Source organism: Paenibacillus sp. BT-177 (assembly GCF_025846815.2).
Lineage (GTDB): Bacteria > Bacillota > Bacilli > Paenibacillales > Paenibacillaceae > Paenibacillus > Paenibacillus polymyxa_C.
In genome coordinates, this window is sequence record NZ_JAOYTP010000004.1 from 115343 (window position 1) to 569885 (window position 454543).

The 454543-nt window shown below is 45.2% G+C and carries 437 protein-coding genes, 4 tRNA genes, 1 other RNA gene, 6 pseudogenes and 2 other annotated features (1 of these 450 only partly in view); of the genes and pseudogenes, 90 read left to right on the plus strand and 358 right to left on the minus strand.

All coding sequences use genetic code 11. The features are described 5' to 3' along the window. Positions 1–828, plus strand: partial view of an acetolactate synthase AlsS gene (gene alsS / locus OIU26_RS14010; RefSeq protein WP_172800005.1) — the end only. 876 nt of this gene lie to the left of the window's left edge; only the last 828 of its 1704 coding nucleotides appear in the window; its start codon lies beyond the left edge, outside the window; it ends in the stop codon at positions 826–828. A 163-nt stretch (positions 829–991) separates the two neighbouring features. After that, positions 992–1738, plus strand: a complete 747-nt coding sequence (gene budA / locus OIU26_RS14015; RefSeq protein ID WP_013370859.1) for an acetolactate decarboxylase — start codon at positions 992–994, stop codon at positions 1736–1738. Positions 1739–1927: 189 nt separating this feature from the next. Here budA and OIU26_RS14020 read toward each other — a convergent pair whose 3' ends face one another. The 6 genes from OIU26_RS14020 to murI form a co-directional block, all read right to left on the minus strand. Next, complete coding sequence (locus OIU26_RS14020; RefSeq protein ID WP_264217186.1) at positions 1928–2275, minus strand: tetratricopeptide repeat protein; 348 nt, start codon at positions 2273–2275, stop codon at positions 1928–1930. 149 nt (positions 2276–2424) lie between these two features. After that, a complete protein-coding gene (locus OIU26_RS14025; RefSeq protein ID WP_264217187.1) occupies positions 2425–3405 on the minus strand; it encodes a S8 family peptidase in 981 nt (326 codons plus the stop codon). A gap of 194 nt (positions 3406–3599) precedes the next feature. Then, positions 3600–4994 carry an MATE family efflux transporter gene (locus OIU26_RS14030; RefSeq protein ID WP_264217188.1) on the minus strand — a complete coding sequence of 465 codons (1395 nt, stop codon included), beginning with the start codon at positions 4992–4994 and terminating at the stop codon, positions 3600–3602. A 67-nt stretch (positions 4995–5061) separates the two neighbouring features. Further along, positions 5062–5484 carry a metallothiol transferase FosB gene (gene fosB / locus OIU26_RS14035; protein WP_264217189.1) on the minus strand — a complete coding sequence of 141 codons (423 nt, stop codon included), beginning with the start codon at positions 5482–5484 and terminating at the stop codon, positions 5062–5064. Between the two features lie 14 nt (positions 5485–5498). After that, positions 5499–6350 (minus strand): aminoglycoside phosphotransferase family protein, encoded by an 852-nt coding sequence (locus tag OIU26_RS14040; RefSeq protein WP_264217190.1) that lies wholly within the window; start codon positions 6348–6350, stop codon positions 5499–5501. A 90-nt stretch (positions 6351–6440) separates the two neighbouring features. Further along, positions 6441–7295: a glutamate racemase gene (gene murI, locus OIU26_RS14045; protein ID WP_264217191.1), complete on the minus strand. Its 855-nt coding sequence runs from the start codon at positions 7293–7295 to the stop codon at positions 6441–6443. A 240-nt stretch (positions 7296–7535) separates the two neighbouring features. On the opposite strand from murI, the gene OIU26_RS14050 reads away from it, so the two are divergent. Continuing rightward, the gene (locus tag OIU26_RS14050; RefSeq protein ID WP_058710485.1) at positions 7536–8162 is read left to right on the plus strand and encodes an FMN-dependent NADH-azoreductase; all 627 of its coding nucleotides are present in this window, start codon (positions 7536–7538) and stop codon (positions 8160–8162) included. Between the two features lie 141 nt (positions 8163–8303). On the opposite strand, the gene OIU26_RS14055 is transcribed toward OIU26_RS14050, so the two are convergent. The 9 genes from OIU26_RS14055 to zwf form a co-directional block, all read right to left on the minus strand. Continuing rightward, the gene (locus OIU26_RS14055) at positions 8304–8813 is read right to left on the minus strand and encodes a hypothetical protein (protein ID WP_040101511.1); all 510 of its coding nucleotides are present in this window, start codon (positions 8811–8813) and stop codon (positions 8304–8306) included. 173 nt (positions 8814–8986) lie between these two features. Continuing rightward, the gene (locus OIU26_RS14060) at positions 8987–9142 is read right to left on the minus strand and encodes a hypothetical protein (protein WP_013370850.1); all 156 of its coding nucleotides are present in this window, start codon (positions 9140–9142) and stop codon (positions 8987–8989) included. Between the two features lie 446 nt (positions 9143–9588). Further along, positions 9589–9828, minus strand: coding sequence for a hypothetical protein (locus OIU26_RS14065; RefSeq protein WP_264217192.1), 240 nt, complete (start codon positions 9826–9828; stop codon positions 9589–9591). A gap of 21 nt (positions 9829–9849) precedes the next feature. Beyond that, positions 9850–10935 (minus strand): lactonase family protein, encoded by a 1086-nt coding sequence (locus tag OIU26_RS14070; RefSeq protein ID WP_264217193.1) that lies wholly within the window; start codon positions 10933–10935, stop codon positions 9850–9852. Positions 10936–11004: 69 nt separating this feature from the next. Next, positions 11005–11451, minus strand: coding sequence for an OsmC family protein (locus tag OIU26_RS14075; RefSeq protein ID WP_264217194.1), 447 nt, complete (start codon positions 11449–11451; stop codon positions 11005–11007). A 55-nt stretch (positions 11452–11506) separates the two neighbouring features. Further along, positions 11507–12715: an MFS transporter gene (locus OIU26_RS14080; RefSeq protein WP_264217195.1), complete on the minus strand. Its 1209-nt coding sequence runs from the start codon at positions 12713–12715 to the stop codon at positions 11507–11509. A gap of 379 nt (positions 12716–13094) precedes the next feature. Then, positions 13095–13769 (minus strand): SOS response-associated peptidase, encoded by a 675-nt coding sequence (locus OIU26_RS14085; protein ID WP_013370843.1) that lies wholly within the window; start codon positions 13767–13769, stop codon positions 13095–13097. A gap of 159 nt (positions 13770–13928) precedes the next feature. Continuing rightward, positions 13929–14822: a phosphogluconate dehydrogenase (NAD(+)-dependent, decarboxylating) gene (gene gnd, locus OIU26_RS14090; protein WP_013370842.1), complete on the minus strand. Its 894-nt coding sequence runs from the start codon at positions 14820–14822 to the stop codon at positions 13929–13931. Between the two features lie 57 nt (positions 14823–14879). Then, complete coding sequence (gene zwf / locus OIU26_RS14095) at positions 14880–16382, minus strand: glucose-6-phosphate dehydrogenase (RefSeq protein WP_264217196.1); 1503 nt, start codon at positions 16380–16382, stop codon at positions 14880–14882. A gap of 291 nt (positions 16383–16673) precedes the next feature. On the opposite strand from zwf, the gene OIU26_RS14100 reads away from it, so the two are divergent. Next, positions 16674–16994, plus strand: coding sequence for a winged helix-turn-helix transcriptional regulator (locus OIU26_RS14100; RefSeq protein WP_014599691.1), 321 nt, complete (start codon positions 16674–16676; stop codon positions 16992–16994). A gap of 144 nt (positions 16995–17138) precedes the next feature. Continuing rightward, complete coding sequence (locus OIU26_RS14105; RefSeq protein ID WP_264217197.1) at positions 17139–17468, plus strand: hypothetical protein; 330 nt, start codon at positions 17139–17141, stop codon at positions 17466–17468. Positions 17469–17478: 10 nt separating this feature from the next. Here OIU26_RS14105 and OIU26_RS14110 read toward each other — a convergent pair whose 3' ends face one another. The 7 genes from OIU26_RS14110 to OIU26_RS14140 form a co-directional block, all read right to left on the minus strand. Further along, on the minus strand, positions 17479–18402 hold the full coding sequence (locus OIU26_RS14110) for an NAD(P)/FAD-dependent oxidoreductase (RefSeq protein ID WP_264217198.1): 924 nt from the start codon (positions 18400–18402) through the stop codon (positions 17479–17481). Between the two features lie 239 nt (positions 18403–18641). Beyond that, positions 18642–19244: a nitroreductase family protein gene (locus OIU26_RS14115; RefSeq protein WP_040101518.1), complete on the minus strand. Its 603-nt coding sequence runs from the start codon at positions 19242–19244 to the stop codon at positions 18642–18644. Positions 19245–19350: 106 nt separating this feature from the next. Continuing rightward, the gene (locus tag OIU26_RS14120) at positions 19351–19629 is read right to left on the minus strand and encodes a hypothetical protein (protein WP_064963291.1); all 279 of its coding nucleotides are present in this window, start codon (positions 19627–19629) and stop codon (positions 19351–19353) included. Positions 19630–19757: 128 nt separating this feature from the next. Further along, a complete protein-coding gene (locus OIU26_RS14125) occupies positions 19758–20084 on the minus strand; it encodes a (2Fe-2S) ferredoxin domain-containing protein (RefSeq protein ID WP_040101520.1) in 327 nt (108 codons plus the stop codon). Positions 20085–20120: 36 nt separating this feature from the next. Then, positions 20121–20621 carry a metallophosphoesterase family protein gene (locus OIU26_RS14130; protein ID WP_013370833.1) on the minus strand — a complete coding sequence of 167 codons (501 nt, stop codon included), beginning with the start codon at positions 20619–20621 and terminating at the stop codon, positions 20121–20123. Positions 20622–20646: 25 nt separating this feature from the next. After that, positions 20647–21081 (minus strand): Rrf2 family transcriptional regulator, encoded by a 435-nt coding sequence (locus tag OIU26_RS14135; RefSeq protein ID WP_013370832.1) that lies wholly within the window; start codon positions 21079–21081, stop codon positions 20647–20649. Positions 21082–21178: 97 nt separating this feature from the next. Then, complete coding sequence (locus OIU26_RS14140; protein ID WP_264217199.1) at positions 21179–21556, minus strand: DivIVA domain-containing protein; 378 nt, start codon at positions 21554–21556, stop codon at positions 21179–21181. A gap of 143 nt (positions 21557–21699) precedes the next feature. Here OIU26_RS14140 and OIU26_RS14145 point away from each other — a divergent pair, with 143 nt between their 5' ends. Further along, on the plus strand, positions 21700–22269 hold the full coding sequence (locus OIU26_RS14145; protein ID WP_264217200.1) for a TraR/DksA C4-type zinc finger protein: 570 nt from the start codon (positions 21700–21702) through the stop codon (positions 22267–22269). 122 nt (positions 22270–22391) lie between these two features. On the opposite strand, the gene OIU26_RS14150 is transcribed toward OIU26_RS14145, so the two are convergent. The 5 genes from OIU26_RS14150 to hrpB form a co-directional block, all read right to left on the minus strand. Further along, positions 22392–23396, minus strand: coding sequence for a Gfo/Idh/MocA family protein (locus OIU26_RS14150; protein WP_264217396.1), 1005 nt, complete (start codon positions 23394–23396; stop codon positions 22392–22394). A gap of 19 nt (positions 23397–23415) precedes the next feature. Continuing rightward, entirely contained in the window at positions 23416–23778 is a 363-nt protein-coding gene (locus OIU26_RS14155) for a helix-turn-helix transcriptional regulator (protein WP_013370828.1), read from the minus strand. 318 nt (positions 23779–24096) lie between these two features. Beyond that, complete coding sequence (locus OIU26_RS14160; RefSeq protein WP_264217201.1) at positions 24097–25269, minus strand: acyltransferase family protein; 1173 nt, start codon at positions 25267–25269, stop codon at positions 24097–24099. A gap of 240 nt (positions 25270–25509) precedes the next feature. Further along, positions 25510–26094: a general stress protein gene (locus tag OIU26_RS14165; RefSeq protein WP_013370825.1), complete on the minus strand. Its 585-nt coding sequence runs from the start codon at positions 26092–26094 to the stop codon at positions 25510–25512. Positions 26095–26216: 122 nt separating this feature from the next. Continuing rightward, positions 26217–28745 (minus strand): ATP-dependent helicase HrpB, encoded by a 2529-nt coding sequence (gene hrpB, locus OIU26_RS14170; protein WP_264217202.1) that lies wholly within the window; start codon positions 28743–28745, stop codon positions 26217–26219. 343 nt (positions 28746–29088) lie between these two features. Between hrpB and gluQRS the strand changes: the two genes are divergently transcribed. After that, on the plus strand, positions 29089–30084 hold the full coding sequence (gene gluQRS, locus OIU26_RS14175) for a tRNA glutamyl-Q(34) synthetase GluQRS (protein ID WP_165079971.1): 996 nt from the start codon (positions 29089–29091) through the stop codon (positions 30082–30084). A 64-nt stretch (positions 30085–30148) separates the two neighbouring features. On the opposite strand, the gene OIU26_RS14180 is transcribed toward gluQRS, so the two are convergent. From OIU26_RS14180 to OIU26_RS14235, 12 genes are all read right to left on the minus strand, one after another. Continuing rightward, the gene (locus OIU26_RS14180) at positions 30149–30523 is read right to left on the minus strand and encodes a DnaJ family domain-containing protein (RefSeq protein ID WP_165079972.1); all 375 of its coding nucleotides are present in this window, start codon (positions 30521–30523) and stop codon (positions 30149–30151) included. 115 nt (positions 30524–30638) lie between these two features. Next, complete coding sequence (locus OIU26_RS14185; protein WP_264217203.1) at positions 30639–30833, minus strand: XRE family transcriptional regulator; 195 nt, start codon at positions 30831–30833, stop codon at positions 30639–30641. Positions 30834–31131: 298 nt separating this feature from the next. Beyond that, positions 31132–31302, minus strand: coding sequence for a GtrA family protein (locus OIU26_RS14190; protein WP_264217204.1), 171 nt, complete (start codon positions 31300–31302; stop codon positions 31132–31134). A 507-nt stretch (positions 31303–31809) separates the two neighbouring features. Continuing rightward, positions 31810–32619 carry an SDR family oxidoreductase gene (locus tag OIU26_RS14195; protein ID WP_013370790.1) on the minus strand — a complete coding sequence of 270 codons (810 nt, stop codon included), beginning with the start codon at positions 32617–32619 and terminating at the stop codon, positions 31810–31812. A gap of 267 nt (positions 32620–32886) precedes the next feature. Continuing rightward, a complete protein-coding gene (locus OIU26_RS14200; protein ID WP_264217205.1) occupies positions 32887–33723 on the minus strand; it encodes a hypothetical protein in 837 nt (278 codons plus the stop codon). A 12-nt stretch (positions 33724–33735) separates the two neighbouring features. Then, a complete protein-coding gene (locus tag OIU26_RS14205) occupies positions 33736–34488 on the minus strand; it encodes a vWA domain-containing protein (protein WP_013370788.1) in 753 nt (250 codons plus the stop codon). 84 nt (positions 34489–34572) lie between these two features. After that, on the minus strand, positions 34573–36615 hold the full coding sequence (locus OIU26_RS14210) for a hypothetical protein (protein WP_264217206.1): 2043 nt from the start codon (positions 36613–36615) through the stop codon (positions 34573–34575). A 202-nt stretch (positions 36616–36817) separates the two neighbouring features. Then, on the minus strand, positions 36818–37093 hold the full coding sequence (locus tag OIU26_RS14215) for a WXG100 family type VII secretion target (protein ID WP_007430133.1): 276 nt from the start codon (positions 37091–37093) through the stop codon (positions 36818–36820). A 258-nt stretch (positions 37094–37351) separates the two neighbouring features. Further along, positions 37352–37888: a WXG100 family type VII secretion target gene (locus OIU26_RS14220; RefSeq protein ID WP_264217207.1), complete on the minus strand. Its 537-nt coding sequence runs from the start codon at positions 37886–37888 to the stop codon at positions 37352–37354. A 5-nt stretch (positions 37889–37893) separates the two neighbouring features. After that, positions 37894–38736: a hypothetical protein gene (locus OIU26_RS14225; RefSeq protein WP_264217208.1), complete on the minus strand. Its 843-nt coding sequence runs from the start codon at positions 38734–38736 to the stop codon at positions 37894–37896. Positions 38737–38752: 16 nt separating this feature from the next. After that, on the minus strand, positions 38753–42748 hold the full coding sequence (gene essC / locus OIU26_RS14230) for a type VII secretion protein EssC (RefSeq protein ID WP_264217209.1): 3996 nt from the start codon (positions 42746–42748) through the stop codon (positions 38753–38755). 67 nt (positions 42749–42815) lie between these two features. Next, complete coding sequence (locus OIU26_RS14235) at positions 42816–43136, minus strand: hypothetical protein (protein ID WP_013370783.1); 321 nt, start codon at positions 43134–43136, stop codon at positions 42816–42818. A 390-nt stretch (positions 43137–43526) separates the two neighbouring features. Between OIU26_RS14235 and OIU26_RS14240 the strand changes: the two genes are divergently transcribed. Continuing rightward, the gene (locus tag OIU26_RS14240; RefSeq protein ID WP_013370782.1) at positions 43527–43766 is read left to right on the plus strand and encodes a hypothetical protein; all 240 of its coding nucleotides are present in this window, start codon (positions 43527–43529) and stop codon (positions 43764–43766) included. Positions 43767–43894: 128 nt separating this feature from the next. Here the strand turns inward: OIU26_RS14240 and OIU26_RS14245 are convergent, their stop codons facing one another. Beyond that, positions 43895–44044: a hypothetical protein gene (locus OIU26_RS14245; RefSeq protein ID WP_023988262.1), complete on the minus strand. Its 150-nt coding sequence runs from the start codon at positions 44042–44044 to the stop codon at positions 43895–43897. A gap of 215 nt (positions 44045–44259) precedes the next feature. Between OIU26_RS14245 and OIU26_RS14250 the strand changes: the two genes are divergently transcribed. Continuing rightward, positions 44260–45279 carry a flagellar motor protein MotB gene (locus OIU26_RS14250; RefSeq protein WP_264217210.1) on the plus strand — a complete coding sequence of 340 codons (1020 nt, stop codon included), beginning with the start codon at positions 44260–44262 and terminating at the stop codon, positions 45277–45279. A 35-nt stretch (positions 45280–45314) separates the two neighbouring features. On the opposite strand, the gene OIU26_RS14255 is transcribed toward OIU26_RS14250, so the two are convergent. From OIU26_RS14255 to OIU26_RS14265, 3 genes are all read right to left on the minus strand, one after another. Further along, positions 45315–45653, minus strand: coding sequence for a L,D-transpeptidase (locus tag OIU26_RS14255; RefSeq protein ID WP_013370779.1), 339 nt, complete (start codon positions 45651–45653; stop codon positions 45315–45317). An 82-nt stretch (positions 45654–45735) separates the two neighbouring features. Further along, positions 45736–46833 carry a ribosome small subunit-dependent GTPase A gene (gene rsgA / locus OIU26_RS14260; RefSeq protein ID WP_264217211.1) on the minus strand — a complete coding sequence of 366 codons (1098 nt, stop codon included), beginning with the start codon at positions 46831–46833 and terminating at the stop codon, positions 45736–45738. A gap of 477 nt (positions 46834–47310) precedes the next feature. Next, entirely contained in the window at positions 47311–47907 is a 597-nt protein-coding gene (locus tag OIU26_RS14265) for a metalloregulator ArsR/SmtB family transcription factor (protein ID WP_013370777.1), read from the minus strand. Positions 47908–48168: 261 nt separating this feature from the next. On the opposite strand from OIU26_RS14265, the gene OIU26_RS14270 reads away from it, so the two are divergent. From OIU26_RS14270 to OIU26_RS14280, 3 genes are all read left to right on the plus strand, one after another. Continuing rightward, positions 48169–49140: a YpdA family putative bacillithiol disulfide reductase gene (locus tag OIU26_RS14270; protein WP_264217212.1), complete on the plus strand. Its 972-nt coding sequence runs from the start codon at positions 48169–48171 to the stop codon at positions 49138–49140. A gap of 21 nt (positions 49141–49161) precedes the next feature. Beyond that, positions 49162–49605 (plus strand): DUF441 domain-containing protein, encoded by a 444-nt coding sequence (locus tag OIU26_RS14275; protein ID WP_013370775.1) that lies wholly within the window; start codon positions 49162–49164, stop codon positions 49603–49605. A gap of 139 nt (positions 49606–49744) precedes the next feature. Then, positions 49745–50257 (plus strand): hypothetical protein, encoded by a 513-nt coding sequence (locus tag OIU26_RS14280; protein WP_025679796.1) that lies wholly within the window; start codon positions 49745–49747, stop codon positions 50255–50257. A 132-nt stretch (positions 50258–50389) separates the two neighbouring features. Here the strand turns inward: OIU26_RS14280 and OIU26_RS14285 are convergent, their stop codons facing one another. Then, positions 50390–50692 carry a HesB/YadR/YfhF family protein gene (locus tag OIU26_RS14285; RefSeq protein WP_016821022.1) on the minus strand — a complete coding sequence of 101 codons (303 nt, stop codon included), beginning with the start codon at positions 50690–50692 and terminating at the stop codon, positions 50390–50392. A gap of 585 nt (positions 50693–51277) precedes the next feature. Between OIU26_RS14285 and OIU26_RS14290 the strand changes: the two genes are divergently transcribed. After that, positions 51278–53035 carry an ABC transporter ATP-binding protein gene (locus tag OIU26_RS14290; RefSeq protein WP_216975169.1) on the plus strand — a complete coding sequence of 586 codons (1758 nt, stop codon included), beginning with the start codon at positions 51278–51280 and terminating at the stop codon, positions 53033–53035. Beyond that, positions 53035–55125, plus strand: coding sequence for an ABC transporter ATP-binding protein (locus tag OIU26_RS14295; RefSeq protein WP_264217213.1), 2091 nt, complete (start codon positions 53035–53037; stop codon positions 55123–55125). The genes OIU26_RS14290 and OIU26_RS14295 overlap by 1 nt, the downstream gene beginning before the upstream one ends. Positions 55126–55241: 116 nt before the next feature. Here OIU26_RS14295 and OIU26_RS14300 read toward each other — a convergent pair whose 3' ends face one another. The 3 genes from OIU26_RS14300 to OIU26_RS14310 form a co-directional block, all read right to left on the minus strand. Beyond that, complete coding sequence (locus OIU26_RS14300) at positions 55242–56210, minus strand: S-layer homology domain-containing protein (protein ID WP_264217214.1); 969 nt, start codon at positions 56208–56210, stop codon at positions 55242–55244. A gap of 277 nt (positions 56211–56487) precedes the next feature. Next, positions 56488–58212, minus strand: a complete 1725-nt coding sequence (argS, locus tag OIU26_RS14305) for an arginine--tRNA ligase (protein WP_264217215.1) — start codon at positions 58210–58212, stop codon at positions 56488–56490. Positions 58213–58271: 59 nt separating this feature from the next. After that, positions 58272–58530: a binding site (T-box leader), on the minus strand. A gap of 77 nt (positions 58531–58607) precedes the next feature. Beyond that, positions 58608–58937, minus strand: a complete 330-nt coding sequence (locus tag OIU26_RS14310) for a four-helix bundle copper-binding protein (RefSeq protein ID WP_264217216.1) — start codon at positions 58935–58937, stop codon at positions 58608–58610. Positions 58938–59201: 264 nt separating this feature from the next. On the opposite strand from OIU26_RS14310, the gene OIU26_RS14315 reads away from it, so the two are divergent. Continuing rightward, positions 59202–59717, plus strand: coding sequence for a MogA/MoaB family molybdenum cofactor biosynthesis protein (locus OIU26_RS14315; RefSeq protein WP_264217217.1), 516 nt, complete (start codon positions 59202–59204; stop codon positions 59715–59717). A gap of 66 nt (positions 59718–59783) precedes the next feature. Here the strand turns inward: OIU26_RS14315 and OIU26_RS14320 are convergent, their stop codons facing one another. From OIU26_RS14320 to OIU26_RS14610, 59 genes are all read right to left on the minus strand, one after another. Then, positions 59784–61247: a nicotinate phosphoribosyltransferase gene (locus OIU26_RS14320; RefSeq protein ID WP_025679787.1), complete on the minus strand. Its 1464-nt coding sequence runs from the start codon at positions 61245–61247 to the stop codon at positions 59784–59786. Positions 61248–61365: 118 nt separating this feature from the next. Further along, the gene (locus tag OIU26_RS14325; RefSeq protein WP_264217218.1) at positions 61366–61932 is read right to left on the minus strand and encodes an isochorismatase family cysteine hydrolase; all 567 of its coding nucleotides are present in this window, start codon (positions 61930–61932) and stop codon (positions 61366–61368) included. Between the two features lie 67 nt (positions 61933–61999). Continuing rightward, the gene (locus OIU26_RS14330; protein ID WP_013370763.1) at positions 62000–62788 is read right to left on the minus strand and encodes an NUDIX domain-containing protein; all 789 of its coding nucleotides are present in this window, start codon (positions 62786–62788) and stop codon (positions 62000–62002) included. A gap of 65 nt (positions 62789–62853) precedes the next feature. Continuing rightward, positions 62854–63276, minus strand: coding sequence for a PaaI family thioesterase (locus tag OIU26_RS14335; RefSeq protein ID WP_264217219.1), 423 nt, complete (start codon positions 63274–63276; stop codon positions 62854–62856). Between the two features lie 122 nt (positions 63277–63398). Beyond that, positions 63399–63851, minus strand: a complete 453-nt coding sequence (locus OIU26_RS14340) for a RicAFT regulatory complex protein RicA family protein (RefSeq protein ID WP_058710509.1) — start codon at positions 63849–63851, stop codon at positions 63399–63401. An 83-nt stretch (positions 63852–63934) separates the two neighbouring features. Beyond that, a complete protein-coding gene (miaB, locus tag OIU26_RS14345; protein ID WP_025679783.1) occupies positions 63935–65488 on the minus strand; it encodes a tRNA (N6-isopentenyl adenosine(37)-C2)-methylthiotransferase MiaB in 1554 nt (517 codons plus the stop codon). A 295-nt stretch (positions 65489–65783) separates the two neighbouring features. Further along, positions 65784–66356 carry a phosphate propanoyltransferase gene (pduL, locus tag OIU26_RS14350; RefSeq protein ID WP_016821010.1) on the minus strand — a complete coding sequence of 191 codons (573 nt, stop codon included), beginning with the start codon at positions 66354–66356 and terminating at the stop codon, positions 65784–65786. Between the two features lie 144 nt (positions 66357–66500). Beyond that, the gene (locus tag OIU26_RS14355) at positions 66501–67586 is read right to left on the minus strand and encodes a low temperature requirement protein A (RefSeq protein ID WP_264217220.1); all 1086 of its coding nucleotides are present in this window, start codon (positions 67584–67586) and stop codon (positions 66501–66503) included. A 188-nt stretch (positions 67587–67774) separates the two neighbouring features. Further along, positions 67775–68842, minus strand: a complete 1068-nt coding sequence (locus OIU26_RS14360) for a dipeptidase (RefSeq protein ID WP_064963089.1) — start codon at positions 68840–68842, stop codon at positions 67775–67777. A gap of 117 nt (positions 68843–68959) precedes the next feature. Further along, positions 68960–69220 (minus strand): stage V sporulation protein S, encoded by a 261-nt coding sequence (locus OIU26_RS14365; protein ID WP_007430104.1) that lies wholly within the window; start codon positions 69218–69220, stop codon positions 68960–68962. A 129-nt stretch (positions 69221–69349) separates the two neighbouring features. Then, entirely contained in the window at positions 69350–70144 is a 795-nt protein-coding gene (locus tag OIU26_RS14370) for a TIGR00282 family metallophosphoesterase (protein WP_165080178.1), read from the minus strand. A gap of 76 nt (positions 70145–70220) precedes the next feature. Further along, positions 70221–71765 (minus strand): ribonuclease Y, encoded by a 1545-nt coding sequence (rny, locus tag OIU26_RS14375; protein ID WP_013309958.1) that lies wholly within the window; start codon positions 71763–71765, stop codon positions 70221–70223. Between the two features lie 361 nt (positions 71766–72126). Further along, positions 72127–72876: a RecX family transcriptional regulator gene (locus OIU26_RS14380; RefSeq protein WP_264217397.1), complete on the minus strand. Its 750-nt coding sequence runs from the start codon at positions 72874–72876 to the stop codon at positions 72127–72129. A 210-nt stretch (positions 72877–73086) separates the two neighbouring features. Beyond that, complete coding sequence (gene recA / locus OIU26_RS14385) at positions 73087–74148, minus strand: recombinase RecA (protein ID WP_025679773.1); 1062 nt, start codon at positions 74146–74148, stop codon at positions 73087–73089. Between the two features lie 227 nt (positions 74149–74375). Then, positions 74376–75644, minus strand: coding sequence for a competence/damage-inducible protein A (locus tag OIU26_RS14390; RefSeq protein ID WP_264217221.1), 1269 nt, complete (start codon positions 75642–75644; stop codon positions 74376–74378). A gap of 93 nt (positions 75645–75737) precedes the next feature. Then, complete coding sequence (pgsA, locus tag OIU26_RS14395; RefSeq protein ID WP_264217222.1) at positions 75738–76325, minus strand: CDP-diacylglycerol--glycerol-3-phosphate 3-phosphatidyltransferase; 588 nt, start codon at positions 76323–76325, stop codon at positions 75738–75740. A gap of 207 nt (positions 76326–76532) precedes the next feature. After that, a complete protein-coding gene (locus OIU26_RS14400; protein WP_013370750.1) occupies positions 76533–77024 on the minus strand; it encodes a YajQ family cyclic di-GMP-binding protein in 492 nt (163 codons plus the stop codon). Positions 77025–77169: 145 nt separating this feature from the next. Then, positions 77170–77334 carry a hypothetical protein gene (locus OIU26_RS14405; protein ID WP_013370749.1) on the minus strand — a complete coding sequence of 55 codons (165 nt, stop codon included), beginning with the start codon at positions 77332–77334 and terminating at the stop codon, positions 77170–77172. Positions 77335–77418: 84 nt separating this feature from the next. Next, positions 77419–78522: a RodZ domain-containing protein gene (locus tag OIU26_RS14410; RefSeq protein ID WP_264217223.1), complete on the minus strand. Its 1104-nt coding sequence runs from the start codon at positions 78520–78522 to the stop codon at positions 77419–77421. Positions 78523–78552: 30 nt separating this feature from the next. Beyond that, positions 78553–79326, minus strand: coding sequence for a DUF3388 domain-containing protein (locus OIU26_RS14415; protein ID WP_013370747.1), 774 nt, complete (start codon positions 79324–79326; stop codon positions 78553–78555). 228 nt (positions 79327–79554) lie between these two features. After that, the gene (locus OIU26_RS14420) at positions 79555–79809 is read right to left on the minus strand and encodes a DUF3243 domain-containing protein (protein WP_013370745.1); all 255 of its coding nucleotides are present in this window, start codon (positions 79807–79809) and stop codon (positions 79555–79557) included. A 102-nt stretch (positions 79810–79911) separates the two neighbouring features. Further along, positions 79912–80679, minus strand: a complete 768-nt coding sequence (ymfI, locus tag OIU26_RS14425) for an elongation factor P 5-aminopentanone reductase (RefSeq protein ID WP_013370744.1) — start codon at positions 80677–80679, stop codon at positions 79912–79914. Between the two features lie 20 nt (positions 80680–80699). Continuing rightward, positions 80700–81980: an EF-P 5-aminopentanol modification-associated protein YfmH gene (gene yfmH / locus OIU26_RS14430; RefSeq protein WP_264217224.1), complete on the minus strand. Its 1281-nt coding sequence runs from the start codon at positions 81978–81980 to the stop codon at positions 80700–80702. A gap of 2 nt (positions 81981–81982) precedes the next feature. After that, positions 81983–83263, minus strand: a complete 1281-nt coding sequence (gene yfmF / locus OIU26_RS14435) for an EF-P 5-aminopentanol modification-associated protein YfmF (protein WP_264217225.1) — start codon at positions 83261–83263, stop codon at positions 81983–81985. 160 nt (positions 83264–83423) lie between these two features. After that, positions 83424–84275 (minus strand): spore cortex-lytic enzyme, encoded by an 852-nt coding sequence (sleB, locus tag OIU26_RS14440; RefSeq protein ID WP_013370741.1) that lies wholly within the window; start codon positions 84273–84275, stop codon positions 83424–83426. A 225-nt stretch (positions 84276–84500) separates the two neighbouring features. Next, positions 84501–87176 (minus strand): FtsK/SpoIIIE family DNA translocase, encoded by a 2676-nt coding sequence (locus OIU26_RS14445; RefSeq protein WP_264217226.1) that lies wholly within the window; start codon positions 87174–87176, stop codon positions 84501–84503. Positions 87177–87279: 103 nt separating this feature from the next. Continuing rightward, entirely contained in the window at positions 87280–87492 is a 213-nt protein-coding gene (locus OIU26_RS14450) for a YlzJ-like family protein (RefSeq protein WP_013370739.1), read from the minus strand. Next, complete coding sequence (locus OIU26_RS14455; protein WP_025679758.1) at positions 87489–88337, minus strand: ClpP family protease; 849 nt, start codon at positions 88335–88337, stop codon at positions 87489–87491. The genes OIU26_RS14450 and OIU26_RS14455 overlap by 4 nt, the downstream gene beginning before the upstream one ends. Before the next feature lie 229 nt (positions 88338–88566). After that, entirely contained in the window at positions 88567–90246 is a 1680-nt protein-coding gene (locus tag OIU26_RS14460) for a ribonuclease J (protein WP_013370737.1), read from the minus strand. 346 nt (positions 90247–90592) lie between these two features. Continuing rightward, entirely contained in the window at positions 90593–91474 is an 882-nt protein-coding gene (gene dapA, locus OIU26_RS14465; RefSeq protein WP_013370736.1) for a 4-hydroxy-tetrahydrodipicolinate synthase, read from the minus strand. A gap of 41 nt (positions 91475–91515) precedes the next feature. Then, the gene (gene dapG, locus OIU26_RS14470; protein ID WP_013370735.1) at positions 91516–92733 is read right to left on the minus strand and encodes an aspartate kinase; all 1218 of its coding nucleotides are present in this window, start codon (positions 92731–92733) and stop codon (positions 91516–91518) included. A gap of 35 nt (positions 92734–92768) precedes the next feature. Then, on the minus strand, positions 92769–93806 hold the full coding sequence (locus OIU26_RS14475) for an aspartate-semialdehyde dehydrogenase (RefSeq protein WP_264217227.1): 1038 nt from the start codon (positions 93804–93806) through the stop codon (positions 92769–92771). A gap of 134 nt (positions 93807–93940) precedes the next feature. After that, a complete protein-coding gene (locus OIU26_RS14480; protein ID WP_013370733.1) occupies positions 93941–94534 on the minus strand; it encodes a dipicolinate synthase subunit B in 594 nt (197 codons plus the stop codon). Beyond that, the gene (gene dpsA / locus OIU26_RS14485) at positions 94531–95430 is read right to left on the minus strand and encodes a dipicolinate synthase subunit DpsA (RefSeq protein ID WP_025679748.1); all 900 of its coding nucleotides are present in this window, start codon (positions 95428–95430) and stop codon (positions 94531–94533) included. Before dpsA ends, OIU26_RS14480 begins: the two co-directional genes overlap by 4 nt. Positions 95431–95633: 203 nt before the next feature. Beyond that, positions 95634–96080 carry a dUTP diphosphatase gene (gene dut, locus OIU26_RS14490; RefSeq protein ID WP_013370731.1) on the minus strand — a complete coding sequence of 149 codons (447 nt, stop codon included), beginning with the start codon at positions 96078–96080 and terminating at the stop codon, positions 95634–95636. Next, on the minus strand, positions 96064–97323 hold the full coding sequence (locus tag OIU26_RS14495; protein WP_090735474.1) for a M16 family metallopeptidase: 1260 nt from the start codon (positions 97321–97323) through the stop codon (positions 96064–96066). Before OIU26_RS14495 ends, dut begins: the two co-directional genes overlap by 17 nt. A gap of 66 nt (positions 97324–97389) precedes the next feature. After that, positions 97390–98397: a polysaccharide deacetylase family protein gene (locus OIU26_RS14500; RefSeq protein WP_264217228.1), complete on the minus strand. Its 1008-nt coding sequence runs from the start codon at positions 98395–98397 to the stop codon at positions 97390–97392. A 217-nt stretch (positions 98398–98614) separates the two neighbouring features. Continuing rightward, a complete protein-coding gene (gene pnp / locus OIU26_RS14505; RefSeq protein ID WP_264217229.1) occupies positions 98615–100717 on the minus strand; it encodes a polyribonucleotide nucleotidyltransferase in 2103 nt (700 codons plus the stop codon). Between the two features lie 214 nt (positions 100718–100931). Continuing rightward, a complete protein-coding gene (rpsO, locus tag OIU26_RS14510; protein WP_007430074.1) occupies positions 100932–101201 on the minus strand; it encodes a 30S ribosomal protein S15 in 270 nt (89 codons plus the stop codon). A 132-nt stretch (positions 101202–101333) separates the two neighbouring features. Then, the gene (locus OIU26_RS14515; RefSeq protein ID WP_264217230.1) at positions 101334–102272 is read right to left on the minus strand and encodes a bifunctional riboflavin kinase/FAD synthetase; all 939 of its coding nucleotides are present in this window, start codon (positions 102270–102272) and stop codon (positions 101334–101336) included. Positions 102273–102440: 168 nt separating this feature from the next. Then, on the minus strand, positions 102441–103379 hold the full coding sequence (gene truB / locus OIU26_RS14520) for a tRNA pseudouridine(55) synthase TruB (RefSeq protein WP_264217231.1): 939 nt from the start codon (positions 103377–103379) through the stop codon (positions 102441–102443). Next, complete coding sequence (locus tag OIU26_RS14525) at positions 103376–104353, minus strand: DHH family phosphoesterase (RefSeq protein WP_264217232.1); 978 nt, start codon at positions 104351–104353, stop codon at positions 103376–103378. The genes truB and OIU26_RS14525 overlap by 4 nt, the downstream gene beginning before the upstream one ends. Positions 104354–104403: 50 nt before the next feature. Beyond that, positions 104404–104754: a 30S ribosome-binding factor RbfA gene (rbfA, locus tag OIU26_RS14530; protein ID WP_013370723.1), complete on the minus strand. Its 351-nt coding sequence runs from the start codon at positions 104752–104754 to the stop codon at positions 104404–104406. 20 nt (positions 104755–104774) lie between these two features. Then, a complete protein-coding gene (infB, locus tag OIU26_RS14535) occupies positions 104775–107303 on the minus strand; it encodes a translation initiation factor IF-2 (RefSeq protein ID WP_013370722.1) in 2529 nt (842 codons plus the stop codon). Next, positions 107296–107619, minus strand: coding sequence for a L7Ae/L30e/S12e/Gadd45 family ribosomal protein (locus OIU26_RS14540; RefSeq protein ID WP_007430068.1), 324 nt, complete (start codon positions 107617–107619; stop codon positions 107296–107298). Before OIU26_RS14540 ends, infB begins: the two co-directional genes overlap by 8 nt. Then, the gene (rnpM, locus tag OIU26_RS14545) at positions 107612–107920 is read right to left on the minus strand and encodes an RNase P modulator RnpM (RefSeq protein WP_007430067.1); all 309 of its coding nucleotides are present in this window, start codon (positions 107918–107920) and stop codon (positions 107612–107614) included. Before rnpM ends, OIU26_RS14540 begins: the two co-directional genes overlap by 8 nt. A gap of 23 nt (positions 107921–107943) precedes the next feature. Then, positions 107944–109041, minus strand: a complete 1098-nt coding sequence (gene nusA / locus OIU26_RS14550; RefSeq protein ID WP_013370720.1) for a transcription termination factor NusA — start codon at positions 109039–109041, stop codon at positions 107944–107946. Positions 109042–109142: 101 nt separating this feature from the next. After that, complete coding sequence (rimP, locus tag OIU26_RS14555) at positions 109143–109604, minus strand: ribosome maturation factor RimP (protein WP_264217233.1); 462 nt, start codon at positions 109602–109604, stop codon at positions 109143–109145. 315 nt (positions 109605–109919) lie between these two features. Beyond that, positions 109920–114236 carry a PolC-type DNA polymerase III gene (locus tag OIU26_RS14560; RefSeq protein ID WP_264217234.1) on the minus strand — a complete coding sequence of 1439 codons (4317 nt, stop codon included), beginning with the start codon at positions 114234–114236 and terminating at the stop codon, positions 109920–109922. 199 nt (positions 114237–114435) lie between these two features. Further along, the gene (gene proS, locus OIU26_RS14565; protein ID WP_013370716.1) at positions 114436–115884 is read right to left on the minus strand and encodes a proline--tRNA ligase; all 1449 of its coding nucleotides are present in this window, start codon (positions 115882–115884) and stop codon (positions 114436–114438) included. A 50-nt stretch (positions 115885–115934) separates the two neighbouring features. After that, a complete protein-coding gene (gene rseP / locus OIU26_RS14570; RefSeq protein WP_013370715.1) occupies positions 115935–117206 on the minus strand; it encodes an RIP metalloprotease RseP in 1272 nt (423 codons plus the stop codon). 107 nt (positions 117207–117313) lie between these two features. Then, the gene (locus OIU26_RS14575) at positions 117314–118453 is read right to left on the minus strand and encodes a 1-deoxy-D-xylulose-5-phosphate reductoisomerase (protein WP_264217235.1); all 1140 of its coding nucleotides are present in this window, start codon (positions 118451–118453) and stop codon (positions 117314–117316) included. A gap of 145 nt (positions 118454–118598) precedes the next feature. Continuing rightward, positions 118599–119390 (minus strand): phosphatidate cytidylyltransferase, encoded by a 792-nt coding sequence (locus OIU26_RS14580; protein WP_137078344.1) that lies wholly within the window; start codon positions 119388–119390, stop codon positions 118599–118601. Between the two features lie 17 nt (positions 119391–119407). Beyond that, positions 119408–120175 (minus strand): isoprenyl transferase, encoded by a 768-nt coding sequence (locus OIU26_RS14585; protein WP_013370712.1) that lies wholly within the window; start codon positions 120173–120175, stop codon positions 119408–119410. A gap of 85 nt (positions 120176–120260) precedes the next feature. Further along, positions 120261–120815 carry a ribosome recycling factor gene (frr, locus tag OIU26_RS14590; RefSeq protein ID WP_014599669.1) on the minus strand — a complete coding sequence of 185 codons (555 nt, stop codon included), beginning with the start codon at positions 120813–120815 and terminating at the stop codon, positions 120261–120263. After that, the gene (pyrH, locus tag OIU26_RS14595; RefSeq protein ID WP_013309918.1) at positions 120815–121543 is read right to left on the minus strand and encodes a UMP kinase; all 729 of its coding nucleotides are present in this window, start codon (positions 121541–121543) and stop codon (positions 120815–120817) included. Before pyrH ends, frr begins: the two co-directional genes overlap by 1 nt. Positions 121544–121663: 120 nt before the next feature. After that, positions 121664–122314 (minus strand): translation elongation factor Ts, encoded by a 651-nt coding sequence (gene tsf / locus OIU26_RS14600; protein WP_013370709.1) that lies wholly within the window; start codon positions 122312–122314, stop codon positions 121664–121666. Positions 122315–122446: 132 nt separating this feature from the next. After that, positions 122447–123145 carry a 30S ribosomal protein S2 gene (rpsB, locus tag OIU26_RS14605; protein ID WP_013309916.1) on the minus strand — a complete coding sequence of 233 codons (699 nt, stop codon included), beginning with the start codon at positions 123143–123145 and terminating at the stop codon, positions 122447–122449. Positions 123146–123568: 423 nt separating this feature from the next. Then, positions 123569–124084 (minus strand): MFS transporter, encoded by a 516-nt coding sequence (locus OIU26_RS14610; RefSeq protein WP_264217236.1) that lies wholly within the window; start codon positions 124082–124084, stop codon positions 123569–123571. Positions 124085–124128: 44 nt separating this feature from the next. Here OIU26_RS14610 and OIU26_RS14615 point away from each other — a divergent pair, with 44 nt between their 5' ends. Then, a complete protein-coding gene (locus OIU26_RS14615) occupies positions 124129–124476 on the plus strand; it encodes a hypothetical protein (RefSeq protein WP_264217237.1) in 348 nt (115 codons plus the stop codon). A gap of 255 nt (positions 124477–124731) precedes the next feature. Here the strand turns inward: OIU26_RS14615 and OIU26_RS14620 are convergent, their stop codons facing one another. The 45 genes from OIU26_RS14620 to OIU26_RS14840 form a co-directional block, all read right to left on the minus strand. Next, the gene (locus OIU26_RS14620) at positions 124732–125379 is read right to left on the minus strand and encodes an endolytic transglycosylase MltG (protein WP_040101557.1); all 648 of its coding nucleotides are present in this window, start codon (positions 125377–125379) and stop codon (positions 124732–124734) included. After that, positions 125376–125900, minus strand: coding sequence for a DUF6115 domain-containing protein (locus tag OIU26_RS14625; RefSeq protein ID WP_064963102.1), 525 nt, complete (start codon positions 125898–125900; stop codon positions 125376–125378). The genes OIU26_RS14620 and OIU26_RS14625 overlap by 4 nt, the downstream gene beginning before the upstream one ends. Positions 125901–125941: 41 nt before the next feature. Beyond that, entirely contained in the window at positions 125942–126262 is a 321-nt protein-coding gene (locus tag OIU26_RS14630) for a hypothetical protein (protein WP_264217238.1), read from the minus strand. Positions 126263–126343: 81 nt separating this feature from the next. Next, complete coding sequence (locus OIU26_RS14635; protein ID WP_264217239.1) at positions 126344–127753, minus strand: FapA family protein; 1410 nt, start codon at positions 127751–127753, stop codon at positions 126344–126346. Between the two features lie 44 nt (positions 127754–127797). Further along, positions 127798–128586 carry a FliA/WhiG family RNA polymerase sigma factor gene (locus tag OIU26_RS14640; RefSeq protein ID WP_025677638.1) on the minus strand — a complete coding sequence of 263 codons (789 nt, stop codon included), beginning with the start codon at positions 128584–128586 and terminating at the stop codon, positions 127798–127800. A gap of 14 nt (positions 128587–128600) precedes the next feature. Further along, on the minus strand, positions 128601–129014 hold the full coding sequence (locus tag OIU26_RS14645) for a hypothetical protein (RefSeq protein ID WP_013370699.1): 414 nt from the start codon (positions 129012–129014) through the stop codon (positions 128601–128603). A 2-nt stretch (positions 129015–129016) separates the two neighbouring features. Beyond that, on the minus strand, positions 129017–129514 hold the full coding sequence (locus OIU26_RS14650) for a chemotaxis protein CheD (RefSeq protein WP_013370698.1): 498 nt from the start codon (positions 129512–129514) through the stop codon (positions 129017–129019). Beyond that, a complete protein-coding gene (locus OIU26_RS14655) occupies positions 129507–130133 on the minus strand; it encodes a chemotaxis protein CheC (RefSeq protein WP_013309909.1) in 627 nt (208 codons plus the stop codon). The genes OIU26_RS14650 and OIU26_RS14655 overlap by 8 nt, the downstream gene beginning before the upstream one ends. A 3-nt stretch (positions 130134–130136) precedes the next feature. Next, positions 130137–130598, minus strand: a complete 462-nt coding sequence (locus OIU26_RS14660) for a chemotaxis protein CheW (RefSeq protein WP_013370696.1) — start codon at positions 130596–130598, stop codon at positions 130137–130139. A gap of 62 nt (positions 130599–130660) precedes the next feature. After that, complete coding sequence (locus OIU26_RS14665; protein ID WP_264217240.1) at positions 130661–132757, minus strand: chemotaxis protein CheA; 2097 nt, start codon at positions 132755–132757, stop codon at positions 130661–130663. Between the two features lie 33 nt (positions 132758–132790). Continuing rightward, the gene (locus tag OIU26_RS14670; protein WP_264217241.1) at positions 132791–134335 is read right to left on the minus strand and encodes a chemotaxis protein CheB; all 1545 of its coding nucleotides are present in this window, start codon (positions 134333–134335) and stop codon (positions 132791–132793) included. A 31-nt stretch (positions 134336–134366) separates the two neighbouring features. Then, entirely contained in the window at positions 134367–135254 is an 888-nt protein-coding gene (locus tag OIU26_RS14675) for a MinD/ParA family protein (RefSeq protein WP_264217242.1), read from the minus strand. Further along, on the minus strand, positions 135251–136696 hold the full coding sequence (gene flhF, locus OIU26_RS14680) for a flagellar biosynthesis protein FlhF (RefSeq protein WP_264217243.1): 1446 nt from the start codon (positions 136694–136696) through the stop codon (positions 135251–135253). The genes OIU26_RS14675 and flhF overlap by 4 nt, the downstream gene beginning before the upstream one ends. After that, positions 136693–138726 carry a flagellar biosynthesis protein FlhA gene (flhA, locus tag OIU26_RS14685; RefSeq protein ID WP_040101567.1) on the minus strand — a complete coding sequence of 678 codons (2034 nt, stop codon included), beginning with the start codon at positions 138724–138726 and terminating at the stop codon, positions 136693–136695. Before flhA ends, flhF begins: the two co-directional genes overlap by 4 nt. Before the next feature lie 23 nt (positions 138727–138749). Next, positions 138750–139862 carry a flagellar biosynthesis protein FlhB gene (gene flhB, locus OIU26_RS14690; RefSeq protein WP_264217244.1) on the minus strand — a complete coding sequence of 371 codons (1113 nt, stop codon included), beginning with the start codon at positions 139860–139862 and terminating at the stop codon, positions 138750–138752. After that, positions 139862–140647, minus strand: a complete 786-nt coding sequence (fliR, locus tag OIU26_RS14695) for a flagellar biosynthetic protein FliR (protein WP_025677630.1) — start codon at positions 140645–140647, stop codon at positions 139862–139864. Before fliR ends, flhB begins: the two co-directional genes overlap by 1 nt. A 10-nt stretch (positions 140648–140657) precedes the next feature. Then, entirely contained in the window at positions 140658–140927 is a 270-nt protein-coding gene (fliQ, locus tag OIU26_RS14700) for a flagellar biosynthesis protein FliQ (protein ID WP_016820960.1), read from the minus strand. A gap of 37 nt (positions 140928–140964) precedes the next feature. After that, positions 140965–141720 (minus strand): flagellar type III secretion system pore protein FliP, encoded by a 756-nt coding sequence (fliP, locus tag OIU26_RS14705; protein ID WP_016820959.1) that lies wholly within the window; start codon positions 141718–141720, stop codon positions 140965–140967. Next, positions 141717–142253 carry a flagellar biosynthetic protein FliO gene (locus tag OIU26_RS14710; protein WP_025677629.1) on the minus strand — a complete coding sequence of 179 codons (537 nt, stop codon included), beginning with the start codon at positions 142251–142253 and terminating at the stop codon, positions 141717–141719. Before OIU26_RS14710 ends, fliP begins: the two co-directional genes overlap by 4 nt. A 12-nt stretch (positions 142254–142265) precedes the next feature. Beyond that, positions 142266–142631 carry a response regulator gene (locus tag OIU26_RS14715; RefSeq protein ID WP_013370687.1) on the minus strand — a complete coding sequence of 122 codons (366 nt, stop codon included), beginning with the start codon at positions 142629–142631 and terminating at the stop codon, positions 142266–142268. 29 nt (positions 142632–142660) lie between these two features. Then, the gene (gene fliY / locus OIU26_RS14720; RefSeq protein WP_013370686.1) at positions 142661–143974 is read right to left on the minus strand and encodes a flagellar motor switch phosphatase FliY; all 1314 of its coding nucleotides are present in this window, start codon (positions 143972–143974) and stop codon (positions 142661–142663) included. Then, on the minus strand, positions 143964–144962 hold the full coding sequence (gene fliM, locus OIU26_RS14725) for a flagellar motor switch protein FliM (protein WP_013370685.1): 999 nt from the start codon (positions 144960–144962) through the stop codon (positions 143964–143966). The genes fliY and fliM overlap by 11 nt, the downstream gene beginning before the upstream one ends. Positions 144963–145005: 43 nt before the next feature. Further along, positions 145006–145479, minus strand: a complete 474-nt coding sequence (locus OIU26_RS14730) for a flagellar basal body-associated FliL family protein (RefSeq protein ID WP_013370684.1) — start codon at positions 145477–145479, stop codon at positions 145006–145008. After that, entirely contained in the window at positions 145476–145700 is a 225-nt protein-coding gene (locus OIU26_RS14735; protein ID WP_013309896.1) for a flagellar FlbD family protein, read from the minus strand. Before OIU26_RS14735 ends, OIU26_RS14730 begins: the two co-directional genes overlap by 4 nt. Positions 145701–145760: 60 nt before the next feature. Then, a complete protein-coding gene (gene flgG, locus OIU26_RS14740) occupies positions 145761–146570 on the minus strand; it encodes a flagellar basal body rod protein FlgG (protein WP_264217245.1) in 810 nt (269 codons plus the stop codon). Between the two features lie 103 nt (positions 146571–146673). Further along, positions 146674–147054, minus strand: coding sequence for a TIGR02530 family flagellar biosynthesis protein (locus tag OIU26_RS14745; RefSeq protein ID WP_264217246.1), 381 nt, complete (start codon positions 147052–147054; stop codon positions 146674–146676). Then, complete coding sequence (locus OIU26_RS14750) at positions 147051–147584, minus strand: flagellar hook capping FlgD N-terminal domain-containing protein (RefSeq protein ID WP_013370680.1); 534 nt, start codon at positions 147582–147584, stop codon at positions 147051–147053. Before OIU26_RS14750 ends, OIU26_RS14745 begins: the two co-directional genes overlap by 4 nt. A 19-nt stretch (positions 147585–147603) precedes the next feature. After that, complete coding sequence (locus tag OIU26_RS14755) at positions 147604–149058, minus strand: flagellar hook-length control protein FliK (RefSeq protein ID WP_264217247.1); 1455 nt, start codon at positions 149056–149058, stop codon at positions 147604–147606. A 27-nt stretch (positions 149059–149085) separates the two neighbouring features. Beyond that, positions 149086–150087, minus strand: coding sequence for a magnesium transporter MgtE N-terminal domain-containing protein (locus tag OIU26_RS14760; RefSeq protein ID WP_264217248.1), 1002 nt, complete (start codon positions 150085–150087; stop codon positions 149086–149088). A 47-nt stretch (positions 150088–150134) separates the two neighbouring features. Further along, positions 150135–150578 carry a flagellar export protein FliJ gene (gene fliJ / locus OIU26_RS14765; RefSeq protein WP_013370677.1) on the minus strand — a complete coding sequence of 148 codons (444 nt, stop codon included), beginning with the start codon at positions 150576–150578 and terminating at the stop codon, positions 150135–150137. A 10-nt stretch (positions 150579–150588) separates the two neighbouring features. After that, the gene (gene fliI, locus OIU26_RS14770) at positions 150589–151908 is read right to left on the minus strand and encodes a flagellar protein export ATPase FliI (RefSeq protein ID WP_016820950.1); all 1320 of its coding nucleotides are present in this window, start codon (positions 151906–151908) and stop codon (positions 150589–150591) included. After that, positions 151895–152731, minus strand: a complete 837-nt coding sequence (locus OIU26_RS14775) for a FliH/SctL family protein (protein WP_264217249.1) — start codon at positions 152729–152731, stop codon at positions 151895–151897. Before OIU26_RS14775 ends, fliI begins: the two co-directional genes overlap by 14 nt. Further along, entirely contained in the window at positions 152724–153740 is a 1017-nt protein-coding gene (fliG, locus tag OIU26_RS14780; RefSeq protein WP_013370674.1) for a flagellar motor switch protein FliG, read from the minus strand. The genes OIU26_RS14775 and fliG overlap by 8 nt, the downstream gene beginning before the upstream one ends. An 11-nt stretch (positions 153741–153751) precedes the next feature. Next, the gene (fliF, locus tag OIU26_RS14785; RefSeq protein WP_013370673.1) at positions 153752–155335 is read right to left on the minus strand and encodes a flagellar basal-body MS-ring/collar protein FliF; all 1584 of its coding nucleotides are present in this window, start codon (positions 155333–155335) and stop codon (positions 153752–153754) included. A gap of 37 nt (positions 155336–155372) precedes the next feature. Continuing rightward, entirely contained in the window at positions 155373–155687 is a 315-nt protein-coding gene (fliE, locus tag OIU26_RS14790; protein ID WP_007430020.1) for a flagellar hook-basal body complex protein FliE, read from the minus strand. 39 nt (positions 155688–155726) lie between these two features. Further along, complete coding sequence (gene flgC, locus OIU26_RS14795) at positions 155727–156179, minus strand: flagellar basal body rod protein FlgC (RefSeq protein WP_264217250.1); 453 nt, start codon at positions 156177–156179, stop codon at positions 155727–155729. A gap of 6 nt (positions 156180–156185) precedes the next feature. Beyond that, positions 156186–156593: a flagellar basal body rod protein FlgB gene (flgB, locus tag OIU26_RS14800; RefSeq protein ID WP_040101576.1), complete on the minus strand. Its 408-nt coding sequence runs from the start codon at positions 156591–156593 to the stop codon at positions 156186–156188. 407 nt (positions 156594–157000) lie between these two features. Next, on the minus strand, positions 157001–158401 hold the full coding sequence (gene hslU / locus OIU26_RS14805; protein WP_064963109.1) for an ATP-dependent protease ATPase subunit HslU: 1401 nt from the start codon (positions 158399–158401) through the stop codon (positions 157001–157003). Positions 158402–158437: 36 nt separating this feature from the next. After that, complete coding sequence (gene hslV, locus OIU26_RS14810; protein ID WP_013370669.1) at positions 158438–158980, minus strand: ATP-dependent protease subunit HslV; 543 nt, start codon at positions 158978–158980, stop codon at positions 158438–158440. A gap of 26 nt (positions 158981–159006) precedes the next feature. Continuing rightward, positions 159007–160347, minus strand: coding sequence for an FADH(2)-oxidizing methylenetetrahydrofolate--tRNA-(uracil(54)-C(5))-methyltransferase TrmFO (trmFO, locus tag OIU26_RS14815; protein ID WP_013370668.1), 1341 nt, complete (start codon positions 160345–160347; stop codon positions 159007–159009). Positions 160348–160374: 27 nt separating this feature from the next. Beyond that, complete coding sequence (gene topA / locus OIU26_RS14820) at positions 160375–162477, minus strand: type I DNA topoisomerase (protein WP_025677610.1); 2103 nt, start codon at positions 162475–162477, stop codon at positions 160375–160377. Between the two features lie 214 nt (positions 162478–162691). After that, entirely contained in the window at positions 162692–163810 is a 1119-nt protein-coding gene (gene dprA / locus OIU26_RS14825) for a DNA-processing protein DprA (RefSeq protein WP_137078335.1), read from the minus strand. A gap of 229 nt (positions 163811–164039) precedes the next feature. Further along, entirely contained in the window at positions 164040–164969 is a 930-nt protein-coding gene (gene sucD / locus OIU26_RS14830; protein ID WP_013370665.1) for a succinate--CoA ligase subunit alpha, read from the minus strand. 49 nt (positions 164970–165018) lie between these two features. After that, a complete protein-coding gene (sucC, locus tag OIU26_RS14835; RefSeq protein ID WP_264217251.1) occupies positions 165019–166179 on the minus strand; it encodes an ADP-forming succinate--CoA ligase subunit beta in 1161 nt (386 codons plus the stop codon). Between the two features lie 338 nt (positions 166180–166517). Beyond that, positions 166518–166988, minus strand: coding sequence for a MarR family winged helix-turn-helix transcriptional regulator (locus OIU26_RS14840; protein ID WP_013370663.1), 471 nt, complete (start codon positions 166986–166988; stop codon positions 166518–166520). A 147-nt stretch (positions 166989–167135) separates the two neighbouring features. Here OIU26_RS14840 and OIU26_RS14845 point away from each other — a divergent pair, with 147 nt between their 5' ends. Continuing rightward, positions 167136–167564: an organic hydroperoxide resistance protein gene (locus tag OIU26_RS14845; protein ID WP_013370662.1), complete on the plus strand. Its 429-nt coding sequence runs from the start codon at positions 167136–167138 to the stop codon at positions 167562–167564. Between the two features lie 279 nt (positions 167565–167843). Here OIU26_RS14845 and OIU26_RS14850 read toward each other — a convergent pair whose 3' ends face one another. The 31 genes and pseudogenes from OIU26_RS14850 to OIU26_RS15000 all read right to left on the minus strand — a co-directional run bounded on the left by OIU26_RS14850 (position 167844) and on the right by OIU26_RS15000 (position 195873). Further along, on the minus strand, positions 167844–169463 hold the full coding sequence (locus tag OIU26_RS14850) for a YifB family Mg chelatase-like AAA ATPase (RefSeq protein WP_436449149.1): 1620 nt from the start codon (positions 169461–169463) through the stop codon (positions 167844–167846). Positions 169464–169683: 220 nt separating this feature from the next. Continuing rightward, positions 169684–169859: pseudogene (locus OIU26_RS14855) on the minus strand (EscU/YscU/HrcU family type III secretion system export apparatus switch protein); the annotation flags it as partial. Next, positions 169837–169950, minus strand: a complete 114-nt coding sequence (locus tag OIU26_RS14860; protein ID WP_436449156.1) for an ATP-binding protein — start codon at positions 169948–169950, stop codon at positions 169837–169839. The pseudogene OIU26_RS14855 and the gene OIU26_RS14860, both read right to left, overlap by 23 nt. 1045 nt (positions 169951–170995) lie before the next feature. Then, a pseudogene (locus OIU26_RS14865) lies at positions 170996–171208 on the minus strand (ATP-binding protein); the annotation flags it as partial. 211 nt (positions 171209–171419) lie between these two features. Continuing rightward, the gene (locus OIU26_RS14870) at positions 171420–171971 is read right to left on the minus strand and encodes a nitroreductase family protein (RefSeq protein ID WP_264217253.1); all 552 of its coding nucleotides are present in this window, start codon (positions 171969–171971) and stop codon (positions 171420–171422) included. Between the two features lie 155 nt (positions 171972–172126). Then, the gene (locus OIU26_RS14875) at positions 172127–172510 is read right to left on the minus strand and encodes a YraN family protein (protein ID WP_264217398.1); all 384 of its coding nucleotides are present in this window, start codon (positions 172508–172510) and stop codon (positions 172127–172129) included. After that, positions 172510–172809 carry an EscU/YscU/HrcU family type III secretion system export apparatus switch protein gene (locus tag OIU26_RS14880; RefSeq protein WP_264217254.1) on the minus strand — a complete coding sequence of 100 codons (300 nt, stop codon included), beginning with the start codon at positions 172807–172809 and terminating at the stop codon, positions 172510–172512. The genes OIU26_RS14875 and OIU26_RS14880 overlap by 1 nt, the downstream gene beginning before the upstream one ends. Continuing rightward, the gene (locus tag OIU26_RS14885; RefSeq protein ID WP_264217255.1) at positions 172806–174932 is read right to left on the minus strand and encodes a DNA ligase; all 2127 of its coding nucleotides are present in this window, start codon (positions 174930–174932) and stop codon (positions 172806–172808) included. The genes OIU26_RS14880 and OIU26_RS14885 overlap by 4 nt, the downstream gene beginning before the upstream one ends. A gap of 91 nt (positions 174933–175023) precedes the next feature. Then, on the minus strand, positions 175024–175710 hold the full coding sequence (locus OIU26_RS14890) for a ribonuclease HII (protein ID WP_025676862.1): 687 nt from the start codon (positions 175708–175710) through the stop codon (positions 175024–175026). Positions 175711–175878: 168 nt separating this feature from the next. Continuing rightward, positions 175879–176739, minus strand: a complete 861-nt coding sequence (gene ylqF / locus OIU26_RS14895) for a ribosome biogenesis GTPase YlqF (RefSeq protein ID WP_025676861.1) — start codon at positions 176737–176739, stop codon at positions 175879–175881. Positions 176740–176826: 87 nt separating this feature from the next. After that, entirely contained in the window at positions 176827–177453 is a 627-nt protein-coding gene (gene lepB, locus OIU26_RS14900) for a signal peptidase I (RefSeq protein WP_264217256.1), read from the minus strand. Positions 177454–177554: 101 nt separating this feature from the next. Beyond that, positions 177555–177899 (minus strand): 50S ribosomal protein L19, encoded by a 345-nt coding sequence (gene rplS / locus OIU26_RS14905; protein WP_007429998.1) that lies wholly within the window; start codon positions 177897–177899, stop codon positions 177555–177557. A 227-nt stretch (positions 177900–178126) separates the two neighbouring features. Further along, positions 178127–178942 carry a tRNA (guanosine(37)-N1)-methyltransferase TrmD gene (gene trmD, locus OIU26_RS14910; RefSeq protein ID WP_264217257.1) on the minus strand — a complete coding sequence of 272 codons (816 nt, stop codon included), beginning with the start codon at positions 178940–178942 and terminating at the stop codon, positions 178127–178129. Beyond that, entirely contained in the window at positions 178942–179457 is a 516-nt protein-coding gene (rimM, locus tag OIU26_RS14915; RefSeq protein ID WP_013370649.1) for a ribosome maturation factor RimM, read from the minus strand. Before rimM ends, trmD begins: the two co-directional genes overlap by 1 nt. Before the next feature lie 97 nt (positions 179458–179554). Next, positions 179555–179785 carry a KH domain-containing protein gene (locus tag OIU26_RS14920; RefSeq protein WP_013370648.1) on the minus strand — a complete coding sequence of 77 codons (231 nt, stop codon included), beginning with the start codon at positions 179783–179785 and terminating at the stop codon, positions 179555–179557. A 23-nt stretch (positions 179786–179808) separates the two neighbouring features. Continuing rightward, on the minus strand, positions 179809–180081 hold the full coding sequence (rpsP, locus tag OIU26_RS14925; RefSeq protein ID WP_007429994.1) for a 30S ribosomal protein S16: 273 nt from the start codon (positions 180079–180081) through the stop codon (positions 179809–179811). Positions 180082–180150: 69 nt separating this feature from the next. After that, entirely contained in the window at positions 180151–181527 is a 1377-nt protein-coding gene (gene ffh, locus OIU26_RS14930; protein WP_025676852.1) for a signal recognition particle protein, read from the minus strand. A 51-nt stretch (positions 181528–181578) separates the two neighbouring features. Further along, the gene (gene ylxM, locus OIU26_RS14935) at positions 181579–181947 is read right to left on the minus strand and encodes a YlxM family DNA-binding protein (RefSeq protein WP_013370645.1); all 369 of its coding nucleotides are present in this window, start codon (positions 181945–181947) and stop codon (positions 181579–181581) included. A 166-nt stretch (positions 181948–182113) separates the two neighbouring features. Then, on the minus strand, positions 182114–182764 hold the full coding sequence (gene trhA / locus OIU26_RS14940) for a PAQR family membrane homeostasis protein TrhA (RefSeq protein WP_013370644.1): 651 nt from the start codon (positions 182762–182764) through the stop codon (positions 182114–182116). 153 nt (positions 182765–182917) lie between these two features. After that, complete coding sequence (gene ftsY / locus OIU26_RS14945) at positions 182918–183934, minus strand: signal recognition particle-docking protein FtsY (RefSeq protein ID WP_058829470.1); 1017 nt, start codon at positions 183932–183934, stop codon at positions 182918–182920. Positions 183935–183972: 38 nt separating this feature from the next. Next, on the minus strand, positions 183973–187542 hold the full coding sequence (smc, locus tag OIU26_RS14950) for a chromosome segregation protein SMC (RefSeq protein WP_264217258.1): 3570 nt from the start codon (positions 187540–187542) through the stop codon (positions 183973–183975). A gap of 255 nt (positions 187543–187797) precedes the next feature. Next, positions 187798–188496, minus strand: a complete 699-nt coding sequence (gene rnc, locus OIU26_RS14955) for a ribonuclease III (RefSeq protein ID WP_013309856.1) — start codon at positions 188494–188496, stop codon at positions 187798–187800. 12 nt (positions 188497–188508) lie between these two features. Beyond that, positions 188509–189747 carry a beta-ketoacyl-ACP synthase II gene (gene fabF, locus OIU26_RS14960; RefSeq protein WP_013370641.1) on the minus strand — a complete coding sequence of 413 codons (1239 nt, stop codon included), beginning with the start codon at positions 189745–189747 and terminating at the stop codon, positions 188509–188511. Between the two features lie 226 nt (positions 189748–189973). Continuing rightward, a complete protein-coding gene (locus OIU26_RS14965; RefSeq protein WP_007429985.1) occupies positions 189974–190207 on the minus strand; it encodes an acyl carrier protein in 234 nt (77 codons plus the stop codon). A 109-nt stretch (positions 190208–190316) separates the two neighbouring features. Continuing rightward, positions 190317–191066, minus strand: a complete 750-nt coding sequence (fabG, locus tag OIU26_RS14970; RefSeq protein ID WP_017427908.1) for a 3-oxoacyl-[acyl-carrier-protein] reductase — start codon at positions 191064–191066, stop codon at positions 190317–190319. A gap of 51 nt (positions 191067–191117) precedes the next feature. Next, positions 191118–192059 (minus strand): ACP S-malonyltransferase, encoded by a 942-nt coding sequence (gene fabD, locus OIU26_RS14975; protein ID WP_264217259.1) that lies wholly within the window; start codon positions 192057–192059, stop codon positions 191118–191120. An 81-nt stretch (positions 192060–192140) separates the two neighbouring features. Then, the gene (locus tag OIU26_RS14980; RefSeq protein ID WP_013370638.1) at positions 192141–193130 is read right to left on the minus strand and encodes a beta-ketoacyl-ACP synthase III; all 990 of its coding nucleotides are present in this window, start codon (positions 193128–193130) and stop codon (positions 192141–192143) included. A gap of 8 nt (positions 193131–193138) precedes the next feature. After that, on the minus strand, positions 193139–194131 hold the full coding sequence (gene plsX, locus OIU26_RS14985) for a phosphate acyltransferase PlsX (protein WP_264217260.1): 993 nt from the start codon (positions 194129–194131) through the stop codon (positions 193139–193141). Beyond that, on the minus strand, positions 194115–194711 hold the full coding sequence (fapR, locus tag OIU26_RS14990) for a transcription factor FapR (protein ID WP_014599659.1): 597 nt from the start codon (positions 194709–194711) through the stop codon (positions 194115–194117). Before fapR ends, plsX begins: the two co-directional genes overlap by 17 nt. A gap of 276 nt (positions 194712–194987) precedes the next feature. Continuing rightward, a complete protein-coding gene (gene rpmF, locus OIU26_RS14995; RefSeq protein ID WP_013370634.1) occupies positions 194988–195161 on the minus strand; it encodes a 50S ribosomal protein L32 in 174 nt (57 codons plus the stop codon). Between the two features lie 190 nt (positions 195162–195351). Further along, entirely contained in the window at positions 195352–195873 is a 522-nt protein-coding gene (locus tag OIU26_RS15000) for a DUF177 domain-containing protein (RefSeq protein WP_264217261.1), read from the minus strand. 349 nt (positions 195874–196222) lie between these two features. Between OIU26_RS15000 and OIU26_RS15005 the strand changes: the two genes are divergently transcribed. After that, entirely contained in the window at positions 196223–197458 is a 1236-nt protein-coding gene (locus OIU26_RS15005; protein WP_264217262.1) for a nucleotidyltransferase, read from the plus strand. Here the strand turns inward: OIU26_RS15005 and OIU26_RS15010 are convergent. Beyond that, on the minus strand, positions 197448–198479 hold the full coding sequence (locus OIU26_RS15010; protein WP_040101586.1) for a SepM family pheromone-processing serine protease: 1032 nt from the start codon (positions 198477–198479) through the stop codon (positions 197448–197450). The two genes, OIU26_RS15005 and OIU26_RS15010, sit on opposite strands and share 11 nt — an antisense overlap. 197 nt (positions 198480–198676) lie before the next feature. On the opposite strand from OIU26_RS15010, the gene OIU26_RS15015 reads away from it, so the two are divergent. Further along, on the plus strand, positions 198677–199960 hold the full coding sequence (locus tag OIU26_RS15015) for a nucleoside recognition protein (protein WP_264217263.1): 1284 nt from the start codon (positions 198677–198679) through the stop codon (positions 199958–199960). Here the strand turns inward: OIU26_RS15015 and coaD are convergent. From coaD to OIU26_RS15055, 8 genes are all read right to left on the minus strand, one after another. After that, complete coding sequence (coaD, locus tag OIU26_RS15020) at positions 199923–200444, minus strand: pantetheine-phosphate adenylyltransferase (protein WP_013370628.1); 522 nt, start codon at positions 200442–200444, stop codon at positions 199923–199925. The genes OIU26_RS15015 and coaD overlap by 38 nt on opposite strands. Beyond that, positions 200437–201078, minus strand: a complete 642-nt coding sequence (gene rsmD, locus OIU26_RS15025) for a 16S rRNA (guanine(966)-N(2))-methyltransferase RsmD (RefSeq protein ID WP_264217264.1) — start codon at positions 201076–201078, stop codon at positions 200437–200439. The genes coaD and rsmD overlap by 8 nt, the downstream gene beginning before the upstream one ends. Before the next feature lie 315 nt (positions 201079–201393). After that, positions 201394–201516 (minus strand): cyclic lactone autoinducer peptide, encoded by a 123-nt coding sequence (locus OIU26_RS15030; protein ID WP_013370626.1) that lies wholly within the window; start codon positions 201514–201516, stop codon positions 201394–201396. A 5-nt stretch (positions 201517–201521) separates the two neighbouring features. Beyond that, positions 201522–202037, minus strand: a complete 516-nt coding sequence (locus OIU26_RS15035) for an accessory gene regulator ArgB-like protein (protein ID WP_436449150.1) — start codon at positions 202035–202037, stop codon at positions 201522–201524. Next, positions 202030–202662 (minus strand): hypothetical protein, encoded by a 633-nt coding sequence (locus OIU26_RS15040; RefSeq protein ID WP_264217266.1) that lies wholly within the window; start codon positions 202660–202662, stop codon positions 202030–202032. The genes OIU26_RS15035 and OIU26_RS15040 overlap by 8 nt, the downstream gene beginning before the upstream one ends. Before the next feature lie 170 nt (positions 202663–202832). Continuing rightward, the gene (locus OIU26_RS15045) at positions 202833–203951 is read right to left on the minus strand and encodes an acyltransferase family protein (RefSeq protein ID WP_264217267.1); all 1119 of its coding nucleotides are present in this window, start codon (positions 203949–203951) and stop codon (positions 202833–202835) included. 160 nt (positions 203952–204111) lie between these two features. Then, complete coding sequence (locus OIU26_RS15050) at positions 204112–205929, minus strand: APC family permease (protein ID WP_013370622.1); 1818 nt, start codon at positions 205927–205929, stop codon at positions 204112–204114. 193 nt (positions 205930–206122) lie between these two features. Next, positions 206123–206959, minus strand: coding sequence for an AraC family transcriptional regulator (locus OIU26_RS15055; RefSeq protein ID WP_019686969.1), 837 nt, complete (start codon positions 206957–206959; stop codon positions 206123–206125). Positions 206960–207096: 137 nt separating this feature from the next. On the opposite strand from OIU26_RS15055, the gene OIU26_RS15060 reads away from it, so the two are divergent. The 3 genes from OIU26_RS15060 to OIU26_RS15070 all read left to right on the plus strand — a co-directional run bounded on the left by OIU26_RS15060 (position 207097) and on the right by OIU26_RS15070 (position 211256). Next, entirely contained in the window at positions 207097–209124 is a 2028-nt protein-coding gene (locus OIU26_RS15060) for a beta-galactosidase (RefSeq protein ID WP_264217268.1), read from the plus strand. Between the two features lie 68 nt (positions 209125–209192). Next, positions 209193–210419 (plus strand): MFS transporter, encoded by a 1227-nt coding sequence (locus OIU26_RS15065; RefSeq protein ID WP_264217269.1) that lies wholly within the window; start codon positions 209193–209195, stop codon positions 210417–210419. A 210-nt stretch (positions 210420–210629) separates the two neighbouring features. Then, positions 210630–211256 (plus strand): BclA C-terminal domain-containing protein, encoded by a 627-nt coding sequence (locus OIU26_RS15070; protein WP_264217399.1) that lies wholly within the window; start codon positions 210630–210632, stop codon positions 211254–211256. Positions 211257–211330: 74 nt separating this feature from the next. Here the strand turns inward: OIU26_RS15070 and OIU26_RS15075 are convergent, their stop codons facing one another. Further along, complete coding sequence (locus OIU26_RS15075) at positions 211331–212161, minus strand: DegV family protein (RefSeq protein WP_264217270.1); 831 nt, start codon at positions 212159–212161, stop codon at positions 211331–211333. Between the two features lie 431 nt (positions 212162–212592). On the opposite strand from OIU26_RS15075, the gene OIU26_RS15080 reads away from it, so the two are divergent. After that, positions 212593–213114, plus strand: coding sequence for a peptidase M56 (locus OIU26_RS15080; RefSeq protein WP_264217271.1), 522 nt, complete (start codon positions 212593–212595; stop codon positions 213112–213114). 88 nt (positions 213115–213202) lie between these two features. Here OIU26_RS15080 and OIU26_RS15085 read toward each other — a convergent pair whose 3' ends face one another. Further along, a complete protein-coding gene (locus OIU26_RS15085; RefSeq protein ID WP_264217272.1) occupies positions 213203–213784 on the minus strand; it encodes an NAD(P)H-dependent oxidoreductase in 582 nt (193 codons plus the stop codon). 72 nt (positions 213785–213856) lie between these two features. Continuing rightward, the gene (locus tag OIU26_RS15090) at positions 213857–214279 is read right to left on the minus strand and encodes a MarR family winged helix-turn-helix transcriptional regulator (protein ID WP_025679508.1); all 423 of its coding nucleotides are present in this window, start codon (positions 214277–214279) and stop codon (positions 213857–213859) included. A 135-nt stretch (positions 214280–214414) separates the two neighbouring features. Between OIU26_RS15090 and OIU26_RS15095 the strand changes: the two genes are divergently transcribed. Then, positions 214415–214708 (plus strand): MazG-like family protein, encoded by a 294-nt coding sequence (locus OIU26_RS15095; protein WP_264217273.1) that lies wholly within the window; start codon positions 214415–214417, stop codon positions 214706–214708. 129 nt (positions 214709–214837) lie between these two features. On the opposite strand, the gene OIU26_RS15100 is transcribed toward OIU26_RS15095, so the two are convergent. After that, positions 214838–215989 carry an iron-containing alcohol dehydrogenase gene (locus OIU26_RS15100; protein WP_264217274.1) on the minus strand — a complete coding sequence of 384 codons (1152 nt, stop codon included), beginning with the start codon at positions 215987–215989 and terminating at the stop codon, positions 214838–214840. Positions 215990–216236: 247 nt separating this feature from the next. Between OIU26_RS15100 and OIU26_RS15105 the strand changes: the two genes are divergently transcribed. The 4 genes from OIU26_RS15105 to OIU26_RS15120 all read left to right on the plus strand — a co-directional run bounded on the left by OIU26_RS15105 (position 216237) and on the right by OIU26_RS15120 (position 219319). Continuing rightward, the gene (locus tag OIU26_RS15105) at positions 216237–217271 is read left to right on the plus strand and encodes a stalk domain-containing protein (RefSeq protein ID WP_264217275.1); all 1035 of its coding nucleotides are present in this window, start codon (positions 216237–216239) and stop codon (positions 217269–217271) included. A 267-nt stretch (positions 217272–217538) separates the two neighbouring features. Then, on the plus strand, positions 217539–218069 hold the full coding sequence (locus tag OIU26_RS15110) for a GNAT family N-acetyltransferase (RefSeq protein WP_264217276.1): 531 nt from the start codon (positions 217539–217541) through the stop codon (positions 218067–218069). A gap of 23 nt (positions 218070–218092) precedes the next feature. After that, on the plus strand, positions 218093–218467 hold the full coding sequence (locus OIU26_RS15115) for an iron chaperone (RefSeq protein WP_264217277.1): 375 nt from the start codon (positions 218093–218095) through the stop codon (positions 218465–218467). 174 nt (positions 218468–218641) lie between these two features. Beyond that, positions 218642–219319: a tetratricopeptide repeat protein gene (locus tag OIU26_RS15120; protein WP_264217278.1), complete on the plus strand. Its 678-nt coding sequence runs from the start codon at positions 218642–218644 to the stop codon at positions 219317–219319. 107 nt (positions 219320–219426) lie between these two features. Here the strand turns inward: OIU26_RS15120 and OIU26_RS15125 are convergent, their stop codons facing one another. The 10 genes from OIU26_RS15125 to OIU26_RS15170 form a co-directional block, all read right to left on the minus strand. After that, positions 219427–220065 carry a GDSL-type esterase/lipase family protein gene (locus OIU26_RS15125; protein ID WP_040101598.1) on the minus strand — a complete coding sequence of 213 codons (639 nt, stop codon included), beginning with the start codon at positions 220063–220065 and terminating at the stop codon, positions 219427–219429. A gap of 68 nt (positions 220066–220133) precedes the next feature. After that, a complete protein-coding gene (locus tag OIU26_RS15130; RefSeq protein ID WP_264217279.1) occupies positions 220134–220556 on the minus strand; it encodes a GNAT family N-acetyltransferase in 423 nt (140 codons plus the stop codon). Between the two features lie 41 nt (positions 220557–220597). Continuing rightward, positions 220598–221152: a nucleotidyltransferase family protein gene (locus OIU26_RS15135; RefSeq protein ID WP_016819242.1), complete on the minus strand. Its 555-nt coding sequence runs from the start codon at positions 221150–221152 to the stop codon at positions 220598–220600. Positions 221153–221172: 20 nt separating this feature from the next. Next, entirely contained in the window at positions 221173–222426 is a 1254-nt protein-coding gene (locus tag OIU26_RS15140; RefSeq protein WP_264217280.1) for an MDR family MFS transporter, read from the minus strand. 34 nt (positions 222427–222460) lie between these two features. Further along, on the minus strand, positions 222461–224194 hold the full coding sequence (locus OIU26_RS15145) for an ATP-binding protein (RefSeq protein WP_264217281.1): 1734 nt from the start codon (positions 224192–224194) through the stop codon (positions 222461–222463). Between the two features lie 49 nt (positions 224195–224243). Then, entirely contained in the window at positions 224244–225308 is a 1065-nt protein-coding gene (locus OIU26_RS15150; protein ID WP_264217282.1) for a cobalamin-dependent protein, read from the minus strand. 183 nt (positions 225309–225491) lie between these two features. Beyond that, the gene (locus OIU26_RS15155; RefSeq protein WP_013309820.1) at positions 225492–225953 is read right to left on the minus strand and encodes a MarR family winged helix-turn-helix transcriptional regulator; all 462 of its coding nucleotides are present in this window, start codon (positions 225951–225953) and stop codon (positions 225492–225494) included. Positions 225954–226152: 199 nt separating this feature from the next. Continuing rightward, complete coding sequence (locus OIU26_RS15160) at positions 226153–226602, minus strand: VanZ family protein (RefSeq protein WP_264217283.1); 450 nt, start codon at positions 226600–226602, stop codon at positions 226153–226155. After that, the gene (gene rpiA, locus OIU26_RS15165) at positions 226602–227270 is read right to left on the minus strand and encodes a ribose-5-phosphate isomerase RpiA (RefSeq protein ID WP_264217284.1); all 669 of its coding nucleotides are present in this window, start codon (positions 227268–227270) and stop codon (positions 226602–226604) included. Before rpiA ends, OIU26_RS15160 begins: the two co-directional genes overlap by 1 nt. A gap of 60 nt (positions 227271–227330) precedes the next feature. Then, entirely contained in the window at positions 227331–227801 is a 471-nt protein-coding gene (locus OIU26_RS15170; protein ID WP_264217285.1) for a GNAT family N-acetyltransferase, read from the minus strand. Between the two features lie 467 nt (positions 227802–228268). Here OIU26_RS15170 and OIU26_RS15175 point away from each other — a divergent pair, with 467 nt between their 5' ends. The 3 genes from OIU26_RS15175 (at position 228269) to OIU26_RS15185 (ending at position 234995) form a co-directional block, all read left to right on the plus strand. Further along, positions 228269–230038 carry a methyl-accepting chemotaxis protein gene (locus OIU26_RS15175; protein WP_058829450.1) on the plus strand — a complete coding sequence of 590 codons (1770 nt, stop codon included), beginning with the start codon at positions 228269–228271 and terminating at the stop codon, positions 230036–230038. 144 nt (positions 230039–230182) lie between these two features. Next, positions 230183–233878: a non-ribosomal peptide synthetase gene (locus OIU26_RS15180; protein ID WP_264217286.1), complete on the plus strand. Its 3696-nt coding sequence runs from the start codon at positions 230183–230185 to the stop codon at positions 233876–233878. 118 nt (positions 233879–233996) lie between these two features. Continuing rightward, a complete protein-coding gene (locus tag OIU26_RS15185) occupies positions 233997–234995 on the plus strand; it encodes a polysaccharide deacetylase family protein (RefSeq protein WP_264217287.1) in 999 nt (332 codons plus the stop codon). A gap of 88 nt (positions 234996–235083) precedes the next feature. Here OIU26_RS15185 and OIU26_RS15190 read toward each other — a convergent pair whose 3' ends face one another. Together OIU26_RS15190 and OIU26_RS15195 are read right to left on the minus strand one after the other, a co-directional pair. Then, on the minus strand, positions 235084–235704 hold the full coding sequence (locus OIU26_RS15190; protein WP_264217288.1) for a conjugal transfer protein TraX: 621 nt from the start codon (positions 235702–235704) through the stop codon (positions 235084–235086). Between the two features lie 22 nt (positions 235705–235726). Next, positions 235727–236437: a CBS domain-containing protein gene (locus OIU26_RS15195; RefSeq protein WP_165080080.1), complete on the minus strand. Its 711-nt coding sequence runs from the start codon at positions 236435–236437 to the stop codon at positions 235727–235729. Between the two features lie 184 nt (positions 236438–236621). Between OIU26_RS15195 and fsa the strand changes: the two genes are divergently transcribed. The 3 genes from fsa (at position 236622) to OIU26_RS15210 (ending at position 239091) form a co-directional block, all read left to right on the plus strand. Continuing rightward, positions 236622–237269 (plus strand): fructose-6-phosphate aldolase, encoded by a 648-nt coding sequence (gene fsa, locus OIU26_RS15200; RefSeq protein WP_013370592.1) that lies wholly within the window; start codon positions 236622–236624, stop codon positions 237267–237269. Positions 237270–237434: 165 nt separating this feature from the next. Then, the gene (locus OIU26_RS15205; protein WP_013370591.1) at positions 237435–237890 is read left to right on the plus strand and encodes a MarR family winged helix-turn-helix transcriptional regulator; all 456 of its coding nucleotides are present in this window, start codon (positions 237435–237437) and stop codon (positions 237888–237890) included. Position 237891: 1 nt separating this feature from the next. Further along, on the plus strand, positions 237892–239091 hold the full coding sequence (locus OIU26_RS15210; protein WP_264217289.1) for an MFS transporter: 1200 nt from the start codon (positions 237892–237894) through the stop codon (positions 239089–239091). A 104-nt stretch (positions 239092–239195) separates the two neighbouring features. Here OIU26_RS15210 and OIU26_RS15215 read toward each other — a convergent pair whose 3' ends face one another. Together OIU26_RS15215 and OIU26_RS15220 are read right to left on the minus strand one after the other, a co-directional pair. Then, entirely contained in the window at positions 239196–240512 is a 1317-nt protein-coding gene (locus OIU26_RS15215) for an MFS transporter (RefSeq protein WP_264217290.1), read from the minus strand. 92 nt (positions 240513–240604) lie between these two features. Next, complete coding sequence (locus tag OIU26_RS15220) at positions 240605–242323, minus strand: methyl-accepting chemotaxis protein (protein ID WP_264217291.1); 1719 nt, start codon at positions 242321–242323, stop codon at positions 240605–240607. Positions 242324–242599: 276 nt separating this feature from the next. On the opposite strand from OIU26_RS15220, the gene OIU26_RS15225 reads away from it, so the two are divergent. Beyond that, complete coding sequence (locus tag OIU26_RS15225; RefSeq protein WP_264217292.1) at positions 242600–243553, plus strand: serine hydrolase domain-containing protein; 954 nt, start codon at positions 242600–242602, stop codon at positions 243551–243553. A 144-nt stretch (positions 243554–243697) separates the two neighbouring features. Here OIU26_RS15225 and yicI read toward each other — a convergent pair whose 3' ends face one another. Next, entirely contained in the window at positions 243698–246022 is a 2325-nt protein-coding gene (yicI, locus tag OIU26_RS15230; protein WP_264217293.1) for an alpha-xylosidase, read from the minus strand. Between the two features lie 181 nt (positions 246023–246203). Here yicI and OIU26_RS15235 point away from each other — a divergent pair, with 181 nt between their 5' ends. Further along, a complete protein-coding gene (locus OIU26_RS15235; protein ID WP_264217294.1) occupies positions 246204–247124 on the plus strand; it encodes an AraC family transcriptional regulator in 921 nt (306 codons plus the stop codon). 125 nt (positions 247125–247249) lie between these two features. On the opposite strand, the gene brnQ is transcribed toward OIU26_RS15235, so the two are convergent. Continuing rightward, positions 247250–248605, minus strand: a complete 1356-nt coding sequence (brnQ, locus tag OIU26_RS15240) for a branched-chain amino acid transport system II carrier protein (protein ID WP_264217295.1) — start codon at positions 248603–248605, stop codon at positions 247250–247252. A 557-nt stretch (positions 248606–249162) separates the two neighbouring features. Here brnQ and OIU26_RS15245 point away from each other — a divergent pair. Next, on the plus strand, positions 249163–250434 hold the full coding sequence (locus OIU26_RS15245; protein WP_264217296.1) for an oligosaccharide MFS transporter: 1272 nt from the start codon (positions 249163–249165) through the stop codon (positions 250432–250434). A gap of 91 nt (positions 250435–250525) precedes the next feature. On the opposite strand, the gene OIU26_RS15250 is transcribed toward OIU26_RS15245, so the two are convergent. After that, on the minus strand, positions 250526–252229 hold the full coding sequence (locus OIU26_RS15250; RefSeq protein WP_264217297.1) for a HAMP domain-containing methyl-accepting chemotaxis protein: 1704 nt from the start codon (positions 252227–252229) through the stop codon (positions 250526–250528). Positions 252230–252259: 30 nt separating this feature from the next. Further along, positions 252260–253537, minus strand: a complete 1278-nt coding sequence (locus OIU26_RS15255) for an ABC transporter substrate-binding protein (RefSeq protein ID WP_165080095.1) — start codon at positions 253535–253537, stop codon at positions 252260–252262. A 243-nt stretch (positions 253538–253780) separates the two neighbouring features. On the opposite strand from OIU26_RS15255, the gene OIU26_RS15260 reads away from it, so the two are divergent. Continuing rightward, entirely contained in the window at positions 253781–254629 is an 849-nt protein-coding gene (locus OIU26_RS15260; RefSeq protein WP_165080181.1) for a copper amine oxidase N-terminal domain-containing protein, read from the plus strand. Positions 254630–254763: 134 nt separating this feature from the next. Here the strand turns inward: OIU26_RS15260 and OIU26_RS15265 are convergent, their stop codons facing one another. The 5 genes from OIU26_RS15265 to OIU26_RS15285 form a co-directional block, all read right to left on the minus strand. Beyond that, on the minus strand, positions 254764–255105 hold the full coding sequence (locus OIU26_RS15265; protein ID WP_013370578.1) for a darcynin family protein: 342 nt from the start codon (positions 255103–255105) through the stop codon (positions 254764–254766). 82 nt (positions 255106–255187) lie between these two features. Further along, the gene (locus OIU26_RS15270) at positions 255188–255769 is read right to left on the minus strand and encodes a Crp/Fnr family transcriptional regulator (protein ID WP_264217298.1); all 582 of its coding nucleotides are present in this window, start codon (positions 255767–255769) and stop codon (positions 255188–255190) included. 123 nt (positions 255770–255892) lie between these two features. Then, on the minus strand, positions 255893–257734 hold the full coding sequence (locus tag OIU26_RS15275) for an adenine deaminase (protein ID WP_090735619.1): 1842 nt from the start codon (positions 257732–257734) through the stop codon (positions 255893–255895). Between the two features lie 104 nt (positions 257735–257838). Beyond that, positions 257839–260199: an RNA polymerase recycling motor HelD gene (helD, locus tag OIU26_RS15280; RefSeq protein WP_264217299.1), complete on the minus strand. Its 2361-nt coding sequence runs from the start codon at positions 260197–260199 to the stop codon at positions 257839–257841. Between the two features lie 361 nt (positions 260200–260560). Further along, entirely contained in the window at positions 260561–261592 is a 1032-nt protein-coding gene (locus OIU26_RS15285; RefSeq protein ID WP_014599646.1) for an FUSC family protein, read from the minus strand. A gap of 354 nt (positions 261593–261946) precedes the next feature. Here OIU26_RS15285 and OIU26_RS15290 point away from each other — a divergent pair, with 354 nt between their 5' ends. Further along, entirely contained in the window at positions 261947–263116 is a 1170-nt protein-coding gene (locus OIU26_RS15290; protein ID WP_264217300.1) for a glycosyltransferase family 4 protein, read from the plus strand. Positions 263117–263171: 55 nt separating this feature from the next. Here OIU26_RS15290 and OIU26_RS15295 read toward each other — a convergent pair whose 3' ends face one another. The 5 genes from OIU26_RS15295 to OIU26_RS15315 form a co-directional block, all read right to left on the minus strand. Continuing rightward, positions 263172–263804, minus strand: coding sequence for a DUF2238 domain-containing protein (locus OIU26_RS15295; RefSeq protein ID WP_264217301.1), 633 nt, complete (start codon positions 263802–263804; stop codon positions 263172–263174). A 26-nt stretch (positions 263805–263830) separates the two neighbouring features. Further along, complete coding sequence (locus OIU26_RS15300; protein WP_013370570.1) at positions 263831–264034, minus strand: YwbE family protein; 204 nt, start codon at positions 264032–264034, stop codon at positions 263831–263833. A 69-nt stretch (positions 264035–264103) separates the two neighbouring features. After that, a complete protein-coding gene (locus OIU26_RS15305; RefSeq protein WP_165080107.1) occupies positions 264104–264844 on the minus strand; it encodes a DUF1361 domain-containing protein in 741 nt (246 codons plus the stop codon). Positions 264845–265287: 443 nt separating this feature from the next. Next, the gene (locus OIU26_RS15310) at positions 265288–267840 is read right to left on the minus strand and encodes a glycosyl hydrolase 2 galactose-binding domain-containing protein (RefSeq protein ID WP_264217302.1); all 2553 of its coding nucleotides are present in this window, start codon (positions 267838–267840) and stop codon (positions 265288–265290) included. A 207-nt stretch (positions 267841–268047) separates the two neighbouring features. Beyond that, on the minus strand, positions 268048–269115 hold the full coding sequence (locus OIU26_RS15315) for a LacI family DNA-binding transcriptional regulator (protein ID WP_264217303.1): 1068 nt from the start codon (positions 269113–269115) through the stop codon (positions 268048–268050). Between the two features lie 279 nt (positions 269116–269394). Between OIU26_RS15315 and OIU26_RS15320 the strand changes: the two genes are divergently transcribed. Continuing rightward, on the plus strand, positions 269395–271086 hold the full coding sequence (locus OIU26_RS15320; RefSeq protein WP_264217304.1) for an ABC transporter substrate-binding protein: 1692 nt from the start codon (positions 269395–269397) through the stop codon (positions 271084–271086). 63 nt (positions 271087–271149) lie between these two features. Here the strand turns inward: OIU26_RS15320 and OIU26_RS15325 are convergent, their stop codons facing one another. The 3 genes from OIU26_RS15325 to OIU26_RS15335 are packed head-to-tail and all read right to left on the minus strand — an operon-like array spanning position 271150 to position 273358. Beyond that, positions 271150–272373, minus strand: coding sequence for an MFS transporter (locus OIU26_RS15325; RefSeq protein ID WP_264217305.1), 1224 nt, complete (start codon positions 272371–272373; stop codon positions 271150–271152). A 2-nt stretch (positions 272374–272375) separates the two neighbouring features. Next, complete coding sequence (locus tag OIU26_RS15330) at positions 272376–272936, minus strand: GNAT family N-acetyltransferase (RefSeq protein WP_264217306.1); 561 nt, start codon at positions 272934–272936, stop codon at positions 272376–272378. A 56-nt stretch (positions 272937–272992) separates the two neighbouring features. Continuing rightward, complete coding sequence (locus OIU26_RS15335) at positions 272993–273358, minus strand: DUF2500 domain-containing protein (protein ID WP_264217400.1); 366 nt, start codon at positions 273356–273358, stop codon at positions 272993–272995. Between the two features lie 408 nt (positions 273359–273766). Here OIU26_RS15335 and nrdI point away from each other — a divergent pair, with 408 nt between their 5' ends. From nrdI to nrdF, 3 genes are all read left to right on the plus strand, one after another. After that, positions 273767–274126 carry a class Ib ribonucleoside-diphosphate reductase assembly flavoprotein NrdI gene (gene nrdI / locus OIU26_RS15340; RefSeq protein WP_013370560.1) on the plus strand — a complete coding sequence of 120 codons (360 nt, stop codon included), beginning with the start codon at positions 273767–273769 and terminating at the stop codon, positions 274124–274126. After that, a complete protein-coding gene (gene nrdE, locus OIU26_RS15345; protein ID WP_013370559.1) occupies positions 274113–276197 on the plus strand; it encodes a class 1b ribonucleoside-diphosphate reductase subunit alpha in 2085 nt (694 codons plus the stop codon). The genes nrdI and nrdE overlap by 14 nt, the downstream gene beginning before the upstream one ends. A gap of 217 nt (positions 276198–276414) precedes the next feature. Further along, positions 276415–277380 (plus strand): class 1b ribonucleoside-diphosphate reductase subunit beta, encoded by a 966-nt coding sequence (gene nrdF / locus OIU26_RS15350; RefSeq protein ID WP_013370558.1) that lies wholly within the window; start codon positions 276415–276417, stop codon positions 277378–277380. Positions 277381–277554: 174 nt separating this feature from the next. Here the strand turns inward: nrdF and OIU26_RS15355 are convergent, their stop codons facing one another. The 12 genes from OIU26_RS15355 to OIU26_RS15410 form a co-directional block, all read right to left on the minus strand. Next, positions 277555–278790, minus strand: coding sequence for an MFS transporter (locus OIU26_RS15355; protein ID WP_264217307.1), 1236 nt, complete (start codon positions 278788–278790; stop codon positions 277555–277557). A gap of 143 nt (positions 278791–278933) precedes the next feature. Continuing rightward, on the minus strand, positions 278934–279407 hold the full coding sequence (locus OIU26_RS15360; RefSeq protein WP_013370556.1) for a MarR family transcriptional regulator: 474 nt from the start codon (positions 279405–279407) through the stop codon (positions 278934–278936). Positions 279408–279639: 232 nt separating this feature from the next. Continuing rightward, the gene (locus tag OIU26_RS15365; protein ID WP_264217308.1) at positions 279640–280065 is read right to left on the minus strand and encodes a VOC family protein; all 426 of its coding nucleotides are present in this window, start codon (positions 280063–280065) and stop codon (positions 279640–279642) included. A gap of 92 nt (positions 280066–280157) precedes the next feature. Next, positions 280158–280367: a hypothetical protein gene (locus OIU26_RS15370; protein WP_264217309.1), complete on the minus strand. Its 210-nt coding sequence runs from the start codon at positions 280365–280367 to the stop codon at positions 280158–280160. Next, entirely contained in the window at positions 280349–280798 is a 450-nt protein-coding gene (locus OIU26_RS15375; protein WP_264217310.1) for a hypothetical protein, read from the minus strand. The genes OIU26_RS15370 and OIU26_RS15375 overlap by 19 nt, the downstream gene beginning before the upstream one ends. 33 nt (positions 280799–280831) lie before the next feature. Then, positions 280832–281371 carry a GrpB family protein gene (locus OIU26_RS15380; protein ID WP_264217311.1) on the minus strand — a complete coding sequence of 180 codons (540 nt, stop codon included), beginning with the start codon at positions 281369–281371 and terminating at the stop codon, positions 280832–280834. 87 nt (positions 281372–281458) lie between these two features. Then, positions 281459–283567: a class I SAM-dependent methyltransferase gene (locus OIU26_RS15385; protein WP_264217312.1), complete on the minus strand. Its 2109-nt coding sequence runs from the start codon at positions 283565–283567 to the stop codon at positions 281459–281461. Positions 283568–283910: 343 nt separating this feature from the next. Next, on the minus strand, positions 283911–284882 hold the full coding sequence (locus tag OIU26_RS15390) for a glycoside hydrolase family 43 protein (protein ID WP_013370551.1): 972 nt from the start codon (positions 284880–284882) through the stop codon (positions 283911–283913). Between the two features lie 40 nt (positions 284883–284922). Further along, the gene (locus OIU26_RS15395; RefSeq protein ID WP_264217313.1) at positions 284923–286308 is read right to left on the minus strand and encodes an arabinan endo-1,5-alpha-L-arabinosidase; all 1386 of its coding nucleotides are present in this window, start codon (positions 286306–286308) and stop codon (positions 284923–284925) included. 86 nt (positions 286309–286394) lie between these two features. After that, a complete protein-coding gene (locus OIU26_RS15400; RefSeq protein ID WP_013370549.1) occupies positions 286395–287237 on the minus strand; it encodes a carbohydrate ABC transporter permease in 843 nt (280 codons plus the stop codon). 27 nt (positions 287238–287264) lie between these two features. Further along, entirely contained in the window at positions 287265–288155 is an 891-nt protein-coding gene (locus OIU26_RS15405; protein WP_013370548.1) for a carbohydrate ABC transporter permease, read from the minus strand. Positions 288156–288248: 93 nt separating this feature from the next. Next, entirely contained in the window at positions 288249–289592 is a 1344-nt protein-coding gene (locus OIU26_RS15410) for an ABC transporter substrate-binding protein (protein ID WP_013370547.1), read from the minus strand. A 511-nt stretch (positions 289593–290103) separates the two neighbouring features. On the opposite strand from OIU26_RS15410, the gene OIU26_RS15415 reads away from it, so the two are divergent. Then, positions 290104–291033 carry an ArsR family transcriptional regulator gene (locus OIU26_RS15415; protein ID WP_264217314.1) on the plus strand — a complete coding sequence of 310 codons (930 nt, stop codon included), beginning with the start codon at positions 290104–290106 and terminating at the stop codon, positions 291031–291033. Between the two features lie 61 nt (positions 291034–291094). Here the strand turns inward: OIU26_RS15415 and OIU26_RS15420 are convergent, their stop codons facing one another. Beyond that, positions 291095–291796, minus strand: coding sequence for a DUF1361 domain-containing protein (locus OIU26_RS15420; RefSeq protein ID WP_264217315.1), 702 nt, complete (start codon positions 291794–291796; stop codon positions 291095–291097). 88 nt (positions 291797–291884) lie between these two features. Beyond that, complete coding sequence (locus tag OIU26_RS15425) at positions 291885–292493, minus strand: DUF1349 domain-containing protein (RefSeq protein ID WP_058711290.1); 609 nt, start codon at positions 292491–292493, stop codon at positions 291885–291887. A gap of 189 nt (positions 292494–292682) precedes the next feature. After that, positions 292683–292921 (plus strand) — a binding site (T-box leader). Between the two features lie 42 nt (positions 292922–292963). Here OIU26_RS15425 and OIU26_RS15430 point away from each other — a divergent pair. Beyond that, positions 292964–294148 (plus strand): aminotransferase class I/II-fold pyridoxal phosphate-dependent enzyme, encoded by a 1185-nt coding sequence (locus tag OIU26_RS15430; protein ID WP_264217316.1) that lies wholly within the window; start codon positions 292964–292966, stop codon positions 294146–294148. Positions 294149–294199: 51 nt separating this feature from the next. Here OIU26_RS15430 and OIU26_RS15435 read toward each other — a convergent pair whose 3' ends face one another. The 4 genes from OIU26_RS15435 to OIU26_RS15450 all read right to left on the minus strand — a co-directional run bounded on the left by OIU26_RS15435 (position 294200) and on the right by OIU26_RS15450 (position 296338). Then, positions 294200–294667: an NUDIX hydrolase gene (locus tag OIU26_RS15435; protein WP_264217317.1), complete on the minus strand. Its 468-nt coding sequence runs from the start codon at positions 294665–294667 to the stop codon at positions 294200–294202. Positions 294668–294751: 84 nt separating this feature from the next. Next, positions 294752–295303, minus strand: coding sequence for an O-acetyl-ADP-ribose deacetylase (locus tag OIU26_RS15440; protein ID WP_264217318.1), 552 nt, complete (start codon positions 295301–295303; stop codon positions 294752–294754). A gap of 32 nt (positions 295304–295335) precedes the next feature. Next, a complete protein-coding gene (locus OIU26_RS15445) occupies positions 295336–295761 on the minus strand; it encodes a hypothetical protein (RefSeq protein ID WP_264217319.1) in 426 nt (141 codons plus the stop codon). Beyond that, a complete protein-coding gene (locus OIU26_RS15450) occupies positions 295751–296338 on the minus strand; it encodes a TetR/AcrR family transcriptional regulator (RefSeq protein WP_264217320.1) in 588 nt (195 codons plus the stop codon). Before OIU26_RS15450 ends, OIU26_RS15445 begins: the two co-directional genes overlap by 11 nt. A gap of 195 nt (positions 296339–296533) precedes the next feature. Between OIU26_RS15450 and OIU26_RS15455 the strand changes: the two genes are divergently transcribed. Continuing rightward, the gene (locus tag OIU26_RS15455) at positions 296534–297769 is read left to right on the plus strand and encodes an MFS transporter (RefSeq protein WP_264217321.1); all 1236 of its coding nucleotides are present in this window, start codon (positions 296534–296536) and stop codon (positions 297767–297769) included. A gap of 86 nt (positions 297770–297855) precedes the next feature. Here OIU26_RS15455 and OIU26_RS15460 read toward each other — a convergent pair whose 3' ends face one another. The 4 genes from OIU26_RS15460 to fabF (OIU26_RS15475) form a co-directional block, all read right to left on the minus strand. Beyond that, on the minus strand, positions 297856–298596 hold the full coding sequence (locus tag OIU26_RS15460; RefSeq protein ID WP_264217322.1) for a zinc ribbon domain-containing protein: 741 nt from the start codon (positions 298594–298596) through the stop codon (positions 297856–297858). Between the two features lie 116 nt (positions 298597–298712). Then, a complete protein-coding gene (locus tag OIU26_RS15465; protein WP_264217323.1) occupies positions 298713–299657 on the minus strand; it encodes a helix-turn-helix transcriptional regulator in 945 nt (314 codons plus the stop codon). A gap of 20 nt (positions 299658–299677) precedes the next feature. Then, positions 299678–300184 carry a GNAT family N-acetyltransferase gene (locus OIU26_RS15470; protein WP_264217324.1) on the minus strand — a complete coding sequence of 169 codons (507 nt, stop codon included), beginning with the start codon at positions 300182–300184 and terminating at the stop codon, positions 299678–299680. A 138-nt stretch (positions 300185–300322) separates the two neighbouring features. After that, positions 300323–301561 (minus strand): beta-ketoacyl-ACP synthase II, encoded by a 1239-nt coding sequence (fabF, locus tag OIU26_RS15475; RefSeq protein WP_040101640.1) that lies wholly within the window; start codon positions 301559–301561, stop codon positions 300323–300325. Positions 301562–301724: 163 nt separating this feature from the next. Here fabF (OIU26_RS15475) and OIU26_RS15480 point away from each other — a divergent pair, with 163 nt between their 5' ends. The 4 genes from OIU26_RS15480 (at position 301725) to OIU26_RS15495 (ending at position 306865) form a co-directional block, all read left to right on the plus strand. Continuing rightward, positions 301725–302564: a helix-turn-helix transcriptional regulator gene (locus OIU26_RS15480; RefSeq protein WP_264217325.1), complete on the plus strand. Its 840-nt coding sequence runs from the start codon at positions 301725–301727 to the stop codon at positions 302562–302564. Between the two features lie 135 nt (positions 302565–302699). Continuing rightward, a complete protein-coding gene (locus OIU26_RS15485; protein WP_264217326.1) occupies positions 302700–304592 on the plus strand; it encodes a DEAD/DEAH box helicase in 1893 nt (630 codons plus the stop codon). A 2-nt stretch (positions 304593–304594) separates the two neighbouring features. Then, positions 304595–305545 carry a YqhG family protein gene (locus OIU26_RS15490; protein WP_013370531.1) on the plus strand — a complete coding sequence of 317 codons (951 nt, stop codon included), beginning with the start codon at positions 304595–304597 and terminating at the stop codon, positions 305543–305545. A 258-nt stretch (positions 305546–305803) separates the two neighbouring features. Then, a complete protein-coding gene (locus OIU26_RS15495) occupies positions 305804–306865 on the plus strand; it encodes a hypothetical protein (RefSeq protein ID WP_264217327.1) in 1062 nt (353 codons plus the stop codon). A gap of 103 nt (positions 306866–306968) precedes the next feature. Here the strand turns inward: OIU26_RS15495 and OIU26_RS15500 are convergent, their stop codons facing one another. Then, a complete protein-coding gene (locus OIU26_RS15500; protein ID WP_040101644.1) occupies positions 306969–307160 on the minus strand; it encodes a YqzE family protein in 192 nt (63 codons plus the stop codon). Between the two features lie 287 nt (positions 307161–307447). Here OIU26_RS15500 and OIU26_RS15505 point away from each other — a divergent pair, with 287 nt between their 5' ends. Further along, complete coding sequence (locus OIU26_RS15505) at positions 307448–308203, plus strand: N-acetylmuramoyl-L-alanine amidase (RefSeq protein ID WP_264217328.1); 756 nt, start codon at positions 307448–307450, stop codon at positions 308201–308203. On the opposite strand, the gene OIU26_RS15510 is transcribed toward OIU26_RS15505, so the two are convergent. The 3 genes from OIU26_RS15510 to OIU26_RS15520 all read right to left on the minus strand — a co-directional run bounded on the left by OIU26_RS15510 (position 308178) and on the right by OIU26_RS15520 (position 310052). Beyond that, positions 308178–309113 carry a divergent polysaccharide deacetylase family protein gene (locus tag OIU26_RS15510; protein WP_264217329.1) on the minus strand — a complete coding sequence of 312 codons (936 nt, stop codon included), beginning with the start codon at positions 309111–309113 and terminating at the stop codon, positions 308178–308180. The genes OIU26_RS15505 and OIU26_RS15510 overlap by 26 nt on opposite strands. Positions 309114–309241: 128 nt before the next feature. Continuing rightward, positions 309242–309754, minus strand: coding sequence for a peptide-methionine (S)-S-oxide reductase MsrA (gene msrA / locus OIU26_RS15515; RefSeq protein WP_216975637.1), 513 nt, complete (start codon positions 309752–309754; stop codon positions 309242–309244). Between the two features lie 213 nt (positions 309755–309967). Further along, positions 309968–310052: transfer RNA gene (locus tag OIU26_RS15520), tRNA-Leu, on the minus strand. 223 nt (positions 310053–310275) lie between these two features. Here OIU26_RS15520 and OIU26_RS15525 point away from each other — a divergent pair. Then, positions 310276–310812: a hypothetical protein gene (locus OIU26_RS15525; protein ID WP_264217330.1), complete on the plus strand. Its 537-nt coding sequence runs from the start codon at positions 310276–310278 to the stop codon at positions 310810–310812. A gap of 141 nt (positions 310813–310953) precedes the next feature. Here OIU26_RS15525 and OIU26_RS15530 read toward each other — a convergent pair whose 3' ends face one another. The 5 genes from OIU26_RS15530 to OIU26_RS15550 form a co-directional block, all read right to left on the minus strand. Continuing rightward, the gene (locus tag OIU26_RS15530) at positions 310954–311283 is read right to left on the minus strand and encodes a carboxymuconolactone decarboxylase family protein (RefSeq protein ID WP_013370522.1); all 330 of its coding nucleotides are present in this window, start codon (positions 311281–311283) and stop codon (positions 310954–310956) included. Positions 311284–311399: 116 nt separating this feature from the next. Beyond that, positions 311400–311621, minus strand: a complete 222-nt coding sequence (locus OIU26_RS15535; protein WP_014599639.1) for a hypothetical protein — start codon at positions 311619–311621, stop codon at positions 311400–311402. Positions 311622–311761: 140 nt separating this feature from the next. After that, positions 311762–312106 (minus strand): hypothetical protein, encoded by a 345-nt coding sequence (locus OIU26_RS15540; RefSeq protein ID WP_013370520.1) that lies wholly within the window; start codon positions 312104–312106, stop codon positions 311762–311764. Between the two features lie 101 nt (positions 312107–312207). Further along, positions 312208–312780 carry a xanthine phosphoribosyltransferase gene (locus OIU26_RS15545; RefSeq protein ID WP_013370519.1) on the minus strand — a complete coding sequence of 191 codons (573 nt, stop codon included), beginning with the start codon at positions 312778–312780 and terminating at the stop codon, positions 312208–312210. An 85-nt stretch (positions 312781–312865) separates the two neighbouring features. Beyond that, the gene (locus tag OIU26_RS15550) at positions 312866–313471 is read right to left on the minus strand and encodes a DedA family protein (RefSeq protein ID WP_025676945.1); all 606 of its coding nucleotides are present in this window, start codon (positions 313469–313471) and stop codon (positions 312866–312868) included. 141 nt (positions 313472–313612) lie between these two features. Here OIU26_RS15550 and OIU26_RS15555 point away from each other — a divergent pair, with 141 nt between their 5' ends. Beyond that, positions 313613–314719 carry a YkvI family membrane protein gene (locus OIU26_RS15555; protein ID WP_013370517.1) on the plus strand — a complete coding sequence of 369 codons (1107 nt, stop codon included), beginning with the start codon at positions 313613–313615 and terminating at the stop codon, positions 314717–314719. On the opposite strand, the gene OIU26_RS15560 is transcribed toward OIU26_RS15555, so the two are convergent. Then, positions 314716–315840 (minus strand): glycosyltransferase family 4 protein, encoded by a 1125-nt coding sequence (locus OIU26_RS15560; protein WP_013370516.1) that lies wholly within the window; start codon positions 315838–315840, stop codon positions 314716–314718. The genes OIU26_RS15555 and OIU26_RS15560 overlap by 4 nt on opposite strands. 205 nt (positions 315841–316045) lie before the next feature. Here OIU26_RS15560 and OIU26_RS15565 point away from each other — a divergent pair, with 205 nt between their 5' ends. After that, positions 316046–317227 (plus strand): GGDEF domain-containing protein, encoded by a 1182-nt coding sequence (locus tag OIU26_RS15565; RefSeq protein ID WP_013370515.1) that lies wholly within the window; start codon positions 316046–316048, stop codon positions 317225–317227. Positions 317228–317351: 124 nt separating this feature from the next. Here OIU26_RS15565 and OIU26_RS15570 read toward each other — a convergent pair whose 3' ends face one another. After that, positions 317352–318134: a pseudouridine synthase gene (locus OIU26_RS15570; protein WP_126665738.1), complete on the minus strand. Its 783-nt coding sequence runs from the start codon at positions 318132–318134 to the stop codon at positions 317352–317354. Continuing rightward, positions 318131–319798: an RsmB/NOP family class I SAM-dependent RNA methyltransferase gene (locus OIU26_RS15575; protein ID WP_264217331.1), complete on the minus strand. Its 1668-nt coding sequence runs from the start codon at positions 319796–319798 to the stop codon at positions 318131–318133. Before OIU26_RS15575 ends, OIU26_RS15570 begins: the two co-directional genes overlap by 4 nt. 163 nt (positions 319799–319961) lie before the next feature. On the opposite strand from OIU26_RS15575, the gene OIU26_RS15580 reads away from it, so the two are divergent. Next, positions 319962–320489, plus strand: a complete 528-nt coding sequence (locus OIU26_RS15580; protein ID WP_013370512.1) for a thioredoxin family protein — start codon at positions 319962–319964, stop codon at positions 320487–320489. Positions 320490–320574: 85 nt separating this feature from the next. On the opposite strand, the gene OIU26_RS15585 is transcribed toward OIU26_RS15580, so the two are convergent. Genes OIU26_RS15585 through OIU26_RS15595 form a run of 3 tightly spaced genes read right to left on the minus strand, consistent with a single transcriptional unit; the run spans position 320575 to position 323086 of the window. After that, the gene (locus OIU26_RS15585) at positions 320575–321144 is read right to left on the minus strand and encodes a DUF309 domain-containing protein (RefSeq protein WP_264217332.1); all 570 of its coding nucleotides are present in this window, start codon (positions 321142–321144) and stop codon (positions 320575–320577) included. Beyond that, on the minus strand, positions 321145–321957 hold the full coding sequence (locus OIU26_RS15590; protein WP_264217333.1) for a GTP pyrophosphokinase: 813 nt from the start codon (positions 321955–321957) through the stop codon (positions 321145–321147). Between the two features lie 34 nt (positions 321958–321991). Beyond that, entirely contained in the window at positions 321992–323086 is a 1095-nt protein-coding gene (locus tag OIU26_RS15595) for a quinone-dependent dihydroorotate dehydrogenase (protein WP_013370509.1), read from the minus strand. A 218-nt stretch (positions 323087–323304) separates the two neighbouring features. Between OIU26_RS15595 and OIU26_RS15600 the strand changes: the two genes are divergently transcribed. Then, complete coding sequence (locus tag OIU26_RS15600) at positions 323305–323451, plus strand: hypothetical protein (protein WP_013370508.1); 147 nt, start codon at positions 323305–323307, stop codon at positions 323449–323451. 27 nt (positions 323452–323478) lie between these two features. Here the strand turns inward: OIU26_RS15600 and OIU26_RS15605 are convergent, their stop codons facing one another. From OIU26_RS15605 to OIU26_RS15615, 3 genes are all read right to left on the minus strand, one after another. After that, the gene (locus tag OIU26_RS15605) at positions 323479–324909 is read right to left on the minus strand and encodes a L,D-transpeptidase (protein WP_264217334.1); all 1431 of its coding nucleotides are present in this window, start codon (positions 324907–324909) and stop codon (positions 323479–323481) included. Between the two features lie 162 nt (positions 324910–325071). Next, complete coding sequence (locus OIU26_RS15610) at positions 325072–325314, minus strand: ferredoxin (protein ID WP_013309730.1); 243 nt, start codon at positions 325312–325314, stop codon at positions 325072–325074. Positions 325315–325475: 161 nt separating this feature from the next. Then, a complete protein-coding gene (locus OIU26_RS15615; protein WP_013370505.1) occupies positions 325476–326756 on the minus strand; it encodes a DNA polymerase IV in 1281 nt (426 codons plus the stop codon). A gap of 293 nt (positions 326757–327049) precedes the next feature. Here OIU26_RS15615 and cimA point away from each other — a divergent pair, with 293 nt between their 5' ends. Beyond that, positions 327050–328666, plus strand: coding sequence for a citramalate synthase (gene cimA, locus OIU26_RS15620; RefSeq protein ID WP_264217335.1), 1617 nt, complete (start codon positions 327050–327052; stop codon positions 328664–328666). 62 nt (positions 328667–328728) lie between these two features. Here cimA and OIU26_RS15625 read toward each other — a convergent pair whose 3' ends face one another. The 4 genes from OIU26_RS15625 to OIU26_RS15640 all read right to left on the minus strand — a co-directional run bounded on the left by OIU26_RS15625 (position 328729) and on the right by OIU26_RS15640 (position 332794). Beyond that, positions 328729–329352, minus strand: coding sequence for a TlpA disulfide reductase family protein (locus OIU26_RS15625; protein ID WP_264217336.1), 624 nt, complete (start codon positions 329350–329352; stop codon positions 328729–328731). A gap of 173 nt (positions 329353–329525) precedes the next feature. After that, the gene (locus OIU26_RS15630) at positions 329526–330263 is read right to left on the minus strand and encodes an exonuclease domain-containing protein (RefSeq protein WP_019686911.1); all 738 of its coding nucleotides are present in this window, start codon (positions 330261–330263) and stop codon (positions 329526–329528) included. Continuing rightward, complete coding sequence (locus tag OIU26_RS15635; protein WP_264217337.1) at positions 330260–331342, minus strand: DUF294 nucleotidyltransferase-like domain-containing protein; 1083 nt, start codon at positions 331340–331342, stop codon at positions 330260–330262. The genes OIU26_RS15630 and OIU26_RS15635 overlap by 4 nt, the downstream gene beginning before the upstream one ends. A 48-nt stretch (positions 331343–331390) precedes the next feature. After that, positions 331391–332794 (minus strand): ammonium transporter, encoded by a 1404-nt coding sequence (locus tag OIU26_RS15640; RefSeq protein WP_013370500.1) that lies wholly within the window; start codon positions 332792–332794, stop codon positions 331391–331393. 292 nt (positions 332795–333086) lie between these two features. Between OIU26_RS15640 and OIU26_RS15645 the strand changes: the two genes are divergently transcribed. Continuing rightward, positions 333087–333518, plus strand: coding sequence for a MerR family transcriptional regulator (locus OIU26_RS15645; protein WP_043886097.1), 432 nt, complete (start codon positions 333087–333089; stop codon positions 333516–333518). A gap of 42 nt (positions 333519–333560) precedes the next feature. After that, the gene (locus tag OIU26_RS15650) at positions 333561–334232 is read left to right on the plus strand and encodes a zinc metallopeptidase (protein ID WP_025676967.1); all 672 of its coding nucleotides are present in this window, start codon (positions 333561–333563) and stop codon (positions 334230–334232) included. Between the two features lie 99 nt (positions 334233–334331). Here the strand turns inward: OIU26_RS15650 and OIU26_RS15655 are convergent, their stop codons facing one another. Beyond that, positions 334332–335261, minus strand: a complete 930-nt coding sequence (locus OIU26_RS15655; RefSeq protein ID WP_058710359.1) for a LysR family transcriptional regulator — start codon at positions 335259–335261, stop codon at positions 334332–334334. A gap of 98 nt (positions 335262–335359) precedes the next feature. Continuing rightward, positions 335360–335983, minus strand: a complete 624-nt coding sequence (locus tag OIU26_RS15660) for a rhomboid family intramembrane serine protease (RefSeq protein WP_013370496.1) — start codon at positions 335981–335983, stop codon at positions 335360–335362. Between the two features lie 121 nt (positions 335984–336104). On the opposite strand from OIU26_RS15660, the gene tpx reads away from it, so the two are divergent. Next, complete coding sequence (gene tpx / locus OIU26_RS15665) at positions 336105–336623, plus strand: thiol peroxidase (RefSeq protein WP_013370495.1); 519 nt, start codon at positions 336105–336107, stop codon at positions 336621–336623. Positions 336624–336717: 94 nt separating this feature from the next. Here the strand turns inward: tpx and OIU26_RS15670 are convergent, their stop codons facing one another. The 4 genes from OIU26_RS15670 to OIU26_RS15685 all read right to left on the minus strand — a co-directional run bounded on the left by OIU26_RS15670 (position 336718) and on the right by OIU26_RS15685 (position 340135). After that, on the minus strand, positions 336718–337110 hold the full coding sequence (locus OIU26_RS15670) for a DUF1499 domain-containing protein (RefSeq protein WP_025676970.1): 393 nt from the start codon (positions 337108–337110) through the stop codon (positions 336718–336720). Between the two features lie 216 nt (positions 337111–337326). Next, positions 337327–337521, minus strand: a non-coding RNA gene (gene ssrS, locus OIU26_RS15675) — 6S RNA. 58 nt (positions 337522–337579) lie between these two features. After that, complete coding sequence (locus tag OIU26_RS15680) at positions 337580–338341, minus strand: DUF624 domain-containing protein (RefSeq protein ID WP_264217338.1); 762 nt, start codon at positions 338339–338341, stop codon at positions 337580–337582. 216 nt (positions 338342–338557) lie between these two features. Further along, entirely contained in the window at positions 338558–340135 is a 1578-nt protein-coding gene (locus OIU26_RS15685) for a DEAD/DEAH box helicase (RefSeq protein WP_013370492.1), read from the minus strand. A gap of 326 nt (positions 340136–340461) precedes the next feature. Between OIU26_RS15685 and OIU26_RS15690 the strand changes: the two genes are divergently transcribed. The 4 genes from OIU26_RS15690 (at position 340462) to OIU26_RS15705 (ending at position 344603) form a co-directional block, all read left to right on the plus strand. After that, positions 340462–341283 (plus strand): YitT family protein, encoded by an 822-nt coding sequence (locus OIU26_RS15690; RefSeq protein ID WP_264217339.1) that lies wholly within the window; start codon positions 340462–340464, stop codon positions 341281–341283. Between the two features lie 172 nt (positions 341284–341455). Continuing rightward, positions 341456–341644, plus strand: a complete 189-nt coding sequence (locus OIU26_RS15695) for a hypothetical protein (RefSeq protein ID WP_014599634.1) — start codon at positions 341456–341458, stop codon at positions 341642–341644. 218 nt (positions 341645–341862) lie between these two features. Then, positions 341863–343041 (plus strand): putative glycoside hydrolase, encoded by a 1179-nt coding sequence (locus OIU26_RS15700; protein WP_264217340.1) that lies wholly within the window; start codon positions 341863–341865, stop codon positions 343039–343041. A gap of 191 nt (positions 343042–343232) precedes the next feature. Beyond that, the gene (locus tag OIU26_RS15705; protein WP_264217341.1) at positions 343233–344603 is read left to right on the plus strand and encodes an MATE family efflux transporter; all 1371 of its coding nucleotides are present in this window, start codon (positions 343233–343235) and stop codon (positions 344601–344603) included. Here OIU26_RS15705 and OIU26_RS15710 read toward each other — a convergent pair. From OIU26_RS15710 to OIU26_RS15730, 5 genes are all read right to left on the minus strand, one after another. Then, positions 344600–344809: a DUF3906 family protein gene (locus OIU26_RS15710; protein WP_040101660.1), complete on the minus strand. Its 210-nt coding sequence runs from the start codon at positions 344807–344809 to the stop codon at positions 344600–344602. The genes OIU26_RS15705 and OIU26_RS15710 overlap by 4 nt on opposite strands. Positions 344810–344926: 117 nt before the next feature. Beyond that, positions 344927–345898 (minus strand): 6-phosphofructokinase, encoded by a 972-nt coding sequence (gene pfkA, locus OIU26_RS15715; RefSeq protein WP_264217342.1) that lies wholly within the window; start codon positions 345896–345898, stop codon positions 344927–344929. Positions 345899–345921: 23 nt separating this feature from the next. Then, entirely contained in the window at positions 345922–347001 is a 1080-nt protein-coding gene (locus OIU26_RS15720) for a tetraprenyl-beta-curcumene synthase family protein (protein ID WP_264217343.1), read from the minus strand. A 237-nt stretch (positions 347002–347238) separates the two neighbouring features. Beyond that, on the minus strand, positions 347239–348654 hold the full coding sequence (locus OIU26_RS15725; RefSeq protein ID WP_264217344.1) for an MATE family efflux transporter: 1416 nt from the start codon (positions 348652–348654) through the stop codon (positions 347239–347241). A 209-nt stretch (positions 348655–348863) separates the two neighbouring features. Beyond that, positions 348864–349061 carry a cold shock domain-containing protein gene (locus OIU26_RS15730; protein WP_013370483.1) on the minus strand — a complete coding sequence of 66 codons (198 nt, stop codon included), beginning with the start codon at positions 349059–349061 and terminating at the stop codon, positions 348864–348866. Positions 349062–349234: 173 nt separating this feature from the next. On the opposite strand from OIU26_RS15730, the gene OIU26_RS15735 reads away from it, so the two are divergent. From OIU26_RS15735 to OIU26_RS15755, 5 genes are all read left to right on the plus strand, one after another. Then, complete coding sequence (locus tag OIU26_RS15735) at positions 349235–349468, plus strand: hypothetical protein (protein ID WP_014599632.1); 234 nt, start codon at positions 349235–349237, stop codon at positions 349466–349468. Positions 349469–349475: 7 nt separating this feature from the next. Continuing rightward, the gene (locus tag OIU26_RS15740) at positions 349476–349664 is read left to right on the plus strand and encodes a hypothetical protein (RefSeq protein WP_013370481.1); all 189 of its coding nucleotides are present in this window, start codon (positions 349476–349478) and stop codon (positions 349662–349664) included. Between the two features lie 199 nt (positions 349665–349863). Then, the gene (pepF, locus tag OIU26_RS15745) at positions 349864–351660 is read left to right on the plus strand and encodes an oligoendopeptidase F (RefSeq protein WP_264217401.1); all 1797 of its coding nucleotides are present in this window, start codon (positions 349864–349866) and stop codon (positions 351658–351660) included. 56 nt (positions 351661–351716) lie between these two features. Further along, the gene (locus tag OIU26_RS15750) at positions 351717–352139 is read left to right on the plus strand and encodes a LapA family protein (RefSeq protein ID WP_013370479.1); all 423 of its coding nucleotides are present in this window, start codon (positions 351717–351719) and stop codon (positions 352137–352139) included. A gap of 13 nt (positions 352140–352152) precedes the next feature. Continuing rightward, a complete protein-coding gene (locus OIU26_RS15755; RefSeq protein ID WP_264217345.1) occupies positions 352153–353190 on the plus strand; it encodes a M42 family metallopeptidase in 1038 nt (345 codons plus the stop codon). An 89-nt stretch (positions 353191–353279) separates the two neighbouring features. On the opposite strand, the gene OIU26_RS15760 is transcribed toward OIU26_RS15755, so the two are convergent. From OIU26_RS15760 to hemE, 9 genes are all read right to left on the minus strand, one after another. Then, positions 353280–355229: an ABC-F family ATP-binding cassette domain-containing protein gene (locus tag OIU26_RS15760; RefSeq protein WP_216975617.1), complete on the minus strand. Its 1950-nt coding sequence runs from the start codon at positions 355227–355229 to the stop codon at positions 353280–353282. 122 nt (positions 355230–355351) lie between these two features. Further along, positions 355352–355930 (minus strand): TetR/AcrR family transcriptional regulator, encoded by a 579-nt coding sequence (locus OIU26_RS15765; protein WP_264217346.1) that lies wholly within the window; start codon positions 355928–355930, stop codon positions 355352–355354. Positions 355931–355997: 67 nt separating this feature from the next. After that, the gene (locus OIU26_RS15770; RefSeq protein WP_013370475.1) at positions 355998–356804 is read right to left on the minus strand and encodes a DUF92 domain-containing protein; all 807 of its coding nucleotides are present in this window, start codon (positions 356802–356804) and stop codon (positions 355998–356000) included. A gap of 162 nt (positions 356805–356966) precedes the next feature. Continuing rightward, positions 356967–357590, minus strand: a complete 624-nt coding sequence (locus OIU26_RS15775; RefSeq protein ID WP_025676985.1) for a fumarylacetoacetate hydrolase family protein — start codon at positions 357588–357590, stop codon at positions 356967–356969. A gap of 38 nt (positions 357591–357628) precedes the next feature. Further along, complete coding sequence (locus OIU26_RS15780; protein WP_264217347.1) at positions 357629–358399, minus strand: glycerophosphodiester phosphodiesterase family protein; 771 nt, start codon at positions 358397–358399, stop codon at positions 357629–357631. A gap of 81 nt (positions 358400–358480) precedes the next feature. After that, entirely contained in the window at positions 358481–359848 is a 1368-nt protein-coding gene (locus OIU26_RS15785) for a CapA family protein (protein WP_264217348.1), read from the minus strand. Positions 359849–359985: 137 nt separating this feature from the next. Further along, positions 359986–361431: a protoporphyrinogen oxidase gene (gene hemY, locus OIU26_RS15790; protein WP_264217349.1), complete on the minus strand. Its 1446-nt coding sequence runs from the start codon at positions 361429–361431 to the stop codon at positions 359986–359988. Between the two features lie 7 nt (positions 361432–361438). Then, positions 361439–362380, minus strand: coding sequence for a ferrochelatase (gene hemH / locus OIU26_RS15795; RefSeq protein WP_025676991.1), 942 nt, complete (start codon positions 362378–362380; stop codon positions 361439–361441). A gap of 22 nt (positions 362381–362402) precedes the next feature. After that, entirely contained in the window at positions 362403–363458 is a 1056-nt protein-coding gene (gene hemE / locus OIU26_RS15800) for a uroporphyrinogen decarboxylase (protein WP_264217350.1), read from the minus strand. 231 nt (positions 363459–363689) lie between these two features. On the opposite strand from hemE, the gene OIU26_RS15805 reads away from it, so the two are divergent. After that, the gene (locus OIU26_RS15805) at positions 363690–364910 is read left to right on the plus strand and encodes an MFS transporter (RefSeq protein WP_013370468.1); all 1221 of its coding nucleotides are present in this window, start codon (positions 363690–363692) and stop codon (positions 364908–364910) included. A 104-nt stretch (positions 364911–365014) separates the two neighbouring features. Here OIU26_RS15805 and OIU26_RS15810 read toward each other — a convergent pair whose 3' ends face one another. Continuing rightward, the gene (locus tag OIU26_RS15810; RefSeq protein WP_264217351.1) at positions 365015–365659 is read right to left on the minus strand and encodes an O-methyltransferase; all 645 of its coding nucleotides are present in this window, start codon (positions 365657–365659) and stop codon (positions 365015–365017) included. Between the two features lie 156 nt (positions 365660–365815). Here OIU26_RS15810 and OIU26_RS15815 point away from each other — a divergent pair, with 156 nt between their 5' ends. Continuing rightward, positions 365816–366976: a THUMP domain-containing class I SAM-dependent RNA methyltransferase gene (locus OIU26_RS15815; RefSeq protein WP_058829387.1), complete on the plus strand. Its 1161-nt coding sequence runs from the start codon at positions 365816–365818 to the stop codon at positions 366974–366976. A gap of 187 nt (positions 366977–367163) precedes the next feature. Beyond that, positions 367164–369146, plus strand: coding sequence for an LTA synthase family protein (locus tag OIU26_RS15820; protein WP_264217352.1), 1983 nt, complete (start codon positions 367164–367166; stop codon positions 369144–369146). A 126-nt stretch (positions 369147–369272) separates the two neighbouring features. Here OIU26_RS15820 and OIU26_RS15825 read toward each other — a convergent pair whose 3' ends face one another. From OIU26_RS15825 to OIU26_RS15910, 18 genes are all read right to left on the minus strand, one after another. Further along, positions 369273–369542, minus strand: coding sequence for a hypothetical protein (locus tag OIU26_RS15825; RefSeq protein WP_264217353.1), 270 nt, complete (start codon positions 369540–369542; stop codon positions 369273–369275). A gap of 93 nt (positions 369543–369635) precedes the next feature. Continuing rightward, the gene (locus OIU26_RS15830; RefSeq protein ID WP_013370463.1) at positions 369636–369857 is read right to left on the minus strand and encodes a DUF1450 domain-containing protein; all 222 of its coding nucleotides are present in this window, start codon (positions 369855–369857) and stop codon (positions 369636–369638) included. A 23-nt stretch (positions 369858–369880) separates the two neighbouring features. Beyond that, positions 369881–370183, minus strand: a complete 303-nt coding sequence (locus tag OIU26_RS15835; protein WP_013370462.1) for a heme biosynthesis protein HemY — start codon at positions 370181–370183, stop codon at positions 369881–369883. Between the two features lie 206 nt (positions 370184–370389). Beyond that, on the minus strand, positions 370390–370656 hold the full coding sequence (locus OIU26_RS15840) for a hypothetical protein (protein WP_058711182.1): 267 nt from the start codon (positions 370654–370656) through the stop codon (positions 370390–370392). A 136-nt stretch (positions 370657–370792) separates the two neighbouring features. Next, the gene (locus OIU26_RS15845) at positions 370793–372013 is read right to left on the minus strand and encodes a M14 family metallopeptidase (protein ID WP_264217354.1); all 1221 of its coding nucleotides are present in this window, start codon (positions 372011–372013) and stop codon (positions 370793–370795) included. Positions 372014–372132: 119 nt separating this feature from the next. Continuing rightward, positions 372133–372942, minus strand: coding sequence for a glutamate racemase (racE, locus tag OIU26_RS15850; protein WP_436449154.1), 810 nt, complete (start codon positions 372940–372942; stop codon positions 372133–372135). Between the two features lie 209 nt (positions 372943–373151). Further along, positions 373152–373475 carry a YtxH domain-containing protein gene (locus tag OIU26_RS15855; protein ID WP_058829383.1) on the minus strand — a complete coding sequence of 108 codons (324 nt, stop codon included), beginning with the start codon at positions 373473–373475 and terminating at the stop codon, positions 373152–373154. 96 nt (positions 373476–373571) lie between these two features. Beyond that, the gene (locus OIU26_RS15860) at positions 373572–374219 is read right to left on the minus strand and encodes a helix-turn-helix transcriptional regulator (protein WP_016819697.1); all 648 of its coding nucleotides are present in this window, start codon (positions 374217–374219) and stop codon (positions 373572–373574) included. An 8-nt stretch (positions 374220–374227) separates the two neighbouring features. Then, positions 374228–374668, minus strand: a complete 441-nt coding sequence (locus OIU26_RS15865) for a DUF86 domain-containing protein (protein WP_013370455.1) — start codon at positions 374666–374668, stop codon at positions 374228–374230. A gap of 24 nt (positions 374669–374692) precedes the next feature. Further along, on the minus strand, positions 374693–374980 hold the full coding sequence (locus tag OIU26_RS15870) for a Dabb family protein (RefSeq protein ID WP_013309679.1): 288 nt from the start codon (positions 374978–374980) through the stop codon (positions 374693–374695). Between the two features lie 81 nt (positions 374981–375061). Further along, positions 375062–375487 (minus strand): phage holin family protein, encoded by a 426-nt coding sequence (locus OIU26_RS15875; RefSeq protein WP_013370454.1) that lies wholly within the window; start codon positions 375485–375487, stop codon positions 375062–375064. Between the two features lie 332 nt (positions 375488–375819). Beyond that, positions 375820–376956 carry a polysaccharide deacetylase gene (locus OIU26_RS15880; protein WP_264217356.1) on the minus strand — a complete coding sequence of 379 codons (1137 nt, stop codon included), beginning with the start codon at positions 376954–376956 and terminating at the stop codon, positions 375820–375822. Between the two features lie 477 nt (positions 376957–377433). After that, the gene (locus OIU26_RS15885; RefSeq protein WP_264217402.1) at positions 377434–377943 is read right to left on the minus strand and encodes a hypothetical protein; all 510 of its coding nucleotides are present in this window, start codon (positions 377941–377943) and stop codon (positions 377434–377436) included. Positions 377944–378261: 318 nt separating this feature from the next. Then, the gene (locus OIU26_RS15890; protein ID WP_264217357.1) at positions 378262–378573 is read right to left on the minus strand and encodes a hypothetical protein; all 312 of its coding nucleotides are present in this window, start codon (positions 378571–378573) and stop codon (positions 378262–378264) included. A gap of 476 nt (positions 378574–379049) precedes the next feature. Next, positions 379050–379430, minus strand: coding sequence for an Imm8 family immunity protein (locus OIU26_RS15895; protein WP_040101677.1), 381 nt, complete (start codon positions 379428–379430; stop codon positions 379050–379052). A 19-nt stretch (positions 379431–379449) separates the two neighbouring features. Further along, positions 379450–383049 (minus strand): polymorphic toxin-type HINT domain-containing protein, encoded by a 3600-nt coding sequence (locus OIU26_RS15900; RefSeq protein WP_436449157.1) that lies wholly within the window; start codon positions 383047–383049, stop codon positions 379450–379452. Between the two features lie 20 nt (positions 383050–383069). Next, a complete protein-coding gene (locus OIU26_RS15905) occupies positions 383070–384839 on the minus strand; it encodes a DUF6531 domain-containing protein (RefSeq protein ID WP_264217358.1) in 1770 nt (589 codons plus the stop codon). 14 nt (positions 384840–384853) lie between these two features. Beyond that, positions 384854–388078: a hypothetical protein gene (locus OIU26_RS15910; RefSeq protein WP_264217359.1), complete on the minus strand. Its 3225-nt coding sequence runs from the start codon at positions 388076–388078 to the stop codon at positions 384854–384856. Between the two features lie 314 nt (positions 388079–388392). Here OIU26_RS15910 and OIU26_RS15915 point away from each other — a divergent pair, with 314 nt between their 5' ends. Beyond that, positions 388393–388977 (plus strand): helix-turn-helix domain-containing protein, encoded by a 585-nt coding sequence (locus tag OIU26_RS15915; RefSeq protein ID WP_013370447.1) that lies wholly within the window; start codon positions 388393–388395, stop codon positions 388975–388977. A 202-nt stretch (positions 388978–389179) separates the two neighbouring features. On the opposite strand, the pseudogene OIU26_RS15920 reads toward OIU26_RS15915, so the two are convergent. The 3 genes and pseudogenes from OIU26_RS15920 to OIU26_RS15930 all read right to left on the minus strand — a co-directional run. Beyond that, positions 389180–389428: pseudogene (locus OIU26_RS15920) on the minus strand (FGGY-family carbohydrate kinase); the annotation flags it as partial. Between the two features lie 275 nt (positions 389429–389703). After that, a complete protein-coding gene (locus OIU26_RS15925) occupies positions 389704–390810 on the minus strand; it encodes a GntR family transcriptional regulator (RefSeq protein ID WP_058829378.1) in 1107 nt (368 codons plus the stop codon). A 190-nt stretch (positions 390811–391000) separates the two neighbouring features. Beyond that, positions 391001–392152, minus strand: a complete 1152-nt coding sequence (locus OIU26_RS15930; protein ID WP_264217360.1) for a sn-glycerol-1-phosphate dehydrogenase — start codon at positions 392150–392152, stop codon at positions 391001–391003. 168 nt (positions 392153–392320) lie between these two features. On the opposite strand from OIU26_RS15930, the gene OIU26_RS15935 reads away from it, so the two are divergent. Further along, positions 392321–392524, plus strand: coding sequence for a hypothetical protein (locus OIU26_RS15935; protein WP_040101679.1), 204 nt, complete (start codon positions 392321–392323; stop codon positions 392522–392524). A 109-nt stretch (positions 392525–392633) separates the two neighbouring features. Here the strand turns inward: OIU26_RS15935 and fabV are convergent, their stop codons facing one another. Beyond that, complete coding sequence (fabV, locus tag OIU26_RS15940; protein WP_264217361.1) at positions 392634–393812, minus strand: enoyl-ACP reductase FabV; 1179 nt, start codon at positions 393810–393812, stop codon at positions 392634–392636. 216 nt (positions 393813–394028) lie between these two features. Beyond that, positions 394029–394385 carry a winged helix-turn-helix transcriptional regulator gene (locus tag OIU26_RS15945; RefSeq protein ID WP_064796177.1) on the minus strand — a complete coding sequence of 119 codons (357 nt, stop codon included), beginning with the start codon at positions 394383–394385 and terminating at the stop codon, positions 394029–394031. Between the two features lie 197 nt (positions 394386–394582). Between OIU26_RS15945 and OIU26_RS15950 the strand changes: the two genes are divergently transcribed. Then, positions 394583–395113, plus strand: a complete 531-nt coding sequence (locus tag OIU26_RS15950) for an NAD(P)H-dependent oxidoreductase (protein ID WP_264217404.1) — start codon at positions 394583–394585, stop codon at positions 395111–395113. A gap of 91 nt (positions 395114–395204) precedes the next feature. On the opposite strand, the gene OIU26_RS15955 is transcribed toward OIU26_RS15950, so the two are convergent. After that, positions 395205–395289 (minus strand) — tRNA-Leu (locus OIU26_RS15955). A 381-nt stretch (positions 395290–395670) separates the two neighbouring features. Between OIU26_RS15955 and OIU26_RS15960 the strand changes: the two genes are divergently transcribed. Next, on the plus strand, positions 395671–396105 hold the full coding sequence (locus OIU26_RS15960; RefSeq protein ID WP_264217362.1) for an N-acetyltransferase: 435 nt from the start codon (positions 395671–395673) through the stop codon (positions 396103–396105). Positions 396106–396208: 103 nt separating this feature from the next. On the opposite strand, the gene OIU26_RS15965 is transcribed toward OIU26_RS15960, so the two are convergent. After that, positions 396209–396718: a GNAT family N-acetyltransferase gene (locus OIU26_RS15965; protein ID WP_264217363.1), complete on the minus strand. Its 510-nt coding sequence runs from the start codon at positions 396716–396718 to the stop codon at positions 396209–396211. Positions 396719–396788: 70 nt separating this feature from the next. Next, positions 396789–397304 carry a hypothetical protein gene (locus OIU26_RS15970; protein ID WP_264217364.1) on the minus strand — a complete coding sequence of 172 codons (516 nt, stop codon included), beginning with the start codon at positions 397302–397304 and terminating at the stop codon, positions 396789–396791. 298 nt (positions 397305–397602) lie between these two features. Between OIU26_RS15970 and OIU26_RS15975 the strand changes: the two genes are divergently transcribed. Both OIU26_RS15975 and OIU26_RS15980 read left to right on the plus strand, forming a co-directional pair. Beyond that, on the plus strand, positions 397603–398097 hold the full coding sequence (locus OIU26_RS15975) for a hypothetical protein (RefSeq protein WP_264217365.1): 495 nt from the start codon (positions 397603–397605) through the stop codon (positions 398095–398097). A gap of 328 nt (positions 398098–398425) precedes the next feature. Beyond that, a complete protein-coding gene (locus OIU26_RS15980) occupies positions 398426–398926 on the plus strand; it encodes a hypothetical protein (RefSeq protein ID WP_264217366.1) in 501 nt (166 codons plus the stop codon). Positions 398927–399127: 201 nt separating this feature from the next. Here OIU26_RS15980 and nspC read toward each other — a convergent pair whose 3' ends face one another. From nspC to OIU26_RS16015, 7 genes and pseudogenes are all read right to left on the minus strand, one after another. Then, complete coding sequence (nspC, locus tag OIU26_RS15985; protein ID WP_013370431.1) at positions 399128–400267, minus strand: carboxynorspermidine decarboxylase; 1140 nt, start codon at positions 400265–400267, stop codon at positions 399128–399130. An 8-nt stretch (positions 400268–400275) separates the two neighbouring features. Beyond that, on the minus strand, positions 400276–401475 hold the full coding sequence (locus OIU26_RS15990) for a saccharopine dehydrogenase family protein (RefSeq protein ID WP_013370430.1): 1200 nt from the start codon (positions 401473–401475) through the stop codon (positions 400276–400278). Positions 401476–401789: 314 nt separating this feature from the next. After that, on the minus strand, positions 401790–402050 hold the full coding sequence (locus tag OIU26_RS15995) for a bacteriocin immunity protein (protein WP_013370429.1): 261 nt from the start codon (positions 402048–402050) through the stop codon (positions 401790–401792). A 158-nt stretch (positions 402051–402208) separates the two neighbouring features. Then, on the minus strand, positions 402209–404089 hold the full coding sequence (gene htpG, locus OIU26_RS16000; protein WP_040101687.1) for a molecular chaperone HtpG: 1881 nt from the start codon (positions 404087–404089) through the stop codon (positions 402209–402211). Between the two features lie 171 nt (positions 404090–404260). Beyond that, entirely contained in the window at positions 404261–404884 is a 624-nt protein-coding gene (locus OIU26_RS16005) for an SMI1/KNR4 family protein (RefSeq protein WP_058712333.1), read from the minus strand. A 156-nt stretch (positions 404885–405040) separates the two neighbouring features. After that, a pseudogene (locus OIU26_RS16010) lies at positions 405041–406353 on the minus strand (hypothetical protein). A 55-nt stretch (positions 406354–406408) separates the two neighbouring features. Further along, positions 406409–406882: a hypothetical protein gene (locus tag OIU26_RS16015; protein WP_264217367.1), complete on the minus strand. Its 474-nt coding sequence runs from the start codon at positions 406880–406882 to the stop codon at positions 406409–406411. 132 nt (positions 406883–407014) lie between these two features. Between OIU26_RS16015 and OIU26_RS16020 the strand changes: the two genes are divergently transcribed. After that, entirely contained in the window at positions 407015–408145 is a 1131-nt protein-coding gene (locus OIU26_RS16020; RefSeq protein WP_264217368.1) for a phosphodiester glycosidase family protein, read from the plus strand. A gap of 130 nt (positions 408146–408275) precedes the next feature. On the opposite strand, the gene OIU26_RS16025 is transcribed toward OIU26_RS16020, so the two are convergent. Beyond that, positions 408276–408728, minus strand: coding sequence for a DUF6386 family protein (locus OIU26_RS16025; RefSeq protein WP_165084211.1), 453 nt, complete (start codon positions 408726–408728; stop codon positions 408276–408278). A gap of 223 nt (positions 408729–408951) precedes the next feature. Then, positions 408952–409050, minus strand: a complete 99-nt coding sequence (locus tag OIU26_RS16030; RefSeq protein ID WP_014599622.1) for a hypothetical protein — start codon at positions 409048–409050, stop codon at positions 408952–408954. 485 nt (positions 409051–409535) lie between these two features. On the opposite strand from OIU26_RS16030, the gene OIU26_RS16035 reads away from it, so the two are divergent. Further along, positions 409536–409874 (plus strand): helix-turn-helix domain-containing protein, encoded by a 339-nt coding sequence (locus tag OIU26_RS16035; protein ID WP_058712638.1) that lies wholly within the window; start codon positions 409536–409538, stop codon positions 409872–409874. Positions 409875–410040: 166 nt separating this feature from the next. Here OIU26_RS16035 and OIU26_RS16040 read toward each other — a convergent pair whose 3' ends face one another. The 8 genes and pseudogenes from OIU26_RS16040 to OIU26_RS16075 form a co-directional block, all read right to left on the minus strand. Beyond that, positions 410041–410298, minus strand: a complete 258-nt coding sequence (locus OIU26_RS16040) for a YciI family protein (protein ID WP_264217405.1) — start codon at positions 410296–410298, stop codon at positions 410041–410043. A gap of 209 nt (positions 410299–410507) precedes the next feature. Further along, on the minus strand, positions 410508–411647 hold the full coding sequence (locus OIU26_RS16045; RefSeq protein ID WP_165084378.1) for a 5-methyltetrahydropteroyltriglutamate--homocysteine S-methyltransferase: 1140 nt from the start codon (positions 411645–411647) through the stop codon (positions 410508–410510). A 124-nt stretch (positions 411648–411771) separates the two neighbouring features. After that, positions 411772–412674, minus strand: a complete 903-nt coding sequence (locus tag OIU26_RS16050) for a LysR family transcriptional regulator (protein ID WP_013370387.1) — start codon at positions 412672–412674, stop codon at positions 411772–411774. A gap of 134 nt (positions 412675–412808) precedes the next feature. After that, positions 412809–414218, minus strand: coding sequence for a glycoside hydrolase family 1 protein (locus OIU26_RS16055; protein WP_264217369.1), 1410 nt, complete (start codon positions 414216–414218; stop codon positions 412809–412811). Between the two features lie 72 nt (positions 414219–414290). After that, the gene (locus OIU26_RS16060; protein ID WP_264217370.1) at positions 414291–416171 is read right to left on the minus strand and encodes a beta-glucoside-specific PTS transporter subunit IIABC; all 1881 of its coding nucleotides are present in this window, start codon (positions 416169–416171) and stop codon (positions 414291–414293) included. Between the two features lie 183 nt (positions 416172–416354). Next, a pseudogene (gene licT / locus OIU26_RS16065) lies at positions 416355–417213 on the minus strand (BglG family transcription antiterminator LicT). 245 nt (positions 417214–417458) lie between these two features. Then, positions 417459–417794, minus strand: a complete 336-nt coding sequence (locus OIU26_RS16070) for a carboxymuconolactone decarboxylase family protein (RefSeq protein WP_044785459.1) — start codon at positions 417792–417794, stop codon at positions 417459–417461. After that, positions 417791–418177: a tautomerase family protein gene (locus OIU26_RS16075; protein ID WP_264217371.1), complete on the minus strand. Its 387-nt coding sequence runs from the start codon at positions 418175–418177 to the stop codon at positions 417791–417793. The genes OIU26_RS16070 and OIU26_RS16075 overlap by 4 nt, the downstream gene beginning before the upstream one ends. Positions 418178–418289: 112 nt before the next feature. Here OIU26_RS16075 and OIU26_RS16080 point away from each other — a divergent pair, with 112 nt between their 5' ends. Continuing rightward, positions 418290–419183: a LysR family transcriptional regulator gene (locus tag OIU26_RS16080; RefSeq protein WP_264217372.1), complete on the plus strand. Its 894-nt coding sequence runs from the start codon at positions 418290–418292 to the stop codon at positions 419181–419183. Between the two features lie 124 nt (positions 419184–419307). Here OIU26_RS16080 and OIU26_RS16085 read toward each other — a convergent pair whose 3' ends face one another. Then, positions 419308–422316, minus strand: a complete 3009-nt coding sequence (locus tag OIU26_RS16085) for an S-layer homology domain-containing protein (RefSeq protein WP_264217406.1) — start codon at positions 422314–422316, stop codon at positions 419308–419310. Positions 422317–422519: 203 nt separating this feature from the next. Between OIU26_RS16085 and OIU26_RS16090 the strand changes: the two genes are divergently transcribed. Then, positions 422520–425093: a LuxR C-terminal-related transcriptional regulator gene (locus OIU26_RS16090; protein ID WP_264217373.1), complete on the plus strand. Its 2574-nt coding sequence runs from the start codon at positions 422520–422522 to the stop codon at positions 425091–425093. A 170-nt stretch (positions 425094–425263) separates the two neighbouring features. Here OIU26_RS16090 and OIU26_RS16095 read toward each other — a convergent pair whose 3' ends face one another. The 4 genes from OIU26_RS16095 to OIU26_RS16110 form a co-directional block, all read right to left on the minus strand. Further along, positions 425264–427192 carry a fructose-specific PTS transporter subunit EIIC gene (locus OIU26_RS16095; RefSeq protein ID WP_264217374.1) on the minus strand — a complete coding sequence of 643 codons (1929 nt, stop codon included), beginning with the start codon at positions 427190–427192 and terminating at the stop codon, positions 425264–425266. A gap of 67 nt (positions 427193–427259) precedes the next feature. Beyond that, on the minus strand, positions 427260–428171 hold the full coding sequence (gene pfkB / locus OIU26_RS16100; protein WP_264217375.1) for a 1-phosphofructokinase: 912 nt from the start codon (positions 428169–428171) through the stop codon (positions 427260–427262). A gap of 2 nt (positions 428172–428173) precedes the next feature. Next, the gene (locus OIU26_RS16105) at positions 428174–428920 is read right to left on the minus strand and encodes a DeoR/GlpR family DNA-binding transcription regulator (protein WP_013370378.1); all 747 of its coding nucleotides are present in this window, start codon (positions 428918–428920) and stop codon (positions 428174–428176) included. Positions 428921–429277: 357 nt separating this feature from the next. After that, positions 429278–429949 carry an O-methyltransferase gene (locus tag OIU26_RS16110; protein ID WP_264217376.1) on the minus strand — a complete coding sequence of 224 codons (672 nt, stop codon included), beginning with the start codon at positions 429947–429949 and terminating at the stop codon, positions 429278–429280. Positions 429950–430075: 126 nt separating this feature from the next. Here OIU26_RS16110 and OIU26_RS16115 point away from each other — a divergent pair. Continuing rightward, a pseudogene (locus OIU26_RS16115) lies at positions 430076–430964 on the plus strand (LysR family transcriptional regulator). A gap of 87 nt (positions 430965–431051) precedes the next feature. Here the strand turns inward: OIU26_RS16115 and OIU26_RS16120 are convergent. Beyond that, positions 431052–432134 (minus strand): ankyrin repeat domain-containing protein, encoded by a 1083-nt coding sequence (locus OIU26_RS16120; RefSeq protein ID WP_264217377.1) that lies wholly within the window; start codon positions 432132–432134, stop codon positions 431052–431054. 205 nt (positions 432135–432339) lie between these two features. Between OIU26_RS16120 and OIU26_RS16125 the strand changes: the two genes are divergently transcribed. From OIU26_RS16125 to OIU26_RS16135, 3 genes are all read left to right on the plus strand, one after another. Further along, entirely contained in the window at positions 432340–433014 is a 675-nt protein-coding gene (locus tag OIU26_RS16125) for a Crp/Fnr family transcriptional regulator (RefSeq protein ID WP_264217378.1), read from the plus strand. A 75-nt stretch (positions 433015–433089) separates the two neighbouring features. After that, complete coding sequence (locus OIU26_RS16130) at positions 433090–433902, plus strand: DNA alkylation repair protein (RefSeq protein WP_264217379.1); 813 nt, start codon at positions 433090–433092, stop codon at positions 433900–433902. A 393-nt stretch (positions 433903–434295) separates the two neighbouring features. Beyond that, the gene (locus tag OIU26_RS16135; protein ID WP_264217380.1) at positions 434296–435432 is read left to right on the plus strand and encodes a hypothetical protein; all 1137 of its coding nucleotides are present in this window, start codon (positions 434296–434298) and stop codon (positions 435430–435432) included. 124 nt (positions 435433–435556) lie between these two features. Here OIU26_RS16135 and OIU26_RS16140 read toward each other — a convergent pair whose 3' ends face one another. The 4 genes from OIU26_RS16140 to OIU26_RS16155 all read right to left on the minus strand — a co-directional run bounded on the left by OIU26_RS16140 (position 435557) and on the right by OIU26_RS16155 (position 438497). Further along, positions 435557–436291, minus strand: coding sequence for an ABC transporter substrate-binding protein (locus OIU26_RS16140; protein WP_255305257.1), 735 nt, complete (start codon positions 436289–436291; stop codon positions 435557–435559). 14 nt (positions 436292–436305) lie between these two features. Next, positions 436306–436818, minus strand: a complete 513-nt coding sequence (locus OIU26_RS16145; RefSeq protein WP_264217381.1) for a hypothetical protein — start codon at positions 436816–436818, stop codon at positions 436306–436308. Further along, positions 436770–437228 (minus strand): helix-turn-helix domain-containing protein, encoded by a 459-nt coding sequence (locus OIU26_RS16150; protein WP_264217382.1) that lies wholly within the window; start codon positions 437226–437228, stop codon positions 436770–436772. The genes OIU26_RS16145 and OIU26_RS16150 overlap by 49 nt, the downstream gene beginning before the upstream one ends. A 390-nt stretch (positions 437229–437618) precedes the next feature. Beyond that, on the minus strand, positions 437619–438497 hold the full coding sequence (locus OIU26_RS16155; protein ID WP_013370372.1) for a radical SAM/SPASM domain-containing protein: 879 nt from the start codon (positions 438495–438497) through the stop codon (positions 437619–437621). Between the two features lie 176 nt (positions 438498–438673). Between OIU26_RS16155 and OIU26_RS16160 the strand changes: the two genes are divergently transcribed. From OIU26_RS16160 to OIU26_RS16170, 3 genes are read left to right on the plus strand one after another with little or no spacing between them, the layout of a single operon-like run. Next, entirely contained in the window at positions 438674–439468 is a 795-nt protein-coding gene (locus OIU26_RS16160; RefSeq protein WP_264217383.1) for a MerR family transcriptional regulator, read from the plus strand. Further along, positions 439449–440114 carry a GNAT family N-acetyltransferase gene (locus tag OIU26_RS16165; protein WP_264217384.1) on the plus strand — a complete coding sequence of 222 codons (666 nt, stop codon included), beginning with the start codon at positions 439449–439451 and terminating at the stop codon, positions 440112–440114. Before OIU26_RS16160 ends, OIU26_RS16165 begins: the two co-directional genes overlap by 20 nt. After that, positions 440098–441102, plus strand: coding sequence for a serine aminopeptidase domain-containing protein (locus OIU26_RS16170; protein WP_264217385.1), 1005 nt, complete (start codon positions 440098–440100; stop codon positions 441100–441102). Before OIU26_RS16165 ends, OIU26_RS16170 begins: the two co-directional genes overlap by 17 nt. Here the strand turns inward: OIU26_RS16170 and OIU26_RS16175 are convergent. The 4 genes from OIU26_RS16175 to nrdR all read right to left on the minus strand — a co-directional run bounded on the left by OIU26_RS16175 (position 441089) and on the right by nrdR (position 442535). Beyond that, the gene (locus OIU26_RS16175) at positions 441089–441412 is read right to left on the minus strand and encodes a GNAT family N-acetyltransferase (protein ID WP_264217386.1); all 324 of its coding nucleotides are present in this window, start codon (positions 441410–441412) and stop codon (positions 441089–441091) included. The genes OIU26_RS16170 and OIU26_RS16175 overlap by 14 nt on opposite strands. A 365-nt stretch (positions 441413–441777) precedes the next feature. Then, positions 441778–441850, minus strand: a tRNA-Lys gene (locus tag OIU26_RS16180). Positions 441851–441861: 11 nt separating this feature from the next. Then, a tRNA-Ala gene (locus OIU26_RS16185) sits at positions 441862–441937 on the minus strand. Between the two features lie 130 nt (positions 441938–442067). After that, positions 442068–442535: a transcriptional regulator NrdR gene (gene nrdR, locus OIU26_RS16190; protein ID WP_013370366.1), complete on the minus strand. Its 468-nt coding sequence runs from the start codon at positions 442533–442535 to the stop codon at positions 442068–442070. 105 nt (positions 442536–442640) lie between these two features. Here nrdR and OIU26_RS16195 point away from each other — a divergent pair, with 105 nt between their 5' ends. Then, complete coding sequence (locus OIU26_RS16195; protein ID WP_013309613.1) at positions 442641–442865, plus strand: alpha/beta-type small acid-soluble spore protein; 225 nt, start codon at positions 442641–442643, stop codon at positions 442863–442865. Between the two features lie 118 nt (positions 442866–442983). Here the strand turns inward: OIU26_RS16195 and OIU26_RS16200 are convergent, their stop codons facing one another. From OIU26_RS16200 to pnpS, 10 genes are all read right to left on the minus strand, one after another. Continuing rightward, a complete protein-coding gene (locus OIU26_RS16200) occupies positions 442984–443547 on the minus strand; it encodes a lytic transglycosylase domain-containing protein (RefSeq protein WP_013370365.1) in 564 nt (187 codons plus the stop codon). After that, positions 443544–444140 carry a dephospho-CoA kinase gene (coaE, locus tag OIU26_RS16205; protein WP_264217387.1) on the minus strand — a complete coding sequence of 199 codons (597 nt, stop codon included), beginning with the start codon at positions 444138–444140 and terminating at the stop codon, positions 443544–443546. Before coaE ends, OIU26_RS16200 begins: the two co-directional genes overlap by 4 nt. Positions 444141–444150: 10 nt before the next feature. Then, positions 444151–444954, minus strand: coding sequence for an MntP/YtaF family protein (locus OIU26_RS16210; RefSeq protein ID WP_264217388.1), 804 nt, complete (start codon positions 444952–444954; stop codon positions 444151–444153). A gap of 111 nt (positions 444955–445065) precedes the next feature. Next, positions 445066–445896, minus strand: coding sequence for a DNA-formamidopyrimidine glycosylase (gene mutM / locus OIU26_RS16215; protein ID WP_040101712.1), 831 nt, complete (start codon positions 445894–445896; stop codon positions 445066–445068). A gap of 71 nt (positions 445897–445967) precedes the next feature. Then, positions 445968–448622 carry a DNA polymerase I gene (polA, locus tag OIU26_RS16220; protein ID WP_264217389.1) on the minus strand — a complete coding sequence of 885 codons (2655 nt, stop codon included), beginning with the start codon at positions 448620–448622 and terminating at the stop codon, positions 445968–445970. Positions 448623–448797: 175 nt separating this feature from the next. Further along, positions 448798–449457: a phosphate signaling complex protein PhoU gene (phoU, locus tag OIU26_RS16225; protein WP_016819636.1), complete on the minus strand. Its 660-nt coding sequence runs from the start codon at positions 449455–449457 to the stop codon at positions 448798–448800. A gap of 39 nt (positions 449458–449496) precedes the next feature. After that, entirely contained in the window at positions 449497–450255 is a 759-nt protein-coding gene (gene pstB, locus OIU26_RS16230; RefSeq protein ID WP_013370358.1) for a phosphate ABC transporter ATP-binding protein PstB, read from the minus strand. Positions 450256–450382: 127 nt separating this feature from the next. Next, a complete protein-coding gene (locus tag OIU26_RS16235; RefSeq protein ID WP_264217390.1) occupies positions 450383–451507 on the minus strand; it encodes a methyl-accepting chemotaxis protein in 1125 nt (374 codons plus the stop codon). Between the two features lie 157 nt (positions 451508–451664). Beyond that, positions 451665–452396, minus strand: a complete 732-nt coding sequence (locus OIU26_RS16240; protein ID WP_013370356.1) for a response regulator transcription factor — start codon at positions 452394–452396, stop codon at positions 451665–451667. 128 nt (positions 452397–452524) lie between these two features. Next, positions 452525–454327 (minus strand): two-component system histidine kinase PnpS, encoded by a 1803-nt coding sequence (gene pnpS / locus OIU26_RS16245; protein ID WP_264217391.1) that lies wholly within the window; start codon positions 454325–454327, stop codon positions 452525–452527. Between the last annotated feature and the right edge of the window lie 216 nt (positions 454328–454543).

Genomic DNA, 454543 nt, shown 5'->3' on the forward strand with positions numbered 1-454543 from the left:
CCTATCGAATACGACCCAAAAAACTGGAACATTCCGGCAAACCGAACACTCATTCATCTGGATGACCATCAAGCCGATATTGATCATGATTATCAACCAGACTACGAATTAATCGGGAACATAGGCCTGATTGTGAGTGGCCTCGCAGAAGAGTTACCTACCTTAAAGCTACCTAAATCCTCCTGCGACCAATTGAATCGTCTACGCCATGATCTGAACGAGCAAGCAGCTGTTCCAGCCCACAAGCATGATTTTCTGATTCATCCATTGCAATTTATTCGCACACTTCGCAGCCTGATTGATGATAACGTCACAGTCACCTGTGATGTCGGTTCACACTACATTTGGATGGCACGTTATTTCCGTTCGTATGAACCGCGGCGCCTGCTATTCAGCAACGGAATGCAGACATTGGGCGTAGCACTGCCTTGGGGGATTGCTGCTACACTCGTCAACCCTGGTCAAAAAGTCGTTTCTATTTCTGGAGACGGAGGTTTCCTTTTTTCATCCATGGAGCTGGAAACCGCTGTACGCCTTAACTCTCCGCTTGTGCATATCGTATGGAGAGATGGTACCTATGACATGGTTGCCTTTCAACAGCAGATTAAATACGGCAGAACGTCTGGCGTAAAATTTGGAGATGTCGATGTTGTCAAATATGCAGAAAGTTTTGGGGCTACCGGATTACGCGTGCACTCTCCTGAAGAACTGGAAAGCGTATTGCAGCAGGCACTTCTTACGGATGGTCCTGTGGTCGTTGATATCCCGATTGACTATCAGGATAATGTCCAATTGGGACGCAAGCTGCTGCCAAACCAATTAAACTAGTCTTGACTACGGATCACTCGTGGCGGCTTTGTGACAATTAGGAAGTTTGAGGTTTTTTTAATGATTTTTTTGAGTTATTTATGTTATTTACTGAAATTTTACGTTTATTATTGAAAAAGAACAAAAATAAATGCATACAATTATAATAAGGAAGTGTATTGCCATGACCGTTGCAGAACTGGAAACCAAGCAAGAAACTGATCATGATATTTACCAAACGTCCACCATGCTTGCTTTATTAGATGGTCTTTATGACGGAGTTGTTGCCTTTGAGGAGCTGCAAAAGCACGGGGATTTTGGACTTGGTACCTTTGATCAACTGAATGGCGAGATGATCGCGTTCGATGGTGAATTTTATCACTTGCTTCCAGACGGTACGGCCCATCGCGTAAAACCGGAAGAAACCACTCCGTTTTCCACCGTCACCTTTTTCCGCGAAGATTTCACATATACTGTTGATCATCCCATGCACCGTGAAGAGCTGGAAGCTCTGCTGCTAAAGCTGTTTCCAAGCCGTAATCTGTTCTATGCCTTCCGTATGGATGGCACTTTTCGTGAAGTAAAGACACGTACCGTGCCTCATCAAGTGAAGCCTTACAAACCTTTTATCGAAGCAACCAAGTCACAGCCTACCTTTACTTTTAATGACGCTTCCGGCGTGATCACAGGCTTTTGGACACCTGCTTATGCCCAAGGGATTGGAGTAGCCGGATTTCATCTTCATTTTATTAATGATGAACGCACTGGAGGCGGGCATGTTTTTGATTTTGTTGTCGACAAGTGCACAATTCGCATTTGCCAAAAATCCAATCTACATCTTGTGCTACCCGATACACCGGATTACTTGACCGCCAACCTGTCCAGAGAAAACCTGGAGAAAGAAATCGCTGTTACTGAGGGTGCGCAATAATCGCAGCATAGCTCATACAGATACGGTCCTATAGCTAGACAATAAATAGCAAACGATCACAGTCAGATAAAGAGGCTTCATGCTCTCTGACTGTGATCTTTTTATGTAGGAAACGCATATACACAATGCACTTATGCCCTCGCTCCGGCCTACTTATTCCTCGATCTGGTCCAACTTATCAGCATAATATTAAATTGCACGGGAGTACTCCTGTATGGATATGTCAGCAGTCGTTTCAGCTAACTCCATGAGCAGCTCCTCCATGGCCTTCCCGTATTCTCCCAGTACACGATATGTACTGCTTAATCCCAGGATGGCTCCTCTCCTGGATTCTGCGGATAGTGCCATACCTAGACTTTTTTCATAAAAGGGAACCGCCTCCCTCTCCAAGCCCAATGAGTCATGCGTCCAGGCTGTCTGATACCATAGCTCCGCATCTTTAGGCTCCTGCTCCAGCGCCTCTAATAGAAGCTTACGCGCTTCCTTGGCCTGTCCTGTATGTCTTAGCTGGCTGGCTTTTTCAATCATATGATCCATGCTAATTCCCCACTTTTTATTCTTTACTATTTCCTTAAAATACATGTTACCCGACATATGAATGCGATGTAAATGGAGGTGTGCCAAATATATGAAGCGCACAAAAAGACTCTCCGCTTAGGAGAGTCGCTATAATCCGTTGTTACGACTTATTTAACCTTCAACGATTCTGTACTCAATATTCCCGCTACGCGTTGCGTGTCGAAAATACGGGAAAGCTCCTCCACTGCTGTCAAGTACAGCAGTCCGTTGCCCTCCAGCTTAGGAGAATTGCCGAGTGGAATTGTGCGTTTGATGAGTTGGGCGTATAATTCCGGTTCGGTGAGTTCACGCTCAAAGCTTGCATTTGCCAGCTGCTTAATCAACGCCAATGCACCTGCTACGTGCGGAGTAGCCATCGAAGTTCCGCTAAAGGTCGCATATTTTCCGCCCGGAACGGTGGACAAAATATCTTCTCCTGGCGCAACCAAATCCACCTCATTATTAGAATTACTGAATTCTGAGGCATGTCTGTCAAAGTTGATAGCACCTACGCTGATTACTTCATTATAGCAGCCGGGGTAGCCGAGCTCGTCCGTTCTATCGTCACCGTCTCCTTCATTTCCAGCTGCACAGATGACCAGGATTTGGCTGGCTACAGCCTTTTTTACTGCTTCATGAAGCTCAGGCACATCCTCAGGGCCGCCAAGCGACATCGAGATGATGTCTGCCTTTTGCTCAATCGCATAATAGATACCTTGGATAATCCATTCATATTGACCGGAACCCTGCTTGTTTAGCACTTTGATGATGAGCAGATCCGCCTCCGGGGCGACACCTACGACACCATCCTCATTTTCCGCTGCCGCAATGGTTCCTGCCACATGTGTACCGTGACCGTTGTAATCCTTGAAAATTTCCGGATCACCTTCATCATCATCCGTGAAATTGCGGCCACCAATAATGCGTGCCTTCAGATCCGGATGGTCCGAATCACAGCCCGTGTCCAGCACCGCTACCTTTACTCCTCGGCCTCGAGTCTGGTTCCATACCGCAGGAGCCTGGATCAGCTCCACCCCTCGCGGTATTTCATTCACTTGTTGCTCCTGCTTGATCACTTGGTAAGGAATGATATGCACTTTACGTTCCATCTTATTCCCTCCTTCATGGATTCAATCGGAAACCATCCGTCTTTGAAACTTTGAAAACCTCTACTGTGTTCGAGGTTACTATATTCTAGCAATTTTCGAAAAGTTTGAACATCCCAATTTGCTTATTTTTGCAAAAAAATACAGACATCAACCAATTCAATTGGAAAATGTCTGCTCTAGTATCTCTATGAGCTTTATGCTGATTCCGCTTGTAACTCAGCCTTTGATAACAGCGATTTGTGTTGCCATTTCCGGCCTTTCCAGCGTAAATAGTGAAAAATACCTCGTACCCATTCATCGCATGCATGTGCAATCCACACACCCAGCACACCATATCCCATATGAATGCCTAGCACATATGCTAACGGGATTTTAATCCCCCACATTGAAATGATGGCCATCATTAACGGGAACTGAACATCTCCTGCTGCTCGCAAGGAGTTAATGACCACGTGGTTAAACACACGGCCCGGCTCTAGCAATATACAGAACAACAAAATCGCTGCCCCTAATTGAATGATCGCTGGCTCATCCGTAAAGATTGCCATCACTTCATATCGGAAAAAGGATACAGCCACGATCACAGCAATCGTAATCACTAGTGACCATTTCAGGCTACGTAAAAGTTGATGATATGCTTTTTCCTTGTCTCCAGCTCCAATCAGGCGAGCCACAATAATTTCGGTTCCCTCGCCGACGGCCATTCCAAATACCATAAAAAAATACACAATCGTATTCGTATAGAAATGAGTCGCAATCGCTGTTGTACCCATAAAGCTGACAAATCGGGTCACCATCATTTGACTAAGCTGATAAGAAAGCCATTCCAGCCCGGCAGGAATACCAATTTTGAGGATCGCCACCAGCTTGCTCCATTGAAGCTGTACATAATATTGGATACGAATCGGCGCACTTATACGTTTGTACAGCAGGATAAAAATCCACACACATGCTATGACGCGGCTAATAACCGTTGAAATCGCTGCTCCCGCCACTCCCATTTGTGGCAGACCAAACCAGCCGTATATGAGCAATGCATTCCCCACAACATGCAATATATTCATGCCGATGCCTACGATCATCGTATCTTTGGTAAAACCATGCGAGCGAATGACCGGCCCTGCGGTTAGCATAAGGGCTTCCAGAAACAGCGAACCCCCTGCCAGCATCATATAGATTTCTGCATTTTCCTTGATTGTCGGAGTAATATGGTAGAAGGATAATAAAAAATCCCGGCTTACGATAAACATCAAACTTAGCGCCAGGCCAAATACCAGATTAAAGGTTAGTGCCGATGCGGTAACACGGCTTGCGTCCACATGCTTTTGCGCACCCAATAACTGAGCAATGATCACACCTACTCCAAGACCAAGCAGATTGAAGAGTATAATCGTAAATTCAATCAACTGTCTGGATACACCGACAGCCGATACAACCTCATCTGAAACATGGCTCAGCATGAATGTATCCACGCTACCCATCAAAATATGAAACAGCATTTCTATGAAGATCGGCCAAGTAATTGCGAAAACCGTCATCGTTTTGACGGCCTGCGCTTGCTTGGAGCCACTTTCCTGCGACAATGACATACTTCTGTATTCCTCCGCTCCCGTATGTAAAATCAAAATTTGCTCATCATTTTTTGATAACGCTTACTCATTCATAAAAAGTCATATGTTTTTTAGCATTTTTATAATATTCCAAGCGATCCTGCAATTGTCCTGTGTGGAATTCGAACTTATGTCCATCTGGATCTGTAAAATAGACTGATCTTTTATCCTGTTCATTCCGCTCCCGTCCAGGCAATATGGTGACATTAAGTGTTCTCAGCTTGTTAAGCATACTTTCAAAATCCGCTTCCGCTACCGAAAATGCAATATACGTGTAGGAATGATGAATTTCATTTCTCGGAATATCCTCTTCCACATTGAGAGCCAACCACATTCCTAGACAATCCAGATAAGCCAGCTTACGTCCTTTAACGAGTAGTTTTCCATCTAGTACATTCTGATAGAATTGTATAGACTTCTCCAAATTAGACACTGAAAAGCAAATGTGATTCCATCCTTGTATATTCATGCTTTCTATTCCTTTCAGCGAACCCTGTTCAGCCAGTAGTTCCACGCTTCTGTATATTGGCCTAAATCTCCCGGATGATGGCGAATGCAGGTAGCTATACGAAAGTATAATCCCTGTAACACTTCCCTGTTCAGCTCATATTCCCCTGTCATCTCTGGCCTAAGCGTCTCTACCGCTGGCAAAATGGTATCGACGGTCAGCCTATCCGGTGAAGAACAAAAGGCGTATATCAAATCATACAGAGGCTCTCCCACTACTGGATCAGGATCAATAATACCTGTCAATGTACCATTTTCGGCAAACACAAAATTATGTACTCCGAAATCGCCATGAAGCAAATATTTAAGATTCCGTTGCGGCGATCCGGCCACAAGAGTATGGACGAACCGATGATTCTCTGGGGGTAAAACGTCTTGTATAATCTTTTCGGATTCTTTTGTTCTGTGAAGCAGAAAATCTCTCCAATCCACAAACGGATGATCCGAATAACCATACTCGCGTTCTTCTCCAAGGGATTTGTAGTGTGCAATGACTTCTGTCGCCAGACTGAGCAGCAAATCACCCTTATTTCCTTCACTATATTGCTTAGTGAACCCTGGCTTGAACGCATATACCAAATAACGATGCAGGGAATCTACATAAATCACTCGAGATAGCTTCTCAATCTGTGCATAGGTAAGTAAAAATTCTGCCTCTGCTTTTACAATCGCGGGATCATTTTGCTTAATTACATATCGTGGTCTGGTACCGTCCATAATAACAACCACTTCACTCGAAGTTCCACCAGTCAGCGGTTTGAGATTTTGCATATGGCTTTCAAGCACGCCTGCTTCATAAAGCTCATTCAGGATGAATTGAATGTCCATGTAAAACCTCCCTATGCATCTGATCCATAAATAATGCGGCTGGCGCTTCGGATTGCTGATCTAGCCCACCTGTTCGCCAGCCGTTCTGTCTTAAAAATAGATTTTTTCATGCTCCGCATAGATTTCAAGCGCCCGCTCCATCTTATGGACATAGGTCTCATCCTGACTGGTACATAGAAAAGTGACGTGTCCGTCCTGCGGTTGACCCACTTTTACCGGGGATGCCAGCAAATTACGCTCGGACAGCACCTGTTTCAAGCGTTTGACCGTTCCGTGGCTCCCATCAATGAGCTGAATATGAGAAGGCAGCAGTTCTCTCAAAATTTCCTTATAGAATGGATAATGTGTACATCCCAATACGACCGTACCATAAATATCTAGGTTAAACGAAGACAGCTTATGGTTAAAATAATTGAACAATTCTGCTTGGTCAAAATTCAACTGTTCGCAATATTGTACTAGCTCCGGCAAAGGCAGTGAGTCCACACTTCCATGATCGTCAACTCTGGATACCAGTGCTGCATAACCAGATTGTTTTAAAGTCAACGGTGTCGCCAGCACCAGAACTCTTTTACCATTGGCTCGGTTCATCTCGACCGCTGGCTTCACTGCTGGTTCCATTCCGATAATCGGAAATTTATATTCCTTCCTTAGCTCTGCCACCGCGATACTTGTAGCCGTATTGCAGGCAATCACCAATGCCTTAATATCCTCTTTTAGAATCGTTTGTACCGAAGCCTTGACATAACCAAGCACCTCTTGGGGTGTTTTCGTTCCGTAAGGAACATGAAGCGTATCCGCCATGTAAACAAAATTTTCGTTTGGCAAACGTCTTAGCGCCTCAGACAATACTGTAATTCCACCCAATCCCGAATCAAAAAAACCTATCTTCAAGCTACTCACCTTTTTTCGTTCAACTATGGTGTTATATCTTGCTGGCACCATGTTCATTTCCTTCTTCGCCTATCCAAGCATTCTCTTCATTAGACTTTACATTTAAATTTTACCGCAAAAATGATATTTTGCAAAAGAAACACGCAAATTTTACAGTGTAAAAAATAAAGTAGCTGTTCAAAGTAAATTTAATATAGAAGTGTTGACAGATATTATCTTTATATTGTAATATTACGTGGTAACTTACTAACTAAACTTACTTATTCAACTTACTAAGGGGGAAATAAAATCATGTCTAAAGTATTATTTGTCAAAGCTAATGATCGTACAGCTGAAGAATCCGCAACAGTTAAATTGTATAACGCATTCGTGGAAAGCTACAAGTCTTCTCACCCATCTGATGAAATCACTGAGCTGGACCTGTTCTCCGTCGAACTTCCTTATCTAAACGCTAACATGATCAACGGTACGTTCAAATCCGCAAGAGGCATGGAGCTGAGTGCAGAAGAAGCTCGCCTGGCAAACATCGCTAATGGTTACCTGGATCAATTCTTGGCAGCAGACAAAGTCGTATTTGCTTTCCCACTCTGGAATATGACTATTCCAGCTGTACTGCACACATACATTGACTACCTGAACCAAGCTGGTAAAACATTCAAATACACTGCTGAAGGTCCTGTAGGTCTTGTAACTGACACTAAAGTAGCCCTGTTGAATGCAAGAGGCGGCGTCTATTCCGAAGGGCCTGCTGCTGCTGCTGAAATGTCTTTGAACTTCATGAGTAACATCTTAACCTTCTTCGGCGTAAAAGACATCGTGAAGGTTGTACTGGAAGGACATAACCAAGCTCCTGACCAAGCACAAGAGATCGTTGCTTCTGCCGTACAACGTGCAGTAGACGCAGCAAAATCGTTCTAATTATATATATGAAGAGAAGAGGATGTCCGCACCCTTTATGGGATGGATATCCTCTTTTTTTTGTTACAAAATATAAAAAACACGTACTTCCCTGATCTGTAATCAAGTAAGAAGCACGTGTCTGTATGAGCTTACTTCTGTTTAAGGAATGAACTGCTGCACGATTTTTACAACTTTACCGTCACGAAGCGTAACATGGTATGGAAATTGGCTGAGGTCCAGAACATCCTTTTTGGCAAAATCCTTCTCAAATTGTGCCAAAGGAATGGATTCGTTCCATTGCACGTCTGTATCTTCTATATTCCCTGTGTGATCATAAATCTGCACCTCTACCGAAGCATCTGGTGCAACCTGATACACGTCATTTTGCACGGAATTGTTTACGATGTAGTAGCCATCCGGCGCTCCGTCCAATCCTGTATTTCCTTCATGCTCCACAAATGCTTTGTCTGCTGCTGCGCCTTCGTACCATTCAATCGGATCTGCTGACAAATAAATTTGTCCATCGCGAATGTCCATTTGGTTTATATATACGGTCTCCTGATTTTCAGCATCTGCAACAGGTGTGTAGCCTTGTGCTGTTGCCCCTGCTGTCGTAATCAGCATCATCATCAAAGTCAATACGGTCCATTTCGAAGCTAATTTCATCATGTCTGATCTCTCCTTGCCGTTTGGGTATGTACACGGTGTCTGTAAGCTTCATTACCCTTGTGTACCTATCATAAACTTTGAACGGTTAAAAAGTGTATCAGATACATAAAAAATAAGTTACGATTTTTTAAGACTTGGTCTTAAAACTTGATGACATGTCCTATTTACCTTTGTTATTTTAGTAATCCCACCTGACGTGCCTGTTCCTCGGTGAGAATAAACTCTTCATTTTGCCATACCTCGTCCTCTTTGGTTACAGCAAACATCCCCATAATCTCTGTCCAGATTCCTTTGTCGGCGGCTTCCTTTTGTGTAATGATTATTTTCATTTGAATCCCTCTCTCTTTTTAGAATACGTGCAATGTGTGTAACCCACTGCGCAAATAGATGGTTTCTCCGATCGCTGCTGCAAACCCATCTGTCCGCTTCGTACTCAGCTTATCCTTGTCATCCTCATTTTTCATAAGTTTGTCTCAAAACAACAACCATCTAGTAAACTAGTACCGATGCTCAGCTAAAATGTAAATTTTTATAAAAATACCCAACTTCTATATGGAGTCACAGTGCCTGTCCTAAATTTACAAATGGGATAACTGTTCTGCTTATAACATATGTACCCTTTTCTTACCGAAATTATTCGTATCTTATTTATGATCTTAAAACTTCAGAATAATTTTGTAAGCAATGACCTTTCTTAGAAGTGACTAAGCGCTAAAATAAAAACGGCTGCAGGTTATCCTACGAGCCGTTTCTACTAATAAATTTTTATGCCTAGTTAATTCACCGAAACCATCAACATATGCAAATTCATTTTTTCTGTATAAACAAGTGGTTGCCAAAAGAAATAAAGCAGCGGAGAGGACGGAATTGTCTGAAGAAGCGGAGCGTTCGCCTTTGCCCCCGGATTTCTATCCTTGAACATACAACCAAGAAATCCGGGGGCAACAGCGATCGGAAGAATAATCCGTTCTCGTAGTGAACACAAGCCGCATACCGTCACTTTAGCACTCCGCATGATATAGAAGTTGCCCTATTTTTACACGGAAAAGTAAAAAGGCTGCACGCATACTGGTTTGGACACAGTTACTTGTTGTCCGGTGTAGGTTAAGCGACCGCTTGCTTTGTCCACTTTGAAGGTAACAATATTGTTGGTGTCGCGGTTAGCCACGAGCATATAGTCACCATTAGGTGTCAAAGCAAAATGACGCGGATGCTCGCCTTCGGCAGATACATGCTCAACCAAGCTCAACTTGCCAGTGGCTCCATCTACAGCGTATACCACGATGCTATCATGTCCACGGTTGGAACCGTACAGATAAGCGCCATCCTGTGAAATCGCAATTTCTGCAGTTGTGTTTTCGCCAGTAAAGTCAGACGGCAATGTCGGTACGCTCTCAAGCTCAGTAAGCTTGCCAGCTTCTGCATCATATGCGAAAGAAGTAATGGAAGAATCCACTTCATTAATAACAAAAGCAAATTTACCGTTCGGGTGGAACGTCAAGTGACGTGGGCCTGCACCTGCATGGGTTTTCGTTTCACCGTGCAGCACCAGTTGCCCTTTGCTGTCATCAATGGTATAAATACGGATCAGATCCAGTCCAAGATCTTGTACGAACAGGAAGCGGCCGTCCGGGCTAAAGAAACTGGAATGTGGATGTGGACTATCCTGACGCTCAGGATGCGCTCCTTTGCCCTCGTGCTGTTTTACATCCAGCAATTCACCGATACGCCCGTCCTCAGTCAGAGATACCAGTCCTACCATACCTCCGTGGTAGCTGACTACAATCAGGTAACGATCGGATGGATCACGTTGAATGTGGCATGTTGTGGAGCCTACGTTTTCCGCGCGATTCAGCAAAGTAAATGTGCCTTTAACCGGGTCAATTTCAAAAGCAGAGGCTTCGCCTACCTTCGCTCCTGCAGCGGAAGTCGTCTCGCCAATGGAATACAGCTTCCGATTTTTAACGTCTACATTTAGAAATGTAGGATTTTTCAAACCGGAGAACTCACCCTGTAGTGTCAGGGCTCCTGTCTGTTCATTAAAAGTATACGAATAAACTCCGTTACCTTCCAATTCGGCGTAAGAGCCTGCGAATACGAGCAATTTTTGTTGTGCTGTCATGGTTGTGTCCTCCTTGGATTAAAAAAATGACGGGCAATTGGAATGATTGCTCCTGTTACAGATACTGCTTTAAGAGGCGCGCTTCACCACAGGTTCTGTAGACAATGCTACATTTCCTGCTACGGCACGCGAGATCATGCATGAGGTTTCAGCCTGCTCTGCAAGGCGCAATGCTTGTTCGATTTGCGATTCTGTTGCATCGACGGACAATAGAACTCGTGGACGATGCACGATTCGGCGATATGTAAAAATGTTGTTCGTTACATCGACAATCCCTTCGGATTCCAGTGCCAGTGATGCCACCGGGAGACTGGCACGCTCCATCATCGCCGCCAAAGTAATCAGATAGCAGGTAGCAGCTGCACCGAGCAGCATTTCATCCGGATTGGTGCCCACACCAGGGCCTCCCATCTCAGCCGGAATCGAAATCGCTGTCCGCAACTGTCCGGCCTCAATACGCCCATCGCTGTTGCGTCCCCCGTTCCAGTCTGCCTTGAGCAGAAAGGTATGCTCCATTTCAGGTCACTCCTCTCTCTTGTATTATGAATCTTTACACAGGTGAATGTAAAGGTTAGTCAATCTCCTGATTTTTAGTTTCGGTACCCAGCAACCATACAGCAGCTGCTCCGATCAGGATCGCTACGAAAAAAATCGCAAAGATAGATGGTAACGCTATGTCTTGTCCTACGAGTATACCTACCACAAAAGGTCCGATCACGCCGCCAATACGTCCAAATGCAGCTGCCATACCCACACCGGTAGAACGAGCAGACGTTGGGTACAGCTCCGGGGTATAAGCATACATGGCTCCCCATGCACCGAGATTAAAGAAGGATAAGCAGATACCAGCAGCCAACAACATCCCTGCCGTTTCCGATGTTCCAAACCAAATAGCGGACACTGCCGTGAGCAACAAGTAGATGATCAGTACAAATTTGCGACCCAGCTTTTCAATCAGATAGGCAGCGGTAAAATAACCTGGTAATTGTGCAAGTGTCATGATTAGGACATACTCAAAGCTTTTAACCAGCTCAAATCCCTTCATAAACATCATGCTTGGCAACCACAGGAACATGCCATAATATGAAAATACAACTGTAAACCATAAAATCCACAGCATTAGCGTAGACTTGCGATGGGGTCCCGACCAAATCGAAGCCAATCGTGCACGCAGCGGAAGTTTGACGCTTTGCTGCTTATAACGCGGTGAATCATCAATAGCTCTGCGCAGATAAAGAGCGTACAGCGCAGGTACTGCGCCGAGAATAAATGCCATTTGCCAACCGTATTTCGGAATAACAAAATAAGCAATAAGAGCCGAAAGAATCCAGCCTGCCGCCCAAAAGCTTTCCAGCAGCACTACTGCTCTTCCTCGTTCTTTTACAGGCACTGATTCTGACACCAGCGTCGAAGCAACAGGCAATTCCCCGCCCAAGCCTGCACCAGCAATAAAACGCAACACCAACAGCATTCCGAGACCTGTCGCAAAAGCGGATAAGCCACTGGCAATGGAAAAGATCAACAGTGTCCACACTAATATAGCGCGTCTACCGTAACGATCTGCCAAAATCCCCGCCAAGGCGGCTCCAAACACCATTCCTATTGAATTCATCGCAGTCAGCAGACCAATCTGCTCTGATCCCAGATGCCACTCCTTAGCCAAAGCTGCCACTATAAATGAAAGCAGTCCCACATCCATAGCATCAAACAGCCAGCTAAGGCCTGCGCTAAATAGCAATTTTCTTTTTTTAGCTGGGGGTAATGAAGTTAATTCACTCATGATTCGCTCTCCCTTAAAAATGCATCGTATGTAGACGTATATTCAGGTGTCTTGTCACCTGTAGCCCAGCATCTATTGTACCGCAAGCTTCCTGAATCTGCGAGCTTTTTAATGCAAAAAAAACGGAAGATTGCCTACGGCAATTCTCCCGCCTTCTGGAACCTGTCAGTTACCGGTTTTGGACCAGACCGATGATCGTCACCATGAGCACCAGCAGCTGGATGAGTGTATCGTTACTCATTCCAATCGCCTCCATCCCATATGAGATACTCCTTCGGCCGTTTCCCCTCTCCCCGGATTATGACGCTTGTTCCCCAATACATACCTATGCAGGTGGCGGGAATCTTATGATCAATAATGGATACAAATCTTCATACATTTAAGGTTTAATCCAGGACCACTGTAAATCCATTTCCTGAATGCATTCACGGCTATCATGTTCATCATTGGCCACCAGTGGGGTCACCGGATAGATGCTCATACCACCTTGCTCATACGTGCGCAATAAGGGCAGCAGCTCATCAATGTTCTGGATCGACGGATCTAGCCATGAATCTATTTGGTCTGCTTCCAAAATAGCGGGCATCCGGCTGTCAAATTCACGTATATCCGTATTGGCCTGAACCGTCATCATCGTACAGGTGCGTAACGGCTCTTTTCTGCTATCCTGCCATATTTCATAGAGCCCAGCGACCGCAAACATTTTCTGTTCCGGCAGTACCACTCGGACGGCACACATGCGTTTGCCCAATTTTCGCCAATAATAAAAACCATTACAAGGAATAATACAGCGGCGGGTTTCCGCCATCTTCCGATAACTAGGATTTACCCGAACAGTATTCAGGTCTGCATTAACACAATCCTTACCCCAATAAGGAATAAATCCCCAGCGAAATTCATCAAGCACCCGTTCTCCATCCTGATGCAGCACAATTGGAACATGCTGGGTGGGACTCATGTTATAACGTGTTTTATAATAATACATCACACGTTGTATACCAAAATGATCCCTTACCTCATCCAAATCAGCCGATAACGAAAATCTTTTGCACATATGCAATTCATCCTTCCGCCTTTTTTTACCTATTGTGCGGATATACAAGGAAAAATATGCATAAGCGAGGATTTTACAAAAACCTGATGAGCAAAAAAATATATAGCAATATCCCCGCAGTCATGAAGCTACGGGGATAGATACTAACTTATATCGTTATTACTTCTTCTCTACAGCGTGGCCGCCAAATTCATTACGCAGCGCAGCAACTACTTTGCCGTTGAATGTATCAGCATCCAGCGAACGGTAGCGCATCAGCAAGGACAAGGCAATAACCGGAGTTGCTGCCTGAAGATCCAACGCTTCCTCAACAGTCCATTTACCTTCACCGGAAGAGTGCATAACCCCACGGATTTCATCCAAGTTTGCATCTTTAGAAAATGCGCGTTCAGTCAAGCCCATCAGCCAAGAGCGGATAACGGAACCGTTGTTCCACACACGCGCTACTTGTTCATAATCAAAGTCAAAGTTGCTTTTCTCCAGCACTTCAAAACCTTCACCGATGGAAGCCATCATACCGTATTCCACACCGTTATGAACCATTTTCAGGAAATGTCCGCTACCGGATTTACCAGCATACAAATATCCATTTTCCACCGCTGTATCGCGGAAAATCGGCTCAACAACCGCCCAAGCTTCTGGATCGCCACCGATCATGTAACAAGCGCCATTGCGTGCACCTTCCATCCCGCCGGAAGTTCCTGCATCCATAAAGCTGATACCATATTCTTTCAGACGAGCATGGCGAGCAATGGACTCTTTGTAATGAGAATTACCGCCTTCAATAATGATGTCCCCTTTGGACAACATTGGTTGAAGCTGATCCAGCACAGAATCAACAATTTGGTGAGGAACCATAATCCACAGCACTCTAGGGGATTGAGTTGCTTGTACAAGCTCTTCCAAAGTAGAAGCACCTGCAGCTCCATACTCCTTCATTTCTTGAATTGCGGCTGCATTGACGTCGTAAGCCACAACTTCATGCTTATGATCGATCAAGTTTTTACCAAGATTCAAACCCATTTTTCCCAAACCAATTAATCCTACTTGCATTATAAAGGCCTCCTGCCGTAGCAAAAATATATTTCTGTACAAACTTTTTTTGTTGGACTAAGCACGAACGACTGCTTTTTTAGAGCTTTCGGACTTTTCGTCCAACCACCATGTAAAGCCTTGTTCTTCCAACAATTGATCTGAAGCTTCTGGACCGTAAGAGCCTGCCGCATATGTGTGAAGCGGGACTTCGCCACGGGCAAAGGCTTCGAGTACGGGTTGAACCCACACCCATGAAAGCTCCACTTCATTCCAATGAGCAAAAAAGGTCGAATCGCCGCGCAGCGCATCAAAGATGAGGCGTTCATAAGCTTCTGGGACATCCTTGGCCTCGGAATGATAATTCATCAGAACCGTCTCCAGCTGACCATTGTTCAGCGGATCTCTACTGTTCAGACGGAGCGTTACCTTTTCATCCGGGTTAACATGAATGATCAGCAAGTTCGGATCGGTCGGCTGCCCTTGAGCAGCATAAGGATCTGTATTGTCCTTTTTGAATTCCACAACGATGCGAGTGGATTTTTCTTTCATGCGTTTGCCGGTACGAATATAGAACGGCACACCCGACCATTGTTCATTGTCAATCCAAAGGCGAGCTGAAATGAACGTATCATTTTGCGAATCAGGTCCAATGTCCGGCTCCTCTTTATAGGAAGGAACTGCTTTTCCGTTGATCTCACCTGCGGTATATTGTCCTCTAACCACGTTGGAAGCAATATCAGAAGGATCAAGGGCACGAAGCGCGTCCATCACCTTACTTTTTTCATCCCGCACCTGGTCAGCCGTAATATGTTCCGGCTTGTTCATAGCCGTCATCATCAACACCTGCAGCATGTGATTTTGTACCATATCACGAATAGCACCGGAGTGATCGTAGTATCCTGCTCGCTCCTCTACGCCTACAGTCTCAGAAGCGGTAATTTGCACATTGGCAATGTACTGGTTGTTCCAAACCCCTTGAAGCAATGGATTAGCAAATTTTAAAGCTTCCAGGTTTTGAACCATGGGCTTACCTAAGTAATGGTCAATACGATAAATCTCATCCTCAGCAAAGGTTCTGCTCAGGCGATCATTCAGCTCGCGTGCCGATTCCAAATCATGCCCAAATGGTTTTTCAATAATGAGTCGTTTCCAACCCTTTGTTTCAGCCAAACCACTTTCCCGAATATTGTGGGCAATCACATCAAAAAATTCCGGTGCCACCGATAAGTAAAACATGCGGTTCCCCGGAATTCCCAAGTCATTTTCACGTTGCTCAGCAAGCTGTAGCAGCTTTTTATAATCTTCCGGGTGGTTAACGTTCAATGCACAATAACGGAAAGCACTTAAGAACTGATCCATCTGTGCACGGTCATCATTCACATGTCTGGAAAAATCCTTAATAGATTGCTCTACATTACTTTGAAATTGTTCGTCCGCCACTTCACGACGCCCCATCCCAATTACAGAAAAGGAAGCCGGAATTTTACCTTCTACAAACAAATTATACAAGGCCGGGTAAATTTTGCGTTTAGCCAAATCCCCTGTCGCTCCAAATAAGACAAATGTCATTGAATCCATGAAATATTCCTTCTTCCCATTATAAAAGATGAGGTTATTAAAAGTTACCTGAGGAATTAACGTAACCCATAATACACCCAAAATAAGGGGCAAGTCAATCAAATTTTAGCGAAATCGTGAACATTCGATATATCCTGTAATGATAACGTTTTCTGTGGTATGATTGACGATAGGAAAGAGAAAAAACTGTTAAAATTGTCACAGTTGATACAATGCATTATAGTTACTATTGGTATACAGAGTTACTTTTAGTATACTGTTTAAAACAACAATGAAATTGAGGGGATTCAGATGAGCGACGACAGGCAGCCTAAGCTTTTGTGCGGTAAGGTGGAACAGTCCTTTCAGATCATCAGCAAAAAATGGACCGCTCTCATCATTCATACTTTGATGGAACATCCCAAACGATTTAGTGAAATTCAAGTTTCCATACCTGATCTTAGCAAACGCATGCTGAACGAGCGCATCAAGGAACTAGAGCTTTCCGGCCTAATCCTTCGCAATGTCATCACAGAGCGGCCTGTGCGGACCGAATATTCGCTGACACGTAAGGGTAAAGAGCTAGGTGATGCATTGAATGGTGTGGAGAGCTGGGCCGAAAGATGGCTCTAAACCGCTAACAGGAGATCGCCAATTACGCTCTCCTGTTATTGTGTTACTCCATGTGGATCATAATACAAGCAATAGGACGAAAATAATGGGACAACCGCGCAATAGCTCATGTTTTCAGATATGAGCCAGGAAAGGATGAGACCGATGGCATTTGGCATTACCCGGCAGGAACTGATGAGCTGGAAAAGAGAGGTCAGTCGTGGCGAGATTGCTTTTCTAACGCATTACTGGCTGGATGACCGCTTTCCAGGCATTACAACTGTCACCAAGGTGGGGTGCTCTGACTTGGATAAGCTGCGCTTATGGTGCAAGCATAACGGATTGGACCCCCAATATATACATCAGCGTCAGCCCTATCCTCATTTTGATCTCATCGGTAACAAACAGACGGAAATTTTACGCAAGTATGGCATGAGCGATCAATTAAGACGCTTCGAGCCTCATCTTCAACCAAGTACACGCCCAACGTTCTAAACCGCAGCTCTCAGAGTTGCGGTACTTTTGTTTTCATACCAGATAATACCTTGTGTATCCAGATCGCTGACATAGCTCCTTCTCCCATCGCAACCGTCGCTTGCTCGGCATGAGCCCCTAAGTCCCCGGCCACCCATACATTTTCCACGTTTGTCATTTTGCTGCGGGGATGCGTCTCAATATGCTTGTTGTGCAGCAGATGTACACCCAGTTGTTCCGCCAGCTCTGAATGAACATGGTTGCTTCCAAAGGCTAAGAACCCCCGCTCTGCTCCAATCACTTGCCCGTCAGCCAGCCGTACTCCTTCAAAACAGCCCGGTTGTCCCGTGATAATCTCAGAAATGGCTGCTTCCTTATATTCAATCCCTTTTTCCCGCAGCTTCACGATCAGCTCGTTCGGTACTTCTGAACGCTCATGATTGACATAGACAAGGTGATCGGTACGTGCTGACAAAATCAAGGCCATGGAAGCTCCCGCTTTGCCCGCCCCCATGACGACTGTACTGCGATCCTGAACCTCATACCCGTCACAGTCGGGGCACACATATACACTGTTGCCCAGGCAGGCTTGTAGCCCTTCCAGCTTTGGAAAGCGATCCGTCAGCCCTGTGGCCAATAGCAGCGTTTTTGACGTATATACTGCCCCTGCCTCCACTTCAATGTCAAAAAGCTCATCTCTCTTGGTCGCTTTTACCGCCTTGCCATCAACAAATTCAGTGCCAAGCTTCATGGCTTCACTACGTCCAAGCCCTCGTAGCTCTTCACCAGAAATCCCGTCAGGAAAGCCCAAAATATTATGATACTGATGGCACAGCGTAGATCGACCATAGCCCGAATCTATCACCAGCACCCGATGACTGCTGTATCTGCCCAATTGAATTGCTGCTTGCAATCCGGCGATTCCCCCACCGACAATAATGCAATCGTATTTCATGTCCTAATTCCTCCTTCAAATACGCGCAAATGCTAAACATCTGCCAAAAAAGCAATCACACTTATGTAAACTTCTCATCCAATTTCAAACATAATATCACCTACATACGGATGAATTAACCTCTCTTCTTCATATATCCAAATGGTTACATAACCAAAAAATGAAACGACAAACAGCACTACGGATAATCCGTAGCGCTGTATTCAGGTTAAACCTGAAAAATCATACTATTATGATCATTATTTAAATGTTTTTACGCGTTCTTCAATAGGTTGGAATTCCTTGTCACCTGGTTGGAATGTCGGTTTACCAAATGGCATTTCAGCAATCAGTTTCCAATGCTCAGGAATGTTCCATTCGTTTTTCACTTTTTCGTCGATCAAAGGATTATAGTGCTGAAGGGATGCACCCAGTCCTTCTTGCTCCAGAGCCGTCCATACAACCAGTTGCAGCATGCCGTTAGATTGGTTGGCCCAGATTGGGAAATTGTCCGCATACGCTTCAAATTGTTGTTGCAGACCAGCTATCACGTTGTTGTCTTCAAAAAACAACACTGTTCCGTAACCGCTGCGGAAACCGTTCATTTTCTCAGCAGTAGATTTGAATTGTTCTTCATTGCCTACCACTTCCCGCAAAATATCTTCTGTAATATTCCACAGTTTGTCATGATGCTCTCCGAGCAACACTACAGCCCGTGAAGTTTGGGAGTTGAAAGAGGTAGGTGTATACTTCACAGCTTCCTCTACGATCTCTTGAATCCGTTGGTCAGAAATTACTTGTTCTTTGCTAATGCCATAATAGGAGCGTCTGTCTTTCAGCGCTGTGAAGAAGTCTTTAGTCATTTTGTTACCTCCTGAGAAAAATTAATTACTTTTCGTAACTTAATATACATCCTACATATCTTGAAGTCAAGAGATTTCTTTTTAAATATTACCAGTTGGTTAAAAATTATACGCCGTCCTTATATTTTTTCTCACTGGAAGAGGTGTGCTTGGTTGCATCCTTGTCTCTCTCCTCCTGTCTTTCCATCTTTAAATCCTCTACGGGAATGGCATCTACCGTCTGTTCAATTTCAAAACGGTCAAACAAGCTTTCCTGCTCTGTCGGATACTGCTCTGCATGATCACGATTAATCGGCTGTTCCTGATGTTTAGACTCTGTTGTTCCTTTCCCCGTCTGGTCTTTTTGCTCATTCTTACCATGCAGATTATCTTCAAATGGGGTCATCTTTCTTCCCTCCCTATCGGATTGTGTCCACAGTATACTTTTACCTTTCAGGTTGGGGATTAAACGCAAAAAAGAGAAAATCTCCGAAAGATTTTCTCTACTCATGTTCTTATTAATAGTTGACTGGATTATTGCGAGCTGGATTTACGTGTACATTCATGAAAAAGATGAGGCTCCAGCTTCTCTCCCGCTACGAGCTTCTGCACCAGCTCTGTACCTGAGGCCGGAGTCATTTGACCATACCAATCCCCTTGCGGGTATACGATTACAACCGCCGCATCATGACAGCGCCCATTACAACGAGTTCTGGTTGTGTGAATATATGCTTCTGCATGTTGTTTACGAATTTCATCCCGAATTGCTTGGGTAACTTCTTCACCCTCATGTCGCATACATGTGCCTCCATTACAAATCAACACATGATGCTTCATAGGTTCTAAATCAAAAATAGCCATAGCTTCCCCTTTAATCAACAGTTGTTGGTTTTTAAATCAATGTTTATCTGGATAAAGAACAAGCTGTGCTTCCATCTGCCCGTCTTCAATCGTCAGCACGATAAATGAATATTCGTCTTCACCGCGTTTGTCCGTCGGAGACCCCGGATTAAGGACAAGCAGATTATCTATCTTTTTGACCACAGGAATATGAGAATGTCCAAAAATCAGGCAATCCAGCGTTTCTCCCTTAAACGTATTCAGTGCTATATTTTCTGTCGAGCCGCGCCAGCCGTGACCATGAACCATACCAATCCGCTTGCCTTGGGCTTCAACAATACGTTGATAGCCTAGACGCTCCACGATGTCGGTTCCATCATTGTTTCCGGCAATGCCTTGTACAGGCGCAAATTCAGCTAGACGTTCATATACGAACCAATCCGTCCAGTCTCCAGCATGGAGAATGAGGTCACTGTCTTTTAGCTCCTGTACAAGCCGACTAGGCAGCGTTTTGCTTCTATGTGGCATATGGGTGTCTGAAAGTACGATGATTTTCATATCAATTTCTCCTTACTGGCGTCTTTTACACGGATGAACTTTGTTGTCCAACCCGCTGTTTGAGAGCCTGCTCCAGATCTCGCAACGTAACGGTCTCGAAAAACGCCTGGATTTTCTGCTCTGCCACCGTATATAAACCATCCAATAAAGCGTCTATGTTCCTGCCAACCTCGCAATTATGATTGCTGTCGGTATGGATGGCGAACAGCGGGCCTTCATCCTTGGTCGCTTCATAGATCATTTTCAGATTGATGTTTGAACTCGACATGCTTAGACGAAAGCCGCGCGCTCCCGGTGACGAATCCACCAGACCAGCTTGCTTGAGTCGGCTCATAATTCTTCTCACAACTACCGGGTTTGTATTAATGCTGGAAGCAATAAGTGACGAAGTCATTCGCTCAGGTGCCCCTTCAGCCAGAAGAAGCAGACAATGGATACTAACGGAAAAATGGGTACTCATGTTAACCACCTTTATATGTGTGCCTCATTAAATGTTTGATAAAATGCATGTTTCCATCATACCACATTAGAGGCAGCGACACAGTGCTTACTACTCCTTACTCTGGAAAATAGTCATTTTCCGGGCGTACTCGCACTTTTAATTGGCGCACACTATATTCCAACTGCTTAATGATATCCTCCAGTTGACGACGGTCAAGTGCACTAAAGTCGGCTGCAGGCTTGGGTGCATTTTTCAAATCACGTATGGTTGCCTGCTGCTCCTGCCACTTGTCCATCAGGTCGGCTATATTGGCATAAAAGCGTTCATAATCCTTGATCACTTCATCCAGAAAGGCATCCACCTCATCCGGATCATAGCCGCGCATTTTATTTTTAAACTGTTTCTCATGAATGGAGAGCGCGTCCAGCTGAATGCCCAGTTGTTTAAACAACTGCTTTTGCTTATCCAGACGACGCTTCATATGTTCATCCATCGGTTTTCCCTCCTTAACACACTATTCTTTTTATATCACATTCTAGGCTGGGAATAAAAGTCTCTGCTGATTGCTCAGGTCTATGAACGGGTATAAAAGAGCATACACACCACTCATACAGACCATGAAGGGGAGAGATGATCATGAACCATTTGAACGATTCACAGCTTGCAGAGCTGAAACATATGTTACTGGAGCAGAAAAATGATTTAGAAAAACATTTTAAACAAAACGGTCAGGAAAACACACAATTGGGAGAAACACTGACAGATTCCACAGGTGAGCTCTCGTCCTATGATAACCACCCCGCCGATATAGGGACGGAAACCTTTGAACGTTCCCGTGATCTGGCGATTAATGAGTCGCTGGAAAACGAGCTGGAGCAGGTTAATGCGGCCCTGCAACGGATGCAGGATGGGACGTATGGAATATGTGTGGAGAGCGGGGAAGAAATTCCTTTTGAACGGTTGCAAGCCATTCCATATACAGCCTATACAGTCGAGCACACTCCAACACGAGAATTATCGAATGACCGTCCAATCGAGGAACAGGTTATGACTCCGCCGCCCAAAGGTGCAGGTGAGGTTCGCCAACGGAATGCAGGACGATTTGATGATGCACGCGCATGGGACGCGGTGGAAAAATACGGCACATCGAACTCGCCTGCGACAGCCGCCAAGCGTGATGTCACAGATTATGATGAAAATATGTAATGCTCGAATATCCCAAGATTCATTTAAAATCCCTATGTATTTGTGTATTTGTTCATCTAAAAAAGCAGCTTGTCCTTGGACCGGCTGCTTTTTTTTGTCTTCTGAGATTACGGTAATCCTGCTTATCCAATCTCTATCCGTTTACGACTGCGAGCTGATTCAATACAGGCGTCGATCACTTTCATATTACTAACCGCATCTTCTGGCTCATATGGCAAAGGAATACCGTCAAGCACGGCTTCGGCAAAAGCATCAGCTTGCAGTTCAAAAGAATTAAAACCCTTTAGACGTTCCTCACGCGTAACCGAACCAACGTGAACGAAAATTTGCGGTACGACAGAGGTTCTTTCCCAACCAAACATTTTGGGCATCGCAATCGTACCCTTGCTTCCGAGAATTTCCATATTGGAACGATTGGCTGCCCACATACCACAATCGAAAGTAAGGTTGACTCCACCCGGAAATTCCAGCAGACCGGAGGCCATCATATCAACGTTGTCATGCTCCGGGGAAAATAAAGCATGTACCGTCACTGCCTCCGGCTCCCGATCCAAATACATACGAGCGGCTGATATCGGGTACACGCCCACATCATATAACGAGCCGCCGCCCATGCTTTTATTAAAGCGTACATTATCTGCCTGATCGGTATTGTTAAATGTAAATGTGCAATGAATACCGCGAATGTCACCAATTTCCCCACTATTGATGATTTCCTTAATTCTTCGATGTTTGGGATGATAGCGATACATAAAAGCTTCCGCAAATGTCACTCGGGCACGGCGACATGCTTCAATCATGCGGCTTGTCCCGGCCGAGCTAAGCGAAGATGGTTTTTCACACAAAACATGCTTCCCGGCCTCCGCTGCCTTAATGGTCCACTCTTCATGCAGATGGTTTGGCAATGGTATATACACCGCTCCGATTTCGGGATCAGCCAACAGCTCTTCATAGCTTCCATAACTTCTCGGAATATCGAACTCCCGGGCGGCCTCAGCGGCTTTATCCGCATTACGACTAGCAATTCCAAGTACTTCTCCGCGTTCGGATTGCTGAATCGCCGGAATTACAGCGATTTTGGCGATCTCCGCCGTGCCTAAAATTCCCCATTTCAGCTTTCTACCCATCATTCTCATCCTTTCGTAGTTAGGAATAGTTGTCTTGTTCCGCTTTATGCAGCATACCTAAGCAACGGTCCAGATCAGCTTTGACCTGCTTTTTGTACAGTCGGGCTTTCTCCTCCCCATCGTCTGTAAAATGATAAAGCACAATCTCCTGAAAATCTACACGCGGGTCTGTTCCTTTTAATCGTTTGGTACGATAAAAAACACCTTCCTGAACCAGTTCATGCAGTGCCCGGTACACCTCGCTTTGAGGCGGAACATATCCGAAACTACTAAACTCATCTTTCATCGATTCGAGCATCTGATATCCATATCCGCGATGCCTCTCTACCATTGTGATCAGATAAATTTTGATAAAAGCCCGCTGGGATATCATAAACGCCATTTCACAACCTCCTCTACATCTTATTCAAGTCTCTTATCTTCCATTATAAACCACTCTGCGTCCATAGACTATTTCCTTTCATAAATATGAGAGTTTACGAGAACTCTCCGTCCCTTGAGACCTGCTTGAAGGTGACGAGAGCTATGGAATGAAGCATTATAGAGTAGTGTGCATAGCGCTGAGGAGTGATTTTATGGTTTTCTATTGTGAATTTTTCATATGTTGAAACAACATAATAACACTTAAAAAAGTATCCCTCGGCCTTCTTCTGAAAGCTTCGGGATACTTTTTGTGAAATAATGTAACTTTATCGCTGAATCAAGCTTGCTTTTGGAAGGCTGGCGGACTTCCAGCCGGGCGGGGACGAATCCGAAGCCCCACGATCCATTTGCCCAAAGGCAAATGTGCCAGCAACCATGTTCCAACAAGAGAAAAGATTATACAGAGAACGAATGAAGCCAGTGTACGAAGAACGTGACTCCAATCTGTAAACAACGTTCCATCAAAATAGTAGGTTACGCGCAGCATAAAGGCGTGCATCAGATATGCTCCATAGGACAACGTTCCCATGACGGTCAGCATCCGCGCCGCACGTCCTCCCTTGTGAGCAATCCACGTTGCTACCCGATAAGCTACAAAAATAGACGTGATGCAATATACAGCCATAACCGGACGCAGCAGAGACAAATAGTTAAAAGAAAGGACCGTACCTCGCGGCGTCTGGAACTGACCGATCATCTCATACAGCAAGTATCCTGTAATCACGATAAAGAGCGGCCAGTATATCAACTGCGCCTTGATAACCCAAGCATTCCAACGCTTGACATTCATCCCAGCTGCCGCTCCTAATATAAAATAAAAGAAAAAATAGATCACATTCCGGTCAGCGTATATGGTAAACCAAGAAGAAATGACGGGAAGCTGGAGCTGATCCATCACTTGATATACGGGTCCCACCGCCAACATAAGCAAAATATAGAGGACGCCGAATCCAGCCAATGCAGCGGGTCGCCATGTTGACGGCAGTAGCGCAGACAAACGACGTACAGCATAACGAAACACGGGAAATAACACATAACATTGGATAATCATAATGATGTACCACAGATGATAGCTGCTTTTCCCGTTCAACAGCTTCTGGAAAAAATCTAACGGGTGAATAAATCCTCCACCTTGGGCAAGCTGATTCCCCAACTCGTATAAAAGAGACCATATGATATAAGGAACAATAATGTCCATGAATCGTTTACGTAAAAACGTTCCATACTTTAAGGCCCCATCATAATTGTAAAATAACACCATTCCAGTAATGAACACAAACACAGGTACTGCAAATTTGGAACACAGCAGTAATAGGGTCATTACAACTCCGTCTTGGATGCGCGCCCCCGGCGCAACCGCATAGTGTGCGACGGAATGCTGAAGAACAACGGCTGCAAAAGCCAACCCTCTCAGCAAAGCGACTTCGGAAATTCTCTCTTTTTGACTCATGTCACTCTCCTGTTACATCTAGCAATTTATAAATCTATTATAACGACAATCCTGTAAAAATATATAGAGGGATAATGGTGCCAATGCCAAGCAAAGCATCATCTATCTTAGGTATATTCAATCAGTAGCTAGCACATAAAAGCAGCAGTCTCCTCACGGGGAGACTGCTGCTTTAGAAAACCTATAAAAGAGGACGGAGCCAAATTATTGTAAATTACGTTTCCACCAGCCATGTGATGGTTACAGGTTCCTTCTAGTATCTGTGTACGCATCTGTCCGCGTATCCGCCACCGTATCATCATATGTTCTGTAACGATCCGCATTCAGAGAACGGTTGGTGCGGAAAATATCGTATACATCCCGGTGGTGATCAGCGGAATCTACCAGAACCAAAATCTTGCCCTGATCGACGTATGTCTCGTATTGACGAGCATCATCTTCTGGAATGCCCAGTCCAACCAGTCCACCGACCAAGCCACCTGCTCCCGCTCCGACAGCTGCTCCCGTAAGGGTAGCCGCGATAGGTCCAGCAGCAAGAATAGGTCCAATACCCGGAATCGCCAGAGCCCCGATGCCTGCCAGCAAGCCAGCGACGCCGCCTACAACACCGCCGGTAGCCGCTCCTGTAGCCACGCCCTCTGGTGCTTTGGTGCCTGTCTCCTCACTAATCGTCCTGAGGTCGTCACGGTCACGTGTAATCACAGAAATTTCACTGCTTGGGATTCCTTTGCTCTGCAATTGTCCAATCGCACGAGATGCTTCTTGCTCGGTATCAAAAACACCAACAATTTTCTTTTCATTATAATCGTTTAAGTTATTAGCCATGATAGTTACCTCCCAATATGTTGTTGTTGTTGAGTGGTTCGTTTTTTTATTACCCCACTATCCTGACGTTTAAACGATTTTACAAAATTCGCAATGATGTCTACTTCAAGTTCGGCTTCCGATCATCGCTTAGGTTTTGCTCTGTTAGTCGCCACAGCTTCTAGTGGATCATCCGGCCAATAATGCTTGGGATATCTGCCTTTTAGGTCCTTTTTAACTTCAAAATAAGTCTCGCTCCAGAAGCTGGACAGGTCAGATGTCACTTGCACAGGTCGCTGGGCAGGTGATAATAAATGCAGCACAATCGGCACACGTCCACGTCCAATACGGGGCGTATCCTTCATGCCGAACAGTTCTTGTAGTCTCACTGCCAGCGAAGGTGCCTCAGGTTGCGAATAATCGACAGGAATACGAGAACCACTAGGTACACGTATATGCGTCGGTGCTTCCTGTTCAAGCTGCTGCCGCTGTTCCCAATTCAACCTGCCAAGCAGCAATTCGCTACTGTCCAGTCGTTGCAAATCAGCTAAATTTTTTGCTCCAAGTGCAAAAGGCAACAGCCACGATTCCAGTGAATCCAGTAGCGCAGATTCTGAGCTGTCTGGCCATTCCTCGGGTGCTGAGAAATGCATAAAAATCAAACGTGCCTGCAACTGAAGAGTTTGCCGATTCCAGGACAGCAGTTTGAGACCACGTTCCCGGACACCCTGCATTAAGGCAGCCGCGATTTCCTCTGCCGGAGGTCGCTCGTAAGACGTCTCCTTTAAGATGAGCGAGCCCAGCCGAATTACCTTGCGGGCTCTCACGGCTGAAACGGAGCTATCCCAATATACATTGGCTTGTTCCAGCAGTAAATCGCTGCAATGCTGGATCAGCTCTTGCAGTTCAATCGGTGCCGCCAACTGAATGGCACCATCTGCTCCCTCGTCGTCTACTTCGGCGGCGACGAGATAGGGCGAACGCGACATCCACTCCACTTGTCGGAGTCGCGCCCCCCGGCCGCCGCTGAGTAGAAAGCGGCCATCCCCTCTGCCCTGCGCGATCCGATCCGGATACGCGAAGGCCAGCAGCAGCCCGCAGGCCGCGGAGCCGTCAGGCTCGTCCTGCGCTGCGGCTGCGTCCGGCAGCATGGCTAGCAGCTGCCGACTCTCCTGCACGATACGTCGAATCACCGTATCGTCTGCCGCCCCCAGCAAGCTATGCGTACTGCGGGCGTGAGCCGCCTCGCGCAGAGCATCCAGCCGCGGGCGCAAATCCGTTCCGCCATGAGCACGGAACGGGTCCCGCTCTTGCAGCAGCGCCGCCAGACGGCTGGCAGTCGGAGCCAAGCCAAGGGCTGCTGCGCGCAGCAGCATGTGCCCGAGGCGCGGGTGGGTGCCCAAGGCGGATACCTCGCGCCCATGCGCGGTAATGCCGCCTGCTGTACCATCGGCCGCGGCCTCTAGGCAGCCAAGCTGACGCAGCAGACCTGTGGCCTGACGGTATGCCGCCTCAGGCGGGGCATCCAGCCAGGCCAGTTCGGCGGGTTCGTGCACGCCCCAGGTCGCCAGCTCCAGTGCAAGTGAGGCCAGATCGGCCGCCGCGATTTCCGGGCGGCTGGCATCTGGGAGCGCGGCATGCTCCTGCGCGCTCCACAGCCGGTAGCACACGCCCGGCTGAAGACGGCCCGCCCGTCCGCGCCGCTGGTCGGCGGAGGCCTTGGACACCTTGACGGTGGTCAAACGGCTCATGCCAGTTCGCGCGGAAAATACCGATTCCCGTGACAGCCCGCTATCAATTACCACCGTGATCCCGGCGATGGTCAAGCTGGATTCGGCAATTGAGGTGGCCAATACCACCTTTCGGCTGCCCGGAACCGACGGGCGTAGTGCCTCGTCCTGCTGCTCCAGCTTCATGCTGCCATACAGTGGAATGATTTTGACGTAGGCCGGTAAATTTCTGGACGTCAGCTCTCGTTCCGTTCTATGAATTTCTCTAGCCCCTGGTAAAAACACCAACAGATCGCCTTCATGAGCATGAAGCGCCTTTTCTACGATCTCCGCTGCAAAGGATTCTAATGAGGTTGACGAAGGCTTGGGCATATACAAGGTTTCTACCGGAAACACGGTGCCTGGACATTCCAGTAAGGGTGCATCTCCTAACAATCTGCATACAGGCTCTGCCTCCAGGGTGGCAGACATGATTAATATTTTCAAATCCGGTCGCAGCAGCGCCTGGCTTTGCAGGGCAAGTGCCAAGCCCAAATCTGCATGCAGGCTGCGCTCGTGATACTCATCAAAAATAATCAGACCGACTCCCTCCAAAGCCTGATCATGTTGCAGCATCCGGGTCAGCACACCCTCCGTAACCACTTCAATCCGCGTGCTTGGCCCTATCTTGGTATCCATACGAACGCGGTAACCCACGGTCTTCCCGGTGGACTCACCCAGTGCTTTCGCCATTTGTGCTGCTGCCGCACGCGCTGCCAAACGTCGCGGCTCCAGCATAATTATCTTTTGCCCTGCCAGCCACGGCTCATGCAACAGTTCTAATGGTGTTACTGTTGTTTTCCCCGCTCCCGGCTGTGCAATCAGTACCGCCGCTGAATGGGATAGTAACGCATGTTTAAGCTCGGGGATGACTTGCATAATAGGCAACTGTTTATCTGTCAATGAAATCTCTCCAATGATACGCTTGTGGCGTAGAATCTAAGTTTGAATTTCTTTATTATTCTGAATTTTTCACTACCTGTAATTATTGAAAAACGAGTAAAAAATGTTAAGCTGGTCCCCAGTACAGGGATTTCACCTCGACCTGTTGTGCCTAAGTTTTCTAAATCTATTATACAGATATTTAAATTTCCGTCTGGTCATCGCAAGTATGCATACTTTCTGGTGCTAGCTCCTATACCTGTCGAGATGCACTCGCGCCAAGATCGTTTTATAATATGGTTAATAAGGATTGCTGAAGGACGGAATATAGAAACACGGGATACAGAATCGAGGTAACTTTCGTATGGAATTACAAACTCAACCCATTAGAGGACGTTTTGCCCCAACACCATCGGGATGGATACACTTAGGAAATGCTCGCACCGCCTTATTATCCTGGCTGCATGTTCGTTCCCTGGGCGGAACCTATATTTTACGTATGGAAGATATTGATATGACGCGAGCTCGCAGCACATTGGCGCAAGGAATTATGGAGGATTTGCGCTGGATCGGGCTGGATTGGGACGAAGGACCCGATATTGGCGGTCCCTACGGTCCTTACACTCAAAGCCAGCGGCTTGAAAGCTTCCAATCTGCATTGGAGAAACTTCAGGGGCAAGATTTACTGTATCCTTGTTTTTGCAGTCGGGCAGACATTATGGCTGCCGCCCATGCTCCGCACGGACTGTCTGGTGAAGGACCCGCATATTCAGGGGCATGTCGTAATCTTAGCTCTCATGAAGCCCTGGCTAAAGCACAGCATAAACTCCCTTCACTTCGTTTTAAAGTACCGCAACATCCAGATGCTATTATTTCTTTTCATGATCAGGTAGCTGGTCACGTATCCTTCGCTGCAGCGGAGGGGGGCGATTTTATCATCAAACGGGCAGACGGCATGTTTTCCTATCAGCTTGCCGTCGTCGTCGATGATGCGGATATGCATATGACCGATGTGCTGCGCGGCTATGATCTTCTTGATTCGACTCCCCGCCAGCTATTGTTATACCAAGCTCTCGGCTTGCAGCCGCCGCGTTTTGCACATGTTCCCCTTGTCCTGGGTCCGGATGGACGAAGACTGGCCAAGCGACATGGTGGCGTAGCACTCCGAGCCATGCGCCGGCAAGGAGTTACACCGGAAGCCGTCATTGGCTGGCTCGCCTACTTTTCCGGGCTGCTGGATACTCCCGAGCCTGTGAAGGCTGTGGATTTAATCGATGGCTTTCATTTGGACAAACTGCCCAAAGAACCCGTCATCCTAACGAAGCAATGCCTCATGAAATTATCTGCACTGCAACGGTAATGGGACAAAGCACGGAAAGCAAAATGTACGGGCAAGGGCATTCAGCCCTTGGCTCCTTTCGCTTCTATTCCTCCAGTCGCTGACGCACAGCAGACTCATATTCATAAAATACAGACGACGTATTCAGCCCTCTTTCCTCCAGCAGCATCCGAAGACGAAGCGATTTTTCAGTCAGCCTGCGACTGATCCGCTTTTGCTCTCCTGCCTCATGGCAAGCGTGAAGCAAGTCACGTAGCTGGACACATTCCTTTTGCAGCTGTAGCTCTTCTGGTAAAATGCCAGCATTTTTCAACAGCTTATATGACATCCGAAGCTCCTCTGGAACATGTGACAAATCCTCAATCACCAGTGGCTTGCCCGCTCCCGGCAAATGATCAAATTCACCTTTAGCCATCGCCTCGGCAATCTTCTGCTCTGCCATTCTAGAGAACATTTTCATCCACTCCTTGTATTAAGCATCCTATGTACAATCTATATTAAATAAACCTGGAGTCCTTTGCCACTGTAGCTTACATATTATGAGGTTGTCCTGTATTTCTGTAGGAGAGTGATGGTTATTCTTCGTTTCCAAGCAACTGACATACTTGTTTTCTATATTTTTTGGCCTTGCGTGTTCCATGAATGAGATTGGATAAGCGGCTAGCAGGAATATGATAGGTCTCACAAAAAGTTCTCTGATCCATTTGAATTTCAACTAGCTTTTGTTTGATTTTCCATCCGAAAGGGGTTACAGGATTTCGTTTGTTCAACAGCGTTACCACCTCTTCATAGTATAGAATTTAGGATCTTTATTGGAGTTTGGAGTTTGGAGTTTAGGGGTTAGTATTATGACTTCAGCAGCACGTCATGCACTCATTTGTTAGGATTTCATTTTGTATATTTGGCATTAAATAAATAAAATGTTTAACAATGTTGACATGACTAATTCATTTCCCCATGTGCATTCTCACTAGTAAATGATATAGAGGTCCCTTGCAAAAACTCTGTTTGATCTTTTAATAACATGAAAAATCCCCTGATGTTGATGCAATCAAGGGATACCTAGGTTCATTTTTCTCGTTTTGATAATGCGAAGTTGATTATTCCTCCAAACACAATTCCTATAAAAATTGCATAGATGCCCATAATGTTTATCTTATAACCCAAAGCGTAAAATAACCCTATACCTATTGCGTAGCTCAACAAAATCGTTGCAAAACGCTTTAGAAACTTACTCATGAAAATCCTCATAAGCAACTCCCCAGTTATTTTATACTTCAACCATAGTAATGTTAGTTAATTATTGCATAAAAGTAAGGGGGAATTTGTCGGATAAGGAATTCTTTAAAAAGAAATTTGCACTATTTACTGCTGGGCGGTTCACGAAACAAGACTTCTTTTTTCATATCTTCCAAGCACTTACAGGGAGTGCGACAATGACAGATAAACCACGTAACTGGCAAAAAGATATATTTCAATCCACGCACTCATATAGAGTGCGACAGCGAAAATGTAGGAATTAATACCCTAACGGTATCAATTCCATATATTTTCGAAAAAAACGATGCTTAAAAAGCTTGAATCGACTATTGACTTCTAACGATAAAATGAATATAAATCCATTTCGACAAATTTCGAGGTGCGAAGGATCTGGGGTTTTTATGTGAGCTTCACATTTGCACCGTAAGTAAGAATACACTTAAGATACCACAAAACATCTCTCTATCCCAGATATTGCTCCATTTTCTAAAACAATAACGACTCTGCCCCGTCAATCACAATTTGTGCGCCAGTGATGTGACGCGAATGATCAGATGCCAAGAATGTCACCAAATCAGCAACCTGCTCGGGTTGCCCCGGTCCATCTGCCAACGGCTGATCTCCTTCAGGAAATTGCACAGGGATGGTAATCTGCTTTAACCCTTCTGATTTCTCCGTGGTTTCATCAATATTCGTCGAAATAGCCCCTGGATAGATGACATTGACACGAATACGGAACTTGGCCAGCTCCAGGGCTGCCATTTTAGCAAAACCGGTTTGACCTGCCTTTGATGTGCTGTAGGCTGACATCCCAAAGCTGGTAAAACGCTGATTTCCATTAATCGAGCTTGTAATGATAATGCTGCCGCCACCGTTCTTTTTCAAATGTGGTATTGTGTACTTCACCGTCAGGAAGGTTCCATCCAGATTCGTTGACAATGTTTGCCGCCAATCCTCAATGCTCAGCTCCTCGATCGGTCCGACGACCCCGTTAATCCCCGCATTGGCAAAAATGATATGCAGTCCGCCAAACAATTCAACCGCTTCCAGAACTGCTTTTTCCACACGCACCGGATCGGCAATGTCCACGTCAAAAGCCCGGGCTGCCCCTTCACGTATGGCATTAATTTCTCTTTCCGTCTCCAAAATACGATCATTACTTACGTCAAAAAGAGCGACATTTGCTCCTTCTCTAGCCATTTGAATGGCCGTTGCCTTACCAATGCCAGAGCCAGCCCCCGTAATTAGAGCAGTTTTACCTTCAAACCGTGCGCCTCCTGCATATGTGTAGCTCATATGTATCGCTCCCTTTCAATAATCTGTATAATCACAAGATTACCCAAAAGGGTACACTTTATAATCACCATTTTTGCGCATTTTTTGCTGTTCCGTTGCGATATTCAGGAAAAGATCGAATATTTCGTGCATTAGTACTTCTTTTCTTCTTCTCTCTCGCTACATTCCGTAAATATCTTGCCTATTCGTAATTTTCTATAGATTGATCAAAAAAAGGACGTTCTACAACCATAAATAATGGATGCATACGTCCTTTGGCTTATTCATTTACCACTGCAGCTCAATAAATGCAGCATCATCATCAAGTCCCCCGGTATGAGACGCATCGAGCAATACCTGTATTTGCTCATCAGGGACAGGCTCGCGAATAGGATCTAAATCGGACAACCCGTCCGTATATACCTGTAATCTCATCGGCATATCAGCGGGAATGCTTCTTTCGTACCAATGCGGCTTCCCTCCAATCGGCCCACGATTTGTAGACCAACGCTCCGCAGTAGAGAAGGTATGATCAAACAGTTCGCTGATTTCTTCCGCACCGTTCCACAATCGCAAACGTGAATCTCCTTGCCAGGCAAGTCGGAGACGACCACGGGTACCTCGTTTCGGCAGTTCGATTTTACCGCAAATATACATGGACTGGCTTCCCTGACGACGTTTATCTTCCAGTACTGAACGCATTAAGCCTGATTCGTGATCCAGAGGCTGCCGATCCAGTTCCTCAGTAGCTGCACCTGCCAGACGCTCAAGATACTCCTTCAATTGATTAGCAGACAGATCCTGCCTCTGTTCCATCCAATCCAGTAAAGAAGACCCTAGATAGCGGGCTGCAAAATCTCCTCGGTAACTGAGCCCGACACCATCACACAAGACAAAACAACAGACAGATTTATGAATACGTACTGCGGCAAAATCCTGTCCGCTTTCCCCCATGCTGGCAGATTCAGCAGACCTTCCATAGCCATAACGACACATAAAGCGACTGTGATGAGATGATAAAGGCTGATCGCCTGTCTGAGAGCTTATGTAAGCAAATTGCTGAGTCAGCCTTGCATTCAATCCTTTTTTTTTGCTCGTGGGGAGCAGGGACAGCAGTGGATTCATGCTTTTACCTCCTTACCGTACAGGCGTTGCAGCTGACATTTGAAAACCAATGGACACCAGTTCCGCACAGGTTCCAGGTAGCATCATAATGGCTCCTTCACCTAACTGATAATCTGCCTCAAACAGCATTTCCCGATAACTTTCAGGAAGTACAGAAGACATATTACGTAATTTCACAGCATGTTCATCCTGCAACGGCGTATTATGCGTCAGCCCTTTCCAGCGACGTGGGTCCTGAATAGGCGTTTCCAGCAACCTGTCGGATAAAAATATATTTTCCACCAGTACATTGCCGTCTGGTACACTCATGTTCATAATGCGCTTCGCAATCGGTTCCGGATCATCGCCTGTGGAAACACCATCTGTCATATGGCAGACCAAAGGTGCAGGACAATCCTGCATCCCTGGTAATTCCGCCTGCAAAATACGTTCAGCTTGCAAGAAGGCTTTTGCTGAATCTGAGAATCGTTTGGGTGTCAAATCAGGCAACGAACCAATGGCCGCAATTTCATCAATTCCCTTGACACCATTCAGCAGGTCATACACGTCGTCACTATAAGCCAAAATTGCAATCCGATAGCGCGCAGTCAACCGATTTCCCTTGGTCGATCGGAAAACCATCTGTCGAATCGCTAGCGATATAGCTTCATATACAACGTCAATACGCCGTCGCCCTTCCATCAGCATGTTCATCGACGCGCTGATGTCAATCAGGTAAATGATCAGGGCGGGAGTACGTTGTGAAGCCTGTATTGTATAGTTCATGTTTTGTACATGCTCCCCTCAGTTACCTTCGATCTGTCTCTGTTTCCTAATCTATCATTCTTCCATATATAAACATATGAAACATCAAATTTTAGGCAGTCTAAAATTCGTATCTCCTAAAAAGTTATAAATAGAGGAAGCCCGATAGCCCACTTCACCTACTGAACGATAATAAGAAGGATTACTGTCATATAATGCTCTAAACCGTTTGGCAAAGCTCTTTGCCTTCGTCGTGCTTCCACCTTCCTGAGAAGCATACGCCTTGTTGTACAAGGAAATAAGCTGGAGAACATTCTCCTTGTTACGTGCCTGTATAGCGTCTTTTCGCTTTTTTTCCGCCTCAGCTGCTGCTTTACGAGCTGCTTCTTCCTTGGCGGCACGAGCTTCCTGCTCCTTTTTCAAGGCCAGGTATTTTTCATACTTTGCCTGTTGATCATATGCTTTTTGCTTCGCCAACTTGGCAGCAGCCTGCTTGTTTTGTTCCTTTTGGGCGAGATAAGCTTCATATTTAACCTGTTGAGCGATCAGAGCTTGTTGTTTCTTTTGCTCTTCCTGTTGCTTTTGAGCAGCAAGAGCCTGTTGTTTGGCCTGCTGTTCAGCTTCCTGCCGTTGTTTCTCCGTTAGCGATTTTTGAGCGGCCTCCTGCTCAGCTGCCAACTTTTCCTCGGCCGCTTTTGCAGCCTTCAATGCCTCTTCTTGCTTTGTAGCCTCGATTTGTCGCTGATTAGACTGATCTGCAAGAATACTCACAGTTGGGATTCCGGCTGCCAAAAGAACAACTGCGGCCGAAGCTGTAACGATAAACATTTTGGAGCGATACCAGGCTTTCGATTTTTCAGGTTGCTCTGGCATCTTGGGATTCAGCTGCTCCTCCAGTCCTGTAATCGCAGCCGACACCTCCACATGCAAAGGACTGCCGTCTTCTACAAAGTGATACAACGAACGATAGACTTCCAACGCTGCAGCAGGTTTGTTCTGCTGCTCCAGCTCACGCGCCTGTCGAAACAGCTTGTCCGTTACTCCACGCTCTCCCTGCTCTAGGACCTCCTGATTTAGCAATGCAGCCTGTTCAGCTTTGAGCGGTGCAGGGGTTGCCAAAGAGGATACCGTTTCACTTGAGGGCCCCGCCGCCGCCGATTCTATTGTTTCTGTCACAGCTGGCTCAGTTTCTATAGTCTCAACAGGAATTTCCTGCTCAGTAACCGCATTAAGTACAACCAACCATTCGCCAAAGGTAGGACAACTACTTAAATCCTGACTATCCCAGGCACGACTAAATAGTTCTACCACCTTGCTGCCCCAACGGGATTCAAGCGATTTCCGTAAAATAAAATAACGTTCGCAAGGCGTCTGCATTTCATGCTGATCAAAATAACTTTCGCCCCACGCTTTATCGACCACCACACGGTCAGACCAGCCTAGCATCTCCCCAATAATGATAGCCCCTGCAAAACGGTCTGCATATGCACTCCATAACCCGCTGTGAACGGTACGATGTGCAGCATACCCTGGCGATCCTGCCAATAGTGCATCTGGACGATCCATTTTGGTGCTATACATTTGCTCCACGTCTACCAATTCGACAGCTGACGTGCCTTCAGGCAGTTCCACTTCAGAAAAAAACGGAAGCATAACATTAGGCGCCGATAAATCACAGTGAGCCAATCCTTTTTGCTCCATCGCTGAACCGATCCCTGCCAGTGCTCTGGCTAAAGCCAGACTATCGGAAGCCTCAAGCTGACGCTGATCTGTGAGACAATCGAACCATGTCATACCATGAACCCATGGCATCAGCACCGCGTACAGCAAATCAGGCTGCTCAGCGATCAGACTTCCGTTTCTTTCTGGAGTGAGCACATCACGCTTGCATACCTGCAAACCGGGAATATCCCCGTATGTTTCCATATGCTCAGATTGATAAACCATAGCCGGGATGCGGAACTTCGGAAAAAACACTTTAAGGGCTTTCGCCTCATGCGGTGCTCCGTTTTTGGCAATCAGCTGGTATACAATTCCCTGCCTCCCTGCTTGTGCATAGGCTAAACCGGGTGCAGCGGGATGTCGTCCAACCACATAAGCTGTGCCGTTTATGATCAATTCGTCTCCCGGATTCGGTTGAAAAGACATGAAACATCCCTCTCCTTATATCGTTCAGTATGCTAGTTTTCCTCACCTTATTATATACGTCTATGGATGGCAAGAAAACCGGGTATCCGAAGATCGCCCGGTTTTTCCTGTACAATCTGTGCCAAACCGTGAGGAATGGGTTCACATATTGCTTCTTTATAGAGTGATATATGATAAGTTAATGCCGATCAGGCATGACAACTTATTTTGCTTGGTCAACCGTACGGAATTTGTTAGCGATAGCTGTCAATTCTTGGCTAATGCTATTCAAAGTCGTTACGAAAGCTTGCATTTGTTTGCTAGCTTCTTGGAACTCTTGGAAAAAGCGTTGTTTAGTCATACCTTCCCATTGACCTTCCATACCGGAGATGGATTGAGTCAAGCTAGAAACGATCTGCTGGCTTTGCTCACCACTTTGTTTAAATTGGTTAGCTACCTGATCAACCTGTTCTGGGGTAATTAAAATGCGTCCTGCCATTTTTTGCGTCCTCCTTGATGATAAAAAATGTTTTTGTTTAGCTGGTTCAAATTGTACTATGGCTATTTAATTCCCTACAAAAGGCAAAGGACCTAATTGCAATAATCCCACTTTTTAACTAGAAAACAGCATCTAACAGTACAATCTTAATAAAACAACCACCTAATAAGTCCCATATTAGTCCCATAAAACCGGGAATGATATAACAAATTCATATGGATTTACAAGTCGATCCAGATCATCTCGGAACGATCCGAACTAAGCGACAGGCTGATCTCTTGCTATAGACGGATCAGTAAAATACCAATCCTGCGGACTGCTAGAAGACGCCTGCTTCAGAATATCCTGATGCAGGGTGCCTACATCCGAAGGCTGTACACCTGCAATAGCATGTACGACAGACTGCGGGTTGGAAATTAGACCGCTTCCTTCCGAAGCTTGCCCAGGCAGAATAGACGGTGATTGTTGATTCGACCAATCGAGCATCGTGACGGGTCGTCCCAATGGTTGGCTGGCAAATGGCAGAATCGTTTGATAGTTGTGGTCAACAGACTGAAACTGCTCTGCCTTTCGGTTCAGTTGTGTACCTGATGTATGGAGATAAGCATGAATCTGTTCTGACATCCGCTTGGCTTGCATCCACTGATTCAAGATCGCCTCACGTGCAGATACATCCCAATCCAGCGATTGTAACGCCTGCTCCAAACCTGCTGTTAACTGTTGAATTTGCTCCGCCGCATGCTGTAGCTGCCCGCTAAGCCCCCGAAGCACATCCGGTTCAACTCGAATGCGCATATCCATCACCCTTCTTCTGTCACTTCTTCAGTCACTGCCGACTGTTTCAACCAATTCAATAATAAATCCACAAACTGATCTCTTGAAGCCATAGCTGCAATCAACCAGTCTCCGTTACCCGCAGAGCTCATCCGAAATATCCAGTTCATTGCAGGACACAGGACAAAAGCTGCCCGTTGTGACTCCCACTCTCTGCCGTTCCAGACCAGCAATTGCAATTCTCCCTCGGCTACACGGGAACTCAAAGACTGAGCCAGTCTCATCGCCCCCTCTTCATCTCCGCTAGCTTCGGTTAGCTTACTGCTGATTTGAGACAAACTTTCTCCAGCAGATTGCTCGTAAATTTTATTAAAAGCCTGCTTGGAAAACATAAGCGCGGGAGATTCAGGTACAAGCCGATCAACCCAGCCCATTTTATCAATCAATGTTTCGCAAGCCTTTTCCACATTACCCAGATCGTACAGACGATATTCATCGGGTTCGTCAACAGATTTCACAAGCTCCACCACACGCTCATTCGTGCAATGAAGATAGCCTTCAAACTGCTTACCTCCCTTTACATAGCGTATACGGCAAGCCCTGTTGGATAATCCCGCGATAGCAACTCTTGAAAAAACGGTAGGAGGCATAGCCAGCTCTTTGCCCTTATCGGCCTGCTTCAGATAACCCTTTTCCAGAAGAGCAGCTTTAACCTGCTCCCACTCTTCCGCCAACTCCTCTGCTAGATAGCCCTTAAACGGATCTTCCACCCCAAGCAGTCTGTCAGAACCCAATACGCCTGCCAGAAAAAACAGTTCCTTTGCCTTGAGGGTTATTAACTTCTGCTTGGAAGCTTGAAACGTTAACATTATGAGCCACCTCCCTTCAAACTACAACATGCCATCGGTCACGAATTTTCGTTATCCAATCCTCACAGCTCATTTGCTCTGAGAAGGGAATCGCCGCTTTTATCCTGGTAAATTTGCGTCGTACGTAGTATCCCTGCCCAGGAGGCAGGACTTTTAGGCCACCAGCAGCAGCATTTGCTTCCGAATAAGGGATACGAAAGAACGATAAATCATTCGAATCCAGTGTTCCAAAAAGCATACCGCTTTGGCTTGCCTTGACATCATTAAACCAGTCCACACCAAAGGTAGGGAAATCAGATGGCACACCCGATAGCACGACATGCACATTGCGATCACGTCCCAACCGTACAATGGCGGAAAGCTGATCCTTTATCATAAAATCGTTCAGTTGCTTGCTTAACATATCCGCATCATCAATGACCAGGAGCAGTTCGGGATCATTCCCATCCTTGCTCCGTTGTTGAACGATATCATGCACCTGTTGTACCAGAGGTCCCATTTCCTCCTCGCTTTCGGCAGCAGCCTTGACATGAGGAAGATGTCGTAATCGGGATAGTCCCCCGCCTCCATAGCGTGTATCGATCGTATAGACTTGCATTTGATCCGGTGACATGTAATAAGCGAGCGAAATAATCCAACTCATCAGGAAGGAGGTTTTTCCACCCTCCATTGGACTACCTACGATAAAATTAGGCCCTTCTTTCAAATTCAGGAGAAAAGGCTCAAGATCGTCACTCTGTAGGCCTACAGGTACTTCGTAAGGAAGCGCACCTGATGGTCCACTCGTCCGATCCCACTGCTGAAGTAATTCCAACAGTGGAACCCGCTCAGGCAATGGGAGAATGGCGGGTGCGTGCTTGCCCTTCCATCCCTGCACAATGCCAGCGATATTGCGACGCAGTTGTGCTGATCGTTCCGCCTCATCTTCTCCTGGTGAAGGCAGTGCCGTCTGGAACTCCAGCGGAGGAACATGCCCTTTAACCAGAGCCCGACCCGGAATTAACGGTCCTGGTGTTTTGGCTGGTCGTCCTACCGCATAATAGTAGTCACTAGGATCAGCCAATTCGAAAGAAACAGCATTAGGTATGTTACTGCGGAACTTCTCAAACACATCGGTAATCCGGTTCGCTGTAATGATAAACGTGATACCTAGACTGCCTCCTTCACGCAAAAGAGATTCCAGCAGTTCATTTTCATCCGGATAGGCATTTCGAAAATTAAGGTATCCATCAATAACTACGACAATTTGCGGAACATCCTCGACAGCAGAACGTCGAAAAGAACTTATTGTTTTGACGCCAGCCTCAGAAAGCATTTCCTTGCGTAGGGCCACCATCTTGAACAGATAGCGGAACAACCGTTTAATCCGGTCATCCTCCTCGGCCATCATAACAGCACCGATTTGTGGAAGCTCTCCAAAGTCGCGCATGGTTCGACCCATATCAATGATATAACCGTTCCAATGATTCGCAGCGTAACGCTGAGCCGCGGACATCAGCAACGTATGCAAAAAGGTCGTTTTCCCCATGCCCGGCATGCCATACACAGCCCAATGACCATGATCCAGCGACGCATACATCGGCTCCTGCCGTTGATTCGGCAAATCATCGACCAGCCCAATAAGAGACTTGAGCTCCAAGGATGATGATGTACTATCTATTTCGGTACATTGCGGTAGATTAGTTAAATCCAACATTTCTGGCAGCGGCGGAAGCCACGGTCCCTGAAGACGTTCGATTCCTGTCTTAGCTGCTTCTTTTGCAATATAATCAATAAATATTTGAAGCTGTTTAGGAGCTTCTTCTCCCTTTAAGCCTGAGCTTGCCCGTTCGCCACCCGTCAATAGCGCTTCACGTTTCCCATTCAGTCTTACTTCATGAACAGGTAAGGCAGAAGAAACGTCTCTGTTGCCTATATACGGCGCACCGCTCCAAGCAAATTGCATTTCTTCAAACACTTCGTCGCTACCCACTTGAAAATATCCTCGTCCCGGCTTCGTTATCCACGCGGCATTCGGTATTTTCAACATATCACGGCTATCACCTTCACTTTGCACCCGCAAGCAGATCCGGAACCTGGAGTTACTCCAAATCTTATCATCTACAACACCAGCAGGCTTTTGAGTCGCCAAAATCAAATGGACACCTAATGTCCGCCCAATTGCGGCAATACTGATTAGCTCGTCCATAAATTCTGGCTGATCCCGCTTTAACTGTGCAAATTCATCAATAATAATAACCAGATGAGGCAGCGGTTGTTCCTGCCGCTGCCGGAGTAGTCTGTAATATTCATCAATATGTTGTAAATTGCCCGCATCGTTCAATATCTTCTGTCGACGAACTAGTTCTGCTTTAAGAGATATTTTAGCACGCTCAATCAAATTATTGTCCAGATTCGTGATCGTGCCCACAACATGCGGCAAGTTAACGAACGTGTTGGACATGCCACCACCCTTGTAATCGATCAGCATAAAAGCAAGATCATGCGGGTGAAACTCAGCAGCGAGCGAAGCTACGATAGACTGAATAACCTCACTCTTCCCTGAACCTGTCGTACCGGCGATCAAGCCATGGGGACCATGACCTTGACGCTCTATTTTATCATGCAGGTTAATCATAATCTTTTTGCCGCCTGCCCGCACGCCCATCGGCACGGGTAATGTATCAGGATGGCGGTTACGTCGCCACCGGTCTGCCACATCCAGTTCTTCCACACTTGCTACACTCATCATATCAAAAAGAGGCAGAACAGCGGGAATATCAGAAGCCGAAGAACGCTTCAAACGAATAGGCGCCATGTACCGCGCCAATGCATCGGCTTCCTCTTTGGACAAACGATCCGGTTTAAAACTTTGCTGTTCAACCTCCGCTGATTCTGATTTAAGGGCATATACACCCTGTTCCTTAGAAGCCTCCACAATCAGCTGACACTGCATTGGCAAAGCTTCTTTACGAGAAGCCAGCACAATCGTACACGCATCTATGGCTCGGCCGTCCTCTAGCAACAACGGCAGCAAAGGTTCTTCCTCAATCAGTTGGGTATCAGATAAAACAATGACGTAACACGGGGCTTCCATCCCTTTGCCCTGACGTTCATTGCGATTATTTTTTCGGCGGTTCAATCTGGCAAACAGAAAGTCAGCTAATTGATGGGCGCTACTACTGCGGTCTGACATCATTCTCTGGATTCGGTCATCATCCCACACATGCGGGAGCCAGCGCATCCAAGTCCATTCACTTTCCTCTCGCTCATCATAGAAGGAGGCAATTTTCACTTCATCCGGCGAATGACGAACCGTCACTTGTGCCAAGATGACTCTTAACGCAGCCAGGGTATGCTCCCGCTCGCCGACCAATCCAACCACTTTGGATTGAAACAGCGGTAATGTGATGGAAGCAGCGTCCACCAAACGAAATTCTTCCTCCAGCTCATCTGCAGCCCCCAACAAGGGATCACGGTCATAACCGTCAGGTCGTGGAATTTGCAGTTTAATATGAAAGGGAACTTGTCCAGTCCCGATACGTACCTGCAAAAAATCTTCATCCTCTGGTGATCGTTCCCAAAGAGAACTGTTGCGGTTTTTTACGATTTGAGTGCATATTTGCGGATCACCGTGAATTTCATATAGTGTGCGAATTTGCTCTTCGCGTTTCATTTCGAGTTCTTCACGATGCTTTTGGAGCTGTTCCCGATACATTCGGTCCCGTTCCTCCAACTTGCGCTTATATTCCTTCTTATTATTTAAATAGACGAAAAAAGGAATCGTATAAGATGTAAGCATCATGACCACAGTGACCATTTGGAACATCAAATAGTTACTGTTGCCCATCTTGCCTGTTCTGCTCATATATACGTAAAAGCCTACAGTCACCAACGTCATCATTAACGGAATAAGTATAGATATAATAGAAAAAGACGGCTTGCTCGGCTCAGCCGGAGGCCGCAAAATCTCCAGCTTCTCCTCCCGGAGGGCCGGTCTTAATCTCGGGGATCGCTGGTATAATACATTCAAGACAAAAGTCCCCCTTTTCGCTTACTATTTCATTTTACCAAGGTTTCATATTATTTCATGTGTGTATTTACCCATTTTTTTCAGTTTGAAACAAAGAACGCCTTCCATATACAGGCGCCTCGTCCTGAGTTGTCGAAAAAGCTCGCTGAATGCGCACAGTACAGCCTTCCCGCAAACCTGCTCCTGTGAGTAGCTGGTTATCCTCCACTCTGAACCAAAGCCCTTCCGGGAATTTTGCTTCCATAATATATTGCATGCCTTCAGCCGGAGGCTCACCAAAAATACGCACACCCAGCATCAATTTTAAATGTTCCACCGAGTATTCATCAGCCACCTCAATATCAAACCACTCTGTTTCCTGTCGTCCTGAAAGCACGGTCAGGATCATCTGTCATCCCTCCCGATCCTTAATTTATACAGCAATACTCACGCAAAAAGCCTATTTCTACGGAAATATGGCTATCGTAACTGTAGCATCCGTCTATTATACTGTCAATTTGTTACAAAATACCCACACTCAAAATAAAACAATGACTTTAGGCATGCTTAAAATTAATAGTAGAGTCATATGAATCAAAAATAGATATTTACAAAATTTAATTTGCGTGCTTACGTCATTTTGTCGATTAGTTAGAACTAAATTTGATTGTTACCCAAATTGTTGTGAACACTTTGTAAATTTTTCAGACCTTTATGTTTTTATAAGGTGTTTTTAAGGTAATTTTAAGAAACGGGCACTACAATAAAGCCATGAAATAACTCAGGTGAGGTGATTTTTGTGAGAACATTAATTACATTTCAAAACAAACGTATTCCCGTATACTTCAATCAAGAAAATAAGCAACCGGTACAAAAAACCTTAAAACTTCTAAGTAATACTTTGGAGAACAAAATCTCCAGCGGCAAGCGTGCCCTTCAAAAATGTCTTAACTCTTTGATCAGTATAGAGATTGTCGGTTGTGAAGCCATCCTGCATAGCGTTAGTGAAAATGATTCATTGGCATTGTCCCTCTATTAAGAGGGACTTTTTTTGTTTGCATTAGACACAAAAAAGAGAGGGGCATTTCAGGCACCCTCTCCATATCAGCGGTTTTGAAACATGCTACATGTGACTTACCGCAGCCTATGCATTTGATCAGACTCTATTTATAGTATTCTGCGATAACCTTTTTTACCGCCTCGTTCCTTATTCTGCGCCTTCTCAATTCGTATTCTAAACAGTTCTAGTAAATTAGCGCGTGTATGCTCTTCCCGGCAGTTGTCCAGCTTTTTTAAGATAAAACGGTCAATGGACATATGACTCAGGCTCCTTTACAGCAAGCTGCCCCTGCTTTTCAAGGGGATGGTCAGGCTATCCATTTTTAACCATTCCGCCTGTTGTTCAAACACGCACGCTCTGACTAGGATAAAGCAGGCAGGATTACATACCCTTTAAATAGGGTAAATACATAAAGTTTCGAAAGTTTTATCAGTATAGCCTGGAAGCTACGGACAAGGAGCGAGTAAAAACCATGAATACGCACATGATGACCAAAATAAGCTGGAACCTTTTATGTATGTTCTTCATCCTAATTATGCTGGCTGCATGCAGCAGGGAGAAAGCCTCAACTCGAAGTATGGCCCAACACGAAGCTGAAGCACGTGCCTATACCGTGACAGGTAATCCGAACCAAGCTGCATCATCCCTTGATGAACGAGCCGCCAACGATGCACCTGTCCATCAGCAAGGCAGTAGCTATGTCGAAATATCAGGTGACATAAGTATTGATAAAAATACAGTGAAGGTTACAGGACATTCTAACCTGCCTTCTGGAGCACGGATCAAAGGGAATCTTGCAGTCAAAAACTCTCTGTTAACCGGATACACGGACGAGGCAACTATTCAAAAGGACGGAAGTTTTGTACTCCAAGTGCACCGACCTGGTATACAGGGTAGTATGGATCTGACTGTTCTATTTCGCCCGGATGACCAAGACAAAGAAATACGAAATTTGTATGGTAGTGGTGGCAACAAATTAGAAGGCCCTTATGTATATCAATACGAAGAAAACGAACAACTTTTGCAAGAAATTCGGATAGGTGCTGAGTTTGATCCTGAACAAGATCGACATGTCCCTCTAATCAAGCCTGTCTGGAACAAACCAAAGGACTACGGTAGCCCTCAAGTGTGGATTAAGCCTGATGTGAAGCAGAAAGGAAATTATTATCATGTATATGCACGCAGCAATTTGCTCGAGGGTTCGGACGTCAAGCTCACAATTGATTTTCCGGGACGATGGCAGTTTGGCTACGATGATCAAACCAAGGTCATGCCTGATGGCTCCTTCAGCATGAGGGTCAAAAAGCCGAGCCTTGCCAACCACTACACCCTGGTCATAAGTTTCGAACCGAACGAAGATATGTGGACCAACGCCAAACAGGCTTACGGTACAAATGGAGAACGTCTTGCGGGATCTTTAGTTAAATCCGCAGACGACAAAGAGGGCTCCAAACGGATTGAAGCCCGTGTCCAAATTCAACCCAAATCGTAACTAGGCAGCCAAAGGAATCCTATATCGTCTAGACGTTATGGCTGTATCGTGACCGGCGTTCCTATACTTACCTTCTCCTGAAGCTCCAGCACATCCTTATTCTGCATTCGAATACAGCCATGTGACACCATCTGGCCAATGGACGATGGCTCATTGGTGCCGTGAATGCCATAATGCGGCTTGGACAGCCCCATCCAGAACGCTCCGAAAGGACCGCCCGGATTGGGCTGTTTGTTAATAATCGTAAACTGCCCATGCGGTGTCTGTGTAGCCACCTTCCCAATACCGACTGGATAACTAAGAACGATCTGGCTTCCATCTTTTAAATATAGACGACGATCCGATAAATCCACCACAATGCTGTAGTTCGGCATATGTTCACCCCTTTACACCATATGCCGACTACCACATAGATTTTCTTATATTTCTACAAATGATGTTACAAAACAGCTCGGCTTACCACTCCACATCACGTCGCCAACCGCTTCGCTGATCCTTACGGCCCGGAGTTGTACTTGAACGGCTATCCTTTCTACGTCGGTCTGCTTCCTTGCGTGCCTGATACTCTAGTTCCCGCTGCATCTTGCGATAATTGTTCACTCTAGATTCTGATAATTCCCCTTTTTGGATAGCTTCCTCCACCGCACAGCCAGCTTCTCCCCTATGCTTACAATCGGCAAAACGACATTGCTGCGCTGTTTCCATAATATCGGCAAAGGTATGAGCTACACCCTTGGAATCATCCCACAGATTAAGCTCGCGCATCCCGGGTGTATCCAGCAAAACAGCTTGCTTTGCAATGGGAAAAAGCTGTCGGTGTGTGGTTGTATGCCTGCCTCGGCTGTCTTCCTCCCTCACATCCTGTGTCAGTTGAACTTCTGCTCCGGAAAGCCAGTTCACTATTGTGGATTTGCCACTACCAGAAGAGCCAGTCAAAGCAACCGTACAGCCAGGTTGAAGAAACGCTTCCAGCTGCTCTCTGCCTTCGTTCTGCAAAGCAGAAATAACGATAACAGGTACTCCAGGAGCAACTCCCTCCGTTTCAGCAACCCGCTGTTCGACATCGTCACAAAGGTCACTCTTACTCAACACGACAACCGGGTTTACGCCGCTATTCCAGGCCATTATTAAATACCGTTCTAATCTGCGCATATTAAAATCATGATTCAACGCATTAACAAGAAAAAGCGTATCTACATTGGTTGCGATGAGTTGCTCTTTCGTCTCAAAGCCCGCGGCCTGTCTAGATATTTGGCTTTTGCGTGGCAAGACAGCATGGATTACTGCATCCGATACTTCGTCCGACGTGGTGATGGCCACCCAATCCCCTACAGCTGGCATTTCCGCTGGATCAACTATAGCATGCCTTAGCTTACCTGAAGCAGCTCCCCAGCGTTCCCCATCCATCGTAATAAGCTTCACCTTTTGCCCATAATCGGCAATCAAGCGGGCAGGACGTATCTGCGTGTTTCCTGCTCGTTCCTCATAGCTTTGCTTCCATTGGTCCCAAAAACCGTTCCAGTAATCAGACCAACCGTATTCGTGTATACTCATTATTTTCCTCCTGAAATTATGTTTAATTTTTCTGGATGTAACGTTACTCGATAGGTGTACATTTTCTCTCCGCAAGCAAACAACGCAAAAAATCCGCAGGGAAACCCCTGCGGAGTGTATACAGTTCAGGCGATGTGATCCGTTCGTTCACATATGCAAGCAGTCTTACATAGACCACTCCCAAAACCAACAAACGGATAACAAAACACTTGACCATAAAAAAATCCGCAGGGAATCACTCCCTGCGGATTTCGTTGGTTCTACTGTCCAACCAACTGCTGAGCTAAGACTATAGATCTATACAGTCTTTAGCCGTGCATCGTCCGTGCGGGAGACAAGTCATTCTGCTGCTGAACCCATCCACTCATGTTCGTACGCATATAACATCGCCTCCTCCTAAAATTTCCTTTATCATACAAGTCCATCAATTGTCTGTCAAGGCTGATTTCAAACATTTTAAACTATTTCAAGTTTCGTTTAACGTACCTGATCCCATCGTGTCCACATTTCACGCGGGTTCAATTCGTACATTTCTCGCTCTCTGTACATAAACTGATGCATGATCAGCTCACGCCGAATCGTCGCAAAATCCTCATGGTATTGCTTGATCCATTCGTTTAGTTCACGTTCAGGATAGATGCGGCCTGGCTCCAGCTTTTCGGCGAGCATCTGAAGTACGATCAATTTTTTCTTATACTGAGCAGGAATTTGACGCAACTTGCCGTCCTTGGCAAAAAAATTGCGTAAAACCGTTGCTTCCAACGTTTCATTCAGTTCGGACATATCTTCCTCTTCCTCTCCTTTTTCAAAGATAAAACGCACAGTCGCCTCGGCATGCTGCCGAATCAGCTCTGGATTCAGTGTAAAATACACCGTGTTTTTATCACGTCGTTCCTTAATTAACCCAACCTCACGGAGTTTGGAAGCATGATGCGTAACCGTAGGCTGTGATAGATTCAGCTTTTTCGCCAAAGCTTGGCCATGCATCTCCCCACGGGATAAAAGGAGTAATATTCGCATACGTGTCGGGTCCGCAAGTGCTTTATGATAATTGACCATTTTATCTAGTTGCATTGTGACTGCACCTCTTTTCACTACTACAGGTTTGCTAAGCAAGCGAATTTGCTTAATCTAAATAGATGTTCATCTAATTATATGTATGTTAAAAGTGTCTGTCAATTCTTCCCTCACATTATCTCTTTCTGAAAACGGCTGGATATTATGCACACATTACGGTAGGATTATTATTTGAAAACTTCTCACATACTGAGCTATTTGTATCAATTCTGAGATCCGTTTGACGAAATAAACCAATATAACTGGAGGTTCATCCAAATGCACGACGTAATCATTATCGGTGGCGGACCTTGCGGACTATCCGCTGCAATCGAATGCAGCCGCAGAGGTTTGCGAACGATCATTATTGAAAAAAGCAACATCGTTCACTCCATTTTTCTGTATCCGACAAATATGCAGTTTTTTAGCACCGCCGAACTATTGGAAATCGGTGATGTTCCGTTCAGCACTCCCAATGACAAGCCTTTTCGTCATGAAGCACTAGCGTACTATCGCAAAGTAGCCTCACATTATAACCTGGACATTCAGCATTATGAGGAGGCTCAATCCATTCAGCGGCAGGAAGACGGTACATTTACCGTACATACCCTAAGCAAACGGGAAATAACCAAGAGCTATTCGACACGTTATGTCGTAGTGGCTACGGGATATTTTGATCATCCGAACTATCTGGGTATTCCTGGGGAACAATTGGATAAAGTCACTCACTATTTCAGCGAAGCCCATCCCTATACAGGAACCCGGGTCGCAGTCATCGGCGGCAGTAACTCTGCGGTAGATGCAGCAATGGAATTGGTGCGGGTCGGGGCTACGATTGATATGGTATATCGTCGTAATGAGTTGTCCCCATATATCAAACCGTGGGTTCGTCCATTGTTCGACAGTATGGTACAAAAAGGGAAGATCACGCTGCACTTAGGCTCACGCATTACCGAAATTCATCCAGACCATGTCATCGTCACTCCGATGAACGCAGAAGCGTTCCAGCTCGAAAACGATTTTGTACTGGCACTAACAGGATTTCACCCAGAACGAAAACTACTGGAGTCTGTCGGCGTCCACATGGCTGAGGACCTGGACAAACCTGAATTTAATCCAACCACGATGGAAACTAACATCCCAGGTATATATGTCGCCGGAGTTATCGCTTCAGGCAGCAATGCCAATGAAGTGTTTATTGAAACAGGTCGCTGGCACGGGCGTCAAATCGCCGAACATATCCAAAGTTAAACGATCGAAGGAGACAACTGAATGGATTACAGCTCACTTATCTTACTGGTACTAGCCGGCCTTGGAATTATCAGTGGCAACTCAACCGTGACGATTGCTATGGTTGTACTACTACTGCTGCGGGTAACCAGCTTTCATACTGCTTTCCCCTGGCTTGAAAAGTATGGCCTAACGATCGGAATAATTATTTTGACGATTGGGGTCATGACCCCGCTAGCCAGCGGTAAAATCAGCATCAATCAGGTGACAGAGTCCTTCCTGCACTGGAAGTCCCTGCTCGCGATTGGTATCGGAATTCTGGTAGCCTACCTTGGCGGCCGCGGAGTAACTCTGATGTCCGGACAGCCTATTATTGTGACAGGTCTACTGATTGGGACCGTCATTGGCGTTGCCTTCTTTAAAGGGGTTCCGGTTGGACCTCTGATTGCTGCCGGGCTGCTCTCCTTATTAATCGGTCGCTCCTAAATTTCTAGACACAGGATTGAAAAGAGCCGTTCAACAAATATACAAATGAATGATAGCAATCTGCATATCTGGCTGAATTCAGTCCCGCTTTGTGTTATACTCATATCGCATAATTTGGTAAATGCAGGAGGCTTGACTGATGTCTCGACAATTTGTAACGGAAGCTGTAATGGTGGCTATATACGGCCAGTTACTTACATCTCCCGCCCCTGTGGAATATATAGTGCCCTACACATCACTGCTAGAGCTGTACGAATTCCAGGACAGCACAGAGCCTCTCATGGATAACCCTATGGACGATCAACATGTGAAGCAAAAGGTAAGTGAACTGATCAGTTATTTTGAAGAACCGTTGAATCAGAAAAAAATTCGACGTGCCCTTCAGATGCCTTGGGCGAAAAGCTTGCCTATCCTATTCGATGCCAATACATCACTCATTGTCATTAATGCAGTTGATACGGCGCATTACGGAGAATATTTTGATCCGATTGAAACCGAACTGGTGTTGACAGCTCAGCGTGAAGCATTACCCATCCTGACTGATCAACTGGACTGGATCCACCGCATTATCGAAGCTTCCGTACCTGTACATGTGTACGATATTGATGATTTTGATTTTGCAGTCGATGGTCCGATGTTTAACAACCCTTAACATACAACATCCTGCCCTAACCACAATAAAGCGGCGGAGTATCATGTGCAGGTTCATCTCCTACCACACGATACTCCGCCGCTTTTCATGTCCATAAACCATTACTGGCACGCTATTTTTAACGTGGAGGCATTAAGCTTGTTCATCCTTTTCATAGGTGTAAATAATGTCGTCATGTTCCTCCAAATACTTTACTTCCAGATGATGGCCTTTCAGATACCAGTAATCCTGATCCTCCATATAAAACGTAATGCCAGCCGCTTCATGCTGTAATGCGGGGTGCTGCGGAGGCTCTACGGCAATTCCCAGAGAAAAGCCTGGATGCAACCCACCGCCGGAACTATAGCGAACAAAAAAACGGATGGAATCTCCACGATTCAAACCAAGCTCCTTAATGTACCACTGTGCCGCAGGTTCAGTTACCTGTATGCTCATGCGTTATGCTCATCTCCTTGTACAAATGACGTCTTGCCAACTATATCATAGCATCTTTTGGAATAACGACCAACCGTCTCTCCCCATGCGGCTTCCTGGGCAAGTCATATACATTTTTTTGAAAAAGGTTTGACAATTCGCAAAAGAGGGTGTTAAGATTCAACCATACGAGATCCATTTTGAAATTTATTACCAATTTGAACGATAACTCATGTAAGAATGAACCCATTTTGAGGAAGAAAGGAGTGTTTCCGGTGCTAAAATTTATGATTGTATTTCACCCACATCTACAAACACAACAACTTCATACCGGAGCATCTCCCCTGTCGCATCCTTCAGAATTGGGCCATTCCTGTTGTATGGTTTAATACGAGTGGCTGCCTGCGTTTAAGCAGTTTTTCAGTGGCGAGTATGCTGAGATACCTGCGCGCCATATGATATTGAGATTTAAGGCATATCGTCTGCGGACGGTATGCCTTTTTTGCGCCTGTTGCCGAATTATACTTATGGCAGCAAGCCGCTGTTGTTTCTTCAAAATGGTACACAACTCTCGAATGAACTTGACATGAAAGGATGGGATTCCTCTTGTTTTCAGTACTCAAAAATTTAGGCTGGTTTTTTAAAAGAGAACGAAGCCGATACTCCATTGGATTGTTTTTGCTGATTGCGGTTGGCGTTTTGGAGCTCGCTCCACCTCGGCTGCTAGGCAGCGCCATTGATGAGATTGTACGTGGTTCGATTTCCTGGTCCTCGCTTTGGCGTTATATTTTGTACATCATAGGGATTCTTGCCGTCATCTACTACATTACGTACATATGGATGCACAAACTGTTTGGTGGTGCTAATCTGGTGGAGCGCCTATTGCGTACACGTTTTATGAATCATTTGCTGCGGATGACCCCTCCATTTTTTGAACGCAATCGTACAGGTGATCTGATGGCTCGTGCCACGAACGATCTTCGCTCTGTAGCAAGTACAGCAGGCTTCGGTATGTTAACATTAACAGACTCCACTGTCTACCTTACCGTTGTATTGGTTGCGATGGGCACCCTGATTAGCTGGAAGCTAACACTGGCGGCCATTCTGCCCCTTCCTTTTATTGCGCTGGCCATGAGTATTTACGGTAAAGCCGTACATGAGCGTTACACACTGGCACAGGATGCATTTGGCGATATGAACGACCAGGTGCTGGAGTCGGTGGCAGGTATCCGTGTCATTCGAGCTTATGTGCAAGAACGAATGGACGAAAAACGTTTTGCCGATATTACTGAGGATGTGTTCCGTAAAAACTTGGCAGTTGCCCGGATGGATGCTCTCTTTGAACCAACAATCCGTTTATGTGTAGGACTTAGCTACGTTATCGGTCTCGGGTATGGTATTTATCTGGTATTTCATAACGATATCACGCTAGGCGAACTAGTATCTTTTAACATGTATCTAGGAATGATGATCTGGCCGATGTTTGCTATTGGCGAGCTGATTAACATTATGCAGCGCGGTAGCGCTTCTCTGGACCGGGTCAATGAAACTCTCGATGTCCAGCCAGACGTTCAGAATGTAGCTCAACCTGTTCCAGTGGATCGTCCCGAATCCATCACCATGAAAGACGTGACTTTCCGTTATCCTACCTCCACGGTTGACAATCTGTCACATGTGAACCTGGAGCTCAAACGCGGAGAAACACTAGGTGTCGTTGGTCGAACAGGCAGCGGGAAATCCACTTTGCTCAAACAGCTATTGCATGAATATCCGACTGGCAGTGGTGATATCTTAATCTCCGGCACCCGGCTGGAGGACATTGCAGTAGAACAATTACACAGCTGGATTGGCTACGTGCCGCAAGAACAAATCTTGTTCTCCAAATCGGTGCGCGAGAACATTCAGTTCGGGAAGCCCGGGGCAGATGATGGCGACATCATGGAAGCAATCCGTACGGCTGCCTTTGACCAAGATTTGGGTACCCTGTCCGATGGGCTGGATACACTGGTCGGAGAAAAAGGCATCGCCCTGTCCGGCGGTCAGAAGCAGCGTGTTTCGCTTGCGCGCGCCTTTATCGGTGATCCAGATATTCTAGTGCTCGACGATGCACTGTCAGCAGTAGATGCTCGCACGGAAGCACGTATTATTGACAATATCCGGCATAAGCGCTCAGGTAAAACAACCTTGATCTCCACTCACCGTCTATCGGCTGTAGAGCATGCAGACCGGATCGTCGTGCTGGAGCAAGGACGCATTATTGAGGAAGGAACCCACAACGAGCTGCTTCAGGCTGACGGATGGTACCGACAACAATATGAACGGCAACAAGTGGAATCTGATCTGACCTCAGGGGAGGTATCCTAATGAAACCCAATATCGGCAAAAGACTGTTCCAGTATGCACTGACGAGCAAAGCGGGTTTTATTGCCGCTCTCATCGCCTTGGCTATTGGAGTAGCCGCCGAGCTGGCCGGTCCCTTCATCGCCAAAACGATGATTGACGACCATATGCTCGCTATTGAAAAACCATTTTATGAGACGACTAGTGTGGACGGCGCTGTAAGTTATGCTGGAACCCATTTTAAACGTGAAGATCGCTTTGAAGCCGGGGAGGCCAAAGGGCGCGAAGCAAGGATTTTACAAGTCGGCAGATCTTTTGTATTTGTCGATGGTTCCGTCCAGGTAGCGGATGGTAACCGATCCTTTACGAACGGTACGCTGACCGTGACACGCGGCTCCGACACCTTTCATTATAAAGCTAAGGCTCTAACGGCTGATGAGCTGTATAGCTTTTATAAACCAGAAATGCCCGGCATCTTTCAGCTGATTGGGTGGTATTGCTTCTTTTTGGTCGTTTCGATTTTTGCCGAATTCGGTAAAACATACTGGCTGCAATCCTCGGCGAACAAGGTCATTCAGAAGCTTCGACTTGATCTCTACGCACACATTCAGCGCTTGCCAGTTTACTTTTTTGATAACTTACCCGCAGGCAAGGTCGTATCCCGTGTTACGAATGACACGGAGGCAGTCAAAGATTTGTTTGTGGCTGTACTCTCCAACTTCACTTCAGGGATTGTAACGATGACAGGGGTATATGTTGCACTCTTTTTACTGGACTTCAGACTGGGTCTGATCTCTCTATTTATTGTACCGTTACTGATCTTATGGATCATATTGTACCGCAAGGTTGCAACCCGCTATAACACGATCATTCGGTCCAGACTCAGTGAGATTAATGCGATTATCAATGAATCCATTCAGGGGATGTCCATTATTCGCGTATTCCGGCATCAGAAACAAACACAGCAAGAGTTTGAAGAGTTGAATGATGACTATATGAAGCATCAGAATAAAATGCTGAATTTGAACGCTTTTACTTCGCATAATTTGGTCAATGTATTGAGAAACCTCGCCTTCGCTGTCGTGTTGTGGTATTTTGGATCTGCGGCGCTTGGCACTACAGGTAGTGCGATATCATTAGGGGTATTGTATGCCTTCGTCGATGTGTTGGGTCGTTTGTTCCAACCTATTACGGGTATGGTCAACCAGCTTGCCGTACTGGATACTTCCATCGTATCCTCAGGACGTGTATTTGAATTGATGGACGAAACTGGAGAGCCGGTGACAGACGGTACTATGCCGCGTTACAAAGGCCAGGTAGAATTTAACGACGTTTCCTTTGCCTACAAAAAGGATGATGTGCTTAAGCATATTTCCTTTACAGCACAGCCTGGCCAAACGGTTGCCCTTGTCGGGCATACCGGATCAGGTAAGAGTTCGATTATCAACCTGCTATTCCGGTTCTATGATCCGCAAAAAGGGACGATCACCATTGACGGAACGCCTGTCAAAAATATTCCTAAGCAATGGCTTCGCCATCATATGGGTATTGTTCTTCAAGATCCATATTTGTTCACAGGCACGGTAGCCTCTAATGTCAGTCTCGGAGACAGCAGAATTACAAGAGAGCAGGTAAATAAAGCGCTGCATGACGTTGGAGCCGATAAACTGTTAGCCCATTTGCCCCAAGGATTTGATGAGCCTGTTATTGAAAAAGGCAGTACCTTATCCGCCGGGCAACGCCAGCTTATTTCGTTTGCTCGCGCGTTAGCCTTTGATCCTGCCATTTTAATTCTGGATGAAGCTACCGCCAACATTGATACCGAAACGGAAGCACTCATCCAATCTGCTCTTGAGGTGCTCAAAAAGGGACGTACGACCTTTATCATTGCCCACCGTTTGTCCACCATTCGTAGTGCAGACCAAATTTTGGTGCTGCATCGAGGTGAAATTGTTGAACGGGGTAGCCATGACGAGCTTATGGCCCAAGGCGGACGTTACTTCCAAATGTATCAACTCCAGTCAGGAACGGTTGCAGCAGAATCTGCGTCTTCCTCAGCTACACATCCTGTGCAAAATGACTTGCTTACAGGCAAAGTCGCATTTAAAGCTTAAATAATACTAGAGCTTGGGCTTACAATTAACATTTAGCAAGAAAAAGCCAGCGGTCTCCATTCTTATGGGGGGAACTCGCTGGCTTTATTTTATATATTGACATATGGCTTAAAGTTTTATTTAGCTACAGACGTGCCTGTTCCTGTGGGCGGAAGCACGGTTCCATCGACTGCTTTGAGCGTAACCTTATACTTACTGTCTACCAATGTACTGGTGTGGGTATCCGTAATGACTTGAATATTCATTTCCCCCGGTTTTGGACTAGTCAGCTTGTAGTAAATGACTGCATTCGTATCATCTACGTAGTCGATGTGATCCACTTCAATGCCGTAACCTGGATTAGGTGCCTGCAGACGGGTGATGGTCACTTTGTTCTGTTGGCCATTCGCCTTCTCTATGCTCATACTAATATTGGTTTGTTGAACCGGATCTACAGGCTCAGCTGGATTTTCCGGAGTGGCTTGCACCGGTTTATGACTTTGTACAAACTCGGATGCATGGTAGACCATTTCTGCTGCCTCCATCCGTGTTACTTTACGATCCGGGTTAAAGTTGCTTTCTTTGTCCAATTTTGCAATTTTGGTCAACAGGAGAAATTGCACTGCTTCGTTCGACTCTTGGTCTAATTTTTTGCCATCTGCTACATTAATGAACATACGGACCGTAGGATATTCACCTGTTGCACTCACGGCTTTGTAAAGAATATTCGCGAATTGTTCCCTTGTCATACGGGTGCTCGGATCAATATCCGGTGACAGAGGGATTTGGTGCTGGACTGCAATCCGATAGGAATCGGCATACCATGCGGAAGCCGGAATGTTTGCAAAGGAGCCCGTGGTGAAATCAGGCATAACCTGAAGATCCATCGCACGAACAACCAAGTGTACTCCTTGTGCATACGTGAGTGTTTGATCTGGTGCAAACTTATCCTTGGTTATCCCTTGAATAATTCCTTTGTTCTGAAGTGAACTTACGATCTTCTCCTGCTCAGCTCCCTTTATATCTCGAAAAGCAGAAGCCGACGTAGCCACAGCCAATGAACAGACGACAAGCAGCGCAGCTGCCACGCTTTTATGTTTAATCATGAGATACACCTCCATGTTTACTTTGCTTCTATACTTACGGACGCAATAAAACCATCAAATGTTTCAAATATGCACAAATTGGTTGCAAAACAATGGAATACCCTGCGAATAGTGTAACCCGTCTTGCTCTTTTCTGCTCACCATCTCCATGCAAATCCAAAAGTGTCTATGACAGTTTTCCTTTTGTAGCACCTTTTAGAGAAAAAGAGCTGACTCGCAGTAATTTAGCTAGCAAAATCAAGCAGTGTACCTAACAAAAATACTCACTTGTGGTAGTTTACATCCGGTTAGGGGCTTTCAGTCCAAGAAGTCGCAGTGTACTTGCCAGCATATCCGCAGTCTGTTCCGCCAACTGAATGCGCCACTGTCCACCATCGACAATCCTTTCCTTAGCATAAAAACGGTTGAACGCTTGTGCTGTATCTAATGCAAATCTCGCAATAACCGAAGGTTCCAGTTGCCTAGCAGCACGTATTAGCTGCCCGTGATAGCGATCCAACTGCTTAAGCAGCGCCCAGCCTGCGTCACCCAGCATTTCATCTGAAACGATATTCAAATCAGGAGAATGCCCGTCTTGGGCAAGGACGTTGTCACTGGAATTAGAATCAACATCAGAGCGGGCGTGAGCTTTCTCCAAAAGACTGCGTATGCGCGCATGAGTATACTGCACATAAGGGCCAGTCTCACCTTCAAAGGTCAGTGCCTCCTCTAACGAAAAATCCACTTCATTCAGACGGTTATTTTTTAAATCGCCAAAAATAATCGCTCCGATGCCAACGTCTTCAGCTATTGCCTGTTGCTCCAGCAAATTGGGATTTTTCTCCGTAATGATGGCTTGAGCACGCGCTACAGCTTCATCCAGCACTTCCTCCAGTTTCACCACCTTGCCGCGTCTTGTGGACATTTTTTTGCCTGCAAACCGCATTAAACCAAACGGTACATGCTCACATTGATCTGCCCATGTCTCCCCTGCATGCTTCAGCACCGCAAATACCTGTTGGAAATGTAACTTCTGTTCCCCGCCAACGACGTACAGCAGGCGATCAGCCTTCATCACTTCATGACGATAAATCGCTGTTGCCAGATCACGGGTGGGATAAATGGTAGTCCCATCTTTTTTCAAAATAAGACACGGCGGCAGTTGCTCGTCTTCCAGAGGAACCACAAGTGCTCCATCACTTTCTTCCAGCAGTCCTTTTGCTCTTAATTGGGCAACAACTGCCTGCATCTTATCATTGTAAAAACTTTCCCCCAACACATGGTCAAACGAAATGTTAAGACGTTGGTACATACGGTCAAATTCTCCCAGACTGACTTCAACAAAAAACTCCCACAGTTGTTGAGCTTCAGTATCCCCTTGCTCCAAACGTCGGAACCACTCGCGGCCTTCATCCTCCAAAGACGGATCATGCTCGGCCTCCTGATGAAAACGGACATATAGCTTCAACGATTCCCCGATCGGATCATGTTGTAGCTGCTCCTCATTGCCCCATCTTTTATAGGCCGCAATTTGCTTGCCAAATTGTGTCCCCCAATCCCCTAGATGATTCACACTAATCGGCACATATCCAGTTTCACCAAGTATGCGATACAAGGCGGCACCAATAACAGTAGAGCGAAGATGACCAATACCAAATGGTTTGGCAATATTAGGCGACGACATATCAATCACTACTCGCTGTCCATATCCGATATTGGGCTTGAGAAACTCAGCCTTGCTCAATTCAGCAAGCATCGATGGAATATGAACAGATCGATCCAATGTAATATTTACATAGGCACCCGATGCTGAAGCAGTTAGACCCGCTTCATGGCTTACTAGCTCTGCCAATTCCATTGCAATATGCTGTGGAGACTTTCGGAATTTTTTAGCCAGCACAAAACAGGGAAACGCCACATCTCCCCATTCAGGCTGCGGAGGCACCTCGAATAAAGATAAAACTTCTTTCTCCTCCAAGCCCGTATGAGCTACAATAGCTTGGGTAGCAATCATCAACAACATGTTCCTCTCTCCTTCTTTTTATAAGATCTAACAAAAAAAGCCCTCGCCTCTTGAAATAATCAAGAGACGAGAACTTCGATATCCCGCGGTACCACTCTTCGTAAATCGGTTGTATAGCTAAAGCTAGCTTACACAAAATCGCGATTTCACTCCATTGACAAATAACGGTGTCTGCCGGGCTGATCTACTAGAAGCTTTTATCGTTGGATCAACCGTCTCCCGGGTGCGCTTCACATCGGATTTCATACCGGCTTCCACCTCTTCCGGCTCGCTGTAATGATACGGTTCCGTTGCTACTCTCCCGTTCCTTGACGTTAATTCCCACCATTATACAAACCTATTTAGTAGAAAGCAACCTTTTATTCCCTCTTCAGAGACTAGTTCTGTATATGTAATTACACTGCCACCAATTCGCGACAGGCTTCAACACAATGACGGCAGGCTTCTGCACAATGTTTGCAATGATTATGGGAATGCTTGCTGCATTCAGCAGCACATACCTCACAGGCTTTGGCACATAGCTCACAGATTTCCTCGGCAAAATCCGTTCCGCGCTGCAACATTTGAGCAGCAAACCCACATATCTCTGCGCATTCCCTGCTCACTCGAATACATTCACGCAGCATAGCTAAATCATATTCCTTCAAACTTGCTACATAGCATACATTGCAAGCGTTCATACATTCCAGGCAAGCATCTACGCATTTTTGGTATGAATGATTCATAATACATTACCTCCTAGTTGTTGATCCTGCTGTACTATTACCCGCTGAACCTTGAAATTAATCATTTGATGTTCGCGCTTTCAACAAAATATACCCAGAAAATCCCGACTTATGTAAGGAAGTGTACTATATTCCAAGGTGCAAGCGCAAGGATATTAATCACATAACCTTTTTAGCCTTCGTTTCTGACTTGCATCCAGTCTGTCATTCCTCTATTGTAAAAAAAGAGTATGCTTAACCACTGATCAAGGAGTGAACATTGTAATGAATATAACATCTGTAGAGGAGCACCGACAGGAATCTCCGCAGCAGGTTAACTGCATGGTCGTAACCGTCTCGGATACACGTACCATGGAAACCGATACTGGGGGACGACTGCTCAAGGAACTACTAAAAACGAATGGGTACAAGGTTGTACGATATGTTATCGTCAAGGACGACTATGAAGGAATCCGGCAGTTGGTAGCCGAAGCTGCGGCACATGAGGACATCGAGGCTGTACTTTTAACAGGTGGTACTGGCATCTCTCCGCGTGATACTACATATGAAGCCGTCTCCTCTCTACTGGATAAGGAACTACCTGGGTTTGGAGAAATCTTCCGTTACTTAAGCTTTGCTGAGGACATTGGATCAGCAGCTATATTAAGTCGGGCTGTAGCGGGCACTGTGGGCCAGACAGCTGTGTTTTCTATGCCTGGCTCCCGCGGAGCCGTTCGTTTGGCAATGGAACGCATTATTGTCCCTGAGCTGCGTCATGTGATGAGAGAAATTTATAAATAAGCTCCTATTTACACATGTGCAGATACAAAAAAGGCACCCCATACATGGATGAGGTGCCTCTTCACATTATTCCTTTTCTTCAACTTCGGGCTGCATGTAGCTGTCAATCAGCTTTTGCTTCAGCTCCCATACCTTCTCACTAAGATTTACGCGATAAATTTCAGGGTTCAGCTTCCGCAAATATTCTGGCCAAAACAGTTTCAACTGTGATGCATGATAGGCACGAATTTCATCCAGTTCAGGAAGCTCGTATACCTTCTGCCCATTTACAAAAATAGGTTCAAGCATCGGTACAGCTTCGTAATTTTCTACATACTTCTTCATATATGGATGCAAAGGGTTAAACAGCTTCAGGCGCTTACCATTACGCGGACGTTCTTCATCCGGGAAAGAAATGTAATCAGCTACAGCTCTCCCTTTCTTCTTATCCACAATACGGTATACATCCTTTTTGCCTGGTGTAGATACTTTTTCCGGGTTACCCGAGATTTTAATCGTCGGCAGCATTTCACCGTCCACTTCCCGCTCAACCAGCTTGTACACTCCACCCAGTGAAGGTTGATCTGAAGCTGTAATCAGCTGTGTTCCTACACCCCACACATCAATACGTGCCCCTTGGGCTTTTAGATTGAAAATCGTATTCTCATCCAAATCGTTGGAAGCTACAATTTGTACGTAATCCAAACCTTCAGCATCCAGCATTTCCCGTGCCTGAATAGATAGATAAGCCAAATCACCGCTATCCAAACGGATGGCATTCATACGCTTTCCTTGACTCTCCAGCATCTTTGCTGTCCGAATCGCATGGGGAACACCGCTCTCCAGCGTGTCAAACGTATCTACCAGTAGCGTAACCTGATCTGGCAAAACCTTCGCATACACGTCGAACGCCTCTTGCTCCGTCATAAAGGTTTGTACCCATGAATGGGCATGTGTCCCTTTTGTCGGAATCCCAAAGTGTTCGCCTGCCAGCATATTAGAAGTCGCATCGAAACCTGCAACATAAGCAGCACGTGCTCCCCAAATAGCTGCATCTGCCTCCTGCGCACGTCGTGTGCCAAATTCGAGCAGTGTATCGTCACTTGCCACCTGTTTGATACGTGATGCTTTTGTCGCAATGAGTGTCTGGTAATTCATAAAATTCAACAATGCCGTCTCGACAAGCTGCGTTTCCATAATGGTTCCTTCAACGCGTACCAGAGGCTCATTCGGAAAAACAAGCGCTCCTTCCTTCATCGAGTGGACCGTTCCGCCAAACTTAAACTGGCGCAATGCCTCCATGAACATGGGATCGTACTTTTCCTCCTGCTCTGACAGATAGCGAATGTCCTCTTCTGTAAACCGCAAGTTTGAAATGTAATTCACAATGCGTTCCAGACCAGCAAACACGGCATATCCATTGCCAAAAGGAAGCTTACGAAAATACGCCTCGAACACAGCTTTACGTTGGTGACTTCCGTTCACCCAATGGGCGTACATCATATTTATCTGATATTTATCTGTATGTAATGCGAGGCTCGTTGACTTCATCGTATCATCCTCTCTGACTGTCCCTGGATTGGTGACGGCATACCGTCTTATCTGCCCAGATTCAGCAATATCCGGCTCTAATTGTTATCGGACATTGGTGCACAATCGTTCAGTTATTTTACATCTTCTGGAGCAAAAGCGTATCTTCAGCCGACCGCACCGTGGCTCCAAGACTTCCCTCAAAATGGCCCAAAGCCCAATCATGTCCCGCCTGATTAAAGCTCGCCACAGCGTCCTTGTATACGGTAATAGCAAAACCTTTGTTGTAAGCATCTACAGCTGTATGCAGCACACATATATCTGTACACACACCAATCAAATGAACTTCCAGAATCCCGCGTTCGCGCAACCTGAGTTCCAGATCCGTACCAGCAAAAGCACTGTACCGTGTTTTATCCAACCAATAGATACGATCACTTTGTTGCTTATAAAGGCTATGGAGTTTACCATACAATTGTCGTCCGTTGGTTCCACGTATATTATGTGGAGGAAACAGCTTACTCTCCGGGTGATAGAGGTCGTTCTCCTCATGTAAATCCACAGCCATGACAACAAAGTCCCCTTGATCCACGTAGGCCTGCGTAATAGCTGTGATCCGTTCATCTAGCTCAATTGCAGGTTGCCCCACAGGCAGACTACCGTCCACAAAATCTTTCGTGTAATCAATAACAATCAGTGCCTTCATCGTACAGTCAGCTCCTTATCATCAAAGTGAGGTTGTACGCTCTATGCGTGACCTATTCCAATAAAAGTTACGTATAGATAGATAAACGCGGTACTCTATCACTAAAGCGATACAACTGGGCCGGTCTTTGTGAATACTGATTGGAACTGAGCGGTTTGCCATTCTCATCCCGCACCTCTTCCAGTATTCCCTGTCTGCTACGAGTCGATGTTATTTTGCGAATAAAATTCGGCTCTTCGAAATCCGGTACGACGCTCTGAATCACCTGATACAATTCACCCAGTGTAAAATGTGGCGGTAAAAACTGCTTGGCTATCGTTGTCTGAAGCATCTGCAACTGAATTTTGCGATAAGCATCAACTATGATATCCCGGTGATCGAACGCCAGCTCCAATTCCTCCAACGCTTCTCGGATCGTAAATAACCCGACCTCAGAAGCATCATCAGCTGCCTGACGTTGCTCCAGCATCCATTCCTCTACCAGTGCAAAAAATGCATGCGATATGATCCACCCACGCGGATCACGGCCTGGCCCACTATATACGCCCAAATACTCCAGATGTCCGCCGTCTACACCGGTTTCCTCTAACAGTTCCCGCTTGGCCGCTCCATATATGGATTCATCTTCTTGACAAAATCCTCCAGGCAATGCCCAGCGTCCTGCAAACGGCCAACTACGGCGCTTGATGAGCATCACTTTTAGCTCACGAATCGGCAGTGTCTTTGTTACCGTCTTGCGCTCACGCTTCGTTAAAGTAAACATTACGATATCCGCCGGAGCACCATCCGGGGTACGGTATTTCTTAATGTTATAAGACGCCTTCTGCGCCTCTTCGTTTATACGATTGCTATCCATTGGCATCACCATATTATATCGTTTTGATAAATTCATTATGACATAATAAAAATTTTTGTCAAGCGTCAGGCCTTGCTTGAATCACTTGCTTGTTGACGCAATACTCGGAAGGTTGCTGTAGCTGTACAACCGAGTGTACCTTCACTATCCCTCACTTCTGCCTGAGTGGTTATGGTGCGGCCTCCCTGATGAAGAATCCGTGCCTTAACCTCCAGTCGTCCTTGTCTCATGGCTGACAAGAAATGAACATTCAGATTCGTTGTTACACATGAATCCATATTTCGTGAAGCCATACTGACCATCCCCATCGCCTGATCCATCAATGAAGTGAGCACACCTCCATGTACAATCCCCATCACATTGGTATGGTGTTGTTTGGCCTCCAAAGCGATATGTGCCTCGTTAGCATCAGCTGTAATCAGTTCACATCCTAAATACTCCCAAAAGGTATTATCTTCACCCTCTAGCATCTTACGCAACTTATCCATTCCCTCGCTTCCATCCCTTCTATGATGTCCCAATTCTTTTGGTGTCTCATGAACATATACGATGACTAATTGCTTCCGAAAAAAAGGCGTGGAAGCTAAGCCTCCACACCATAAATCTTATTCTAGTCACTGCAATTAGAGGAGGAAGTGATCTTTCCCTCTTCTACGTTCACCTTTTCAGCAACGGTATCACGGATGGCCGTGATCACCATTTGCAGCAGCTCATTAATTTCCACCTGGCTCTGCTGAAACTCCGTTACAATCGGAATACCGTCAAGCTCTTCCTGTAGCTCCTGAAGTTCAGCCTCTATTTTGGCAATCATTTTTTGATTCTTTAAAGATTCAAATGCTACGATTTCCTTTTGCTTCTTCTTCATCGTTGCAATCAGTTGCTGGATGCGCTCATGATCCTGAATCTTTTCTTCTGCTTTCCGAAACACCTGTACTTCCTCACTGCTGCCCAGAATACCCGCCAACTCTTTGGCCTTTGCCAATATCATATCGCGATTGACCAAATGATCATGCTGGCGCGCCGCCGATTGAAGTTCTGTTTGTTGCAACCGCTCCTCTGTCATTGTCCATCGCTCCTTTTCTCACTTAGATGGTCTTGCATGCAGCCCTTTAATCAGACCGCATGCAGGCCGCTAGACTATTCTTTTTATCCGTTAACCGCTACTGGCGTTTGAACCAAGTCACCTTTAATGTAGAAGGTCATAGGCTCTGTAATTTTTACTTGGACAAAGGAACCAATCAGGTCCTTAGAACCTTCAAAATGAACCAGCTTATTGGAACGAGTCCGACCAGCAAGCACTTTGCTGTCATTTTTACTCTCGCCTTCCACCAGCACTTCAACCACCTCGCCACGCAATCGACTATTAAAGCGAAGGCTGTTTTGATTCACAGCAATGTTCAGACGCCGGAGACGCTCTTTTTTGACCGACATAGGCACATTATCTTCCATCGAAGCCGCTGGCGTACCTTCACGTGGTGAATAAATAAATGTGTAGGCAAAGTCATAGCCCACTTCACGCACCAGAGATAGTGTATCTTCGAACTGTTCGTCTGTTTCACCCGGGAAACCTACGATAATATCTGTTGTCAGAGAAACATGCGGAACAGCCGCTTTTATCTTCGCTGCCAGCTCCAAAACACGCTCACGAGTATATTTTCGGTTCATTTTCTTCAATATATCCGTATTACCGGATTGTACAGGCAGATGAATATGCTCCACCAGATTGCCACCCTTACCAAGCACTTCAACCAAATGGTCGTCAAAATCACGCGGATGTGAGGTCGTAAAACGTACACGCGGAATATTGATTTTGCGCATATCATCCATCAGATCCCCAAATCTGTAATTCATATCTTTCAAATCCTTGCCATAGGCATTGACATTCTGACCCAGCAGGGTAATCTCTTTAAATCCTTGACGGGCCAAATCCCGTACCTCAGCAATAACATCCTCTGGCCGACGACTTCTTTCCTTACCACGTGTGAAAGGAACGATGCAATAAGTGCAAAACTTATCACAGCCATACATGATGTTTACCCAAGCCCGCATACCCTCACGCTTCTTCGGCAGGTTTTCGATAATGTCGCCCTCCTTGGACCACACTTCAACCACCATTTCTTTGCTAAAGAGGGCTTCCTTGACAAGCTGAGGCAAACGATGAATATTATGGGTACCAAAGATCATATCAACAAAACCGTGTTTTTGCATAATCCGGTTCACAACATTCTCTTCCTGCGACATGCAGCCACACACACCGAGCAGCAGTCCCGGCTTTTCTGTTTTGAGATGCTTGAGGTGACCCAGCTCACCAAACACTTTATCTTCTGCATTTTCACGGATAGCGCAAGTGTTCAGTAAAATGATATCTGCTTCCTTCCGATCCTCGGTTGCCTGGTAGCCCATTTGCTCCAGCAAGCCTTTGATTGTTTCAGAATCATGCTCATTCATCTGGCAACCGAATGTATATACGATATAATGCTTGCCCTCACCGATATGCTTTAGCTCGTCCGGGACTGCGTTATCATACAATACCTGTACGTCCTCTTTACCACGCTGCTTTTCTTTCCTATGGTTTGGCTCCGCCATAATGTTGATTTCACGTCCACGAATACGAATCTTTTTGCTATGCTCATCTTCAGAAATAATCTTCGCATCCGAGAAATCAAAATATTTGGAGTAATCTTTTGTTTCCTTAGCCATTCCCTGGTCACTCCTTACACCATCTATTTCACGAGCTCATTTGTGATTTTACTGTATCTTTAGACATTGGTTATTTTATTTTAGCTCCAAAAAAACCTTTGAAAAAGGCATTACACTAAATTATAGCATGATTTATAGACCATAGCCATAGATCATCCCCGGATACGATTCAGATGCAGTGTGATGCTAAAGTTTTTATGTTTATAGGTAAGGATTTGTGTATGTATAGCATATAAAAAAGCCCGACTCTTTTGCAAGAATCGGACTTTTACAACTTGTGTATCAAATACGTGTATTAGTCTACGATTTCAGCAGTGTCACCGTTTTTCACACCGGCTCCGTTCGCTTCATCCGTGTCAATATGCATATCCAAAGCAAAAGAATCGGACACACGTGCAAGAACATTTTCAAATACAAGGCCACGTTCGCCGCCTACACGTACTTTCAGCAACTGCTTGTCTTTAATGTCCCACTTAGCTGCATCAGATGTATGGAAATGAATATGACGGGCTGCTACAATAACGCCCTCTTGCAGTTCCACTTCACCAGCTGGTCCTTTTACTGTAATTCCTGGTGTACCATCAATGCTACCGGATTCGCGTACAGGTGCCTTTACACCAATAGCAAAAGAATCTGTGCGAGAGATTTCCAATTGAGAAGCGGGACGAGCAGGTCCCAAAATGCGAACCTTATCAAATTGGCCCTTAGGACCAATTACAGCTACCGTTTCATTTGCAGCAAATTGTCCTGGTTGGGACAAAGGTTTAAATTCAGTCAATTGATAGCCTGCTCCGAACAAGATTTCAATATGCTCTTGAGTCAGGTGAATATGACGGGCGGAAACGCCGACAGGTACGATTTTAGTCATCGTGTGGTCACTCCTTTTTCTCTATACAATACTTTACACATCTATGCTATTATACTCCTATTTCGACAAGAAAGAAAAGGATAGCACATAAAGTTCCCTTTTTCGCCCTAACCAGCCATACATATCGTCCCTATAAAACTTGGATCAAACCGTCATTTTAGCAAACAGAAGAAAGAAAAGCATGATCGCAGCTACGATGAGATGAGGAACTACAATAAATATATTCAGAATAAACAGGACACAGAGAATTCCAGTTAACAAAAGAATGACTCTGAGACGAGGTTTAAGGTGACTTAATCTGTACTGATGGAATACCAGCAAAACTGACAAAAAATAAATCAAAACAGAAGCAAAAGTAAAGCAAAGTACAAAAGTATAGGCTGCTTGCCCCAAAAATAAGAGCTGTATGGAAGCCGCAAGCATGCTAAGAGAAAGATAAATAAACAAATGACCATAAATAATAGTCTGTCCTGCTGTTTGTTTTGATTTGTCAACGCGCTTCTCTATGTTCTCAAAATATTGCCACCAGATTGCAATGACTAGCACAAATGTCAAAGCAGCAAATACAATGGAGGAGACTGTGAAATGATCGGATTGTAAAACAGAAAGTATACTTATCACTGATTCTCCAAGCAGGATTAAGGTAAACTGTGCAAATCTCTCCAAAAGATGCTCTGTATGGATAGGTGTGATCACCAGCTTTTTACGACCGATCAAAGGAACGAGGATATCCACCGCAATGCCAGTATATAAGATCAAATATCGAACCCACGAGTCGAAGAAAAGGGAGCAGCTAGAGATGACTATCCCAACCCAAAGATAGGTTCCAAAAAATCGAGCTGTTTCCTGTTTGTGAGCTGTTTCTTTGGGGGCCGTAAGTAGATATTGAACGACAGTCAAACCTCTTAAACCAATATAGCCAACAAAAAAAGATACATAATACGCATCAAAATCTACATTAAGGCTGGCAGTCATGATTAACACAAAAAATAATTGCAGGATCATAAACATTCGATGCGTTATACTGTCTTGACCAAAACGATTGTTATAGACAGTTTGCCCCACCCATGCCCACCAGATCGGAATAAAAATCAAAATAAACTTCTCTAAATTATGCCAACCAACACTGCCATGCTCAACATGTAGTAAAACATGAGTCGCCTTGGACACAGCTGCTACAAACAATAAATCATAAAAGAGTTCAAGCCAGGTAACCTTTTTTATCAACATGATGTAACGGAGCTCCCCTCTTGTATGGCGGTATAGCATGGTGCTGTCAGGCTCGCTCCTACGTATGTCCAATTTCGGAAAGCGTTATTTTAGCCCCATGCAATCCTCGGATGCTCCAATTATTTCGTAATCGTTCTCGCTTTGTCAAGAAAATGCTCAGCCGAAAACAACTGCTATATTAAGCTATTTTAAGAAGACATTTTAGATGGCAGATTCGTTCGCAAATAGTCCAGTGCATGTTCTCCCAGCCATCCCTTGACCAGCTCCTCAGAGTAATGCTTCAGCAGTAGTTCTGCAAAAGCCGGATATTTCCCCGCGTGCTCCAGTCCTCGCACATGGGCCTCGATACCATCAAAATCAGAGCCAAACATCAAATGTCTTTCGCCACCTAATGAACAAATGTGCTCAATGTGCGGTAGCAGGTCCTCAGCGTGCACTGTACCCTGCTCTTTCAGAAACATCGTGACAAAGGTCAATCCAATTCGTCCGTTACGGGCGATCAGTGCCCGAATCTGTTCATCTCGCAAGTTGCGGGGATGAGCACATTTCGCAAAGGCGTTCGAATGCGAGGCGATGGGCGGTAAGGCCGCCTCCTCCATCACTTCCCAAAAGCCTTGTACGGACAAGTGTGATACATCTAGCAGCAGTCCCATACTATTACAGCGATGAACCAAATCACGTCCCTTGCGGGTCAAGCCGCCTTCTCTAAGCTCCATAATACCGTCAGCAGCCCAATTTGCATAATTCCATGTCAGACCGATCAATCGTATTCCCATGGCATAGCATACATCCGCATAAAACGGATTTCCTTCCAGCGCATCTACCCCTTCGAGTGAGAGTAACGCCCAAGGTGGCTCTGTACGATTCGTCCCACTCTCATACCCATTCGTCATCTTCCCTGCTTGCTTCTCTACGCCTGTATGCTGTACTTGCTCCACTTGACGTATAGCGGACGTATTTTTGAGTGCTGCCAAGTCCTCTCTCCACAGTAGAGGTTTTAACCCGCCTGAGCTAGAGGTAACATGCTGCCTGAACAGTTCAATTTGACGAACCACATGCTCAAATCTTGGCGTGCCCAATACCTGTGATATATAAATAGCGAACGTTTGCAATCTTACGTTGCCTTCTAGCAAACGCTCTTTTGTGACATCAAGTGATGAATGACTGAAATCCACCTGCGAATCGAGCTGCATTTTACATAACACATCACAGTGCAGGTCAACAACTGGCCAATTCGCTTCAAACTTATCATTCATGCACCATACCTCCATTGGATTAAAGCCCACAAATTTATTTTGAAAACATAATGACTAAACCACAAAGCAAAAAAGCCCGTTTACAAAACGTAAACAGGCTCAGGCAACTTCCATTTATTATCTTGGTTCTACAATCAATTTGATTGCAGTCCGATCTTCTCCGTCAATAACAATGTCTGTAAAAGCAGGAATACAAATCAAATCCACTCCGCTTGGTGCGACAAATCCCCGGGCAATGGCTACCGCTTTAATGGCTTGGTTTAGTGCACCCGCTCCAATCGCCTGTAATTCTGCATTTCCGCGTTCACGCAGTACTCCTGCGAGTGCGCCTGCAACTGAATTGGGATTGGATTTTGCTGATACTTTTAATACATCCATAGTAAGTACCTCCCCTGGGAATGATGATGGTTTGATTCCACTATTAGATGTTATTCGAGGGTCAGCAAAAAATTCCTGCTTTTTGGTGACAGTTTTCCTTATTCTTTCCTTAAGTAGCTCACAACAAAGTTAATCCATCCGCCATTCGTCTTCTTTAAGTCTGATTTTCTCAATTTTGCGGGCTTTTCCATCGTGATCATTGAGCTCTACGCTGATGGCATGAAAGTGCCATTTGCCCATGTCCACTTGAAAGCGTACCGGAAGCTGGGTCTGAAATTTCTGTAATACAGCCTCTTTCTGCATACCAAGCACGCCCTCATAAGGACCTACCATTCCCGCATCTGTCTGATACGCAGTTCCTTGTGGCAAAATCGTATCGTCATTACTTTGTACGTGTGTATGTGTCCCTACCACAATTGAAGCACGTCCATCCAGATGCCAGCCCATAGCAATTTTTTCGGAGGTGGCTTCAGCGTGAAAATCTACTAGAATATGTTTATGTTTTTTGCGCAACTCGTCTACAATTTCATCTGCTGCACGAAATGGACAGTCAATAGCTGGTAAAAAGGTTCTACCTTGCAGGTTAACAATGGCTAGCTCCTTACCCCCACCTTTTACAACAGTATAACCCCGGCCTGGTGTACCTGGTGGAAAGTTAGCCGGACGGATGATCCGCGGCTCATCATCTATAAAATCAAATATTTCCTTATTGTCCCATGTATGATTCCCCATCGTAATTCCATGAACGCCCCAATCAAAAAACTCTCTGGCGATGGCTTGAGTAATTCCTCTTCCCGAAGCTGCATTTTCTCCGTTCACGATAATAACATGCGGGTTGTATTTTGATTTTAGCGAAGGGAGATTCTCCCTCAGTGCCTTTCTGCCTACACTGCCGACGATGTCTCCAATAAATAATACGTTGATAGAAAACCCTCCCTAGTCTGCCTTACATAATGAAAAGTGGCCCTACAAGCAGCGGCCACTTTTCATTGAAATGCTTTTATTTTGCGTATTCTACCGCACGGGTCTCGCGAATAACGGTAACCTTAATATGTCCTGGATAATCCAGTTCATTCTCAATCGTTTTCGTAATATCGCGAGCCAGTCGGAATGCTTCCGCATCATCAATTTTCTCTGGCTGTACCATGACACGAACTTCGCGTCCAGCTTGAATTGCGTATGATTTTTCAACGCCTTCAAAAGATTCGGAGATGCGTTCGAGCTTCTCAAGACGACGGATGTACGTCTCTAGCGTTTCACGCCGTGCTCCTGGTCTTGCTGCTGACAGGGCATCTGCCGCTCCAACCAGCATGGCGATCACTGAAGTCGCTTCGCAGTCGCCGTGATGTGAAGCAATGCTGTTGATAACGACCGGGTGTTCCTTGTACTTCTTCGCCAGCTCCACGCCAATTTCAACGTGTGATCCTTCCACTTCGTGATCCAGCGCCTTCCCGATGTCATGCAGCAAGCCTGCTCGTCTTGCCAGTACAACGTCCTCGCCCAGTTCCCCGGCCATCAGACCTGTCAAGTATGCAACTTCCATCGAGTGCTTCAATACGTTCTGTCCATAACTCGTACGGAACTTAAGACGTCCCAAGATCTTGATCAAATCCGGATGCAAGCTATGCACACCCACTTCAAAGGTGGCCTGTTCACCATACTCACGGATTCGTTCGTCCACCTCTTTACGGGATTTTTCCACCATCTCTTCAATACGAGCCGGATGTATCCGTCCGTCCGCTACCAGCTTCTCGAGTGCAGTACGCGCAATCTCTCTACGAATCGGATCAAATCCGGACAATATAACAGCTTCCGGCGTATCATCAATAATGAGGTCGATTCCTGTAAGGGTTTCAAGTGCACGGATGTTACGGCCTTCGCGTCCGATAATCCGGCCTTTCATTTCTTCATTCGGCAATGTCACAACAGAAACCGTCGTTTCTGCTACATGATCTGCCGCACAGCGTTGGATGGCCAGTGTGATGATTTCGCGAGACTTTTTATCCGCTTCTTCTTTGGCCTGCTGTTCAATTTCCTTAATCATCTGAGCTGTTTCATGACGAACTTCCTGCTCTACGTTGGTCAGAATAATACTTCTTGCATCCTCCATCGTAAGATTAGAAATACGCTCCAACTCAGTTACCTGGCTCTTGTAAATCAAATCAATTTGCTGCTGGGTTTCATCGATTCGTTTCTCTTTGTTGGCCACTTGTTCTTCTTTGCGTTCCAGCGATTCCAATTTTTTATCCAGCGATTCTTCTTTTTGCAGCAATCTTCGTTCCTGTCGTTGAATTTCATTGCGACGTTCACGAGTTTCTTTTTCAGCTTCGGCACGGATGCGATGAATTTCATCTTTCGCTTCCAATACCGTTTCCTTCTTCAGCGCTTCTGCCTCTTTTTTCGCGTTCTCCACGATTTGCGCGGCAGCTTCTTCCGCACTGGAGATCTTAGCTTCTGCAATAGATTTGCGAATAAAATAACCAATCCCGAACCCAAAGAATAACGCGGCTACAGCAACGAGAACGAACCAGATCGCAGTCATCATACTGTTCACCTCCCCGTTGGTTCCTCCAAGGCATTCCTTGGGACTTTTTGAAATTGTCACATTTACTTTGATCGTCAAACTAAGATAACGACTCAAGGTCGCTTCATTTCATATGCACATGCTTTCACACGTACAATTCCGCCTGGCATAGCGGCATCACTTGTTATTTGGCGATGAGAACTTTACCGTGGATTCCGCTTTTTTGGAAGGAAAAAGGGCACTCCACAAATATCGTTTCATATATATTTTATTATTTGACAAATGGCATTGTCAAGGGAATGCAAACATTAGTAGAAGACCGTGCAGCTGTCCATATCATAATCAGCTCATCTAGCCAGAGGTTCAGCTACCGTATTGCAACTTATTCCTCCCAATGCAGTAATTCCTCGTCATCGAAAGCTCCATCTTGCTCAGCCACACTGAGATGATTGACCACGCGGCGTGTCATATCCCCCGAATATCCGCGTCTCATAAGAAACGGGAATGTTTTCCTCTTTTTATCCATTATATCACCACGTACCTGATTCCATTTCTTACGTCCAATCGACAATGCGCTCTCCCACTCCTCGTTGTCGGTGATCTCACCTAATGCTTCCCCGATAGAGGCTTTAGAAATGCCCTTCTGACGAAGTTCTTGTCTAATCCACATCTTACCCTTACGTTGGCTTGTTATACGCTGTCTTGCCCACTGACGGGCGTATAAATCATCATCTACTAGCTTCTCCCGTTGCAATTGCACCAATATCTCATCAATAACAGTCTGATCCACTTCTTTTTGCGCTAAACGCTGAGCAATTTCCTGACGTGTACGAGGCTTTTGACCCAAATAGCGCAGCGCATGTACATAAGCCTGTTGTTTTTCATCTGCCAGAACGATATCTTCTAGTTCTTTTTTGACGAATGACGTTCCTTTGAACATGTTGTACTTGATCATTACATCTTCCAATACAGACAGTGAATATGGACCAAAATGAATGATGTATCTTCCACGGTTGCGTCTCTGTCCCTGCTCCACTCTAGTAATCATCAATTCCTCATGATCTGGAAAAAGAGAAATCCCTTGCTGTTTATTTTCTTCCGAAGTGTATTCATCTTTATCGTCCAACTGCAATATGTTTCCCTCGCTTTGAAATTCACGAAAGCAGCCTACGATCACCTGCTACGTAAAAGTTAGATTCTGCTGACAAAGCAGACTTTATTTGATGCAAAAATGCCCTGCACAACTGTGCAGGGCATCAGAATCATGCTATTTAAACGGACTGTACCATAATCCCTAGGCTACAGTTCACATGACAGATCAGAAGCGAAGTTTCAGGCAAGCTTATTCAAGCTCCAACAATTCCTGTTCTTCCTTGGCCTCCTGTGCCAACTCTTCTTCTGTCGGTGGAGCAATTGTTGTAATTAAATTACTGGCCACCCGGATTTTTTGCTCGATCGTGCTAGCAATGTTCGGATTTTCCTTCAAAAATTGCTTTGCATTCTCACGTCCCTGACCAAGGCGCTCGCCTTCGTAGGAATACCAAGCTCCGCTCTTGTCGACAATGTCGTGCTCCGTACCGATATCAATCAAGCTTCCTTCTTTGGAAATGCCCTCACCGTACATAATATCCACTTCAGCCTGACGGAAAGGAGGTGCGACTTTATTCTTCACGACTTTAATACGTGTACGGTTACCCACGATGTCGTTACCCATTTTCAAGCTTTCGATACGACGAACATCCAAACGTACCGTAGAGTAAAACTTCAAGGCACGTCCACCCGGTGTAGTTTCAGGGTTACCGAACATAACACCTACTTTTTCACGGAGTTGGTTGATAAAGATAGCAATGGTTTTCGATTTATTAATGGCTCCAGACAGCTTACGCAATGCCTGTGACATCAAGCGCGCTTGAAGACCGACATGGGAATCTCCCATTTCGCCTTCAATCTCTGCCTTCGGTACAAGTGCCGCTACAGAGTCAACGACGATAATGTCCACTGCCCCACTACGCACAAGAGCTTCGGCAATCTCCAATGCCTGCTCACCTGTATCTGGTTGCGATAGTAACAACTCATCAATATTGACACCCAGCTTGCTCGCATACGACGGATCAAGTGCATGCTCGGCATCGATAAAGGCGGCTTGTCCGCCTGTTTTTTGCACCTCTGCGATAGCATGAAGAGCTACTGTCGTTTTACCGGATGATTCCGGTCCATATACTTCAATAATCCGGCCTCTTGGAAAGCCGCCCGTTCCTAACGCAATATCCAAAGCAATCGAACCACTGGGGATTGTTTCCACTTGCATGTGGGTAGACTCACCCAACTTCATGATGGAACCTTTACCAAATTGCTTTTCTATTTGACGGAGCGCCATATCCAGCGCAGCACGACGATCTGACAATAAACTCACATCCTTCATTGTTTGTACTTTAATAATACCTTGTTTTGACACGCTTGCCAAGCATTTTTTCGAACATACATTCGTTTTTTTTATTTCCCGCAGCTCTCTTCTATAATTATGCCTTTCTCTTAAAACGAAAAAAGAACCGCTGGCAAAAAGCTTTGCAACGGTTCTTCCGAATAAGAATATTATATCATGAATATCTATCTAAAACAACTCATCGATAATTAAGAGAGTTTCTCGTTCTCTACCAATCGGCGCCACAATCTGTACAGGATAGCTTTGACGGATCGCAAACGGATGGTCTCACGGTTACCGCTTAAATTCAGCTCATATACTTCTGTTTCCTTGTCGCGCTCAGCAATACCAATATACACCAGGCCGACTGGCTTCCGCTCGGAATATCCGGGCCCAGCTACACCAGTAACAGAAAGTCCGAAATCGCTGTCCATAATCATCCTTGCCTGCTCTGCAAGCACAAGGGCTACTTCCTTACTCACTGCGCCTGGCGCATGATCCCCTTCCAAATAATCATAAGGCACATTGAGCAATTTCATCTTCATTTCATTGGAATAACACACGATGCCACCTTGAAACATAACAGCACTGCCAGGTATAGAAGTGATGTGTTCCATCAGCATACCGCCTGTACAGCTTTCCGCTGCGCTCACAGTGAGTCCGCGCTTGGCCATTAAATCTACAATCACCTTCTCCAGCGTAACATCCTCACTTGCATACATATATTCGGAAAGACGCTGCTGAATTTGTACTTCCGTAGCCGTCAGCTTAATTAAAGCTTCACTCTCACTGGCCGCCTTGGTGGATATACGGATCGTGACTTCCCCTTCCTTGGCATAAGGAGCAATCGTGGGGTCCGTCTGGGATTCGATCAGATCTAACAAGCGCGTTTCAAGAGCTGACTCACCGATCCCTGCGAATTTTAGCATTTTCGAATAAATCGGCATCTCCTCACCGCTTAATGCCTGCTGAAGCAACCATGGTTTAGCATGATTTGCAAACATAGGTTTAAGTTCCTTAGGCGGTCCGGGCAAAACCACATAAAATTTACCGTCCTGTGCAATGGCATCCCCTATAGCTAAACCCGTCTCATTTTCAAGCGGAGTGGCTCCTTCAATAGAAAGCGCCTGGCGGCGGTTATTCTCGGTCATTTCTACCCCGCGGTTACGGAAAAACTGATCCAGCTTGTCCATGGCAAGGCGATCTATCTGCAATTTTCGCCCCAGTACAGCCGCTATTGCATCTTTTGTCAAATCGTCCTGAGTTGGCCCCAGCCCACCAGAAAACAAAATAATATCCGCACGCTTCTGAGCAAGATGTACCGCTTCCTGAAGTCGATCCATGTTATCGCCAACTACAGTCTGAAAATATACATCAATTCCGATAGTAGCTAGCTCTTGTGACAAATATTGGGCATTTGTATTTACTATTTGTCCAAGTAATAACTCTGTTCCTACTGCAATGATTTCAGCTTTCATCAATTCGTCCTCCTATGATGCGTATAATGTGAATTATGTAAAGAAACAGCAATAAGTTAAGTCCCTATTGCTGTTTCCATAAGATTTATCCTGTTAAACTTTAGAGGAGCTCAGCAAATGGATATTCTTTACAAAGTAATCAATACCCGAATAAATGGTGATTAACACAGCTGCCCATATCGCTATTAAATCAAACGGAATACCCAGAAAAACAAACGGGAAATTATTAATGAGCAGTGCTACAATAGCAACGATCTGGATGATCGTCTTTAATTTCCCCCAATTGCTTGCAGCAACCACAGAGCCATCCAATAAGGCGATCTGTCTCAGACCCGTAACCGCAAACTCACGACTGACAATCACAACGACAACCCAAGAATCAATTTTTCCCATTTCCACCAAAGAAACCAAAATAGAAGTTACCAACAGCTTATCAGCAAGGGGGTCCAACAGCTTGCCCAAATTGGTGACCATATTATTTTTACGAGCCAAATATCCGTCAAGGCCATCTGTGCTGGCTGCTACAAGGAAAATGATAGCCGCAATCAGCTGATTATACGGCAGCGTGAATGCACCGATCTCAATCGGTGGCGGATAAAAATCAAAATCCACCAGCAAAGCCAGCATCATCACCGGGATAAGGCAAATCCGCGTTATTGTAATTCTGTTGGGTAAATTCACAACACACTCTCCCCTGATTATCGTACTTGATTACAAATGGCAGCTTTCGGATTGAATTCAATCCTATGTAAATCGCTTTCGACGAGCGTTATACACCTCAATGTCTGCATTTTCGTTACAAGTATAATATGGCGCAAAACGCATGTCAAAATAACCTGCTGCACATCAAGCAACGTTTAGTCCTACAAAATCTATGAGAGAAACGGCTTATTTCATGTTTGTAAATTGAAGCTCCAACGGTAGATCGGCTTTCCGCAGCAATTGAATAATGGCTTGTAAATCATCCCTATTTTTTCCAGTTACTCGAATTTGATCACCTTGAATCTGACTTTTCACTTTAAGCTTGGAATCCCGAATAAGGATATTAATTTTTTTGGCGTTATCCTGATCAATTCCCTGTTTAAGAGAAAGACGCTGACGCACTGAACCTAAAGAAGCTGGTTCCAATTTTCCAAATTCCACATTTTTAAGGGATAGACCTCGTTTGACCATTTTAGATTGCAAAATATCAATCACTGCATTCAGCTTGTATTCATCTTCCGATGCAATCGTAAGGGCATCTTTCTCAAGCTTGAGGCTACTTTTGCTCCCCTTGAAATCAAATCTCGTTTCAATTTCACGCTCCGTCTGATGAACCGCATTTGTTAACTCCTGCATATCCATTTTGGAGACGATATCAAATGAATTTTCTGAAGCCATCGTTTCACTTTCCTTTCCACAACAAAGTTCAATATCTAATTATAGGCTAGTCATTTACAAAAATCCAATAATCCGTTCACTAAAAAGGCGTTCTTGCCAGTTCCCCGACAAAAACGCCTTTATTTACAATTGCAGTTTAACATTTCTAATAGTGACTTCGTGTTGGATTTCTAAACATATCCAAAATTCCAAGCACAATGTGAGCAAGACCAAAGCCTAATATGCCATAGCCCCATGCATTCGGTGTTAGATAATAGCCCAGCAAACTGACAATAATCCCGAGCCCAGTCACAATCCAGCTGACGGTCATAACGTATACACCTCACTTTGCGGAAAATGAACTGACTGACTTTCCAAGAATTACAGTCATTAGTATTTCACCGCAACAAGGCGTTTATTCACCATCAGTAGTTGTACTAGAATCTGTCCCACTTTGTGTAGTATCCGTACTACCATTTGTCGTCGTATCCGTTGAACCCGTCACCCCAGTACTCGCTCCAGTGGAAGAAGCTTCCCCTTGCTGTATCAACACGCGAGTCGTCGATTTATTATCGGTTATCGGTTGACCGGCAACGGAGATATCCGTGGCAGAAGACCGCCCTGATTTAATATATAGACCTTCCGGACCAATATCGAAAGACATCGTGTCCCCACTTTTAGTCATACCGTAGCTCAGCTTTTCTCCACGGGAATTTTGTCCCTTATACACCTCAAGCCAGCTTTCGCCCGTTGCCTTAATATCAACCTTGACCGTGGCCCCCGTTGCACTGGAGACTTTGAAGATCGTCGTCTTGCCTTGCTTACCATCCTGAGCCACAGTTACTCCCTGCGCTGGCGTAGTCGTATCCGGCTGCTGACCAGTATTTGGAGTCGTCGCATCTGTAGTTCCCGTACCACCTGGCTGGGTTTCCCCGGTTTTCCCCGTATCAGGGGTCTGCCCGCCAGCACCATTTGGTGCCGTTGTCTGACCATTATTCGGTGTCGTAGTTGTATTTGGAGTAGACGTGTTTGGTGTCGTACTTGGCGTTGTGTTAGGTGTTGTACTTGGTGTACTTGGTGTACTTGGTGTTGTAATCGGCGTTGTGTTTTCTGCTGTTTTTGGAGTGGAATGGTTGTTACTCACCCAATAAGCATAAATAACCCCAACAATGAGAACTAGAAAAAGCCACATTAACGCTGTAGGCAACCATTTAAGATTGCCAATCGTCGCGGGACGGCTGGAGCGTTTCTGTGTAACAGGCTCCATGACTGCTTCCGGTTCAGGTTCAGGCACATTGCTTTGGTGCCCTTCCAGAAGCTCATCGGGATTCAACCCGACCGTTTCGGCGTATGTTTTAATAAAAGCTCTGACATAAAAGCTTCCCGGCAGCACTTTGTAATCGCCCGTCTCAATGGCTTCCAGATAACGTTTGCGTATCTTCGTCATTTCCTGAACATCGTCAAGGCTCAATCCTTTTTGCAGCCGGGCCTCCTTTAATTGCTGACCCAGTTCTGACATGTCATCATCTCCTTGTGTAATTACACTTATTTAAAGATCTTCTGTATAACTGGCTGTAAAGGTATCATAAATAATTTCCTCAGCCGGATTATTGCGAAGTTCAATAATGATATTGAAATCGTCAAAGCTGTATCCCGATTCACGCACAAATACATCAGGATGCTCAATCACTTTGGTACTTGGCATGCTCATAATTTCCTGAAGCAGGTGATAATGTCTTTCATTTGATCGAATTGTACTCACAATGCCATCAATAATAAACACATTGTTGGGATTCATTTCTTCCTCAGAAAGCTGACTGCGTACCGTCTGTCGTAATAACGTCGACGACACAAAAGTCCATCGCTTCATTGCACATACGCTACTGGCAATAATGGACTCCGTTTTACCCACACGCGGCATCCCGCGAAGACCAATTACCTGATTGCCATCCCTCTTTAATACTTCACCCAAAAAATCGACCAGCAACCCAAGCTCATCGCGTGTAAAGCGGAAAGTTTTACGATCATCTGAATCCCGATCAATGTAACGGCCATGTCTAACTGCCAATATATCGACCAGTCTCGGAGCACGTAAGGCCGTGACTGTAATGTTGCTGGCTTTTTTTAACGTATCTCCGAGAATGCGTATTTTCTCGTCATCGTCTGTTTCGAGAAGCATCCCCCGTCTTTCGCCTTCAACACCGTTAATCGTCAGTATATTAACCCCCAGAATACCAAGCATGGAAGCAATGTCCCCCAGCAGTCCGGGTCGATTTTTATGTATCTTGTATTCCATGTACCACTGTTTCGTCTCTTCCGTCACGTTAGCACCTCATTCACATTCAAACCGTCAACAATGCCAAATCAAAGCATAATTGTATCATAAGATAGCATCATTCGACAAAACCAATTATTGAAATTTAATAGGCTATATTGTGTTGTAAGCCTCAATCACGTTTATGATATATAAATTACAATGGAATTACAAGAACAGCTCTGTAACCATTACAGAAAAGCCCCCCAAAAGGGAGCTTTTCATGTTGGTTCCTGCTTATGCGTTGCTCTTGGCCAATTTAACCATTAGCCGGGCGATGGTGTGACGCTCGTTCTCATCGGCAACTCCCCACAGTTCTTTCAGTGCGCGGTTGGAGTGGTTGGCTGGATCGACCTTCTCATCCAGAAAATCACCGATTTCGTAAGCAAGCTCTGCAATGGTATCTTGACTGATTCCCAGCTTCTCCGCTTGCTCTACACGCTGACCAAGGAACTTTTTCCAAACATCAAAATTCTGAACAACTGTTGACATACTTAAATCCTCCTTAGATGATTCAGATTTAAAATCAACAGTTGTAATATGCTCTTCACAGACGCTTACTATACTGGTGAATTCCTCCATGCGCTGTATTCCTTAAGTCACCCATCCTCCGTTAGGACTTATGACCTGGCCATTAATATAACCTGACTCAGGAAGCGCAAGAAAATAAACCAGGGACGATATTTCATCAGGCCGCGCCAATCGTCCGGCAGGGATATCTTCCTCCAAACTGTTAATTTCGCCTGCATCCAAATGATCCAACATCGACGTGTCTACTGCCCCTGGAGCCACAGCATTCACTGTTACTCCAGAAGGCGCAACCTCTTGAGCCAGCGCTTTAGTGAAAGCGTTAATGCCTCCCTTGGTAGTGGAGTACAATACCTCGCACGAAGCTCCACATATGCCCCACACAGACGAAACATTCACAATACGGCCATAGCGTTGGGAAATCATATGCGGCATAAAAACCTGCGTACATAAAAAAGTTCCCTTAACATTCACGGCCATCACTTCGTCCCATTCCTCTTCTGAAACATCTGAAAGTAGCCCATAATGAGATATTCCAGCATTATTCACTAGAATATCTGGCTTCATTCCGTGATTATCCAGCTTTTCCCGCATGCGTTCAATCTGCTCCTTACTCCGCAGATCGGCTGACACAGTCATTACCTTGCCTGAATAAGTCATGCAACGACGGGCAACTTCATTTGCTTTTTCATGGGACTTCATGTAGTGAATGACCACATTCATCCCTACTGCTGCAAAACGCTCGGCAATAGCCGCACCAATTCCACCACTTGCTCCTGTAATCAGCACAGTCGTATCGCCAATAGCCTTTAATTCTCCGCCCTCGGTGGTCATCGTTTCCCTCTCCCTAGACATTACGGACTCACCACCAGCGATATTGCCATTTGATCCCACTGTATATGATCTTTCAGACGTCGGTTTACATCCTCAAGCGTGATACTTTCATAAACCGGAAGCAATTGAAAAAAATCACTGCCGCGGAAGCGATGTCTTGTAAACTCATGTGCAATATTTTCAGGAGAATTGAGTGTGCGTAGATAACCGCCGATCTTCTTTTTGCGCGCTCGTTCAAAATGTTCTGCTGCAAATCCCTGCTTCTGAATAGACTCTACCTCTTCTCGTATCCTAGCCAACAGGCGATCAGGGTCTTTGGTATCCCCACCGATCGCAGAAAATGCATACTGTTGCGTACTGTTGTACTCATGACCAAAACTGTCCGAAATTAGATCCTCATCGTAGAGCTTCTGATATAGCTGTGTACTGGAACCAAACAAGAGATCAAGCATCAGCTTGGTTTCGAGATCATGACGAAGCAATGCTTCCCCCGTTAGACCTACTTCGGTCTCCTTGAATCCCAAAAGCAGCTTTGGTAAAGAAACGGCCAGCTTTACTTCACGCCGTGGTTCTGCAACTGTAGTGGGTTCATCATCGAAAATCCGCTCGATCTCTCCCTGCGGCTTATAGTCCTTTTTCGCCTGATTATTACGTACCAATTCAATTACTTTGGCTGGGTCCACTCCACCTACTACAAAAAGAATCATATTACTTGGATGGTAAAAAGCTTCATAGCAACTGTACAATGTTTCCTTTGTAATCGTACTGATGGATTGAATAGTACCTGCTATATCAATATGCACCGGATGGACCTTGTACAATGCCTCAATCAAACCAAAGTAACTCCGCCAGTCGGGGTTATCTTCATACATATTGATTTCCTGACCGATAATGCCTTTTTCCTTCTCCACATTTTCATCTGTAAAGTAAGGATGCTGAACAAAATTGACTAGCGTGGTCAAATTTTCTTGAATGCGTTCAGTTGCCGAAAACAGATATACTGTTTGATCAAAGCTCGTAAATGCGTTCGCCGATGCTCCATTAGAGGAAAAGGTAGCAAAAATATCGCCTTCAGGCTCTTCAAACATTTTATGCTCCAAAAAATGGGCTATGCCATCTGGCACCTTGACAGGCTGTTGACCTTCTACTCGGAAATGATTATCAACTGAGCCGTATTTAGTCGCAAATGTGGCATACGTCTTCTGAAAGCCTGGTTTGGGCAACACATAAACGTGCAAGCCATTATCCATTACTTCATAGTACAGCGTTTCCTGCAAATGCTCATACGATATATGCTCCAACGCTATTCCCCCTTCTGGTCTCTCAAGAAATAAATAGTGTCCAGTCGGAACGTCCGGGCGGCATCCTGAACATCCTGCACCTTGACTGCCTCCACCTGGCTTAGCAGTTCCTCTACCGTCCGCTCTTTGCCGGAAAGCTGTCTGTTAAAATCATAGGCAATCATTTCAAAAGCGGAGTCCTGCATTTCCTTTAGCAAGTTGCGTATCATCGCCTGCGTCTGGGTCATTTCTAGCTCGGTAATCGCTCCATTTTGCGTATCTTCCAGTTGCTTGCGGATAATAGTAACCGCCTTTTCATAATTAGGAATTTCGATACCGGATTGTATTGTGCCAATGCCTTTATGCCCGTCATACCGTGACGAAGCGTAATACGCCAAACTCTCCTTCTCCCTCACATTGACAAACAGCTTTGAATGCGGATACCCGCCCAGAATGCCATTGTACATCAGAGCGGAAGCATAACGTTCATCGCCATACGTAATAGGGGTACGCAGTCCCATGTTGAGCTTGCCTTGGTTCACATCGAGACGCTCTACTATAGTTTGCACATCACGTTCTACCGATTTGGGCTGTTCGATTACATATTCCGTTTCCGTCGAGCGATTTAATTGAAAATAGCGATCAACAAACTTTTCAACTTCTTCCAGCGTGGTATCACCCACAACATATAAATCCATGCTGGCATTATTCAGCCATTCTCCATAAGCCTCGTATAAACTTTGTGCACTTATGCTGTCCAGATCAGATCGCTGACCAAGAGGATGCAGACGATAAGGCTCATCCTTGCACATCTCCTCCATACAGCGCTCCCCAGCATAACGTATTTTATCGTTAACTATAGATTCCAGCTTCTTACGAACATTTTCTCGTTCCTGCTGTACATATCCTGTTTGAAATGCACCGTTTTCCAATGCAGGCTTCGTCAAAACCTCTCCTAGGAAAGCAAACGAACGATCCAGTAAACTATCTGGACTGCTTACAAAGCTGTCATTAATCGTATCCATGCGAAATTGAACGATCTGATAATCTCCACGTTTGTATACATCGAATCCAAAACCCGCACCATACAATTGCTCTAACTGCTCTCTAAATTGTGTAGTCTGCGGATATGATTCTGTACCCCGTCTCAGAACGAAAGGTACCAGTCCCACACGAGTTACAGTTTCCTCACTTAGCGGAGTACCTACATACAGTGATATGGCAAACGTCTTAAAGCGCTTGGTCGGCAGTACATGAATTCTCAGTTGTCTGCGTGTACCACGCTCGAAACCTGTTTTGTTCAAGTCCAAAACTCCTTTGTGACGTCAATTTGCGTCTAGCCTTTGATTAGCATTAGCTGTTGTACATCTTTTTCCTGTAAAGAGGTAAAGTGTACCAATCTTTATTCTAACTATGCAAAAGCCAAGAAGCAACCGGAGACAAGCTTCCGGCTGCTTCGGCGTTTTACATGCAGAAAATATGTTCCCCGATAGTTTTCACCTGCGGACGGGACCAAATCCATTTGGAGGTGGCTGTTTTAGGGTTAAAATAATAGAGACATCCTCCGCTTGGGTCCCAGCCATTCAGGGCTTGACGTACCGCCTTTTGTGCAGTCTCATTCGGCGTGAGCCAGATTTGGCCGTCTGCTACAGCAGTGAAAGCCCCCGGCTGAAAGATTACCCCAGACGGTGTGTTTGGAAAACTGGGCGACTTGACCCTGTTCAAAATAACAGCCGCCACGGCAACTTGTCCTTCAAACGGCTCGCCGCGGGATTCACCGTAGACCGCATTGGCCATGATCTTAAGATCGTTTTCAGAAAGCCCCATGGTGTTGGCCGATCCCATCGTTTCTTCATTTTGATCTGATTTATTGTTATTGTTCGCTGCCTGTCCCTGATCGGATCCTTGATTGTTACGATGCATTGGCGTTTCCGTTGGCTTCCAGTGTGGAGTAGCATTCACCAGTTTTAATTTGGTTTTCGCACCAACCACTCCATCGGGTCTGATACCAAACTCCTTTTGAAAACCCTTGACAGCCTTTAGTGTACTACTGCCAAAATGGCTGTCCACTTTCCCACCAAAAAAACCCAGCAACTTCAATCGTGATTGCAGCTCATAAACATCCTGGCCATAAGAACCAAAATCAACCGCTTCTGAACTGAATGTCGGCTGAACAGGCTGCGCCGCTGTTACTTTCTGCTGCGTGCTCAGCGACTCTGCTCGCTCCTGTGCAGAGTCGTTTTTAAAAAGCCCTGTGTACGTAATAGCCGAGGCTGCGAGGATACCCGTGCAAATCCAGACCATTGTCTTTTTCATATGCTGCGCTCTACCTTTCTTTTGTGGGATTAACAGGATGGCTACGTTTATTATGACAAGCTCCGCTAGAAGCTATTCACCCTTTTAATCTTCTTTTAGCAGGCAGTTCCAAACCTCAAAAAAAACATCACAAAAAAACGCTATTTGCGTGCATGGAGTTGTCATACTTAACAACTCATCATGCGTACAAACAGCGTTTAAATGGAATCTGATAAAAGATAATGCTCAGGAGCTAACTTTATTCTGCTGGTATTGTTCCATTGAGATAAGTACCTCACGGGGCTTACTTCCCTCGTAAGGACCGATGACACCGCGAGCTTCCATGGAGTCAATCAGTCGGGCAGCACGTGTATAACCGATCCGCATACGGCGCTGAAGGAGCGAAACGGAAGCTTGTTTAGCCTCTAAAATGATGTTGACAGCTTGATCATACAGCTCATCCAGCATTTCATCCGCATCAGTGGATACCTCTTCCACCTCCGGCACAAGCGTTTCATCATACTGCGCTTCACCCTGTTCACGCACATAGTTAACAATATTCTCCACTTCCTGATCACTCATAAACGCTCCCTGAACGCGGACTGGTTTGGAAGCTCCCATCGGCATGAACAGCATGTCACCACGTCCGAGCAGTTTCTCAGCACCGCCCATATCCAGTATGGTGCGGGAATCCACCTGCGAAGAAACGCCGAAGGCAATACGTGAAGGAATATTGGCTTTAATAACCCCTGTAATTACATCAACCGAAGGTCTTTGTGTTGCAATAATCAGATGGATGCCTGCTGCACGCGCCATTTGGGCAAGTCGCGCAATCGCATCCTCCACATCTCCTGCAGCAACCATCATCAAATCTGCCAGCTCGTCCACAATAACGACAATGTAAGGCAGAAATGCATCCGGGTTATCCTTCATCAAATTGTTGTAGCCCTCAATATTACGGGTGCCTGATTTGGAAAACAGCTCATACCTTTTTTCCATTTCAACTACGATTTTCTTCAATGCCAGTGAGGCACGCTTGGGATCAGTCACGACCGGAGCCAATAAATGGGGGATTCCGTTGTACACGTTCAACTCCACCATCTTGGGATCAACCATCAGAAATTTCACCTCATCTGGCTTCGCTTTGTATAAAATACTCGTGATAATCCCATTGATACACACCGATTTACCCGAACCCGTAGCTCCAGCTACAAGCAGATGGGGCATCTTGGCTAAATTACCGACAATCGTTTGTCCTGCAATATCACGTCCAAATGCAATCGACAAATTGGAAACCGATTCCTGGAAAACTGTCGTTTCCATTACCTCACGCATGGTTACGATAGAAACTTCATTATTTGGAACTTCTATCCCTATGGCGGACTTGCCGGGAATAGGTGCCTCCATACGGATATCCTTTGCAGCAAGCGCAAGTGCAATGTCATCCGTCAGACTCACAATCCGGCTAACCTTCACGCCAATGTCCGGCTGGATTTCATAACGTGTGACGGCTGGACCACGTACAACCTCCAGCACTTTCGCCCGAACACCGAAGCTTTCAAGCGTGGCCTCCAGCTTGCGTGCTGTTTGCATGTAATCCTTTTGTCCCATGCCTTTGCCTGCATTTTGCGGTTTGGCAAGCAAACGGAACGATGGGAGCTTGTACGGCTTAGGCGGTGGTGGAGTTGGAATAGCTACATTATTCCCTTCAGCTTCTTCGCCTGTCAATCCATTAGCAATCGTCTGAGCCAGTTCCTGAGCTTCTTCTGATGTCTCATGGATCATTGCCGAATCATTTCTATTCATATCCGCATCGGCATCCATAAAATTACTATCCAGAGGTTCATCAATGGAATCGTTCCGCACTCCACCTGTCAGGGAGTCTTCAAGTTCAGCCTCTGATCTTTTTTCCTCATTTTTCACTTGTTCGAAGAAGTCCCTAATGATTGGCGATCTTTTTACCGAAATTGAGGCTTCCTGTTCAACGTGTTCGATCACGTCAGATAGCTCTTCTCCCTGATTGCCATCTCTCCACTGAGGCTGCACGTCACCAGCCTCATATAGAAGATCATGTTCATCTTCATCCGCATGGGCAGGTTGCTCTTCCTTGTCCGCCTTATCTGTATTTTTAAGGCCAAACAACTGAAAGAAAATGGGCTGCTTGCGTGCTGGAGGCTGCATTTCATCAAAGTCATCATCCATATCCTCCTCATAGGCAGGAATAGGCTCAGATTTGGGTTTTCTATTTCCGCTGCCCTTGCTTGATGCAGAAAGCGGAGTGGCTTTTCCAGTCCATTTTTTCCGCACGCTTCCCCCGGCTGTCAGCAGTTTGGTCTTTACAATCCGCACTAAATCCACATAAGACAGTTGAGTCATCAGCATAAAACAAATGACGAACATGACAATCATGATCAGCTTAGCTCCTGTGAGACCAAACAGCCACAACAGAACGGTAAGCTGTAATGCGCCAACGTAGCCCCCGCTAATATCCTTATTCAGCATGGAGGTATGGCCTTGCTGATCAGGCGACAGCAACTGCTCACGCATATCTATATGTATCTGGGTCATCACTCCGCCCGGCTGAAGCGCGTTGATCGGTCCCAAACGCTGCTCCATAGATGAAATAGAACTCATAAGTGTAAAGGCAAATACCAACAACAGCAAACCCGTCTTCCGTGAGTTCCACTGGTTCGGCCACTTGCGGTGAATCATCACCATCAGACCATAATAAATGCCAATCAGGGGGATCACAAAATAGAATTTCCCCAGTACAAGCCCAAACATCTTGGATAGCGACCGACCAACCGCCGCTTCACCCGACAACGCAATGACCGCCAATGTAATCAGCACAATGCCGTAAATTTCATATTTTAAAACTCCACCAAATATGGCTTTCTTTTTTCTTTTTCTTCTTCTGGACATACTAGGTCACCCCCCAGAAGAATATTATACCACGTCACTCGCTATCCGCACATATGTTCTTTTTCAGCAGCAAATGACCTATTTCTGTACTATTCGACAGCTTCTATGACCACTCGATGACCTGACCTGGTCCATAACGAGGATTGAGGTAGGCTTCCAACGGACAGTCCAACAGCCTTACTATGATCCCCCGACGACTTTCAAGCGGCTGTACCTGCATAAGCAGACCGTCTACCCGGACCTCTACAAGCTCCTCTCCTTCCTTCCACATCCCTTCCCACACCAATTCCATTGGCATTACAGTATATAATGTCATTGGGGTAGCTCCTTGCTGTGCTCACTTGAAGGGGTTCCTGTAGGGATGCCTGTAGCATTGGGTGAAAAAGGGGCATATGGAGTCTGCTGTGGAGTCCCTGTCATCCCGTTTTGCTGACGGCGCGCCTCAATGATGGTATTCAACTGTTTTAGCGCCTCTCCTATCCCACCAACCGCATCCATCAAACCGTATTTTACTGCATCGATTCCTCCAACCGCTGTACCAATGTCACGGTTTAATTCTCCAGTTTTGAACATCAGTTCCTTGAACCGCTCTTCTGTGATGCGGGAATGAGAAACGACGAAGCGGACGACACGCTCCTGCATTTTTTCCATATATTCAAAAGTCTGTGGGACTCCAATGACAAGGCCGCTCATACGAATAGGATGAATGGTCATCGTCGCACTCTCAGCAATGTAAGAATAAGTAGAAGATACGGCAATCGGCACACCGATACTATGCCCTCCACCTATGACTATGGTCACTGTTGGTTTACTCATGGAAGCGATCATCTCAGCAATAGCTAGACCTGCCTCTACATCACCGCCAACTGTATTTAGCAAAATCATTAATCCTTCGATACGTGGGTTTTGCTCTGCCGCTACCAACTGCGGAATAATGTGCTCATATTTTGTTGTTTTGTTTTGAGGCGGTAAGATGAGATGTCCTTCAATCTGACCGATAATCGTCATACAAAAAATATTGGACTCGCTTCCGGGCATGGAGGTTTGACCCAGCTGCTGTAAAGCCTCCATAGCAGGTAAAACGGGTCTTTGTCCAACTTCTGGTTGTTCTGGCGCTTCCGTTTCCTCGTTGCCAGAAGATAAATTGCTGTAATGTTCCATATGGGTGATCTTCCTTTCGCTTTACGCATCTATGTGCCCCGTATTCACCCTATAGTATAGGATAGAAATGGAATATTTTATACCCACCTCCATGCCTTTCCTCAACCCCAAAATCAAAAAAAGCCTCTCTTCCCGCGGAAACCGTCCAATATTTCCTGCGGGAAGAGAGGCGACTGTGTGCCTGTGACTTAAGTTTTTAATTCAAGTTTTTGAACATATTTCAATTGAATCACACTTCCATTATAATTGGCAGAATCATCGGTCTGCGACGAGTTTGCTCATACAAGAAGCGACCCAGTGCATCCTTGACATTTGTCTTGAGGGAAGCCCATTCATTTACATTTTCACTCATGAGCTTGTGCAGTGTACTTGAAACAATACGATTTGCTTCATCCAGCAAACCTTCTGATTCACGAACATACACGAAACCACGGGAAATGATATCCGGGCCCGACTTAATCGTGCCATCTTGCTTGCTCAGTGTGACAACCACTACCAAAATACCGTCCTGTGACAACAATTTGCGGTCGCGCAACACGATATTTCCTACATCTCCTACGCCTAGTCCATCAATCAGTACGTTACCTGCTGTAACTTTACCAGCTCTACGTGCTCCGCCATTCTGAATTTCAATGACTTCACCGATATCCGTGATAAAGATATTTTCAGGCTCGATACCTACTCCTTCAGCAAGCAGAGCGTGACGACGCTGCATTCTGAACTCACCGTGAATTGGCAAGAAGAATTTTGGTTTCATCAGATTTAGCATCAGCTTGAGTTCTTCTTGGCTGCCGTGTCCAGAAACGTGGATACCAGGATTAGCTGCACTGTAGTATACATTGGCACCCAGACGGAACAGCTCATCAATAGTGCGTCCAACATATTTTTCATTACCTGGTACCGGAGTAGCTGCGATGATCACTGAGTCCCCTGGAAGGATATCTACCTTACGATGCGTAGAACGAGCCATTCTTGTCAAAGCAGACATTGGTTCACCCTGACTACCTGTGCAGAGAATAACTACGCGATCCGCTGACATTTTGCCAACTTCTTCAGGCTCAATCAGCATTCCATCTGGGATTTCCAAGTAGCCCAAATCAGAAGCAATACCTACGACATTAACCATGCTGCGACCAATAACCGTTACTTTACGTCCGGTTGCCTCAGCAGCATTAATGACCTGCTGAATGCGATGTACGTTCGAAGCAAAAGTGGCTACGACCACACGCTGTCTCGACTTGCGGAAAATATCTTCCAGCACAATGCCAACGCTCTTTTCCGAAGGTGTAAAGCCCGGTTTTTCGGCATTAGTACTGTCTGACAATAGAGCCAGTACGCCACGTGTGCCAATCTCAGCCATACGCTGCAAATCTGCATATTGTCCGTTCACCGGAGTATGATCAAATTTGAAGTCTCCTGTATGAACAACAGCGCCTTCAGGAGTATCAATGCAAACACCTACAGAATCAGGAATACTATGGTTGGTTTTGAAGAATGTTACTTTCAATGTGGAGCCCAGCTTGATTTCGGAATCAGCATTGATCAAAATACGTTTGGTTTCACCAAGCAGATTCGCTTCCTTCAGCTTGTTTTCCACCAGTCCCAGCGTCAACTTGGTACCATATACAGGTACATTCAAATGTTTCAGCACGTAAGGCAAACCGCCGATATGGTCCTCGTGACCATGAGTCAACACAATGCCTCTTACTTTGTCGCGGTTCTCTGTAAGGTAGGAAATATCAGGAATAACGATATCGATGCCAAGCATGTCCTCTTCCGGAAATTTCAGACCGGAATCCACCACGACAATGTCGTTGCCGTATTGAACGACATACATATTTTTCCCGATTTCACCGACGCCGCCCAAAGCGAAAATCATCAATTTATCGTTGTTTGTTTTTTTAGACAAATGAATCTAAACCTCCTATGGTAGTTGGACGTCGTACCTTGATTTGTTATTTAATTTTCAAAAAAATACCGCACCCAGTCACTTGACCCCATTATACATGATTAAAATACGAAAAAACAAGTCATCCTGTTCGTTACGCTAGGTTTCCCATTGCCTTCTCAAACCATAAGTATGTGCCATTTTATCTACATGCCTGGTTAACAGCATAGCAAAAAGGACGTTCTATAAGAACGCCCTTCATACCGGAAGACCTTGTCAGGGCAATAACCCAGTCGATATTATACCTACCGACTGCCCTTAACAAGGATACTCCTTGTATTCATCAACATCTTTCGTCTATTTCTTTTTAGCGGGTAAATAAATTCTTAATAAACTCTGCTTCATCCTCGGTAGGCGGGATAAGTGGCAACCGAACTGAACCTACCTTAATCCCCCGTAACTCCAAAGCATACTTTACAGCTACCGGATTAGGCAAAGGATGAGGACAGCCGAACATGCCCTTAAAAATCGGGAACAACTGTTGATGCAGTTTTGCTGCCTCTTGAGCGTGTCCTCCTACAAAGGAATCCAGCATTCGCTTCATTTCTGCACCTACCACGTGACTTGCTACGCTGATAATGCCATAAGCACCTACAGCCATGGCAGGTAATCCAGATGCATCATCCCCGGAATAAACCAGAAAACCTTCTGGTGCTGCCGCTGCAATCTGTGTAACTTGTGCAAGTGATGCACATTCTTTGGTTCCTACAATGTTCGGAATTTGTGCAAGCCGCAGTGTCGTTTCAGCTGTCAGGCTGGCACCGGTACGGCTTGGAACATTATACAGTATCGCTGGAAGGGATGTGGAGTTTGCAATACTTTTGAAATGCTGATACATCCCTTCCTGATTCGGTTTATTATAATATGGCACTACCAGCAGCACACCGTCTGCTCCCGCCTGCTCCGCAGCACGGGTGAGGTGGATGGAATGACGTGTGTTATTGCTTCCTGTCCCTGCAATAATTTTACATCGCCCAGCTGCTTTTTCTACAACAAATGCAAACAACTTAATTTTTTCATCATCACTCAGGGTAGGAGACTCCCCTGTTGTTCCAGATACAACAAGTGACTCTGAATGCTGTTCTTCTATTAAATAATCAATCAACGAGGACAATGCAGTCCAGTCAATCTCTCCTTGCTGATCAAAAGGTGTCACCATTGCGGTAATCAATCTGCCGAAGTTCACCATGCTGCCTCCTTTTTTTGCAAGTCCGAGCACGGACAATGCGCCTATTGATGGAGTTCAAATTTATTATGCAATGCGCGTACAGCCTGCACCATATCTTCCTTTTTAACAAGTACCCAGATCGTGGTGTTGGAATCTGCCGATTGAAGGATCTGTACGTCTGATTCTGTCAATGCCTCCACAATTGTCGCCATAATACCTGGTACCCCGTTGATACCACCGCCTATGACCGAAACTTTAGCACACCCGGCCAGTATCTTAGGCTCTAGACCCAAACCGTTAAGTACTTCAACCGCTTTGCTTCCATCATTATCAAATACGGTATAAACCGCTCCTGATGGAGTTACATTAATGAAATCGACGCTGATTCCGTGTTCAGCCATAGATTTGAATACTTGTAATTGCAAGTGCTCCAAACCCGATTTTAATTCAACAGTAATTTGAGTAACATTGCCGACATACGCAATACCGGTCACGAAGCGGTCTACGATATCTGCCTGCACATCTTTAAAGCCTTCCGGATGGGTAACCAACGTCCCCTCTCCCTCGGAGAAGGTAGAGCGAACCCGTACCGGAATATTAGCCTGCATGGCTATTTCAACAGCACGAGGATGGATCACCTTTGCTCCCTGATGAGCCATATTACAAATTTCCGTATAGCTAACATGTGCAAGCGGCTTCGCATTTTCCACAATACGCGGATCAGCGGTCAATATACCATTCACATCTGTATAAATATCAACCATATCCGCATGTAGAGCAGCACCTAGTGCAGTAGCTGACGTATCACTGCCTCCCCGACCAAGGGTAGTCATATCACCATCAGCTGTTTGTCCCTGAAAACCAGTCACAATGACCACTCTGCCTTGGTTCAGTTCTTCCACAATACGGTCTGGCTTGATATCCAAAATCCGAGCATTGCCGTATTGATCATCCGTAATAAAGCCTGCCTGTGCTCCAGTCAGCACTGTAGCAGGGATACCTTCCTTCTCCATCAGGCTGCACAATGTAGCAGCAGAAATGATTTCACCACAGCACAGCAGTAAATCCCGTTCGCGCTTCGGAAGACTGTCGCCGTTAGATGCCGCCCAATCCAGCAACGTGTCCGTGGCATAAGGCTCTCCTTTCCTCCCCATGGCCGACACAACAACAACCAATTGAAAATTTTGCTTCAGCTCCCGCTTCACATGTGCCAGCACAAGTTGACGCGCTTCAGGTGTGGATAGCGAGGTTCCCCCAAATTTTTGCACCAAAATACCCATTATTCTTCCCCCATATACTCCCGGCTTTAGGAACGTTACTCCGCTTTTGCAGCAATAATTTCCGCGATTTGCACCGCGTTCCATGCCGCTCCCTTGAGCAGATTGTCGGATACGACCCACAAGTTCAAACCACGGCTATTGCCCAAATCACGACGTACACGCCCTACGAATACGTCAGGTTTTCCTGCCGCTTCGGATGCGAGCGGATAAAGCTGGGCAGTAGGATCGTCTACCAGCGTTACTCCAGGTGCGGAAGCCAACAGATTACGAACTTCTTCTAGATCATAATCTTTTTTAAGCTCTACATAGACGGATTCCGAGTGACCGTATACAACAGGAATACGCACACACGTTGCTGTTACGTCTACAGAATCGTCACCCAGTATTTTTTTCGTTTCGCGTACCATTTTCATTTCTTCCAGTGTATAGCCATTATCCTGAAACTTATCGATTTGCGGAATAGCATTGAAAGCAATCTGATGTTTTACTGGCAACGAACCTACCGGCAGCAGATCTGGCTGAACCTCATCACCGTTAAGAATGGCTGCGCTTTGACGATTCAATTCATCAATAGCACGGCTTCCAGCGCCCGATACGGCCTGGTATGTGGATACTATGATACGAGAAATGCCATATTGATCATATAATGGTTTCAAAGCAGCTACCATCTGGATGGTGGAGCAGTTCGGGTTGGCGATAATCCCCTGATGCTCGGCAATTTTATCGCTATTCACCTCAGGTACTACAAGAGGAGCTGTCGGTTCCATTCGGAATGCGTTGGTGTTGTCAATGCAAACTGCCCCATGACGAACAGCATGCGGCGCCAGTTCCTTACTCACGTCTCCGCCTGCACTAAACAAAGCAATGTCGATTCCTTCAAAGCTGTCGGGGGTAGCAATCTCTACTGGAATCTGCTGACCTTTAAAGCTAATTAACGTGCCGGCAGAACGAGGCGAAGAAAGAAATTTGATTTTTCCCACAGGAAAATCTCGTTTTTCCAGCAGATTTACGATCTGTTCGCCTACAGCGCCTGTCGCTCCAACGACAGCTACATTAAACTTTCTATTGCTCATCTGGTGTATCTCCCCTTCTCGACTAAAAAACCATTTTTTATTCTGAAAGCATCCACCGCCAACAAGAAATTAGACTCGATGCATTATCGAATCATCTTCTAGGCGAGGGATGCTCAGCAGTTAACTATAGTACTTCATGGGGTCTTGCGTTCCACAATCATCGGCTGAATCTGTTTACCCTGCAATGCTTCATAGGCAGCCTCTGGAATCAACTCCATATTGGCTACAAGCGAGTTCGGCTTTTTAACTGGATTATCCTGTCCGAACGGCACAAAAAAGATGTTTTTGGCTACTAGTAACTTGGCGATATTAGCAGCATTTAGACCAAGTCCATCATTAGTAGATATGGCTAAAAGAAGTGGACGACCATTGCGTAATTGCGCCTTGGCAGCCATTAAAACCGGACTGTCTGTCATCGCATTCGCTAACTTACTCATCGAATTCCCCGTCAACGGTGCAATCACCAGCACATCGAGCATTTGGGAGGGTCCCAGTGGCTCAGCCTCCACAATTGTAGAAATGATATCATTCCCTGTTATATCTTTCAACTGTTTTTGCCAACTTTGCGAAGTACCGAAACGAGTATCCGTTGTTAGTACGGTATTGGATATAATGGGAACGACCTTCGCACCCTCATCTACGAAGCGCTGTATAACAGGCATTACCTCTTCAAACGTGCAATGTGAGCCTGTAATGGCATAACCTACTGTTTTCCCTTGCCAACTCATTGCGCATCCCCCCGATCAGGATTATCTTCCATTAACAACTGCACCAGCGTATTCGCTATAATGGCACCTGCAGTTTTGGGAGCAACTATACCAGGAAGACCGGGGGCAAGCATAGCCGTAATTCCACGTTTTTCCGCATACCGGAAATCACAACCGCCCGGGGCAGAAGCAAGATCTATAATCACGGTACTCAGTGGCAATTTAGACAGGATTTGCGCTGTGATAATCATAGAGGGTATCGTATTAAAAATCAAGTCAACTCCCTTTGTCTCATTCGCTAAATCCCTCGTCATAAAAGGCTTCCAACCCATTTCTACAGCTCTCGCTGCATCCTCTGCCCGCCGTACTCCAACCTTCACTTTGGCGCCCAATCCCTGTAGTGCCCTTGCCATGGTAAATCCAGTCCGTCCCATGCCTAAAACCATACAATCTGCACCATGAATCGTAAAATCAGTATGCTGAATTGCCATCATCAGTGCGCCTTCAGCCGTAGGTATAGAATTGTATATGGCCACATCATCTCTTTCCAGCAGCTCAACCAGCTTCAATTCATGTCTGGTACATATTTCTTTTAAGTACGCTCGCGCCATCCCTGTATATACAACGCAATGCGGTGGAAGAGCAGCAGCATGCTCATTCAGAAACTGGAGCTTCTGTGCTCCGAAAAGTGCATTTACGTTGCCTTCCTCATCGCATCCCACCACCGGTAGAATCAGTGCGTCTGACGATTCCAGCAGCTTGACAGACATGGGTTCTAGTGTGACTCCTTTGAGTGGTACTTCAAGCATGTCAAAGCCGACCACGGTGACGGTAGCATCCATGTCCACACATTTGCGGATTACCTCAAGCTGCCTCGCATCTCCACCCAAAACAACGATGCGCATTCCTGTTAGCATCCGGATCACTCCTTTCCGAGACACGATATGCTTTTAGTCTATGCAGATGCCCGGAGAGGGGTGAAAAAACACAAAAAAAGCCGCCCCTCTACGGGACGACTTTATGTATATGCTTTACTCTTAAACGAGTAATATTGAAGTTTTTGCAAAATGACAATTGGATTACATTGTTGGATTACAGGTTTTGCAAGTAAATCGTAGACTCAGCGTCCTGTATGACCAAACCCACCAGCACCCCGCACTGTTTCAGACAAATGGTCTACTTGTTTCAGCTCGACCTCAGGCACAACCTGAAATACCATTTGTGCAATTCGCTCATTGCGCGTAATGGTGAACGGTTCCTCGCCTAAATTGATAAGGAGCACCTTAATCTCCCCACGATAATCTGCATCAATCGTCCCAGGTGTGTTAAGACAAGTAATACCATGCTTGAGAGCCAGTCCACTACGCGGACGGATTTGTGCCTCTAATCCTGCTGGCATAGCTATTGCAAATCCAGTTGGAACGAGGCATCGTTTGCCAGGTTCCAGAACCAAATCCTCCTGCACTGCTGCATACAAGTCAAACCCAGATGCAAGCTCTGACATTTTGCGGGGTAGCTCAATATCTTCATTGCCCCCGAGTCTGTTAATTTCAACGTAAGTTAACAAAATAGTCCCTCCTCATATCCTTAACCGCTGAATCACTCGCTCCGACCATTGACAGAGCAAACGGCTCCGAAAACATCCGATCCAGCACTTTGTTCACATCATCAGCCGTTACTTGCTCGATGTGTTCTATCATTTGATCCAGCGTATAATGCTGACCCAACATTAACTCATTCTTTCCAAGACGGTTCATCCGGCTACCAGTGCTCTCAAGGCTTAAAATCAGACTTCCTTTTAGCTGCTCCTTGCCTTTGCGAAGCTCATTAGCGTCCAAACCGTTGACAGCTACATCTCGCAACAACTCCAGTGTCAAATCGAGCACATCCTTTGTTTGCTTAGGAGCGGTGCCTGCGTAGATCGTGAACATTCCACTATCTGCATGGGAGCTATGATAGGAATAGACCGAATAAGCCAGTCCGCGTTTTTCACGAATTTCTTGAAATAAACGTGAGCTCATGCCCCCGCCGATCGCGTTATTCAGCAAAACCATAGCATACTGGAGATCGTCGCCTATTGCAAATCCAGGCAGGGATAGACAAATGTGATTCTGCTCCGTTGCTTTCTCATGGTACAACAGCTGACCGTTAAACGCAGGTACTGTCAGTGGCGAGACGGTTCCATGATTATCGAAATGCCCAAAATGTTGCTCCAGCAATTCTACAAGACGATCGTCAACATTACCAGCCACACTGATAACTGTATTATCAATTGTATAGTGCTCCTTCATATAATGGCTGAGATGTGAGCTATCCATAGCTAGCAGGTGATCTTCGGTTCCGAGAATCGGATAAGCCAGTGGGTGCTCACCATAGGCCGCGCGAGAAACAAGATCGTGCACCATATCATCAGGTGTGTCCTCGTACATGGAGATTTCCTCCAAAATCACATTTTTCTCTCTTGCTAGCTCTTCCTGATCCAATTTGGAATTAAAGAACATATCAGACAGTACATCGACTGCGATCGGTAGATGCTCATCTAGCACTTTTGCATAATAGCACGTATATTCCTTCGAAGTGAAAGCATTAACATTTCCTCCGATGGCGTCAAATTGCTCAGCGATTTCCTTAGCACTAAAACGCTCTGTTCCTTTGAAAAGCATGTGTTCAATAAAATGAGAAATACCGCTATTGTCCGATGTTTCGTTCCGAGAACCGGTTTTAACCCAGATGCCGAAAGAAACAGAACGCACGGTTGGAATTTTTTCGATGACCACTCTTAGGCCGTTTTTAAGTTGAATTCTTTCCACGCTTGGCCCTCCTAAACTGAATTGCATACTTAGCCATAATGTTCAATCCTAACAGAAAAAAGACATTCACTCAACCGGAGCTGGTAGCTGCCGATCAGGGGAAAGCGTCTGACTAACAGTTCCAAGTACAAGTCCTTTACTACGGATGGCATGAATCATGCCTTTGAGAGCAGCAGCAGACGAATCTGTTGGGTGCATCAATATCAGGGAGCCTGACTCAACATTGCTGTTAATTTTATGAACCACCGATTGCGGTGACGGATGTTTCCAATCTACGGTGTCCAATGTCCACAACACTGTTTTGAGCCCATGTTCTGCTGCTATATCCACTGTTTGTTGATTAAAGTCACCCGATGGAGGGGCAAACCAATTATTTTTGACACCTAAAGTTTGTTGAAGAAGCTCTTCCGTCTTTTCGATTTCTTGTACGGCTCTAGCTCGGCTCAAACGACTCATATTAGGATGAGAGTAAGCATGATTCGAAAGCTCATGCCCTCTTCTTTGAATTTCCTTGGCGAGTTCAGGATTTTTCTTCAGCCAACTTCCATCAAGAAAAAATGTAGCCTTAACCTTCTCCTGATCCAATGTATCCAATATAGGCACGATAAACTCATTCCCCCATGCTACGTTGATCATGAAGGAAACCATTGGTTTTTCAGGATTGCCCCTGTAAATTGGGACATTACCCAGTTGATTTAAATGTATTTTGGGTGCCAATTGGCGATATACATATTGAATAGGCCGATCTGGAGCTGCAATGGCTTTGCGATAGGTAGCATCCAGATCGACCTCCAGTCCGTTATAACCTGGAATAGCCTTCCACACCCTGTCTATCTTGGCATCAACTGGTTCTCTTCGCTGACGCGTTGCTTCTGTCTTTAGTCGCTGCATGAGCGCATTATCAGGCAAAGCTACTACCGCCATCGTGGGTGTAGCTTCAAGCTCTTCGGCTCCTGTAGCGTCTCCATTGCGTAATTGACTAGCGTAGTCACGAACCCCGCTAAACTGCCCAATTACCAGTGTGATGGCTAAAGTGGCTACCACCCACATTGCTCGTTTCACCCTACTCATCATTCCTTCATCCTCCCGCTCGTTTGTCCACATTGTATGCGAGAAGGACAAGATCTATGACGTAGTAAGCTATAGAAGCCCACTTGGGTGCAACTTGTGCATATGTATGAAAAAAGAGCCAGAAACGTAGCTCTGCCTCTTTCCAAAAACTTAATTAATGCTATTCAAACCCCTTATTTTGTACGAACGTATAGACTCCCTGTGGTATGCGAACCACAACCTAGGACTTAGCAGGAGCTTCAGCCGTCAGTACTGCCTTACGGGACAAATTGACACGACCTTGCTGATCGATTTCAGTTACTTTCACTGTAATCGTATCACCAATAGCAATGACATCTTCAACTTTGGCTACACGCTCAGTAGACAGTTGAGAAATATGAACCAGACCATCTTTACCCGGTAAAATTTCAACAAATGCGCCGAATTTTTCAATTCGTTTGACTGTACCGATGTAAATCTCGCCGACCACGACTTCTTTTACGATACCTTCAATAATGGAACGCGCCTTCTCATTCATCTCTTGATTTGTAGAAGCGATGAACACACGACCATCTTGTTCAATATCGATTTTCACGCCGGTTTCTTCGATGATCTTGTTGATGATTTTACCACCAGCTCCAATAACATCACGGATTTTATCCGGGTTAATGTGCATTGTCATAATTTTTGGAGCATACGGAGACAATTGCTCACGTGGTTTCTGGATCGCTTCCATCATTTTTCCAAGAATGAACAAACGTCCTTCTCTGGCTTGCTTGAGCGCATCCTGTAAAATATTGCGGTCAATACCGTCAATTTTAATATCCATTTGAATGGCAGTTACGCCTTCCGCAGTACCAGCAACTTTAAAGTCCATATCGCCCAGATGATCTTCCATACCCTGAATATCCGTCAGTACGGAAACATGATCTCCATCCTTGATCAATCCCATAGCTACGCCTGCAACTGGAGCTTTAATCGGTACACCTGCATCCATCATGGCCAGTGTGCTTGCACAAATACTAGCTTGTGAGGTCGATCCATTCGATTCCAGCACTTCGGAGACCAGACGGATCGTGTACGGAAATTCAGTTTCGGAAGGAATTACTTTGGAAAGCGCACGCTCACCAAGAGCACCATGTCCGATTTCACGACGACCCGGCGCGCGCAATGGACGAGCCTCACCTACGCTGAATGGAGGGAAATTGTAATGATGCATGAAGCGTTTGGTTTCTTCCAGATCAATACCGTCCAGAATTTGTACATCCCCTAGTGCACCAAGAGTACAAACGCTAAGCGCCTGCGTTTGTCCACGTGTAAACAAGCCTGAACCGTGCGTACGCGGCAAAATGCTAGTGTCGCTTTCAATTGGACGAATTTCGTCAAGCTTACGACCATCAGGGCGCACTTTATCATGCGTAATCAGACGACGAACTTCTTCCTTAACGATATCATAGAGAACTTCGCTCACATCACTCAAAAGCTCAGGTGTCTCTATGTATTGTGCTTCAAAATGGGCAACGGTCTCTTCATTAACTGCATCAATCGCCTCTTGGCGGGCATGTTTTTCTGCAATTTTAACAGCTTTCACCAAACGATCAGCTGCATAAGCACGTACTTCACGGTTCACTTTTTCATCAACAGCATGCAGCTTAACCTGCATTTTTTCTTTACCTGCTACTTGCACCAATTGTTCAATAACTGCCACAATGTTCTTAATCTCATCATGTCCGAACATAATAGCTTCGAGCATAACTTCCTCCGGAATCTCATCGCCTTCTGCTTCTACCATCATAATGGCATCTTTTGTTCCAGCTACAACGAGATACAGATCGCTTGCGTTTTGCTGTGCAATATCTGGATTAATCACAAATTGTCCGTTTACACGACCTACAGCAACTCCGCCAATTGGACCGTTAAAAGGAACATCCGAAATACTGAGTGCTGCTGAAGTTCCAATCATGGCTGCAATTTCTGGTTCGCAATCCTGATCAACACTCATGACTAGGTTTAACACCTGCACATCATTGCGGAAACCTTCAGGGAACAATGGTCGAATTGGACGGTCTGTCAAACGACTGGATAAGATTGCCTTTTGACTCGGGCGTCCTTCACGCTTAATAAATCCGCCAGGAATTTTCCCCACAGCATACAATCTTTCCTCATAGTTCACGGTCAGCGGAAAAAAGTCCAAATCTTTCGGTTCACGGGAAGCGGTCACAGTACACAGCACAACTGTTTCTCCGTAACTCACCTTAACTGCCGCATTGGCTTGTTTTGCAAGACGTCCTGTTTCAAGCACCAGCTTTCTTCCGCCGAGTTGCATTTCTACGCGTTGCTCCATGGTATCCCTCCATTTCATTTCATTGTAAAAGTTCTATACACATCCAGTATTTCCTGCGCAGGTCTTATTCATAAGAAATTCACAGACAAAATAGGATATGTAATTCAAAAAAAGATTCCTCATTTCAAAAAAGAACCCGGCTGCTGTCCGCCGTCGCCTTAGCAGGGACAAGCGGTGAACAACCAGGCTTCTTTTCTCATTACATGTCTGAAAATTAACGACGCAGTCCGAGACGCTCGATCAACGCACTGTAACGTTTAACATCAGTCTTCTTCAGGTAAGCCAAAAGTTTACGACGCTGACCGACCATTTTCAACAACCCGCGGCGGGAGTGATGGTCTTTCTTGTGCGAACGAAAGTGACTTTGCAAGTTGACGATGTTTTCAGTAAGGATAGCGATTTGTACCTCAGGTGATCCTGTATCGGATTCATGAGTTTTGTACTCCTCGATCAATTGCTGTTTACGCTCTTGAGTCAATGCCATCCTGTTCACCTCCTTCATTATAATCGCCATTAGCCTCGTAACCGCCGGTGAAAGCGGACAACCAAGCTAAGGTTCATCGTTGTTTACACAACATAAGTCAGTATAACACAGCGCCTGTCTTATGTAAATAAATTAGCTCAACAGCTTTTTAGCCGTTTGTGCGTCATTTCCAATTTGGCTGATCAGTTCATCCACCGAAGAGAATTTGCGTTCAGGGCGGATGTAATGGTGAAGCTCAACGAGCACAGACTCCCCATAAATTAGTTGATTAAAATCAAAAAGATGTACCTCAAACGACGGATTCAGCACACCTTCATGAAAAGTAGGCTTAACCCCTACATTCATTACACCATTTATCCAATGATCACCTATAAGCGCCCGTACAGCATATACACCCTTAACCGGAATGACATAAGAATCATCCAGCTTGAGATTAGCTGTCGGAAAACCGATTGTGCGTCCGCGCTTCTCACCATCCATCACAGTACCCTGGATACGATAAGGGCGTCCCAACCAGCGCGAGGCATGTGCTAAATCCCCCGTCTGTAAAGCACGGCGAATGCCTGAGCTGCTTACCTTATCCCCATCCAGTTCGAACGGTGGTACAGTGTAGACAGACATCAGCTCTCCTCCCAGCTTCCGAAGCGTATCCTCATGCCCGGCTCCCCGGTGGCCAAACCTAAAATCAAAACCAACTACCGCCGTTAGAATTTGTAATGGAAGTAGCACGTCTGTTATAAAAGCCTCCGGGCTAACCTTGGAAAATTCTTCGTTAAAACTTAAAATATAAAGTACATCCACACCCATATCGGACAGAATAGTCTGCTTATCCGCAAGCGGTGTTAAATAACCTTCATAATCGCCTTTTTTCATGACTTCCTTCGGATGAGGGTGAAATGTCATGACAGATACTGGCACTTTCTGTTCGCGAGCGAGCGCGACGGCCTTGCGTATCACGCTTGCATGTCCCAGATGAAGGCCGTCGAACTGGCCGATCGCCGTGACTTGTGGACGTCCCCATTGCTGCAATAGCTCATCACTCAAAGGATAAGATAACGATACGGTAATCATATTCATTCACCTGCATTTCACATCATTTGACTAACTTCGTCAAAAATTATAGCACAATTCAAGGTGAAAAACGTCTATCAGCATAATTTCACAGAAGCCAGGCCGCAGTCTAGGAGAAAATCTCTGACGATTATAGAATGATTCAGCTCCGCTGAAAATTTATAAATCCTACAAACTTAAAAAAACTTTAATTGGAGCGATCGCACCTGATTCATCCCGTCCATATATGCCTAAAAACGTTTTATCCTCTTTATATAATCGGAAAGGCTGGTTGTCTGTCACTGGTGGTGAAATTATACTCAGCGACAGGCGTTGGCCTTGCAGAGCCGCAGCTGCCTTGGATTCAGCCACTGTATGCTCAGGCATATAGTCAATTGCTTTATCGGTAGCGATAAGCCGCTCACCTAGGCTACCATCGGCTACATAGCGCTCAATTTCTTCAAATGTTAAACAATGTTCTGCAGAAATACCCGCAGACATGGTTCGCTCCAGCTTAACCATTGTTGAAGGATATCCCAATTCACGGCCAATATCAACACATAGTGTACGGATGTAAGTACCTTTGGAGCATAAAGCACGAAAAGAAATATCCACATGCGCCCCCATCTTCGCAAATCCCGTCATTTCCAGCTCGTAAATGCTCACTTCACGACTTTTACGCTCCACGGTTTTGCCCTCTCGAGCCAGCTCGTATAGACGTTTTCCATCTACTTTGAGGGCAGAGTACATAGGTGGGATTTGGGAGATCGTACCAACGAAACGCTCCAAAACCGCTTTGGCTTCCATTTCGGTCACCTCAACCGGACGTTCGCTCTCTTCTGTTATTGTCCCAGTCAGGTCTTCGGTATCAGTGGCAATGCCTAAGCGCAGTGTAGCCCGGTACTCCTTGGGTCGCTCTTGCATGTACTCCACCACTCGGGTGGCGCGTCCCAGACACAAGGGCAGAACACCGGTTACCTGCGGATCTAGTGTCCCAGTATGTCCAATTCGCTTCATCCCCAATAAACGGCGAGCCTTGGCCACCACATCATGAGAGGTAAATCCAGCAGGTTTATAAACAGGTAGAACACCTTCCCAAGTTGCCTGTTCCTTCTTTATTGGGTTCATAGCTCAGACTTCACCCGCCCTACAACTGTCTCAATGATATCTTCCAGCTTACCCTCTAGTCGACAGCCAGCCGCACGTACATGTCCACCGCCCCCAAATGATTGAGCCAGCGCAGCTACATCAACATTCCCTGCCGATCTCAAACTAGCCTTGGTCGCTTGATCATTAATAACTTTAAAGAAAATACCGACTTCAACCCCACGAATATTTCTTGGATAATTCACGATGCCTTCCAAGTCCTCATTTACAGCACCACATTCCATCATATCATCAGGTGTTACAACGACCCAAGCAACTTTACTGTCCTCCGACATCGTGAGCGTTTGCAATGCTTTGGTTAGTACTTTCATTTGGGGAAATGTCATTTCCTCGAGCAATTTCTCGGACAAAAATGGACCATCTACACCATAAGCAAGTAGCTGTGATACCGTAGACATCACTTTCGGTGAAGTATTGGAGTAGCGGAAGCCTCCCGTATCCGTTAACAACCCTGTATATACAGCTGTTGCTACTTCGACATCCCAAGTTACTGCAAACTCTTCCAATAAATCAAAAAGAATTTCCGCTGTTGCCGCAGCATCCGACTTAATCACATTAACCGTACCATAAGCATCGTTCGTTGGATGATGATCAATATTCAGAATAATGGCATCTTCCGTAAAAAACTGCTCTGTCAAACCAACACGACGGTAATCCGCACAATCTACACAAATGATCCGGTTGTATTTCCGTTCTGGCGGTTGTTGACTCATATCCATAATCTCATCGGCATGCCATAAAAAATCCATGCGTTTAGGAATAGGTCCCTCATTCAGCATGGTAAATTTCTTCCCCAGACATGAGAGAAGCCAGCCCACCGTTACGGTGGAGCTGACTGCGTCTCCGTCCGGCTGTACATGCGATACGATCAGGTAATCATCATGCTCCAGAATAAATTCCTTCGCTTGTTGAAGCGCCTGTTCATAGGTATGCATTGCCGTCTCCTTTACATTCAGTTCATGGTTCTTCAGACTAACAAAAATTCCTATTTCTCATCCTTGTCGATATCACTCAACAGCTTTTCAATTCGGCTGCCATAAGCAATAGATTCGTCAATTTTGAAAATCAGCTCAGGAATATGGCGAAGCCGTATCCGTTTGCCAAGTTCAGAACGGAGATAACCGTTCGCTTTGTCCAGCGCCTTCAGAGAAGAAGTTTTTTGTTCTTCATCTCCAAGTACGCTCAAGTATACTTTCGCTTGGGACAAATCGTTTGTGACATCGACACCAGTCACCGTAATAAAACCGATACGTGGGTCTTTTAATTCGGTCTGTATGAGTAGGCTTAGTTCCTTCTTAATCTGCTCGCCAACTCGACCTGTACGTATTTTAGCCATGGGTGCTCACCTCTCTGCCGTTAGCGCTCCACTGTTTCCATGACGAACGCTTCAATAATGTCGGATTCCTTAACATCATTATAACCATCAAGGGTGATACCACATTCGTAACCTTGGGCAACTTCTTTTGCGTCGTCCTTAAAGCGTTTCAGTGAGTCGATTTTACCTTCAAAAATAACGATACCATCACGAATCAGACGTGCTTCTGCTGAACGGGTAATTTTTCCAGACGTCACCATGCAACCAGCAATCGTACCGACTTTAGTAACTTTAAACACGTTACGAACTTCAGCGTGACCGATCACATTTTCTTTATATTCAGGGTCCAGCATGCCTTTCATAGCCTGCTCGATTTCTTCAATGACATTGTAAATAACGCGATGCAGACGAATGTCCACTTTTTCAGCTTCCGCTGTAGATTTCGCCTGATTATCAGGACGAACGTTAAAGCCAATAACAATGGCATTGGATGCCGCAGCCAAAATAATATCGGATTCGGTGATTGCACCTGCACCACTGTGAAGAATTTTGACGCGTACACCTTCAACTTCAATCTTGTTCAAGGAGCCTTTCAGCGCTTCGACAGAACCTTGTACGTCACCTTTAATAATGACGTTCAGATCCTTCATCTCGCCATCCTTGATGTGTTGGAACAGGTCATCCAGCGTTACGCGGGTATTACTGCCCAGATCAGATTGACGTTGCGTAATCGCACGTTTATCAGCGATAGCACGAGCTTTACGCTCATCCTCGAACACCATGAACGGATCGCCTGCAAGTGGAACTTCCGTTAGACCAGTAATTTCAACTGGAGTGGAAGGACCTGCTTCCTTAAGACGACGACCTTTATCGTTAACCATGGCACGTACACGTCCGAAGCAGTTACCTGCTACGAATGCATCGCCGACTTTCAGTGTCCCGTTTTGAACGAGAATACGGGCTACAGAACCACGACCTTTATCCAGCTCAGCCTCAATAATAGTACCACGCGCCCGTTTATCCGGGTTCGCTTTGTACTCATTCACTTCAGCTACAAGCAGAATCATTTCGAGCAAATCTTCCAGGCCCATTCTTTGTTTAGCGGAAACGTTGACGAAAATTGTATCGCCGCCCCACTCTTCGGGCACCAATTCATATTCTGTAAGTTCTTGCTTTACTTTGTCCGGGTTGGCATCCGGTTTGTCGATTTTGTTTACAGCTACGATTATTGGTAGACCTGCTGCTTTTGCATGGCTAATGGCTTCAACCGTTTGTGGCATAACACCGTCATCAGCTGCAACCACAATAATCGTCATATCTGTTACTTGAGCACCACGTGCACGCATAGCAGTAAAGGCTTCGTGACCTGGTGTATCCAAGAAAGTGATTTTTTTGCTGTTAATTTCAACTTGGTATGCACCAATGTGCTGTGTAATACCGCCAGCTTCGCCACCTGTTACATTCGTGGAGCGAATGGCATCCAGCAAAGTTGTTTTACCATGATCGACGTGACCCATAATTGTTACAACCGGTGGACGTGTTCTCAAATCCGCTGGATCATCATTTTCTTCCACAGTTTCAAAACGATCTTCTTCCACTGGGATTTTCACTTCTACCTCGACGCCAAAGTCACCAGCAAGCAAGAGAATGGTATCCATATCCAGTTCTTGGTTGATGGTCGCCATAGTTCCGAGCATAATCAATTTTTTGATGACTTCTGACGCATCCTTATGAAGAAGCTTGGCTGTTTCACCTACAGTCATCTCACCACGCACAATAATTTTCTTAGGCGTGTTGTCGATTTTCTCGCGACGCTCCTGTTGTTGACCTTTACCACGGTTGTTGAATTTACCACCACGATTGTTTCCACCACGGTTGTTGCCTCCACGACCACCGTTACCACCGCGTCCTCCGCCTTGACGGTTATCGTCAAAACGTCCTTGACCGGAACGGTTACCGCTGTTGTTGGAGTTGCCACCTGTACGGCTGCCACCACTGCGGTTGGAATTATTGCTTCCTGCCGAAGAAGAAGTTCTTACTGCCGCACCCCCCTGGCTGCTTCCCTGAGGACGTGAACCTGTGTTATTGCTACCGGTACGCTGTTGTCCTCCCTGCTGTTGACCATTACTACGGTTCTGAGTGCCTTGCTGGCCGCCTGGTCTACTAGAACCTTGTTGACTGCGGTTTTGACCGCCCTGCTGACTGCTTTGCGCTTTTGGAGCGCTGCTTCGGTTACTGTTTTGGTTGTTGTTTGTCCTATTCATACTTACCTGCTTTTCCTGTTGATTTTTGGTTTGCTCCGTTGAATGATTACTATTCTGGCTTGAACCGGTCTGATTCGAGCTTACTTGCGCCGTACCTGCTTCGCCTTGCTTGACCGCAGCATTGGATTTAATATTCTTAAAAAAATTTTCCACTTTACCTACGGCATCATGTTCCATGACGCTCATATGGTTGTTCACGGGAATATCCAGCCGTTTAAGAATGGTGATAATTTCTTTGCTGCTCATGTTCAACGATTTGGCGTATTCGTATACCCGCACTTTGTCTTTGCTTTCTTGTTTACTCAATATACTCCACCTCCGACATTATCCCCGCATGTTTCATGATCAATTTCGCGAATCCTTGATCCGTCACAGCCAGCACGACCCGTTCAGGTTTGCCGATGCTGCTTCCCAAGCTTTCCCGGTCAAATCCTATCAATAAGGGGATTTTGTACGTCCCGCATTTGTCGCGGAATTTCTTTTGAGTATTCATTGAAGCATCTTTCGCAAGAATGACCAGCTTGGCTTCTGAAGACCTGATCGCTTTATAAACGATCTCATCACCTGTTAGCAACTTGCCAGCTCTCATGGCAAGCCCCAATCCAGACAGCGCCTTATTCATCCTGCACGCTGCCTTGTGCCGCCAGGAATTCTTCCTCGACGGCAGCAAAATCACGACTTAGCTGCTCATAAATATCAGGATGGACCGAGTGCTTCAATGCTCGATCCAGTGCCTTGCTCTTTTGAGCCAACTTGAAGCAGGCGGCTTTGCCGCACAAGTAAGCGCCGCGTCCCGACTTTTTGCCAGTCAAGTCAATCAACACTTCGTCTTCAGGGGTTTTGACGACACGGATTAACTGCTTCTTTGGCATCATTTCATGACAGGCGACACATTTGCGCAAAGGTATCTTTCTCTGTTTCATGCATTAACCCCCCTACACTCCGCTTAATCTACAGAAACGGAATCCTGATGCATTTCATCGGTGGATGTTCTCGGTCTGCCGAGTTCTTCCTCCGCCTGTGTTTCACTCTTAATATCAATTTTCCAGCCAGTAAGCTTAGCAGCAAGGCGAGCATTTTGCCCTTTGATACCAATAGCTAGAGAAAGCTGATAATCAGGTACTATAACGCGAGCCATTTTCTCTTCTTCAAACACCTGTACTTCAAGCACCTTGGACGGACTCAAAGCATTAGCCACGTATTCATCAACATTATCAGAATAGCGTACAATGTCGATTTTTTCGCCACGCAGCTCGTTTACAATGGTCTGCACCCGCGTTCCTCTTGGTCCCACACAAGAACCTACCGGATCAACCTCGGCGTTACGAGAATGAACAGCGATTTTAGAACGGAAGCCTGCTTCACGCGCTACGGAACGAATCTCTACAACACCGTCAAAAATTTCAGGCACTTCGAGTTCGAACAAACGCTTAAGCAGACCCGGATGTGATCGGGACAGCATAATTTGCGGTCCTTTGGTTGTGTTCTCCACCTTGGTAATATAAGCCTTAATCCGATCCAAATGGTTGAATTTCTCATTAGGCATTAGCTCACTCAACGGAAGAACTGCTTCCACCTTGCCAAGATCAATATAAATATTGCGTGGATCTTGGCGCTGTACAGTTCCTGTTACAATATCCTCTTCCTTGTCCACAAACTTGTTGTAGATCAGTCCCCGTTCCGCTTCGCGAATGCGCTGGGTCACGACTTGCTTCGCTGTTTGTGCAGCAATCCGTCCAAAATCACGTGGTGTGACTTCAATTTCAGCAACATCCTCCAACTGAAAATGTGGGTTAATCTCACGGGCTGCCGGCAACGAAATCTCGGTGCGAGGATCCAATACCTCCTCAACAATCAGCTTACGGGCATATACCTTAATGACTCCCGAGTTGCGGTTCATATCAACACGCACGTTTTGTGCGGTATTGAAATTCCGTTTGTAGCTGGAGATCAGGGCTGCTTCAATGGCCTCAAACAGCACGTCCTTACTGATCCCCTTTTCTCTTTCCAACTCGTTCATTGCTTCAATAAAATCCATACTCATGGATTACTGCTCCCCCTTTCAAATGATGGCACCTGCGTACTGGTCGGCACACGAGGCAAAAAACATGTAGTACATGTCAAACAGCAACAATCAAATCTGAATTAAAATATGATCGCGAGCCTTGCACCAGCTACCTTGTCATAAGGTATGGTATGCTTCTTTTGTCCACTTTGGACGGTGAGTTCCCCATCTTCAAAAGAAAGCAAACGGCCTTCGAATTCCTTCAGACCGTTAATCGGCTCGTATGTAGTAACGAATACGTTTTTGCCTACCGCTTTAGTGACATCCTCCGCTTTTTTCAGCGGTCTCTCGGCGCCTGGTGAAGACACCTCCAGAAAATATGCTGTAGAAACAGGGTCATTTTCATCCAGCTTTTGACCCAAATATTCACTGATCATACTACAGTCGTCCAGATCAATTCCTCCGTCTTTATCTACAAAAACACGAAGAAACCAATTGCTACCCTCTTTGACATACTCGACTTCGACCAGTTCAAAACCATGCTCATCGAGGTAAGGTTGGGCCATTTCTTCTACTACTGATTTGATCTTTGGTGTGCTCAAAGATTATAACCTCCAAAAGTGAACTTTCCTGTGGTGAAAAAGAGATACCCTCTTGCCGTGGGCAATGCTTCTCCATCACCGGCATTTTCATTTTCATTTGATGTAATGTTCATTTTGGGCTCACTGCAAATAAACCGGCGTACCGGTTGCCTGCCCAAAAATAACCTTTTTTTCACGTTGTACCTGTATATCAAACAGTAAAGAGTGGGTTTCCCCACTCTTTTAGCAACGGTTTTATCTCCATGATTACCAAAAAAATTATAACATAACCGTAGTTATGTGACAAGTGCCAGAGCTTGACTACTATGGTTCAGATTAAAACAGAGACAACTGATTACTCTCTGGCAGACCTCGAAAGCATCCCATCTGGGACAGCATTTCGACAATCGTTTTACTAGCCTTCGATTTCTGTTGAAAATCCTCAACGGACAAAAATTCACCTTGTTCACGGGCAGCTGCGATGTTACGTGCTGCATTATCTCCAATACCCTGAAGAGCTCCGAACGGAGGAATGAGCGAGTCCCCGTCCACTTTGAAACGAGTAGCTTCGGAACGGTACAAATCAATGGATTTAAAGCTAAACCCGCGAGCCGTCATTTCCAAAGCCATCTCCAGGATTGGAAGCATCCCTTTTTCTTTAGGTGGCGCCTGAAAACCAAGCTGCTCAATTTCGACAATCTTCCGTGCGATCGCATCATACCCCTGACAGCACAGGTCAATATCAAAATCGGCTGCACGTACTGAGAAGTAAGTTGCATAATACTCGATCGGATGATACAGCTTGAAATATGCTGTACGCACGGCTGAAATAACATAGGCTGCAGCATGCGCCTTCGGGAACATGTACTGGATTTTTAGACAGGAATCAATGTACCACTGCGGCACCTTGCATTTTTTCATTTCTTCAATCCATTCGGCACTAAGTCCTTTACCTTTACGTACGCTCTCCGTAATTTTAAAGGCCAGACCTGCATCCATCCCCGCCTTGTAAATCAAAAACAGCATGATATCATCCCGACAACCAATTACGGTCTTGATGTTACACGTATTATTTTTAATCAACTCTTGTGCATTCCCTAGCCATACACCCGTCCCGTGAGACAAACCGGATATTTGCAGTAAATCGGCAAAAGAACTCGGCTGCGACTCTACCAGCATCTGGCGTACAAATTTTGTCCCCATCTCTGGTACACCATAGGTGGCGACAGGCGTGCGGATTTGCTGCGGTGTTACACCGAGTGCCTCCGTGGAGTTGAACATGCTCATCACCTTGGGATCATTCATTGGAATGGTCGTAGGGTCAACCCCGGTCAAATCCTGAAGCATTCTCATCATGGTCGGATCATCATGGCCCAGAATATCGAGCTTGAGTAAGTTCGCATCAAAAGCATGATAATCAAAATGCGTCGTTTTCCATTCCGAGCTCGTATCATCAGCCGGATACTGCACCGGTGTAATATCCTCGACCTCTATATAATCGGGAACAACAACGATCCCGCCCGGATGCTGTCCGGTACTACGTTTTACACCCGTACAACCAGAAGCCAGCCTGTTCAGCTCGGCTCCACGCCATTTTTTATGATGTGCCTCTTCATATTTTTTGGCAAAACCAAACGCCGTTTTCTCAGCTACTGTACCAATGGTCCCTGCACGGAAAACACTTTTTTCACCAAACAGTACTTTCGTATAGTTATGGGCAACAGGTTGATATTCACCAGAGAAGTTCAAGTCAATATCGGGAACTTTATCTCCTTTAAAACCGAGGAACGTTTCAAAAGGTATATCCTGTCCCTCACCCTTGAGCTTGCCACCGCAATTCGGACAGTTTTTATCTGGCAAGTCAAAACCGCTCGGCACACTTCCATCCAAAAACCATTCGCTGTGTCTGCATTCAGAATTACCGCAAATATAATGGGCGGGCAGTGGATTTACCTCAGAAATACCGAGAAAAGTAGCAACTACAGAAGAACCAACAGAACCCCGTGAACCTACCAAGTATCCATCCTGATTAGACTTTTTAACCAGACGTTCAGAAATGAGATAGTTAGCGGAGAAACCATATTTAATAATAGGTTCCAATTCTTTTTCAAGGCGAGCTACAACAACCTCAGGTAAGGGTTCACCATAAATGGATCGAGCCGTCTCATAGCATGTATTACGAATTTCCTCGTCTGCTCCGTCCAGCAATGGCGTAAAAAGCTTGTCGGGAAACAGTTCCAGTTCTTCAAAACGCTCTGCCAGCTCACTAGTGTTTGTCACAACGACTTCATACGCTTTTGCCTCACCCAAAAACTCGAACTCTGCCAACATTTCATCCGTTGTCCGCAAATGAGCATCTGGCTTTCGGATGTCCTTTAGCGGGCTAAAACCAGTAATGCCATGAATAGTAATATCACGGTACAGCTTATCGCGAGTTTCCAAATAGTGAACATTGCCTGTAGCAATTACGGGCTTATCAAGGCGTTTTCCTATGTCACATACTTTGCGAATGGCCGTTTTTAGTGCATCAGGCCCGCTTACAAGCTGCTTTTCCACCAGATGCATATACATCGTCAAAGGTTGAATCTCCAGCACATCATAAAACTGTGCAATCTCCTCGGCTTCTTCCTCGGACTTGTTCAACACAGCCTCGAAGAATTCTCCTTTTTCACAACCAGAAATAATAAGCAATCCGTCTCTCATCTCAGACAATTTCGATTTAGGAATACAAGGCACACGCTTGAAATATTCGGTATGAGACATGGAAACCAGCTTGTACAGATTTTTTTTACCAACCGGATTGAGAGCATAAATGCAGCAGTGGAAAGGACGAACAGTCGATAGATCCTTACCTACATAATCATTCAGACGATCGAGCATTTTTAATCCCTTAATTTGTTCCGCATCATTCAGCAAGCCATTTAGCACTTCAGTCAGTGCGACTGTATCGTCAATGGCTCGGTGATGACTTTCTAGTGCCACTTTATATTTACTCGTCAACGTATTCAAACGATGGTTTTTCATTGTTGGAAACAGTAAGCGAGCCAGCTCGAGCGTATCCAGTACCGGATTGGTCATTTCGGGCAAACCCATCTTTCGAAGGGTGGCCTGGATAAAGCCGATATCAAACCGCGCATTATGGGCAACCAATACAGCATCACCAGCAAAAGCTACGAACTCCTTCATAACAGGTTCCACATCCGGCGCATCCTTGACCATTTCATCGTTAATGTTGGTCAGTTGCTGAATGTTGTATGGTATACGTTCATGCGGATTGACAAAGGTTGCATAACGATCAATTTCCTTGCCCTCATGCATTTTAACAGCAGCAATCTCTATGATTTTATTTTGTGTAACTGATAGACCGGTGGTTTCAATATCAAAAACGACATAAGTCGCTGTTTTCAAATTTAATGGCTGTGCCTGCATTACAACCTCAACAGCATCATTAACCACATTGGCCTCAACACCGTAGATCATCTTAATGCCATTTTTCTTTGCAGCCTTAGCGGCATCAGGGTAGCATTGCACACCGCCATGATCGGTGACCGCAATCGCCTTGTGCCCCCATTTGGCGGCTGTTTTGACATATTGATCAATCGAGGCGACAGCATCCATTGCACTCATCTTTGTGTGCAGATGAAACTCAACCCGTTTTTCCGCTGCATTATCCTTACGTCCAGGTGGAGCCTGTACTTCAACTAGATCGGAAGGAATCATAACCAGCTCGGGAATTTGCATAAAACGGTCATATTCAACTCTTCCCCGCACTTTGACCCATTTACCGTTAGCCAACAGACTGAGAATTTTTAGATCTTCTTTAGTTTTAGCAAACATTTTCATTTGTAGGGAATCACTAAAGTCGGTCAAATAATACGTAAACAATGTACTGCCGTTGCGCAATTCTTTACTGTCCAAACCGAAGATTGTTCCTTGTAGGGTGACTTTCTTTTCTTCGTCCTGAATCTCTTGCATCGGAATAGCCGGTTCTTTGATGTCATAACCAAATTGAAGCCGTACGTCTCCTTCTTCTTCTTCCAAAGGCGGCATCTCGGATTCCATACTTTCCATCATCTGCTGAATAACTTCGCGTTCTTCTTGCATCTTCTTTTCCTGGAATTCCTGTAATGCCTCCTGATTACTTTCACCCACCTGGACTTTAATGCGCATAGAGATCCCAAAATATTTATCGTAAAACTTAATAATAGCTTGATCTATCTGCTTTTTGCGCGCCAGTTCCAATGACATACTATCGCTCATTGTTAGTAATAATAGACCGTCTTCCCACTCATGCACAGCCCGGTTCATCCAACCGTTAACAGATGGAATTTCACGGTGCACCCACTCTAAAAAAAGCTTCCAGTATTCACCGATAATATCACCAGGTTGAACCTGCTCACTGTACTGAAAGCGGAATGTGATTTTAGCGATATGGCTCATTTTTTCCTGTACTTGAATACAGAACGTACGATACACCTGAGCGGGGACCAGTGTCTCTTTGGCAATAGTGATATTCCAATCCTTGTTGGTACGGCTAATCTCAACCTGATCAATCCAACCGTCCAAAAAATAAGGATCAACCACTCCCGCCGGCATTACAACCTGCTTCATCAGCAGCTCCAGCCGCTTTCTCTTTTCTTCAGCTCCGCCCATGGCTCTCCCCCCAATTTCCAATCTACCATTCTGAAAACATGAAAAGCTTCTGCGTCTAAAACATCTCCGACCGCAAAAGCTTTTCGTAGCCTTCTTCAACCCTCATCACAACGATATAGATAGTCCGGAATATTATCCCGTAACAGCTATTCCTGTTGGCGAAGAGAATGAAGTAAGTATAGGGTATTGCTCTTCTTTATTAGTACGCCCGTGCGAACACTACTGTATGCTTGGCTGGTTTGCCACAGCACAAACATGTGGTCTTTTGCTCAGTTGTTTTAAACGGTATGTTACGGCTTGTAGCGCCTGTCACTTCTTTAACTTTGTCTTCACATTCTTCAGATCCGCACCAACCAGCCAAAGTAAAGCCACGTTTTTCTTCCATGAGAGTCTTCATTTCATCCAACGTATCGACGGAATAGAAGTTTTCTTCCATGAAGTTCTTCGCACGGTCAAACATCTCTTGTTGTACCTGTGCGAGCATCGCGTGTACTTCTTCAAGCAGATTGTCCTGTTGTACAATTTTTTTCTCACCGCTGATACGGGATACGAGAACACAGACACCGTTTTCCATATCACGAGGGCCGATCTCCAGACGAACCGGTACACCGCGCATTTCATATTCATTAAATTTCCAGCCTGGACTTACATCACTGCGGTCGTCCATTTTAACACGGACACCCGCTTGTTTCAACTCAGCAAACAATTCATCTGCACGAGCGATAACTGCATCACGTTTCTTAGGTGGTCCAATAGGAACCATAATAACCTGCGTAGGTGCCACTTTAGGAGGCAGTGCAAGACCACGGTCATCTCCATGGACCATAATCAAAGCACCGATCAAACGTGTACTTGTTCCCCAAGATGTCGTATGCGCGAATTCCAGGTTGTTTTCACGGCTCAAATATTTAATATCAAATGCTACGGCAAAGTTAGTTCCCATATAGTGGGATGTTCCAGCTTGTACCGCACGTCCATCTCTCATCATCGCTTCCAGTGAAAATGTATCCTTCGCACCTGCGAACTTTTCAGAAGGTGTTTTCTGTCCAGTTATAACCGGAATAGCTAGAACTTCCTCGATGACCTCACGATAAACTTCCAGCATTTTCATCGTTTCTTCACGTGCTTCTTCTTCTGTTTCATGAGCTGTGTGACCTTCTTGCCACAAAAATTCACTTGTTCGCAAGAAAGGCAGCGTACGTTTTTCCCAACGCACCACATTAGCCCATTGGTTAATGAGCACAGGCAGATCACGATAGGATTGAATCCATTTGGAGTACATATGACCGATCATGGTTTCCGAAGTTGGACGGATTGCGAGACGCTCTTCCAGCTTTTCCCCACCAGCCTCAGTCACCCATGGCAGTTCAGGATTAAATCCCTCCACATGCTCTTTTTCTTTTTGGAAAAAGCTTTCTGGGATAAACATTGGAAAATAAGCATTGCGATGTCCCGTTTCCCTGAAACGTACGTCCATAGCTTCCTTAATGTGCTCCCAAATCTCAAAACCATCGGGACGAAATACAATACACCCGCGAACCGGCGAGTAATCCATCAGTTCTGCTTTTTTAATAACATCAATATACCATCGGGAAAAATCTTCGCTCTGCGGCGTGATTTCCTCGACAAACTGTTTATCGTTCGACATAGAAATGCATGTCCTCCCATACAGACCATTTTTATAATGTCCGTCTCTAATTAACCATTAATTAAGCGTAAAATATCGTTATACGTGACCGCAATCATAAGTAGGAATAGCATAGCAAAACCAACGAAATGGACCATTCCTTCCCTGCTCGGATCAACAGGACGTCCTCTTACCGCCTCAACCCCAAGGAAAACAAGTCTACTTCCATCCAAAGCCGGAATAGGCAATAGATTGAATATCCCCAGATAAAGACTCATGATCGCAGTCCAATATGTCAACTGCTCAATGCCTTGCTTAGCAATTTGTCCCGTCACTTCAAAAGTACGTACGGGGCCTCCCAGGTCATTGATAGAAAAACGTTGGATAAGCTGGCTAAATCCTTGAAAAATAATATCTGTCGTTCTGACCATGGATTGTCCGGCAAATTTGAATGTTTCCCCAACACCTGCTTGGCGTTTTGGAAGTTCAGGCACAATGCCCACCTTGCCACCCTTTTGTCCTTCCATTGCACGAGGTGTAATAGTAAGATCAAAGGTTTTATCATCACGGCGAACTGTCCACTTCATCGGCTTGTCTTGAGAATCCGCAATCAGTTTGATCATGTTTTCAACATTCGCACCAATTGCAACTCCGTTCACCGATTCAATGATATCTCCCTTATGCAAATCAGCTTCAGCAGCAGGCATACCTGCTGTAATTTCACTAATTTGAACATAAGTTGGGTTGTCCACTTGTATGCCGACCATCTGGATATGCAGACCAAACAGAATAAAGGCAAGAATAAAATTCATCAGTGGTCCAGCAAATATAGCCATCGCACGCTGTCCTACTGTTTTACTCCCATACTGTCGATCCTTCGGTGCAATTTGAATGGATTGTCCTTTGGTTACCATCATCGCTTGTGGATGCACAGTATATTGCTGATCTTCGCCATCCACATCTAATTTTACAGTTAGCGCTTGTTCCAGATCAATATCCAACACTTCACCGCGCACAACATTCTTGCGGTTATCCAGTTGGTCCAAATAGATGGTCTTAACGACGCCATCTGTTACGCGTACAGCAATCGTTTGTCCGGTTTCAATTTCATTGACCTCCGGATCCTCTCCCGCCATGCGGGCAAAACCACCGAACGGCAGCAACCGTAGTGTAAATCGTGTCTCGTTTCTTTTATAAGAGAACAGTTTCGGACCGAAACCGATCGCAAACTCCCGTACCAGAATCCCGGCGCGTTTGGCAAAATAATAATGCCCCCATTCATGCACCGTCACTATGACGAAAAACATGAGCACCGTCATCAACACTATTTGAATCGTTTCCAATCGTTTCCGTTCCCCTTTCAATGAGATCAAGTTTGTCTTCCTAGATTATCATTATTCTCCGAACCCGCACAAGAGAATCACAATTCGTTCTTGACCCCAACATTAGCCTACAACTTCGCAGCTATACTACGAGTTTCGCGGTCACAGGTTTCAATCGCAGACAAATCAGGATCAGCCATATTGACATGCTGTTCGAGCACCTGTTCAATAATAGCTTCAATATGCAGAAAAGAAATTTCTCCACGCAAGAAACGGGCAACAGCAATCTCATTAGCAGCATTAAATGCGGTCGGTGCTGTACCACCCATTTTACCACATTCGAAGGCAAGCCTTAAACAAGGAAAACGATTAAAATCCATTTCCTTAAAGTGGAGTTTTCCCACTTCAGCCAGTGACAGAGGCTTTGCCGGAGACTTCATTCGCTTAGGGTAAGTCAATGCATATTGAATGGGTACTCTCATGTCCGGGTTCCCAAGTTGAGCAACAATGCTTGTATCCTGAAACTCGACGTAGGAGTGAATAATGCTTTCCGGATGAAGCAACACATGGATCTGCTCATAGCTAAGTCCGAACAGCCAATGTGCCTCAATGACTTCCAGCCCTTTGTTTACCATCGTTGCTGAATCAATTGTAATTTTGGCCCCCATTGACCAATTAGGATGCTTAAGTGCATCTTCCACAGTAACTTCACGCAGCTGTTCCCTTGTCAAATCTCGAAAAGAACCGCCTGATGCTGTGAGGGTAATATGTGCCACATCTTTCATACGCTCACCATTCAGACATTGGAAAATAGCTGAATGCTCACTGTCAATCGGCAGCAACGGCACTCCTTTCGCCCGAGCTCGCGCAGTGACCAGATGACCAGCAGTAACCAGTGTTTCCTTGTTAGCCAAACCGATCTGTTTTCCAGCCTCAATCGCGGCCAGCGTGGAGTGCAATCCGACACTGCCCATTACAGCCGTCACAACCATATCCGCCTCTGTATTCTCGGCCAGCTCAACAAGTCCTTCATTTCCCCAGTGTAGTTCGATTCCAGAAGGCAGTAAAGGACGAATTTCATCCGCTAACTGCTGAGTACCGACAGACACTTTTTTAGGATGATAGAGATGTGCCTGCTCAGCAAGTAACTTTACATTGGAGCCGCCTGCTAAAGCCTCAACAGTGAACTGATCTGGGTGCATGGACACCACATCCAGTGTTTGAGTTCCAATAGAGCCGGTTGAACCAAGTACCGTAATTCTTTTCATGATGCACCTTCCTATCCTGAAAATCACTTTAATCAGGAGCTCATTGTTTGTTACCCAGGCAACTATACAGCTGCTACCATCCTTCTAATAGCGCAGGAGGAACAACATAAAGGTTGATCCTGAGCATAAGTTGTAATTACCAGACTCATGGAAGCAGCATCAGCATATGTACAAATGGAAAAACGACAATCCAGCTGTCGCAGCGGTCTAGTATACCACCGTGTCCTGGCAGCAGATTACCAGAATCTTTAATGCCGTACACTCGTTTGTATGCAGATTGTACCAAATCGCCCAGTTGTCCCACAACAGCACATGACAAACCGATGCCAAAGGCTTTACCCCAGGGCAGCAGTCCACCTGATAATCCAGCGAATACCAGAGCTATAACCAAAGCTAAAACAACTCCGCCAATGGACCCTTCGACCGTTTTGTTTGGACTAATCGCAGGCCATAGCTTCGTCTTTCCTACCATTTTGCCTACAAAATATGCCCCTGCATCACTTGCCCAAATACAAGACAACAACAAAAAAGTCCATAACAGTCCATGTTCCATATGACGTGATTCTGCAATATACGAAAATCCAAATCCTATATATACAGTACCAAGAAATAGTATAGCTACCGTTTGAATTGGGATTTTATTTTTCGTTCCTACCGTGATCATCATAAACACTATCATTACCAACCAAAGCAAACTGGCAAAGGATAGCGGTGTGTGTAAACCCAGAGGTTGATATGGGAATACAAATGCTAATATGCTTACGTAGCCAAGCATTGCCGTACCTCCAAAAGGAGATACCTGCGTCATTCGTGCGAACTCATAAAATCCGATTAGGGCCATCACCAATATAAGCAAATGGTAGGCCAAGCCGCCCCACAGGACCATTGCCAAAAAGAATATGCCTGCCAGAATACCGGTAATTAATCTCTGTCTCAACGGCTTTCATCCTCCATTTACTTCAGTCCGCCATACCGTCGTGATCTTTTCTGATATTCGATCACTGCTTCGTATAAATGCTCTTTTTTAAACTCGGGCCAATAAATATCAGTAAACCACAACTCACTATATGCAAGCTGCCAAAGCATAAAATTACTGAGTCTAAGTTCCCCGCTTGTTCGAATCAATAAATCAGGATCTGGCATACCAGTAGAAAGCAATGTGTTGCCAATTAGCTCAGATGTTATATCTTCCGGCTTCAGCTTTCCATCCTCAATTTGTCGGCCCAATGCTTGCATGCACTCTGTGATTTCCAACCGACTGCCATAATTTAATGCAAAATTAAGTACAAGTCCGGTATTATTTTCAGTACGTCGAGTCGCTTCAGTCAGCGCTTCAACGGTATGGGAAGGTAAATGTTCCTTGTTCCCCATCATACGCACTTGCACATTTTTTTCAATCAGCTCATCCAGCTCAATTGCCAAAAATTCTTGAGGCAATTTCATTAGAAAATCAACTTCGTCCTTTGGACGCGTCCAATTCTCAGTTGAAAAAGCAAATAAAGTTAAATACTTAATACCCAGTTCATCCGCTGCAATTGCTGTGCGTTTCACTGCCTTCATTCCATTTTGATGCCCTACAATCCGCGGCATTCCAATCCGTTTGGCCCATCTGCCGTTCCCATCCATGATGACAGCAACATGCTGCGGAATATTGTCTTTTGAAATGGCCGGTGTTTGCTGTTTTTGTTCCCCGTTCCACCAAGACCGAACCCGTTTGATCATTCCAGTTCCTCCAGCATTCTCTGAAAATGTGCCTCAGGCTTGAAAAGAGACAAACCCCACCGTAAGGGAGGGGCTGCCAATCTTTTTAAACTTCCATAATTTCTTTTTCTTTTGCAGCTAAAACTTTATCCACTTCAGCGATAAACTTATCAGTCGTCTTCTGGATATCTTCCTGATGCTTACGAGATTCGTCCTCGGAAATATCACTTTTCTCCATTTTTTTAATATCATCGTTTGCATCACGACGAATGTTACGAATAGCGATTTTTGCTTCTTCACCGCTCTTTTTCGTTAGCTTCACCAAATCAGTTCTGCGTTCCTCCGTTAAAGCGGGAATACTCAGACGAATGGTGTTACCATCATTCGAAGGTGTCAAACCCAAATCGGATTTTTGGATAGCGCGTTCGATATCAGCCAAAGAAGATTTGTCCCAAGGCTGAATCATCAAGGTCCGACTGTCAGGTGTATTGATATTCGCCAGCTGATTGACTGGAGTCATTGCGCCGTAATATTCAACCTGCACACGGTCCAGTAATGCTGGTGTTGCCCGTCCTGCACGCAAAGAGGCAAGATCACGTTGCAATGCCTGGATTGCTTTTTGCATGCGCTCTTCAGCGCTCTTTTTCACAGATTGTGGCATTAATTTACACTCCCTTTGACGATCGTACCAATTTTTTCACCCAGTACGACACGTTTAATGTTACCTTGCTCTGTAATAGCAAAGACAATCAACGGAATATTGTTATCCATGCACAGCGAGGAAGCTGTAGAATCCATGACACCAAGATTTTTATTAAGCACATCCAAATACGTGAGCTGCTCATATTTTTCAGCTGTGCTATCTTTAAACGGATCGGCGGAGTACACACCATCTACTTTATTTTTAGCCATCAGAATCACTTCTGCTTCGATCTCTGCAGCACGCAAAGCAGCTGTAGTATCAGTCGAGAAGAACGGATTACCCGTACCTGCAGCAAAAATTACGACCCGACCTTTTTCCAGATGACGAATAGCTCTACGGCGAATGTAAGGTTCTGCAATCTGTTGCATCGCGATGGACGTTTGTACACGCGTAGGCACTTCAATCTGTTCCAAAGCATCCTGTAGAGCCAATGAGTTCATCACGGTTGCAAGCATACCCATGTAATCTGCCGTTGCCCGGTCAATCCCATTGGCACTTCCAGCAATACCACGCCAGATATTACCGCCTCCACACACAATAGCAACTTCTACTCCTAGTTCCACCACGTCCTTAACTTGTTCAGCAATCGACGCAATTGTATCCGCATCAATACCGTAACCGTTAGGACCTGACAGCGACTCCCCACTAACTTTCAGAACAACACGTTTAAATACAGGTTTTTCCAAATGATCACCCTCCAATTTCATATATTATTTATGTAACAGGATAGGTGTCCTGTTGCAAGAAATGGAACACTGATGTGTTCCATTTCTGTTTATTCATATGCATTTACCGATCGTTGGTAATTATTGTTTCACTTGAGACATAACTTCTTCGTAGAAGTTGTCTTCTTTTTTCTCCAGACCTTCACCCAGTTCGAAACGAACAAAGCGACGTACGGAGATGTTTTCACCAATCGTACTGATTTTCTCGTTGATCAGTGTTGAGATTGTTTTGTCTGGATCTTTAATGAAAGATTGCTCCAGCAAGCAGAATTCTTCGTAGAATTTACCGATACGGCCTTCAACCATTTTTTCAACGATTTTTTCTGGTTTACCTTCGTTCAAAGCTTGTGCTTTTAGGATTTCTTTTTCTTTTTCAATCTCTTCCTGTGGCACTTCTTCGCGACGAACATAACGAGGGTTCGATGCAGCGATATGCATTGCAATGTCACGAACAAAATCTTTGAACTGGTCAGTTTTCGCTACGAAGTCTGTTTCGCAGTTTACTTCTACCAGCACGCCGATACGGCCGCCAGCATGGATGTAGGATTCAACAACGCCTTCAGTAGCAATACGGCCCGCTTTGTTGGCTGCAGCTGCAAGTCCTTTTTCACGCAGAACTTCAACCGCTTTTGTCAAATCACCATTTGCTTCTTCAAGCGCTTTTTTGCAATCCAGCATTCCTGCGCCTGTTTTTTCACGAAGCTCTTTTACTGCGCTAGCATTAACTGCCATATTATTTCCCTCCAAATTTGATATTCAGTGATATATACGAGCTTTATTCCTTAAAAAAAGGGTAGTGAGAGGTTTTCCACCTACCAACCACCCTTTTCATTTAATTCGTATAGGTATTTCCGATCGGAAATATTATGCTGTAGTTTCTTCGCCTTGGTTAGCTTCCATAACTGCATCAGCCATTTTACCTGTCAGCAATTTAACAGCGCGGATCGCGTCGTCATTACCTGGGATAACATAGTCGATTTCGTCTGGATCGCAGTTTGTATCAACGATACCTACGATTGGGATACCCAATTTGCGAGCTTCAGCAACCGCGATACGTTCTTTGCGCGGATCAATGATGAACAGAGCACTTGGAAGGCCCTTCATGTTTTTGATACCACCCAAGAATTTTTCAAGACGATCTTTTTCTTTGCGAAGAATGATAACTTCTTTTTTAGGAAGAACAGCAAATGTACCATCTTCTTCCCAAGCTTCCAATTGTTTCAAACGATCAATACGCTTTTGAATGGTTTGGAAGTTAGTCAGTGTACCACCCAACCAGCGTTGGTTGATGTAGAATTGACCAGCGCGAGCTGCTTCTTCTTTAACGGAATCTTGTGCTTGTTTCTTCGTGCCTACGAACAGGATTGTACCATTCTCAGCTGCAATGCTTTTTACGAAGTTGTAAGCTTCCTCAACCTTTTTCACTGTCTTTTGCAAGTCAATGATGTAAATACCGTTTCTTTCAGTGAAGATATAACGATCCATTTTCGGGTTCCAGCGACGTGTTTGGTGACCAAAGTGAACCCCAGCTTCCAAAAGCTGTTTCATGGAGATTACTGCCATCTTCACGCACCTCCTAAGTTTGGTTTTTTTGTGTGTCCTCCGCCGACATCATTTTTTATAAAGACTTCCTACTTGGAAGCACCCTCTATAAAATTAACCGACGTGCGTTTTTAACACCGTCAATTAATATACCATAACACTTGCAGCGTTGCAACCAGCTTTTCGACAATAGTCGAAACCGTGTGAAAAACGTCCTGTACACTTCCATCTGCCTGGCTTCTTAGCAAAATGTTTGTGAAAATAAAGTGTTAGACTCTCGCACTGCATTGAACGGGCAGGATAGTTCCAATATGTGCCCTGTTAGCCGCATCTGTGCTAGTCTTTTATATATAGATGACACCATGCTGGGCGTACCAGCAAAAAGCCTTGACCGACTAATGGCCAAGGCTTTTTGCACACGAATGAAATCGTACCGATTCGCGATTAGTGACCCATCATCGCCAGGTCCGGGTTGTCCCCGTCGGCGGTACCTTCTTCCTGCTGTTGCGGTTTACGCAAAAGGAGCGACAGAGCTACACCCGCAGTCATAAGACACGCGGATAGGAAAAACGTATCGCCATAACCCGCAACGACAGCATTCAGCGGATTCGCGTCCGCTCCCGCATTTGCGGTGTGGGAAGTGATTTGCGACGTCAGATAACCTGTCAGACCCGCGACCGCGAACGAGAAAACAACTTGCTGAGCTGCTGTTGTCAATGGTGTGACTCGGCTCACCAGGCGGCGAGGTGCAGAGTTCAGAACATACGTGTTGAGCGGCATCATGGAGAAGCCCATTCCGAGAACCATGGTGCAGATGCATAAAATAATAACCCAGAGCGAAGGATCCACAGATATATTGGACAAGATGAATAGAGAAATGGATACGATGGCAAGACCGGCGAAGGCGAGCGGACGCGCACCGATCTTGTCGAACAGCCGGCCGCTGATCGGGTTGCGCATAACGCATAAGGCATCAGGATCCAGCCGGTTTCAAGGACGGTGTAGTGCATGACGCCTTGCAGGTACAGCGGTACGATCAGCATTGCGCCGAACAACGCGAGCTGTACGATCCACGTCAAAATGATGCTGCGTGTAAAATCAGACGATTTGAACGCTTTCAGCTCCAACAGCGGCTGCTTCTGTGCCAGTTCCACGAAAATGAAAAGGATGAGCGCAATGCCGCCGATGGTCAAGCCCGTGATCGTCGAAGCCTTGGACCAGCTGGTGCCGCCTTCGCTTACACCATACGCCAGCATGGAGAAGGCGATCGGCGCGAGGCACATGCCGATGACGTCCAGATTCGGCGCCTCATGACGGCCGGATTTCGGCAAATATTTATACCCGAGAATTAAGACGATAATGCCCCCTCCTCGCTAGAGCTACATTGATCCGGATTGAGGGCAGTTTTAACAATACATCTTGGTGTAAGCCGCAATGAGATGACCTTTGAATTCTTCAGGGGTCTTTTTTTATATCCACTAGCTCTGAATTGCAATAGACTATGTTGTAAGCCATTATGGGGGGTCATTCCCGCTTTTGAACTAAACACTAAGAAAATTCTTTATTCGCATCGAAAAAAATAAAAAGCCGTCCTCTTCCCGATTAGGTCAGTTGGACGGCTTCTTCGTTATTTTAGTAATAATAGAACTGAAATCCTCACCTTTAGCAAACTGATAGGTGCCTGTACGAATTTTGGTATTGATTTTTTTAGCCTTAGCGGCTGCCTCAAATGCACTAGCATCCGATACGACTCCAGCCCGTTCCAATCCAGATGCCACACTTCTTAAATTACTCCCCGATGCAATGCTATATTGCACTTGTGGGGTGGCAGGCTGCTTGGGAATATCGGGAGTGGTTGTAGTACCAGCTCTTTGAGTTTGTGGCTTGTTCGGACTTTGTGGTACCGACGTGCTAGTCGAAGGCTTAGAAGCAGCCGAGGATGTGCTGTTTGCAGGTACCTTTGGTGTTGAAGGCGTTTGAGCTGGTTTAGCCTTTTGAGGTGCAACGGGAGTCTTGTTGCCTTCCTTGATCAGCTTATTACGCCATTCCTCTTCTGTCATTTTCGGATCAGAACTGTCACTGATCTGAAGATTTAACTCGGCTGCTGCCTTCTCTAGTTGTTCTCGCGTCATGTTTTTCGGGTCTGTCGAAGATTGCTGCGACTGCCCCTGACCAATTATTGCCAGTTGCAACAACAATGCCCCCATTATAAGCCCCGTACCCATGCCTAACATAAATGAGCGGTTTTTGATCATGTCACATCCTCCCGTTCCGCGAGTTGTAATATGAGCTGTACTTCGCCCCGCTGGATGCCTGATTGCTTGGCTATATAATCCACCGACTTGCCTTGCTCATGCATCGCGAACAACTCTTGATAACGATCTCGGATGGACTCTTGTTCCTGCTCAGTTTGAGGCTCTTGCAAAGCCGTTTGCTCCTCCAAAGTTACAATAGAAGCTTCTGAATCTGAGTTTGGCATAGAGATGGTCGCAAGCATTGCCTGACGCTCAAGCTCCACAATACGATTCCGAAGCTCAGCTACTTGCTCCTGTAATGCTGCCTGCTTAACCGCGTGCTCCTGCTTCATACCAGATACGAGTTCAATCAACTCGTCATTGTCGTTTTCAATATCGGCCATATATTGCTCCAATGTAGCCTCAACCTTTTGAACGACGGCCTCTTCTGTTCCCCGGCTTGGCTGGCGCTTTGGCATAAGCCAGGCGTAGACAACAGCTGCGGCTCCCAGCAGAACAATATAAATCCATGGTTGATCCACTGCCCATCGTCTCCTTTTATAACGCTTCTCCACCCATCGGATCAGAGCGAAAAATCAATATGATGTCCCTTATACGGATGCTCTGCCGGATGCTCCTTAGGCAGCTCAGTCTCATCTGAGCGGGAGCGACTCTGCTGGGAAGAATCTCTGCTCTGCTCACCTGTTTGCCTCTCACCGACGAATGTTTCTGCAGACTGGTCTATGGCACCGCTTCGCTGACGCATGTTCTCCGTCTCCAGCGCAGCCTTTTGTCCAAGTAATGCCTGGTCATTCATCGGTCGCTGCTGAGACTCACTATGGTATTTCCCTGCTTCACTAGTGCGAGGTACAGCAATTTGCAATTCAACAGCCTTCAAGCTCATTGGACCACACCCTTTCCGATTGGGCATCCGTATCAGACTACCAAGAAATATAATAAATTGAATTATTATCAGTGTAATGAATTACATGTAGGAGGACATGCTGATATCTCCCTCATGGTAATAAAACGCCATTCTTTCCAAAGAATCTTTAATAAATTTTGTATATCTGCCGATAACTATCTTAGAGCCACCATAAATCACATTTTTCACTTCTACCCGGGCGCGGCTCGTATCTTCTAAAGTTCGTTCTATTTCAAGCATTCTGGACTTGGTTTCCAAAAGTTCCTGTTCATTGGATTTTTTAGTAGATGTCAGCTTGATTCGCATAGCCATTCTATCAGGTGCGAGCTGACCGGCAGCCGCTAGCTGATCCAATATTGTGAGAGCCTTGTTCGTTTTATCCTGGCTGTCTGTCTGCTGCTTCAATCGTGCGCGGAGTTCTGTCAGCTCATCACGCAGTTCGGGAAGCACACCCACTTCGATATTGGTAGCTGTGGACATCGTATTACCGACGGTACGAGCCACTACCTTTTTACCAGCTTGTACACTGCCACCTACGATAAGCCCTTTTGTCCCTTCGCAGATTACATTATTACTCGCTTTGATCTGGGAATGCATGATACTCTGGGATACAAGTACATCGGCTCCCGCGATCACGTTACCATCTTGTATAAACGAGCATTTCACATTTTGTGCAGCTTTCACGAATCCTTTATGGTATCCGATAATCCCCCCGCTGATTTCCACTGAGCCATCCGCCTCAATTTCAGCGCCTTCCACACCGCCAATGACACGAATGTCACCAGCCGCCCGAACGCGAAAACCTGTCAAGACATTCCCGCGAATGACGACGGTTCCAACAAAATCAATGTTACCGACGCTATAATCGACATCCCCGTTCACTTCATACACAGGGAACACATTAAGCTTGCCCTTTTCAGTTGTAGTCACTAAACCATCAATAGCCGCATACATCGCAACGCCTTCCGGATGGATCACTACATTTTTGCCAACTTTAAAACGTGCCTCTTTACCTGGAAGAAAAGGAATTTCCTCTCCGGTTACAGCAATTCCTGGTACACCTGGCAGAGGATCCACCCGTTCGGCAATCAGTTGTCCACGTTTTACATTTCTTAAACGAGTTAATTCTTTATAATCTACCCGTCCATCCACAGTTTCAAGTGGCTTATGTGCATCTTCACCGGTCACAATATCGGCCAGATTAATTTTTCCGTCTGTACCGTGGATCGGCTGCTTTCCCTGTGCAATCAGTAATTTCCCGAAGAAATGATCTTCCGGATTTGCCGCAAATGTGCAAATTGCATCGGTAATTACACCGTAGGATATTTTTTGGTTGCTTAGAAAACGTTCTAATTCTTCCACAGAACAGGCAAAGCCTTCTTCACGTTTGGCAAACTCCAAGTAGGCGGATTGTTTGTCAGGTGAGACAATCACTTTTAAAAACTGATCCAAAGCATACTGCTTCTCCACATGGGTGCTCCTTCCGTCTAACTGTTACTGTAACCTCCCGTACGTTAATCTTTACGCATTAGCAAATCCCGTTGTTTGTCCAGTGTCGCTCTCAGACGTAATATTGCTTTGGAATGCAACTGAGAAATTCGCGAAGGAGAAAGTGACATGACCTCAGCAATTTCGCTGAGTGACAGATCCTCGTAATACAATAAAGAAACAACGATACGCTCTTTTTCAGTTAATTTATCAATGCCTTGTGCCAAGGCATCACGAAGTGTGAATTCATTGACCTTATGGTCCGGATTTTTCGCCTTTTCGTCCACCAACAGGGAAAGCCGTGTTTCCGACTCTTCTTCGCGGATCGGGTCCTCCAATGAAACAATCGACATCACGGCGACCTCCTGGATCATACTTTGAAACTCTTTCTCGGAGACGTCCAAATAATGACTCATCTCTTCGTCGCTTACTGTGCGTAAATATCTTTGTTCTAGATGCTGGTAGGCGTCTTCGATTTTTTTCGCTTTTTCCCTAACTGAACGAGGAACCCAATCTCCTTGACGAAGGCCATCCAAAATTGCTCCACGAACACGCCAAGAAGCATAAGTCTCAAACTGCAAACCACGCTCATAATCAAATTTCTCTAAAGCATCAATCAAACCCATAACACCGTTGCTCGCCAGATCATCCTTGGATACATTTTTAGGTAAGCCTACTGCAAGACGACCCGACACATACTCCACAATATGAAGATACTTTTCAATTAACTGTTTCTTCGCTTCCTTGTCACCGTGTTCTTTCCATTGCTCCCACAGGTCGGAATGGTTCAAATGAGCGGCTTTTCGCTCGTTCATCGGCTTCACCCTCCTTATTTGTCTGTCAGGTGACGAACGGCCTTGGCCAATTCTTCAGGGTCCTTGTTGGAAACCAGCTTGGGTGGGTTTAAAGGTGCAAAACCATTATTCCCCTCGTCCGTCTGCTCTGGTTTCGGTTTCAGCAATTCATTCAGGTTTTCATTTTCGTCTGGTGTCGTCAAGTCCAGATTTCCCCCTACGCCATCTACCTGAGAGCTTGCCCGATCTTGGGCATTACCCAGATCTGGCCGCGCTACCACACCCAGTGTCCAGCGCAGCACAAATGCAAGTAGGAACCAAAAAACGAAGGCGATTAAGCCACGAATTAAGCTCGTGGTCAGCAGATTGCTGCCAACGGACAACACAAAAGTCAGAATAAATCCGACTACTCCAGACCAAAGATTAATGCGTAAGCTACCAAATAACATGTTTATAATTCCTTTACACCTTTTTGTACGCTTCGAATATTCAAAACGCCAGTTTCAGAGTTTAACTCAATCGTTCGTCCATAATTGCCACCCGTATCTTCCGCAATTAAAGGAATGCCCAGATCTACAAGCATTTCCTTGCACGATTCTACATTGCGCGGGCCAATCCGCATGGTGTCTCCGCTACCCGCAAAGGCAAACATTTGCGCTCCTCCTGCCATTTTGGCAATCAGTCTGCGCCGTTCAGCACCCAGTTTCAACATTCGCTCCAACAACTCTGGCAGTGCTGTATCTGCATATTTGGCAATATTCAACTGCCCTTCACGCGCAATATCCGAGGACGGTAACATCACATGTGCCATGCCTGCCAGTTTCAAATGAGGATCATAGAGGGTCAATCCGACGCAGGAGCCAAGTCCTGTCGTGCGAATCGAGTTCGGGTTGCTGGTAACATTTAAATCTGCCATGCCGACTTTAATGATGCTTTTATCCTCAATCATCGTTCATCGGGACTCCTAACGACCTAAAGATTTTCCCGAACGATTCTGGATCAGGAATCAGGAAAAATTGACCCTCAATCTGATTCTGCCCTTCCAGAAACGATGTGTCAATCAATAAAGCAGCATCCCCCATCTGCCCAAACTGCAGCAGTCCGTAGCTGAGAATGGCTCCTGCCATATCCAGTGCCAGCGCAGGGACTGTTGGATACATGGATAAACGTGTGAAATCCGCCAACGAAGAAAGGTAGGAGCCTGCTAAAATGTTACCGATCTCCGACAGAGCTGAATGCTCCATTTCGTTAAAGCTATCCTCGTCATCCGAAGGAATATTCGCCAAACGGGAAAGTAAGCTTTTCGCCGCCTGAGGTTGCAATATGAAGAATAGATTACCAGGGGCTTCCCCTTCGACTCTAAAAAATATTGCAACAACAAGTTGTTCATTTCCGCCGACTTTGTCCGCAATTTCCTCAAAGGGCAGCATTTGCACTTTGGGTACACCCATATCGACTGGTTTATTGAGAAGCCGGGAGAGCGCTGTAGCAGCGTTCCCCGAGCCAATGTTGCCGACTTCTTTCAAAACATCCAACTTGAAGTCTTCAAGATTTCCTAAATTTTCCATATATTAATCCTCTAAACCTTCCAGTTGGTTCATTTCGCTACGGTTCAAAACTTCGGACAAGTTCAGCATAATCAACAGGCGTTCTTCACCAATTTTAGCAACTCCGCGAAGGTATTTCGCCTTAACTCCGCCAACCACTTCCGGTGGTGTCTCAATGTTGTCAGTATTCAGGTCAATTACATCATTCGCTGAATCCACGATAAAGCCGACTTGCATTTCGCCCACAGCAACGATAATAATACGGGTTTGATCGGTATATTCAGCTTCAGGTAATCCAAAACGGCCACGAAGATCAATAACCGGAATAACCACGCCTCTCATGTTGAATACGCCTTTAACAAAATCGTAAGTTCTCGGAACTCGTGTAATCGGCACCATGCGTTCAATAGATTGGACTTTTTCTACTTCAACACCGTATTCTTCTTCACCAAGCTTAAATACGATAACTTTAATTTCTTCTCCCATGTCTAAAAACCCTCCTTATTGATGTCAGCAATCTCACATTTCTTTCATTTTTAATGAAGACATTATTTAATGAAAACATTCGGGTCAATGATCAAAGCAACCTGACCGTCACCCAGAATCGTAGCACCTGAAATTCCTTGGATGTTTGGAAGATACTTGCCCAGATTTTTAAGGACGATTTCACTTTGTCCCAAAAAGTCCTGTACGGAAAGAGCTGCCAGACGGTCTCCCTTACGGATGACCACGACCTCTGTCTCTTCTTCTTCATCTTCGTTGAAGTCCGGTACCTCAAAAAGCTGACTCAAGGAGATAAGCGGGATATGAGAATCGCGGAAAGCAATCATCTTATTGCCATGCACAGAACGGATTTGCTTACGTTTGACGATCGCAGTTTCCACAATGGAAGATAAAGGAATCGCATATTTTTCAGAACCGATCTGTATCATCATGGCTGCAATAATGGATAGAGTCAGCGGCAATTGTACAGAGAAATTAGTGCCCTGGCCCAATGTGGAGTGAACCGTAACATTACCACCCAAAGCAGTGATTTTGGATTTAACAACATCCAGACCGACACCGCGTCCTGATACGTCTGAAATGACTGCAGCTGTACTAAAGCCTGGAGCAAACAATACTTGATAAGCTTCCTCGTCGGTCATTGAAGCTGCTTGTTCTACTGTCAAAATCCCTTTGGAAATAGCACTGTTTAGTACCTTTTCACGGTTAATCCCGTTCCCATCATCCTCAATCTCGATAAATACGTTATTACCGCTATGAAAAGCACGCAGTTGAACCGTTCCAGTTTCTGGTTTGCCAGCTGCAATCCGGTCGGCCACTGACTCGATGCCATGATCCACGGAGTTACGAAGCAAATGCACCAGAGGATCGCCAATTTCGTCGATAACAGTCCGATCCATTTCAGTCTCTGCTCCAGTAATAACCAATTCCAGTTTTTTATCCAGCGACTTGGCCAGATCGCGAACCATACGCGGGAAACGGTTGAAAACAGTATCTACAGGTACCATCCGCAATTTAAGAACAACATTTTGCAAATCACTGCTCACACGACTCATATGCTCAACCGTTTCTGTCAGTGCTGGATTGGAAGCCTCACTGGCTAACTGTTCTAAACGCACACGGTCAATGAGCAACTCGCTGAATAAATTCATAAGTACATCCAGACGTTCAATATCTACGCGAATCGTACGGTTGTGCGTAGGAGCAGCCGCCTTGGCTGCTGGCGCTTTACCTGCAGCTGGCTTGGCGACAGAGGCCGCAGCTGAAGACTGCGGCTGGGATGGAGCGGTTGGCTGCATGGCAACTGGTGCTTCCTGTACCGCCGCTGTCTCAGCGAGTCCAGCAGTAACTTCGCTCATTTGTTTAAGGGATTCCTGATCCAGTTGTACCACTGAGACAGTGTCAATTTCAGAGATACCCGCGATTTCCTTTTCCAGCTCCCCAACTTCTTTCTGCGTTATGTAATATAACGAGAAGCTTTGTTCGAATTTTTCCTGCTCGATATCCTGTACGGATGGATAGGCCTTGACAATTTCACCAGAGTTTTCCAATGCGTTAAATACCATAAAGGCACGTGCTGCCTTCAGCTGGCTCTCTGAACTGATTGTTACCTGTATATAGTGAACACGATGCCCTTCTGAAATCGATTGCTCCAGTACAGAATACTGGAATTGGTCCAAAACCAATCCAGCACTATCGTTAGTGCCCGCTTTTGTAGAAGGAGACTCCTCAGTGGCGGCATTTGAGCCGGACTTAAGGAAATCCCCGCTCACGATGGATTGTAATGAAGATACAATAGAGGAGACATCCGCTTTTCCATCGCCCCCCTCTGTAATGTGCTGCACCATGGATTCCAGGGCATCCAAACCTTTAAATAAGGTATCGAATATAAATTCATGCATCGCCAGCTTGTTGTTACGTACCAGATCAAGAACGTTTTCCATTTGGTGAGTGAGCGATGCCAGGTCTTCAAACCCCATCGTAGCAGCCATTCCTTTGAGGGTATGGGCAGAACGGAAAATCACCTGAACGATGCCTAGATCGGTTGGGTTGCTTTCCAGTTGAAGCATATTTTCGTTAAGAGATTGCAGATGATCATTCGACTCATCAATAAACATGTTTAAATATTGGTTCATGTCCATTGTGAGACACCTCCTCCATGAGTTACACTCCGATTATTTCACAACTTGTACAAGCTTGGGGGCGATCTCCTGCATTGGCAGAAGGTGGCGCACACATTTTAATTCAACTGCTGAGCGGGGCATTCCGTACACTACACAAGTCTCCTCATTTTCAGCAAATGTGGATTGAACCCCAGCGTCATAAAGCTTTTTCATCATTTTAGCCCCGTCGCTCCCCATTCCAGTAAGCAATACTAGATGTCTTTCCAGTGAGGTTAACGAGAGCAGTGATTCGAACATCGTATCTACGGAAGGACGGTGACCATTGCGAGCCTCCTCCATCTTCAGTGACACAGTGTATTTACCACCGGCTCCAGGCACAATTCTTAGCTGATATCCCCCTGGAGCGATGTAGGCTGTTCCCGTCTCCAGCGTCATCCCCTGCTCAGCCTCCATCACTCGAAGTGGACTCAACGTATTCAACCGTTGGGCTAGCGAACGAGTGAAGTTTGGCGGCATATGCTGAACGATAACGATTGGAGCTGGAAAATCCCCAGGAATGCGCTCCAACAGCGTCTTCAGCGCCCGTGGTCCGCCCGTAGAACATCCGACCGCCACCAGTTTTCGAAAGCTGGACGTGTGCACACCTTTTTTAAGTGACAATCCCTTTGGTGCGGCTGGAGCTGTAGGTGCTGTTACCGGAGGCGTTGTAGCCGCAGGAGTGGAAGAAGCTGATGAAGTTACCGTCTTCCGTGATTCCGGCTTGACCAATCCTGCTTTATCCTTACCCTGCATCGATTTGCCAGCGGTCGGATCAGAGCTCTTCAGTTGTCCCGACGTTATTCCCGTACCCATGGACAAGTCTTCTTTCTTCTGCACATGAGGTGCTTGCACTGGTTTCCTTGGCTGAACAGCTGGCTTGTCTATGCGATCAGCTGTAGCAGCTGTTCCAGACAGCTGTTTTTTAGTTTCCTGCTTGGCAGCTGTTGGGACGGACTTCCCAGCATCTTTCTTTGGCCGAGCCGATGCAGCAGGTGGAGAAGCAAGCGGAACAACAGGAGGCTTGTCTGCAGAAGCTTGACTTCCAGCTCGTTTCTCAGTCACAGCCTGTCCAGGTGGCTTTTCCATTGGCGTTTTTTTCGCTTGTTCCAATGCAGCTTTGCGTTCATTAGCTTCCTTGCGCTCCAAGCGGCTGCGTACTGCTTGCATAGCAGTATGCATCTGTTCGAGCAATGCCTTGCTCACCTGCTCAATATCTTGCGCATGAGCAATGGAAGGCTTTCTTATAAAATCGAAAGCCCCTGCCTCCAAAGCCATGATGGTCTCCTTCATGCCTTGTTCATTGATGCCTGACAGCATAATGACAGGTAGCGGATGGGCTGCCATAATCAGTGGCAACGCTTCAAGACCATTCATTTCAGGCATTTCGACATCCATGGTGACCAAATCAGGCTGCAATTCTTTCACTTTCTCTACAGCCTCTCTGCCATTGGCGGCTGTACCTACGATGTTGAACGACTCATCCCTTACAATTAGATCTGTAATAATTTTGCGCATAAAGGCCGAATCATCTACAACCAGCACCCGGTAAGCACACATGTTAAACACCCCTGTTTCCTCTCATCAAAAATCAATGCATAGAACGCCGCAACCATTTTTGCATAAATCCTTTAATTCCACTCAATGCACCTGATTGTGGAACCTGTGGCATTGCTGCAAAACGGTGTGCCAGATTCAGTACATCTCTTGAAGCCGTACATCCCGGAAAAGCAACCATAAAAGGTACTTGTCTTTTGACTGCCTGCATGACATGAGTATCGTCACTGATATGTCCAAGCAGCGGGATTTCGATCTCCAAAAAGCGTTTCGCAACTAGTGCGATCTTATCAGCAACTTGACGGGCCTCATTATCGTTATCGGCACGATTGACTATAATTTTGAATACCGTATCTTTCTGCAACCCGTTTACGACTTTAATTAGTGCATACGCATCTGTTAAGGACGTCGGCTCTGGGGTGGTTACTACCATACATTCGTCAGCTGAAGTGATAAATTTAAGATTTTCCTTGGATAAACCTGCACCTGTATCAAAAAGGATATAATCCATGTCTGCTGCCATTTTTTCTACTTCTTCGGCAAAATAATTCAGATTCTCATCTGATAAGGCAAACAGTTCGCTTAAGCCTGAACCTCCGGCAATATAAGGCAAACCACCTATACCCGTTTGAATAATTTCATCAATGGATTTTTCACGTTTTAACAGATGAAGAAGATTGTATTGTGAGTGGGCCCCCATCAACACATCAATATTAGCCATACCGATGTCAGCATCAAACACAAGTACCTTTCGACCAAGAGATTGCAGGGCCAAAGCAAAGTTCAGCGTAAAATTGGATTTGCCCACCCCGCCTTTACCACTGGTAATCGTTATAATTTTTGCGTGACGATTACGCGGGGGTAATCGATATTTTTCTAAGGATGGAGCCATCTGTCTAAGTGATTGGGCTTGATCACTCATATGGAATCTCCGATAACTTCTGGTGATCCTTGGGCTCCAAGCAGCATATTTGTCACCATTTCTGCATCGGGATGGAGCAGGTCGTCAGGAACATTTTGTCCATTAGTAATATAGGCCAACTGCATCGGAAACTGGTGTAAAAGATTAAACATTCCGCCATAACTGCCTGTCTCATCCATCTTGGTAAATACAACCTTACCAAGACCAAACTTACTGAAATGGCCAGTTATATTGAGCATGTCCCTACTTTTGGATGTTAGGCTGAGTACCAGATACGTCTCACTTTCATTAATAGGTGAAAGCAGGCTTTGCAGTTCTGATACAAGCAGTTCATTACGATAATTTCGTCCCGCGGTATCCATGAGGATCAAGTCACAATGTTCCAGACGTTGAATAGCCCTTTGGACGTCACCGGGAGATTGCACAACTTCAAGCGGTACATTCAAAATCGTAGCATATGTACGCAGTTGCTCGACGGCTGAAATCCGGTACGTGTCAGAAGTAATAAATCCAACTTTGCGATGATGCTTGAACAACTGTTCCGCTGCCAACTTCGCAATGGTTGTCGTTTTTCCTACTCCGGTAGGGCCTGCAACATACACAATTTTGGTATCTTGGGAAATTCCTTTATCCAGTCTTGTCTGTATAAAACTGGTCACTTCCTCACGAAAGGCTTGTTCCCAATCAAAAGTTTCAGGTGCAAAAGGGTGCTCACTTCGACGGACATATACCTGTTCGATCCAATATTCCAGTAAATCACGTTCCACTTCCTGTTCCAACACATGCTCACAAATCTCTTGCAGCGCCTCCGGCCAAGTACTTTCCATCGAAGAGTTTCTGGAAAACCGAGTCATCATCGCTTTCATTTCCCGTAATTCATTAAGCAAAGCCTGATTTTCCTCAGCTCCACTCTTGTCTGGAACACTTGCTTCGATTGGCCGTTTATGCAGCTCACTGGATGATTTCAGGTTCGAAAGCAATACTTCTTGATCAAATGCCTGAGATATAGTCTCCAGGTTATTAGCAGACCTAGGCGACAAATGCTCAGTTGCTGATGCAGCTTGTTCTGTATTAACCGTTAATTCAGCTTGTCCTTCTTTGGAACTACCGGCTATCTGTTGTGTAACCCGTCGATAAGCTTCTGGAGCTGCTTGTCTGGGGACCACAGGGAGTAATGGTTTTTCCGGCTTCTCAGGGGTGTTCATTAGAGGCGAAGAAGCCTGGGCAAGCTGGTGTGACGAGCGTTCAGCCCGCCGAGGCTTTGGAGGTTGCTGCTCCTCAACTGCAGCAACCACTTCAATTTTCTTTTTACTGAACATCCCCATAAAACCGCCGACCTTCACTTCCTTTGTACTTAAAATGACGGCATCTGTTCCTAAGTCACCCCTGATTTGCAGCATGGCTTCTGGCATGGTATCCACTACATATCGTTTCACCCTCATAAGTTCACCACCCCGACACTTTGAATTTCAACGTTCGGCTCCAGCTCACTGTACGACAGCACCGGGACATCCTGCATCGTCCGCTCCATCACTTGCCGCAAATACATACGTATTGTCGGTGACGTTAACACAATAGGCTGCTGTCCAGATTGAATCAGACGGTTGATTTGCTCCATCATCCTTTGATACACCGTTTGCGTTGACACCGGATCAAGAGCCAAATAGCTACCTTGCTCCGACTGCTGCACGCTCTCAGCAATTTTCTTCTCCAATCCTGGTCCCACAGTAATAACGCGCAACGTTTCTCCCTGCTGTGCAAATTGCTGCGTAATCTGACGTGATAACGCTTGGCGAACATATTCAGTCAGCACGTCTGGATCTTTTGTATAAGTACCATAGTCAGCCAGTGTCTCGAATATAGTCACCATATCGCGTATAGAGATTTTTTCTTTCAACAGCTTGGCCAACACTTTTTGTACGTCCCCAATCGCAAGCACAGAAGGAATAAGGTCGTCCACCAGCACTGGGTAATTCTCCTTGAGATTGTCAACCAGCGAACGTGTTTCCTGTCTGCCAAGCAACTCATGGGCATGTTTCTTGATCGTCTCTGTTAGATGAGTAGCTACAACTGAAGGTGGATCAACTACCGTATAACCTGACAGCTCAGCAACATCCTTGGTGTTCTCGTCAATCCAGAGTGCAGGCAATCCGAAAGCCGGTTCTGTCGTTTCAATCCCTGTAATAGAGTCGTCGTCGTATCCCGGACTCATAGCCAGATAATGATTCAACAACAGTTCTCCGCCGCCTACCGTATTGCCTTTAATTTTAATTACATATTCGTTAGGCTTGAGTTGAATGTTGTCCCGAATACGAATGACCGGCACAACCAACCCCAGCTCCAAGGCGCATTGACGGCGAATCATAATAATCCGATCCAGTAAATCACCGCCTTGCTGTGTATCCGCCAACGGAATCAACCCGTACCCAAATTCAAATTCAATCGGATCTACTTGAAGCAAGTTAATGACACTTTCCGGACTACGCACCTCTTCGATTTGTTGCTCCTCCTCCAGCTGTTCATCAGCAATTTGCTTGCGTTCCATATTGCCCTGCATTCTTCGGGCTGCAAAAAACAATAGAATCGCAAGTGGAAGAGTCGTAATGATATGAATAGGCGTGAAAAGGCCCAATAATGCAATGGTGGCAGCCACTATGTAGATCAATTTTGGATATGAAAAGAGCTGTCCGGTTAAATCTTCTGCCAAGTTGCCATCCGACGTAGCCCGCGTAACAATCAAGCCTGATGCGGTGGATATGAGCAGCGCGGGAATCTGGCTGACCAATCCATCACCGATCGTGAGAACAGAATACGTTGACAGCGCTTCTTGAAATCCTTTTCCCTGAACGGCCATACCGATAATAAAGCCGCCCACCAGGTTAATGATCAAAATGATAATACTAGCGATCGCATCGCCTTTAACGAATTTACTCGCACCATCCATAGCTCCGTAAAAATCCGCTTCCCGTTCGATTTTACTACGTCGTTCACGGGCTTGTTGCTCATTAATCAGACCTGCATTCAAATCAGCATCAATACTCATTTGTTTACCTGGCATCGCATCCAATGTAAACCGGGCGCCCACTTCTGCTACCCTCTCCGATCCTTTGGTGATAACAATGAACTGTACGACCACAAGAATGAGAAAGACAACAAAGCCGACGGCAATTTGGCCGCCTGCAATCCAGCTACCGAACGTAGCAACTACTTCGCCGGCATGACCCTCACCTAAAATAAGTTTGGTCGTAGAAATGTTGAGTGCCAAACGAAACAACGTTGTAATGAGCAGCAATGAAGGAAAGATAGAAAATTGTAAAGCTTCCTTCGTGTTCATTGATACGAGCAAAATCATTAAAGCAATAGAAATATTAATGACGAGTAGGACATCCAGCAGCCATGAAGGGATCGGGAGAATCATCATAAGAACGATACCGATGACGCCTGCAAGGACGGTTATATCTTTTATTTTCACGGGTCTCTTGGCCTCCGATCCCTTTATTTCACTTTACCTTTTAATTTATATACATACGCCAGCACTTCGGCAACGGCCTGAAAAAGATCAGCTGGTATCGCATCCCCGATTTCGGCTCTTTGAAACAGCGCCCGCGCCAGCGGCTTGTTTTCCATCGTTATAACGCCGTTTTGCTTGGCAATTTCCTTAATTCGGAGCGCGACATAATCTTGTCCTTTCGCAATAATCTGCGGCGCTTCCATCTCCGAACCGTCATATTTCAAAGCCACAGCAAAGTGCGTAGGGTTGGTGATGATGACATCTGCATTAGGAACCTCCTGCATCATGCGCTGCATAGCCATACGGCGCTGTCGCTCGCGAATTTTCCCTTTGATCAGTGGGTCACCCTCCATTTTCTTGTACTCATCCTTGATGTCCTGTTTGGACATTTTCAGATTTTTCTCATGCTCATAACGTTGATACATATAATCCAATATCGCTAAAATGAACAGCACCACACCAATTTTGAGTCCTAGTTCCATTGTTAAGGAAGCTGTAAAACTCAACATCTGGTCGCCGGACATTTCAGCTAGTTTGGGTAGGTCAGCCTTTGTTTTCCAGAGTACGCTGTACACCAGATAACCAATTACAGTCATTTTTAAAACGGATTTCAGGAATTCAACCAATGACCTCATGGCAAAAATATTTTTGAAGCCTTTAATCGGGTCAATTTTGCCAAATTTGGGTGTAATACCCTCTCCAACCAATAAAAAACCGACCTGCATGTAATTTGCCACTACCCCGATAACAATGGCACCAATAAAAATAGGAGCCAGCATAATTAAGATTTGCACACCATACTCACCCATCATCAGCAGCGTTGTATTCGGTGTTACTTCCATAGACAGCCGATTCACAAAAATATCCCGAAACAAGCGGACCGCATGATCCTTAAAATACCCGCCGAAAATCATGAGGCAAAAAAACGTAACCAGCAGGACACCAGCAGCGGGCAACTCCATACTCTTGGCAACCTGCCCTTTTTGTCTTGCATCCTGTTTCTTCTTGGGTGTAGCTTTCTCCGTTTTTTCCCCTGAGAACAACTGCAGGTTCATAGCATATTTAAATGACAAACTACGTTCCTCCAGACCAGACATTAAGGACGATTACCCATAATATCCAACAAGTTGCGCATGGATTCGAACATCACAGAAAACAATCTTTCGAATATAAAAGCAAAACTTGGCATGAGAAGCAGTAACATGAACAATCCAACAAAAATTTTGAGCGGCACACCAATGACAAAAATGTTAAACTGCGGTGCTGTTTTAGCTAAAAAGCCAAGTCCCACATCCGTTAAAAAGGTAGCTACTACTATAGGAGCAGCAATTTGAAAGGCTAACATAAATGATTCCGCAAAAGAACGCACCAGAAATTCGGTTACACTGCCACCATACAGCTTTATAAAAAAATCATTGGTCAGCGGTACCCAATCATAACTGTATAAAATAGCATTTAGCAGATGATGGTGCCCGTTTATGCTCAAAAAAAACAATACAGCTATAGCAAACTTAAAATTTCCTGTCAAAGGCGATGAAGCTCCTGTCATAGGATCAAGTACATTGGCCATCCCGAAACCCACCTGAAGATCAATAAAAGAACCTGCAGTTTGGATCGCTGTCATAAAGAAATATGCAGTAAACCCCAGCAACAACCCAATCAGCACCTCACGCCCTACTAACAGCACATACGCTACATCGGTCGGCACCTGTTGATGTGTACCATAAGTAAGATACACGACCAAAGCTAGAAATCCTGAAATTCCCACCTTAAAGATATTAGGTACCCCTCGGGTTGAAAAAATGGGGGCTACTACAAAAAACGAGGTAATCCGACAAAAAATCAGCAAAAAAACAGGAAAACTCTGCAACAATATGTTCATAACTTTCAGCCTAACCTATATATTTGTACAAATTGTCCAGAATGTTATACGTAAAGTCCACTAATGAGGTCAATATCCAGGGTCCGAACAAAAGCAATGCCAGCAATACGGCGACAATCTTCGGAACAAAGGCCAGTGTCTGCTCCTGAATTTGGGTTGTTGCTTGGAAAATACTGATGATCAAACCCACGACTAGCCCCAAAATCAGCATCGGAGCACTCACCTTGAGTACAATGTACACCGCTTGCCCAGCCAGGGAAATAATAAACTCCGAAGTCATTGCCGTCCTCCTTGATTGCTGTCCTTGCAGAAAGTATTCATGTATTAAAACTCAGAAGTAATGATTTGACTACCAAATACCAACCATCTACAAGTACAAAGAGCAGTATTTTAAAAGGAAGCGAGATCATTACCGGTGGTAGCATCATCATCCCCATAGCCATGAGTGTACTCGCCACTACAATGTCTATAACTAAAAAGGGTATAAAAATCATAAAGCCCATCTGAAATGCTGTTTTCAACTCACTGATTGCATATGCCGGAACCATCACCGTTAGTGGAATATCTTGATAGTTTTTTGGTTTTTCCATCTTGGTGTATTTCATAAAGAGTAGTAGATCCTTCTCACGTGTATGAGAGAACATAAAAGTCTTAATCGGTACTGATGCCTTATCTAGTGCCTGAGACTGTGTTATATCCCCCTTGAGATACGGCTGAAGCGCAGTTTCGTTCATAGCTGAGAAGGTCGGCGCCATAATAAATAAGGTGAGAAATAAGGCCAGTCCAACAAGCACCTGATTGGGCGGCATCTGCTGAGTTCCCAGTGAAGTTCGCACAAAGCCAAGTACAATCACGATACGCGTAAAACTTGTCATAAGTACAAGCAACGCGGGCGCTACACTAATGACAGTAATAAGTAAAATAATAGACAGCGAGGTGGCACCGGGCTGTCCTTTGTCCGAATTGCCGACTTGAATATCAATGTTCGGAATCGGTTCCGCAGAGGCCGCCGTCACCGAAATGAAGCTGAACAAGACAAGCAGCAAACATGCTAGTATAATCTTTTTTCTCATGAATCTCCCGACCGATCTGTAGTATTCTCCTCATTGCGCAACTTTTCAAGTTTATCCTTGCGATTCGGCATCTGCCGAAGCTTGGATTCAAACATCTCATGAAAAGATGTTTCCTCTTCAGTTTGCTGCTGCTGTGCCGCGTTGTTCCGGCGAAGCTTATCCGCAATTTTAGCGAATAGCGGGGCAATTGGGCCGCGCTGCAGAGAAGCTTCCTGCTCCAGTGCGGCCAAAATTTGCTCCACTTCTTCAGGATCGGATACTTTGTCAACAAGCCGGATATCTTCTCCCACACCAATGAGGTACACACTGCTACCAACTTCAACAAGCTGAAGGGATTTATTGGGGCCAAGCCCCACGCCTCCCAGTATGCGAACGGAGCGGTTGCTAAACCAGCTCTGATTTCTTTTACTCAAAAACCGTATCAAGTACACGATCAGTACGATGATAAAGATTAGCACGAAAAGGACCCAAGCAATGTTTCCTATATTGCTGGATGTACTCAAAGCGTCAGAGGCACCCTGTTGTGTATCCATACTGGATGCGCCTTACACACCCAGTGTCTTGTTGATGGCTTCGATAACCCGATCCGATTGGAATGGCTTAACGATAAAATCTTTTGCGCCAGCTTGAATGGCATCAATTACCATAGCTTGCTGACCCATCGCGGAACACATGATAACCTTTGCGTTCGGGTCAATCTGTTTGATTTCCTTCAGAGCGGCAATGCCGTCCATCTCAGGCATCGTGATATCCATCGTAATCAGGTCAGGACGAAGCTCCTTGAATTTTTCAATGGCCTGTGATCCATCCTGGGCCTCTCCTACTACTTCAAATCCATTTTTGGACAGGATGTCCCGAATCATCATTCTCATAAATGCAGCATCGTCCACGATCAAAATACGGTTTGCCATCTGAAATAAATCCTCCCTAAATTATGCTTTTATTGTAATTTTTGAATTCGGTCCCATTGGCTTACAATATCCGTTACACGCACGCCAAAGTTCTCGTCGATTACGACAACCTCGCCCTTGGCAATCAGTTTGTTGTTAACCATAATGTCCACCGGCTCACCGGCAAGCTTGTCCAGTTCAATAATTGAACCTTGTGAGAGCTCTAGAATATCTTTAATTTGCTTTTGGGTCCTTCCTAATTCTACGGTGACTCTAAGGGGAATGTCCATCAATAAATTTAAATTATTTTCATCCACTTGCGGAAATCCACCGGACTGCAAGTTAGAAAATTGTACAGGTTGCACATTTACATTACGTCCCGGTGGTACAGCCCCGTAATGATGAGGTGTTCCATAAGGCACTTGCGGCGGCACACCTGCTGGCATTCCATACCCCGGCGTTCCATACCCTGGAGCGCCCTGCTGCCCATATCCCGGGTCTTGAGGATACATCGGCGGTTGTTGCCCATAGCCTGCATCTTGCGGTGCCTGCGCGGCTGCAGGCGGCTGTTGGTAGGCTGGTGCAGACGGTGGCTGCGGAGTACTAGCTTGTGTCGGCGCTTCAGGAGCAGCTGTTGCAGCTGCCTGCTGTGCGGACGCTTGCGGTTGCTCGTCATCCTCTCCGCCATTCATTAAGATGCTCACCATCTTTTTGGCGAAATTAACAGGTAACAGTTGCATCAGTGTAGAGTCAATCAGATCTCCAATCAATAACCGGAAGGATACTGTAATCAGCGTCTCTTCATCTGGCAGGCTGGATACTCCATCACCGTGCAGAGGATCCAAAATATCAATCCCTGGTGGAGAGATATTAACAAAACGATTAAACATGGTAGACATAGAGGTCGCAGACGATCCCATCATCTGGTTCATCGCTTCCTGCACGGCACTGATGTGAATTTCATTCAATTCTTCATCTGCCGGATTTCCTTCACCACCAAGCATTAAATCCGCTATAACCTGCGCATCACGCTTTTTAATTACAAGCGAGTTAATGCCTTCAAATCCATCGACATAATTTACATGTACGGCTACGTGCGGCTTTGGAAATGCAGTTTCAAATTCAGAACGTGTAATAATTGAAACTTTAGGTGTCGTAATATCCACCTTTTGACCGAGCAGTGTGGAAAGAGCCGTAGCTGCGCTGCCGAACGTTATATTACCGATTTCCCCGAGAGCATCCTGCTCCAGAGAAGTCAGAAAATCGTCAACGGTCTTGCCTGCGGGAGTAGAATCCGTCCCCGCTTCAGACTGTTTCAGCAAGGCATCAATTTCCTCCTGGGACAAATAGTCTTTACTCGTCAATTTCTTCAACTCCTTCGTTGACAATTTCATCAATTTGTACGGCAACACGATCTCTTACCATGCCGGGACTTCCCATAAACTTCAACTTCTCGCCTACCCGGATGGATAGTCCTTCTTTGACTGGCTTGTTCAATGAAATGACATCCCCTACCGAAAGGCCCAAAAACTCAGCTACATTTATCCGGGATTCACCCAACTCCGCAATAATAGGAAGCTCTGCTTTGGTGACCCGTAATCTCAAGGCGTCTATCTCTTCAGGCGCCCTTGATTTCTTTTCGGATGTAAACCACTGGTGCGTGGACAGTCTGGCCATAATAGGTTCCAATACCACGTGCGGGATACAGAGGTTAATCATCCCTGTGGTATCACCAATTTTGGTGCTAAGCGAAATCAGAGCAATCGTCTCATTGGGCGAAACAATCTGCATGAACTGCGGATTTGTTTCCATAGCCTCTAGACGTGGTTCAATGTCCAGTACCGTTTTCCAAGCCTCTTGCAGGCTATCAAAGGTACGGCTGAAAATTCGCTCCATGATCGTCGTCTCGATTTCGGTCAACGCGGTAACCTTGGTTGGTGCCGAACCTGTTCCTCCGAGAAGCCTGTCCAGCATGGCATAAGCTACGTTCGGGTGAACCTCAAGCACCATTCGGCCTTCCAGTGGTTCAGCTTCAAAAATATTTAGAATGGTCATTTTCGGAATGGAGCGAATGAATTCATCATATGGAAGCTGCTCCACCTGAACGACATTAATCTGGACAAAAGTACGAAGCTGTGCTGAAAAATAAGTGGTCAGATACCGTGCAAAGTTCTCGTGTATCCGCGTCAGACTTCGTATATGGTCCTTGGAAAACCTAAGCGCTCTCTTGAAATCATAAGCGCGAACTTTCTTTTGGGTTTCTTCCTTTTTGAGTTCTTCCGCATCCATTTCACCGGACGAGAGAGCTGCTAAAAGGGCATCAATTTCCCCTTGTGACAGTACATCCACCAATGTTATTCACCCCCTTACGTGTTCCTGACAAGATCACCTGGAATCAAATGGCTGCCAGCAAAAAGTCTGTAATTTTGGCGTTCCCCAGGTGACCTTCAGGGAGCGACTTATTGATGAGATCCGTCAGCTTGTCACTGAACTGATCCCGGCCTTTAGCCGTTCTGAGCTCATCAGGTTTGGTGTCTGCAAGTAATTGAATAACGATAGGCTTAATACTAATGTCCTTGATTTTTTCAAAAGCTTCTTTGGCTTTGGCATCGTTCAATTGAAAAGCAAGATTCATCTGCACAATGTAATCTGCGTCTGCCAAATTTGTTTTGATACCGGTAATTTCAGAGCTTACTTCCACCAATTCATCTGCTGACAATCTTGGAAGTTGTTCTGCTTGAGCGGCTTGCGCATTCGGTATGACTTCCGACTTCTTCCCGCTAAGCGCTGGTATAAGTACAAAGGCCGCGCCTGCAATCAAAGTAATCGCGAGTAAAATTGTAATGAGCCATGGCAGCATCTTCTTCATTCGTCTTCCTCCATTTGTTGCACTTTTATCGTGGCGGCATGCATGCCGATTTCACGGCTGTAACCCTTGATCAAGGAGACGACATCTGCCGCTTTTTCCAATACAATCAACCGTTTCCCCGTCACCAAAGTGACGTATGTATCCGGTGTTTCCTCCACAGTCTCAATGAGCAGCGCATTAAGCCACATAGGCGAGCCGTTCAGCCGCGTTAACGGGATCATCGTAACACCAACCTCCTGATAGGTGCGGAGGAGCCTCTACTCCTCCGCGTTTAAATGAGATTATCGTTTCAAGTTTACAACTTCCTGAAGCACTTCATCCGAAGTCGTAATGATACGCGAGTTCGCTTGGAATCCACGCTGAGCTACGATCATTTCGGTAAATTCGCCTGTCAAGTCAACGTTGGACATTTCCAGCTGACCCGCGATGATAGCTCCACGCCCCTCTGAGTTGGCTGCTCCAGGCTCAAGTTCATCAATGTTGGAGTTGACCGTTGTACGATACAGGCTGCCTCCAATTTTCTCCAAACCTTCCGGGTTAGTAACTCTGGCTATACCAATTTGCGTGCCATTATCTACTGTACCATCATCTAATTGCTGTACAATCGTGCCATCCTGCGAGATGGAGAACGATGTAACGTTGTCAGCAAGTGTGATTGGGTCGCCACCTGCATCCCCTACAAAAAATCCATCGGAAGTCACCAGATTTCGGTTTGCGTCTACGTGAAAATCACCCGCACGAGTCAGATAAGGGACTTCCTGTGCATCATTCATTTTGATCAGGAAAAAACCGTCACCGTTAATCCGCAAATCCGTTGGATTATTGGTAGTCATTGCACTACCTGGGAGATGCATCGTATCAATCGAGCTGACGGACACCCCTAGACCTATCTGCTTGGCATTTTGACCTGCAGTTGTCGTAGCATCAGGTGCACTTGCGCCCGAGCTGGTTTGGCTCAAAATATCCTTGAACATCACTCGGCTGGACTTGAAGCCTGTAGTATTTACGTTTGCAATGTTGTTACCGATAACGTCCAGCTTTGTTTGAAAGCCCTTCATGCCCGATACACCTGAATACATTGATCTCAACATTGAGTATAAATCCTCCTCTGATTGCTTGCTTAGTTGACCGCATCAGTCGATCCGCGGCTTTTTCATGGCTTTCCTATTCGGGCCAGCCACTTCGTATATTTTTTTATGAAATAATTACAGCACTATCTATCTGCGTAAATACGTTATCCTCCATGGACTGCTTGTCCATCGCAGTAACAACCGTTCGATTAGGCACACTAACAATCAAAGCCATATCCTGCATTAAAATCAAAGATTCTTTAGCGCCTTTGGCAGCAGCCTTATCCACAGCAGAGTTAATTTTCGCCATTTGGTCACTTCTCAACTCTATTCCTCGCTGCTCCAGTCTCTTGGCTGCATGGTTGCTGAGCTTGAGCACCTGTTCCTGCAACACCTGACCAAATGGTTTGGTGTCCTTTGTTATCGAATTTAATCGGTTTTGAGAAATCGCTGCCGGGGGAACGTTGGTAGGAAAAAGGCGTCCGACCGTTATCCTGTCATTCATGAGTTCTCACCGCTTCCAGTAGAGGAAGAAGATGAAGTATCTGACGTCTCTGTAACAGGAGCCGTTGTATTAGCCTGGCTTACTGATGTTACATCTTTTAATGCCACCTCAGCCGCTCCCATTTTGGCATACTGCACACCGTCGCGAATAACGATGGAATCTACGATTCCACTTTTCACCGTACCTGCGCCTGTCTCACCTGTAATGGAATCTTTTTTCCCCGGCTCAATCCAACTGACTTCTTTTCCTATCAAACCAGAAGCTGTACCCAAAGACTGTCCCAATGCATTCAACTGCGTAGAAATGTTCATCAGTTGTTCCACCGAGGAAAACTGTGCCATTTGGGCGATAAATTCTTTATCCTCCAAAGGCTGCATTGGATCCTGATTTTGTAGTTGAGTGATCAAGATTTTTAAAAATTGATCTTTACCCATCGTTTTAGTATCCTTGGCACTTGCTGTTTTGACATTATTCACATTGTAATTCGGCCAGACGTTACTGGTGGATACATTGTTGTCTGTAGTCGTCATTGTGTTCTCACCTCCATCATTACGCTTGTGCTGTAAAGGAGCCTGTCCGATTCATGTCATCTGCGCGTTGTTCTGCTGTCCAGTTACGAAGCTCTTCTGTCATTTCAGCTACCTTCACAGCATCCTCGCTCTCTTCTCTACCTCGAGCTTTAGAACGTTGGTTGGATTGCTGCTGCTGATTAGCTCCAGATCCGCGTCCATCCTGATACATATGGGAAGATAGCGACTCATTGTGCGTTACTTCTACTTTGTCCACTTGAATACCTTGGCTCTGAAGACTCGTACGTAACTGCGACATTTGCTGTTCCAGCAAATCCTTCGCTCCGCTATGCTCAGTCATGAACTGGGCAACCAGATGACCGTTTTGCATCGTTAGCTTAACCTCCAGCTGGCCCAGATGATCTGGACGAAGCATGATGGTCGCTTCTGTCAAACCAGTGTGCTTTACAATATCAAGTTTCTGCACTACAAACTCAGTCATCTCCTTGGCAAATTGCCGTACATGTACGACGGGTTGAGCCGGAGCCGAAGGTGTTGTTCCTTGCGTTTGTACCGAAAGCTGTCCCGCAGTCGTGATCACTGGAGTCTGATTGTCAGTTGCTGTCGAATCCGCTTGCTCAGTTGCATCTACGAATGCACTCGCTTCATCCGTTACAGTCGTCTTAACTGCAGACTGAACGAGAAGATTCGTTGATGAACGCTGTCCTTCTGAGCCTTGCTGGCTAGTTCCACCCTGACTTGCTTGCTGCTGAGGAGTAACCTGTTTGTTTGTAGATGCTGCAGTTAACGTCTGAGTACCATTTGCTCGTTGTGCAGAAGGCTGGGCCGCTTGTGAATCTCCACTATCAGCAAGTTCCACAGCTTTCAATACTCCATGCCATTGCTCATCGGAAATAGCTCCCGTCCCAGCCGTTGCGCTTTGCAGCGATTGTAATAACTGTGTCACCTTAGTCTTTTGGTCTCCCGAAGCCTGCTCTGCTACATTGGCAAGTTGTGACAAAGCGTCCTGCAATGCAAACCGAAGAGTTGCCGGATTAGCTGCCAAAGCTGTCAAGCCTGTAGCCTCTGCCGTTTCCCCACCATCTGCCTGTTGATTTGTTCCATTGCCTTGCAAAAACTGTTGTACTTGCTGAATCCACGATTGCAGAGTTGCAAGCAGCGCAGGATCGGCAACTACCTGATCATCCAATTTCTCGAGATTTTGCAGCAAAGGAGCTAATGTTTCAACCAGCGGCTCGGTTGGAGTTTCCGCAGATTCTCCGTTTGCAATAAGTGGTAGTACCATAACTAATGGAGAACCATTTGCATCTGTTCCTGCTGAGCCCGTTTGCCCGCCTGTCATCATTTGCGTCAGTGTTTGATTAAAGGCACCCGTGGTTGCTCCAGCAGCCGTGGCTGTACTTGTTGTTGATGCTGTCGTACTGTTAGCTGTTTGACTAGAGCTAAGAGATACACTTTGAGAAATAAGGGTCATATATTTTTCACCTCCCTTCAATTCAAATTACTTACTACCCATCAATTTATTCAAAATTTTCGCGGTCTGGCCTGCATCCTTGGCAGACATATTTTGCAGTAAAGAAGCACGTGTCGAATCATCTACTGTATTTAATATGTTTAATGCCTTATCCGGACTGATTTTGTAAGTTTGTAAAATAAGTTCGGCACCGCTTTTCTTGTCCATGGAAGCAAATGTGCTACTGATTTGAGTGCTTTGCAGACTTTTACTCGTCGTTCCGGCTGTAGCACCTTGATCCTTTTTCAGACGAGACTGCAACGCAGCTACCGATAAATCCGTAGATGGTGTTACGTTTTTCAGAGCCATCGTAATATCTGCTGCTTTTTTAGCGTCCATCTTTTGCAAAATCTTCGCACTGTTGGCAGGGTCCATATAGCTTAAGAGCTGTACGGTCTCTTCCGTGGTCAGATTCTCCATGATCGGTGCAGCTTTACTTGCCGTCATTCCTTCATACATGCTGGCAAGTTCTCTGGTCTGTTTTACATAAGGATCTTCATTTGTTGTTCCGTCTGTAGTTTGCGTACCAGCTTGTCCCTGCTGCCCGACCTGTCCCTGTTGACCCGTCTGCGACTGTTGTTCCTGTTGCGTTTGCAGTGTATTGACCTGATTCTGAAGTTCAGTAACCTTTTTATCTTGTGTCGTCTTAGCAGCGGTAGCCTTTTTGAGTTCTTCCGTCTGCTTAGCTAAATCCGCTTTTAACTGTTGAATGGTTGCTTCAGTACTTTCAGACTGTGCCTTCTGATCTGCCTCTTTTGTCTGGGTTGCCTTATCCTTCGGTTCAGGAATCCAATTTTTAACAATTGGTATTTTATTCCCTAATGAGATCATTTCGCTTCTGAAGTCCATATTGAATAGTGTAAGCAAGACCCCGACCAGAACGATTGTGAAAACAATCGGAATCAGGAAAAACATAAACCGTTCAAATCCCCCGCCTGATTCTTTTCCTAAATCCATATCCAGTTCATTTTCTGCTAACTTCTGTGCCATCGTCTTCCTCCTCAGGCAGCTGATATGCGTATCCTATGACGTTCCGCTTACCGGGCTTTCATGGCAAATCGCACGGAAGCCATTTCATCCAGCTCATTCTGCTCGCGCAGGAGCATTTCCTGTTGGAATTTCACGTTGGCCTTCTCTCTTGCTTTCAGCCAAACTTGTTCATCCAGCATTTTATCGGTCAAAACGGTTTGTTTGCTTTGCACATTTTGCTGCGCATATTGAACATCCCTATGCTTGCGTGTAATACATTGGTCCAGATGATTGACATAAGCTTGTAATTCCTGAATGCTAGAGAGTGGCGCGCAATCTTCGGCAGCCTTTTGAATGGCTGATATGACCCGATTCCTTTCGCCTATAAGCTGTGTTAATGTCTGCTCCTCAACCTGCAATTGTCCAACAGCACTGGAAAGCAGCCATTCGGCCTGTGACTTTTCGTTCGTTTTCAAGTCTACAACTTTTTGAAAGGAATACTGAAATCTCATCGTTCAACCTTCATCTCCTCGTAAATTCAGAAATCAAACGTTCTCGTACTTCGTCCAGCTCAGCCTTTTCATCGGTTCTTTGTCTTGTAAAATCCCATATATCCCGTATGCGCTCCATAGATTCGTCAATTTCTGCATTCGAACCCTGTTGATAAGCCCCAATGTTAATCAGGTCCTCTGAATCTTTGTAAATGGCCATCAAGCGCTTAATGTTTTCGGCAGCGTCTATCTGATCTCGTGGTGCAATGTCCTTCATGACCCGGCTAATACTTGCTAACACATCAATTGCGGGAAAATGTCCTTTGTTCGCAATCCCACGGTTCAAGACAATGTGTCCATCCAATATCCCGCGCACCGCATCCGCGATGGGTTCGTTCATGTCGTCACCATCAACCAGCACTGTATAAAAAGCGGTTATGGAGCCAGTAGGACCTGTCCCTGCGCGTTCCAGAAGCTTAGGCAGACTAGCAAACACAGATGGAGTGTATCCTCTCATTGCTGGTGGCTCACCCACCGCTAGACCGACTTCACGCTGGGCCATCGCATATCGGGTAACTGAATCCATCATTAACATGACATTCAACCCGCGATCCCGAAAATATTCCGCTATCGTCGTTGCAATAAGTGCACCCTTAATGCGGATCAACGCAGGTTGGTCGGAAGTGGCCACAATGACTACAGAGCGTTCTAGTCCCTCAGGACCCAAATCCCGTTCAATAAAGTCCAGCACCTCGCGTCCACGTTCTCCGATCAAGGCAATTACGTTCACATCTGCTTCCGTATTACGGGCAATCATACCCATCAAAGTACTCTTACCTACACCCGAACCCGCAAAAATACCAACCCGTTGTCCTTTGCCAATCGTAAGCAACCCGTCAATTGCACGTACTCCGATACTAATGGGTTCCTGCACACGCGGACGATTCAGCGGATTGGACGGTATATTGAAAGTTGAATATCTCGCCATTCGCGAGGGAATCAGTGATCCGTCCAAAGGCTGACCCAAACCATCCAGCACTTTGCCTAACAGTTCCGAACCAACCTGCACATTCAGCGGCTTCCCTGTTCCTACGACATCACAACCAGGACCAATGGATTGTAGTTCTCCAAGTGGCATCAGAAGCACTTTATTGTCTCTGAAGCCAACAACTTCTGCCTGCAATGGCTTTGCCGCTTTGCCCGGATAAATATAACAAACATCCCCGATACTCGCGTCCGGACCTTCCGATTCAACCATCAAGCCGATAACCTGTGTAACCTTGCCATTCACCCGAACTGGGTCCAGCTGTCGCAAATGATCCATGTAGCGCTGCGCATTAAGCCCCTTCATGTCTTCGCTCCTCATTTTCATGTGCCAGACGCAGTAGTTCCTTTTTAATCTCAGCTAATTGCGTATCGATCCGGGCGTCCACGCTTCCAAAGGAAGAACGGATGACGCAACCGCGATCCATTACGGTACCATCAGGAATAATTTGCAGTTCTGCCTGCGAATCGACAGTTAATGACAATTCTTCCCGCGCACCTTGCACAAATGCGAAATGCTGAGGCGACACACACAATGTAATGATTCCTTTTTCTCGCTTACGAGCCAAATTTTTGCGAATTAACTCAATTGTATATTCCGGTTCAAGACTAAGCTGTTTTTCAATGACCTTCTCGGCAATCGCACTACTCAGTTCAACCAGAAAAGGCTCTGCTTCCTGAATCAGTTGTTCCTTAATCTCATAGGCCTGACGCAGAATATCTTGTGCTTCTTCCATCATCTGCTCCGATTTCGTCTGAAGCTCAGCCTCAGCCAGCTTCTGGCCTTCTTCATATCCTTGTTGAAATCCATCTGCTTTTATCGACTGAATCAACTGATCGTCATGCTCGCGTCGTTCCTGCCACCAATCTTCAATCTGCTGCTGTGCTTCCTGAAGCATTCGTTCCGCTTCTTCAGCCGCCTCGCGTACCTGACGTTCGGCAAAGTCCTTAGCATCATTCAACATTTCATCTCGGAGCCGTTCTGCCTCATAATCTCGCTGAGGCTCTGGCTCCGTATATTCAGTTGTGATTTCTTCATCCGTCGTTTCTGGCACGTACGTATGTGCCACATCAATCGTTTTCAAAGCCTCTACAGGCACATATTGGAAAGATTTAATCAAGTTAGACAATGATGTCATCTCCTCCGCCGCGTGCGATTATAATCTCACCGGCCTCTTCCAATCTGCGGATCGTTGAAACGATACGTGTTTGTGCTTCTTCTACATCACGCAGCCGCACCGGTCCCATGTACTCCATTTCCTCTTTGAAGGTTTCTGCCATACGTTTCGACATATTTCGGAAAATCACATCGCGTACTTCTTCACTGGACACTTTAAGCGCCAATTGCAAGTCTGCATTGTCGATATCGCGGATAATGCGTTGAATGGACCGGTTGTCCACATTGACGATATCCTCGAATACGAACATTCTTTTCTTGATTTCCTCAGCCAGTTCAGGGTCTTGAATTTCAAGCGAGTCGAGAATTGTACGCTCGGTTCCGCGGTCTACGCCATTCAAAATCTGAACGATAGACTCGATACCACCTGCATTCGTGTAATCCTGCGTTGCAGTTGCCGAGAGCTTTTGCTCCAATACTCTCTCCACTTGAGAGATGACCTCCGGAGATGTACTGTCCATGACAGCAACACGCCGGGCCACATCTGCCTGCTTTTCCTGTGGTAAGGACGATAGAATTGCCGCCGCTTGCTCGAACTGCAAGTATGAAAGCACGAGAGCAATGGTTTGCGGATTCTCATTTTGTATAAAATTCAATATTTGGTTCGGATCAGCCTTACGAGCAAAATCGAAAGGTCTCACCTGTAATGTCGCTGTCAAACGGTTAATGACCTCAACTGCTTTTTGCGATCCAAGCGCTTTTTCCAATATTTCTTTGGCGTAATTAATACCGCCTTGGGAAATGTACTCCTGAGCCAGACAAATTTGATGAAACTCGGCCATAATGGAGTCTTTTTCAATGGCATCGACCTTCCGTACATTGGCAATTTCCAATGTAAGTTGCTCGATCTCTTCATCACGCAAATGCTTGAATATTTGAGCAGATACTTCTGGCCCCATTGTGATCAAAAGAATAGCTGCTTTCTGTCTTCCCGTTAAACCTTGACTGCTTGCCTTTGCCAATGAACTCACCTCTATTCGTCAGCCAGCCATGTACGAAGCAGATTGACGAATTCGTCGGGTTTCTTTTTCGCCAGACTTTCAAGCTGTTTACGCACTTGACTTTCATTTGTCACACTTTCCATGGTAATGGACGGGAATTCCGTCGGCGTTGGCATGAGTTGCAATTCTTCATCCAACTCTTCTTCCTGATTACGACGACTGCGTACGATGAAGAAGATTACACCCGCCAACAGTGCCAGAACTGCAGCTCCGATGCCCCACATCCACGGGTTGGAAGCTGAGAAGAATGTATTGGTACTCGTAGGCGCCGGAGCAGCTTGCGAGAACACTGAAACCTTTTTAGCCAAATCAGCGTCTGTAAAAGTAGTACCGGAATTCGCCAGTGATGCTCTTACAATATTAACCAAAATATTTTGAATTGCTGTCTGAGTTGCAGTATCCAACGTTTGCTGACCTGTTGGTGGTTCAACTGCTACATTAATGGTTAAATCTTTTACAGTGTACGGACTTTGGATAATATCCCTTGCAATTCGGTTAACTTCGTAGTTAATCGTACTTGAGCTCTTATCCGAGCTGGTATTACCGGAATTGGCTCCTCCAGGGTAACCCGGGACATCCTGCGTTCCTGTCCCTGCAACTCCTCCGGTTTGTCCACTACTGCCCGTATAACTTTCCTGAATTTGTTGGGCACTGATTTCAATACCCTTCATTTTCGTTTGGTCAACAGGTGTGACCATTTGTTCCTTTGATGTTACTTTGTCGAAATTTAGCTGGGACATAACCAGTACGTTTACCTTGTCGTCTCCAACAATTTTCGACAAAAATTGTTGAACATTATTCCTTACATCGCTCTCAAACTTCTTCTGTAGAGCCATGTTTTCCTGAACACCACTCGTGAGTCCACCTTGGCCGCCCTTGGCCGTTGGAATCAATTCATATTCCTTATTGGTGATCGTAATATTTTCTACTGGCAAATTCGGTACAGCCGTTTTTACCAGGTTAAAATATCCGTCGATCGCTTGTTGATTGGGAGTAAAGCCAGGTTCGAATTCCATCTGAACCGAAGCAGATGCTTTGTCCTTTTCTTCAAGTCCGGCAAAGATATTTTCCTTTGGCATATTAATGACGGCTTTGGAGCTTTGGACACCATCCATCCGTTCCAACAGTTGCTGTACTTCGCCGTTCAATGCGTTATTGTACTTCACATTGAACTCGTTCTCCGTCATACCTATGGCCGAGGAGGACTGGTCAAAGGCGCTCATGCCGATTGACCCTTTCTGTATCAGGCCTTGAGACCCAACATCTACCTTCGCCTTATCTGCATTTGCGGTTGGGACTGAAATTTGTGTCCCACCAGCATTAAGCTGATACGGTATACCCGCAGAATCGAGATATTTAATGACCCCAGCGGCATCATTTGCATTTAGATCCTGGAAGGCCACTTCATACTCAGTTTTGGTAAACTGCATCGTTAGCACTACAATGGCGATAATGATGAATGCTAATGTCGAAACAAGTAATATCTTCTGTTTTTTGCTGAAATTATTCCAATACCCGGAAATCTTATCCCGGTATTGGGCGATTCTCTCGTTCACTCCGTCACCCCATCCGAAACTTTGCTAAACCCTCACTTTACATCTGTGTACGCATGATCTCCTGATAGGCTTCGATCGCTTTGTTTCGGACCTGTGTAGTAAGCTGCAGGGAAAGCAGCGCTTGTTGTGAAGTGATCATGACCTGATCTACATCAACTTTGCCTGCCATGAATTGGTCGGACATCTGGTGTGTAGCGGCTTCCTGCTGCCCTACTTCATTAAGAGCATCCTTTAGGAAGGAGCCAAAATCCTTCAAGGATTCGGAAGGCGTCGCTTTCGTCAACTCATTGTTAGGCGATTGAATCTGCTGTATTACCGGTGTCTGTACGTTAAACATGGCGTTCTGAATCATGTTTTACTCTCCCTATTAAGTAGTTAGTAGTCCTGGAACTTAGCGACCGATTTCAAGCGCTTTGGAAACCATCGCCTTTGAAGCATTCAGAGCTGTTACATTGGCTTCGTATGAGCGTGTTGCGGAAATCATGTCGACCATTTCTTTCATTATGTCTACATTAGGCATATATACATAGCCATCTTTATCAGCGTCCGGATGACCCGGATTGTACACTGGTTTCAAAGGTGACTGATCTTCCTGAATTTGCGAAACTTTAACGCCAACGGCGCTTGTACTACTTCCTTCCATTTGAGCCTTCAAAACATCGGCAAAGCCAGATTGGTTCGGCTCCAAAACAACCGTTTTTCTTCGATATGGAATTGCTTGTCCATTCTCCACCTTCGCCCGAGTTGTCTCTGCGTTGGCAATGTTGCTCGATATAACGTCCATCCGCAACCGTTGGGCCGTAAGAGCAGATGCACTAATATCAAAGCCGTTGTTAATCTTCACCTCGTCCTATCTCCCTTCTACCGCTGTTCTCATCATTTTGATGCGCTCATTAATTTCTTGGATGTAGGTATTATATCTTAGTTGATTTTCAGCCATAAGACTCATTTCTCTGTCTATATCTACGTTGTTCATGTTGTTATTCATGACTGAGTACCCATCTTTGGTGACCGTGGCATCAGGAATGGAGTTCACAGGTCCTATTTGAAAATGTCTTGAATTGGTTACTTTTCCACGCAGTGGCGTGACATCACCGCCCATTTGCTGCTGAAGCAGTTCTTCAAATGAAACCTCCGAACGCTTAAAATACGGGGTATCCGCATTGGAAATATTATCGGCCATCACACGTTGTCTCGTATTGGCCGCCTGTACACCTGCCTGAAGCTTTTGAAAGCTTACATCACCCAGCAGATTCATTTAGCTCCTCCCTCCAGCGTCTACTCCAAAGTAAGATTCAATAAAACAAGATTTTTCACTTTTTTTCGACAATAAAATTTCATAATTATACATTTCTTTTAGGTCTTAAGTAGAAAATCTTAACTTTCTGTCATATATTCTAAGTTTCGTAGAGTTGGGACCTAATTACAATAAGAAAAAAGCCCTATCTTTTTTAAAAAAGAGGGCTTTAGATGCATAAAATGTTAAATTTTTCAGGTTTTTTTCAAGAAAATGAATGTTTTCTTAGCACTTTACACCTGCAAAAGATTATACGTCCTACTTTTGGAATAGACAGAAAAATCATCAACTTAACCTGTGTCTAGGACTAAACGACGGTGCAAGATAGTGTTATTCTGGACCACACACCCTATTTTTAGACACCCTGTTCATAAAATATACTGACTAAGGTCCCTGTTTTGGGCAATATCTCCCAGCTTCTCACGCACATATTCCGGGGTGATGATCATACGATCCAATGTAAGCTCCGGGGCTTCAAATGACAGATCCTCCAATAGCTTCTCTAAGATGGTATGCAAACGCCGTGCGCCGATATTTTCGGTGTTGCGATTAACGGACTCGGCAATACTAGCGATCTCACGGATCGCTTCCGCAGAAAATTCGACTTCTATTTCCTCGGTGCGGAGCAACTCGGTATATTGCTTGGTCAGCGCATTTTTAGGCTCCGTCAATATCGACACAAACTCATCCAAGGTCAAACTACTTAGCTCCACACGGATTGGAAAACGACCTTGAAGCTCTGGGATCAGGTCTGATGGTTTAGCCACATGAAAAGCCCCAGCAGCAATAAACAGAATGTAGTCTGTTCTTACCGGGCCGTATTTGGTCATAATGGTAGAGCCCTCGACAATAGGTAAAATATCGCGCTGGACTCCTTCTCTCGACACATCAGGGCCACTTCCCTTGCCTTGGCTGGCAATCTTATCTATTTCATCAATAAAAATAATACCGGATTGCTCAGCACGCTTCACAGACTCCTGAATCACATCATCCATATCGATCAACTTGGCTGCTTCATCTTGAATCAGTACCTTGCGGGCTTCCTTGACTGGTAGCTTGCGCTTCTTCGTCCGCTTAGGAAGGAAACTTCCGAACATCTCCTGCATATTCATACCCATTTGTTCATTCCCTTGGCCAGCAAACATATCGAGCATATTGGGTGCGGTATCCTCCACATCAATCTCTATGACATCATCCTCAAGCTTACCGGACAACAGATCAAATTTAACCTTGCGTCGCTTCTCTGCTAAGGTTCCGTCCTGTTGTGGTGGTTCTTCTTCTACCGAAGTCCCTGTGTTATTGCCAAAAAGCATTTCAAAAGGATTACGTTGCGATTTATTTGACTTTTCTGCAGGTACAAGGATATTGACAATACGTTCATTTGCCATGTCCTCCGCTTTGTCTTTCACATTCTCTGTTCGTTCCGACTTGACGATACGGATAGAGGTTTCCATTAGATCCCGCACCATGGATTCTACATCACGACCGACGTAACCCACTTCTGTAAATTTGGTGGCCTCTACCTTGACAAAAGGAGCTCCCACGAGCCGTGCAAGTCTACGTGCAATTTCAGTTTTACCCACACCTGTCGGTCCGATCATCAAAATATTTTTAGGCACAATTTCATCCCGAATATCATCCGGCAGTTTACTACGCCGATAACGGTTGCGCAAGGCAACAGCAACTGATTTTTTAGCTTCCTTTTGTCCGACAATATACTTATCCAGCTCGGATACCACTTGTCTGGGCGTCAACGATTGATTATTCATTTTGCACTCCTCCACCCTTGAATACTCAGAGCCGACTTACAATTCTTCCACGATAATCTGACTGTTCGTATACACACATATTTCCGAAGCAACCTCTAACGCTTCCCGTGCCATGTCCTTTGCTTCCATACCAGAGCCATGACGTTTGAAAGCACGGGCAGCTGCCAATGCAAAATTACCACCTGAGCCAATGGCCAACACATCATCGTCAGGTTCAATAATTTCTCCGCCTCCAGAAATGAGCAGCATCCCGGATGAGTCCATCACAATCATCAGCGCTTCCAGCTTGCGTAGTACACGATCCTGCCGCCAGTCTTTGGCCAGTTCTACAGCAGCCCTTTGAAGATTGCCGTGATGTTCCTCCAGCTTATTTTCAAACTTTTCAAACAATGTGATAGCATCGGCCACCGAACCCGCAAATCCCGCAACGACCTGCCCACGATACAATCTGCGCACTTTTTTAGCCGTTTGCTTCATCACAACACTGTTGCCGAACGTTACCTGCCCATCACCCGCAATAGCTCCTTTGCCATTATGGCGTACAGCACAGATGGTGGTAGCATGAAAGGACATATCCATAACGCGCTCCTCCTTTTCCTTCATCCTTATGCCTGTACTTCTGTTGACATAACTCCCGTTTGGTTGATATAACCGCGCAAACTTTCCAATGCGCGATTAGCGAGAGCTTCATTTTTTTCCTTTTTGTTACGAATGCGTGTCTCCAGCTTTGGAAGCAAACCAAAGTTTGCATTCATCGGTTGGAAATGTTTGAAATCAGCAGTTGTAATATATCGTGCCATGCTGCCTAGTGTCGTTTCCGCAGGAAATACGAACATTTCCTGCCCACGTGCTGCTCGTGCCGCATTTATACCAGCCAGCAGACCTGAGGCCGCCGACTCTACATAACCCTCTACACCAGTCATTTGTCCGGCAAAGAACAGATTACTTCTTCCCTTGAACTGATAAGTTGGGTGAAGCTGCTGTGGAGAATTAATGAAGGTATTGCGATGCATCACGCCATAACGTACAAACTCTGCCTCTTCAAGTCCCGGAATCATTGAAAACACACGCTTTTGCTCCCCCCATTTGAGGTGAGTCTGGAACCCAACCAGATTATATAGCGTACCTGCAGCGTTGTCTTGTCGAAGCTGAACAACTGCATAGGGTAGTTCTCCTGTATGTGGATTTACGAGGCCTACAGGTTTCATCGGTCCAAACAATGCCGTTTGTTTCCCACGTTGCATCATTACTTCGATAGGCATACATCCTTCGAAGTAGATTTCTTTTTCGAACTCCTTGACTTGTGCCACCTCAGCAGTAATCAAAGCCTCATAGAAAGCATCAAATTCCGCTTCGTTCATCGGACAATTTAAGTAAGCTGCTTCTCCTTTATCATAACGGGAAGCCAGATAGACCTTGCTCATATCGATGGAGTCCTTCTCTACAATCGGAGCTGCCGCATCGTAGAAATAAAAATACTCCTCTCCCATCAGTGTTTTGATCTGTTCTGACAAAGCTGGAGAAGTTAATGGTCCCGTTGCAACGACCACGATACCGTCCTGCGGGAGTTCCTGGAGTTCTTCATTAACGACCTCGATCAAAGGATGTTGATGAAGCGTATCTGTAATATGACCGGAAAATCCATCACGATCCACTGCCAATGCCCCACCAGCCGGAACAGCATGGCGATCTGCCGCACTCAGAACCAAAGAGTTTAGTATTCTCATCTCTTCCTTCAGTACGCCTACTGCATTCGTCAGACCGTTCGCGCGCAAGGAATTACTACATACTAATTCGGCAAATTTATCCGTATGATGCGCGGGTGTTTTTACAACCGGTCTCATTTCATATAACTTAACTGGCACTCCACGGCTTGCAATTTGCCAGGCAGCTTCGCTGCCCGCCAAACCTGCTCCGATGACCGTTACCTTTTGTAGTTCACTCACTTTTAAATCCCCCTGCTATCTTTGTTCTTAAGAAGTCTCTACACTCTCATCGCTCTCTTCCAGCATTTCGCTGTGATCGCAGACGGTACAGTTGAGCTTCGTTCCCTGTTTAGTACGTTTTTCGACCATTAGGCCACTGCAACTTGGACAAGGCTTAATGGACGGTTTATCCCAGGATACAAAATCACATTCTGGGTAACGGTCACATCCGTAAAAGACACGTCCTTTTTTACTTCGTCGTTCGACGACATGTCCCTCACCGCATGTAGGACAATTCATCCCGATATCCTTGACAATTGGCTTGGTGTTACGGCAATCCGGGAAAGCAGAGCAGGCCAGAAATTTACCAAAGCGGCCCAACTTATACACCATGGGGCTACCACACTTGTCACAGATGACGTCGGATACTTCATCCTTAATTTCAATTTCTTTCATTTCTTCTTCAGCCACTTCCAGACGCTTCTCGAATGACTCGTAAAAGTCACTCAATACCTTGACCCAATCACCTTCGCCTTCTTCGACGTGGTCAAGATCACCTTCCATATTGGCTGTAAATTCTACATTCAGAATCTCTGGAAAAAATTCTTCCATCTGCTCGATGACCAACTCTCCCAGCTCGGTAGGGAAGAATTTCTTCTCCTCAATAGCGACGTAACCGCGCTTCTGAATGGTTTCCAGCGTCGGTGCATACGTACTCGGGCGTCCTATACCCAATTCCTCCAGCGTCTTCACCAGTCGTGCTTCCGTATAGCGAGGAGGCGGTTGTGTAAAATGCTGCTTTGGTTCAACCGATTCCTTTTTCAGCTTATCGCCGGGTTGAAGTGGCGGCAACAGCTTATCTTCTTCGGTTTTGCCGTCGTCATTCCCCTCCACATACACTTTCATGAAGCCTGGAAAGCGAACCTTTGAACCGGCTGCCCGGAATATCGCCTCGCCTGCTTCAATATCAACGGACAAAGTATCCATAATAGCGGAAGCCATCTGACTCGCCATAAAACGTTCCCATATCAGTTTGTACAATCGGAACTGATCTCTACTCATAAAAGGCTTAACAGTTTCCGGATCACGCAAGGCGGAGGTTGGACGAATCGCTTCATGCGCATCCTGAGCATTAGCCGACTTTTTTGAATACTGACGAGGACTTTCAGGCACAAAATCTTCGCCATATTTTTGAATGATGACCTCTTTCGCTTCCTCTTGAGCCGAAGTGGCGATCCGTGTGGAATCCGTACGCATATACGTAATCAGACCCACAGTCCCTTCTTTTCCTAAATCCACACCCTCATACAGCTGCTGCGCTACAGACATCGTTTTAGATGCCCGGAAGTTGAGCTTTCGAGCCGCCTCTTGCTGCAAGGAACTTGTTGTGAATGGAGGAGACGGATTGCGTAAACGCTCCTTCTCTTTCACATCGCGCACCTTGTAAGACGATTTTCCGATAGCTTCTAACACTTCTTGTACATCCGCTTCGCTAGAGAGCTCTTTCTTTTCGCCGTGTAGCTTATGGAATTTCGCTTCAAAAGTGCTGTCTTTAATAGCTAGTTTAGCTGTGATCGTCCAGTATTCTTCCGGTACAAACTCATTAATCTCGTTTTCCCGGTCCAGAATAATTTTCACTGCAACCGACTGCACACGCCCAGCAGACAGACCCTTCTTTACCTTTTTCCAGAGCAATGGACTTATTTTATAGCCGACAAGCCGATCCAATATCCGTCGTGCCTGCTGCGCATTGACCAAATCCATGTTGATCTTGCGGGGGGTTTTAAAAGCATCTTTGACAGCCTGCTTCGTTATTTCATTAAACACCACACGACAATCCGCCGTATCGTCCAGTTCCAGCGCATGCGCCAGATGCCAAGCAATAGCCTCGCCTTCGCGATCCGGGTCAGCCGCCAGATATACTTTTTTTACTTTTTTTCGGGCATCCTTTAACTCTTTTAGTATTGAGCCTTTACCTCGAATGGTAATATATTTGGGATTAAAATCATTTTCAACCTCTACACCGATCTGGCTCTTAGGTAAATCCCTGATATGACCCATGGAAGCCTTGACGATATATTTGCTGCCTAAGTATTTGCCGATCGTCTTCGCCTTGGAAGGCGATTCCACGATGACGAGTGAATCCGCCATAGGCTCTTCCTCCTCTCAATTACACACATGAATATGATAGACTTCCTGAAATGTGGTGAGCTATAGTTCGTTAATACGAGCTATAAATTCAACACATTTCAGGAAGTGGGGAAGGAGTAGGAATCCGCGATGCGAATAACGCTAATTTCCCTCCACCTATGTTTAAAATTGAATTTTACGCATTTACTAACTAAGGATTTGACAAAAACAACGACTAAATAAGCTTGTATTTTGTGCCCGCTAGCTGAGCGATCCTTTTTTTTATGATTAACGATAACAGAACTGCGTGTAAAAGTCCAAAATCCCATGCCGTAGCATCAAGCAGTTCATCCAGTGTCATGGTTCCTTGTTCCAGCAGCAGCACTACGCGCTTTTCCTCAGAAGTCTCACTTTCTGATGCTTTGGAAACTTTCTTAAGATTAAGACTCTGTTCTCTATTGTATGAAGAAACCTGCCTTGTACGCAAATCTGCTTCATACTCCTCAATAATATCCGAAGCTTCAGTGACCGTTTTGGCTCCTTGCTTAATCAAGTTCAGCGTGCCTTTACTCTTCGGTGACGTAATGGGTCCAGGAACAGCAAACACATCTCGATTTGCCTCCAGCGCAGCATCCGCTGTAATCAAGGAACCGCTTCTAGCGTCTGCTTCTACAACGAGCGTCCCCTTCGTTAACCCGGCAATAATGCGATTACGTTGTGGAAACATCCCGGGATGAGACCTTGTACCTGGAGGATACTCCGATACGATTAGACCTTTACTAGCCATCTCTGCAAACAAAGAGGCATTTTGGGGAGGATAAATTTGGTCAATTGCTGTTCCAAGTACACCAATCGTGTTGCCTCCCTGGCGCAGGGCTGTTTCGTGACAAATACTGTCAATCCCTCTCGCCAATCCACTAACCACTGTAATCCCTGCATTACATAATTCCTCTGTTAGTATCTCCGCTGCTCTACGACCATACGCAGTAGGAACGCGAGTTCCTACCATGGCTACAGAACATGTGTGCAAAAGTGATTTATCCCCTTTTGTATACATCACCCAAGGAGGGTCAACTGTTTCCTTCATTAATAAGGGGTAATCTTCGTCCACATAAGTTACCGTACCAATATCACTGGATTGAATTCGCTGATATCGTTCATGCACCCATTCTTCATCGTAACACTGTGCCGCAATGCGTGCCTGTGTGGGACTTAAGCCTATCTCAATCCACTTTTGTTCGCTAAAATGCAGTAGCTCATGCAATCGATAATCACTCGACCAAATACGCTGAATAGTTCTTCTTCCGATTCCCTCTAACTCATGTAGACCTAATAAAAGCCATCTTTCTTCCAAACTGTGGTTCCCCCATTCATGGAAGAGTGAACCCTTCCTTATTTTGTGGCACAACGGATCATTTTGCAAGCGTTTCCCTGATAAGCCTGTATCAACGCAAAAAAAAAGCAACCTTTTCATCCCCTGTTTCAGAAGATAAAAAGGTTGCTTACCTTTCTTTCATTATACACTAGCCAGCAGCAAATTTCGATGTTGATTTACAGCCTGTATATTAATGAAGAAACACGATTTAATGTGTTGTACACAAGTTCAAAATACCACGTGCTTCCAACACACTTACCAGTGTCGAGCCCATTTCGGAAGGAGTCGGTGCCACCTTGATCCCGCAGGCTTCAAGCGTTGCAATCTTCTCTTTTGCCGTTCCTTTTCCGCCAGAAATAATGGCGCCTGCATGCCCCATCCGTTTGCCTGGAGGCGCAGTCACACCACCGATAAAACCAACGACTGGCTTCGTCATATTATCCCTGATCCACTCGGCAGCCTCTTCCTCAGCTGTACCACCGATTTCTCCGATCATAATGACAGCGTGAGTGTTGGGGTCCTCATTGAAGCGATGTAAAATATCGATGAATTCCGAACCTTTAACCGGGTCACCGCCAATACCAACCGCTGAAGATTGACCTATACCTCGAGTGGTTAACTGATGCACTGCCTCATAGGTCAAAGTACCACTACGTGACACAACGCCTACATGACCAGGCAGATGAATGTAACCTGGCATGATACCAATCTTACACTCTCCTGGCGTAATAACGCCCGGACAGTTAGGGCCAATCAGAACGGTTTTTTTACCTTCCATAAAACGTTTGACCTTGATCATATCAAGTACCGGAATCCCCTCTGTGATACAAATCACGAGGTCCAGTTCCGCATCCACAGCCTCCAAAATGGAATCCGCTGCGAAAGCCGGCGGCACGTAAATGACGCTAGCAGTTGCGCCCGTAGCTTCCTTGGCTTCGCTTACTGTGTTAAACACTGGCAGTTTGACCTGTTGTCCGTTTTCCAGTGTAATTTCTACCTCGGTGCCTCCCTTACCTGGAGAGGTGCCACCTACCATCTGTGTACCGTAATCAAGTGCACCTTTGGCATGGAACAACGCCGTTTTTCCCGTAATCCCCTGTGTAATCACCTTTGTATGCTTATCGACCAAAATACTCACGATCTTCACATCCCCTATCGTTTATTCGGCATATCGGAATGCAAACAGGCTATTGAACAAGTTCAACGATTTTTTGGGCACCATCGGCCATGGAATCGGCTGCCACAATATTCAAACCGGATTCCGCTAAAATCTGTTTGCCGAGCTCAACATTTGTCCCTTCAAGACGGACAACAAGCGGACGAGTCAGCCCCAACTGTCTGGCAGCCTCCACGACGCCGTTCGCAATGATGTCGCACTGCATAATCCCGCCGAAAATGTTGACGAAAATACCTTCTACCTTCGGATCGGACAAAATGATTTTGAACGCTTCGGTTACTTTTTCCGTCGTTGCACCGCCACCAACGTCTAGGAAATTGGCCGGATCACCACCGTAATATTTGATAATATCCATCGTGGCCATTGCCAACCCCGCACCATTGACCATACAGCCAATATTTCCGTCCAGAGCGATATAGCTTAGATCATATTTAGATGCCTCAATTTCCTTCTCATCTTCTTCATCCAAATCACGTAATTCCAAAATATCCTTGTGACGGAACAACGCATTAGAATCGAAATTCAATTTGGCATCCAGCGCCAGTACATTCCCATCACCCGTAACGACTAGGGGATTAATTTCTGCAATCGAACAGTCCTTGTCCACAAAAGCTTCGTAAAGCGCCAGCATAAACTTGACCGCTTTATTCACCAGTTCATTGGGAATATTAATCTCATACGCCAGCTTACGAGCTTGATGCACCTGAAGCCCAATTGCTGGATCAACAACTGCTTTAAAAATCTTCTCCGGAGTAGCCGCAGCCACCTCTTCGATTTCCGTACCGCCTTCTTCGGAGGCCATCAATACGATGCGTCCAGTCGCGCGATCCACGACAACGCCTACGTAATATTCTTTGCGAATATCACAGCCTTCCTCAATCAAAAGACGTTTGACCTCTTTACCTTCAAGTCCGGTCTGATGTGTCACTAGCACCTTACCCAAAATTTCAGAAGCAATAGTCCGCACCTCATCCAAGCCTTTGGCAACTTTTACGCCACCCGCTTTACCGCGTCCACCAGCATGAATTTGTGCTTTTACGACCGTAACAGCGCTTCCAAGCGATTCTGCCGCAGCAACGGCTTCTTCCACCGTGTAGGCAACCTTGCCGTTCGGTACAGCCACTCCGTACTGCTTTAATACTTCTTTACCCTGATATTCATGGATATTCATTCTGGAATCCTCCTATCAACATGACTGCAACAAGGGCGGTTCACAAGGAAATCTATACTAAACCTACATCATTGTAACATGTTTTTAAAACGCTTTCCTTATAATTCAACCTCATGAATTACAGTATTTTGATATCATTATCATTCCCAAAATCGAATGTTTGGATATTATTGGATTTTGCTTTTTAATACAAATTCACACAAAAAAGCACCTCCACAAAATGGGATTACCTAATCCGCATGAGAGGCACTTTATTTCATTAGACTTTAAATAGCATTTTTTCTTTCAGTTAAGAAAAACTCATGTCGTAAATTCACAAGAGCAACCGAAAGTACCTGTTATGATTTTTCAATCTGTACATTCGCTTGATGAACACGATCGAGCAGATCATTAAACTGAAGCAGAAGCGACCCAAATTGATCATGAGTCATACTTGTTTTTTCCTGTATGCATCCTGGTACAGACAGGGCTTTATCCCGCAACGCTCTACCCTCTGTCGTCAAAGAAATCAGCACCTTACGCTCATCTTGAGTGGAACGCTTTCGATCGATCAGCCCGGCATTCTGCAACCTCTTTAATAGTGGAGTTAGTGTGCCGGAATCCAAATATAACGCCTCACCCAATTCCTTCACTGTACACTCTTCACGCTCCCAGAGCACGATAAGTACCAAATATTGCGAGTACGTTACACCAAGCTTTTCTAGATAAGGCTGGTACAGCTTTGTAATCTCTCTGGAGCATGCATATATGGCAAAGCATAACTGATTATCAAGTTTCAACGCCGCGTGTTCATTAGAATTGTTTTCCATGCTGTCTAGTCACCTACTTTCGTCATTATTTTAGCATATTATATAGCAAAGTACATTCTAATTGCATAAAATACTTTACAAATAATAATTATTTTGATAAATTAAATTGTGTAAAATACAAATTTAGCGAGAGGCAGTGATTGGATTATGATGACCATTCAACAAAAAATGTATGAAACAACAGTAAAAGCAGTTGGTGGACGTAACGGTTATATCGAGTCTTCTTCCCCTGAACTTCGTTTAGATATTGATACTCCAAAAGAAATGGGTGGCGCCGGCGGTACAGGTACGAATCCAGAGCAGCTATTCGCAGCAGGCTATTCTGCTTGCTTTGACAGTGCTTTAAATATGGTCGCTCGCATGCAACGTGTTAAACATGAAGGTACCGAAGTCACAGCTACGGTCCATTTTGGCAAAGTCGAAGACGGCGGCTTCGGAATCGGAGTAAACCTCGACGTTCTGGTCAAAGGCGTTGATCATGAAACTGCGGTAAAACTGGTGGAAGGCGCACATGAACAATGTCCATACTCCCGCGCTACCCGCGGTAATATTGAAGTGAAGCTGAACGTTTTGTAACATAGAGTTAGAATGAATTTCACAACAAGCCCCTTAACCGTATTGGTCGAGGGGCTTGTTGTTTTTCCATCAAGTAACATGGGAGATGATGCATAATCGTATATACGAAATTGATATACTCATAGTATAATCACTATTGTCATAATCTTTTTTGCTTCTCCAGGTCTTTTTGCCTGGAGCTTTTTTTGTCCTTATTTCCGTTTTCTCTCGTATACATACCCTTTGGAAAAACTTTTTCATAAAAATGATCGTACTGTATCTGCTAATTTTATCGCCTTTTTATATTTCGGGAAAATTGGAATTTGCTCTATCCATCTGGCGGTATTGAATAGCTTCAGCCACATGTGAAGTCGTAATTTTCTCTGACTCCTGTAAGTCTGCAATGGTGCGGGACAGCTTGAGAATTCGATCATACGCACGCATGCTTAAACCAAGTGCATCCATCGTCTGGTCAAGCAACTCCGCTGCATTTTGTTCTAAAACCGCATATTTACGCAGCATCTGACCGGACAGCTCACTATTCCATGAAAAAGGAAGCTTGCTGTATCTGTGGATTTGTATTGCTCGAGCAGCCAACACCTGCTTTCTCATATCAGCAGACGACAGTGATTCTTTTTCCTCCCGCCAATCCTTCGGTTGTGATACCTCAAGCTGAAGATCAATTCGATCCAGCAATGGACCGGAAATACGTGAGCGGTATCGAGCTACTGCTGCAGGTGAACAGGTACAGCGCTGATGTTCCGTGTTATTGCCGAAAAAGCCACAGTGACACGGATTCAAAGAAGCTGCAAGTAAAAAATGCGCCGGATACTTAAACACTGCACGTGAACGACTGATTGTAACATGGTGGTCTTCCAGAGGCTGCCGCAGCACTTCTAGCACATGACGGCTAAACTCAGGCAGCTCATCGAGAAATAAAATCCCTCGGTGTGCAAGACTGATTTCTCCTGGTTTGGGTATGCCTCCTCCGCCCACCAATCCAGCAGCAGAGATCGTATGATGAGGCGCACGGAAGGGACGAACATGCATGAGATGGGTCGATGAGTCCTTCCATTTTCCTGCTGCGCTGTATACCTTGGTCACTTCTAGCGACTCCTTTTCAGTCAAAGGCGGCAGGATCGAGGGCAACCTGCGGATGAGCATCGTTTTTCCAGCACCCGGCGGTCCCATAAGAAGAATATTATGCATTCCTGCTGCAGCGATAACTAACGCACGTTTGGCGTGTAGCTGACCCAATACATCGCTGTAATCCTCCATATTACTGATTAGCGCTTCTTGCTCACACAACGGTATATGCTCTGCTCGGGGTAAATGGTCATAGGAATGGATTATGACTTGTTCACTGGCAGTACAATTTTGATTGGTCACTTGGCCGTCCGGGGTACCTTGTGCATGATCATTAACCGGGATAAGATCCACCAGATGGCGTATAGCGTAAATACGTATATCCGCAATTAGACGAGCCTCGCTTGCGTTTTCTTGAGGAAGCAGCACGGAATCGAATCCTTCTCGCTTGGCCAGATCAACCATAGACAACACCCCATTTACAGGACGAATGCTGCCATCCAGTGCCAACTCGCCAATAAACAGCGTTCGTTCCCCTACTGGTAAGACAACCTGTCCACTGGTTGTCAGCAAGCCTAAAGCGATAGCAAGATCGAAAGATGAGCCTTCCTTACGCAAATCTGCAGGAGCTAAGTTAATCGTGACACGCTGGGACGGATATTTGAAACCGCAGTTTTTGATTGCTGCTCTCACACGCTCTACTGCCTCTCGAATCGCTGAATCCGGCAATCCGATAATCGCGGTCTGAGGCAAGCCATTGGACAAATCAGTCTCAACTTCGATCAGAACGCCATCTATCCCATATAGACAAGCTCCATGTAATTTTCCATACATATCAAAAAAGCACCTCTCCTCATATTGAAATGTCCCTCATGGGAATCATTGCCTATATGAAAAAAGGTGCTTCCAAATTTTCATTTATTGCATATATAATATTCTAAATTTAGCTCTCAACCCTAATTTCAAATCCTCAACTAAGCTTATCTGACGACAGATTATTTGTCAATTAAGGTTAGCTTATCGACTGCTGGAGTACGTGGTCTTGATTCCGGGGCTCGCCCAAATCAAGTTTGGACAGCACTTCAACTAGCGCAGCATCCTCCTGAACAGGAACACCATGTTCTTTGGCTTTTTCTAAAATGCTATCCGCAATGGGCCGCTCCCCTCGGCAACGACGATCGGCGCTTCGCTCTCACCAGGCGTATATTTAAGGGTGACCGCCTTCTTCATGGAAGGAGAAGAAGGTTCCAAGGGCTCTCCTGCGGATGAGCATCGTTTTTCCAACACCCGGCGGTCCCATAAGAAGGATATTATGATACATTGTCACGCATTGAAAAACCAAGTAATATCAAGAATTTGGCGATACTAAACAGTTTTCCTTTCTGTGGGAGATCGCTTTTTTCTTTTAGGCTCTATTAAACACATTTGTGATTTTCTTATAATTTCATAAATACTATCAATTTAAAATTTATCAGGAACGATGTATTGTCGAGTTTACTTTCCACGATGATGTAACTCTAAAAAGAAGACAAGTAAGCTGTCTCCCTTTGGGTCGGCGCGAAGAGAAGAAACCGAAGGCTAGGTAAGTCTGATGAGAAATTGAAGGAACAAAAAAAATCCTGAGATGTCAGGACTTTTTTTGATCTGAGCGCTGCCCGAATTCGACATTTTATTTCCGCGTAGTGGCGGGAGTTTTCAGTTTTCACCCGTGAGAAGTGCGTTCAGCAGGTCTGAACGATTAGAAAACCACGACTGAAAGTCGTATATTGAGGGGACTACCCCAGCCAGTATTCCCACGTACAATTACTATACCGTCGTCATGCGGAACGACGTTATGGATCGTCATGGTAGCAGCTCCTTGAAACGGCTTAACTTGACCGCCAAAAATACCAATTTCCGTGATCGAGACAAGTACCCTACTTGAGGAATTAACAAACCCAGCCAGGTTCAAGCGACTTTGGAACAAATTCGGACCTACATTGTTGAGACTAAAAATGAATGCGGTACCTGCTTTAGTTCTTAGGCGACGCGTAGGTTTCAGAATTTTTCTAGAAGAATTTACTTTTCCCATTCGAATCAACTTCCCTTCTTTTTTGATAATATAGAATATGCTAGTTTTTATAGAATCGAAACAGACAAACGGATTGGAAAAAGTGACTATCTTTATCACTAGGCAATAAAAAAAGCCCCGCGATGTCAGGGCTATGGTCTAAAACTTGATTGAAGTGAGCGAACGAAAAACGACAGAGAGCTGCTCGGATTGCCACGCTACAAATGAAGATCAAGGAACTCCGTGAGAACGAATAGAATTACCGAGAGCTGCACGATTAGAGAAGATCCGCTGACCGTAATTTGACGCTTTTATGGATCAGCAGAATATTATGCATTCTTGCTGCAGCGATAACTAACGCACGTTTGGCGTGTAGCTGACCCAATACATCGCTGTAATACTCCATTATTACTGATCAGCGCTTCTTGCTCACGCAACGGTATATGCTCTGCTTGGGGTAATGGTCATAGGAATGGATTATGACTTGTTCATTGGCAGTACAATTTTGATTGGTCGCTTGGCCGTCCGGTCAGAACGCCATCTATCCATATAGACAAGCTCCATGTAATTTTCCATACATATCAAAAAAGCACCTCTCCTCATATTGAAATGTCCCTCTCGGGAATCATTGCCTATATGAAAAAAGGTGCTTCCAAATCTTCATTTATTGCAAATATAATGTTCTAAATTAGCTCTCAACCCTAATTTCAAATACTCAACTAAGCTTATCTGACGACAGATTATTTGTCAATTAAGGTTAGCTTATCGGCTACTGGAGTACGTGGTCTTGATTCCGGGATAACTTCAGGATAGCCTGCATATATCATTCCAATTACCTTCTCACCTGGTTGAATTCCCAAGCAATCACGGAATTTAGGCGAATACAGAAATGGTTTTGTCACCCAAAACGTTCCGATCCCTTTGCTCCATGCAGCAAGCATAAAGTTTTGAACAAGCGCACTGACTGCTGCAAAATCCTCATCCCAAACCGCTTGACGCGGATCTTCTTCCATCACCACTAAAAGCTGAATCGGGTTATGCAGAATTCCACTCTCAAACTTGTTGTCTTTACCAATATCGGCTGCAATGGCTTTTGCAAGATTTTTCCGTCCCTCACCAGCAAACAACAGAAAACGCCACGGCTCACGCATTTTATGATTAGGAGCCCATACAGCGACGTTCAGCAGTTCTTTAATCGTATCTACCGGGATAGAGTCAGGTTTAAATCGTTTAATCGTCCGGCGTTCCTGAATTACATCTATGACATGTTCACTAAAGGTATGCTTTGTCACGTAAATCCTCCTTCACAGGTACAACGACTAGATATTCATTGTAGAATGAAAATGATAACTATTCTCAATAAAATATACCTACAGCTTTCCTTTCTGTCAACCTGTACATATGAATTCAGCCCTGTGCTCCAACATCCAAAGAAGTTCTTACTTTTTTAAAAGGCATCTATAAAGTGGTCCGTAACAACAGCCGTTTCAGCAGATAATCGTACAGAAATCATATCAAAACGGATTGGAGATTCTCCCATTCCGTTCATATGCAAGTATACTGCGGCTGTTTGGCGAACCTGGGTTATTTTACGCGGAGTAACTGATTCAGCTGGTGTTCCATATTTGGAGCTACTTCGGCTACGTACTTCTATAAACACGAGTATGTGCTCCTGCTTGGCAATCAGATCTATTTCCCCGCTGCGGCATCGCCAATTGCGCTCTAGGATACGATAACCCATGTTTTCTAAAAACAAAGCTGCAGCCTCTTCGCCCATCGCTCCTTTGGCTTTCCGTTGATCCTTGCCTCTCGTCTTCATGTCATACCCCATCACCAGCCATCTCTTGGAGCAAGCCGATCCATTTGATATATATAGGTTAGCACCTCTGCTACCAACTGATAGAGTTCAGCAGGGATTTGCTCGTCCAAATCAAGTTTGGACAGCACTTCAACCAGCGCAGCATCCTCCTGAACAGGAACACCATGTTCTTTGGCTTTTTCCAAAATGCTATCCGCAATGCGGCCGCTCCCCTTGGCAACGACGATCGGCGCTTCGCTCTCACTAGGTGTATATTTAAGGGCGACCGCCTTCTTCATGGAAGGAGAAGGAGATTCCAAGGGCTCTTTCATATTTTAAGATCGACTCCTTTGTACGGCTGAGGCACATAGCTTTGTACCTCTGAAGAGGCGGGGCTGCTCTGTTCAGTCCTTGTAGGCATAGGCTCGGTACGCAGTGTTAGAAGTTGGTAGCCTAGCGACTCCAGCGCGGTACGAATGGACTCACGCCCACTCGTTAATAGCGAAGCCGCCCATTCCTGATCATTATGAAGCTTAAGACTTACAATCCGATCTACAACCTGCATATCCACCAGCGTCGGACCAAGCCCCTTCATGTCCAAATCAAACCAAAGTCGACAGTTGGAGGCATCCAGCTCTCCGCGTTTGCCACGGCGGGACTGAATCTGGATTGTAGCTGTTTCGCGACCGTCCGGTCCAATAAACGGTATAAACATGTGCACTTGTGCAAAAGGCGCCGTTCGGTCTGTATTTAGCAGCAGCTGCTGGCCTGTCAGGTGCTGTACAACCTGCTGAGCCGCCTCTTTCAAAGCGGGCGGCAGGTCGTCGCTGCTCATTAGCTGGAGTAGCGCCCCTTTAACGGTGTCTGTGGCCGCTGTCATGGAGTTGTCTGTCGTAGCCGCTAAACCCGGCAGCGTCTGCGACACTCCCCCGGGCGGCTCCGTACGTGCCGCCGCCTCTTGCGCGAGCTGCGCAGTCGAGCGGTGTACCTGCTGCTCGTGCTCTGCACCGAGCAGCTTCAGCACACGGCCTACCCACGGATCCTCCGTGGGGCTGAGCTGCATGCTGGGCGCCGCAGACTGTGAAGCAGCGGCATCCGCAGTCCGCGAAGCGCCAGCCGCTGGCTGCGCTACCTCTGCTGAGGACTGATCTGGTGCAACCGTGCTCAGTTCGGGTGGCACTGCTGCACGCAGCTCTTGCAGCAGGAGGCGCAGCCGCTGAAGCGGCGCCTCTGGTACAGCAGCGTTGCCCGCCGCGGAGGGCGGCGCAGAGCCAGCGGCTTGCTGTGCGGAAGGACGGTCTGCCATGACTGCGTTTAAGGCAGACTTCGTCCCCGTAGGCTCTGCCGTGGCCCGAGTTGGAGCACCATCGGCATCCTTAAGCTGCGTACCTGCCGTAGTAGCTTGCTGTTGTTGCTCCGCTTTGACGCGGGAGCCGTTTAATGCATCAGCAGCGCCCGATTCAGGCGCATTGGCACCAGCATCCAATACCACTGTCGCTCCTCGCCCGCTAACTGCTTGCGGTTTTTCTGAAGCAGTCCCGTTGGATGCAAATGCAGTAGATCCCGCCGAAGTATCCGAATCTGTAGCCAAAACACTCGCTTCGCTTACTGTAGCAGCGAGATTGGCTGCCTGAGTCCCTTTTAACAATTCCTTGCCGCCTGTGACTTGTTGTCCTGTTTCTGCCTGTTTTGTAGCAGCAGAGGCAGAAGCATCCTTGGACAATGTTAAAGCTTGGCCTTCCTGTCCATCTGCAATCACCACAGAAGAAGTGCCTGTTGGACTAACTGACGTTCGGTCAGTGCTTTTTATTGCGGTTGCTTCCCCTAATGACCGGTCAGTAGGCGTTCCCTGTCCTTGCTGCTTTAACACCGCTTCAAGTTCTTGCTCCAACGATGACAACAAATCATTTAAAGGAGGCCCAAACATCGTTTGACGCAATCCATTTATGCTTTCGGCCGTTAATGGAAGTCCCCGCTGAAAGGCAACTGCCGCTGCCTGCACAAACGTTCCCAATTGTACATTGCCGCTTTGCTTCGACAAGGCTTCTTGCAAAGAAGCCGCATTTTCCGATGTCAACGGCACACCATTCTTTTGCATTGCCTGTATAAGCTCCCTGTTTTGAGCTGTATCCGGCAGTCCCACCGATTTCAATACGTCTGTCAGCGCTACGGTTTGCTGTGGTATATTGGCAGCATCATTCAGAGGCTTAAGCACAGTCATTCCGCTGGAAGAAGCCGGTTGTACCTGAAACGTTGCAGTCTGTCCAGGTTGAAGAGGGGTCTCCAGCTTTGCCCTGACTTGAGAACCCTGTATTTGCAATACAGCCTCGTCACCGTCCTCAGACACCTTTAATACGACTCCTCTTACGATCTGGCCTGGCTGCATATCAAGTTTTTTTGCCTCTCCCGCCTTCACATCTCCAAGTAATCCCCGGAATACAGATCCGATGTTCATACCGCCCCTCCTCTCACTCTGCCCCTATTCAAAAGGGTCTGTAATATTAGATATACTTTATATCGGTATAGTCCTGATTCATAATAAGTATCTACAGATCAAACAACGTCGGTTGCTCGGTCAACAAATTGCCTAAAAAGCTGCGTCTATGCATTTCTGTAGGCCCTAGCGCCAAAATTTGTTCTCTATGCAACTTGGTAGCATAACCTTTATGTATACCAATCCCATATTCCGGATATTTCGCATCCCATTCACCTTTGCATAGCCGATCACGAGTCACCTTGGCGATGATAGAAGCTGCCGCAATAGACTGACTGTTCGCATCTCCCTTAATGATGGATAGCTGAGGAATAGGTACATCTACCTTTTCTGCATCCACAAGTAAATAATCAGGAGACACATGTAAAGCCTCTACAGCCTTTTTCATAGCTAAACGAGCCGCTTGTTTAATATTGATTTCATCAATCATCCGCGCGTCTACATGACCAACTCCTACAGCAATCGCCTTCTCCATAATCAGTTCGTAGTAGGCTTCTCTTTTCTTGTCAGTCAATTTTTTGGAATCGTCTACCCCCTCCAATAACTCACCAACTGGTAAAATGACTGCTGCCGCCACAACATCTCCAAACAGACATCCACGCCCTACCTCGTCAATACCTGCAATCCGCTCACAAGATTGTTCCCAGCATTTTTTTTCATAGTGCAGCATGTCCTTTACTGCGTTCTCTTTAGCTTCCATATTCAATACCTGCCCATCTTTACGTAGTTTAAGCTTCATCATGCCGTAGCTCTAACAATTGAATTCAGCTTACCACAGACCTCTACTGTTCAAAACCCTTTTCTATCTACCTTTACATACCAAAAAACCTTCCTCCTCTCCGGAGAGATGGGGAAGGTTCTTCCTTGCCACAAAATGCAATGTTCTGTATCAGATGTACCAGCTTTATCAATATGGTGCTTCTAAACTGAATCGTCCCAGCTTCCCTGCACGTAGCTCACGCAAAATAATTTTTGACGCCTTTTCGAGATCTACACGTCCACCACTAACAATACAGCCACGCTTACGTCCGATAGCCTCCATAACGCTCACAACATCATCTGGATTTTCTGTATCCTCAGGACGTTCGGTAAGCTCAAAACGTTCTGCCATGGCATCCCAATAATATTGGACAAGATATTTTGTCGCGAAAAAGGCAATGTCCTCTACATTTAGAATTTCTTCCTTGATCGCGCCTGTAACTGCTAGACGATAGCCGACGTTCTGATCCTCAAATTTAGGCCACAAAATACCTGGTGTATCCAGCAACTCAATTTCTCCGGTCTTGATCCACTGTTGTGCCTTCGTTACTCCGGGGCGATCACCCGTAGCTGCAATATTACGTCCTGCCATTCGGTTGATCAATGTCGATTTGCCGACATTCGGAATACCGACAATCAAAGCACGTATAGGACGCGGATTCATTCCCTTCGAAATCTGCCGGTCTATTTTTTCCTTAAGCAACAGCTTGGCCTGAACCGGAATTTCTTTGAGCCCCGTCCCTGTCGTGGCATCTACCGGAAAGGCTACATGCCCCTGTTCCTTAAAGTAGGCAATCCATTGCTGTGATACTACAGGGTCCGCCAAATCTGCCTTGTTCAAAATAATCATTCGCGGCTTGCCTTGCAAAATATCATCAATCATTGGATTTCGGCTGGAAAGCGGCAACCGAGCATCAATCAGCTCAATAACCAAATCAATCAGCTTTAATTTTGCTTCAATTTGGCGGCGCGCTCTGGTCATGTGACCAGGAAACCATTGAATCGTCACCGTCATCACCCCATTGAGCGTAACTCCTACTTTCACCCTTAGGGTCATAGTTAGGATTACGGCAGCTATGCTGCTTATTAGTTATTTCTAGTGGTTAATCCACTGCATATCCTTCACAGGCCAAAAAATGACATCAGCCCGGCCCACGACTTCCTTCAAATCAATATATCCAATCATCCGACTGTCTGTACTATTGGAACGGTTATCGCCCATAACAAAAATATGCCCTTCTGGCACTTTTCCATCCTTAAACTTTTCATTTGGAAAATTGGTAAACTTGTTGTAAAGTTCTCCATTTTGATGTGCTTCTTCCAAAGGAGCCCTGAGATAAGGTTCTTGAATCGGCTTACCATTTACTGTAATCGTGTCACCTTCTACCTTGACCGTATCACCCGCAACGGCAATGACGCGCTTGATGAAGTCTCTTTTTTCTTCCGGGACATGGAACACGATCACTTCACCCGGTTTAGGAGCACGAAAATCATACAAAATCTCATTTACAATGACGCGTTCTCCGGTATGAAAGTTAGGCTGCATTGACGGGCCATCCACAATAAAAGGCTTAAAGAGAAGCCAGCGGATTAAAAAGACAAGCACTAACGCAATAATGATGGCCTTGAGCCACTCAAAAATCTCATTTTTTGGTTTACGCTTGGGCGTACCATCCTGATCAGTTGGCTGCTGCACAGCTCCTTGTCCTACTTCTTGCTCCATAGCTCACTGTCCTCTCTTTACGGTCAATAATCCACAGTTCCCTATGTACGTAGAAAAAACGAAAGGAGCTTGTAACCAAGCCCCTTTCGTTATTCGTTGTATTAACGACGAATTTCTTTAATTCTCGCTGCTTTACCGCGCAGTTCACGAAGATAATAAAGCTTCGCACGACGCACTTTACCACGGCGAGCCACTTCGATTTTATCGATTTTTGGGGAATGAAGCGGGAAAGTTCTTTCCACACCTACACCGTAAGAAATTTTACGAACTGTAAAAGTCTCACTGATTCCACCACCACGGCGTTTAATTACTACACCTTCAAACAACTGGATACGCTCACGAGTTCCCTCGATAACTTTCACGTGCACTTTCAAAGTGTCACCAGGACGAAAGTTAGGCAGATCTTTACGCAGTTGTTCTTCAGTAATCGCTTGGACGATATTCATCTATGACTCCCTCCTTCCGTACAGGTGTTCATGTTTCTTCTGGAAACTCTTCCGTTTCCTTCATCATCCACAGAGGACCACCGTATTACACACAACAGATGTATTGTATCATGGAGGTTACCGCATTGCAACAACAAAAAGGGATTTGACCAAACATTATTTAATTGACTTCATTATAAAACAGGTCCCTGCCTGCTTTCAAATCCACTCATGTTAATAGTGCTTTATCACTTGTCCCCCGAACGGTCCAATTGGTACTGCTCCTCAATCCACGCGCGCTCCTTGCTTGTCAGTTCAGCCTGTTCCAGCAAGTCCGGTCGACGTTCCATCGTCCGACGTAACGCCTCTTGTCGTCTCCAAGAGTCAATATTGACATGATGCCCTGATAAGAGTACATCTGGCACTTTCCAGCCCCGAAACTCAGCAGGCCGAGTATAATGGGGGTATTCCAACAGCCCTGTACTAAACGAATCTGTTACCGCACTCGTTTCATTACCCAGCACTCCTGGTAACAACCGTGTCACACTATCGATGACGACCATGGCTGGCAGCTCGCCACCAGTCAATACATAATCTCCAATCGAAAGCTCATCCGTCACCAAATGCTCTCGAATACGCTCATCATAACCCTCATAATGTCCACATATAAAAATAAGATGGTCCTCTTTGGCCAGCTCTTCCGCTTTTTTTTGCGTAAAAGTCTCTCCTTGTGGACACATCAAAATAATACGCGGAGTTTTTATGTCTGCATTATGTTCGGCATCTTCATGTCGAATACCTTCAACGGCAGTTTCAAATGTGGGTTGCTCTGATTTATCCAACAGCTCTTCCACGGCAGCAAAAATAGGGTCAGGCTTCAAAACCATGCCGCCCCCACCACCATAAGGCGTATCATCCACTTGCCCATGCTTGTTGCCGGCATACTGGCGAAAATTAACCGCTTGCAATGATACAATCCCCTTATCCCTTGCTTTTCCCAGAATGCTTGCATTAAAAACGCCATCAAACATCTCTGGAAACAGGGTCAGTACATCCACCCGCATTACAGCAGACCTTCCATTAATCGTACTGTAACCCGTTTTTCGCGCACGTTTACATCCAAAATAACATCCTCTATATACGGCAATAGCAGTTCCTTACCTTTAGGCATTTGGACTACCCATACATCATTCGCTCCTGGTGTCAAAATTTCTTTTACCTCACCGAGCTTAGTTCCGTCTTCCGTTACTACTTCCATACCGACTACTTCATGAAAGTAAAACTCGTTTTCTTCCAATTCTCCTAGCCGCTCAGCAGAGACCTTTAACAAAGTACCTTTATATTTCTCAACATCATTGATGTTGTGATATTCCTTAAATTTTACGACAACCATATTTTTTTGAAAACGAGCTGTTTCTACAGTTACGGGAATCGGTGCTTTGCCATCTGCTGGAACAATCAATAGCTCGCTGCCTTTGGCAAAACGATCCTCAAGAAAATCAGTTGTCGTTAATATTTTTAGCTCACCGCGAATTCCATGTGTATTCACAATTTTCCCGACATTAAACATTTGCTGCATCGTGTTCCTCCTGCATATAATCGGCTCCGCTCCATATCATCTTCATCATGTACGAAAAAGGGTTAGGACATACATCCTAACCCACTTTCGTATATCTTTAAGATATGATGTCTACGGTAACCCGTTTATCCATCTTAACGGCTGCTGATGCAACCACAGTGCGAAGCGCCTTGGCGATACGTCCCTGCTTGCCAATGATCTTGCCCACATCCTCAGGATGTACACTAAGTTCATACACTACAAGTCGATCCTTCTCCAAGGTCTTCACGGTCACATCATCCGGATGATCGACTAAAGCCTTAGCAATGATTATCACTAATTCTTCCATGGTTGACCCTCCGTATCAGCACCTTATTTCTGTGTTTTAAGCTCATGAAACTTTTTCATCACGCCCGCTTTGCTAAGCAAGTTGCGAACAGTGTCGGATGCTTGTGCACCATCTTGCAACCATTTCAGCGCTTTATCTTCATCAATTTTTACAACCGCTGGTACTGTAATAGGGTTGTAGTAACCGATTTCTTCGATAAAACGACCGTCACGCGGGGAACGGGAATCAGATACCACGACGCGATAGAAAGGAGCCTTATGTGCACCCATACGTTTCAGACGAATACGAACTGCCACGAAAATTCACCTCCTTCAAAAAGTAGACTGTATATTGCTATCCTATAACTCCAAAGGTCTATCGACCTTTTAGCGGAAAGGAAACTTCATACCTTTGCCCATACTCTTCAGCTGTTTCAGAGCCTTGTTTTTGCCACCCTTAGGACCCATCATATCTGAGAACTGCTTCATCATACGGCGCATTTCATCAAATTGCTTAATGAGACGATTTACCTCAGCCAGCGATGTTCCACTGCCTACAGCAATCCGCTTGCGACGACTATGATTAATCATGTCCGGGTTTTGCTTTTCCTGTGTAGTCATCGAATGAACGATAGCCTCAATCCGGCCCATCTGTTTGTCATCCACTTTGATGTCTTTCATTTGCTTCATGTTGCCCATACCAGGAATCATATCGAGAATCTGGTCGATTGGGCCAAGCTTCTTAACCTGATCCATTTGCTCCAGAAAATCCTCGAAAGTAAACTCGGCATTGCGCATTTTCCGTTCCATTTCCTTCGCCTTATCGGCGTCAATATTGGACTGCGCTTTTTCAATCAGGGACAACATGTCACCCATGCCTAAAATCCGTGAAGCCATCCGCTCAGGGTGGAATGGCTCCATCGCATCCAGCTTCTCACCCAATGTAGCAAATTTGATCGGGCATCCTGTCACAGCTTTAACCGACAAGGCCGCGCCCCCACGAGTGTCGCCGTCCAGCTTTGTCAGTACAACTCCCGTTAACTCAAGGCTATTGTTAAAGTGCTCCGCAACATTAACTGCATCCTGTCCTGTCATGCTATCTACAACCAGCAGAACTTCATCCGGCTTGACATTAGTATGAATCTGGCGCAACTCTTCCATCAGTTCTTCATCAACATGAAGACGACCGGCAGTATCTATAATAACGTAGTCATTACCATTATCCTTAGCATGCTGCAAACCCTGTTTTGCGATTTCCACCGGGCTTGTCTGATCTCCCAATGTAAATACAGGTGCGTTAATCTGCTCACCGAGAATCTGAAGCTGCTTGATCGCGGCAGGTCTGTAAATATCACCAGCTACAAGCAATGGACGATGGTTTTGCTTTTGCAACAACTTCGCTAGTTTACCTGACGTAGTCGTCTTACCTGCGCCCTGGAGACCCACCATCATAATGACTGTAGGCGGTTTGTTTGCTTTGGCAAGCTTGGCCTGACTGCCACCCATCAACTCGGTCAATTCCTTGTTTACAATGTCGATGATGACCATGCCTGGCGTAAAGCTGTCCATCACTTCCTTACCAACGGATTTCTCCTTTACCTTGGCAATAAAGTCTTTTACAACCTTGAAGTTAACGTCCGCTTCAAGCAAAGCCAATCGCACTTCACGCATCGCCTGAGCTACATCATCCTCAGACACTTTTCCTTTGCCGCGCAATTTACTGAATACATTTTGCAAGCGAGTCGATAATCCTTCAAATGCCATACTTTCGCACCTCCTTGTCTACCAGGGTTGTTAGTTCTTCATTTATATATCCTACAATTCCTGCAGGCGATTTACAATTTGTTGGACATGTTGCAATGTATCCTTATCGGGCTTACCAACTTTACCGAATGCATCATATAATGTCGCATTCAGTTCCTCTAAATCTTGGATTCTACGTTCATGCTTACTTAGCAATCCAAGCTTTTCCTCATACATTTCTAATACCTGTTCAGCACGTTTAATATGTTCATAGACTGCCTGACGGCTAATTTGAAATTCCGATGCAATTTCCCCTAAAGAAAAATCATCATGGAAGTAATATTTTAAAAACATCTGTTGCTTCTCTGTAAGTAGAGGTTCATAGAAGTCAAACAGTCGGTTAATCCGGTTTGTCTTTTCCAGCCGATTCTCCTGACTCATCGTGTATACCTCCATCGTCAAGGAAAAACACTTTACAGTTCTTTTCAACGTTCCTTATCATACATAAAAGAAAAGAAGATGTCAAGCGTTATCCCTTGTCATACAAAAAAAAGCCGATCCACTGCCCTTAAACGGGAGAATAGATCGACTTTTTTGCCCCTCTCACTCAAACCCTTACTGGAGTAAGATACAGCAGAACAGCCAGAAAATGAAGTATGCTGCCTGCCAAAACAAACAGATGCCAGATCGCATGGTGATATGGAAATGCCCGCCACACATAAAAGATCGTGCCCAGCGTATACATAAGACCACCCACGAACAATAGCGTCATCCCTCCGGCGGGAACAATGGCCATCAGGGGATTCCAGGCAATTGTAATGAGCCAGCCCATTATAATGTAAAACACAGTAGACATAAACAGGAAGCGTTTGGTGAAGAACGCCTTGAACAGTACACCAAACAAAGCGATCCCCCAAATCACTCCAAATAGCGTCCATCCCAGAGTACCTCGCAAGGCAACGAGCATAAAAGGGGTGTAGCTACCTGCAATGAACAGGTAAATACAAGAATGATCGAATATTTCGAACAAATCCTTCAATTTTCCTTCACGCAGGCTATGAAGCAACGTGGAATTGGTATACAGCAACAGCATTGTAATCCCGTAAATTGTAAAGCTTACGACATGCCAAGCAGTTCCTTTCATGCTAGCAAAAACAATGAGTAGCACAAGCGCCGCTACACTTAAAACGGCTCCAATACCATGTGTAATCGCGTTAGCTACTTCTTCCCGGCGGGAATAAGTATAGGTGTTTGCCATCGTTTTTCACCCGGCTTCCTGAGTAATATTTTTATACAAGAAATTTATCCGGCATCGTCAAACCATTTGCTTTCATTATACAATTGGGCGGACTTACGCAGCAACAGGAGCACTGCTTAGTCCCAGACTTATAAGCAAGTCTAATCAAACGGATTAGCTCTGCTCTTCCTCGCCAGCAGCAGTTGCTTCGACAGCCTCTTCTTGGATCAAACCGGCGAACAATGCATGAACAAATTGTTCTGAATCAAACGGTTGAAGATCATTCACTTTTTCACCTAAGCCCACCAGCTTAACAGGCAAATTCAATTCCTGACGGATAGCAACGACAATCCCGCCCTTTGCTGTACCATCCAATTTTGTCAGTACCAGACCGGTTACGCCGCTCTTCTCACCAAACAGCTTGGCTTGGTTAAGTGCATTTTGTCCAGTCGTCGCATCAAGTACCAACAACACTTCATGAGGAGCGTCTGGAATTTCACGCTGGATAACGCGGAAAATCTTGTTCAATTCTTCCATTAGATTGCTTTTATTTTGAAGACGTCCTGCTGTATCGCATAACAAAACATCTACTTGACGCTGCTTGGCAGCCTGTACGGCGTCAAACATAACCGCAGCTGGATCTGAACCAGATTGCTGTTTAATGACCTCTACACCTGCCCGTTGGCCCCAAACCTCCAACTGTTCAATCGCGCCCGCCCGGAACGTATCTCCAGCAGCCAACAATACTTTTTTGCCCTCTTGTTTAAAACGGTGAGCCAACTTGCCAATGGTCGTTGTTTTTCCGACTCCATTGACGCCTACGAATAGAATAACCGTAATCCCGTCTGGATTCATTTTGAGCTGACTATTGTCATTCCCCCGCAGCAACTCAGACAGCTTTTCCGACAGTACAGGCTGTAACTCGGACGCATCCTCGATTTTGCGTTTTTTCACTTCTCCCCGCAAGTCTTCAATGAGGTTCATAACCGTATTGACGCCTACGTCCGCTCCGATCAGAATTTCTTCCAGTTCCTCGTAAAATTCCTCATCAATTTTTTTACGGCGAATCATCAGGTCCGTTACTTTTTCAACGAAACCTTTACGTGTTTTTTCTAAACCGTCTTTGAACTGCTTTGTGACCGATTCCGTTTTGCTTGCGATGCTTTCCTTCAATTTTCTAAAGAAACTCATGAATTCCCTCCGTTGATCTGAAAGTATGTTATTTGATGTCAGGCAATCTCAGCTTCATCGTTGTCCAACTTGACAGATACGAGTTTAGAAACCCCGCCTTCTTCCATCGTAACCCCGTACAGCACATCGGATTCTTCCATGGTGCCCTTACGGTGTGTAACTACGATAAACTGTGTCTGCTCTGAGAATTCCCGTAAATACTGAGCAAAACGCACCACATTTGCTTCGTCTAATGCTGCCTCTACTTCATCGAGTACACAGAATGGAACAGGTTTAACGTGTAAAATGGCAAATAATAAAGCCATTGCTGTTAGAGCCCGTTCACCGCCTGACAACAACTGTAAGTTTTGGAGTTTTTTGCCTGGAGGCTGAGCTACAATGTCAATGCCCGTCTCCAGCAATCGTTCTGGATCAAGCAACACAAGGTCTGCACGTCCGCCTCCGAACAGCTTGGAGAAAACCGTTCCAAATTCGCGACGAATCGCATCGAACGTGGTCTTGAAGCGCTTGGACATTTCATCATCCATTTCACGAATAACCTGATAGAGCGTTGTCTTGGCCTCTACCAAATCAGACTTTTGCTCATCAAGAAACGTATAGCGCTCATGTACACGCTGGTATTCCTCAATAGCACCCAGATTGACCTCACCCAGCGCAGATATCCCGCGTTTGAGCCTTTCCACCTCACTCTGCGTACCTTCAATATCTTCCGGTATAGGGTAACGTTGCTTGGCCAGCTCATAGCTGAGTTCATAATCATCACTTAATTTTTTCAAAACATTTTCCAGTTCCACATCAAGTCGGTTTACTCCAATTTCTGTTTGGCGAAGCAGTTCCTCCACCGACTTAAGCTGAATTCGCTGTTCTTTTGTGTCATTCTCAGCAACTTCCAGTTTTTTGGACAAGCTGCTGCGTGCAGCCCGTTTGAATTCCAATTGCTTTGCAGCTTCTTCCTTTTTCAAACGGTATTGATTGAGATTCTCAATTTGTTTCACGGTCTCCTGCTCATTGGTAAGCAAATCCGCTTCGATGGAAGCAAGCAAGGTCTTGTTTTGTCTTGAATCCTTACCAAGGGTATCATAATCCCCACGCAATCTGCGAATCTGCTCTTCCAATGAAAAACGCTCTTGGTCCAGCTTGCCTTCTCTTACCTTGAGATTCGTAAGCTCTCCCTGCAGCTGCTCTTTGGCTGATTCATTCGCTTTACGCGCAAATTCGGCAGCGTGAATGGCCTGATGCGTTTTCTTCTCTTCTTCCTCCAGCGCAGCCAACTTTACCAGTGCTTCTGCACGGGAAGCTTCCAGCTCCTTGATTTCCTGGTCAAAGCCTTTTTTCTCCTGGCCAGACGCAGCTACCTGCTCCAGAACATGACGAAGTTCATGCTCAAGTTGTTTGAGCTCCATTGCCATCTGCTGCTCTTCGGTCCGCTTCACATCGCCGCCCTGGCGCAATTCATCCAGACGGGTCTGTGTCTCCTCCAACTGTCGTTTGGTATCTATTGCACTCTGGCGCAACCTGGCAATTTGCTGTTCCGTATCTAGAATGTCTTGATCCAACTGATCCAGCTGACGTTTACGGCCCAGCAGATTAGCATTTTTCTTGAACTGGCTCCCCCCAGTCATGGAACCACCTGCATTGACAACATCGCCTTCAAGCGTGACAACACGATATCTATATTGACAACGGGCCGCAATACGATTGGCATCTTCCAGCGTACGGGCAATGACCACATTCCCCAAGAGACTGCCTACGATTCCGGCATATCGATCATCGTACTGAATAAGATCTGCACCGATCCCGACAAAGCCTTCTGCGCTTTCCACAATTTGACGTTCTCCAGCACCGATCTGACGCGGGCGGATAACGTCCATAGGCAAGAATGTCGCTCTGCCCAATTGACGTTGCTTTAGAAAACTGATCGCCTGTCTGGATACCGATTCATTTTCCATCACAATATGCTGAACTGAAGCGCCCAAAGCGGTTTCCATCGCCTGCTCTAAATGCTCAGGTACCCGAATCAGCTCCGCTACTGCTCCATGCACACCGTGCAAAGTCCCCTTGCGTGAAGCCTTTAACACCTCTTTAACTCCGAGCATGAAGCCGTCAAAGTCATCCTGCATTTCTTTCATCGTATCTCGCCGTGAAATTTGAGCCTCACGTTTTTGTTCCCATTTACGAACCGTGCCCTGGTTTTCTTCCAGTAGTTTTTGCAGGGCCTGGTACTGTTCACTTCCCTGAATATAGCCACTGCGCAAACTGCTAATTTCCTGTCCCAGCTTCTGAATCGTCGCTTCCAATCCTTTTTTGCGCTGTTCAAGTTCGGCTTTTTGGGCTTCCCATTTGCCGGATTCATCACTGACGCGATTCACTCGGCGTTCCAACGCTTCCTTCTGTTGGTCGGTATAACGAATTTCGTTACGCGCCTGCGCCATCTGATTCATCAGCTCCAGCAGACCTCCCTTTAGGCTTTCTTCCTGCTCCTGGCTGATTCCACCTGTGACGCCAATCAGTTTGGCCTCTTCATCAGACAGACGCGCACGCAACTCGTCCAGCTCTACATTCAGCGCTGACAGCTTTTCGTTCAGCTGATCCAGTTCGCTTTTGCGTTCGGAATGTCGTGATTCGCTTGTGCTGAGGGATAAGATCAATTGTTCCCGATTGGCCTCCAAATTGCGTGTGCGCTCTTTGAGCAATTCACCGTAGCCTTCACTTTTTTCCGTAGCTTCACTGTATTGCAGCAAATCCTTTTGTAGACGTTCTACTTGCTCTTCCAGCTGCCGTAATTCATTACGATCGTTTTCCAGCATTGCATCATGGCGGGACACCACTGTAGACAATTGAAGCTGCTCTTGCTGCAACAAAGCTAGTTTGGAAGTCGCATCGCTCCATGAAGTGTGAATTTGTTCAATTTGATGGACGTACATCGAAATTTCTTTTGATTTTAATTCACTGCGCAGCTCTTTAAAATGAATCGCCTTTTCAGACTGCTCCTTAAGAGGTCCAATCTGATCCTCTAGTTCACTGACCAAATCGTGAATGCGCAGCAAATTTTGCTCTGTTTCATCCAGCTTGCGAACTGCATCTTTTTTACGTGATTTATATTTTACGATACCCGAGGCTTCCTCAAAAATACCCCGTCGATCCTCAGATCGGGTACTCAAAATTTCTTCAATACGTCCTTGCCCAATAATCGAATAAGCTTCTTTACCAATCCCTGTATCCATAAACAGCTCTGTAATATCTCGAAGTCTGCATGATTGACGATTAATGAAATATTCACTATCCCCACTCCGATGCACACGTCGCGTTACCGTCACTTCACCAAAATCCAGAGGCAATGCCTGATCTTCATTATCTAGCGTAAGCGATACTTCACCGTAATTAACAGCCTTACGAGCATCACTACCTGCAAAAATAATGTCCTCCATCTTGCCGCCACGCAGTGATTTGGCACTCTGTTCGCCCAACACCCAACGAATTCCGTCGGAAATATTACTTTTCCCACTCCCATTGGGTCCGACGACTGCCGTAATGCCGCGGACAAATTCCATTTCCGTTTTATCTGCAAACGATTTGAAGCCCGCCAGCTCAATGCGCTTTAAAAACATGCTCAATCTCACCTCTAACATTTAAATATGCTTGTACAACTTCATTGACCTGATTGATTGAATTATTCCTATTGTAGCATAAGACTAATTTGGAAAAAGCACAGTATCGACGCTCACGTTACGGCAGTAAAGCCACGAAAAAAGAGCAAAACGCAGTCCATTCGCCATTACGGGCCGGGACTCCCCGCGGACTGCCCTTTGCTCTTACTTTGTGTCCTCTGCTTGCGTCGCCCGTTCGGGCCGCTCAGGTACCGACTACGATTCCGCCAGCTTCAAACGGTTTAAAGCAACTGCCGCCGCTTGCTGCTCAGCTTCTTTTTTGGAGCGTCCTGTACCTGCTCCCAACCGCTCGCTGTCCATATATACCTCGGCTACAAACTCGCGCTCATGGGCGGGCCCGCGTTCCTCGACAATTTTGTATTCAAGCATCCCCATGTTATGATGCTGCGTCAGTTCCTGAAGCTCTGTTTTGAAATCACTCATCTGAAGCTTACCGTTTAATACAATTTGAGGAAAAATATAACGTTCTAGAAACGACCGGACGGCTTCCAGACCCTGATCCAAATAAAGCGCGCCTACGAACGCCTCGAACACATCAGCCAACAGAGCAGGACGAGTACGTCCGCCTGTCAGCTCTTCACCTTTTCCAAGCAGTACATACTGCCCAAACTCAAGCCCGACAGCAAACTTCACCAAAGAAGGCTCACAGACAATAGCTGCACGCAACTTGGTTAGTTCGCCTTCGGGCCGGTTAGGGTACTGATTGTACAATTGCTCAGACACCGTCAGTTCCAGAACAGCGTCACCCAGAAATTCCAGACGCTCATTATCTGCATGCTGACTGAACCGATGTTCGTTTACGTAGGAAGCGTGCGTAAAGGCCTGCTTCAGAAGCTGCCGATTGTTGAATTGAATATGAAGTTTCTGCTGTAATTGCTTCAAGTCTCCACTCAACGAACTGACCCCTTACGCTTCATATTTTTTTAGAATAACCGTAGCATTGTGACCGCCAAAACCAAAGGAATTGGACATAACCACATTCAGTTCCGCTTTTCTCGGCTTATTAGGTACATAATCAAGATCACAAGCTGGGTCTTGATTGTCCAAATTAATTGTTGGCGGAATTGTCTGATGTTGGAGCGCAAGACCACAAATTACGGCTTCAACGCCTCCCGCTGCACCCAGAAGATGCCCTGTCATCGACTTGGTTGAACTGATCGCTACCTTATAGGCATGCTCTCCAAGCGTTTTCTTAACTGCTTCCGTCTCCGATTTGTCACCAACCGGCGTAGATGTACCATGTGCATTGATATAATCGATATCTTCAGGATTCAATCCAGCATCACGGATCGCCATTCTAATGCAGCGTGCTGCTCCCTCTGGATCAGGCTCCGTCATATGATGGGCATCGCCTGAAAGACCATAGCCAATCACTTCGCCGTAAATATGTGCACCACGCTTCAAAGCATGATCCAACGATTCCAGAATCAGTACACCAGAGCCTTCGCCCATAACAAATCCGTCCCGTTCGGTATCAAATGGACGACTTGCCTTTTCCGGCTCATCGTTACGTGTGGACATCGCTCGCATGGAGCAAAATCCAGCAATACCAATCGGACGAATCGTTGCTTCGGCACCGCCGCAAATCATAGCGTCAGCGTCACCGCGCTGAATCATGCGGAAGGAATCACCGATAGCATGACTGCCTGTGGCACAAGCCGTAACTGGCGATGTATTGGGACCCTTAGCACCGAGTGAGATCGAAACTTGACCGGAACCCATATTAGCAATCATCATCGGAATGAAGAAAGGGCTTACGCGTTTAGGTCCCTTTTCAATCAGTGCATTATGCTGATCTTCCCAAGTGCCCAATCCGCCAATACCAGAACCGACAGATACACCAACACGCTCAGCATCCACATTCTCTCCGATTACGAGTTTGCTGTCCTCAAGCGCCAATTTACTAGCAGCAACCGCGAACTGCACAAAGCGGTCCATTTTACGCGCATCCTTACGATCAATATAATCCTCTGGATTAAAATCTTTAATGGAAGCGGCTATTTTCGTAGTGTATTCACTTGTATCAAAAGCTTCGATTTTACTGATACCAGATTTTCCAGCCATCAGATTATCCCATAGTGTGTTCAAATCCTGTCCCAGCGAAGTGATTACACCCATTCCTGTTATGACAACACGTTGTTTCAAAGATAATCACCTCTATGTCTACTGCAAATTGTATTTTTAGATCGCACACGCTTGTGCAAAAATAATATAGAATCAACTAAAGTTAGTAATGCCGCATTATACTCAGCCCTTGACGAAGTGAAGCTGAGATGAAGTCAAAAACACGCGACAATTCCGTCTTTAGTTCAATCTGTATAATTAGGAGAAAGTCCCGCCTGTAACAGAACGGGACTTTTGATGACATGAATTAGGTATGAGATTGTATGTACTTTACAACTTCACCTACAGTTGTAATTTTCTCTGCATCTTCATCAGAGATTTCCATATCAAACTCATCTTCCAATTCCATAACCAATTCAACTACATCGAGAGAATCAGCGCCTAAATCATCTTTAAAAGATGCTTCAAGTGTAACTTCGGCTTCGTCGGCTCCCAAACGGTCAACGACAATGCGTTTTACGCGCTCCAATACATCGGACATCCGGCTCACCTCCTCCTTATGGTATTATACGAAAATTACAATTAAAATGCCATAGAAGAGAGTTTTCATTAACTACTCTCCATCGGGGCATGCGGATTGGCAACATGAACTACATATACATGCCGCCATCCACATGCAAAGTCTGGCCCGTCATATATGAGGAAGCATCCGAGGCCAAGAATAGCACCACATCTGCAATTTCCTCAGGCCGTCCAAGACGGGCCAGCGGAATACCGCTAAGCATATTGTCACGCAAATCATCAGCCAGCACCTGCGTCATTTCAGTATCAATGAATCCAGGAGCCACACAGTTCACTGTAATTCCTCTTGAAGCAAGCTCTCTAGCAGAGGATTTAGTAAGACCAATCACTCCCGCTTTAGCAGCGACATAGTTGGCTTGTCCTGCGTTACCAAGTACACCAACAACGGAAGAGATATTGATAATTCGGCCGGAACGCTGCTTCATCATTGGGCGTGTCGCCGCTTTGAGACAATTAAACACACCCTTGAGATTCGTTTCGATCACCTGATCGAATTCCTCTTCTTTCATCCGCATGATTAAATTATCTCTTGTTATGCCAGCATTATTCACCAGGATATCAATCTTGCCCCAAGCGCCGACCACATCCTTGATCAACTGATCAGCTTCTTCAGCACGTCCCACATTAGCCTGAACTGTAATAGCTTCCACACCTTTGGCACGAATCAGCTCTGCTACCTCAGTCGCAGCCGCTTCACTACCAGCATAATTTACTGCTACATTAGCACCTGCTTCAGCCAGCGCCAGTGCGATACTACGGCCAATTCCGCGCGACGCTCCCGTAACCAGCGCTGTTTTTCCACTCAATGGCTTAGACATCATAGTCCTCCCTTGCAAGTATTTAACCCGTAAAGGCAATCATTAATACTTTTAGCGGGCTTCCAGGGCTTCTGTTATAGAAGCAAACGACTCCAGGCTACTCATGTTATACAGCTTAACCGTTTTGTCAATCTTTTTAACCAGTCCGGTCAAAACACTTCCCGGTCCAAACTCAACAAAGGTGTCCACCCCTTGTTCCAGCAGCCATGCTACGCTGTCTTCCCATAGTACCGGGGAATAGACCTGTTCCACCAACAGTTGGCGAATTTCGCTTCCCTCACGTACAGGTTTTGCTGTCACATTGGTCACAACCGGAATCTGGGCTTCGGCAAATTTCACAGTCTCCAATTTATCGGAGAGCTTGTCTGCCGCTTCCTTCATCAATGACGAGTGAAAAGGTCCGCTGACCTCCAAAGTAATAGCACGCTTGCCGCCTGCTTCCTTCACACGTTCAGCGACGGCAGCTACACCCGCCTTTGTACCGGATACAACAATCTGTCCGGGACAGTTGATGTTGGCCAGTTCAACCAGTTGGCCAGATTCCGTAATATCACGGCACAATGCTGCCAATGCTTCACGATCAGCTCCCAGCACAGCAGCCATCCCGCCTTGTCCATCAGGAATGGCCTGCTCCATAAACTGACCACGTGCACGAACAGTCTCAACTGCTTCCTCAAATGTGAGAACACCGGAAGCCACTAGCGCACTGTATTCTCCTAGACTGTGCCCAGCCACATAATCAGGGCGGATGCCCTTTTCCTTGAACGCTTCATACAGCGCAATGCTCGCCGTTAACAGTGCAGGCTGCGTATTGGATGTTTGCTTCAAGGCTGTGTCAGGCCCTTCAAAGATCAGTGTGCTTAGTGCGAAACCCAAACGTTCGTCCGCTTTACGGAATACTTCTGTTGCAGCCGGAACTGCTTCATAAGCATCTTTAGCCATACCTACAGCTTGTGAACCCTGACCGGGAAATATAAATGCCGTTTTGCCCATCGTGCATGCACCTCTCTGTATCCAATGCTTCTTCTGTAAAACACCAGACAAATTCAATATTATATCAAAAATTCCACTTAATTACCAGATAAGAACCGACGCACCCCAGGTCAAACCGCCGCCAAAGCCCACCATTAGTATACGGTCGCCTTCCTTCATGCGGCCTTCCTCAGCTGCTTCCACAAGAGCGAGGGGAATTGATGCTGCGGATGTATTCGCATATTTATTAACATTAATAACTACCTTTTCCTCTGGCAAATCCAAACGTTGCATTGCGGATTGGATGATTCGGATATTGGCTTGATGCGGAACGAACAGATCAATGTCGTCTTTGGACATCCCAGCTTTTTCTAACACATCAACTGTTGCTGTTCCCATAACGCGAACCGCGAACTTGAACACTTCGCGTCCGTTCATGTAAATATAATGCTGTTTATTTTCCAGTGTATCCGCACTCGCAGGCAAACGTGAGCCTCCAGCTTCCAACTTGAGCAAGGTGCCTCCAGCGCCTTCAGCCCCCAGATCAAAGGATTGGAATCCTCTACCTTCAGGTACTTCACCAATCACTACAGCTCCTGCTCCATCTCCGAAAAGAACGCAGGTGTTGCGGTCAGTATAATCTGTAATCCGGGAAAGGCAGTCTGCACCAATGATTAACGCATTGTTATAAATACCTGTCTTAATGAAGCTCGTTGCCGTAGCCAGCCCGTACACAAAACCCGAGCATGCAGCAGACAAATCAAAAGCCGCTGCGCCTTTGGCCCCTAACTTGTCCTGAAGAATGCAAGCAGTTGACGGAAATGCCATATCTGGTGTAACCGTAGCTACTATAATCAGGTCCAGATCTTGTGCCGTCATACCCGCAGACTCCAACGCCTTAACTGCTGCTTCATAAGCCAAATCAGATGTAGCCTGCTCTGGAGCAGCAATATGGCGCTCCTGAATCCCTGTACGGCTAACAATCCACTCATCACTTGTTTCAACGATTTCTTCCAAATCTTTATTGGTCAGAATTTTCTCAGGTACGTATTTCCCTGTTCCGATAACGCCAACCGGCCGTAATTTATTCATATCGTCACTCACTTCCTGCTGATTTCCTTGGATATACTTTCCACCAACCGGTTTTGCAAGGCCGTACGAGCCTGCCTTACCGCATTTTTGACGGCAATGCCATCAGACGAACCGTGACTTTTTAAGACGAGTCCGCTCAACCCCAACAAAGGAGCCCCGCCGTGCTCTTTATAATCCAGTTTCCCCTTCAGCCCCCGAAGTTCAGGCATAATCAAGGCCGCTGCAAGCTTAGTCTTTAAAGATTTGGTGAACTGCTCTTTAAGGAGAGAAAATATCGCTCCGGCTGTTCCCTCTAGCGATTTTAGCATAATGTTTCCGGCGAATCCGTCACACACCAATACATCACAATTTCCGGTTAACACATCTCGGGATTCAACATTCCCCACAAAATTGACAGGTAACTGCTCGATAAGAGGATACGCCAACTTTGTTAGTTCATTGCCTTTTCCTGCTTCAGTCCCAACATTCAGCAGACCCACTCTTGGAGAAGCCAATCCGTGAACCTTCTGACGGTACAAGCTCCCCATCAGTGCATATTGGGCAAGATGTTCAGGCTTGGCATCCATATTGGCCCCCAAGTCCAGCGCCAGTATACCTTGATCATCAATCGTTGGTATCATCGGCGCGAGAGCCGGACGTTCAATGCCCTCCATTCTTCCAACCACTAACAATCCTGTAGTCATCAGAGCGCCTGTATTACCTGCGGATATCATGGCATCCGCTTCACCTTCTCTAACCATTCGACCCGCTACGACCATTGAGGCATCCTTTTTACGCCGCACTGCCTTTACAGGCTCGTCCTGCGCATCTATCGTTTCGGACGCATGGCGAATGGTGAGGTTCGTCGGCATCGCCCTGCCGTTCAAAACCGATTCAATCCGTTCCCGGTCACCAACCAGCGTAATGTCTGTATCCTTCCATTCCGCCGCCGCAGATAACGCGCCCTCTACTGTCGCCTCAGGAGCATTATCTCCCCCCATGGCATCAATGGCGATCCGCATGCTGACTTCCTCCTTCGCTATACTCTTCCTCCGTGGAGCGATAAATGACAAAGTTGCCTTGGAACACCATTTCTTCTCCTACGTAGGCAAACACTTCCACTTTGGCCTTTCCTTTTTGTTCTGGATTTGAGCGTACATATGCCTTGGCAATACATTTTTCACCCAAATGAACCGGACGAACAAAGCGAATATCCGCTGAAGCGGTCAATGCTATCTCATCGTTAATTACGGCAACGGCCAATGAATTGGCCTGCGCAAACACATAATGTCCTCGTGCAATGCCTGTGCGTGAAAAAGTATGTTCCTCTTTAATTTCAAAAATCGAAATACCACTTCGATCCAACTGGAGATCAACGATGTCCCCAATTACTTCATGTAAAGGCAAGGAACGAACCTGATCGTAGGAGCGCTCAGCCATCAGCTTTAGCCGCTCCCGCAATTCCGGGATCCCCAGTTCCATCCGGTCCAACCGAATGGTCTGAATGCTTACCTTCAGCTGTCTTGTCAATTCCTGATCCGTCACGAACGGATTATCATCAATTAATTGAGTCAGCCGTTGCTGTCTCTGTCTCTTCGGCAAACGTTCGATATCAGTGACGCCTCCTTTCCCTACAGTAAACTGCCGTTCAGCCGACAGTTCAGGTTACTTTACGTTCTAACGGCTAAACTTCAAGCCGGTTTGTCTTCTTGTATGTATAAAGGAACCTCTTAGGCCCTTCTTTCTTAGAACCTGGTACTAAAACAGTATATAGCATGCTGACGCAAAAAGAAAGCATGCTGATAAAAAAAGTAGCGCCTCACTGTAGTGAAGCGCTACTTTCTCTGCGAATATTCCAAAGAATCCGCTTATCGGACATTATTGAGAGATGATCTCTCTAGCTTTGTACGTTCCGCAAACTTTGCACACATGGTGAGCAAGTTTCAATTCGCCACATTCGGAGCATTTCACCATACCTGGTACTTCCAGTTTAAAGTGAGTACGACGTTTGTCGCGACGAGTTTTGGATGTTCTCCGTTGAGGTACTGCCATTATTCCCACCTCCTTAAACAGATCAACCCCGCATAACGGGTATGACTTCTTATCTCATTCAAGACCGAAAGAAAATGCCAGAAGACAATGATCTTACAGCCGGTGAATCAAGCATGCAACATCCACGTATCGGTTCAATAACTTCCCGGCACAAGCGGATGATGATTTTTTTCAGAATTGAACTCAATTCTCATTTAAAAAAATCCTTAAGCCCTGCCAGACGCGGATCAATCTTTTCCGTATCACCATCGTTACTGTCATCGGAGCCAAGGCTCCAGTCTTGTCCGGCCGCTGGCGCGATGCCCTGACAATCCTCACTGCATACAGGCGCAAACGGCACATGCAGTACAAACAGTTCTTCACAATACGGTGCAATGTCGAAGGAATCCTCCGTCACTGCGATAAAATCGCCATCTTCATCCTCATCTTCAACACTTGAAGATGAGGTTTGCTTAAACCGTTCACGGAATTCAATTTTCAAATCCTCGTGCATCGGGCTCAAACAGCGTGAGCAAAGCATGTCCAGACCTGCGGTCAACGTGCCTTCCACACTCATCGAGCCTTGGCCCAGACTAACGGCGACCAAGTCGGTCTCCAGCGGGGAAACGGCTGTAACATCAGCACGATCATCCACCAATTCACTCACATTAAGAGATTCACGGATAGGAAAGGGACCGTCACTTGTTGCTACTTTGCGAAAAAATAGTTGCATCACTATCACTCCAAACAAACAAAAATTATTATAACGACTGATCGAGTCGTTTGTCAACACCTTTCACTTTACACCACTTACAAATCCATCGGTTTTCCAATGGTTCGGTAAGATCTATGCGGATGAAAAAATGTGTTGTATTCATCATGTACCTGTGTGTATTCGTACCCCCGCCACTCTTCGTGTACAATAATGCGAGTATAAAGCTTTTTGCTCTAGGTCTCAATGGTCTTGTTGAAGTGCATGATGAAATACCAGATAGCTGCCCTGAAAACATGCATTCGCTGGTAGTAAACCACTCAAAATAGTTATCAAATAAGCTACTAAAGAAAGGAGCCGACATACAGTTTTGAAAACACTCGGTATCATTGTAGAGTATAATCCCCTGCATAACGGACATGTCCATCACTGGAAGGAGTCTCTTCGTATCACTGGTGCACAGCGCACGGTGGCTGTGATGAGTGGTCCCTTCCTTCAACGGGGCGAACCCGCGATTACAGACAAATGGTCGCGCACCGAAATGGCACTCGCCATGGGCGTAGACCTGGTTCTGGAGCTGCCTGTAGCCTATGCTGTCCAGCCCGCAGAATGGTTTGCCCGCGGCGCGGTGACCTTGCTGTGCGCGACAGGCATCGTCGATGCGCTCTGCTTCGGCAGCGAGAGCGGAGACATCGCCCCGCTGCACACGCTGGCTCGCGTGCTGGCGGCAGAGCCGGCCGAACTCAAGGCCGGCATCGCCCAGCGCCTGAGCAAGGGCGCGAGCTATCCCGCCGCCTACGCGGGAGCCGCAGCCGCGCTGGCGGCCGAAGGAGCGGACGGCGCTGCGCTCGCCGCTCTTATGCAACAGCCCAACAATACGCTGGGGCTGCATTACTTGATTGCGCTGGAACGACTGGGCAGCACGATCAAGCCCTTCACGGTAGCCCGCACGGGATCGGGCTATCACGAAGCCGTGGCTCCTGCGGACGGAGTCATCGCCAGCGCCACGGCCATCCGCCGTCTACTGCTGGACGGCGGGCCGGAGGCCGCATCGCCGTACGTACCTGCGGCGACCCTGGAGATTTTGCAGCGCGAGTGGCAAGAAGAACGCGCGCCGCTGCATTGGGAAGCGTTCTGCCAGCCACTGCTGAACGCCCTGATCACGCGCAGCCCGCAGCAGCTGGCGGAGCTGCACGAGGTCACCGAAGGACTGGAGCACCGTCTGCAGCAATCGCTGTACACGCTGCCCCAGCCCTCTGTGGAGGCTCTGTTTGCCGCTGTCAAGACAAAACGCTATACTCGTACGAAGCTTCAGCGAATGTGTACACATATTTTGCTGAATCATGCCAAAGCCGATATGACTCCCGCTGAGCTGGCGAAAGGTCCCGGCTATATCCGCGTGCTCGGCTTTAACAGGGCTGGACGCAAGCTGCTGGCGCAAATGAAAGACACAGCCGCCCTGCCAGTATGGGTCAAGCCGTCTGCCGGGTCACATGCCCATCTGGACTGGGATACTGCCGCCGTCGCCATACATGCAGCCGGGATGCCGCGTCCCGCCATCCGTCACATGTATGCTGATTACTTGCGGCCCCCCATTATGGTTTAATAGGCAGCTTTTCCATATAATTCAGCGCATCGCCAAGCTTGCGAACCGGGACAAGCTTCATCTGGGTTCCGATTTGCTCTGCTTTGGCTTTAGCCTCTTTATAATTATCCGCCGGGACGAAAAACAATTCCGCGCCCTGACGGTCAGCAGCGACAATTTTATACTTGGCACCACCAATCGCTCCAACCTGACCGTCCTTATCAATAGTACCCGTACCGGCTACACGATATCCCTTACTTAAGTCACCTGGTGTCAGCTGGTTATAGATTTCCATAGTAAACATCAAACCTGCTGAAGGACCACCGACATCCGTGGATGTAAAATGAATCGTTTTACGTCCATCCTTCGGCTCTACCTTCTGTACCGTGGCAATACTGACACCAAACCCGGAACGTTCTTTTCCCGTCTCACTGTCCGTGATGGTTGTTAATGGAGCTTGCACTGCCAGCAACTTTCCATCGCGCTTTAACTTCACTTTAGCCAGCGTTCCCGGTTTCTCATCCTCCAAGGCCTTCCGAATGGAATGATTATCAGTTACCCTCGTACCGTTCAACTCTAATATTTCATCTCCGGGCTCAAACACGCTGTTTGGTCCCGGAACCTTAAATACATACACATAATCCGGCACAATGCGATAGGGAACATGAGCACGGGTATAGGCAGCCTCCATCGCGGAAGATTGGGAATCCCCCATATACCATACCTGCTCTGCTGCATATTCATCTTCACTTCTGCCATGCAGACGATCCTCTTTGCGCTGAATCTCCGAGTTGCTGTCCAGCTTGGACATAGCTAGCATGATGACATTGGCATATCGCGCCGATACCGTCGTCATCATAAAACTCCCCCGTTCGCTGCTATCCCCTTCCTGTACTTTAACCATCGGTTTGATCTCGTTTGCCCCACCTGGTCCATAGATCAGATAAGGGGTTGGCATATAAACCAGCACATAGACCATTGCAGCCAGTATTAAGACATAACCGGTTGTAAAAAAGGCTCTTTTCCGGTTAATTTGCATCATTGCTTCTCCCCCTTGCAGCCTAACTTCTCCTATCTTACCCAAGTGCCTTTGCACCACCTGTTCTCAAGCCTTCCAAAAAAGCATACATTGTTTACGACAACGTGTACGAGCAACCTCTACCCAGACAATGAACGTGAATAAACGCTGGAGACAGCATCCGACTCTCCTTAGTATATTTATGAGAGGTGAACTCTTTGATGCAAAAGGAAGCCCGCCCTGCTCCTTATTGGACAACCTTGCTGCTTGGCCTCGGAGCCATTTTGCTTGTAGTGGCTATTGTCACCTCACCAGAAGAAGTATTTCAAGCCTCTACCCAGGGGCTTAAGTTATGGTGGAGCATTATTTTCCCGGCCATGCTGCCCTTTTTGATGCTATCTGAAATGCTCATCGCCTTTGGTCTGGTACATGGTCTAGGTGTTCTGCTGGAGCCGTTCATGCGATTTTGGTTTCGGCTGCCAGGACGAAGCGGCTGGGTGTTGGCACTCGGCCTAACTGCGGGATTCCCGGCTGCTGCGGAAGCGGTACGCCAATGGGCACAGCAGGAGGATATGACCCCGCTTCAGCTTCGACGTCTGACCGCTATCGCTCATTTCTGCAATCCGATTACGATCCTGCTCGTCATTGGCACAGGACTGCTGCACAATGCTGCTGTAGGCGGGCTGTTACTTGCCGTTCACTGGATTTCTGGGCTGCTGGCAGGCTGGATCACAGCCAGATTACCTGAATCGTCCAGAAAATCGAAAAAACGGGAAACGCCAGCTGCCATCCGGCGCGCTTCTGTTTCCCGCCCTACCACCTCCCTGATCCGATCCGCATGGGAAGCTACCCGCTCTGCCAAAGAACGGGACGGTCGCAGTTTTGGAAAACTGTTAGGCGAAACCGTATCCCATGCTGTACAGACGCTGATGGTGACAGGTGGATTCATTATTTTCTTTTCCGTACTGATTCGGCTGCTGACCCTATACTCAGGTCAAGGGACGCTTTCTATGGTGTGGCCTGCCTGGATGGAAATCCATCTGGGTTCCTATGAAATCAGCCGTCTGCCCAACGATCTCCGTACACAAGCAGCGCTGATCAGCGCTGTGTTGGGCTGGGGCGGCTTGTGCGGCTGGCTTCAAATTACCGCCGTCACCAGACCTTCCGACAAGGGCATCACCTTCACCTTATCACGAGTGCTCCATGGGATTATTGCTTTTGGACTGACCTTGGCGGCATGGACTCCGCTTAGCCACATTGTCAGTAATACAATTCCTGCTTACATCAGTCGCAGTTCTGTATCTTCTTTTTCGGAAAGTGTAAATGACTCTGGTGTACAATCTGTCATGGTCGGAGCCAGCAGTTTATTAACACAAATAGAAGGAACATCCATGTACCCCTGGCAACTGACCGTACTGTCCGTCGTACTTCTAAGTACGATTATACTTGCTCTGCTCGCCGTTTCCTTTATGACTTCATGGTGGAGCCACCGCGATTCGCGCTAACCTTGGCACGCAGTGCGTCTTCCACCTCTGGTGACACCAGATCTACGACCTTGCCATCAAAATGCGCAATTTCCTTCACCATACTGGAACTCAGATATGAATAAGCCGGATTGGTCATCATAAAGATCGTTTCCGCATCCGGGTTCAGCTTATGATTTGTAGAGGCCAATTGCAGCTCATATTCAAAATCGGTCACTGACCGGATTCCTCTGACAATAACCTGAGCCCCTTTTTGACGTACATAATTAGCTGTCAAATCACGAAAGCTGTCCACTTCAACGTTCGGAATATCGCGAGTTACCGTCCGCAGCAGCTCCATTCGCTCCTCAAGTGAAAACAGCGGATTTTTACTAATATTGTTAAGAACCGCGACAATCAGTAAATCAAACTGTCGGGCCGCTCTTTGAATAATATCCTGATGCCCCATCGTCACGGGATCAAAGGTTCCCGGATATACGGCAACACGTGGTTTGTGCTCAATCATGATGGTCCTCCCCGTCTGATTCGGTGATGCCGAATTTGCCCCCTTCGGCTTCTGTATGTTCTTCGGCGTCTGACAAAGCATCATCTGCAAAGTGATAAATGGATAACGCCGTTTCACCATAGACCGCTTTTCTAACCTGTTCAAACGGTCCGAAACTTATCGGATACTCATGTCCCGATTCATACTCCAGCACGATGATTGCACCTGAACGAAGCAAGTCCAACTCTGCCATGCGGCTCATCAATTCATCCCCGTGCTTGAGACGATAAGGCGGGTCCAGAAAAACAGCATCAAAAAGAGCTCCACGTTTTGCCAGCGCCTTGAGCGCTCGTCCGGCATCATTGCGGAACACTTCTGCCTTTCCTTCCAATCCAGTTTTTCGCAAATTTTCTTTAATGACATCAATGCTTTTGGATTCCATATCAATAAAAACTGCCTTGTCCATTCCCCGACTAAGCGCCTCTATCCCCAGGCCGCCACTGCCAGCAAACAAATCAAGCGCGACTCCTCCATCAAAATAAGGACCTATCATGCTAAATATCGCTTCCTTGACCTTATCCGTGGTCGGTCGCGTCCCGGTGCCGGGAACTGCCTTTAACGGCCTTCCTTTGGCACTACCCGATACCACTCTCACGCTGAAACTCACCTATTTTCTATATGTGTTCATAACCATATAAAGATTATGACGTTATCGTACCACATGCACCGCCGTTTGAAAAACTTAGTGATGAAGCAGGTATAAAAAACCATCTCCTGGGCATCCTTAGGATATCGGCATTCAACCAATGTCGTAGACAACCGCGGAGAAGACTTACGTTTCCCCATAAGCTCTTCGTCCGGTTTCTCCTCTCCCATTCGGGCGCTCTTTCGTAGAGCGCCTGTTTTTTTGCATAAAAAGAAGCTGCTTTAAAGCAGCTTTATGTATTATTTTTTCTAATCTGCATTTCGCTTATTTCAGCAGTTCTTCGGGTGTATCCCCTTGATAAACATACACATAACTTGCCACCGATACAGCAAATGTCGCAAACATAGACAACGATGTGGCTAACCCGTATACTACTTTTTTCATCATTCCACTCACCTCCTTCCCCGAATCAATGTTAGGCTTTGAAGCAAAAAAGCAACAGCCACTACAGAAGAACCAATAACAAAATTTGTACATACAAGCAAGGAGGATAACAATCGCAAGAGGGGATAAAACCGGACTGGAATGCGCGACTGCTTTTCAATTCTGGACGGGGCAAAGCATAAAACAAGAATGAGCGCGATTCCGTTAAACAGGTTTGTCAACCCAATATTTAAGGAAATGCAAGATATGTATGTAAAAGCTACAGAGGTCACCAACACACATGCCATACCCGTTTTCAAGTGAATACCACCAGATACTTGGCGCAGCAAAGCAAAAGCAACGAGAATCGTTGCAGCTTCTACCATCCGCCCCGTGAAGAATGAGGCGAATAGTGTCAACAAGATGATCATAGACGCATTCAGAATGAGAGCGAGTGCGTATTTAAGCACTGGGACGGAGGCCGGATGATCAGGCACAATACGTTTAATCTGGTTAGCAAGTTTGAAGGCCATCGTTTCAATCATCTCGGTATTCCTTTCCGACTGCATAGTAGATAAAAAATCCCGATACCAGTGCAAAAAATATCATACTCAACCATACCTCGCTATAGTAAAGCACAATAGAGGTTGAAATGAGAGACAGAATTATCAAGGTAATAACAATGCCATATTCCTCTTTGAACTTAAGCTTTTTGAAATTTGGGGAAAAGCCGATCTCTTTTCGATACAATATAAATGAAATAAATAGTCCTGTTGCTGCGCTAACCACTTGTAACAGATAACCCTTCAAGGACCCGTTCTGCAGCTCAGAAACCGGCAGGTTACCGAACATAGCCTTCAGGAGTACCGATTGAATAACGGCATATGCAAAATAACCGGTAACTGTCATAATACCTGACCAAACAATCGGGATCTTCACCACCGTAGCAAGTAAAAAAATAAAAAGCAGCATATTAATGACAGGTACCAAATATGAAAGTGAAAATTCCTCTCGGAGCAAATAACTTTGCAGGTTCATAATCAGGTTTACAAAAATAGCCTGCCATAGATAGGGAGTCATTCTAACTTTAAAGATACTTAAAATCAGGGCAAAAACAGCTACTCCTTCCAGTGTAGAGAAAAATAAAAAGCCGAGTGGCTCCAAAAGCATACGTGCATCTCCTTTACAATTCCAACAAACCTCATCGGTGTATTCAAAAACTTGGATGTACATCGAATATAAAGGGCTGGGAGCTACTTTTCAAGGGGTCTTTTCAATAATTTCGTAGATTTATTCAAGCACTTCAACCAAATGTTATCTGATGCTGCTTCAAGTTGCAACTAGGCAACACTTTCTTTGACCGAATCTTCCTGCTTGCGTACAGATTTTATACGTGATATAAGCTTTTTCCCCAATCGGATGCCGGGCTGTTCTATCCATATGTAGGTAAACCAGGAAAGTCCAGCGGTGATTAGCAACGTCATGATGAACATAAGTGTGAGGCTGACCAAAGGAGCAAACGGTAATTTAATCTGTATGATTAGCCCCAGGACCAGCATATGCGTCAAATACATGCTATAGCTGAGGCGGCCGATCCATGACCACACCTGATTAAGCAGCCACATCGGCTGCCAATGATACAAAGCATACGCTCCCAGCAGCAACCCGACACCTAAGAGATAATCCGCCATACCTCCAAAAAACGCAAACAGCACAGTACCAAGCAGCAAGCCACCACTGAGCGCGTCTACACTTTTCCAATGACGCTCGTCTTTCCAAATGAAAAACAACAATATACCCAGTCCAAAGACAGGCAACTGATTCGGAAACCATAAATACAAATAGTGCCCCCATAAAGAGTGATCACTAATTAGTGGATATTGAGCAAACACCGTATTTAGCCCAAAGCTTGTCACAAGCACCATCACGACAAACCAAGTCGCATGGCGAACCGATCGAATCAACTTAAATAAGAGGGGGATAAACAGATAAAACATGCATTCCACCGCAATGGACCATTCCACACCAATAATGCTGTTGATCCAATACGGATTGAGACCGTTCAAAAACAGAACATGGGCTGCAATATTAGTGGCAGTAACCCCCTCCTGATCCCCAAGCCAAAATCGTGGACCCGTCCCATTCACAGCTAAATAGATTCCTAGCATCACGTAATACAAGGGTGCAATCCGAAAAAAACGACGTAACAGGTAGGCCGCCATTCCTTCTCTCTTGTCACTCGAACGCCTGCTCAGGGATAAAAACAGCGTAAAAGCGCTGGCCATATAAAATAAAGCGACTCCTTTGGCTCCTATGCTCAAGCCTTTTTGCAACCAACCGTTTAATCCGTCCACATGCTGACTGACATGCACAAGTAACACTCCCATAATCGCCAGCGCCCTTAGCGTATCTACAAATTGCAACTTATCTTGTTCTATCTTCCCCTTGTCTTCGGGCATCGTATCCCTCCATAACAAATTCAAATGATACATTTTGTATCTATAATACACAAAATGTATCACCCAAGTAAATATCCCCATTATGTAAAAAAACACCCTCTGACCGCACCAAGATGCGGTCAAAAAGTGTTGATTTTATCATGCTATAATCAGCTGTTACCTATTTGTTTAAATGAAAAGGTACGGTCGTTACGATGACATCTTTGTAGTTAATCAAATAGGCTCTCATCAGCAAACTGGTCTGATTATGCAGTATATTTTCCCACCAGTGTTTAGTGATAAATTGTGGAATGAGAACTGTAATATGATCCTCGTCTGCTTTTTTCCACTCTACTGTATCAATGAACTTGCGGAGCGGATTAATGATACTGCGATAACGGGATCTCAGCACTACTAAACGTATACCTACATCCCACTCTTCCCACTTCTGTTCCATTTTTTGAATCGCTTCATCGTCCACACCTACATATACAGCAACCACATTGTCCGACAGGGTTTTGGCATAGCTGATGGTATTCATGACGACTCGTGTAATGCCTGCCACCGGAATAATAATCGTGTTGCCTTTGACCATAGGTTTGTCCTTTGTGATATCAATGCGCAGCTGTTCAGCCGTATTTTTGTAATGCTTATTAATCTTCATAAAGAAATATAATACCAAAGGCAGGAAGATAAAGACTACCCATACCTGGCTAAACTTAGTAAAGATAAAGATAAGCGTAATTGACAGCGTGGTTAGCATCCCGACCGTATTAATAGCCAATTTGACGACCCAGCCAGCTGGTTTGAGCCGAATCCACCGAATCATCATACCAAGCTGTGACAGGGTAAACGGAATAAATACCCCTACGGCATAAAGCGGAATGAGGTTTTCTGTGTTGCCACCAAAAACGATGACCAGCAATGCCGAGAAGATACTCAGAAACAGGATGCCGTTAGAATAGCCGAGTCGATCTCCACGAACCATGAACATATGCGGCATGTATTTGTCTTTCGCGAGCATAAAAGCCAGCAACGGAAAGGCCGAATAAGCTGTGTTGGCCGCCAAAAACAAGATAAGTGCTGTCACGCCTTGAATGATGTAATACATCACACCGCGCCCAAAAGTAGCATTCGCAATTTGCGAAATCACTGTTTCTTGCGGATTAGGACGAACACCGTACCAATAAGCCAGCAAACTAATTCCGATAAACATACAGCCGAGAATCAAGCCCATCATCATCAATGTAGTTGCCGCATTTTTGGCAGCAGGCTTGCGGAAGTTCGGAATGGCATTTGAGACAGCTTCTACACCGGTTAGCGCCGAACAGCCCGAGCTAAATGCTTTCAGTAAGAGAAACAGACTGACGTTGGATACCGTAGCTCCAAATTGCGGCGCCGCCGCATGGGCTCCTCCTGCCAGATAGTGAATGATACCACTAATAATCAGAACAAAAATGGCAACAACAAATAAGTAAATCGGTATAGCCAGCACCGAGGCAGATTCCGTCACCCCGCGCAAGTTCATTATAGTCAAAAAGATAATCATCACTAAAGCAATTGCGATTCGATGATCATGTAACGATGGGAACGCCGATGTAATGGCATCTGTACCTGCCGATGAGCTAACAGCTACCGTTAGAATATAATCGACCAGCAGAGAGCCGCCTGCAATCAGACTCGGACTCTTTCCTAAATTGTCCTGTGCAACAATGTAGGCTCCCCCACCACCAGGATAGGAAAAAATGGTCTGTCTATACGACAGGATCAGAATGATAAGCAAACCCAATACCGCAATGGATATAGGGATGGAATACCATAGGGCAGCAAAGCCCGCTGTAATTAAAACCAGCAGAATCTGCTCCGTTCCGTAAGCTACAGAGGACAATGCATCTGAGGACAGAATGGCCAGTGCCTTGAGCTTATTCAGTTTCTCATCTTCAAGGGCCGTCGATTTTCGCGGACGACCGATTAATAACCTTTTGACTTTACTTAGCATTTCGTTGACTCCTTCTTTGGATGAGGGTTTTGCAAAAGAACTATGAATCGTATATTTATTATGTCACCTGCACATCAGATTGATGAAACAAATGAACTATTATTTTATACTCCCTCATCCAGAAAAAAACAATAAGGAATGCTCCCTAAAAAGAGCATTCCCGAGTAAGAAAGAGTATTTCGATAAAATACCCTTATGTATACAGTATTTTGAACCTTTCCGGCGTAATTCCTTCCGCCCGGCGGAAAGTTGCCACAAAATGACTGACATCCCGGAAGCCTACGCGCTCCGAAATCTCCTTTACCGTTAATTGCGGATACTCTGTCATCATTTCCTTAGCCTTCCGCAACCGAATTACAATCAGATAAGCATACGAAGTCACACCGAACGCTTGCTTAAACAATGTATTTAAATGACGAGCGCTGACATTCATCATAACAGCCATATCCCTTAAACCCACATCTGGGCTGGCATAATTTTGCTCCATAAAGGTCAGTACAGGGGTTAAACGTTCCACATTATGAGATAAGGAAGGCATCGAGCTATGTTGTCCATGTTTACGCAGCAGAGTCAGAAAACGGTACATATTGGCCGAAGCATCTAATCCAGACAAATCACGTTCACTAACCATGGAGTGTAGCATGTTTTCCCCAAAGCTGTGCAGCTCGCTATCCGGGTCCCAATGGTATCCTCGCGTATGCTTCAATCCGAGTGCAGTCAATACAGCCGCGGCGATGGGTCCGTCAAATGTGATGTATAACGTTCGCCATACCTTGGTCGCCCGTCTGTATGCATGGGCTTCACCAGGCAGTAGCAGAACCCCGGACTGCTCACCCAAACGGAAGGTTCCCCCTTTATATGTAAACATCCCCTCACCTGACACCGTCTGAATCCAGTGAAAGCAAGGATAGCCCTCTGGACGGGAAACATCCTCCTGTCTGCTATTAAATCCGATACTTTCAATAAAAAGGGGTAACGAGTGCTCACGAGTAGTCAGGAAAAATCGCAAATGATGGGGAGTCAAAATCATAATAAGCACCTCCGGCGTATGCGGTATCTATTTCTCATGTAGATCCATATTGTTATATACATGTTCATTTTATTATATTTAAAAGCATTTATTTGTATTATAAGATAGGATTATTCTTATATACAGAGGTGATTGGCATGATAAGCAGCAAACTTCCTAAAGTATTTTACGGTGGGGATTACAATCCTGAGCAATGGGATGAGGCCACGCATCAGGAGGATTTACGGATGTTCAGACAGGCAGGAATTGATATCGCCACACTCAACGTTTTCTCATGGGCTAAAATTCAGCCTGACGAAATCACATATCATTTTGAGTGGCTGGATCAGTTGATTGATAATCTTTATGAAAGCGATATCTTCGTTTGTCTAGCTACTAGTACGGCAGCGCATCCTGCTTGGATGGCTACCCGTTATCCCGACATTCTTCGGGTCGATGCTGACGGGCGTAAGCGAAAATTCGGAGGACGACATAACTCTTGTCCGAACAGTCCAACCTATCGAAAATACGCAGAGCAGATGGCTGACCGACTTGCAGAGCGATACAAAGACCATCCCGCAATCCTCGTGTGGCACGTATCCAATGAGTATGGCGGGGATTGCTATTGTGACAATTGTGCCGCAGCGTTCCGGGTATGGCTCAAACAAAAATACGGATCACTAGAAGAGCTAAACCGGGTGTGGAATACTTCCTTCTGGGGTCACACCTTCTATGATTGGGATGAAATTGTACCTCCAAATAATCTGAGTGAGCATTGGGGAGAAAATCACTCCACATTTCAGGGCATATCCCTTGATTATGCGCGCTTCAATTCAGACAGTATGCTGGATTGCTACCTGCTGGAATATAACGCGATTAAAAAACATATTCCCGATGCCGTGGTAACAACCAATCTGATGGGCTTTTTTAAGCAGCTGGATTATTTTAAGTGGGCTAAGCACATGGATATAGTATCTTGGGACAGCTATCCCGGGGCTAATACCCCGATAAGCTATACGGCAATGGCGCACGACCTGATGCGCGGCTTGAAGGATGGGCAGCCCTTTATGCTGATGGAGCAAACACCGAGCCAACAGAATTGGCAGGCGTATAATTCACTTAAACGACCTGGCGTTATGCGTTTATGGAGTTATCAGGCTGTAGCACATGGCGCGGATACGGTCATGTTTTTCCAGCTTCGCCGCTCGATCGGTGCTTGCGAGAAATTCCACGGGGCCGTAATTGAGCATGCCGGGCATGAGAACACACGTGTATTTCGCGAGGTGGCACAGCTTGGCAATGAGCTCGGCGCTTTAGGCAACACGCTGCTTGACGCGACTGTTCATGCCAAAGTAGCTATTTTGTTTGATTGGGACAATTGGTGGGCTTTGGAAAAATCAAGTGGCCCTTCTGTCGCCTTGAAATACTTGGATCAGGTGCATAAGTATTATGCTACCCTCTTTCGGCGTAACGTACAGGTAGACCTGATTTCTGTGGATACAGATTTCCAAAAATATGATCTCATTATCGCGCCTGTACTCTACATGGTCAAGCCGGGTACTGCCGAGAAGCTGGAACAATTCACAGAGCGTGGCGGCACCTTCTTAACGACCTTTTTCAGTGGCATTGTAAATGAAAACGATCTGGTCACAACCGGAGGATATCCTGGTAAACTGCGTAATTTACTCGGGATCTGGGTGGAGGAAATTGATGCGCTTCTGCCTGAATCACACAACCGCATTATATTGAAAGAAAAAGTGGGCGTATTAGAAGGTGAATATAAGTGTGGGTTGCTCTGCGACTTGCTGCATAGCGAAGGAGCCGAGGCGCTGGCGGAATACGGCGATGATTTCTATCAGGGCATGCCAGTGCTGACACGCAATCGCTTTGGTCAAGGTGAAGCGTGGTATGTCGCTACTGATCCTGAGGAACCTTTCCTTGATGGTCTGCTGGGCTACATTTGTGAGCAAAAAGGGATTTCATCCCTGCTGCGTGCTCCTGCGGGCATAGAAGTCACTATGCGGTCCAAAGATGGAAAGTCTTATCTATTTGTTCTGAACCATAATGCCCAGACACAGCAATATCATCTGGATGACCAAAAAGGAAAAGAGCTGATCAGCGGAAAATTCCTGGAAGGAGATATTTCTATTGAAGGCTATGGCTTTCAAGTGCTGGAGCTATCATAATCAATTCAATCTGACTTATACCACTCACTTTACTGCATAAAGGTAATTTAGTACCAAAGGAGTTAATCATGAAACGACTGCTATGGATCGGCAGCTTGTCTTATTTTTTAATTGGTCTAGCACATGTGGTTGTAGGCTCCCTACTGCCCGTGTTGCTAGAGCATTACGGTAGAACCTATACGGATGGCGGAAGCCTGATTTTTGCTCAATTTTCCGGATTTCTGGCTGGAGTCCTACTGTCACCGTGGCTTGCCCGGACGTTCGGCAAACGCCGAAGTCTGGTATTTGCTCTACTCCTGCTGTGTGCGGCTGAAGTGCTGTATTCACTTCTGCCGCCCTGGGGCTGGCTATATGCCGTCGGGGCAGTAGCCGGATTTGGCTTTGGGATGGTAGAAGCACTCATTGGTACTATTGTTATTGGAGGTATTACTCAAGGAACGGGCGCGGCTATGAGCCGTCTGGAAGTCTTTTTCGGGATCGGCGCCTTGGCTATGCCCGCTATCGCTAGCCAATTCATTGCTCTAGGTTGGTGGCGACTGGCATTTCCCATCATCTCCTTGTTTGCAGCCGTAGCCACTATAGCTTGGCTGCGTGGGTCCTTCGGCACACTGGACGCTCTATTGGACGAACAGGAACACCGAGGTGACTACCATAAGCGTGCCACTAATTCACCGGAGTCACCTACCGTAAAGGCTTCTAAAAGCAGCCCTATAGGCAATTGGAAGCTCCTTGCATTATTTATCGTTTTTTTCTTTATCTACGTAGGAACAGAGATGAGTCTGGCCAATTTCCTGCCCTCCATGTTCATTGAGCGACTCGGTCTCACACAAGCCGAAGCAGCACTCAGCGTCACCTGCTTTTGGTTGGCAATGGCCTTTGGACGGTTGTTCACAGGCTACATTGCCGATCGATACGGCTACGGTGTCTTTGTCGCTCTGAGCTCACTGGCAGCGACTCTGCTGCTGTGTGTGTTCCCGTTGATCCAAGGCACTGCTGGTGCCTTTGTCCTTATCGTACTGCTGGGACTCGGCATGTCCGGCATCTTTTCCATCGCTCTTGTTTTTGCCAGCAAAATGATGCCAGGTACAGAAGAATCGACCACGAGCCTGCTTATCGGTGCAGGCGGAGTCGGAGGGGCCCTGCTGCCCTTATGGCTTGGAAACAGTATGGATCGTGGAGGGGCAGTTGCTTCAGCTTGGTTACTAGCGGGATTTGCTTGTATCCTGTGCCTGCTTGGCGGTATCCTATACGCCCTATATGTACGCAAAAAGCGGCTTCAAACCGCTTCATCATGATATTAGCCTACTACTGGCACCCCAAATGTATCCTTAGATGACAACCAAGGATACATTTGGAGGTGTTTTTTACATACTAGACGAATGTACCTTGTACAGAAGCCTGTTTTTAGTCAAAATAGATCGTTTCCTATGAAACACAGGACAGATATCCATGCCTCCTCTAGATGAATGGAGTACTATACAACAAACCATATGGAGGTGTTTGTATTGGGTCGTCCTGAATTGAACCGAAAAAAAGGCCGTAAAAAAGATGTTTTTGTCCGTGCCTGGTTTGATAAGCTAGAAAAAAAGTTTGAGGAAATGCCCCCCAAAAAAAGAGGCCGCTCGAAACGGAAATCGTTTGGTAAAGACATCATTGTCAAAAAGCAAGTTGTACGTGTGAATATTAATCAAGATGCTGAAGGGAATTCCAGAACCACAGGTGATATAGCGCAGTTCGGTTACATTTATAATGTGAGGCCCCAACTCGTTTCGATTGAAGGGGAGGTTATTTTCGATACGAACGGCATACTTACACCTGGGATTGCTCACCTTCCAGGGACTACACAAATTGCTGTAGCCGATGCAGGGAAGTATGAAGTCCACTTTTCGGTGTCGGGTATAGAACCTAACCAATTCGCCATCTTTATTAATGGCGTACTGGCTGAGGGAACCGTGTACGGCTCAGGAGCTGGGACACAGCAGAACACAGGGCAAGCCATTCTCGCCCTGGCATGCGGTGATGTCCTTACTCTGCGTAACCATAGTTCTACTGCTGCTGTTACCCTGCAAACACAGGCAGAAGGAACCCAAGCCAGCATAAATGCCTCTGTCCTCATTAGAAAATTGGGATAGGCTTAAGCTCCTACAAAGCCCCAGTATACTAAAAAAGGGTTTATCCATCACATGAGGATAAACCCTGAATACTTTTAAAAGGCGATAATGATTCCTTTGTCATTGGCATACATTGAACTAATTCCCCTGGTGGACACAATATGAATATCCTTAAATTGATAGCGGTTCTTTAAGGTATTCATTAACTTTTGCGCCAGTCCGAGATTATTACAATGAGTAATAACGATGCTTTCTCCTTCGGTACTCCGACCACTTTTTTCAATGGTATCTGCCAACTTTTCAATGATTTGATTCTGTCCACGGGCTTGAGTAAATAATGCGATGTTTCCGTCACCGTCTGAACCTAAAATAGGCCTGATATGCAAGAATGAGAGTATCTTTCCGGTGATTTTATTCATTCGTCCGTTCTTGACCAAATTATCCAGATTCTCTAACACAAAATAGGTTTTCATCTTGCTGATAAAGCTCTCCAAAGAAGAGATAATCTCGCTTTTATGATATCCTTCGTCAATCAGCTTGCGTAATTTTAGAGCTAACAAGAGTTGTCCAGCCGATGCGCTTTTCGAATCGAATACATGAACATCTGCCCCTTCTTCTTCCGCCATATCCTTTGCGACCAATGCACTGGAATACGAGCTGGACAGGTTGCTGGATAATGTAATGGCAAAAGAAGTATGCGCGCCTTGAAAGGCTTCCTTATATAGCATAGGTGACGGTGAAGCGGAACCAATCTTGGTTGTACAGGCCTTCATTTCTTCCATAAACTGAGGCAAGTCCAATGTATCATCATCTATGAAGCATTTTTCACCCAATGTCATGTTTAATGGAATCGTAGTTACTTGCATCTTTTCTTTAAGCTCTGTCGTTAAGTCGCAGCAACTATCTGCTATGATTTTATATCTCACCCAGTACACCCTCACATTATGTTATTTTTCACTAGAATCCGCATTCATCATATTCAAAGAAAGCTCAATTGACCACATCAGGCATTTCTATTTCTATTGCCACATCGCCTTTTTCCTTATTCCCGTAAGCGCTGCCGTAATTCATGTTCTGGATACATGCAGATGATCTCGGAGTAAGGGGAAATTAATTCCATTATCTCGACGTTAAACTAAATATGGATACTATGTACTATAAAGAATTGCCAACAATAATAACAATGAAATATTTGTGAATTATTATCCTTCCCCCTTCACCTATAGACATCTCTCAGGCCGAGAACAAAAAATTCTTTAATCTCATTCATTGACTCGTTACAATAAATAGTATATTCCAGTATTTGCGATAAAATAAACCATGCTAATCTCTGTGATAGTGAAGGAGTCTTCAAACTATGCTTAAGCTAATCCCCAAAAAAAGCTTCATTATATGTATTGTTATCCTGATCGCTTTAATGGCATATTTCACAAAAGATCTAAGGACGGAGATGTCGGTAAAATCAACGGATCTATCGGAATTGTCAATAAACAATATTCCACTAAGCAAGAATATTGCGGAGATTGATTTGACTGCTTATAAAAAGAACCCCGATTTTAACGATAAACACACAAAAGATGCCGATCACAGGTATTTTGAAAATTTCTTGATTGTCTATAGTTCTAGTGGAGAGATTATGAAACTGCAAACCTTGTCCGAGAGCGAATTTTCCAGCATCAGTGGCCACAAACTTCAGAAACTTGAGGATGTGAAAAATAAATTGGGCAACCATTTCGTGGATCAAAGCTACGACTCTGCCCAAAGCCTAAACGCCATAGTATATTATGACAAAATAAATCGTACGAAGGCTAGTTTTGTATATCCCCATAATAACAAGCAGGATCAGATCGTTGTCTGGACTATATTGGAAAAGTATTAGCATTTGTAAGAAAAGGCCAACCCGTAATTGCTGGTTGACCATATCGTTTAAAGAATGTCCTACGCTTCTGAACGAATATAAACTAACTTTACAGCACCGTTTTAACCGTGTCTTGTACTTGTTTCAACAATCCTTTGTAACCATCTTCATCGAGGTAGCCGATACTTCCAAGCAGCAAGTGACCGACTGATTCAATTCCAACAAAATCAAAAATACCCGTATCTGATGTGAGCTTCAATCCTGCGGTCATACCAATTTCATCGTAGATCGCGTTGGGCGTACCATGTGTATTCACGATAAACCCTTTTTTACCTGTAAGCAGCTTATTAATCCCTTCTGCACCAGCCGTATATGCAAAGCCATATGCAAATACACGATCAACGTAACCTTTCAGGATCGCAGGAAGACCTGTCCACCAAATGGGTGAAATAAACGTAATCGTATCAGACTGCGAGATATATTCCTGCTCTACTTTGATATCAGCCGGCGTTTGTCCAGCTCTCATCGCAGCCGTATCCTCAGGTTTTAATACCGGTTGAAAATCAAGAGCGTACAGATCGCGTACAACGACTTCGTCACCTTTTTCCTTCAAGGTAGTTACAACCGTTTCCAGTATCGCGTGGTTAAAGCTTTCAGCTTTAGAGTGAGCATAGATGATAAGATGTTTCATTTTTATGACCTCCAGATATTTTATTTATTTTGGCATTTGTATAGGTATCTATGCATTTATTCAAAAAAAAATTTAAAACCTGTTTTTTACATGCTCCAACAGATATTCCAGTTGTTTTTTTTCCTCGTCTTTGAGACCACCATAGATGGTTTCTTTTAATTTATTAGAGATCGCCTCAAATATAGGTTCCAGCTCTTTTCCCTTTTCTGTAAGATAGATCAGAGTAACTCGGCTATCCTCCCTTTCTTTTTTCCTTTCCACATACCCCAATTTTACTAGCTTGTCGATTAAAACAGTGACTGTGGGCTGCTGACGAGCAATTTTTTGCGTCAATTCCTTAATCGAAAGTCCATCCGTTTGATACAGGAACATCAGTATTCCACCATGGGTAGGTACGATTCCTTCAACTCCATAGGATTCGAGCTCAGATACAATTAATTTATTGATCGAGTCCCTAATAGTTCCTACAAGTGCAGCTGCATTATTTTTTAACATACAAGTATTATTACATAGACATCTATATATATCAAGTATTTAGTCAGTCTGATCTGATTTTAACGTATGAAATGCTTCAAAGAACTAGATTTTAGTCTGTTATAATAAAGTTAAAAATAGTTAGGAGCTTGTTAAATGGAACAAATATTGAAGAAAATCCAATACTTGAGTACCCAAGAAAAGAAGACATTAGAGCAGATGGTTCTTAAACTATCCGAAGAAGTAGGAGAAACCTCTCAAGCCATGCTGTCTTATATGAATGCAAACGGAAGCGAATATAAGCAATTGAATATTTCCGATGTCAAAGAGGAATGTGCAGACGTGATTCTGGTCGCCCTTTCTTTATTTTATAAGCTAAGCAACAACGAGGGGGAGCTTCAGGAGTTCTTAAGTAAAAAAGTGGACAAATGGGAATCTGTAATGACTTAGGCCAAAAGGAAGGCCACCATTAACCGCGCTACGTTCTATAGGGTTGTCTTTAGAAGGGCCGTTCCCGGTATTCTTGATCAGTTCCTGGGACAGCCCTTAAAGTATATAACAAAATAATAGCAGTATGATTTATAGAATTTTCTTAAACATTTCGATAACTTGTTCTTTGCTAGGTATGAACGGATTGCCCGGAGCGCAAGCATCCTTCATGGAGTTTTCGGCAAGCAAATCTAAATCCACCTCGTTTACACCTAGTTCAGAAAGTTTGGCAGGAATCCCTACTTCCTTCGACAGGTCTTTGATTCTTTGAATTACATAGTCTGCGCATTCTTTATCCGTTTTTCCCTTATCTTCAAAACCGATCACCTTAGCAATGGCACGAAACTTCTCTGGTACATGCTTGGCATTCTCCTCCTCCACAATCGGCAGCAGCATGGCATTGCAAACCCCATGAGGCAAATCGTATACGCCGCCTAGCTGATGGGCCATAGCATGGACGTAACCCAAGCCGGCATTATTAAATGCAAGTCCTCCCAAGAAAATAGCGAAAACCATTTGTTCACGTGCTTCTATATCATGACCGTCGCTCACCGTGCGGGCCAAATTGTTAAAAATAAGTTCTACTGCTGCCAACGCGGTCGCATTTGTAACAGGGTAGGAGCCTGGAGTAACCAAAGCTTCAATGGCATGGGTCAAAGCATCTAGTCCTGTAGCTGCCGTTAATGCGGCGGGTTTGTCTACCATCAGTTCAGGATCGTTGACTGAAATCGTAGCTACGCTATTCTTGTCAACCATAACCATTTTGACTTTGCGCTCTTCGTCCGTAATGACATAATTGATTGTAATTTCTGCGGATGTTCCTGCCGTTGTATTAATAGCGACAATCGGCAGCGATTTATGCTTGGATTGATGAACGCCCTCATACTCAGTTATATGTCCCCCGTTGGTAGCAATAATGCCGATTCCCTTGGCCGTATCCTGTGGGGATCCTCCGCCAATGGAAATTAAGAAGTCACAGCCGTTTTCTTGTAGAAATTGGACGCCATCATGTACATTTTTACAGGTCGGGTTGGGCTTGACCTCATCATATACCGCATAGTCCATGCCTATATCATCCAGCAAGGATGTGACCTTGCCGGCAATTCCACTCTTCATCAGAAACTTATCCGTCACGACCAGTGCTTTGTTTAAATGTAGTTCTTTTATATAGGGTTCAACTTCATGCAAACAGCCTTTTCCCATCAGATTGATAGATGGTACAAAAAATACATGTGCGCTCATAAAAATCTGCCTCCTAAGGATTCACTTTTGATCCCTCGCTAAATACAGAATTACTCTAAAGTGAAACATTTCACAATTGTAATTCTATCTTTATTTTATTTTGATGTCAATATAAAAACACAGATATTGCTTTGTTTTATTTTTGTTTGTTTTGTTTTTTTGAATCAGTCCAATAATTGGTACACAACTAATCGGAGACAGTATCGTACAACTTAGAGGAACACATTAACAACGAGGTGATGACAGCATGAGAATCAACAAGAAAGTATGGCTGGCTCTGCTGGCAGTACTACTGCTTCAAGCAACCCCATCTTATGCCAAGCCGGCACCGCTAACTCCAGTAACAACCGTTTATGTGGATGACCGCCCGCTTGAGCTTACTGCTCAACCGCTACTGCTAAACGGGACAACGCTCGTTCCCATGCGGCAGTTGTTTGAAGCGCAAGGAGCTGTGCTTTCCTGGAACGGATCCAGCAAAACCGTAACAGCAACCAAAAACGACACGACGCTGACCTATCGCATTGGAGAAGTCACTTCCACCCTCAACGGTAAAACGCTATCCCTGAACGTTCCCGGACAGATTGTTGAGGGCAACACAATGATTCCACTGCGTTTTGTGAGTGAAGCACTTGGGAGCACAGTGAAGTGGGACGACCTAACCCGTACGATTCGGATTGCCTCCGCTGATGATTTTTTCACAACGGTTCTTTCCGGAGTCAACCTGCGTAGCAAACCGGATTCATCAGAAACTTCCCCTTCCCTGCGGCTTATTCCAACCGGTGAAAAGGTTCATGTCATCCGCGAGGTCAATGCCCTCTGGCTGGAAGTACGCACTAAAAACAACCTGACCGGGTACATATCGGCAAAACCAAAATACAGTGACTATACCAGCACTTCCCTAGCAGAACGGCAGGGAGATGAACTGATCGCCTACGGGCAGAAATTCCTTGGTGCCCCTTATGAATTCGGCGCTGCAACCGGACAGACATCGACCTTTGATTGTTCCTCTTTTGTCGGGGAAGTGTTCCGGCATACGCTCTCTGTCGACCTCCCCCGTGTCTCTTACGATCAGGCCAAAGAAGGCCAAGAGATCGGGCTGAACGAGCTGCGCAAAGGTGACCTGCTGTTCTTCAGTGCGCGGGGGCTGGAGATCGGCCATGTGGCGATCTATGCAGGGAACAACAAATTGCTGCACACTTTCTCCAAAGAACGCGGCGTTCATTTTGACACGTTTGACGGTAAATGGAAGAAACGTTTCGTAACAGCTCGCAGGGTGTTTTAGGACAAGCAGATACCCCATAACCGTAGGCTGCTCCATTACCACATTCATTATCTTCTGATTGCCTTTTGCCGGACGCCTCCCTTGCGGTTTGCGTTCAGGCGGCAAAAGGATTCATTCGTTCCCATTGTTCAACACGTAATTCGATACTCTTCTTTAACGTTTTCTTTCAAAATCTTGAATCTTTCCCATCAGATCTGCTTAAATAGGTTTAATAGATTTTTCAGAAAACACGAATATGTACGCTAATTATAGACAGGAGGAATCATTATGCAATTTGAGACAGATCGGCTCATCATTCGTGATATTTGCAGATCCGATTGGGGAAGTATACATACCTACACGTCATTGCCTCAAGTTACTAGGCACACAGCATGGGGACCCAATACAGAAGAAGATACAAAGGAGTATATAGAACAAGTTTTAGTCTCACAGCTGGAAAAGCCACGACAAGACTACGAACTAGCCGTATGTCTGAAAGACACTGGAATTCTGATCGGCGGTGTTGGTATTCATGTCAAAGATACTAATGCAGAAATGGGTTATATTTTAAACCCAGATTATCAAGGTAAGGGTTATGCAACAGAAGCGGCACGAGCCCTGCTAGGATTTGGATTTAGCACACTTGATGTCCATCGTATTTATGCAACATGTCGTCCGGAAAATAAAGCTTCTGAGAAGGTTATGCAACAGATCGGAATGCAACGTGAAGGTATAATGCGAGAACATTGGTACTACAAAGGCGAGTTTCATGATTCATATTTGTACTCTATTCTTGCTGAGGAATATTACAGGACATAATTTTTATTTTAGGAGGGAACAACATGGAAGTTTTTGCAGAATATTTAGCGCATATTGATAACCCACAACATCGGGTCCGAACGGAAGAGGTTTTGGCTTGGGTAACCAAGAATTTCCCAAATTTATTGCCAAAAATTGCGTGGAATCAGCCTATGTTTACGGATCACGGCACATTTATTATTGGCTTTAGCGTAGCCAAACATCATTTAGCCGTTGCCCCTGAAAAGGCAGGGATTAATCATTTTTCTGAGTTAATTGTACAGGCTGGCTATAATCACACCAAGCAGTTGGTACGTATCCAGTGGGATAGTCCAGTTGATTTCTCATTACTTGAGAAAATAATCGAGTTTAATATTTTGGATAAGGCCGACTGTTCAACCTTTTGGCGGGAATGCTGAGACTTCTCATGCTCCTCTTTTTCCCCATCGATATATCAAAAGCATGTACAAGTTCCCCACCAATTCTGAAAGCTATCATCCTTCGAAATCTCATCATGCTAATGCCCCTTAAAGTAACCTATGCTATAATGTGGAAAGTATGGATAGTTACATATACAGGAGGATTGGAGCAGAATGATTGGGAAATTTTTAATTTTCTCTCTACTATGGAGTTTGCTCGGTAATCCATTTTTGGCATTGCTCGTACTCCTAATTGTGATCTATATATTGGATCGCAGCTTTGTCGGTGTATTGCCCAGCATCAGCAAACCGTGGAAAAGAAGACGCAATGCAGCACGATTGCGTCAGCAAATTGTGTTAAACACCAACGATGTGGCTGCCAAGTTTGATTTGGCACGGATTTGGATCGAAAGCAAGAAATACTCGCAGGCTTTGGAGCTACTATTGGAAATTCAATCCCGATATGAAGATTCAGCAGATTATTGGAACGCGCGGGGTACGGCTGAGGTACACATAACCCACCTGGAGGATGGAGAACAGCATTTACTCAAGGCACTGGACATTAACCCGCGGGTGCAATACGGTGAACCCTATTTACATTTAGCCGCAGCTTTCAAGGAAAGAGACGTAAATAAGTCACTACACTATCTACAGCATTTTCAGCAGATTCAGTCTTCTTCCAGCGAGGGCTATTATCTGACAGGCCTGATGTACCGTATGCTGGGACGCAAGGATGAAGCCATCACTGCATTTAACCAGTCTATTGCTGTCTATCGTTCTCTGCCCAAATACCGCAAACGAAGTGAGCGCAAGTGGGCTGCACGCAGTCTATTCCGTAAAATAATCAGCTAAATCACACGCTAAAACGCAAAAAAGAGGTTCAAGATGAACAGTTAATCTGCCATGATGAACCTCTTTCTTTATTATACTTTTTTCCGATCCAAAGCATCCTCTCACGGTCATCGTAACGGCGCATAACCAAGTCGATTCAGCTCTTCCGCAATCACGCGATAACCACGGCTGTTCGGATGTATCCGGTCCAGCGAAAGCAGTGCCCGTTCATTGCCTTCGAATATGGGATAAATGTTCGCTACCCGATAATTCGGTCCGCCCAATGTATAGAGAAACGAGTTGTATTGGCGCACATATACTCCCGCCTCCCTTACTCCTGGAAAAGGATTATATAACCCCACCATTCGGATGATAAATGGCTCACGCTGACCGGACTTTATTTGATACAGGGCATGTACAATTTGGCGTACATGTTCTTTGGTATGATTCAGCGCTTGCGGAATGGAAGAACCCGACGCGCCTGGGCTTCCAGCAAGTGTACTGATATATGGACGCAGATCATTCCCGCCGATCGTCACCGTTATGAGTTCAGCCCGGCTGATTGCCGACCGAAAAAGCGGATTGTTGCGGACCATGGACAGCAGCTCCTGCGATGTCAATCCGTTGATTCCCAGATTCTCGTAACTGACTGGCGTACGGAGATGTCTTTCCGCCATTCGCCGATAGACAGGTACAAAGCCGCCACTCAGCAACGTCCCTGCACCGGTCGTTAAAGAATCTCCAATCGCTGTGTAGTGATACGCCAATGAAACCCACCTCCCTCCGACATAACATATATTATGTAGAAAAAAGGAAGTGGGACACGGAGATTCGCTTATTCTTCGTCTATTTCATATATACAATGGAATTGCCCACCATCTGGCAAATCCTCCGATCCATATACGGCAAAACCCACGTTGCGGAAGAAATCTGCCCCCTCCGCATCTGTGTCCACCATAAGTCGCTTCGGGCTACGCTCCTTAATAAGCGTAAGCAACATCCCTCTGCCGTAGCCTCTATGACGATTTTCAGGTAATACAGCCAGATGATGGAGCACGATCGTTCCATCCTCCCGCTCCTCAAAACCGACAACACCTACAATAAGTCCTTCATCTTCCACACCGAACAACTTCCATTCATCCGAGGCTTGATAAGCACGCAAAGCCGCCTCTCCGCGTTCAGGATGATCAAGCACAGCGTAGGTAAGGAGCTCCATCACCTCCTCACGATCTGAATCTGGTTTTATATTTTTAAACATCGTTAGTCGTCTCTCCTTATAATCTGAAATGAGGTTATACTTTAGTTTTCCACAATAAGCAACGGCCAATTATCTAGCCACTGTTTTTCAAATACACGCTGACGAAAAGCCGTAGTGTGACGGAACAGGGGGCTTTGGCGTACCCGCATATCCAGCAGATCTTCCAACCCATGCGGACAAATAACCTCCATTTGATCCTTGGCATTCAATCGAATGGCTACAGCTGTTGCCGTCTCTGGCCAGCGGCTCATCGCATCCTCTATCGAGGAATACGGAGCCTCCCCATTGCGAATATGCATCCGAGCTTGATTTTTGACAGACCAGTTGCGTCCTGCCTGTTTACGATTCAAGGACTGCTCCAGAAACTCATCTCGTTCCTCTAGCGTATTTTTAGGGTCAAAATAAATAACATCGATATCGTTTAGAGGTGTAGCCGTTGTATAGCCATGAAGCTTGTCCCAAACCCGGTTTCGTACATAGCCCGCGGCTATACAGCCTTGCGGAAGCTTCAGCTCTCGCACATAGCGCAAGTCTTCCAAGACCTGTGGATCATTCATATATTGTATAATTCGTAGCACATCTTCTTCCGACTTCATCCTGTACTCAGCTCCCTTTTTTATGATGATAGTTGCTGCACAGACTCTCCACCTTGAGCCGCGAACCGGGCTGTACGCTGCGCCAAACGGCGGCGTGCGACCAGCAGGAACGGAATACCGATCACAACCGACAGTGCAACCGGAACAAACACGGCAAGCGGTGCTGTTTGACCATAGATATCCAGCAACCAGCCACCAAATAAAGGAGCCAGTACACTACCCAAATTATTAAAGCCGATCGTACCGAAGTAGGTCCCTTTATATTGAGCATCAGCAATTTGATCAATCAGTACGTCCAGCATCGTGAACAATAATACTTCGCCTACTGTAAACAACACCATATCCAGTATAAACATCCAGCCTGAGTTTAGCATACCGCACAGCAGCAAGCTGACTGCAATACATATATTCCCTGCTATTAAGGAATTCACTGGAGAAAAGCGGCTTGCCAGTCGTACCAGTGGATACTGAAAAGCCAATACGCAAACCGCGTTGACCGTTAGCATGTATGTAAACCACCGGGTACCTTCCTCGAAGGACAACGATAAAAATTGAGGCATTGTCGAATTGGAATGAGCATAGCCCATTACGCAGAATACGGTTCCCAACAAAATCGGCATAAATACGGGATCTCTGCTGGCTGTTCGGAACGCCTCGCCCATCCGCAGCGGAGCCTCTCCTGCGGTTGTGCCTACATGCAGATCCGCTGCATACCGAGTAAATTGGATCAACAGCAGCACCCCGTACAGAGCATACACACCAGCGGCTACCATAAACGGCGTACCTGTAGATGCCGATCCCAACATCAAACCAAGCAGCGGTCCTGCCACCACACCAACATTAATCGCCGCATATCTCATGTTATAGACGAGCAATCTTTTCTCCTTGGGGGTTACATCTGATAATAGCGCCCGCGAAGTTGGCTCGAACAAGGATCTGCATAGTCCGTTCAGAGCATTAATGACAAAAAAAGCCCAAGCCGCTTCTGCCAACGCAAAAGCGACGAATACAAGCGCCCAACTCGCGATGGATACCAGCATCACCTTACGCCGTCCGATCCGATCTGAAATATATCCACCGTAAAAGCTGGCAAAAATGCCGACCAGCGAGCTGACCGATACGATCACCCCCGTATGAAAGGGGGAGACCCCCAGACGGGTGGTCAGATAAATAGACAAAAATGGGATGCTCATCGAGGTCGCCATCCGACCAAAAATCGTACCCGCTATAATTGTCCAGGCCAGCGGGTGAATGGAACGCAGCTGTTCTTTCATATATATATCTTAGGTCCTCCTTCTAGGTACAAGTCTAACAAGGGGGAATCAGTCTAGACTGGTGAATATAACGTTCCAGCTCTAAGCACGTTGCCTGATAGACAGACTGGAGCGCAGACAACTTCACTTGCGTATTCTCAAGTCGGTTCTCCCGTGCAAGCTGTTCAATATCAGACAGCAACTTGGACAAACGCCCGACCCCTAGACTCACGCTGCCTGATTTCAACTCATGAGCAGCCTCTACTACTTTTGTGGCTTCGCCCGCAGCAACCAATTCTTTTAACTTGTTGATTTTGGCAGGTGTATCACTAGTATACATTTCAACCAATGACTCGAGTAATCCCGTGCTACCATCCTCATCCAGCAACATAATTTCCCGAATAACATCCTCATCCAAAATAGGCTCGGATTCCGGAACGGGTAGCCATTTGACGAGCTTTTCTGAGAGATTTTCAATCGTCACCGGTTTCGTCAAGTAATCGTTCACTCCAACCTCCCGCCCACGAGCCTGGTCTTCCTCGGACACATTTCCGGTCAAAGAAATGATCGTTACGGGCGGCTGTTGGTTTTCTACTTCCCACTGGCGGATCGCTTTCGTCGCATCGTGACCATTTAGCAGAGGCATATGGTGATCCATTAGAATGCAGGCGTAGGATCGTTCGGAGGCCGCTCTTACTGCGGCTTGCCCATCCTCGGCAAAGTCAATATGCTGGAATCCCAGGTGGTTAAGCTGTAATTGCACCACTTGACGATTCACCCGATTATCCTCAGCCACCAAAATAGCTTGAGAAAGACTATGCTCACGAAGCAATTCGCTACGTGCCGTCAATTTACCATTTTCATGTTTCTCTATTTTATCTGCCTGTCCTGATGCCTTCCTGAAGGGAATTTCAAACCAGAATGTGGAGCCTTGGCCTTCTTCGCTGACGACCCCAATCTCTCCTTGCATAAGTTTCACAAACGAGCTGCATATCCATAGTCCCAGTCCCGTTCCTCCATATTGAGAGGCGCCGCCCTCACCAGCTTGCACATAAGGCTGAAACAGCTTGTCCTGATCCTCCGGTGAAATCCCGATGCCCGAATCCTGTACTTCAAAACGAACACGTTGGGAATCTTTTGTTTCCTCAACCAATTTTGTCCGAACAACAAGGTTCCCTTCGCTTGTAAATTTATTCGCATTGTTCAACAGATTAAGCAAGATCTGCATGATCCTTGCCGAATCTCCTTCGAGATGCTCTGCCACGCCAGGATCAGTCTCTATACTCAACTGGTTGCCCATCTGATAAATTTGTGGCTCCAACAACTGGGCAACATGGCTCATAATCGCTTGGACTCTGACATTTCCGATCTCCAATTCCATCTGTCCTGCTTCTACTTTGGATATATCGAGCAGATTATTAATCATGTTTAGCAGCAGAGAGGCCGACTCACGTATCACACCGATGGCCTGCCGCTGATCTGGAGACAGTTTGGATGAAGCTAACAGTTCGATCATCCCCAGAATTCCGTTCATTGGCGTTCTAAATTCATGACTAACCACGGCGAGAAAAGTGCTCTTCAGGTCATTAGCCCGTATCGCTTCTTCCTTTGTCCGCTTTAATTCCGCATTGCTTTTGGCAAGCTGACGCTGCAGATTGACCAACTCGTTATTCATTGCTGAAAATTCATTCAGCAGCTTTTCTTCCTCAGCTTTGCTTTTCAGAACCTCATCCGTTAATTGTTCGACCGTTCTCCGCAGGACAGCCATTTCTGCTGTCGGTTCCTTCATATTAAAAGGCCCCCTTTACAAAATGACTTACGGGTTGCCAACACTAACATTATCTCTTGAGCGAAAGTATGTCCTCTGCTACCTCCAGCGCTTCCTCCGCACCTGGTGCATATCCATCCGCCCCAACTTCCTGCCATAAGTGTGAATCAAGATTAAAGGGCAAGCCACCGACCATAATTTTCACATGACTAGTAGTTGTATTTTGACGGATAACAGTAATCAACTTTTTCACCAGATGGACATGGTAAGCCATGGTAGCTGAGATAGCTACCACATCTGCGTTGTAACTTACAATGGCCTGAAGCAGGCTCCGATCAGGTACATTAGCACCTAAATAGTACGTATCCCAACCATCCATTTCGAATATATCAGCCAGCATACGCAGACCTATTTCATGCTGCTCGCTGCCTACGCATGCTCCTACAAGGCTGCGTCCCTTATTTCCAGTACCTATCCATCTGGGATACAGGCTGGAAATAATAAACTGAGTCGCAGCAGTACAAAAATGTTCTTGGCCAACCGTAATTTTGCCTTCATGCCACAGACGACCTATTTCATATTGCGAAATTTGAAAAATATATTTATAAGTATGTTGAATAGACGTACCTTCATCAAGCAAATGAACGATCCAATCCAAAGCCTGTCTGCGATTACCTAAAAGTAAATATTCCAAATATTGAGCCACATCTGCAGCATAGGGATTATCATCTGTAATAAAAGAGGCGTACTCCTCCTTCTTCCCAATTTGCTGTATCCCCAATTCCAGATGCATCAGCACCGTCGTTTTATCCGTGTGATGAAAGTGCTCTACCAACGTCTCCCGAATTAATTGAAAATTGATGATCAAATCTTCTTGGGTTATGCCGAAACCTTCTAGAAGTCTCTTTAACCAGGAAACATAATACGTAAATAAAATAGGACTGTTCACGATTACACTTTCTGCTAAATAGTTCAAACTATATATGGAGTCCTGTTTTGTCTTTATTTTACCGTTGTCCCCAAAGCGCTCCAAAAGATCCGGCTGTAATTCGTATTGTTTATGGGTAACTAGTTCAGCCAAGCCTCCTGCTTGCATTAATAGCGACTCACCTGCGGTATATTGCTGTATACTCATGTACAGCTCCTTCCCCGACAAGGTATTTGTATATGAAACAGGTTCTAGGGATGACCTCAGATCGAGACTATTAGACAATTATACCTGATTTGCGTACCTACTGCTCCAAAATTAGACAAAAAAATAAAATACCGAAAAGTCGGTATTTTATCTCAAAGCCGAATTAACCAGAATATGCAACACTTATGATCCGTTACTCTTCTGTCCCTCAGCTGTTAGTCCAAGCTTTTTTAGCAGATGAATAGCCTGCTCCTTCTCTTCGACGGATAAGCCATCCACAGTCTCCATAATAACACGATGATGCTGCGGAAATATTTGCTCAAAAAAATGACGTCCATCGTCAGTCAATTCTGCATAAATTACACGCCGATCATCTTGTGACGCACGGCGAGTAAGCAGGTTTTTTTTCTGGAGTTTATCCACCACATACGTAATATTTCCACTGGAGATCAGTACCTTTTCTCCAATTTTCTGCAAAGGCTGCGGTCCGCGATAATACAGCAGGTCGAGCACACCAAATTCAGTTGTATTTAATCCATGACTATGAATGTCCCGATTCGTGCGTGACGTGACCGAATTATAGGCACGTGCCAGAACAACGAACAAATTAAGCGCTAAGTCCTGATCATCTGGTTTTACAGACATATTAACAGCCTCCGTTACTCATATCTTTATTCCAAGATATCTTAATTGCGTACTTTTGTCAAGTTTAAGCGCTTCCCTTCCTGCTCTTACGCTCTGTTATTGTAGGAATTACCATCTATTATGCGAAAATTGCCGTTCATTATGTAGAAAAAGCCTGCCCTCGACCAGTCATTAAACACTGATATCGAGAGCAGGGCGATTATGATTCAATTCTTAATTTCTTACGTAAAAATACATAGGCAACACGTCCGTATAATACTCCAAGCACATTCAGTATGATGTCATCCACATCCATCGTACCTGCGCCCAGCAGCATTTGGTTTACTTCGAGAATGACCAATGCGGCCACCACCACTAACAGCAGCCTGCCTACCTTGCGCATAGACACCCAAATGATCGGCAAAAGAACACCAAAGGGAATGAACATACCAATATTCCCAAGCAAATTAACACCCCATACCCGAAAAGGGGACGAATGCATTGCCCGCCAGTATCGGCCAATCGTATCCAATGGAACCATATTATATGAATACGGAGGTCCTGGCCGTAATGTACGACCAAAACCGAGAAACATCCAATATAATAGAAGCCCTGTATATAATATCAATAACACGAATGCCACATTATAAAACAGACGGTTACCAGACATTATTTATTCCGTATGTCAATTTGTCCATTAGCTCGTGCGATAATGACTTGGTCCGCCATGTTAATGAACAGTCCATTATCGACTACACCCGGAATTTGATTTAAGCGAATTACCAGCTCCTGCGGGTTCTCGATCGTACCATAGCGACAATCGGCAATATAATTACCGTTATCCGTAAGGAAGCGCTCGTCGTCTTTCATACGCCATTCCGCTTTACAACCCGTCTGCCGCAGAGCCTCCAACGTCCATTCACTAGCAAAAGGCACCACCTCGACCGGCAAAGGGAATGCGCCCAGTACCTTCACATCCTTGGACTCATCCACAATAATGATTAATCGGTCGGTATTGCTTTCCACAATTTTCTCTCTCAGCAGAGCACCGCCTCCACCTTTCACCAATACCAGTTGCTCATTCACCTCATCTGCACCATCAATGGTAACGTCAAGCCTTCCAATTTGATCAAACGGAATGATGGGAATTCCCAGCTCCCTAGCCTGATCCTCCGAGGCTTGGGATGTAGCTACAGCCTGTATATGTAAACCTTGTGCCACACGCTCTCCGATTTTTTGAATAGCCCAATAGGCTGTCGAGCCTGTACCAAGTCCTACTTTCATGCCATCCTGAATCGCCTCAACTGCTTTTTCGGCCGCTTTTTGCTTCAAATTCATTATCATCTCTCCCGCTATATAGGCTAATGTTGATCAACATCTATTTTATATGAGAACGCTTTATAAAGACAGAGACAGCTTTTTACCATAACAAAGACTATTTTCATCGTGTTCATACTCCCCAAATCGTTCAATAGGTTCGTACCCTTGCTTGGTATAGAAGGCAATTGCCTCAGGTTGAGCCGCTCCGGTCTCTAGTTTAATCCTTACAACTCCCCGCTTTCTGGCTTCCTCTTCCAGAAAAGATAATAGGCTGACCGCAATTCCTTGTCTGCGATAAGAGGAATCGACATAAAATCTTTTAAGTTCCATCTCTTCCGCATCTATAGGCCTAAGCCCTCCGCAAGCAACCGGTTTTTCATCCACATACACAACAGCGAAAACCATACTTTTAACTTTTGGATTGGAAAAATCGACCAAGTAAATTTGATCAGCAGGATACCTTTCCAGCAAGTCTTCATCCAGCCTATGAATCAAATGATGCAGATCCGCGTGATTGCTCTCAACCTTTAAAATCGTAAGCTTGGACACTTTTCTCTTCCCTCTTCTCTATGCATAGATACATGGGCTCATTTCGCAAACAATTCCCGAAAACCGCGATAAATCAAGCATTTGCGGCTTCAAATATGAAAAATGTCCCAAATTGATAAGTGCATTTGACTCTATTATAAAGTATGATGGTTTCTGTTGAATAGTTGCTTATGGACTGAAATGAACTTGAATTTCAAGCGTGAGTATAAATTGGAAAATACTGAAATACACACAACGTTTACCTATTAAAAATTAATTTTTTATTGTGTTAGGTATTCATTTCAAGAGCTTTTCGTACGACATATATATAGGGATATCTTACTTGTCCTAAAAAGACTTAAGACCTATTATAAAAAAATCAAGGGTCAATTATCTCTATTTATTGTGTTTGTAAGGGGGACTTGATTATCTCATTCGATAAGCGGTTCAACACCATATACAAAAATACTACCAGGGAGTGGAACATTTTGAAAAAGTGGAGTAGCTTATCATTCTTCACCAAAAACTTATTATTATCCTTCTTCAATATCGTACTGATCGGGCTAGTCCTTATTGTATCTAGCTATTTGATCCAACGTACGATTTTGATTGACCAGTTGCATGGGCAAGTGGAAAAAATCACATTGAAGTGGGCACAAGGCATTAATTCCGATGAAGTATCCCAAGCAGTTCAAGAAAAAAATTATGATGGACCCATTCAAACCAAGCTCCGTACCTATCTTGATAACATCATGGCGACGAACCCGAATATCTCTCACGCCTATATTTTCGGAACAGAGCTGGAAAATGGTAATCAGACATCCATTATTGCCATGCCAAAAGATCTGAGAGAATCATTTGAAAAAGAAAAGATGGGTGTCGGCGCTATGTACGAGCAACCCAATGTTGTGGCTGTAGGGGTAACTAGCATGCTGGACTCCGGCAAACCTACATTCACCAGTTTCTACGATGACTCTTTTGGTACTTGGACGACTTTGATGACGCCGATTAAAGATCCTAGTGGCAAAATCTTTGCTTATTTTGCGGTCGATGCTGATGCTGGGGCTGTACCGGCTGGATTGACTAAGCTGCTCATTAGCGGCGCTACCATTTTGGTGATATTCCTACTGATCTGCCTGGCGCTTCAATATTGGGTAGTAAAACGCACACTGTCTCCGATTAAGCAACTGATGTACGGTATCAGTGAAGTAAGCAGAGGAAACCTGGATGTTCAAATTCATACTGGCCAGGATGATTTGGGACTCGTGAATCAGAACTTTAACGATATGGTAAGCCATATTAACAGCATAATGACCAAAGTGAAGCAGACTACTGATGAAGTCAATGAATCTGCGAAAGAATTACTCGCAATCTGCGAGCAAAACGGAATCAATTCCAACATCATCAACCAAAATATCAATGAAATTACGGATAATATCCGTTCACAGGAAAAAGCGACAGGCGATAGTGCACGAGCTATGGCTGAAATGGCATCAGTTATCCAAAATATTGCTACTAGTTCTTCCAATGTGGCCGAAGAAGCCAATTCGGTAGAGAAGCGTTCGAATGAAGGTAACGAGATTGTAGATAAGGTATCATCCCAAATGCATTTGATTACCGATTCAGTAACGAATACTTCCCGTATCATCAAGTTGCTGGACAGCCGTTCACAGGAAATTGGCAATATCATTAGCACCATTTCAGGTATTTCTAGCCAAACGAACCTGCTCGCCCTGAACGCTTCTATAGAAGCTGCGCGTGTCGGTGAAGAAGGTAAAGGCTTTGCCGTTGTGGCCAATGAAGTACGCAAGCTGGCAGAACAATCTGCGGAGGCAACTAAACAAATTACTTCTTTGATTGAAGAAATTCAAAGTGAAATCGGACAAGCTGTGAATTCGATGGAGCAAGGGAACGTTGAAGTTCAAAACGGTATTGTCGTTGCTGGACAAGCAGGCGAATTGTTCAATGATATTCTTCAAGCAACTAAAAATCTAGCATGGCAAATCCAAGAAGTATCCAGTGCTACGGAGCAAATATCTGCGGGGACACAGGAAATGACCGCGACAGCAGACGATCTTTCCTCCACCGTAACCAAAACAGCCAATAACAGTGTTCACATTATGCAAACGGTAGAGGAACAAAAAGCTTCTTTGGATTCTATCATCGAGTCATCCCATAAGCTGACTTCCATGTCTGAAGAGCTTCAAGAAATTACATCTTATTTCAAAATTGCAGACACAAACCGTACCAAATCATAATATCCATTTATCGATTTCAATGTATATTTCATAAGTAAGTCGTTCGGTAATGCCTCCCTCCTGTTCATCCATTTGAAGGGATCGGAGGCATTTACTAAATTTACAACTTATATTGAAACACCAAACATTCAGGAGGTTAGCGTAATGGCTTCATTACTACAAAACAGCACACAGACAGCTCCATCCCCATTCCTAGTTCCCTTGGATTTTGCACGTATACAGCGCAAGTATACATCCTCTACTTATCAAGTAGAGTTAGGAACATCCATCTCGGACCAACTGAATCAACAAAAAGTTGCGGAAGACAAACAGGCGGTGCTCTTATCAGCGTATACTGCATGGTTATATCGTCTATCCGCAGAGGAAGAAGTTTCTTTCTCTACTTTTATGCCTCAATCCGGTCTGCTTACAGCATCGTTGACAGTTGAAAAGGAAACGACTTTTCATGAACTGGCAAGCTTATTTCAGGAGATGCTCCGTGAGCCTCATGCATTCCTGGCAGAACCGCAAGCCGATACTTCATTTTCAACAACACTACCTACAGACAGCGGTGTAGAATCCCGTATTATGGACTGGGCTGTCAGTGAGAGCAATGGCACTTATCAAATACAGATTCGATATGATCAATCACTCTTGCTGGAAACAACGGTGGTCCGCTACGCTGAATACTTTGTAACCCTTCTGCGTGGTGCACTCAACAACAGCCATGCACTTGTGAATTCCATTGACATATTATCGGACGCAGATCGAGCTGCTCACGAAGCTTTAAATAATACAGTCGTAAAATATCCTGAGCATCAGACGATTCACGGAATGTTTGAAGAAGCGGCTTCCCAATACCCTAATCGTCCAGCTATTGCTTCCCATACTGGTGAGTATACGTACCGTGAATTGAACGAGCGTGCTAACCAAGTTGCACGTGTTTTGTTATCTAAAGGTCTCACCAAAGGTGAATTCGTGACCATCTTCATGGAACGAAGCTTGGAGACCGTTATTTCCCTGCTCGGCATACTGAAAGCCGGAGGGGTCTACGTTCCTGTTGATCCCGCTCACCCCGCTGAACGGAGTAGCTACATTGTCGAGGACACGCGTTCCCCATTTGTTTTAACAACTTCCGCACTCACCCAACAAGCGGCTGAACTATGCGGGTCAATTGAAACCGTAAAAGAAATATTAGCTATTGACGGACCACTGGCAGGTTATGCAGCAAGCAATCCAAACGTTGATGTAAGTCCAGATGATCTAGCTTATGTCATCTATACCTCCGGTTCTACAGGCAAACCAAAAGGTGCCCTGATCGCTCACCGCGGTGTCGTTAACCTAGGAGCTGTCGTACAACGCGATTGTGACATTACGCCTCAGGATGTATTGACCCAATTCGCCACCTATAGCTTCGATGCTTCTGTGTGGGATACGATTGGAGCCTTGTTTTACGGTGCAAAATTGTACTTGCTGTCTTCCGAAGAGCGCGTATCTGTTGAAGAATTCGCTGAAGCCATCGAACGTACGGGCACAACGATTATTACTATTTTGCCAACCGTATTCTTTAATCAGCTATCTACGTACCTGTCAGACGAAGGTTATCGTAAACTCGCAAAAGTTCGGATTGTTACTGTAGCAGGCGAAGCGCTGTATGGCTCACAAGTTCGGGCGTTCCAAAGCAAATTCGGTACAGATACCGACATCGTAAACGTATACGGACCTACCGAATGTACCGTAGCGACGACGACCCATCGAGTCCGTGGTGCCGTACCTGAGCATGTCGTTAATATCCCGATCGGTAAGCCGATTTACAATTACAAAGTGTACATCGTTAACGACGATAACAAGCTCTGCCCTGTCAATATTCCGGGCGAAGTATGCATTGCTACGCCTGCGTTGGCGCATGGCTATCTCCACCAGCCGGAGCGTACAGCCCAATCGTTCGTGGACAATCCATTTGTCCCGGGTGAGAAAATGTACCGTTCGGGGGATATCGCCAAGCTACTGCCAGACGGTACGATTGAATACGTAAGCCGGAAGGATTCGCAGCTCAAAATTCGGGGGAACCGGATTGAAATAGGAGAAATTGAAGACCATTTCTCCAAACATCCAGGTGTTCAGGACGTAGCTGTCGTTGCCGTCAAGGATCACACAGATCAGAATATGTTAGTTGGCTATTTCACCACTTCGGACGGACAGACCATTCCACAGGACGTTATTCAGTCTTATATTGGAGGCAAGCTGCCTTCCTATTTTGTACCGACCCATGTTGTTCATCTGGAAGCCATGCCTATTTCACCAACTGGCAAGATCGATCGTAAAAAGTTGGCCCTGCGGCCACTTCCTGAAGTGTCTGATGTTACGTCCAGCGGGGAACCTCTCCGCGAAGGAACTGAAACACTGATTGCCGAAGCTTGGACACAAGTGCTTGGTAAAAATAACATTGGCGCGACCGACGATTTCTTCCTGATCGGAGGCGATTCGCTTCGTGTCATTCATGTGCTGGCTATTCTGAAGCCGCGTTATGGCGCGCTGCGTATTGGAGACTTCTTCCGCTACAAAACTGTTCGTGAGCTTGCTGAATATGTAGAGCAATTAGGTACAGAACAAGCTCCTCAGCGCAAGTCACTCGCGATTTCTCAGGAAAAAACAGATTTGAATGAACATCCTATTGAGTTGCCTGGCACTTCAGATTTAGCTAAAATCCGCGACTTGCGCGTGATTTTGTTGACCGGAGCCACGGGATATCTGGGTTCACACATTCTGTATGACCTGCTCCACCGGACAGAAGCCAAAGTATACGCAATGGTACGCCCTTCTCAGGACGGTCCATCTGGCTTTGAGCGTATTCAATCCGTATTGACAGGATATTTTGGTCAAGATATCTCCAGCTTGATGGAAGGACGGGTGAAGGCTGTCTATGGGGATCTAGAGCAAGCTGATCTTGGTCTCTCTTCTGTCGACCGCCATATGCTAGAGCACCACATCGACGGTATCATTCACAGCGCCGCTGACGTTCGCCATTTTGGTGATTCGGCAACCTTCGATCGCACGAATGTGACCGGAACATTGGAACTGCTAAAAATCGCTCAAGCTAAACCAGGAGTCTCCTTCCATCACGTTTCCACTATGGGAATACCAGAGGATCTTGCAAACGAAGGAAAATGGGAATCGACATTAGAACTCTCTGCCTTCCCAGATGAACTGCACGTGGACAACCTGTACACGAACAGTAAACTTGCGGCAGAGAAGCTATTATTCCAAGCAGCTCAAGCAGGTACGCCTGTCTCGATCTACCGTGCCGGTAATTTGACCGCCCATTCGGCCAACGGACGCTTCCAGCGTAATATCGACAGCAATGCCTATTATCGTATGATGAAAGCGATGCTGCTGCTGGGCAAAGCTCCACAAGCCGATTGGCATACAGACTTTACACCGATTGATTACGCCAGCCGTGCTATTGTAGAACTGTCCGTCAAGCAAAAAAGTGCGAACCGCATTTTCCACATCTGTAATCCGAACCCACTGCCATATGATGAACTGATCGCTATGGTAAACCAGCTCGGTTACGCAGTAGAAACCCTGCCTTTTGACGATTACAGCGCTTGGCTGCTGAATCCGTCTTCTGGCATTCAGGAAGATGCACTTCACCTTGCTATGGGGCAACTCGAAGGTGATGGCGCCAAGGATTCGGCCTACCGTTACGGCTGCTCTGTAACCACAGCTCTGCTAGAACAAGCTGGCGTCCAGTGTCCGGTGACCGACCTGGAGTTTATTCGCAATATGATCGAGCATGCTGTCGAGATCGGTTACTTCCCGGCCTCATCTTCGGTATCTGCACAAGCAACACAGAGGTAACAAAGTTGTGATATTTCCCCCGCGTGTTTTCGGTATGATAGACTAGATTTTGCTAGTTTCATATTTAGTATAAACCTCTATACTTTCAGAATTTTTTGCATGCGGGGGATGTCATTCAATGAAACACACTTTTTTAAAAAGAACATTGCTAATCATAAGCTTGGTAGCTATTCTAGGGATTTTGGTGTATGAAGCACGTACTATTTATCACACACCTGTAGTCAAAGGAACTCATCGTACACGCACTGCTAATGCAGATCGACTGGTACGCCATTTATTTTCACTGACGCCTACACCAGATAGGGTATATTACCAAAACAAAGTCATTGTCCTGATGTATCATGAAGTGACCAAGACTCCACCTGATCCCGGTGCTCTCAAGCTTAGTAATTTAACGAAACAGTTGGACGAAATGAAAGCAAATGGCTTTCATTGGATCACCATGAAAGAGTATACAGATTTTATTTTACATAAAGGCAAAGTTCCCGATAATGCGGTCCTTATGACATTTGACGACGGATATGAATCCTTTTATACGGACACTTTTCCCGTATTGAAGAAATATCATGTTCCGGCCACCAATTTTCTCATTACATCCACAATCAGCAATCCTAAACATATCGGTATACCCAAGCTGACATGGGATCAAATTCATCAGATGCATGCAGAGGGCATTGATTTTTACAATCATACCAATGACCAGCATGCTTATGGATACTCCAACACAAAGCGCACCAAGCAAAAACCGCTTCTGATGGGTCCGGTGTATTCGAAAAAGCTGGGGCGAATGGAAACCGAGGAGGAGTTCAAACAGCGGGTCTATACCGATTTGGACATGGCTGATAAAAAGCTGTTCAAACATCTACACAATGATCAGAATGTACTGGCCTTCCCTTATGGTGGGTATACCAAGGAGACATTGGAAATTTGCCGCTCCTTAGGAATTGACGTTACGTTCACGGTGAAACGAGGAATTAACTCGCCAGGGCAAACGAACGGCTATCGCGTCAATGCAGGTGGAATACACAATATTCCCGAAGTATTGGTACAATATATGAAAGAAGGGGCTCCCCTTCGCCCACTTCCTTTTGCCCAAGGTCCGAATGAGGCATCTTGAACACCATAGTTTATTTAAGAATAAAAAGAACCTTTACAATCATTTTATGTCAGGATTGTAAAGGTTCTTTTGTTGTATGATTTCGAGTTTAGGGCCAGATGCGAATTAGCGCAATCACGGCTAGATGTGCCGGATAAAAGCTGCGCCACAACCAACGCGGTACCCGACGATAAAATCCGCTCTCCCCAGTGGCAAAACATACAATCAGAATGCTGGACAGCAGACTAAAGTGCTGAATATTCGCATGGTGTACCATATCATACACAACATTCAAAACAAAATGGGTAGCAATCATCATATATGAACGGGTGTATCGATAAATGAGAACAAGCAGCAGACCATAAGCTCCGTAATCCATCTGGCTGAGCTCCATAAATAGCGCTGTGAGGACGTACAGACCCGTTACAGCCACCCAATGCTTCATGCGAGATGCAGCAGCCAGCGCGAGCAACGACGTCAGTAGCGTCCAGATCACATTGGGTCTATGTACATCAAAGGCCAGCATATAGGGCACCTGGGAGATCAAGGCTAGTCCGAGCAGGCGAAGCATGTAGCTCCGCATATTTCGAGTACGGGTATAGCCCATATAGAGGGCGTACGCATAGATTGGAAAAGCAAGCCTGCCGGCAATTCTCCAAGCCGGATCTGTCGGAAAAAACACAAGTCCGACATGGTCAATCAGCATCGTCAGCATGGCCAACCAGTACATATAAGGCCCCCTTATTCATATTTTACGTCTTTTCTTCCGTCAAATTCAAAATGGCGTTCATAATATCCGTTTTCGTAACCCGCCCTACCAACCCCTGAATTGGAGCCGAGGAGGTACATGGCTCGTCCAAAACAGGAAGACAATTAATCTGATGCCGAATCAATCTCGATATTGCTTCCAGTAAAGAATCTCCTGGAGCAAGCGTCGTCATTTGGGCCCGGCGAGTCATAGCCATGGTCACCGGGACAGTGTGAAGATCAGTATGTCCCAGCATGACCTTCAGCAAATCCTTGCGGGTAACAATACCAATGAGCTCCTGCTCCTCCCCCGTGACCATCAGCGTGCCTGTATTTTGCTGAAATAGCATTAACACCGCATCATAGGCGGTAGCATCACCTGATATCAAAATCGGGTCACTCAGTATATCTGCCACAGTCAGCTTTTTGAGCATACTGCCGATATGGCTATCATAGTTTGGATAACGCCCTGGCAAGTAACCCACCTTTGGTTTGGCATCTACAAGCCCGAGCATAACGAGCAAAGCAAGGTCAGAACGCAAAGTCGGCCGCGATAGTCCCAGCTCTTCAGCAATTTTATCCCCTGTAACAGGCGCCAGACGCTGGACAATATCTACAATTTCCCGCTGTCTTTCTGACAGTTGAATAATGATTACCTCCTTATGGAATGGGGTAGTATACATTATAAATGAGCTTAGGTCGGTCAATTTCAGCATGTTTCGACAATTCATCAAATTTTAATCAAAGACCGCTTGTTTTCAAATTTAAAATGTGTCACAATTAAAAATGTAATACATACTAATTATAAGTTTAACGTGTGCAATATGCTACATTTTAATAAGCTAATGTACACCATAAGATATGTATTATGTACTATATAAACCTGAGGAGGATAATCAAATGAAATTTTTCTTGGATACTGGTAACATTGAAGAAATCAAACGTATCGAACGTTTGGGTCTGGTTGATGGTGTAACAACGAACCCTTCCCTGATCGCTAAGGAAGGTCGAGTGTTCAAGGAAGTCATTCAGGAGATTTGCAGTATCGTTGAAGGTCCCGTAAGTGCTGAGGTCATTGGCCTGAAGGCTGAAGATATGCTCGCAGAAGCTTATGACATCGCAAAGTGGGCACCTAACGTGGTGATCAAGCTTCCTATGACCGAAGACGGTTTGTACGCTTGTAACGAGCTGACCAAGAACGGAATCAAAACGAATGTAACATTGATTTTCTCCGCAGCTCAAGGTTTGATGGCAGCCAAAGCTGGTGCTACTTTTATCAGCCCGTTTGTGGGACGTCTGGATGATATCGCCGTTGACGGTATGAAGCTGATTCGTGATCTGAGACAAATTTTGGACATTCATGGTTTGAAATCCGAAATCATCGCGGCTTCCATCCGCAACATTAAGCATGTAGAAGATGCTGCTCTGTCTGGGGCACATATCGCCACCATTCCGGGTTCCCTGCTTCCTTCCCTGTGGAAACACCCACTGACAGACAGCGGTATCGAACGTTTCCTTAAGGATTGGGAAACCGTACCTAAAGCTTAATTCGCCAGTCATGGTAAACTATATTGTACTAATACCCCAACAGCCCGTTTTTACGGGCTGTTTTTTGCACTTCTTTTGACAAAACAACTTGTTGTCCATATAATTGTTATAACAACTAATTAATTTCAAAGTATCCCTGTACGGAAAAATAGAAAGGAGTGCCCTATGAACAATTTGCCTCCCGATTGTTCTATTGGGATGTTGCTTGGGATTACTCATCGCAAAATGAGTCAACAGCTCTTGCATCGTCTTAAACCTTATGATATCTCCCCAGAGCAATGGTCGGTTCTATACCAAATCTATCAGGCCGAGGGTTTAAATCAGAAAGAAATTGCAGCTAAGGCCGTAAAGGATCAGCCCACTACGACCCGTATTATTGATTTGTTGGACAAGAAGGGCTGGGTACGACGTGTGAATAGCCCGCAGGACCGCCGGGCCTATTTGCTTCATTTGACTGAAGCTGGTCGACAGCTTGTGGAGGAGACCCTCCCCGTCGAACGGGATGCCAACCACGATTTTGTAAAAGGAATTTCCTCTGCCGATCTAAAGCAATTCCGCCACATTCTTTTACAAATTCATACCAACATGACTGAATCAGAAAAACAAGGAGAGAACGATTAATATGCAACAAGGCAAGCAACCTCTTTGGACCAAGGAATTTATCGTTCTTACGGTTTCCAATTTATTTTTGTTTCTGGAACTACAGATGATTGTATCTTCCATTCCTTCCTATGTGAAAAATGCATTCCATGCTACCTCCGTGCAGGTCAGTCTTGTTACGACTTTGTTCGCATTAAGTGCAATTGTCGCAAGGCTTTTTTCTGCCCGTATGCTGGAAAAAGGACATCGCAGCGCCCTGATCTTCGTTGGACTGCTGTTTGCATTAGCAGGAACGCTGGGATACAGTGTTTCACCGACAATTGCGGTGCTCCTGCTCATGCGTATGCTGTTTGGGATTGGCTTTGGTATGAGCAGCACCGCCTTTCCAACAATGGTCACTGACGTCATCCCTCCCAAACGTCTCGGTGAAGGAATGGGATTTTTTAGTCTGTCCACTAGTTTAGCGATGTCTATTGGGCCAACTATCGGTATTTCGATGCTGCAATACGGTAGTTTTAACCTGCTTGCCTATTCGACATCCGCTGTCATTGTTGTCATTTTCCCTCTGGCTTACTGGCTCATTCGCACACTGCCTAAAGGACACATCGAACCACCTATGGTCCCTTTGGAAGAAGGGCGCAAACCAGCATTTAACCGTAAATTGTGGATCCCCGCCTTGTTGAACATGTTGATGTCTATCACATATGGCGGGTTGCTCGGTTTTATGGCGCTTTATGGAGATGAAGCTAATCTTGCGCACCCGGCTTACTTTTTCCTGTTTAATGCGGTATCTGTACTGATCGTGCGCCCCTTCTCGGGTCGTATATATGATAAAAAAGGGGCAAAGGCGCTGCTTATCCCTGGTTCCCTGTTTCTCATTGGCGGTCTGATCCTGCTTTCCTACGCACACAGTGACGCCTTTATGTATCTGTCTGCTCTTTGCTACGGTATCGGGTTTGGTGTTATGCAGCCAACGTTGCAAACCTGGATGATTCAGGTTGTGTCACCTAAACAGAGAGGCATGGCAAACGGTATGTTTCTCAATTCCCTCGATTTCGGGGTCGCAGCTGGAGCGCTTATACTTGGCGTTATCGCCAAAGCCAGTGATTATGCATGGATGTATCGTCTTTCGTCGCTGTTTGTTGTGTTGTTCTTGCTGATTTATGTCATTCAGATCATCGCAAGCCGCAAGCCTAAAAGAAATGTCCCTCTAGAGGGATAAGACTATTCTTTAAAATGAATATCCATCTATACTTGCTCAAGTAGAAAAAGCACCCGTTACCATGGCTTTATTTCATGGAATACGGGTGCTTTTTCATTTGCAATTTATTTATATTTCGCAGGGGTTTTGTGTTTAAGCTTAGAAGAAGGAGGCTTTTCTCGAGAAATGTATGTCATTCCCTCACTCTTATTGCTGCGATCACTGGATTTGTCCCCTGCTGGTTCATCCTGTTCTGGCTTGACCGCAAATAACATCAGCAGAGCCGCAATTCCCCCCACTGCGGCCATGACGCCAAAAAGCAGACCATGCCCACTGCTGCCTATCAGCAAAGATACAACCGGCGGACCTAAAGATACTCCGACAAAGCGCATGCTGCTATACAAGGAAGTGATGGTTCCGCGCTCCTCTTTTTCAATTCCCTTGGTAATCAGTGCATCCAAACAAGGGAGTGCGAGCCCAATACCGCCGCCCCCTAGCGTAAACAGGCCAATCACCGCATAAATATGTTGAAAAAATCCGAGAATGGCAAAGCTAATCGTCAATATGGCCAAACCTCCGAAACCGATCCATTTCATACGTTTTTTGTGCTTGCCAATAACCTTGCCACCTAAATAAGAGCACAGACAGAGGGAAATAAGCGGGATAGCCAGCACAAAGCCCTTCCAGACACCATGGAGGTTGTAGCGACTTTCCAGTATGTCGGATAAGTAGAACAAGACGCCAAAAATGACAAACATGCAAATACCGCCCATAGCAAAAATAGCGTAGAGCCAGCGTCCCTTTTCGGCAAGCACCTGCTTCACATTCCCCACAAATTCTCGAAACATAATCGGTTGATTTTTACGCTTGGGCACATGGATCAGCCAAATGACCAAAATAAGCGAAATCAGACAGAGGCCCGGAATCACTGCCAATGGCAAAAACCATAGCACAGCGCCCAACGCAGCACCGAGAATCGGGCTTAATACTTTACCGAATGTGTTGTAGGTCTCGACTACCCCCAGGTTCTTGCTGGCTTCATCCTCGTTCTCGTACAGATCACCCACAAGCGGAATAACTATAGGAAAAGCCCCTGCCGCTCCTGCGCCCTGAAGTAGTCGACCTGCAATAATGGTCCAGTATGCTGCCAGGTCATGAAGCAACCATGCTCCCACCGCAGAAATTCCCCCTCCAATCACAGTCAGAATCAGACAGGGAACAATCACTGCTTTACGGCCAAATCGGTCGGATAGATAGCCCGCAATCGGTATCAGTAAAATGGCCACCACCGCATACACTGTAATCAACATGCTAATCCGAAAGGAGCTTACATGTAGCTTACGTCCGATTTCCGGTAAAACCGGAATCAGCATGGAATTACCCAGCGTCATCATCAGCGGGATGGAACCTAATGCAACCAGATTCCCTTTATTTTGTTGCATCCCGTTACCACCTTTGCAAAAGTAATAACACACAGCTGTCCAGATTCGTTCAACAGATGTTATTGTGTTTACATTGGTGGGAATTTATACGGCTATACTTTAAAACCACCGACCCTTGCGTTTAGCAATTGCGACATATCCGCCACAGTATGAATGGACGATGCAATTTCCTCCATGGAAGCCAGTTGCTCTTCAGCCGCCGCACTGACGCTTTGGGTTCCTCCTGCCGTCTGCTCCGCTACTTCACGGATGCGTTCCGCGGCCTTCACCATTCGCTCAGATCCACCGGACATTTGTTCTACAGACCGGTTTACACTGTGAATCTGTTCGCTGACTTGTTGAATGGAACTTCCAATCTGACGAAATGCAGTTTCAGCGGATTGCATGACCTTTACGCCAGATTGCACTTCAACTGTTCCAGACTGCATGGTTGAAGCGACATGCCCAACATGCTCCTGAATATTTTGCACAAACTGTGTGATTTCTGCTGCTGAAACTGATACTTGCTCGGACAATCTTCTTACCTCAGAGGCCACAACAGCAAATCCTTTGCCCTGTTCTCCCGCTCTTGCCGCTTCAATGGACGCATTAAGCGCCAGCATTCCAGTCTGTTTGGCAAATCCGGTAATAACAGATCCGATCATGCCAATCTGCTCCGCCTGTTCACTAAGTGAACGTACAGCACGTGCAGAGCTGTCTACACTTTCGCTTACCTTCTCCATCTGACGCATAGCCTGACCAATTGATTGTTCCCCTGCTTCTGCATCTTTAGCAGCTGTATCAGACAATTCATATACCTGCTCGCTTGTGGCAGCAATCCGTTCCAGCTCGTTGGCAAGCTCTTTTATGGTATCTGTAGTTTGTGTAATATCATCGACCTGATGCTCCATACCAGTCGCAAGCTCTTCCATTACACCGGAGGTATGACGATTGGCCTGATTCATTTCCTCAGTACTGACGTTAACACGCTCTGCGGTTACGGTTAATGTACGAGCCGTATCCTGAGCATCCACAATGATATTGCGGAACCCTTCAATAAGCTTGTTGTAGGAGCTCGCAATCATACCGATTTCGTCTTTGGACGTAATATCCAGTCTACTTCGTAAATCTCCTCCACCTTGAGACATTTGCAACAACTGCTCATTCATATGGTGTAATGGACGAATAGAACGAATCAAAACGATAGATTGAGCAATACTGTAAATAATAACCAAAAGTCCTACAAAGCTCGTAATTAAGGTTGTGTTCGTCATCGTTTGGTGCGCCTGCTGTATTTTCACCGTTACCATATCTTCTTGCGCTTTGACAAATGCTACCACCTTGGTATCAAGTTGCTTGCGCAAAACCCGTTCGTTTTCAAAATCATCGAGCAATTCAGAAAATGGCGGGAAGGCATCATCTCTTGTACTCTTATACCCCGCTGTATTCAGTAGACTATGAACTTGATTCATATAGGTATTAATCCCTGTTTTGAGATCAGTCATCTTCTTCTTTGTATCCTCATTGCCTGTATTGAGCAGAGCTTCTGTCTCCTGTAACAACTTTGCAACTTCACTTTGCTTGTTTCCGATCTCGTTCCCATACTGTTCGTCACGAGTCAACAAATATGCCCGCTCATCATTGGATATCCCGTTTAACAAAAATTGCAGAGACTTGGAGTTATACGCAATCGCCTCTTCACGTTTCATAATATCTTTGTACTCATTCTCACTATGTACACTTAAAATGTAATTGGTCAGCAGCATGGCAGCAATCACACTTGGGATCAGTATCGCGCTGAGAATCATTTTGGTCTTAATTGTTAAGTTCATGAATTGGTCCCCCAGTTGTTTCAAAATAAAATGTTCAACTTACTATATATCGTTTTATTGATCTGTTTTTTTAAATGAAACCGAAAAAGTGTATAGATTTTCAAATATATTTGTGTCTTTTTAGTGAACATATATATATTTATTAATATCATAAAACAAAAAAATTCAAATTAGGGAAAAAGATAAGAACCATTATTCGTTTATACTTGTCGGATTCGGATGATTAAAAATGATATACTATGTAATGGTATGCTATAAGCCTCAAGGAGGATCTGCATGAAAAGTCTGGAGCTCAAACCACTTATTCACGTGCTTAACGAGTTGGAAACCCGTAGCTGTCTTATTGAGCAACAGGGACATACGATCATGGATTACTATCGTGAGCCTCAATTCGCCAACGAACTCTATAAAATAAATTCCTGTACCAAAAGTGTGATTTCCGCATTAGTTAGTATTGCTATGGATCAACGACTGGTACCCAAACCAGAGACACCGATCCTCGAATTTTTCCCCCAGTTAGCCAAAGACAGTGATCCTCGAAAGCGTGATATTACGATTGAACACCTGCTGACGATGTCTGCTGGCTTTAACTGGACTGAATTTGGGGGACAAAATTCTTTTCCTACCATGAGCAAAACGTCCGATTGGGTACAATTTGTGCTTTCACAGCCATTATCGGATATACCAGGTACGCGAATGGAGTACAGCTCTGGCTGTTCTCAACTTTTGGCCACCTTGCTGCGTTCTGCCTCTGGACAAGCCGTTGCTGAATTTGCCGAGGAGCAATTATTCCAGCCACTTGGTATCGATAACTATCAGTGGGAAACCGATCCGCAAGGCACTCACACCGGGGGCTTTGGGTTGCATCTCAGACCGCTGGACATGCTCAAATTCGGGCGACTTTATCTGAACGAAGGTAGCTGGGAAGGACGGCAGATCATCCAGACAGAGACCGTCCGATATTCGACCCGTCCATTTCTTCCAGCCTCCAAACCACAAAAAGCATATTACGGCTTTCACTGGTGGGCTTCTTCCTTTTCAGATGAGAGAGAGACAGGAATGGAAACAGACTATTTTTACGCACTCGGCTTTGGTGGGCAATATATTATCGTGGTCCCCTCTTATGACTTGGTAATTGTCCTCACAGCTGATAAATTTAAAAAGAAACGGACTCCTGTGGATATTTTCCGGCAGTACCTTGTACCACTACTACTTCAGCAAAATGCATAGGGTATGATATCAATGCTAAAGTTGAAGATATTCTTTATTGGAATCCCACATCAAAAAGGGCTTGCCTGTTTGTATCAGGCAAGCCCTTTTTTTGCAATATAATCGCTACATTATAATCTATCCATCCACGGATGAACTCCTAACCTAGGCCAAGTGAATAGTGAGCTCTTGCTGTCCGCTGGAGGCTGGTGTAATGATTAACCCCTGTTCTCCCGCCAGACTGCTGCCTTCCTTCACTTGAACAGCCTCATGGATACCGCGCAGTACTAACGACCACGGTTTAACGGCCCCTTCGGCCTTCACCGTAATGACAGAATCCTTGCGGCTGGCAGTAACCGTTAGCTCTTCTTCACCTGATGTATTCACGACGACCGTGCGGGCCTGTTGCCCTTCACCGAGCTCAAACAAATGAAGCGTCACTTGATCTGCATAATCATAATCCGGACGACGATCCTCATGACCGATGGCCAGCAATGTGTTTGGCTTCACGAGCACAGGCAAGGTTGTAAAATCATGATGCTCGTTGACCCAACGACCGCCAGATACGATTTCATTCGTTAGCAAATTCGTCCATTGACCCTCTGGTACATAATACTGTACATTGCCTTCTTTATTAAAGATCGGAGCTACCAAAATGGAATCCCCCAGCATGTATTGTAGATCCAGCGTGGCACAGGTAGGGTCCTGCGGGAATTCCAAAACCATAGCCCGCATCATCGGCAGTCCCTTCACCGAGGATTCCACAGCAGCTGCATACAGGTGTGGCATCAGCGAGCATTTGAGTTTGGTAAAGCTGCGCACTACGTCGACTGACTCTTCGTCAAACAGCCAAGGAACACGGTATGACACATTTCCGTGTAGACGGCTATGGGAGGACAACAGTCCAAACTGTACCCACCGTTTGTATAAGTCCGGCGCAGCCGTTAGTTCAAAGCCGCTAATATCATGGCTCCAAAAGCCAAAACCACTCAAGCCAAGCGATAATCCGCCCCGCAAGGATTCTGCCATCGACTCATACGTGGACGAGCAGTCTCCGCCCCAGTGAACTGGGAACTGTTGTCCCCCGGCTGTGGCAGAACGTGCAAATAATGCGGCTTCATTTTTGCCCAGCTTTTCCTCCAGCACATCAAACACAGCTTTGTTGTACAAATGCGTATAGTAATTATGCATTTTCATTGGATCAGAGCCATCATAATAAACTATATCTGTTGGAATACGCTCACCAAAGTCGGTTTTGAAGCAATCCACGCCTTGATCGATCAGCACCTTCAGCTTATCCTGATACCAGGCAACTGCAGCCGGATTCGTAAAGTCAACCAGCCCCATTCCCGCCTGCCACATGTCCCACTGCCACACACTGCCATCGGCTGTTTTAACCAAGTAGCCATTCTCCATGCCTTCATCAAACAAAATGGACTTTTCTGCAATATACGGATTGATCCATGCGCAAATTTTGAGACCTTTAGCTTTCAATCTCTGCAGCATGCCTTCCGGATCTGGAAACATATCTTGGTCCCACTGGAAATCGCACCATTGGTATTCCTTCATCCAGAAGCAGTCAAAGTGGAATACCGAGAGCGGCAGATCCCGTTCAGCCATCCCGTCCACAAAATGGTTTACTGTCGCTTCATCATAATCAGTCGTGAACGAAGTGGTCAGCCACAAACCAAAGGTCCAGGCCGGGGGCAATGCAGGCTTGCCTGTCAGCTTGGTATAATTGTCCAGTACCTCCTTAGGATTAGCTCCACCAATAATAAAATACTCTAACGATTCGCCAGAAACGCTAAACTGTACCTTCGAAACATTTTCCGACGCAATCTCATAGGATACCTTTTCCGGATGATTGACGAATACACCGTACCCTTTATTGGATAAATAAAATGGAATGTTTTTGTACGCCTGTTCACTGCTGGTCCCGCCATCTTCATTCCAAATATCAACGACCTGACCATTTTTCACAAACGGAGTGAAACGCTCTCCAAGACCGTATACGTACTCCCCCATGCCCAGCTCCAGCTGCTCTCGGAAAAAAGGCTGGTCTTGTGGGTCCGTAATATAGCCTGGTCCCCGATGCCCACTGCCTGTGACTTTACGATCCTTGACATAAAAGCCTACGTCCCAGCTCTTTCCACGACCGACTCGCACACTCAGATCACCGCTTTTCAGCACCGCTACGTCCTCACCCACCGTAATATCCACCTCTGTCGGCAAGGTGTGAATTTCAAAATCTGGTCCATGATGCACCCGTCCCTTATGGTGGTTCAGACGCACTCGAATAACATTCGGCATGGGAGAGCTGTAGGTCGCTTTCAGTAACGCTCCGTTCAGCGTATCCCCTTTGTGCTCGATCCGGTGGGTTGCTGCATATACCGTCATGGAAGCATCGTCCGTCACGATATCACGGATGTCAGCAGGATTTTGTATTTCATAGCCCTTACGAACCAACCAATAGCCATCAGTAAATTTCATCTGTCTCTTCCTCCGTCTCGACTTTTATATTCCTTGTTCCCAAATCGCTTATTGGATTTTTTCGAAATCCTTACTATAATAATATTGATTTATGTAAGGGTTTACTTCTTTTATTTTGACGTTTAGTATCAATATTTTGATTTTTTCTATATAAATCAGTTTGCCGAAAGGAATCATTGAAATGCAAAGGGAAATGTTACGAGAAAACCGCATTCACGGCAATCCCATGTATCCAGTCAGCGTATATCCGAGCGTAGAGCAATTGAACGGAAATCGTATATTGGAGTCCCATTGGCATGAGGAAATGGAGTTTATCGTAGTAGAACAGGGGAGCGCTGTATTTCAGACGGATATGGTCTATACGGAGGTTAGCGAAGGTGAAGCCCTTTTTGTAAACAGTGGCGAGCTTCACGCCGGTTATTTACAAAAAAGTCCTCGCTGTGTATTTTCTGCGGTGGTGTTTCACCCGGACATGCTGCACAGCCGCACGCAAGATACAGTTCAGACCCAGTTTATTGAACCGTTTATCCATAAAAAGCTCGTCCCTCCCCCTCACATTCGCGGTGTGCAGTCTTGGGAGCAGGAGCTATTGACCGCGTTGAAACGTATTATCACCAGCCATGAACAGAATGCGCCTGCCCGTGAGCTGACCACCAAAGCACAACTCTATAGCATAATCGCCTGCCTGTTCCCGCATATGACTCCGGCTAACGGAGAAGACGTGGTTATGGCGAGTCAACGCAACAAGGTCGAACGGATCAAAAAAGCGCTGGCGTACATCAACAGTCATGCGCATGAGCCCATTCGTTTGCGAGAGATCTCAGATGAGGTTGGGATGAGCGAGGGACATTTCTGTCGTTTCTTCAAGCAGATGGTGCAGAAAAGTCCGGTTGAATATATCAATTATCAGCGGATTCAGAAGGCTTGCAGGTTGCTAGAGCAAAGTGACCGCAAAGTAGTTGATATTGCGCTGGATGTGGGATTTGAAAATCTAAGCTATTTTATTGCAACCTTTAAAAAATGGAACGGTCTGACTCCTTCGCTATACCGCAAGCAGCACGAAGCAGATCAGGCGCCTGCTGTCCCTTCTATAACAGACTGAAAAGCATGACTTTGATTTGAATTGAAGCCAGTAAAGTTACAAAAAAGAAAGAACGAACGGAAGATCCAGTTCTCCGTTCGTTCTTTCTTTTTTGTTATACATGTCCAATTCACCGAATAAGCAAATCATTTATTTTTTGGCTTCATAAGTATAAGGACAATTTTTCTTCGTTTAATATAGTAGAATATATAACCTCCTACTCCTCCTAAAACAGAGGGAATTAACCAGCCTAATCCTACATCATATAACGGAAGAATTTGAGTGAAAAAATCATTAATTACTTTGATTTTTATTCCAGCAGCATTCAAGCCGTCAAATAGACTAACAATGAAGGTTAATATTAAACTGCCTTGATATACTTCTGATTTTCCTTTAAACACGGAATGTAAAAATGTTAAAAATATTAGAGAAATCGCAATAGGATATATTGCAATTAACACTGGCGTTGAAACCTTAATGAGCTGTGTTAAACCTATATTGGCTACAATGGTACTAAATATGGATAACATGAGAGCAATTCTTTTATAAGAAACTTTCGGAAACAATGTATGAAAAAAGGAAGAACAGGACGTAATAAGCCCTACGCTTGTCGTTAAACACGCTACTGTAATCATTAAGCCTAATAGAATTGAGCCGTAAGATCCAAAATAATAGGATGAAACCTTGGCTAACACCTCAGCACCATTTTCTAAAACACCCAGTTTTTCAACGCTAGAAGCTCCCATGTAGGCAAGAGACGTATAGATAAATGCTAAGAGGACAACCGCAATGGTTATCGATTTTGCACAAATAATCATCAGCTCTTTTTTGGCAGTAACTCCTCTTTCCTTAATTGCATTCACAATGATAATTCCAAAAATAAAGGCTACAAGAGCATCCAATGTTAAATAACCTTCTTGAAAACCTTTGAAAAAGACGTGCGAAGTATAACCTTCAGCAGGTGCTTGGAAGGCTCCTATGGGGTGAATAAGAGCTACAACCACCAGGATTCCAATGAATGTCAATTTAATGGGGGTTAAAAACTTTCCGATCACATCAATAATTTTTGTAGGGTTAAGTGATAACAAGCATGCAACTCCAAAAAAAAGAATTGTAAATACAAAAAGTGCGACAGGATGATCTGTATGGTTTGAAAAGAAAGGTTTTACTCCAATTTCAAACGACACACTACCGGTTCTTGGAATTGCATATAAAGGGCCAATGGCTAGATAAAGGATCATTGTAAAGACAATCCCGAATACAGGATGTACCCGACTCGCTAAAGTTTGTAAATTGCTTTTGCCTGAAAAAACAAAGGCAGTGATGGCTAGTAACGGTAAACCAACTCCGGTAACCAAGAAACCCGCATTGGCTATCCATACATTCTTTCCAGCCATTTGACCAAGCATAGGTGGGAAGATTAGATTCCCTGCACCAAAAAATAAGGCAAATAGCATCGATCCTATAATAATAATAAAGGACGAAGAAACACTTTTTGACATAATAAATCCTCCAACCATGAAATCACAACAATTTGTTATCATTCATTTTCTTTTTATTTTGTATAGGACATGTGAATAGGACATAGCAGCACCAAGTAGGGATAGCCCTCCGCTAACCCTTCCCGATCGGTGTAAGAACATTATTCAAGATGTGAGTTTCGATAACTCATCATTACACAATACTCTATATACGTTCACGGTTTCAAGTAACTTTGTACTTGCGAAAGAACCACTTCATCCCCTTGCTCTAGCAATTTATTGTGCTATCAGTATGACCATGTCAGCCAGACCTTAGAACAATTCTGCTTCGTGCCATGTTTCTCCTCCTACTAAATGAGCCTAATGAACTATGAACAATTTTACACGTAGGACTTAATTCTTACAAGATAATAAAAGCTCTGTATAACCCATCTAGCAATTGATTGCAATAAGCACAGGAAATCTTGGGAAAATGCCCTATGGATTCAATTGAATCATCCTTACAATTAATAGTACAGACAATGTTTAAAGACGTATGCAATACATTGAGCGGCTATAATTTGAAGGGGTGCTTAAACATGAATTTAGCAAAACGTAACTACTGGTCTTTGAGCGTTTTTAATTTCGCTTATCTGTTTACATGGTCTGCCGCCATGTCTTTTTTTGTCATTTGGCTGGGACAAAGCCTGGGGATTTCAGAAACCTACACAGGGTTTTTATACGCGGCGAACTCTATCGTCGCCTTGATCATGCAACCCCTGTTTGGGTACTTATCCGACAAGCTGGGCTTAAGAAAACATCTGCTGTACATACTCTTTACGATCCTTTTGCTCGTCGGACCCTTTTTTATCTATGTATACGGTCCATTGCTTCAAACGCAGTTCGTCATTGGTGCCATTGTCGGTGCACTATTTATCGGTCTGGTGTTTAATGCAGGTAACGGTGTCGTCGATTCCTATATGGACAAAGTGTCGCGCAAATACGGCTTTGAATACGGACGAGTTCGTATGTGGGGCTCCCTCGGGTGGGCGGCTGCTACTTTTGTTGCGGGGCGGGTCATCAACATCAATGTAAATCTGACCTTCTGGATTGCCTCCGTATCTGCCGTTGTTGCCATGATCTGCATCTTCCTGACCAAAGTCGAAATTTCTGGGCAGGAGCAGCAGAAAACTGAATCGTTGAAGCTCATTGACGTACTGCATCTCGTACGCACCACAAAGTTCTGGTTTCTCATGCTATTCATGGTTGGCGTGACCCAAATTTATGAGGTATATGACCAGCAATTTGCCACCTATTTCGTATCTCAGTTCAGTTCCAAAGCAGAAGGAAATCAATTCCTTGGCGATTTAAGTGCTGTACAGGTATTCCTGGAATTTGTGTTCCTGTTTGTTACCCCATGGTTTGTGAACAAAACGACTGCCAAATGGGCATTGATTATTGCCGGAACGATCATGTCGTTGCGTATTATCGGTTCTTCGCTGCCGTTCGGTTCCATATGGGTGGCTGCGATGAAGATGATTCACTCCCTGGAAAAACCGCTGATTCTGGTAGCCATCTTCAAGTACATTACCGTCAACTTTGACCAGCGCTTATCGTCCACCATGTACCTGCTGTATTTGTTTATGGGCTCCCTGGTAGTATCTGTTTTCTCACCTATTGTCGGACATATGTATGAAGTTCTGAATTTCCCAATCACTTATGTTATTTTGGGTTCCATTGCAGGTCTGTTCACCATCATTTCCAGTTTTACGCTGACAGCTGACAAGAAGAATGGAGAACGGTATCTAGAGGAACGCCGTAAACAGGATCTGAAAAAAGCTGCTAAACAAGCTGAAGCAGTTCATTCGTAATTATACGCAAATTAATTCAGACACAAGAGTTGAATACAACAGCGGTAGTCTAGGGCTTGTTTTTCTCGTCCAAGACTACCGCTAACTTATTTTAAATTTTGAATACAGACACCGTTTGATTCATCTCTTCCGCCCGCTTGGCAAGCATGTTAGCACCTGCGGACACTTCCTCCATGGAAGCAGTAGTTTCCTCGACTACGCTTGCGACTGTTTGAGTAGAGTCGGCTGCACGTTCGGAGATTTCGGCAATTTTCTTCATAGATTCCACCATAGAAATGGTTCCTTCATTTACGGATCTTGCTTCTACAGCCGCCGTGTCTACCTCACCGCTCACCTCTTCAACGGCACCGACAATTTCAGAAAAGACGTTACCGACACCTTCGACAAGCATCATACCTTCATTTAGAGATTGAACACCTTCATTCATCGAAATCACAACTTCGTCTGTTCTTAATGCGATTTCGTTGACCAGAGAGGAAATCTTGCCCGTTGCTTCACTTGCTTGTGCCGACAAATTACGTACTTCATAAGCGACAACCGCAAATCCTTTTCCCTGCTCTCCCGCTCGTGCAGCTTCTATACTCGCATTGAGTGAAAGCAAGTTGGTGCGGGCAGATATATCACTGATCATAGCTGTGATCTGTCTAATCTCCGCAGATTTTTCGCCTAGAATATTTACCACTTCAGCGGATTGAGTTACCTTGGTATGCACATCTCTTATTTGAGAGACAGTGGAAGACATTTGGGTTTTCCCGTTGTTTGCTTTTTCTTGTGCTTGGGTTGTGAGTTTCGCCACATTCACAAAGCGATTGGTTATGCTCTCTACACTTTTAGAAACGCCTACCGTGTAATTCAGCGTTTCAGCTATATCTGCAAGCTGTGTCTGAGAACCCTCCGCAACCTGAGTTGCACTTATAGCTATCTGCTCGGTAGCAATGCTTGTCTGTTCTGCACTGGCCGTTAACTGTTCAGCCGTAGAGGCAACCAGTAAGGAATTATCCACAACTTCCTTTAAAAGGTTACGTAGCGAATCGCACATTTCATTAAAATCGGATGCCAGCTCCCCGACCTCATCTTTGGATCGGACCCTAAGGGGTTCCACTTGCAGGTCCCCTCTCGTTACCAGCTTTATCTGTTCTGCTATTTTTAATATGGGCTTAGTGAAAGATTGAGCCAATAAAAAAGAACCGATAATTCCAAGGATCGTACATATGATAGTCAAAGAAATCATCAAAAGTCTACCTGAATGGTAAGATTGACTCGATTGATTAGCTGCCTCAGTGGCATACTGCTCATTAAGCAGCTTCAGTTTATTTACATCGTCTAATGCTGCCTTATAAATAGAAGAATTTCCGTGAATGATCATGTAGGCCATCACTTTGTCGTTTTCTTCCATGGCCGCAGAAACCACCTTTAGATGGCGAAGATACATTGCCCACTGACCATAAAAGTTGGTGAACAGTTCTTTTTCCTCTGCCGTAGAGGCTAAACTTTGATATTTATTTACACTCTTATCCATTGAAGCTGTAGCTTTGGCTAGTTCTTCTTGATAAGTGCTGCGAGCAGCTGCATCCTCTTCGAGTATCATTCGAACGGTGAGCCTATCGATTTCTGTAATCTGCTTATCCATACCTTGAAGAAGAATAACCGCAGGTAACGACCTGTTATTTACCTTATCAGAAGCCTCCCCCATTTCCGACATCTTAATGACGCCTATAACACTTGAAAGGGATAGTACGATTACCAGTATGAGCGCTGCACTAATTATTTTTTTCTTTAACGTTAATTTAAACACCCTTATCTTCCTCCCGTGACTGATCTCGCATCATCCCTGCTGAGCTTTCCAGTATATGCGTATTTGGCGTAACAGCTCAGCCTTATCTATCTTTCCACTGATATAGCTTTGGATAGATGCTCCTGTGATGGCCCCATGATCAGGTGGAAGTGTTGCCATAAACGGCAGCGTCTTTCCGCTCGACATATATGACTTGATCGATTTACTCAAGGGATCGGAAGGCACTAAGTCAATATTCTTAAAGGCTGGTATAACATTAGCCTTGTTAACCAAAAGTTCCTGTCCCGACTTTTCGTATACCAGCCAGTTTAAAAATTTCTTTGCTTCCTCTTGCTGCTGCGGCGTAGTAGCTGTGGAGTCGATGAATACATACTTTGTCACACCAACTGTGATCTTTGAATTGTTGGGATCATCTGTATTATCGTTTAGCGGAAGAGGCAAGAACCCGTATTCCTCATTTGCCGTATCATTGCTCTTTATTCCATTCCAAGCCCAGTTGCCCATAAACCAAAGCCCTACCTTGCCCTCTCCCAAAGCTTTGGATCCATCCTCATACGTACTGTCCAAAGGCGCGTGTTTATTGATGTTGTTATCCTTGAGCAGATCTAAAGTTTGTACCCATCCAGACATTACATTGTTTTGGGACATATCGATGGAGTTGTTCTGCATACCTTTAACAAACTCTGGAAAACCTCCAGGTTGAACAGAATAAGCCAGAGCCAGAAGATGAGAGCCAAGAGACCAGTCCATTGGTGAAAGCATGACTGGTGCTACTCCCGACTTCTGAATTTTAGCCATTAATGAATTCAGGCTGCTTCTACTGTTGACCGAAGAAGGATCAAAAGAACCCCCTGTTGCCTTGTCCAATACTTTCTTGTTATAGATTAATCCGTAGCCTTCCACTGCAAATGGGAATCCCAGCACAGCATCGTTTTTCTTAACTGCATCAAGTCCATTTTCTATCGTATCGGCTACCCACTTCTCTTTACTTAAGTCAACGGCTTTATCCAGGAATGTCTGCGTGTCACCCGGGTCAAGCATCGACATCGTTGCTGGGCTTCCCGAGCCGTACATCGACATCAGCTTTTGATATGCAGACGTTCCCTCTGGAGCGGTTATAATTTCTAAAGATACTTCAGGGTGTACTTGATTGTATTGCTTTGCGACTTCTTCTAATTGGGTTTTTATTTCAGATTTAGAATTCAAAAATGTAATCTTGGTCGTCTGCTGTGATACTGGTGATGCTGAACAACCTATAAACATCATTAAACATGCTAGAGAAATCGCAACTTTTAGCTGTTTTCTCATTAACTTTCCCCCTAAGGATTTACTTTGTAAATTTTATGAACAATATTCAATGTTATCGACATAATTCCCCAGGAAGATTAGAATTTTTTGGGTGGTAAATATCGGAATTCAGTTGAATAGTACAAACTGGTTGTTACGTCAAGTTGATGAACAGGAAAACGCAACAAATTTTTATCCAGTCGCGTCTTAATATGGGGGAAAGTTACTGTGCAACAAATTAATCAAAAAAAGGAGCAATCTTTTATGAACAAGGCATTCTTTGGCGCTTTTCTTGCTATCTTTTTATGTATTTCATCGTCCACTGCTTATGCAGCACAAAATCAAATCAAAATTGACGGTGTAGCTATTGCAACCGATGCAAAGCCACAAATGAAGAACAAACGTACAATGGTGCCTCTACGTGTCATTAGCGAAAGTTTGGGGGCTAGCGTCGAATGGTCCGATTCCGAGGTTATTCTCGCTAAAAGCGATATGAAAGTAAAATTAGCAGTAAACAGAAGCACAGCGGAGAAAAACGGTCAAAAGATACCGCTTGATGTAAAACCTTACTTGAAAAATAACAACATATATGTTCCACTTCGTTTTATTGCAGAGACATTTGGCTGTAATGTCAATTACAGCAACTTTGCAGTGACTATTAATACTGAACCATTGCTCATAGACGGTGTACAAGTAAAGGCACTTCAACAGGAATACCATATGATTATGGGCGGCGTAGTTCAGCAAATTCATGGCAATGCATATAATGAAACCATTTATAATATTTTTGCAAAAAACAAAGGTCAAAAGGTCGAAGCACCTGAAAACTATTCTTGGAGCTTCACTATTGACACACCTGGGTCTTATTATAAAAATGCACAATACGATTTTTTAGACCAAAAGGGGAAAAGCTTAGCTCGTTTTGATGTGTATTCTTTAATCCAGTCCTTTCCATCCGAAGTTTTAATCGGGTATCCCAAGTTTTTGATTCATGACGTATCCAAAGATGAGTGGTACTTGTTTAGCGATAGCGCAGCAAAATCTATTAATCAGTTAATTAATAATGCAACAAATAATGGATTTCTGAAGGTTATAAGTAATACAGTTGCATAAAGTGGTTTTTCTGATTATCATTTTCAAAAGATAAAAGGCGAATTCCCAGCTGAATAAAACAGCATGGGAACTCGCCTTGTTTAAAACTTGTACAAGCTCAACTCCTACTTTTACATAATAAGAGGTACGGGGAGTTATTTGTCCATCTGTAGCATTTCGGACTCATAGGACTGAAATGCATTTTCCATCCCCATTACTACATCTTTAATCTTCATATATCCTTTGGTATACGGCTCCGAATCACGAATTTCTTCCCACATATAGTGATATTGCTTCATATCCTCTGTTTCACATACGACGAAATCCGTATAGTCCTTTCCGGGCAGTGCTTCTGCATCGAAAAAACGAACCTGAACATGTTCGCTGTACTTCTGAATACGAGCCTGCAAGGCCCCTGCATGTTTACGGCGTTCTTCCCGAGGAAGAGCCAACCAGGAAGGGTAGAATTCCAATAATACAATCATCATATAACGCATATGCCTATCTCCTTTTTTGTGAAGCTTGAATGAATTTATCATTATTGTACGCTGCTTGTCTGCCAATTTGCATTAACATAGGTTAATGCGGATCGCTGCGCAGCAAACGACTAAGTGAGACGGGGGATACACCTATGTACGAAGCTATATGGTATTGTGCAACTCGTTTGTCTAACCTGGGATACTTGAGAAGAAATGCATCATAACGTTCCCTAGCAGAAAGATACAACAATTCGCGTTCCCGTTCCTCTTTGCGAATGTACAGTCTTTCTACGCTTTTACGCACGAATCTTTCCCACATATGGCTTGTATCCATAAGCTCCTTTAATACGTAATATGGAATTTCAATAACAACCGAATTTTCCATGGCCTCTATCGTAAAGGTGGATGGTTTACCTTGGACCAAAGCGCCATAAGAGGTTACATAATCATCTTCTGGCGAAAAACCAACATTATATTCTCTGCCATCTGCCAATGTATAGAACAAACGGAATAATCCCTCTGAACAAAAATAAGCATGTTTCACTAGCTCGCCGGTTTCAATGAGAACCGTTCCCTGCGGAACATGCCTCACACGGGTTTGCTCTACAAACCTGTTCCAATCCTGATCTATAATCGAGGCTTGATGAGCCATTTTTTCTAATGAACGATAATATAATTGCATCTCCTCACCACCCCACAAAACGTTGATTAAGGAATCAAAGATACCTTTAGGACTATATAAGAAAACAGGGGCTATCCCACAGGTCTGGGTAGACCTGCAGGACAACCCCAGTGATGTATTCTATCAGGCTTCCGTAGCATCCTCTTCCACGAAAAGAGACACCTTCCGTATACCGTCGGCTCCGATCACGACAAGTCCCTGATCCGACAGGCGGATTTCAGGGATTACGACCAGTGCGAGCAGCGACAGTGTCATTAGCGCGTTGTTCAACATGCAGCCGGATTGCTGAAGTGCCTGGCTGATGCTTTCGGACTGCGCAGCTACCTCAGCAAACGGAGCTGGGGACATCAGCCCGGCGATCGGAAGCGGGAAGCGCGTCTCACCCGAGGCGGATACGACCACCACGCCGCCACGCAGGGCAACGGCCTGCTTCGCCGCCTGGGTCATGAGCTCGTCATCATTGCCGATGACGAGCAGGTTGTGGCTATCATGGGCTACGGTCATGGCAATTGCGGCTGGCTCGGTGAAGCCGACGCCTGTCACAAGTGCTACCGCGTGGCTGCCACTGGCATGATGCCGCTCGAAAACGGCGATTTTGCACAAATCCTGTGCAGGATCTGATGCAACTTCACCATTACGCACCGGAACGGTCATCCGCACTTCCTTCGTATCCACGTGATTTTCCGTGACACGAATTACCCGTACAGGTACATTCCCTTCCTGCACTGGAGCCGCAATACGGAAATCTGCGGCACTCAGCTCTCGACCCAAATGGACCGTGTCCATTACTTCCGCAGGATAAACGAAGCCGTCCCAGTCGGCGACCATTTGACCGTATTCGGCCACCAGTTGACCCGCTGCAATGGTAGCCGTCACATTCACTTCGGCCAATCGGCCATCAAGCAAGATAATATCAGCTATCGCACCAGGAATGATCGAGCCGATGTCCCGTGCTACGCCGAAGCGCTCTGCCGTATTCAGCGTTGCCATTTGAAAGGCAGTCACTGGCTTAACGCCCTGCGCAATGGCATGACGGACAACGAAATCCATCTGTCCTTCATGGAGCAAGGATTCGGCGCTGCGATCATCCGTCACCAGCATCATGCGGCGCGTGTCGAGACCCATTTCCGTGCTGGCACGGATCGTCTCGGCCACATCATGCCATGCGGAGCCTTGCCGCATCTTGGCATACATGCCGAGCCGAATACGCTCGGCTACATCCTCGGGCGTGACACATTCGTGATCGCCCGTAATTCCTGCGGCTGCATAGACCGGCAGCCGCCAATCATCGGAGGCCCATGTAAAATGGCCATCTGCCACCTTGCCGGCGCGCAGCGTGGCCTGAATTTCCCCGATCATCACGTCGTCGCCATAGACGACGCCAGGGAAATTCATAACTTCGCCCAGCCCGATCATATCCGGGCCCCAGCTTAGAGCCTCTGCGACTTCCGCCGGACCGAAAGAGGCACCTGTCGTTTCCAGCTCTGGGCCTGTGGAAGGCACGCACGAAGCTACCTGCATGTAAGCAGCCAGCGGTGTCGTGCGTGCTTCGTCCAGCATCAGACGAAGCCCTTTTAGACCCAGCACATTGGAAATTTCATGTGGGTCAAAAAAACCGCCCGTCACGCCCAGCGGCAGTACAGCCTTCGCGAATTCAGTTACGGTGAGCTGTGTGCTTTCGATATGACAATGTCCGTCCAGCAAACCCGGTGCCATATAGCGGCCTTCCGCTTCAATGATTACGGTGTCTTCTCCAATCGTATGGCTAACGTCTCTACCGACATATGCGATACGAGAGCCTTGCACAGCAATAGACATGCCCGGTAACAATTCGCCCGATACCACATTGACCAGCGTTCCTCCGCGGATCACCAGCGATGCCTTGCGCTCCCCTCTAGCTGTAGCTATCAACTCGGGTACACAGTCCGCCAGCGGCGGGCGTTGAAATACTCTCTTCATGTCCATTACGTTTGTAACCTCCGTTTATGCTTCTTACCTGTTTGGCTTATTTGCTTATGTTACTGGAATACGCTCAACAATGCCAGCCGCCCCTAAAGAACATAGTCACTTTATTCCACTTTACGGATATACGTCTCCGATTCCTGCGAACTCACGAATGGCGTAATCTCCCCTATGCTATATATATGCAGCAAATGCATCGCTCGCGTACAGGCCGTGTAGAACAATTTACGCTCACTCTCACGCTGGTATTCTTGCACTGATCCGTCATAAATGAGGACCGCATCAAACTCCACGCCTTTCGCCAGGTAGGCCGGAATGATATGAATCCCCTTTTCAAAAGCAGGGGTTGTTTTCTTAATTAATTTTGGCTTTACTGGCAGTTGTCCTTCCAGTGCTTCGTAGGCTGCCGCGCTTTCATCAGCATTTTTACAGATCACCGCGATGGATTCATAACCCTCTGCCAGCAATTTTGTAACATTCCCAGCAATCAGTTGGTGAAGCTTTTCACGCGAGTTCACCTCGGTTACCAGAGGCTTCTCACCCTTACGGTTAAACGGAACAATATGTTCTCCCCCTGCTACCATCCCCCGGGTAAACTCTACAATCTCCTGTGTTGATCGATAGCTGCGTGTCAGGGAAATCATCTCGGTCTGGTCTGCTCCATACAGGTCATACAATGGTTCTGCATCCTGAAGCACCGAAGCATGGGCATAGATGGCCTGATTAAAATCGCCGAGTGCCGTCATTTTAGCCTGCGGAAATAATCGTTTAAAGAAAGCCAGCTGGAATGGTGAATAGTCCTGTGCCTCATCAATAAACACATGACGGATGTTACTATTGGAACGGAAGCCCAGCATCAGCTCACGCAAATATAAAAAGGGCGTCACATCCTCATACGCTAATTCTCCAGCCTGAATTCGTTTCAGAGTTTGCCGACTAATTTCACTCCAGTTGACGGGTAGCTCTGCATGATTCGACAGTTGGCTTAATAACGTCTCGTTCATAAACAACTCGCTGTATAGACGGGTTGTATCCACGAAGCGGAGTGCCTTAATCCACTTGCGCAAGGGCTTTAAGCGGTCACTGACCACCATACGTGCCAATATTTCTCTTTCACGTGTAAAGTCGTCGAAGGTATCGCCTTTATTCTTGGATTTACGGCGCATGCGGTTATATGCACGCTGATAATCCTCCGGCTCCATCAGATCCATCTGCTGGTCCACCCAAGGAGCGGAGCATTCTTCCTTACCAAAGCGGGCCAGCTCTTTGAGCATCCAATCGCGTAGCAGTTCCAATCGGTTCGCCAGCCGCACAGCCGAGTCGAATTCATAAAACTTGCTTGCCATTTGCTCTACTGAGATCACCTCACGTCCCTGAAAACGAACAGGTTTAAAACGCATTCCCTCCTGTTCCAGATGCGCCTTGTAGCCTGTAATCACATGTAAGAACGTCTTGGATGACTTAAAACGGATACCTTCCATCCTAGCTTCATACCCAGGCTGTGACGACGCTGATAGCACATATTCCAGCTGCTCAAAAGGATCTTCTAACTGAAACTCCCGGCCCAAACGCCGTTCCAAATATTCCTGAAACGTGGCCTGAAGCATATTTTCCTCACCCAATTCAGGCAATACCGTTGAAACATAACTGTTAAACATGGGGTTTGGCGAAAATAACACGACCTGATCCGCTCGCAAGCAATCCCGATATTTATACAGCAAATACGCTACTCTCTGAAGCGCTGCAGAGGTTTTGCCACTTCCTGCCGCTCCCTGAACAATAAGCATACGGCTTCGGTCATCACGGATGATGCGATTCTGCTCCTTTTGAATGGTAGCGACAATACTTTTCATTTGAGCATCCGAGCTCCGGCTTAATACGGCTTGAAGGAGTTCGTCTCCAATGGTAACCCCTGTATCGAACATAAAGCGAATCTGTCCGTCACGGATTGAGAATTGGCGTTTGAGCGTCAGTTCTCCTTCCATCTCTCCTGCTGGGGTCTTATAAGAAGCGGGACCTGGCATGTTATCATAATAAAGATTCGAAATAGGCGCACGCCAGTCGTAGATCAGAAATTCCTCATCCTGATTATCCAGCAGGGAGGCAATCCCCAGATAAATACGCTCCGCAGTCTGCCCTTCCTCAGCAAAATCAATGCGTGCAAAATAGGGTGAGTCCAGCAACTTTTTCAAACGACCTAGCGCCTCAGTGGAATGCTTGTGTCTTCGTTCCCGCTCAGACAAAATCTCAGACTGCTGACGCAAACTGGTGGAGGTCTCACCCACATCATCCGCCTCACTGAAATTGATCGTTACCTCATCCCAGAAGTCTTTACGCATATCGACGACATCGCCGCGCACAGAACCAACCTCTGTCTCCAGCTTCCGAATACGCCCGCTAATGACTGCGGTCACATCTTCTACTCTTCGTTGTTCCTCATTCCATTGCTGCTCAGTAGTCACTGACATCGCTCCTGTTCCGTTTCCTCCTGCTCCGCGCAGGGCTCCCTTGCGTACAAACTATGCTCTATTATGGACCCGGGCATACTCATCGCATCCCCCTGATCCGGGAAAATTGACTATTCCTTTGAAGCATGCTATAATGTAACAAGAAGTGTGTTAACAACTTATGCAATACGGTTTTACGATGTAAAACATAGCATCCTCTATTGTAGCAAGTTCAGTCCCTGTTCGCAACCAGTGGGCTTTTTTTGTATTTTCTGGCAATCTTCCATTAGCCTGTTCCTACATCCTTGAATTCATGACATAAAAAAGCGACCGTCCATCTGATTGATGAATACGGTCGCCATTTCTTTTTTTTCGAAATTGCCTATCGACTCTCTTCCACAGGATGAATATGATCGGCCAGTCTGCTTAATCGCTCCAGCTGATGACCATAGTCGTACATCGTCGCAGCTACGATGGAAAGCCGCAGCATTCCCTCCTCACAATGGTCAAAACGTGTAATGGCATGCTTCATAAAATCGCCGTTGGCCTGCTGAAACAATTCACTTTCATCCTCATTTGGTTTCAGTTTATTTTCGAATTTCAGCAGAGCGTGCTCGTGGAAACGAATCAGCCGCTCCAGATGATCGTCAAAAAACGCATCTGTTCCCTTTGGACGTAAAGACTGGAAGTAGTGCCTTTCCACCGCATCCAAGACCTCGTATCCTTTGTGCAAACTTTCGAGCATTTGTTTGTATACGACCATTTGTCTGGTCTGACTAAACTTGGTGCGCTTGAGCTTTTTCTGCTCCTCTTCGAACAAATGATATTTGTCCGAGAGTGATTTAATAGCTCCCTGCAAATTTCCCTTTTCCTCTCTAAAGACAGACTCCTTAATCTCATCGGAAATGGCGGTTCGCAGCAGCAAGGACATGCTATTAAATACATTTTGAATCTGATTGATAAACTGCCTTTTCGGTTTGGGAGGAAAAACAGTAATGTTGATGACAAAAGCAGACACAATCCCGATCAGAGTCAGCGCAAAGCGGGTTACTGCAAATTTCCAGTCCCCTGAAGCTTCCATGACAGAAACAACGGTCACGAGTGTCAATCCAACCGTATCAGCCATGTTTATTTTCAGACATATCATAAGTACCAATACACATACCAGTCCGACCGCAATCGGCTCATTCGAAAATACCATTCCGCCCAGCAACGCCATGACTGCACCTAATGTGCTTGTTTGGAGTTGATCCAGAAAATAACGCCACGACCTATATATCGACGGTTGCATGGCAAAAATAGCGGCTATCGCTGCCCCCACAGGCGAATGGGTGTTCAAAAGCGTGCTCAGAAAAAGGGCGAGCGTCACTGCGATTCCCGTTTTTAACACCCGTGCTCCAAAAGCCAAAGCCATCCCTCCTGCTTACCCTTTAAATTTATTCATACCGAATTACTATAATGAAATTTCAAGACAAAGTCCATGTTTTATTATTACCCAAAACCATCGGAGATCAGGAATATTTATGAAATGTACAGTTCCTGCTAGGATACATATCAACAGGATTCCCCTATATACATCAACATCGCAGAAGGATCTCATCGTGCCATGGATTAGTAAAATCTGAGAAGAGCGCCCGTCCGCAGGGCAACTTTTACAAAACCCGGCAAGCCCGTAAACAAAATCATGACACAATAAAAGCCGGAGCCTCCAAGCGGACTCCCCTGGAACGTCATAGGATAATGAGAATGGCGGAGGAGGAATGAAGGCATGCTTCGAGTCGCATTATTTACAGACACGTATACGCCTGATGTCAATGGCGCTGCTCTGACACTGGAACGATGGATTGGCTATTTGGAGACACACGGGGTATCTACGCTTGTCTTCGCACCGGAGGCAGACCATCATCTGTCCTCGGGGCCGGGCGTGGAGCGATTTCGAAGTATTCCCTTTTTATTGTACCGGGAATGTAGACTAGCGATCCCTAACGCCAAACAAATCAACGAGCGCCTGTCAGCCTTTTCCCCGCATCTAATTCATGTCGCTACTCCGTTTAACCTTGGCCTGTATGGAACAAGCTACGCTGCCAAACACCATATTCCACTTGTCGCCTCCTATCACACCCACTTTGATAAATACCTCGAATATTACAAGCTTCGCTGGCTTGAACCTGCGTTATGGAAATACATGCTCTGGTTTCACAGACATTGTGAAAGGGTATATGTCCCCTCTCGGTCAACCATGGAATTGTTACGCAATAAAGGAATGGGACAGCTCGAAATCTGGGGTAGAGGAATTGATACCGACCGCTTCCAGCCCACAGTGAATCGCGAAGCGATATGGGAAAAATGGGGCGTTCGTGCAGACGCATTTGTGATTTTGTATGTGGGCAGACTTGCACCGGAAAAGGGAATAGATACGTTACTGGATTCCTATCTCCAGTTACCCGGCGACGTCCGCGCAGCCTCAGTGCTGGTCATTGCAGGAGATGGCCCATTGTTTAAATTCAAAACTGCAGCAGATATCGGAGTGCCAGAGCACGCAGTTCACTGGCTTGGTTTTGTAAAAGGACCGGAATTAGCTGAACTGTACGCTGCAGCCGATGTATTCCTCTTTCCTTCCACTACGGAAACCTTCGGTAACGTCGTTTTGGAGGCAATGGCCAGCGGAACGCCCGTGATCGGCGCCAATGAAGGCGGGGTAAAAGATAATGTAATCCAGGGGAAAACGGGGTTACTGTGTCCAGCTGGAGATGCCGCTGCCTTTGCCAAAGCTGTACACCTGTTGTACGAGGATGTCCCACTTCGCGACTTTCTGTCCAGAACTGGTAGAGCATACAGTCTGGAGCAGACGTGGGACCGTATTTTTGAGCGGCTACTGGACAGCTACATGGATGCAGCGACCCTGCATCTCGACAGCCGCCCTGTGACGCGAATATAACCCTAAAAAAAATTCAAAACTACGGTAATAAAAAGCGGCTTAAAAAGAAACCCTGCTATACCTTTAGCTGTTTGAGCAGCTTGTTATGTACCCCGCTTAACAAAATCACCGCTGTCAGGGCACCGATGAACGCAAGGAGCATATCCCATTGAGTATCCCATACATCTCCCTGTGTCCCCAAAAAGGCTTCTGCCGCCGTACCGGTTGCCTTGGCTACAGCAAACTCAATCAGTTCGTACACAGCACTGATCGCAAGGCACACACTAACCGTTAGAAAAGTGAGCCAGCTCCCGCTTCCCAAAGCCGTCTTACGCAGCAGCACCTCCCTGACAATGAGTGCAGGCACAAAACCTTGCGCAAAATGCCCAAGTCGATCATAATAATTGCGCTCCAGCCCAAACGTATCCCGAATCCAGTTGAACAGCGGCATTTCGGCATAGGTATAGTGCCCGCCGACAATCAGGATGAGTGCGTGTAGCCAGATTAGGGTGTATACCAGATTGGTAAAACGAAATCGACGGTAAAGAGCCGCTAGCAGTACAGCTCCCAAAACGGCTGGGAGAACTTCCAGTACCCATGTAAAATAATCCGTCGGACGAACCAAGGACCAAATGAGAGCAAGCACCAGCAGTACAAGTAAAATAAGTGGATAACGATCATTTTTAGACCATGCCGTTACCTGATTCATACATTATTCCTCCTAAGCCCAAAGCTCTATCCTTCATTCATTACAATATGTTTGACACGTCCAACCTGTCCGTCTACCAAACGCACTTTGATTCCATGCGGATGACGTGGGGAATTGGTCAATATATCCTTCACCGTTCCTCGCGTCAGTTTACCCGTAGGCTGATCCTTTTTAAGCACAATATCCACCTGAAGACCAGCGCGGATATCAGATCGGTTCTGTCCATTCATTGTAGCTATTCCTCCTTTGCTTTTACATTTTATCTTATGATGATATTTAGCCACTCAGCCCCATCGTAATCACCAGCGATGCCATTCGTCCCGGCGGCTGTTCCCCATCCAGGCCACACACATCATGGATATATAGCTAACGAGCAAAATAACGAAGACCATCCCGCTAAACTCCACAAAATGAGTGCGTTGCAAGGAATCCGCCCATATGGAGGATACTTGTGTGTACAACTGGGACGGTGCAGACACAATATCCCATGTGTTTCCTCGAAAGAAACGGCCAATATAAATACCTAGGCTACTTAGCAGGAGTACCGCCAGCATAAACAACCAGCTGACAAGCCCGCCCCGTGCACGTTGCACCAACTGTCGTACAGATTCAAGCGATACAACTCCCATGGTGATACCAAGCACAGCTACCAGCAGCATCCCTAATGCATGATTCCAAAAGTACGGATTGCCCCAAAAGCGCTGCTCCCCGAGAAATGGATACCTGGCAAATACATGCAGCAAATCTGTGATCAAATAAGGCGTATTGGGATAAAAGAAAAGCCATCCAGCCCCTATGACCCAGAGCAAAAATGTCCTTGTTCCCCTTCTCCACGAGCAATGAATGACATCTAGCAAAAGCGTCAACAGCATAGGAATCCAGGCCAGCATCATATTCCACCAAATAAAAAGATAAGGGCGGCCCCCTGAGGGCAGTCGCACGTTAATGATCCACAATGTACTAATTACGGAGCATAGGGCCAGTGCAATAAAAATATAAAGTTTAACTGGATAATTTAACGATCTTAAACGGTCATACATATGTTTCTTTCCCTCCTTGTAACCGTCCATCCTTCTTGACGTTCCAATTTACACCTATTCTGGACAGTGTACACCACAATGGCTTCAAGCTCAATGGAAGCGCTCCACTCTGCATAAAATGAAGATAAAAAAGCATCTATTCTCCCGGGGTTGACCTTATGTCCCTGGGAGACAGATGCTTACTGTATTTCAGACTTCATTTCACAGGTAAAGCGATATACGAATGCGGATCTTCTGATCAAAAGGAGCCCTCCAATAGGCTCAATCTTAGGCAGCATTTCCCGGGTAATGCTGTAATTCAGCTCCCCCTGCTCAAACACTACTCACGGATTTCTCTACATGCTCTCAGCCGGCCGTATGTTTTTTAATACTCCAACCGGCCGGATGAAGAGGAACTTCATTGTCCATCATCTACTTCAAGGCGGATGAGCTTTAACTGTCCTCTAACCTTGTATCCAATTGACCAATGATTGCACCGTCAATGCACCTGGCGCTGCTACCTCAAATGCGGAGGCACCGTTACGCAAGGCCAGAAATTCCACGGTTTTAGGAACTCCGGGAGCCAGATCCAGATGGTTGTCACTGAAAATCCCCTCCTGCTCTGCGGTCAGCCACACATGTCTGGCAAGTACATCCGAGCAAAGCGTGAACCTACTGCCTCCACTTCCCGGTATCTCCGTCACTTCAATTTTCGCCTGCGGTAAATCCATCTCTTTCGTACCTGCAAAATAAATTTCGCTGGCGGCCACCTGTTCACCGTTTTGTATCAGACGTGCGACCAGCATATGCTCCGTACGATCCAGGCCATCCAGCCATTTGTCGGTAGGCAGTATATGTACGATCCCTGCGCCGCCTGCTTGCTGTTCTACCTTAATGTTCTCTTCACGAATAGCCTGACTGCCACGGATATGCAAAAGTGTCAGCTGCAGCGTACCCGCTATCAGTTCTAGCGTATCGTTAACCAGATGCAGCTCTTTACTCCCCTGTTCCGTATCTACTGCACTTAACAGCACATCGGCAAAGCTGCGTTTAGCCGTATATTGAAGCGCCTTCCAACGACCAAAATAGTCCATACTTGACCAGGAAGCAACGGGCCAGCAGTCATTCATCTGCCAGTATAATGTCCCCATACAATAGGGCTTGTGACGACGATGGGCCTCTATGGCCATTTTCATCGCCTCTGCCTGTAAAACCTGGCTCATGAGCAGAAAACATGGAAAATCCTTGGGTTGCCGCATGTACCGTCTCATGTATTCTTGAATTAGCCGATTGCCCGAGCCGTTCTTCTGATGTGCCAGCATCACCTCAGATTCCAGTTCCAAATCCTTCTCTTCCGCATAAGCGCGAACAGACTTGTATTCAGGAAAGGACTGAAAGCCATACTCACTCATAAAACGGCCCACATGTACGTGATAATTTTCAAACGGCTCAGACGCATGCCATACTCCCCAATAATGGATGTCTCCCGCTGTGGAGGACGGATGAGCATGCTGATTTCGATCTCCGGTCAGATCAATTAGCGGTGAGGAGGGCCAATATGCCGTCTGCGGAGTCCAGGCATTTACCACCTCCGGTAAAATCCGGTGGAAAAGCGTTTCATAATCTTCCCATAGGCGTTCTCGTTGCTCAGGCGTGTAGGCCTTTTTCCAGCCCCAGCCTGCATTTTCTTCATAATGCGCCCATGCGGAATCAATCTCATTATTGCCGCACCATAACGCAATGCAAGGATGATGGCGCAAACGCTTGATGTTATCTTCGGCTTCCTGCGCTACATTGTCCAAAAAAGCCTGATCCCCCGGATACATGCTGCATGCGAACATAAAATCTTGCCATACGAGCAAGCCGTATTCATCACAAAGGTCATAAAATACGTCTTCTTCATAAATACCGCCACCCCACACCCGTAACATATTCATATGTGAGGCGGCCGCACTGGCAATTTCATGCCGGTATCGTTCCAACGTAACTTCGGCAGCAAAGCTGTCATTCGGAATATGGTTCGCTCCCTTTACAAACACGGGGATTCCATTCAGCTCAAAATAGAAGCTCTCCCCTGCCGTATCCCGCTCACGTATTAGACGAATCGATCGTAGTCCCGTTTTCACTGATTTTTCCGCAATTACTGCTTCCTGTGCCTGCTCCTTCAATTCGGCTACAAACGTATACTGATGCGGCTCTCCCAGCCCACGACACCACCACAGCTTCGGATCCTTCATATCCAGCTCCAGCTCTACTGTTTGCTTTCCTTTCAGAAGACGAACCGGCTTGGACCACACCCTGCCATCAGCAGAAATACACAACTCGGCATCTCTAATCTCATCTGCACTTTCAATCTCTACCATTGCCGTGAGTTCAGCCCTCTCGGTACTCACTTTGTCCTGTCGAATAAACAAGTCTCTTACGTCCAAACCAGACCAAGCTTCAATTCGGACCTCTCTCCAGATCCCGCTCGTCACCAGCCTCGGTCCCCAATCCCAACCATAGTGATAGGGAGCCTTACGAGCGAAAACGCTTACTTTTTTATCGGACAAGCCACCTATCTCGGACTGATCATTCGGTGCGGGGAGTCCATAGCCCAACCTTTCCAGCTTAGGCACATCTTCCGCAATCGGAGAGCGAAAATGGATTTCAAGCCGATTTTTCCCTTGCTGAACAAATGCCTTCACATCCTGTCTCCATACCCGAAACATATTATCAGCCGATAAGACAGTTTGACCATTCACTCTTACATCTGCGTAGGTGTCCAGACCTTCCAGCACCAGCTCTACACATGGACATTGAAACTGATTTGCATCTATCTCAAAATAGGCTTCGTATATCCAATCCTGCTTGTCAATCCACTGTATCTCCATCTCGTTCATACCGATAAAAGGATCAGGAATTTTGCCATGTCGCAAAAGATCGGTATGCACACAGCCCGGTACTTTCGCACTGAGCCACTCATCACAATGTGCTTCCCTAAACCTCCAGCCATCCAACCCTATCACATTAATCATCGTCGCAAGCCTCCTATAAGGATGATTGGGAACATCTGGATCACTCATTAACATAACAAAAATAACATCAAGCTAACAAATCAGTCAATTGTTTTTTTGGAACAATCGGTAAAACACAAAATAAAAGTCGCCCTTTACCCCTAAACAGGCTAAAAGCGACTTCCCTCGTCTTCACTGTGGATCGAATTCATCCCACATATCCGGACATCAACTATATTTGATTGTGCTAAAGGGACGATCACGATCATCATTTTCCTGGCTGATCCGTGGCGCGTGAACTTCCCGTACGAGTAGATCAGCGTGTAGCAACTTTTTTTCCACAGGCGAGTTTGGGTTCATGATGCGCCATAATAATTGGTCTACCGCCCGCATCCCCAACAGTTCCTTATCCACTCTCACCGTGGCATAAATCGGCATTTGATCATTCGTATCGTCAAACCCAGTTACCCCGCATCGCCTCGGCACGTCAATCCCCTTTCCTTTCAGCACTTCCACGACTTGCGAAGCAGTCACATCATTAGCGCAAACAAAAACCTCTGGCAACTCATCCTCGGGCAACTTGTCCATTTCCTCAGCAAGCGCCTGCGCTCCCCCATAAATAAGGGCTTTGTTTTGCCGTAATTCTACTCCGCTCATTTCCAGTGTGGACCGAAAAGCTTCCCAACGTTCATAGAAACTGTGAGCATCGTCAATATGACCCACAAATTGAAAGTGATCATACCCCTTGCATAGCAAATCCTTCATTAATTCATTCATGCATGTGCGATTATCCGTAAACACCGCATCACTTAAAAATGCAGAATCCCAATGATCCACCATGACAACCGGAATACCCATTCGATAAATGTTCAGCAATAACGTAGTTGAAATCGTTCCTACAGTGATAATCCCTTTAATGGCCTCTGGGTTCAGTAAAGAAAACATATCGTCCGTTGAAGGCTCCGTTAGCGTGATCATATCCAATCCCCTGCGGTTCAGACGCTCGGAAATCCCTTCAAATATAGGTCCCCAGTACTTGGACTCCCGATTCTGGTGTCGAATATTCGGAAATAACACCAGCACCGTACCCGACCATTCTCTGGCATCTGTGTCCCGAGGCTCTACCCCAGTCATTTTGGGATGACTGCGAAAATAGCCCATCTGGGCAGCAAGCTTAACCAGCAGCGCCCTTGTCTCTTCACTTACACCGGGTTTGCCTGACAGTGCACGCGAAACAGCAAACTTTGAAACGCCCGCCGCATCCGCAATTTCCTGTAATGTTACTTTTCCACGCATCTCCTCACCCAACCCTATTCAAAATCTTTTTCTACCTTAGTCTTCTAAATATACAGGTATGCCTATAAACTGGTACCATCGTAGCATACTTTGTTTTAGATCATCAAACGATGGATTTGCACAAATCCACACCTTTCATTTAAATATGTTTGCTTAATAAAAAACAAAACACATAACAAATAAACATAAATAACTTGACGTAAGGTTCTTTATTTCCTACAATTTACTATTGAAAGCACTTACATTGTGTAAATCATACTTATTAAGGGGGATTTGCAGATGTTCACGAACAGGTCGGTACAACAATGCTCTATCCTGCTCCTGGCTTTGCTGCTGCTTGTTACAACGGGCTGCGCGAATGGCAAAGGCGGTACGGCAGAAAAGGAAGACCCCGATGACACCAGTCCCATTACATTTACGTTCTTTGGCGGTGACTCAAGCTCCAACTGGAACAACATGAAGGACGCTGTCGGGCAGGAAATAACCAAGAAAACGGGTGTTACACTCAATGCCGAACATGCTGTCAACGGTCGAGGCGAGGAAAAGTTTGCTTTAATGGCTGCTAGCGGAGAGTACCCTGATCTCGTGTACCCCAAAGGAGACATTGGAAAGCTGGTCGATGCCGGAGCACTCATTGACTTAACCGACCTGATTGATAAATACGGTCCTAACATTAAGAAAGTGTATGGAGATTATTTTAACCGTATTAAATATAGTAGTGAAGATCCCGCCATTTACACTATTCCGACCAATCTGGGCGTAGATCACATCGCGTTTGATGCACAAGCAGGCTTCGAAATCCAGCATCAGGCCCTTAAGAAGCTCGGATACCCCAAAATTCGCACCGTTCAAGATTTTGAAAAAGCACTTAAAGATTATGTCGCCAAATACCCTACTACTAATGGCCAGCCCACCATTCCCTTATCGCTCGATGCCGAGGACTGGAAAATGCAGATTACTGTGACAAACCCGGCAGTTACGGCTACAGGTGGACCAGACGATGGCGAATATTATATTGATCCTAAAACACACAAAGCCATTCTTCACTACAAACGCCCAGAAGAGCGAGAGTATTTCCGTTGGTTAAACCATATGTACAATGAAGGTCTGTTGGATAAGGATACTTTTGTACAAAAAAGTGATCAGTACAAATCCAAAATCGCTGCAGGTCGTGTCATTGGACTGATTGATCAGGAATGGAACTACCAGGATGCCGAAAATGCGCTCAAGGCAGCAGGTAAGGATGAATACACCTACTCCCACTTTCCAGTCACTTTAAATGAGCAATACGAGGATCATTCCCTCCAGCCCATTGGGTTCGATACTGCGTCCGGGATCGGCATCACAACTTCATGCAAAAACCCGGTGCGAGCGATCAAGTTTCTGGACTTCCTGGCCTCGGACGAAGGACAAATTTTACGTAATTGGGGAATTGAAGGCCAGCATTACAATGTAGAGAATGGCAAACGAGTCATTCCTGCGGCTGTGCAAGAACGCAAAAACAAAGATAATGCTTCTTTTAGCAGAGAATCAGGTATCGGTTTGTATTGGATATGGGGACCACATTACGGCGATAGCGTTAAGGACCCTACTGGCAACTATTACACAACCAATTATCCGGAGATGATTACCGAAAATTATAGTCAAGCGGAAAAAGAATCCCTTCAGGCATATAAAGCCCGGACATGGAAAGACCTGTTCCCGAACGAGAAGGATTTTCCGGTAAAAGAGTGGGGAGCCGCCTACAACATGCCTGTTCCGACCAATACAAATTACAATGTTATTTATCAAAAGTCGCAGGACATTGTACGCAAACGGATTCCTGAGGCCGTACTCGCCAAGCCAGATCAATTCGATGCCGTGTATGACCGCATGCTCCAAGAGCTGGATCAGGCGGGTGTACCAAAGGCTGAAGAAATCTTCACTGGCCTGATCCAAAATCGTCTGAAGTTATGGTACGGGGAGAAGTAAAGTCTGATTGCTAATGAAGGTGCATAGGGGCTGACAGCTAGAACCTGTTTAGCCCTTTTTGCACTAAACATTCTGCTTTGTTGCTTTTTCTTTCCAGGAACTATTTTTCCTTGACCCCCGATGGACATAAAGCAACAAAAAGATTGGGATCAATGCGATCCCGCCACACAGCACCCAAGATATCTGAATAGGTGTTTGATCTGAAGCAAGATTGGTAAAATTACGGCTTACGATGCCTGTCACGATTAAACCTATACACATGCCTAGTTGGGAAATGGCAGAATCCAGAGATAGCAGTGTTGAACGATACTCATTAGAGATCCTTTTGTTCAGAAAAATTTGTTTGGCAACCGGATACATCCCTCGCCCAATTTCATAGATTAAAAAGGTAAGCAGTACAGGATAAAACGTGTTGAAAGCACCCGCTAAAATGAGCCATATCCCAATCATCCCGCAAGCATACATGAGTATATGTACATCACTATAACGGGCGCCTAGCTTTCGAACCAGATAGCTTCCCAAAGTCATACATAGTGAATAACCTGCCTTGATCAATCCCATAATCCAAATCCCTTGTTCAGAAAGACCGACCAGACGTGGCTGTTGAAATGTATTCCCCGCCGGGTTTGAAAAGCTGATAAATAAACCAATGATAAACACAATCCAGATCGACTTATTTTCAAAACCGATACGGACACTTTCCCTGATAATCGTTTTAATGTGAGTAGTTGATGCTTTTCGATGGGGAATATTCTTCTCACCCATATAAAAGCAGCATAGAAATATACACAGGATAATTGATACAATGCTGGCTGCCCAGGGAAGTGAATAGTTAAAAGTTGCGAGGAAGGCCCCCAACAGACCGCAAATAAATCCCAAAATGTACTGTATACTGTTAGCGGTTGTAAAAAGAACTTCCATCGGCTTATCGCTGTTTTCCACAACCCAGGATTCCAACGAGCCTGATTGCAAACATATTGCCAGACCCCCAAAGACTTGTGCGAACACAAGCAGCCACATGAGATCTGCCCAAACGAACAACATACTGTAGACTAGAAAACAACAAAGCCCCATAACAATAGAAATCTTTCTTCCATATTTGTCTGCAATAGCTCCTGTTGGTATTTCAAACAGAAAAATACTTACAAAGAATACAACCAGCAAGAAATTTGCACTTTGCAGAGAAAGTCCTTTAGCTAATAGAAATAGGATGAGCGTAGTCCCCGTGACTTCACTCATAAAAAATTGCAGAAAGCTGACGGAGTAAAATAGCTTATGCGGCTGCACTTTCAGGATTCCTTCGCTTGCTCTACAGCCTCATATTCACTTCGCAACATTCCCATCTGAATAATGTCATAGTACTGTCCTTCCCTGAATAGCTTTTCCCGTAGCCGCCCTTCCTCCTTGAAGCCACATGCCAGATAGCAACGATATGCACGTTCATTGAACGCATACACCTCCAGTTCCAGCCGATGCAGGTTCAGCGAATGAAACGCAAATTTTTGTATCAGCCGGATTGCTTCCCACCCATAGCCCTTGCCCAGGTCACCGTCACGCCCGATTACAATCCCAAGGGTGGCATGCCGATTCACCCAGTTGATTTTGAATAAATCGAGTTGTCCAATATAGTCCAATGTGTCTTTATGAGCAATGATAAAGCCCTTGATCTCAGAGTTGCCGTCAATCATCATCTGTACAAACGATTCACTATTAGCCAGTGAATGCGGATAGATAAATACGTCGCTTAAACCATGTGTGATTTCCGGGTCATTGACCCATCTTCGGATATCAGGTATATCCTCCTGACGGTACTCTCTTAAAACAATTCGTGCTCCAATGATATGTGGCATCGTCATCTTCCTCCTAGTATGTATTTTCGGGTAGTACACTAGCTTTCCGGTTAATCTTACGCTTCCACTACTCTTACAAACTCCAAAAATCGTGTACCTTTATAATGAACCTTCCCGCGATCTCCGATCACAATCATTCCAAAATCCGAACCCTTTACCTTCAGCTCCTTACGTTCACCTCCTTCAAACTCAAAGGTGATATAGTAATCGGTCGAAGCTGAAAAATCGCCCGATCCCCCACGCACTCTCGTTCGCTTATCCACAACCTTGCATGAACGTTGAACCTGTTCGGCTGCTTGATTGGAAAGGCCCGCTCCGATTGTTTTCACAATCCCCGTAATAATTACAATAGCAATAAGTCCAAACACGATAAAAAAGATCATATTAAACGATTGAAATTCCATAAAAAAACCACTTTCCATCCACTTCATCCTTTCTACAGTAAAATGAAAATTTTCCAATCTATTTCCCATTGACAAATGGTACATCCTCAGCCTCAAAAACTCCAATACTTTTTTAACATACTTACGAAAAAAAAGTTCTTTCGCTCTTTTCCGCACCCTGCTTGGACTTACACCGGATCTAGGTCCTCTGAGCCTCTCTAGACCGATTGACAAAACTATATATAGATATAAAATAGAGAATGTACTCTAAATATAGTGTAAAAAACGTATTTATGCCCGATATCTTGAAGATAAAGGTATGAAAATACATGTAAATATAGAGTCAAAAATCTTAAATGGCGCAGCCAGCAAGGGATTACAGCTATGATGGGTCTCTTGGCAATGCCGTTTTCTTTTTTTCGTTAATTGTTAAGGAGGTTGCACACCATGCTGATTGCTTATGATTCCAAGACCGGCAATGTAAAAAGATTTATAAACAAGCTCAAGCTTCCGGCAGTTCAGATTGAGGAACAAATGACTATAGAAGAACCTTACGTACTCATTACATATACAACCGGGTTTGGACAGATACCTGAGAGGGTATCTTCATTTTTGAAAAAAAATGCACAAAACCTTGTTGGTGTAGCTGCAAGTGGCAACCGTAACTGGGGTGATAAATTTGCCAAAAGTGCGGATTTGATTGCCGACCATTATAATGTCCCCGTGATTAGCAAATTTGAATTATCTGGAACGTTCGGAGATGTAGAGCGTTTTAAACAGGAGGTGAGCCGAGTTGCGGCATATTGAATTGAACAACATGTTGATGAAACGCGATACAGACGGCTTTTTCCAATTGGAAAAGGACCAAGAGGCCGTAGCAGAATTTATGAAGGAAGTTCAAGAACGGAGTTTGAAGTTTGCTGACACAGCTGCTCAAGTGCTGTATATGATTGAGAATGATTATTACGAAAATTTCTATAACAGCTATACGGCTGATGAAATTAACGATATTTTCCATATCACTCATAGCTATAATTTTAAATTTCCTTCCTATATGGCAGCATCCAAGTTTTATACCGATTATGCAATGAAGAGTAATGACCGTAAAGTCTATCTGGAACACTACCCTGACCGGGTGGCTGCTGTGGCCCTGCATTTGGGACGCGGCAACGCCGATACGGCCCGCCTGTTGTCCCGCTCGATGATGGAGCAACGTCTTCAGCCAGCTACACCAACCTTCCTGAACGCTGGCAAAAGCCGCCGTGGGGAATTGGTGTCCTGCTTCTTGCTCGAAATGGACGACTCTTTGAACTCAATCAACTATGTATTGAACACTTGCATGCAATTGTCCAAAATTGGCGGCGGTGTCGCGGTTAACCTGTCGAAGCTGCGGTCACGCGGTGAGGCGATTAAAGGTGTAGAAGGCGCAGCAAAAGGCATTATGCCTGTGCTGAAGCTGATGGAAGATGGTTTCTCCTACGCGGATCAAATGGGTCAACGTAAAGGCTCTGGCGCTGCCTATTACAACATATTCGGATGGGACGTGCTGGAGTTCCTGGATAGTAAAAAAATTAATGCCGATGAAAGAGTACGCCTTAAGACACTTTCGATCGGATTGCTGGTGCCCAACCGCTTTTACAAGCTGGCTCAAGATAATGAACCGCTGCATGTGTTTGCACCTTATAGTGTGTTCAAGGCTTATGGAACGCATTTGGACGACATGGATCTGGATGAAATGTACGATACACTGCTCGCTGACGATCGAGTGAAGAAAAAAATAGCAATGAGCGCACGTGATATGCTGACGAAAATTGCCATGATTCAGTTGGAGTCTGGCTATCCATATATTATGAATAAGAGTAACGCAAATCAGGCGCATGCTCTTAAAAACGTGGGCCAAATCAAAATGTCAAACCTGTGCACGGAAATCTTCCAGCTACAGGAAACTTCTGAGATTGCCGATTATGGACAACAGGATATTATTCGCCGGGATGTAAGCTGTAACCTGGCTTCCCTGAACATTGTAAATGTGATGGAGCACGGCAAAATCCGCGAGTCCGTTCACGAGGGTATGATTGCTCTCACTTCGGTCAGCGATATGACCCAAGTAGCTAATGCACCAGGTGTTGCGAAAGCGAACCGTGAAATGCATTCCGTTGGTCTGGGTGTCATGAATCTGCACGGCTACCTTGCCAAGAACAAGATTGCATATGAAAGCAATGAAGCGAAGGATTTTGTCCGTACCTTCTTCATGACGATGAACTATCATTCCATCGAAAAGAGTATGGAAATCGCAAAAGCAGCCGGACAAAGCTTTTATGGATTTGAGGAATCGGATTATGCGACAGGTGTATATTTTGACCGATATCTGAACACAGATTATCGTCCGACAACGGCACGTGTGCAAGAACTGTTCAAGGATATTTATATTCCGACTCAAGCAGACTGGGACACACTTAAAGCAGACGTCATGAAGAACGGTCTGTATCACGCCTACCGTATGGCGATTGCTCCCACTGCCAGCATTTCGTATATTCAAAATGCAACGTCCAGCGTTATGCCGATTGTCGAACAGATTGAAACTCGTACCTATGCGAATTCGACAACTTACTATCCAATGCCGTATTTGCAAAAGGATAATGTATTCTTTTACAAATCCGCTTATCAAATGGATCAATTCAAAGTGCTTGATCTGATTGCTGAAATCCAGCCTCACGTGGACCAAGGAATTTCGACTGTGCTTCATGTGAACAGTGACGTGACTACGCGTCAGTTAGCACGTTGCTATCTGTACGCCGCACATAAAGGACTTAAATCGTTATACTACACACGTACCAAAAAACTGTCTGTGGAAGAGTGCCTCACTTGCTCCATCTAATGCATATATGGTAACAAGCTATAAAATAAAATTAGATTTTGAATAGATATGAATGCTTGGCATTAGAAGCTGTATCCAGCGCGTGGTTCAGACCTTTACAGGATTGGACAAAGCCCTCACGGATACAGCTTCCGTATGTCAAGCATACGATGACTCTCCGGTAACATCTCACGTGTGTTTCTAGGGAATCTCGCAAGCTGAAGGGAGAATGCTAACAATGACAGGTATACAAGCCGTAAACTGGAACCGCTCGGACGATGATTTCACACTGATGTTCTGGAATCAGAATATTATGCAATTTTGGACGGATGATGAAATTCCGCTGTCTGACGATAAAATGTCCTGGGTAACCCTCAGTGATATCGAAAAAGAAGCCTACATGAAGGTGCTGGGCGGCTTGACTCTGCTAGACACCATTCAAGGCGGTGTGGGCATGCCGCAAATTATGGAGCATGTAGACGGACTGCAACGCAAAGCGGTATTAAGCTTTATGGCGATGATGGAGCAAATTCATGCCAAATCGTACAGTAGCATCTTTACCACCCTGGCTTCCACGGAAGAAATTGACGGTGTATTCCGCTGGGTGGAAGAAAATCCCCATCTCCAAACCAAAGCAGAAACCATTCGTCAGTATTATATGAACATTCATACACCGAAAGACCTGTATCTCGCGATGGCTGCGTCGGTGCTATTAGAAAGCTATTTGTTTTATAGCGGCTTCTTCTACCCTCTCTATCTGGCGGGTCAGGGCAAGCTGACATGCAGCGGGGAAATTATCGATCTGATCCTGCGGGACGAAAGTATACACGGTGTCTACGTAGGTGTATTGGCACAGGAGATTTATGCAGAACTGGACGAGGAAGAACAACGCGATCTCTATCAGACGCTGGTAGGCTTGCTGCGCTACTTGCATAATAATGAAGAACAGTATACCGAGCAAATTTATGCCCCTATTGGACTTGTAGACGATGTTAAAGTCTTCTTGCGCTATAACGCCAACAAGGCCATGATGAACCTGGGCTTTGATCCACTTTTTGAAGAAGAAGAAGTCAATCCCATTGTATTCAACGGCATCAGTACCCACACCAAGCAGCACGATTTCTTTTCTAAAAAAGGAAACGGCTATGTTCGGGCGATGAATGTAGAACCGCTGACAGATGATGATTTTAACTTTGGCGTATAAGTACACATACGTAAAATGAATTTAGCAAGGCGATACTATAAAGAGCCATCCACATGCGGATGGCTCAGACTGTAAACAATAGGGTTTCAGAACTTATTCCTAAGTTCTGAAACCCTATTATTTTCTTAAAACTACCTGCTATGCAGGTGGTTCCGGAAAGCTTCGAGCGGTAGTTTACATATTCGCATGCGTTCTCTTATATAAAACTGGTATGGCCACCGCTATAAGAATCATACCCATAAAAGCGGGTGCGGCATGACCAAATGATACATAGATTTGACCTCCAATGATAGGTCCAATCATTCTTGCTAAAGCCTGAATAGATTGACTACCTCCTTGAATCCTTCCTTGTTCACTAGAATTGACAGACTTGGAGAGCATCCCATTAAATGAAGGTCCAAAGATCGAATCGCCAAAACCAAATATAAACATTCCAGCGATAATAAGTGGATAGAATGAGAACAAAGCAGATAGCGCAATGAGACCATAGCCTATAATCTCCGAGACCATTCCCAGAATTGCTATCTGTTTATCACTAAGTTTTATCAAGAGCTTTGGCATGATGAAACCTTGTGAAATGATATCTTGGAATCCCATAATCGAAAACATAAGTCCGATTAATGCAGGCTTCCAACCGAAGGTATCCATTGTAAATTGTGAAAAAACTGCCTGTAAAGATCCGTTGGGTATCCAGAGTAAGAACGCTGAGACAAGTAGCCTTTTCAAGTTTTTCATGGAAAGTACGTTTGCAAGCTGTGTATATGGATTCAGTTTTACAAAGGTGATCTCTTTCAGTCTATGTTTCTTGTCAAGGCTCTCCGGCATAAAAAAGAATCCATAAACAACATTCAATAAAGTGATTATTGCTCCAAAATACATGGGTACAGAATAACCAAACTTGGCAAGTAATCCTCCTAGGGTTGGGCCAATGACCGTGCCGACACCTACAACCGCACTCACCCATCCAAAGTATTTAGTTCTCTGTTCTGGAGGAATGATGTCTGCAAAATATGCGAAGATCGTGCTTATGCTCCCACCTGTTATACCTTCCATGATGCGTCCAGCAAATAGTACCCATACAGCTCCTCCTATACCAAAAACTAAGTACCCGATTACGGAACCCAAAAGGCATATTAAGAGCAATGGACGACGACCATATTTGTCGCTCAAAGCTCCAAGTACGGGAGCCGCAAAAAACACGCAAAATGCATAAACAGAGGTCAGTAGCGTAACAACTATGGCTTGTTCTTCCGGACTGCTTGTATAAGGCTGCACTAAGAATGGGACGACAGGTGTTATGATACTGAAGCCTATTCCGCAAAGAAACACAGAGATAAGGCCGAATATTAAAGCGTGTTTATCTACGGTTTGTTCTGTGGTCTGTTCATTATGTGATCTAAATTTGAACACTCCAATTCTCCCCTCAAAAGTCGCGATTTTTCTTCCCAGGAAACAAAATTATCGTATCATACTTTCCCTTCCCAGGAAACAAAAAAGCAGTCCGTTCTCAATAGAGCCCGGCTGCCTATGGTTTGATTTTCATTATTCAAATTTTATTTCGACTTAATATCGTTACCCTTTTTCTTTATTTCTGCATCCAAATGCCTGCTATACTTATCTATGAAGCTAAGCATACTGTCAAATTGCTCATCAGTTACCTGCTCAAATACGGCTTTATCCCGCTCTTGAAACTCTTTGTGCAGTTCCTCATGGATTTTATAGATTACTTTCCCTTGCTCAGTAAGCCTAAAATAGATTTCTTTTTTGTTATCCGGCTTCTGGTAGCTTTCGATAAGGCCTTTTTTTATGAGCTTTTTAGTTATTTTACTTATGGCACCGCTAGTCATATAAAGGGACTCCGCAAGTGTTGTCACGTTGGAATCTACATTTTTTTCAATATATTCCATGCAATGTACTTCAGAAGACTTATAACCCTTAAGACTGTCTTCCATCTTATCCTTATTGAGCCAAACCATCTTGTTATATAAGTCCCTGAAACCCATTATGACCTGTTCTTCTTTGTTCATGGACTGTCCTCCCACCCGTTGGTGCATTAACAACATAATATAATATATTTCTATTTCCATTTCAACAATAATAAAAATATTTATTATTTTAGGAATTGAGCTATACGTGAAAAAAGAGAGCCGAACACTCCCCATGCTTTATGTATGTATACGTATTTACCAAACGTGGGCATGCATGCAAAAAAAAACGGCCAGATCGCTAAAGTAGCAAAATCAGGCCGTTTTCTATTTACTACGATCGAGCTTCTGTGAACATTTGAAAGGTGACACCAAACTTGTCTGTTACATTCCCATAAGCTGGACTAAAATGGGTTTCCTGCAAAGGCATTCCCACCTGTCCTCCTTGCTGTAAAGCATCAAACATTTTTTTAGCTTGCTCCACACTATCGGTTGTAATACAGATACTCACTTGATTCCCGCTGCTAAACGGTGAGCCGGGAAAGGTATCAGAAAACATGAGCTCTGTCTCACCTACTTTAAGGGTAGCATGTCCCACACGTTCCTTGACCTCTGCGGGAATGGGAAGATCGGGGTTTTCCGGCATTTCCCCAAAGGTTTGAATAAAAAGCAGTTGGGCATCCAATACCTCTTCATAAAATTCGATTGCTTCTCGTGCATTTCCATCCAGCGTGATGTAAGGAATCAAACGTTTGGACATCTTCAACACAGCTCCTTTAATTCGAGGTGATTAACCCAGCCATTTCTCCTGTATTATATACAAAACTTGTCAAGAAAAACAAATCTGCATTCTTAGCTTTCATGCACCTGAATGCCAAGCTGTTTTAGCTCCTTTACCACTTCCGTAACGTTACGCTGTGGATGAAGCGCAGAGACCATCTGGGCAGTGATCGGAACGCCGTTGAAAATCTGGCTTACCACCCCTAGAGAAATCGGCAGCTCATAGTAACTTTCAGCCCAATCCTGATATTCCTCCGGTGTAACTATAATTTTCCCCAGCAAAAGGATGAGCCATCGTCATATCCCTCAGGAAAGTTCGCGTTGCCCATACGCCACTCCTTATCTCCCGCTTCCCTCCACATACAAAAGGTAACGTCCTCTTTCTCCAGCGCTTCATCTTCCAAAAGCTCCATCATATCATCAGGCACACCGTCGTACATGCCCGGCCAGACCTCATATTCGTCTCTTGCATGAGGACTTACAGGGGATTCGTGGTCAAAACCCTTCAACAACACACCTCCACGCGTCCATAGCATATGAATCGTATCTCCAGCGCCGTTGTTCACCTCACCCAGACACACATCACCAGACCATTCAGACTGCATACGATACGTGCGTAACCAATCTTCCGGAGACAATATAATATCCAGCGCTGACAGCAGCATCATTCTCTCTTTTAAACCATTCGGCGTTACCTGTGCATCAAGCATCATATCTTCATCATTCCTCCACCTTGTCCATGCGTACTAAAATTTCATTTGTCTCTGCTTTTGTCTTTCAAGCTTCGCTTGCTCAACGATCTGCCGAATGAAAGGTCCCTTGGCTTCGGTATACGCTGCGCGGTCATGTTTGAATTGATGCGCCAAATCTTTTTTTAAAGTCTCATACGCTCGCAGGCTCTCAGGATGCGCTTTCAAGTAATCTCTGAACAATAAATGGTTTTCCCAATGTTCTCCTTTATACTTGTAAATATGCAAATGATGGGTCCCAGCTCCCCATTCTCCACGGCGAAAGAAAGCTCGCTCTGGAAAATCCGACTTATGTACATATTCATATTCAATACCTAGTAAACGCTCTCGCTGTTCCGATTGAATAATCGCCAAATCTTCTACTCCAACCATAATGTCGATAATAGCCTTGGCTCCCAAACCAGGAACGGATGTACTGCCAATATGCTCTACGCCGACACATACGTCTCCGAGGGCCTCTATCATTTTTGCTCGTTCTCGTGTATACTCTGCTACCCACTGCGGATTATATTCGGATATCACTACCTGCTTGGACATGAACGCACCTCCATTCGTTTTTCAAAAAAATGCCTTCTCAGTGCGTTTGGCACACCTCAGAAGGCATTCTCTTGTTCAAATTAAAAATCATTCAGTTGCTTCATCCCTAGGATTTGGCTTCTCAATCACGATCAGACAGGTACTGTCTGGCAAAGGAACCGGCTGTCCCTGCTCATCCATGAACTCAACACGACTGGACAGCGCTTCGGCATAGCCCTCCTGCAAATAGTGGCGACTCACCCGGATAATCGCTTGTGAACCAAGTGTGTTACGAATACATTCTTCATACTGTGACGGAGTAAAATAACCAAACTGCTCCTGCACTTCATGCACATAGGCTTCCACTCCCCATGTATAGGTATATAGAAATTCCATTGCATCATTTACCGGCAAAACAGCCTCATGCTCACCTATACGCTCTATTTCAATGGGGCGACCTGCAAAATCCTGCGCATACCGCATCAGCCATTCCATTCCGTCCGACTCCAAAAATCGAATGCGTCTGCGCTGCTCTACTGGTTCGGTCATAATACCGTCACGAATGATAATGCGTCCGCCGGGTGCAAGTACACGATAGGCGCTTTGCAAAGCAGCCTCCACTGTTTGTGAATTGAACCTTTTTCCATCTCGTTCGATGTAGGAATACAGCTCGTGAAGAATCGAAGAGAAAATAACCGTGTCCATGCTCTCCGTTTCCACAAATTCTTCCAGTCGAAGCGCATCACCTTTGATGACATCCCAACGACGGTGCTCCAATTGCTTTTTACGTTTAAGAGCCTCAATCACATTCACAGAAATATCAAGACCCAACGGCTTGGAGTCTGGTCTTTCCTGCTCGATCAGGTCCAGCAGTACGCCCCCGCCAGGTCCGATATCCAGTATACGGGTTCCAGTCACGTAATCCAGAATGACCCTTTTGAAATCTGCGGTCTGGTTCATATCTGTAAGGTACGTCTCCTCATTGTGAAAGCGATCATAAGCATCGCGCCGTAATCCGAACAGATCAAACAGCAGCAGGACTGCTTTGTCATACAGAGGCGTCTTTTCTGCCTCAATACAAAAATCGATCAATTTTTCAGCAGCTGATGAAAATACAAAATTAAAAAACACGGTACTTGGCAGCTCCTCCTTATGCTCCACGATTACACTCAAATGAGGATTATGCTTCCGTTTTCCTTTTGTGATATCCTGCCAAGACAGTGCGCTTAAATATTTTTCTATCATTCGTTTTTTGTATACGTTAATTTTCTTAACACCACGATAGTCATAATACATCGTATTCATAAGTGATTCAAAACTGATATGCCGTACCGTTGCAGGCTGTTCCTGCCCTGTGCCATCCCTCAACGTGAGTAAAAATACCTTAACCAGTTCTTGAAGTGAAAAATCCTGCAAAGCTGATTCTACATACCAAAGTGTACGATTCTCCAGCGGAGCCAGCGCCTTCTCTACATTCAGCTCCCGCTCCAGCTCGGCGTAAGCCTGCTCAAACGGCTCACCTTCATGAATCGAAACCGACCGCAATCTCTCCAGTCGCTCCTTTACACTCCAGACTACAGGTGCGTTATCCCAGGCAATCCAGCCGATTAGCTGCTCCACTTCACCGCGTACTTGTTCCCATAATGCAGGATCTACACCGGCGATAATGCATTCGTTCAGTGCTCGTAACACAAGCTCCAATTCCTCCGAGCTCAGCCAGCCCTTACGAGTGATTTCGAGCAGCAGTCGATTTTCTGCAAAGGGTATTTCTCCCCGTATATACTGTCCGATCAATCCATGCGTCTCAATCAAAATTCGGGTCATGCTGTTGCGCGGGTAGGCAGGGGACTCTGCTTGAGCCTGTCTGACATACAGTTGGGAAGAGCCAATATTATGTACAAATAAATTAATGCCCTCATGCTGCCAGCGTAGCCGTTCGCGGACTGTGCCTCCTTTGGCTGTCTCAGACCATACCAATACATCCTCCAGTAGCTCTTTAACCCAGAATGACAATGGAAGTCCGTCCAAAATAAGCAACGTGCGCTCCACATAATCCAGTACAGGATTGGCATCCTTTAACTCACCTATGGATCGAATGCGCTCCAAATTTACAATACGCTCCTCAGCCGACACAAGCAGCTTTAGCCAAGTCGGTGTATCCCAGGCCAGATCACTTTCTTTCCTGTAATTAGCAATGGCTTTTAACGATTGTAACATTTTTCTCACCTCGTGTGATTCGGATTCGGTATGCACAGGAGACTTTGGAAAATATCTTGTATACCCTACACTTTACCATACATTTGTAGCTTCCATCTCGTGGAAAATATTAAACATTTGTATCAATTAATCGCTTGACATGTTCTAGGCTTCACATAACCTGATTTAAAGTTCCCATAGTTTCCGAGACGTTTCTCCCTCCCAAAAGCAAAAAGATACCTTCCAGCCTAAGGCCGAAGATATCTCATTTCCATTGTTAGACGCAGCAAAATCATTTTCCTGCGATGTTTATAAAGTTATAGCGTCGCTATGTGACACGTCAATCGTCTAGCATATATTCTGCTTAGTTATTAACGGAAACGCCATCTGGCACTGGAATACCAAAATTAGGTGTTCCATCCTCATTCCAGTTCAACGGCTGAACACGTGTATGACGATTCGGATCATACAGCGGGTCACCTGTAATTTCCTTGTAATTGCGGGCGTGATATACGATAACGTCACTACCATCCTCAGCAACAGTAAAACTGTTGTGACCAGGTCCGAATTGACCTGTCTCCTCATTCGTGCAGAATACCGGCGCAGGAGACTTTGCCCACGATTTCGGGTCAAGTAAGTTTGCATTCTCGTCTGCCGTTAGCAGGCCCATGCAATAATTGTGGTCCGTAGCACTAGCTGAATAGCTGATAAAAATTCGGCCGTTCCGTTTCAGAACCGCTGCACCTTCATTCACCTTAAAACCGATGACTTCCCAGTCATATTCTGGTGTAGAGATCATAACCTGCTCACCGCGCAGCGTCCAAGGATTGCTCATTTCTGAAATATACAGATTGGAGTTGCCTACGATGTCCGGGTCTTTCTGAGCCCATACATAATATAAAACGCCATTATGCTGGAAGGTTGTCGCATCGAGAGCAAACGTCTCCCAGCGAGTTTTGATCTGTCCCTTTTCCACCCATTCGCCTTCCAGCGGATTAGCTGAATCATTTTCCAGCACGAACATCCGATGGTCGAACAGACCTTCCTTCGTTTCTGTGGTACGAGCTGCTGCAAAATAAATGTACCATTTGTCGTTAATATAATGAATTTCCGGTGCCCAAATGTTCGCGCTTAACGGACCTGTTTCATATTTATGCCACACTGCCACTGGCTCTGCTGTATTCAAGCCTTGAATAGTACGTGCCCGCCGAACCTCAATGCGGTCATACTCTGGCACAGATCCGGTAAAATAATAGTACCCATCACTATGCTTGTAAATCCAAGGGTCTGCACGTTGCTCAATGACCGGATTATTAAAGGATACAGTTTGATTCATGGTTTTTCTCTCCTCTATGTGTAATATGTAGTTCATAGGATTAATCGCTGATACGTTTTCCCCAGATGGAAATTCCTTTTTCATTCATACCCGTGAAAATTAGAGTATGACGACCGAGCTCCCAGTCCCATGAAGGAAGCAATAGCAATTCCTCCTTTGACCCTTCGGACGCATTGCTCCAATTCATTGTTAGAGTACGTCTACCATCAAAACTCCAGTGACCTTCCAGAGAACCACTGGTTGCCCGCCCTCCATCTTCCAGACGAAGCGGTTCAGCTTCCACCTGACCGTCTACTTCTTGCCTGATCACGATGCGCTCCCAGTTGCCGGATAATAATCTTTTGGGTATATCCTGCTCCTTTTCGCCCGCATACCGCTCCGGCGATACGATAGGCCAGCCATCAGCCGTCCACAATATTTTGCGCACATGCAAGTAAGGCCAGCTCTTATCCGTTTCTCCCCGCGCATGATGAACAATATAGTAATCGTCTCCGTCCTTCAGTACGGAATTATGACCTGGCGCAACCCAGCCTTCTCCTTCACTGAAACGATAACCGCCCAGTACCTTGGTCCCAATCTCATATTGAGGCAAATAACTGGTATCTGCCATATCACGTCCATTCATATCTACGTACGGGCCTGTGATGGAATCCGAGCGGGCTACGCGAACATTGTAGTCCTCGAACAAAGAATCATACGAGACGAACAAGTAGTATTTGCGGAACACAGGATTGTACACAATGTACGGACCTTCCACAGCCCCGTCCTCGGTTGCCCGATCTCTGGCAGCGATATTTTTACCATAACCAGATTCTTTGAGCTTTCCAGTCTGCGGATCAAGCGGTGTGATATAAATACCGCCGAAAAAAGATCCGTACACCATCCATGGATTTCCATCAGCATCCAATACCGGATTAGCATCAATTGCATTCAGCTTGTCATGCTCATCCGTTTTAACAACCAGTCCCTCATCCTTCCAAGGACCTTCTGGGGAATGGGATGTCTGTAACCCAATGGCTGATCGTGTGCTGCCAAATGTAGAGGCAGAATAATACATTCGATAGGTATCGCCCATCTTTATGACGTCCGGGGCCCACAGATTCGTTGCTGATGACCATGCCCCCGCTTCCTTTGGAATGCCGGGTAAAGCATATTGAACCCAGTTCCAGTGAATCAGGTCGGTCGATTTGCGCACCATGACACCCGGCCTCAGTTCTCCACCTGTCTTTACATCCGTCGAATAGACATAATATCCCTGATCTGTTTTGATAATTGCTGGGTCATGAGCATTGTTAATAGTCCAGCGCTGTTCATCGTCTATCGTGCTTTGATCATACAAGTGATCAGGAGGCGGAGCCTGCGGATATACAGGGTCCGGAGTGTTATCCCCACAGCCGGATAGGCCCAGCATTAGCAGCATAACCATAACTGTTATTCTCCTCCTTCCTTTGCTCAATACATATGGTGACTGCGTTCCATCATTCATCCAAATCGTCCAAGTGCGAGTGTTAATTAACCCTTGACACCTGAAATGGCAACCGACTCAATAATTTGTTTCTGGAAGATTAGGAATATAATCAACACAGGTAACAAGGCTATAATGGAAGCTGCCATAATAAGCGGATAGTCTGTCTGAATGGCGTAAGTCGCATTAAAATTCGCGATAACCAGCTGCAATGTCTGCGTTTCTGGTGAGTTCAAGTAAATAATCGGTGCCAAGTAATCGTTCCAAATCCCCATAAACCATAAGATCAGCTGTGCAGCAACTGCCGGCTTAATGAGTGGGAACGTAATCGACGAATAAAGTCGGAAATAAGAGCTTCCGTCAATTTTAGCAGCTTCGATAATAGCATCTGGTACACTGAGCAAATACTGCCGCAGAAAAAAGATCATAACTACATTACCGAACAAGCCGGGAACGATCAGAGGCAACAGCGTATCTATCCAGCCAAGTTTGGAGAACATCATAAACTGTGGAATCATAACTGTTGGGTAAGGAATCATCATGGATGCGATGAGTGCCAAAAACAGTTTATTTTTATGAGGGAATCTCAGCTTTGCGAATGCAAAAGCGGCCACACTAGATGTGAAGGTACCCACAACCGTGACACTTACAGCCACAATCACGCTGTTCTTGATCCCACTTAACAGAGGACCTGCTTCCCAAATTTCCTTGTACTTACCGAACTGAAACACCTCTGGTATCCATACTGGTGGAAGTGCAAAGACATCCTGCTTTTCTTTTACCGAAGTGGACAACATCCAAAGCAACGGCGCGATCATCGCAATCGCTCCAATCGCCAGTACAATAAAGATAATGATATTGGTAACTTTCGTTTTTTGACTATGGGACATAATCAGCCTCACTCCTTTCCGCGAAAATCAATCCCCATCAAAGGATGATTTTTCATTCATTTTAAATTGAATCAAAGTTACGATAAAAATGAAGATGCCGAGAATCATAGCCATCGCGGAGGCATATCCCATTTGCAGGTTTTTAAATGCCTTATCCCAAATATAGAAGACAATTGAGGCGGATGAATATTCCGGACCCCCTGTAGGTGTCATAATGTTCATTTCAGTAAAGATTTGCGAACCACCAATAATGTTGGTAACGACCAGGAAGAAGGTTACTGGTTTCACCATTGGCCATGTAATATTGCGGAACATTTGGAATCCGCTAGCTCCGTCCAGCTCTGCTGCTTCATAATAAGAGCGAGATACACTTTGCAGTGCAGCCAGATACAGCAACATTGTATATCCGAGACCTTTCCATACAGTCATGAGAATCAAGGCCGGTTTGACTGTATCCTTATCCATCAGCCAGTTAGGTCCTTTAATACCGAACAGTTCAAGGAATTGGTTCACCAAACCATAATCTCCGTTGTAAGCCCAGTTCCACATAATAGAAACAGCAGCCAACGAAGAAATGACCGGAATATAATAAATCACACGAAATGTCGTCGTACCTGGAATCTTGCGATTCAACCCCAGTGCCAGCAGTAAAGCTAGTACAAGACCGATTGGAATACCCAACATTAAGAAAAGAGTATTGTACATCGATTTGTAAAAGAGTTCATCGCTAAATAAATCCTTAAAATTGTCGAACCCAATAAAGTTCATTTGTCCTAATCCGTCCCAGTCTGTAAAAGAGCCGTATAACGAATAGACAAACGGGAACAACGTAAAGATTAGCAGACCGAGAATAGGCGGAAGAATAAATAAGTATCCATATATCTTCTCTTTGCGGTAGAGATTAGATTTGGTTATCACAGGGCTCACCTCTGTTTCTGATTTGGAATGAAGATGATGTTAGCAGCATGATATTCAGCCACTAACATCATCCTTTTTTCCTCTATTTACGCATTATTTCTGTGATTTTTTCTCTTGCTCCACCGCTTTATCCAGCAGTTTCTGCATCTTCGGTTGTTCTTGTTTCACATAATCTGCTGCCGTAATTTTGCCATCCAGCACAGGTTGAATATCTGTGAAGAAAATATCGTACCATTCTGCGTTATACGTATAGTTACCTGGTAATGAGCGTCCATAGTCATTTACGATATCAATAAATTCCTGTTTGTTGTTAGGCTTTGTTTTTGTGTCTTTGGCCCATTCATCAGCCATATCCAGCAGGTTCGGAATTTGTACCTTGGCATCTACGAGCTGCTTCATGCCTTCTTTGGAAGTAGTCAGATAGTTAACCAGTTCTACAGCTTCATCCGGATATTTTGTTTTAGAGGAAACGCCGATACCCAGAGAACCAATCCATGTTGCCGGTTTGCCAGTCGATCCAGTTGGGAAAGGCAACAAATCATATTCGAATGGCAGTTTTTCAAATGTACTCATATCCCAAGGACCTACTGGGAAGAAGGCCATTTCGCCCTTCATCCAGCGTTGATATGTGTCCAATGTTTGTGATTGTTCAATACCAGGTGTAATTTTATATTTGTTTTGCATATCAGCAAAGAACTGAAGCGCTTCCGCAAATTTCGGATCATCAATTGTTACTTTGGTTTTGCTCTCATCCAGCCAATCAGCACCATTACTCCATACAAAGGCTTGCAATGCCCACTGAACGTTAAAGCCTGTTCCGTATTGATCTGGCTTGCCGTCACCGTTGGTATCTTTGGTCAGCTCTTGGTTAACCTTAATGAACTCATCCCATGTATATGGTTTGTCTTTGTCAGGCAATGGAACACCTGCTTTTTCAAACATGGTTTTGTTATAACCCAAAGCGAATGGACCCAAGTCCTTCGGCATACCGTAAATATTTCCCTGACCGGCCATTTTACCGTCATAGCGATACAAATCCACACCGTATTTCCAGATATTATCCAGATTTATATCCTTGCTCTTATCAATATAAGGTGTCAGATCCTTCAACACCCCACTGTTAACATAAGCTTTCAAATCCCCAGGGGCAAAATAAAAGATATCTGGAAGATTATTACCTGTAATTGCAGCTCTAAGCTTTGTAGCATATTGATCTGCTGCCGTCACAACCATTTTAACCTTCACACCAGGATGTTCTTCTTCAAATTTTTTGATAACATCCTTATAAGCCTTCTGCTCATCCGTTCCTCCACGGAACATGAAAGTCAATTCCTTGCTTCCATCGCTACTGGAACTTCCTCCACTACAGCCTGCCAGTGCAGCAACCATTAACAACAGAACAACCATTGTTAGCGCAAAACCTTTTTTCTTTGTCAACGCGACCCCTCCTAAAATTAAAATGAAACCGCATACATTAAGTGTTAAATTAACTTCATACCACTCGGCCTAATCTTTAACTGTGCGGTACACAACCCGTTGTTGATTGCCGCTGTGATTATCATCCCTCTCATGTACCGTATAATTAACATTTACCTTTATCAATAATGAATTCGTTTACAAATAAAATATAGCACGCCATTCTACGGTTCGTCAATGCATTTTTCAATCTTTTTAAATAATTATAAAACATAGATTAGAGTAACTTAAAAAGTGAAATTAAATCGTATTTAAGTATTTTTATTAATTAAATCTAATTAAAAAAAACTTAAATGCGATCTATTTTATAAAAAAGGCTTTATTTTAGAACGCGATTTCCTCTCTTCTTCTTTTAGTAAAAAAAATTTACATAAAAGCAGTTTACTTCTTTATGATTTTATTTTAACATAAATCAAAGTAAAAATATAAGCGCTTACATCACACTTTTTATAGATAAGGATGGGCTATAGCTATGATTTATATTAAGAACTTAATGTCAGGGTTAGATATTTTCAAAGCATTGGGCTCGGAAATCCGCATTCAAATTCTTGAATTACTTGCTGTTCAAGGACAAAGTATGAATGATATTGCGAGCAAGCTGAATTTAAGTAACGGCACCATTACGATGCATATTCGCAAACTGGAAGAATGCGGACTTGTGGAAATCAATACCGTAAGCGGTAAACACGGGACCCGAAAAATGTGCTATTTAAATAAGGAAAAGCTAATGGTAGATCTGCGCAGCAGAGAACAAAAAAATGTGTATGAGGTAGAAATTCGCATCGGTCATTATAGTAACTACCAGGCAGTTCCTACTTGTGGATTAGTGACCAAAGACAGCATTATCGGCGATTTTGATGACCCACGCTATTTTGCAGATCCCGCGCGACTGGACTCTGAAATGATCTGGATGGCAGAAGGCTTTCTGGAATACCGCATTCCTAACTACTTGAAAGCGAATCAATCCTTTACCGAAATTCAATTTTCCGCAGAGCTGGGGTCAGAAGCACCGTGTTATTGTGAGGACTATCCGTCTGATATTTGTTTTCATGTAAATGGTATTGCCATCGGTCACTGGACGAGCCCAGGCGATTTTGGAGCTGTTCCGGGGGTCCTCAATCCCGATTGGTGGCCTCCACACTTGAATCAGTACGGCATGCTGAAGTTAATTCGCATCAATCAACATGGAAGCTTCATTGACGGGTGTCGTATATCAGAAGTCACAATAGACGATATTGGACTTGATTACAAAAGCGATATTACACTGCGTTTATCCGTATCCGATCAATCGCAAAACAAAGGAGGGCTCACTATTTTTGGTAAAAGATTCGGAAATTTCAGCCAAGATTTGCTTGTGCGCGTGCTTTATGATGTACACGAAGAAGATAACTCCAACTCCTAACTCATCACAGATAAAAAGGCCGAAGTCTGTATTCATTGAATACAGGTCCTCGGCCTCAATCCTAATCCTCACGTAAAGAGATATAGATAAATAGATAAAAGATGAGCGCCATCCCAAACACCAGCCAGCTAAAAGACAGTAAATGAAGCTTCTCCCCTGCATTTACTGCCGAGCTCCAAAGATCCACAAAAAGCACCAGCGGTTGCAGCAACACATCCCAACTATTCCAGCGTGCAAATCTGCCTATATATACACCTATGCTGGCCAACCACAACATCACAAAGACTACAACCCATGCGAGCCACCCTGAACAAATCTTCCTCAACATACGGTGGATCATCAATACACAAAGAGATGTAAGAAAAAGACCAATTCCAGCGGCTGAAAAGGACGTAAATAAGATTAGCCAAAATTGAGTGTTCAACCAAAAACGCGTACCAGGGTTCACATCGTAAAAACGGAATGCATGTAGTAACTCGGTCACTAGATAAAGAGCATTCGGCAGAAAAAACAACCATACCCATGCGGCGAAAAATAAAAGAATATTTCTCACTTTTGCATATTGTAATTTGGATAAAGCCACCATTAACAATGAAATAAACACCGGAACCCAGGCCAGGAATATGTCCCAGTACAGAAATTGATATATCCTCGTCCCACTTGTGGACTGTAGATACATAATGAGTCCGAAACAGCCCAATGTAGCTACAAGCATCACCCCCAACAAACCGGGCAGCTTGTAACCCTTCCTTCTTAACAGCAAACTTCCATCTACCTCCTGTCTAAAAACACGTATTTACGTCTTTTTAACTTTCTTATATAGCGCTTTCATATATAGAGAGGGCTTTTATTTATTCCACGTTTCGTATATCCTCGAACACATGGTTTGTTATTGTCAAAGCGTCAAAGGTAACATTACACCCCTCCCCTACTGGAGATTGTGCGACAACCCCAACTTTTAGCTGGCTGGGAACATTCATCCCAAAATATCTGGCCAGTTTCCAATGGTGACCATCCGATGAATAATGAAAGGCAAAGCAATTTCCAGCTCGTGTTACTCGCAAATACGGATTAGAAGCATCCATCGCCCCCGATATACAATCATCGGATGTATCCCGTGTAACCACACTTAGGATCGAGGGGGTATTCTCAAAGTATTCAAAGCACACTTTAGCCCAATGAGTATCATCAGCCATCACCATCAAACATCCTGAGTCATAGGGCTGCTTCATATCGACACGAACCCTCGTCCATATTGTAAAATCTCCTTGAAGGGTGGTATGCAAAAAAGGAGCGGACGATTTGATAACGGCGCCGGACGGATCTCTAAAAAAATCTGCCTGTGAAGGTGCAGATACTTGTAAAGCCTTGAATTCATCGAAGCTCCATACAGTCGGTTCGTTGATCCAGCCCCATCCTTGAGGCAAAACCTTGTCGTTAAAGTCTTCAAATACGTTCATATGGATACCATCCCTCTCTAGCCAATATAGTCTTAACACAGTGAATTTTGGGGTACAATTCCCCTTGATACCACTATATACGTTATCTTCCAGTCGTCAATGATGATGCCCCTGTCTTTACAATTTATAAAAAAAGACTTGCCATTCTGAAATGTTGTGCTTATAATTACACCTAAATTGATACGGCAACAAATTTCAATGACGAGAACGAGTAAGCTATACAGCGGATTTGCAGAGAGTTGGGGCAGGTGAAAGCCAACATTCCGAGGGTAGCTGAACGCCATCTCTGAGAAGCGGGCTGAACCTGAAGTAAGCTCTGCCGCCTTTCCAGCGTTAACCGGAACACGTATTGATGGATACGTGAACAGAGTGTCATTTCCTATGGAATGAAACTAGGGTGGTAACACGGGTATAAACTCGTCCCTTTTACAGGGGCGGGTTTTTTTGTTTTTCAATAAGGAGGAATCAACATGACAAATGTATCGACAGCAGTATCTATAACTGATTTTTTGACTCCGGCTGTACGGGAAATGCCCCCTTCAGGTATCCGTCGGTTTTTTGAATATAGTGCAGGCAGAAAAGATATCGTATCGCTTGGTGTTGGTGAACCTGATTTTGTAACTCCTCAACATGTGAGAAAGGCCTGTATCACAGCACTGGAAAATGGTAAAACCTCATACACACCCAATGCAGGTCTCCCTGAGCTTCGTGAGGAAATTGCCAGATATCTGGAGAGCAGCTTCAGCACATCCTATAACCCGGCAGATGAAATCATGGTCACTGTTGGCAGTAGTGAAGCGTTGGATTTGGCGCTACGCGCCCTCATCACAACACACGATGAAATACTCATACCAGCTCCCTGTTATATTTCGTATTCGCCTATTACGTTTTTGAACGGAGGACATACCGTAACGGTTGAAACGTCTGCTGACCAGCAGTTTAAGCTGACAGCTGAGGCGCTCAAATCCAAGCTGACTCCACGATCCAAAGTGCTTATTCTCTGTTATCCGAACAACCCGACTGGCGGGGTGATGACCTATGAGGATTGGCTACCCATTGCCCGTCTGGTTGAGGAGCATAATCTGATCGTCATATCGGACGAAATTTATGCTGAATTGACCTATGGACAGCAGCATGTAAGTTTCGCTTCTCTGCCAGGAATGAAAGAACGCACCCTGCTCATCAGCGGCTTTTCCAAAGCATTTGCCATGACAGGCTGGAGGGTCGGCTATGTATGCGGTCCGAAAGAGTTGATTTCAGCCATGCTGAAAATCCATCAATATACAGCCATGTGCGCGCCTATTATCGGGCAAATTGCCGCTATTGAATCCCTGCGCAACGGGCTGGAGGAAAAAGATCGCATGATGGAGTCCTACAATCAACGTAGAAAATGGTTCGTTGCTGCCCTCTGTCAGACAGGACTTCCATGTCATGAACCAAATGGTGCCTTCTATGCTTTTCCCTCCATTATGCACACAGGGTTAAGCTCAGAACAGTTTGCCAAGCGACTGTTGGAAGAACAAGGAGTTATAACGGTCCCGGGTTCCGCATTCGGCCCAGGCGGCGAAGGTTTTATCCGCTGCTCGTATGCATCATCGCGTGAACAGCTGGAAACGGCTCTGGAACGCATCAGCGTATTCCTGAAACGCCTGTAAACCGATTTTCCATCGCATGAACTGAACATGAGCATGAGGTGAACATTTACTTCAGCAGCTTCTGAATAAGCTTTTTCTGGTGTGCTGGCAAGCATTCGGCCATTCCCCTACGCGGCAGTAACAAATGTCGGAGATTTCAGCGCTTGGTCGAAAGGTACCCGGGATAACCCGGCCTTTAAAAATAAGATCCACACGGTTCGGCAACTGGCCAAACTGGGCTTGCGCCAATGAGGTGATCTCTACCTCCAGCCCAGTTTCTTCCCGGACTTCGCGCCGTAAGGCGGTTTCCGGCTGCTCTAGCTCCATCCAGCCGCCGGGAATTCCCCACGGTTGCTTCCGGTATACGTGCTTTAATAGCAGCACTTCCCCGGCATCGTTCGTGAAAATGCCCAGCACAGCAACTAAAAATTTATGTTGTGCCCGGTACACCAATGCATTTTTCAATCGAATGAACGGCGTATGCTTATACATGAATACAAGCCAATCCCGCGGGATCTTATTTATCAGCTTAACCAGCATAACACACCTCCAGTTGAGCACTCTTACATCAATTCATTCGTTGGATTAAGTTAAATGATGAGCTTAAGTATGTATACTAAAAAATTAATCTTTAGGTGACTGTAGCTTACGGCTATATAACTGAGCATTTTCCGCATCAAAACAAACAAAAATAATCTCATTCAACCCAGCATGTTCCTGTACAAAACGTGTCACTTCCTGTATAGCAATCTCGGCCGCCTTTTCTTTCGGGAATCGGTAGATGCCTGTGCTGATATTGGGAAAAGCAATGCTGCGTGCATTCAATTCTAAAGCTAATTGCAGTGTATGACGGTAGCATGTCGCCAATAGCTCTTCTTCCTGATGGTCGCCACCATTCCACACAGGGCCGACAGTATGAACAACATATTGGGCTTCCAGCTTGCCAGCCGTCGTATAAACTGCGCCTCCTACCGGACATCCCCCTTGCTTGTTTCTGATTCGGACACAATCTTCCAATATAGCCGGACCGCCAGCTCTATGAATTGCACCATCTACACCACCGCCACCCAGCAAGCTTGTATTTGCAGCGTTGACAATAATATCTGCCTTACAACAGGTAATATCCCCTTGCACCACACGTATGATCACGTTAAATAGTTCAATTTGGGTATCCATTGGTCCTCCTTCTCTTCTAAAAACCAGCTTTGTTATATAGTCATCTTATAGTCTCTACAAGCGATTTCTAAAACATCGTCATAGGTTTTCAACAGAAAGTGTTTTAGATTCTTCCCCCGTGCACTAGCTATTGTAGCTAATAATGGCGTATCTGTAAGCTCATCAAAACTGCTACCTTGCGTATACTTCTGTTCAGGCATGTCTAAAGCCACATCCAGTTCAATCATATTAAAATAGTAGATTCCTGTAAATATAAGCTCATAGGGTACAAAATCGTCTACTGCTTCTGACGCCAACCCCCCATTAATCTCTCCCTTCAAAACCAGCTCTTTCTTCGCATAATTCATATGAACCTGATCCAAATAGACCGCATCCCGTCCATGCAATTCGCCAAGCGGCGTTTGAATGGCTTTTATGTGTGGCATCCAGGTGTTCTCCAGTCCTAAGTTATTTTCCATCCAGCAACATAAGTGCGGTCGCAACCGCATGATCCACAAAAGAACGCTCTGGGCGTGACTTCATCATCACGGTTATCCCGATTAACAAAGAGACCAACGTGTGTGCCAAAGCTCGTGCATCTATAGTCACCTCAAGCTCCTCAGATTGAATACCACGTTCGAGGGTCTCCTGAAAGACAGCAGAGAGATACATCTGATGTTCTCTGGTTAAAATTTCAAACCTCTCATCATGAGGGGCTAGTTCTACCATTGTATTGATGCAAAAGCATCCCTTATTGGACCCCTCCTCGTACTCTTCTGCCATCACTCCTCCAAAAAAATTGTAAAATGCTTCTTTTACAGCTGAACTATTTTGCAGTTTAGCCCTTACACAAGCTGCATGAGATTGCGTATATTTACGCAGCGCAGCTTCGAATAATTGCTTTTTATCCCCAAAGGCAGCATATATGCTGGGACGTTGTATTCCCATACGCGAGGTTAAATCGCTTAAAGATGTGGCCTCAAAACCCTTTTCCCAAAAAACTTGCATCGCTGCATCCAACGCTTGATCTTCATCAAATTCTCGTGGTCGAACCATACTTATCCCCTTCTTTTCGTATCGTTCAGTATATTAAGATTGTATGATCTCCAGAAGCGGCTGTCAAATATATGCGGGTTAAACTCTTGACAAATCTTATTGATGAGAGTTACATTGACCTAAAATCATTACATACCAATCGGTATATTATACTGATCAGTATGTAAATCACAGAAAGCGACGTGGTATGTGAAAATGAAGACGTCAGAAGAAAAAGCGATACTGCTCCCCCATCAAACGGTAGCCAGCACTGCCGAAATAGCTCCCATTCCGGTCCTATCCCGGTCTGTGGCGCTCTTGTTTGCCATAGCCTGCGGGCTGGCTGTCGCTAACATTTACTATGCACAGCCATTACTGGATGCGCTGGCGCACGAGTTTGGCATTACACACTCATCGGTCGGTATCGTTATTACCGTCACGCAAATTTGTTATGCGTTAGGACTGCTGCTACTCGTCCCGCTTGGCGATCTCTTGAACAGGCGGCGCTTGATTACAGGACAGATGCTGCTATCTGTGCTGGCATTAATCCTGGTTAGCTCTGCCCCTACCCGTACAATACTGCTTATGGGCATGGCAATGGTTGGGCTACTGGCTGTAGTGACTCAAACACTCGTGGCATTCGCCTCGACCTTGGCTCATCCGACTGAACGCGGGCAGGTCGTAGGACTGGTAACCAGCGGAGTCGTTATCGGCATTTTACTCGCACGAACCGTTGCTGGTGTATTAACTGATCTGGCAGGCTGGCGTTCAGTTTACCTTATTTCTGCTATACTTACGCTGTTTATGGCTGTGGCTCTATTGCGAGTACTCCCAAAGAACGAACCCACAAGCGCCACACTTTCCTATGGGCAGTTGCTTCGCTCGGTTATCGCACTGTTCGTCCAAGAACGAATTCTGCGTATTCGTGCTGTCCTTGCGCTGCTCATTTTCACAGCGTTTAGCATATTGTGGACTTCGCTTGTATTGCCTCTTAGTGCCCCTCCATTGTCTCTTTCACACACTGCCATTGGGGCCTTCGGCCTGGCTGGAGTCGCCGGAGCATTAGCAGCAGCCCAAGCAGGGCGGCTTGCTGATCAAGGCTTGGGACAACGAACAACAGGTATCGCACTAGTTGTATTGCTACTGTCCTGGCTACCTATACGCTACACCGAGCATTCTCTATTCGCTTTAACTCTTGGTGTCATTCTTTTGGATTTGGCCGTACAGGCTGTACATGTCACTAACCAGAGCTTGATTTTCAACGTTCGCCCTGAAGCACGGAGCCGACTTACCGCAGGCTACATGATCTTTTATTCCATCGGTAGCGCCACTGGAGCCATTACCTCCACTCACATGTATACCTATGCTGGGTGGAACGGAGTTTGCCTATTGGGGGCGGGTGTCAGTGCTCTGGCTCTCATTTTTTGGGCGATGACTCGACGTTCAACTTGATGGTACATCCATATGGATGGGATCAACGAAAAACCGCCTGGGCCTCAATAACAGCCTAGGCGGTTCTCTTCTATCACTGTAGATCATCACTTAATTGCAATATAAATCAAAACGGGTTCATCTGGATTGCCATACACTTCAAAATCACCTGTGTAGGTCCGCTCCCCTTGTCCCGTGGCAGCCCATGCCCAAATTGTCTGCCATACACGGAAGATAGAAGAAGGTTCATGGGTTGCCTGAAAAATAGCATAGCGTGCAGCCGGAATTACAAGTTCTTCAAGCTCGTCAGGAGTTTGGAAGTCCTCAGCCGCTTCCTTTCCAATAAAAAATGTATACTCGCCCAGAGCTCCATTTTCATAGTCAGTATAGCAACCATAGACGGAAGCAAGTCCTTCATGACCCCTGATCCGACCTGCCACATTCTCACCTACAAAACGTTCCCACATGCTTGGAATGATCCCGTGAGATGTCTGTTCCTTCTGATTGTTTGTGCGTGCTTTTAGACCAATTAAATGGATTTCACCTCGGTACTCCTCCCGAATGGGTCCATCAAATGGAAGCTCTGTATCCTCTGAAGACCGCCACCTCTTCAAATGCGGTAGGTAATTACGTAGCATCGAAGTCGCTTCTTCTGCCTGCATCCCCTCTTCTACCAGGATCGGCACACACTGCTGGATCATTCCCTCCATCGTCAAGTCAGGCTGTACAAGTGCACCTTCCTTGTAACAATACTTGCAATACTCATCTGTATTATTATGTTGTGCATCCGTTCCATATTGATCCTCATGCTCCAGCGGCATCCCGCAGCTTTGACAAGCTTTATCCATTCTCGTAAATCCCCTTTCGCTAACTCATATCTGGTATGCCACCAGTATAACGAAACAAACCTGACAACTATGGGTCAGGTTCGTTTTACTTTAATCTAAGATTTACTCTATAATTCCTAGCCTTCTTCATAATTAGACGCAATACGCAACGCCATCTTATAAATCTTATCTCGCAAATGGGCTGGTTCTTTGACAATCACATCCGGTCCGAGGCTTAAAATAAATCCGTACACCCACGCATCCTCAGGAAACGGGACTGAAACCGTGTAAATCCCTTCCTCCTGCTCGTTCAATGCTTCCACACCAAACCAATCCTCCGCCAGATGTCTTGAGGTGCGGTTAAATTGTAGCGTAAATGGTTGTACAGCGCTGGATGCCGTCATCCGCCCCTCATTCCACGGCAGCACTTCATTAGAAAGATCCCTGCGAGTGAAAGCCGTCTCTGTAACCACAGGCTCATTCATACGGGAAAGCTTGAACAACCGAAATTGCCCCCTGTCGGGACAATACGCATACACAAACCATTGTTGCCCTTTCAGCACAAGCGTATGCGGTTCCACATCCCGTTCTGTTCGGGCTCCTTCCGCATTTCGATAGGTAAAAGCAACCGTACGCGCTTGACTCATTGCCTCTTTTATCTTGATTAATTTAGCTTCCTGGACAGACTGATTTCCCCATCCCGAATGATCGACGATAAACTGTGTGGTACGGACACTAAATTGCTCTTTTTCAGACTCTGGTATAATGCTTTCAAATTTATGAAGTAACCGGGATACGTTGGGACCGCCCAACGACGAGGACAAACTCTGTAGGCCCATCACAATGTCCTTGATATCATGATCCGTCAGCATACTGCGATCCAGACGATATCCTTCCATCAGGCCAATCCCCCCACCTGCTCCCTGAAAAGTTACTACTGGGATACCAGCCAGACTAATCGCTTCAATATCTCTATAAATCGTCCGAATTGAAACCTCATACAAATCAGCGAGTTCCTTTGCTTGTATTCTATTTCTTTTCAGCAGCAAAATCACGATAGAAAGCAATCGATCGATTTTCATTTTTTCAAAACCTTTCACCCTTAATAAAAATAAGCCAGGAGTTCCTCATCATATCCCTGACCGTGATATTCCAAAGCGTTCTTTTCAATACCATAAGTTTTGAATCCCAATTTTCTATAAAACTCAACAGCTGCTTGATTGGCAGCCACCACACTCAAATTGATTTGTTTCAATCCTTCCACTTTTCTACCTCGACTGATAACTTCCAATAAAAGTTTCTTAGCGATCCCCTGGCCTCGGTAAATCGGTGGTACATACACTCCCCAAATCGTTCCTTTATGCCGTGTCTTAATTTTGTGTTCTCTTCTAAACCCGGTCATGCCAGCCAGCTGATGATCCTTTGTAAATGCACCAAGTATGTAATGATCTCTCTTATTTTGTATTTGCTTCACTATATCAAATAACGAAACTTGTACAGCTTCCTCATAGGAGGTTCCAAAAGCTTCGGGATTCATTTTTAGGGCTTCCAGTCTTAAATTCCAATACACTTCAGCGTCTGCTGGCTCTATGTTCCTGATGATAATCATGGCTTCATCCCTCCAAATGTTTTCCTCCATCTTACTCTATCTATTATTTAAATTAAATCTATGATGCCTAAATTAAAATAACCTCAGATGCTAGATCCAGCCGGATATAGCATCTGAGGCTTCAATACTCATTACATATTATGACTCATAGCGTTTCAGCACAATGACCGCATTATGACCACCGAAGCCGAAAGAATTAGATAACCCAATATTTAGCGAAGCCTTGCGCGCTTCGTGAGGCACATAATCCAGATCACAAACAGGGTCTGGATTGTCCAAATGCATCGTTGGCGGAATGATACCTTCTCGAAGGCTTTGAACAAGCGCAATCGCTTCGACACCGCCTGCGGCTCCTAGCATATGACCTAGCATGGACTTATTCGCGGTTACCGGAATCTGATAGGCATAGTCACCAAACAGCTTGTGAATCGCCAAGGTTTCAGCGATATCCCCTACAGCCGTACTCGTTGCGTGAGCACTGATCACGTCCACTTCTTCAGGAGAGATTCGAGCCGAATGAAGGGCCGCTTTCATTGCTAGATAAGCTCCGGTTCCTTCAGGATGCGGTGCAACCATATGATAGGCATCCGAACTCGCTCCATAACCGATGACCTCACCATAGATTTCTGCACCACGCCGGGTAGCGTGCTCCAGCGACTCCAGCACCAAGATGCCTGCTCCTTCGCTCATGACAAAACCGTCCCGATTCTTATCAAAAGGCCGACTTGCTGTGGAAGGCTCCTCGTTACGTGTCGACAAGGCGGTTGCATTAGCGAAACTTGCCAAAGCCAATCGAGACACCGCCGCTTCAGCTCCACCGGCAAAAATGACATCCGCATCTCCTGTACGAATGGTTCGAAATGCCTCTCCAATTGCAGTGTTCCCAATAGAACAAGCCGTTACAGGTGAAAGCGTAGGACCCATCGCTCCAAACGCGATACTAATTTGAGCAGCAGCCATATTCGAGATCATCATAGGTACCAGCGTCGGGCTAACTCTGCCTGGACCACGATGTAGCAGCACGTCCACATTGTCTACCAACGTATCCAAACCGCCGACTCCTGATCCCACATATACACCTACACGTTCCAGATCAGTGTGATCTAGTTCCAGGCCAGAATCCTTGAGCGCTTGCTCTGCCGCATATAATGCAAACTGAGTAAATCGATCCATTCGTCTGGCATCCTTACGCCCCCACTGTTTTTCTGCATCAAAATCCTGTACCAGCCCAGCAATTTGTGCTTTTAAATCGGACACATCAAATGAATTAATTTTACGTATACCTGAATGGCCTTCCAGCAAATTGTTCCATAGCGTGTCTACTTCATTACCCAATGGCGAAACGACACCCATACCTGTTATCACTACTCTTTGCATAAGCTATTCATTCCTCCTGCTCGATGGCTTACTTATAATCCTCATTTTACCCCCGTCTTATCCTATTACAAGTGTTTGTTTATCCTGGTATAATGAACACTACTATAGTAAGCGCCTGATTTAATTACTTCAGATACACTCATTGAATGGAGAGAAAATACCTATGAAAACGGAAGCACGTCTGGAAGCACTATCAGTTTTTCTGAAAACAAAAAGGGCCCGCCTACACCCGCATATGGTTGGTCTTCCCCCAGGGTCACGTCGGAGAACACCAGGTTTGCGCAGAGAAGAAGTCGCTCAACTAGCAGGTGTCAGTACAACCTGGTATACCTGGCTGGAGCAGGGTCGGGATATTAAAGTATCCTCCTCCGTGTTGGATGCTATTGCTGCTGCCTTGCAGTTGAACACGGATGAGCGTAAATATTTGTACGATTTAGCGCTGGAAGCCGGGTCTCATAACCTTCCTGCTCCTGCAGAGCAGGCGATCATATCTCCATCTCTGCAAAAGATCGTACAAGAGTTGCACTACTGTCCTGCTATTATTTCAGATCGGCGCTGCCATATTGTCGGCTGGAACGAAGCTGCTGCTCATGTTTTTATGGATTTTGCCGAGCTACCACATGAGCAACGCAATATGATCGAACTGCTATTTACAAAAAAGGAGTTTAAAAGTCTGGCCGTGAATTGGGAACACTTTGTAAAGGGGTTTCTTGCTATATTCCGCGCTTATTACGGGCAATACGTGACAGACCCCTGGTATGCTCAATTTATACAAAACATGAGTCAGGCCTACCCAGAGTTTAACGAGCTTTGGAATCAGAGTGAGGTAAGCTCCGCTCCCGAAGTGCTCATTGAATTTCGTCATGCCAAGGCTGGCAAAATGTTATTTGACCTGACTTCCCTTCAGGTACAAGGCAGTGTCGATCTCCGTTGCAGCATTTACACCCCCAATGCGCAAACTTCTACGGAAAGTAAACTCCAAAAGTTAATGGAAGGCAACTAAAGGATTTCATCCCTCCTGTTATGAAGATATCTTTTTCCGTCCATACTACATCTACGATCTGTGCAAAATAGATGCCATATATGTGACAGAGCCGATAGCTTCAACTGTGCTACTACCAGGAGGGAGGGAATCATCATGAAAGCCAAACCGACAAGTTCCCAGCACACACAAAACCAAGCACCATTGCCTGTTCCGGTACAATTTGACCGCAGCTGGCAGGACGAGCTGGACCAACGCCTGCACAAGGGAGGCCCCTGGGGAGATTGGGATCTGTATCAGCTGGCCATCGAGGCGGAAAAGGCCAAGCTGGTGCCGAGCTTTGATGAGCTTCAATGTCTTCAGCATTTGCAAGACCTCACTCCTCTGCCCCATCAACTCGATACCGCTCGGAAGGTACTGTTTGAGATGTCTGGACGTGCCATTCTTGCCGATGAAGTCGGCCTAGGCAAAACAATTGAAGCTGGAATGATCCTTAAGGAATATCTGGTTCGCGGGCTGGCTTCCAAAGTGCTTATTCTTGTACCCGCTTCTTTGGTCCTGCAATGGGTGCGTGAGCTGAATAGCAAATTCGGCATTCCCGCAGTCGCCCAGAAAAAAGCGTATTCTTGGTCTTCCGAGGTCGTCGTAGCCTCCATGGATACGGCCAAAAGAGAGCCACATAGTAACATCCTGCTAGATACCGATTATGACCTGCTCATTATTGACGAGGCTCATAAGCTGAAGAATAAAAAAACATCCAACTACCAGTTCATTATGAAGTTGCGTAAAAAATATTGTTTGCTCCTGACAGCTACACCTGTACAGAACGATCTATCTGAGCTGTTTAATCTGATCACGTTACTCAAGCCCGGTCAATTAGGAAGACAAGGCGATTTTTCAGCAAACTTTGTTGTAGATAAACGTCTGCCCAAAAATGAAGATCAGCTCAAGGATGAGCTGTCTAAAGTCATGATCCGCAATCGTCGTGGAGAAGGGCCAGTTCAATTCACTAAACGAAATGTTTCCAACATTCACTTGGAGCTCTCGCCAGAAGAGCAAGCGCTGTACGATGGGGTGACCTCTTTTGTCAAAGAGCAATATCAAGCGAATGGCGGAAATTTAAGCAGCATGCTGTCTCTCGTTACCCTTCAACGGGAAGTGTGCAGTAGCCGGGACGCTGTGTTCGTCACGCTGGTCAATTTGTCCAAAAAGATGGCTCCAGACTCTCCTCTACGTGATCGTGTCTGGGACTTGGTCGCACACATTAAAGCGATCAAGGCCAATTCCAAAGCTGAAAAAGCGCTTGAGCTTATCCGGAAGATGAACGAAAAAGTGATTATTTTTACAGAATATCGGGCCACACAGGAGTATTTGCTAAACTATTTCCGTGATCGCGGACTGTCTGCTGTTCCTTACAGAGGGGGTATGAACCGAGGCCGCAAGGATTGGATGATGGATCTGTTCCGTGGTCGCATTCAGGTTATGATTGCCACTGAAGCAGGTGGTGAAGGTATTAACCTGCAATTTTGTCACCACATGATTAACTTCGATTTACCGTGGAACCCCATGCGCGTGGAACAGCGGATTGGACGGGTGCATCGACTTGGACAGAAGCATGATGTGAATATCTTCAACCTGTCCACTACCGGAACGATTGAGGAGCATATCCTGCACCTGCTGCATGAAAAGATTAATATGTTTGAAATGGTCATCGGCGGATTGGATGTTATTCTGGAAAAGTTTGAGAAAAAAGAATCCATTGAAAAAAGTTTATATAAAATCATGCTTGAGTCCAGCAGTGATGAGGAAATTCGCAGAAAAATGCAAAAGTTAGGCCACTCGCTGGATTCCATCAAACAAGAAATAGAACAAATCCGCACAGACCCGTCAGTCACTCCAAATGTAGCAACCGATAAGTCAACTGGAACAAAGCAGCCTAAGGGACGGCTAACAGGAGTAAGCTCAAGTGTCACCGAGGATTTGTTAGGCTTAGCAGGTGATGCAGCTTCTCCAACCAAAGCTCGGCGCAGTGTGAAAGGAGGTCGCTAGCCTTGACTATGAATGCACAGCAAGTCCAGCGTTTTGTCCACACCTATCTGGAAGCTACCGGGTGCAGCATCATTGAGAGGTCTCCCCACCATGTAACTGTCAAGCTGTCTCCGGAGGCAGATAAAGCCTTGACAAATCGTCCCTACTATTGGGGATACGTAGAGCGTACTGGCGTTCCAGCGCAGACGATGTCCTTCACATTCATCTTTGATGGGGAAGCCTATCGGACAGAACAGGAACGTTTAGCGGATCAGACGCCACCAGCTCCTGTAGCTGGCAACGCAGCACAAGATCAGGTCATGGGGCGTTACTTCGGTCATGTACCGACGTTACCGCAATTAGGGCCTGGTCGCATTATGCAGGAGGAGCTTCGATACGGAAGCCGTCGGCTGCATCAAATTTTTGAAGCCGCTCGGGATGGAGGAAAATATGTTTATTTGTTCGAGCAGCCTGATGCCCGTCAATTGTCTGCCCGTTCTCCTGTAGTCTATGAAGCTTGGCTCAGCGTCTGCTACAAGATTGAGTTTGCCTGCGATCTGAAGCGTGAGGAACTTCAGTGGCTAGGGATTTCACTCAAAAGCGGCACTATTGTAACCAATTTTGGCGCTATGCTCGAAACTCGGCAGCTCAGCCCACTACTGGCAGGCAATATGCATGTACAGCCAGCACTGCTATCTGTCCCTGAGGCTTCCACCTCGCTTGAAAACTATCTCACCGAACAGCTCCGACAGCAAGATTATGGTTGGGCTGAGCAGGCGAAGGAACGATTACGCGAGGAACTAGAGGTTATTGACCACTATTACGATGATCTAATCAAGGAACAGAAAGAGGAAGAGGATAAAAAAGAATCCGTATTAGAGCAGCATCAAGCCCGCCGTAAAGAAATGGTATGGCAATATGAGCCAAAGGTACTCGTATCCGCCATTAACTGCGGCATATTTCATCTGCGGTAACTGATATCTCACGCTCCTTCGCAGGTTAGTTGCAGATATGTCGTCAAGTTGTAACATCTTGCTTCAGCCTACATCAGTTTCCGCTGCTGCAAACACAAGCGTAGTCTAGCCTGTCTCCTATGTATCGACAGCAAAAAGCGAACCTGGATACGACATTTGCGCCGACAGGGTGCAGCAGTCTTTTCATCGGACAGGCTGTATGCTAGTTAAAAAAGAATGCCTCCGTCGGCAAGTCATCCGACAGAAAGGTGGATTCCATTGAAGAAAAATCATTCGGGGCATTATAGCGTAGGTATGATCGCAGCTGTACTGATCAGCCTGTCCGCAGTCTGTCCGTTCGCTTCCATTCATGCGGCTCCCTCAGCCGTTCAAGAAAGCAATTTAAGCTCAGCACCCAACTACAACGAAAGCTCGTGGGTTCCTCCAATGGAATCCATGAGTCCTGCTACTCCTTCTGCCTCCCCGGGTGACGTTTCATCAAAGCTTCCTGCTCAGCAGCAAGGGGTGCCTGAGGACGTGAAACGGACAGCAGCCGACACCGTACAATCCCTATCGTCGCAGTCCCCTTTTGCTTCGTGGAAAGACGCCGAGCTCAGCTACCATCCGCTTGGACCTGGAACCCATAGCTGGCTTGTTCAAGTGAACCATGCAGGAGAATACATTGGCTACCTGATTATCGGATGTGACCCAAACGGCGCTTATCAACTCAATGAATACGGGAATGGCCCAGGCGGACCATATAGTATGGATATACTTCGCCAATCCCTCAAGTCGCTCACAGAAACCGAATTTTCTTCTATCGACAAGCTGCAAATTACACCTATGTATGAGGAACCACTTTTAGCCTATTGGCTGGTGCGTTCCTCTACGGGTAGCCAAATATGTATTGATGCTGTTACTGGCGATCCGCTACCTGTAGAAGTAGCAGATGGGAGTTGGAAACATAAGCTTCAGAACAACGCGATTTCTTCACCTACACCCTTTTTGAAAACGCAGGCACAGGCAGTTACTATCTCGTCCGATCCTTTCAATCCTTATGATGATCTGGGTTGGCTTCAAGCTAAGCAAAAACTTTCCATTCATGACACAGACCAATTTATGGACGCACTAAGTAATTCACCACGTATGATTTTTTCTGCCACAAGTATCAATTTTGCCTTTGGGGGACCCTTATCCATTAGCGGGTTTCAAACTTGGATATCTCCAGATCATCCATCCGAACCCATTTTATATGCATTAACCTATCGCGATGGACTTTCCCGATTTGTGCCACTAAAACAGCTGTTGCCTCATGGTCAATTTTACCGTTTGGAATCCTAGTAATTTCAGGAACAACAAAAATCATTCGAAATTATCCCCTATAACAACATAAAAAGAGACCTCAAATGGCATACCCCTGCCTCTTGTGGTCTCTTTGGCGTGTTTAACGTTGCTCTTTTCGCCCTCTGCGTGTGGATTTTATCCACATTTTCAGAGCGAGAGGCAACATGCCAAACCATTTGCTCACCCATGGCTCCTTGGCTTGTTTTTGGCTACGTCGAACCTCACGCGGCGTTTCCATATAACGTACAATCCGCTGTGTAATATACGTCACCAGTTCGTCACTCTTCGCCATCCTCCATGACCTCCTCCATCTGCACCTATCATTTCCAATCACCGTGCCTTGGAAATATCAAGTTACACGTTAGGTTCAGATACTACTAGCTTGCACAGTTTTCAGCAGCTCTAATCCCTGCGGAATAACTATGCATGGTTTCCCTTAAATGGTACATACTATCTTCAATATAACAGTACCTCCAAGGTTTATTGTTATATTTGAAGGCAGCTATGCTGCTTTAGGTTTGATGTCTGTTATGCATAGTTTTCAGTAAACAATCAATTCGTCCATTGGAGGAATAGAACGTGTTGAATAAAAAGTTAAACAAGATATGGCTGATCGGACTAGGGTTAAGTCTTTGCATCCTTTGTAGCGCTGTATTTGCCCCATTTGCTTATGCAACTACTCAGCCTGGCGAGAAAAGCACCGACACAAACAAGCATACAGAGACCCCGTTTAACCGCTCCTATCATGCTTTTGCCAAGCCCGTGGTCTTGATAGATGTAGGTCATGGCGGTGTGGATGGTGGAACAAGTCACAAAGGACTTCTGGAAAAAGATATCAATCTCGCCATTGCTCAAAAACTGTACTTGATCTTACGTTCCCAGAGTTACCCTGCTGTCTTGAATAGGGACAAGGACTACGCACTGAGTGATGATAACCGTTGGTTGCAGTCCAAATCCCGGCATCTTAAAGACCTCGCCCAGCGTAAAAGCTTGACAGAACAACTGCCCACTGCTGTGGTTGTAAGCCTGCATGTAAATTGGGCCAAACGTGCCGAAAAACGTGGACCCATTGTACTGTATCAAGATGAAGGCAGCAGCTATATGTTAGCTGAACAGATCCAGCATTCATTAAACCGCTTATTTTGCATGAATAGACAAACCATATACGGAAAACCCTTTTATCTTCTGAATAAAATTCAACATCCCGCTGTAATAGTCGAAACGGGGTTTATCAGCAACGAACAAGACAGAGCCCTACTTTCTGGGGATCGCGGCCAAAAAAGGATTGCTGAAGCTATTGCCGAAGGCATTATTGCCCATCTGACGGCGTGGTAGTATTCGTGGCTGGATCTCCTGTCCACCCCCATACATCATGCACCAGATCGCTAATGCCTACAAACTGAGCATGCTCCTTTAATTTAGGAACCGATGAATGAAGCCCTGAGGAGGTATACATGCCGGACACGCCAACATGTCCAATCGTTACACAGGTGTTGTGCTCTGCCAACCATTCAACCACTTTGCTAAGTTGCCGATTCACATGAGCGAGTGTATGAACATCATCCAAAAAAACATCATTTCGCACCGGTGGCATTCCCTTTTTAGCGGCAAGTTCAGGCACCACTGACCAATAATTAGTTCGGCTATCAACAAAAAATAGTCCATGTTCTTTACAAACATCAAGAACGATGGACATAATGCGCTTGTCTGAGGTGACCTTGGAGCCCATATGGTTGTTCATTCCTATGGCATAAGGAACATCCTTGATAGCTGCGGTCACCTTGGCGCGTACTTCTTCATCCGTCATATTAGCCTTGATTGCTCCAGGTCCAAGCCATTCAGGCTTGCCCTGCTTGGGCTCCATTGGAAGATGGACGATAACATCATGACCACGATTATGCGCTTCCATAGCGTCCTGTTTGGTTGTTGGCAGGAAGGGCATTACAGCAACGGTGATTTTGACAGGTAAATTTAAAATCTCCTTGGTACCTTTCATGTTGTTTCCTAGATCATCAATAATGACAGCAACCCTCTTTTGCTGCTGGTTCTGTTGGTCTATTGCTTCGGCAACAGCAGTTTTACAGACCATAAATAACATACAGACTGAAATACAAAGCACTACGATGATTTGCATTCTAGATCTTGCATGGTGTACAAGCGCATAAGACGAATTCTTCCGGTTGCGTGATGCCTTTAAAGCTTTTTTTATTATATTTCTCATGTGCAGCTTCCGTCGTGTACTCATTTGCGGGTCAGCCTCCTTCTCTGTCCCTTCATTGTGTGAGTAAAACCGTTTAAATATGTATAAGGCAGATCTGAGATATAATCTCTGATCTGCCTTGATGTGCGCGTAATAACGTATATTAAAGCTGCTTACCAGTTTTTATCGATAAATTCATCACGACCGGATTGGGCTCGATCTTCCTTATAATGCTTCACATTCTTCTTGTGATAATCCTGATGATAATCCTCTGCCGGATAAAAAATTGCAGCCGGAAGAATCTCCGTTACAATTGGCTTATCAAAGCGTCCGCTTTGTACCAACTGTTCCTTGGATTGTTGTGCAAGCTCTCGTTGCTGCTCCGTATGATAAAAAATTGCAGGCTTATATTGTGTGCCTCGGTCCTGAAATTGACCTTCTCCGTCGGTAGGATCTGTTTGCGGCCAATACAATTCAAGTAGCTTTTCATAAGGAAACAGCTCAGGATCAAACGTAATCTGCACCACCTCATAGTGCCCTGTTGTTCCTGTTTTAACCTGTTCGTAGGTCGGATCGGAAATCGTCCCTCCAGTATAGCCTGAGACAATACTATGAATGCCTGGCTGCTCCTCGAACGGAGTCACCATACACCAGAAGCATCCGCCTGCAAAAGTTGCTTTCTCCATCTTACATCCAACCTTTCAATAGCTTCATCATCAAATGCGTTATTTTCTATCATATCTTAAAAATTAAACTTATAAAAGAATTGCTTATGAACTTGAATAAAGTTCAAACCCTCGTATTGGAATCATTGCTGGAAGTCTGCAATAATTCCGAAACATAAGAAAAGGTTTATAAAATTGCTACAAGAGCAATTCTATAAACCTTTTCTAAATGGATGCGGTCGAGAGGACTCGAACCTCCACGGGGGGTTAGCCCACACGGACCTGAACCGTGCGCGTCTGCCAATTCCGCCACGACCGCATATAGATTTGATCGTCTATCTCGAAAGAATCAATCTTTCTTAGCGACAAGATAGATCATACCATGCTCATATAAAGTTGTCAAATCTTTTATTTTTCTTTATTTCTTCTTGATAAAAAAGGAATAATACGATAATATAAGAACATAAGTTCTTAGGAACAAAAGTTCCTTTACTTCCATGACTATGAATTATCATCACATTTCCTTAAGGCGGTGAATGGTAATGATCTCTTCAGATACTACTCAGCATTCATGCTCTCTTGTGAAGAGTTATCTGCTCCTTACCTTTATTCAAAAAGTATTTGAGCGTGACAGCCTAATTCTTGAAGAAAGCGGCGTGCTGAAAACCCCTGATCTTTATGTCGAAATGGTTAACGCAGGAATAGATCGTACCGGAATCCTACTATCTGAAATTAAACATGAATTTAAGAAGTATCACGTTCGTGTTCTAGACATACAACAAAACCACTCCGGCGTTCACGCCACCTATATATATAAAGGCGTCAAAGAGCAGTTCAGTATGCCTATGTCCGCATTCCGCAAAGAAATGTATGAACGAATGCGAGCTTATTTGGGGCTCCCTACCTCTATGCCTCATACGGCGTCTCTACCTTTGCCAGAGAAATATCGCCCCGAATTACCCAATAACTCAACCCCCAAACCCCTACGCGTTGTTGAGCGAAGTTGGATTGCATCCTCTTCTGCCTATAAGCATAAATCCCCTCGTCCTGCTGCTTTTGCTGCAAGCAAAAGAGCATAATCCCCGCACTACATGCAAAAAGAAGCTTCCGCAGGCACTAACTGTGCTCGGAAGCTTCTTTCCATAAACATCACTATCATTTGTTCAGATCAATCTATTTCCCCTATTTCGAGTATGAGTTATCTGTATGGATGATTCGTTTTAATGTAGCGCCTTCTGTACACGTGTAACCCCTTGACTTAGAGCATGTCCTCCACCAACTGCAGCAGCTACAGCAACGGCTTCCATAATCTCCTGATCACTGGCTCCTTTGGAACGCGCCTCATTCACATGATAAAACGTGCACACCTCATTGTTGGCAAATAATCCAATTCCTAGCGCAATCAGTTGCTTGGTTTTTTCATCTAAACTGCCGGCTTGAAAGCATTCTCCGGTAAAGCGATGATAGGCATGAACTACCTCGGGCAACTTATCTTCCAAATGGCTGATTTGATCCTTGTATGCATGTACTTTTTCATCCATAACCGTCATTAACACAGCACGCCCTCTCTGTTGAGTTTTGCTTCATTACTGTGTCCGGTTTAGAGTTTCTGTATGCCTAATGAAGCACCCAGTTTTTTTATCCAATACCCATTAGAACTCGTTTCTTAATCCAGTTCTATCGGATTGTGACGCGGCTCGCTGAACGGCTGGTATGTATAGCTGCGATCCAACTTGACCACACGTCGATTCTGGCGGCGAATAAGCACCTGTTCATCATCCCATGCCAGTACAATGCCAACCACATCGTTGGACTCCAATCCATCGCGTACGACGCGTACCTTTTCACCAGAAAGTCGATAAGCATCCAATTCTTCGTCCATTATCATCCATGTCCCCTCCTTGTCCATTTTTTTCAACACAACGGCCATAATTTTATATACATGAAAAAAGTTTAAAAAGAGACCTAAACGAATCATTTAGGTCTCTTCCGCTTACTACTTATATGGATTGCCAACAGAGCAACAAATTATCCCGACTGATTTACACTGTGATCATGTTCTTTTGTATCGTTCTTCTCGTACCAGAAGTCCAGCACTTGTGCAGACAACACTCGCTGTTCTACATACTCCACTTGGTGAGCAGTAAATTCTTCTTTCCAAGAGAAAGACAATTCTTCGCATAGGTTAACCAATGTCAACAACTCAGACCAGGCCACATAGCGTTTATACCAAAAAAACTGAGGATGTTCAATCATATAGGGATACAAATCGTCGAATTCCGTATGCTTACAATCCAAGGCGCGTTCAAAATGCACTTTAGCCGCTGCCAGTTTTTCCAGAAAAAACTGTTCGGTCAATTGTTCATTCCCCATGTTGCTGCCTCCTCTCCCAAACCTTATATATATTATAAGCGAAATTGATGCTCATGCAAAGGTTATTATTAGAAATAAGGATCCGGAGTTTTGAATTATTACTATTCAGCAAACTCTATCTTACCGTCAGCCAACGATGAAATTTTAACCAATGATTCTACACGGATGCCCTGCTCACGGATGGTTCTCGCTCCAGCTTGAAACATTTTTTCAACCGCAACTCCGAATCCAATCAACTCCGCTCCAGAGCGTTGAATAATTTTAACCATGCCTCGAGCCGCATCGCCATTAGCGATAATATCATCAATGAACAACACACGATCATGCTCATGAATAAATTGACGAGACAGCATAATATCTGTGACAATACCTTTTGTAAACGAAGGTACACGCTCACACAGCGCATCTGGATCAGCTAATAAAGTCTTTTTACGACGAGCAAATACTAACGGTACACCCAACTCCAACGCTGTCGCAAACCCGATGGCAATGCCTGAGGATTCCACGGTCACTACTCTGGTGATTTTCTCTTCCCGGAAACGGGCTGCGAACTCTCGTCCCATTTCCATTGTCAGCTCTGGATCAACCTGATGATTAAGCAATCCATCCAGCTTTAGCACCTGATCTGACGCAATCACGCCTTCATTTAAAATTCGTTTCTTTAATACTTCCATTCCATGACCTCCCACGGCATTCCTATGCGGTAAAAGTACCATACTTCACCCGCCGCTTTCAAGCTATAGCCTGCTTTCCATGCGTTCATGTGATATTTTTTTTACGTTTGTTCCAGAACCATGCGATGATTCCTCCCAAAACGATTAAAAGAATAACGATCAAACCTACCCGGTGCGTCACCTTCTCCATCAGCTTAGCCACCTGTTCCCAGTGCATGCCTACCGCATGTCCGATCCCCAAAAATGTACCGCACCACAGCAAAGCTCCTGCCGATGCATAGCCGATATAGCGAAAAACACCTAGACGGGTTGTGCCTGCCAGATAGGATGATACATGTCTCAATCCGGGGACAAAATACCCGAACAAAATTCCCCAGGTACCATAGCGCCCGAACCAATTTTCGGAAGAGGCAATCCTGGAGGGCGTAAGCCTCACCCATTTACCGTATCGGTGCAATAGTGGCTTGCCCAGCAGGCGACCCAATGTGTAGCTAAGCATCATGCCTGTCATACTACCGAAAAATGTGACTGCCAGCGCGGCAATAAAGTTATAGTGTCCTTGAGACACGAGCCCGCCAAAGGCGATCATTAGCACTTCGTCGGGTATCGGCATACCAGCTACTCCAAGGGCAAGCAAGCCGAACATCGCCAAATATCCATATTCCAGTATCCATGCAAGGATTTGACCCATAAATTACGCTCCCGTCAAGCTATTCATTAAATTCAGTATAATTATTTTCAGTCTCATCCAGTCATGTCCCATTTCAGTTGAACATAGTTTGTATTATATGCTCGCTGCAGCGTTATTCAAGCAAGCAAGGGGGGACTGGGAATGAAACGTAATATTCATGTTTTTCAGATTGCTTTTACATACATTGGTACAATCGTCGGTGCCGGGTTCGCTACCGGACAAGAAATATTGCAATTTTTTACGCAATATGGACGTTGGGCTACAATCACCATTATGCTGTCCACACTTGTATTTGTATGGTTGGGTACGAAAATGATGCTGATTGCTCATGATATTTCAGCCCGCTCCTACGAGGATCTGAACAAACACCTTTTTGGTGCCAATGCTGGAAAATGGATCAGCATATTCACGCTTATTGTGCTAATTGGCGTGAACAGTGTCATGCTGGCAGGAGCCGGCTCTGTTTTTGTGGAGCACCTTCACCTACACTACCAAACAGGACTGCTCATTACATTAATCGGAACTTACTTGCTGCTGAATAAAGGTATTAAAGCGATTTTGCATATGAACACCATTGTTGTCCCGCTGATGATCACCATATCTCTTTTGCTCGTTCACAGCACCCTTTCCATGCCCAATCCACAAAGCTTTATCACGAATACAACAGACCACAGTGCGCTACGAACATGGATCTCTCCACTCCTATATACGTCCTTCAATCTGGCTATGGCTCAGGCCGTGCTTGTCCCTCTAGGCAGTCAAACTTTCTCCCGCAAAACCATCCGCTGGGGCGGTGTATTGGGCGGAATTGGTGTTGGCTTTATGCTGATGGCTGCACATTTTGTCATGTCAGCGCAAATGCCAGGCATTCAGCAATTTGAAATCCCTATGGGAAGCATCGCTTACCGTCTAGGCGCCCTTGTTGAAATCATATACATTCTACTCATTTTCATGGAGATCTTCAGTACCTTTGTAGCCGACATTTATGGAGTCAGTCTACAAATTCGTCAGCATGTCCAAATTTCGCCCAAGCTCATTACATTATTCATTATGCTCACCTGTTTTTTAATCAGTCAGTTCGGCTTCAGCTCACTGTTATCTGTTCTTTATCCTATTTTCGGAATGCTCAGTCTAATGTGGGTTAGTAAACTGATCTTAGCAGGACGCGGAAGACCTTTCCGCTCCTCACGTCCTCGTTCCAGCTTTCGACATTCTGATTCCAAACCAGGTGATACCCGTCATGGTTAGTGTGGAAATTTCAAATACATTTTCTTCAGCTCGTTAACAGCACGACTTAAAGAATAGCTTGATTTAGCCTTGTCGCAGGCAGATCTAGCCAGTTCATAACGATAGGCAGGGTCAGCGATGACCTTTTCTAATGCGTCTGCCAGTGCCTTCGGATTATCGGGTGGCACGAGCAGACCATTTACCCCATCCTCAATCTGCTCCGGTATTCCCCCTACTTCTGTACCTACCAATGCCAGACAGCTCAACGCCGCTTCTGCAAATACGGAGCCAAAGGCCTCCGCCCGCGAAGGCAATACGAATACATCAAAGAAAGGCATAAACTCTTCAGGATGAAGAGTATATCCATAAAAAATCGTCTCATGGTATATATCCAGCTGTCGCGCCATCTCTTCCAGCTCAGGTCGAATCGGACCATCTCCAATGATATGGAGTACAAATTCCTGATTTCTTTTTTTCAGCTCAGCGCAAGCCTGTAATAGAATATCAAGCCCTTTGGCGGGAACAAGTCGGCAAACGGTTATGAGCTGTGTCACTTCATTTTCGTGAGGAATGGGCTTAAATCGTTTCTCATCATATCCATTTGGAATAACCACAACATCTTGCGGATGCTGTACATAAGGTGTTAAGTAATGCTGAAAAGATTGCGATACTGCTATCAGGCGATCCGCCTTATGCTCCATTTCTCGGTACAATGACACTAAGAATTGGTGTTCAGGCCCGTTCTCCTCTATTTTCCCGTTTAGAATTAACTCCTTCTCATAGGAAGAGTGAATCGTCTGTACGAGCGGGATATCTGGAAATACGTTTTTCATAGCGAGCCCGGCAATCGGATGATGAGCATGAATAAGGTCAAAGGGCTTCTGAATACGAAGCCGAGTCCACCACAAATAATCACGGTACGTCTGAATATATTTTTGAACAATTGGATATTGCTCATATCTCGTCCAGTCGAAGGTATCAAAGATTACTTCGTCCCTACCCTTGTTACGAATCCGTTTAGGGATTGAAAATAGCTCCATTTCCCAACGGGGGGACGTAAATCGCTCTTGCAAATATGGAATCATGGATGAAACGCCTCCCGGTTGCTCGGGTGGGAAAAAGAGAGCCTGTAGCAATTTCATGAGTGCTTCCCCTTTCAAGCATTAAACTGCCCGGAACACAGGATATATGTATAGGTTTCCGGATTTTCTGAAAGATGATATATTGAGAATAAATGTTAGGCACAAAAGAAAATTATAACATTTTAACTGCAATAAATCCTGTCTATTGTATCGGAACGATATCGTCTGTTCAATAGATAGATTAATTTTACAAATGGAGTCGGTGATGTTGACGTTGTTGTCCTTATTGGGAACCTTGGGCTCCCCATCTCTGGCCGGGGCTATAAGTGCAGCCTGCGGTTTGTATATTATACTCATGATGGCGCTAATGTGCGTGATCATATATAGCAGACAACGAAAAAAAGCCTATATCCTTTTTTCGGTTGCCGCTATTTTTATTATGACATATGAAGCGATGAATCTCTATTCGGCAGGCGGCGGCCAAATGCAACTGCAGGGAATCGTGTGGAAAAATGCGCTGGAGGCGTTTGCCTTCTTGCTCATCAATGCCGCTGTATTTCAGCTGTACCGAAAACTAAAGCGTGTGGAAAAATGGGCCTTGCTGTTGCTGGCTGCGTTATTAATACTGCCGGTAATGGCTTGGACTTTAGGTTTGTTGCCCACTTGGATCAGCTCAGTGAAATTGGTTGGATTCACTCTGTTTTATCGAGTGTTGGTGCTTATATTAAGCCTTCTGTTCATCACCCCACGGATCGGACAACCAAAAAAATTTATAGCAGGCTTATTCACTTATTCGCTCTGGCTTGGTTTTCTCTGGCTGCAAAATGACATCCCTGAAGAAGCAAACGGGTCAAGCACAGTCCTGTGGATGTCATTTTTACCATTGTTGTACTACACTACGTTATTCATCATTCTGTTTGAACGGATTGTGGAGCTACTCCAAAGGATTTATCGTTCTTCCATCACCGATGGCCTCACAGGGCTGTATAACCGTAAATATTTTTCGGGAAGATTACGGAGATATATGGACCAGGGAATCCGCGTGTCGGTCATTTTTTGCGATATTGACAATTTCAAAAAGCTGAATGATACGCAGGGCCATGCTCGTGCGGATGAGGTTCTCAAGCAGGTCGCACAAATTATGGAGGAGGAACTGGATGAAATCGGGCTGACCGGACGGTACGGTGGCGAGGAACTGGTCGCAATGGTTGTGGATCGGCGGGCCAAGGTGGCGCAGGTCGCAGAACGAATCCGCGAACGTGTCGCTGAGGAAAGCATCGTCACTATCAGTGTCGGACACAGTACAGCAAAGAAGGAAATAAACCCGGATGAACTCGTCAAACAGGCCGATCAAGCCATGTACATATCCAAAACGACAGGCAAAAACAAGGTTACAGCTTATAAGGCAGCGGAAGTGAAGCAAAGTCGGGCAGCACGCGCACAATAATTCGCAAATTCGATTCGTTATCAAAGACTGCCTATGAATACTGCTCTGTCTGGTTGTCTATATCATAAAATGACGCACAGGAATCTCATACGAGCCTGTGCGTCATTTGTATTTAATCTCTTCATTAAACTTCTGAAGTTGCGGATGCTATATCACGGCCGATCGAGGCCAGTTCTTCGCTAGTCAGCTCTCGATAGCTGCCCAGTGGAAGCTGATCATCCAGCTTCAATGGCCCCATGGCTGTTCTTTTCAAGTAGGTCACCTTTTTACCAACCGCCTCGAACATGCGCTTCACTTGGTGAAACTTACCCTCATGGATTACGAGCGAAATATAGGAAGTGACTTCTCCATCTGCCTGATGCGGCTGTTCATGCCGAAGAATCGTCAACTGCGCGGGTAGGGTGACATACCCATCGTCCAGTTCCACTCCTGCTGTAAATTGAAGAATATCCTCCTCCGTGACATGCCCCGACACCGTAGCTTCATACGTTTTGGGGACATGACGCCGTGGAGACAGTAGTTCGTGCGCCAGCTTGCCGTCGTTGGTCAACAGCAATAAGCCTTCTGTATCTTTATCTAGCCTCCCTACTGGAAAAGGCTCAAAATGTCGTTCCTCCGCACTCAGCAAATCCAGCACCGTCCGTTCCCTCGTATCTTCGGTTGCGGATATGACACCTGGAGGCTTGTGCAGCATGATGTAAATAAACTCCCGAAATACAACCAGTTCTCCGTTCACTTCAATTTGGTCTTGGTATGGATGAACCTGTAAGCCGCTATCTTTGATGGTCCGTCCGTTTACCGTGATCATACCTTGCTTTACCTGTTTCTTGATATCACTACGGGAACCATATCCCATATGGGTTAAAATTTTGTCCAAACGCTGAGTTTGTCTTCCTTTTCCACTCATACCGATGTCCACCTCCAGCCTGTAGGATATTCATTTTTAAGCATGCCGTCCTGCCATTTGCCCCACCCGGCCGAATAACCATCAATACACACGAGAGTAAAGCCTTTGGGTTGGACTTCATTTCGAAGCTCTATTCTCTCAACAGGGATGGACAAGGTTTCACCTTTTAAATACCGGATGGCTTCAGCATCCGAGCTAGAGAGGTTGATGCTCCTAACCGCCTCAGAAGGGCGCAAAGCCACCGCCAGCGGATGTGAAGGTACAAAACGACCATTCTTATCGGTTCCCATAAACCAGCCCGGACGTACCACCTTAAGGCCGTCCAAACGATGTGATGCCAGCGGCGACTGATAAATGCGATCTCCGTAGACCACCGTGTAGCCTGCAAATGAAACCTCCAGCTGCTCCTGAACAAATTGATGATAGGACTCCAGCACATCATGCGGGGAGCGTGCAGCAGATTTTACATTTTCTTTGCCCATACGTGACTTGCTGCCATCAAAGCCGCGCGTGTTCTTTCCTTTGGCTGACTTTCCGCCCATTCCTTTTCCGGTTCGTTTAGGCTCATCAGTCGCACGCCTTCCTTGGCCACTTGGGACTAGCACTTCCTTGACGGGCAAATATTGCTTCTTCTGCGGATACGCTGCTTCTATGTTTAATGTTCTGTCATTCTTGTTCGTAAATGGAGCCAGATCCCCTGATTCAGTAAGATCTGCTGTCGAACCGACACGAGCACCACCCTGATGCTGCAATACAGCGATAAAATGGCCCTCCCCCTCTACAAGATGCGGCCAGAGGCGTGCTGTACCCCGCAGTTCGGGATGTGCCGATGCAATCTCTTCGTTCATCCATTCCGGGTGGCCTGGTGCAAAGCCTGCTTCCGAAGGAACAGGGACTACGTTAAAATCGGAATGAGCCTCCAGAAATTCCGCAATCATTCCTTCATTCTCTTCCGGGGCAAAGGTGCAGGTCGAATAGACAATTCTCCCCCCATCGCTCAGCATTGAGGCCGCTACACGCAAAATGTCCCGTTGCATGACCACACATTTTTCCACCGAGTGTGTCTCCCATTGTTTGGCCATATCCTCATCCTTACGGAACATGCCTTCTCCCGAACAAGGTGCGTCAATTAAAATTTTGTTAAAAAAATGAGGAAAAGCATCTGCGATACGATCAGGGCTCTCATTCAATACCACGGCATTACGCACACCGTACAATTCCACATTTTTAGCCAACGCCTTGGTTCGATCGGCGCTAATATCATTGGTCACCAGTATGCCGCTTCCTTGCAGTTTGGCTGCGATTTGGGTGGATTTCCCTCCCGGTGCAGCGCACAAGTCCAAAACAGCTTCACCCTGAGCTACATTGAGCAGTTCAACTGGAGACATGGCACTCGGTTCCTGAACATAGTACAACCCAGCATGATAGTAGGGGTGAAGTCCAGGCTTAGTACCGTGCGGAATGTAAAAACCTGTGGCGCACCACGGAATCGGCCGCAGTTCGAACGGAGGACGTTCCTTAAAGTCCTCTACTGGAATTTTTAATGTATTGACACGAATCCCAGCATGGGGCGTGTGGTCATAGGCAGCCATAAAAGCCTCAAATTCATCGCCGAGCAGTTGCTCCATGCGCTTTACAAATGCTGTGGGGAGCTGTACACCCATAATCGTAATCATCCTGTCCTGTTAAAATAAATTTTATTGTACCATAATCAACCTGTTAGCCGGCAATATCTGTGTGATTTACAAACTTTCACTACAAGCTGTAATGTTGTATAATAATGAGGTTCATAGTTACATATTTTAGATTTTGATAGGAGAGATTCCATTGAACGCACAAAAATCCAACAAAAAAAAGCTTATACCTGTCATTGGCTTTTTTGTTGTGCTTATCATTTTGCTTGGAGTGCTGCTCGCTTTAAACTCAGGCACTAAAAACAAGCTGTACGGCGTTTCCACAGCCTCGTTAAGTCCTACTACCCAGGAACTGCTGAACGATCCAAACTATCAGCAAATTATTAAGCCAGAAGATCTACAAAGTAAAATTGACAAAAAGGAAAGTTTTTTCGTCTATCATTTCGCGTCTGACTGTGTTCACTGCCGTGCCACCACTCCCAAGCTCATGCCTTTGAGCAAGCAGGAGAACATCACGATGCACGAATTTAACCTGCGTGAGTATGAGGCTGGCTGGGACAAGTACAAGATTGAGTATACTCCTACGCTTGTTTATTACGAAAAAGGCGTGGAAAAGGAACGTATGGTAGGTGGATTGAAGGAAAGTCCTTCAGACAACGGATACACACTCGACGATTTCAAAGCCTTCTTTGAGAAATATAAAAAGAACGTAACCTCTTAGACAAATGTCCTCACACCTGACAATGATAAAGCAGCCCGATCCCTATAAAACGGATCGGGCTGCTCGTTTATTATGCGCTACAACATCAAGGCGCATCCTTCGTTTCCACTGTAGCTGAGCGTAAGCTCCCAGCGGCCTGTCTTCGCCTAATCGAAGCTTCCAGCGCCTGCTGACGCTGCTCATGCTTTTCCCCACGCCGAGGACCTCTCTGCTGAGGGATGTTGACTGGAACGGATGATAATGCCTTCTCCACGGCCTGACGCAGCCCGGGCTCGACAATTTCAATCGTCAAATCCCGATAAACCGGCGGTTGACGTTGAAGCTCTTCCGAACCTTCCATAACAGCTTCAGCAAGCTGCCGAGCGCAAGCGCGCGCCTCATCTACCAGCTTCGCCATATTAATGCCCAGCGCGTGCGAAGCAGCATGCTCCAGCCTATGTACCGCACTGTCCAGCATCATGTATCCACCACGATAGTTACCATTACGAAAATGATACAGTCCTACAGCAATTTGCAGCAAACCTTTATATACAGGGTCTCGGTCCAGCTTAAGCCACAGCTCTTCCAGTACCTCATGACATTCAAAGTAATCCCGATCCCGATTGAAGTATACCAAATAAGTTACGTACAACGGTTCATAGGAAGGGTTCACCATTTAAAACTCATCCCTGTCTTCTTCCTTAGTTGAAGCTTCCAGCATCTCCTTGACCTCATCATGCAGCTGCTTGATTCCTTCCATGTCGTGCCGCTCCCACAGTTCATTAAATCTGCGCTGCGCCTCAATCGTTTCACTAATTTTATGGTAGAAATAAAGACGGTGCATGCCTGTTAGGACTTTGGATACGATATTGGCTTCATCCTCGAACTTCTTCTGCGCTTCCAATATTTCAAGACGGATGGAAGACATTTCATTATCCAACACAAAGGCTGCCTCAGCCGCCTTTTTCAACCGGGTCCGCATATCATCCGGCAAGCTCTCACGATACTTATAGCTAAGAGAATGCTCTATGGTTGCCCAAAAATTCATAGCCAACGTACGGATTTGAATTTCGGCCAGCACAATTTTTAACCCCACTGCTGTCTGAACCGGGTACTCCACAATCATATGAAAGCTGCGATAGCCGCTATCTTTATAATTGGTGATATAGTCCTTTTCATACAATACCGTCAAATCCTTACGTCTTCGAATATATTCGGCTACCCGCCGAATATCCTCTACGAATTGACACATGATGCGAATGCCGGCAATATCCTCGATCCCCGTCTCCAGCTGATCAGGTGAAACCTGCAATCTCTTCGCCTTATCGAGGATGCTGGATATTTTTTTAACCCGTCCAGTTACGAATTCGATAGGAGCGTATTCCTCGCGCTTTTTCAGCTCCGCACGCATTGTTTTGAACTTGACCTTAAGTTCCTCCACCGCCTGATCGTATGGCAGCAAAAATGTTCCCCAGTCTCTTCCGTCCATCCCCGTACCTCCTGTCTCTTCCGACAACACTTTTTTATCTATGAGCTGCACCAACAGCCTCGGTAATGTGCCTAAAGCCGTCCTTTCGAAGCAGCTCACGCAGACCGGCATGTATAGCCCGGTTTACTTCCGGCCCTTCGTAAATCAATGCTGTATAAATTTCAATCAGGCTAGCGCCTGCTTTAATTTTGTCATAGGCATCACGACTGGTAAAAATACCGCCTGATCCAATAATAGGCAGCTTCCCTTCCGTCTGGCGGTATACCCGTCCAATGACCTCTGTGGAACGGTCACGTAGCGGCTTACCACTCAATCCTCCGGTTTCACTTGCATTTCGATGCGTCAGACCCGTCCTTGATATGGTCGTGTTCGTCGCAATAATGCCATCCACTCCGCTGGCTGCAATCGCATCCGTCATATATTCCAATTCCTCGTCCGATACATCCGGTGCAATTTTGACCAGTACAGACTTGGCTTTACCATACTTTGTCGCCTGAACTCCCATCTCTGCCCGAACCGCTTCCAGTAACGACTTCAGTTCACTGCCATGCTGGAGTTTTCGTAAATCCGGGGTATTGGGCGAACTAATATTTACTACAAAGAAGTCCGCATACGGATACAGTGCGGAAATACACTTCTCATAGTCCTTATGGGCATCCTCATTTGGCGTGACTTTATTTTTACCGATATTAACAGCAATCGGCACAGGTCGATGTTTAAGGGTAGCCAAACGCTGGGCCATGCTCTCAGCACCCAGATTGTTAAAGCCCATCCGATTGACTAATGCCTCATCGGGAGGCAGTCGAAACAACCGGGGCTGATCATTGCCGGGCTGTCCGACAGGTGTCACCGTGCCTACTTCCATAAAACCAAAACCGATGGAAGAAAAACCGACAACCGCTTCAGCATTTTTATCCAGTCCCGCAGCCAGTCCAATCGGGTTGGGAAAATGAATACCAAACAGATCAACGGCAAGATCTTCCGTTTCCTTGACTCCATACATCCCTCGCAACGTCGCTGCTCCACCGGGAAGTGAGCCCGCATGCTTTAAGCCGTCAATGACTACATGATGGGCCCTCTCTGGACTCATTTTGAAAAAAACAGGTTTTGCAATCCTTCGATACAACACGATTCATCCACTCCGTTCTATGCCCTTGCACAATCCTAAAAAAACATCTCTACAAAATAGTTTAGCTTTTTCCATACCAAAAAGAAAGTAATTTGCGAGGTCCAATATCAGAACAATTCAGTTGTCATGGAGATGTCATTGAAAATGTATAATCAAACCATTTACAATGGACATAGTAAGACAGGATCTTAGCCCGCAAGAAAAGAGGGATTGCTGATATGAAGACCAAGCGCAAACCGCCCAGTCTGCAAAAGAAAAAGGATGAGGTGAACAAGAAAGCGATTGTTTGGACCGCCGTCAGCTTTGTTCTACTCATCATTGTGATTGTTCTGGTCATTGTTTTAGCACAAGCAGGAACTCGTTAAACAACAAGTAGCAGTGGCATCAAAACGTTAATTTAGCCAGTGATAGGTTTTGTGGGGATTCGTCTGGTCGTGCTGCGGCTCACTCGTAAATCGGGGACCAGGTACAAGCACTTGATCAGGCAGTCCCCCGTTACCAATAACCACCTCCGTACCTGAAGGTACGAGTGCAAACAATTCCTCCACGTCTTCCTTCCCCATGCGGACACAACCCAGCGACTCATTTTTGCCGATACTATCTGGTTCGTTCGTACCATGGATAGCATAATTTGTTGCAGACAGTTGCATACCACGGCTGCCAAACTCACCGTTGGATTTGCCGTTCGGATTTACGACTTTATCGGTAATCACAAATTTCCCTTCCGGTGTTCTTTCTCCGCCCAAACCGATGGGATAATTGCGAATAAGTATATTGCCGCTCACCACTGCTAGCCTGTGTTTGGATTTGTCTACCACAATTCGTAGCGGTTGCCCCAGAAAAGGCCGTCCGTGCAATGACGATGCCAGCAGTAGACTGCTTTCAGCCGCTGAGCCAGCGTTCTGATCTCCTGCCTTCCCTGTTCCCTGTGCTGGAGAAGCAAGTAAATTGCGCATAGGTGTAAAAGCCTTCTTCATCCCGTCTGTCGTACCGTACATCGTGTTATTGGGAAAATCTCGGGTCAGTTCCTCAAGACTCTGGGGAAGACGTTGATGCTGCGAGCGATAAGCACGCATGGCGCTATTCAGCACAGCCAGCTCTTCCTGTCCGGCAGCCCATTTTAGACCTTTTATGCGGAGTTTCTCACTGTCCGACGGCTTGCAAGCACATGCAGCGGCGTCGTAAGACTGAATAGCTAATCCGCCGTTTCCCCTGTTCTGTACACTAAGTAACGGCTTCATGCCTTCTCTCCAGATCAGCCACGCCCCACTCTGCTCCATGCCCAGCACTGTGGTCTTGGACGGCATTTGACTCGTCTTTGCCAACATATCCGTAAGCGCTGTTCCAGCCCCACTTCCTTGCCTGGCTTGAGCTGTAAACACACCACCAGCATAAGGCTCACCATTTTGTGCCCTCTTCTTTGGATCTGCAGTAGCCACTTTCGCAACTTCGACATGATCAATCGCTGCATGCTCAGTTCCGGATGGAACGGATGCGTTCTCAAGTGGAGTGCTCGGTGAATTGGCTGAAGGGACCCAGATGAGCAGAAGTACCATTAAGGCAGTTAAAAGATGACGTGTTCGAGCGGTTCTCCGCTCCTTCTCCTTGGACATCTGAACCAGTTTATCCTGATATTCCATCCATACGTCTGCCGGAATCTGTTTATGCTCAAAGGCTTCGAACACTTCTCCTGCACGATTGAAGCAATAATTTGCTTTGCCTTCCTGACCGTTGCTTTCATACTCCTTACCGAGTAAATACCAGGCCATTTTATTATCAGGGTGCTTTTTGACATACGATTTAAGATGAGGCGAATGGTCCATCGGATCCTCCTGATCGTGTAATCTTGCATGCTTACTATTATGTATATCGGTCACAATGGGCCTGATGGACAGCACATAAAAAAAACAGCACCGTCAGCATGCTTTCACCGTTATACGGTGAAAGCATGCTGACGGTGCTATGCCTGTCCAAAAAACTTACACTTAACCTTCTTTATTGAACGGTTCGTCTGCAACTTTGATGGAATCTGTAGGGCAACCGTCACAAGCATCCTGCATATCATCAAACAGGTCTTCTGAGATCGCCTTGATGCCTTGGTTTGCATCCCCTTCAAAGATCACTTCAGCCAAACCTTCATCATCATAATCATAGATGTCTGGTGCTGTAGCGCCGCAGGCTCCGCAAGCAATGCATGTATCTTTTTCTACCCAAGTGTATTTAGCCATAACTTTTCTCTTCCTCCTATACAATCGAACAAACCAGCTTTTGCATTCTATTCACATATTAATACAAACCCAAAATTATTACAAATTATTTTCCTTTATCCTTCATGCAAAAAACGCTTATAACGTGTGTTACTGATACTGACCATCATTCTCCCCTATGTTCACTCTGGAGTAGGTAGATTGTCTTTTTGCAGCGAAGTTCCGCGCAGCTTTGAATTACGAAGAAGTACTGAAGGATCATCTCCCAGCATCCCCGCAGTCAAAATTGCATTTTCACCAAACTTATCGCGCAGCGCATCCATCGTTTTCAGTAAACTTTCTTTTTTAGGCTGGTCTTGGTATTCAAATAGATCTAATTGAACTGCCGCTTCCTCCTTTGGAATGAGCTGTTGCAGCGTAATCCCCAACAAACGCACTGGCTTATCCTCTCCCCAATGGCGACGATACAATGCACAAGCTTCCTTATATATGTCTTCTGCACTTTCCGTAGGCGTACTCCTGACTTGAGAACGCGTAAAGGTCTTCATATCCGGGGTCCGAATCGTCAGTTGGATACCTCCTGCCAGCATCCCTTGTCGTCGAAGCCGCCGAGCTACCTGATCACTAATGTTAAGCAGTACTCTTTGGGCTTCTTCCAACTTTACTACATCCATAGGCAGAGTGGTTGTGTGACCGATGGATTTGTTCGGCTCCCGTTCAGTGCTGACTTGAGAATGGTTAATTCCGTTTGCCGCCAATTTTAACCAAGAACCAGTTACCCCAAATATGCTAACCAGCATGTGTTCATCTGCCTTAGCCAGTTGACCAATGGTGCGAATGTTCATTTGTAGAAGCTTATCTGCTGTTTTGCGGCCCACACCAAACAATTGACCACATGGAAGGTTCCACAAAATGTTGGGTACATCACGCAAACGTAGAACAGATATCCCGCGTGGCTTTTTCAGATCAGAGGCCATTTTGGCTAGCAGTTTGTTGGGTGCTACCCCAATTGAGCAAGGCAAGCCTAGCTCTTCTTCTACTCTACGCTGAATCTCCTCGGCAATATCCAAAGGTGTTCCAAACTGCTTGGAACCGGAAATATCTAGATAACACTCATCAATTGAAGTTGCTTCCAGCATAGGCGTATACGAGTAAGCAATACTCATAAATGCTTTGGAATAACGACGGTATAAATGAAAATCAGGCTGTATTATGATGAGCTGCGGACAAATCCGACGAGCCTGCTGAACAACCATCCCTGTTGAAATGCCCAATCGTCGTGCTTCATAAGAGCAAGTTACAATTACACCTTTGCGCAGCTCACTGCTGCCTGCCACTGCGGTAGGCAATCCTTTATATTTTTCCGGCTCCTCCGCTGCATGAACGGAACAATAAAATGCGTTCATATCCACATGCAGAATAACTCGTCCACCAACCGGATAATAAGCACTGACATCTTTCATGCTCAACCCTTCTTTTTAACTATAAATTCATTCGTTAGATCAAGAATATGTCCTTTGATTTTATACTTAAATCACCCTTGCATACTATTTCTATTTTACATAAAAAATATAGGTTTTGCGCTCAAAAATGATAATTATATATTACATTTGAAGTCATTAGTTGTTATAATCGACTATCATACGAACACGACAAACTAACGCTTTCCTGTTTTTAAGCGTTAAACAACTAAATTAATGTGCTTAAAAAAGCAGAGCATTACCAATCTGAGCAATCCGCGAAGGAGGAGTCCCTCATGTCCACCGTTATTTCTATCTTTGACACAACGCTGCGAGATGGCACTCAAGGAGAAGGAATTAGCTTGTCTGCTGATGACAAATTGAAAATCGCCAAAAAACTCGATGATCTCGGTGTTCACTATATTGAAGGCGGGATTCCCGGGAGCAACAGCAAGGATATCGAATTTTTCAAACGGGTACAAGAACTAGGCCTTCAGGCAAAGATTGTCGCCTTCGGCAGTACGCGCCGCAAAGATAGCATCGCAGCGCAGGATGTCAATCTGCAACGGATTCTGGAATCCGGCGCTCAGGCCGCTACTCTGGTCGGTAAATCATGGGATTTTCATGTACACACTGCATTACAGACAACGCTGGAGGAAAATCTGTCTATGATTTACGACTCCATCGCCTTTTTAAAGCAAGGGGGCATGGAGGTTATTTTTGATGCCGAGCATTTTTTTGACGGATATAAAAACAACCCCGAGTATGCACTCGCCGTTATGAAAAAAGCTGAGGAAGCAGGCGCGGATTGGCTCGTGATGTGTGATACCAACGGCGGTACCCTTCCGCATGAAATACATGAAATTGTCACTACACTGCAAAGCCAGCTAACGAAGTCACAGTTGGGCATTCATACACACAATGATTGCGAATTAGCAGTAGCCAACTCACTCAGTGCAATTCAAGCAGGCGCAAGACAGGTCCAAGGTACCATCAACGGCTATGGTGAACGGTGCGGTAATGCCAACCTATGCTCCGTCATTCCGAACTTGCAGCTTAAGCTGGGCTACGACTGTCTAGATCCCGAGAAGCTAAAACAACTCCACAATACAGCTCGCTTTGTGAGTGAAGTCGCCAACGTCAATCTGCCTGTCAACCAGCCTTATGTTGGCAATGCTGCTTTTGCCCATAAGGGGGGCATTCACGTGTCAGCTATTCTGCGCGACTCACGAACTTATGAGCACATCGCTCCTGAACTTGTGGGGAACAAGCAGCGGGTCTTGGTCTCCGAACTGGCCGGACAAAGCAACGTTGTATCCAAGGCGCAAGAACTCGGCATCACCCTTGATCCGTCCAGTGATGAGGCACGTGGCGTCATTAGTCGTATCAAGGAACTTGAGCATCAGGGCTATCAGTTTGAAGGCGCGGATGCTTCGCTGGAATTGCTTATTCGTGAAGCCGGCGGTGAAGTGAAGGAAATGTTCTCATTTGAATCCTTTAAGGTGCTGGTGGAAAAAACAGCGGGGCGATCGGTCGTCTCCGAGGCATTCTTAAAGCTGAATGTTGCAGGGACAAGTGTCTATACCGCAGCTGAAGGAAATGGTCCTGTCAACGCACTTGATAATGCACTCCGCAAGGCTCTTTCTCAGTATTTCCCAGCCTTGCGAGACATGCATTTGGCTGACTACAAGGTGCGTGTACTCGACGAAAAAGACGCCACTGCCGCCAAGGTACGCGTACTCATTGAGTCCAAAAATTACGAGGACGTCTGGAGTAACGTAGGCGTATCCGAAAATGTTATTGAAGCTAGCTGGGAAGCTCTCTTGGACAGCTTCCGTTATGCATTGTTGGAAGCACCAACTCCAAAAAATGAACAAACAGAGCTTACTCATCACGGATTAGTTAACCACTAATCAACTACTACAATGAGACAATAAGGTGAAATTGGAGGTCTATATCAGCCCCCAAAGTCACCTTATTTTTTTGAAAGTGCTTCTATTTTACACTCCAACTCTCGTTCACTGAGCATGCCGATTATAATTTCTCGTACCCGTCCATGGTCATCAATCGTTACATGAGTCGGAAAAGCCACTCCTCCAAATTGTTCAAACAACGCTCCTTGTTCATCCAATAATATGGGAAATTTGAGGTTCAAAGAACGGGAAAACTTCTGCACATCCTCCAACCGGTCATAGCGAGTTACATTGATGCCATACACATCTACATCATGTTTGTATTTACTATACAATTCATTCAGCATGGGGGCTTCTAATCGGCACGGATCGCACCATGAAGCCCAAAAACTAATGATCATCGCTTTATTCCGCGGAGCCCCTACATCGTAGGACTTGCCGTTTAACCCCTTTAAAATCATAGAAGGAAGCTGTTGCCCAGGTTTGATTCTTTTTATTACCTCTGCTGCTGATTCAGTCCCTACATTCTTCTCAACATCAAGCTCTTTCTCACCTTTATATTTTTCTTCCAGTGGTGCATTTTCCACAGGCAGGCTTGCTGAATAGACTGTGTTTGCAATAATCCACCATGAAGACCCAACCATAACCAGCACAATTATCGCTCTGATGAAAAGAAATCTTTTCACAGTCTTATCACCTGTCTTTCATCTAAATGATCTTCATCCTTCCCATAGGATGCCCCTACGATTCCCACCTCTAACCTTCTAAATCTGAACAGGACACAAAAAAAACAGCAAACCCACGAAAATCGCGAACTTGCCGTTATGATGTGGTGTCAGATACTATACCTTGTACTGAATCAGGCATGACTCAAATGCGCGTAGACATCTGCCAAATTGGTCACATTACGCTTCAGCATTTCCTGAACATACGCCACCCAAAGCTTAGCCGTCATCTTCGCATCCTCTAACGCATGATGCCGCCCTTCAATCGGAATGGATTGATAGGCCAGCAATTCATCCAAACTATAGGTTTGGTGTTGCTGTGGCTCCAGCCATTTGGCGAGCATCATTGTGTCTAGTACACGGTGAGTTAACTGAACTTTAGATGTTTTCCATAACGCAGCATTTAAAAAGGCCTTATCATGAGCGCTAGCATGCGCTACAAGCACCCGCCCACCTACAAAGGACATAAAGTCATGCAGTCCATTCATAAGCGGCGGAGCTCCATCCGTCATTTCCCGGGTAATCCCAGTTAGCCGAGTAATCTGTTCAGGAATCTCGGTCCGCGGATTCACAAGCGTATAAAACTGCTCTTTTTCCATAATTACATCCCCGACTACCCGAATCGCTCCAAACGACAAAATCTCATCTCCATGCTGTGCCGAAAATCCCGTTGTCTCCAGATCAAAAACTACCGTCTCCAAACGCTCCAGTGGGGTACGCAATACTTCAGAACGCCGTTGTTCCCGCGTTAAGGACCGAATAAACGCCATTTGCTGAGCCGTAGGAGCCCCCATTACAGATGCGATTGCCGACGGCACTCCTCCTCTGCGGAGGGCACTCCAGAAGCCACCTCCCTGCGCTGGTTCTTTCATGACCTTCTCCCTTCCATAAATCGCAGCTGCCTTTGCAACGCACGATGCAGCCGTCGTACTGTTGAAAGAGCCTCGCGCAGCTCATGCCAGCCTTTACCTTGCTTCAACGGCTTGACAGCCAGATAGCCATTACTGATCAGCAACCCGTCCTTCTCCCTCGCCGGAGTAGCCATTCGAAGCTGAAGTGCGATCCGAAAGGCTCGCTCGCAAGCATCGAGTAAAGGCAACGGTGCCGCTTCAAGTGATGCGAGACGCCTGAGTCTTTTCAGGGTGGAAGTTTCCTCTACACCATGTTGCAATGCCAAAAAACGGACGGCGTTCACCAACGGAATGTATAACCCGTATTTCACATCAAAATCGCCTGCATGCTCACCGAACCGCTCGGTAACGATCTGACCTAAAATATTAAGTGTCGCTTTATGCCTTACCGTGTTCCTAAGTACCGCTGAAGGTAGGTCGGGATATTTACGGAACAACTTATAAAAGCTTTGCTTCCATTCCACAGACAATTGCTCGTCGCCTGCGATATGTCTCATGTCAGACGAGATAATGAGATATCGAATCGGCTCCCAGGAAAAATCTTCCGACCATTTTGATAGCTGTTCTTGCCATCCAGTCAATGTATGGCGCCACAATGGCTCCGAGCACATCACTTTCCCCTCGCATTTGGGATACCCCAAATGTTCTAGCATTGCAGAGACTCTGCGACCAAACTCGCTAAAATACAATTCTTTATCAGCAGACACAAGGTCACTGATAATCATACCGTTATCCTGGTCACTCCACAGCGTCGATTCCGAGCGTCCCATGCTACCGAAGGCTATAAATGCGTAAGGGACGGGAGGAGGGCCGAAGCCATCCTCAACCATCCCTTTTTCGCACATTTGTACCGCTCTGGCCGCGATGCGGTCATGCATTTCATTCGCCGTTCGTAACCAGTCTGATAACGGAGCGGAGGCTTGGGAAGCCAGCAGCCATTTCTGGGAATCAACCCTGGCCTGCCTTAACGACTCAGGTGTGTCTGCATGATCAATCGCTTCGGCGGAACTCATCCAAGGGGCCATATTTTGCAGTTCCATACTTCCATCTCCTCCGCTCATCCATACTGGCTCTTTATATTTTACATATTAGCTGACAATTCCAGAACGCTTTTCAGCTTCGGTAACTAACTTCATTTGCTCTGGATAGCCGTACGTACCATGTTCACTGATATCGAGTCCCATCGTTTCTTCCTCTTCCGTAACGCGAATACCCATAATTGCTTTCATCGCACCCAGAATAATGAAGGAAATGACGAATACGAATGCCAAAGTACCAATCAGTCCAAGCAGCTGTACTCCTAATTGTGTAAAACCACCACCATAGAACAGACCCGCTTGACCTACACCTGTTATTTTTGCAAGCTCAGGAGTAGCGAAAAACCCTGTGGATACCGCGCCCCACATCCCCGCAACACCATGTACGGAGAAAGCATATACCGGGTCATCTACTCTCGCACGCTCAAACCATTGCGCTGTGAAGAAAGTGACGATCCCTGCAACTGCGCCAATAACCAATGCCGCCCAAGGTGCTACAAAGGCACAAGAACCCGTAATGGCAACCAAGGCTGCCAGCACACCGTTTAGCATAGCAGGAATATCTGCTTTTCCGTATACCATCCAAGATACGAGCAAAGCGAAAACTCCGCCTGCCGCAGCAGCAATATTTGTAGTCAGGGCTACATATCCAAAGAATCCGTCATTCATAGCAGAAACAGCACTACCTGGGTTAAATCCAAACCAGCCAAACCAGAGAATAATAACACCCAGGATAGAGTACACCTGATTATGACCAGGGATAATGTTCGGCTTGCCATCTTTATTAAACTTGCCCAGACGCGGTTTGAGCAGCAACGTAGCGACGAGTGCCGCCGTAGCACCTGTCAGATGGACCACTGTTGAACCAGCGTAATCCTGCATTCCCAACTTGCCAAGCCAGCCACCGCCCCATACCCAGTGAGCTACAACTGGATAGATCACGATGGAGAACAAAATACCGAAAATAATGTATACACTTAATTTTGCACGCTCTGCCATCCCTCCGCATGCGATCGAAAGCGAAACCGCAGCAAAAGCAAAGTGAAACAAAAACATAATCGTAATCGGAACATCCAAACCTGAAAGAGTATCAAACGATGCAGCAGCATCTGTCCCACTCATGAAGAAACCCGTCAGTCCCATAAATCCGTTACCGCCGTCATTGCCAAAACCGAATCCAAATCCGAGGGCCCAGAAGGACAAAGCCGCAACACCCGTCGTGAGAATCGTTTTACCAGCGACATGACCCGCGTTCTTCATTCGTGTCGAGCCTGCCTCCAGCAATGCAAATCCCGCTTGCATGAAAAATACAAGTATAAATGCCAAGAACGTAAATGCCGTGTTTAGCCCAGCTTGAAGTTGAATATTTGTCGGCCCGTCAGCAGCGAACGCACCTACCGGAAAAGCTAGAACCGTCAGCATGGCCAATAATACAACTAACCACTTTTTTCTCATGAAGACCACTCCTCGAATGTTAAGTTTCTTTACATTTCGTGAAATTCTTATTGTCATTATAATCAGAATACATGAAAGTTGACAAGATTTTTTTTATTATGTTAAAAAAATGAGCTTGAAAAACTGACATGTCACATTTACTAACCATAAAGGTAGCTTGTTTGAGCCCGACAAAAGCATAACGTTTGACTGTATGGTTGAGAATCATGTAAAATATCCTTTATAAACACTCGGTTTAAAATGCTAATATTGAAGGTTGAACGAAGAGCGCGAGGTGAAGACAGATGGGGATATGAAGCTATATCGAATTGGCGAGCTAGCCAAAGCGGCTGGTGTGAGCGAACGAACGATTGATTATTACACTAAACTCGGTTTGATCACACCTGAAGAACGATCATTGAAAAATTATCGCCTTTATAATGGTGAAACGTTAAACAGGCTTGAACGTATTAACCAAATGAAACAAGAGAAGTATAGCCTTGAGGAAATCAGACAGACTCTGATTAAATGGAACTCGGTTGCAGGAGAAGAGCACGTCACTGACAAACTAACGAGTCTAGAAATGCATATGCAGCGTCTAGAGCGTGAAGTCAATGAACTACAGCCTCTTCTCGGACAGCTCAAGCCCGTCCAAGCTCGCAAGCTGCTTACTGGTCTGTTGCCACAAAGCGCTGCTTGTATTGAGGCTTTGAAGTATCTGTTGGAGCATAGTTCTATGATGTAGATACTCGGGCTAGTAGTATGAACAATATTGGAGGGTTGCTTTATGATGGGTATGTATATATTGATTATTCTTGCGTTCGGATTATCCTTATGGGCGCAATTTCGTGTAAAAGGCACGTTTAACAAATGGTCTGATGTCCCAAATGAAAATGGGCTGACTGGTTATGATGCAGCTCGGCACATGCTGGATCGTAATGGCTTGCATGATGTACCTATTGAGCCAGTACCCGGCGCGCTATCTGACCATTATGATCCGATACAACGAGTGGTGCGCTTGTCCGAGCCTGTTTATTATGAAAAATCCATTTCTGCGGTTGCTGTGGCTTGCCATGAAGTCGGTCATGCCATCCAACATAAAGAGCATTATCCTATGCTGGCACTTCGCCACCGGATCTTTCCAATCGTAAACTTTGCTTCCGGGATTGCACCGTTTCTGCTGATTGCTGGTTTCTTATTTAGCTTTACGAACCTGATCGGTTTGGGTATTATCTTCTTCTCAGCTACTGTTGCTTTTCAATTAATCACATTGCCAGTTGAGTTTAATGCTTCTAATCGCGCCCGGGAAATTATGGTTTCTGAAGGATTTATCCGTAATGATGAAGAACGTGGTGTAGCCAAAGTTTTGAATGCTGCTGCATTGACGTATGTGGCCGCAGCTCTCGTTTCCTTGCTGGAACTGATCCGCCTAATTGGCATCTTTAATAGCCGGGATTAATCACTTGTATTGCAAGAAAAAAGGTTGTTCCTCCACCAATTACGGTAGAGGAACAACCTTTTTTCTTGATCTTAAACCAATACACTATACTTAATTGTCTCAATCTGCTTTTGCCGTTTTGTTCGAAGTAGCAGCGTTACCATGAAGGCCAAAATATTGCAATAAAAAACTTCGGAACGATTTAGCAACCAATGGAAGTTTGTCATCTCTACGATGAATCAAGCCAATTGTTCGCGTCACCTCTGGATCAACAATCGATACCCTTGCGGGTTGAAGCGGGTTAGTCTGAAACAGTGCCATTTCAGGCAGAAGACTAACCCCCATACCAGCAGCTACTAAACCGCGAATCGTATCTGTCTCTTCGCCTTCAAAAGCAATATCCGGCGTAAATCCAGCCTCCAGGCAGGCCTGCCAGACAATCGGACGTAACGAATATCCATCCCTGAACAAGATGAATTTTTCACCTTTAAGCTGGCTCAATGTGATGTGTTCAGCTGAAGCCAAAGGGTGATTAGGTGGGAGAACCGCAAATAACTCCTCAGTTAACACCACATCCCCCTCGACATGGTCATGTCGATCTGGAAAAGGAGATACAAAGGCCAAATCCACCTCACCCGCTAACACATCACGAATTAAACTCGGGTACATTCCTTGTTTAAATCTAAATTTAACATTGGGATACCTCTTACGGAATTCAGCCACTACTGTAGGAATAAGATGAATCCCCAAACTGTGCGGAAAACCGATACGGATTTCGCCCCCCTCAGGGTCCAAAAACTCATGCACTTCCAAAACAGCCCGCTCCAGATCTTTTATGATCGTTTCCACCCGTTTGCAAAATAGCTGTCCCACTGGCGTAAGTTGCAGATTGCGACCCTTTTGCATAAAAAGATTAACTCCCAGCTCCTCTTCAAGCTGATGAATTTGCCGACTTACCGCAGATTGCGCCACATGCAACTCCTCAGCTGCCTGAGTGACATGTTCTTTTTGCGCTACTTTCATGAAGTATTGCAACTGTCGTAATTCCACTCCGATATTCGCTCCAATCTGTTTTTCAACATACGAAAGAAGATGTTCATCGAACATCATCCTCTTTCTTACCCAGATAACTTACGATAAAGCTGTCTTTAGTGACGTTTGCGTTGACCAGTCAATCTAATCAATAATCCATACATGAAGAACCCACTGAGCAAGCCCCCAAAGTGAGCGGTCCAGTTAATGTTCGCTACAGCAAAAGAAAACAGAATACCAAACCCAAGCAGCGTGTACAGCGTTTTGCGCGAAGCATCATCCATCAAGGAACGTTGGAACAAGGCAACGTACAGAAACGCCCCATAGATCCCATAAATCGCTCCTGAGGCTCCTACAGAGACTGTCGTTTCTGCCACCATGTTGTAATGCGCAATGGACAGTATGTTCCCTACAACACCCGTGACCAGATACAACAACACATATCTTAAGGACCCGAGCAAACGCTCCAGCGGAGGAGCGAATACAAGTATTGCAAAGGAATTAAACAAAAGATGATCAAACCCTGCATGTAAAAACATAGCTGACACATACCGCCACAGCTGGTCAGTGAATGGCGCCTCATTAATCAAAGCCCCATACCGGATCAGCGTCAAACTATTTTCTGATCCACCTTGCACGGTCAGTACAATAAACATCACAATATTGATAAGCAAAATCAGACAGGTTACCGGGTAAAACCGCAAATAACTTTTCCAGTTCTCATAACGTAAAAAAATCAAGGCAATCCTTCCTTCATGGGGTGTCTCCACCTTATTCAAATTGGACAATGTCTTTTATAAAAGATTATAATAGATTTCGGCAACGATAACCAATGCCAAAAACCAAAGGAGGCTATTACATATGGCACAAGAACGTACAGGAGTTGCTACTTTTAAAGGCAATCCTTTGACTCTCATAGGTCCTGAACTGAAAATTGGAGATCAGGCGCCTGATTTCAAATTACAGAAAGACTTATTGGAAGCAGCTACGCTTCAAGACTTTGCAGGTAAAGTCAAACTGATTAGCGTTGTCCCTTCTCTAGATACAGGCGTGTGTGACGCACAGACTCGACGTTTCAACCAGGAAGCAGATTCCTTGGGGGACCAAGTTGTGGTCCTGACGGTTAGCGTGGATCTGCCTTTCGCCCAAGCTCGTTGGTGCGGTGCGGCTGGTATCGATCGCGTATTGACACTGTCCGACTATAAGGATCATTCCTTTGGTGAAGCTTATGGTGTATTCATTAAGGAATTCCATTTGGATCATAGAGCTATTTTTGTCATTGATCAAAATGACAAAATCGCTTACGTAGAATACTTGAGCGAGATGGCCGAGCATCCTGACTATGACCAGGCGATCGCAGCCGTAAAAAAACTCGTCTAAATCAAGATCGAATATTAAAAAAGCGAGTGAAGGATGGCCTTCCTCGCTTTTTTGATGTTTGTCTACCACATCACTACTCCCATACAACCTGCTATTACTGTACGACCTTATAAGCGGACAGCTTCTTGTCGATCATAGCGAACAGTTGCAAAATAATGCGGTAATTCGCACCCAAGTCCCCTAACGATCCACGTGAAGCAGAATAAATATCCACCGCACTTCGAACTGGCGAGACAGATAAAATTGAAACGGTAATGTCGACGGTTCTGCCGAACGCCGTTCGCTTCTCCAACGTAATCTCACCTACGGATGCTACCTCATGGAGTACCTTGTAGCCAGGAATCTTTTTCATGATAGATGATACTTCTTCCCAAGCCTTGTCTCTCGATAAGTTATAATAGCGTGTCTTCATTTGGGGGTCCTTGACCCGGTCGCTTGTACCTTCTTGGCTGCGCACAATCCCTACCAGAGTCCTCTTCAACGACAAGACATTTCCTCCTTCACGATAATCGCTACCTAATCATACGACACATCGGCTTCCTCTGCTGCAAGCGCTTTATAAAATACGATAAACAACCGAAAATGAGTCCGATCATGTCTTTGGTATGCGACCTTAGTACCTCATGTCTTAGTTTAACATTGTTGCATACAAAAAACACCCTGTTTCTGCATAAGCAGTACCAGAGTGTGTTCATTACATTATGGAGTACCCGCCGATGCCGTCCGACCATAGCGTCTTCTGAACCTGCTTTAGCAGGTGGGTGACCGCAGAATAAACTTTTGAAGTCCCCTTGTCAGCAATTGACAGGGCTTTTCAGCTATTCATTCGTATAGATCTCCCTAGACATTGTCATTGGTTCAAAACAACAAATGACCGTAACGTGCATCGCAGGATGTGACCTTATTATAGCGCTTCTCACTCAGAAAGTAAATGCTAGGAAAAATATGTTTTATTTTTAGAGGTTATCACTTTTCTTGTCTTCCATGCTTGCCTTTTCCTCGTCTTTCTGTTTCATCTTCTCCATTTGATCCTGCATTTTGAGGAAGGTTCCGTAAAAATTAAAAAAAGCAAACCAGGCAACTACACTGCCGATGAAAAATAAGAAAAGCACGGGATATTTAACTCCAATGTATATAACAACGGCGCTGCCGAGCATGGTGGAAAATACACGGAATGGTCGAATCAGCGTCAATAAAACTGCATTCTTAATAATTTGTCCGGTAGACATATGATAGTGAACTACCATCGAAAAGAAGTTAAACATAGACACAAGCAAAATAATAATGAGGATCAGCATGATGATGCCCACGATTTGCAAGTTGCTGAGCTGTGTCATATATACAGTGTAATCCACATACATAACGACAAACAATAGCGTGTAAAAGATACCCCCAATCAGACTCTGCTTATAGTTCTCTTTATATCCTTTAAAGAAGGTACGAAACACGCCTGTATCGGTATCGCCCATCACCCATTTGCGAACCACTGCGAACAAAGCCGATGTTGCTGGAAATAAAGTAAGCGGTGCCAAAATCGCCATCGCCCAGTTCATTTGTAACGATTCATTCGCCAGATTCTGATTCATAACAAGTAACTTCAGTATGAGGCAGAATACAAAAGGCGATGAACATAACACCCACAATAAATTGCTAGCCGCCAGCCGGGTAATCCACTCAGTTAGGCGGTAAATCCCCCCCATAGCTCCTTTAAATTCCAATGTTAGTCTCTCCCTCCGCAAGCCTTGGCAGTTCCAAGACTTATGTTGCTATGCCTGTTAATTCCGGCTCTTGACTATATCATACCGTATTTCAGCCCTAAAGCGCCAGTGAAATCCATACGTGGCCCGTTAAAGCAGATCCCATAAATTTCATAACATACCGATAAAAAAAGTCGAAGCTGCATCAGCTTCGACTTTTTATTCATTTATTTCTTATTATTCAGAAGATGAATCTTCACGTCTTGCAGGACGGCGAGTTTCGCCATTGCTGCTCGGGCGTGGTTTGCGATCCCCACTATAGCGGCTTCCGGAATCACGGTTGTAGCCACCGCCTTCTTTGCCACGGTTGTAACCACCATATCCACCTTTACTGCCGCTACCGCCACGGTTGGAATTGTACCCACCGTTGCTGCGTCCACTATAGTTGGAAGGCTTGCGTCCGCCAGAACGCACGTCAGGTTTACGACGTTTTGCACGGATCGGATCTTCTGGAGTCAACTCAATAGATGCCTCTCTCTTCTCACCAGTCATCAGCTTCAGAGCTGCGGAGAGGAGTTGAACAGAGTCATATTGCTCCAGCATTTGAATAGCCAAACCTTTGTACTCGTTCAGCTCGCCTTTTTCTACAACTTCTAGAAGACGTTCTGCGATGATACGTTGTTTGCCTTCCAGAGCTTCTGCCAACGTTGGAAGAGGCTTACGTGGAATGCGGTGACGAGTTACACGTTCAATGAAGTGCAAATGGTCAATTTCACGAGGCGTTACGAATGACCAAGCTTCCCCTTCTTTACCTGCACGTCCAGTACGTCCGATACGGTGAACATAGCTCTCCGGATCTTGCGGAAGGTCAAAGTTTACAACGTGAGTTACGCCGGAAACGTCCAAACCACGGGCAGCAACGTCAGTCGCTACGAGCACGTCAATACTTCCGTCACGGAATTTACGCATAACAGCATCACGCTGGTTTTGAGACAAGTCACCATGCAAACCATCTGCGGAATAACCACGTTTTTGCAGAGCTTCAGCCAGCTCGTCTACCCGACGCTTAGTGCGACCGAATACGATAGCAAGTTCTGGAGATTCCATATCGATCAAACGGCTTAATGCTTCGAATTTTTGACGTTCAGGAACTTCAATATAGGCCTGATCAATCAGCGGAGCGCTAACTTGTTTAGGAATAACGGATACATGCTCAGGATCTTTAAGGAATTGCTCAGCCAATCTTTTAATGTTAGGAGGCATTGTAGCCGAGAACAGCATCGTTTGACGCTCGTCCGGAACCTGCTTCAGAATGGACTGAATATCTTCCATGAAGCCCATATCCAGCATTTCATCTGCTTCATCCAAAACAACGGTGTTTACGTCTTCTAGCTTAATGGTTTTACGATTAATGTGATCGAGCAAACGTCCTGGTGTACCAATAATAATTTGAGGTTTCTTTTTCAAAGCGCGAATCTGGCGTACGATATCTTGTCCACCATAAATCGGCAAAGTGCGAAGACCTTTAAAGCGGGAGAGTTTTTCGATTTCTTCAGCCACTTGAATAGCAAGCTCACGTGTTGGAGCCATAATCAGAGCTCTGATTTTTTCATCGTTTTTAGAAATTTTATTGATCATCGGAATACCAAACGCAGCAGTTTTACCAGTACCTGTTTGGGCTTGACCAATCATGTCTTTCCCTTGCAATGCAATCGGGATGGATTTGGATTGAATAGGTGTTGCTTCTTCGAACCCCAGCTCCGTAATCGCCTGAATTACCTTCGGTTCAAGATCAAATTCTGCAAATGTCGTCAAATTTATTCAAACTCCTTCATAATGGTGGATGTGGTGGACAATCCACAATGTTGTCTGTATTCTTAAGTAGCGATATTATTGTATAAGTTTTCCCCAATACAGTGACAGTTTATTTAACTCTATAACTGCATCTTTTTGTAATGAATTCGGGGAACCCTATCCGATACATCTTAAACGAATTTACCCTTTTTAAAACAGTTTAAATTTTAAGTGTTTCTCTGGACATAGGTCCCTACTCAAGAATATCCACATCGCATTATAGCACAGAACAATTCATGAATACCAGTAAGTTGCTTTCTGTATAATTAAAATGAGGTGAAAAAAAGTTGTTAAAAATAGTGTTAAACTGCTTAACTGTTATTCTTGGAGCCGCTGCCATAGCATGCGGTTTTAATCTGTTTCTCGTCCCACATCACTTGCTGAGCGGGGGAGTAGCCGGACTTTCCATGCTAATTGGCTATTTCACAAAATTCGATATCAGCACCATGTATTTTATCATTAATATCCCGATGCTGATTGCAGGCTGGTTTATTTTAGGCAAGCGTTTTATTAGTCTGAGCATTCTATCGGTTATCGTTACCACGTGGATTTTGGCCTGGGTACCCGTACATTCTGTTGTGTCTGATCCCCTGTTGGCCTCTGTCTTTGGAGGGGTCATGGTAGGCATTGGAGCGGGAATTTCCTTTCGGGTAGGAGGGTCTACAGGCGGTTTTGACATTATCGGTTCCATCGTTACCACTTATCGGGACTTCCCTGTCGGAACTGTACTTGTAGGCTTGAATGGAATGGTCATTCTCGCAGCAGGATATTTGAACGATGATTGGAATATTGCACTGGCTTCCATGTTATCCATTTTTGTGACTGGTAAAGTGTTGGATCAAATCTACGTGAGTCATACGAAGATCACCGTTTACATCATTACAGAGCACACTGACAAGCTACTTAGCCGGATGTTGACCACGCCACGAGGTGTCAGCAAAATAAAAATTGAAGGTGCATTTTCACATACTGAAAAGGACATGCTGATGACTGTTACGACACGCTACGAGCTTGTTGAATTAAAACGTATCATTAAGGAAGTAGACCCTTCTGCTTTTGTCAATATTGTGGAAACGGTTGGAGTAATGGGTTCATTTCGCCGAAGATAAGCACAAACCCAAGTGTCAAAATGAAGCTTTTGTGGTACACTATATGTGCGCTGTTCCCATAGTATATAAAGACCAGCTTTACCTGCTATTTCACAGGCACTTTGCTTTTCCGAATCGTATTGAATGATTCTTTTGGAATGATTCCGAGCAGGAAAGGGTGATTTTTGTGGAAATGGAAACGGTAAAACTGTCCGACATTGTCTTAAGATGGTACCCGGAAATGCTCCCTTCTCTCAAAAAGAATGAGCTAAACTCGATGATTGTGCTTCGAGACGGGTTGTCCATACTCAAGCCAACGGATGCGCTTGAAATTATTCAGTACAGTATTTGTGAGCACCAAGACAATAACTATCTTCAATAAATCTTTTTTGCCAAATGCCGCTTCTTCCGGTTGTATCCACAACCGTGAAGAGAGTGGCATTATTTATGCATATTTACGGATTCATCGAGCGATAGTTAGGTTAATCATGTAAGACTATGCCTGATGATGCCAGTATTGATTACAAGCGTGTTGTTTTTTCCATCCATAACTTTACGTATAATCAGGTAAGCGCCATACATAAGGGAGAGAGTTAGGAAATGAATATGATTTGGGCAATTATGCTATTCGCAATGGGAATAGGCGGAAATGGGGACTCGTCAGCCAACGCTCCAAATGTAAAAGATACGGTGGCAACGACAATCAGCAGCGCCATGATCCAGGCACAACACAGTAATTTAAAGGTAGATGCCTCCAATCCGCCGGTTAAAATTGACCCACAGCCGACCACGCCAGCGATTAAAGGCATCTATGTCACAGCCTATAGTGCAGGCGGTTCACGTATGACCCAGCTACTCGAATTGCTGGACAAGACAGAACTCAATTCCATGGTTATCGATATTAAGGACGATACAGGTTACATCACTTATCCAACGACCAACCCTGAGCTTCTGAAATTGGGCAAGCCACAAAAATTCATTAAGGATATTTCCGGCTTGATGGACCGTTTGAAAAAACATAATGTTTATCCGATTGCTCGTATTGTTGTATTTAAAGATACGGTACTGGCCAACAAAAATCCTGAGATGTCCTTCCGCAATGCTGACGGCTCTGTTTGGAAAAACGGCAAAGGAGATGGGTTCGTCAATCCCTATAATAAAGAAGTATGGGATTATAATATCGCCATTGCCAAGGAAGCAGCAAAACTCGGTTTTAAGGAAATCCAATTTGACTATGTACGTTTCCCTGAGGGCTTTGAAAAAAGAGCAGACAAACTGAAATATACCAAATCAGACCAATCCCGCTCGGATACGGTCGCTGAATTCGTACAATATGCCCGCAAAGAGCTTGCTCCACTAGGTGTGAGGGTATCGGTAGATATTTTCGGATATGCCGCATCCGTTCCTGCTGCCGAGGGAATCGGACAGGATTTCACTAAAATCTCTGAAAATGTGGATGTCATTTCACCGATGGTTTATCCAAGTCACTACACAACAGGCTGGTTCGGTGTAAAGAACCCCGATAAAAACCCCTACCAGACGATCAAAGGCTCCATGGCCGATACACACAAAAAACTCAATCCTACAGGCAAGCTAAAGCCAATTATTCGCCCTTGGATTCAGGATTTTACCGCAAGTTGGTTAGGAAGCGGACATTATGCCAAATATGGGAAAACACAAGTCGAGGACCAAATTCGCGCGCTTAAGGACATGAAGGTGGACGAATATTTACTCTGGAATGCCACTAACCGTTATACAAGCGGAGTAACTTATAAATAATTATTTCTCTGGACTTCTTTTTGTATAAGAATTTTAGAACTTATATCAAATATATCGAAGACTGCCCCGTTGTTTGACGAACGGATGCAGTCTTTTTTATTGCTGTTCAATTGTTGTAGTATCCCTTACAATAAAATTTACATGTTATGATATATACAAATAATAAACCCAAGTAAATGAGGAAAACAAAAATGCAATTGACTCTAACAATGGGTCAGAAATGGAAGCAGCTTTTTTACATTTTGCTTCCTATTCTGATTACCCAGCTTGCACTATCTGCCATGACTTTTTTTGATACGAATATGTCGGGGCACTTTTCCCCTGCTGATCTGGCTGGAGTAGCTATCGGAGTAAGCCTGTGGGTTCCTGTACAAACAGGCCTTAATGGGATACTTATGGCTATTACCCCTATTGTATCCCAATTGCTAGGAGCACAGCGTAAAGATAAGGTCTCCTACTATGTCATTCAGGCTCTTTGGCTATCTCTCGCCCTATCCATCGTCGTCTTGATAGCCGGGATCATTTTGGTAAAGCCTATATTAAACAGTATGAATCTGGAATTGAGAGTTCATAATGTGGCTCTGTACTACCTTTGTGCGATGGCCTTCGGTGTTGTTCCTCTATTTGCCTATACCGTGCTTCGCAGCTTTATGGATGCATTGGGACAAACCCGTTTTACGATGTTAATCACGCTCATGTCATTGCCCATCAATGTTTTATTGAACTATCTACTTATTTATGGTAACTGGGGTTTTCCGCGTTTTGGGGGTGTAGGCTCCGGGGTAGCAACAGCTACCACCTACTGGATTATTATGCTGGTCGCTGGTATTACTGCGCATCGGGGACAAATATTTGCCGAATACCGAATCTTTAGCAAAATATACGGGATTGCGGCCGGTGCTTTAAAAGAGCTTATCAAGATCGGGGTACCTATTGGATTTGCTATATTTTTTGAGACTGCCGTCTTTTCAGCTGTCACGCTCTTCATGAGCAGCTATAACACAGCTACCATTGCCGCTCATCAGGCAGCCATGAACTTTGCATCCACGCTGTATATGATTCCACTCAGTATTTGCATGGCACTTACGATTCTGGTCGGCTTTGAAACAGGAGCTTCCCGTCCACGAGATGCTAAAACTTATAGTGTAATGGGCATTAGCAGCGCAGTGGGCTTATCCATGATTACAGCTATTGTACTGCTCATCTGGGGTGAACAGGTCGCTCGGCTTTACTCTACCGACCTGCAGGTCATTCAATTAGCCCAGCATTTTTTAATCTATGCGATTTTCTTTCAGATCTCTGATGCTGTCGCTACACCAACGCAAGGTGCGCTACGTGGGTATAAAGATGTCAATCCGGCGTTTTTACTCACCTTCCTGTCCTATTGGGTTATTGGGCTTCCTGTAGGGTATATACTCGCACGCTGGACCACATGGGGGCCTTACGGCTATTGGATTGGCTTGATAACAGGCTTGGCCGTAGGTGCTATTTTACTTCTCTGGCGTTTGGTAAGAGTGCAGCATCGTTTTGCACAACAAAAACAACACGCAGAGACTAATTAGTCTTTGCGTGTCTCGATGACATATGCTGTACCAGCAGTTATTCGTTTTTTCTCTACGATAGCCACTTCCTTTAGCTCGGGGGGATATAAAAAGTGCCTCTCCACATGTTGATCCATTTCCTCAAATGCCTGTTCTTCATTCTCAGCAGCAAGAATGACGGTCAGAGCTCCTTCCGAGCTGTCCACTTCCATTTTGAATAAATACATGTATGATTACCTCCTGGCCCTATTCAATGCTAAAAAAATAGCGGATGACTCAGGTCATCCGCATAATTTTAATTTTTCCCCATGTCAGAACCGATCTACTAAAGGTAAAGGTTCTTATTATTGGGACAAACGCAGAGCCAAATCATAAAGCTCCATGTTGAAATCTTTTTTGGTATTTACAACCTTGTCAATATCTGTAGCTACCAGCTTACCATCGATCGTTCCGCAAGCTTTGTCAGATACACCCTCAATCAATTGACGAACAGCAAAGTCACCCAAACGGCTTGCGAGGTTACGGTCAAACGCAGTTGGTGTACCTCCACGTTGAATGTGTCCAAGCACTGTAACCCGAGGCTCATAATCCGGACAATTTTCTTGGATTACTTTTGCTACTGTTTCACCTTTGCCTACACCCTCAGCAACGATAATGATACTGTGGCGTTTACCATGTTTGAAGTTTTGTTTCATCCGATCGGATACTTCATTCAGATCAAATTCCACCTCAGGTACCAAGATCGTTTCTGCACCGGAAGCCAGACCTGCATGAAGAGCAATATCGCCACAATGACGTCCCATAACTTCCACGATGGAAGAACGTTCATGGGAAGACATCGTATCACGCAGCTTGTTGATTGCGTCCACTACAATACTAACCGCCGTATCAAAACCAATAGTGTAGTCCGTGAAGGAAATATCATTGTCAATCGTTCCTGGAAGACACATGGTTTTAATGCCTTGCTTGGTCAGCTTGTTAGCTCCTTGGTAAGAACCGTCGCCACCAATTACAACTACGCCGTCAATTCCACGATTACGCAAAATTTCAGCGCCACGTTTCTGGCCTTCTTCAGTCGTAAATTCCAGGCATCTTGCAGATTGAAGTACAGTACCCCCACGTTGGATAATATCTCCGACGCTTCTCAGGTCCATTGGAAAAATATCGTCGTTCAAAAGGCCTTGATATCCGCGTTGGATCCCGAATACTTCCAGTCCGAAATACAATCCGCTGCGCACAACGGCGCGAACTGCCGCGTTCATCCCTTGTGAATCTCCACCACTTGTTAATACTGCAATTTTCTTAACTGCTGTCATGATTTATGACCTCCTCAAAATAATCATATAAGCCTTCTTATCCATCGACTGTTTAATAAGAAAAACAAACGCATGAGCGGACTATTTTTCATTAAACGTCTCGAAACAGCGCGAACATCCTGCTGCTCACTAACTTTAGGGTCGGATAAATATAAAGCCAGCAATCCCTCGATAATCATCCGGTGAAAGGAGCTGGCAGGGACATCTGCAATATCAGCCCGCGCCCGATTCACAACGTAGGCGATCCGGTCCAGCATCATGTCGGCATCTTCATAATAATTGCAAAAGTTAAGATCTCCGCCCTTCCGGTCTTCGTCTTGATCGATTAGATAATCCAGCAAAATATGAAGACTGCACACATGTGGAAAATACGATGCATGTATTGAGGCAGCCCCCGCATCTGTGAGATGCCGGTCGCTGGCAGCAAGAAACAGCATAAAGACCCCCAGGGTTGAGCCAGTAGCCGCAGCAAACTCGTTCCAGCGCAGCTCGGGTGTACGGTCCTTATGAATCGACCACCAGTCCAAAAGCGCTTGTTCCCGCAGCTCGGGTTTAATATGCTTGTATACTTGCAAATCCGTGTATAATCGCGCCAAATCCTGAACGTAAGGCATTGCCGCCTCATAGCCCGGAAGCCTGCTTACACAAGACTGACAGGTTGTCACCAGCCCGGTCAAATAACCGCCATCCTCCTGCTCACGACGCAACTCATAATAATTCACTGGCCTAGCCGTCGGATTAACCGCATCCAGCATAGACTGATGCAGCAATCTAAAATCATCCGGGTCCATAGACGTGCTACGATCACACAGGTTGTCCAGATAATCGCTAATCGTCTGGTACGCCACAATCAACGGAATTAGCGTCTGCCGGTCAGACATATTGGCTGCAGCATATACCGCTCCCCCCACGCAGTGAAACGTCTTCTCTGCTATGCTCGCAAGCGCCTGGCTTCTCAGCTCAGGGTCCGGAATCTGTTCGGCCTTGCTCTTCCAGTTACTCAATTCTTGTTTCGTTTCAGGGAGAATGTGCTTGTACATTCGGCTCATTAGACCTATGGGGCCTCTCGGTACTTGATAACGTCCTTGCTCAACATAACTCAAATGACGGTGCCTCCACATTGTTGTCTACGTAATTATACCTATCCAAACCATATTCATTATAATATGATCGACCTTTTAGCACAAATGAACAACCTCACTTTTTTCTTTCATTTTCAAGAAAAATGAGTTCTTCTCACAAAAACGCTTTGTACCTGTGCTACTGAATCAATCAAAAATAGGAGTTTAACAAGATTCACCCTTATAAGACTTTAATCGCAAATAGTAGAAATGTCCTACCTAGCCCTTGTCCTCTGCCAACTTCATGCCTTGGTTGCCCTCTCCCATGCTAGCCTGCTTCCATTTCCCGAAAAGGTAGTAGAAAATAACTGCAACGGCGGAGATCGTAAAACCAACAGGAAAGCTCCACCATACAGCATCTAGACCATACTTATCGACAAATGCATAGGCCAAAGGTATACGAATGCCCCATAATGAAATAATGGTAATTAAAAGCGGTACCATTACAGAGCCTGTAGATCGAACAACGCCTGTAATGACATTGGTAATACCGAATATAACAAAAGACCACAACGTGATCAGATTAATCTGCATACCCAGTTCCAATGCCCCTCCCGTAGAAGGGAGAAACATCAGCAAGGCTTGACGGTTAAACACGTAAATGAGTACCACAGCCCCACCAGTCAATACAAAATTATATACAATCCCAATCCAGGTTGTCCTGCGTACTCGATCCCAGCGTCCGGCTCCGATATTTTGAGCGGCGAAGGAAGATACAGCTGCACCTAATGCCATGGCCGGCATCTGCACATAGCTGGACAAATTGTTAGCTGCTGTATAGGCTGCCGCTGCGACTGTCCCGTAACCGTTGATCAGATTCATTAAAGCAATCGCACTGGTAGAGACAGCAATCATTTGTAGTCCCATCGGAACTCCCTTACGAATAAGAGTCCAAATAATCTTCCAATCAAATCGAAGTAAGTGAAGCTCTGAAGATGTAATGCGCAGAAAATATTTTACACGATATAGGTAAATGAGAATCAACACAAAGCTGATCCCTTGAGCAATCAGGGTAGCTGCGGCTGAGCCTCCGATGCCCATAGCAGGAATCGGTCCCCATCCGAATATGAGTAGTGGGTTAAGTAATACATCCAGCACAACGGAAACGAGCAGAAAATAAAATGGTGTTTTGGAATCTCCAGCCCCTCTCATTACGGTCATGATGTAGTTATAGCCGTACAAAAAGGGCATACCCGCGAAAATAATGCGCGTATAGGTGATCGCCATATCGACTGATTCGACAGGCGTATTGAGCACATGAAGAATCCAAGGTGAGCCCAATAAACCAATAATACCTATAGCAAAAGCGAGCACCAGGAAAAAGACAGCGCTTGTACCTACTACACGCTTCGTTTCCGTTATGTCACCCGCTCCGATATTTTGTCCGATCAGAATAGTGGCCGCCATAGTGACCCCAAAAATCGAGCTGATCAGAAAGAACATGATAATATTTCCGTTCGAAGCGGCAGTCAACGCAGCTTCTCCCAGAAACTTCCCAACCCAGATTGAATTAATCGTTCCATTCAAGGATTGCAGAATATTTCCGAACAGCATCGGCAAAGAGAACATAAACAGTGTTTTGGCAATGGGGCCTTCAATCAGGGAAGGATTACGATTAGCCTCTGCTGCACTCATTTTCTCAACTCCTTTCAACTTACAATAACTCATATTTAGTTTTATTACGTATAATACCCTATTCGAGCTCAATCTTCTCATTTCACAAACATTTTTATGCAAAAAAGCGCAGCTCCTTAAATGTAAGGAACTGCGCTCTCAATTCATCGTTTAACCGTAATATATAAGACATCCGTAAAAACGGAACATTTCTTACAATTCAGTTACACTTACAGTTTGATTACGTTAGCTGCTTGTGGTCCACGGTTGCCTTCAGTAATTTCGAATTCAACCTCTTGACCTTCTTCCAAAGTTTTAAAACCGTCGCCTTGGATTGCGGAGAAGTGTACAAATACATCCTCGCCACCCTCAACTTGAATGAAGCCATAACCTTTTTCTGCGTTAAACCATTTAACTGTACCTTTCAAGTGAACAACCTCCTAAAAATACCGCCATCTATGGCGGATATCCATATTATACTTCATGCTTTTTCACATTGCAATTGGTGTTTTTCCGGGTTTTACGGTCTGGAATGATTTGCTTTTGCGGCGGAAACTGCGGTATCATGAACCAAAACATCTATAAAATCGGAGACATGCATATGATGAAAAAACACGAAATATACAAAAAAGACAAGTGGAATATGATGACTGTCGAGGTGCAGGGCCGTTACATCGTTCTGCGAGAAATATCTGATGATTGGGGCGAGGAAGCCCACACGTTTTTGAGCCGTCCTGCGCTTATGCATTGGGCTGAAAATCGTTTTCCCAAGCAATCCTTTCAAGATAATGAGGAAGAGTGGCAGCGGATCATGAACGCTTTCAAACAGGTGTAGCCTATTCATGGTGTCCAACAGCTATCTCATCTTCATTATTCTGGCCTTCACGCTGGGCGGAGTGCTGATCATGAAGCGTGAAACGATACCGGCTCCTCTCAAAAAGTGGATGGCCCTCACTGCCGTAATCATGATTTGCCTTGCCTTTTATCTTATTGTATACAGCTTATTAAATATAGGTTCCAACCCACAGTAAGGAAAATTATACTTTCAGGGGCAAAAGGTCATACTATGGCATAACAAGCCATGGTATAAGGAGGATATGCCGTTACATGCATCCTGTAAAACCTCTTGCCCTGCTGCTTACCGTAAGCGTGGCGGTTTCTTCGTTTTGGCATCCGTCCCTTACCGCCGCAGCCCTATCCCACATTACGTTCGATCAGAGGAGGCTCTCCATGAGTGAAATTGTAAAACGCGCTGATGCGCCAGTGGAAAATACATGGAAACTGGAAGACCTGTTCCCCAACCGCAAGGCATGGGATCAAGAATACGAAGAAGTCAAACAATTGGCCAAAAAGGCTGCTCAATTTCAAGGCAAGCTCAATTCAGCCGAAGCGATTGGCAACTGCTTCAAACTCGAAGATGAGCTGTCGCTCAAAACTGAGCGTGTATATGTGTATGCCCATCTTCATCATGATGAAGATACGGCTGAACCTACATATCAAGGTCTTTCGCAAAAAGCTAAAAAGCTAGGCGTTGAAGTCAGCGAGTCCCTATCATTCGTCACACCTGAAATTTTGGCGCTGCCAGATTCTCAGCTTGATGCCTTCATTGAAGATCCGAAGCTTTCGGATTATAAGTTCACACTTCAAGAAATGAAGCGGGAAAAAGCACATGTTTTGGGCAAAACAGAAGAAGCGCTGCTCGCTCAGGTTGGCAATCTGGCTCAAGCCCCGCAAACGATTTTTGGGATGCTTAATAACGCGGATCTGAAGTTTCCGAAAATCAAGGATGAGCATGGCAAAGAGGTCGAGCTGACTCATGGCAGCTACATTCAATTTCTCGAAAGTCCACACCGCGAAGTACGTGAACGCGCTTTTAAAGCGGTATATGACACATACGCCAAAAATAAAAATACGATTGCTTCTACATTGAGTGCCAATGTGAACAAAAATATTTTTTATTCTCGTGTTCGCAAATACCCTTCCGTACTGGAAATGTCACTATACGGCGACAATATTCCGAAGGAAGTGTATACGAATCTTATTGGTACGATTCATGAAAGCTTGCCCTTGCTTCACCGTTATATCAAGCTGCGTAAAAAGCTGCTAGGTGTGGATGAGCTACATATGTATGATTTATTTGCTCCGCTTGTGGACGAATATAAGATGGATATTACGTATGAGGACGCCAAAAAGCAAACCAAAGAAGGCCTTAAGCCTCTGGGCGAGGACTATCTGGCTTCATTGCAAAAAGGCTATGATGAGCGTTGGATTGATGTATATGAAAATGAAAATAAGCGTACAGGCGCCTATAGCTGGGGAGCTTATGGCACCCACCCTTATGTGCTTCTGAACCATAAAGATAACCTGAACAGCATGTTCACGCTTGCACATGAAATGGGTCATGCGCTGCATTCGTACTATTCAGACAACGCATTGAAGTACCGGGATGCACAGTATACTATTTTCCTGGCTGAAGTGGCTTCCACTACTAATGAAGCCTTGCTGATGGATTACTTGCTGAACAAATCTACCGATCCAAAAGAGAAAATGTACCTCCTCACCTATTATGCGGACCAATTCCGTACAACGGTATTCCGTCAAACGATGTTTGCGGAATTCGAGAAGATTGTACATGAGCGTGCTGAACAGGGAGAATCCCTTACACCGCAGCTTTTGTCGGAGATTTACTATGATCTGAATGTGAAATATCACGGACCTGGCATGAAGGTAGACAAAGACATAGAAATGGAATGGGCACGAATCCCTCATTTTTATAACAGCTTTTATGTCTACAAATATGCTACCGGCTTCTCGGCAGCAACCAGTTTTTCGAAACAGATTCTGGAAGAAGGCCAGCCAGCCGTTGACCGTTACTTAGGCTTCCTAAAGAGCGGTGGCAGTGATTATTCAATCAATATTTTGAAGAAAGCTGGCGTTGACATGTCCTCACCGCAGCCGATTCGCGAAGCAATGAGCGTATTTGAGGAAGTCATTACGGAAATGGAAAAACTAACTGAAGGAAAGTAAAACCGTGCACACTTAGAATCCCGCATTAAAAAGATGCACGGATAAATCCCTTGTCCATGGCGGACAAGGGATTTTATAATGTAACGGAAGGAGGTGGCATTTTGAAAACACAATGGTCTTTGATCGCAGCACTTGTTATAGCTTTGTTAACAGCTGTTTTTGCTGTTATTAATGTCAATTCGGTTCAAGTGAACCTTCTGTTTAGTAGGGTTAGCATCCCTTTGATTCTGCTTATTCTCGGTTGCACTCTTTTAGGTGGACTTATTGTCGGTTCTTTCGGTATCTTCCGCCAATATAGGCTTCAGAGAGAGATTAAACGTCTGACTAATCAGCTTCATACACTACAAGAAGAGCACACATCGGCAGTCGAAGCATATGCGAATGTGTCCAGTGACACGACTGGTTCTTCCAGCACGGTGTCTACATCCGACCCAGGTATAGAGCAATCGTCCTCTAACCCTGATCGGTTGTCCAAATGAGGAGGAGCAACAAATGACAATTCAATTAAATGAAAACTATATCATGAGCCTTTTAAATCAGCTTTTGAACACGCCTAGTCCAAGTGGATATACACATCATGTGATGGAGCTGATTCGTAAGGAAGCCGAAAAGCTAGGAGTACCCCTCGAATGGAATGCAAAAGGCGGTGCTATCCTGACTCTGGAAGGTCAAGCAACGGACCGTACAGTGGCGCTTAGCGCGCATGTGGATACATTGGGCGCAATGGTACGTTCGATTACAGCACAAGGTACCCTACGCCTGACATCTGTGGGCGGCTTCATGATGAACAGCATTGAGAACGAATACTGCCTTATTCATACCAGAAGCCGACAAACCTATACGGGCACTATTCTATCCAGCCACCCATCTGTGCACGTCTATGATGATGCACGAAGCTTTGAGCGTAAGGAGAGCCATATGGAGGTACGGATTGACGAGCTTGTCGAGTCGAAAGAAGACGTGCTTCAGCTCGGTATCTCGGTGGGCGATTTTATTTCGTTCGATGCGCGCCCAGTCGTAACTCCCAGTGGCTTTATCAAGTCGCGGCACTTGGATGATAAAGCCAGCGTAGCGGCACTGTTTGGTTTATTAGAATCATCTGTACATGGAGGCTGGAAGCCTCGACATACTGTTAAATTGCTCATTTCCAACTATGAAGAAGTGGGGCATGGAGCGGCTTACATACCCGAAGGTATTAGTGAGATGATTGCTGTCGACATGGGCTGCATAGGTGAAGATCTAAGCTGCAAGGAAACGGACGTTTCCATCTGTGCCAAAGACTCCTCAGGTCCTTATGACTACAACATGACAACCCGTCTGATTGAGCTGGCCAAGGAACTGAATATTCCGTATGCGGTAGATATTTATCCGCACTATGGCTCAGACGCTTCGGCTGCGCTTAAAGCAGGCAATAACATTCGTGCTGCACTGATCGGACCTGGCGTACACGCCTCTCACGCAATGGAACGCACGCATAAGCAGGCCGTAGTGAACACTGCCCGTCTGCTCACGGCTTATGTAACAGCTTAACCATTTTATGCTGCATGGAAAACAGGTGCACATACTTCTATTTCTACAAAAAAGCAAGCCTCCATCTAAATGGAGACTTGCTTTTATTTTTAAGATTTACTTTGTTCAATTTGCTCGGCTAGCTCATTCAAATAGGTCCAGCGTTCCATTTGGTACTCTAGATGCTGTTCGGCCTTCGCTTGCTCAGCCATGAGCTCCTGCAACCGTGCCGAATCGCTGAAAGATTCCTCCATCTGTCGCTGAATATCGGCCAATTTCTGTTCGGCTTGTTCAATCAGCTCATCAATCTGCTCATATTCCCGCTGTTCCTTAAAGGTAAATTTAAGCTTGGGTTTACTTGTCCCCTTGACTGAATCGGAAGAACCCGCAGACTTAGGCGTAGAAGAACGATTCGAGGAAGCTGTACCCGTCGAGTCAGACGTATTCGCAGAAGATTGAGCATTTTTACTGATCCATTCTGCATACTCGCTATAGTCGCCTACATGTACACGTACTTGCCCATTCCCTTCGAATGCCAGTATTTTGTCCACGGTCCGATCAAGGAAATAACGATCATGAGAAACGATAAAAACTACGCCCGGGAATTCATCCAGATAGTCTTCCAAAACGGAAAGAGTCTGAATATCAAGATCATTTGTCGGTTCATCCAACAATAGTACATTCGGTGCGGACATAAGGACACGTAGCAGATACAAACGACGTTTTTCGCCCCCAGATAAACGAGAAATAACCGTCCATTGCGCGCTTGGTGCAAACAGAAACCGTTCCAGCATCTGCGCAGCTGTAATCGTCGAACCGTCTGCCGTACGAATCACTTCGGCTTCTTCCTTAATATATTCAATGACACGCAAGGATTCGTCCATTTCCTGATGTTCTTGAGTAAAATAACCAAGCTTCACAGTCGGTCCCAGTACAACACTGCCGGAATCTGGTTCTACACGCTGGGCAATCATTTGGAGCAGAGTGGATTTTCCACTACCGTTAGGTCCCAGGATGCCCACACGATCACCAGGAACCGCAATGTAACTCAAATCCTGAATCAGCTTACGGGAATCTACCGATTTGGACAGCTCCTCGATCTCCAATATCTTTTTACCCAGACGTGTGGAGGCAACGGACATATCTACAGATCCAGAACGAGCTTCCGGTTGCTGATCCCTGAGCTGCTCATATCGGTCAATACGCGCTTTCTGCTTGGTCGAACGTGCCTTTGCTCCTCGGCGAATCCAGGCCAGCTCATTACGCAGCAGGTTCTTCCTTTTTTGTTCCGATGACGCTTCCCGCTCCTCGCGTTCTGCCTTCAGCTCCAGAAAACGGGTATAGTTAGCCTCATAACGGAAAAGGCGACCATGATCCAGCTCTAACATGACATTAGCAACTCTATCCAGAAAATAGCGATCATGCGTGATCATTAATAACGCACCGCGTCTTTTTTGCAAATATTGCTCCAACCATGCAACGGAATCATTATCAATATGGTTGGTAGGCTCGTCCAAAATGAGCAGCTCACAGGGTTGGATCAAAGCCGCAGCCAAAGCAACCCGTTTACGCTGACCACCGGAGAGAACGCCCATTCGAGACTCAAACTGGGTGATCCCCAGTCGGGTAAGTATATTTTTGGCCTCGCTCTCCAGCTGCCATGCTTGGAACGTATCCATTTGCTGGCTTGCTCGCAGCAGGCGGTTTTGGAGCTCCTCGCTACCCGGATTCAACTCCAGTAACTCCATGGTTTCCGTATATTCACGCACTGCTTTCATTTCAGGCTGATTACCATGAAAAATATGCTGGAGTACCTTCATTTCAGGATCAAACTCCGGATTTTGTGCCAGATACTGAATTCGCACATCGTTGTTCACTGCAATATTACCCTCATCTGGCGGCTCTAAGCCGGAAATCACACGTAAAAACGTCGATTTGCCAGTGCCATTTACACCAACAACCCCTATTTTGTCACGCTCATCCATACCGAAGGAAACATCTTCGAACAACATTTTCTCGCCGTAGCTTTTTGTTATATGTTCAACGGTCATAATATTCATTACAGATTCCCTACTCTTCCCCAATTTTGTGATGCATCTTGTCTATTTTAACACAGACACAGCCAATGATTAAAAAAAACCGTTAGCTGAACAATGCCAGTACGGTTTTCAAAGACAACATGTCAGGATTTTTGTACTCCGGCTTCACAGCCATGCATAAATAAATTAGCTGCCAATGCAGCCGTCTGATCCACGTCACATTCACGGAAATCTTGATTCAACAAAATATCCATTTTTAGGCGTTCCATCATACCAATGAATGCCTTCGCATGAAATTCGGGCTGCAATACACCCTCTGACGCCAGTTTATTTTTGACCAGATTGGTATAGTCCTGAATAAATCCCCGCATAAACTCTATGAGATCGGGATCACTATTCGGAGTCATAAAAAATAATTTAGTATGCTGCTTGCGTTTGTAATAATAGTGGAGATGCAAACTCGCCATTCGCAGCAATCCCTCTCCCAAAGTACGATTGACTAATGCGTCTTGCATTTCGGCTAGGTATTGTTCGCAATCTCTACGTGTGACTGCTATAAATAGCTGCTCTTTACTTTTAAAGTACAAGTATACCGTGCCTTTAGCAACACCTGCTTGTTCTGCAATTTCGGAAATTTTGCTTTCATAAAAGCCTTTGGTGCCGAAGACAGTGTAAGCAGCGTTCAAAATAGCTTCATATTTATCTCCGTGCATTTCACCCATCTTTGCACCTCCTAAAACCATGATTGAAGCACGCAGTTATTTCCTAGAGCGATCTCCAGCCCCGTGTTCAGAGTATAAAGAAAATGCCTGCAAGAGCGACCAATCCTCCGAAAATAGAGCTAATACTATTCACCCGATCATTGCTCATCCAATGCCAGCCTCGTATATAAACTGTCGTTTGTCCACAATGTGTGTCTACTTCTACTTCCCGCTTGCAAACTGGGCAGGAGCGCATCAATTGCACCGTAGCACCAAGATAAGAATCAGCAAAAGCTCCGGCACTGCCGGATATTCCCCCAATCAGTGCCCACAGCCATAACGGCAATTCCGGCATTCCTACGGCGTGTCCAAAGCCCCATGCGCCAATACCGATCAGTATGCCACCAGCCAAGGCCGCAGCCGTTCCTAATACAGATACTCCTCCTGAGGTTCCGGGTGCCAGCACCTTCCCGGTAAGCACTGAACGAGGCGGCTTACGACTCAAGCTTCCAAATTCCGTTGCCCACGTATCGGAGGTGACCGTAGCCATAACACCGACAAATGCCAGTTGCCAGGCAACATGAGGCCATATCGCATAACCTAGGCATAGCAGCATACCTAATCCCCCATTAGCCCATACTTGCCCTGCATCCCGATTGCCTGTTTTGGCATACGATTTTTCGAGCTCAGCCTTGCGTTCCTTTTTGAACCTCGATAATAGGGTGGAGGTGATAAAGAATAAGAGCAATGTGCCAAACCAAAACAGGTTGCCCGCCCCATAATACACAGTTCCCATCAGTACAGCCGCAGCAAAGCCGGATAAGGTTAAAGACTTTTTATAAAATGCAGCCCCCGCTACCACAGCAGCGGAAAGCAATCCGATGATCCAGTCCATGATATACCCCCGCATTTGAGATGAATCTCTGTTTTTCGCTTGTAGTTCTGTATATCATTGTACAATGCTGTACGCTTATATAAAAGCCGTGCTCCATGCTTTCGCACAGGACACGGCCTTCACAAGACTTTTTTAAGTATCTTTATTATTGCCACTGTAGATTTAGCCGATGGTGAAGCTTCCCTGACGCTCACTCCCCCAGTAAAGCTCAAAGTGGTCCCCGCTCGTTGTAGGCCCTACACCCGCCGGAGTGCCAGTAAAAATAATATCTCCCTTACCTAGTCCATATTGAGTCGCTATATATTCAACGATGTGCTGGATGGAAAAGATCATGTCCTTGACATGCCCACGCTGCACCTCTTGTCCATTTTTGAATAAGGAAAAATCCTGCTGCTCCAGCACGTCCAAGCTCTCCAAAGGCAAGAACGGTGTCACAGGTGCAGACGATTTAAAGCCTTTGGCAGCAGTCCACGGGTGGCCTTTTTTCTTGAGCGTACTTTGTACATCACGCAGGGTAAAATCAATGCCAAATGCAAAAGCGTTCAGACACGCATCTGCGGTCATGCCTGGTTCGTAGTTACGGCCTACAGCGACAACCAGTTCAGTCTCAAAATGAATATCTCCCTTACCTTGAGGAAGCTCCAGCGTAGCACCATCCAGCGGCACAACCGCATGAGACGGCTTCAAGAAAATCATCGGCTCTGTGGGAACCTCATTCCCCAGTTCCTCCGCATGCAACTTATAATTGCGTCCGACACAATAAACATTACGAATTTCTACGTTCATTACGATCCGTCACCCTTCCGCGTATGTAGTCCAATTGATTAACGAATAAGTTTACGTATATAGTGCCACATCCGGGACTTAGAAAGCAAAAAAACCTGCTCCCAGCGATCCGGCCAATTAGTGCAAATCATCAATTCAGGATGTAATGAGGACAATCTCCGCATGATACGCCGGTCATCCACCGTCCACGCCATGACCGTAATACCCCTTCCGATCAGATCTTTCAAGAGCTTTCGGTCTATCCGTGGATAGCCAATAGATAAAAAAGAACATTGCAGATTTTCTAATTGCTTTGCCAAATCGTCTGGACGGGCATCGATAATCAGTCCAGTACGGATTTCGGGTGCCAGTTCTTTTGCTCGGCGCAATGCCGCACGCTCAAAAGAGGTCAAGACCACCTCAGCCTCCATCCCCCTCATTATAATTTCACGTAGGACGGCTTTCTCTAGTCCGGGATACATATCACCAGCAGTTTTGAGCTCAATATTGAGCGATACACGCCCCTGGCACAAGTCAAGCACTTGGGCGAGGGAAGGAATAGGTTCCCTGTGATATTGTGCTTTTTTCCAGCTACCTGCATCGAGTCGTTGCAATTGTTTCCAGTCTGCATCCTTTACTCGTCCCATACCGTTTGTCGTCCGCTCCAGCGTAAAATCATGAAAGACCACAGGAACACCGTCCTTTGACAGCTGTACATCCAGTTCAATCCAGTGCACAAAAGGCTGTTCCAGCGCAAGCTTAAAAGCTGCCATCGTGTTCTCGGGAGCAATTCCCGAGAAACCGCGGTGAGCCACGCACAAATGATCCATCTCGTTATGACCTCCATTCACAAAGGAGTCGTTCATACAATCGTTCCGTCCATGTCTATATTGACAATTTCTTTCTTACTGCTACTGAGCGCTTACCGTACCATCTACACCTATCGAGACATTACTTGGTGACAGTGCCGCTACTTTCTGCAAAATTTTGCTGGCCTCCACATCTTTCAATGGGATCGGTTGACCCAGCTCCGCCCGGTAAGGGGTCAGCTTCATCTTACAGTCCCCGTTTCGGGTACAGGTGGCCTGAAATATCGCTGTATCCCAAGTGGCTGGCACCGTTGATTTAGAAAAAATAAAATTGCCTGTGCTGTATGCAATCCATTTGCCTTTATATTGCTCCATCCCTTGCAGCACATGAGGATGCCCGCCAATGACCAGATCGGCCCCAGCATCAATAAAAGCGTGAGATAACTCCGTTTGATGGGGTTCAAGTGCAGTTGCCCGCTCCTTCCCCCAATGGGCAACCACAATCACCAAATCAGCCTGATTTCGTGCCTCACGAATGGACTTTACGATAGCGGTCGAATCATAAGCCCCTGCTACACCGGGCTGTTTGGCACTCGCATTCCAGTTGGCTTCAGGCATGACACGTGTAGCCCCCAACAACGCAATTTTAATCCCGTTACGTTCAAAATAATGCGGTGCATACGCTTCTTTAGCATTGCGTCCAGCTCCAGCATGGGCTATACCCTTTTCATCCAAATATTTCAGGGTATCCAGTAATCCGCTTGTCCCCTGATCCAAAATATGATTGTTGGCCAAATTTACAGCATCGACCCCTGCCGCTGCCATTGCAGTTAGCGCCTTGGGCGAAGATTTATACACATACGTTTTATTTAACGCACCGACGCCATTAGTAGTCACCGGTGTTTCCAGATTGGCAATCGTCAGATCGTCTTTATGAAACAAACTTCCGAGATATTGGTATGGAAAATCAAATCCGTTCTGCTCCAACCGCTGCTCAACTTTACCAGAGAACTGCACATCCCCTATGAAGTGAAGTGTAACTGCTGGAGAATTGCCATCATCATTGTTTGTATCCTTCTTTGGCGAATTCTCCTGTGCTTGCCTGTCTTTCTCCGAAGATGATTTTGCTCCTGAAGAGCTGCCTTCGGAGGCATTGGTGCCGGGCGTTGTTACGGGACGACTGCTTGTGTCTGGAACAGTAGAGTCCTTCGTTTCATTAACATCTTCACTTCCTGAGGGAGTAGAATTCTCATCATTATCAGACCCCGTTTGGATGTTCCTTTCAGTTTGCGAATGCTTGGCGTTTTCCGCAAGAGAACCACTACTATCGTGTTCAAATATGTAATAATAACCGAAAAGTCCTACAATCATGAACAGCAAGACCAGATTCGTAATGATCCATGCCTTGCCTATTTTTGGTTTTCTTGCTCTCTTTCGACCTTCATTTCTCTGTGACCTGGGAGGGTACATTCTTCACTCCTTCTATGCTACTACATATGCATGAATTCCTTATTAGCTGGCGAATTTTACACCTTCTCCATTATATATCAACTTTCTATATAAATAGAACCCCTCGCCTGGATCGCGAAGGGTTCATTATCGAACATTTATACCTGGACCTTAATGGCTTCCTGTTGTGCTGTTTGGACAGCATTGAAGGCCCATTCCTTGGCCTGACGGATGCAGTCCGGCAAACCGATCGCATCATAGCCAGCGCCTAAAACGTACACCCCTGGCATCGCACTGCGTAGCTCTTCCCGCAGATTAGCTATAGCTTGTGGGTGCCCTACCGGATATTGCGGCATGGAATTACGAAGACGTGTAATTTCCGTGAACAGCGGAGTTGCTGTAACTCCCATCATCTCTTTCAAATCCTTACGTACCACCGCAATCAGCTCATTATCTGGTAAGTCTACTGTTTCTTCAGCTCCTGCTCGCCCTACATAACAACGCAACAGTACCTTATCGTCCGGGCTGGTATGTAGCCACTTGGCAGACGTCCATGTACAAGCTGTGACACTACGTCCTTCTTTGCGAGGAACCAGAAAACCAGAGCCGTCAAAGACGTTCTCAATATCTGTTTTATCAAAGGCCATGACCACGTTCGCTACGGAGACGTAATTAACAGCTTCCAGTGCAGACACATTTACATGATCTCGCAATAGCGGCGCAGCAGCAAAATTGGGAGTCGTTACAAAAATATCATCTGCCTCCAGTGTCTCTCCATTGTCCAACATAACGCGATAGGGACTTCCTTCAGTTTCCGTCGTCTTTGTGAATTCGGTAACAGCAATTCCGGTGCGTAAATCACAGTCGTACAAATCATTCAGCAACGCATGCACCAAACTTTGCAAGCCTTGACGGAAGGTCAAAAAGGCGCTTTTTTTCGTACCCGTATGTGTTTCAGCTGGTTTTCGACCTGTCCTCATCCCGTGAATAAGGCTTCCGTATTGCTGCTCCACCTCTGCAAACTGTGGAAAAGTTGCCTGCAAACTTAGCGTCTTCATGTTGGCAGCATAGATTCCCGCCAGCAGTGGCTCGGTTACATTCTCCAGCACTTCTTTGCCCAGTCGGCGTTCAATAAAATCACCCAGCGCCTCATCTTCCGGTTCACGTCGAGGCGGAATGACAAAATCCATCATAGCCCGCATTTTTCCACCTAAAGAGATCAAGCCACTGCGTAAAAATGGTTTTAGCTCTGTTGGAATGCCCAGCACCAGCCCAGGAGGCATCGGATGAAGCTGACCTTCATGCAAAATATATGTCTTTTTAGCTTCAGGGTTCGTGCTTACCAGCTCATGGTCCAACTCTAACTCTTTTGCCAGATCTATCATAGCCGTTTTACGGGCCAGAAAGGAATCTGGCCCCTTTTCTATGACAAAACCATCTTTATGCAATGTTTCAATTTTTCCGCCTAGCGCGGAAGCTTTCTCCACCAGCGTAATTCGAGGTGTGTAGCCAGCTTCTTTGTACATTTTTCGTGTATAAAAAGCAGTGCTGAGCCCGGTCAAGCCTCCACCTACAATTACAATATTACGTAACTTTTGCTCCATTATGTCCTCATCCCTTTTTCCATTGGTCTATGATGACATCACTAAGCGTCTCCATATACAGTGGGTCACTGTTGAGTGAATCAATACGCTGAAAACGCATATCCAATTCTTTCGCCAAAGCCTGTGCTTCAATATCCAGGTCGTATAACACCTCTAAGTGATCAGAAACAAAACCAACTGGCGCAGCCAGCACATACTCCACTTGCTCTTCCTTAAGACTATGCATGGTATCCAAAATATCTGGTCCCAGCCACGGTTCAGCTGTACGGCCGGCACTTTGCCACGTAAACTGCCAGTTGGTAATTCCCGCCTTATCCGCAACAGCCTGCGAAGTAGCCATTAACTGCTCCACATATGGATCACCCATAGCCAAAATCCGCTCAGGCAAGCTATGCGCACTGAACAGAACACGAACCTCGTCCCGCTTGGCTCCCGCTTCTTCAAAAAGCGCCAGTTTTGCGTTCACACGCTCAGTCAGCGTCTTGATCAGCTTGGGATGAAGATAATAGCTCTCCACAAACGATATGGCCAGATCCAGTTCCTGTGCCTTAGCCTGTGCACGCTTGATATAAGAGCCTACACTCATAACGGAATAATGCGGAGCCAGCACGACACCCACCGCTGTACGAATGCCATCTTGCACCATCGCTTCGATCCCGTCCTCAATAAACGGCTTGGCGTGTTTGAGCCCCTGATAACAGACAAATTCTATGTCCGGGTTGCGATTTTCCTGATTTAAGGTTTCCTGCAAGTTGTGGACCTGTCGATCTGTATTCTGACGCAACGGAAACACGCCACCCACAATGGCTTCGTAGCGATCTTTTAATTCTTTTAACTGCTCCGGCGAGGGAGCATGACCACGGCGAATATGTGTATAATACGCTTCAACCTGGTCCAGACTCTCCGGCGTCCCGTAGGACATGACCAGTACACCCACTTTGGTTTTCATTAGCAGATCCCTCTTATCTTTTCTAGTTGTGTTCATTTTTTGACAAAACAGAGCGAGAATACTCATGTACATAATCGGTAAGCTCTCTTAGCTTATCTAGCGAGGCTTCAGGAAATAAGCCGTGACCGAGATTGAAAATATAGCCCGGCTCCAGAACGCCTTCATCTACAATTTTTTTTGCATACTGCTTGATCACATTCATCGGCGCAGTAAGCACATAAGGATCCAAATTGCCCTGCACTCCAAAACTGTTACCCAAGCGACGACGGCCTTCAGGTATACTTACCCGCCAGTCCAGTCCAACCACATCGGCTTTTACCCCGCTCAAATGCGGAAGCAATTCACCAGAGCTTACGCCCGGAAAATAAATTTTAGGCACATTCAAATCAGATAACTCATGGAAAATACGTACAATGGTTGGCAACACAAAAGTTTGAAAATCATAAGGCGAGAGTGCACCTACCCAGCTATCAAACAATTGAAAAGCCTTGCCACCGTTAGCGATATGGGCCCGCACGTATGTAATAACCATATCCCCTAGCTTATCCATCAAACGATGCCATAGTTCAGGCTCTCCATACATCATCGCTTTGGTGCGAATATATCCCTTGGAGGGTCTTCCTTCTATTAAATAGCTGGCAATAGTAAAAGGCGCTCCAGCAAACGTGATCAATGGCACATTCAACTCACGGTCTAAAATACGGATAGTTTCCAAAATATGACCCAAATCGCGTTCTACATCAATCGGACGCAAGTTGTTTACGTCTGCAGCTGTACGGATCGGATTATCAATAACCGGGCCAATATTTTTGACAATATCAAAATCAACCCCTAGCGAGGCTACCGGATTCATAATATCAGAATATAAAATTGCAGCGTCCACCCCAAGCTTGCGCACGGGCATCAACGTTACTTCTGCGGCCAACTCGGGCTGGCGGCAAATTTCAAGCAGCGTGTATTTTTCCTTAATTTTGCGATACTCAGGGTCATACCTTCCGGCCTGCCGCATGTACCATACGGGAATATGATCCACAGCTTGCTTGCGGCAAGCGCGGATAAAAGTATCATTGTAGGTCATGACTTCAGCCTCCAGTTCGAATCATAAATACTATATTTTATTATGCCCTTTTTCAAGAGTCGTAACAACCGCCGCTCTCAAACAAACCATGACAAACCCATGACATTTGGATAAAGTTTCAATGAAGTGTGCTATACTAGAGAAATGGCTTTTTTAAAGCTCCGGGAAAGTTATACATGAATAAGTACCTTTACAACAGGATGAGAATGGCAGAAAGGAAGTGAAAGCACATTGAAAACGTGGGAGACGTGGAAAATCAATCTCATTGTGCTTTGGTTCGGCCAGTTTCTGGTCAATGCGGGAATTACAATGATTACTCCGTTCCTTGCCCTATATTTGGCTCAAGACCTCCATGTGAAGGGCGAGCACGATATAGGACTGTGGGCAGGAGTTATTTTTGCAGCTAACTTTTTGACCTCGTTTATATTTCAGCCATTATGGGGCAAGCTGGCCGACCGATATGGACGTAAAGTCATGCTGCTTCGCTCAGGCTTTGGCATGGCTCTGGTCATCGGATGTATGGGTTTGGTCACCCACCCATGGCAGCTGCTAGCGCTTCGCCTGCTAAACGGTACAATTTCGGGTTTCAACCCGGCTTCTATTTCCCTAGTGTCGGGTACCACTCCCAAAGAGCGAACCGGCTTTGCTATGGGAATTATGCAGTCCGGTCAAATGGCTGGCACAATTCTCGGCCCTTTGCTAGGCGGATTTTTGGCTGACTGGGTCGGATTCAGACCGATCTTTTACATTACAGGAGCTCTTATTTTCCTAGCCTCTCTAATGGCAATGTTTTTGGTTAAAGAAAATTTCAGCAAAGCGGAGGCCGCGCGAATTCCACAAATTTCGGTTCTTGCCGGATTAAAGGAACTAAGCCATACGCCCCAGCTTCCGGCTTTGTTCACCGTGACGTTCTTACTCCAGTTTGCCATGATCAGTACAGTTTCTCTGCTACCTTTGTATGTGCAAAAGCTATATGGCTCGGCAGAAGGAATTGCACTGGTTGCCGGGTTCGTTACCGCTATTACAGGCGTATCGAATATGGTAGCCGCACCGCTCCTTGGACGATTAAGTGACAAAATAGGAGCACACAAGATCTTGACCATTGCACTACTCGGAACGGCGATTATGCTCATTCCGCAAGCTTTTGTCAATGAAGTATGGCAGCTTGTCATTATCCGTTTTTTCATGGGTGTGTTTATGGGCGGTCTGCTACCAAGCGTAAATGCGCTGATTCGCACCTATACACCGGAAGGAATGGAAAGCCGCTCTTTCGGATTCAATACCAGTTCACTGGCGCTCGGGAATATGCTGGGTGCGGTCATTGGCGGAGTGCTTTCCGGATTTATCGGCATCGAAGGACTGTTCATCATGTCTGGTGTGCTGCTGATTGTCAATATAATCTGGGTACGTATGAAGCTTTTTGATCGTAAGGCTACGCCTCATTTCAGGTAAGACAACCTTCGGGTAGGACAGCCTGCCTTAACAGACAAGAACCTCCGCTCCACACTGTGGATAAGGAGGTTCTTTTTGGTATAGCTACATTCAAGGGACGCCCGTTACTTCACTCGTGCCAACGCCAATCCATCATAAGCCGGCAAAAGCGTACTGACTAGCCGTGGATCCGTTGCTATCGTTTCGTTAAAACGTCTCACGGCCTGTACAGCAGGTCCGTTCTTGTCTGTGTTCAGTGTCCGTCCACGAAGAAAACAGTTATCTCCGGCAATTATAGCGCCTGGATTGGCCAGTTCAATCGCATACTCCAAATACACTGGGTAATTTTCCTTATCCGCATCAATGAAAAAAAAGTCAAAAGTCTTTCCTTCTTCCTGAAGCTTCTTCAGGCTGTCCACTGCGGGTCCGATACGATATTCTACACGATCACCGTAGCCATTGTTTTTCATATGTTGATGAGCCAGCGCAGCGTACGCTTCTTTCAGCTCCAGGGACACGATGCGACCTTTCTCTCCCAGCCCACGGGCCAGGCATAATCCACTGTATCCTCCTAATGCCCCGATCTCCAGTACCTGCTGTGCACCAGAGACTTCAACGAGAAAGGTCAGCAGCTTTCCATAGGGATGAGCAACCGATACCTCCGGCATCCCTTCTTTAACAATAGCCTCCCTAATGCTGCGCAGCGCTTCATCCTCCTGTACCAGCTGGTCTACATATTGTTCAGGTGTCATATTGGGTGTGATTTCCACGTTTCATCTCTCCTTCTTGCTTTATCATAACGCAGGTTGGACGCGGTGTCCTTCGTAAATTATTTGCCTTAACGATTTGTCTCTTCGAGTACAATGACCTATACTATAGGGATTGAACCAAGCTTACATGATTATGAGACGGAGTGAATACGTTTAATGACTCAACTGCAACTAATTGCAACTGCGCCGATGGGACTGGAAGCCGTTGTGGCCCGAGAACTCAGAGAACTGGGGTACACGGATCTGACCGTCGAGAATGGCCGCGTCGTTTTTTCCGGAGATTATAAGGATATATGCCGATGCAACCTGTGGCTTCGCACATCTGACCGCGTTCTTATTAAAATGGGCGAATTTGCTGCAACTACCTTCGACGAGCTGTTTGAGGGTACCAAAGCATTGCCTTGGCAGGATTGGATTCCTGTAGATGGTGAATTTCCCGTAGAGGGACGTTCACACAAATCACAGCTTAGTAGCGTACCAGCCAGTCAAGGAATCGTCAAGAAGGCGATTGTAGAAAAGCTCAAGGAAACCTACCATACAGACTGGTTTTCTGAAGATGGTCCTCGTTACGTCATTGAGGTCATTCTATTGAATGACCGTGCGCTGATAACGCTGGACACAACTGGTCCAGGGCTGCACAAACGAGGCTACCGCAAGCTTGTTACAGAGGCGCCTCTCAAAGAAACAATGGCTTCCGCTCTTATTCAGCTTAGTCGCTGGAGCCCGGATCGACCATTCTATGACCCATGCTGCGGTTCCGGTACTTTATTGGTCGAAGCTGCTATGCAAGCCTGGAACATTGCTCCAGGTCTGAGACGTACCTTTAACTCGGAAGACTGGCCTGTCATTGGCAGAGAATTATGGAATCAGGCTCGCGACGAGGCGATGGATCTGACTCGTGATGACATTCCTTTTGAGATCGCAGGTAGCGATATCGACCCTAGTGCCATACAGGTTGCTGAAGCAGCTGTAAAGGCAGCAGGCTTTGCTAAAGACATCTCACTAAAGGTGCTGCCTGCCAGCAAGGTTAGACTTGAGGGCCAGTATGGTGTGATGATTACAAATCCACCTTACGGCGAAAGACTGAGCGAGCAAGCCGAGGTGGAAAAGCTGATCCGTACACTTGCACGCACGGCAGCCGAAATGAAGACTTGGTCCTTCTTTGCCATCAGCTCCACCAAGCAATTTGAGCATTATTGGGGCCGCAAAGCCGACAAACGCCGTAAGCTGTTTAACGGCCGAATTGAATGCCAATACTATCAGTATCTGGGTCCTCTGCCTCCGCGCCGCAAAGATACTTCACCGTTGCAGTCCTAAATGTTCGAGCTATAGGCCAGGAAACGAACCCTTTGTTCGTTGTCCTGGCCTCATTTGTGCTGTATTTTCTTTACTTAATCATTGAAATGCGCAGGATGAGCGCTATAATAATTAAAGGCATTTCGGTTTTAACATTACGTTAATGTGTAGTTTATACTAGCCGAACATTTCTGCCGGAGGGGGTAAAGTGTTGGTTATTCGCACGACCAGTGCAAGACGCACTGGTAACATGTTCAGCAGACTGCTGCTGTCTCAATATTTCGGTTTAGTTCTGTTTTTTGTACTTATGATTGGCAAGCTTGTACTGATTCACTATAACCTGCATGCCCAAAATATTGACATGAACCCGCTGGATTATGTCATTGCTATTGGTTCCCTGTTGCTTGTAAGCTTTTGGACCTTGTGGCTGCCACGTCGCGGACGTTTGATTGCTCTTGTGGTGCTCGATATATTGCTCACCGCGCTCATTTATTCCGACATGGTTTATTATCGGTATTTCCAGGATTTCATTACGATTCCCGTTTTGCTTCAAGCTGGACAAGTTGATTCTCTGGGTGGAAGTATCGCATCTCTTATGTACTGGTGGGATATTTTCTTTTTTGCAGACTGGATTTTATTCATTCCGTATGTCATATTCGTAGCTTCCTTACGGCGTCGGTTTACAACGAATGATCATTACTTAGAAGCATCACGAAGCTCTTTCACTAAAAGATTTCTGCTTCGCTTCTTCAAGGGGGCATTGGCTTTCCTGATTGGCTATGTTTTGACATTTGGACCGATCAAAATATATACCTCCACTTGGGCAACCGGCATATTTGTCGGCAACTGGTGGTCAATGGCCTTGTACAACGTAACCGGATTGATCGGATTTCATGGATATGATATCTACCGCTATGGTCAGGATCATCTTGGGCCCCAGCCTACATTGGCTCAGGTGGAATCCGATAAGGATAAGGAATGGTTCAATCAACACCAGAAGTTACTTCAGGTAAAAAATGACCTATACGGCAAGTATAAGGGCAAAAATGTGATGGTCATCCAAGCTGAAGCGTTCATGAACTTTTTTATCGGCAAACAGATCAACGGTCAAGCAATTACGCCTAACTTTGACAAACTGACGAAGGAAAGCATGTATTTTAATAATTATTTCCATCAAACTGCGCAGGGTCGTACTTCGGACGCGGACTTCTCTACCCACGCTTCGCTGCATCCGCTCCCTACGGGTTCTGTATTTATCCGTTATGCGGACCATAAATTCGATACGTTGCCTTCCATCTTGAAGGATACAGGTTATAGTCCTAATGCGTTTCACGTGTACGACAGCAGCTTCTGGAACCGTTACACGATGTATAAGGCGATGAACTACGACAAGTTCTACAGTAAAAAGGATTTTAAAATAGATGAGCCTCTGGGCTGGTCCCTGGGAGACAAATCCTTTTTTAGACAAGCGCTCAACGATCTCACAACCGAAGTTAAGCAACCGTTCTACGCCTATATGGTCGGTATTTCGAGCCATCATCCGTACAACCTGTCACCTGACGCTGTAGATTTGGATGTTGGCGAGTTTGAAGGTACGATGTTCGGAGACTACCTAAAATCCGTCCATTATGTGGATGAGGCTTTAGGTGAATTGGTAGATCAGATGAAGAAAGACGGATTGTGGGATAATACGATCCTGATGTTCTACGGGGATCACGACAACTCCATTAAAGACAAAGCACTGTATGAAAAGTTTTTAGGCAAGCCTCTTACAGATCTGGACATGCAGAAAATCATGAATCAGGTGCCATTACTTGTGCATCTTCCTGACGGAAGCCAGGCAGGCACGTATACAGAACCGGCAGGACAGCTGGATCTGACGCCTTCCGTAATGCATCTACTTGGGATTTCTACAAAACCATATCATTTTATGGGTAACGATCTGTTTAGTGGAAAACCTCGTATGGTTGTGCTGCGTACTGGCGCTTTCACGGATGGACGAGTGTACTACATTCCATCTGAGGACGGTACATTCTCCAAAGGAACCTGTTACAATCTGAGTACAGGTCAACCTACAGATGTGAATGCCTGCGGACCAGGCTATACTGAGGCTCTCAATCGATTAAAGATATCCGATCAGGTCATCACATACGATCTTATTCGCGAATGGGAGACTGAAGCAAAGAAGTAACAAGGGTATCGATTGCATAACTACCTAATATATAACAAAAATCCCGATCCATCGCTTGTTAGGGCTGTGGATCGGGATTTTTGTGTTGACAGTCATTTGACTGCGCTTGTTACCATTAACAAATACTCAGGAACGCAGCGTTTTTTTAGCCTGATCAAGACGTAGTACCTCTTCACCAAGCATTTCCTCAGCAACTTCTACTGCATCGTCACCAAGGCTATCCTTTGCCTGCTGTATAGCATGCTCCGCATGAGTGCGAGATTGCTCCGCTTGCTCAATCAGCTGTTCAGCCGGATGTGACAATGCCTGAGACACGGCATTGTGGAGCTTGTCCACCGAGTTTTGTGTTTGAGCTTCGACACTGTGATTGTCGAGATTGGAATCATATTGGGCCATGAGTCACTCCTCCTTCTGGGCATGGTCTACATTCATTAGCATGGATCAGAAGGAGGGGAACTATTCAAAAGGTGCCAACGATGCGCACTCGAACTATTTTATAAAGCGTGCAGCCTTCTCTAATACTTCATCCTCTGTGGCCGCACTCACATAACGTCCGTTCACATACACAAACGCCCGTTTTCCACAAGGACCGCAATACGATTTGCAACCGATTTTGATCTCCGCATCGGGTGCCATCTTTTTCAACTTAGGCAAGATCGTTTTTAAGCGGATATGATTGCACTCATCACATACGCGAATATCATTAGCCATCTGTCATCCCTCCGAGCTCCGGCTTAGTGGTCGCCGTGATTACCTTGGGAAGGGTTAGTAATAACAAATCCTTCTTCGGGGAAGTACAAGTAATCAATTTTTACACCATCCAGCAACGGCTGACCGCTTTCCAAAATTACATCGATGCCTTTATCTGTAGATACAACAGTATCTGTTTCCTTAGGCGTGTCCAAATCGAGCCCGTAATGAGCATGATCTCCATGAGCATGAGTAATAACAACACGCAGGCTCTTCCCTTGGTTCTCTTCCTTATCCAGTTCAAGCTTCAATACTTTAGCTGCATTACGAGTAATTTTGCAGTTCATTAAACTTCATCTCCTTCATATTCATTAAATGAAATGTGGTTCAATGGATACATATCCACACCACACAACCTAGCGGATAAAATCAACAATTCCAATAATTAGCCCTCTCCTTGATAAAAAGAAGTTGTGCAGCATAGCACAAGGCAATATTCCTATTGTAAAGAAAATCGTAAAAAATCGCAATCACGAAAATCATAAGCTTACATCTAACGGACACGTACGTGCTGTTTTTCAAGCATATCGGGATATTTTCGTTCAGCACGGGTGACGAACCAATTCATAAGCAATAACGTCACACCAATATCGTCGATGGGCATAAATGGCATGACATCAGGTAGTATCCAATAGAGCAATACAGGCACCGCAAAAAGTAATTTTTCACCCAATGGAATCCTCGAAGAGGTAATCAATCGGGGGATACGACGAAATACATGTGACCACTGACGGAGAGATAGTAGTCTTTTCCACTTCATAGGTTGTTCACTCCATTTCCAATGCTCCTAAGTATATATACCCTATTGAAGGGACATGTAAAGAGGAACACTTGTAAAAAACGTGCTCCTCCTAATACGCGCAAATGAATCAATACGTTTCAGCAGGTCCGATCTGTTACCATGACAGCACCGTCGCCATTAACATGCCTACTTCTGCTGCAATATCATCATAATCCCGCATAGGCAGCGGATTTACGCCTAGACCGACTTCAACGGTAAATCCCGGTTTACCAAACCGTTGTATAAACCAATCCTTATACCCGGCATCGCTTCCCCCCAGCTTTACCGCCCGATACCCTGTTGCAGCAGCCAGCTGTAATGCCCAATCTCGGCTCTCCTTAGGCTCCAGATCCCGGTAATTCCAATAGATTTCCTGTCCTTGGCTGTGTATGGATAATACCATGTCGAACTGTTCGCGCTCCGTTAGATCCGCAAGGGCCTTGGACTCTGGCTCAGACAAAGGTGCAGGCCCTGCGTAATCTCGTCGAGACGGACCTGTTTTACCGCGTCTGCGCACCTCTTCCTCCCAATACGCCGGAAACTGATCGTTGAGGTCGACACCGCGAATATTGGCCTTCCAGCCGCGGTAATCAGCACGTCCTTCATTCCACTTTCTGAGTTCATGATACAGCGGATGAGTTGGGAGTATACCCTGTTGCACCAGTTCTACTCCATCCGGATTGACCATCGGTACCACCCATAAGGATGTATGTTCCATTAATTTCATCGGAGAGCCCGCATACACCCATTGAGAATTCCCAGCAAGTTCTCCAGACCCATTAATCCCTTGTGCATATTGTTCTATAAAACGCATCAAACAAGGCGTCGTCAGCCATTCGTTAGCATGTACAGAAGCGTTGGCATGAATTTTCCTCGTTCCCTGCCCAATCCGTATATAAGGGATATCTTTCCCCATGACACTGGTGCCAATGCTGCCAACTTCAATAAACGGATATTTGTGGGCCAATGCCTCCAGGTCTTCCTTTAAATCTTCATAACTGTACTCTCCACGTAACCGTACAATCTGATCCTGATGGTCATCAGGAATGATAATTATCTTTCCTTCCACAAAATCATGCTCCGCAAGCCTCGAATTAGCAAGCCGCAGCTCATCAAGCTCTACACCGAACTGTTTGGCAATCTGCCTTGCATTCTCCCCAGGCGGAATAACGTATTTACGATCCGTAGACGGACGAATATATAGCAATTGACCACAAATCAGATAGGGTTGCGTGGCGGCCCACGGATTATCTGCGATCAAAGTATCCGCGGATAGTTTAAAAGCCGAGGCGACCCGGTGCAATGTATCTCCTTTTTGAACGATATATTCCCTCATCTTACTACGCCCCTTCCATCTGCCTTACTGCATGTTATGCAGACGCTGCGTGTCTTGATGTAGCGAAAAGCAAAACAACCAACTTCTTTTGTCCAATGACAAAAAAGTTGGTTATCTCGTTAATCCAGATGGGTGACTTGCCAGACAACAGGCGTTTGCCGAATCTGCTCCCCAAGCCACTGTGCGGCAATGCGCTGGAACAACACTGGATCGCCGGAACAAAAAAGCTGATGCACCGGCGTTTCGTCCCCGGCCTCTAACTTGCCCTTGTTATACAAAATGGTACTCGTCTCTCGTGCAGTTTCATCTGCCGAGCTAATAAGCTTCACCGCAGGACCCATGACTTCCTGAATCGTTTCCCTCAAAAAAGGATAATGCGTACACCCAAGAATCAGACAATCAATCGGATACGTTTGAATAGGTCTCAATGATTCCTCCACAACCTGCGATGTCGTCTTGGAGCGGAACAACCCTTGTTCCACCAAAGGCACAAGTGCAGGGCAAGCGTGGCTCACCACGTCTACATAGGGAGACAACTGCTTGAGCGCAGTTGTATATGCTCCGCTTCGAATCGTACCGACAGTTCCGATCACCCCGACATACCCGGTAGCGGTCGCACTGATCGCAGCACGAGCCCCAGGGTGGATAACTCCGATCACCGGAATGGATACCTTTTGGCTTATATACTCCAATGCCGCAGCCGTTGCTGTGTTACAAGCAATAATAATGACTTTCGGATTAAATTGAATCAGAAAATCAACCATCTGCTCTGTAAATTTTTTAACCTCTTCCGATGGTCGGGGACCATACGGGGTGCGCGCAGTGTCTCCAAAATAAATGATTTTTTCCCGCGGAAGCTGACGCATGACTTCTTTAACAACCGTCAAACCTCCTACACCGGAATCCAATATTGCAATCGCTTGCTGCACGTACACACCGCTTCCTTTTTTGTTTAAATATGAGTTGTTTCATCTCGGAAATCTTTCTGCTGCTACATAACTTATGTCGTATTAGCGTAAAAGGTACCCCAAAAGATTACCCTAAAACGAGGAAGCGATCAACAAAAAGGCTTCACCCCAACGGGAGAAGCCACAAACTCAAGCTATAGCCAGTTGTTTCACCTACGATATACAGACAGTTACAAAGCATCTTCTTCCGTATTCTCTTGAACAGGCACGGATGAAATGCCAACCTTTGAAGCAATATCACTCTTTTTACGCCATTGACCTAATTCATGAATGACGGCTGAAGCTGTCTCCTTAATTTTGTCAGTATACTCGATGGAAGTATCTGAAATTTTCCCCGCAAGCTCCTGTCCCTTATCACTCACGTGACGTGCCTGGTCTGTAATATCCTGACGCAGCTCGCGACCTGACTTAGGAGCAAATAACAACGCAGCAACCGAACCAGCAATGCTGCCTACCAACGCGCCACGGATAAAGCTTTTGCAGTTCTCTTTCATATTCATCTCTCCCTTATGCCCGGGCGAATGCCCATCTGTTAATGCATTATAAGCATGGAGAGCCTGTCATGATACAGAGAACAAGCCAGAAAATTTCTACTTATTTTTGGAGCGGATACGATACAAGCAGCAACGACCTCCATCCGCCAAACAATCCTCACGGACAACCTCGGCATCAAGCAGCTCCTCAAACATTTGCTGTTCGCATTCACAAGCCTTGCGGTAACGATTGGCGATCTGAGAGATCGGACAATTGTATTCCATAATAGAGTAACTGCCATCCTCTTCCTCACGCCACTCTGCCATATAGCCTGAAGCGTTCTGGATGCCCGAAAGCTTTTCCACACGTGAAGCTAGTGTAGACTCACTCTCTATGTGAGGGGCGTAGCGCTTCATCATTTTACGTTTTCTACCATCAAATAACGAGTGAACAGCTTCCATTCCCTGCTCTTCATCCAGCTCCTCTAACAGTTCCAGTAATAGGTGATCATAATTACGAGGAAATTGCTCGCTTCCCTGATCGCTCAGGCTGTACAAAAACGTTGGGCGTCCCATCGCCTGTCTCAGGATCGTAGCCACAATCAGGCCATCCTGCTCCATTAATTTGAGATGCCTGCGCACCCCCATTTCGGTAATGCCCAATTGAGCTGCCAAGCTTCCGACGCCCACAGGTCCCTGGGTTTTCAACAGTGTCAAGATCATGCGCCTAGTGGGCATTTCGGGTACGATATACTTATCCGTCACTTTTGCCTTTACACTCCCTCGGGCTGAGGACCCAATTCCTTATTTAAATAATCGTGCACGTTAGATACAAAAAGCTCCAGCAACCCAGGCAGCTTAGGTGTAAGTGGGTGAAGGCTTGTCCTGTCCCAATGGAAATACTCCTGTACTAAGGGTTTACGTAAGGCTACCAGCTCTAATAGTGAATGAAATACGGTATCATCCAATACACCTTCCTCATGAATGATACCGATAATGTCCTCATAGCTACTGGCGTCACGCATAATAAAACCGTCGATGATATAGCTTCCTACGTCCGTTACCGTCTCAATGGCCAGATGAAGGCAGCGCTCCTGCACTAGCCCCTGCAACAGATCGCCGTTCCAGGCGGCGGATGTCTGGCGAAGTCCGGCGACAATGTCGGGAACAGCCCCTAGTCGAAGCTCAATTTGTTCCCGGTTGACATAATACAAAGTTCTGCACCTCCAGTAACCGCTTTAGATTTCATAATCAACTGCGATAGATACATCCTTCACTTCATTCATGTGTACAATAATTTCCTGATGCACAGGGTGTACCTGATACGTTTGCAAGTCTTCCAATGTTTCAACCACAGCGGTAAGAGAAATATCATAAGAGCGTTCCGAACGAATCACATCCGTACCTACTTCGAGTGACAGCAGCTCTTTGATCTTGCCATTCATGCTGCGCAAAATAGATGCCGTATGTTCAATGCTTTCAGGGGAGCGATCTTTCAATTTGAACAAAACAATATGTTTAATCATGCGTATAGGCTCCTTATCTTAAAAATGTTCTCTTGAAAATTTTATCATAACGCCCCACATACGGAAAGAAACTTTGTGATCTTAGCGATCTTTTCCACCATTTTTACCATCAGACTCCTTGTCCTTTAATAGGGCAAAAAAATTCTTAAGCTTCGGTGGAAGCGGCAGACCCATTCGTGAACAGTTTTCCGTAATTGAGATCAATTCGTTGGATAAATAGAAATACGTTGCCGCCCCTTTCATGATTTCCGTACCCATCAGGAGATCCACATGATGCGCCAAAGAAATCACCATGAGCATTAAAGCCTTTCTCGCCAACCCCCAAAAGCCGGCTTTACTGCTTAACCCTTGCCCAGTCTTCACGGCGGCGGCGACTCCAGTTACATAATCAACAGCCATGGCAACCGTGAATAGCACCATAAGCTGATTCCAGCCGCCAAAGGCAAACGTAATAATGGCTCCTGCGGTGGCACAAATCATACTAAACATACTCGGATTAATATTCATACCTGCTCCTCCTCTCGGGGCGGTTATTGTAATATATGCAGCGACGTGGTCACCCGTAAAGTCATATGACCTAAACGTAGATATGAATTCATAGATTCATATAAAACGAGCTGTGAATTTCACCATTTTCGAGCAAATACAATAAAAGCACCCTCAAAGCCCCATAAAGGAGCGATAAAGATGCCTTACTTATTTTTAGGGCAATATAATAATTGTCTACCTATTTTATCCATGACATTTGGTTTTTGCTTATCGTTTATATAAAAAAACAGGCTACCCTCTATCAAAAAAATTGAAGTAGGGTAGCCTGCTTTTCTTTTAAGTTTATTCTATTAACGGTGATCATTCCAAAAATTAAGTGGAGTCAGGTTATCATTCAACGGCTCGAACGAATATCCTTCTTTCTGCAAGGCCGCCATGATTTGTGGAAGCACCTTGATCGTAGATGGCTTATCATGCATAAGAACGACTGGTGTTCTGCCTTGCTTTTTCAGTCTCTTAATATCACTGAGGACCGTCTGTACAAAATGCTGCGGATTTTTAGTATAACGCCAATCATTCGAATCTATGTTCCAGTCCCAAATATGATAGCCTGCACCCGTCAGTTGATCACGGTATGCTTTCTTCAAATATGGTTTGCTGCCATAAGGTGTACGAATCAAAGAAGTGCGTTTCCCTGTGGCCTTAAATAAAATCTCGTTATCCTGATTCATCTCTGCCAGCGCTGCTGCCGGGGATGCATAGATCTTCTTCACCTGATGTGTCATCCCATGTAGGCCCAAACCATGCCCTGCGTCTACCATTCTCTTCATCACTGCGCTATGTTGGCGAATTTCAGGTCCCAGCATGAAGAACGTAGCCTTGGCATTATATTTGTCCAGAATATCCAGCAGCTGCGACGTATGCGCTGTAGGACCATCATCAAAGCTCAAATAAATGGTGCGGCTGTTAGGCTTGGCATTTCCCGTGCTGCCTGTATTGCTAGTTTTGCCTGGCTTGACAGCTGCGTACTGTTTAATTTCTGCCGCGAATGTATTCAAGAACTGAGCATCAGACAAACTAGCATTTGTATTCTGAATTCGATACACATTACTCGTAGGAATCGTAATAGTGAAGCCGAACGCATCGGTCAAAGTGCGAATCGGCACCATCGTACGTCCTCCACGCTCAAACACATCACCTTTGTTCAAATCCAGCGTAAAGCTGCGATTATGTCCAGTCAGCACTAACGTGTTTCCATTGGCCGAAGTAGAAATGCCCATCTTTTGCCCCAATGTAACGATTGGAACATACAACTTATCATTTTCCATTACAGGTTTAATCGTATTCGAATCTAGCAATACATCATTGACCCCAAGCAAAGGAGCCTTCGCTTGTGCACTCGCTGTATTCGTATGTATACCCAGCAAACCCAAACAACAGATTGCCATCAAGCATACAGCTATCCATTTTACTTGTAAAAGCTTCATCCACTACACCATCCTGTGCTGTATTTTATAATGTGCGGGAGCTATCTCTAGCTTGTCTATGAAGTTATACAGACATGACGATATAGACATGGCAATATAGACATTCACTCAACATAAAGAACATAAACGCATACTCAACCGACTGAACCGGACGTCTTTTGGCCCCCTATACATATTAATAGATTACCAGACTATAGTAGGTAAATATAGTAAAACAATTTGAAAACAATCTCGCAATCCATCTTACCAAATAAGTTACAAAGTTGTGAATAAATCGACTGTGTTTAGAAGGATACAAGTGGGTAGTTAAATTCTTTTGATGGAGCCTAGAGCCTACTACAAGAAAATGAAGGTAAGGTGCTTGGAGACAGATACAGTGGTATCTGTATTTACTTGGTTTGGTATTAGGGGGTGATATAAAAGAAATAGCTTAATGGATTGCCGCTTCCCAAGGTCTTTCCATATTGCCTATTCTATTCATGATACTTCAAACCTCTTTTTAACTTCATCCAGATAATTAGCAAGAAACAAATCCTTATTTGTAAAACCTAAATAATATTCATAGTCTTCCTCATCAACGGAAGAATAATATTCCTGATGAAATAAAACATTGAAATATTGTTTAAAATCTGAATCTTTTTTAATCACAATACATCTAAATAAATGATCAATTTCAATTGCTTTAATAATATCTTCTTTTTGCATCACTGAAAACCACATTATTTTCGGCGGTGTCTGATTCAGTTCATTCCAATGAGGTATAGATTCCTTCCATGGCAACACCCACTCAGAATTCACAAAAACACATCTCTCTGAGATAAAATTCTGTGTATTCACATCAAATAAATTCATGTTCCTTTCGTAAAAGGAAAATAATACAATTGAATCCTTTTCAATGAATAACCTTATCAAGTCAGCAATATTCTCCGTTGATATATTATGCTTAATCACACCATAAGGCCGTTTAAGATTTATTTCCAAATTCATCATCCTATTCATTTGAATTAATAGTGATCCGGTGTAGTTTAACCTGTCATAGGATCAATATATTGAAATTATTGGAACATTTGGTCAGGATCATAGATTTATTATCAGTCAAGAAGTAATAATAAAAAAGATCATAACACGAAACTATCTGGTATAGTGTACAGGCGTATTAGAGAAAAATTAAACGGGAGTAAGGAGGAGTAATTTTGTTAGACTTAGCGCCCAATTCATTCGGCACTGGGCGGGGGTAAAAATAAAGACCTTGAGATGATGTACTCTCAAGGTCTTTCTCTTATCCAAACTTTTTGTTGAGTCCCATTACTTACCATTCATATTCATTAGCTTTCTCTTCTCATCTAACCATTCATCTTCTCTTCTCACCCATTCTTCAGGACTTAATTTTTCGTCCGTCCAAAACGTAGAAGAGTCCACAGCATTACCATCTTTATCGGTTGCAATAACCGATGTCCTACTTTTACCGAAAACCAAATTGGGACAAATTTGGTGACCATCTTGGTTGTAAGTTAAACAGTGAACACCTATATTTCCCTTACAGCATTTTGAACCATGATTCTCTTCATTGTCTTCATAGAAACAACTTGCCTCTAGAACAATATGTTTCCATCCCATAAGACTCCTCCTTACACTTAATAAACAATACAGATTTAAATTGCTTAAAATCCACATTCGCTTATCCTTGTATATTTTTAGAATGTTTATTGTACGATTTGTTAAATCTGTACGTATAGTCAGCGTTTTTCAAGTCGAACATTTTGCCACTTACTTTCGGAGATTCGATTACCATTTGGATAGTAGCCGTAGGTCTTATTTTTTCACATGCGACTTCCCTAGTAAAACACGTTGGTTTCTAATGATTTTGGTATTCTAACGGGATCAGAGGAATTTAGCGAAATATCATACAGGGTTGATGAGGATTAAGTTCTGTTAAACTTAGCCGCCCGATTCATTCAGTAATGGGTGAACTCAAAAAAAAGACCTTGAGAATTATGTCCCAAAGGTCTTTTAATATAACTTATTATATTGGCTACTATAAGCTGTCTAAGTATACCAACAATATAGCCTAAGAGATGCAGTTTTAATCCTTGTCATTCGTCTAGTTCCACCATTGTTTGTAACTCCTCACTCGACATATATTTAATGTTATCGTATTCCCATCTCAAATGTCGGTTAATTGCCTTCCCTACTTCATCCCAAGTAGGACGGATACAATCCTTTAAAATCTTATTTATCTCTAGCTCCAACAAAGCTAGATCAAATTTACTAACAATGAATGTTGCCCTTCCGTTAAAAACATTACTTTCATTTAAAAATTCCGCTAGATATTCAGTTGAAATCACTTGGAAATGAAAGCAGTCCGCACCCTTATCATTCTCTTCTGAAATATAAGCTGTTGCTCTTATATTAAAATTCATCTGCTCTTTCGGACTTCCAACAAAATCAATACCTTTAAGCACAGGTACTATCACATGAATTCCACCTTTCAAATCATTTAACTTTTATATGGAAATTTCCACCAATGCTGTTTTCTAAGTTTAATTCTAGTGATCCATCTTTCTTAAAGCCATATCTCGCAACAAGGTTTCCATCTTTGCTAATAAATGTTTTATACCCATTTTTGGCAACACCTGAAGAATAGCCACTACCCACAAATTCTTTAACAATTCCCATCACTTTATCTTTAGTAACATACTCATCCGCTAATCCGGCAATACCTTTACTCGTTTTCCCCATTGTAGCAAGTGTTTTAGCGCTCAAGCTACACTCGGCGTTATGCACCCATATCCCTATATCGCTTACATAGTAGGTATGGAAATCATCAACCGTTATATTGTAGACCATAGCATGCTTATGCAATTTTTCAATGCTGTGTATCTCTAAACTATTCCTGTCAGTTTGAACAAGTAAATCACCGATTTGAAGGTCCTTAACAAACGTCCATCCTTTTCCATCAACCCAAAACGGATGATTATAAGTAGCTTCAATGGTTTGGTCGCCTACATAGATTCTATATATCTCATTTGTCTCATGGTTAAATGTAGTCGTAACCTCTTTATAAGCTACCTTACCCGTTGCCTCATCTTTGGAAAGAACCCTATCTCCGACCTCAATGTCTTCGATATTCTTCTCCCTTTCGTCTGTTTGAACCTTCGTACCTGCTGTAAAGCAATTACATTTACTTATAACATCTTTTACCGTTTTGCCCGTACTTGCACTTTTACCTTTAGTTACTTTAGCTATTGCAGGTCCTTCTACAAGGGAACCACTTACAAAACTTGCACACTGTACATCATAGTAGCAACCCATTACTGCATCAGATATACCTGATTTATCCCATTTAATACGAGCCGCGCCTTTAGGATACCATGTACCTTGTTTCACTCCAGCTGCGTAAATAGACCGCCCAAAATTAATAGAAATGTAATCTGGAATATAGTCTGCATTTTTACCTGAACCGCTGCAATATCCAGGGTGAGAATAATATTTCCCCCTAACCGTTGCTGTGCACCAATTCCCGGTTGGATCACTGTTTGTCAATGGATTATTATGCACATACGTATATCCATTCAGACTCAACGGCTCGTTTATCTCCCCCTGATACGTATCCTCACCCATAAAACGGGCTGTACCCGGATCATACCAGCGAGCCCGTAGGTACTGTAACCCTGTCGTATCATCCCAATACTCGCCAGCATAACGCAGCACGTTCGGAACGGTCTCTTTGACCTTCTCTGGACCGCCCCAGATATCGTAGCTGTAGCTATTCAGTTCCTTGCCCGAACTATTACTTAGGCCTACCACATCACCGTGACCGTTGAGCTGATAATATTGCAACTGCCCGCTTGCCTTGTCCTGTCTGGCCCACAGTTGACCGGACAAGTCATACACGTAAGCGTAAGTGATCTTGGCTGTTTCACCTTGGACCTCGGCTTCTGCAATCAGCTTCGCTTCTTCGTCATAGTAATATCGAGTCGTTTTGCCGCCCTCTGTACGCTCGTACAGTAGACCGTCTCCGTTATAGCTGTACCCTACCTCTTTGCCTTCACCGGTCACCTTTGTCAGACGGCTGGCAGAATCATACGTATATTCAGCACTTTTCATGCCGAACACTTTGCCACTGCCTTCAGCACTTCGGTTTCCATTCGGATCGTAGACATAGGTCTTATTCTTTTCACCAGCGGCTTCGCTGGCAATACGGTTTGACGGGTCATATCCAAACTGGTCTGTTGTTCCGTTTTGTGTACGTCCGATGATGTTTTTATTCCCATCCCGCTCATAACCAAATTGGTGCAGCCCCGTACCGCCTTGTTCTACCGTAACCCCGGACAAATCCAGTCCGTTGTAGCTGAATCGCGTACTCAATCCTCTGCTTGAAGCCTGGCTTTTCAGTAAACCATTAGGGGCATAATCAAACGTCATACGATCCAATGATCCGCCCGCAGCAGCACTCGCTTCTCCCAAACTCTGTACATTTGCCGCACCGGCCTCAGCGCTAATGTCCATTTGGGTAACTCGGCCCACACTGTCCAGCTTGGATTGAACGTGCATAGACGTGCCAGCAGCATCTGTTAGCACATAGCCTGTACGAGACTGCTTGTTGTATTCATAGCTGATGTGCGTACCATCAGGGTACTTCAGCCCAGTCAAGGCTCCATCTGATGGATCATAGGCATAGGAGGTCGTTCCCTGACCATCAGTCATGCTTTTTCTTCGTCCTGCGCTGTCATAGGTGTAATTGGTTTTAAAATCGGGACCCGCCGCTTCGGTAACTAATCCGTCAGCGTTATATTGAAAGGTAATGGCCTCCGATTTTCCTGTCAACATACGGGTGATGTTTCCATCTGTATCGTAAATATTTAACGTAGTTCCTCCGCTTGATTTCTCAAGTAACGTACGTCTGCCCAGCTCATCGTATGAATACACATTCTTTTGCCCATCAGGAAACTGAACGGTCTTCAAATTTCCGGCTAGATCATACACATAGCTGACCTGCTGTCCGGATGGATCAGTGACCGAGGTCATTTGTCCCAAAGCATCGTAATCATAGAGCGTGCGTTGACCATTACCGTCTGTACGGCTAGTGACCATACCCGCATAATTATAAGCTAACGATTCCAGCGGCTGAAATGATCCATTTTTAGCTTCTTGTGTGGAAGTCACACGACCTAAAGCATCTGATACTTCACGCACACGATAACCGGACGCATCCGTCTGAGTAACAGTACGATCCACTGCGTTATAAGTCACGGTATCTGTGGTTCCATCCGCATAGGTCGTCTTCACAGGTCGTCCAAAGGCATCATAGGCATAGCGAGTGGTTGCTTGTTCAGCATCCGTGCTTTCTACCATATCTCCATGATCATCATAACCATATCCGTAAATCGCATCACCCACCTGCTGCTGGAGCATCTGTCCGAATGGATTATACATTCTTTCAGCACTTACTCCATCTGGTCCGGTGACGGTGACATTGTTCGTATCATCCTTATACACCACAACCGTCTGAGTTCCATCCGGATAAGTAACCTTCGTTACACGTCCCAAAGCGTCATATACGTAGGACTCTGTTTTGCGCTTGGCATCTGTTTGGGACTTGATTTCTCCAGTCGGATAGTAGTCATACGTATACTCAACACCTTTAGGCAAGAGCTGTCTTGTTGGGAGCTGAGAACCATAGGGAGATTTATAATCAATCGAAACATCCGTATAGTTTCTGTCATCAATAAGAACTTTCTGACCACTTACATTCCCTTTTGCATTGTAAAAAGTATAGGTATGTGATAAAAGCTTCCCTTGCTCTGTACCTTCATAGTTTTTCAGTTCATACAATGCGCCCTCTGCTTTATAAGTTCGAACTGTCGTTCCAGTTTTTCCTTCACTTATTTTAGTAACCGTCTGGGTAGGTTGAATCCAGAAAAAAGGCTCACTAGAGGTTTTATACGTATGAACAGTCTCCAATCCAGTACTTTGGGATACTTTTAGTGGAAGACCATATTCATTGTAGTCATAGGAGGTGGTAACAGGCTCTGACGAAGAACCTCCTTCCGTATAGGACTCTTCCATTTGCACAGGCAAATTCCAATCCATGGCATCATTATACGTGTAGTTTATATGATAGCCGGTAGAATCTCCCTCTTGATCATAGCGGTTAAGAACAAGCTTGTCTGGTGTGTTATCTCCTCTAAAAACTTTACCAAAATGGAAGGTTTCTGTGTACGCGTCCCTTTGGCAACCACCGTCCACTCAGCATTTTTGCCATAACTGGCTAGATCTTCTCCGGAATACACGAAATCAAATTTATTTAAAAAACGATCGCCGGCAGTAGTACTGTACATATCAGCGCGTGAAGCCACCTTGAACACGCCTTGTGTACCATACACGCCTATCTGCTTGTTATAGGCTTCATACCGAATGTCTGTAATCGATGAAGTAGGTCGTACAATTCGTGTAAGGAGCGCGGTTTCATTGGATTGTAGAGCTCCAGTCTTTCCTTCACCATTTACGACTACATTAAAAGGAGCATCCATAAATGTGTACGCATAGCTTGTGCTTCGGGAAAGAGAATCCAATACTTCTGACAGCACCTTGCTGCTTCCCTCGCCACTTTGGCGATAGGTGTACTGATGGTCCGTGCCCTGCTCTTTAACAACAATTTGCCCGGCATTGTAAGTGAAGTCAAGCTCTTTGCCATCACTGTTTCGAATCGAACGAATAAGCTTTGCTCCACCAGAACTTGTATAATCAAACTCCACCCGATTCTTATACGCATCCTGGATTAAAATCAAATAACCGTCCTGATCGATATAATAGTCATTTCCATTCAGCACTGCTATTTTGTATGCACTGCTTACTCCCTGCACACTTGCGCTTTGATCTGTACTGATCTTCAGATCTTTGTATGCATATCCTTCTAGCTGCAAATCATCTCTCAGTTCATAGGAGCCTGTTCCCGGAATATACAAATACCGTTTACCATCCTGTTTCTGCATATGAGGAAGATCCCATTTCCAGCCTCTCCCCAGACCAGAAGCTGCTTCTTCCTCGCGGATGGCACTTGTGTTTGTATACAACCCTTCATTTTGCTGCACACCAATCTGATTATTTGCCAATGAACTGTTATACACACGAGTCAATGCAAAGGGCAATGACCCCGGCAGTACCAAATCCGTATTTTGAACAACGAGCTGTCCTGAAGCGGTGGACACACTGTTGTCACCATAGTCCATTCCATAACGAGACGTATCATCACTCAACCTGCTTTGTGCAAGCGCCGCCTGATCAAAAGGAGCATACACATCTGTTGTAGCTGATACCTGCAACAAACTTTGTTTAAATAAATCCTGCCCGATCAGTCCGCTTTCTCCTGGAGTCGGAGCATATACGGAATCATTTACTCGGGGTATAGATGGGATAACCATCTCAGTCGTGTCTGGAGCCGGCTCTTTACCCTCTTCCTTATCAAGTGGATGTTGAGTTGCCTTTTCATCCTGGGTGGTCTGAGCGGGCTTTTCGCCCTCCTTCAGTGCAGCCGACTCATCGGATGGTTCCACCTTTGTATTTGTGCTCAATGTCAGTCCATTCTGCTGTACCCACAAGCTTGGACTTTGTTCTGGTAATGAATTTTCTCCACCATCTTTTTGCCATGCTTTATAAATATCATACAGAGTATAGCCTTTGGATAACTGTGCATTGACCCACGCCTGATCCTTACCTGTTTGCTGTGCAAGCCAAGCTCTGGTAATAATCTGCGGAGTTGAAGACGTAGAAGACTGAGAAGTTGCTGCCTCTCCACGACCTGCTTCTCCATATGCCCATGTGCTCCATGAACCCAGTAACATCAGCACACATAGTAGACTACAAATATAACGTTTAAACACTCGCTCACCCCTATTTAATTTGTAAAAGGAAATACCTTCTTCGTCCGTTTAATGACGTTTCCGTTTAAATCATAATCCAATTGTATTTGATCACCGGTGAATAAAATAACTTTATTCAGTTGGTTTCCTTTGCCATATTCATATGAAGTATCTTTGCCAAGCGCCATATGGGCTGCCTTAATTACGGTTTGTAATGCACCGCTATTAATTTCTGACAGCTTCACATAAACCGTTTGACCTGCCTTCATCTCATACTCTAAGACCGTGTAATCCCAACCATATATTTGTGCTTGCTCAGTTGAGGAGAGAAGCTGACTACTAAAATCAGGGTCCGTAAACAAGGCTAGAATTGGCTGCTGTGCAGCAAAGTTGGATTTCTCCTTCACCGCAAAACGGTAAATCCCGTCTTCTTTGGGTGTAAAACAATATTTCCCTTGCTGACCTGCCGTAAAGTCAGCTTCCTTTTCTATGAGTTCAATGAGCTCGTCCAGCTTGCTGTCATCGTTATTTTTTACAGCAAATACACGATAAGGTGCCCCAAAGCTAACAGCAGGAGTAGTTGCTGCTACGGCAAGATGAATATTTGCGTTAGCTGGCACTTGCTGTTGATTGTCTGTCGCCTCTTTATGTTCTCTAATCACTTTTCCAGCACGATCTGCAACAGTGAACTGATATGTTCCACCCGTTGCTTTCGCATTCGTCAAAACAGGTGCTTCCTGGCTCCCGCGATTGATCCATACTTCCTGTTTGCCGCCAGACAAAGACGTTTTTAATAATGCTGGTTCTGTGCTTGGATCTGCTTTAATGTCATTGTTGAAATGAATGGTTACAGCTTGCGGCGAAGTGACGGTTACAACAAGTGTACCTCCCGCTCCAAGTGAGATTTCAGGTAAAGAAACACTCATACCTGCTCTATCCACCTTGGAATTCACACCGCTACCTTCTCCATACACGGCATAGTCATAGAGACGGCTTGTGTCTGAAGCATCTGTGGTTAATGAGGAAGCCTGTGAGCCAATATTATGGAATACATAGCTTTCTCCCTGCTTGATGGTAACCTGATTGCCTGTCGGTATCTCGGCAGCCTCAATATCGAATATTCCCCATACAGCTCCAAAGGTCACAGGTATTTCCGATACCGTCGTAACAATGGCATAGCCGCCAGCCTGAACTAATGGCAACTGAGTCGTATCAGTCGCCTGACTGTATATCGTCCCATCTGCTAGATAGTTAGTGTAGCTCCATTTCATCCCAGTGGTAGAAAGTACGTCTAAAGCCTTAGCATTCGGGCTTCTGTTGATAAATTTCCGACTTTCTCCCTGCTTTAACGTTATCCGATAATATGCCATTTGTGCGCTTAGTAAAGGCTTTATCTTAGTGCTATGGCTAAAGGTGATAGGCCGATCCGAAACATTCGTTACAATACCTACACCGTTCTCTATAATTTCCGGGTCAGCCAAGGTATTAAAATGGTCAGCTGCGAGTAGCCTGAGTCCCTTGTAACTGGCAAAATCAAATCTAGAACTACCACTGCTTTTGTTACGACGCAGCGTTTGCGGTGTGTTATCATGATTCTCGAAAATATAGGAATCCCACGGTTGCAGAGTCGTTTCCTGAAGTGGATCTCCATCATCTCCGCTGGCCTTAAAGCTCCGATAGATACCACCAAACGTGATTGGCGTGTCACTGGTTACCGTCACACCGGCCTTTTTACCTGCTCCAACCAAAAAGGTTGATTTCCCAGTACTGCGCCTGGATTGCTCTGTACCATCTGCTTTATACAGGACCACATCAAATTTTCCTTTAACGGTACTGGCTGTGTCGTGCAGATTCCTCAAATGATCACTAATATTAGTGAAAGCATAACTTTCACCTTTGGACAGTGTTACGCGTAAAAAAGCAGGATCATTGCTGGTTTCCCAAGAAAAGTCATCTGTATAGTCAAAGATAATAGGACTCGGACCGATTACAGTTACAATGGCATATCCCGAAGGCGGGATCATGGGACCAGACTGGCTGTTAAAACCAGAGGAATTTACCGTTCCATCCGGCTTGTAAATCGCATAGTCAAACAAGCTTCCTACCTTTTTGGAGTTATTGTAGATCGGATTCATTAGCGTACCGTTATTATGGAAAATGTAGCTTTTTCCTACCTCAAGCTCCACACGGCTGATGGCATCACCCCCCACAGGGCGAGCAATGAAATTGCGATAAGGTGCACCGTATGTAACCGGATTTGCAGTGACCTGGGTAATTACCGCATATCTGTCCACAGCAATCTGCGGCTTCGCCGTAGTGCTACTGCCGCGTGAAGCCTCTGTTCCGTTCGCTAGATAAACAACATAGTCAAGTTTATCTTTAGATGTACCATCACTTTCCACCGTATCCAATCGTGTACCCACATTGATAAACTGGTAGCTTTCCCCTTGATTTAAAGTAACCCGCGCATAAGCTGGCTCGCCGGTGCTTTCTATACTGTATTTGCCGTATGGAAATCCGAAGGTCACCGCATTTGCAGTGGAGCCTGTAATAATCAGTTCCTCGCCATCTGCCAAAGTAGGGTGCGCAATACTGTTAAGGTCGGAAGTGGATAAGGTTCCATCTGCCTTGTATTTTGCGTAATCAAAACGGCGATTGTCTGTATTTGACCCATCATGCTGAATGGATCGGGCTGTCCATCCTTCATTCACAACCCGGTAGCTTTCATTCTTAGAGAGCGTAACTCGCTCTAATGCCGGGTCCTCCGATGTACTGTAGGTGAAGACGTCCGTTACTTTTACGGTTAATGCTGCTGTTCCCGTATTCGTAATAAACGCTGTGCCTCCCCCAGGAACACCAATTGGGCTAATGCCGTAGTCCATATGGACAGTGCTGATATCTCCGTCCTCTTTGTAGCTTACACTATCGTACAGAATGCCTTTAGATTGAGAAGCGTTGCTGTATATAGATTTGCTAACTGTATCTGTATTCTGAAATTCATAACTTTCTCCGGGATCAATTATGATCGACGTATACTCTACCGCTGCCAAGCTCATCATGAGTGCATTATAAACGCTGTTTGTTGCAGAAGTTGGCGGTTCAAAAGAAACTGTTTCATTCGTGAGCGCCTGTTCCTTCTGTTCCGAATCTGCTTGAACTTGCTGCACCCCATCACTTAAGTCTTGTTTTTCCGCTCCTGCTACACCAGGCAAGCATAGCAAAGCGTTTGTTGCCAAAAGTGCCGTCAGAAACCATACCATTACCTTTTTACAAATCATCTAGCTGTATAACCTCCCTTTTTCTCATCAAAAAAATTGCATGTTGGGCTGCAAAAACCCACTTTTCTCTCTGACATCCTCACAATCGTAAGAGAAGAACATATTACCTCCATTTCCATAAAAAATGTTACATTTTAATATATCAACACCTTAAACTTCCATTTTTATAGGTCAAATGGACCTTATTTTCCATAAACCGGTTAAGCCCATGGGATTAAAAGAAAATCAGGATAGGAGTCACTTGCAAAGCCCCCTTCGGGTATAGTAGTATGTGTTTAAAAAAAATCGGAGGGTATATGCCTAAACAACAAGACAAACATTCCATTCAGGCGTGGTCTCTGATCAATCGCAAATATTTGGGAAAAGGCGTGCGTGTCAAACGTTTTCGCAAACCAACACGCTGTCAAGTACGCAATCGCGTTCTGCTTGCCGTTTTGATGGCTAATGACATTAAACTGTCCCAACTTGCCGAGGAGCTTTCCATCTCCTCTCGCAGCGTCAGCGCGTGGGTATATGAAGGTCGTATTCCCGGCAACACTAATCTGGAAAAGACGTGTAACACACTTGGTTATCCGCACCATATTCTATTTAATGAAGAGGTTGTCCGGCGTTCACCGCTCATTTGTCAACCATCGCCGTCCCGTTTTATGAAACGGACTGTAACTCGTTCTCCAGTTAAAAACCGGATTTTGGCGGGTTTGTGCATGGTACATGATATTTCGGTGACTGATGTCAGTCATTGGATTGGCGTTCACCCCGGTACATTTCGGAAATGGTTGCATCAGGGTACCGTTCCTTCGCAAACTTTCCAGGATCAGGCGGAACAGTTTTTCCGTATTCCAAAATCCATTTTGTTTGCTGATGCCATGCTGAAAAAGTAAAAATGTCCTTTAAAACAAAACGATTGATTTTTTCATGAAAGTCTTTGAAAGGAACGCATTACCATCTTTCATGCATAAGGCTTTCACATCATGTAATTCACAGAATATAAAAGCAAAAAAGCACAGTCTGCCGATTCCTCGGTGTACTGTGCTTTTTAGATAGCAAAATTTAAATGCTTCTTGCTTATAATTTATATACTTCTTAGGAATGAGCGCTTGCCGCTTCAGCTGAACGTCCACCTTCTGCCTTGATAGCCTTCAGCTTTTTCATAACCGGGTTGCCCCCACATCCAAAGTAGTCGTGAAGACGGCTGTATTCCTCATAGAGCTTATTATAGACGGCAGCGTTCTCAGGAATCGGTCTGAAGCTCTCGTCCCGTACACGTGCCATATGGCGTGCTGCTTCGACGATATTGTCGTACTCTCCAGCTTCAGCTCCTGCAGCCACGGCTGCCAGTCTGTCCTCCCAAACGTCCTGATTTAATGTTCCTAATAAATTTAGGTCACTCTTCTTACTTTCATTTCTGGTACCACTCTCATCACACACTTGTACGTACAGCTCAACCAGCTTTTTTATGTATTTTTTGATAGTTTTATGTATACATTTTCTAAAATGTATAGAAAAAACAGCCCATTTTCTGCAATCCAGAAAACAGGCTGTTCGGTATGGCGAGTAGCATGCCATTCAAAATTCAGCGTTGAACCCAAACGATTGATAGCCCCATTTCAAAATCCTCCAGACATTGCCTGAGCTGGTCCCGTGGATTCGCGTACAATCAACTCTGGAGGTATAATCCACTGACGATCTTCTTCACGATACCCCTTCTCTTTAATCATCGATAGCATGGTATCGGCGGCACGTAATCCCAATTCTTCCTTGGGGTGCCGAATGGTTGTAAGTTTGATTTCCGTGGCTGTCGCCAAAAATGAATCATCAAACCCAACCAGCGATAGATCTTGGGGAATGCTCAGGTCCGCCGAACGTACAATATCCAGTAGCCGCACCGCCAGTTCATCATTATAGGTCACCCATCCGGTCGGACGTTCCCCTGCCTCCATCGCCAGCAGCTGCGATGCGCGTTGTAACGGAAGCTCATTTTTTTCTTCAGTCCGGTACGTCGTTACTGCGTTCGGATGTAAGGTCACTCCATATTTACGGTGAGCAGCTACAAATCCCTTCATCCGCAGAATTCCTTGCATATCATCGGTTTTGAAAAAACCAGCCAATCGCCGATGCCCCAGCTTGATCAAATGCTCTGCTGCCAAAAAACCACCCTTCTCATCATCCAAACGCAGACAAGGTGCGTCCATCTCCTCATAACGCGCATTGATCATTAAATAAGGGATTTGGCGATTTTCCACGGTTAAATAATAGTTCAAATTGGGATTACGTTCCCCGCTTTTGGTCGGCTCAATAATAATTCCACTCAGTGGTTGACTCAGCAGCATTTCCAAGCACTGACGTTCTTGTTCAGGGTCATTACCTGTGCTTGATAGCAGTAGCTTGTAGCCCTGCCGGCTTAGCTTGGATTCAATTCCCTGTACAATGGATGGAAAAATATAATCCGATATATAGGTTGTAACGACTCCAATTGTCCGTGGATCTTCGGGTTCCTTATGATCCCGTGTTGCGACAAAGGTTCCCTTGCCCTGTATGCGAAACAGCCAACCTTCCTGTACCAGCTCACCCAGGGCCTGACGCACCGTTTGCCGACTAACTGCAAATTGTTCAGACATTTCATGTTCAGAAGGAAGCTGGCTTTGCGGCTCCAGTTTGCATGAATGAATCCATGATAAAATTTCCTGTTTAACTTGTATATATTTGGGCGCCATAATTTCCTCCGTACTTGCCATATCATGTACCTATTCGTATTCCGATTATAGCATATCGTCCATTTGTACATACAAATGTTACAGGAGCAGGATATCGTTGTATAGCTGCCGGAGGCGTAAAGCCATTCACAAATCCCTTCCCGTGCTTAGACTGAGTATCTAAATGACTCTGGTGTAGGTGTAACACACATTACGAACGGAGCAACTGGTGTTCATTCATATACTTGAGTCCGGTATAGCGATCACGCAAAGTATGTGCCGTACGCAAAGCACGATCAAGCTGTTCCTGCGTAACCCCCAGATCGGCAATGGTAGACGGACCTCCAACCTGAGCTAGCCATGCACGCATCTGTTCCGATGTAGGCAAAGTCCGATATACTTTAAAAGCCTCCACATCCTGATTGGCAGCCAATTCCCTGTACATATCAGACAGTAAAGCAGAGGCAACGCCCACTTTGGCACCATGCAAAACTTGCTTGCGCCCCTCTGCAATAAAATCCATCTCAATTCGGTGAGAAATATGATGCTCTCCACCTGATGCAGGGCGGGAATGATCAATCATCAACATCGAAATACCGGATGCAATAAGCGCATTCATCAACACCTCGACACCTGTCTTGCTGCCTGCCGCAATCTCATCAACATGCTCTACACAGGCACGTAAAGCCTCCTCGGTAATTCGGTTAGCCACAGGTGAATACGGCTCGTTTCCCAAATCTCTGGACACATGCCAGTCTGCTAATGAGGTAAACTTACCGAGCATATCGCCAAAACCCGCAGCAGTCATCGTTTGAGGGGCACTCTCCAGTACGGACAAGTCAGCGAAGATCGCCTCTGGCGGGACGGCTTGGAACGTCTGCTTGCTTCCATCCACAATTAATGGGGCACCGGCGGAGGTAAAACCATCTACGGAGGCAGCCGTTGGGACTGACAAGAACGGACGATTCATTTTATAGCATACAAAGCGAACCAGATCGTGAATTGTACCGGACCCTACAGCAAGTACAGCCTGACTTTGATCCGCTACACCCAGCAGAACCTTCATAATGTAAGTTTCATCAGCAATAACATCCCCTACCGCATTCGGAGGCAGCCGGACTACATCAACTGTCAAACCTGCTTCACGGATGAATTCAGCTACTTTTTTCCCTGCTGCCGCTGAAGTATGCTCATCCTCTACCAGAGTGACATGCCGATAATTCTGTTGAATCAAATAAGGAGCAATGGATCCAAGCGCTCCATCCCGTACCTCAATAAACAATTCAACCTTTCGGTGAGGATGATCAGCGTTACTAGCCTGCGCCTCTTCGTTCCACAGCTTGATTTGCTCATTCATATTCATTTCATCAGCCTCCTGAAAAAGGAATAATTTGTACAAGAATGATCCATACTAATAAATAGATTCCGTTTGAAAACGATTACTATTTAATTGTACGCACAAGTGTAGGTACAAGTCCAGAAAAAACGTACAAGTTACTATTCAATTCAACCATTCGAAAGGAACATGATTATGAAATTTGGAACGGACATTGCCTGCGCACTCGGGTTACTGGCAGGTACAACGTTTGGCAGTGGGATTGCTTTTTTGTTCGGCTGGCAAGCTTATCGCGCACTGACTTCTGTCACGGTTTTTGGCATTGCAGGGATTATCATTACCATTGCCGTTTTTCGCTTGCTGCACCAAAAGTCGCTTTCCACGTCCAATTCTCGGTGAAATTTGTTGGTGAACGAGCCCATTTTTATTTGCCTGCATACCTAAAAAACGGGTCTCACAAGCCATCGCAGCTTGAGAGTACCCGTTTTTGACTTGGAACCTATTTTACTTAATTCGTGTGAACTTCTGGATCAACGTCCAATTCATAATCAATTTCATCAAAACCGAATCCAAACAATTGAAGGAAATCCAAACGGTATTGTTCAAGATCACCCAGTTCGGATACGTTTTCGGTAGTAATCTCAGACCAAGCCGCTTTAACAGCTTGCTGCACATCCTCTCTCATTTCCCAGTTGTCCAGGCGAATACGCCCTTCTTCGTCCGTTTCCACAATAGATCCACTGTATAACGTTTCGAACAGACGTTGTGCCTGCTCAATACATCCCTCGTGTAACCCCTTTTCTTTCATGACCTTAAACAGTAAGGAAATATACAGAGGCACAACAGGTATAGCGGAACTGGATTGTGTAACCAAAGCTTTATTCACTGAAACGTAGGCCTTCCCATGATAAGGCTCCAGTTGCTTTGTTAAAGTATGTGCGGTGGCTTCCAAATCATTTTTAGCTTGGCCAATGGTTCCTTTACGATAGATAGCCTCCGTAATCTCGGGACCAATATACGAGTAAGCCAGTGTGGTTACTCCTTCAGCCAGCAGGTCGGCTTCTTCTAACGCTTTTAACCATAAAGACCAATCTTCGCCACCCATGACCGTGATGGTATTATCAATCTCCTCCTGCGTAGCTGGTTCCAGCGTAATTTCCGATACGACACCCGTATTCGTATTCACCGTTTTATTCGTAAAAGGCTGTCCGATAGGCTTGAGAACGGAATTGAAGGTTTCACCCGTATCTGGATGGGTCCGCCGTGGTGAGGCGACACTATACACGATCAGGTCTACCTTGCCCAGTTTTTCCTTGACCAGCTTTAACGTCTCTTGCTTAATTTCATGGGAAAAAGCATCTCCATTAATGCTTTCCGCTATGTAGCCAGCCGCTCTGGCCGCTCTTTCAAAGGCCACTGTATTGTACCAGCCTGCCGATGCTGTGCGTCCCTCTGAAGCAGGACGTTCAAAGGATACTCCAATGGTGTCAGCTCCCATACCAAAGCTTGCAGCAATGCGTGAAGCCAGTCCATAGCCTGTGGATGCTCCGATCACGAGTACCTTTTTAGCTCCTTGTAATGCTGTGCTGTCTTTGATGTAGTTGATTTGACGATTAACATGGGCCGCACATCCTACAGGATGCGCAGTCGTACATATGAAACCACGAATTTTCGGTTTAATAATCATTGCAAGGGTCCCCCTACTTTGGCATTCATTTAATATTGATGGAATGGTTGTCCAGTCATAACTATATTACAAATCAGCTTGTGGCTCAACATATAACATAGTACTTGAAGGCAACCGATCATATACTCGACAACAGACATCCCCGAACCACCGACTCTATAAAAAAAGAAAATCGCCGTAAACATCATAGTCTCCAGCGCTCTTTCACTCTACTATTCATTTTGACTCACTTTCTAACAACCGCACATCTTCTCCTTGCTGTTGTCTTTTTTTGATATTCGATCTTCCCCAGGTACACATTAAATCAATTATTTCATTTGCTGTTATACCATATTCTGTTATATAATATTCCACTTTTGGAGGCATTTGATTATACACATGTCTGCCAACGATGCCATCCTTCTCAAGTTCACGGAGCTGCTGTATAAGGACTTTTTGAGAAACCCCTGGAATACTACGCTGTAATTCACTTGTCCTCTTTCTACCAGACATTAGTAAGCATATGATTAAAGATTTCCACTTACCTCCGATGATCTCAAGTGTTGCTTCTATGCCTAAATTATATTGTTTCATACGACCACCTCTTCAACGCTAAAATAACTAAGTTGATCTGATTAATATTATAATCCCATATCTTTACTCTAAGTACCATGCACACTTTCAAGTAACAATATTACTTTATTGTGCGTATTTACTTTTTTTATAGCGTACAGAATAATAAGACGTATCCACAAAAAGCAAAAGATGCTATGTAAGAAAGGTGATTTATGATGAAGACTCTCGTGATTTTAGCACATCCGAATATTGAAGATTCCAGAGTAAATCAAAGATGGAAACAAGAATTACTTCAATATACCAATGAAATTACAATTCATGAAATTTATAAAGAGTATCCAAACTGGAGCATTGATGTTTTGAAAGAACAAAAGTTACTTGAAGCACACAACAATATCATATTTCAATTCCCTTTATATTGGTATAGTTACCCTCCTTTATTAAAAAAGTGGTTTGATGATGTTTTTACCCATGGATGGGCTTATGGTTCAAAAGGTGATAAGTTAACAGGAAAGAAGCTAGGGATCGCTATGTCGATTGGTGATAAAAAAGAAAACTACTTATCTACTGGTTCCGTTACATTTACGGTAGATGAAGTCATAGCCCCTTTTAAAGCAAGCGCAGTACATGTTGGCGCCACGACATTACCCTATTTTGCTGTCTTTGGAGCCTCGTTTCAAGCAAGTGATGAAGACATTAATCATAGTGCGAAGGACTATATTAAGTATATATTCCAGTATAAATAAAATGGCTATTTACACGCAGCATTTTAAGCATATAAAAACAGGTTCTTGGTGGCATCCAGCCAATCCAAGAACCTGTAAATGTTAGGTATAATGCGGTCGAGAGGACTCGAACCTCCACGGGGGGTTAGCCCACACGGACCTGAACCGTGCGCGTCTGCCAATTCCGCCACGACCGCATACTATGTACTGACGGCAACATCTTTAATTACCGTAATTAAGATTATATCTTGCATAGAATTTAAAAGCAAGCCATTTTTATATTATATTTTCTATGAATAATACTAGCAAATATAATAAAATCACTGGATATCACCAACCAGATATGGTAAGATGAACGCATCAGGAAAGGAGGTGCGTCAACATCAATAATCACATGTTGAGCGTATCCCTTACCCGGTCCGTTATTCTCTAATTTACAGAGTTGACGGAGGCGCGGGATACGGATCAAGGTTTTAATTAAGCGCCACGGGTAGAAAGACCGTCCACGGACGGTCTTTTTTATTTCAGTATCATACTTAATATAGATAAGATTACATAATGTGAAAAGAGGCGTTACAATGTCGATTAGACCTGTGAAAGTAGAAGAGTTGAAAGAACTGGTAGCCATCTGGCTGGATGCTTCTGTAGAAGCCCATCATTTTATTGCTCCACAGTATTGGAATTCTCAAGCTGCCGAGATGGAGAACAAGTACCTTCCCCTCGCTCAAAACTACGTTATCATACAGGATGATCATACGATTGGCGGCTTCGTTTCCATGTTGGATGGATACTTGGCTGCTCTGTTTATACGTGTTGATTCTCAAAGAAAAGGCTATGGCAAGCTACTATTAGATTGGGTTAAGAAGCAGCATGACGAAATTCAATTAAAGGTGTATCAATCCAACACGAAAGCATTTAACTTTTATACTAAAAATGGATTTACCATTCAAGCGGAATCTGTGGATGCCGAAACTGAGGAGAAGGAATTTGTGATGATATGGACTAAACATTAATAATAATGAAGCACCCTTTAACTTTTTAGAGCAAAGGCTCCGCTCCCGTATCCATACGGCACAAGCAGAGCCTTTTAATTTTATCTACTAACTGTCTAGTCTCTTATTTAAGCCCATAAACCTCGGTATATAAAATCTCTTTAAACGGAGCAAACGCCGATTCAGCCAACGCATCTGAATAGCTCATAATCTGAAGCCGCAGATCTGCCTGTCCTTCTCTTAGAGGGGGCTGTACATATTCAAAATCGTTCAGATGAAACCCTAATCGTTCGTAAAAGCCGATTCTTCTCCGTGACCATTCATCCACTGGCGGCTCAACCTCCAGCACTACCGGTTGGTCAGACTGTGAGACAAATCTACTCATAAGCTTTTTGCCTAATCCGCCACCTCGTATACGGGAATCTACCGCAATATGCTCTACAAATCGAAAATGCGCGAATTCCCAACCTGCCAAGAAAGCCACTATGTTCCCCTGCTCATTCTTTTCAGTCATGATGCGATAGCTAGGATGTTTTAGCAAAGCCTTTTGAGCCTCAAACGTCCTGCATTCTGATGCTGGAAAAGAAGACTCCATAATCGCATATATTTCAGGAAAATCGTGTTCATTTATCATATATCTCCAGCTCCTTTACCTCTAAATTCCCCAAATGACAGGCTGTCTTTATTAAGAGGAAGAGGGATGTTTAGATCTTGTTTAATTCCGTAAGCGTCAGCAACATATGTTCCAACAACTCTGGAATATCCTCCATCTGATCTTCGTTAATTTGCCTGGAAAATCGGAGTTCAATCCTATTATGGTATGTAGATGTCTTCTCTCCGTAAATCTGACTTAGCGTCTGTACTGGTCGAAGTTCAGGCTTCCAAATTTCGGCCAGTATTTTTTCAATCCGGCTGCATTGTGCCTCAATATCTCGAATCTTCATATCAAAATACAGCAATAAGCTACATCCCGGAGTTTGATCTTCCATTTCCAAAATTTCTGCAGCCAGGTTGTTTAAATCCATTTTTAGTTGAAGTTCTGCCGTCACACCCAGCTGTTCTCTCAGACTGAACTGTACACCAAATTCACGCGACATTACCGACATTTCCAATCTATCGATTCGCTGTGTAATGTTAATACGTGAATCCAGATTATCCAGATCATAAACCGCATTTTCCATAGCCACTTTTAAATTATCAAAAACGGTCGGGTCGAACATTTTTCTCACCTCCAATTATGGAGTATAACATAGCTTGTGTTACTCCTAAAATAGGATGCCCCTTTTCACGAAAGCATACTAAGATGGAATTCTATAGTATACAGTAAGTTGGCTAACTCTTAATAGAAGTTTAATGAATAAATTTGTAAAAACTCATAATTGTGACAAAAAAATATATATTTTTGTTTATTGTTACATTTTTATTCCAATTTATTGGGATTCAATATATAATACTGGATGGGATTGGTTATACATATTCATTTAAATCCCAAAATATAAGAAGGGAAGAGATGATTAAATGAAAAAGGCAGTTTTCTCCACACTGGGTCTTGCACTTCTATTAAGCACGTCCACCGCTGTTGCATCTGCTCAAGAAGCTCAAGAAGCAGCACCCGCATTACAAAAGGAATCTATCCAGCTCTTTGGGAATGGGACTGACAGAGAGCCTAACAACTGGTTCGATGAAGCTAGTGAAATACTAGCAGGAGATGACATCTATGGGGAAATAGGCAAACACATTGATGGAGGTTATGACAATAGCGATTATTATAAGTTTAAAGCCTTTCAATCTGGTTGGTATCAATTTAATATTCAAGGGGACATATATCCTAATACATGGCTGAGACTTGGTTTGGCTGACAGTAACGGACACTTCATTAGATATGCAAATGATCGTGAATACTCTTTAGGTAAAAATCTTGAAGCTGGCAAATGGTACTACCTGGTCGTAGAAACACCCGGTGCTGAGTTAGGTCAATTATTCGACTATAAAGTTACTTCTACGATCAAGTAGATCAAAGGATAAATTGAAGTTAACAAAAAAACGCGATCCTTTTACAGGACTACATTTTTACACCTTTTAACAACTCTTTTCTTACCACAAACGCGCTATCCTCGTAGGAGAATTATGGATGAACGCTAACACCTTCTCCGTGCTTATGGTTGATATAAACTTCCCCATAATGTAAAAATAACCATATTATAATAATGATTCTATTATACTCACGTATTGTTATTTCTTTTGTGTATATGATTATTTAGTGAATGATATAGAATAACAACCTAAAATTAATAGGTATACTTAAATGAATATAAACCAAAAAAAGTGAGGGCTCTGATTCATGAAAAAAACATTATTAGCTTCATTAGGTCTTACACTTATGTTGAGTACTACTGCCAGTGTCGCTTTAGCTGCAGAAGCAGATTCTGTACCAGTTGCAAAGGAATCAACTATTGCCCCTTTACTTGAATATGATGAACAGGAGCCAAATGATACTTTTGAACAAGCTAACTATTATTTTATAGGTGATGGGGTCATTGGAACCCTCGGTGAAGAGAAGCATGGGATGTGGGAAAACTACGATGTATATAAAATAATGGCAGAAAATAACTCAAGAGAAGTTCACTTCACAATTGAGGGACACAGATATCCCGATTCTTGGTTGGAGCTAACCCTCTTCGATAGTAATGGTCAAAGCATCAAAAGTTCAAAAAATAGTCAATATTTTTTAAATGCAACTCTTGAACAAGGTAAAGATTACTACCTAACCGTCAATGCGTACGGACTTCAACCTGGAGGAAAAATGTTTGACTATAAAGTCTCTTCTGAAGTTGTAAGGTAGGCTAATTAAATTTATGTAACTTTTCAAGTTGTGTATCGTTCTTTAATGCCTGTTGTCGTATTGGATACATGCAACAGACACATATAAAGACTAAAAAATCCTAACTACACCAAAAAGCCTCACCCTTTTTTAAAGGGGCGAGGCTTTTGTAGTTCAGTCATTCTATTCGAGGCACTCAGTTCTGTTGCTCCTGTGTAGGTCTTACGACAAACGCGAGCTAAAGTCCTCGTAGGAGAACTGACGGATTACCTTGATGCCTTCTTCATCGTTGTAGCTGGCGATGGCTGGCAGGTTGACTCCGTTGAACATATGGTTTTTGACCATCGTGTAATGGGCCATGTCGCAGAATACAAGCTTGTCTCCCGGCTTCAATGGCTCTTTAAAGGAATAGTCACCAATCACATCTCCAGCCAAGCACGTAAGTCCTCCAAGTCTGTAAGTATGTGCATACTCACCAGGCTTGCCAGCACCAATGATATTCGGGCGGTAAGGCATAGCCAGCACATCAGGCATATGACATTCAGCCGAAGTATCCAGAATGGCAATGTCCATTCCGTTTTTCATCGTATCCAATACGGTTGCAACCAGATATCCGGTGTTCAGAGCGATAGCTTCGCCTGGCTCAAGATAAACTTGCACACCGTATTTATCCTGAAAATATTGGATACAGCGTACCAGTGTGTCCAGATCATAGTCTTCTCTGGTAATATGGTGACCGCCGCCAAAATTGAGCCATTTCATTTGCTTAATGTATGGCCCGAATTTCTCATCCACGACTTTAATAGTGCGCTCCAGCGTATCTGAATTCTGTTCACACATCGTATGAAAATGAATACCGTCCACGCCATCCAGATCCTCAGGTCTAAAGTTAGCCAGAGTCACACCCATTCTGGAGTTGTTGTAGCAAGGATCATACAGCGGTGTTTCAATTTCCGAATATTCCGGATTCACTCGAATGCCGATATCGATTTTTTTGGAAGTTACGCCTTGCACTCTGCTTTTGAAGCGGTTCAGTTGATCAAAGGAGTTGAAAACAATATGGTCAACATACTCCAATAGCTCATCAAATTCACTGTCAACATAAGCTGGTGCGTATACGTGAACCTCCTTGTCCATTTTTTCGCGACCGAGTCTTGCCTCGAACAACGAACTGGAGGTTACGCCTTTTAAGTATTTGCCAACCAGAGGAAAGGTCGAAAACATCGAAAATCCCTTAAGAGCAAGCAGAATACTGCAACCTGTCCGCTCTTGTACGGAATTCAAAACCTCAAGGTTTTTGACAAGAAGTCTTTCGTCAACAAGATAACAAGGTGATGGGAGTCCGGTAATATCAATATTCATCGCAGACCTCAATCAAGCAACGTTGGCGAAAAGTTCTCTTGCCATGGCAATCCGTGTTTATTTAGTGCTTCCATGAATGGATCTGGATCGAATTCCTCAACGTTGTAAACGCCTGGCTTTTTCCAGAGACCTTTGATGATAAGCATTGCACCGATCATGGCAGGAACACCTGTTGTATAAGAAATGGCTTGGGAGCCAACCTCTGCATAACATTCCTCATGATCACAAACGTTGTAAACATAATAGGTTTTTGGCTTTCCATCTTTCACGCCTTGGATGATGCAGCCAATGTTTGTTTTGCCTTTTGTTCTTGGTCCCAGAGAAGCCGGGTCCGGCAAAATAGCTTTCAGGAATTGCAGTGGAATGATTTGTTGTCCTTCATAATCAATAGGCTCGATCGAAGTCATGCCTACGTTTTGAAGTACGTTCAAATGATTCAGATAATTGTCCGAGAACGTCATCCAGAAGCGGATTTTTTTCACGCCTTTAATATTCACTGCAAGAGATTCCAGTTCCTCATGATACAAAAGATATATATTTTTCGGTCCAATTTCAGGCAGGTCGTATACTTTTTTCTCAGAAAGTGGCTCAGTTTCAATCCATTCTCCGTTTTCAAAGTAACGGCCTTTCGCTGTAATTTCACGAATATTGATTTCCGGATTAAAGTTAGTTGCAAAAGGATATCCGTGGTCCCCTGCATTTGCATCCACAATATCAATCGTATGAATTTCATCAAAATAGTGCTTTTGAGCATATGCCGTAAATACTCCAGTCACGCCTGGATCAAAACCGCTGCCCAACAGAGCTGTAATTCCTGCTTTTTCGAATCTTTCTTTGTAGGCCCATTGCCAGCTGTATTCAAACTTCGGCGTATCCGGCGGTTCATAGTTCGCCGTATCAACGTAATGAACACCTGTCTCAAGGCAAGCATCCATTATCGTCAAATCCTGATAAGGGAGAGCCACATTGATAACTACATCCGGTTGAAAGCTTCGAATCAAGTCAATGACCATGTCGGTGTTGTCAGCATCAAGCTGAGCCGTTTGGATCTTCGTACGACCTCCACCCAGCTTCTCTTTAAGCGCATCGCATTTCTCAACAGTTCTGCTTGCGATACAAATTTCTTCAAATACATCTGGGTTTTGGCAACATTTATGCACCACAACGCTGGCCACGCCACCGGCGCCAATAATCAATGCTTTTCCCAAAATAAATAACCTCCTTATTCCATACGCTAATCGCTATTCATTCTTGCAAACAAAATGATTATAAAGACATCCCACCAAATAATCAAGAAAAACGACAATTTGCTGTGTCGAAATTCACAGGAGCATGTCACAAAAACTTTACAAATCCCAAAATTATGCATAAATTCTTTGTGAAGCGAGCCAAAAGCAAACATTTCCCCATACATTACAAGGAATCCAACACACCTTTAATGGAAGTTTTCTTGAATATAATGCTCATGTCTTAAAGAAATCATATTATCTTATTTTTGAACAAAAGACCACCCCTCCGCGTCCTATGAAGAAGATTCATGGGGTGGTAAAATAATGGGCTGATAGGCTAATGCTTCATCTACAATCTCTGCCGCACTCAAATCACGGTCGTCCCAATAAATCAAATTACTAATCCCCGGATGAGGTGTATTTTGCATGACTTCAGTCAGCATGCTGTCAAGTTCCTCCTCCGTTCCCTCGCCTCTGATAATTTTGTCCACCAACTGTATAAGCTCACTTCGGTTTAACTTTTGGAGTTTCAATGGGTTTCGGTCCAGACTCATACAATCGCCCTCCTAGGTATGGATTATAGTCAACATAGTGTTGTAGCCTTACACTTCTAGTGTAAGCACTATACGACCTTTTATGGAGCTTTAAGAAGTGTCATAATAAATAAAGCCGCCCCCGGTACGGGAACGGCTCTATATCGTAATAAATCATATTAAACCATGATTTTGCAAATATCGTTCGTGAATTCAACCGGATCTTGCAGCGGCAAGCCCTCGATCAGCAAAGCTTGATTATACAGTAATGCCGTATAGAGGTTTACCTTCTCCTTATCCTCGGCAAAGGCTTCTTTCAAAGAGTTGAACACCGCATGGTTCACGTTGATTTCCAGCACTTTATTCGCTTTGACATCAGCGTTATTCGGCATGGCGTTCAAAATTTTCTCCATCTCAATAGTCACTTCGCCGTCTGCAGACAGACATACCGGATGTGTTTTCAAGCGCTTGGAGGCTTTTACACTGGATACTTTGCCTTCCAGCAAGCCCTTCATATACTCGAACAACTCCTTGTTGTCATTTTGTTCCGCTTCAGTTTCTTTCTCATTTTCGTCAGACTCAATGCCCAGATCGCCACTCGATACGGATTTGAATTCTTTCTCTTTATAGCTTAAGAGCATTTTAATAGCGAACTCATCAATATCATCAGTGAAGTACAAAATTTCATAGCCTTTATCGGCCACTAATTCGGTCTGCGGCAGCTTTTCAATACGCTCGTTGGACTCCCCGGAAGCATAATAAATATACTTTTGATCCTCTGGCATGCGAGATACATATTCGTCTAAAGTAACCTGTTTTTTCTCTGTAGAAGAGTAGAACATAAGCAGATCTTGAAGGGTTTCTTTATGTCTGCCGTAATCGTTGTAGACACCAAATTTCAATTGTCTGCCAAATGATTTGTAGAATTGATCATATTTCTCCCGATCATTTTTGAGTAGAGTCAACAGCTGGCCTTTAATTTTACTTTCGATATTTTTGGCAATCAGCTTCAACTGACGGTCGTGCTGCAGCATTTCTCTCGAAATGTTGAGTGACAGGCTTTCGGAGTCAACCATACCTTTCACAAAGCTAAAATAATCCGGCAGCAGATCAGGAGATTTTTCCATGATCAGTACACCGTTGGCATACAACTCCAGCCCTTTTTCATATTCCTTGGAGTAAAAATCAAACGGTATGTTCTCAGGAATAAACAGAATAGCTTGGTACACTACCGCGCCGTCCGCGCTGACATGGATATGCTGGAGCGGCTTGTCGTAGCCATAGCGTTTTTCCGCGTAGAAATTTTGATAATCCTCGTCGGTTAGCTCGCTTTTATTTTTTCTCCAGATGGGCACCATGCTGTTAATACGCTGTTCTTCTTTGTAATCCTCAAATTCGTTGTCGCTTCCTTCTTTCAGACGCTTGCCTGTAACATCCATTTTAATCGGGTAGCGGATAAAGTCGGAGTATTTTTTAATAAGCGCTTTTAAACGGTACTCGTCCAAATATTCGTCGTAGGACTCATCCTCGGTGTTTTCCTTGATTTTCAGTACAATCTCGGTTCCGACCTCGTCCTTCTCAGCCGCCTCAATGGTATAACCGTCAGCACCTGTTGATTCCCATTTATAAGCCGTATCGCTTCCCAAAGCCTTGGTAGTTACTGTAACTACATCTGCTACCATGAAAGCTGAATAGAAGCCGACGCCGAATTGACCGATGATGTCATGACCATCCTTGGACTCATTTTCATTTTTGAATGCCAATGAACCACTTTTAGCAATGACGCCCAGATTATTTTCCAGTTCTTCCTTGGTCATCCCAATCCCGGTATCACGCAGAGTTAGCGTTCTATTATCCTTATCAGCAATTACTTTAATATAATAATTTTCTTTGTCAAAGACCAATTGATCGTCTGTCAGTGCTTTGTAATAAATTTTATCAATCGCATCACTTGCGTTGGAGATCAGCTCTCTTAGGAAAATTTCCTTTTGAGTGTAAATCGAGTTAATCATCATTTCGAGCAGACGCTTGGACTCAGCCTGAAACTGTTTTTTCTCCATTCGGATATCTCCTTTCAAATATAAACCTATGTAAGGCCAGCGGATAAGAGCTATGCAAACGATTCAACTTTGTTAGCACTCCCACCATTCGAGTGCTAGCCTACCTTTTTTATAACATTCCTCATTTTTTATGTCAATATCTGTACAGTAAAATTACATTTCAGGAAATCGCTAGTGTCTGATCTGCTTAAACATAACGTTAAACAGTTCGACAGAGGATGGAAACAGCCCCTGCACATGAGGAAGCAGATTACTCCTGATCCGTAGCTCATCCTCATCCAAATGCCTTAGATCCTCATGAAAGAACCAGACAATAGGATAATCTCCGTCCTTATGTCTGCTGCCTGCATTTAAACACACAGGACCCTGATCGTCTTCTGCAATTGCAAATGGAATATAGCCTGCAGACAGCAAAGGTGACCATTGATCGATCAAATCATAAAATGCCTTTAAGCCATGACCTATCGGCAGACGTGGAAACTCTACAAACGTACAATCGCTCCAGTATACTCCCGGAATAGATTCATTATCGAATTGTAAAGATACATAATGGTAGGACATGATAAAATTCCTCAGCAGAGGCGGCAGTTCAAAATGGTATTTTTCTTCCATATCCCGAACTTCCTGTTCTGTAATCTGTGAAGGAATAGGTTTCCACTTGATCCATCCCTCCTCATCGACGTTCCCATCACGCATTTCGAACGGTACATTTTCTTCCACATCCATAAAAAAGGCTTCATTCATCTGTGCAAATAACTCCTTCATGGATGTGCGAATATCCGCTTTCTTGTCCATGTTCTCACACCTCTTTCCTTTTTATTCGCATTTTGCACCATAGGCGTATGCCTCACACGTCTCTATATGAAAATAGCATTGCAATCATATACCACTACTCTTTTTATGTTCAGCTTATCAGAACTTGCTTTTTTCACCATTTGCGGAATATTAGTATTACCAGCGCAATGGCTCATAACTACGCCAGAGCAACCAACGCTCTGTCTCGTGAATTGGAGCAGTGCCAATGCTATATTCATCCTTTGAGCCACTCTGCAAATCAATCAAATGAAGCATACCACCATACGTCCCAACCGCCAGCATGCCTTCATCAGGTGTAACTGCCAGCCCGGATATCGTACTGCCGACAAAATAGCGCCAAAGTTCACGCCCCTCTCTATCAATAAGACGGAGATAGCCGTAGGCATCACCTAGAATAGATCCTTGTGTCAGCGCTACTGCAGCGTATACTCGCATTTCTTCATTTATTATCGGCCATTCTTCCTTATTCTGAGCAATTCCCTGCTCCACTTCGGCAATTGGCACCTGAATGGTGGCACCGTTGTAGAAATGACAGGCATTGTACCAGACATCCATATCATCTTTGGAAAATAGGGCATAATGCGGATAGCTGGAGCTCGGCTCCCATGTATGCACCGTCTTATCGGTTAGGTCCATAAGCAAATGCTCACTCATCTGGCTGCCATAAGCGATCCAGCGTCCATCCTTCGACACAGCTCCATGTGCCATATCTACAATCGTGTCTTCCAGCCCCAATTCTCTTCGTTCAGAAGCCTTAGGATGGATCAAATCCGCCTGATCACCAGCCAGCAAATAAACGCCGTAACCGCAAACCAGCAGAAGGCGCTGCCCATCGCCAAACGGAATCACTTCATCTAATATATCCTCAGGATGCTCCTCATCCGCCAAGCATTCCAAGTCAGGAATAGCTGCCTTTAAGCGGGCCTGTATATCCGTCCATTGAAAATGCGCTGTCTCTTCACCTTGTAAATTTCGATCCGGTTGTCGAACAATCCGAATCCCATTCCCATCCACCAACGCAAAATAACTTCCGTCCGGCGAACAACCTACGCGATGCAGTCCGGGAATTTGCCTAATTCCATCTTTTCCCGTCACATAGATCTTGCCGCGTTCCCGAGGATTGCCTGCATGTAGAATAACCTCATTGCTTCCATTCATAAATGCCATCGGTCTAACGGCTTGCAAAGCCTCCTCAAACGCTGGTGTAAGCGGCCAGGATGCAGCCGGAATTTCCCGACGTAACCGCTCTGTTTCCCCTGTCTGATTCGCTTCCTGAATCATACGAAAAATATCTTTGGCCAGCTTAGAGCGTTCGTCCTGCTTTGGCTCTGGCTGCTCCTGCTGCCACTGGCTTTCCATACGATTCTGACAAATTCGTTTACATCTGCGGCATACCTTTTCCCTTCCTGTCGCCACTGTGCTGCCAATTCATGATTCAACCAGCTCATTCTGCTCCCCCATTCCAGTCGTCTATGTATGCCCGGTTTGTTCTACAGGCTTTATTCATTCTGTTAGGTGGTTTCTCACCTTCGTCAACACAGACCACAGGTCTGTCACTGCTTTTACCTCCTCATAGTCCAGGTAGGCATCGTGCTGTTCGTAATATTTGACCGCCACAATCACCATCTGAATCGTCACTGGCTGTCTAGCAGCCTTAAGAACTTCTACAATACTTTCAAAGGTGGCCAGCTCAAACCAAGTTTGAACCTGACGATCTGATATCCATAGGGGAATATACTCGTCCTGTTCGTTGGTTGCGGCTGTACCGTCCTCTGCACTTTCCTCCAGCCAATGCTCATCCAAATAATAAATCGGTGTTTGAACAGGGTCCTGATCCCATTGATCCACATTCACATATAACCAGTTATTATGCAGTTGCCCCACGCTGCACACCAATTCCTGCAATCCTTCAAATACACGATAAGAAGGGCGCTCCCTGCGACGGTAATCCTCAAGTCTTGTCTCATACCTGCTCATCTCCAGCCACCCCGTTTCCGTATCATCCAAACACTCAAAATTCGCGTAACATACACTTATAACTCATAAAACCCGATATAAGTACAAGCACCTCGTCAATAGTTAAGACTACATAAGGAGATTGATCTATTCATGAAAAGAATCACCGCACTTATTATTCTGTCTATGCTCTTACTTGTAACCCCGATCTACGCTGCTGCACCAGCACCTATGCTGGTTTATGTGGATCAGAGTAACCACTCCTTCATCCCGCTTCGCCTCCTGAACAGCTATGAAGGGATCACACTCAACCTGAACCCAGCAGACAAGAAAATAGAAATTGCGCAAGGCAATACCCGGCTTACATTATTTACAGGACAATCTACTGCTAAAGTGAATGATCAAACGATTCGTTTGCAAAATGCACCTTTTACCGATAACGGCGCTACCTATGTACCCTTGCAGTTCATCAGCCAATATCTAAATTTGCAAGTCTTATGGCAAAAAGAAACCTCAGCTGTGCGTATTACGCAAGGTACAACGTCTGTTACGCTTCCGGTACTTACCGGCAAGCTACCCGGAAATACTACCCCGATCACGACAGCTCATAAGAGCTTCAAGGTTGGATCTCGTACCTTTTCCGCTAAGGTGGTCACCATCTCCATGCTCCATCCCAAGGTAAGTTTGGACGTGGCACTGGCAAGCGATACCCTTGGTAAAGTGGAGGACTTAAGCACTCTTGCCAAACGCAATCAAGCGGTTGTAGCCATTAATGGTACATTCTTTGACGCCTATACCAAAAGCTCCTACAAGACGCCTTACGGCTATCTGGTCAGCCATGGCAAGCTGTTGAAAAAAAGCTCCGGTGACCAACGTACCGTCTTTACCTACGATGCTAACCATTTAGCCAAGCTTGTGTCAGGTTCTGTCTTTGAACAACAGTTAAGTCAAGGCAGCGTCGAAGGTGCTCTTCAAGCTGGACCTCGTCTGGTTACGAACGGTCAGGTTTCCCTAAATGTCAAAGCCGAAGGTTTCAAAGACCCTAAAATATTAACAGGCGGCGGCGCCCGCAGCGCACTTGGAATTACTAGGGATCATAAGCTGATCCTCCTGACTACAAGCGGAGCGACCATTCCGCAGCTCGCCCAAATGATGAAGCAGGCTGGCGCTTATCAGGCCATGAATCTGGATGGCGGTGCTTCCAGCGGACTGTACTACAACGGCTCTTACCTCACCACACCCGGCCGCCAGATCAGCAACGCTATTATTGTAAAGTATCAATAGACGAATAAAGGGCTGTCTTCACGGATATGCAAGCCGTGGGGATAGCTTTTTCCTTTTTCTCAGTCACGGTTATTATGGCTCCCCTGTGTTCGAGCGGTTTGTCTGATCCATTACGGGTTGATCCTGCAACCTACAATCGAACCAGACTGGTAAAACTGTTGCTGCCTTCGCTTCCTTTTTTTAAAGAAAGATAAATACGGTTGTTTTCTCCTCTGCTTGCCAAGCATTCATAAAGTCCGGGTTGCACAGACAGGAATAACCCTCCCCATACACAATCAGGTTCTAACTCACCACCTGTGGCTTCCTCTCCTGCACCAATAAATATGTTCCCTGAAGGAACCTTCAAAAACAGCCGCACCGTCGGCTGCTCGATATGATCTGTTATCACAACCTCATACGTCCCATCCGCTCCCAGGTTCAAGAAAGCAGCGTTTCCCGCATTTAACTCCCCCAGCTCGTCTGCTTCGATAGACCACCAATCCGGCTCATCGTTCAAGCGATGCTTCAGAGCTTGCGTATCAAATAGGCAAAGAGTCGCCGTGTCTGTCGTAAATTGAAATGGACTGATTGCCATGTTCATCATACAATCCTCCTGATAATAGTCAGCGAATTTCCGTTTTCCCACGTCTTCCGCTATCCGTATTGCTATAGATTTGAGGGAAATTATCCCTGTATGTAAAGTATAACAATGCTTGTAGAACCAGACAACATACTAGAGCCACCATCCATTCTGCATTAAAAAAGCCCTCCCTCACGATGTCGTGAAAGAGGGTCGCTTTGTAAGTTTGAGCGATGCTAACCTAACGTTAAATCAGAAAAGATTTGGTGATAATCACCAACAAAATGAACAATACCAAAATCGCGCCTGTGGATGTCCATGCTCCACCGTAACCTACTTCACCCATGTCTAAATCCCTCCTTGCGTTAAAGCTTACTCTTATCGTATGTAGAAAAGCGGATAACGACCGGGCGAATCGGCAAATTTATTTGCCATGGACAAGAGTTTCGGAGGGAAAATGCTATTAGTTTCTTTCATATATAGAGCTTTTAACATGGAGGTTAGCGCCCAGTCACAGAGGATAATACAGCATTGGAGTTGGTTATGCTTGTACAGTATTTGAGCTAGTTTCATATGGTATTGGGCTAAGGTGTGGAAATCGGTTATTGAATGATCTAGGTGTTGCACGGGTCTGGATGGTTGAGTGGGACTTGGAATATAGGTAGAAGGAGCTTCTTTCATATCTATTCCTCCAGAGAATTTCAAGAATAGTCTTATTATAACTCAAAATAATACTTATAGATATAGTTAATAACGAATATACGATTCTTAATCTCATGTTTACCAAAGAAAATCTTGTCTACACTTTTTAGTATGAAGGGGTGTAGATGTATGCTGGACAAAGAAGTGTTAAAGCTAGTTGGGGCTAGAATAAGAGTTTTACGCAAAGAAAAAGGCCTCTCGCAAGAAGCACTTGGGGAAAAAGGCGGATTTCATTTTACATACATTGGGCAGATCGAACGTGGAGAAAAGAATGTTTCCTTGATAAATGTAGCTAAAATCGCAAAAGCACTAGACGTAAACTTAGTTCAGTTGTTTTCATATGTAAGCGAGGACCCCAAAATTGTGGAGTCTGATGAAGATATTATAGAAATTATTACAATGCTCAAAAAATCGAGTCCAGAAAAGGTACGTTTGGCGAGAAATGTGATACGGGAGATTATCAACTAAGAAGATTCTCAAAAATTGTGAGAGCAATCTCTTGGGAAATAAAAAAAGGACCATACTTTTCATTTTCAGAAAATCATAGTCCTCATTTTTTATTCAATACCAAAAAGGCACATTAGTTATTTGTCATGACCTTCTTAGATGGATTATCACTCTTTGCAGATGAAATTTAACGCAACAGCCATTCCTTTATTGTCAATGCAGAAGAACCATTTTGAATGAGCGGATCTAAATTCCCAATCTTTGTCGCCTCCTCAAGTGACGCTGCTTTTATTAAATAGGCTCCTCCCGTTCCATCGCTAAATGGACCATACTTTTCAAGAGCTCCCTCTTTCTTTAACTTTTCCAGATGGTCATAGTGCCCTTTGATATCATCAGTATTGAACTTGTTTGTTCGTGTAGTAATTAATAAAAAGTATTCATTGATTTCCCCTCCATATTTCCCTTGTAATAAAAAATATCTGGCGTTCCTTTAAGAAGATATTACAGCGTTAGCTATTGTAATAAAAGTCCTTAAAGATGAAATGCAACTATAAGGGGATTTGGTCAATTTTAGCGGATTCTCAAACTAAAACACGCCCTCAAGTGGCGTGTTTTAGTAATCACAAATCTCTCCAATTCAATTCCCCTAAACTCTTACTTCCAGATCTCGTCCGCAATCTCTTTAATGAAAGCTAGCTTTTTCCATTGCTGCTCTTCTGTCAGAATATTGCCTTCTTCTGTGGAGGCAAAGCCGCATTGTGGGCTGAGGCAGATGTGGTTGATGTCTACGAATTGAGTTGCTTCCTTAATACGGTTGATGACCGTCTGCTTGTCTTCCAGTTCACCCGTTTTGGAGGAAACGAGGCCCAGCACGACTTGTTTTTCATCTTTCAGATGCTTAAGCGGTGTAAAATCACCCGCACGGTCGGTATCGAATTCGAGGTAGTAGCCGTCGATGTTATCGATGCCGAACAGGGTTTCGGCTACAGGTTCATAGCCGCCAGAAGATGCCCAGGTGGAATGGTAGTTACCACGGCATACGTGGGTTGTAACGACCAAATCGGCTGGAAGATTCTTCACGGTTTCCTGATTCACGCGAGCGAACAGCTTTTTGGTATCCTCCACATTTTCACCCGCATGCTGTCTAGCTTCCCAATAGTTTTTATCACAAAGCATGCCCCATGTGCAATCATCCAGTTGCAGGCTGCGGCAGCCTTCATTATACAGCGCTTGGATCACGGATTCGTAAGCTTTGGCGATATCCGACACCAGTTCATCCAGATTGCTGTAATACGTATCGGTTGATTCTTTATTTTCTCCACGCAACAGCTCAGCCAGGAACTGCGCAGGTGCCGGAATCGTTTGGCGAGCGATAGCATCCTCTCCTGCGACTTGTTTCAGGAATTTAAAATCTTCAATGAAAGGATGACGGGAATGTCCAATTTTACCGGACAAACGTGCGGTTTCCGCTCTTGTTTCCACACCTTGGAATTGGTAGCCGTTTGCAAGCTGTACCTTTTCCACGCCGTCCAGTCCCCACATAAAATCAAGATGCCACCAGGAACGTCTGAATTCCCCATCCGTCACGGCTTGAAGGCCTACGGATTTTTGCTTTTCCACCAGTTTGGTAATTTCTTCATCTTCAATCTTTCTCAGCTCGTCCGCAGAGATTTCATTATTTTGAAATTGAATTCGGGCGTCTTTAATCGCTTGCGGGCGCAAAAAGCTGCCAACCATATCATGTCTAAAAGGGGTCACTTTACGTTGGGATGCATTGTCAAGGATGCTGCTCATTAGGGTTATCTCCTTTTTCGCTTCAGTAGTGAAGTTGTTGTAAGAAAGATAACATACATTTTCAGCTATAAGGTAACTCCAATAAACTATAGCTAGTTATAGCCTAAGGCTATATCAAACTTTTTTATTCCCCTATTGCCTCATGCAACGCTTCTACATAGACTGTGGCCAGCTTGGAGAGCGCGACGTTTTTATGGCAAATCCATCCCACATTAATAGACTCATCACACTCCAGGGGGACGGAAATAATTTCGTTACCGTTCAGATCCGCACTAATCACTCCGGTAGAAATGGTATAGCCGTTCAAGCCAATGAGCAGATTAAAAAGGGTGGCCCGGTCATTGACGCGAATGCTTTTGGGGTGCGACAATGTACTCAGAATCTCCTCGGAAAAGTGAAAGGAATTGTACTCCCCTTGTTCAAAGGACAGATATGGGTAAGGATGAAGTTGGTCAATGGTCACGATAGACTGCCGGGATAGCGGGTTATTGGCACTGATAAATATATGCGGCTTAGCCGTAAACAGGCTGTTGAATTGCAGATTTGCATCTTTTAGCAGCTTGTTGATGACTTTGGCGTTAAATTCGTTCAGATACAGGATTCCGATCTCACTGCGTAGGCTTTTGACATCCTGTATGATTTCATGGGTTTTGGTCTCCCGCAAAGCCAGCTCATATTCATCCTGTCCATATTGATTCACCAGATTTACAAATGCATTCACTGCAAAAGCATAATGCTGCGTGGACACAGCAAAATGCTGTGGTGAAGGCTTGGCATCCAAATAGCGACTTTCCAGCAGCTCCGCCTGCTCAACGACCTGACGCGCATAACCTAGAAATTCCACGCCTTCCTTGGATAAAGAAATGCCTTTATTAGTACGCTCAAAAATGGTGATATGAATTTCTTCCTCCAGATCGCGAATCGCGTTAGACAGACTGGGCTGGGAAATGAACAACCGCTTCGCCGCCTCATTCATGGAGCCACGATTGGCAACCTCGATGACATATTTTAATTGTTGTAAGGTCAATGCATGATGTCCTTTCCGTTTGTGTTTCTTCTATTATATAATACATGATCACCCTCCTGGAAAAGGGAATAGAAACACCCCCTTAAAATGGTAACATCCATTTCAAGAAGGTGCTTTTTTCACTGCTGTATTAATTAACGAATTTCACCGTTTGTAGCGATCAGCTTTTGATACCAATAGAAGCTTTGTTTACGAATGCGGCGCAAATCTTTGAGATCAAATTCCTCACGATCCACATAGATGAATCCGTAACGCTTACTGGAGCCCTGATGGGTACTAACCAGATCAATCGCAGACCACGGACAGAAACCGAACACTTCTACGCCGTCTGTAATAGCCAATTGAATCTGCTCGATATGCTTCTTGAAGAAGTCAATACGATAAGGATCGTTCACTACATCCCCTTCTTCCAGCTTGTCAAAAGCGCCCAGGCCGTTCTCTGTCACGATTAAAGGCAGGCGGTAGCGAGAATATATCTGGCGTAATGTGGTTCTAAAACCAACCGGATCAATCTCCCAACCAAACTCCGTCGTTTGCAGGTTGGGATTCACAGAACCTCGGTATGCTCCGGGTTCACCCACAATTTCATGCTGATCTCCTGTATGTGAAAAATCATTTCCATCATCCAGACTTTCCCCTACGGTTTGAGAGGTATAATAATTAAATGCGATAAAGTCCGGCTTCCCTTTCGCTAATATATCCATATCCCCTTCTTCAATGACAGGCTCATAGCCCTTCTCCACCAAATAGCTCCAGGCAATATGATTGTAGCGGCCGAATACAGCCATATCTAGGTAGAGCCAGTTGCGAATGGCTGCATAGTTATCAGCCGCCAGCGTATCTTCCGGTTTGGAACTGGCTGGATAAATGACCCCAATATTCGGTGCTGGTCCAATTTTCGCATTAGGCAGCATGTCATGGCACAATACCATCGCCTTCGCCTGCGCGACTAACATATGATGATTTTGCTGATACAGTACCTTTTGCGGATTTTCCAGGCTAGTATCCAATGTACCAATAGAACCGGGATGGAGAATCAGCATGTTCTGCTCATTAATGGTGAGCCAATATTTGACCCTGTCCCCAAAGTTCTCAAACAACGTTTTGGCATATTGTTCGAAGGCATCAATCGTCTCTCTCTTGGACCATCCGCCTTGTTGTTCAAGCGCATAGGGCAGATCAAAATGATACATGGTAACAATCGGTTCAATACCATATTTAATTAATTCGTTAATCAATGAGTTGTAAAATGCAATTCCCTTCGGATTGACTTCGCCGGTGCCTTGTGGATAGATGCGTGTCCAAGCGATCGAGAAGCGGTACGCCTTAAAGCCCATTTCAGCCATCAGGGCTACGTCCTCTTTGAACATATGGTAGTGATCACTGGTTACCTTAAAATCAGTAACTCCTTCGACGTGGTTAGCCATGTCAATGACAGAGGGTCCTTTTCCATCTTCGTCCCATGCACCCTCTACTTGATAAGCGGAAGTTGAACCTCCCCAGAAAAAGTTTTCAGGAAATGCCTTCAATTGATTATGTTTCATGCTAAAGTCCCTCCAGTTATCGTTATATCCTTCTAATTTCGCTTCATGTACGTGATGATGAGCTTTCCTGTATTACACCACCAAAGTTAGCAATACTTCATTTTTCTGAACCTGCTCCTGATTGGTCTCAAATACGTCCACATTATGTTTCGTCAGGGTGACGATGACAGGGGTTACGATTTCGTACCCTGCTTCTATAATCTGCTCTCTGTCAAATTGGATTAACAAGTCCCCTTGTTTTACGATATCTCCCTCTTGAACGACCGGATTAAAATGCTTTCCTTTCAACGCGACGGTGTTAATTCCAATATGAATTAATATCTCCGTACCCGCCTTGGAAGTCAAGCCGATGGCATGTCCTGTAGGGAACAGCGACGTTACAACTCCATCTATGGGCGCTACGACCTCACCGACAGACGGTTCAATGGCTAAGCCTTTCCCCATTGCCCCTGTAGAAAATGCCGAATCATTCACTTGGCTCAGTGGTGTCGTCTTGCCTGTGATCGGGCTGTATATCGTTTCTTTCTTGATGTCAACAGCCTTAGTTGCTGTAACAGTTGGTAGAGGTTCTTCCGTCTTAACGGCCTCAACAGTTGCCGCGGTCTCCCCCTTCACCTTGCTTTCATAGCCAAAAATAAGAGTCAGCACCGTGGCTACCGCGAACGAGCATGCAATGGCAATCACGTAAACCAAGGTAGGCGTATATACCGGAATCGCAAAAATGTTGTGAAACACATAAGCCGTCATTTTCACTCCAAAGTGTCCATTGATGGCCCCACCTATCGCCCCTGCGATAATGACAATCGGAATGACTCGTTTAAAGCGAAGCACCAGACCATACACAATCGGCTCTGTCACACCCGCCAGCAAGCCTGTAATACTCGTGGAACCTGCAAGGGTTCTAAGTGTTTTATCTTTTTTGGCCTTCAGGAAGATACCGAATGCGACACCAATTTGAGCAAATACAGCCGCAGCCGCCATAGCCTCAATCGGATCACCGCCAACACCGATATTTTGAATCGTGATCGGGGTAAAGCCCCAGTGAAGTCCGAAGACGACCATAAAGGTCATAAAGCCGCCAAGCACAATCCCTGACAAAATGCCACTTACACCGATTAACCATGTCACACCCGAAGAAATCCAATCTCCTACCGTTGTGCCGAACGGTCCAAATGCGATAGCAGATAGCGGAACCATTATCATTAAAGCCAGCATCGGAACTAAAAACAGCTGCAAATCCTTAAGAATGATCTTCTTCAAAAACTTGTCGACCAACGCATAGATGCTGATAGATATGAAAATCGGGAAAACACTCGCTGAGTAGTTCATCATGACCACCGGTATTCCTAAAAACGATACATCAGAGCCTTTGTCCATCAACCCCGTAAAGTTGGGTTCCAGAAGAGCCGCACCGATCACACCAGCTACATAAGGATTCGCTTTCAGCTTTATACCGAGCGTAATCCCCAGTAAAATCGGCAAGAAGTAAAAGACAGCATTCCCGGCAGCAGACAGGATCAGATAGGTATCACTTGTTTCAGACATCCAGCCCAGCAAGGTCAAAACTGTCAAGAGGGCTTTCAGCATCCCCGAGCCTGCCATCGCCGGAATCAATGGGGAGAAACTGCCGGAAATGACTTCGAAGATTGTGGATATGACCGATGTCTTCTTTCCGCTGGATTCTTTGGCCATAGAGGTGTCTGACCCAAAATCCCTGTTTTTCATAATTTCTGTGTATACATAGGCAACATGGCTGCCAATCACGACTTGAAATTGTCCACCGCTTTCAACAACAGTAATGACTCCCTCGTGCTTCTCAAGCGCTTCTCTTTCGGCTTTTCGTGAATCCTTCAGGTCAAATCGGAGTCGTGTAGCACAATGGACAAGCCCATTGATATTTTCTTCTCCTCCAACGAGACGTACGATATCCTCGCCCATTTTCTTATGGTCCATGTTCATTCTCCTCTGGGGCAGATTGCCTGAAAACAAAAAAATACCTAAACGAAAGGCCTGTATGATCAAAGAAAATGATCACTGCCATTCATTTAGGTATCGCCTGCTTATCAGTAACAATCCTTAAATTTAAGTTGTGAGCCTACTATAAAACACTCCGAAATCGTTTGCAAGCATTTTTTTCTAAGCATCAGCCAAATCATTTCTGGAGGTTACACGCTGTATATGAATCGTCAAATACACTTTTTCGTCCAATCGACATCGCACTTTCATGCTTTAATTCCAAGTATTGATTAATTAATTGGGTGCACTGAAAAGCCCTCTCGTATTTTTCTTTGACTTGGTCATACAAGAAGTTATCCCCTGATGCTAATTGCTCTTGTTCATTGCTAAGCAAGCGTTGGGCAAAGTACTGCAAATGTGTAATAAATCGCGAATAATTAAATGAGGTTTCATCCAGGGTAATTTGATAGTAATCGGTTACAATATTGAAAATGTCATCAATGACCTCTGTAATCTCAACTGTTTGTTTCATTCCCTGTCCGTCTTGTCTTGCATTAACAAAATGCATGGCAATAAAGCTTGCTTCATGCTCATCCATTTGAATGCCAAATTGAGCATGAATGATGTCCAATGCATTCATACCTATCATAAATTCTTTTTTGTAAAATTTTTTAATTTGCCATAACAGTGAATTTTTAAGTCCCACGGATTTTCTATATCGAGAGATGGCAAATTGGATATGGTCAATCAACGAAATATAGATATTATCACTAAAAATATCTCCCATTTCTTTTTTGGCGCTGCCTACAATTTCATCCGCCACCTTTAAATACTCTACAGAGGTTTCCCCAATGAGATCAATTAATTTTTGCGGAATTTTATCGGACTTTAATACAAAGGTTTTTTCTATCTTTTCTTCATCGACCCTTTGACCATTTTTCTTTTTAAAACCCAGGCCGTTCCCTATGACAACAAACTCATGACCTACCTGATTTTCGGCCCGAATGACATTGTTGTTAAATATTTGCCGGATGATCATCTAGCTGCTCACCTCATTGATGTAATGACAAAGTTTGTAATAACAAAAAAAACCAAATAACGACTAAGTCCATTAGTCATTATTTGGGTATCGCCTGCTTACCAGTAACAATCCCGAAGGGCACAATGCCCCTCATTCAATTACTCTTACTATACCGCTTTCAAAGCAGAATAACAATACAAACATGCCAAAAAAACCGCCAAACACTTAAAATCCTTGTGCTTAGCGGTAATTTAAGTTCATGCTTAACGTTCTTTTTCTTTGCAAAATACATCTTTGGCTACCTGAACAGCTGAGGCTGCTCGCGGCCATCCTACGTAAAAGGCTAGTTGTGTAATAACCTCAATCAATTCTTCCTCCGAAATCCCGTTCTCTTTGGCTAGGTTCAGATGATAAGGAAGTTGATTCACATGCTCACCCGCTACCAAAGCAGCAACTGTAATGAGACTCCGTTCCCTAAGAGATAGCTCACTTCTTCTCCATACATCTCCAAAAAGAACTTCCTCCGTATAGCTTACAAAAGCGGGTGCCAAATCACCAATCGTTTCCCGAACACTCGATCTGATTAATTTATGCTTCATAAAATCATCTGGGCATGTCCGTTGCCAAAGGACCAATCCTCTAATTCGGTCTCCACCAGTGTCACAAATACATCCTCCGGTCTAATCTTGCATTCAATAGATATGAGTGCGGCTAACCTTTGGTAAAAACTCTTTTTTTGTTCCGTAGTTCTACCCGATCCCATCGTAATTTGGATGTACAACAGCTTGTCTGTTCTGGGTACATTCAAATAATCGGGACTATAATAAAATTCGCTCTGCTTATGAGCATGAAAAACCTGAAAATAATCCTTGGGCGGGACCTGAAAATGTTCAATCAAAGCATTCATGATGCAGCGGCTAATGCCAGGCAGGTCCTGCTCTGTGTATTGTTGCTCCATATAGCCTACTCGTACAAAGGGCATATGCATTCTCTCCTATTTGTTGGGATAAGATGATTGTACTCTCCTTATCTTCATCTGTATAATTGAAAATAATCATAAATATATTTAATTTCACCGATGGAGATGAGTTTGCATGGATCTGAAAGAGTTAACTACGTTTCGCACTATTATTGAAGAAGGAACCTTCTCGAAAGCTGCCGCCAAATTAAAATACGCACAATCTACAGTCACGAACCAAATCCAAAGGCTAGAAAAAGAGCTGGGATTTCAGCTTTTTAAAAGAGGCTGGGATGCGGAATTAACCGCCTCAGGAAAAATGTATGCCGAAGAGGTTGACGGGCTTATTCGGCATTGGAATTTTGTAATGGACCAGGCGAAATCGCTGAAAAAAGAAGAGATTGGCACGCTCCATATCGGTGTGATTGAAACGGTAGCTACTACCGCACTGCCTTTGATTCTACGACATTTTCGCGAGCATAAACCGAATATTACGTGCCACTTTACAGTGGGAAACACGGATGCACTCTCCAAAGCTGTGATGGACGGTACGCTGGATTTTGCAATCTCCGGAGAACCTCACTCGATTCCTTCCCTACATTTCGAACCTTTGTATCACGAACAAATTGCTTTTATCGTGTCCCGTAGTCACCCCTTCGCGGCAAGAAGTGAGCTTCAGCTCGAAGATCTGTATGAGTATCCGCTTATTGTTGGAGGTAAGAACTGCTTGTACCATATACGACTGGAGAAAGAGCTTTCCCGATTCCCTTCGATGCCGTTTTTTTATACTGTCAGTCAAATTTCGTCTATACCTTCATTCGTAAATACGTTTCCTTCGGTTGGAGTGGTTCTGTCGTCAATGCCTCTGCAGAAGGACCTAGTCGCCATCCCTCTCCAGTTAACAGACCCGAATATTCCCATCGGACTATTACAAAACAATCAGCACCCTCAATACCTGACTTCAGCCCGAAGGCTGTTTATGCAGTTGGTAAAAAAACAGTGGGGAATGAATGACTCCCATTGGAGCTGAAAATATTGAAGCTCATAAAAAAAGCGACCGAAAATCCCGGTCGCTTTTTGATTATAACTATGGGTTACTCTAATTCCCTATGGTGCAAAATCTTTGTAGGAAGTACCTGTTACGCTTCGTTATTTTAATTTATCAACTTGGCATTTTTAAGCATGCGCTGCACCAATATTGCGGTTTCTGCACGGGTAAGCCTTTGATGAGGCAGTAAGTTTGTTCCGTCTCCTTGCAATGCCCCCGTATGAATCACCCACGAAAGCGGTTCGCGTGCCCATTCAGCCACTTGCTCTTGATCCTCGAATGTAGATAAATTCTCAGTAATATCAGACTCATTACGAGAAGATTCCTCTATGATGATCCGCATAGCCCTAACCAAAGCTACAATCGCTTCTTGTCTGGTAATCGCATGATCCGGCTGAAATGTCCCATCTTTATAACCAGTTAAGATACCATATTGCTGTGCGGTTATGACCGTTCTATAAAACCAATCAGACTTCTGAATATCTCTAAACTTGATGTTCGTTTTGCTTGGTTTCTCCTGCAGACCAAGCGCTCTAACCAGAATCGTAGCCAATTCAGCGCGAGTCACCCACGCCTCAGGCTGAAAATGAGATTCATCGACTCCTTTTAAGATCATTCTGGAGGCCATGTCTTCAATAGCAGACTGAGCCCAAGGTCTGTTCTTTAAGTCAACAAAATTGCTCTTTTGAGATGCAAGCGCATAAGCTCCATTCGTAAAGCCGGGAATAGCGGCTGCCTTCACTCCGTTTTGTTCACTAAATAAGGTAAGAACCGGGCGCGTCCCCTGCTTATTTGATACAACAGCTGTAGTTGGCAAATTCGAGGCTCCCTCCGGCAGAAAAATTAAACGTTCCGCCTTCACGCCAGCCGCTTCGATCTGCTTGATTTCGCCCCCATCCAGCAAAAATACTGAGAAACTCATAGGCTCGCTCACCAACTGATACCCATCCTGCACAGCCGCTTGTTTGATACTTGTCGTGACTTCCTCTGGACTGTACCCCATAACCAAATGCGCCTCTGTGCTGCTTGTTGAGTATGGCAATGACCTCATTGGCACACTATATTGTCCTTGCATCGTCTGTAAGCTGATCGTCGCTTCGTTGTTCCTTAGAACTTCTAAGGCTTCCCTAGGAACAATAAGTGTCGTTTGATGCACTTTATTGTCCAGCGATATCCTAATCTGTGCCGGGATCTGCAGCTGGCTCAAAGGCTGACTAAATGCATGTTGATCCAAATAAACCGTTGCTTTGGTTATTCCTTTTGCCGTTTCCAGATTCAGAGTAGCCATCTCGTTAAACCATTGTCCATTGATGGATACAGGGATCTTCGGTGCCGGCGTTGTAACAACGTTCGCTATAGCCGCACTGGCACCCGAGCTAGTAACTTCGTCTGATTTCTTGTCTTTATGCTTATCGTTGTCTTCGTCCTTCTGCTTATCTGCCCGCCAAATATCTACGACAATGGTCTGATGAGTCTTCCCATCCTGTGCCTCAACGAAAATCGTAAACGTATTCTTCCCGACTGCCAACGCATATTCAGTCCCTGATTCCTCATCGGAAACCCGGCTTCCGTTTACGTGTATAACAGCGCCGTGGTCCTCTGCGGCAACTCTCAGTTGTATAGCATAAACGTCATGGCTTACTGTCACAGCATATTGGGTTTCAAGCGGTGAATAGGCAAACGGTACCTGTCCTCCCATTCCTGAAATCTGCAGCTCAGCTAAATCAGCATTATCACTTACAGACAAAATATTGCTGATGTTGATGTATGCGACATTTTCATTCCCTGACTGATCCTGAACATATACCGAATACCAGCCGTTCGAGCTTACTGTGAATCGTCTATCCACGACCTCTATTCCTTGGGTTTGAAAATCAACCACTTCTCGGATTCCATCTGCCCATTTTATCGAATTTACAGTGTTGTAATCTCCATATACTGCTGCATTCACTGTAATATCCACATTGCCGTATGTCGGTTGCAAAGGATCAGCTTCCAAAGTGATCGCCGGAACTTGGTCATACGTAAACGTCACTAAAGCCTTTTGGTTCAACGATGTATGGCTTTCTGCTTCAATAGCGGTATACTCCACCGTCTCAGCCGCGACGTTACTTACTACAAATTGAGCCTGACCCGCAGCATTCGTCGTACCATAGACTGCTTCGATCACGGATTGCCCTTTATCAGCGATCAGTTGAACCTGCTTACCTGCAATCGAATTACGATGGTCATCTTTCAACACTACTGTAATCAATGCTTGTTTGTTGCCGTCGGCACGCACGCTTGCTGGAGTTGCTGAGATAGTGCTCTCTGTAACTGAAAATGGACCCGGTTGTAATGAAATGTCCAGGCTCTTCAGCAGAGTACCATTAAAGTATGCTTGAACGTTGGCCAAACCAGTTGACGTGCCGGAAGTAAATTGGGCTCTGAAATGGCCATTTCCCAAATTCTGAACAAGATCTAAAGTGCCCAGCGTTGTAGTCAGCGTAATATCTCCGCCAGCCGTGTAGTCGTTGTTGTTGACATCCTTTAGCTGAACATCTATGAAGGCCGTACTAGTCCCGTTGGCAATCATACTTAGGGCTGTAGATTGAATCATACTATTAGATGGTGATAAGCTCTGATCTGGCAACATATAGGTTTTAAACTGATAATCTAAACTCCAAATATCATGCCCGCTGCCACCAGCATAAGGATTATTGTTGGCGGTGTACCAACCAAAACCGCTGCTTCCAACGTTCACAGTGCTTAATTCCAAGCGATAGATCACATTTCGTACTAACATTGGTGGGGTAGTAAAGGATACTGATAACCAGCCTGCCTCATCCCTGGCTGCAATCATCTGAGTTGCGAGTAATTTCGTGCCATCTGCAGTGTATATTTTGGCAATAATTCCACCTGTATTCCCGTAGCTTTTTGTCTTATAAATTTCAACTCCCGACAAATAGCCTGTGTAACCTGAAGTGAACGTTTGCCATCGTTTGTTGACTGAATCCACCCATATACTACCATTCCCTTGCGTTTGCTGCTGGTCCAGTACTGGTGAATCCGCATAAACGGAGGAATCCACCGCCGAAAAGATCATTCCCTGCAATAAAATACAAACCAGCAACACTCTCAAGAAGCGCCTTAAGCCCTCCATGTAAAATAAACTCCCCTTTCATCCATTACCGTTCAAATACCGGATACCATAATTTTAACTTTAGCATAAGAAATTCCCGGACGATATTATCTTTGGTTAACAACGACATATATTCTCGTACGCTCAAAACCGTGTATACTTAAAATTATGTATATTGTAAAAGGTACGGAGGTTTTATGAACCCTTTAACATCTTCACTGTTACTTTCCACCAAAATATCGGTCCCTCTCAAAGGGATTCAATCCCTGACAAGGCAAGGCCTTTTGTATACATTGGATCATGAGCCTTGGCGTGTCGCCAGCATCAGTGCGCCTGCTGGATCAGGTAAGACAACGCTGGTCAGTCAGTGGCTGCAGCATACGAAGCTAAAGGCAGGCTGGATATCGCTGGATGAATGGGATAACGATCTGGCCCGTTTCTGGCTCTATATCGCTTATACTCTGGACCAAAGCTGTTCTCCAGGGTTGTTAGAACGACTTGATCCGCTTTTTCAAAATGTTTCTCAAATTTCAAAAACCAACTTGGTAGAGGCTGTCATCCATGAGCTCCAGTCTTTATCTACCACTAGCGTTCTGATTTTAGATGATTATCATGTCATCACGGAACCCATTGTACATGAAAGCCTGGCATATTTAGTTCAGTATTTGCCCGACTCTGTTCGCCTTGTGATTGTTAGCCGCGAAGAGCCGCCCCTACCAACCGCCAAGTGGCAGTTAAACGGACAATGTATCATGATTGGTTACAATGACCTTCAGTTCAGTGCAGAAGAAATCGTAAGCTTTTATACAGATATAGCTAAAATTCCTGTATCCCAAACCCACACGACTCGACTGGCTTCCATCACGGAAGGGTGGGCCGCAGGTCTCAGACTGTCATCGCTTTCCTTGACCGCCCATCACAATATTGAAAGCTTTATTGGTGACTTTTCTGGTAAGCATAAAAAAGTTTCAGATTACTTATTTAGTGAGGTATTTGAAGGGTTAGAGCCGAATCTCAAGCGTTTTTTGCTGTATACTTCCATGCTCGGCCGTATGAACGCGGAAATTTGTCATGCAATAACCGGGCAAGCTGAAGCGGCTAATCTGCTCGAAAATTTAAAAAAACGACATTTGTTCCTCATCCCGCTGGATGATCAAAATGTATGGTTTCGCTATCATCATTTGTTCTCTGACTTTTTGCAAGCTGAATTGGACCGCACAGAACCTGGGCAAATGGCAAGACAGCATTTTGATGCAAGCGAAGCTTTCGCCCAAGCAAACCTGCTGGATGAGGCTATCGAACATGCTATTTTAGCTAAAGAGAATATGTGGGCAGTCTCTTTGCTAGAGCGACAAATTTTCAGTGTGTTACAGAGAGGGGAATTTACTACCCTTCTCCGATGGTTTAATGATTTGCAAGAAAGCGGAGCAGCACTTCCACTGCGTCTGTCCCTGATTTATGCTTTTGTACTGATTGTGCCAGGTCATTTTGATTTGGCTCAGCAGCAACTCTCCATCATTCAGAACGCCATGCTTGGCATGCAGCAGACCGATGTTCACGAAGAGTTATTAACCGGTATCTTTTTCGTTAGAGCCAATTTGGCATTCTCTACCGGGGATTATGAGAACTGGTTCTCCTATGCAGAACAGATTACAGGAAATATTCCGAAAGACCCAATATTTTATCACTTTAACTACAATATGAATGAACCGTTTATCCGCAAAACCCGGTTTGGGCTGAAAGGTGTGCTTACCCTTGAAACCGAGCGGATTGCTGAACGAATCATGGGAATTCTTCGAGCACATGGTTGGCAGGATTCCCCGTTTCATCATTATATTGTACAGTCTCTGGCTGAAGGATATTATGAGTGGAATCGGCTAGATGAGGCTGAGCAGCTTCTGCTGCAAACAGAACGAGTGGCACGGACCGGACAAATTCCCGGTTTGTTCGTCCCTAATCGGCTCACTTATGCCAAATTGCTGCTTGCCCAAGGCAAGACACTTGCAGCGGAAGAGATCATTGAGGAAGCGATTCGGTTTCTGGAGTATACACAAAACGTTCAGTGGATTAGTCCACTGAAAGCATGTCATGCCTGCTTGGACCTCCAAAATGGACAGCTGCGGCAGGCAAAAGATGTTCTGATCCGTCTGGGAATCAATGAAAGTAAACGGCCAACGATTCATAAACAATTGGAATACATGGTACTGGTTCGCTTCAATGTGGCGCAGGGGAAATACGAGCAAGCACTTCATATCCTGGAGAGACTAAAGCCACAAGGTGTAAGAGAATCCTGCCTGGTTAGTATAACTGAGATTTCCATTATGCAGGCACTCATTGAACATCAGCTTGAACATCATTTTGCTGCCTATGCATATCTAGAGGAAGCTTTAGTAAACGGCATGAATAACAACTATGTACGTAGCTTTGTAGACGAAGGAATTCCAATGCAAAAATTACTAAAATGCTACATGAGTACGCAGATTTCCAAAGAAAAATTTACTCCTTATGTGACCCTACTGCTTGAGCAGTTCCCTTCTAGTTTACAGGTACATGGAAATCCAACTGCTTCATCGCTATATGACCCGCTCACCCCCAAAGAACTGGAGGTTCTCCGTCATGTGGCGACAGGCGCTTCCAATCTAGAAATTGCCCAGGCATTAAGCTTGAAGGTAGGTAGTGTAAAGGTCTATCTAAATCGGATTTACGGAAAGCTGCAAGTTAGCTCCCGAACCCAAGCACTGCTTAAAGCTCAGGAACTGAATCTGATTTAGTCAGGGTATAAACCTGCTAAATTGTTATAATGCGATTCATGTGAATATTTTCAGCCCCTCCATAAAAAAAACCGCTAAACACCTCGATATACGAGTGTTTAGCGGTTTTTTTATGATAAGACCAAGAGGAGTTCGGCTCCTCTTTTAATTTGTTACTCTTGTGATACTCGTTATTTCGTTTCAACTGTTTTTTTCCACAGTCCCAGAATGAGCGCGGAAATCACGGAACCAATCGCCACTGCAAGCAAGAACAGCAAAGCATGGTTGGCAAGAGCTGCTACAAAAATCCCGCCATGTGGAGCTGGAAGATTGATTTGCCAGAATTGCGTCAGACCACCAGCAATCGCTGAACCTACAATACAAGAGGTCAGGACACGCAGGGGATCAGCAGCTGCGAATGGAATGGCTCCTTCCGTAATGAAGGACAATCCAAGTACATAGTTCGTCAAGCCAGATTTGCGCTCTTGCTCGGTAAACTTATTTTTGAAGAACGTCGAAGCTAGTGCAATCGCCAGTGGAGGTACCATACCGCCTGCCATAACAGCTGCCATCATAGCCCCGTTTGTGTTACCGCTGGAAGTGAAGACACCGATCGAAAATGCGTAAGCTGCTTTGTTGAAAGGTCCACCCATGTCGATCGACATCATTCCGCCCAGAATCAGACCCAAAATAACCGCATTACCTGTTCCCAAATTGTTCAGAACATTGACAAGCCACGTATTAATACCACCGAAAATCGGATCGAACAGGTAGAACATAATCGCGCCTGAAATTAGGAGTCCAAATACAGGGTATAACAAGATTGGTTTTAAACCATCCAGAGCTTTTGGCAGACCTGCAAAAGCTTTACGCAGGAAGATAACTACATAACCGGCCATGAAACCAGCTGCCAGACCGCCAAGGAACCCTGCATTGGAGTTTACAGCCATCAGACCACCGACCATACCTGGCATCAGTGCCGGGCGGTCTCCAATGCTCATTGCGATAAATCCGGCCAGTATCGGAATCAGGAAGTGGAACGCACCTGTTCCCCCGCCAATCGTTTGCAGCAGTTGGAAAAGTACATTATCTTCTCCGGCCACTTGTTCGATCAAGAAGGAAATCGCTAACAAGATCCCCCCGCCGACAACGAATGGCAACATATGAGAAATCCCGTTCATTAAATCCTTGTAAATTTTACTGCCCACGCTGGTCTTCTCGGCTTTTGACTCTTCAACGCTGCCTTTACCTTCACTACGGTAAATTGGCGCATCGCCGTTTAGCGCTTTGCGAATCAATTCTTCGGATTTACGGATACCGTCACTTACCGGTCTTTGCAATACAGGCTTACCGTCAAATCTGGCCATTTCGACCTTCTTGTCAGCCGCAACAATGACACCTTTGGCACGACGAATTTCATCCGCTGTCAGTACGTTTTGTGCGCCTTCCGAGCCGTTCGTTTCTACCCGGATATTTACACCCATCTCTTTCGCTTTCTTAATGAGAGCGTCTTCAGCCATAAACGTGTGCGCAATGCCTGTAGGACAAGCGGTCACCGCAACTACAAACTCGTCAGAATCCGGGTTGCCAACGATAACGTCAGGCGTTTGCTGTGCTTTGGCTGCCTCTTTCTTGGCCTCTTTTGCTTTTTTGGCAGCTTCTTCTTCCGCCTGCTTGGTATCAAACAACTCTGTTACTTCATCCGGTGTTTGTGTATTCATCAGCTTGTCGATGAAATCAGTATCAATGAGCAGCCGAGAGAGGGCAGCCAATGTGCGAAGATGTGTATTTGCTGCTCCCTCCGGAGCTGCAATCATAAAGAATACCTTCGCTGGCTCACCGTCCAGCGATTCGAATTCTACGCCTTTACTGCTTTTGGCAAAAACAACGGTCGCTTCATTCACAGCTTTGGTCTTGGCATGCGGCATCGCAATACCGCCACCGATTCCAGTGCTGGATTCGGCTTCGCGTTTGTAAATCATTTCTTTAAACAAGGCACGGTCATTAATACGTCCACTTGCTTCGAGACTGGCGATGAGTTCCTCAATCGCCCCGTCCTTTGTCGTCGCCTGCAGGTCCATGATCATCGTTTCTTTAATCATCAGGTCTGTTATTCTCATTGTTCACACTCTCCTAAGTTCGATCAGCGTGTAGACACACGCATAATAAGCTCATGATGCAGCCGGATTACCGTTTTGAAATCGTGACTTGCGGCCGTAATTGTTCAATTTTCTCTCTCGTAGCCAGATCATCAGAGAACGCAGTTGCGCTTCCGGATGCCACTCCTGCACGGAATGCTTCGATCGGATCGCCATGTAGAGCCAGCGTACCCACGAATCCAGCAATCATAGAATCACCTGCGCCTACAGAATTTTTCACCGTTCCTGCTGGTACATTTGCGTGATACACTTCATCTGCCGTAATGAACAAAGCCCCTTCTCCTGCCATGGAAATGAGTACATTTTTCGCACCTGCTTCAAGCAGTTTACGACCGTAAGTGACGATCTCCTCCTCAGAATGAATAGTTACGCCAAACAACTCAGCCAGCTCATGGTGATTCGGCTTGATGAGCAGCGGTTTATGAACCAAGGCCTTCATCAGCGCCTCACCTGTGGTGTCGATAACGAATTCAGCCCCGGTTTGCTGACATACGCGAATCAGTCGCTCGTAGAAGTCCCCTCCAAGTGATGGCGGGATGCTTCCCGACAAGACGACAATGTCATTTTTCTGGAGACCCGCCAGCTTTTGTACCAATGCATCGGCCTCTTGCTCACGAATCGCAGGTCCCAAACCGTTAATTTCTGTTTCATCACCATGCTTGAGCTTAATATTGATCCGTGTATCATCTTCGATCATTACAAAATCAGTTTTAATGGATTCTTCCCGCAATGTATCGTCGATAAACCTGCCTGTAAACCCTCCGAGAAAACCAATCGCCGTGCTGTCTGCTCCCAGCTGGTTCAAAATACGTGATACATTAATTCCCTTGCCCCCTGGCAGTTTTAGATCACGTTTCATCCGGTTCAAATCACCGAGCTTCAAATCGTCAACTTCCACGATGTAATCAATGGAAGGGTTTAGTGTTACTGTATATATCATTGTTATCCCTCGATTATCTTAGTTTTCTGAGCGATGGATCGGCGTGAACGTTCTGGCACCGATTCAGTAATAAGGATAGCTTCCTTGAGATCGAACAATTTGGCGAACGTTACTTCTCCAATTTTGCTGGAATCGGCCAACACATATGTTTTGCCGGACAGCTGATGGGCGCGCCGCTTGATCAGCGCCTCTTCAGGATCAGGAGTCGTATACCCCATCTCCACATCTACCCCGTTCGTTCCCAGAAAGCACTTGTCGAATCGAAAATTGTCCAGATTCTGTAGGGCAATACTCCCGATTACGGCTTTGGTATGAATTTTCATCATCCCTCCCAGTAGATAGCTTCTAATTCGTTTGCTTACCAGTGCTTCTACGTGGGAGAGACCGTTTGTCACGACCGTCACGTCTTTAGCTTCAATGTAAGGAATCATCGCCATCGTTGTTGTTCCCGCATCCAGATAGATACATTCACCATCCAAAATTTCTTTGGCTGCCATACGAGCGACTGCGTTTTTTTGTTGAACGTTTTTGAACGTTTTTTCTTCCATGCCGGGTTCCTGACTTTTCTGATTCAGCAAGGTTGCCCCTCCATGAATCCGCTTTAACAACTGACGGCCTTCAAGATCTATCAAATCACGCCGAATCGTTGACTCAGAGGCTCCCAAGAGATCAGCCAATTCCTGCAACTTTACAACACCACGCTCTTGTAAGCGCTGTATTATTAACTTGTATCTTTCTTCCGTCAGCATCTTCATTCCCCCAACTGTTCTTATCGTACCACAAACCTAGCAAAAAACAATCATTTTTCTTCAAAAAGATTCAAAAAAATTCATTCCGACTTCATTTTTTTACAAAATGGTGAATTCCTACTCTAATCAGCATGATTGCGTTTACATTTTAAAGAAATTTCATCTGCTTTTATGTAAATTCATTCTTCTTACATGGAAATTCAGCAGTAAACGTTCAAAAACGTTCTGACACTTCAATTAGTACTATTTTACCATTCTACGTACCATTCGTCCCAACCTTATTTAGTCAGAAAAGGGCTAATCACTGGAACTTCGTCCTCAGTGTTTAGCTCCTTGTGACGCTTCTCCCCCTAACGCTCAATTCTTAACGATTCCAATAACAAAACCATCATATCCCTTGCTCCCCAAGGTCTGAATGGCTGTAGCTGTAATTCTCGATTCCTCAGCCAGCAAATCATAAAACTTTCTTACGCCCTGCACACGAGGGTCTGTGCTGTAAGCTTGAATGATCTCCCCTTCACGGACAACATTGTCCCCGATAATAACGGTGCCAGAACGTGAAAAACGAAGTGCCCACTCCAGATATAATGGATTATTGGGTTTATCCGCATCAATAAAAATGAGATCAAAAGGTGCAACGCCCTCATCCTTCATTTGTGTCAACTGCTCCAATGCGTCTCCCTCTCGAAGTTCCACCATTCCATCCAACTGAGCCAACGATATATTCGACCGAGCGATTTTAACATGAACCGGATGGGCTTCCAGCGTAACTATTTTTCCATCTGTCGGCAAGGCCCTACCCAGCCAGATTGTACTGTAGCCTCCCAAGGTACCAATCTCCAACACACGTCGTGCGCCTTGCATTTGAGCTAAGATATTTAATAGCTTTCCCTGATTAGGCGACACATCATGCGGAGGTAATCCTGCCTGTTGGTTAGTAGCCAATACCTTTTCCAAGACAGCATCATGCGGAATAAGACGCTCCGAGATATAATGATCTACTTGTTCCCACGTATTCGTTGAATGCATTTGCTCCACTCTCCTTTGGCTTTAACTTACAATTTGATTGTAAATGAATTACTATTATAAAAATAATGTATGTTTTTACTCTATTCATAATTTATATGTATGAGTTAATCAGAAAGGAGTCCGGTCTTGAACCTGCATGCATTACGCTTATTTCACGTGGTCGCCTCTACAAGGAGTGTGACACGTGCCTCTGAGCTATTAAATATTAGCCAACCTGCGATAACAGCCCAGATTAAAAAATTCGAAAAGGAAATATCCCTCACACTGCTCGTGCCCATGGGAAGAGGGATTTACCTTAACCGATGCTGGTGAAAAGCTTGCTGTTCTCGCCAAACGGCTTTTTGCTGTCGAACAGCAAATCGAACAATTTTCACAGGATTATCGTGACGGAGCCCATGGTCATATTCGGCTGGCTGCTACTTATTTACCGGCTCATTTCCTCATTCCGGCCTGGATCGCAAAATTCAAACAGCAATATGAACAAGTTGAAATGACGATTCATACCACGAACTCCAATGATGCCTTGCAGCAGCTATTGAATATCGAAGTAGATTTGGCGATCTATGGAGGACTGCCTGAGCAGTACTCCGATACGATTCAGACCGAAGAATTATTTCGTGATGAGCTATGGTTTGTAGTAGCGCCGGATCATCGGTATGCGAATCAGCAGGTTTCATTATTGCAAATGATGCAGGAGCCCTTTGTTATGCGTGAGAAGGGAAGCTCGACACGAGAGAGATTGTTTTCCTTATGTCGAACCTACAATGCCCCTGCTCCCAAAGTCACACTTAACTTCACAGGGCTGCATGAGGCGATTACCGCAGTGATTGCCGGTTATGGTGCAAACTTTGTGTCCTCACTAGTCGTGCGTGAATATGTAGAACGCGGTGAGCTATGCCGGGTATATGTGGAGGGTGTCCAGCTTCTCAATTCAATCACTATTTGTACTCGCAAAAATGAGCCACTATCAGCGGCTACCCAGAATTTCATCCAGCTTATTCGCAATCATTCTTGATAAGCATGGGATACCTGTGTACACTTGCGCCTTCTTTAAATAACAAGAGCCATGACTGCGTGCATACCGCATTCATGGCTCACCTTGTTATGATAAATATTCACCCTCAATCATCTTCTCCAGGTAATCTCCCGGCTGCGCAAGAAACTCAGCAAAGCTGCATACATCCGCATATTCCTGATGTTCTTCATCGTAATAGCCCAGACACTTGTGCTTGGGATTCCACACCAAAAGGATATCCGAATAGTTATCTACTTCTAGAGACAAACGCAACAGCTTTTGTCGACCTACTTTCATCTCAACCGTATCTATGAAAGAGAAGAACTCAACAAATTGGATACCCAAATCATTTTCTGGCAGGTCTACACGGCGCTGGTCTCCCATTAGAAAGGCTGTAAGATCCTTAGGAAACTTGTAGCTTTTTAAAGCGTATTGTTTATTCTCCAGATTATGAAACGCTGGCGGTTCCACAGACTTTAGATATTCGGCCATTTCCACGTTCTTATTGCTAACAGCAATCGTATATGCCCGATCTCCACCTTTTTCTGCCAGTGTCACGTCAGCCCCATGCTCTACCAGGTACTTAACCATCGCAAAATCATTATTTCGTGCTGCTACAGTTAAAGGAGTCGCTTTATAGGGATACACCATATCAGAGGCATTGTAATTAATATCTGCACCATGCTCCAACAGTATTGCTACAGTGTTCAGGTCATGGTTACTAACTGCGTTGCGCATCGTCGCTCCCCCATGCTGCTTTATATCGAGGCCAAGTTCGTGAATCAGCGGCATATTCTTTTTATTGCCATAATAGGCTTGCTCATAGGCACCAGATTTGACTTGATTTTTTCCGTCCAGCTTGGCACCATGGGCCACCACATAGCGGACAATCTCTTCTGAGCAGTAGCGAACAGCTGTTAAAAATGCAGGGCGATCTTTTGCATTGAGTTGAACTCCCTGCTCCACCAACAGCTTTAACACGGCCATTCGCTGAGAAATAAGCGCAAGGTCTAATGGACTTAACGTCGTATGTTTGCTGAGTTTAATTTCTTGTTCTATATCCCAGCCTTCGGTCAGCGCTTGGCGTAATGCCGATATATTGCCTTCTACAATATGCATTGCGATTTCGGGAAGAACGTCAAATTTGCCAATATCTTTTAATTGGATCATTGTATACCCTCACTCTTTATGTATCTATTATCATGTAAATCTATTTTATACCAATCTCCCCTTTACATAAATCCGCCTGACTTCCCAGTTTATTTGCTCACTTTTAATGCAAACAAGTGAGTAGTATAGGTGAAAGTACCTTAGAGAAGCTATAATTGTATAGTATTATGATTCTGTATACTTGATGCAACGAAAAGGAGAACTTATGAATAGCATTCAATACTTATCCCAATTCAATTTGCTACATAGTCTCTCACGAGAAGATTTGATTGAAATGGATCAAATGACCTTTATTACGACTATGCAAAAAAACACATTTATTCAAACCCCGGATACCTTCTCCAAGGGGCTTTATTTTGTGAAAAGGGGAAAGGTACGTCTCTACAAGCTGAATGCCGATGGGAAGCAGTTCACTTTGGATATTCTCAGTGAGGGAAATGTATTCGGTGAAATGGACATGATTTCGCTGGGGACACGGGACATGTACATAGAAACGATAGAAGAATGCGATATCTGCTTGATGGACACAGACCGATTTGAACATTTTTTAATCCATCATCCCCGGTTTATGATGAACATGATTCAGGTACTAAGTGACCGGATCTCAGGAATGAGCAGTTTAGCCCAGCATCTGGCTTTGGGGAATTTACAAGATAAAATTATGTATGTTCTTTTAAAATTATGTGATCAATTTGCCCTTCAAAGTCATGATGAGTATTACAAAATTGATTTTCCGCTTTCTCACCAGGAAATAGCGAATTTGGTTGGGGCCACCCGTGAAGCTGTAACAACCGCTCTACAGAAGCTTGTCAAAGAAAAGGCCATTAAAACCGGTTTTAAGACAATTTACATCCATCGCCAAAAGCTAGTCAAGTTGTAAGCTACATTACATCTTTCCTCCTGACAAAAGAATTATCGTATACCTACCAGCAAATATACGATATGGAGTGATGAAATGTTACACCGCAAAGGAGCTCGCAAAGGAACAGATATCCCTACTGATGTACTTCAACTGCTACAGCAGGGACAGCTTGAGACCGTGAATCTTACCGAATGGCTGGCTGTGGATCATGTTGTTCTTCTGCGGAACGCTCTGGATGAGTTTGGATTGCAGCGATCATTCAATGTCTTCTTGACTGAATTGGATCATCTGAAGGAAAAAAAGATCATGAAAATGATACCCGCAATAGCACAGGCGTGGCTTCATGTGTTTGAGCAACAAGCGCTAGAAGAACGTACTCGACTCTTTGACGCGATGGCCTCCCATCTTTCAGACAGCATTCGCTGCTGGGCTGCCTACATCATCGGGATTGATTCCCGTTTAAGTCTAGAAGAGAAATTAGCTGGCATTCGACCATTTGCAGCGGATTCCCATTTCGGAGTACGTGAAATAGCCTGGATGGCAATGAGAGAACCTATATTCTTGCAACTGGATGAGGGGCTTGCGCTGTTAAACAGCTGGGTGCGAAATGAGGATGCTAACATACGTCGTTTTGCTATTGAATTAACCCGGCCACAAGGCGTTTGGGCCAAGCACATCCCTGAACTAAAAGAACATCCCGAGCTGGCCCTTCCACTTTTGGAAGCGGTTCAATCCGACCCAGTCAAATATGTTCAAGACTCGGTGGGCAATTGGCTGAATGATGCCAGCAAAACTAACCCGGAATGGGTAACTCAGGTTTGTAATACATGGCTGATGACTTCTGATACAAAGGAAACGAAGCGAATAGTAACTCGGGCCCAAAGAAGCTTGAACAAAATGAAATAATTCGAAGACTCCTCCCCATCCAATCCATATCTAAAATATCACATAAACTATGAGGTACATCTGGAATATTAGGAGTGGAGGAATTTCTATATCTATTGTCCGAATCTATTTGGAAGCAGACAGTATTGTATCTGGGAACGTTGCAGCGATACGGGTTAACGACACTTTCTGCTACTAATCTAATCATAAATACTGGCTTATTAGTTGGCGCTACCGTAGTTGTTGAGGTGATCAATTTCAACACCAGCGCTTCCTCAACTTCTGTCAACAACGTCACAGTGACGACCACAATAAACGACTGAGCTACGTAAAACAGGACAAACGCCTCTTTTTTATGATTTTATAAAAGGGTAAAATTCCCTTTATAAATATGAAACAGAGGGAGTTATTTCCATGAAATTCAGTTTTGCCTATTTTCGATTTTATTTTGTTGCACTTATAGCACTATTCATTCTTACCAGTTGCAATTCCAAAAATGCTGTAACTACAGTCCACACGAATTCTAATGTAGACAATATGACTCATAATACAGCCGTTGTGGACAAAGAAAGTCAGCCTGTCCCACACGTCACAGAGTCGTCGGCTCATACCGTTACCTCGGATAAGGATCTTGTGGCTCTCACCATTCCCGCTGGCTGGCGTAAATTTAAACAAGGACAACTGGATTCGGTGCTTAGTGTTTGTGACAAAGAAAAAAAGAACGTAGGGCTGGTTTTCCGTGTCCCCAAGTCAGCTTTTGCAAATAATATGACGCTCGACGAATTCGTACAGCAACGTGAAGAAATCTCCGCACTGGGCCTAGAAAACTTTAAGGCTGTGGATACTACCCCAATCCAGATTGATTCCACAACCGCCAGAACAGCCGATTATAGTGGGAATTTCAAGGGCCAACAGGTCTATTACTTCAGTGCCATGTTTGAGAGCAAACAGCATTATCTTCAAGTATTGATCTATTCAAGGGGAGGCTCAGCTATAGAAAAACATCACGAATTTGCGACAATAGCCAGCTCCTTGAAAATATTAAGCGACTCACAAGTTGAGCCTGATCTTCGTTCAACAACTATTTTAAAAACTTTTAAAAGCGAAGATGCTCAGCAACAAATCCGTCTCCCTTATGTATGGAAGTCTGGTTTAATTCTTAATCCAGATGCATTAATTCAAGCCTGGTATGAAAAAAACGATGCGTACATGGCGGTCATCAAGGATTGGAAATCTGAACTACCTTATGAGAAATCCTCAATGATCACATTAAAAGAATACGCTGAGTTTTCAGCTCAATTAGTACTTAAAAGGTCTGGAAAAGGGATAATATTGACGGGACCAATAAAGGTCAATATTAACGGGAATCAAGGCTTGCAATACGAAGTATGGACAGAGAGCGATAAAGTGAAAGTTGTATATTTAATCACTTATTTGGAGCATACCGATTCGTTCTCTCAAATTATTTTCTGGACAAGAGCAGATTATTACAATGATCAAAAATCTGAATTTCAAAGATATACCAAGACATATAGAGAAGTAGAAATATAGACATAACAAAATCCGCCAAACACTTAGGAATCTTGTGTGAAGCGGATTTTTCTATATGACTTTCGCAGATTGAAGTCTTAAAGCTTCTCCCAATTAGTATGCAAAGATGTTACTTGTATTTCCTTTATTTTTTGTGGGCTAATAAGAGATTAACTATGGTATCCAGTTGAAGCTCCAGCGAATAGGGGTCTTCCATCACAAACTCATCCCCTTTATTGCTGAATGAACCGTACATGTACACCTGTCCTTTTTTTACAGCCGGAAGACCTTTCCATAGCTCACTATGCAGGATCTGATTGGCCCCCTCATCTTTTGAGCCATATACAAAAATATGATCTCCCATATACTCGGGTAAAACCTCAAGTGAAATATTTTCAAATCCCTCTTTCATATTCAATGCTTTCTTTGTGGGTGGCAGCTTTAGCATTTGATATATGGTTGGACTTCCGTAGTTGCCGCCTTTCGCCGCCAAAACATATATGGATTTATTGGCGACTTGTACGATCGAAACCGTCTCTCCATCTTTAATGATACCGTCAATTTTGGTTCTGGCCTCTGCAACTTTCTTCTCATATTCAGCGATCCACTGCTCGGCTTCTTTCTGTTTGCCAAAAATTTCACTGATTCTGCGGAATTTATCCAGTGGTCCCGCTGTAGATTCACCCTCCCAATACGGCAGGAACACAGTCGTTCCTATCTTTTGGTAGCTGTCGATGTTCTTTTCAATTGAGCCGATAATTAAATCAGGTTGCAGAACGGTCAGTTCCTCCAAATCCATAGGAAAATCTCCGAGATCTTTGATTCCGGCTAACTTCTCCTTGGGATATCCCGATGGATCAATCCAAGCCTCATTCAGCATATAGCTTCTGACCCCTACCGGAATAATCCCCAGTTTAAAAGATGACCCATATACTGATCCGATGCCACTCGTTTCGGGTTTGCAGGTACTTCCACATCGCCTTTTAGTGTCTTAACCGTTCTTGTCTGCGTTTGTACTGCCGCTTGTCCATCGCTGTTAGATGTTTCCACTGTATGATTAGCCTTCGTCTGCGAGCTTCCATGTGTATTCGTCGGAGCTGAGTAGGCCCCCAGCATCAATGATAAGCACAACATGATCATCATAGCCGTCATTTTGCCTCTACCGTGCATGAAAAAATCCCCTTCCGCATGATACCGATATTGATAATCAATATCAGTATAACGTGTGAAGGCTGTCTGCTGAAGGGCATATTTAAGCTTCGTTTGGGGCATATCCTGATCTTGTCCCTGGATATGCTGCTGCCGTTCTTTTTTGAATCGTATAGGAGATAGTCCCTTATATTTCTTGAAGCTGCGACTTAATGAATGCGCATCTGGATATCCCACACGCTCTGCGATCTCCTGCAAAGTGCATCCGTCTGCATTAGTAGCTCTGCCGCCCGATTCGCCCGTATCTGACCCAAGTAATGAATTGGACTGGTATGCATTTTACTTTTGAACAGCCTTGATAAATGTCCGGTACTGCACTCTAGGTCCTCCGCAATAGATTCTAGTGTTATAGGCCGACTAAAATGCTCACGAATATAGGTTACAGCTTGCGCTACCAAGTTAGGCTTAAGGGGCTGAATACCTTGTCGATCCAGTTGGTGTAACAACTCGAATACAAAATAATGAAACTCCTTACGACTGGGCAGGGCCAAAGTTGCCTTGTACAGAATGATATAATATTCAAGCACATCCTCTGTCAGGACGCTCAAGCACATTCCTTTTCCCCCATGCAGGACATGGAAACGGATCACACCTATGAACACTGTCATCCAGCCATACTCGTGCACTTCCGCGCACCGTATATAAAAACGCACTGACCGGAAGTCTATAGCTCCTCAATTCTTCCCCTTTATCCATTTTCTTATGGCGAACATCCATCACCTGTATAAACACATGATTCCACAATACAATGTGATCGTTCAACTTCATTACTACCGCTCAGCCCCTATTCAAACCGATGTGTTGCTTATCCCGCCCAATTTATTAGAATAGATTCATTATAATTGATAATCATTCTCACAAGCAATCATTACGTCTAACTTCCTCTAGATCGTCAAAGCCGCTGATTATCCCCCTATGCAAATATAAGAAAAAGCCCTGTAAAAGGGCTCTCTTTCTTGTGATGCATTCTATTGTCGCTTAAAGTTCCACCTATGTGATTAGGTTCCAAATCGTTTACGATACCCGCACTTTCGGCACAACTCTTCTACTGCCTCTCTTCTGGAGAATCCAAAGTACAGACGGTTTGCACGCTCACCTTCCACGATCTCGGAAAAAGTTTGCTCATGCACATTTCCTAAGTTAATGACACCTTCTCCATCAAGACAGCAAGGGACCACTGTTCCATCCACCAAAACCGCCGCCTGACTGCGAAGCGCATGACAAAAGCCTTTTCCGTCATCTTCCGGAGCACTCAGGCTAGGCCATTCAAATTCGTAGTCCTGATTCAAATATACATTAGGAGCGATTTTGACCCCACTGCCCGGTATTACTTTTTCCTCAATCCGATAATCCAGTCCAAACTCTTGCTCCAATTGCTCCAGTGTCTCCCGGTTGCGCTGACGCTGCACATTAGTCAAATTATCTTGAGTCAGATTCCAGAGACGGAAGGAAATAATGATATTGTGCTTCACAGCTTCTCTGACAAACGTGAAAATATGACCTAAATAACCTTCTCGATCCACAGAACCTTCATGCCCGTCAAAACTATGAAGAGAAAAATTCATCTGCCGTAAGGCTGGCTGACCAAGCAGCTTATGTCCAGTCTTCGGCAGCAAGGTACCATTGGTGGTAATATTGACCTTTAAGCCTTTTTCATGCGCACTCTCCAGCAAAAGATCAATTTTGGGATGGAGCAAAGGCTCTCCTTTTACATGCAGATAAATGTAATCCGTATGCGGCTTGACCTGATCAAGCACATTCCGAAAGACTTCCGGATCAATAAATTTTTTGACACGTTGTGTCTGAGGGCAAAAACTGCATGCAAGATTGCAAATGCTTGTTATCTCAATGTATACCTTCTTAAAAGTCTTCAACATGATTTCCCCATTCTAACCTTCATCCTGAACATTTGGTTTATGCTCACTAATCTTATGATTATAACGGGTTATGAACGAGAGGTAAACTCTGCGGATATTTTCTATTGACCTTAGGTCTGACCTAAGGTTTATAGTGAAGTTATTCAATTATCAATTATGAGTAAGGAGACCTATCATTGAAAAAACACATAACGATCAGCCAGCTTGCTCAGCTCATGAATGTATCTGTACATCAGCTGCGGTATTTTGAGGAAAAGGGGATCCTTTATCCGTTATACACAGATGAAAATCAATATCGAATGTACGGACTTCATGAAATTTATCAACTTTCCCATATTTTAATGCTCCGTAAACTAAACATCCCTGTCGGTCAAATTGAAGAATGTATGACTTCCTACACTGCCGATGATTACAACCAGCTTTTAGAACATTCGTTACAGAAGGTACAGGATGAAATCGCTAATTTAAAGTTGCTCGAACAGTTTATTCACAAAGTGCTAAAAGAACATCATACCCTTACACAGCAGAACAATGAGTATCGACTCAAGCTGCAGAGCACTCGACATTTAAAGCTGTGGTTTGCATTGGAGAGTGATCAAGAACTCACGGCCAGGAATCTATTTGAGCAGCGGCCTGCCCCACCACAATTATTTGAAAATGATCTACATTATCTATCTGACTCTGGACAGGTGAAGCTATACTATGAAACGACATCAGGAACAGCTGACTACATTCTGGAAGAAGGTACCTATCTCTACAAGCATTTCTCCGCCACTGAAGACGCTGAGATAGAACACCAAGTCCAACAACTGGAGCATTATGCGACCCAGTACCAATATGAATGCTTGAGCAAGATCATTGTGGTGGAAAAATCCTATCTATCCATATTTGACAGCAACGAGCTGCAATATGAGATTCAAGTACAAATTTCTGATAGCAGGAGGACGTTACATGAGTCCACAATCCTATGACATTGTTGCTTATCAAGAGCAAGACCATGAAGCCGTATGTAAGCTCTTAGTGGAATCGTTTAAAGCAAAATTTCAAGCTCTTGTTGCACTGGAGGATCAAGATATACAGCGTTTATTAATGCAGGTTTGGGTTCAAAATGCTAATTGTATATCTATGAAACAATTTGTGGCCAAAGAGAACGAAGATGTTGTTGGTGTCCTTTCGCTCAAATGGAAGGCTCCCTCCTCTTCACTTCCTATAGCCAATCTCATTTCTTTGGCTCCGCTTATAAAACAGTTTGGCTGCTTCAATGTATTTAAATTTTTGACAGGCATGCATGCGCTGGAATATAAGCCTGCCATAGATGAGTGTTACATTGATCATTTGGCGATTCGATCAAGTCATCGCAATCAGGGGATCGGGCGACGTTTTCTAGCTTTCGCACAGCAGTTTACGCTTGAATCCGGTTTCCATGCGCTGACACTTCATGTAGCACATAAGAACCAGCAGGCTATTCGTTTGTACCACAATCTAGCGTTTGAAATAGAGCAGTCCCAATATAATTATTGGCGGCATTTTTGGTTCAAGGAGCCTGTATGGCATCTAATGAGCTGGAAAGAACGAAACTGCAATCGAGGAGAGAACAGCATTGAAAAAAACATATAGGCTTACCCTTGGTATTGTGGCAGGTCTGGTTGTTGCCTTGATATTGATTGTTTTATATCAAAATTCCTACAAGATGACGGAAGAAAAAATACAAATTGCGACTCCCAAAGGAGTATTAACAGGTACATTGGCTTTGCCTAAGAACTACTCGGGAAAGATTGGACTGGTTGTTTTTGTCCATGGAGATGGTCCAATCAATGACACCTATGATGATGGATACAAACCACTGTGGGAAAGGTTCGCTTCTAAGGGCTATGCTTCCTTATCCCTGAATAAGCCCGGTATTAACGGCGCTCCAGGCAATTGGCTGGAGCAGAGCATGGAGGACCGGGCACAGGAGATTCGATATGCAGTTGACTGGGCCAAAACCTTACCGATGATTGATAAGCACAAAATCGGCCTATGGGGGGCCAGTCAAGCAGGCTGGGTCATTCCGAAAATCGTTAAAGAGGAGCATGATATTGCATTCAGCATCCTTGTATCGCCGGCCGTGAATTGGATTACACAAGGGCAATTTAACACCAGGAAAGAGTTGGAACAAGAAGGAACTAGCCCGCAGCAAATTAAAAAGAGACTGGACTACGACCAAAAGATTCTACAACTACTGAAAAAACATGCTTCCTATGAAGAGTACCTAAGCATGGCCGATCCTGAGAATATAATTCCCAAAGAAAGATGGAGCTTTATAGGCAAAAATTTTCGTTCTGATTCTACGGAAGAATTAAGCTACTTAAAATCTCCTGTACTCTTGGTGCTGGCTGGAAAAGATATGAACGTAGATGTAAAAGACACCGAGCGAGTATATCGCCAAAAGATATCTCCAGAGCTGCTGTCTGTCATTCATTTACCTGAAGTTGACCATTCCATGATGAATGAACAAATTGCGCATTCCAAGTCCCTAACCTTCTTAACGGCCGTATTTGCCCCTAGACAATTGGTAAATAGTGAGTACCTGAAGATTCTTGCCGATTATGTCAGTCAGCATTAAACAATGATATTCTTTTTTTCCATATTTCTTTGGAATAGGCTAATGAAAACCCCATCGAAAAATAAAAGGACTGATCAGAACCCACAAAGATTCTTTCTACAACTTTGTCCTTGACTCTTTTTATGGCTTCATAAATAATGCCTTTTCCAAGCCCCATTTTTCTATACTTCGGTATCGTACCTACAGGCTCCAGTATTCCTATTTTATTTAGCTCGTCGTACCAGACAGTAGTGAAAGAAGCAACTTCATTCGCATCCGAAATTCTAAACCCGTTTGGTAATTCCAGCTTTACATCATGCGGTACATTCATATAGGACGTCGTTTCTTTCCCATCCTGCAAGATGTACCCTCTTTTTTCAAAAGCTCCTTCAGTTGCTCTCCATCCTCGTTTACGATTATATCTAAAGTAGCTACATTCTCACCATGTAAAGTTAATTTCAATTCAATTCAGCATAATCTATTAATTCATTTAGAAATTCATTTGAAGGAACTCAACTCATTTGTAAAATACGAACTGCGTTGAAACAACGATCAAAGTACACTCACAAACAATGGGTTGCTATTTATAATCAAACTCGATAAGCGCTCATTCAACCCTTACCTGTCCTTGGTTAGGCTGGGAACAGATCTATGAATAACAAAAAAAACGGCATTTCTGCCGTTTTTTCTAAAGAATGGACTCTCAGGGACTCGAACCCTGGACCAATTGATTAAGAGTCAACTGCTCTACCAACTGAGCTAAGAGTCCATATAAAATTATGGTGGAGCCTAGGGGGATCGAACCCCTGACCTCATCGCTGCCAGCGATGCGCTCTCCCAGCTGAGCTAAGGCCCCGTCACATGTAAATGAATTAACGTTTCAAGCGACTTCTATATCATATAAAATATTCGACCCTGTGTCAATACTTTTATAAAAAAAATATAATCCTCTTCCCACCACGGCCCTAAAAAGATACAGTCAGCGATCAGTCGCTGTCTGTATCTTTGGATAACAGTGTTTTCAGTTCCTTCATAAACATATTGATGTCTTTGAACTGCCGATAGACGGACGCAAAGCGTACGTAGGCGACTTCATCCACCGGATAGAGCTGTTCCATGACTAGCTCACCAATCTGCTGGCTATCCACCTCTGTGGCTGCTGTGTTGCGAATAGCGTTCTCCACCTGAGATACGATCAGATCGAGCTGCTCGACTGATACTGGACGCTTCTCACAGGCTCGAATGAGACCGCGCAGCATTTTATCACGGCTAAACTCTTCACGGCTGCCATCTTTTTTGATGACCATCAGTGGGGTCTCTTCTACCATTTCAAAGGTGGTAAAACGCCTGGCACATTGTTCGCATTCGCGACGGCGGCGGATGGACTTATTATCATTCGCTGGTCGCGAATCCAACACTTTCGTGCCATTGTAGGCACAATACGGGCACTTCATAATCTCATCACTTCCTTTTTCCAATAAATTCCCGAAGCTTTTTAGTAATAATTTTGTCGAAACGGATCATAATATGTTTACCACGTCGCGAGGAGGTGAACAACAATGGCACAAGGAAACAATGGCAACTCCAACAACCTGGTAGTCAGCAGATCCTCCGGTGCTCTGGAGCAAATGAAATATGAAATCGCTCAAGAGCTGGGTATCAGCATTCCTCAAGATGGATACCAAGGTAACATGACTTCCTATGAGAACGGTTCGATCGGGGGCTACATCACAAAACGCCTCGTAACGATCGCCGAACAACAATTGGCAGGTCAATACCAATAATCTCGGTAATAATCAAGAAGTAATACAAAAAAGTGTAGGGATAGGCTGCTAAAAACAGCCTGTCCTGCGCTTTTTTCATTTTAAAGCGAAAAGGCTCATATTGTCATTAACCTGTCCCTTAAAACTCATTATAAATTTTTGTATATTGCCTGTAATAGTAGATGACTCGCTGTACATAATGCCGTGTCTCACCAAAAGGGATTTGCTTAATGGACTCTTCTTTGCCATCCCACACCCCTTGATCCAGCCACTCCTTAACTTTACCTGGACCAGCATTGTATGCCGCTACGATGACCACAGGATTATCCTGAAACTTCATAGACAGGTTATGCAGATACCACGTTCCCAGCTCAATATTGGTGCCAGGCTCGTGCTTTACACTGTCCAGCGGGACCTTCTGAATCTGGGCACTGTCCATAATCCAATTGGCGGTATTCGGCATAATCTGCATAAGCCCCAGTGCACCCTTGTGTGACTGCTTGCTGGTTTTAAAGTTTGTTTCCACACGGATAATAGACGCCACCAAAAATGGGTCCACTTCATACGTCTGTGAATATTGCCGAATTTCATCCTTATATTGAATCGGGTAAAACCAGGACATCCAATTTGAGTTGAGGAACAGAATCAGGACAAATCCGACAAACAAAATGAGCAGGACTCTTTTCTTACGTAAAATGTTCATGCAAGTCCCTTTCGCTGCCAAAACTGATCAATTTGCCGCTTCGTCTCAGTCTGTGTTCCGCTATTATCAATAACAATATCAGCCAAACTTTTTTTCTGCTCGATATCCATTTGTGCGGACAGGCGAAGCTCGGCTTGCTCTTCTGTCAGACCGTCTCTAAGTATCAGACGTCGGAGCTGAATATCACGTGGTACATATACAACCATAATTTCCTCGTACAGGCTCTCCAGCCCAGACTCATACATTAACGGGATATCTGCCAAAACAAGCTTGTCCGGCTGCTTCCGTTCATAAGCTTCCATGCGCAGACGCATTTCCTCACGAATAGCAGGATGCGTAATATCGTTAAGTGCCTGTCGCTGAACAGGGTCTCCGAATACAATCTCTCCCAGTCTTTTGCGGTGCAGGGTACCGTCACTGTTCAATATAGCTTGTCCAAAATGCTGTATGACCGCCGCCAGCACCGGATGCCCCGGAAGCATGACTTCCCGGGCAATGGCATCTGCGTCGATCAGCAGCGCACCCTTGGCGACCAAAAGAGCCGATACGGTGCTTTTTCCGGTAGCGATCCCTCCGGTTAATCCGATATTCATGCTCTTCACCTCATAACAGCTTCAATATGCCCATCATAATAAGTAATAATGCCGGCAATACACCGAGCGCCTTCATAAATCGAAATGCTGACAGGAAGAATCCTGCCTTCATACCAGCAATCAAAAATACACCACTGAATAACGTAATAGCCAGCGCAGTAGACAGGGGCTGAAAACCAAGCATGGCTGCACCTAAGCCCGCTCCGAACGCATCGACCGATAATGCAATACCTAACCAAACCGCTTCGGTAGCAGATATACTGCCGGAACGGTCCATATCCGCAGCAGACGGGCTTCGAAGAATCCGAATAACAAGCCCCCATTTGCGGAACTCCAGCGAAAATAACGTTTGCTCCTCCTGCTGTAGCTCCAAAGAATTCTCTGTCGATAGACCTCTTCCTGAGCTGGTTAGAGACTCTGTATTGGCATTCTCAGCACTTTTTTTCTCCGCAAGAGCTGATATATGCCCTGAATCTGAATCAACCTGTTCCGCAAGGTGCAGATCCCGAGGGACTTCCGCTGTTTCTTCCGTCAAATCTTCCTTGCGGTGCAGAGCCTGAATCAAAGAGTAACAGCCGATACAGATCAGAATGACAGCACCGAAAACCGTCGTATATACAGGAGACAGGACACGGGATAGTAATGCGCCGAGCTGCATGGATATGCCGATCACCAAACCTGAACATACGGAGATAATAGCAATCGACAACAATGGAATTTTCATTTTGCGCAGGCCATATGTAACACCGACTCCGAAACTGTCCAAACTTAGCGCAAATGCCAGTAACAGCAGGGCTCCCCAATGATTAGCCACTCCAATTCCCTCCCATTGCGAAGGCTGGGCCTTACAGCAACCGACTCCCTTCGCAGTATTGGTACTTGGAACAATATATGAGAGGGATGGGCTTGGGGTGACTGTGCCTGTTTAGCGCAAAGGCTGGCAGACCGGGCAATGATGTGTGCCACGTCCGGCTACGACGGATTTTTCGATCAATGTACCACAGTTCATGCAAGGCTTCGCGTTACGTCCATAAATTTGCAACTGATGCTGGAAATCGCCCGTTTTGCCCTGTCCGTTGACGAATGATTTGATGGACGAGCCACCAACCTGAATCGACGCGCCCAGCGTGGAGACAATAGCTTCATGCAGTATGCGAAATTGACTATCCGTTAAGCTTTTGGCTGGCTGTGCCGGATGAATCCCTGCCTTAAATAACGATTCATCTACATAAATATTCCCGATGCCTACTACATATGACTGGTTTAACAGCGCTGCCTTGATCGAAGTCGAACGAGTTCCAACAGCGGCACGCAGCATTTCAGGTGTAAAAGCCTCGTCCATCGGTTCCAAACCGAGTTTGTTTAGCGGCTTTTCCAGCAAATCCTGTCCTGCCGGAAATAAGTGCATCGTGCCGAACTGGCGCACATCCTGATAACGCAGCTCCGTACCATCTTTAAAATGAAAGATGACATGGGTATGCTTTTCCACAGGATCATCTTGTGAATACAATCCATAGCGTCCTTCCATTCGAAGATGGGAGACAAGCACCAGCCCGTCCAGCAAAATCCGAAGAAACTTACCGCGTCTCTCCACTCCTGTAATCCGGTGGCCGGCCAATTCCATCGCAAATGCGTGGATATCATCGGGACGTTGGATAATACGCGGCAAATTTACGGTTACATGATCTATATGTTTATCAACGATAAGCTCGTTTAGTGTTCGTTTAATGGTTTCTACTTCCGGTAATTCCGGCATGATGTCTTCACCTCACCCTATATTATAACGGAAGCAACGTCAAATTGGGACTATCTGCTCATTGAAATATCTTACTTGGCCTCATACCAATTGCTGCCATAGCTGACTTCCGCTTTAAGCGGTACAGCCAATTTTAATGCAGCTTCCATGGTAGCCGGGACAAGCTCTTTCATCGTCTCCATTTCCTCAGGCGGAACCTCGAATACAAGCTCATCATGTACTTGTAGTAGCATGCGGCTGCGAAGATTGCGTTCACGAAGCGCTGCGTCCATCTGCACCATCGCCAGCTTGATAATATCGGCTGCGGTACCTTGAATCGGCGTATTCATCGCTGTACGCTCAGCGAACGAACGCTGGTTGAAATTGCTGGCGTTAATCTCAGGCAAATATCGTCTGCGTTCCAGCAGCGTTTTTACGTATCCATCCCTCTTCGCATCCTTCACAATATCATCCATGTAACGGCGAACACCTTGGAACACGTCAAAATACTGGTCGATAAAGCGAGCCGCTTCCTTCCGGGTAATATTCAAATTTTGCGACAGACCATAGTCGCTAATCCCGTAAACGATCCCAAAGTTGACCGCCTTTGCGGAACGGCGCATATCGGAATCTACAGCTTCTGCTGGTACACCGAACACATCGGATGCGGTCTTGGTATGGATGTCCATATCGTGGACAAAAGCCTCTTTCAAACGCTCATCATCCGAAATATCAGCCAGCACCCGCAGCTCGATTTGTGAATAGTCTGCCGCCAAAATCGACCAGCCCGGCTCCGATGGAACAAATACTTTGCGGATTTTGCGTCCTTCTTCGAGACGGATCGGAATGTTTTGCAAATTCGGAAATTGACTGCTCAAGCGTCCAGTTGCTGCAACCGTCTGCCGGAAATACGTATGCACTTTACCTGTCTTCTCCGAAATTTCTTTAAGCAATCCTTCGACATACGTCGATTGAAGTTTGGCAATGGTGCGATATTGCAAAATGTTTTGCACAATATCATGATATGGCGCAAGCTTTTCAAGCACCTCTGCATCAGTCGAGTACCCTGTTTTTGTCTTTTTAATAACAGGCAGACCCAGTTTATCAAACAAAATCTCACCCAACTGCTTGGGCGAATTCAGATTGAACTCTACCCCTGCAATGCTGTAGATCTCACCTACCAACGTTGCAATCTGGGCTTCAAATTCTTTACCCAAAGCGCGCAGTTCCTCTACATTCACCAAAATCCCCTGCTTCTCCATATCCGCTAGAATGCGGGATAACGGCATCTCAAGCTCATGGAACAGCTTGTGCATTTCCGTTTTTTCCAGTTCCGCCTGCTGAACGGGCACCAATGCTTCGATCACCGCTGCCTTCCGCGCCACATGATCGGATAGTACATCCACGTCAGGAACTTTATATTTAGCTCCTTTACCAAACACTTCGTCGTCTGGACGAATCGATGACAAGCCATACTTAGCTGCCAGTCCACTCAATGTCTGATTCGCGTCTGTCGGATCTAGCAAGTATCCGGCCAGCTGCACATCAAACTCAGCTCCAGCAAACTCAATTCCATGCCAGTGTAAAGCCAAGTCCGTACGATGCAGATCATGACCGCGTTTTTTGCGTTCAGGGTCGGCAAGCCATTCGCGAATAGGGGTAGCTGCATCACTTTGTAGAACTTCCAGTGTCATAAAAAACTGCCGCCCCGTTGCGGCAAATATTAAGCCTACAATTTCAGCATGATGCGGATTATCACCATGCGTCTCCACATGCAGCACATCTATATTATTCAGCACTTCTACCAATTCGCTGATACGCTCTTCATTCAGTACAGTCACGTCTGCCGCGGCTTCCTCTACGCCAACTCCAGCACTGCCAACCTCGCCCGATAAGGATAAACGCTCCAGCAAGGACTTGAACTCCAGCTTCGCCAGAGCTGGTCCAGCCGTCTCAGCCTGCAGCCCGCTGAAAACTACATCTTCCAGCTGTTTGTCCAACGTTACATCCCGATAAATAGTCGCCAATTCCTTGCTCATTCGTGCATCGTCAGCATGTGTCTCCACGCGTTCTTTCATTTTGCCCTTCAGCTCATCCGTGTGCGCCAGCACCTCTTCGACTGAACCATATTGATGCAGCAGCTTGAGCGCTGTTTTCTCACCCACGCCCGGAATGCCAGGAATATTATCCGACGTATCGCCCATCAGACCCTTAAGGTCTATGATTTGAAGCGGCTTCAAGCCGTAACGTTCCTGAATCTGCTCAGGTCCGTACGTTTCCACCTCGGTAACCCCTTTGCGGGTTAAGCCGACCGTGACATGGTCTGAAGCCAATTGAAGCATGTCCTTGTCGCCAGTCACAACCAGCACATTGAAACCCGCTTCGTCCGCTGTTCTGGACAGGGTGCCTATAATATCGTCTGCCTCATAGCCATCCAGTTCAAATTGGGCAATGCCAAAGGCGGTCAATAGCTCTTTCAGCAGCGGAAATTGCTGGGACAGCTCCGGCGGCGTTTTCTCCCGTCCACCTTTGTAATCCTCGTACCCTTTATGGCGAAACGTAATTTTACCAGCATCAAAGGCAACCAAGATATGTGTTGGTTTGTGCTCCTCCAAAAGCCGCAATAACATTGTCGTAAATCCATACACCGCGTTCGTCTGCTGTCCGCTTGAATTCGTCAACGGCGGCATAGCAAAAAACGCCCGGTATATGATACTGTTACCATCTATAAGCATGAGTTTATCCATTTCGCACCTCACAAGTTCATCAATGCATTCGTAACGTTCTTACGTTTTACGCATTCCTCTTCCTATCTTAACATAGAAGACTCTTTTTCAGAAAAAAACGGCTGTTTCCTAGCCAAATTTGCCTTTTGCTCAAAGACAAGTCTGGGTTGGAAACAACCGCTATATACCAATCGCTCTACTGGTTCAAATCTGGTCTCTCCCCTGTCACGAGATATACAGTGCTTTCACCGATATTCGTGGCATGGTCACCAATACGTTCAATGTACCGTCCTACAAGCAATTGCAACATGGCTTGTGAAGCCTCTGCCGGCTTTTCTACCATAAAAGCGTATAGATCGCTGATCATGTGGCTGTACAAGGAATCTACCCGATCATCCTCTTTAGCCATTTTGTAGGCCAGATCTGTATTTTCATCCAAATAGGATTTGATCGCATTGTCGATCATTTCTTTAACAATGGAAGCCATGTGTGGGATATCTACCAACGGCTTCATCGCCTGTTGCCCTTCCAAGCGAAGTGTGACCTTAGCAATATCAAGTGCCAAATCGCCCATACGTTCCAAATCACTGGAAATTTTAAATGCAACAATGATCCGGCGTAAATCCTTCGCTACCGGCTGCTGGGTAATTATGAGCTTGGAGCCCATATCCAGAATATTTTCTTCCATTGTATTGAGGGATGCATCATTTTTGACTACCTGCTGGGCCATTTCTGTATTTTTGGTCTGCAAACATTCAATAGCCTGATCGAGCGCCTTCGAAACGTGTGCACCCATTTCGCGCAGTACGGCTCTCAGTTCTTCTAATCCTTCATCAAAACCTTTTCTACGTATCATTTCGAAGTCACCCCTTCTCGCATAATCATCAATTTGGCTTTAGCCAAAACGCCCGGAAATATAATCTTCCGTACGTGAATCCTGTGGCGTGGAAAACATCGTCTCAGTATCCGCTGCCTCCACTACAACCCCATTCAAAAAGAACGCAGTTCGACCAGACACACGCGCTGCCTGATGCATGTTATGCGTCACCATGACGATAGTATACGTGTCTCTTAATTCTTGAACCAGTTCTTCAATTTTCATCGTCGAGATCGGGTCCAGCGCAGATGTAGCCTCGTCCATGAGTAAAATATCTGGCTGTACAGCAAGCGCCCGGGCAATGCATAGCCGTTGTTGTTGTCCACCGGACAAGCTCAGAGCAGAACGCTTCAGAAAATTTTTAACCTCTTCCCAAAGTGCTGCCTGCCGCAGACTTTGCTCCACCAGTTCATCTAACTTGTCCTTTTGCCGAATTCCATGCAAACGCGGGCCGTAGGCCACGTTATCATAAATGGACTTGGGAAACGGGTTAGGCTGTTGAAAAACCATTCCCACCTGTTTGCGCAGCATTTCTACTTCCATGGTATCGCCGTATATATCCTGACCTGCGATGCTCACGGTGCCCTCAATACGCGTTCCCGGTATCATGTCATTCATCCGGTTCAAAGTACGCAGCAATGTTGATTTGCCGCAGCCGGATGGGCCGATGAAGGCTGTTACCGTTTTTTCAGGAATATCCAGGTTTATATGTTTCAGCGCGTGGAATTTTTCATAATACAGGTTCAGCTTATCAATCCGGATTACGGAATCATTCATGGATTTATGATCTCCTTCGTGTTGCAGTTATGGTCCTCAAGCATTGCACCTGATTTGCACAATATGAAGATTATATAAGCTGTGTGTAAATTCAGTGTGGTGGATTTGTTAACGATATGTAAAATGATCAAGAACTCAGCATGAGCTCAAGCTCCTGTGCTATTCCAGCTGCATTCAAGGCCGCTTCTTCTGCGGAACGGGACATTTCGCTGTTTTTAGCCTCTATTTCATCGACTGCCTGCAATAATTTGGCAAACGTTTGGGTTCCGGCAGATATAAATTTAGAGCCTGTATGAATCTGCTGCATACTCGTATCCGTCAGTTCAGCGGTATCACGCAGCATTTGCTCGATATGAGTAAGTAAGCCGGTAATCTGTACAGAAAAAGCTTTGGTCTGGAGTGACATATTTCGAACCTCTTGAGACACAATCTGAAAACCACGCCCGTGTTGACCAGCATGAGCCGCTTCAATGGACGCATTGATCGCCAGCAATCCGCTGTGATCTGCCAGTGCACGAATGGATGAAGCCATGCCCGCAATATCATTGAGCGATTGGGTTAACGCCGTCATCTGCTCATGCTGGCGCTTCATTTGCTCCGTCACTGCATGATAAGAAAGCAGAACATCCTCCAGTTCCACTTTGCCACGGCGGGATAATTCACTCATTGAGCGGGTTAGCTGCACACTGTCATCGGCCTCTTTCGCTGCATCCAGAACAGTTATCCGAATACGCTGGACTCCGTCATAGCTATGTCGAATCACATCGCCCCGATCTTCGTCTGCTTCTCTTTGCATTCGCTGAACGACAGACAGGATATCACGAATTGTGAGTACACCGAGTAATCTTGTCCCTTCCTTTATCAGTAAACAATCGTAAAAACGCTGATCTTCACGCATCATCGCCTGTTCTACAATTTCCGCTGCTGGACTTTTCAGATCCACAATTAATGTATTGGGATCGGCAAATATAGAAGCCGGTTTGTCATAGAACAATGCCGCAGCAAACCTGCCCGTAAAATGACGATTGTACGCATCTCTCATGATGATGCCCAAAGGAAGATCATTTTTATCCACGACGATGACACAGGGAATATCTCCCTGTGTTTTCATGAGTGCTAACAGCTCTTTGCAAGACATATCCGTGCCAATGATCGGAACCTCCCGGCATGGCACATAGGTAGTAATCGGCTTGAACGTTTCACGTTCAATCACGGCAGTGGAACTCGTCTGGGTCTTTGGTTCCGTTATCATCGTTCTGAAGTCCCCTTTTTTTAACTACTTGAAGTGACGGGAACATCATATCGATCATTTGTTGATTTTAACGGCTAGTTTTGTTAACGAAATGTAAAATCACAAAATGGACATAAAATTCGCTGCTACTGCCTGGAAAGAGAAAAACGCTCCTCATTTATAACAAATGAGAAGCGCTTCTTTTTTTATTTACAACCAGCTTGTACCCCACTCCACGGATTGAATCAATATGAACCGAGTCGGGATCAAGCTCCAGCTTTTTACGTAAGGAACTGACGTGTACATCCACTGTCCGTTGACCGCCGATGTAGTCAAAGCCCCACACGGCATTCATTAGATCATCCCGAGTCAGGACCACACCCGGCTTGCGGGACAAATAGAGGAGCACCTCAAATTCCTTCGGTCTTAAGCTGATGGACTGACCTCCAAGAATGACTTCATATTTCTCAGGGTAGATCTCCAGCTCGCCCAGTTGAATTTTGGAGCCATCCTTCTGTTCAGACAACACTCCTTCATCCCCTCCGGATGTTCTTCGCAGTACAGCCGTTACGCGGGCCAGTAGCTCAGAAACGCCAAAAGGCTTTGTGATGTAGTCATCAGCACCCGACTTCAGTCCTTGGACCACCTCAGCCTCCCCGTTTTTAGCGGTTAGAATAATGATAGGTGTTGTCAGCCCCTGATGGCGAAGTCTGCTGAGAATATCCAGTCCATTCATCCCCGGCAGCATCAAATCCAGCAGGATCAAATCGTAGGATTCTCTGGAGGCTCTTTCAAACCCAGCACTGCCATGATCCTCCGTGTCCACTTCGAAACCTTCTTGTATCAAATTGTAGGATAGCAATCTGGCAAGCGTTGGTTCATCCTCAATAACCAGCAAACGTTGTCCCATTAATAACTTCATCTCCTGTTTACCTGTTAAAGGCGCATTGGTCAAAATCCTGAAATCTTTTCCATACTCATGCGACACCCGTTTATTTTATCACGGCATTGTTAACACAATGTAAAAAATGTTATAGTTCATTCTTCCTGTTGCAATAACGGTAATTCAACGGTAAACGTGGTACCCAAACCAAGCTCGCTTTCCACTGAGAGTGTACCATGATGTAGATCGACCAAGTGCTTGACGATGGACAATCCCAGTCCCGTTCCGCCCGAGTTGCGCGAGCGTCCTTTGTCCACCCGGTAAAAGCGCTCAAAGATACGTGGCAGGTCCTTCTTCGGTATCCCAATACCCGTATCACTGACTGTAAATACGACCTTTTCCGTGTCATTGTCCCGTTGTAACGTTATAACCTTGATCTTTACCTTGCCGCCATCAAGGGTATAGTTAATGCCATTAGACAAAAGGTTCAGGAAAATCTGCTGAAGCTTATCTTCATCTGCCTCCATAAACAGTTCATCCGGGATATCCATGTGCAGCGTAATTCTTTTTTTGGCAGCTACATTATTCAGTTTCTCCAGCAATGATTCTATAAAAGACGAGATATGAATTGGAGAGCAATCCAGGGGGGACCGCTTGGACTCGATTTTGGAAAGCTCCAGAATATCACCGATCAGTCGATTCAGTCGTTCGCTTTCGTCATATATAATTTGCAAAAAGGAACGGGCCGTTTCCTCATCCTTAACCCCGCCACCAAGCAATGTCTCGGCAAAACCCTTGACTGCGGCAATCGGTGTTTTTAGCTCATGGGATACGTTTGCCACAAATTCGCTTCGCATATTTTCCAACCGTCGAATAGCTGTAATATCCTGCAACAAGAACAGCATCCCCCGGTATCCCCCTTCATCCTCATACATAGGGACACCATCCAGCAAAACGAGTCGTTCCTCAGGATTGTACAAATGCACCTCACCATGCAGCCTTTCTCGGCTTTGTATACTACCTTCAATAAGCTTTGTGAGCTCATAGTGCTTCTTCAGCTCATGATACGGCTTGTCTGTCACCCGCTTACCCACGACACCGAGCATTCGCTCAGACTCACGGTTGACAAGCGCTATACATTCACGAGCATCAATCATCAGAATCCCGCCTGTCATATTACTCATGACACTCTGGAGGAGATCCTCATTGTCACGTATCGTTTTCATTTGGTTTTGGAGACTGTCGGCCATACGATTAATGGCTTCACCCAGTTGTCCTACCTCATCCCGGCGCTGTACACCGACCCTAGCGTCATAATCTAGTCCTGAAATGCGGTTGGCTACCCCTGTAATATGTTCAATGGGCGAGGTGAGGCTGCGAGCAATACGATAGCTCATCAGTCCAGCAGCAATAAACAGCAACACAAGACCAATCCCGATGGCCGTCCAGCCGCGCTGCACTCCCTCCTCCACCGCTTTCAGACTCATGGACAAACGGATATATCCGTCAAAGCCCTTGTCCGATACAACAGGCTCAGCGACGTATAGCATGTTTCGTTGCAAAGTTTCACTGTAGCGTATTGTCCGACCGATTCCCTCCGACGTAGCTTGCCGTATTTCTTCACGCGATGCATGGTTTTCCATCTTGCGTGGATCGCTTAACGAATCACCCACCACCGTTCCATCCTTACGAATGAAGGTCACTCGCGAATCGGTCAGATGGGCAATTTCCTTCGCCTTCTGAGAATAATAGGAGACGTAATCTGTGCTGGATAGGGCATCAGCATTAACAAATGGGAAAGTAGCGCGAAGCAGGTCGATCTCGCGACCCATGTTCTCCTCTAGCACCTTCATATTTGAATTTTTGAAAATTTGCCCCATAGTGATCCCAGCAGCAAGGACAGATACGCCAATCAAAATCAGCATGATCAGGGTAAGCCTGAAACGAAACGATTTCATAGAAATTTGCCCATCCTTTTATGTAAGTTAATCTCATTCTACAGGCTACCTGCATTATGTTCCACTGTGAAAAGAAAAAAAGGCCGGAGCATAAGACGGGACTGACCCCTTAACGTGAGACAAATCAAAACACCTTCAAGAGAATGCAACCATGTCGTAAGATATGGAGACAACCTTGGAGGTGTTTTTTCGTTGGCAACAAGAGTCAGTTATCCA

Coding starts and splice junctions, on each gene's coding strand:
- budA (WP_013370859.1), top strand. CDS start 992: ATGACCGTTGCAGAACTGGAAACCAAGCAAGAAACTGATCATGATATT.
- OIU26_RS14020 (WP_264217186.1), bottom strand. CDS start 2,275: ATGGATCATATGATTGAAAAAGCCAGCCAGCTAAGACATACAGGACAG.
- OIU26_RS14025 (WP_264217187.1), bottom strand. CDS start 3,405: ATGGAACGTAAAGTGCATATCATTCCTTACCAAGTGATCAAGCAGGAG.
- OIU26_RS14030 (WP_264217188.1), bottom strand. CDS start 4,994: ATGTCATTGTCGCAGGAAAGTGGCTCCAAGCAAGCGCAGGCCGTCAAA.
- fosB (WP_264217189.1), bottom strand. CDS start 5,484: ATGAATATACAAGGATGGAATCACATTTGCTTTTCAGTGTCTAATTTG.
- OIU26_RS14040 (WP_264217190.1), bottom strand. CDS start 6,350: ATGGACATTCAATTCATCCTGAATGAGCTTTATGAAGCAGGCGTGCTT.
- murI (WP_264217191.1), bottom strand. CDS start 7,295: ATGGTGCCAGCAAGATATAACACCATAGTTGAACGAAAAAAGGTGAGT.
- OIU26_RS14050 (WP_058710485.1), top strand. CDS start 7,536: ATGTCTAAAGTATTATTTGTCAAAGCTAATGATCGTACAGCTGAAGAA.
- OIU26_RS14055 (WP_040101511.1), bottom strand. CDS start 8,813: ATGATGAAATTAGCTTCGAAATGGACCGTATTGACTTTGATGATGATG.
- OIU26_RS14060 (WP_013370850.1), bottom strand. CDS start 9,142: ATGAAAATAATCATTACACAAAAGGAAGCCGCCGACAAAGGAATCTGG.
- OIU26_RS14065 (WP_264217192.1), bottom strand. CDS start 9,828: ATGCGGAGTGCTAAAGTGACGGTATGCGGCTTGTGTTCACTACGAGAA.
- OIU26_RS14070 (WP_264217193.1), bottom strand. CDS start 10,935: ATGACAGCACAACAAAAATTGCTCGTATTCGCAGGCTCTTACGCCGAA.
- OIU26_RS14075 (WP_264217194.1), bottom strand. CDS start 11,451: ATGGAGCATACCTTTCTGCTCAAGGCAGACTGGAACGGGGGACGCAAC.
- OIU26_RS14080 (WP_264217195.1), bottom strand. CDS start 12,715: ATGAGTGAATTAACTTCATTACCCCCAGCTAAAAAAAGAAAATTGCTA.
- OIU26_RS14085 (WP_013370843.1), bottom strand. CDS start 13,769: ATGTGCAAAAGATTTTCGTTATCGGCTGATTTGGATGAGGTAAGGGAT.
- gnd (WP_013370842.1), bottom strand. CDS start 14,822: ATGCAAGTAGGATTAATTGGTTTGGGAAAAATGGGTTTGAATCTTGGT.
- zwf (WP_264217196.1), bottom strand. CDS start 16,382: ATGGATTCAATGACATTTGTCTTATTTGGAGCGACAGGGGATTTGGCT.
- OIU26_RS14100 (WP_014599691.1), top strand. CDS start 16,674: ATGAGCGACGACAGGCAGCCTAAGCTTTTGTGCGGTAAGGTGGAACAG.
- OIU26_RS14105 (WP_264217197.1), top strand. CDS start 17,139: ATGGCATTTGGCATTACCCGGCAGGAACTGATGAGCTGGAAAAGAGAG.
- OIU26_RS14110 (WP_264217198.1), bottom strand. CDS start 18,402: ATGAAATACGATTGCATTATTGTCGGTGGGGGAATCGCCGGATTGCAA.
- OIU26_RS14115 (WP_040101518.1), bottom strand. CDS start 19,244: ATGACTAAAGACTTCTTCACAGCGCTGAAAGACAGACGCTCCTATTAT.
- OIU26_RS14120 (WP_064963291.1), bottom strand. CDS start 19,629: ATGACCCCATTTGAAGATAATCTGCATGGTAAGAATGAGCAAAAAGAC.
- OIU26_RS14125 (WP_040101520.1), bottom strand. CDS start 20,084: ATGGCTATTTTTGATTTAGAACCTATGAAGCATCATGTGTTGATTTGT.
- OIU26_RS14130 (WP_013370833.1), bottom strand. CDS start 20,621: ATGAAAATCATCGTACTTTCAGACACCCATATGCCACATAGAAGCAAA.
- OIU26_RS14135 (WP_013370832.1), bottom strand. CDS start 21,081: ATGAGTACCCATTTTTCCGTTAGTATCCATTGTCTGCTTCTTCTGGCT.
- OIU26_RS14140 (WP_264217199.1), bottom strand. CDS start 21,556: ATGGATGAACATATGAAGCGTCGTCTGGATAAGCAAAAGCAGTTGTTT.
- OIU26_RS14145 (WP_264217200.1), top strand. CDS start 21,700: ATGAACCATTTGAACGATTCACAGCTTGCAGAGCTGAAACATATGTTA.
- OIU26_RS14150 (WP_264217396.1), bottom strand. CDS start 23,396: ATGGGTAGAAAGCTGAAATGGGGAATTTTAGGCACGGCGGAGATCGCC.
- OIU26_RS14155 (WP_013370828.1), bottom strand. CDS start 23,778: ATGGCGTTTATGATATCCCAGCGGGCTTTTATCAAAATTTATCTGATC.
- OIU26_RS14160 (WP_264217201.1), bottom strand. CDS start 25,269: ATGAGTCAAAAAGAGAGAATTTCCGAAGTCGCTTTGCTGAGAGGGTTG.
- OIU26_RS14165 (WP_013370825.1), bottom strand. CDS start 26,094: ATGGCTAATAACTTAAACGATTATAATGAAAAGAAAATTGTTGGTGTT.
- gluQRS (WP_165079971.1), top strand. CDS start 29,089: ATGGAATTACAAACTCAACCCATTAGAGGACGTTTTGCCCCAACACCA.
- OIU26_RS14180 (WP_165079972.1), bottom strand. CDS start 30,523: ATGAAAATGTTCTCTAGAATGGCAGAGCAGAAGATTGCCGAGGCGATG.
- OIU26_RS14190 (WP_264217204.1), bottom strand. CDS start 31,302: ATGAGTAAGTTTCTAAAGCGTTTTGCAACGATTTTGTTGAGCTACGCA.
- OIU26_RS14195 (WP_013370790.1), bottom strand. CDS start 32,619: ATGAGCTACACATATGCAGGAGGCGCACGGTTTGAAGGTAAAACTGCT.
- OIU26_RS14200 (WP_264217205.1), bottom strand. CDS start 33,723: ATGAATCCACTGCTGTCCCTGCTCCCCACGAGCAAAAAAAAAGGATTG.
- OIU26_RS14205 (WP_013370788.1), bottom strand. CDS start 34,488: ATGAACTATACAATACAGGCTTCACAACGTACTCCCGCCCTGATCATT.
- OIU26_RS14210 (WP_264217206.1), bottom strand. CDS start 36,615: ATGTCTTTTCAACCGAATCCGGGAGACGAATTGATCATAAACGGCACA.
- OIU26_RS14215 (WP_007430133.1), bottom strand. CDS start 37,093: ATGGCAGGACGCATTTTAATTACCCCAGAACAGGTTGATCAGGTAGCT.
- OIU26_RS14220 (WP_264217207.1), bottom strand. CDS start 37,888: ATGCGCATTCGAGTTGAACCGGATGTGCTTCGGGGGCTTAGCGGGCAG.
- OIU26_RS14225 (WP_264217208.1), bottom strand. CDS start 38,736: ATGTTAACGTTTCAAGCTTCCAAGCAGAAGTTAATAACCCTCAAGGCA.
- OIU26_RS14235 (WP_013370783.1), bottom strand. CDS start 43,136: ATGATCCTGACCGTGCTTTCAGGACGACAGGAAACAGAGTGGTTTGAT.
- OIU26_RS14245 (WP_023988262.1), bottom strand. CDS start 44,044: ATGTCCATTGACCGTTTTATCTTAAAAAAGCTGGACAACTGCCGGGAA.
- OIU26_RS14250 (WP_264217210.1), top strand. CDS start 44,260: ATGAATACGCACATGATGACCAAAATAAGCTGGAACCTTTTATGTATG.
- OIU26_RS14255 (WP_013370779.1), bottom strand. CDS start 45,653: ATGCCGAACTACAGCATTGTGGTGGATTTATCGGATCGTCGTCTATAT.
- rsgA (WP_264217211.1), bottom strand. CDS start 46,833: ATGAGTATACACGAATACGGTTGGTCTGATTACTGGAACGGTTTTTGG.
- OIU26_RS14265 (WP_013370777.1), bottom strand. CDS start 47,907: ATGCAACTAGATAAAATGGTCAATTATCATAAAGCACTTGCGGACCCG.
- OIU26_RS14270 (WP_264217212.1), top strand. CDS start 48,169: ATGCACGACGTAATCATTATCGGTGGCGGACCTTGCGGACTATCCGCT.
- OIU26_RS14275 (WP_013370775.1), top strand. CDS start 49,162: ATGGATTACAGCTCACTTATCTTACTGGTACTAGCCGGCCTTGGAATT.
- OIU26_RS14280 (WP_025679796.1), top strand. CDS start 49,745: ATGTCTCGACAATTTGTAACGGAAGCTGTAATGGTGGCTATATACGGC.
- OIU26_RS14285 (WP_016821022.1), bottom strand. CDS start 50,692: ATGAGCATACAGGTAACTGAACCTGCGGCACAGTGGTACATTAAGGAG.
- OIU26_RS14295 (WP_264217213.1), top strand. CDS start 53,035: ATGAAACCCAATATCGGCAAAAGACTGTTCCAGTATGCACTGACGAGC.
- OIU26_RS14300 (WP_264217214.1), bottom strand. CDS start 56,210: ATGATTAAACATAAAAGCGTGGCAGCTGCGCTGCTTGTCGTCTGTTCA.
- argS (WP_264217215.1), bottom strand. CDS start 58,212: ATGTTGTTGATGATTGCTACCCAAGCTATTGTAGCTCATACGGGCTTG.
- OIU26_RS14310 (WP_264217216.1), bottom strand. CDS start 58,937: ATGAATCATTCATACCAAAAATGCGTAGATGCTTGCCTGGAATGTATG.
- OIU26_RS14315 (WP_264217217.1), top strand. CDS start 59,202: ATGAATATAACATCTGTAGAGGAGCACCGACAGGAATCTCCGCAGCAG.
- OIU26_RS14320 (WP_025679787.1), bottom strand. CDS start 61,247: ATGAAGTCAACGAGCCTCGCATTACATACAGATAAATATCAGATAAAT.
- OIU26_RS14325 (WP_264217218.1), bottom strand. CDS start 61,932: ATGAAGGCACTGATTGTTATTGATTACACGAAAGATTTTGTGGACGGT.
- OIU26_RS14330 (WP_013370763.1), bottom strand. CDS start 62,788: ATGGATAGCAATCGTATAAACGAAGAGGCGCAGAAGGCGTCTTATAAC.
- OIU26_RS14335 (WP_264217219.1), bottom strand. CDS start 63,276: ATGGATAAGTTGCGTAAGATGCTAGAGGGTGAAGATAATACCTTTTGG.
- OIU26_RS14340 (WP_058710509.1), bottom strand. CDS start 63,851: ATGACAGAGGAGCGGTTGCAACAAACAGAACTTCAATCGGCGGCGCGC.
- miaB (WP_025679783.1), bottom strand. CDS start 65,488: ATGGCTAAGGAAACAAAAGATTACTCCAAATATTTTGATTTCTCGGAT.
- pduL (WP_016821010.1), bottom strand. CDS start 66,356: ATGACTAAAATCGTACCTGTCGGCGTTTCCGCCCGTCATATTCACCTG.
- OIU26_RS14355 (WP_264217220.1), bottom strand. CDS start 67,586: ATGTTGATAAAAAAGGTTACCTGGCTTGAACTCTTTTATGATTTATTG.
- OIU26_RS14360 (WP_064963089.1), bottom strand. CDS start 68,842: ATGAATGATAAGTTTGAAGCGAATTGGCCAGTTGTTGACCTGCACTGT.
- OIU26_RS14365 (WP_007430104.1), bottom strand. CDS start 69,220: ATGGATGTATTAAAAGTATCAGCAAAATCCAATCCCAATTCAGTTGCA.
- rny (WP_013309958.1), bottom strand. CDS start 71,765: ATGATGACTGCGATCTGGTTCGTTCTCGTTGCTGTAGCCGCGTTATTC.
- OIU26_RS14390 (WP_264217221.1), bottom strand. CDS start 75,644: ATGAAAGCTGAAATCATTGCAGTAGGAACAGAGTTATTACTTGGACAA.
- OIU26_RS14400 (WP_013370750.1), bottom strand. CDS start 77,024: ATGGCTTCAGAAAATTCATTTGATATCGTCTCCAAAATGGATATGCAG.
- OIU26_RS14405 (WP_013370749.1), bottom strand. CDS start 77,334: ATGACCGTCAGCTGGATTGTGACTGGGCTCGGGATTATTGTCAGTTTG.
- OIU26_RS14410 (WP_264217223.1), bottom strand. CDS start 78,522: ATGTCAGAACTGGGTCAGCAATTAAAGGAGGCCCGGCTGCAAAAAGGA.
- OIU26_RS14420 (WP_013370745.1), bottom strand. CDS start 79,809: ATGTCAACAGTTGTTCAGAATTTTGATGTTTGGAAAAAGTTCCTTGGT.
- ymfI (WP_013370744.1), bottom strand. CDS start 80,679: ATGACCACCGAGGGCGGAGAATTAAAGGCTATTGGCGATACGACTGTG.
- sleB (WP_013370741.1), bottom strand. CDS start 84,275: ATGAAAAAGACAATGGTCTGGATTTGCACGGGTATCCTCGCAGCCTCG.
- OIU26_RS14445 (WP_264217226.1), bottom strand. CDS start 87,176: ATGTCCAGAAGAAGAAAAAGAAAAAAGAAAGCCATATTTGGTGGAGTT.
- OIU26_RS14450 (WP_013370739.1), bottom strand. CDS start 87,492: ATGACATTATATACTGTAATGCCAATGGAATTGGTGTGGGAAGGGATG.
- OIU26_RS14455 (WP_025679758.1), bottom strand. CDS start 88,337: ATGGAACATTACAGCAATTTATCTTCTGGCAACGAGGAAACGGAAGCG.
- dapA (WP_013370736.1), bottom strand. CDS start 91,474: ATGGTGAACTTCGGCAGATTGATTACCGCAATGGTGACACCTTTTGAT.
- dapG (WP_013370735.1), bottom strand. CDS start 92,733: ATGGGTATTTTGGTGCAAAAATTTGGGGGAACCTCGCTATCCACACCT.
- OIU26_RS14475 (WP_264217227.1), bottom strand. CDS start 93,806: ATGAGCAATAGAAAGTTTAATGTAGCTGTCGTTGGAGCGACAGGCGCT.
- OIU26_RS14480 (WP_013370733.1), bottom strand. CDS start 94,534: ATGAGTTGGCAAGGGAAAACAGTAGGTTATGCCATTACAGGCTCACAT.
- dpsA (WP_025679748.1), bottom strand. CDS start 95,430: ATGCTAACAGGAATGCGCATCGTTGTTTTGGGTGGAGATGCGAGGCAG.
- OIU26_RS14500 (WP_264217228.1), bottom strand. CDS start 98,397: ATGATGAGTAGGGTGAAACGAGCAATGTGGGTGGTAGCCACTTTAGCC.
- pnp (WP_264217229.1), bottom strand. CDS start 100,717: ATGGAGCAACGCGTAGAAATGCAACTCGGCGGAAGAAAGCTGGTGCTT.
- rpsO (WP_007430074.1), bottom strand. CDS start 101,201: ATGGCATTGACTCAAGAGCGTAAACAGCAATTGATCGAGGAGTACAAA.
- OIU26_RS14515 (WP_264217230.1), bottom strand. CDS start 102,272: ATGATTACCGTATCGTTATCTTATCCTTTGAGTGATGAGCTATTGCAG.
- truB (WP_264217231.1), bottom strand. CDS start 103,379: ATGAACCCAATAAAGAAGGAACAGGCAACTTGGGAAGGTGTTCTACCT.
- OIU26_RS14525 (WP_264217232.1), bottom strand. CDS start 104,353: ATGCATACCTATGAACAGGCGCTTCAACAAGCGAAGGAATTTATTCTG.
- rbfA (WP_013370723.1), bottom strand. CDS start 104,754: ATGGCTAAAATACGTACAGGTCGAGTTGGCGAGCAGATTAAGAAGGAA.
- OIU26_RS14540 (WP_007430068.1), bottom strand. CDS start 107,619: ATGAATAAGGCGCTGTCTGGATTGGGGCTTGCCATGAGAGCTGGCAAG.
- rnpM (WP_007430067.1), bottom strand. CDS start 107,920: ATGAAACAGAGAAAGATACCTTTGCGCAAATGTGTCGCCTGTCATGAA.
- nusA (WP_013370720.1), bottom strand. CDS start 109,041: ATGAGTATGGATTTTATTGAAGCAATGAACGAGTTGGAAAGAGAAAAG.
- OIU26_RS14560 (WP_264217234.1), bottom strand. CDS start 114,236: ATGGGCGGAGCTGAAGAAAAGAGAAAGCGGCTGGAGCTGCTGATGAAG.
- proS (WP_013370716.1), bottom strand. CDS start 115,884: ATGTCGAACGATAAACAGTTTGTCGAGGAAATCACGCCGCAGAGCGAA.
- OIU26_RS14575 (WP_264217235.1), bottom strand. CDS start 118,453: ATGAAAAGAATTACGGTACTTGGTTCAACCGGCTCTATTGGAACTCAA.
- OIU26_RS14585 (WP_013370712.1), bottom strand. CDS start 120,175: ATGATCAAACGGGTTCGGTCTTGGTGGAACGGGGAACAAAAACAGCAA.
- frr (WP_014599669.1), bottom strand. CDS start 120,815: ATGCCACAATCTGTGAAAAAGAGCGCTGAAGAGCGCATGCAAAAAGCA.
- tsf (WP_013370709.1), bottom strand. CDS start 122,314: ATGGCAGTTAATGCTAGCGCAGTAAAAGAGCTTCGTGAAAAAACAGGC.
- rpsB (WP_013309916.1), bottom strand. CDS start 123,145: ATGGCAGTAATCTCCATGAAACAGCTTTTGGAAGCTGGGGTTCACTTT.
- OIU26_RS14610 (WP_264217236.1), bottom strand. CDS start 124,084: ATGCGCAACCCGATCAGCGGCCGGCTGTTCGACAAGATCGGTGCGCGT.
- OIU26_RS14620 (WP_040101557.1), bottom strand. CDS start 125,379: ATGATCAAAAACCGCTCATTTATGTTAGGCATGGGTACGGGGCTTATA.
- OIU26_RS14630 (WP_264217238.1), bottom strand. CDS start 126,262: ATGAGCTTGAAGGCTGTTGAATTGCAAATTGCTGTACCTCGCACTAGT.
- OIU26_RS14640 (WP_025677638.1), bottom strand. CDS start 128,586: ATGAACGAGCGAAAAGCCGCTCATTTGAACCATTCCGACCTGTGGGAG.
- OIU26_RS14645 (WP_013370699.1), bottom strand. CDS start 129,014: ATGTTATTTGGTAGCTTACGCATTAATCTTTGGTCTGGAGTAGTCGGA.
- OIU26_RS14650 (WP_013370698.1), bottom strand. CDS start 129,514: ATGATTGAGGATAAAAGCATCATTAAAGTCGGCATGGCAGATTTAAAT.
- OIU26_RS14655 (WP_013309909.1), bottom strand. CDS start 130,133: ATGGAAAATTTAGGAAATCTTGAAGACTTCAAGTTGGATGTTTTGAAA.
- OIU26_RS14660 (WP_013370696.1), bottom strand. CDS start 130,598: ATGGGAGAAGAAATTAAAGTTATCGTATTTAAGCTTGGTGAAGAAGAA.
- OIU26_RS14665 (WP_264217240.1), bottom strand. CDS start 132,757: ATGGACATGAACCAATATTTAAACATGTTTATTGATGAGTCGAATGAT.
- OIU26_RS14670 (WP_264217241.1), bottom strand. CDS start 134,335: ATGTGTGCTTACCGGGTGCTGGTTGTAGATGATTCGGCCTTTATGCGC.
- OIU26_RS14675 (WP_264217242.1), bottom strand. CDS start 135,254: ATGAGTGATCAAGCCCAATCACTTAGACAGATGGCTCCATCCTTAGAA.
- flhF (WP_264217243.1), bottom strand. CDS start 136,696: ATGAGGGTGAAACGATATGTAGTGGATACCATGCCAGAAGCCATGCTG.
- flhB (WP_264217244.1), bottom strand. CDS start 139,862: ATGTCTGGTCTGGAGGAACGTAGTTTGTCATTTAAATATGCTATGAAC.
- fliR (WP_025677630.1), bottom strand. CDS start 140,647: ATGAACATATTGTTGCAGAGTTTTCCTGTTTTTTTGCTGATTTTTTGT.
- fliQ (WP_016820960.1), bottom strand. CDS start 140,927: ATGACTTCGGAGTTTATTATTTCCCTGGCTGGGCAAGCGGTGTACATT.
- fliP (WP_016820959.1), bottom strand. CDS start 141,720: ATGAGAAAAAAGATTATACTAGCATGTTTGCTGCTTGTCTTGTTCAGC.
- OIU26_RS14710 (WP_025677629.1), bottom strand. CDS start 142,253: ATGGATACACAACAGGGTGCCTCTGACGCTTTGAGTACATCCAGCAAT.
- OIU26_RS14715 (WP_013370687.1), bottom strand. CDS start 142,631: ATGGCAAACCGTATTTTGATCGTGGACGATGCTGCATTTATGAGAATG.
- OIU26_RS14730 (WP_013370684.1), bottom strand. CDS start 145,479: ATGAAGAAGATGCTGCCATGGCTCATTACAATTTTACTCGCGATTACT.
- OIU26_RS14735 (WP_013309896.1), bottom strand. CDS start 145,700: ATGATCCCGTTAACGCGGCTGAACGGCTCGCCTATGTGGCTTAATGCG.
- flgG (WP_264217245.1), bottom strand. CDS start 146,570: ATGTTGAGATCAATGTATTCAGGTGTATCGGGCATGAAGGGCTTTCAA.
- OIU26_RS14745 (WP_264217246.1), bottom strand. CDS start 147,054: ATGAATGACAGGATAACGGTCGGACGCCTTTTTCCTACCAACGTTCCC.
- OIU26_RS14750 (WP_013370680.1), bottom strand. CDS start 147,584: ATGACGACTACAGACAACAATGTATCCACCAGTAACGTCTGGCCGAAT.
- OIU26_RS14755 (WP_264217247.1), bottom strand. CDS start 149,058: ATGACCCTTATTTCTCAAAGTGTATCTCTTAGCTCTAGTCAAACAGCT.
- OIU26_RS14760 (WP_264217248.1), bottom strand. CDS start 150,087: ATGGCACAGAAGTTAGCAGAAAATGAACTGGATATGGATTTAGGAAAA.
- fliJ (WP_013370677.1), bottom strand. CDS start 150,578: ATGAGATTTCAGTATTCCTTTCAAAAAGTTGTAGACTTGAAAACGAAC.
- fliI (WP_016820950.1), bottom strand. CDS start 151,908: ATGAAGGGGCTTAATGCGCAGCGCTACATGGATCATTTGCGACAGCTG.
- fliE (WP_007430020.1), bottom strand. CDS start 155,687: ATGATTCAGAACGCCATGTTTAACGTACAGACACCGGTAATACAGCAG.
- flgB (WP_040101576.1), bottom strand. CDS start 156,593: ATGAATCTGCTGGGTGATGTAAGCTTTCAAAAGCTTCAGGCAGGTGTA.
- hslU (WP_064963109.1), bottom strand. CDS start 158,401: ATGAATAATCAATCGTTGACGCCCAGACAAGTGGTATCCGAGCTGGAT.
- hslV (WP_013370669.1), bottom strand. CDS start 158,980: ATGGATATGTCCTTTCATGCTACCACCATCTGTGCTGTACGCCATAAT.
- topA (WP_025677610.1), bottom strand. CDS start 162,477: ATGGCGGATTCACTCGTCATCGTGGAATCGCCTTCCAAGGCGAAGACG.
- sucC (WP_264217251.1), bottom strand. CDS start 166,179: ATGAATATCCATGAATATCAGGGTAAAGAAGTATTAAAGCAGTACGGA.
- OIU26_RS14840 (WP_013370663.1), bottom strand. CDS start 166,988: ATGGAAAACAATTCTAATGAACACGCGGCGTTGAAACTTGATAATCAG.
- OIU26_RS14845 (WP_013370662.1), top strand. CDS start 167,136: ATGATGACCATTCAACAAAAAATGTATGAAACAACAGTAAAAGCAGTT.
- OIU26_RS14850 (WP_436449149.1), bottom strand. CDS start 169,463: ATGTATGGAAAATTACATGGAGCTTGTCTATATGGGATAGATGGCGTT.
- OIU26_RS14860 (WP_436449156.1), bottom strand. CDS start 169,950: ATGTATCATAATATCCTTCTTATGGGACCGCCGGGTGTTGGAAAAACG.
- OIU26_RS14875 (WP_264217398.1), bottom strand. CDS start 172,510: ATGGGGTATGACATGAAGACGAGAGGCAAGGATCAACGGAAAGCCAAA.
- OIU26_RS14880 (WP_264217254.1), bottom strand. CDS start 172,809: ATGAAAGAGCCCTTGGAATCTCCTTCTCCTTCCATGAAGAAGGCGGTC.
- OIU26_RS14885 (WP_264217255.1), bottom strand. CDS start 174,932: ATGAACATCGGATCTGTATTCCGGGGATTACTTGGAGATGTGAAGGCG.
- OIU26_RS14890 (WP_025676862.1), bottom strand. CDS start 175,710: ATGAAGCTTAAACTACGTAAAGATGGGCAGGTATTGAATATGGAAGCT.
- lepB (WP_264217256.1), bottom strand. CDS start 177,453: ATGGAGCAAGAAGTAGGACAAGGAGCTGTGCAGCAGCCAACTGATCAG.
- rplS (WP_007429998.1), bottom strand. CDS start 177,899: ATGAATATCGTCCAAGCGATTACTGAAGAACAACTGCGTAAAGATCTG.
- trmD (WP_264217257.1), bottom strand. CDS start 178,942: ATGCGGGTGGATGTACTGACCCTGTTTCCAGAGATGTTTGATGGCGTT.
- rimM (WP_013370649.1), bottom strand. CDS start 179,457: ATGCAGCAAATGTTTAATGTCGGGAAAATTGTGAATACACATGGAATT.
- OIU26_RS14920 (WP_013370648.1), bottom strand. CDS start 179,785: ATGGAAGAATTAGTGATAATCATTGCTAAGGCTTTAGTCGATCATCCG.
- ffh (WP_025676852.1), bottom strand. CDS start 181,527: ATGGCATTTGAAGGATTATCGACTCGCTTGCAAAATGTATTCAGTAAA.
- ylxM (WP_013370645.1), bottom strand. CDS start 181,947: ATGAGTCAGGAGAATCGGCTGGAAAAGACAAACCGGATTAACCGACTG.
- trhA (WP_013370644.1), bottom strand. CDS start 182,764: ATGGCAAACACCTATACTTATTCCCGCCGGGAAGAAGTAGCTAACGCG.
- ftsY (WP_058829470.1), bottom strand. CDS start 183,934: ATGAGTTTCTTTAGAAAATTGAAGGAAAGCATCGCAAGCAAAACGGAA.
- smc (WP_264217258.1), bottom strand. CDS start 187,542: ATGTTTTTAAAGCGCATTGAGCTGGCGGGCTTCAAATCGTTTGCAGAT.
- OIU26_RS14965 (WP_007429985.1), bottom strand. CDS start 190,207: ATGTCCGATGTATTGGAGCGCGTAAAACGCATTGTCGTTGACCGTTTG.
- fabG (WP_017427908.1), bottom strand. CDS start 191,066: ATGTCTAAGCCATTGAGTGGAAAAACAGCGCTGGTTACGGGAGCGTCG.
- fabD (WP_264217259.1), bottom strand. CDS start 192,059: ATGGGCAAAACGGCATTTATATTTCCCGGTCAGGGTTCACAAGCTGTA.
- OIU26_RS14980 (WP_013370638.1), bottom strand. CDS start 193,130: ATGAATAAATTACGGCCGGTTGGCGTTATCGGAACAGGGAAATACGTA.
- plsX (WP_264217260.1), bottom strand. CDS start 194,131: ATGCGGATCGCCATTGATGCCATGGGGGGAGATAATGCTCCTGAGGCG.
- rpmF (WP_013370634.1), bottom strand. CDS start 195,161: ATGGCAGTACCTCAACGGAGAACATCCAAAACTCGTCGCGACAAACGT.
- OIU26_RS15000 (WP_264217261.1), bottom strand. CDS start 195,873: ATGCAACTATTTTTTCGCAAAGTAGCAACAAGTGACGGTCCCTTTCCT.
- OIU26_RS15010 (WP_040101586.1), bottom strand. CDS start 198,479: ATGATGCAAATTAACCGGAAAAGAGCCTTTTTTACAACCGGTTATGTC.
- OIU26_RS15015 (WP_264217263.1), top strand. CDS start 198,677: ATGCAAAAGGAAGCCCGCCCTGCTCCTTATTGGACAACCTTGCTGCTT.
- coaD (WP_013370628.1), bottom strand. CDS start 200,444: ATGATTGAGCACAAACCACGTGTTGCCGTATATCCGGGAACCTTTGAT.
- OIU26_RS15030 (WP_013370626.1), bottom strand. CDS start 201,516: ATGATGAAAAAAGTAGTATACGGGTTAGCCACATCGTTGTCTATGTTT.
- OIU26_RS15035 (WP_436449150.1), bottom strand. CDS start 202,037: ATGATTGAAACGATGGCCTTCAAACTTGCTAACCAGATTAAACGTATT.
- OIU26_RS15040 (WP_264217266.1), bottom strand. CDS start 202,662: ATGCTTTTGGAGCCACTCGGCTTTTTATTTTTCTCTACACTGGAAGGA.
- OIU26_RS15045 (WP_264217267.1), bottom strand. CDS start 203,951: ATGCCCGAAGACAAGGGGAAGATAGAACAAGATAAGTTGCAATTTGTA.
- OIU26_RS15050 (WP_013370622.1), bottom strand. CDS start 205,929: ATGCTAAGTAAAGTCAAAAGGTTATTAATCGGTCGTCCGCGAAAATCG.
- OIU26_RS15055 (WP_019686969.1), bottom strand. CDS start 206,959: ATGATTTTGACTCCCCATCATTTGCGATTTTTCCTGACTACTCGTGAG.
- OIU26_RS15060 (WP_264217268.1), top strand. CDS start 207,097: ATGATAAGCAGCAAACTTCCTAAAGTATTTTACGGTGGGGATTACAAT.
- OIU26_RS15065 (WP_264217269.1), top strand. CDS start 209,193: ATGAAACGACTGCTATGGATCGGCAGCTTGTCTTATTTTTTAATTGGT.
- OIU26_RS15080 (WP_264217271.1), top strand. CDS start 212,593: ATGCTTAAGCTAATCCCCAAAAAAAGCTTCATTATATGTATTGTTATC.
- OIU26_RS15085 (WP_264217272.1), bottom strand. CDS start 213,784: ATGAAACATCTTATCATCTATGCTCACTCTAAAGCTGAAAGCTTTAAC.
- OIU26_RS15090 (WP_025679508.1), bottom strand. CDS start 214,279: ATGTTAAAAAATAATGCAGCTGCACTTGTAGGAACTATTAGGGACTCG.
- OIU26_RS15095 (WP_264217273.1), top strand. CDS start 214,415: ATGGAACAAATATTGAAGAAAATCCAATACTTGAGTACCCAAGAAAAG.
- OIU26_RS15100 (WP_264217274.1), bottom strand. CDS start 215,989: ATGAGCGCACATGTATTTTTTGTACCATCTATCAATCTGATGGGAAAA.
- OIU26_RS15105 (WP_264217275.1), top strand. CDS start 216,237: ATGAGAATCAACAAGAAAGTATGGCTGGCTCTGCTGGCAGTACTACTG.
- OIU26_RS15110 (WP_264217276.1), top strand. CDS start 217,539: ATGCAATTTGAGACAGATCGGCTCATCATTCGTGATATTTGCAGATCC.
- OIU26_RS15115 (WP_264217277.1), top strand. CDS start 218,093: ATGGAAGTTTTTGCAGAATATTTAGCGCATATTGATAACCCACAACAT.
- OIU26_RS15120 (WP_264217278.1), top strand. CDS start 218,642: ATGATTGGGAAATTTTTAATTTTCTCTCTACTATGGAGTTTGCTCGGT.
- OIU26_RS15130 (WP_264217279.1), bottom strand. CDS start 220,556: ATGTTTAAAAATATAAAACCAGATTCAGATCGTGAGGAGGTGATGGAG.
- OIU26_RS15135 (WP_016819242.1), bottom strand. CDS start 221,152: ATGAAGTCGGAAGAAGATGTGCTACGAATTATACAATATATGAATGAT.
- OIU26_RS15140 (WP_264217280.1), bottom strand. CDS start 222,426: ATGAAAGAACAGCTGCGTTCCATTCACCCGCTGGCCTGGACAATTATA.
- OIU26_RS15145 (WP_264217281.1), bottom strand. CDS start 224,194: ATGAAGGAACCGACAGCAGAAATGGCTGTCCTGCGGAGAACGGTCGAA.
- OIU26_RS15150 (WP_264217282.1), bottom strand. CDS start 225,308: ATGAGTATACAGCAATATACCGCAGGTGAGTCGCTATTAATGCAAGCA.
- OIU26_RS15155 (WP_013309820.1), bottom strand. CDS start 225,953: ATGTCTGTAAAACCAGATGATCAGGACTTAGCGCTTAATTTGTTCGTT.
- OIU26_RS15160 (WP_264217283.1), bottom strand. CDS start 226,602: ATGTCTGGTAACCGTCTGTTTTATAATGTGGCATTCGTGTTATTGATA.
- rpiA (WP_264217284.1), bottom strand. CDS start 227,270: ATGAATTTGAAGCAAAAAGCGGCCGAAAAAGCAGTTGAGGCGATTCAG.
- OIU26_RS15180 (WP_264217286.1), top strand. CDS start 230,183: ATGGCTTCATTACTACAAAACAGCACACAGACAGCTCCATCCCCATTC.
- OIU26_RS15185 (WP_264217287.1), top strand. CDS start 233,997: ATGAAACACACTTTTTTAAAAAGAACATTGCTAATCATAAGCTTGGTA.
- OIU26_RS15190 (WP_264217288.1), bottom strand. CDS start 235,704: ATGTACTGGTTGGCCATGCTGACGATGCTGATTGACCATGTCGGACTT.
- OIU26_RS15195 (WP_165080080.1), bottom strand. CDS start 236,437: ATGCTGAAATTGACCGACCTAAGCTCATTTATAATGTATACTACCCCA.
- fsa (WP_013370592.1), top strand. CDS start 236,622: ATGAAATTTTTCTTGGATACTGGTAACATTGAAGAAATCAAACGTATC.
- OIU26_RS15205 (WP_013370591.1), top strand. CDS start 237,435: ATGAACAATTTGCCTCCCGATTGTTCTATTGGGATGTTGCTTGGGATT.
- OIU26_RS15210 (WP_264217289.1), top strand. CDS start 237,892: ATGCAACAAGGCAAGCAACCTCTTTGGACCAAGGAATTTATCGTTCTT.
- OIU26_RS15215 (WP_264217290.1), bottom strand. CDS start 240,512: ATGCAACAAAATAAAGGGAATCTGGTTGCATTAGGTTCCATCCCGCTG.
- OIU26_RS15220 (WP_264217291.1), bottom strand. CDS start 242,323: ATGAACTTAACAATTAAGACCAAAATGATTCTCAGCGCGATACTGATC.
- OIU26_RS15225 (WP_264217292.1), top strand. CDS start 242,600: ATGAAAAGTCTGGAGCTCAAACCACTTATTCACGTGCTTAACGAGTTG.
- yicI (WP_264217293.1), bottom strand. CDS start 246,022: ATGAAATTTACTGATGGCTATTGGTTGGTTCGTAAGGGCTATGAAATA.
- OIU26_RS15235 (WP_264217294.1), top strand. CDS start 246,204: ATGCAAAGGGAAATGTTACGAGAAAACCGCATTCACGGCAATCCCATG.
- brnQ (WP_264217295.1), bottom strand. CDS start 248,605: ATGTCAAAAAGTGTTTCTTCGTCCTTTATTATTATTATAGGATCGATG.
- OIU26_RS15245 (WP_264217296.1), top strand. CDS start 249,163: ATGAATTTAGCAAAACGTAACTACTGGTCTTTGAGCGTTTTTAATTTC.
- OIU26_RS15255 (WP_165080095.1), bottom strand. CDS start 253,537: ATGAGAAAACAGCTAAAAGTTGCGATTTCTCTAGCATGTTTAATGATG.
- OIU26_RS15260 (WP_165080181.1), top strand. CDS start 253,781: ATGAACAAGGCATTCTTTGGCGCTTTTCTTGCTATCTTTTTATGTATT.
- OIU26_RS15265 (WP_013370578.1), bottom strand. CDS start 255,105: ATGCGTTATATGATGATTGTATTATTGGAATTCTACCCTTCCTGGTTG.
- OIU26_RS15270 (WP_264217298.1), bottom strand. CDS start 255,769: ATGCAATTATATTATCGTTCATTAGAAAAAATGGCTCATCAAGCCTCG.
- OIU26_RS15275 (WP_090735619.1), bottom strand. CDS start 257,734: ATGGACATGAAGAGAGTATTTCAACGCCCGCCGCTGGCGGACTGTGTA.
- helD (WP_264217299.1), bottom strand. CDS start 260,199: ATGTCAGTGACTACTGAGCAGCAATGGAATGAGGAACAACGAAGAGTA.
- OIU26_RS15285 (WP_014599646.1), bottom strand. CDS start 261,592: ATGGCTTTGGCTTTTGGAGCACGGGTGTTAAAAACGGGAATCGCAGTG.
- OIU26_RS15290 (WP_264217300.1), top strand. CDS start 261,947: ATGCTTCGAGTCGCATTATTTACAGACACGTATACGCCTGATGTCAAT.
- OIU26_RS15295 (WP_264217301.1), bottom strand. CDS start 263,804: ATGAATCAGGTAACGGCATGGTCTAAAAATGATCGTTATCCACTTATT.
- OIU26_RS15300 (WP_013370570.1), bottom strand. CDS start 264,034: ATGAATGGACAGAACCGATCTGATATCCGCGCTGGTCTTCAGGTGGAT.
- OIU26_RS15305 (WP_165080107.1), bottom strand. CDS start 264,844: ATGTATGACCGTTTAAGATCGTTAAATTATCCAGTTAAACTTTATATT.
- OIU26_RS15310 (WP_264217302.1), bottom strand. CDS start 267,840: ATGATTAATGTGATAGGGTTGGATGGCTGGAGGTTTAGGGAAGCACAT.
- OIU26_RS15315 (WP_264217303.1), bottom strand. CDS start 269,115: ATGCGTGGAAAAGTAACATTACAGGAAATTGCGGATGCGGCGGGCGTT.
- OIU26_RS15320 (WP_264217304.1), top strand. CDS start 269,395: ATGTTCACGAACAGGTCGGTACAACAATGCTCTATCCTGCTCCTGGCT.
- OIU26_RS15330 (WP_264217306.1), bottom strand. CDS start 272,936: ATGCCACATATCATTGGAGCACGAATTGTTTTAAGAGAGTACCGTCAG.
- OIU26_RS15335 (WP_264217400.1), bottom strand. CDS start 273,358: ATGGAAAGTGGTTTTTTTATGGAATTTCAATCGTTTAATATGATCTTT.
- nrdI (WP_013370560.1), top strand. CDS start 273,767: ATGCTGATTGCTTATGATTCCAAGACCGGCAATGTAAAAAGATTTATA.
- nrdF (WP_013370558.1), top strand. CDS start 276,415: ATGACAGGTATACAAGCCGTAAACTGGAACCGCTCGGACGATGATTTC.
- OIU26_RS15360 (WP_013370556.1), bottom strand. CDS start 279,407: ATGAACAAAGAAGAACAGGTCATAATGGGTTTCAGGGACTTATATAAC.
- OIU26_RS15365 (WP_264217308.1), bottom strand. CDS start 280,065: ATGTCCAAACGTTTGATTCCTTACATCACGCTGGATGGAAATGCACGA.
- OIU26_RS15375 (WP_264217310.1), bottom strand. CDS start 280,798: ATGATGCTTGATGCACAGGTAACGCCGAATGGTTTAAAAGAGAGAATG.
- OIU26_RS15380 (WP_264217311.1), bottom strand. CDS start 281,371: ATGTCCAAGCAGGTAGTGATATCCGAATATAATCCGCAGTGGGTAGCA.
- OIU26_RS15385 (WP_264217312.1), bottom strand. CDS start 283,567: ATGTTACAATCGTTAAAAGCCATTGCTAATTACAGGAAAGAAAGTGAT.
- OIU26_RS15390 (WP_013370551.1), bottom strand. CDS start 284,882: ATGAATCAAACTGTATCCTTTAATAATCCGGTCATTGAGCAACGTGCA.
- OIU26_RS15395 (WP_264217313.1), bottom strand. CDS start 286,308: ATGGTTATGCTGCTAATGCTGGGCCTATCCGGCTGTGGGGATAACACT.
- OIU26_RS15400 (WP_013370549.1), bottom strand. CDS start 287,237: ATGTCCCATAGTCAAAAAACGAAAGTTACCAATATCATTATCTTTATT.
- OIU26_RS15415 (WP_264217314.1), top strand. CDS start 290,104: ATGATTTATATTAAGAACTTAATGTCAGGGTTAGATATTTTCAAAGCA.
- OIU26_RS15425 (WP_058711290.1), bottom strand. CDS start 292,493: ATGAACGTATTTGAAGACTTTAACGACAAGGTTTTGCCTCAAGGATGG.
- OIU26_RS15430 (WP_264217316.1), top strand. CDS start 292,964: ATGACAAATGTATCGACAGCAGTATCTATAACTGATTTTTTGACTCCG.
- OIU26_RS15435 (WP_264217317.1), bottom strand. CDS start 294,667: ATGCTGGTTAAGCTGATAAATAAGATCCCGCGGGATTGGCTTGTATTC.
- OIU26_RS15440 (WP_264217318.1), bottom strand. CDS start 295,303: ATGGATACCCAAATTGAACTATTTAACGTGATCATACGTGTGGTGCAA.
- OIU26_RS15445 (WP_264217319.1), bottom strand. CDS start 295,761: ATGGAAAATAACTTAGGACTGGAGAACACCTGGATGCCACACATAAAA.
- OIU26_RS15450 (WP_264217320.1), bottom strand. CDS start 296,338: ATGGTTCGACCACGAGAATTTGATGAAGATCAAGCGTTGGATGCAGCG.
- OIU26_RS15455 (WP_264217321.1), top strand. CDS start 296,534: ATGAAGACGTCAGAAGAAAAAGCGATACTGCTCCCCCATCAAACGGTA.
- OIU26_RS15460 (WP_264217322.1), bottom strand. CDS start 298,596: ATGGATAAAGCTTGTCAAAGCTGCGGGATGCCGCTGGAGCATGAGGAT.
- OIU26_RS15465 (WP_264217323.1), bottom strand. CDS start 299,657: ATGAAAATCGATCGATTGCTTTCTATCGTGATTTTGCTGCTGAAAAGA.
- OIU26_RS15470 (WP_264217324.1), bottom strand. CDS start 300,184: ATGATTATCATCAGGAACATAGAGCCAGCAGACGCTGAAGTGTATTGG.
- fabF (WP_040101640.1), bottom strand. CDS start 301,561: ATGCAAAGAGTAGTGATAACAGGTATGGGTGTCGTTTCGCCATTGGGT.
- OIU26_RS15480 (WP_264217325.1), top strand. CDS start 301,725: ATGAAAACGGAAGCACGTCTGGAAGCACTATCAGTTTTTCTGAAAACA.
- OIU26_RS15485 (WP_264217326.1), top strand. CDS start 302,700: ATGAAAGCCAAACCGACAAGTTCCCAGCACACACAAAACCAAGCACCA.
- OIU26_RS15500 (WP_040101644.1), bottom strand. CDS start 307,160: ATGGCGAAGAGTGACGAACTGGTGACGTATATTACACAGCGGATTGTA.
- OIU26_RS15510 (WP_264217329.1), bottom strand. CDS start 309,113: ATGAGTACACGACGGAAGCTGCACATGAGAAATATAATAAAAAAAGCT.
- msrA (WP_216975637.1), bottom strand. CDS start 309,754: ATGGAGAAAGCAACTTTTGCAGGCGGATGCTTCTGGTGTATGGTGACT.
- OIU26_RS15525 (WP_264217330.1), top strand. CDS start 310,276: ATGATCTCTTCAGATACTACTCAGCATTCATGCTCTCTTGTGAAGAGT.
- OIU26_RS15530 (WP_013370522.1), bottom strand. CDS start 311,283: ATGACGGTTATGGATGAAAAAGTACATGCATACAAGGATCAAATCAGC.
- OIU26_RS15535 (WP_014599639.1), bottom strand. CDS start 311,621: ATGATAATGGACGAAGAATTGGATGCTTATCGACTTTCTGGTGAAAAG.
- OIU26_RS15540 (WP_013370520.1), bottom strand. CDS start 312,106: ATGGGGAATGAACAATTGACCGAACAGTTTTTTCTGGAAAAACTGGCA.
- OIU26_RS15545 (WP_013370519.1), bottom strand. CDS start 312,780: ATGGAAGTATTAAAGAAACGAATTTTAAATGAAGGCGTGATTGCGTCA.
- OIU26_RS15550 (WP_025676945.1), bottom strand. CDS start 313,471: ATGGGTCAAATCCTTGCATGGATACTGGAATATGGATATTTGGCGATG.
- OIU26_RS15555 (WP_013370517.1), top strand. CDS start 313,613: ATGAAACGTAATATTCATGTTTTTCAGATTGCTTTTACATACATTGGT.
- OIU26_RS15560 (WP_013370516.1), bottom strand. CDS start 315,840: ATGAAATTGCTACAGGCTCTCTTTTTCCCACCCGAGCAACCGGGAGGC.
- OIU26_RS15565 (WP_013370515.1), top strand. CDS start 316,046: ATGTTGACGTTGTTGTCCTTATTGGGAACCTTGGGCTCCCCATCTCTG.
- OIU26_RS15570 (WP_126665738.1), bottom strand. CDS start 318,134: ATGAGTGGAAAAGGAAGACAAACTCAGCGTTTGGACAAAATTTTAACC.
- OIU26_RS15575 (WP_264217331.1), bottom strand. CDS start 319,798: ATGGGTGTACAGCTCCCCACAGCATTTGTAAAGCGCATGGAGCAACTG.
- OIU26_RS15585 (WP_264217332.1), bottom strand. CDS start 321,144: ATGGTGAACCCTTCCTATGAACCGTTGTACGTAACTTATTTGGTATAC.
- OIU26_RS15590 (WP_264217333.1), bottom strand. CDS start 321,957: ATGGACGGAAGAGACTGGGGAACATTTTTGCTGCCATACGATCAGGCG.
- OIU26_RS15600 (WP_013370508.1), top strand. CDS start 323,305: ATGAAGACCAAGCGCAAACCGCCCAGTCTGCAAAAGAAAAAGGATGAG.
- OIU26_RS15605 (WP_264217334.1), bottom strand. CDS start 324,909: ATGGACCATTCGCCTCATCTTAAATCGTATGTCAAAAAGCACCCTGAT.
- OIU26_RS15610 (WP_013309730.1), bottom strand. CDS start 325,314: ATGGCTAAATACACTTGGGTAGAAAAAGATACATGCATTGCTTGCGGA.
- OIU26_RS15615 (WP_013370505.1), bottom strand. CDS start 326,756: ATGAAAGATGTCAGTGCTTATTATCCGGTTGGTGGACGAGTTATTCTG.
- cimA (WP_264217335.1), top strand. CDS start 327,050: ATGTCCACCGTTATTTCTATCTTTGACACAACGCTGCGAGATGGCACT.
- OIU26_RS15630 (WP_019686911.1), bottom strand. CDS start 330,263: ATGAAAGAACCAGCGCAGGGAGGTGGCTTCTGGAGTGCCCTCCGCAGA.
- OIU26_RS15635 (WP_264217337.1), bottom strand. CDS start 331,342: ATGGAACTGCAAAATATGGCCCCTTGGATGAGTTCCGCCGAAGCGATT.
- OIU26_RS15640 (WP_013370500.1), bottom strand. CDS start 332,794: ATGAGAAAAAAGTGGTTAGTTGTATTATTGGCCATGCTGACGGTTCTA.
- OIU26_RS15645 (WP_043886097.1), top strand. CDS start 333,087: ATGAAGCTATATCGAATTGGCGAGCTAGCCAAAGCGGCTGGTGTGAGC.
- OIU26_RS15650 (WP_025676967.1), top strand. CDS start 333,561: ATGATGGGTATGTATATATTGATTATTCTTGCGTTCGGATTATCCTTA.
- tpx (WP_013370495.1), top strand. CDS start 336,105: ATGGCACAAGAACGTACAGGAGTTGCTACTTTTAAAGGCAATCCTTTG.
- OIU26_RS15695 (WP_014599634.1), top strand. CDS start 341,456: ATGGAAACGGTAAAACTGTCCGACATTGTCTTAAGATGGTACCCGGAA.
- OIU26_RS15700 (WP_264217340.1), top strand. CDS start 341,863: ATGAATATGATTTGGGCAATTATGCTATTCGCAATGGGAATAGGCGGA.
- OIU26_RS15705 (WP_264217341.1), top strand. CDS start 343,233: ATGCAATTGACTCTAACAATGGGTCAGAAATGGAAGCAGCTTTTTTAC.
- OIU26_RS15710 (WP_040101660.1), bottom strand. CDS start 344,809: ATGTATTTATTCAAAATGGAAGTGGACAGCTCGGAAGGAGCTCTGACC.
- pfkA (WP_264217342.1), bottom strand. CDS start 345,898: ATGACAGCAGTTAAGAAAATTGCAGTATTAACAAGTGGTGGAGATTCA.
- OIU26_RS15725 (WP_264217344.1), bottom strand. CDS start 348,654: ATGAGTGCAGCAGAGGCTAATCGTAATCCTTCCCTGATTGAAGGCCCC.
- OIU26_RS15735 (WP_014599632.1), top strand. CDS start 349,235: ATGATGAAAAAACACGAAATATACAAAAAAGACAAGTGGAATATGATG.
- OIU26_RS15740 (WP_013370481.1), top strand. CDS start 349,476: ATGGTGTCCAACAGCTATCTCATCTTCATTATTCTGGCCTTCACGCTG.
- pepF (WP_264217401.1), top strand. CDS start 349,864: ATGAGTGAAATTGTAAAACGCGCTGATGCGCCAGTGGAAAATACATGG.
- OIU26_RS15750 (WP_013370479.1), top strand. CDS start 351,717: ATGGCGGACAAGGGATTTTATAATGTAACGGAAGGAGGTGGCATTTTG.
- OIU26_RS15755 (WP_264217345.1), top strand. CDS start 352,153: ATGACAATTCAATTAAATGAAAACTATATCATGAGCCTTTTAAATCAG.
- OIU26_RS15760 (WP_216975617.1), bottom strand. CDS start 355,229: ATGAATATTATGACCGTTGAACATATAACAAAAAGCTACGGCGAGAAA.
- OIU26_RS15765 (WP_264217346.1), bottom strand. CDS start 355,930: ATGGGTGAAATGCACGGAGATAAATATGAAGCTATTTTGAACGCTGCT.
- OIU26_RS15770 (WP_013370475.1), bottom strand. CDS start 356,804: ATGGACTGGATCATCGGATTGCTTTCCGCTGCTGTGGTAGCGGGGGCT.
- OIU26_RS15775 (WP_025676985.1), bottom strand. CDS start 357,590: ATGAACGTAGAAATTCGTAATGTTTATTGTGTCGGACGCAATTATAAG.
- OIU26_RS15780 (WP_264217347.1), bottom strand. CDS start 358,399: ATGGATCATTTGTGCGTGGCTCACCGCGGTTTCTCGGGAATTGCTCCC.
- OIU26_RS15785 (WP_264217348.1), bottom strand. CDS start 359,848: ATGTACCCTCCCAGGTCACAGAGAAATGAAGGTCGAAAGAGAGCAAGA.
- hemY (WP_264217349.1), bottom strand. CDS start 361,431: ATGGAGCAAAAGTTACGTAATATTGTAATTGTAGGTGGAGGCTTGACC.
- hemH (WP_025676991.1), bottom strand. CDS start 362,380: ATGAAAACCAAAGTGGGTGTACTGGTCATGTCCTACGGGACGCCGGAG.
- hemE (WP_264217350.1), bottom strand. CDS start 363,458: ATGACCTACAATGATACTTTTATCCGCGCTTGCCGCAAGCAAGCTGTG.
- OIU26_RS15815 (WP_058829387.1), top strand. CDS start 365,816: ATGACTCAACTGCAACTAATTGCAACTGCGCCGATGGGACTGGAAGCC.
- OIU26_RS15825 (WP_264217353.1), bottom strand. CDS start 369,542: ATGGCCCAATATGATTCCAATCTCGACAATCACAGTGTCGAAGCTCAA.
- OIU26_RS15830 (WP_013370463.1), bottom strand. CDS start 369,857: ATGGCTAATGATATTCGCGTATGTGATGAGTGCAATCATATCCGCTTA.
- OIU26_RS15835 (WP_013370462.1), bottom strand. CDS start 370,183: ATGAACTGCAAAATTACTCGTAATGCAGCTAAAGTATTGAAGCTTGAA.
- OIU26_RS15840 (WP_058711182.1), bottom strand. CDS start 370,656: ATGAAGTGGAAAAGACTACTATCTCTCCGTCAGTGGTCACATGTATTT.
- OIU26_RS15845 (WP_264217354.1), bottom strand. CDS start 372,013: ATGAGGGAATATATCGTTCAAAAAGGAGATACATTGCACCGGGTCGCC.
- OIU26_RS15855 (WP_058829383.1), bottom strand. CDS start 373,475: ATGAAAGAGAACTGCAAAAGCTTTATCCGTGGCGCGTTGGTAGGCAGC.
- OIU26_RS15870 (WP_013309679.1), bottom strand. CDS start 374,980: ATGATTAAACATATTGTTTTGTTCAAATTGAAAGATCGCTCCCCTGAA.
- OIU26_RS15875 (WP_013370454.1), bottom strand. CDS start 375,487: ATGAATATTAATCCGAGTATGTTTAGTATGATTTGTGCCACCGCAGGA.
- OIU26_RS15880 (WP_264217356.1), bottom strand. CDS start 376,956: ATGAAGCTTTTACAAGTAAAATGGATAGCTGTATGCTTGATGGCAATC.
- OIU26_RS15885 (WP_264217402.1), bottom strand. CDS start 377,943: ATGAATTTGGAAATAAATCTTAAACGGCCTTATGGTGTGATTAAGCAT.
- OIU26_RS15890 (WP_264217357.1), bottom strand. CDS start 378,573: ATGGGATGGAAACATATTGTTCTAGAGGCAAGTTGTTTCTATGAAGAC.
- OIU26_RS15900 (WP_436449157.1), bottom strand. CDS start 383,049: ATGGATTGGAATTTGCCTGTGCAAATGGAAGAGTCCTATACGGAAGGA.
- OIU26_RS15910 (WP_264217359.1), bottom strand. CDS start 388,078: ATGGTATGGTTTCTGACGGCACTTTTGGCAACAAACGCTTTGCTATGC.
- OIU26_RS15915 (WP_013370447.1), top strand. CDS start 388,393: ATGCCTAAACAACAAGACAAACATTCCATTCAGGCGTGGTCTCTGATC.
- OIU26_RS15925 (WP_058829378.1), bottom strand. CDS start 390,810: ATGGCGCCCAAATATATACAAGTTAAACAGGAAATTTTATCATGGATT.
- OIU26_RS15930 (WP_264217360.1), bottom strand. CDS start 392,152: ATGAATATGAATGAGCAAATCAAGCTGTGGAACGAAGAGGCGCAGGCT.
- OIU26_RS15935 (WP_040101679.1), top strand. CDS start 392,321: ATGAAATTTGGAACGGACATTGCCTGCGCACTCGGGTTACTGGCAGGT.
- fabV (WP_264217361.1), bottom strand. CDS start 393,812: ATGATTATTAAACCGAAAATTCGTGGTTTCATATGTACGACTGCGCAT.
- OIU26_RS15945 (WP_064796177.1), bottom strand. CDS start 394,385: ATGAAACAATATAATTTAGGCATAGAAGCAACACTTGAGATCATCGGA.
- OIU26_RS15950 (WP_264217404.1), top strand. CDS start 394,583: ATGAAGACTCTCGTGATTTTAGCACATCCGAATATTGAAGATTCCAGA.
- OIU26_RS15960 (WP_264217362.1), top strand. CDS start 395,671: ATGTCGATTAGACCTGTGAAAGTAGAAGAGTTGAAAGAACTGGTAGCC.
- OIU26_RS15965 (WP_264217363.1), bottom strand. CDS start 396,718: ATGATAAATGAACACGATTTTCCTGAAATATATGCGATTATGGAGTCT.
- OIU26_RS15970 (WP_264217364.1), bottom strand. CDS start 397,304: ATGTTCGACCCGACCGTTTTTGATAATTTAAAAGTGGCTATGGAAAAT.
- OIU26_RS15975 (WP_264217365.1), top strand. CDS start 397,603: ATGAAAAAGGCAGTTTTCTCCACACTGGGTCTTGCACTTCTATTAAGC.
- OIU26_RS15980 (WP_264217366.1), top strand. CDS start 398,426: ATGAAAAAAACATTATTAGCTTCATTAGGTCTTACACTTATGTTGAGT.
- nspC (WP_013370431.1), bottom strand. CDS start 400,267: ATGAATATTGATATTACCGGACTCCCATCACCTTGTTATCTTGTTGAC.
- OIU26_RS15995 (WP_013370429.1), bottom strand. CDS start 402,050: ATGAGTCTGGACCGAAACCCATTGAAACTCCAAAAGTTAAACCGAAGT.
- htpG (WP_040101687.1), bottom strand. CDS start 404,089: ATGGAGAAAAAACAGTTTCAGGCTGAGTCCAAGCGTCTGCTCGAAATG.
- OIU26_RS16005 (WP_058712333.1), bottom strand. CDS start 404,884: ATGGACAAGAAAGCGGATATTCGCACATCCATGAAGGAGTTATTTGCA.
- OIU26_RS16015 (WP_264217367.1), bottom strand. CDS start 406,882: ATGAGCAGGTATGAGACAAGACTTGAGGATTACCGTCGCAGGGAGCGC.
- OIU26_RS16020 (WP_264217368.1), top strand. CDS start 407,015: ATGAAAAGAATCACCGCACTTATTATTCTGTCTATGCTCTTACTTGTA.
- OIU26_RS16025 (WP_165084211.1), bottom strand. CDS start 408,728: ATGATGAACATGGCAATCAGTCCATTTCAATTTACGACAGACACGGCG.
- OIU26_RS16030 (WP_014599622.1), bottom strand. CDS start 409,050: ATGGGTGAAGTAGGTTACGGTGGAGCATGGACATCCACAGGCGCGATT.
- OIU26_RS16035 (WP_058712638.1), top strand. CDS start 409,536: ATGCTGGACAAAGAAGTGTTAAAGCTAGTTGGGGCTAGAATAAGAGTT.
- OIU26_RS16045 (WP_165084378.1), bottom strand. CDS start 411,647: ATGAGCAGCATCCTTGACAATGCATCCCAACGTAAAGTGACCCCTTTT.
- OIU26_RS16055 (WP_264217369.1), bottom strand. CDS start 414,218: ATGAAACATAATCAATTGAAGGCATTTCCTGAAAACTTTTTCTGGGGA.
- OIU26_RS16060 (WP_264217370.1), bottom strand. CDS start 416,171: ATGGACCATAAGAAAATGGGCGAGGATATCGTACGTCTCGTTGGAGGA.
- OIU26_RS16070 (WP_044785459.1), bottom strand. CDS start 417,794: ATGAAGCATAAATTAATCAGATCGAGTGTTCGGGAAACGATTGGTGAT.
- OIU26_RS16075 (WP_264217371.1), bottom strand. CDS start 418,177: ATGCCCTTTGTACGAGTAGGCTATATGGAGCAACAATACACAGAGCAG.
- OIU26_RS16080 (WP_264217372.1), top strand. CDS start 418,290: ATGGATCTGAAAGAGTTAACTACGTTTCGCACTATTATTGAAGAAGGA.
- OIU26_RS16090 (WP_264217373.1), top strand. CDS start 422,520: ATGAACCCTTTAACATCTTCACTGTTACTTTCCACCAAAATATCGGTC.
- OIU26_RS16095 (WP_264217374.1), bottom strand. CDS start 427,192: ATGAGAATAACAGACCTGATGATTAAAGAAACGATGATCATGGACCTG.
- pfkB (WP_264217375.1), bottom strand. CDS start 428,171: ATGATATATACAGTAACACTAAACCCTTCCATTGATTACATCGTGGAA.
- OIU26_RS16105 (WP_013370378.1), bottom strand. CDS start 428,920: ATGCTGACGGAAGAAAGATACAAGTTAATAATACAGCGCTTACAAGAG.
- OIU26_RS16110 (WP_264217376.1), bottom strand. CDS start 429,949: ATGCATTCAACGAATACGTGGGAACAAGTAGATCATTATATCTCGGAG.
- OIU26_RS16120 (WP_264217377.1), bottom strand. CDS start 432,134: ATGATCCAATTAAAAGATATTGGCAAATTTGACGTTCTTCCCGAAATC.
- OIU26_RS16125 (WP_264217378.1), top strand. CDS start 432,340: ATGAATAGCATTCAATACTTATCCCAATTCAATTTGCTACATAGTCTC.
- OIU26_RS16130 (WP_264217379.1), top strand. CDS start 433,090: ATGTTACACCGCAAAGGAGCTCGCAAAGGAACAGATATCCCTACTGAT.
- OIU26_RS16135 (WP_264217380.1), top strand. CDS start 434,296: ATGAAATTCAGTTTTGCCTATTTTCGATTTTATTTTGTTGCACTTATA.
- OIU26_RS16140 (WP_255305257.1), bottom strand. CDS start 436,291: ATGCTGAATGAGGCTTGGATTGATCCATCGGGATATCCCAAGGAGAAG.
- OIU26_RS16150 (WP_264217382.1), bottom strand. CDS start 437,228: ATGACAGTGTTCATAGGTGTGATCCGTTTCCATGTCCTGCATGGGGGA.
- OIU26_RS16155 (WP_013370372.1), bottom strand. CDS start 438,497: ATGTTGAAGACTTTTAAGAAGGTATACATTGAGATAACAAGCATTTGC.
- OIU26_RS16165 (WP_264217384.1), top strand. CDS start 439,449: ATGAGTCCACAATCCTATGACATTGTTGCTTATCAAGAGCAAGACCAT.
- OIU26_RS16175 (WP_264217386.1), bottom strand. CDS start 441,412: ATGAATGTACCGCATGATGTAAAGCTGGAATTACCAAACGGGTTTAGA.
- nrdR (WP_013370366.1), bottom strand. CDS start 442,535: ATGAAGTGCCCGTATTGTGCCTACAATGGCACGAAAGTGTTGGATTCG.
- OIU26_RS16195 (WP_013309613.1), top strand. CDS start 442,641: ATGGCACAAGGAAACAATGGCAACTCCAACAACCTGGTAGTCAGCAGA.
- OIU26_RS16200 (WP_013370365.1), bottom strand. CDS start 443,547: ATGAACATTTTACGTAAGAAAAGAGTCCTGCTCATTTTGTTTGTCGGA.
- coaE (WP_264217387.1), bottom strand. CDS start 444,140: ATGAATATCGGATTAACCGGAGGGATCGCTACCGGAAAAAGCACCGTA.
- mutM (WP_040101712.1), bottom strand. CDS start 445,896: ATGCCGGAATTACCGGAAGTAGAAACCATTAAACGAACACTAAACGAG.
- polA (WP_264217389.1), bottom strand. CDS start 448,622: ATGGATAAACTCATGCTTATAGATGGTAACAGTATCATATACCGGGCG.
- phoU (WP_016819636.1), bottom strand. CDS start 449,457: ATGATACGTAGAAAAGGTTTTGATGAAGGATTAGAAGAACTGAGAGCC.
- pstB (WP_013370358.1), bottom strand. CDS start 450,255: ATGAATGATTCCGTAATCCGGATTGATAAGCTGAACCTGTATTATGAA.
- OIU26_RS16235 (WP_264217390.1), bottom strand. CDS start 451,507: ATGATAACGGAACCAAAGACCCAGACGAGTTCCACTGCCGTGATTGAA.
- OIU26_RS16240 (WP_013370356.1), bottom strand. CDS start 452,396: ATGGGACAACGTTTGCTGGTTATTGAGGATGAACCAACGCTTGCCAGA.
- pnpS (WP_264217391.1), bottom strand. CDS start 454,327: ATGAAATCGTTTCGTTTCAGGCTTACCCTGATCATGCTGATTTTGATT.